Annotated in this window: 418 protein-coding genes and 15 pseudogenes (2 of these 433 only partly in view); 219 read left to right on the forward strand and 214 right to left on the reverse strand. The window is 72.1% G+C overall.

From position 1 onward, the window contains the following. A protein-coding gene (locus tag BS83_RS09805; RefSeq protein ID WP_037603440.1) for a phosphatidylinositol-specific phospholipase C domain-containing protein crosses the window boundary here: on the reverse strand, positions 1-492 show its 5' portion. The gene continues 558 nt to the left of window position 1, outside the view; the window shows 492 of its 1050 coding nt (coding positions 1-492); it begins with the start codon at positions 490-492; its stop codon lies beyond the left edge, outside the window. Positions 493-636: 144 nt separating this feature from the next. On the opposite strand from BS83_RS09805, the gene BS83_RS09810 reads away from it, so the two are divergent. Continuing rightward, entirely contained in the window at positions 637-1035 is a 399-nt protein-coding gene (locus BS83_RS09810; protein ID WP_037603441.1) for an MmcQ/YjbR family DNA-binding protein, read from the forward strand. Positions 1036-1136: 101 nt separating this feature from the next. Here BS83_RS09810 and BS83_RS09815 read toward each other — a convergent pair whose 3' ends face one another. Both BS83_RS09815 and trpS read right to left on the reverse strand, forming a co-directional pair. Continuing rightward, positions 1137-1721 (reverse strand): hypothetical protein, encoded by a 585-nt coding sequence (locus tag BS83_RS09815; RefSeq protein WP_037603442.1) that lies wholly within the window; start codon positions 1719-1721, stop codon positions 1137-1139. 248 nt (positions 1722-1969) lie between these two features. Beyond that, the gene (gene trpS / locus BS83_RS09820; protein WP_084713292.1) at positions 1970-3034 is read right to left on the reverse strand and encodes a tryptophan--tRNA ligase; all 1065 of its coding nucleotides are present in this window, start codon (positions 3032-3034) and stop codon (positions 1970-1972) included. A 310-nt stretch (positions 3035-3344) separates the two neighbouring features. Here trpS and BS83_RS09825 point away from each other — a divergent pair, with 310 nt between their 5' ends. After that, entirely contained in the window at positions 3345-3842 is a 498-nt protein-coding gene (locus BS83_RS09825; protein WP_037603443.1) for an adenosine-specific kinase, read from the forward strand. Positions 3843-3875: 33 nt separating this feature from the next. On the opposite strand, the gene BS83_RS09830 is transcribed toward BS83_RS09825, so the two are convergent. The 3 genes from BS83_RS09830 to BS83_RS09840 all read right to left on the reverse strand — a co-directional run bounded on the left by BS83_RS09830 (position 3876) and on the right by BS83_RS09840 (position 6141). Further along, entirely contained in the window at positions 3876-5036 is a 1161-nt protein-coding gene (locus BS83_RS09830) for an alpha/beta hydrolase (protein ID WP_037603444.1), read from the reverse strand. Positions 5037-5066: 30 nt separating this feature from the next. Continuing rightward, positions 5067-5459 (reverse strand): MmcQ/YjbR family DNA-binding protein, encoded by a 393-nt coding sequence (locus BS83_RS09835; RefSeq protein WP_232248202.1) that lies wholly within the window; start codon positions 5457-5459, stop codon positions 5067-5069. A 235-nt stretch (positions 5460-5694) separates the two neighbouring features. Continuing rightward, entirely contained in the window at positions 5695-6141 is a 447-nt protein-coding gene (locus BS83_RS09840; protein ID WP_037603445.1) for a nitroreductase family deazaflavin-dependent oxidoreductase, read from the reverse strand. Positions 6142-6183: 42 nt separating this feature from the next. Here BS83_RS09840 and BS83_RS47310 point away from each other — a divergent pair, with 42 nt between their 5' ends. The 3 genes from BS83_RS47310 (at position 6184) to BS83_RS09855 (ending at position 7378) form a co-directional block, all read left to right on the forward strand. After that, positions 6184-6555 carry a hypothetical protein gene (locus BS83_RS47310; protein ID WP_232248204.1) on the forward strand — a complete coding sequence of 124 codons (372 nt, stop codon included), beginning with the start codon at positions 6184-6186 and terminating at the stop codon, positions 6553-6555. Beyond that, positions 6552-7082: a hypothetical protein gene (locus BS83_RS09850; protein ID WP_051942887.1), complete on the forward strand. Its 531-nt coding sequence runs from the start codon at positions 6552-6554 to the stop codon at positions 7080-7082. The genes BS83_RS47310 and BS83_RS09850 overlap by 4 nt, the downstream gene beginning before the upstream one ends. 86 nt (positions 7083-7168) lie before the next feature. Next, entirely contained in the window at positions 7169-7378 is a 210-nt protein-coding gene (locus tag BS83_RS09855; protein WP_037603446.1) for a hypothetical protein, read from the forward strand. Between the two features lie 15 nt (positions 7379-7393). Here the strand turns inward: BS83_RS09855 and BS83_RS09860 are convergent, their stop codons facing one another. Continuing rightward, positions 7394-7591, reverse strand: a complete 198-nt coding sequence (locus BS83_RS09860; protein ID WP_037603447.1) for a hypothetical protein — start codon at positions 7589-7591, stop codon at positions 7394-7396. Positions 7592-7787: 196 nt separating this feature from the next. Here BS83_RS09860 and BS83_RS09865 point away from each other — a divergent pair, with 196 nt between their 5' ends. From BS83_RS09865 to BS83_RS09880, 4 genes are all read left to right on the forward strand, one after another. Next, entirely contained in the window at positions 7788-7976 is a 189-nt protein-coding gene (locus tag BS83_RS09865; protein WP_037603448.1) for a DUF6011 domain-containing protein, read from the forward strand. Between the two features lie 93 nt (positions 7977-8069). Continuing rightward, positions 8070-8621: a DUF421 domain-containing protein gene (locus BS83_RS09870; protein WP_037603449.1), complete on the forward strand. Its 552-nt coding sequence runs from the start codon at positions 8070-8072 to the stop codon at positions 8619-8621. Between the two features lie 135 nt (positions 8622-8756). After that, on the forward strand, positions 8757-9266 hold the full coding sequence (locus tag BS83_RS09875) for a hypothetical protein (RefSeq protein WP_037603450.1): 510 nt from the start codon (positions 8757-8759) through the stop codon (positions 9264-9266). Between the two features lie 28 nt (positions 9267-9294). Next, on the forward strand, positions 9295-9537 hold the full coding sequence (locus BS83_RS09880; protein ID WP_037603451.1) for a serine protease inhibitor: 243 nt from the start codon (positions 9295-9297) through the stop codon (positions 9535-9537). Positions 9538-9547: 10 nt separating this feature from the next. On the opposite strand, the gene BS83_RS09885 is transcribed toward BS83_RS09880, so the two are convergent. Further along, complete coding sequence (locus BS83_RS09885; RefSeq protein WP_037603452.1) at positions 9548-10207, reverse strand: hypothetical protein; 660 nt, start codon at positions 10205-10207, stop codon at positions 9548-9550. A 75-nt stretch (positions 10208-10282) separates the two neighbouring features. After that, on the reverse strand, positions 10283-11104 hold the full coding sequence (locus BS83_RS49105) for an SCO2400 family protein (RefSeq protein WP_456300474.1): 822 nt from the start codon (positions 11102-11104) through the stop codon (positions 10283-10285). A 126-nt stretch (positions 11105-11230) separates the two neighbouring features. Here BS83_RS49105 and BS83_RS09895 point away from each other — a divergent pair, with 126 nt between their 5' ends. After that, on the forward strand, positions 11231-12424 hold the full coding sequence (locus tag BS83_RS09895; RefSeq protein WP_037603454.1) for a cytochrome P450: 1194 nt from the start codon (positions 11231-11233) through the stop codon (positions 12422-12424). A 16-nt stretch (positions 12425-12440) separates the two neighbouring features. On the opposite strand, the gene BS83_RS09900 is transcribed toward BS83_RS09895, so the two are convergent. Continuing rightward, positions 12441-13421, reverse strand: coding sequence for a serine protein kinase RIO (locus BS83_RS09900; protein ID WP_037603455.1), 981 nt, complete (start codon positions 13419-13421; stop codon positions 12441-12443). 394 nt (positions 13422-13815) lie between these two features. Between BS83_RS09900 and BS83_RS09905 the strand changes: the two genes are divergently transcribed. Beyond that, complete coding sequence (locus BS83_RS09905) at positions 13816-14949, forward strand: hypothetical protein (RefSeq protein ID WP_037603456.1); 1134 nt, start codon at positions 13816-13818, stop codon at positions 14947-14949. Between the two features lie 186 nt (positions 14950-15135). Here the strand turns inward: BS83_RS09905 and BS83_RS09910 are convergent, their stop codons facing one another. Both BS83_RS09910 and BS83_RS09915 read right to left on the reverse strand, forming a co-directional pair. After that, entirely contained in the window at positions 15136-15567 is a 432-nt protein-coding gene (locus BS83_RS09910; RefSeq protein ID WP_037603457.1) for a protein-tyrosine phosphatase family protein, read from the reverse strand. Between the two features lie 41 nt (positions 15568-15608). Then, positions 15609-16259: an HAD family hydrolase gene (locus tag BS83_RS09915; protein WP_037603458.1), complete on the reverse strand. Its 651-nt coding sequence runs from the start codon at positions 16257-16259 to the stop codon at positions 15609-15611. 110 nt (positions 16260-16369) lie between these two features. Between BS83_RS09915 and BS83_RS09920 the strand changes: the two genes are divergently transcribed. Together BS83_RS09920 and BS83_RS09925 are read left to right on the forward strand one after the other, a co-directional pair. Then, positions 16370-17617, forward strand: coding sequence for an MFS transporter (locus BS83_RS09920; protein WP_037603459.1), 1248 nt, complete (start codon positions 16370-16372; stop codon positions 17615-17617). 107 nt (positions 17618-17724) lie between these two features. Then, on the forward strand, positions 17725-18177 hold the full coding sequence (locus BS83_RS09925; protein WP_037603460.1) for an iron chaperone: 453 nt from the start codon (positions 17725-17727) through the stop codon (positions 18175-18177). A gap of 17 nt (positions 18178-18194) precedes the next feature. Here BS83_RS09925 and BS83_RS09930 read toward each other — a convergent pair whose 3' ends face one another. The 8 genes from BS83_RS09930 to BS83_RS09960 all read right to left on the reverse strand — a co-directional run bounded on the left by BS83_RS09930 (position 18195) and on the right by BS83_RS09960 (position 26079). Next, positions 18195-19262: an ATP-dependent DNA ligase gene (locus BS83_RS09930; RefSeq protein ID WP_037603461.1), complete on the reverse strand. Its 1068-nt coding sequence runs from the start codon at positions 19260-19262 to the stop codon at positions 18195-18197. Between the two features lie 73 nt (positions 19263-19335). Then, positions 19336-19536: a hypothetical protein gene (locus tag BS83_RS45295; protein ID WP_157597104.1), complete on the reverse strand. Its 201-nt coding sequence runs from the start codon at positions 19534-19536 to the stop codon at positions 19336-19338. Between the two features lie 193 nt (positions 19537-19729). Continuing rightward, entirely contained in the window at positions 19730-20752 is a 1023-nt protein-coding gene (locus tag BS83_RS09935) for a LacI family DNA-binding transcriptional regulator (RefSeq protein WP_037603462.1), read from the reverse strand. Between the two features lie 44 nt (positions 20753-20796). Beyond that, positions 20797-21117 carry an L-rhamnose mutarotase gene (locus BS83_RS09940; RefSeq protein ID WP_037603463.1) on the reverse strand — a complete coding sequence of 107 codons (321 nt, stop codon included), beginning with the start codon at positions 21115-21117 and terminating at the stop codon, positions 20797-20799. Between the two features lie 80 nt (positions 21118-21197). Next, positions 21198-22289: a rhamnose ABC transporter substrate-binding protein gene (gene rhaS / locus BS83_RS09945; protein ID WP_037603464.1), complete on the reverse strand. Its 1092-nt coding sequence runs from the start codon at positions 22287-22289 to the stop codon at positions 21198-21200. A gap of 79 nt (positions 22290-22368) precedes the next feature. After that, positions 22369-23361 carry an ABC transporter permease gene (locus BS83_RS09950; protein WP_232248680.1) on the reverse strand — a complete coding sequence of 331 codons (993 nt, stop codon included), beginning with the start codon at positions 23359-23361 and terminating at the stop codon, positions 22369-22371. Positions 23362-23503: 142 nt separating this feature from the next. After that, positions 23504-24559, reverse strand: coding sequence for an ABC transporter permease (locus tag BS83_RS09955; RefSeq protein ID WP_037608584.1), 1056 nt, complete (start codon positions 24557-24559; stop codon positions 23504-23506). Then, a complete protein-coding gene (locus BS83_RS09960) occupies positions 24559-26079 on the reverse strand; it encodes a sugar ABC transporter ATP-binding protein (protein WP_037603465.1) in 1521 nt (506 codons plus the stop codon). The genes BS83_RS09955 and BS83_RS09960 overlap by 1 nt, the downstream gene beginning before the upstream one ends. A gap of 399 nt (positions 26080-26478) precedes the next feature. On the opposite strand from BS83_RS09960, the gene rhaI reads away from it, so the two are divergent. The 4 genes from rhaI to BS83_RS09980 all read left to right on the forward strand — a co-directional run bounded on the left by rhaI (position 26479) and on the right by BS83_RS09980 (position 31795). Further along, positions 26479-27645, forward strand: a complete 1167-nt coding sequence (rhaI, locus tag BS83_RS09965; protein WP_037603466.1) for an L-rhamnose isomerase — start codon at positions 26479-26481, stop codon at positions 27643-27645. 107 nt (positions 27646-27752) lie between these two features. Next, on the forward strand, positions 27753-29792 hold the full coding sequence (locus BS83_RS09970) for a bifunctional rhamnulose-1-phosphate aldolase/short-chain dehydrogenase (protein WP_037603467.1): 2040 nt from the start codon (positions 27753-27755) through the stop codon (positions 29790-29792). A gap of 102 nt (positions 29793-29894) precedes the next feature. Further along, positions 29895-31370: a rhamnulokinase gene (locus BS83_RS09975; RefSeq protein ID WP_037603468.1), complete on the forward strand. Its 1476-nt coding sequence runs from the start codon at positions 29895-29897 to the stop codon at positions 31368-31370. A 104-nt stretch (positions 31371-31474) separates the two neighbouring features. Next, positions 31475-31795, forward strand: a complete 321-nt coding sequence (locus BS83_RS09980) for an EthD family reductase (RefSeq protein WP_037603469.1) — start codon at positions 31475-31477, stop codon at positions 31793-31795. A 286-nt stretch (positions 31796-32081) separates the two neighbouring features. Here BS83_RS09980 and BS83_RS09985 read toward each other — a convergent pair whose 3' ends face one another. Genes BS83_RS09985 through BS83_RS09995 form a run of 3 tightly spaced genes read right to left on the reverse strand, consistent with a single transcriptional unit; the run spans position 32082 to position 34929 of the window. Further along, on the reverse strand, positions 32082-32720 hold the full coding sequence (locus BS83_RS09985) for a LutC/YkgG family protein (protein WP_037603470.1): 639 nt from the start codon (positions 32718-32720) through the stop codon (positions 32082-32084). After that, positions 32717-34153: a LutB/LldF family L-lactate oxidation iron-sulfur protein gene (locus BS83_RS09990; RefSeq protein WP_037603471.1), complete on the reverse strand. Its 1437-nt coding sequence runs from the start codon at positions 34151-34153 to the stop codon at positions 32717-32719. Before BS83_RS09990 ends, BS83_RS09985 begins: the two co-directional genes overlap by 4 nt. Further along, positions 34150-34929, reverse strand: coding sequence for a (Fe-S)-binding protein (locus BS83_RS09995; protein WP_037603472.1), 780 nt, complete (start codon positions 34927-34929; stop codon positions 34150-34152). The genes BS83_RS09990 and BS83_RS09995 overlap by 4 nt, the downstream gene beginning before the upstream one ends. 124 nt (positions 34930-35053) lie before the next feature. On the opposite strand from BS83_RS09995, the gene BS83_RS10000 reads away from it, so the two are divergent. The 4 genes from BS83_RS10000 (at position 35054) to BS83_RS10015 (ending at position 40049) form a co-directional block, all read left to right on the forward strand. Then, positions 35054-35764: a GntR family transcriptional regulator gene (locus BS83_RS10000; protein WP_063774141.1), complete on the forward strand. Its 711-nt coding sequence runs from the start codon at positions 35054-35056 to the stop codon at positions 35762-35764. A gap of 223 nt (positions 35765-35987) precedes the next feature. Beyond that, positions 35988-38360, forward strand: a complete 2373-nt coding sequence (locus BS83_RS10005; protein WP_037603473.1) for a SpoIIE family protein phosphatase — start codon at positions 35988-35990, stop codon at positions 38358-38360. Between the two features lie 446 nt (positions 38361-38806). Further along, complete coding sequence (locus BS83_RS10010; protein WP_037603474.1) at positions 38807-39445, forward strand: ClpP family protease; 639 nt, start codon at positions 38807-38809, stop codon at positions 39443-39445. A gap of 1 nt (position 39446) precedes the next feature. Next, a complete protein-coding gene (locus BS83_RS10015) occupies positions 39447-40049 on the forward strand; it encodes a ClpP family protease (RefSeq protein WP_037603475.1) in 603 nt (200 codons plus the stop codon). 23 nt (positions 40050-40072) lie between these two features. On the opposite strand, the gene BS83_RS10020 is transcribed toward BS83_RS10015, so the two are convergent. The 8 genes from BS83_RS10020 to BS83_RS10055 form a co-directional block, all read right to left on the reverse strand. Beyond that, positions 40073-40345 (reverse strand): hypothetical protein, encoded by a 273-nt coding sequence (locus tag BS83_RS10020; protein ID WP_037603476.1) that lies wholly within the window; start codon positions 40343-40345, stop codon positions 40073-40075. Next, positions 40342-41082, reverse strand: a complete 741-nt coding sequence (locus BS83_RS41625; RefSeq protein ID WP_051942889.1) for a hypothetical protein — start codon at positions 41080-41082, stop codon at positions 40342-40344. The genes BS83_RS10020 and BS83_RS41625 overlap by 4 nt, the downstream gene beginning before the upstream one ends. A 41-nt stretch (positions 41083-41123) precedes the next feature. Next, positions 41124-41522 carry a helix-turn-helix domain-containing protein gene (locus BS83_RS10030; protein WP_037603477.1) on the reverse strand — a complete coding sequence of 133 codons (399 nt, stop codon included), beginning with the start codon at positions 41520-41522 and terminating at the stop codon, positions 41124-41126. Between the two features lie 112 nt (positions 41523-41634). Continuing rightward, positions 41635-42732 (reverse strand): acyl-CoA dehydrogenase family protein, encoded by a 1098-nt coding sequence (locus tag BS83_RS10035; protein WP_232248205.1) that lies wholly within the window; start codon positions 42730-42732, stop codon positions 41635-41637. After that, a complete protein-coding gene (locus BS83_RS10040) occupies positions 42729-43916 on the reverse strand; it encodes an acyl-CoA dehydrogenase family protein (protein ID WP_037603478.1) in 1188 nt (395 codons plus the stop codon). The genes BS83_RS10035 and BS83_RS10040 overlap by 4 nt, the downstream gene beginning before the upstream one ends. A gap of 117 nt (positions 43917-44033) precedes the next feature. Then, positions 44034-45266, reverse strand: a complete 1233-nt coding sequence (locus BS83_RS10045) for an acyl-CoA dehydrogenase family protein (protein ID WP_037603479.1) — start codon at positions 45264-45266, stop codon at positions 44034-44036. Between the two features lie 97 nt (positions 45267-45363). Next, positions 45364-45846, reverse strand: coding sequence for a MaoC family dehydratase (locus BS83_RS10050; protein ID WP_269664846.1), 483 nt, complete (start codon positions 45844-45846; stop codon positions 45364-45366). A gap of 47 nt (positions 45847-45893) precedes the next feature. Next, complete coding sequence (locus tag BS83_RS10055) at positions 45894-46676, reverse strand: SDR family oxidoreductase (RefSeq protein WP_198035201.1); 783 nt, start codon at positions 46674-46676, stop codon at positions 45894-45896. Positions 46677-46840: 164 nt separating this feature from the next. Here BS83_RS10055 and BS83_RS10060 point away from each other — a divergent pair, with 164 nt between their 5' ends. Together BS83_RS10060 and ligD are read left to right on the forward strand one after the other, a co-directional pair. Further along, the gene (locus BS83_RS10060) at positions 46841-47449 is read left to right on the forward strand and encodes a TetR family transcriptional regulator (RefSeq protein ID WP_037603480.1); all 609 of its coding nucleotides are present in this window, start codon (positions 46841-46843) and stop codon (positions 47447-47449) included. A 175-nt stretch (positions 47450-47624) separates the two neighbouring features. Further along, entirely contained in the window at positions 47625-48650 is a 1026-nt protein-coding gene (gene ligD / locus BS83_RS10065) for a non-homologous end-joining DNA ligase (protein ID WP_037608590.1), read from the forward strand. 37 nt (positions 48651-48687) lie between these two features. Here ligD and BS83_RS10070 read toward each other — a convergent pair whose 3' ends face one another. Together BS83_RS10070 and BS83_RS10075 are read right to left on the reverse strand one after the other, a co-directional pair. Continuing rightward, positions 48688-49110: a PIN domain-containing protein gene (locus BS83_RS10070; protein ID WP_037603481.1), complete on the reverse strand. Its 423-nt coding sequence runs from the start codon at positions 49108-49110 to the stop codon at positions 48688-48690. Positions 49111-49401: 291 nt separating this feature from the next. After that, on the reverse strand, positions 49402-49944 hold the full coding sequence (locus BS83_RS10075) for a GNAT family N-acetyltransferase (protein WP_037603482.1): 543 nt from the start codon (positions 49942-49944) through the stop codon (positions 49402-49404). A gap of 105 nt (positions 49945-50049) precedes the next feature. Between BS83_RS10075 and BS83_RS47315 the strand changes: the two genes are divergently transcribed. Beyond that, on the forward strand, positions 50050-50172 hold the full coding sequence (locus tag BS83_RS47315) for a hypothetical protein (protein WP_408640985.1): 123 nt from the start codon (positions 50050-50052) through the stop codon (positions 50170-50172). 427 nt (positions 50173-50599) lie between these two features. Here BS83_RS47315 and BS83_RS10085 read toward each other — a convergent pair whose 3' ends face one another. Further along, complete coding sequence (locus tag BS83_RS10085) at positions 50600-51112, reverse strand: hemerythrin domain-containing protein (RefSeq protein WP_051942890.1); 513 nt, start codon at positions 51110-51112, stop codon at positions 50600-50602. 484 nt (positions 51113-51596) lie between these two features. Between BS83_RS10085 and BS83_RS10090 the strand changes: the two genes are divergently transcribed. Together BS83_RS10090 and BS83_RS41630 are read left to right on the forward strand one after the other, a co-directional pair. Continuing rightward, positions 51597-51815, forward strand: coding sequence for a hypothetical protein (locus BS83_RS10090; protein WP_037603483.1), 219 nt, complete (start codon positions 51597-51599; stop codon positions 51813-51815). A gap of 18 nt (positions 51816-51833) precedes the next feature. Then, complete coding sequence (locus BS83_RS41630; RefSeq protein WP_269664847.1) at positions 51834-52547, forward strand: DUF1206 domain-containing protein; 714 nt, start codon at positions 51834-51836, stop codon at positions 52545-52547. A gap of 14 nt (positions 52548-52561) precedes the next feature. On the opposite strand, the pseudogene BS83_RS48865 reads toward BS83_RS41630, so the two are convergent. From BS83_RS48865 to BS83_RS10105, 3 genes and pseudogenes are all read right to left on the reverse strand, one after another. Then, positions 52562-52741: pseudogene (locus tag BS83_RS48865) on the reverse strand (SpoIIE family protein phosphatase); the annotation flags it as partial. A gap of 52 nt (positions 52742-52793) precedes the next feature. Then, entirely contained in the window at positions 52794-54014 is a 1221-nt protein-coding gene (locus BS83_RS10100) for a PP2C family protein-serine/threonine phosphatase (protein WP_063774142.1), read from the reverse strand. Positions 54015-54097: 83 nt separating this feature from the next. Next, the gene (locus tag BS83_RS10105; RefSeq protein WP_037603484.1) at positions 54098-54436 is read right to left on the reverse strand and encodes a hypothetical protein; all 339 of its coding nucleotides are present in this window, start codon (positions 54434-54436) and stop codon (positions 54098-54100) included. Between the two features lie 132 nt (positions 54437-54568). Here BS83_RS10105 and BS83_RS10110 point away from each other — a divergent pair, with 132 nt between their 5' ends. The 3 genes from BS83_RS10110 (at position 54569) to BS83_RS10120 (ending at position 57027) form a co-directional block, all read left to right on the forward strand. Next, positions 54569-54832, forward strand: coding sequence for a hypothetical protein (locus BS83_RS10110; protein WP_157597105.1), 264 nt, complete (start codon positions 54569-54571; stop codon positions 54830-54832). 489 nt (positions 54833-55321) lie between these two features. Further along, on the forward strand, positions 55322-55687 hold the full coding sequence (locus BS83_RS10115; RefSeq protein ID WP_269664885.1) for a DUF3037 domain-containing protein: 366 nt from the start codon (positions 55322-55324) through the stop codon (positions 55685-55687). A gap of 71 nt (positions 55688-55758) precedes the next feature. Continuing rightward, positions 55759-57027, forward strand: coding sequence for an NAD(P)-binding domain-containing protein (locus BS83_RS10120; RefSeq protein WP_051942893.1), 1269 nt, complete (start codon positions 55759-55761; stop codon positions 57025-57027). 504 nt (positions 57028-57531) lie between these two features. Here BS83_RS10120 and BS83_RS45300 read toward each other — a convergent pair. Next, on the reverse strand, positions 57532-58740 hold the full coding sequence (locus BS83_RS45300) for a hypothetical protein (RefSeq protein ID WP_157597106.1): 1209 nt from the start codon (positions 58738-58740) through the stop codon (positions 57532-57534). An 854-nt stretch (positions 58741-59594) separates the two neighbouring features. Then, positions 59595-60035 carry a hypothetical protein gene (locus tag BS83_RS10130; RefSeq protein WP_037603486.1) on the reverse strand — a complete coding sequence of 147 codons (441 nt, stop codon included), beginning with the start codon at positions 60033-60035 and terminating at the stop codon, positions 59595-59597. Between the two features lie 150 nt (positions 60036-60185). Here BS83_RS10130 and BS83_RS43730 point away from each other — a divergent pair, with 150 nt between their 5' ends. Next, positions 60186-60515, forward strand: coding sequence for a UBP-type zinc finger domain-containing protein (locus BS83_RS43730; RefSeq protein WP_084713312.1), 330 nt, complete (start codon positions 60186-60188; stop codon positions 60513-60515). A gap of 49 nt (positions 60516-60564) precedes the next feature. Here BS83_RS43730 and BS83_RS10135 read toward each other — a convergent pair whose 3' ends face one another. The 3 genes from BS83_RS10135 to BS83_RS10145 form a co-directional block, all read right to left on the reverse strand. Continuing rightward, a complete protein-coding gene (locus BS83_RS10135; RefSeq protein ID WP_037603487.1) occupies positions 60565-61311 on the reverse strand; it encodes an SOS response-associated peptidase in 747 nt (248 codons plus the stop codon). 87 nt (positions 61312-61398) lie between these two features. Beyond that, complete coding sequence (locus BS83_RS10140; RefSeq protein ID WP_037603488.1) at positions 61399-62184, reverse strand: GNAT family N-acetyltransferase; 786 nt, start codon at positions 62182-62184, stop codon at positions 61399-61401. Further along, complete coding sequence (locus BS83_RS10145) at positions 62181-62903, reverse strand: Type 1 glutamine amidotransferase-like domain-containing protein (protein WP_037603489.1); 723 nt, start codon at positions 62901-62903, stop codon at positions 62181-62183. The genes BS83_RS10140 and BS83_RS10145 overlap by 4 nt, the downstream gene beginning before the upstream one ends. Positions 62904-63289: 386 nt before the next feature. On the opposite strand from BS83_RS10145, the gene BS83_RS10150 reads away from it, so the two are divergent. Further along, entirely contained in the window at positions 63290-64849 is a 1560-nt protein-coding gene (locus BS83_RS10150; RefSeq protein WP_037603490.1) for an MFS transporter, read from the forward strand. Between the two features lie 75 nt (positions 64850-64924). Here BS83_RS10150 and BS83_RS10155 read toward each other — a convergent pair whose 3' ends face one another. Next, the gene (locus tag BS83_RS10155; protein WP_232248206.1) at positions 64925-65491 is read right to left on the reverse strand and encodes a CGNR zinc finger domain-containing protein; all 567 of its coding nucleotides are present in this window, start codon (positions 65489-65491) and stop codon (positions 64925-64927) included. Positions 65492-65564: 73 nt separating this feature from the next. Here BS83_RS10155 and BS83_RS10160 point away from each other — a divergent pair, with 73 nt between their 5' ends. From BS83_RS10160 to BS83_RS10190, 7 genes are all read left to right on the forward strand, one after another. Continuing rightward, a complete protein-coding gene (locus BS83_RS10160) occupies positions 65565-66812 on the forward strand; it encodes an MFS transporter (RefSeq protein ID WP_063774143.1) in 1248 nt (415 codons plus the stop codon). A 37-nt stretch (positions 66813-66849) separates the two neighbouring features. Then, positions 66850-67686 carry an enoyl-CoA hydratase/isomerase family protein gene (locus BS83_RS10165; protein WP_037603491.1) on the forward strand — a complete coding sequence of 279 codons (837 nt, stop codon included), beginning with the start codon at positions 66850-66852 and terminating at the stop codon, positions 67684-67686. A gap of 1 nt (position 67687) precedes the next feature. Beyond that, complete coding sequence (locus BS83_RS10170) at positions 67688-68593, forward strand: SDR family oxidoreductase (protein WP_037603492.1); 906 nt, start codon at positions 67688-67690, stop codon at positions 68591-68593. Between the two features lie 9 nt (positions 68594-68602). Next, complete coding sequence (locus tag BS83_RS10175; protein WP_198035202.1) at positions 68603-69118, forward strand: mycothiol transferase; 516 nt, start codon at positions 68603-68605, stop codon at positions 69116-69118. Between the two features lie 544 nt (positions 69119-69662). Then, entirely contained in the window at positions 69663-71300 is a 1638-nt protein-coding gene (locus BS83_RS10180; RefSeq protein ID WP_051942895.1) for a YVTN family beta-propeller repeat protein, read from the forward strand. Positions 71301-71555: 255 nt separating this feature from the next. Further along, positions 71556-71975, forward strand: a complete 420-nt coding sequence (locus BS83_RS10185; RefSeq protein ID WP_157597107.1) for a hypothetical protein — start codon at positions 71556-71558, stop codon at positions 71973-71975. A 344-nt stretch (positions 71976-72319) separates the two neighbouring features. Continuing rightward, positions 72320-75310 (forward strand): glycoside hydrolase family 48 protein, encoded by a 2991-nt coding sequence (locus tag BS83_RS10190; protein WP_037603494.1) that lies wholly within the window; start codon positions 72320-72322, stop codon positions 75308-75310. Between the two features lie 28 nt (positions 75311-75338). Here BS83_RS10190 and BS83_RS10195 read toward each other — a convergent pair whose 3' ends face one another. Continuing rightward, positions 75339-76325: a LacI family DNA-binding transcriptional regulator gene (locus BS83_RS10195; protein ID WP_037603495.1), complete on the reverse strand. Its 987-nt coding sequence runs from the start codon at positions 76323-76325 to the stop codon at positions 75339-75341. A gap of 254 nt (positions 76326-76579) precedes the next feature. On the opposite strand from BS83_RS10195, the gene BS83_RS10200 reads away from it, so the two are divergent. Continuing rightward, on the forward strand, positions 76580-79357 hold the full coding sequence (locus tag BS83_RS10200) for a cellulose binding domain-containing protein (RefSeq protein ID WP_232248207.1): 2778 nt from the start codon (positions 76580-76582) through the stop codon (positions 79355-79357). A gap of 114 nt (positions 79358-79471) precedes the next feature. Here BS83_RS10200 and BS83_RS10205 read toward each other — a convergent pair whose 3' ends face one another. Next, positions 79472-80005: an NUDIX domain-containing protein gene (locus BS83_RS10205; protein ID WP_037603497.1), complete on the reverse strand. Its 534-nt coding sequence runs from the start codon at positions 80003-80005 to the stop codon at positions 79472-79474. Between the two features lie 240 nt (positions 80006-80245). Between BS83_RS10205 and BS83_RS10210 the strand changes: the two genes are divergently transcribed. Together BS83_RS10210 and BS83_RS10215 are read left to right on the forward strand one after the other, a co-directional pair. Continuing rightward, the gene (locus tag BS83_RS10210) at positions 80246-81232 is read left to right on the forward strand and encodes a trypsin-like serine peptidase (RefSeq protein ID WP_232248682.1); all 987 of its coding nucleotides are present in this window, start codon (positions 80246-80248) and stop codon (positions 81230-81232) included. Between the two features lie 46 nt (positions 81233-81278). Beyond that, positions 81279-81530 carry a hypothetical protein gene (locus BS83_RS10215; RefSeq protein ID WP_037603499.1) on the forward strand — a complete coding sequence of 84 codons (252 nt, stop codon included), beginning with the start codon at positions 81279-81281 and terminating at the stop codon, positions 81528-81530. A 75-nt stretch (positions 81531-81605) separates the two neighbouring features. Here BS83_RS10215 and BS83_RS48265 read toward each other — a convergent pair whose 3' ends face one another. Beyond that, complete coding sequence (locus BS83_RS48265) at positions 81606-83861, reverse strand: glycoside hydrolase family 6 protein (RefSeq protein ID WP_269664848.1); 2256 nt, start codon at positions 83859-83861, stop codon at positions 81606-81608. A 346-nt stretch (positions 83862-84207) separates the two neighbouring features. Here BS83_RS48265 and BS83_RS10225 point away from each other — a divergent pair, with 346 nt between their 5' ends. Continuing rightward, a complete protein-coding gene (locus BS83_RS10225; protein WP_051945314.1) occupies positions 84208-85770 on the forward strand; it encodes a cellulase family glycosylhydrolase in 1563 nt (520 codons plus the stop codon). A 179-nt stretch (positions 85771-85949) separates the two neighbouring features. Here BS83_RS10225 and BS83_RS10230 read toward each other — a convergent pair whose 3' ends face one another. From BS83_RS10230 to BS83_RS10245, 4 genes are all read right to left on the reverse strand, one after another. Continuing rightward, complete coding sequence (locus BS83_RS10230) at positions 85950-86273, reverse strand: SHOCT domain-containing protein (protein ID WP_037603501.1); 324 nt, start codon at positions 86271-86273, stop codon at positions 85950-85952. A gap of 82 nt (positions 86274-86355) precedes the next feature. After that, on the reverse strand, positions 86356-86778 hold the full coding sequence (locus BS83_RS10235) for a DUF6325 family protein (RefSeq protein WP_037603502.1): 423 nt from the start codon (positions 86776-86778) through the stop codon (positions 86356-86358). Positions 86779-86887: 109 nt separating this feature from the next. After that, complete coding sequence (locus BS83_RS10240) at positions 86888-87556, reverse strand: HAD-IA family hydrolase (protein WP_232248210.1); 669 nt, start codon at positions 87554-87556, stop codon at positions 86888-86890. 121 nt (positions 87557-87677) lie between these two features. Further along, positions 87678-88439, reverse strand: a complete 762-nt coding sequence (locus BS83_RS10245; protein ID WP_037603503.1) for an ArsR/SmtB family transcription factor — start codon at positions 88437-88439, stop codon at positions 87678-87680. Positions 88440-88478: 39 nt separating this feature from the next. On the opposite strand from BS83_RS10245, the gene BS83_RS10250 reads away from it, so the two are divergent. Next, a complete protein-coding gene (locus BS83_RS10250) occupies positions 88479-89498 on the forward strand; it encodes a trypsin-like serine peptidase (RefSeq protein ID WP_157597109.1) in 1020 nt (339 codons plus the stop codon). Positions 89499-89562: 64 nt separating this feature from the next. Here the strand turns inward: BS83_RS10250 and BS83_RS10255 are convergent, their stop codons facing one another. Then, positions 89563-89811, reverse strand: a complete 249-nt coding sequence (locus BS83_RS10255; protein ID WP_037603504.1) for a hypothetical protein — start codon at positions 89809-89811, stop codon at positions 89563-89565. 261 nt (positions 89812-90072) lie between these two features. Here BS83_RS10255 and BS83_RS10260 point away from each other — a divergent pair, with 261 nt between their 5' ends. After that, entirely contained in the window at positions 90073-91719 is a 1647-nt protein-coding gene (locus BS83_RS10260; protein WP_037603505.1) for an AMP-binding protein, read from the forward strand. Positions 91720-91787: 68 nt separating this feature from the next. Next, a complete protein-coding gene (locus BS83_RS10265) occupies positions 91788-92318 on the forward strand; it encodes a GNAT family N-acetyltransferase (RefSeq protein WP_037603506.1) in 531 nt (176 codons plus the stop codon). Between the two features lie 85 nt (positions 92319-92403). Here the strand turns inward: BS83_RS10265 and BS83_RS10270 are convergent, their stop codons facing one another. Continuing rightward, entirely contained in the window at positions 92404-93357 is a 954-nt protein-coding gene (locus BS83_RS10270; RefSeq protein ID WP_051942897.1) for a trypsin-like serine peptidase, read from the reverse strand. 232 nt (positions 93358-93589) lie between these two features. Between BS83_RS10270 and BS83_RS48270 the strand changes: the two genes are divergently transcribed. Further along, entirely contained in the window at positions 93590-97159 is a 3570-nt protein-coding gene (locus tag BS83_RS48270) for a choice-of-anchor D domain-containing protein (RefSeq protein WP_037603507.1), read from the forward strand. Between the two features lie 74 nt (positions 97160-97233). Here the strand turns inward: BS83_RS48270 and BS83_RS10280 are convergent, their stop codons facing one another. Next, on the reverse strand, positions 97234-97794 hold the full coding sequence (locus tag BS83_RS10280) for an NADPH-dependent FMN reductase (protein WP_037603508.1): 561 nt from the start codon (positions 97792-97794) through the stop codon (positions 97234-97236). Positions 97795-97912: 118 nt separating this feature from the next. On the opposite strand from BS83_RS10280, the gene BS83_RS10285 reads away from it, so the two are divergent. Next, entirely contained in the window at positions 97913-98545 is a 633-nt protein-coding gene (locus BS83_RS10285) for a TetR/AcrR family transcriptional regulator (protein WP_037603509.1), read from the forward strand. Here the strand turns inward: BS83_RS10285 and BS83_RS10290 are convergent. The 8 genes from BS83_RS10290 to BS83_RS10325 all read right to left on the reverse strand — a co-directional run bounded on the left by BS83_RS10290 (position 98435) and on the right by BS83_RS10325 (position 108394). Next, a complete protein-coding gene (locus tag BS83_RS10290; RefSeq protein ID WP_198035203.1) occupies positions 98435-100120 on the reverse strand; it encodes a DUF2142 domain-containing protein in 1686 nt (561 codons plus the stop codon). The two genes, BS83_RS10285 and BS83_RS10290, sit on opposite strands and share 111 nt — an antisense overlap. A gap of 460 nt (positions 100121-100580) precedes the next feature. Next, on the reverse strand, positions 100581-101426 hold the full coding sequence (locus BS83_RS10295) for a class I SAM-dependent methyltransferase (protein ID WP_037608605.1): 846 nt from the start codon (positions 101424-101426) through the stop codon (positions 100581-100583). Between the two features lie 83 nt (positions 101427-101509). Next, entirely contained in the window at positions 101510-103528 is a 2019-nt protein-coding gene (locus BS83_RS41640; protein WP_051942898.1) for a glycosyltransferase family 39 protein, read from the reverse strand. A 358-nt stretch (positions 103529-103886) separates the two neighbouring features. Continuing rightward, positions 103887-104531 carry a GAP family protein gene (locus BS83_RS10305; protein ID WP_037603511.1) on the reverse strand — a complete coding sequence of 215 codons (645 nt, stop codon included), beginning with the start codon at positions 104529-104531 and terminating at the stop codon, positions 103887-103889. A 109-nt stretch (positions 104532-104640) separates the two neighbouring features. Then, positions 104641-105723 carry an ABC transporter ATP-binding protein gene (locus tag BS83_RS10310; RefSeq protein ID WP_232248212.1) on the reverse strand — a complete coding sequence of 361 codons (1083 nt, stop codon included), beginning with the start codon at positions 105721-105723 and terminating at the stop codon, positions 104641-104643. A 496-nt stretch (positions 105724-106219) separates the two neighbouring features. Further along, positions 106220-107056, reverse strand: a complete 837-nt coding sequence (locus tag BS83_RS10315) for an ABC transporter permease (protein ID WP_037608608.1) — start codon at positions 107054-107056, stop codon at positions 106220-106222. Positions 107057-107091: 35 nt separating this feature from the next. Beyond that, positions 107092-107946: a molybdate ABC transporter substrate-binding protein gene (modA, locus tag BS83_RS10320; RefSeq protein WP_198035204.1), complete on the reverse strand. Its 855-nt coding sequence runs from the start codon at positions 107944-107946 to the stop codon at positions 107092-107094. Between the two features lie 52 nt (positions 107947-107998). Continuing rightward, positions 107999-108394, reverse strand: coding sequence for a TOBE domain-containing protein (locus BS83_RS10325; RefSeq protein WP_037603512.1), 396 nt, complete (start codon positions 108392-108394; stop codon positions 107999-108001). Between the two features lie 216 nt (positions 108395-108610). Between BS83_RS10325 and BS83_RS10330 the strand changes: the two genes are divergently transcribed. The 6 genes from BS83_RS10330 to BS83_RS10355 all read left to right on the forward strand — a co-directional run bounded on the left by BS83_RS10330 (position 108611) and on the right by BS83_RS10355 (position 116394). After that, a complete protein-coding gene (locus BS83_RS10330; RefSeq protein ID WP_084713326.1) occupies positions 108611-109837 on the forward strand; it encodes an MFS transporter in 1227 nt (408 codons plus the stop codon). Between the two features lie 524 nt (positions 109838-110361). Beyond that, positions 110362-110760 (forward strand): cell division protein SepF, encoded by a 399-nt coding sequence (locus tag BS83_RS10335; protein ID WP_051942900.1) that lies wholly within the window; start codon positions 110362-110364, stop codon positions 110758-110760. 134 nt (positions 110761-110894) lie between these two features. After that, positions 110895-114032, forward strand: coding sequence for a DEAD/DEAH box helicase (locus BS83_RS10340; protein ID WP_037603513.1), 3138 nt, complete (start codon positions 110895-110897; stop codon positions 114030-114032). Then, on the forward strand, positions 114029-114715 hold the full coding sequence (locus tag BS83_RS10345; RefSeq protein WP_051942901.1) for an SWIM zinc finger family protein: 687 nt from the start codon (positions 114029-114031) through the stop codon (positions 114713-114715). The genes BS83_RS10340 and BS83_RS10345 overlap by 4 nt, the downstream gene beginning before the upstream one ends. 114 nt (positions 114716-114829) lie before the next feature. After that, entirely contained in the window at positions 114830-115153 is a 324-nt protein-coding gene (locus tag BS83_RS47345) for a YciI family protein (RefSeq protein ID WP_037603514.1), read from the forward strand. After that, a complete protein-coding gene (locus BS83_RS10355; protein ID WP_037603515.1) occupies positions 115150-116394 on the forward strand; it encodes an RNA polymerase sigma factor in 1245 nt (414 codons plus the stop codon). Before BS83_RS47345 ends, BS83_RS10355 begins: the two co-directional genes overlap by 4 nt. Positions 116395-116400: 6 nt before the next feature. Here BS83_RS10355 and BS83_RS10360 read toward each other — a convergent pair whose 3' ends face one another. Then, positions 116401-117432, reverse strand: coding sequence for a glycosyltransferase family 2 protein (locus BS83_RS10360; protein WP_037603516.1), 1032 nt, complete (start codon positions 117430-117432; stop codon positions 116401-116403). A gap of 235 nt (positions 117433-117667) precedes the next feature. Here BS83_RS10360 and BS83_RS10365 point away from each other — a divergent pair, with 235 nt between their 5' ends. Beyond that, the gene (locus tag BS83_RS10365; RefSeq protein ID WP_037603517.1) at positions 117668-118213 is read left to right on the forward strand and encodes a TetR/AcrR family transcriptional regulator; all 546 of its coding nucleotides are present in this window, start codon (positions 117668-117670) and stop codon (positions 118211-118213) included. Between the two features lie 74 nt (positions 118214-118287). After that, entirely contained in the window at positions 118288-119871 is a 1584-nt protein-coding gene (locus BS83_RS10370) for an MFS transporter (protein ID WP_037603518.1), read from the forward strand. On the opposite strand, the gene BS83_RS10375 is transcribed toward BS83_RS10370, so the two are convergent. Then, the gene (locus BS83_RS10375) at positions 119855-120742 is read right to left on the reverse strand and encodes a transketolase family protein (protein WP_037603519.1); all 888 of its coding nucleotides are present in this window, start codon (positions 120740-120742) and stop codon (positions 119855-119857) included. The two genes, BS83_RS10370 and BS83_RS10375, sit on opposite strands and share 17 nt — an antisense overlap. 50 nt (positions 120743-120792) lie before the next feature. Further along, the gene (locus BS83_RS10380) at positions 120793-121491 is read right to left on the reverse strand and encodes a thiamine pyrophosphate-dependent enzyme (RefSeq protein ID WP_037603520.1); all 699 of its coding nucleotides are present in this window, start codon (positions 121489-121491) and stop codon (positions 120793-120795) included. A 100-nt stretch (positions 121492-121591) separates the two neighbouring features. On the opposite strand from BS83_RS10380, the gene soxR reads away from it, so the two are divergent. After that, positions 121592-122068 carry a redox-sensitive transcriptional activator SoxR gene (soxR, locus tag BS83_RS10385; RefSeq protein ID WP_037603521.1) on the forward strand — a complete coding sequence of 159 codons (477 nt, stop codon included), beginning with the start codon at positions 121592-121594 and terminating at the stop codon, positions 122066-122068. Between the two features lie 31 nt (positions 122069-122099). On the opposite strand, the gene BS83_RS10390 is transcribed toward soxR, so the two are convergent. The 3 genes from BS83_RS10390 to BS83_RS10400 form a co-directional block, all read right to left on the reverse strand. Next, positions 122100-122909, reverse strand: a complete 810-nt coding sequence (locus BS83_RS10390; protein ID WP_037603522.1) for a PIG-L family deacetylase — start codon at positions 122907-122909, stop codon at positions 122100-122102. 16 nt (positions 122910-122925) lie between these two features. Continuing rightward, entirely contained in the window at positions 122926-124170 is a 1245-nt protein-coding gene (locus BS83_RS10395; protein WP_037603523.1) for a D-alanyl-D-alanine carboxypeptidase, read from the reverse strand. 285 nt (positions 124171-124455) lie between these two features. Beyond that, positions 124456-125433 (reverse strand): MerR family transcriptional regulator, encoded by a 978-nt coding sequence (locus BS83_RS10400; protein WP_157597110.1) that lies wholly within the window; start codon positions 125431-125433, stop codon positions 124456-124458. Positions 125434-125601: 168 nt separating this feature from the next. Here BS83_RS10400 and BS83_RS10405 point away from each other — a divergent pair, with 168 nt between their 5' ends. The 6 genes from BS83_RS10405 (at position 125602) to BS83_RS10435 (ending at position 132224) form a co-directional block, all read left to right on the forward strand. Then, on the forward strand, positions 125602-127158 hold the full coding sequence (locus BS83_RS10405) for an SDR family oxidoreductase (RefSeq protein WP_037603524.1): 1557 nt from the start codon (positions 125602-125604) through the stop codon (positions 127156-127158). Positions 127159-127269: 111 nt separating this feature from the next. Further along, on the forward strand, positions 127270-128274 hold the full coding sequence (locus BS83_RS10410; RefSeq protein ID WP_037603525.1) for a zinc-binding dehydrogenase: 1005 nt from the start codon (positions 127270-127272) through the stop codon (positions 128272-128274). A 74-nt stretch (positions 128275-128348) separates the two neighbouring features. Continuing rightward, positions 128349-129362, forward strand: coding sequence for an RNA polymerase subunit sigma-70 (locus BS83_RS10415; RefSeq protein WP_037608614.1), 1014 nt, complete (start codon positions 128349-128351; stop codon positions 129360-129362). A gap of 212 nt (positions 129363-129574) precedes the next feature. Continuing rightward, positions 129575-130942: a cryptochrome/photolyase family protein gene (locus BS83_RS10420; RefSeq protein ID WP_037603526.1), complete on the forward strand. Its 1368-nt coding sequence runs from the start codon at positions 129575-129577 to the stop codon at positions 130940-130942. A 68-nt stretch (positions 130943-131010) separates the two neighbouring features. Continuing rightward, complete coding sequence (locus BS83_RS10430; RefSeq protein ID WP_051942902.1) at positions 131011-131418, forward strand: DoxX family protein; 408 nt, start codon at positions 131011-131013, stop codon at positions 131416-131418. 167 nt (positions 131419-131585) lie between these two features. Then, on the forward strand, positions 131586-132224 hold the full coding sequence (locus BS83_RS10435; protein ID WP_037603527.1) for a carbonic anhydrase: 639 nt from the start codon (positions 131586-131588) through the stop codon (positions 132222-132224). A 25-nt stretch (positions 132225-132249) separates the two neighbouring features. Here BS83_RS10435 and BS83_RS10440 read toward each other — a convergent pair whose 3' ends face one another. The 7 genes from BS83_RS10440 to BS83_RS10470 form a co-directional block, all read right to left on the reverse strand. After that, positions 132250-133068, reverse strand: coding sequence for a DUF1295 domain-containing protein (locus BS83_RS10440; RefSeq protein ID WP_037608617.1), 819 nt, complete (start codon positions 133066-133068; stop codon positions 132250-132252). Further along, positions 133065-134405: an SAM-dependent methyltransferase gene (locus BS83_RS10445; protein WP_037603528.1), complete on the reverse strand. Its 1341-nt coding sequence runs from the start codon at positions 134403-134405 to the stop codon at positions 133065-133067. Before BS83_RS10445 ends, BS83_RS10440 begins: the two co-directional genes overlap by 4 nt. Then, a complete protein-coding gene (locus tag BS83_RS10450) occupies positions 134402-135667 on the reverse strand; it encodes an SAM-dependent methyltransferase (protein WP_051942903.1) in 1266 nt (421 codons plus the stop codon). Before BS83_RS10450 ends, BS83_RS10445 begins: the two co-directional genes overlap by 4 nt. After that, positions 135664-136380: a DUF1365 domain-containing protein gene (locus tag BS83_RS10455; protein ID WP_037608619.1), complete on the reverse strand. Its 717-nt coding sequence runs from the start codon at positions 136378-136380 to the stop codon at positions 135664-135666. Before BS83_RS10455 ends, BS83_RS10450 begins: the two co-directional genes overlap by 4 nt. 92 nt (positions 136381-136472) lie before the next feature. Then, positions 136473-137744: an NAD(P)/FAD-dependent oxidoreductase gene (locus BS83_RS10460; RefSeq protein WP_037603529.1), complete on the reverse strand. Its 1272-nt coding sequence runs from the start codon at positions 137742-137744 to the stop codon at positions 136473-136475. 144 nt (positions 137745-137888) lie between these two features. Then, positions 137889-138668 carry a COG4705 family protein gene (locus BS83_RS10465; protein WP_037603530.1) on the reverse strand — a complete coding sequence of 260 codons (780 nt, stop codon included), beginning with the start codon at positions 138666-138668 and terminating at the stop codon, positions 137889-137891. 140 nt (positions 138669-138808) lie between these two features. Beyond that, entirely contained in the window at positions 138809-139738 is a 930-nt protein-coding gene (locus tag BS83_RS10470; RefSeq protein ID WP_037603531.1) for a Gfo/Idh/MocA family protein, read from the reverse strand. 55 nt (positions 139739-139793) lie between these two features. Between BS83_RS10470 and BS83_RS10475 the strand changes: the two genes are divergently transcribed. From BS83_RS10475 to BS83_RS10495, 5 genes are all read left to right on the forward strand, one after another. Beyond that, positions 139794-140177, forward strand: a complete 384-nt coding sequence (locus BS83_RS10475; RefSeq protein WP_037603532.1) for a hypothetical protein — start codon at positions 139794-139796, stop codon at positions 140175-140177. Positions 140178-140235: 58 nt separating this feature from the next. Further along, positions 140236-140967, forward strand: a complete 732-nt coding sequence (locus tag BS83_RS10480; RefSeq protein WP_037603533.1) for a hypothetical protein — start codon at positions 140236-140238, stop codon at positions 140965-140967. A 22-nt stretch (positions 140968-140989) separates the two neighbouring features. Continuing rightward, a complete protein-coding gene (locus BS83_RS10485; RefSeq protein WP_051942904.1) occupies positions 140990-141853 on the forward strand; it encodes an ATP-grasp domain-containing protein in 864 nt (287 codons plus the stop codon). A 70-nt stretch (positions 141854-141923) separates the two neighbouring features. After that, complete coding sequence (locus tag BS83_RS10490) at positions 141924-142661, forward strand: lysophospholipid acyltransferase family protein (RefSeq protein WP_063774144.1); 738 nt, start codon at positions 141924-141926, stop codon at positions 142659-142661. A 4-nt stretch (positions 142662-142665) separates the two neighbouring features. Beyond that, positions 142666-143496, forward strand: coding sequence for an oxidoreductase (locus BS83_RS10495; RefSeq protein ID WP_037603534.1), 831 nt, complete (start codon positions 142666-142668; stop codon positions 143494-143496). Between the two features lie 50 nt (positions 143497-143546). Here BS83_RS10495 and BS83_RS10500 read toward each other — a convergent pair whose 3' ends face one another. From BS83_RS10500 to BS83_RS10510, 3 genes are read right to left on the reverse strand one after another with little or no spacing between them, the layout of a single operon-like run. Then, on the reverse strand, positions 143547-144710 hold the full coding sequence (locus BS83_RS10500; protein WP_037603535.1) for an ABC transporter permease: 1164 nt from the start codon (positions 144708-144710) through the stop codon (positions 143547-143549). Then, positions 144707-145879 (reverse strand): ABC transporter permease, encoded by a 1173-nt coding sequence (locus tag BS83_RS10505; protein ID WP_037603536.1) that lies wholly within the window; start codon positions 145877-145879, stop codon positions 144707-144709. Before BS83_RS10505 ends, BS83_RS10500 begins: the two co-directional genes overlap by 4 nt. Positions 145880-145884: 5 nt before the next feature. Continuing rightward, the gene (locus BS83_RS10510; RefSeq protein WP_084713332.1) at positions 145885-146874 is read right to left on the reverse strand and encodes an ABC transporter ATP-binding protein; all 990 of its coding nucleotides are present in this window, start codon (positions 146872-146874) and stop codon (positions 145885-145887) included. A 172-nt stretch (positions 146875-147046) separates the two neighbouring features. On the opposite strand from BS83_RS10510, the pseudogene BS83_RS10515 reads away from it, so the two are divergent. Next, positions 147047-148362, forward strand: a pseudogene (locus BS83_RS10515) (phosphoribosyltransferase family protein). A 25-nt stretch (positions 148363-148387) separates the two neighbouring features. Here BS83_RS10515 and BS83_RS10520 read toward each other — a convergent pair. Next, positions 148388-148597 carry a DUF1918 domain-containing protein gene (locus BS83_RS10520; RefSeq protein WP_037608624.1) on the reverse strand — a complete coding sequence of 70 codons (210 nt, stop codon included), beginning with the start codon at positions 148595-148597 and terminating at the stop codon, positions 148388-148390. 58 nt (positions 148598-148655) lie between these two features. After that, positions 148656-149339: an OsmC family protein gene (locus tag BS83_RS46365; protein ID WP_198035206.1), complete on the reverse strand. Its 684-nt coding sequence runs from the start codon at positions 149337-149339 to the stop codon at positions 148656-148658. A 388-nt stretch (positions 149340-149727) separates the two neighbouring features. Here BS83_RS46365 and BS83_RS10530 point away from each other — a divergent pair, with 388 nt between their 5' ends. Then, entirely contained in the window at positions 149728-150009 is a 282-nt protein-coding gene (locus BS83_RS10530; RefSeq protein WP_037603537.1) for a dsRBD fold-containing protein, read from the forward strand. Between the two features lie 112 nt (positions 150010-150121). Continuing rightward, positions 150122-152209: an ATP-binding SpoIIE family protein phosphatase gene (locus tag BS83_RS10535; protein ID WP_051942906.1), complete on the forward strand. Its 2088-nt coding sequence runs from the start codon at positions 150122-150124 to the stop codon at positions 152207-152209. A gap of 39 nt (positions 152210-152248) precedes the next feature. On the opposite strand, the gene BS83_RS10540 is transcribed toward BS83_RS10535, so the two are convergent. The 7 genes from BS83_RS10540 to BS83_RS10570 all read right to left on the reverse strand — a co-directional run bounded on the left by BS83_RS10540 (position 152249) and on the right by BS83_RS10570 (position 158471). After that, positions 152249-153319: a lysylphosphatidylglycerol synthase transmembrane domain-containing protein gene (locus tag BS83_RS10540; protein ID WP_198035207.1), complete on the reverse strand. Its 1071-nt coding sequence runs from the start codon at positions 153317-153319 to the stop codon at positions 152249-152251. A 28-nt stretch (positions 153320-153347) separates the two neighbouring features. Then, positions 153348-153572, reverse strand: a complete 225-nt coding sequence (locus BS83_RS10545) for a hypothetical protein (RefSeq protein ID WP_037603538.1) — start codon at positions 153570-153572, stop codon at positions 153348-153350. Between the two features lie 49 nt (positions 153573-153621). Then, positions 153622-153858, reverse strand: coding sequence for a hypothetical protein (locus tag BS83_RS10550; RefSeq protein WP_037603539.1), 237 nt, complete (start codon positions 153856-153858; stop codon positions 153622-153624). Between the two features lie 258 nt (positions 153859-154116). Next, on the reverse strand, positions 154117-155211 hold the full coding sequence (locus BS83_RS10555; protein WP_037603540.1) for a baeRF2 domain-containing protein: 1095 nt from the start codon (positions 155209-155211) through the stop codon (positions 154117-154119). Between the two features lie 178 nt (positions 155212-155389). After that, a complete protein-coding gene (locus tag BS83_RS10560; RefSeq protein ID WP_157597113.1) occupies positions 155390-155938 on the reverse strand; it encodes a flavodoxin family protein in 549 nt (182 codons plus the stop codon). Continuing rightward, positions 155935-156645: a DUF4389 domain-containing protein gene (locus BS83_RS10565; protein WP_051945318.1), complete on the reverse strand. Its 711-nt coding sequence runs from the start codon at positions 156643-156645 to the stop codon at positions 155935-155937. The genes BS83_RS10560 and BS83_RS10565 overlap by 4 nt, the downstream gene beginning before the upstream one ends. 194 nt (positions 156646-156839) lie before the next feature. Beyond that, positions 156840-158471 carry a sulfatase-like hydrolase/transferase gene (locus BS83_RS10570; RefSeq protein ID WP_051942907.1) on the reverse strand — a complete coding sequence of 544 codons (1632 nt, stop codon included), beginning with the start codon at positions 158469-158471 and terminating at the stop codon, positions 156840-156842. A 230-nt stretch (positions 158472-158701) separates the two neighbouring features. On the opposite strand from BS83_RS10570, the gene BS83_RS10575 reads away from it, so the two are divergent. Then, positions 158702-160006 carry a cation:proton antiporter gene (locus tag BS83_RS10575; RefSeq protein WP_037603542.1) on the forward strand — a complete coding sequence of 435 codons (1305 nt, stop codon included), beginning with the start codon at positions 158702-158704 and terminating at the stop codon, positions 160004-160006. A gap of 255 nt (positions 160007-160261) precedes the next feature. Next, positions 160262-162844, forward strand: a complete 2583-nt coding sequence (locus BS83_RS10580) for a pullulanase X25 domain-containing protein (RefSeq protein WP_051942908.1) — start codon at positions 160262-160264, stop codon at positions 162842-162844. A gap of 60 nt (positions 162845-162904) precedes the next feature. Here BS83_RS10580 and BS83_RS10585 read toward each other — a convergent pair whose 3' ends face one another. The 4 genes from BS83_RS10585 to BS83_RS10600 are packed head-to-tail and all read right to left on the reverse strand — an operon-like array spanning position 162905 to position 165128. Further along, the gene (locus tag BS83_RS10585; protein WP_051942909.1) at positions 162905-163492 is read right to left on the reverse strand and encodes a hypothetical protein; all 588 of its coding nucleotides are present in this window, start codon (positions 163490-163492) and stop codon (positions 162905-162907) included. Positions 163493-163513: 21 nt separating this feature from the next. Next, complete coding sequence (locus BS83_RS10590) at positions 163514-163975, reverse strand: CBS domain-containing protein (protein ID WP_037603543.1); 462 nt, start codon at positions 163973-163975, stop codon at positions 163514-163516. Between the two features lie 7 nt (positions 163976-163982). Further along, positions 163983-164663 (reverse strand): CBS domain-containing protein, encoded by a 681-nt coding sequence (locus BS83_RS10595; RefSeq protein WP_037603544.1) that lies wholly within the window; start codon positions 164661-164663, stop codon positions 163983-163985. A gap of 39 nt (positions 164664-164702) precedes the next feature. Continuing rightward, entirely contained in the window at positions 164703-165128 is a 426-nt protein-coding gene (locus BS83_RS10600; protein ID WP_037608632.1) for an Hsp20/alpha crystallin family protein, read from the reverse strand. 279 nt (positions 165129-165407) lie between these two features. Between BS83_RS10600 and BS83_RS10605 the strand changes: the two genes are divergently transcribed. After that, positions 165408-165587 (forward strand): hypothetical protein, encoded by a 180-nt coding sequence (locus BS83_RS10605; RefSeq protein ID WP_037603545.1) that lies wholly within the window; start codon positions 165408-165410, stop codon positions 165585-165587. Between the two features lie 48 nt (positions 165588-165635). Beyond that, positions 165636-165896 (forward strand): DUF6213 family protein, encoded by a 261-nt coding sequence (locus BS83_RS10610; protein ID WP_037603546.1) that lies wholly within the window; start codon positions 165636-165638, stop codon positions 165894-165896. Positions 165897-166030: 134 nt separating this feature from the next. Here the strand turns inward: BS83_RS10610 and BS83_RS47350 are convergent, their stop codons facing one another. After that, a complete protein-coding gene (locus BS83_RS47350) occupies positions 166031-166297 on the reverse strand; it encodes a dsRBD fold-containing protein (RefSeq protein WP_037603547.1) in 267 nt (88 codons plus the stop codon). Positions 166298-166511: 214 nt separating this feature from the next. Between BS83_RS47350 and BS83_RS10620 the strand changes: the two genes are divergently transcribed. Continuing rightward, positions 166512-167699 (forward strand): site-2 protease family protein, encoded by a 1188-nt coding sequence (locus BS83_RS10620; protein WP_084713336.1) that lies wholly within the window; start codon positions 166512-166514, stop codon positions 167697-167699. A 9-nt stretch (positions 167700-167708) separates the two neighbouring features. Here BS83_RS10620 and BS83_RS41650 read toward each other — a convergent pair whose 3' ends face one another. Beyond that, positions 167709-168932: a polysaccharide deacetylase family protein gene (locus BS83_RS41650; RefSeq protein WP_051942910.1), complete on the reverse strand. Its 1224-nt coding sequence runs from the start codon at positions 168930-168932 to the stop codon at positions 167709-167711. A 224-nt stretch (positions 168933-169156) separates the two neighbouring features. Here BS83_RS41650 and BS83_RS10635 point away from each other — a divergent pair, with 224 nt between their 5' ends. From BS83_RS10635 to BS83_RS10645, 3 genes are all read left to right on the forward strand, one after another. After that, a complete protein-coding gene (locus BS83_RS10635; protein ID WP_037603548.1) occupies positions 169157-169432 on the forward strand; it encodes an SHOCT domain-containing protein in 276 nt (91 codons plus the stop codon). Positions 169433-169450: 18 nt separating this feature from the next. Continuing rightward, a complete protein-coding gene (locus BS83_RS10640) occupies positions 169451-170098 on the forward strand; it encodes a hypothetical protein (protein ID WP_037603549.1) in 648 nt (215 codons plus the stop codon). A gap of 137 nt (positions 170099-170235) precedes the next feature. Next, the gene (locus BS83_RS10645) at positions 170236-171546 is read left to right on the forward strand and encodes a DUF1254 domain-containing protein (protein ID WP_232248685.1); all 1311 of its coding nucleotides are present in this window, start codon (positions 170236-170238) and stop codon (positions 171544-171546) included. A gap of 13 nt (positions 171547-171559) precedes the next feature. Here BS83_RS10645 and BS83_RS10650 read toward each other — a convergent pair whose 3' ends face one another. The 3 genes from BS83_RS10650 to BS83_RS10660 all read right to left on the reverse strand — a co-directional run bounded on the left by BS83_RS10650 (position 171560) and on the right by BS83_RS10660 (position 177133). Continuing rightward, on the reverse strand, positions 171560-174487 hold the full coding sequence (locus tag BS83_RS10650) for a cation-translocating P-type ATPase (RefSeq protein ID WP_063774145.1): 2928 nt from the start codon (positions 174485-174487) through the stop codon (positions 171560-171562). 487 nt (positions 174488-174974) lie between these two features. Then, positions 174975-175574, reverse strand: coding sequence for an HdeD family acid-resistance protein (locus BS83_RS10655; RefSeq protein ID WP_037603551.1), 600 nt, complete (start codon positions 175572-175574; stop codon positions 174975-174977). 350 nt (positions 175575-175924) lie between these two features. Further along, positions 175925-177133, reverse strand: coding sequence for an RNA-guided endonuclease InsQ/TnpB family protein (locus BS83_RS10660; RefSeq protein ID WP_037608637.1), 1209 nt, complete (start codon positions 177131-177133; stop codon positions 175925-175927). 209 nt (positions 177134-177342) lie between these two features. Here BS83_RS10660 and BS83_RS10665 point away from each other — a divergent pair, with 209 nt between their 5' ends. After that, positions 177343-177921 (forward strand): Uma2 family endonuclease, encoded by a 579-nt coding sequence (locus BS83_RS10665; RefSeq protein ID WP_232248214.1) that lies wholly within the window; start codon positions 177343-177345, stop codon positions 177919-177921. Then, the gene (locus tag BS83_RS10670) at positions 177918-178115 is read left to right on the forward strand and encodes a helix-turn-helix domain-containing protein (protein WP_037603553.1); all 198 of its coding nucleotides are present in this window, start codon (positions 177918-177920) and stop codon (positions 178113-178115) included. The genes BS83_RS10665 and BS83_RS10670 overlap by 4 nt, the downstream gene beginning before the upstream one ends. A 127-nt stretch (positions 178116-178242) precedes the next feature. On the opposite strand, the gene BS83_RS10675 is transcribed toward BS83_RS10670, so the two are convergent. The 3 genes from BS83_RS10675 to BS83_RS10685 all read right to left on the reverse strand — a co-directional run bounded on the left by BS83_RS10675 (position 178243) and on the right by BS83_RS10685 (position 182173). Continuing rightward, positions 178243-180057 (reverse strand): carbohydrate-binding module family 20 domain-containing protein, encoded by a 1815-nt coding sequence (locus BS83_RS10675; RefSeq protein ID WP_037603554.1) that lies wholly within the window; start codon positions 180055-180057, stop codon positions 178243-178245. 383 nt (positions 180058-180440) lie between these two features. Next, entirely contained in the window at positions 180441-181292 is an 852-nt protein-coding gene (locus BS83_RS10680; RefSeq protein WP_037603555.1) for a universal stress protein, read from the reverse strand. Continuing rightward, positions 181292-182173: a universal stress protein gene (locus tag BS83_RS10685; RefSeq protein ID WP_037603556.1), complete on the reverse strand. Its 882-nt coding sequence runs from the start codon at positions 182171-182173 to the stop codon at positions 181292-181294. Before BS83_RS10685 ends, BS83_RS10680 begins: the two co-directional genes overlap by 1 nt. A 138-nt stretch (positions 182174-182311) precedes the next feature. Here BS83_RS10685 and BS83_RS10690 point away from each other — a divergent pair, with 138 nt between their 5' ends. Continuing rightward, complete coding sequence (locus BS83_RS10690; RefSeq protein ID WP_037603557.1) at positions 182312-183037, forward strand: HAD family hydrolase; 726 nt, start codon at positions 182312-182314, stop codon at positions 183035-183037. Here the strand turns inward: BS83_RS10690 and BS83_RS10695 are convergent, their stop codons facing one another. Beyond that, positions 183038-184081 carry a zinc-binding alcohol dehydrogenase family protein gene (locus tag BS83_RS10695; protein WP_037603558.1) on the reverse strand — a complete coding sequence of 348 codons (1044 nt, stop codon included), beginning with the start codon at positions 184079-184081 and terminating at the stop codon, positions 183038-183040. Positions 184082-184231: 150 nt separating this feature from the next. Between BS83_RS10695 and BS83_RS10700 the strand changes: the two genes are divergently transcribed. Then, positions 184232-186628 carry a glycoside hydrolase family 65 protein gene (locus tag BS83_RS10700; RefSeq protein ID WP_037603559.1) on the forward strand — a complete coding sequence of 799 codons (2397 nt, stop codon included), beginning with the start codon at positions 184232-184234 and terminating at the stop codon, positions 186626-186628. A gap of 19 nt (positions 186629-186647) precedes the next feature. Here the strand turns inward: BS83_RS10700 and BS83_RS10705 are convergent, their stop codons facing one another. Genes BS83_RS10705 through BS83_RS10730 form a run of 6 tightly spaced genes read right to left on the reverse strand, consistent with a single transcriptional unit; the run spans position 186648 to position 191039 of the window. After that, entirely contained in the window at positions 186648-187508 is an 861-nt protein-coding gene (locus tag BS83_RS10705) for a universal stress protein (protein WP_037603560.1), read from the reverse strand. A gap of 12 nt (positions 187509-187520) precedes the next feature. Then, positions 187521-188522, reverse strand: coding sequence for an Acg family FMN-binding oxidoreductase (locus tag BS83_RS10710; protein ID WP_051942912.1), 1002 nt, complete (start codon positions 188520-188522; stop codon positions 187521-187523). Positions 188523-188557: 35 nt separating this feature from the next. Beyond that, complete coding sequence (locus BS83_RS10715) at positions 188558-189223, reverse strand: CBS domain-containing protein (protein WP_037603561.1); 666 nt, start codon at positions 189221-189223, stop codon at positions 188558-188560. Continuing rightward, the gene (locus BS83_RS10720; protein WP_051942913.1) at positions 189207-189437 is read right to left on the reverse strand and encodes a DUF1918 domain-containing protein; all 231 of its coding nucleotides are present in this window, start codon (positions 189435-189437) and stop codon (positions 189207-189209) included. Before BS83_RS10720 ends, BS83_RS10715 begins: the two co-directional genes overlap by 17 nt. 12 nt (positions 189438-189449) lie before the next feature. Next, complete coding sequence (locus BS83_RS10725) at positions 189450-190163, reverse strand: helix-turn-helix domain-containing protein (protein ID WP_063774146.1); 714 nt, start codon at positions 190161-190163, stop codon at positions 189450-189452. Between the two features lie 21 nt (positions 190164-190184). Continuing rightward, positions 190185-191039, reverse strand: a complete 855-nt coding sequence (locus tag BS83_RS10730; protein ID WP_037603562.1) for a universal stress protein — start codon at positions 191037-191039, stop codon at positions 190185-190187. 428 nt (positions 191040-191467) lie between these two features. Between BS83_RS10730 and BS83_RS10735 the strand changes: the two genes are divergently transcribed. Then, complete coding sequence (locus BS83_RS10735) at positions 191468-191677, forward strand: hypothetical protein (protein ID WP_037603563.1); 210 nt, start codon at positions 191468-191470, stop codon at positions 191675-191677. Positions 191678-191908: 231 nt separating this feature from the next. Here the strand turns inward: BS83_RS10735 and BS83_RS10740 are convergent, their stop codons facing one another. Next, positions 191909-192199: a dsRBD fold-containing protein gene (locus tag BS83_RS10740; protein WP_051942915.1), complete on the reverse strand. Its 291-nt coding sequence runs from the start codon at positions 192197-192199 to the stop codon at positions 191909-191911. A gap of 33 nt (positions 192200-192232) precedes the next feature. Next, positions 192233-193135 carry a universal stress protein gene (locus BS83_RS10745; RefSeq protein ID WP_051942916.1) on the reverse strand — a complete coding sequence of 301 codons (903 nt, stop codon included), beginning with the start codon at positions 193133-193135 and terminating at the stop codon, positions 192233-192235. A gap of 276 nt (positions 193136-193411) precedes the next feature. Between BS83_RS10745 and BS83_RS10750 the strand changes: the two genes are divergently transcribed. The 7 genes from BS83_RS10750 to BS83_RS10780 all read left to right on the forward strand — a co-directional run bounded on the left by BS83_RS10750 (position 193412) and on the right by BS83_RS10780 (position 199623). After that, positions 193412-194125, forward strand: coding sequence for a CBS domain-containing protein (locus BS83_RS10750; RefSeq protein WP_051942917.1), 714 nt, complete (start codon positions 193412-193414; stop codon positions 194123-194125). A 26-nt stretch (positions 194126-194151) separates the two neighbouring features. Continuing rightward, positions 194152-195318 carry a 4Fe-4S dicluster domain-containing protein gene (locus BS83_RS10755; RefSeq protein WP_037603564.1) on the forward strand — a complete coding sequence of 389 codons (1167 nt, stop codon included), beginning with the start codon at positions 194152-194154 and terminating at the stop codon, positions 195316-195318. Continuing rightward, positions 195315-196202, forward strand: a complete 888-nt coding sequence (locus tag BS83_RS10760; RefSeq protein WP_051942918.1) for an FAD/NAD(P)-binding protein — start codon at positions 195315-195317, stop codon at positions 196200-196202. Before BS83_RS10755 ends, BS83_RS10760 begins: the two co-directional genes overlap by 4 nt. Before the next feature lie 17 nt (positions 196203-196219). After that, on the forward strand, positions 196220-197017 hold the full coding sequence (locus BS83_RS10765) for an NADH-quinone oxidoreductase subunit B family protein (protein WP_084713338.1): 798 nt from the start codon (positions 196220-196222) through the stop codon (positions 197015-197017). Next, positions 197014-198330: a Ni/Fe hydrogenase subunit alpha gene (locus tag BS83_RS10770; protein WP_037603566.1), complete on the forward strand. Its 1317-nt coding sequence runs from the start codon at positions 197014-197016 to the stop codon at positions 198328-198330. The genes BS83_RS10765 and BS83_RS10770 overlap by 4 nt, the downstream gene beginning before the upstream one ends. Before the next feature lie 7 nt (positions 198331-198337). After that, a complete protein-coding gene (locus tag BS83_RS10775; RefSeq protein WP_037603567.1) occupies positions 198338-198814 on the forward strand; it encodes a hydrogenase maturation protease in 477 nt (158 codons plus the stop codon). Between the two features lie 206 nt (positions 198815-199020). Further along, positions 199021-199623 (forward strand): hypothetical protein, encoded by a 603-nt coding sequence (locus tag BS83_RS10780; RefSeq protein WP_037603568.1) that lies wholly within the window; start codon positions 199021-199023, stop codon positions 199621-199623. A 59-nt stretch (positions 199624-199682) separates the two neighbouring features. Here BS83_RS10780 and BS83_RS10785 read toward each other — a convergent pair whose 3' ends face one another. The 3 genes from BS83_RS10785 to BS83_RS10795 all read right to left on the reverse strand — a co-directional run bounded on the left by BS83_RS10785 (position 199683) and on the right by BS83_RS10795 (position 202141). After that, positions 199683-200726: a zinc-dependent alcohol dehydrogenase family protein gene (locus BS83_RS10785; RefSeq protein ID WP_037603569.1), complete on the reverse strand. Its 1044-nt coding sequence runs from the start codon at positions 200724-200726 to the stop codon at positions 199683-199685. A 46-nt stretch (positions 200727-200772) separates the two neighbouring features. Further along, on the reverse strand, positions 200773-201381 hold the full coding sequence (locus tag BS83_RS10790; RefSeq protein WP_051942919.1) for a DoxX family membrane protein: 609 nt from the start codon (positions 201379-201381) through the stop codon (positions 200773-200775). A 61-nt stretch (positions 201382-201442) separates the two neighbouring features. Then, entirely contained in the window at positions 201443-202141 is a 699-nt protein-coding gene (locus BS83_RS10795; RefSeq protein ID WP_037603571.1) for a CBS domain-containing protein, read from the reverse strand. Positions 202142-202310: 169 nt separating this feature from the next. Here BS83_RS10795 and ppdK point away from each other — a divergent pair, with 169 nt between their 5' ends. Beyond that, positions 202311-204998 (forward strand): pyruvate, phosphate dikinase, encoded by a 2688-nt coding sequence (ppdK, locus tag BS83_RS10800; RefSeq protein WP_037603572.1) that lies wholly within the window; start codon positions 202311-202313, stop codon positions 204996-204998. 9 nt (positions 204999-205007) lie between these two features. On the opposite strand, the gene BS83_RS10805 is transcribed toward ppdK, so the two are convergent. The 5 genes from BS83_RS10805 to BS83_RS10825 all read right to left on the reverse strand — a co-directional run bounded on the left by BS83_RS10805 (position 205008) and on the right by BS83_RS10825 (position 211957). Further along, positions 205008-206756, reverse strand: coding sequence for a sensor histidine kinase (locus BS83_RS10805; protein WP_037603573.1), 1749 nt, complete (start codon positions 206754-206756; stop codon positions 205008-205010). Positions 206757-206916: 160 nt separating this feature from the next. Next, on the reverse strand, positions 206917-207126 hold the full coding sequence (locus BS83_RS10810) for a hypothetical protein (protein ID WP_037603574.1): 210 nt from the start codon (positions 207124-207126) through the stop codon (positions 206917-206919). Positions 207127-207128: 2 nt separating this feature from the next. Then, on the reverse strand, positions 207129-207989 hold the full coding sequence (locus tag BS83_RS10815) for a universal stress protein (protein WP_037603575.1): 861 nt from the start codon (positions 207987-207989) through the stop codon (positions 207129-207131). A 91-nt stretch (positions 207990-208080) separates the two neighbouring features. Then, entirely contained in the window at positions 208081-208335 is a 255-nt protein-coding gene (locus tag BS83_RS10820) for a lipopolysaccharide assembly protein LapA domain-containing protein (protein WP_037603576.1), read from the reverse strand. A gap of 91 nt (positions 208336-208426) precedes the next feature. Next, the gene (locus BS83_RS10825; RefSeq protein ID WP_084713339.1) at positions 208427-211957 is read right to left on the reverse strand and encodes a glycosyl hydrolase; all 3531 of its coding nucleotides are present in this window, start codon (positions 211955-211957) and stop codon (positions 208427-208429) included. A 456-nt stretch (positions 211958-212413) separates the two neighbouring features. Between BS83_RS10825 and BS83_RS10830 the strand changes: the two genes are divergently transcribed. From BS83_RS10830 to BS83_RS10850, 5 genes are all read left to right on the forward strand, one after another. Next, a complete protein-coding gene (locus BS83_RS10830; protein WP_408641089.1) occupies positions 212414-213727 on the forward strand; it encodes an extracellular solute-binding protein in 1314 nt (437 codons plus the stop codon). 76 nt (positions 213728-213803) lie between these two features. Then, the gene (locus BS83_RS10835) at positions 213804-214760 is read left to right on the forward strand and encodes a carbohydrate ABC transporter permease (RefSeq protein WP_037603578.1); all 957 of its coding nucleotides are present in this window, start codon (positions 213804-213806) and stop codon (positions 214758-214760) included. A gap of 7 nt (positions 214761-214767) precedes the next feature. Continuing rightward, positions 214768-215664: a carbohydrate ABC transporter permease gene (locus BS83_RS10840; RefSeq protein WP_037603579.1), complete on the forward strand. Its 897-nt coding sequence runs from the start codon at positions 214768-214770 to the stop codon at positions 215662-215664. Between the two features lie 75 nt (positions 215665-215739). Beyond that, positions 215740-217176 carry a GH1 family beta-glucosidase gene (locus tag BS83_RS10845; RefSeq protein ID WP_037603580.1) on the forward strand — a complete coding sequence of 479 codons (1437 nt, stop codon included), beginning with the start codon at positions 215740-215742 and terminating at the stop codon, positions 217174-217176. A gap of 149 nt (positions 217177-217325) precedes the next feature. After that, a complete protein-coding gene (locus BS83_RS10850) occupies positions 217326-218387 on the forward strand; it encodes a LacI family DNA-binding transcriptional regulator (RefSeq protein WP_037603581.1) in 1062 nt (353 codons plus the stop codon). Between the two features lie 228 nt (positions 218388-218615). Here BS83_RS10850 and BS83_RS10855 read toward each other — a convergent pair whose 3' ends face one another. After that, positions 218616-219068 carry a DUF7144 family membrane protein gene (locus BS83_RS10855; protein WP_063774148.1) on the reverse strand — a complete coding sequence of 151 codons (453 nt, stop codon included), beginning with the start codon at positions 219066-219068 and terminating at the stop codon, positions 218616-218618. 202 nt (positions 219069-219270) lie between these two features. Continuing rightward, positions 219271-220254 (reverse strand): CapA family protein, encoded by a 984-nt coding sequence (locus BS83_RS10860; RefSeq protein WP_037603582.1) that lies wholly within the window; start codon positions 220252-220254, stop codon positions 219271-219273. 473 nt (positions 220255-220727) lie between these two features. On the opposite strand from BS83_RS10860, the gene BS83_RS10865 reads away from it, so the two are divergent. From BS83_RS10865 to BS83_RS46370, 4 genes are all read left to right on the forward strand, one after another. Continuing rightward, positions 220728-221600 (forward strand): ATP-binding cassette domain-containing protein, encoded by an 873-nt coding sequence (locus tag BS83_RS10865; protein ID WP_232248218.1) that lies wholly within the window; start codon positions 220728-220730, stop codon positions 221598-221600. Beyond that, positions 221597-222364, forward strand: a complete 768-nt coding sequence (locus tag BS83_RS10870) for an ABC transporter permease (RefSeq protein WP_051942921.1) — start codon at positions 221597-221599, stop codon at positions 222362-222364. Before BS83_RS10865 ends, BS83_RS10870 begins: the two co-directional genes overlap by 4 nt. A gap of 232 nt (positions 222365-222596) precedes the next feature. Further along, positions 222597-223028 (forward strand): DUF2267 domain-containing protein, encoded by a 432-nt coding sequence (locus BS83_RS10875; RefSeq protein ID WP_037603584.1) that lies wholly within the window; start codon positions 222597-222599, stop codon positions 223026-223028. Between the two features lie 25 nt (positions 223029-223053). Continuing rightward, positions 223054-223245 (forward strand): hypothetical protein, encoded by a 192-nt coding sequence (locus BS83_RS46370; RefSeq protein WP_198035208.1) that lies wholly within the window; start codon positions 223054-223056, stop codon positions 223243-223245. Positions 223246-223743: 498 nt separating this feature from the next. Here the strand turns inward: BS83_RS46370 and BS83_RS46375 are convergent, their stop codons facing one another. From BS83_RS46375 to BS83_RS10905, 5 genes are all read right to left on the reverse strand, one after another. After that, positions 223744-224058 carry a DUF3040 domain-containing protein gene (locus tag BS83_RS46375; RefSeq protein WP_037603586.1) on the reverse strand — a complete coding sequence of 105 codons (315 nt, stop codon included), beginning with the start codon at positions 224056-224058 and terminating at the stop codon, positions 223744-223746. A gap of 178 nt (positions 224059-224236) precedes the next feature. Beyond that, positions 224237-224479, reverse strand: coding sequence for a hypothetical protein (locus BS83_RS46380; protein ID WP_037603587.1), 243 nt, complete (start codon positions 224477-224479; stop codon positions 224237-224239). A gap of 49 nt (positions 224480-224528) precedes the next feature. Then, entirely contained in the window at positions 224529-225671 is a 1143-nt protein-coding gene (locus BS83_RS10895) for an SPFH domain-containing protein (RefSeq protein WP_037603588.1), read from the reverse strand. A gap of 117 nt (positions 225672-225788) precedes the next feature. After that, positions 225789-226814: a 6-phosphofructokinase gene (locus BS83_RS10900; RefSeq protein WP_037608648.1), complete on the reverse strand. Its 1026-nt coding sequence runs from the start codon at positions 226812-226814 to the stop codon at positions 225789-225791. Between the two features lie 150 nt (positions 226815-226964). Continuing rightward, positions 226965-227861, reverse strand: a complete 897-nt coding sequence (locus BS83_RS10905) for a universal stress protein (protein WP_037603589.1) — start codon at positions 227859-227861, stop codon at positions 226965-226967. Positions 227862-228055: 194 nt separating this feature from the next. On the opposite strand from BS83_RS10905, the gene BS83_RS10910 reads away from it, so the two are divergent. Then, entirely contained in the window at positions 228056-228337 is a 282-nt protein-coding gene (locus tag BS83_RS10910) for a hypothetical protein (protein WP_037603590.1), read from the forward strand. A gap of 64 nt (positions 228338-228401) precedes the next feature. Here BS83_RS10910 and BS83_RS10915 read toward each other — a convergent pair whose 3' ends face one another. Beyond that, a complete protein-coding gene (locus BS83_RS10915) occupies positions 228402-230006 on the reverse strand; it encodes an oleate hydratase (protein ID WP_037603591.1) in 1605 nt (534 codons plus the stop codon). 205 nt (positions 230007-230211) lie between these two features. Between BS83_RS10915 and BS83_RS10920 the strand changes: the two genes are divergently transcribed. Then, positions 230212-231417, forward strand: a complete 1206-nt coding sequence (locus tag BS83_RS10920) for an IS110 family RNA-guided transposase (protein WP_037603418.1) — start codon at positions 230212-230214, stop codon at positions 231415-231417. A 540-nt stretch (positions 231418-231957) separates the two neighbouring features. Here BS83_RS10920 and BS83_RS48870 read toward each other — a convergent pair. Then, positions 231958-232926 (reverse strand): annotated as a pseudogene (locus tag BS83_RS48870) (patatin-like phospholipase family protein); the annotation flags it as partial. Positions 232927-233038: 112 nt separating this feature from the next. Between BS83_RS48870 and paaI the strand changes: the two are divergent. After that, complete coding sequence (paaI, locus tag BS83_RS10930; RefSeq protein WP_408640988.1) at positions 233039-233488, forward strand: hydroxyphenylacetyl-CoA thioesterase PaaI; 450 nt, start codon at positions 233039-233041, stop codon at positions 233486-233488. A gap of 14 nt (positions 233489-233502) precedes the next feature. Here paaI and BS83_RS10935 read toward each other — a convergent pair whose 3' ends face one another. The 10 genes from BS83_RS10935 to BS83_RS10980 form a co-directional block, all read right to left on the reverse strand. Then, positions 233503-234768, reverse strand: coding sequence for a phenylacetate--CoA ligase family protein (locus BS83_RS10935; RefSeq protein WP_037603593.1), 1266 nt, complete (start codon positions 234766-234768; stop codon positions 233503-233505). Beyond that, the gene (locus BS83_RS10940; RefSeq protein ID WP_063774149.1) at positions 234750-235730 is read right to left on the reverse strand and encodes an SDR family NAD(P)-dependent oxidoreductase; all 981 of its coding nucleotides are present in this window, start codon (positions 235728-235730) and stop codon (positions 234750-234752) included. The genes BS83_RS10935 and BS83_RS10940 overlap by 19 nt, the downstream gene beginning before the upstream one ends. Next, a complete protein-coding gene (locus BS83_RS10945; protein ID WP_037603594.1) occupies positions 235727-237010 on the reverse strand; it encodes an MFS transporter in 1284 nt (427 codons plus the stop codon). The genes BS83_RS10940 and BS83_RS10945 overlap by 4 nt, the downstream gene beginning before the upstream one ends. After that, the gene (locus BS83_RS10950) at positions 237007-238239 is read right to left on the reverse strand and encodes an AMP-binding protein (protein WP_037603595.1); all 1233 of its coding nucleotides are present in this window, start codon (positions 238237-238239) and stop codon (positions 237007-237009) included. The genes BS83_RS10945 and BS83_RS10950 overlap by 4 nt, the downstream gene beginning before the upstream one ends. Then, positions 238236-239258: an ATP-grasp domain-containing protein gene (locus BS83_RS41655; RefSeq protein WP_051942922.1), complete on the reverse strand. Its 1023-nt coding sequence runs from the start codon at positions 239256-239258 to the stop codon at positions 238236-238238. The genes BS83_RS10950 and BS83_RS41655 overlap by 4 nt, the downstream gene beginning before the upstream one ends. After that, positions 239255-240640: a KamA family radical SAM protein gene (locus BS83_RS10960; protein ID WP_037603596.1), complete on the reverse strand. Its 1386-nt coding sequence runs from the start codon at positions 240638-240640 to the stop codon at positions 239255-239257. Before BS83_RS10960 ends, BS83_RS41655 begins: the two co-directional genes overlap by 4 nt. A gap of 8 nt (positions 240641-240648) precedes the next feature. Beyond that, complete coding sequence (locus tag BS83_RS10965) at positions 240649-242355, reverse strand: class I adenylate-forming enzyme family protein (RefSeq protein ID WP_037603597.1); 1707 nt, start codon at positions 242353-242355, stop codon at positions 240649-240651. A 239-nt stretch (positions 242356-242594) separates the two neighbouring features. After that, positions 242595-243992, reverse strand: coding sequence for a flavin monoamine oxidase family protein (locus BS83_RS10970; protein ID WP_063774341.1), 1398 nt, complete (start codon positions 243990-243992; stop codon positions 242595-242597). A 20-nt stretch (positions 243993-244012) separates the two neighbouring features. Next, positions 244013-244312: an acyl carrier protein gene (locus BS83_RS10975; RefSeq protein WP_084713349.1), complete on the reverse strand. Its 300-nt coding sequence runs from the start codon at positions 244310-244312 to the stop codon at positions 244013-244015. Beyond that, entirely contained in the window at positions 244312-245865 is a 1554-nt protein-coding gene (locus tag BS83_RS10980; RefSeq protein ID WP_037603598.1) for an amino acid adenylation domain-containing protein, read from the reverse strand. The genes BS83_RS10975 and BS83_RS10980 overlap by 1 nt, the downstream gene beginning before the upstream one ends. A 231-nt stretch (positions 245866-246096) precedes the next feature. On the opposite strand from BS83_RS10980, the gene BS83_RS10985 reads away from it, so the two are divergent. Then, positions 246097-247359, forward strand: coding sequence for a vWA domain-containing protein (locus BS83_RS10985; RefSeq protein WP_037603599.1), 1263 nt, complete (start codon positions 246097-246099; stop codon positions 247357-247359). Between the two features lie 36 nt (positions 247360-247395). Here the strand turns inward: BS83_RS10985 and BS83_RS10990 are convergent, their stop codons facing one another. Next, the gene (locus BS83_RS10990) at positions 247396-248991 is read right to left on the reverse strand and encodes a cryptochrome/photolyase family protein (protein ID WP_084713351.1); all 1596 of its coding nucleotides are present in this window, start codon (positions 248989-248991) and stop codon (positions 247396-247398) included. 140 nt (positions 248992-249131) lie between these two features. Between BS83_RS10990 and BS83_RS10995 the strand changes: the two genes are divergently transcribed. The 4 genes from BS83_RS10995 to BS83_RS11010 all read left to right on the forward strand — a co-directional run bounded on the left by BS83_RS10995 (position 249132) and on the right by BS83_RS11010 (position 253668). Further along, complete coding sequence (locus tag BS83_RS10995) at positions 249132-250427, forward strand: NAD(P)/FAD-dependent oxidoreductase (RefSeq protein ID WP_051942924.1); 1296 nt, start codon at positions 249132-249134, stop codon at positions 250425-250427. A 16-nt stretch (positions 250428-250443) separates the two neighbouring features. Continuing rightward, positions 250444-252555 carry an MMPL family transporter gene (locus tag BS83_RS11000; protein ID WP_037603601.1) on the forward strand — a complete coding sequence of 704 codons (2112 nt, stop codon included), beginning with the start codon at positions 250444-250446 and terminating at the stop codon, positions 252553-252555. A gap of 75 nt (positions 252556-252630) precedes the next feature. After that, on the forward strand, positions 252631-253149 hold the full coding sequence (locus BS83_RS41660) for a MarR family winged helix-turn-helix transcriptional regulator (protein ID WP_051942925.1): 519 nt from the start codon (positions 252631-252633) through the stop codon (positions 253147-253149). Between the two features lie 3 nt (positions 253150-253152). After that, the gene (locus BS83_RS11010; RefSeq protein WP_037603602.1) at positions 253153-253668 is read left to right on the forward strand and encodes a putative immunity protein; all 516 of its coding nucleotides are present in this window, start codon (positions 253153-253155) and stop codon (positions 253666-253668) included. Positions 253669-253679: 11 nt separating this feature from the next. Here BS83_RS11010 and BS83_RS11015 read toward each other — a convergent pair whose 3' ends face one another. Beyond that, complete coding sequence (locus tag BS83_RS11015) at positions 253680-254537, reverse strand: hypothetical protein (protein WP_157597115.1); 858 nt, start codon at positions 254535-254537, stop codon at positions 253680-253682. A gap of 136 nt (positions 254538-254673) precedes the next feature. On the opposite strand from BS83_RS11015, the gene BS83_RS11020 reads away from it, so the two are divergent. The 4 genes from BS83_RS11020 (at position 254674) to BS83_RS11035 (ending at position 257346) form a co-directional block, all read left to right on the forward strand. Next, positions 254674-255045, forward strand: a complete 372-nt coding sequence (locus BS83_RS11020) for a hypothetical protein (RefSeq protein ID WP_037603603.1) — start codon at positions 254674-254676, stop codon at positions 255043-255045. A gap of 161 nt (positions 255046-255206) precedes the next feature. Beyond that, complete coding sequence (locus BS83_RS11025; RefSeq protein ID WP_037608657.1) at positions 255207-255557, forward strand: ArsR/SmtB family transcription factor; 351 nt, start codon at positions 255207-255209, stop codon at positions 255555-255557. Positions 255558-255876: 319 nt separating this feature from the next. After that, positions 255877-256845 carry a hypothetical protein gene (locus BS83_RS11030; protein WP_051942927.1) on the forward strand — a complete coding sequence of 323 codons (969 nt, stop codon included), beginning with the start codon at positions 255877-255879 and terminating at the stop codon, positions 256843-256845. Positions 256846-256929: 84 nt separating this feature from the next. After that, positions 256930-257346 carry a hypothetical protein gene (locus BS83_RS11035; protein WP_037603604.1) on the forward strand — a complete coding sequence of 139 codons (417 nt, stop codon included), beginning with the start codon at positions 256930-256932 and terminating at the stop codon, positions 257344-257346. Positions 257347-257391: 45 nt separating this feature from the next. Here the strand turns inward: BS83_RS11035 and BS83_RS11040 are convergent, their stop codons facing one another. Then, a complete protein-coding gene (locus BS83_RS11040; protein WP_037603605.1) occupies positions 257392-258237 on the reverse strand; it encodes an aldo/keto reductase in 846 nt (281 codons plus the stop codon). A 508-nt stretch (positions 258238-258745) separates the two neighbouring features. On the opposite strand from BS83_RS11040, the gene BS83_RS11045 reads away from it, so the two are divergent. Further along, the gene (locus tag BS83_RS11045) at positions 258746-259717 is read left to right on the forward strand and encodes a TIGR03560 family F420-dependent LLM class oxidoreductase (RefSeq protein WP_037603606.1); all 972 of its coding nucleotides are present in this window, start codon (positions 258746-258748) and stop codon (positions 259715-259717) included. Positions 259718-259736: 19 nt separating this feature from the next. Here BS83_RS11045 and BS83_RS11050 read toward each other — a convergent pair whose 3' ends face one another. From BS83_RS11050 to BS83_RS11065, 4 genes are all read right to left on the reverse strand, one after another. Beyond that, complete coding sequence (locus BS83_RS11050; RefSeq protein WP_051942928.1) at positions 259737-260624, reverse strand: ABC transporter permease; 888 nt, start codon at positions 260622-260624, stop codon at positions 259737-259739. Next, positions 260624-261709: an ABC transporter ATP-binding protein gene (locus BS83_RS11055; RefSeq protein WP_232248221.1), complete on the reverse strand. Its 1086-nt coding sequence runs from the start codon at positions 261707-261709 to the stop codon at positions 260624-260626. Before BS83_RS11055 ends, BS83_RS11050 begins: the two co-directional genes overlap by 1 nt. 105 nt (positions 261710-261814) lie before the next feature. Next, positions 261815-263017, reverse strand: a complete 1203-nt coding sequence (locus BS83_RS11060) for a globin domain-containing protein (RefSeq protein ID WP_037603607.1) — start codon at positions 263015-263017, stop codon at positions 261815-261817. 302 nt (positions 263018-263319) lie between these two features. Further along, the gene (locus BS83_RS11065; RefSeq protein ID WP_037603608.1) at positions 263320-264066 is read right to left on the reverse strand and encodes a dienelactone hydrolase family protein; all 747 of its coding nucleotides are present in this window, start codon (positions 264064-264066) and stop codon (positions 263320-263322) included. Between the two features lie 418 nt (positions 264067-264484). On the opposite strand from BS83_RS11065, the gene BS83_RS11070 reads away from it, so the two are divergent. Continuing rightward, positions 264485-265006 carry a pyridoxamine 5'-phosphate oxidase family protein gene (locus BS83_RS11070; RefSeq protein ID WP_084713353.1) on the forward strand — a complete coding sequence of 174 codons (522 nt, stop codon included), beginning with the start codon at positions 264485-264487 and terminating at the stop codon, positions 265004-265006. Between the two features lie 63 nt (positions 265007-265069). On the opposite strand, the gene BS83_RS11075 is transcribed toward BS83_RS11070, so the two are convergent. From BS83_RS11075 to BS83_RS11095, 5 genes and pseudogenes are all read right to left on the reverse strand, one after another. Then, entirely contained in the window at positions 265070-265582 is a 513-nt protein-coding gene (locus BS83_RS11075; RefSeq protein ID WP_037603609.1) for a flavodoxin domain-containing protein, read from the reverse strand. A gap of 35 nt (positions 265583-265617) precedes the next feature. Next, positions 265618-265941 carry a DMT family transporter gene (locus BS83_RS11080; protein ID WP_037603610.1) on the reverse strand — a complete coding sequence of 108 codons (324 nt, stop codon included), beginning with the start codon at positions 265939-265941 and terminating at the stop codon, positions 265618-265620. Between the two features lie 29 nt (positions 265942-265970). Further along, a pseudogene (locus BS83_RS11085) lies at positions 265971-268321 on the reverse strand (heavy metal translocating P-type ATPase). A 199-nt stretch (positions 268322-268520) separates the two neighbouring features. Further along, positions 268521-269321, reverse strand: coding sequence for a sigma 54 modulation/S30EA ribosomal C-terminal domain-containing protein (locus BS83_RS11090; RefSeq protein WP_037603611.1), 801 nt, complete (start codon positions 269319-269321; stop codon positions 268521-268523). Positions 269322-269392: 71 nt separating this feature from the next. Continuing rightward, positions 269393-270256 (reverse strand): universal stress protein, encoded by an 864-nt coding sequence (locus BS83_RS11095; RefSeq protein WP_037603612.1) that lies wholly within the window; start codon positions 270254-270256, stop codon positions 269393-269395. A gap of 326 nt (positions 270257-270582) precedes the next feature. Between BS83_RS11095 and BS83_RS11100 the strand changes: the two genes are divergently transcribed. From BS83_RS11100 to BS83_RS11130, 7 genes are all read left to right on the forward strand, one after another. Further along, positions 270583-272058: an amino acid permease gene (locus BS83_RS11100; protein ID WP_157597116.1), complete on the forward strand. Its 1476-nt coding sequence runs from the start codon at positions 270583-270585 to the stop codon at positions 272056-272058. Positions 272059-272106: 48 nt separating this feature from the next. Further along, positions 272107-273327, forward strand: a complete 1221-nt coding sequence (locus tag BS83_RS11105; protein WP_037603613.1) for an arginine deiminase — start codon at positions 272107-272109, stop codon at positions 273325-273327. A 27-nt stretch (positions 273328-273354) separates the two neighbouring features. Beyond that, entirely contained in the window at positions 273355-274359 is a 1005-nt protein-coding gene (gene argF / locus BS83_RS11110) for an ornithine carbamoyltransferase (RefSeq protein WP_037608664.1), read from the forward strand. Position 274360: 1 nt separating this feature from the next. Next, entirely contained in the window at positions 274361-275365 is a 1005-nt protein-coding gene (locus BS83_RS11115) for a carbamate kinase (RefSeq protein ID WP_063774150.1), read from the forward strand. A gap of 58 nt (positions 275366-275423) precedes the next feature. Beyond that, positions 275424-275621, forward strand: coding sequence for a hypothetical protein (locus BS83_RS11120; RefSeq protein ID WP_157597117.1), 198 nt, complete (start codon positions 275424-275426; stop codon positions 275619-275621). Between the two features lie 153 nt (positions 275622-275774). Further along, positions 275775-276659, forward strand: a complete 885-nt coding sequence (locus tag BS83_RS11125; RefSeq protein WP_051942929.1) for a 1-acyl-sn-glycerol-3-phosphate acyltransferase — start codon at positions 275775-275777, stop codon at positions 276657-276659. Between the two features lie 79 nt (positions 276660-276738). Next, on the forward strand, positions 276739-277611 hold the full coding sequence (locus tag BS83_RS11130) for a universal stress protein (protein ID WP_037603615.1): 873 nt from the start codon (positions 276739-276741) through the stop codon (positions 277609-277611). A gap of 106 nt (positions 277612-277717) precedes the next feature. On the opposite strand, the gene BS83_RS11135 is transcribed toward BS83_RS11130, so the two are convergent. Beyond that, a complete protein-coding gene (locus tag BS83_RS11135) occupies positions 277718-278332 on the reverse strand; it encodes a CBS domain-containing protein (RefSeq protein WP_037603616.1) in 615 nt (204 codons plus the stop codon). Positions 278333-278615: 283 nt separating this feature from the next. Between BS83_RS11135 and BS83_RS11140 the strand changes: the two genes are divergently transcribed. After that, positions 278616-279356 carry a response regulator gene (locus BS83_RS11140; protein ID WP_051942930.1) on the forward strand — a complete coding sequence of 247 codons (741 nt, stop codon included), beginning with the start codon at positions 278616-278618 and terminating at the stop codon, positions 279354-279356. Positions 279357-279444: 88 nt separating this feature from the next. Beyond that, positions 279445-279813 (forward strand): pyridoxamine 5'-phosphate oxidase family protein, encoded by a 369-nt coding sequence (locus tag BS83_RS11145; RefSeq protein WP_051942931.1) that lies wholly within the window; start codon positions 279445-279447, stop codon positions 279811-279813. 89 nt (positions 279814-279902) lie between these two features. On the opposite strand, the gene BS83_RS11150 is transcribed toward BS83_RS11145, so the two are convergent. The 4 genes from BS83_RS11150 to BS83_RS11165 form a co-directional block, all read right to left on the reverse strand. Next, a complete protein-coding gene (locus BS83_RS11150) occupies positions 279903-280454 on the reverse strand; it encodes a flavodoxin domain-containing protein (protein ID WP_051942932.1) in 552 nt (183 codons plus the stop codon). Next, a complete protein-coding gene (locus BS83_RS41665; protein WP_051942933.1) occupies positions 280451-281197 on the reverse strand; it encodes a CBS domain-containing protein in 747 nt (248 codons plus the stop codon). The genes BS83_RS11150 and BS83_RS41665 overlap by 4 nt, the downstream gene beginning before the upstream one ends. Positions 281198-281320: 123 nt before the next feature. Then, positions 281321-282760 carry an MBL fold metallo-hydrolase RNA specificity domain-containing protein gene (locus BS83_RS11160; RefSeq protein ID WP_051942934.1) on the reverse strand — a complete coding sequence of 480 codons (1440 nt, stop codon included), beginning with the start codon at positions 282758-282760 and terminating at the stop codon, positions 281321-281323. A 127-nt stretch (positions 282761-282887) separates the two neighbouring features. Continuing rightward, positions 282888-283493, reverse strand: a complete 606-nt coding sequence (locus BS83_RS11165; protein ID WP_456300475.1) for an Rv1733c family protein — start codon at positions 283491-283493, stop codon at positions 282888-282890. Positions 283494-283703: 210 nt separating this feature from the next. Here BS83_RS11165 and BS83_RS11170 point away from each other — a divergent pair, with 210 nt between their 5' ends. The 7 genes from BS83_RS11170 to BS83_RS11200 all read left to right on the forward strand — a co-directional run bounded on the left by BS83_RS11170 (position 283704) and on the right by BS83_RS11200 (position 292877). Then, entirely contained in the window at positions 283704-286067 is a 2364-nt protein-coding gene (locus BS83_RS11170) for a phosphoketolase family protein (RefSeq protein ID WP_037603618.1), read from the forward strand. Between the two features lie 129 nt (positions 286068-286196). Further along, the gene (locus tag BS83_RS11175; protein ID WP_037603619.1) at positions 286197-287183 is read left to right on the forward strand and encodes an Acg family FMN-binding oxidoreductase; all 987 of its coding nucleotides are present in this window, start codon (positions 286197-286199) and stop codon (positions 287181-287183) included. 142 nt (positions 287184-287325) lie between these two features. Continuing rightward, entirely contained in the window at positions 287326-290076 is a 2751-nt protein-coding gene (locus tag BS83_RS11180; protein WP_037603620.1) for a bifunctional acetate--CoA ligase family protein/GNAT family N-acetyltransferase, read from the forward strand. A 52-nt stretch (positions 290077-290128) separates the two neighbouring features. Beyond that, entirely contained in the window at positions 290129-290983 is an 855-nt protein-coding gene (locus BS83_RS11185; RefSeq protein WP_037603621.1) for a universal stress protein, read from the forward strand. A gap of 33 nt (positions 290984-291016) precedes the next feature. Beyond that, positions 291017-291205, forward strand: a complete 189-nt coding sequence (locus BS83_RS11190; RefSeq protein WP_037603622.1) for a hypothetical protein — start codon at positions 291017-291019, stop codon at positions 291203-291205. After that, the gene (locus BS83_RS11195; protein WP_051942935.1) at positions 291202-291906 is read left to right on the forward strand and encodes a cytochrome b N-terminal domain-containing protein; all 705 of its coding nucleotides are present in this window, start codon (positions 291202-291204) and stop codon (positions 291904-291906) included. Before BS83_RS11190 ends, BS83_RS11195 begins: the two co-directional genes overlap by 4 nt. Next, entirely contained in the window at positions 291906-292877 is a 972-nt protein-coding gene (locus tag BS83_RS11200; protein ID WP_051942936.1) for a hypothetical protein, read from the forward strand. Before BS83_RS11195 ends, BS83_RS11200 begins: the two co-directional genes overlap by 1 nt. Before the next feature lie 442 nt (positions 292878-293319). On the opposite strand, the gene BS83_RS11205 is transcribed toward BS83_RS11200, so the two are convergent. Beyond that, positions 293320-293742 carry a winged helix-turn-helix transcriptional regulator gene (locus BS83_RS11205; RefSeq protein WP_037603623.1) on the reverse strand — a complete coding sequence of 141 codons (423 nt, stop codon included), beginning with the start codon at positions 293740-293742 and terminating at the stop codon, positions 293320-293322. 83 nt (positions 293743-293825) lie between these two features. Between BS83_RS11205 and BS83_RS11210 the strand changes: the two genes are divergently transcribed. Further along, complete coding sequence (locus tag BS83_RS11210; RefSeq protein ID WP_037608674.1) at positions 293826-294644, forward strand: Rossmann-fold NAD(P)-binding domain-containing protein; 819 nt, start codon at positions 293826-293828, stop codon at positions 294642-294644. A gap of 283 nt (positions 294645-294927) precedes the next feature. Here the strand turns inward: BS83_RS11210 and BS83_RS11215 are convergent, their stop codons facing one another. After that, positions 294928-296493: a hypothetical protein gene (locus BS83_RS11215; protein ID WP_037603624.1), complete on the reverse strand. Its 1566-nt coding sequence runs from the start codon at positions 296491-296493 to the stop codon at positions 294928-294930. Between the two features lie 126 nt (positions 296494-296619). On the opposite strand from BS83_RS11215, the gene BS83_RS11220 reads away from it, so the two are divergent. Next, complete coding sequence (locus BS83_RS11220; protein WP_084713359.1) at positions 296620-298023, forward strand: acyltransferase family protein; 1404 nt, start codon at positions 296620-296622, stop codon at positions 298021-298023. A gap of 205 nt (positions 298024-298228) precedes the next feature. Here the strand turns inward: BS83_RS11220 and BS83_RS11225 are convergent, their stop codons facing one another. Beyond that, positions 298229-298468, reverse strand: a complete 240-nt coding sequence (locus BS83_RS11225) for a hypothetical protein (RefSeq protein WP_037603625.1) — start codon at positions 298466-298468, stop codon at positions 298229-298231. 267 nt (positions 298469-298735) lie between these two features. Then, entirely contained in the window at positions 298736-299203 is a 468-nt protein-coding gene (locus BS83_RS46385) for an Hsp20/alpha crystallin family protein (protein ID WP_198035210.1), read from the reverse strand. A 189-nt stretch (positions 299204-299392) separates the two neighbouring features. Here BS83_RS46385 and BS83_RS11235 point away from each other — a divergent pair, with 189 nt between their 5' ends. From BS83_RS11235 to BS83_RS11245, 3 genes are all read left to right on the forward strand, one after another. Further along, positions 299393-300265, forward strand: a complete 873-nt coding sequence (locus BS83_RS11235) for a universal stress protein (protein WP_037603626.1) — start codon at positions 299393-299395, stop codon at positions 300263-300265. 137 nt (positions 300266-300402) lie between these two features. After that, entirely contained in the window at positions 300403-301281 is an 879-nt protein-coding gene (locus BS83_RS11240; RefSeq protein WP_037603627.1) for a universal stress protein, read from the forward strand. A gap of 93 nt (positions 301282-301374) precedes the next feature. Then, positions 301375-302226: a universal stress protein gene (locus BS83_RS11245; protein ID WP_037603628.1), complete on the forward strand. Its 852-nt coding sequence runs from the start codon at positions 301375-301377 to the stop codon at positions 302224-302226. A gap of 15 nt (positions 302227-302241) precedes the next feature. Here BS83_RS11245 and BS83_RS11250 read toward each other — a convergent pair whose 3' ends face one another. Then, positions 302242-302643 (reverse strand): hypothetical protein, encoded by a 402-nt coding sequence (locus BS83_RS11250; RefSeq protein WP_037603629.1) that lies wholly within the window; start codon positions 302641-302643, stop codon positions 302242-302244. Positions 302644-303357: 714 nt separating this feature from the next. Between BS83_RS11250 and BS83_RS11255 the strand changes: the two genes are divergently transcribed. Both BS83_RS11255 and BS83_RS11260 read left to right on the forward strand, forming a co-directional pair. Continuing rightward, positions 303358-303897, forward strand: a complete 540-nt coding sequence (locus tag BS83_RS11255; RefSeq protein ID WP_037603630.1) for a flavodoxin family protein — start codon at positions 303358-303360, stop codon at positions 303895-303897. A 668-nt stretch (positions 303898-304565) separates the two neighbouring features. Beyond that, positions 304566-304934: a hypothetical protein gene (locus BS83_RS11260; RefSeq protein WP_037603631.1), complete on the forward strand. Its 369-nt coding sequence runs from the start codon at positions 304566-304568 to the stop codon at positions 304932-304934. A 208-nt stretch (positions 304935-305142) separates the two neighbouring features. Here BS83_RS11260 and BS83_RS11265 read toward each other — a convergent pair whose 3' ends face one another. Together BS83_RS11265 and BS83_RS11270 are read right to left on the reverse strand one after the other, a co-directional pair. Next, entirely contained in the window at positions 305143-305331 is a 189-nt protein-coding gene (locus BS83_RS11265; protein ID WP_037603632.1) for a hypothetical protein, read from the reverse strand. A 74-nt stretch (positions 305332-305405) separates the two neighbouring features. Then, complete coding sequence (locus BS83_RS11270) at positions 305406-306626, reverse strand: RNA-guided endonuclease InsQ/TnpB family protein (protein WP_037608677.1); 1221 nt, start codon at positions 306624-306626, stop codon at positions 305406-305408. A gap of 157 nt (positions 306627-306783) precedes the next feature. Here BS83_RS11270 and BS83_RS11275 point away from each other — a divergent pair, with 157 nt between their 5' ends. Beyond that, positions 306784-307191 (forward strand): DUF6188 family protein, encoded by a 408-nt coding sequence (locus BS83_RS11275; RefSeq protein ID WP_037603633.1) that lies wholly within the window; start codon positions 306784-306786, stop codon positions 307189-307191. A 37-nt stretch (positions 307192-307228) separates the two neighbouring features. On the opposite strand, the gene BS83_RS11280 is transcribed toward BS83_RS11275, so the two are convergent. Beyond that, positions 307229-308455 (reverse strand): PP2C family protein-serine/threonine phosphatase, encoded by a 1227-nt coding sequence (locus BS83_RS11280; protein ID WP_037608678.1) that lies wholly within the window; start codon positions 308453-308455, stop codon positions 307229-307231. A 219-nt stretch (positions 308456-308674) separates the two neighbouring features. On the opposite strand from BS83_RS11280, the gene BS83_RS11285 reads away from it, so the two are divergent. From BS83_RS11285 to BS83_RS11295, 3 genes are all read left to right on the forward strand, one after another. Continuing rightward, positions 308675-309451: a hypothetical protein gene (locus BS83_RS11285; RefSeq protein ID WP_198035211.1), complete on the forward strand. Its 777-nt coding sequence runs from the start codon at positions 308675-308677 to the stop codon at positions 309449-309451. A gap of 13 nt (positions 309452-309464) precedes the next feature. Then, positions 309465-310220 (forward strand): hypothetical protein, encoded by a 756-nt coding sequence (locus BS83_RS11290; RefSeq protein ID WP_037603635.1) that lies wholly within the window; start codon positions 309465-309467, stop codon positions 310218-310220. A 140-nt stretch (positions 310221-310360) separates the two neighbouring features. Further along, positions 310361-310966, forward strand: a complete 606-nt coding sequence (locus tag BS83_RS11295) for a hypothetical protein (protein WP_037603636.1) — start codon at positions 310361-310363, stop codon at positions 310964-310966. A gap of 75 nt (positions 310967-311041) precedes the next feature. Here the strand turns inward: BS83_RS11295 and BS83_RS11300 are convergent, their stop codons facing one another. Together BS83_RS11300 and BS83_RS11305 are read right to left on the reverse strand one after the other, a co-directional pair. Beyond that, positions 311042-311446, reverse strand: coding sequence for a nuclear transport factor 2 family protein (locus BS83_RS11300; RefSeq protein WP_051942938.1), 405 nt, complete (start codon positions 311444-311446; stop codon positions 311042-311044). Positions 311447-311679: 233 nt separating this feature from the next. Beyond that, positions 311680-313731 (reverse strand): MDR family MFS transporter, encoded by a 2052-nt coding sequence (locus BS83_RS11305; protein WP_037603637.1) that lies wholly within the window; start codon positions 313729-313731, stop codon positions 311680-311682. A 384-nt stretch (positions 313732-314115) separates the two neighbouring features. Here BS83_RS11305 and BS83_RS11310 point away from each other — a divergent pair, with 384 nt between their 5' ends. From BS83_RS11310 to BS83_RS11335, 5 genes are all read left to right on the forward strand, one after another. Continuing rightward, on the forward strand, positions 314116-314547 hold the full coding sequence (locus BS83_RS11310) for a hypothetical protein (protein ID WP_157597120.1): 432 nt from the start codon (positions 314116-314118) through the stop codon (positions 314545-314547). Between the two features lie 121 nt (positions 314548-314668). Next, entirely contained in the window at positions 314669-315373 is a 705-nt protein-coding gene (locus tag BS83_RS11315) for a class F sortase (protein WP_157597121.1), read from the forward strand. 226 nt (positions 315374-315599) lie between these two features. Beyond that, a complete protein-coding gene (locus BS83_RS11320; RefSeq protein WP_037603639.1) occupies positions 315600-316109 on the forward strand; it encodes a hypothetical protein in 510 nt (169 codons plus the stop codon). A 1312-nt stretch (positions 316110-317421) separates the two neighbouring features. Next, complete coding sequence (locus tag BS83_RS45310; protein ID WP_157597122.1) at positions 317422-317562, forward strand: hypothetical protein; 141 nt, start codon at positions 317422-317424, stop codon at positions 317560-317562. A 386-nt stretch (positions 317563-317948) separates the two neighbouring features. Beyond that, complete coding sequence (locus tag BS83_RS11335; protein ID WP_037603642.1) at positions 317949-318716, forward strand: alpha/beta hydrolase family protein; 768 nt, start codon at positions 317949-317951, stop codon at positions 318714-318716. A 58-nt stretch (positions 318717-318774) separates the two neighbouring features. On the opposite strand, the pseudogene BS83_RS11340 reads toward BS83_RS11335, so the two are convergent. Further along, positions 318775-319056: pseudogene (locus BS83_RS11340) on the reverse strand (transposase); the annotation flags it as partial. Positions 319057-319392: 336 nt separating this feature from the next. Between BS83_RS11340 and BS83_RS11345 the strand changes: the two are divergent. Continuing rightward, the gene (locus BS83_RS11345; RefSeq protein ID WP_037603643.1) at positions 319393-320634 is read left to right on the forward strand and encodes an IS110 family RNA-guided transposase; all 1242 of its coding nucleotides are present in this window, start codon (positions 319393-319395) and stop codon (positions 320632-320634) included. Here the strand turns inward: BS83_RS11345 and BS83_RS47355 are convergent. Beyond that, positions 320583-321355: pseudogene (locus BS83_RS47355) on the reverse strand (transposase); the annotation flags it as partial. The gene BS83_RS11345 and the pseudogene BS83_RS47355 overlap by 52 nt on opposite strands. A 230-nt stretch (positions 321356-321585) precedes the next feature. On the opposite strand from BS83_RS47355, the pseudogene BS83_RS41670 reads away from it, so the two are divergent. Further along, positions 321586-322839, forward strand: a pseudogene (locus BS83_RS41670) (IS701 family transposase). 718 nt (positions 322840-323557) lie between these two features. On the opposite strand, the gene BS83_RS11365 reads toward BS83_RS41670, so the two are convergent. Then, positions 323558-325819: an MMPL family transporter gene (locus BS83_RS11365; RefSeq protein ID WP_037603646.1), complete on the reverse strand. Its 2262-nt coding sequence runs from the start codon at positions 325817-325819 to the stop codon at positions 323558-323560. 286 nt (positions 325820-326105) lie between these two features. Between BS83_RS11365 and BS83_RS11370 the strand changes: the two genes are divergently transcribed. The 3 genes from BS83_RS11370 to BS83_RS41675 all read left to right on the forward strand — a co-directional run bounded on the left by BS83_RS11370 (position 326106) and on the right by BS83_RS41675 (position 329226). After that, on the forward strand, positions 326106-327377 hold the full coding sequence (locus tag BS83_RS11370) for a sensor histidine kinase (protein WP_084713365.1): 1272 nt from the start codon (positions 326106-326108) through the stop codon (positions 327375-327377). A gap of 11 nt (positions 327378-327388) precedes the next feature. After that, positions 327389-328132 (forward strand): response regulator transcription factor, encoded by a 744-nt coding sequence (locus BS83_RS11375; RefSeq protein ID WP_051945324.1) that lies wholly within the window; start codon positions 327389-327391, stop codon positions 328130-328132. Between the two features lie 305 nt (positions 328133-328437). Further along, positions 328438-329226, forward strand: coding sequence for a hypothetical protein (locus BS83_RS41675; protein WP_051942940.1), 789 nt, complete (start codon positions 328438-328440; stop codon positions 329224-329226). Between the two features lie 131 nt (positions 329227-329357). Here BS83_RS41675 and xylA read toward each other — a convergent pair whose 3' ends face one another. Beyond that, entirely contained in the window at positions 329358-330536 is a 1179-nt protein-coding gene (gene xylA / locus BS83_RS11385; RefSeq protein ID WP_037603647.1) for a xylose isomerase, read from the reverse strand. A gap of 173 nt (positions 330537-330709) precedes the next feature. On the opposite strand from xylA, the gene xylB reads away from it, so the two are divergent. The 11 genes from xylB to BS83_RS11440 all read left to right on the forward strand — a co-directional run bounded on the left by xylB (position 330710) and on the right by BS83_RS11440 (position 344246). Continuing rightward, entirely contained in the window at positions 330710-332140 is a 1431-nt protein-coding gene (gene xylB / locus BS83_RS11390) for a xylulokinase (protein WP_037603648.1), read from the forward strand. A 273-nt stretch (positions 332141-332413) separates the two neighbouring features. Beyond that, entirely contained in the window at positions 332414-333439 is a 1026-nt protein-coding gene (locus BS83_RS11395; protein ID WP_051942941.1) for a LacI family DNA-binding transcriptional regulator, read from the forward strand. Between the two features lie 523 nt (positions 333440-333962). Further along, the gene (locus BS83_RS11400; RefSeq protein WP_037603649.1) at positions 333963-335117 is read left to right on the forward strand and encodes a substrate-binding domain-containing protein; all 1155 of its coding nucleotides are present in this window, start codon (positions 333963-333965) and stop codon (positions 335115-335117) included. A gap of 2 nt (positions 335118-335119) precedes the next feature. Beyond that, positions 335120-336835 (forward strand): sugar ABC transporter ATP-binding protein, encoded by a 1716-nt coding sequence (locus BS83_RS11405; RefSeq protein ID WP_232248223.1) that lies wholly within the window; start codon positions 335120-335122, stop codon positions 336833-336835. Then, on the forward strand, positions 336832-337851 hold the full coding sequence (locus BS83_RS11410; RefSeq protein WP_051942942.1) for an ABC transporter permease: 1020 nt from the start codon (positions 336832-336834) through the stop codon (positions 337849-337851). Before BS83_RS11405 ends, BS83_RS11410 begins: the two co-directional genes overlap by 4 nt. Further along, positions 337820-338263: a hypothetical protein gene (locus BS83_RS11415; protein ID WP_037603650.1), complete on the forward strand. Its 444-nt coding sequence runs from the start codon at positions 337820-337822 to the stop codon at positions 338261-338263. The genes BS83_RS11410 and BS83_RS11415 overlap by 32 nt, the downstream gene beginning before the upstream one ends. Positions 338264-338354: 91 nt before the next feature. Further along, complete coding sequence (gene araB, locus BS83_RS11420) at positions 338355-340058, forward strand: ribulokinase (protein WP_037603651.1); 1704 nt, start codon at positions 338355-338357, stop codon at positions 340056-340058. After that, positions 340055-340789 (forward strand): L-ribulose-5-phosphate 4-epimerase, encoded by a 735-nt coding sequence (locus tag BS83_RS11425; RefSeq protein WP_232248225.1) that lies wholly within the window; start codon positions 340055-340057, stop codon positions 340787-340789. The genes araB and BS83_RS11425 overlap by 4 nt, the downstream gene beginning before the upstream one ends. After that, positions 340786-342291, forward strand: coding sequence for an L-arabinose isomerase (araA, locus tag BS83_RS11430; protein ID WP_037603652.1), 1506 nt, complete (start codon positions 340786-340788; stop codon positions 342289-342291). The genes BS83_RS11425 and araA overlap by 4 nt, the downstream gene beginning before the upstream one ends. A gap of 85 nt (positions 342292-342376) precedes the next feature. Continuing rightward, positions 342377-343711, forward strand: a complete 1335-nt coding sequence (locus BS83_RS11435; RefSeq protein WP_084713367.1) for a D-arabinono-1,4-lactone oxidase — start codon at positions 342377-342379, stop codon at positions 343709-343711. A gap of 88 nt (positions 343712-343799) precedes the next feature. Next, positions 343800-344246 carry an SRPBCC family protein gene (locus tag BS83_RS11440; RefSeq protein WP_037603653.1) on the forward strand — a complete coding sequence of 149 codons (447 nt, stop codon included), beginning with the start codon at positions 343800-343802 and terminating at the stop codon, positions 344244-344246. A gap of 75 nt (positions 344247-344321) precedes the next feature. On the opposite strand, the gene BS83_RS11445 is transcribed toward BS83_RS11440, so the two are convergent. Then, positions 344322-345416 carry a hypothetical protein gene (locus BS83_RS11445; RefSeq protein ID WP_037603654.1) on the reverse strand — a complete coding sequence of 365 codons (1095 nt, stop codon included), beginning with the start codon at positions 345414-345416 and terminating at the stop codon, positions 344322-344324. 286 nt (positions 345417-345702) lie between these two features. Here BS83_RS11445 and BS83_RS11450 point away from each other — a divergent pair, with 286 nt between their 5' ends. Next, positions 345703-346359, forward strand: a complete 657-nt coding sequence (locus BS83_RS11450) for a cysteine hydrolase family protein (protein WP_037603655.1) — start codon at positions 345703-345705, stop codon at positions 346357-346359. A gap of 81 nt (positions 346360-346440) precedes the next feature. Here the strand turns inward: BS83_RS11450 and BS83_RS11455 are convergent, their stop codons facing one another. Together BS83_RS11455 and BS83_RS11460 are read right to left on the reverse strand one after the other, a co-directional pair. Beyond that, positions 346441-346668, reverse strand: a complete 228-nt coding sequence (locus BS83_RS11455; RefSeq protein ID WP_037603656.1) for a hypothetical protein — start codon at positions 346666-346668, stop codon at positions 346441-346443. Between the two features lie 118 nt (positions 346669-346786). After that, positions 346787-347068, reverse strand: coding sequence for a hypothetical protein (locus BS83_RS11460; protein WP_037603657.1), 282 nt, complete (start codon positions 347066-347068; stop codon positions 346787-346789). A gap of 502 nt (positions 347069-347570) precedes the next feature. Between BS83_RS11460 and BS83_RS11465 the strand changes: the two genes are divergently transcribed. From BS83_RS11465 to BS83_RS11480, 4 genes are all read left to right on the forward strand, one after another. Further along, positions 347571-348878 carry an FUSC family protein gene (locus BS83_RS11465; RefSeq protein WP_037603658.1) on the forward strand — a complete coding sequence of 436 codons (1308 nt, stop codon included), beginning with the start codon at positions 347571-347573 and terminating at the stop codon, positions 348876-348878. Beyond that, positions 348875-349399: a MarR family winged helix-turn-helix transcriptional regulator gene (locus BS83_RS11470; RefSeq protein ID WP_037603659.1), complete on the forward strand. Its 525-nt coding sequence runs from the start codon at positions 348875-348877 to the stop codon at positions 349397-349399. The genes BS83_RS11465 and BS83_RS11470 overlap by 4 nt, the downstream gene beginning before the upstream one ends. 62 nt (positions 349400-349461) lie before the next feature. Further along, entirely contained in the window at positions 349462-350766 is a 1305-nt protein-coding gene (locus BS83_RS11475; RefSeq protein ID WP_084713369.1) for an FAD-dependent monooxygenase, read from the forward strand. 51 nt (positions 350767-350817) lie between these two features. Then, a complete protein-coding gene (locus BS83_RS11480) occupies positions 350818-351033 on the forward strand; it encodes a DUF1918 domain-containing protein (protein WP_037603660.1) in 216 nt (71 codons plus the stop codon). Between the two features lie 67 nt (positions 351034-351100). Here the strand turns inward: BS83_RS11480 and BS83_RS11485 are convergent, their stop codons facing one another. Further along, entirely contained in the window at positions 351101-351397 is a 297-nt protein-coding gene (locus tag BS83_RS11485; protein WP_084713371.1) for a DUF2277 domain-containing protein, read from the reverse strand. A gap of 130 nt (positions 351398-351527) precedes the next feature. Here BS83_RS11485 and BS83_RS11490 point away from each other — a divergent pair, with 130 nt between their 5' ends. After that, entirely contained in the window at positions 351528-351716 is a 189-nt protein-coding gene (locus BS83_RS11490) for a hypothetical protein (RefSeq protein ID WP_037603661.1), read from the forward strand. Positions 351717-351968: 252 nt separating this feature from the next. Continuing rightward, positions 351969-352697 carry a GNAT family N-acetyltransferase gene (locus tag BS83_RS11495; RefSeq protein ID WP_037603662.1) on the forward strand — a complete coding sequence of 243 codons (729 nt, stop codon included), beginning with the start codon at positions 351969-351971 and terminating at the stop codon, positions 352695-352697. Between the two features lie 9 nt (positions 352698-352706). Here BS83_RS11495 and BS83_RS11500 read toward each other — a convergent pair whose 3' ends face one another. Together BS83_RS11500 and BS83_RS11505 are read right to left on the reverse strand one after the other, a co-directional pair. Continuing rightward, positions 352707-354245, reverse strand: coding sequence for a carboxylesterase/lipase family protein (locus BS83_RS11500; RefSeq protein WP_037603663.1), 1539 nt, complete (start codon positions 354243-354245; stop codon positions 352707-352709). 49 nt (positions 354246-354294) lie between these two features. Further along, positions 354295-354996, reverse strand: coding sequence for a TetR/AcrR family transcriptional regulator (locus BS83_RS11505; RefSeq protein WP_198035213.1), 702 nt, complete (start codon positions 354994-354996; stop codon positions 354295-354297). Positions 354997-355220: 224 nt separating this feature from the next. Between BS83_RS11505 and BS83_RS11510 the strand changes: the two genes are divergently transcribed. After that, complete coding sequence (locus BS83_RS11510; RefSeq protein WP_051942943.1) at positions 355221-356237, forward strand: extracellular catalytic domain type 2 short-chain-length polyhydroxyalkanoate depolymerase; 1017 nt, start codon at positions 355221-355223, stop codon at positions 356235-356237. A 285-nt stretch (positions 356238-356522) separates the two neighbouring features. On the opposite strand, the gene BS83_RS11515 is transcribed toward BS83_RS11510, so the two are convergent. Further along, positions 356523-357728 carry an RNA-guided endonuclease InsQ/TnpB family protein gene (locus tag BS83_RS11515; RefSeq protein ID WP_037608696.1) on the reverse strand — a complete coding sequence of 402 codons (1206 nt, stop codon included), beginning with the start codon at positions 357726-357728 and terminating at the stop codon, positions 356523-356525. A gap of 1 nt (position 357729) precedes the next feature. Further along, on the reverse strand, positions 357730-358926 hold the full coding sequence (locus BS83_RS11520) for an IS110 family RNA-guided transposase (RefSeq protein WP_037600031.1): 1197 nt from the start codon (positions 358924-358926) through the stop codon (positions 357730-357732). 419 nt (positions 358927-359345) lie between these two features. On the opposite strand from BS83_RS11520, the gene BS83_RS11525 reads away from it, so the two are divergent. Both BS83_RS11525 and BS83_RS11530 read left to right on the forward strand, forming a co-directional pair. Further along, complete coding sequence (locus BS83_RS11525) at positions 359346-360047, forward strand: endonuclease/exonuclease/phosphatase family protein (RefSeq protein WP_232248227.1); 702 nt, start codon at positions 359346-359348, stop codon at positions 360045-360047. Positions 360048-360360: 313 nt separating this feature from the next. Continuing rightward, positions 360361-361125 carry a class I SAM-dependent methyltransferase gene (locus BS83_RS11530; RefSeq protein WP_037603665.1) on the forward strand — a complete coding sequence of 255 codons (765 nt, stop codon included), beginning with the start codon at positions 360361-360363 and terminating at the stop codon, positions 361123-361125. Between the two features lie 374 nt (positions 361126-361499). On the opposite strand, the gene BS83_RS11535 is transcribed toward BS83_RS11530, so the two are convergent. Then, positions 361500-361919 carry a DUF779 domain-containing protein gene (locus BS83_RS11535; RefSeq protein ID WP_037603666.1) on the reverse strand — a complete coding sequence of 140 codons (420 nt, stop codon included), beginning with the start codon at positions 361917-361919 and terminating at the stop codon, positions 361500-361502. Continuing rightward, a complete protein-coding gene (gene adh / locus BS83_RS11540; protein WP_037603667.1) occupies positions 361919-363436 on the reverse strand; it encodes an aldehyde dehydrogenase in 1518 nt (505 codons plus the stop codon). Before adh ends, BS83_RS11535 begins: the two co-directional genes overlap by 1 nt. 811 nt (positions 363437-364247) lie before the next feature. Here adh and BS83_RS11550 point away from each other — a divergent pair. The 4 genes from BS83_RS11550 (at position 364248) to BS83_RS11570 (ending at position 369612) form a co-directional block, all read left to right on the forward strand. Further along, positions 364248-364778 (forward strand): suppressor of fused domain protein, encoded by a 531-nt coding sequence (locus tag BS83_RS11550; RefSeq protein WP_198035215.1) that lies wholly within the window; start codon positions 364248-364250, stop codon positions 364776-364778. Positions 364779-365653: 875 nt separating this feature from the next. Next, positions 365654-366469, forward strand: coding sequence for a hypothetical protein (locus BS83_RS11560; protein ID WP_037603671.1), 816 nt, complete (start codon positions 365654-365656; stop codon positions 366467-366469). A gap of 104 nt (positions 366470-366573) precedes the next feature. Then, positions 366574-368388: an FG-GAP repeat domain-containing protein gene (locus tag BS83_RS41680; protein WP_157597123.1), complete on the forward strand. Its 1815-nt coding sequence runs from the start codon at positions 366574-366576 to the stop codon at positions 368386-368388. A 432-nt stretch (positions 368389-368820) separates the two neighbouring features. Continuing rightward, the gene (locus BS83_RS11570; RefSeq protein WP_037603672.1) at positions 368821-369612 is read left to right on the forward strand and encodes a DUF3050 domain-containing protein; all 792 of its coding nucleotides are present in this window, start codon (positions 368821-368823) and stop codon (positions 369610-369612) included. Between the two features lie 578 nt (positions 369613-370190). Here BS83_RS11570 and BS83_RS11575 read toward each other — a convergent pair. Beyond that, positions 370191-371825: a PucR family transcriptional regulator gene (locus tag BS83_RS11575; protein WP_037603673.1), complete on the reverse strand. Its 1635-nt coding sequence runs from the start codon at positions 371823-371825 to the stop codon at positions 370191-370193. Positions 371826-372016: 191 nt separating this feature from the next. Between BS83_RS11575 and BS83_RS11580 the strand changes: the two genes are divergently transcribed. The 5 genes from BS83_RS11580 to BS83_RS11600 are packed head-to-tail and all read left to right on the forward strand — an operon-like array spanning position 372017 to position 378412. Further along, complete coding sequence (locus tag BS83_RS11580) at positions 372017-373510, forward strand: sodium:solute symporter (protein WP_037603674.1); 1494 nt, start codon at positions 372017-372019, stop codon at positions 373508-373510. Between the two features lie 26 nt (positions 373511-373536). After that, positions 373537-374319, forward strand: a complete 783-nt coding sequence (locus BS83_RS11585) for a class II aldolase/adducin family protein (protein ID WP_037603675.1) — start codon at positions 373537-373539, stop codon at positions 374317-374319. An 11-nt stretch (positions 374320-374330) separates the two neighbouring features. After that, the gene (gene speB / locus BS83_RS11590) at positions 374331-375305 is read left to right on the forward strand and encodes an agmatinase (RefSeq protein ID WP_037603676.1); all 975 of its coding nucleotides are present in this window, start codon (positions 374331-374333) and stop codon (positions 375303-375305) included. Beyond that, positions 375302-376933: a thiamine pyrophosphate-binding protein gene (locus tag BS83_RS11595; RefSeq protein WP_037603677.1), complete on the forward strand. Its 1632-nt coding sequence runs from the start codon at positions 375302-375304 to the stop codon at positions 376931-376933. Before speB ends, BS83_RS11595 begins: the two co-directional genes overlap by 4 nt. A 33-nt stretch (positions 376934-376966) precedes the next feature. Beyond that, entirely contained in the window at positions 376967-378412 is a 1446-nt protein-coding gene (locus BS83_RS11600; RefSeq protein WP_037603678.1) for a gamma-aminobutyraldehyde dehydrogenase, read from the forward strand. A 242-nt stretch (positions 378413-378654) separates the two neighbouring features. Here BS83_RS11600 and BS83_RS11605 read toward each other — a convergent pair whose 3' ends face one another. The 9 genes from BS83_RS11605 to BS83_RS11645 form a co-directional block, all read right to left on the reverse strand. Continuing rightward, the gene (locus BS83_RS11605; protein ID WP_037603679.1) at positions 378655-379749 is read right to left on the reverse strand and encodes an integrase core domain-containing protein; all 1095 of its coding nucleotides are present in this window, start codon (positions 379747-379749) and stop codon (positions 378655-378657) included. An 88-nt stretch (positions 379750-379837) separates the two neighbouring features. Next, entirely contained in the window at positions 379838-380692 is an 855-nt protein-coding gene (locus BS83_RS11610) for an amidohydrolase family protein (protein WP_037608698.1), read from the reverse strand. Then, entirely contained in the window at positions 380692-381003 is a 312-nt protein-coding gene (locus BS83_RS11615; RefSeq protein ID WP_037603680.1) for an L-rhamnose mutarotase, read from the reverse strand. The genes BS83_RS11610 and BS83_RS11615 overlap by 1 nt, the downstream gene beginning before the upstream one ends. Next, positions 381000-381596: a LutC/YkgG family protein gene (locus BS83_RS11620; RefSeq protein WP_037603681.1), complete on the reverse strand. Its 597-nt coding sequence runs from the start codon at positions 381594-381596 to the stop codon at positions 381000-381002. Before BS83_RS11620 ends, BS83_RS11615 begins: the two co-directional genes overlap by 4 nt. Next, positions 381596-382498, reverse strand: a complete 903-nt coding sequence (locus BS83_RS43745) for a heterodisulfide reductase-related iron-sulfur binding cluster (RefSeq protein ID WP_084713375.1) — start codon at positions 382496-382498, stop codon at positions 381596-381598. Before BS83_RS43745 ends, BS83_RS11620 begins: the two co-directional genes overlap by 1 nt. Further along, positions 382498-383523 carry an aldo/keto reductase gene (locus BS83_RS11630; RefSeq protein WP_037603682.1) on the reverse strand — a complete coding sequence of 342 codons (1026 nt, stop codon included), beginning with the start codon at positions 383521-383523 and terminating at the stop codon, positions 382498-382500. The genes BS83_RS43745 and BS83_RS11630 overlap by 1 nt, the downstream gene beginning before the upstream one ends. Before the next feature lie 147 nt (positions 383524-383670). Continuing rightward, a complete protein-coding gene (locus tag BS83_RS11635; protein WP_037603683.1) occupies positions 383671-384444 on the reverse strand; it encodes an SDR family NAD(P)-dependent oxidoreductase in 774 nt (257 codons plus the stop codon). Beyond that, positions 384441-385799, reverse strand: coding sequence for an enolase C-terminal domain-like protein (locus BS83_RS11640; RefSeq protein WP_037603684.1), 1359 nt, complete (start codon positions 385797-385799; stop codon positions 384441-384443). Before BS83_RS11640 ends, BS83_RS11635 begins: the two co-directional genes overlap by 4 nt. A gap of 25 nt (positions 385800-385824) precedes the next feature. Beyond that, positions 385825-386694, reverse strand: coding sequence for a fumarylacetoacetate hydrolase family protein (locus BS83_RS11645; protein ID WP_037603685.1), 870 nt, complete (start codon positions 386692-386694; stop codon positions 385825-385827). A gap of 429 nt (positions 386695-387123) precedes the next feature. On the opposite strand from BS83_RS11645, the gene BS83_RS11650 reads away from it, so the two are divergent. The 4 genes from BS83_RS11650 (at position 387124) to BS83_RS11665 (ending at position 391694) form a co-directional block, all read left to right on the forward strand. Then, on the forward strand, positions 387124-388182 hold the full coding sequence (locus BS83_RS11650; protein WP_037603686.1) for a sugar ABC transporter substrate-binding protein: 1059 nt from the start codon (positions 387124-387126) through the stop codon (positions 388180-388182). 59 nt (positions 388183-388241) lie between these two features. Further along, entirely contained in the window at positions 388242-389888 is a 1647-nt protein-coding gene (locus tag BS83_RS11655) for a sugar ABC transporter ATP-binding protein (RefSeq protein ID WP_051942945.1), read from the forward strand. Then, entirely contained in the window at positions 389872-390909 is a 1038-nt protein-coding gene (locus tag BS83_RS11660) for an ABC transporter permease (RefSeq protein WP_037603687.1), read from the forward strand. Before BS83_RS11655 ends, BS83_RS11660 begins: the two co-directional genes overlap by 17 nt. Positions 390910-391016: 107 nt before the next feature. Further along, on the forward strand, positions 391017-391694 hold the full coding sequence (locus tag BS83_RS11665; protein ID WP_037603688.1) for a FadR/GntR family transcriptional regulator: 678 nt from the start codon (positions 391017-391019) through the stop codon (positions 391692-391694). A gap of 74 nt (positions 391695-391768) precedes the next feature. Here BS83_RS11665 and BS83_RS11670 read toward each other — a convergent pair whose 3' ends face one another. From BS83_RS11670 to BS83_RS43755, 4 genes and pseudogenes are all read right to left on the reverse strand, one after another. Next, positions 391769-392440: a FadR/GntR family transcriptional regulator gene (locus BS83_RS11670; protein WP_037603689.1), complete on the reverse strand. Its 672-nt coding sequence runs from the start codon at positions 392438-392440 to the stop codon at positions 391769-391771. 151 nt (positions 392441-392591) lie between these two features. Beyond that, positions 392592-395396, reverse strand: coding sequence for a ricin-type beta-trefoil lectin domain protein (locus BS83_RS46390; protein ID WP_198035216.1), 2805 nt, complete (start codon positions 395394-395396; stop codon positions 392592-392594). 215 nt (positions 395397-395611) lie between these two features. Further along, entirely contained in the window at positions 395612-395911 is a 300-nt protein-coding gene (locus BS83_RS48555) for a hypothetical protein (RefSeq protein WP_332262398.1), read from the reverse strand. 12 nt (positions 395912-395923) lie between these two features. Further along, positions 395924-396270: pseudogene (locus BS83_RS43755) on the reverse strand (hypothetical protein); the annotation flags it as partial. On the opposite strand from BS83_RS43755, the pseudogene BS83_RS11685 reads away from it, so the two are divergent. The 4 genes and pseudogenes from BS83_RS11685 to BS83_RS11700 form a co-directional block, all read left to right on the forward strand. Continuing rightward, positions 396243-396551: pseudogene (locus BS83_RS11685) on the forward strand (IS630 family transposase); the annotation flags it as partial. The pseudogenes BS83_RS43755 and BS83_RS11685 sit on opposite strands and share 28 nt — an antisense overlap. 265 nt (positions 396552-396816) lie before the next feature. Then, the gene (locus BS83_RS11690) at positions 396817-397332 is read left to right on the forward strand and encodes a hypothetical protein (RefSeq protein WP_037603692.1); all 516 of its coding nucleotides are present in this window, start codon (positions 396817-396819) and stop codon (positions 397330-397332) included. 157 nt (positions 397333-397489) lie between these two features. Then, on the forward strand, positions 397490-397693 hold the full coding sequence (locus BS83_RS11695) for a cold-shock protein (protein WP_037608705.1): 204 nt from the start codon (positions 397490-397492) through the stop codon (positions 397691-397693). 278 nt (positions 397694-397971) lie between these two features. Beyond that, positions 397972-399165 (forward strand): IS30 family transposase, encoded by a 1194-nt coding sequence (locus tag BS83_RS11700; protein ID WP_157597517.1) that lies wholly within the window; start codon positions 397972-397974, stop codon positions 399163-399165. A gap of 228 nt (positions 399166-399393) precedes the next feature. Here the strand turns inward: BS83_RS11700 and BS83_RS11705 are convergent, their stop codons facing one another. From BS83_RS11705 to BS83_RS11730, 6 genes and pseudogenes are all read right to left on the reverse strand, one after another. Next, positions 399394-400848 (reverse strand): NF041680 family putative transposase, encoded by a 1455-nt coding sequence (locus BS83_RS11705; RefSeq protein WP_037603694.1) that lies wholly within the window; start codon positions 400846-400848, stop codon positions 399394-399396. Positions 400849-400961: 113 nt separating this feature from the next. After that, complete coding sequence (locus tag BS83_RS11710) at positions 400962-401291, reverse strand: hypothetical protein (protein WP_037603695.1); 330 nt, start codon at positions 401289-401291, stop codon at positions 400962-400964. A 146-nt stretch (positions 401292-401437) separates the two neighbouring features. Further along, positions 401438-402892 (reverse strand): NF041680 family putative transposase, encoded by a 1455-nt coding sequence (locus BS83_RS11715; protein ID WP_037600757.1) that lies wholly within the window; start codon positions 402890-402892, stop codon positions 401438-401440. 250 nt (positions 402893-403142) lie between these two features. Beyond that, positions 403143-403412 carry a DUF3761 domain-containing protein gene (locus tag BS83_RS11720; protein WP_037603696.1) on the reverse strand — a complete coding sequence of 90 codons (270 nt, stop codon included), beginning with the start codon at positions 403410-403412 and terminating at the stop codon, positions 403143-403145. Positions 403413-403731: 319 nt separating this feature from the next. After that, positions 403732-404452, reverse strand: a pseudogene (locus BS83_RS41685) (integrase core domain-containing protein); the annotation flags it as partial. A gap of 475 nt (positions 404453-404927) precedes the next feature. Further along, complete coding sequence (locus BS83_RS11730; RefSeq protein WP_157597125.1) at positions 404928-405209, reverse strand: hypothetical protein; 282 nt, start codon at positions 405207-405209, stop codon at positions 404928-404930. 450 nt (positions 405210-405659) lie between these two features. On the opposite strand from BS83_RS11730, the gene BS83_RS11735 reads away from it, so the two are divergent. Together BS83_RS11735 and BS83_RS45315 are read left to right on the forward strand one after the other, a co-directional pair. Then, entirely contained in the window at positions 405660-406745 is a 1086-nt protein-coding gene (locus BS83_RS11735; RefSeq protein ID WP_051942948.1) for a PP2C family protein-serine/threonine phosphatase, read from the forward strand. 244 nt (positions 406746-406989) lie between these two features. Then, positions 406990-407166, forward strand: coding sequence for a hypothetical protein (locus BS83_RS45315; protein WP_157597126.1), 177 nt, complete (start codon positions 406990-406992; stop codon positions 407164-407166). 183 nt (positions 407167-407349) lie between these two features. Here BS83_RS45315 and BS83_RS11740 read toward each other — a convergent pair whose 3' ends face one another. Next, positions 407350-407958 (reverse strand): antibiotic biosynthesis monooxygenase, encoded by a 609-nt coding sequence (locus tag BS83_RS11740; RefSeq protein WP_037603698.1) that lies wholly within the window; start codon positions 407956-407958, stop codon positions 407350-407352. A gap of 248 nt (positions 407959-408206) precedes the next feature. Here BS83_RS11740 and BS83_RS11745 point away from each other — a divergent pair, with 248 nt between their 5' ends. From BS83_RS11745 to BS83_RS11755, 4 genes and pseudogenes are all read left to right on the forward strand, one after another. Beyond that, a complete protein-coding gene (locus BS83_RS11745; protein ID WP_037608706.1) occupies positions 408207-408569 on the forward strand; it encodes a nuclear transport factor 2 family protein in 363 nt (120 codons plus the stop codon). Further along, on the forward strand, positions 408557-408760 hold the full coding sequence (locus tag BS83_RS11750; protein WP_157597127.1) for a hypothetical protein: 204 nt from the start codon (positions 408557-408559) through the stop codon (positions 408758-408760). The genes BS83_RS11745 and BS83_RS11750 overlap by 13 nt, the downstream gene beginning before the upstream one ends. Before the next feature lie 25 nt (positions 408761-408785). Next, positions 408786-408917 carry a hypothetical protein gene (locus BS83_RS48275; RefSeq protein ID WP_269664849.1) on the forward strand — a complete coding sequence of 44 codons (132 nt, stop codon included), beginning with the start codon at positions 408786-408788 and terminating at the stop codon, positions 408915-408917. Positions 408918-409014: 97 nt separating this feature from the next. Beyond that, positions 409015-409607: pseudogene (locus BS83_RS11755) on the forward strand (helix-turn-helix domain-containing protein); the annotation flags it as partial. Between the two features lie 423 nt (positions 409608-410030). On the opposite strand, the gene BS83_RS43765 reads toward BS83_RS11755, so the two are convergent. From BS83_RS43765 to BS83_RS11770, 3 genes are all read right to left on the reverse strand, one after another. Continuing rightward, positions 410031-411578, reverse strand: coding sequence for an FG-GAP-like repeat-containing protein (locus BS83_RS43765; protein WP_084713377.1), 1548 nt, complete (start codon positions 411576-411578; stop codon positions 410031-410033). Positions 411579-411627: 49 nt separating this feature from the next. Beyond that, on the reverse strand, positions 411628-412020 hold the full coding sequence (locus tag BS83_RS11765) for a hypothetical protein (RefSeq protein ID WP_332262321.1): 393 nt from the start codon (positions 412018-412020) through the stop codon (positions 411628-411630). 246 nt (positions 412021-412266) lie between these two features. After that, positions 412267-415704 (reverse strand): ALF repeat-containing protein, encoded by a 3438-nt coding sequence (locus BS83_RS11770; protein WP_037603703.1) that lies wholly within the window; start codon positions 415702-415704, stop codon positions 412267-412269. Positions 415705-415954: 250 nt separating this feature from the next. On the opposite strand from BS83_RS11770, the gene BS83_RS11775 reads away from it, so the two are divergent. Further along, positions 415955-416623: an Lrp/AsnC family transcriptional regulator gene (locus BS83_RS11775; RefSeq protein WP_198035217.1), complete on the forward strand. Its 669-nt coding sequence runs from the start codon at positions 415955-415957 to the stop codon at positions 416621-416623. A 100-nt stretch (positions 416624-416723) separates the two neighbouring features. Here the strand turns inward: BS83_RS11775 and BS83_RS48280 are convergent, their stop codons facing one another. Next, the gene (locus BS83_RS48280) at positions 416724-417740 is read right to left on the reverse strand and encodes an Lrp/AsnC family transcriptional regulator (RefSeq protein ID WP_037603704.1); all 1017 of its coding nucleotides are present in this window, start codon (positions 417738-417740) and stop codon (positions 416724-416726) included. A 349-nt stretch (positions 417741-418089) separates the two neighbouring features. On the opposite strand from BS83_RS48280, the pseudogene BS83_RS11785 reads away from it, so the two are divergent. From BS83_RS11785 to BS83_RS11800, 6 genes and pseudogenes are all read left to right on the forward strand, one after another. Further along, positions 418090-418767: pseudogene (locus tag BS83_RS11785) on the forward strand (alpha/beta hydrolase); the annotation flags it as partial. A gap of 1 nt (position 418768) precedes the next feature. Beyond that, positions 418769-418948 (forward strand): hypothetical protein, encoded by a 180-nt coding sequence (locus BS83_RS47380; protein WP_232248810.1) that lies wholly within the window; start codon positions 418769-418771, stop codon positions 418946-418948. Positions 418949-419133: 185 nt separating this feature from the next. After that, a complete protein-coding gene (locus BS83_RS11790) occupies positions 419134-419976 on the forward strand; it encodes an NAD(P)H-binding protein (protein ID WP_037603706.1) in 843 nt (280 codons plus the stop codon). 7 nt (positions 419977-419983) lie between these two features. Next, positions 419984-420268 carry a hypothetical protein gene (locus BS83_RS47385; protein ID WP_063774154.1) on the forward strand — a complete coding sequence of 95 codons (285 nt, stop codon included), beginning with the start codon at positions 419984-419986 and terminating at the stop codon, positions 420266-420268. Between the two features lie 50 nt (positions 420269-420318). Next, positions 420319-420549, forward strand: a complete 231-nt coding sequence (locus BS83_RS47390) for a hypothetical protein (protein ID WP_332262322.1) — start codon at positions 420319-420321, stop codon at positions 420547-420549. After that, positions 420546-421376, forward strand: a complete 831-nt coding sequence (locus tag BS83_RS11800) for an alpha/beta fold hydrolase (protein ID WP_037603708.1) — start codon at positions 420546-420548, stop codon at positions 421374-421376. Before BS83_RS47390 ends, BS83_RS11800 begins: the two co-directional genes overlap by 4 nt. A gap of 143 nt (positions 421377-421519) precedes the next feature. Here the strand turns inward: BS83_RS11800 and BS83_RS11805 are convergent, their stop codons facing one another. Continuing rightward, a complete protein-coding gene (locus BS83_RS11805; protein ID WP_037603709.1) occupies positions 421520-421966 on the reverse strand; it encodes a hypothetical protein in 447 nt (148 codons plus the stop codon). Between the two features lie 498 nt (positions 421967-422464). Between BS83_RS11805 and BS83_RS41690 the strand changes: the two genes are divergently transcribed. Continuing rightward, a complete protein-coding gene (locus tag BS83_RS41690) occupies positions 422465-424552 on the forward strand; it encodes a hypothetical protein (protein WP_157597128.1) in 2088 nt (695 codons plus the stop codon). A gap of 459 nt (positions 424553-425011) precedes the next feature. Further along, positions 425012-425728: a hypothetical protein gene (locus BS83_RS45320; RefSeq protein WP_157597129.1), complete on the forward strand. Its 717-nt coding sequence runs from the start codon at positions 425012-425014 to the stop codon at positions 425726-425728. 167 nt (positions 425729-425895) lie between these two features. Here the strand turns inward: BS83_RS45320 and BS83_RS11820 are convergent, their stop codons facing one another. Continuing rightward, complete coding sequence (locus BS83_RS11820) at positions 425896-426090, reverse strand: hypothetical protein (RefSeq protein WP_157597130.1); 195 nt, start codon at positions 426088-426090, stop codon at positions 425896-425898. Positions 426091-426271: 181 nt separating this feature from the next. Here BS83_RS11820 and BS83_RS11825 point away from each other — a divergent pair, with 181 nt between their 5' ends. Next, the gene (locus tag BS83_RS11825) at positions 426272-426457 is read left to right on the forward strand and encodes a YegP family protein (RefSeq protein ID WP_037603712.1); all 186 of its coding nucleotides are present in this window, start codon (positions 426272-426274) and stop codon (positions 426455-426457) included. Then, on the forward strand, positions 426454-426771 hold the full coding sequence (locus BS83_RS11830) for an antibiotic biosynthesis monooxygenase (RefSeq protein WP_037603713.1): 318 nt from the start codon (positions 426454-426456) through the stop codon (positions 426769-426771). The genes BS83_RS11825 and BS83_RS11830 overlap by 4 nt, the downstream gene beginning before the upstream one ends. A gap of 300 nt (positions 426772-427071) precedes the next feature. Here BS83_RS11830 and BS83_RS47395 read toward each other — a convergent pair whose 3' ends face one another. The 6 genes from BS83_RS47395 to BS83_RS11860 form a co-directional block, all read right to left on the reverse strand. Beyond that, on the reverse strand, positions 427072-428751 hold the full coding sequence (locus BS83_RS47395) for a serine/threonine-protein kinase (protein WP_084713381.1): 1680 nt from the start codon (positions 428749-428751) through the stop codon (positions 427072-427074). A gap of 448 nt (positions 428752-429199) precedes the next feature. Then, positions 429200-429565 carry a cupin domain-containing protein gene (locus BS83_RS11840; RefSeq protein WP_037603714.1) on the reverse strand — a complete coding sequence of 122 codons (366 nt, stop codon included), beginning with the start codon at positions 429563-429565 and terminating at the stop codon, positions 429200-429202. Positions 429566-429956: 391 nt separating this feature from the next. Further along, positions 429957-430424 carry a hypothetical protein gene (locus tag BS83_RS45325; protein WP_037603715.1) on the reverse strand — a complete coding sequence of 156 codons (468 nt, stop codon included), beginning with the start codon at positions 430422-430424 and terminating at the stop codon, positions 429957-429959. A 371-nt stretch (positions 430425-430795) separates the two neighbouring features. Continuing rightward, on the reverse strand, positions 430796-431131 hold the full coding sequence (locus BS83_RS11850) for a DUF3040 domain-containing protein (protein WP_037603716.1): 336 nt from the start codon (positions 431129-431131) through the stop codon (positions 430796-430798). Positions 431132-431210: 79 nt separating this feature from the next. Continuing rightward, entirely contained in the window at positions 431211-431495 is a 285-nt protein-coding gene (locus BS83_RS11855; RefSeq protein WP_332262323.1) for an isoamylase early set domain-containing protein, read from the reverse strand. A 196-nt stretch (positions 431496-431691) separates the two neighbouring features. Then, complete coding sequence (locus BS83_RS11860; RefSeq protein ID WP_198035218.1) at positions 431692-432276, reverse strand: hypothetical protein; 585 nt, start codon at positions 432274-432276, stop codon at positions 431692-431694. Positions 432277-432986: 710 nt separating this feature from the next. Between BS83_RS11860 and BS83_RS41695 the strand changes: the two genes are divergently transcribed. After that, positions 432987-434285, forward strand: a complete 1299-nt coding sequence (locus BS83_RS41695; RefSeq protein ID WP_157597131.1) for an autotransporter outer membrane beta-barrel domain-containing protein — start codon at positions 432987-432989, stop codon at positions 434283-434285. 32 nt (positions 434286-434317) lie between these two features. Here BS83_RS41695 and BS83_RS11870 read toward each other — a convergent pair whose 3' ends face one another. Continuing rightward, a complete protein-coding gene (locus BS83_RS11870) occupies positions 434318-435418 on the reverse strand; it encodes a hypothetical protein (RefSeq protein WP_037603718.1) in 1101 nt (366 codons plus the stop codon). 265 nt (positions 435419-435683) lie between these two features. Further along, positions 435684-436856, reverse strand: a complete 1173-nt coding sequence (locus BS83_RS11875) for a Vgb family protein (RefSeq protein WP_157597132.1) — start codon at positions 436854-436856, stop codon at positions 435684-435686. A gap of 658 nt (positions 436857-437514) precedes the next feature. On the opposite strand from BS83_RS11875, the gene BS83_RS11880 reads away from it, so the two are divergent. The 4 genes and pseudogenes from BS83_RS11880 (at position 437515) to BS83_RS43780 (ending at position 441081) form a co-directional block, all read left to right on the forward strand. Next, positions 437515-438456, forward strand: a complete 942-nt coding sequence (locus tag BS83_RS11880; protein ID WP_157597133.1) for a hypothetical protein — start codon at positions 437515-437517, stop codon at positions 438454-438456. Between the two features lie 748 nt (positions 438457-439204). Beyond that, the gene (locus BS83_RS11885) at positions 439205-439408 is read left to right on the forward strand and encodes a cold-shock protein (RefSeq protein WP_037603720.1); all 204 of its coding nucleotides are present in this window, start codon (positions 439205-439207) and stop codon (positions 439406-439408) included. 143 nt (positions 439409-439551) lie between these two features. Continuing rightward, the gene (locus tag BS83_RS45330) at positions 439552-439788 is read left to right on the forward strand and encodes a hypothetical protein (protein WP_157597134.1); all 237 of its coding nucleotides are present in this window, start codon (positions 439552-439554) and stop codon (positions 439786-439788) included. A 295-nt stretch (positions 439789-440083) separates the two neighbouring features. Continuing rightward, a pseudogene (locus BS83_RS43780) lies at positions 440084-441081 on the forward strand (IS5 family transposase). 321 nt (positions 441082-441402) lie between these two features. Here the strand turns inward: BS83_RS43780 and BS83_RS47400 are convergent. Together BS83_RS47400 and BS83_RS11900 are read right to left on the reverse strand one after the other, a co-directional pair. After that, positions 441403-441584: pseudogene (locus tag BS83_RS47400) on the reverse strand (CGNR zinc finger domain-containing protein); the annotation flags it as partial. 199 nt (positions 441585-441783) lie between these two features. Further along, entirely contained in the window at positions 441784-442344 is a 561-nt protein-coding gene (locus BS83_RS11900) for a hypothetical protein (RefSeq protein ID WP_157597135.1), read from the reverse strand. 308 nt (positions 442345-442652) lie between these two features. Between BS83_RS11900 and BS83_RS11905 the strand changes: the two genes are divergently transcribed. Together BS83_RS11905 and BS83_RS11910 are read left to right on the forward strand one after the other, a co-directional pair. Next, positions 442653-443315, forward strand: a complete 663-nt coding sequence (locus BS83_RS11905) for a C39 family peptidase (RefSeq protein ID WP_037603723.1) — start codon at positions 442653-442655, stop codon at positions 443313-443315. A 125-nt stretch (positions 443316-443440) separates the two neighbouring features. Then, positions 443441-444188, forward strand: a pseudogene (locus BS83_RS11910) (transposase); the annotation flags it as partial. Positions 444189-444359: 171 nt separating this feature from the next. Here the strand turns inward: BS83_RS11910 and BS83_RS11915 are convergent. Further along, entirely contained in the window at positions 444360-444788 is a 429-nt protein-coding gene (locus tag BS83_RS11915) for a ribonuclease domain-containing protein (protein WP_037603725.1), read from the reverse strand. Between the two features lie 182 nt (positions 444789-444970). On the opposite strand from BS83_RS11915, the gene BS83_RS11920 reads away from it, so the two are divergent. Together BS83_RS11920 and BS83_RS11925 are read left to right on the forward strand one after the other, a co-directional pair. After that, the gene (locus BS83_RS11920; protein WP_037603726.1) at positions 444971-445228 is read left to right on the forward strand and encodes a hypothetical protein; all 258 of its coding nucleotides are present in this window, start codon (positions 444971-444973) and stop codon (positions 445226-445228) included. Positions 445229-445536: 308 nt separating this feature from the next. Continuing rightward, positions 445537-446343, forward strand: coding sequence for an alpha/beta fold hydrolase (locus BS83_RS11925; protein WP_037603727.1), 807 nt, complete (start codon positions 445537-445539; stop codon positions 446341-446343). 255 nt (positions 446344-446598) lie between these two features. Here BS83_RS11925 and BS83_RS47405 read toward each other — a convergent pair whose 3' ends face one another. Next, complete coding sequence (locus BS83_RS47405) at positions 446599-446829, reverse strand: hypothetical protein (RefSeq protein ID WP_232248811.1); 231 nt, start codon at positions 446827-446829, stop codon at positions 446599-446601. Between BS83_RS47405 and BS83_RS43795 the strand changes: the two genes are divergently transcribed. The 4 genes from BS83_RS43795 to BS83_RS11945 form a co-directional block, all read left to right on the forward strand. Next, positions 446726-447031, forward strand: coding sequence for an STAS domain-containing protein (locus BS83_RS43795; protein WP_269664887.1), 306 nt, complete (start codon positions 446726-446728; stop codon positions 447029-447031). The genes BS83_RS47405 and BS83_RS43795 overlap by 104 nt on opposite strands. A gap of 79 nt (positions 447032-447110) precedes the next feature. Further along, a complete protein-coding gene (locus tag BS83_RS41700; protein ID WP_051942954.1) occupies positions 447111-447581 on the forward strand; it encodes an ATP-binding protein in 471 nt (156 codons plus the stop codon). A gap of 164 nt (positions 447582-447745) precedes the next feature. Continuing rightward, positions 447746-448195 (forward strand): pyridoxamine 5'-phosphate oxidase family protein, encoded by a 450-nt coding sequence (locus tag BS83_RS11940; RefSeq protein ID WP_037603729.1) that lies wholly within the window; start codon positions 447746-447748, stop codon positions 448193-448195. 168 nt (positions 448196-448363) lie between these two features. Then, on the forward strand, positions 448364-448410 hold the start of the coding sequence (locus BS83_RS11945; protein ID WP_037603730.1) for a hypothetical protein. 256 nt of this gene lie beyond the right edge of the window; 47 of the gene's 303 nt are visible here — the first part of the coding sequence; its start codon is at positions 448364-448366; its stop codon lies beyond the right edge, outside the window.

The raw sequence follows: 448410 nt of genomic DNA on the forward strand, positions 1-448410 counted from the left end.
GAGGTGGGTGCGGATCAGCGTGTCGAGCTGGGTCGGACCGAGGCCGACGGTGGCGTCGAAGCCCGCCTTCATCTCCAGCTTGATCATGATCGGCGGGTGGCCGGGGTGCGCGGCGAGCCAGATCCGGATGTCGTCGAGGCAGCTGCCCAGGTCCTTGTTGGCCCCGCCCTTGTAGAGGTCCGCGGCGGAGGCGGCGTCGACGCAGTTGTTGGAGTTGCCGAGCGGGTTGGTGTGGCTGACCTTCCACTCGTGCGTGATCGGGTCGACCCAGGTGTCCAGCTCGACCAGCGAGGTGCCGGAGTCCAGCGCCTGGGCCAGGAAGGGGAAGGCCGCCGTGTCGTTGTACGTGTTGTGCAGCCCGACGGAGCTGCCGCCGGCCAGCGAGAGCGCGCCGGTGTCGGTGGCGGCGGCCGAGCCGCTGGTGACGGCCAGCGGCAGCAGACAGGCTCCGGCGGCGAGGGCGAGCGACAGGGCACGGCGCGAGACGGACATCGGACCTCCGGGAACGGGCAGGGGGTGGACGTCCGTCGAAGGTATCGGCCATCAATGGCGAGGACATGACCAATCGCGGAACTCGCCGCATCGCGCGCGCGGTCACTGCCGGGCGGCGAGCCCGCCCCCGGCTACCATGCACCCATGGCCACCTGGGACGACGTCCGCCGATGCGCACTGGCCCTGCCCGGCACCAGCGAGAGGCCCTCGCGCGACCACGCGCACTGGTGGGTCGGCGGCAAGGGCTTCGTCTGGGAGCGGCCGCTGCGCCGATCCGACCTCGACGCGCTGGGCCTCCAGGCGCAGGAGGGGCCTGTGCTGGGCGCCAGGGTGGCGGACGAGGGCGTCAAAGCCGCGCTGATCAGCGGCGATCCCGACGTCTACTTCACCACGCCGCACTTCGACGGCTACCCGGCCGTGCTCGTGCGGCTCGACGCGATCGACGCGACGCAGCTGCGGGAGCTGATCACGGAGGCCTGGCTCACGCGCGCGCCGAAGCGGCTCGCCGCCGAGCATGTCGGCGACGCGGACAAGCGTCCGTGAGCCGCCCGGCGTTGAGCCGTCGTGTGTGAACGCAGTCTGCGGGTGCGGGGCCGGACGGCGGGACGCGAGGGGGATGGGCGTCCCGCCGTCCGGAGCGTGGGTCAGTTCCAGCGGCTGCGGCGGCGGCGCGGCTCTTCCTGCTCCAGCTCCAGCTCCGGAGCCGGCAGCGCGGCGACCTTGAGGGCGCGGGCGAGCTCGACGACCTCGTCGACGGGCCGGTTCAGCGCGGCGACCTGGAGCGCCTGCGACAGCGCACCGGACTGCTGGCCGCCCAGGGCCGCCACCAGCTGCACCACCTCGTCGATCGGCCGGCTCAGCACGGCGACCCGCAGGATGTCCTGACCGCGCGACAGCTGCTCCCCGCGCAGGGCGGCCAGCAGCTGCGAGAGTTCGTCGACCGGACGCCCGGCCGCTATGGCGCTGGCGGGGCTGGGGGTGGGGATCTCCCCGCCGGAGTCCAGCAGCTCGAAGAGCCTGGCCACCTCCTCCACCGGCCGTCCGGCCACGGCGATGTGGACGAGCGAGGCGGCCCAGTCCGCGCCGGGTTGGGGCGAGGGTTCCGTCTCCGCCGGAGGTCGGTCCGTGGCGGCGGAGCCGCCATCGGCCTTGGTCGTCCCGGAACCGAAGGCCCCGGACACGTCGGGGGCCTCGGGGGCGGTCGTTATGATCGAGATTGCGCGTGCCACGGTACGACTCCAGTGCTGTTTCTGCCTTGATCACAGGCGACCGCGCCGAGGGGACGGGCGACCGCCGCGTGCGCGGCCTCTCACCACGCCTGACCAGCGTCCCCGTCCCTCTCGCGGACCAACCACCCCGGAGCGCCATGTGGGGGAACGGCGTTGCCAAAGCTTTGCGCCGATCGCGCGCCGCGGACGCCCCCGCGGCGCGCGCCACGGGCCTGCCGCCGGGCCGGGAACGCCGGTCGCCGCAGCGCTCAGTAGCGGCTGTTCATCGCCGTACGCACCTCGTCCAGCGTGGCCTCGGCGACGGCTCCGGCCCGCTCGTTGCCGGCCCGCAGCACCGCGCGCAGGTAGCCGCGGTCCCGCGCCAGCTCGGCCCGGCGGGCCCGGATCGGGGCGAGGAAGCCGTTGACGGCCTCGGTCACCAGGCGCTTGAGCGCCGCCGCGCCCGCCGAACCGATCTCGTGCGCCACCTCCACGGGGTCGCGGTCCAGACACAGGGCGGCGAGCAGCACCAGCGAGGACACCTCGGGTCGGCCCTGCGGGTCGTAGGTGATGTTCCGGTCGATGTCCGTCCTGGCGCCCGCGAGGAGCCGCGCTGTCTCGTCCGCGTCGGCGGCGAGGGCGATCGCGTTGCCGCGGCTCTTGCTCATCTTGGCGCCGTCGGTCCCCAGCAGCAGCGGCGCCGCCGACAGCAGCGCCTCCGGCTCCGGGAAGAGGGGTGAACCCGGCTCGGTGTAGCGGTTGTTGAAGCGCCGGGCGACGGTGCGGGTGACTTCGAGGTGCGGCAGCTGGTCCTGCCCGACGGGCACCACGTCGGCCTTGCAGAACAGGATGTCGGCGGCCTGGTGCACGGGGTAGGTGAACATCAGTCCGCTGACGGAGGCCTGGCGGGAGTGGCTGATCTCGTCCTTCACCGTCGGGTTGCGACGCAGCTCGCCGACGGAGACCAGGCTCAGGAAGGGCAGCAGCAACTGGTTCAGGGCCGGGATCGCGCTGTGCGTGAAGATCGTGGCCCGCTCGGGGTCGATCCCGACAGCGAGGTAGTCGAGCAGCAGTTCCTCGACGTGGCCGGGCAGGTCGTCGGCCACGTCCCGGTCGGTCAGCACCTGGTAGTCGGCGATCACCACGAAGAGATCCGCGCCGCGTGCCTGCAGCCGCACACGGTTGTCGAGGGTGCCGAAGTAGTGGCCGAGGTGCAGTCGGCCGGTGGGCCGGTCCCCGGTCAGCACGCGGACGGCGGGCCGGGTGGTCGAGACGGTCGCGGGGGCCGGTGCGGTGGCGGCGAAGGCGGCCGGGGCGGCGGTGAGAGTGGTCATCGGGTGCTCCTGATCGGTTCGGGAGGTGGCGGGCCGCGTCGCGAACGGACCGCGGATCCACCCCGAGCCGGGGAACACCGAAGGGCCGTCCGAGACGAACGGCCCTTGGCATGCGTGAGGTCGGCCGCTCCTAGGAGGAGCGCCACCAGCTCAGGCACGAAAGTCGATGCATACCGCAAGAGTAGCGCGTCGCCCTCGGTGGCGTCAGGGGACGGCTCGGCGCACGCGGAGGTGCAGGCCGCCCGGCCCGCGTGCACGCTGGAACCCGGTGACAGGGGGCGCAGCAGGCCGAAGGCCGGAGAGGTGAGTCATGGCAGGCGAAGCGGTCTCGATCGACGTCGTGTCGGTGCTGAAGCCCGACGACCTGAACGTGGTCGTCGGGCAGTCCCACTTCATCAAGACCGTGGAGGATCTGCACGAGGCCCTGGTGGGCGTGAGCCCGCATCTGCGCTTCGGGCTGGCCTTCTGCGAGGCCTCCGGCCCGCGCCTGGTCCGCCGCTCAGGCAACGACCCGGAGCTGACCACCCTGGCCGCGGCGAACGCGACCGCGATCGGCGCCGGCCACTGTTTCGTGGTGCTGCTGCGCGAGGGCTTTCCGGTGAACATCCTGAACGCCGTCAAGGCCGTCCCCGAGGTCTGCGGCGTCTTCTGCGCCACCGCCAATCCCGTCCAGGTCCTCGTCGCCGTCACGGCGGCGGGCCGGGGCGTGATCGGCGTCGTCGACGGCGCGCCGCCGCTGGGCGAGGAGACCGAGCAGGACGTCGCCGACCGCAGGCAGCTGCTGCGCACCATCGGCTACAAGCTCTGATCCCCCCGCCGCGCCCCCGCGACGGGGAGGGCGTCACGGAGCGGGGTCGGGCAGGTGGTCGCTGAGCCAGGTCAGCGCGGGCGGCAGCAGCCGGACCCAGGTGGTGAAGTTGTGGCCCCCGCTGGGCACCGTCGCCTCGGCGACCGTGGTGGGCGGACGGACCAGGGCCGCGAAGGCCTGCCCCTCCGCGTAGGCGCCGCCGTCCTGCTTGCTGCTGGCGAGCATCAACGAGACCGGTGGCGGCGGCAGATGGAGCAGCCGCCAGTTGAGGTCCGCCTCGTCGCGGCGCAGCGCGCTGCCGCCGAAGAGGTCTCCGGTGGTGATGTCGTGGGCGGCCTTGAAGTATCCGGAGAGCGAGGCGGCGGTGGTGTAGAGGGCGGGGTTGCGCATGGCCAGCTTGAGCGCGCAGTAGCCGCCGGTCGAGTCGCCGATCGCGCCCCAGCCGCGACCGCCGGTCTGCACCCGGTACGAGCCGGCGACGTCCGTCGGGACGTCCGCGGTGAAGTAGGTCTCCGCCTGGGGACCGCCGGGGACGTCCTCGCACTCGCTGTCCCTCGGCATGGAGGGCGAGGGCCGCATCAGCACCAGGATCATCGGCTTGATCTTCTGCTGCTGGATCAGGCCGAGGGCGATCGAGGGGTACTGGAGCTTGGTGACCAGGTTCTTGGCGTCGCCGGGGAACCCGGTCATGGCGACGACCACCGGGAACCGGTCCTTGGCGTGGGCGGGCTGGAAGTACTGCGGCGGGAGGTAGACGTATCCGTCGGTGGTGAGACCGCTGACGGCGCCAGGGATCCTGACCCGCTCCAGCCGGCCCGCCCGCTCGGGCGGGTCGACCCCGATCCCGGCCGTGCCGACGGTCTCCGTGCCCAGCACCTGCACCGCGCCGCGGGCCGGGGTCTCGGCCGCGCCGTGGACGCTGCCGGGCTGTGCGCCCAGCGCGACCGAGGCCGGCCCCGCGCGGCCGGTGCCGAGCAGGTCGGACCAGCTGCTGTAGAACGAGAAGTAGTTGTTCGCCAGCAGGGCCAGCGTGCACACCAGTGCCAGCTGGGTGGCCACGATCGTGCCGAGACGCCCCAGAACGGACCGCCAGCCGCGTCCGGCGAGCCGCGGCCACACCCAGACCGTGGCGGCCACCAGCAGCACGGTGAGCACGACGGAGAGGGCCAGGGTCCCTCCCCCGGTCAGTCCCATGCTGTGCCTCCCTCCCCCCGTCGACCGGGCTCAGCTCGGACGGCTGCGCTTCGGCAGTCGGGCGACGACGGCGTCGTAGGAGTCGTCGACGGCGGCCAGGAGTTCGTCGTCGGGGATCGGGCCGCCCAGCGCCAGGCTGTTCCAACCGTAACGGCCGATGTAGGCGCTGGCCGAGGCCGCCTCCGGGTAGCGCAGCAGCCACTCGTCCGCGGTGTCCCGGTCGGGTCCGCACTTGAGCCCGACCGAGGCCGCCCGCTCGGGCCCGCGCGGGGCGGATCCGAGGAACGCGAAGATCTTGTCCCCCACCTTGACCACCAGATCCCCCTCCCATGGCTCGTCCTGCCAGGCCCCGGGCTTGGCCAGGCAGTAGGCCTTCAGCTGCGCCCAGGTCATCGCTGCCGCGGACATCGGGACCACCTCCACGCTCCGGACTGTAGACCCCGCCGGCGCACGCGGGTACCGGGGCAGGTGCCCCGCTCGGGCGGGAGGCGTTCGAGATCACCGGCGGCACGGCCCCGGCACCTTCGGCGCCTGTGGCACGCAGCTCCGTGCGCCGACGGCTCCGTGACCGCCGCCTCAGCGGGTGGGACCCGGCGAGGACTCCGGCTCCGTCGTCACCCGGTCGAAGGAGCCCGGGCCGCGCCCGCGACGGCCCCGGTCAGTGCGGCGCAGCGGCCGGCTCCAGCACGAAGACCGGGATCCGGCGTGCGGTCTTGCGCTGGTAGTCGGCGTAGTCCGGATAGGCGGCCACGGCCCGCTCCCACCACAGCTCACGCTCTTCGCCGGACAGTTCACGCGCCGTCATGTCCTGCTTGACCGGCCCGTCCTGCAGCTCGACCCGCGGATCGGCGGTCAGGTTGTAGTACCAGACGGGGTGCTTGGGGGCGCCGCCCTGGGAGGCGACGACCGCGTAGGCGCCACCGTGTTCCACCCGCATCAGCGGCGTCTTGCGGATCCGGCCGCTCTTCGCGCCGACGGAGGTGAGCAGCACCACCGGCAGGCCGCGGATCGTCGTGCCCTTGGTCCCGCCCGACGACTCGAACAGCTCGACCTGCGCCCGGACCCAGTCCGTCGGGCTCGGCTCGTACTCTCCCTGCAGCGGCATGCGTCATGTCCTCCCGCGCGGCGATCATCCGACCCCGCCATCGTGCCGCATCCGGCCCCCGCCGGACGACCCGTTGCCCCGAACGGCGGCAGCAGCGCGCCGCCGACGGCCGCGACGACGCAGGATGACAGCATTCCCACTGCGGAGGCGGAGGTGGACGGCGTGGCCAAGGACGCCGGTGACGAGTTCGACGCCGACCTGGACGAGGAGCAGCTCGGCAGCCCGGAGGCCTGGTTCTACTGCACCCGTCATCACCGGGTGGAACAGGGCCACCAGTGCCCGGGGCGGTTCCTGCTGGGCCCCTACGACTCGGCCGAGGCGGCCGCACGGGCGCTGGAGCGGGTGAAGGAGCACAACGAGGCCTGGGACGCCCAGGACGAACCCCGCCCGGGCGGCGACGGAGGAACACCGTGAGCGAGATGTCGACCGACATGGAGCGCGACGACAAGGTGCTCTTCTTCACGATCCGCGACCCCGAACAGGCGGCTGCCGCCTTCGACGAGGTGACCGAACTGCCGACGGTGACCCGGGCCGCGCTGCTGCGCCGGGACGCCGACGGCCGGGTCAGCGTGCCGGCGGACTACGACCCGGGCGCGGGCGGTTCCATGCTGGGGTTCGGCACGGTCGGCGCGCTGCTCGGGCTGTTCGCCGGACCGCTGGGGCTGGCCGTCGGCGCGACCATCGGCCTGGGCATCGGCGCGGTGCAGGACGGCAACGACGCGGAGACCCAGACCGACGCCCTGATCGGCCTGGTGCCCTGGGTGGACCCCGAGAGCAGCCTCCTGGTCGCGGAGATGGTCGAATCCGACCCGCGCTCCGTCGACGCGATCGCGGCCCGCCATGACGCCCACCTCGACCGGGTGCCCGCCGCCCAGGCGGCGGCGGAACTCGCCCGCCTCCAGGCCGCGGCCGAGTCCCGCCCCGAGGACCCCCGGTCCTGACCCCGGAACCCGCGCGGCGGCGGGCGGCCGGTTCGGAGATCTCCGTAACGGCCGCCCGCCGCCGCGTGCTCTGGTAGACCACTCGCATGACCACCGAATGGATCAGCAGCGCGGAGGTCCACTTCCGCGCCCCCGGCCAGTTCCTCGGCGAGCAGAACGCTCCCCAGGTCCGGGCGAGCGGCGACGTCCGCCTCGTCGACGGCTGGCTGCACCTGAAGCTGCCGAACGACGGCGGCATCGTCTCGGTCCCGGCATCGGCAGTGGACCGGGTCCACTGGCGGCCCGCCACGGTCTGACGCAGGCCGCCGGGCCTACAGGATGACGGCCGACGCGATGCGGTGCCCGCACGGCTCGAAGGTGAGCGTCGGCTGCCCGGCGGTCTCCTCGAAGTGGATGTCGGTCGCAGGCTGTCCGCACTCGGGGCAGTCGGGATTCCGCCCGGCATGGTGGTGGCGCATCAGGTCGATGAAGCGGTCGGGTGTCACGTGGTGCACGGTTTCGCTGCTCACGACGCCTTCTTCACGGTTCGCTCGGCCCGGGAGCCGGTCCGGACGGGTCCGCCGATCAGGCCCTCGGCGGAGGGGGTGTTCCTGGGGTTCACGCTAAGCCCGCAGGTCACCGGCCGCGTGTCGATCAACGCGGATGGCTCGGCCGAGCCCCGAACCTGCCCGCGTCCGCCGCCCCGTGCGGAACTACGCTGGGCCGGTGACCACGATCCCCCTGCCCGGCGTCACCGTCGAACGGGCCGACGACGCGGTGGTGCGCTGCGAGGGCTGCGGCCGGCCGCTGCGCGACCCGGCGTCCCGTGCCCGCGGGCACGGCCCGGTCTGCACCGTCGTCAGGCTGCCGGAGCCGCCACGGGGCGAGCAACAGGAGACGCTGCCGGGGTTCTGATCCGCCCGACCGAGCGGAAGCCGGGAAGTGTCCCGAAGGGGAGACCGCGCGTGGCGGGGCGGCGGCGGGGCGGACGCTGCCTAGAGTGACCGGATGTGGCACGACATGTTCGTCTCCGGGATCAGTTACAGCGAGAAGGCGCTGCGCACCGTCCTGGTCTACCTCGCGCTGCTGATCCTGCTGCGGATTCTGGGTAAGCGGGGCCTGGCCCAGCTCAACACCTTCGACCTCGTGGTGATGCTGCTGCTGTCGAACGTCGTGCAGAACGCCGTGATCGGCAACGACAACTCGGTGACCGGCGGCCTGTTCGGGGCCGTGGTCCTGCTGCTCACCGATGCCCTGCTGGTCCGTCAGGGCGCGCGGTGGAGGTGGTTCGCGCGGCTGTTGGAGGGCGTTCCGACCGTCCTGGCACGCGACGGCGAGTTCGACCTCCGGGCCATGCGGCGGCAGGGCCTGACCAGGGGCGACGTCGGCGTGGCCGTGCGCAATCAGGGCGGCGACGGCATCGAGGAGACCTCGCTGGTCGTGCTCGAACCCGGCGGTTCCGTCCTCGTCCGCCTCAAGGAGGGCGACCAGGTTGCCGACAAGGACGATGTGGCCGCGCTCCGCGCCCTGCTGGAGCGGATCGAGGCGCGCCTGCGGTGAGCTCGCGTCCGTGGTGGTTCACGGGCCGGGGGCACAGCGGTACGTTCCGGGTGAGGTCGCAAGCACGATGGTGGAGGTGCAGGCAATGACGCGGCAACCGCAGGTGAGACTCCTTCGGACCTTCGGTGGGCGGGGATGACCGCGCCCGCCCCGCCGCGGCCGGGAGACTTCGCGGTCACCTCGGTCACCGGAGACGTGGGCTTCCTGATCAGTGTGGGTGAATGGCTGAACGGCTCCCGATTCGGCCACTGGGACCACGCCTTCGTCTACGTCGGCGACGACCAGCTCGTCGAGGCGGAGCCCGGCGGGGCGCGGCTGGCCCAGCTGGAGGAGTACGCGGGACGGCCGGTCGCCTGGTCGACGGGGCATGTCGCGATGACCGACGAGCAGCGCAGCGCGGTGGTGGAGGCGGCGCGGTCGTTCCTCGGGGTGCCCTACAGCGCCCGCGACTACGTGGCGCTCGCGTTGTGGCACTTCCACCTGCGGATCCCCTGGGCGCGTCACGTGATGGCGTCGCGGAGGAGCATGATCTGCAGTCAGCTGTGCGACGCGGCGCTGCTGGCGGCGGGCGTCCACCTCTTCGCGGACGGACGTGAGCCCGGCGATGTGACGCCGGCCGATCTCGCGGAGCTCATCGCCGCGTGACCGTCCGTCGACTGGCCGAATCCTCCGCATGCCTGCCGCCTCCCGCGGGCAGGTGCTGGACATGACGGAGGTCCGGAAGTCCGCGTGGCCCGAGCTCGTCGGGGTCGACGTCGAGGAAGCCGAGCAGGTGGTGCGGGCCGAGCGCCCGGATGTGGTCGTGGAGGCGCGGCTGGCGGGGATGGCCAGGGCGACGGGGTACCGGCCGGAACGCGTGCGGTTGATCTACAACGCCACCACCGGCCGCATCACCCAGGAACCCCACATCGGCTGAGCCTGGTCGGTCAGTGGCGTGTGGTGCGGATCCACCACAGCGTCGCGACCAACTCGGCGCCGACCTCCTCGCACAGCGACAGCAGGGCCCGGCCGGCCGGGGTGGCGAGCAGGCCCTGTCCGGTCGGCAGGGTCGGAAGCGCCTCATGGCAGGTGAACTCGGCGAGGAGGTTGCGCGAGCCGAGGTAGCCCAGTCCGTACCGCCCCACGGAGGGGTCGAGGCTGTCGACGTAGTGCTGGCGCGCCTGCTCGGCGGGGTGGGCGTAGAAGGCGTTCGCCACGACGCAGTCGAGATGGTCGGCGAGGCTGCGCGGGCGTTCGACCACCTGCTCGATCTCGTCGATCCCGCCTGCCGTGAGCGCCTCACCGAAGGTCAGCAGGCTTGCGATGGTCTCCAGCTGGACGAGCTCGACCGTCTCGGGGTCGACCTCGGAGCTGAAGAGCGGGGCGGCGCACAGCTCCGTGAGCGCCTCGCGGTAGGCACGGTCCGACTCCCGGTCCGGAGCGGAGGCCGCCGCCTGGAAGAGCGCTTCCAGCACCACCGGGTCGATGCCCCAGTCGGGGTCCAGCTCCATCGCGAGCAGGGGCGCCCGCAGACGCCACAGTGCCAGGGTCGCGGCGTGACGTCGTTGCTCTGGCCGCAGTGCGAGCAGTCGTTCGCTCAGTTCCACGTTCTCTCATGCCCAGGGAGGTAGTGACGGCGTTGGTCGCATTGTGGACCGTCACGGCCGGGCCCGGCGAGCCGTTCAGCCCAGGCAGATGACGAGCAGTCGCACCTTGCAGGCCGTCGGCGGTGCGGGTGTGGAGGTGGGCGACGACGTCGGCGTCGGGAGGGTGGACGGGGTGGGGAGGACGCGTCGCGTCGGGGAGGCGGAGGCGGCCGGTGGGTCGGTCGGTGACCCGCCGACGGGGTCGTCGGAGGGCGCGCCCACGGGGGCGGTCGGAACGGCGGGGGCGGTCGCCGCTCCGGACGGACTGAGGGACGCGGCGGTGCCGGTCCCCGAGGTGGTCGGCGCGGGGATGACGGCTGCGACGCCGGCCGTGTGGGTGGGCTGCCCGCCCGGCGCGGTCGGGCCGGGGAGTGTCGGCGCACCGGCGGCTCCTCCCCCGCTGCCGCCGTTGAGGGGGCCGTTCGCGTCCGGTGCCGTCAGGCCCGGTTCCGGACCGAGTCCGGCGCCAGGTCCGGAGCCGGCGAGCCCGCACAGGCCCGCGACACCGAGCCCCGCCACCAGCAGCGCCGGGACGAGCCTGTGGCCCGAGCGCGCCGGACGCGCATGGTGGGACGGTGCCGGGGCCGGGCTCCCGCGCCGCCGTTCAGGGGCGGCGGTCGGTGCCCGACGCCCGGACGCCGGTTTCGGCGGCGCGGTTGTCGGCGGCGCGGTTGTCGGCGGGGGTTCCGGGGCGCTGCTGGGCGCGGGCCTCGGCGCGAGTTCCGGCGCGGGTGCCGGGCGGGCGGGTACGGCCGGCGCGTCAGGGCCGACCGAGGGCAGTTTCGATGACGGCACGCCGCATCCGGCGCAGCTGAGTGCGCCGTTCACGTAGCGCCGACAGGACGGGCAGTACCTCATTCCTCACACGTTGCAGGTCAGCGGCCCGAACAGGGCGGAGTCCGTGAAAGTTGCAGTGGGCAACCCGGCCCGGTGCTAATCTGCGCGGGCTCCGCACTCGAACCGTTTCGCAGGAAGGACGCCGCCGTGTCGCTCGACACCGAACGGCCCGAGGAGTTCTCCCTGTTCGACCCCCGCCGGCGGGTCGACCCCTACCCGGCCTACGCCGCGCTGCACGCCGTCGGCGGCCCGGAGGCACGCCTGCGGCGCACCGCGTTCGGGCCGTGGCTGTCGCCCTCGCACGGCGTCTGCGCGCAGGTGCTGCGCGACCCGGCGTTCGGCCGCGCGGAGCAGCCGGACGACGGTCGCACCCGTTCCTTCCTCGCGCTCAACCCGCCCGACCACACGCGGCTGCGGCGGCTGGCCGCGAAGGCCTTCACGCCCCGTCTGGTCGAGGCGTTGCGCCCGCGCATCGAACGCCTCGCCGACGAGCTGCTGGACCGGGCGCTGCGCGAGCCCGAGTTCGACCTGGTGCGGGAGTTCGCGCACCCGCTGCCGGTGATCGTCATCAGCGAGCTGCTCGGCGTGCCCGCCGAGGACCGCGACCGGTTCGCCGCCTGGTCGCAGGCGCTGGCCCGGGGCATCGACCCGGAGTTCCTGCTGCCCCCGGAGACGCTCGCCGTGCTGGACGCCGCCCGCGCGGAATTCGACGGCTACTTCCGCGAGCTGGCCGCGCGCCGCCGCGCGGAGCCGGCCGCGGACCTGCTCAGCGCGCTGGTCGCGGTCTGCGACGAGGGCGAGAGCCTGTCGGAGGCGGAACTGACGGCCACCTGCACGCTGTTGCTGATCGCCGGCCACGAGACCACGGTGAACCTGATCGCCAACGGCGTGCTGGCGCTGCTGCGGCACCCGGCGGAGCTGGCCTGGTTCCGGGCGCATCCCGAGGCCGCCCCGCAGGTGGTGGAGGAACTGCTGCGCTTCGACCCGCCCGTGCAGCTGACCATGCGCACGGCCCTGCGTGACGCCGAGGTGGAGGGTCGCACCGTGGCCGCGGGCGAGCAGGTCCTGCTGCTGCTCGGTGCGGCCAACCGCGATCCGGCCGTGTTCGCCGAACCGGACCGCCTGGACCTGCGTCGCAGTGCCGAGGCCGAGCGGCATCTCGCCTTCGGCCTCGGCATCCACTTCTGTCTCGGCGCCTCGCTCGCGCGCCTCGAGGGTCAGATCGCCCTCGCGGCGTTCGCCCGCCGCGTCGCCGCGCCACGGCTGGGAGACGCGGGCCCGGTCCACCGGGAGAACCTGATCCTGCGCGGCCCGGCCGTGCTGCCGGTCCGGCACGGCTGAGGGCTCTGGCCCGCGTTCAGTCGAGCCTTGCGTCGAAGGCGAGCGAGGCGGCCAGCTCGTCGACCCGGCCGGCGGCCAGGCCGTGCGCGACGAACCAGGCGCCCACGTTGCGGACGTCGCGTTCCAGGAAGGAGCGACCGCGCGGGTTGGCGATCACGTCGACGATCTGCGGAACATCGATGATCACCAGTCGCCCGTCCTTGACCAGGATGTTGTAGGCGGACAGGTCCCCGTGGGCGAAGCCGTCGCGGGCGAGCAGCGACAGGCTGCGGCCCAGCTGCTCCCACAGGTCCTCCAGGTCGGCCTCCTCCGTCCGCAGTTGTGCCAGGCGCGGGGCGGCGGCGCCGGAGTCGTCGCCGATGAACTCCATCAGGATCTCCGTCCCCAGGATCTGCACCGGATAGGGCACGGCGGCCCCGGCCACCCAGAGGCGTGACAGCGCCGCGAACTCGGCGGCGGCCCACTGGCCGGCGATGGCCTGCTTGCCGAAGTCGCTGCGCTTGGCCATGGCCCGGCTGACCCGCGACTCCTTGTGGGAGCGGCCCTCCAGATAGCCGGAGTCGCGATGGAAGAGCCGGTGCTGACCGTCGCGGTAGCGCTTGGCGGCCATCAGGGTGCGGCGGCCGGTACCGGGTACGGCGCGTTCGACCAGGAAGACGTCGGCTTCCTTGCCGGTCTTCACGATGCCGAACTCGGTGTCGACCGCCGCGAGTTCGGTGACGACCCAGCCGGGCCGGGGCTCGGGTCCCTTTTCGGTGGGAGTGGACTGGTCCCAGGTCGACCAGCGGTCGCCCTCCGGGGGGCCGTCGTGGACGGAGTCGTCCGCCGGCGGGGCGGACGGCCCGGCGGGCCTGTCGGCGGAGAAGAAGGAGTCGTATGCGGCAGCCCAGCTGTCGCGATCGAGCTCAGTGGCGGCACCCTCGCGGGAGCGACGGGTGACGGTGCCCTTCGGGCGGGTACGGACAAAGGAATCGCTGTCGGCGAAACGCTTGCTCAAGGTAGGAATGCTCCTGCGAGGTGGCCCGCCGGAGGATGTGAGCGCGCGTCAGTGACGTGACGCGGCTCAGCCGGCGAGCAGAAGATGAGGGAAGGCGTCTGGCGCGCGGTCGAGGGCACGCCGCATCGAGGCCGTAACCATGCTGGGCACCTCACTCTCATCGTCGGCCGGAGGCCACCATCGTGGCCCGGCTCACTCCTGCAAGATCTCCGCCATGCTATCCGCTGACCCGATGGGCGCAACCGATTTAATCGAGAGCGGCTCGAGCCCCGGTGGATCGGGTGGGCCGCGGTGCGACACGCCTGTCAGCTTTCGGCGGACACGCGTGCCATCGCCGCCCGGACGTGGGCCAATGGACGGGTCAGCACGTCGCCGAACCGAGGAGCAACGGGTCATGCCTGTCCCCCTGCCGGGAGCCGACCGAGTCGACCTGCGTCCGCCGGACCGGGCCGAGACCGTCGCCATCGTGCGCGGGCTGCGCGGCATGATCGCGCCGAGCGGTGAGCCGACGGAGCTTCAGCGCCTGCTGATCCGTGCCATCTCGCACTCCATGACCGGCTTCGACGTGGATCCCGACGCCGTCACGCCGCTCCCGCCCGAGGAGCTCGCCAGGAAGCTGGAGCGGCGCGACGCCGTCTTCCGCACGCGCATCCTGCAACTCGCGCTCATCGGCGAGCTCGTGGAACCCCAGCCGCCCGCGGAGGTGTGCTCCGCGATCGAGACCTTCGCGCTCGCCGCCGGCGTGGACGACGGCATGCGCCAGGTCGCCCGTGACCTGGCCGACGGCGCGCTCGGGCTGGCCCTGCACGACTTCGAACGCAACGGCTACACGGCCGACTGGAGTCCGGACAGCTGCCGCCAGCTCCACGCGACGGCGGCGCTCGCCGAGCCGTGGGACCAGGCCACCCACGATCCGGAGCTCGCCGCCCGCTGGGCCGAGCTCGCGCACTGCCCGCCGGGCTCCCTGGGCCGCGGCGTGCACCAGTTCTACGAGGCCCGCGGCTTCGTCACGCCGGGCCTGCCCGACAGTGCGCCGCCCTACCTCGCGCAGCACGACTGGGTGCACGTGGTGGCGGACTACGGGACGACGCTGGAGGCCGAGCTGGAGGTCTTCGGCCTGATCGCGCGGGGCATCCCCGACCCCCGCGGCTTCTCGATGCTGGCCATGGTCCTGGGCCTCTTCGAGACCGGCAGGATCGAACGCGCGGCCGGCCTGTTCGAGGCGGACGCGGGCCATCTCTCCCGGGACCGGGACGGCATGGCCGTCCGGCTCGGCGACGCGATGCGCCGCGGCGCGGTCGCGGGCGTGGACCTGCTCGGTGTCGACTGGTTCGGCCTGTCCGCGCTCCCCGTCGACGACGCCCGCCGGGAGCTCGGCCTGCCGCCGAAGGACGGGGCGGCGACGGCGGCGGGCTCGGTCGGGCCCTGGGACAAGGGCGGCATCTCCCCGTTCCAGCAGAGGTCGGGCCGGGCGAAGGCCGAGGCCGAAGGCCGCCCGTACCTCTCCTACGGCGCCGAGCTCGGCTGACGGGCGGGCCGGGACGGACCGGGCCCGTGCCGTGTCGGGACGTGCCGTGCCGTGCCGTGACGGGGGGCGCCGGGCCATGTCGTGCCGTGCCGTGCCGGGGCATGCCGAGCCGTGTGGGGGCATGCCGCCTCGGGCCATGGCGTGGCGAGCCGGACCGCGCCGCGCCTCCGCGGACTGCGTCTCGGCCTAGCGGTGGAAACGCTCGACGTAGCGGCGCTGCCAGGGCGTCTCCACCGCGTGGGGCGAGTAGTGCGCGCGCACGTAGGCGACGGCCTCCGCCGCCGGGACGCCGTCCAGGACCGCGAGGCAGGCCAGGGTCGTCCCGGTGCGGCCCCGGCCGCCCGTGCAGGCGACCTCGACCCGCTCGTCGGCGGCGCGCCGCCAGGCGTCCAGGAACGCCGACCGGGCCTCGGCGCGGTCGGCGGGCAGCCGGAAGTCGGGCCAGCGCACCCAGCGCGACTCCCACGCGACGCAGGGCGCGTGACGACCCTGCAGATAGAGCGCGAAGGTCGGCAGCCGGCCGGGCGGCAACGGGTCCCGCAGTCCCCTCCCCCGGATCAGCCGTCCTGAGGGCAGGGCGAACAGCCCGGGCGTCGACGGTTCCCAGCGGTCGATCATCCGGCCAGCCTAGTGCCGGGCCCGCCGCGGCCGCGGACCGCTCACAGGTGGTCCAGCACCTGCTTCAGCTCGCCGATCAGCGCGGTGGCCCCCGCGGCGACGAGCCGGTCCGCGGGCATCAACGCGGTGTAGCCCAGCACGTCCATCCCGGCGGCGCGCGCGGCGAGGACGCCGTTGCGGCTGTCCTCCACGACGAGGCAGTCGGCCGGAGCAACGCCCATGGCCCGGGCGGCGTGCAGGAAGAGGTCCGGGGCCGGCTTGCCGACGCCCGCTACGTCCTCGGCGCTGAACACCAGGGAGGCGGGCAGGTGCCGGCGCAGCCCGGAGCGGTCCAGGGTGAGGTCGATCCAGGCGTGGTCGGACGAGGAGGCCACACAGTAGGGAAGCCGCCGCCGACCGAGCTCCGCCAGCAGGTCGCCGGCGCCGGGAGCGGCGTCGACTCCCTGCTGGAAGGCGGCGAAGACCCGGTCGTGGCAGCGGGCGGTGAAGTCCTCGGGCAGGGTGCCGCCGAAACGCTCGGCCACCACCGTGTGGACGTTGCGGCCCGCGTTGCCGAGGAAGTGCTGGAAGGACTCCTCGACCGTCGTCGGGTAGCCGAGCTCGGTGAGGTACCCGGAGAGCACGGTGTGGGCCTTGGTCTCGCTGTCGACCAGCGTCCCGTCGTTGTCGAAGATCACCATCTGGTACGTCATCCCGGCAGCGTACAAGCGGCCTCGACGTCCGAATCCGGGAGCCGAGGCCCGCCGGATATTCCAAGGCGCATGTCGTCGCTCATCTGCGATGATGCGCGCGGAGGAAACCCATGCACCGTCTGTTCGCCCCTTACCGCTCCGTCTTCGCCATCCCCGGCAGCCGCGCGCTCTTCGTCGTCGCCTTCGTCGCCAGGATCCCGGCGACCGCCAAGGGCATGCTGCTGACCCTGCACATCGTCCTGGACCAGCACCGCGGCTACGGCGCGGCCGGTCTGGCCGCGATGGCGCTGACGCTCGGCTTCGCCCTCGGTTCGCCCGTCGCCGGGAAAATGGTCGACCGGCACGGGCTGCGGCCCGTGCTGCTGGTGACGGGCGCGGCCGAGGCGGTCTACTGGGTGGGCGCGCCCTTCCTCCCGTATGCCGCGCTGGTCGTCGCCACGTTCCTCGGCGGGATGCTGGCGGTGCCGGTCTTCCCGGTCATCCGGCAGGCCGTGGCCGCGCACGTGCCGGCACAGCAGCGGCGTCAGGCGTTCGCCCTGGACTCGATGCTCGTCGAGATGGCGTACATGATCGGCCCGGCCGTGGCGGTGCTCGCGGTGACGGGCATTCACACCGCGACGCCCTCGATGCTCGGTCTGAGCGGCCTCACCCTGGCCGCCGTCGCCGGGCTCTGGCCGCTCGGGCGTCTGCTCGGTCCCGGCAGCGCGGCCGCCGGCCGCACCGGCCGCGCGGGTGACGCGCGCCCGGAGAAGCTGCCGCGCGGGACCTGGCTCAACCCGGGGCTGGTCCTGATCCTCGCCGTCTGCATGTCGGCGAACCTGGTCCTGTCGGGCACCGAGGTCTCCGTGGTGGCCTCGCTCCGCTCGCACGGGGAGACCCAGTGGGCGGGCGTGACCATCATCGCCTGGTGCACCGCCTCCCTGATCGGCGGCTTCTGGCACGGCTCGACCGCCAGGCCGCGTCCGCTGCCGGTCCTGATGCTGCTGCTCGGTCTGCTGACCGTCCCGGTCGGCGTGCTCGGTGACCTGGGCTGGCAGTGGACATGTCTGGCGCTGATCCCGGCCGGCTTCGTCTGCGCCCCGACGGTCGCCTCGACCGCCGAGGCGATCAGCAGGGCCGTGCCCGAGTCGGCGCGCGGCCAGGCCATGGGGCTGCAGGCGGCGGCGCTGACGCTCGGCGGTTCGCTGGGCGCGCCGCTCGCGGGGTCCGTGATCGACAACGCCTCCCCGGTCTGGGGCTTCGTGGTGGCCGGCGCGATCGGCTCGGTCCTGGCCGGTCTCGCACTGGCCTACCGCCCGGCGCGAACGGTCCCCACCGCGACGGCGGAGGAGCCCGCCGTGCTCGCCGACGTGGCGTAGCCGCGTCGGCCGGTTGTGCCGGATGTCCGCCGGCGGGCCGTTGTCGGTGGGCCGGACTAGGGTCGGTGCCAGGACTCGGGTAGCGGCATCCGGCAGGGGGAACTGCGATGGGCACCACCAGGAGCGGGGCGTACGAGGGTTTCTCGGCCGAGGAACGCGCCGCGATGAAGGGCCACGCCAAGGAGATGAAGGCCGCCGCGCGGCGCGCCTCGGCCGCCGAGAAGGCGGCGGAGGCGGAGCGGGACGTGCTGGAGAAGATCGCCGAGATGGAGGACGCGGACCGGGCGATCGCGGAGCGCGTGCACGCGGTCGTCACGGCGAACGCGCCCACGCTCGCTCCGAAGCTCTGGTACGGGATGCCCGCCTACGCCCTGGACGGCAAGGTGGTCTGCTTCTTCCAGAGCGCGGAGAAGTTCAAGACGCGCTACTCGACTCTCGGCTTCAGCGATCTGGCGCGGCTGGACGACGGCTCCATGTGGGCGAACGCCTTCGCCCTGACCGAGGTCGACGCCGAGGTGGAGGCGCGTATCGCGGCGCTGGTGAAACAGGCGGTCAGCTGAGCCGCGCGGTCCGGCGGTCAGCCCGCAGGGCGCAGGATGTCGGCGAGGTCGTAGCGCACCGGCTCGTCCAACTGGGCGTACGTGCAGCTGTCCGGCGTGCGGTCGGGCCGCCAGCGGCGGAACTGCGTGGTGTGCCGGAAGCGGTCCCCCTGCATGTGGTCGTAGGCCACCTCGCAGACGCGTTCGGGCCGGAGCGGCACCCAGGAGAGATCCTTCGTACCGGTCCATCGGCTCGTCGCGCCAGGCATGCGGGAGCTCGCCTGCGCGGCCTCGTCCGCCCAGTCGGCCCAGGGGTGGCCCTCCCCCGTCTCCATCCGCAGCGGCGCGAGCTCCTCGACGAGCTCCTCACGCCGCCGCATCGGGAACGAGGCGCAGACTCCGACGTGCTGCAGCCGGCCCTCGGCGTCGTGCAGGCCGAGCAGCAGCGAGCCCACCACGGGCCCGCTCTTGTGTTCGCGGTACCCGGCCAGCACGCAGTCGGCGGTGCGCTCGTGCTTGATCTTGAACATGCTGCGCTGGTCCGCCCCGTAGGGGGCGTCCAGCGGCTTGGCGACGACCCCGTCCAGTCCCGCCCCCTCGTACTGACTGAACCACTGCTGGGCCAGCTCCTGGTCGAGTGTCGCGGGCGCGAGGTGGACCGGCGGCGAGATGCCGGCAAGCGCCTGCTCCAGCGCGGCGCGGCGCTCGCGCTGGGGCACGTCCAGCAGGCTGCGGTCGCCCAGCGCCAGCAGGTCGAAGGCGACGAAGGAGGCGGGGGTCCGCTCGGACAGCAGCTTGACCCGGGAGGCCGCCGGGTGGATCCGCTCGGTGAGCGCGTCGAAGTCCAGACGGTCGTCGGCCACCAGGATGATCTCCCCGTCCACGACGCAGCGGGTGGGCAGCTGGTCCTCCAGCTCGCGCACCACCTCGGGGAAGTAGCGGGTCAGCGGCTTGCCGCTGCGGCTGCCGATCACCGTCTCCGGGCCGTCGCGGTGGACGATCGCACGGAAGCCGTCCCATTTGGCCTCGTAGAGCATGCCGGGCGGGATCTTGGCGACCGCCTTGGCCAGCATCGGCTTGACGGGCGGCATCACGGGCAGGTCCATGTGCCGATTCTGCGGCGTCCGAGCGGCGTCCGCTCGACGGGCGCGGCGGTCCTGCTCGGGCCGTCGCCAGGGCCTACTGCATGTCCCAGGTGTTCGCGGGGGTGACGCGCGCGTCGGCGGGAGAGCGCTGCAGGCCACCGGTCGAGCTCGGGCCGGGCCGGTCGAGATGGTCGAACGCGAAGCCGAAACCGTAACCGGCGGCCACGGCGATCGCGGCCAGCACCGTGCCGACGACCACACGCGTGGTCCTGGTCGACCGCTTGAAAGTCCCCATGGGCCTCAGTCTCCCCCGCCCGCCGTCGCGGACGACAGCCCTCCGCGGAACGCAACCGCCCTCACGACCCGCCACCGGGGGGACACCCAGGAACGCGCACCCTGTCCGTTACGGATCATGTGAACTGACAGGTCGACAGCCGACCGGGGTGTCGGCCGTGAGACGGCCGGTCGCGCGCCGGCGACGTCGACGGTCAGCGGTGGCTCGAGCGGCTGGAGGCGCGGACGACGAGTTCGGGCTGGTAGACGATCTGCTGGTGGGTGTGCTGGTCCGGGTCGGTGAGGGATTCGGCGATGAGGAGTTGCGCCGACTTGTAGCCGATCTGGAAGGACGGCTGGCGGACGGACGTTATCGGGACCGCGGCCGCTCCCGCGAACTCGATGTCGTCGTAGCCGACCAGGGCCATGTCGTCGGGGACGCGGACGCCCATGGCGAAGAGCGCCTGGAGGACGCCGAGGGCGAGCAGGTCGTTGGCGCAGAAGACGGCGGTGGGGCGGCTCGGGAGTCCGAGGAGGCGTTGGCCGGCGTCCTTGCCGGCGGCGATGTCCAGACGTGGGGTCTCGACCATGGTGATCGCGTCCGGCGGCAGGCCCGCCTCGGTGGCGGCCTGGCGCGCGCCGTCCAGGCGGTTGGCGACCTGGTGGAGCGTGGTCGGGCCGCCGACGAAGGCGATCCTGGTGTGGCCCTGGTCGATGAGGTGCCGGGTGGCCATGGTCCCGCCGAGGACGTCGTCCACGGCGACGGAGCAGCCGTCGGCGATCGCGGCCCCGCGGTCGACCCAGACGACGGGGACCCCGCCTCGGCGGAGCTTGGTCATGTCGGCGTTCACGCCGTCGATCGGGGAGAAGAGGACGCCGAGGACCTGCTGCTCCGCGAAGTGCGCCAGGTAGAGGTTCTCCTGGTTCTGGTCCTGACCGCTGTTGGAGAGCATGACGATCAGGTTGTGCTCGCGCGCGGCCTTCTCCGCTCCCCGGGCGACGTCGACGAAGAAGGGGTTGCCCATGTCGAGGACGAGCAGCGCGAGGACGCGGCTGCGGCCGGCCCGCAGTTGCCGTGCGGACTCGCTCCGGACGTAGCCGAGGTGCGTGATCGCGGCCTCGACCCGGAAGCGGGTGTCCGCGGAGACGAGATCAGGTCGGTTGATCACGTTGGAGACCGTGCCGACGGACACTCCTGCATGTCGGGCGACGTCCTTGATGCCCACCGTGCGTGCCACGTCAGCGGGTTTCCTTCCGGGTGTGCGTCGGGTCGGGCGTCGGGTCAGGCAAGGTGGAAGACCTCGACGAGAGGACGCATCGCAGCGTCGGGGGGAGTTCCTTCCAGATCCTCGAAGAAGTCTGCCATGTCTGCCTGCCAGCGGTGATTGATCTCGGTGGCTTCCATGCCGGCACGGGCGGCTTCGAAGTCCTCGGTCTCCAGATAGCCGACGAGCAGGCCGTCCTCGCGCAGGAAGAGCGAGTAGTTGCCCCAGCCGGTGCGGCGCAGCGCCTCCTGCATCTCGGGCCAGACCTCGCGGTGACGCGCGCGGTACTCCCCTGTTCGGTCCTGGCGGACTTTCAGCAGAAAGCAGATGCGTTGCACGGGTGCTCCTCCGTCGATCCGACGTCGTCCGACGCTCCCGGCGGCCGGGGGGCGGCCGCCGGGAACCGTCTCTCCGGGTGTCAGAAGTTGAACTGGTCGATGTTGTTCTTGTCGAAGACGGTGGGGTTGCCGAGCAGCACGACCCCGTCCGCGCCGATGGTGAAGCTGCCGAGGTCCCCCGCCTTGAAGGTCTGACCCTCGGCCCCGGTGATCTGGCCGGAGGCGAGCGCGGTGGCGGTGTAGCCGGCGAGTTCGCCGAGCTTCGCCGGGTCCCACAGCTCGAACGCGGCGACCGTGCCGTCCTTGACGTAGGAGCGCATGTCGTTGGGGGTGCCCAGGCCGGTGAGCTGGACCTTGCCCTTGTACTGCGAGCCGGACAGGTACTGCGCGGCGGCCTTGATGCCGACGGTGGTCGGGGAGATGATCCCCTTCAGGTTCGGGTACTGCTGCAGCAGACCCTGGGTCTGCTGGAACGAGGTCTGCGCGTCGTCGTTGCCGTAGGCGACGGTGACCAGCTTCATGTTCTTGTAGGCGGGCTTCTTCAGCTCGTCCTTCATGTAGCCGATCCAGGTGTTCTGGTTGGTGGCCGTCTGGGCGGCCGAGAGGATCGCGATGTCACCGGTGTAGCCGAGTTGCTTGGCGATCAGCTGGACCTCGCTGCGGCCCAGCGCCTCGGCGCTGGCCTGGGAGACGAAGACCTGGCGGCAGTCGGCGTTGGTGTCGGAGTCGTAGCTGACGACCTTGATGCCGTTGCTCATGGCCTGCTTGAGCGCGGTGCACAGGGCGCCGGGGTCCTGGGCGGACACCGCGATGGCCTTGACCTGCTGCTGGGTGAGGGTGTTGACGTAGGAGACCTGGCCGGCGGTGTCGGTGCCGCTGCTGGTGCCGACCTCCTTGTAGGTCTCGCCGAGCGCGTCCAGCGCCTTCTTGCCGCCGTTGTCGGCGATGGTGAAGTAGGGGTTGTTGACCTGCTTGGGCAGGAACGCGACGGTGAGGCCGGTCTTGGTCGCCGCGTTGGGGTTGGCGGTGCCGGCCGCGGCGGCGTGTCCGCCCGACGAGGCGTCCGTGGAGTTCTTGGTCGTGCCGCCGCAGGCCGCGACGGTGAGCGCGAGGGCGGCAGTCAGCGCGAGGGCGGCGGAGGCGCGGACGGAGCTTCTGGCGGTGACGGACATCTGACTTCCTTGTCTCAGGAGAGAGGCGCAGGGATGGACAGGCGGGAGGGTGGGGCGGTGCGGCAGGATCGGGGGCGGTTCAGGCGGAGGCGACCGGGGCTGCCACCGTGGCGGCGGGTGCGGCTGTCGCACGCTGCCGGGCCCGGGCCCGGGCGATCTGGCGGCCGACTCGGGGGCCGAGGACCGAGACGACCAGCAGCACGCCGGTGACCACGATCTGGGACTGGGCGGAGACGTTGACCAGGCTCATCGTGTTCTGCAGGGTGCCCAGCAGGAACACGCCGGCGATGGCGCCGCCGAGTGTGCCCTTGCCGCCGTCGAAGTCGATGCCGCCGAGCAGGACTGCGGCGATGACGGAGAGTTCGAGGCCGGTGGCGTTGTCGTACCGGGCGCTGGCGTAGTGCAGCGCCCAGAGGACGCCGGTAAGGGCGGAGATCAGGCCGGTGGCGGCGAACATGGCCAGCCGGAGCCGCTTCACCCTGATGCCCACGAACCAGGCGGCCTCCTCCGAGGCGCCGATCGCGAAGAGAGAACGTCCGATGCCGGTGGCGTGCAGCACCACGATCGCGACGGCCGCGAGCACGGCCCACGGGACGGCGGCGAAGGGGATGAAGGTGCCGGGGATCCGCCCGGAGCCGAAGTCGAGGTACTGCTGGGGGAAGTCGGTGACCGAGTTCGAGCCGAGGACGATCTGGGCGATGCCCCGGTAGGCGGCCATGGTGCCGATGGTGACGGCGAGGGAGGGGAGCCCGAGGCGGGTCACCAGCAGCCCGTTGACCAGGCCGCAGACGAGGCCGAGGAGCAGGCAGAGCGGAATGATCGTCTCGATGGCCATGCCGTGGTTCCACAGCGCGCCCATCACCGCGCCGGACAGACCCGCGACCGAGCCGACCGACAGGTCGATCTCGCCGGCCACGACCAGCATGGTCATCGGCAGCGCGATCAGCGCGATGGGCAGGGTGTTGCCGATCAGGAACGACAGGTTGAGCGCGTTGCCGAAGTTGTCGACGAAGCCGAACGAGCACAGCAGCAGGACGATGAGCAGCGCTCCGACGACGGTGTCCCACCGGATCAGACCGGTCGTCCCGCCGGAACGGGCAGCAACGGGAACGGATGACACCTGGTCAGGCGCCCTTGTCCCGGGCGTGGGGTGGTCGGCCGGGGCGTGGCCGGGCGAGTCGGGGTCGGGCGTGGGGTGGTCGGAGGTGCTGGGGTCAGGCATGGTGGGCGCTCCTTGTCTGTGCGGCGCGCTTGCGGAGCACCCGGGCCACGCGCAGGGCGACGAGCCGGTCCACGGTGATGGCGAGGAGCAGCAGGACGCCGTCGATGGCCAGGACCCAGACGGAGCTGACGCCGATGGCCGGCAGCACGCTGTTGATGGAGGTGAGCAGAAGCGCGCCGAGGGCCGCGCCGTAGACGCCGCCGGAGCCGCCGGTGAAGGCGACGCCGCCGACCACGACCGCGCTGACCACGGTGAGCTCGTAGCCGCTGCCGGTGCCGGAGTCGACGTTCCCGAAACGGGCCAGGTAGAGGGCTCCGGCCAGACCGGCGAGTGCGCCGCACAGGACGTAGGCGGCGAGCAGTCGCCTGCGCACAGGGACGCCCGCCAGCCGGGCGGCCTCCGGGCTGGAGCCGAGGGCGTAGAGCTCGCGACCGCTGCGGTAGCTGCGCAGGTAGTAGGCCACGACGGCGAGGACGAGGGCGGCGAGGACCCCGAGGTAGGGGACCGCCCAGATGCCGGAGTGACCGAAACGGGCGAAGGACGCGGGGAGTTCACTGGCCGTGATCTCGCGGGACCCGACCCAGATGGCGTCGACTCCCCGGATGATGTAGAGCGTTCCGAGCGTGACGACCAGCGCGGGGACCTGTCCGATGCTGACCAGCAGTCCGTTGAGCAGTCCGAAGGCGATGCCGAGGGTGACGGCCACCAGCACGGCCAGGACCGGGTTGCCGCCGCCCTGGAGGAAGTCACCCGCCGCGAAAGCGGTGATGCCGAGGACGGATCCGACCGACAGGTCGACGTTGCGAGTGATCACGACGACGGCCTGGCCGGTGGCGACCAGCACCAGGATGGCGGCGTTGAGCAGCAGGTCCTTGATGCCCTGGACGGACAGGAAGCTGCCGTTGTAGAGCTGGGTGGCGAGCAGCATCAGCACCAGGACGGCGCCGATGGCCAGTTCCCTCACCTTCAGGACGAGGTCGAGCAGCCCGGCGCGGGCGGGCGGCGGCACGGCGACGGCCCGGTCCCGGGCCCCGATGGTCTCGGTCATCATGCCGCGTTCCTCTCGCGTCCGGTGGCGGCGGTCATCACCGACTCCTCGGTGGCCTCGGCGCGCGGGATCTCGGCGGTGATCCGGCCCTCGTGCATCACCAGGACGCGGTCGGCCATGCCGAGGATCTCGGGCAGGTCGGAGGAGATCATCAGGACGGCGACGCCTTGGGCGGCGAGGCCGGACAGCAGGCGGTGCACCTCGGCCTTGGTGCCGACGTCGATGCCGCGGGTGGGCTCGTCCACGATGAGCACCCGGGGGCCTGTGGCGAGCCACTTGGCCAGCACGACCTTCTGCTGGTTGCCGCCGGAGAGGGTGCCGACGGCGTCGGCGAGGCGGGCGTACTTCACCTGGAGTCTGACCGCCCAGTCGGTGGCGCGGTCGCGTTCGGCGCCGCGGTTCATCAGGCCCGCGGTCGAGGTGGCCTCGAGTCCGGTGAGTCCGATGTTGCGCTCGATCGACATCTCCATGACCAGGCCCTGGGCGCGCCGGTCCTCGGGGACGAGGGCGACGCCTGCGGCCATCGCGACGCTGGGGGCACCCCTGGTGAGCGGCCGTCCGTGGACGTGGACCTCTCCGGCGTCCCAGCGGTCGACGCCGAAGACGGCACGCGCGACCTCGCTGCGTCCGGCGCCGACCAGTCCGGCCAGGCCGACGATCTCCCCGGCGCGGACCTCGAAGGAGACGTCGGTGAAGACGCCCTCGCGGGTCAGCCGGCTCACCTTGAGGGCGACGTCGCCGACCTCGGTGTCCTGCTTGGGGTACAGCTCGTCGAGGTCCCTGCCGACCATGCGGCGCACCAGGTCGTCCTCGGTGAGCCCGTGGACCGGTTCACCGGCGACGTAGCGCCCGTCCCGCAGGGTGGTGACCCGCTGGCACAGGGCGAAGACCTCCTCCAGGCGGTGGGAGATGAACAGCACGGCGGCGTCGCGTCGCAGCAGGGTCCGCACGACCCGGAAGAGGCGGTCGACCTCGCTGCCGGTCAGGGCCGCGGTCGGCTCGTCCATGATCAGTACACGGGCGTCGAAGGACAGGGCCTTGGCGATCTCGACCAGCTGCTGGTCGGCGATGGACAGGCCACGGGCCGGCTGGTCGGGCGCGAGGTCGACGCCGAGCTCCGCGAAGAGCCTGGCGGTGGCCCGGTGCACCGCGGCGTGGTCGACCCGGCCGAAGGAGCGGCGGGGCTGACGGCCCATGAAGATGTTCTCGGCGACGGAGAGGTCGGGGAAGAGCGTCGGCTCCTGATAGATCACGGCGACCCCGGCGTCGCGGGCGTCCGCCGGGCCGTGCAGGACGATCTCCTCACCGTCCAGGAGCACCCGGCCGGTGTCCGGCCGGTGCACCCCGGCGAGGGTCTTGATCAGCGTGGACTTGCCCGCGCCGTTCTCCCCGGCGAGGGCGTGCGCCTCGCCCGCGAACAGTCGCAGGGACACGTCCTGCAGGGCACGGACCGCGCCGAAGGACTTGCTCACCCCCTCCAGGGCGAGCACCGGCACGGCGTCCGGTTCTGAGTGGGACATCGAGGTCGCTCCTAGGCTCGCCGGGCGGTTCCACCGACGGGATGAATTGTTTCAACTCGATTGCCGGGACGTTAGAACGCACCGAGCGGCGGAGTCAAGGGATCGGGGCGCCCCGAATCGGCACGTCCACAGCGGGCCGGCTCGCCCCTTCGGTTCTGACCTGGGCAGACATCATCCTCCCTTCGTTTTCGACGCCCGAGCACGATTCCGTTCCGGTGACGCCTCGCCGGGTCGTTGACGTGCCCGGTCGACTCCGTGGCCCTTGACCCCCGGGAGAACCGAGGGTTAACGTCGCGGCAGTCGATTGAAACGTTTCGCTGGAGTCTGGTCCGAGGCGGCAGGGCCCCTGTCGGACGCCGCCCCCAGGCTCGGCACCGCGCCCACTTCATAAGGATCACCATGACCGACCTGTCTGCGGTGAAGGCCGCGCTGAAGGCCCAGGAGATCGAGACCCCGTCCTGGGGCTACGGGAACTCGGGGACCCGCTTCAAGGTCTTCGCCCAGCAGGGCGTGCCGCGCGACCCCTTCGAGAAGCTGGACGACGCGGCGCAGGTCCACGCCGCGACCGGCGTGGCGCCGCTCGTCTCGCTGCACATCCCGTGGGACAAGGTCGACGACTACGCGGGGCTGGCCGTCCACGCCAAGGAGCGGGGCCTGCGCCTGGGCGCGGTCAACTCCAACACCTTCCAGGACGACGCCTTCAAGCTGGGATCGGTCACCCATCCCGACGCCAGGGTCCGCCGAATGGCGGTCGACCACCTGCTGGAGTGCGTCGACATCATGGACGCCACCGGCTCCCGGGACCTGAAGCTCTGGTTCGCGGACGGCACCAACTACCCCGGACAGGACGACGTCACCGCCCGCCAGGACCGCCTGGCCGAGGCGCTGGCGGAGGTCTACGCGAGGCTGGGCGACGAGCAGCGGATGGTGCTGGAGTACAAGCTCTTCGAGCCGGCGTTCTACACCACCGACGTGCCGGACTGGGGCACCAGCTACGCCCACTGCCTCAGGCTCGGCCCCAAGGCGAAGGTCGTCGTCGACACCGGCCACCACGCCCCGGGCACCAACATCGAGTTCATCGTCGCCTTCCTGCTGCGCGAGCAGAAGCTCGGCGCCTTCGACTTCAACTCGCGGTTCTACGCCGACGACGACCTGATGGTGGGCTCCGCCGACCCCTTCCAGCTCTTCCGCATCCTGCACGAGGTCGCCAAGAACGGCGGCTTCGACAAGGAGAAGCAGGTCGCGTTCATGCTCGACCAGTGCCACAACATCGAGGCGAAGATCCCGGCCGTCATCCGCTCGGTGATGAACGTTCAGGAGGCCACCGCCAAGGCGCTGCTGGTCGACCTCGACGCGCTGCGCGCCGCGCAGCGCAGCGGCGACGTGCTCGGCGCCAACGCCGTGCTGATGGACGCGTACAACACCGACGTCCGCCCGCTGCTGCGCGAGGTCCGCGAGGAGCAGGGCCTGCACCCCGACCCGCTGGCGTCCTACGCCGCCACGGGCTGGCAGGACCACATCGTCGCCACCCGCGTCGGCGGCACCCAGGCCGGCTGGGGCGCCTGACCGGCGCGGCGCCGGTCCGCCCCGCAGCCCGCCGCTGCCCCGCCCCGTCCCTGCCCCCCGCGCTACGCCCGACCCTTCCGGCCCGCTCTCCCCCGAGGACTCCCACCATGACGCTCCACCCCGCCGTCGAGGCGCTGCTGGCCCGGTCCAACCGCCTGGGCTCCGATCCGCGCAACACCAACTACGCGGGCGGCAACACCAGTGCGAAGGGCACCGTCACCGACCCCGTCACCGGCCAGGACGTCGAGCTCGTCTGGGTGAAGGGCTCCGGCGGCGACCTGGGCACACTCACCGAAGCGGGTCTGGCGGTGCTGCGCCTGGACCGGCTCCGTTCCCTGGCGGACCGCTATCCCGGGGTCGAGCGCGAGGACGAGATGGTCGCCGCGTTCGACCACTGCCTGCACGGCCGCGGCGGCGCGGCGCCGTCGATCGACACCGCGATGCACGGCCTGGTCGACGCCCCGCACGTGGACCATCTGCACCCCGACTCCGGGATCGCCCTGGCCACCGCCGCCGACGGGGAGGAGCTGACGGCCGCCTGCTTCGGCGACAGCGTGGCGTGGTTGCCGTGGCGGCGGCCCGGCTTCCAACTGGGCCTGGAGATCGCGGCGATCAGGCGGGAGCACCCGCAGGCCGTCGGGTGCGTCCTCGGCGGCCACGGCATCACCGCCTGGGGCGACACCAGCGACGAGGCCGAGGAGCGTTCGCTGCACATCATCCACACGGCCGAGCGGTTCCTGAAGGAGAACGGCAGGCCGGAGCCCTTCGGCCCGGTGCTCGACGGCTACCGGCCGCTGCCCGACGCCGAGCGCCGCGCGCGTGCCGCCGCCCTCGCTCCGCTGATCCGCAGGCTCGCGTCCACGGACGCCCCGCAGGTGGGCCACTTCAGTGACGGCGCGGCGGTGCTGGACTTCCTGGCCCGTGCCGAGCACCCGCGGCTGGCCGCGCTCGGCACGTCGTGCCCCGACCACTTCCTGCGCACCAAGGTCCGCCCCCTGGTCCTGGACCTGCCCGCGACCGCCTCCCTGGAGGAGGCGAAGTCCCGTCTGGCGGAGCTGCACACGCGATACCGCGAGGAGTACCGGGCCTACTACGACCGCCACGCCACCGCGGACTCCCCCGCAATCCGCGGCGCCGACCCGGCGATCGTGCTGGTCCCCGGGGTGGGCATGTTCTCCTTCGGCAGGGACAAGCAGACCGCGCGGGTGGCCGGCGAGTTCTACCTGAACGCGATCAACGTGATGCGCGGGGCCGAGTCGGTGTCGACCTACGCGCCCATCGAGGAGTCGGAGAAGTTCCGCATCGAGTACTGGGCCCTGGAGGAGGCCAAGCTCCGGCGGATGCCCCGGCCGAAGCCGCTCGCCACCCGTGTCGCGCTGGTCACCGGGGCGGGCTCGGGCATCGGCAGGGCCATCGCCGGCCGCCTGGTCGCCGAGGGCGCCTGCGTCGTCGTGGCCGACCTCGACGCGGAGAACGCCGCCACCGTCGCCAAGGAGCTGGGCGGCCCCGACCGCGCCGTCGCCGTCACGGTGGACGTCACCTCCGAGGAGCAGATCGTCGCCGCGTTCCGCGAGGCGGTCCTCGCGTTCGGCGGGGTGGACCTCGTGGTGAACAACGCGGGCATCTCCATCTCCAAGCCGCTGTTGGAGACCACCGTCCGTGACTGGGACCTGCAGCACGACATCATGGCCCGCGGCTCGTTCCTGGTCTCCCGCGAGGCCGCGCGGATCCTGGTCGAGCAGGGCCTGGGCGGCGACATCGTCTACATCGCCTCGAAGAACGCGGTGTTCGCCGGCCCGAACAACGTCGCCTACTCGGCGACCAAGGCCGACCAGGCGCACCAGGTCCGGCTGCTCGCGGCCGAGCTGGGTGAGCACGGGATCCGCGTCAACGGCGTCAACCCCGACGGCGTGGTCCGCGGCTCGGGCATCTTCGCCGGCGGCTGGGGAGCGCAGCGCGCCGCCACCTACGGCATCGAGGAGAGCAAGCTCGGCGAGTTCTACGCCCAGCGGACCCTGCTCAAGCGGGAGGTGCTGCCCGAGCACGTGGCGAACGCCGTCTTCGCCCTGACCGGCGGGGACCTGACGCACACCACCGGTCTGCACATCCCGGTGGACGCGGGCGTGGCCGCGGCGTTCCTGCGCTGACGTCCGCGTCGCACCGGCTGCTCCGGGGCGCGGCCGGCGTCTGGCCGCCCCGGAGCGCCCTGGTCACCCCTCCGTCCGACCCCGACAGGCAGGTCCGCCGCCGTGAACACCCCCAGCCCCACTGCCTTCGCCGCCGTCGACCTCGGAGCCACCAGCGGCCGGGTCATCGTCGGCCACGTCGGCAGGGACCGGCTCGATCTCGACGAGGTCCACCGCTTCGACAACACGCCGGTGCGCCTGCCGACCGGGCTGCACTGGGACATCCGCGGCCTGTACCGGGCCGCCCTCGACGGGCTTCGCCGGGCGGCCGGCGGTGGAACGGAGATCGCCTCGATCGGCATCGACAGCTGGGCCGTCGACTACGGCCTCCTCGACGACGCCGGCGAGCTGCTCGGCAGCCCCTTCCACTATCGGGACCCACGTACCGAACCCTTCGTCGAACAGGTACGGGCGCGGATCGGCCCGGAGGAGCTGTACCGCATCACCGGGCTGCAGCACCTTCCCTTCAACACCGTGTTCCAGCTGGCCGCTGACGCCGGGTCGGCTCGGATGGCCGCCGCCAGGACCCTGCTGATGATCCCTGACCTGCTCTCCTTCTGGCTCACCGGCGCCGTCGGCGCGGAAGCCACCAACGCCTCCACCACGGGGCTGTTCGACGCCCGCACCCGGACCTGGTCCAAGGAGCTGATCGGCGCCATCGGGCTCGACCCTCACCTGCTTCCCGCCCTCCGACGGCCCGGCGATCCGGCCGGCACCCTGCTGCCCGCCGCCCGGGCCGCCACCGGGCTGCCCGCCGCCACGCCGGTCACCGCGGTGGCCTCCCACGACACCGCCTCGGCCGTGGCCGCCGTCCCGGCGACGGGCGAGGACTTCGCGTACATCTCCTGCGGCACCTGGTCGCTGGTCGGCCTGGAGCTCACCGCACCTGTGCTGACCGACGCCTCGCGCGCGGCGAACTTCACCAACGAGCTCGGAATCGACGACACCGTCCGTTACCTGCGCAATGTCATGGGCCTGTGGCTGCTGAGCGAGACCCAGCGCGGCTGGCAGACCCGCGGCGTCGACACCCCGCTGCCGACGCTGCTGGCTCAGGCCGCCCGGGCCGAGCCCTTCGCCGCGCTGGTCGACCCCGACGACCCCTCGTTCCTGGCCCCCGGCGACATGCCCACGCGCCTGGCCTCCGCCTGCGCGCGGACCGGCCAGACCCTTCCCGACAGCCCGGCAGGCGTCGTGCGCTGCATCCTGGAGAGCCTCGCACTGGCCCACCGTCAGGCCGTCCGCCAGGCCTGCGAACTGTCCGGCCGGGACGTGAAGGCGATCCACCTCGTGGGCGGCGGCAGCCGCAACACCCTGCTGTGCCAACTCACCGCGGACGCGACCGGCCTCCCCGTCCTCGCCGGCCCCACCGAGGCCACCGCCCTCGGCAACATCCTCGTCCAGGCCCGCGCCCGCGGCCTGGTCGCCGACCGTGCCCACCTGCGCCGCCTGGTCGCCGCCACCCAGACGGTCCGCCGCCACCTCCCCCGGGGCAACGACCCCGCCTGGGCGGCCGCCGCCGCCCGCGTCGGCCTGGACTGAGCGCCCGGCGTCCGCCTGCACGGACGCCGGCCCATGACGGTCGCCCAGGCGGCGATGAGTCGCGGGGTGTCGCCCGGTACGAAGTGGTGAGCAAAGGAGCAGACATGGCAACGGCAGCGCGATTCCTCGTTCTGTGGGACACCCCGCAGGACCCCGTCGAGTTCGAGCGTCACTACCGGGAGGTCCACGTCCCGCTGTCCAGGAAGCTGCCGGGGCTCCGGCGCTACGTCCTGGGCCGGAACGTCGCACCGATCCGGGGCGACGAGTCGTACTACCTTGTCGCCGAACTGGACTTCGACGACATGGCCTCCCTTCAAGCGGCATTCCGGTCACCCGAGGGTCGGCGGGTGGCGGCCAACGCAGGCGTGCTGGCGGCGGGGACGGGCGTGCGCAGCATGGTCTTCGAGGTCGAGGACGTCGGCTGAGCCCGGCGGCCCGCGGGGATCGATTCTTCCGGGATCGCCCCGGTGAGGACGGTCTGCTGTCACCATGAGGATCCGGCGGTCGCCGGCCGCCGCCAGTGCCGACCGAACCGCAACTCCCCTGCCCTGTCCGCCCGGAGAGGGGCACGCTGGTATCGGCTTCGGCGCGGTGATCGCGGCCCGTGCTGGGCCTGGCGGAGCGGGCCGGGCGACGACGGCGCGGGTCGGGCGCCTGCGGGAGTCGCCACTCTCCCATCGCCTGCACCGGTGTCTCGCCACACCATCGGAGTCAGCTTGAGTCGGCGACCAGCAGCACCGTCAGGCGGCGCGGACCGTGGACGCCGGGGACGCGGATCATCTCGATGTCCGCGGTCGCCGAGGGGCCGCTGATCCAGGTGAGCGGGCGGCGCGGGTCCAGACGGGCCATCACCTCGGGGATCGACGAGACCACCTGGGTCGCCCGGACCACGCAGACGTGGAGATCCGGCAGGAGGGTCGCGGCGCGGCGGCCCTGGCCGGGGCCGGCGTCGAGGACGAGGGTGCCGGAGTCGGCGACGCCGGCCGCACAGGTGGTCAGGACCGCGTCCAGGGAGTCGAGTTCGGCGTGCGGGAGCGGGGGGTGGTCCGGCACGGCCTCGCCGGTCCACTCGCGCAGCCACGCGGCGGGGAAACCCTCGGGGACCACGACCCGCCCCGCGGGCAGCGCGGCGGCGAGGGCCGAGGCCAGGTCTGCGGTGCCGGCCCGGTGGACGGTCGCGCCGTACTCCTCCAGCCGTTCGGCGAAGAGCGCGAGGACCGCTTCCCGGTCATGCAGCTCGATCCCCGGCGCGTGGGGCAGGTAGGAGCGGGGGATCTCGACCGGATCCGCGGGCAGGTCCGCGGTGGCCGCCCGGATGCGGGCAAGGATCTCGTCACGGGCGCTGGTCACCTGCTGCCTCCTTCCGTGCGCTTCCACCAGGCGCGGAAGGACTCCTTGGGGATGTCGGGGGTCCGGCGGCTGTCGGTCCAGCCGCCGAGCGGGCCGGGCAGCCTGTTCTTCGGGACCAGCGGCCCAGCCTTTCCTGCCGCGCGGACGGCGGCGTTCCAGGCGGCGGGGTGGTCCATCACCGCGCCGACGGCGCGCAGCGCCGCCTTCTCGGCGGGGTGCTTGACCTTGGCGTCGCCCTCGGCGACCTGGTGCCGCAGCTCCAGCAGCACGTCGGTGAAGCGGATCCGGACCGGGCAGACGTCGTTGCAGGCCCCGCAGAGGGAGGACGCGTAGGGCAGCGAGGCGGTCTGCGGGTCGTCGGGCCCCTTGAGCAGCGGGTTGAGGATCGCGCCGATCGGGCCGGGGTAGACGGAGCCGTAGGCCTGCCCGCCGGTGCGCTCGTAGACCGGGCAGATGTTCATGCAGGCGCCGCAGCGGATGCAGCGCAGCGCCTGGCGGCCGACCTCGTCGGCCAGCGCGCGGGTGCGGCCGTTGTCGACCAGGACGAGGTGGAAGGTCTGCGGTCCGTCGCCGGGGATGACTCCCGTCCAGGTGGTCGTGTAGGGCGCCATCCGTTCACCCGTCGCGTTGCGGGCCAGCAGCTGCAGGAAGACCTCGAGGTCCTGCCAGCGGGGCACGATCTTCTCGATGCCCACCAGCGAGATCAGGGTGTCGGCCAGGGTCAGGCACATCCGCCCGTTGCCCTCGGACTCCACGACCACGGCGGTGCCGGTCTCGGCGACGAGGAAGTTGGCGCCGCTGACGGCGACCTTGGCCTTGAGGAACTTCTCCCGCATGTGCAGGCGTGCGGCCTCCGCGAGCTGCGGGGGGTCGTCGGTGAGTCCCTCAGGGGCGGGGCGGCCGTGGCGGCCCATCTCGCGGACGAAGATGTCGCGGATCTCCGCGCGGTTGCGGTGCAGCGCGGGGACGACGACGTGCGAGGGCAGGTCGTCGCCCAGTTGGACGATGGCGGCGGCGAGGTCGGTCTCGCGGGCGCTGATCCCGACCTCCTCCAGGGCGTTGTCGAGTCCGATCTCCTCGGTGAGCATCGACTTGACCTTGACGATCTCGCGTTCGCCGGTGGCCCGCACCAGGTCCGTGACGATGCGGTTCGCCTCAGCGGCGTCCCTGGCCCAGTGGACGGCGCCGCCGGCCGCGGTGACCTTCTGCTCGACCTGGAGCAGGTAGCTGTCCAGGTGTGCCAGCACGTCGTTCTTCAGTGCGGCGGCGCTGTCGCGCAGGTCCTCCCAGTCGGGGCGTTCGGCGACGAGCCTGGCTCGCTTGGCGCGGATGGTCCCGGTGGCGCGGGTGACGTTGGCGCGCAGTTGCTCGTCGCTCGTCGCGGCGACGGCGGCCTCGGGGAAGGCGGGCCAGCCGACGAAGGTGCGGCTCATCGGTTCGCCTCCGTGGCTGCGACGGGAAGCCCGGGCAAGGGCCCGTCCTCGGGGGTGCGGGCCAGGATCTCCACCAGGTGCATCGGCCGTACGCCGTGGCCGTCCCTGGCGAGGCGGCCGCCGATGTTCATCAGGCAGGAGTTGTCCACGGCGGCCAGCACCGCGGCGCCGGTCTCCAGGACGTGGCGGGCCTTGTCGCCGTTCATGGCCCCGGAGACGGCCGGGTTCTTGACCGAGAAGGTGCCGCCGAAGCCGCAGCACTCCTCCTGCGCGGGGAGCTCCACGAAGTCGATCCCCCGCACGGCGCGCAGCAGCCGGTAGGGGCGGTCCCCCACCGGCGCGGCGCGCAGGCTGTGGCAGGTGGGGTGGTAGGTGACCCGGTGCGGGAAGTACGCGCCCACGTCCTCCACCCGCAGCACGTCGGTGAGGTAGGTCGTCAGCTCGTGCACCCGGGGCGCGAGCGCGCGCACGTCGCGCACCAGTCCGGCGTCGCCGACGCTCTCCGCGGCGAGCGCGTACGCCTCGGCGGGCATGCCGCCGCAGGAGGCGGAGGGGACCACGACGGCGTCGTATCCCTCGAAGACGTCGACGAAGTGCCTGGCCAGCCGTGCGGTCTCGGCCCGGTAGCCCGTGTTCCAGTGCATCTGGCCGCAGCAACTCTGGCCGCTCGGGAAGTCCACCTCGACCCCGAGCCGCCGCAGCAGGCTGACGGCGGCCTGCCCGGAGCGCGGGAAGAGCGCGTCGTTCAGGCAGGTCACGAAGAGCGCGGTGCGCACAGAACGGCCTTTCGGAAGGTGGTCGCGAGGGTCCGTAGTCCTCCGGCGTTCCCATGCAAACATGGACGCAAGCTTAGATGCAAGCTTAGATGCAGAACGTGGCTCCGCAGGTCACAATGGGTCCATGCCGAAGCCGCCGCCCGCCGCCGACCTCGCCTACGCCCATCTGCGCGACCTCCTGCTGGACGGCGCGTACCCCGGTGGCGAACTGCTGTCCGAGGGCTCCGTCGCGGCCGAACTGGGCCTCTCCCGAACGCCCGTACGCGAGGCCTTCCTGCGACTGGAGGCCCAGGGCTTCCTGCGGCTCTATCCCAAGCGCGGCGCGATGGTCGTCCCGGTCACCCCCGGCGAGGCGACGGCCGTGCTCCAGGCCCGGCTGCTGATGGAGCTGTTCGCCCTGGACTCGCTGGCCCAGCAGCCGGACCCGGTCGTCCGGGCGACCGGCCGAGAGCTGCTCGCGCTCGCGACCCGCGAGGCGGACGCGGAGACCGGGCCCTCGTCGCGCCGGACGCTGGAGACCGCACGCGAATTCCACGCCCGGCTGATGCGGGCGGGCGGCAACGGCGTGCTCGCCGGCGCGCACGCGGCGCTGTGGGACCAGCAGATCCGGGTCAGCGCCGCCTCCACCTCCCGCCCCGCCCATGTCGTGGCGGACATCGAGGAGCACACCGCTCTCGCTGAGGCCCTGGCGGCGGGCGACGCGACGGGCGCCCGGCAACTCCTGATCGCCCACATCGCCGCCGTGGGCCGCCGCATCGGGCTGCCCACGGAACCCCGGCTTCCCACGGAACCGCACCCGGCCGTGTCCGCCGACGCGGACCGGATCGCACGGTAGTCGTCCGAGCCGTCGCACTCCGTCCCGACATCCCTCCACGGGACCTCACGGGAGCACACGCATTTTCACCTCACCGGTCAGAGCGATCCGACCGGACAGACACAAACGGACGAGGTACCCGGGCCGCGCCGCTCCCCCTTCCCCGTACGCCTTCCTACCAGGCCGGGTCCACCACCGCGGGAGACAATGAGTGAGGTCGGCACGACCTGGCGAGGGGAGACCCGTGGAGCACGACAGCCGTCTGGCCTTCGTCGACGCCCTCGTCGGGATCCTCGTCGACGACACCCCGACGATCCGTGCCTGGACCGCTTCCGCCGATCGGCTGATCACGCCCGGACCGATCTCGCTGGCCGTCCCCGAAGGCACCCGATTCGACGCCGCGTACGAGGAGGCGTTCCGACCGGTCCAGGTCGGCCTCCGGGGCGCTGACGGCGTGGCCGTCCCTCTGGACGCGCTCCTGCTCCCCCTCCGCCGCACCGCGTCCCCGGGCGCGGCCGAGCCGGCCTCGCCGCCCGAGCAACTGCTGCTCGCCCTGCCGGCCGACACGGCGGGCAGGCTTCGCCAGGACGTGGCCTTCGTGCGGGAACTCTTCCTCCAGGACCGGGTCGGGGTCGCCCTCTTCGACCCCGAGCTGCGGCTCGTGCGCACGAACACGCATCTGCTCCCCTACACCGGCCTGCCGATCGATCTCGCGGGCCACCGGCTCCACGACTTCCTCTTCCCTGAGGACGCGGAGGCGGTCGACGCGATGCTGCGCAGCGTCGTGGAGACCGGCCAGCCGCTGGTCACCTCCCCTCAGCTCGTCCGGACGAAGATCGACCCCCGCGGCGGGATCGCCATGGCCATCTCGGCGTTCCGGCTCCAGAACGTCGACGGGACCGTCATCGGAGTCGCGGGCCTGTTCACGGACATCACCGGCGAATACCGCGCCCGGCGGCGGCTCGCGCTGCTGCACGAGGTCACCGCCGCGATGGGCGGCACGCTCTCCGTCTCGGGCGTCGCCCAGGAGCTGGCGCACGCCCTGGTCGGCCCGTTCGCCGAGGCCGCGGTCGTGGACGTCGCCTCGGCCGCGCTCCACGGCGACGAGATCCGGCCCGACAACACCGGCCGGCTCAGCCTCAGCCGGATCGCCGCGGCCGGGGAGTCCGCGCCCGCCACCGGCGAGCTGCTCCGGATCACCGCCGCCGACGGCGAAGCCCATCCCGTCCCCCAGGAGGGAGAGACCGGCGGGCTCCGCTCGATGACCGTCAGGCTCGGCGCGCGGGGCCGGCTGCTCGGCCAGGTGACGGTGCACCGGAGCCCGGCCCTGGAGCCGTACGAACCCGAGGACCACGTCCTGCTCCAGGAGATCGCGGGACGGGCGGGCCTCGCGCTCGACAACGCCTACCGGTACACCTACGAACACCGCGCGGCCGTCAGCCTCCAGCGCAGCCTGCTGCCGTCCGCGGCGCGTTCGGTGCCCGCGGTGACCACCGCGACCGTCTACCTGCCGGCCCACAGCGGCGACGTCGGCGGCGACTGGTTCGACGTCATCCCGCTCTCCTCGACGCGGGTCGCCCTCGTCGTCGGCGACGTCACCGGCCACGGCCTGCAGGCCTCGGCGACCATGGCCCGGATCCGCACGGCGGTCCGCACGCTGGCCGACCTCGACCTGGAGCCGGACGAACTCCTGGTCCACCTCGACGACCTGGTCTCGCAGCTGCTCGCCGAGACGGCCTTCACGGACTCCGACACGGACGGGGAGGACGACGCCGGCCAGGACGCGAGCGCGGACGACGACCGGACCGAGCAGGGCTCGTTCGCCGGGACCTGCCTGTACGCCCTGCACGACCCGATCGCCCGGACGTGCCTGATCGCCAGCGCCGGCCATCCGCCGCCCGCCGTCCTCCACCCCGACGGGCGGGCCGAGTTCCTGCCGGTGATCCCCGGCCCTCCGCTGGGCGTCGGCGGCCTCCCCTTCGAACTGCTGCGGGCGGACATCGAACCGGGCAGCATGCTCGCCCTCTACACCGACGGCCTGATCGAACGCGGGGACGGGGACATCGACTCCGGCATGGCCGAGCTGCTGCGCCGGCTGAGCCAGGTGCCCGCCGACGAGGTGCGGCTGGGCGACACCGGCCAACGGATCGTCACCGGGCTGCCGCCGACCCGGCTCAACGACGACGTGACCCTCCTGCTCGCCCGGACGAAGGCCGTTCCTGAACAGGACGTCGTGGTCTGGACGGTGGACGCCAACCCGCGCAGCGTGGCCGGCGCGAGGGCGGCCGCCACCGCGTGCCTGGAACGATGGGGCCTCGAGGCCCTGGTCTTCACCACGGAACTCCTGCTCAGCGAACTGGTCACCAACGCCATCCGCTACGGACGCCCGCCGATCACCGTCCGGATGATCCGCGCCGGCTCCCTGACCTGCGAGGTCTCCGACGGCAGCAGCAGCCAGCCCCGGATGCGCCGCGCCCGCGTCACCGACGAGGGCGGCCGCGGCCTCTACCTCGTCGCCCAGCTGACCAGCCGCTGGGGCAGCCGCTACACCGCCCGCGGCAAGACCATCTGGGCCGAACAGCCGCTCCCCACGGACAGCCCCGCTGCGGGCTCCTAGATCCTTGAATCATCCTCCGGCGGGAGTGAACGTCGCCGTTCCCGGTAGTGGTGACGGTCGAGTTGGAGCCGCTGTCGTCCGGGAGGGATTCCAGATACGTGTGACGCCGCGTCACCGTGCCCGCTTCGCGGGCGATGCGGCCGCCCGCGTCCCGCACAGGGGTCGTGACGCCGCCCGGGCAGAGCAGCGCGTGGTGGAAGGCGGCGGTGTCCTGGTACGGCCCCACCGAACCTGCGACCGCTCCGATCACCCCCGCCGCACCGATCAACAGGCCGACCACCCCGAACCGCCAGGATGCCACGGCGCGGATCGACCCGTCGCGGTCCGTCGCGACCGCGCCTCTGCCCACAGCGAATCTGCGGCGGGCAGACAAACCGCCTTCGGGGAGCTTCCGGAGACGACAGTGGAGAGGACAGCACTCCCTACGTCGACGACGAGGAGACCTGATGACTCCCCGCACCACGTTCGCGCCCCGGGCGGAGGACGGCGACACGCCGGTCGGCCGCTTCGACGACCACCTCGCGACCCAACTGCTCGCCCAGCGGATCGTCCTGCTCGGCACCCAGGTCGACGAGGTGTCGGCCAACCGGGTCTGCGCCCAGCTCCTGCTGCTGTCCGCGGAGGACCCGCGCTCCGACATCAGCCTCTACATCAACAGCCCCGGCGGGTCGGTCACCGCGGGTCTCGCCATCTACGACACCCTGCGGCTCATCCCCAACGACGTCTCCACGCTGGCGATGGGAATCGCGGCCAGCATGGGCCAGTTCCTGCTCACCGTGGGCGCGCCCGGCAAGCGCTTCGCCCTGCCGAACGCGCGGATCATGATGCACCAGCCCTCGGCGGGCATCGGCGGCACCGCCTCGGACATCGAGATCCAGGCGGAGAACCTCCAGTTCACCAAGAAGGCCATCGAACGGATCACCGCCGAGCACACCGGGCAGAGTGAGGAGACGATCGCCCGCGACGGCGACAGGGACCGCTGGTTCACGGCCGAACAGGCCAGGGAGTACGGCATGGTGGACCAGGTGGTGGCGTCGCTCGCCGACGTCCGCCCGGCCACGTCGCGCCGACGGATGGGGTTGTGACATGGGCTCGTACACGGTTCCCTACGTCATCGAGCGGACCGCGCAGGGCGAGCGCTCCTACGACGTCTTCAGCCGCCTGCTGAACGAGCGGATCATCTTCCTCGGCACGGAGATCGACGACGGCGTCGCCAACGTGGTCATCGCGCAGCTCCTGCACCTGGAGTCCGCGAGCCCGGAGCAGGAGATCTCGATCTACATCAACTCGCCGGGCGGATCGTTCACCTCGCTGATGGCGATCTACGACACGATGACCTTCGTCCAGGCCCCGATCTCCACCTTCTGCGTCGGCCAGGCGGCGTCGACGGCGGCGGTCCTGCTGGCCGGCGGAGACCCGGGCCGCCGCTTCGTGCTACGCCACGCCCGCGTCCTCCTCGGCCAGCCGGCCAGCGGTGGTCAACAGGGAACGGTCTCCGACCTCACCCTCGCGGCCAAGGAGATGGCGCGCATCCGCTCCCAGGTCGAAGAGGTCCTCTCCCACCACACCCACCACGACACGGCCACCCTCCGCGCGGACATGGACCGCGACAAGATCCTCACCGCGGACGAGGCCGTCGCCTACGGCCTCGCCGACGAGGTCCTGAGCCGAAGGCTCGCCTTCGTCTGACCGACCAGGCAGGCGTTCGGCCTTCAGCCTTCGTCGACGAGACCGCAGGCGAAGGGAAACGCCTCGAGGAACTCCCGACGGCCGGGCTCCGTCTCCGCCTCCGCCAGCTCCGCGAGCACGAGGAGAAAGCGGTCGCGTTGGTCCTGCGGCATCCGCAGCAGCGCCCAACTCACGCTCTCGCTGACCTTCACGGCGGAGTCCGGGTCGACCTCGTCGTCCTCGCAACTGTCGAGGAACCAGAGGACATCGACGAGGAGCCCGGCCAGGACGGTCACCAGCGGATCTGTGTCGGTCACCGGGGCAGCATATCCAGCCGGGTGCGCGGGTTCCTCTCCCGGTCGGGCCAACAGACCGCCCGGCCGTACGGGGTGAGTTGCAGGTCCAGATATCCGCCGTACACGTTTCGGACAGCGAGCAGCGGAGCCGCGGCGAGGGTGCTCGGCGCCTGTGTCGCCGCCGGCTCGTCCGCTGCCGGGGCGAAGTGGAAGACGACGAACGGAGCCTTCGCGTCGCCGCACCCGTAGCCCAGTGTCTTGGCGCGGTGTGGTTCCGGGTCGCCGAAGGTGACCGAGGCCGGGCCGAACGCGTCCAGGACGTCGTGAACGGTGCGGTCCGTGTCGGCCCAGGCGGGCGCGCGGTCCAGGAGGACGGAGTGGTCCGCAGCCGTGAGCGGCCGGTCCAGGTGGAGCCAGCTGTGGCGGTACGCGTCCTCGCCGTACTGGGACGCCGTCACATGGATGGCCGGGTCGGCGAAGTGATCGCGTACCAGAGGCGCGGTGCTGAGGCGTTCGTGGCCGTCGGGGATCCACACGGTCCCCTCGGTCAGCCGGCTCGCCTCCGCGATCAGGTCGAGCAGCAGCGGCAGCACGGACAGGCCGCCGTGGTCTGCGGGCCGACGGACGGCCTGGTTGAACTTCGCGATCAGACCCTCGCGGCCCAGACGCCCGGGCCTCGGGCGGGCGGTCTGCTCGGAGACCGTCGCCGCGTCAGAGACCTCGGGTCGGGCATCGGCGCGGAGCCGCTCGTCCGTCATGAACACGTCCCCCTTCTGGTGAGAGGCGCAAGCCGGCCCGGTCAGGCGGCGAGGCAGAGGCCGTCGTACGGGGCCGCGGGCGAGGGGCGGGCAGGGGTCGTTCGAGTCGTCCGGCCGAGGCGGCCGGGAGTGGGGCCGGAGAGTTCGTTCTGGGCGAGGGTGAGCAGGTCGGCGAGGCCCAGGCCGAGGGCGTGGGCGGCGGCGGCGAGGACTTCGGAGGAGGCTTCCTTGCGGCCGCGCTCCAGCTCCGACAGGTAGGGCATGGAGATCCGGGCCGCGTCGGCGACGTCCTTGAGCGTGCGGTCCTGGGCCAGGCGTTCGCGTCGCAGCACGTCGCCCACCAGGTCGCGCCAGAGGCGTTCCCTCGGCGCGGCGGGCTGCGGGGCCCCCGCCGGGCGCAGCGGGATGACGCGGGGTCGGTTCGGCGCAGGAGTGCTCACCCTTCTCAGCGTAGGGATCCCGGTCGACAGGGGAAGGGTGCGGCGTTCTGCTGTGGGTGAAGCCGTGCGCCGCCCGCGGTGAACGCGGGCGGCGCAGCGATCGAAGCGGCCCTTACCGCGGGGCGGGGAGGTCGATCAGGTCGGCGAGGCGGGCGCGGTGGGCGCCGGCCGTGCCGAGGGCGATCTGGTCGGCCTTGGCGCGCTTGAGGTAGAGGTGGGCGGGGTGCTCCCAGGTCATGCCGATACCGGCGTGCAGTTGGACGGCCTCCTCGGCGGCGAGCACCGCGAGGTCACTGACGTAGGCCTGGGCCACACTGCTCGCGACGGCGACGTCCTCGTCCCCGGCGGCCAGCGTCGCCGCGGCGTAGCGGGCCGCCGCGGTGGCGGACTCGACGCCGGTGGCGAGGTCCGCGAGGCGGTGCTTGATGGCCTGGAAGCCGCCCACGGCGCGCCCGAACTGCTTGCGCTCCTTGAGGTACGCGACCGTCGTCTCCAGGCACCACTGGGCGACGCCGACCTGCTCGGAGGCGAGCAGCGCGGCGCCGGCCGTGAGGGCGTCGCGGACGGCCTGCTCGGCGTCGGCGACCACCCGAGTGCCCGCGACTCCGTCCAGCGTGACGTCGGCGAGCTGCCGGGTCATGTCGAGGGAGACCACGGGGGTGACCTCGGCATCGGCCGCGTCGACCGCATGGACGGCGCCGTCAGCGAGGACCAGCAGCACGTCCGCCTCGATCGCGCCGGCGACGCTGGTGACCGTTCCGGTCACCCGGCCGTCGACCACGGAGACGGTGGGGAGGGCGGCGTGCGGGGCGGTGGACCACGGAACGAGGAGCGCGGCGGTCCTCTCGCCGGACGCGAGCCCGGCGAGCAGTTCGCCGTCGCCGCCCAGCAGCACCGTCGTGGCGATGACGGCGCTGGTCAGGAACGGGACGGGAGCTGCCGCCCGGCCCAGTTCCTCCAGGACCACGGCGGCCTCGGCCGCGGTCGCGCCCGCGCCGCCGCGCTCCTCGGGGACGAGCAGCCCGGCCAGGCCCAGCCCGCCCGCGAGGGCCCGCCAGAGGCCGTCGACGAGCGAGCGGTCGCCGTCGTAGAGGGCGGTGACGGCCACCGGGTCGCAGCGGTCGGTGAGGAGCTTGCGGACCGTGGCGCGCAGGTCGTCCTCGACCTCGGTGTAGAGCAGGCTGTGGTTCCGGGACGTGGGGTCGCTCACTTGGCCAGGTCCTTCCAGGGCACGTCCTTGTCGACGCGGGGCTCGGAGGGGAGGCCGAGCACGCGCTCGGCCATGATGTTGCGCAGGATCTCCGAGGTGCCGCCCTCGATGGAGTTGCCCTTGGCGCGCAGGTAGCGGTAGCCCGCGTCACGGCCGGTGAAGTCGACGTGGTCGGGCCGGACCATGGTCCAGTCGGAGTACCGCAGGCCGTCCTCGCCGAGCAGTTCCAGCTCCAGGCCGGACAGCTGCTGGGCGATCCGCGCGAAGGTGACCTTCAACGCGGCACCCTCCGCCCCCGGCTGACCGTGGGCCAGCTTCTGGCGGACCCGCTGGCCGGAGAGCCGGGAGACCTCGGCCTCCACCCACAGCCGCAGCAGCCGGTCGTGGAGCTCGGGGGTGCGCAGCTCGGGACGCTCGCGCCAGGTCCGGGCGACGACGCCGATCATGCCGCTCTCGCGGGCCGCGCCGCCGCCGATGGCGACGCGCTCGTTGCTGAGGGTGGCGTTGGCGACGGCCCAGCCCTGGCCGACCCCGCCGAGCCGCATGCTGTCGGGGACGCGCACGTCGGTGAGGAAGACCTCGTTGAACTCGGCCTCGCCGGTGATCTGGCGCAGCGGCCTGACGTCGACGCCGGGGTCGGTCATGTCGGCGAGGAAGTAGGTGATGCCCTGGTGCTTGGGCAGGTCCGGGTCGGTGCGCGCGACCAGGATCGCGAAGCGGGCGTTGTGGGCGCCGGAGGTCCACACCTTCTGGCCGTTGACGATCCAGTCGCCGCTCGCCTCGTCCCGCACGGCGCGGGTGCCGAGCGCGGCGAGGTCGGAGCCGGCGCCCGGCTCGGAGAACAGCTGGCACCAGATCTCCTCGCCGGTCCACAACGGCCGCAGCAGGCGCTGCTTCTGCTCGTCGGTGCCGAAGCGGAGGATCGTCGGGGCGGCCATGCCCAGGCCGATGCCGTTCGTCTTCCTGCCGTTGTCCGGCGCTCCCGCGGCCTCGAACGCCGCGTCGACCGCCGGCTGCCAGGCCTGCGGCAGGCCGAGGCCGCCGTGGCCCTCCGGGTAGTGCACCCACGCCAGGCCGGCGTCGTAGCGGGCGCGGAGGAACGTGAGCCGTTCGGTGGTCGCGGGGTCGTGCGCGGCGAGGAACTCCTCGACCCGCCGCCGCAGGCTCTGTTCGTCGATGGTCATCCTGCTGCCTTCCGGTGAATCAGCAACCAGCACTGTGACTGAGCGCTCGCTCAGCGACTTTCGTGGGCGCGCACCGCACCCGTCAAGACCGGTGCGGTCCGCGCGGTGCGTGTCGGCTCAGCGACCTGCGCGCGCCGCCGCCTGGCGGCGGAGCTCCGTGCGGGCCAGGGCGTTCTTGTGGACCTCGTCCGGTCCGTCGGCGAAGCGGAGCGTGCGGATCCCGGCGATCATCTGGGCCAGCGGGAAGTCCTGCGACAGCCCGCCCGCGCCGTGGGTCTGGATCGCCTTGTCCAGGATCCACTCCACGGTCGCCGGGGTGGCGATCTTGATGGCCTGGATCTCGGTGTGCGCGCCCTTGTTGCCGACGGTGTCCATCAGCCACGCGGTCTTCAGCACCAGCAGCCGCAGCTGCTCGATCCGCACCCTGGACTCGGCGATCCAGTCGCGGATCACGCCCTGCTCGGCGAGCGGCTTGCCGAACGCGATCCGCTCGTCGGCGCGGGCGCACATCAGCTCGATGGCCCGCTCGGCGAGGCCGATCGCGCGCATGCAGTGGTGGATCCGCCCCGGCCCGAGCCGCGCCTGCGCGACGGCGAACCCGTCCCCTTCACCGCCCAGCAGGTTCGACGCGGGCACCCGCACGTCGTCGAAGGACAGTTCGGCGTGGCCGCCGTGGTCGTGGTCGTCGTAGCCGAGGACCGTCATGCCGCGGTGGATCGTGAGGCCGGGGGTGTCGCGTTCGACCAGGATCATCGACTGCTGACGGTGCCGGTCCGCGGTCGGGTCGGTCTTGCCCATCACGATGAAGATCTTCGCGTTCGGGTTCATCGCCCCGGTGATCCACCACTTGCGGCCGTTGAGGACGTAGTCGTCCCCGTCGCGCACGATGGCGGTCTCGATGTTGGTGGCGTCCGAGGAGGCCACCGCCGGCTCGGTCATCGCGAAGGAGGAGCGGATCTCGGCGGAGAGCAGCGGTTCCAGCCACTGCGTCTTCTGCTCCTCGGTGCCGACCAGCGACAGCACCTCCATGTTCCCGGTGTCCGGGGCCGCGCAGTTCATCGCGGCCGGCGCGAGCCGGATGCTGCGGCCGGAGATCTCCGCCAGCGCCGCGTACTGCAGGTTGGTCAGCCCCGCGCCCTCCTCACCCGGGAGGAACAGGTTCCACAGCCCGCGCCTGCGCGCCTCGGCCCGCAGCTCACCGAGCACGGGCACGGAGTCCCACGCCCAGCGGTCGTCCAGCTGCGCCAACTGCTCGTCGAAGACGGCCTCCGCCGGGCGGACATGACCGTCCATGAAGTCGAGCAGCGCCTCGCGCAGCTCCTCGGTCCTCTTGTCGAACCCGAAATCCATCAGCCCTGCTCCTTCGCTGCGGTGGGCCCCACGGGCCCGAGGGGGAAGCCGGTGCGCGAAGGCCCTCGCCCCTGGGGGCGTCGCCCCGCGCCGCCGGTCACGGCACCAGCACGCTGACGGCGTCGGCCACGCAGACCGGCCGGTCGCCGCCCTCGCGCTCGACGGTGACCCTGGCGACGACCTGGTAGCCGCCGCTGCCGGGGGTGACCGAGACGAGCTCGACCCCGGCCCTGAGCTTCGAGCCGACCGGCACCGGGGCCGGGAAGCGGACCTTGTTCGAGCCGTAGTTGACGCCCATGGTGATGCCCTCGACCGTGTAGATCTCCCAGACCAGCATGGGCACCAGGCTCAGCGTCAGGTATCCGTGGGCGATGGTGGTGCCGAAGGGCCCCCCGGCCGCGCGGACCGGGTCGACGTGGATCCACTGGTGGTCGCCGGTGGCCTCGGCGAAGGTGTCGATCTGCTGCTGGGTGACGGTGTGCCAGCCGGAGTACCCCAGGTGGGTGCCGACGGCCTGCTCCAGTTCGGCGATGCCGTGGAAGACCTTCACGCCGTCGGGGCGGGGGGCGGGGGTGGTCATGCGCGGGCTCCTGACGATGGGCGGGGAGGGGGTCGGGGCGGGACGGGTTACTCGCCGCCGGCGGTGAGGCTGACGCCGCCGTCGACGACCACGGTCTGGCCGGTCAGCCAGGCGGCGTCGTCGGAGAGCAGGAAGGCGACGACGCTGCCGATGTCCTCGGGCTCGCCGAGCCGCTTGAGCGGGTAGGCGCGGGCGGCCTCGTCCTCGCGGCCCTCGTACAGCTTGGCCGCGAACTTCGTCTTCACCACGGCCGGGGCGACCCCGTTGACCCGGATGTCGGGGCCGAGCTCGACCGCGAGCAGGTCGGTGAGCGAGTTCAGCATCGCCTTGGTCGCCCCGTAGAAGCCGATCCCCGGGGCCGTGCGCACCGAGGAGAGCGAGGAGACGTTGACGATCGCTCCGCCGTGCTCCCCCATCCAGGCCCGGTGCACGTGCTGCACCCACGACAGCGCGGCGATGCAGTTGACCTCGACGATCTTGCGCGCCGCGTTCAGGTCCATCTCGACGGCCGGGCCGTAGGTCGGGTTGATGCCGGTGTTGTTGACCAGTAGGTCGACGCTGCCGAACCGTTCCATCGCCTGACGGACCGTGTCGGCCTGGTGCTCGACGTCGTCCGCCTTCCCGGCGACGCCCAGCGCGTGCGCCGCGCCGCCGAGGTGCTCGACGGCCGCGTCGAGCGCGTCCTTGGTGCGGGCGGTGATCACGACCTTCGCCCCTTCGGCGACCAGGCGTTCGGCGATGCCCAGGCCGATGCCCCGGCTGGCGCCGGTGACGATCGCGGTCCTTCCCGCGAAGCGGGTGCTCACGACGGGCGCTCCGTTCCCCTGCATCTCAGCTCATCCCCACTTACTAAGCGCTTGCTTATGTTATGTGTGCAGGGTGGATCATCCGGCCCCGGCCCGTCAATGCGCCCTGGGTCACAGCTCTCCCCCGGCGGCCCGGCCCCCAACCGCGTTCCAGTGATCGACTGCGCGCGGGCGGGGATAATCGACGGGTGAGCCCCGAGACGTCCGAGATCCCCCGCGCCGACGCGACGCGCGCCCGCCTGCTGGAGGCCGCCCTCGCCGCCTTCGCGGAGAAGGGCTTCCGCGGCACCACCACCCGCGACATCGCCGCCGCGGCGGGCATGAGCCCGGCAGCCCTCTACGTGCACCACAAGTCGAAGGAGGAACTGCTCTACCTGATCTCCAAGGCGGGCCACGAGGCGACCCTGCAGCTGGTGCGGGACGCGATCGGCTCACCCGCGGACGCACCCGACTCCGCGCTGCGCCGGGTGATCCACGACTTCGCCGTCAGCCACGCCCGCGGCCGCACCAGCGCCAGGATCGTGAACTACGAGCTCACCTCGCTCACCGAGGAGCACCTGGCCGAGATCCTGCAGATCCGCCACAGCATCGACGCCGAGGTCCGCGGGCTGGTCGAGCGCGGCGTCGCGGCCGGCGTCTTCGACACGCCCGACCCCAGCATGGCCACCGTCGCACTGCTCTCGCTGGGCATCGACATCGCCCGCTGGTACCACGACGACGGCCGCTGGAGCCCGGAGGACATCGCCGACCAGTACGCCGAGATGGCCCTCCGGATCGTCGGCGCCCGTCAGGGCTGACCCGGGCGGGCAACCGGCGCCGGGCGGTCGGGGTCAGCAGGTCCCGGTCAGCAGGTACCCGTCAGCAGGTCGCGGGGTCAGGCCGTCCGGGTCGAGCGGTCCGGGTCAGGCGGGTGGCCCGTCCCGACGGGCGGGTCCGGCGGGGCCGCCCTACCGTGGGCTCATGGGCGAGGCGATGGAGCTGCAGGTCGGCGGGCGCGCGGTGCGCCTCAGCAATCCGAGCAAGGTCTACTTCCCGGACGCCGGCTACACCAAGCTGGACGTGGCCCGCTACTTCGAGGCCGTGGCCGAGGGCGCGCTGCGCGCGGTACGGAACCGGCCGACCACGCTGCAGCGCTTCGTGGACGGCATCGGCGGCGAGGCGTTCTACCAGAAGCGCGTCCCGCGCGACCTCCCCGACTGGATCCCGAGCGCCCGGATCACCTTCCCCAGCGGCCGGCCGGCGGACGAGATGTGCCCGACGGAGACCGCCGCCGTCCTGTGGGCGGTGAACCGCGGCACCCTCACCTTCCACCCCTGGCCCGTCCGCAGCACGGACCCCGACCACCCGGACGAGCTGCGCATCGACCTCGACCCGCAGCCGGGCACCGACTTCACCGACGCCGCGCGCGCCGCGCTGGAGCTGCGGAAGATCCTGACCGAGCTGGGACTGACCGGCTGGCCCAAGACCTCCGGCGGCCGCGGCCTGCACGTCTTCGTCCCCATCCTGCCGAACTGGGACTTCGTCCAGGTCCGCCACGCCGTCATCGCGATCGGCCGCGAGCTCGAACGTCGCATGCCCGACAGGGTCACCACCGCCTGGTGGAAGGAGGAGCGCGGCGCCAAGATCTTCGTCGACTTCAACCAGACGGCCCGCGACCGGACCATCGCCGCGGCCTACTCCATCCGCCCCTTCCCCCACGCGCCCGTCTCCGCGCCGCTCCACTGGGACGAGGTTCCCGAGGTGCGGCCCAAGCAGTTCGACATCACCACCATGCCGAACCGCTACGCCGAGTTCGGCGACGTGCACGCGGAGATGGACGCCGAGCGCCACGACCTCACCGCCGCACTGGCGCTGTGGGAGCAGGACGTCGAGGAGCGCGGTCTGGGCGACATGCCGTATCCCCCGGAGTACCCGAAGATGCCGGGCGAGCCCAAGCGGGTCCAACCCAGCCGCGCCCGCCACGACCCGGAAGAGGCCGACGCCGAGCACCAGGGCTGACCCGCCGCCACCCGCGCTGCTCAGGCGCGCGCGTCCTTCACCGCCGCGGTTCGGCCGGTGCCTCGGTGTGCAGCGCCTCGACCGGCAGGACCGGCACGATGCCCTCCGCCCTGCGGGCCAGGGCCTCGTCGACGGTGACCAGGGCATCGGCCTGCAGGCGCGTGACGGCGAGGTACTCGGCGTCACCGAGGGTGTCCCACCCCTGTTCGGTGGCGATCTGCCAGGCCGTGCGGCGCGAGACGCGGTCGCCCAGCAGCCGGGTCTTCAGCTCCGTGAGCCGCTCGTGCTGCCGCAAGGCCTCGGCGGCGGTGAGGCGGCCCAGGCGCACCTGCTCGTAGAGCAGGGCGAGAGCCTGGGACCGGACCGGATTGGGCGCCACGAGCCGGTGGTCGGGGTGGATCTCCACTCCCGTCGAAACGATGTGCACCAGCGTCCGGGCGTCCACGACGTAGCGAGCCATGGGGTTCAAACTACGGCGGGTCCCGCACGCTCGCCACCGTCGACCGGGGCGCGGGACCCCGACCGTCGCGGTCTCACCGGGTGCGGGCGCTGATCACCCGCGGGCCCGATCGACCATGCCCGCGCCCCCGGTCACCACGGACGCCTCGGCCTCGAGGTCCTGACCGGAGGGGTGGCGACCCGTCGGGGCGCTGCGCTTCGCCGAGCGGACCCTGTCGCCGAGCTGTGTCGAGGATCCTGTCCCGCGTGCTCGCGGGCCTGCGCGACGCCCTGCTGGCCGACCGGTGACGCGCTACCGCCTGCGCAGGTGCCGGTGCCCCTCGGAGGGGAAGGTCGGCGGCATCGGCGGGAGCACCGAGTCCAGGACGTAGCCGCACTTCCGGGCGACGCGGCAGGAGCCCTCGTTGCCGACGGTGTGCAGCAGTTCGACCTCGTCGGCGGCCATGATCTCCTGACCGCCGAACAGCCACTGCGTGGCCGCCTCGACGCAGCGCGAGGCGATGCCCCGGCCGCGGGCGTCGGCCACCGTCCAGTAGCCCACACCGGTCGCGAGCGTCACCGGCGGTTCGGCCGCCTTCACGGCCACGTGCCCGACGACCCTGCCCTGCTCCTCGACGGCCCAGCTCAGCATGGTGCCGTCCGCCCAGCGTGCGTCCAGTTCGGTCACCCACGCGCGGGCCGCGTCCTCGTCGGTGAGCGGGCGCATCAGCCAGCGGCGTATCGCCTCGTCCCGATGGGCGGCGACGACGGCGGAAACGTCCGAGTCCCGCCAGGGACGGAGCGCAAGCGCCGGGGCGGTCGAGGTGGCGGGCACGGTCAGGCTCTGGCGGGTCATGAGGACCATCCAACAGCACGGTGACCTGCGGCGCGGGGGAATTCGCGAGGCCGGGACCGAAGGCGCGGCGAAGCGACGGGGACGTTTGCCTTCCTCTACCCCGCGGTGCACGAACACGTCCCAACGGGCGGGGCGATGGCCGACCGGGAGCTGGACGACCACGCCACCGTGGAGACGCTGCTCAAGCAGCTCGAGGGCGCCGACGCGCCCGTCGAACGGCGCGGGTGACGGTCGGTCCGGTCGACGACGACGGTTCAGGCAGGCCGTCGCGCCGGGTCGAGGTGGGCGGGGCGCCGGACCGGCGACGCCTACAGCGCCGCGAACGTCACGGAGTTCATGCGGCGGGCCGGCCTCGAAGCGGCCCAGCTTCACCGTCGCCCTGAACGTCGCCCGAGACCTGGTCGTTCAAGCCGCGGGCGTTTTCGACAACGCTGTCGTCGACCTCGTCGGCGCCATCGGCCGCCGGGTCCTGACCCACCTGATGCCCGACCGGAGAGTCAGGACCCGGCCCCGCGTGGTCAAGCGCGCGATCTCGAAGTACAACGCCCGAGGAAGCGTCGACCGCACCACCTACAGAGCCACGATCGGGATCGACGTCCTGGCCGTGCCGCCAGCTTGACGCCCAACCCCAAGCCCTAACTACGCGGCATTGGGGCTAGCCCGGCACGCCGGGCAGATGCCCGAGCAGCTCGCTGGTGACCTGTTCGATGCGGCTCCCCGGCCCCGGCTGCGGGGCCTGGTCGCGCGCGGTGGCGATGTCCGCGCCCAGGTCCTGGAGCGCCTTGCGGCCCAGTGCCTGCCGAGCGGCGGGCATCCAGCCCTCTTCCTCCCGCTCGATCTGACGGCCGACCAGGTCGATCAGCAGCCGCGCCTTCGGGTCGAACCTCTCGTCGGTCGCGGCCGACGACGTCAGCTGTTCGACCAGGACGGCGGCGAGCCGGTGCTGCTCGGAGGCGAGGAGCAGCTCCGGGGCGAGGCTCGGGACGCTCGCCCGGATGCCGGGGTAGATCAGCTCCTCCTCGACGAACGAGTGGACCAGCAGCACGCGCGCGATCCGCTGCACGACCTCGCGGCGCTCCTCCTCGCCGGTGGCCCGCCCGTAGTCACGGAATAGGCGGCGGATCTCTTGGTGGTCCCGTTTGAGCAGGACGAGAGCGTCGTGGGACACGGCGGAAGTCACCTCCGGCGGCGGGACGGGATCGGACGGACAGGGCGGGTCATCGACTGCGGCGGTGCCGACCGCCCGGGCCGTGGAAGCCGGCGGTGGCGGCCAGGACCGCGGCCAGCCCGAGCGGAACGAACAGCAGGATCTCCGAGAGATTCATGAGCTCTGTCCACCTCCTCGAAGCCCATGTGCCCCACGGAGCGGAACGGTATGCGCCGCGATCACGCGTGTGCGCCGGGCGCGCCGGGTCATACGCCGAACAGAGCGGCAGCACGAGGTGCCCGGACGAGAGGAGGCTGACCCGCGACAAGCCGAGGACACCGCTGGTGATCCCGATTCAGACCGTGCCGCCGGCCTGACATGGAGCCCGCGGGAGCGCGCCGACAGCCCCGCACAGCGTCCGGGTGACGTCGGGGACCTCAGGCATGTCTCCTCTCCCACCATGGAACGTCTGTCGGCCCACCCTCCCGCCCTTAGGAGATCCCCCATGACCGACGACGAACTCACCCGCTTTCTCGCCGCTCTCAGCCCGGCCGGCCGACAGAAGGTGTGGGAACAGCCCGAGGCCAGGCAGCGCGAACTGGCCGCGGCATGGGAGGCGGAGCTGAAGGACGACACCGACCTGGACACCCTGGACGAGGTGTCACCCGTGGCCGCCGAGGACGAGGCCGCCGAGCGCGTGCTGCGGGACCAGCTCGGGGACTGACGTCGGGGGCTGCCGCGCGTGAGCGGGGCGGTCGCGGGCAGAAGCGCCCGCAGGGGTACGACGTGCGTACCCGTCACCTGTGGAGGTCCTCGTGGCATCCCCCACGCCGGCAGCGACCGCGGCAGGACAGCGCGCGCCTCGACGAGGGCGTCGGCGGCCTCGGAACCGGACCGGCGCGACGCCGTCCGGGCAGTCGGCCGGATCGGATTCGTCACCCGAGGCGTGCTCTACGTCCTGATCGGGGCGCTTGCCGTCGCCGTCGCGTTCGGGAAGGGCGGCAGCCAGGTCGACCGGCAGGGCGCGCTGCACCGGATCGCGGTGGAACCGTCCGGGCGGGTGCTGCTCCGGGCGCTCGCCGTCGGGTTCGGCTGCATGGCGCTGTGGTGGGCCTGGCTGGCGGTGCACGGCGAGCCGGGCCGCAGGAGCGTCGGCGACCGGTTGGTCGACGCGGCCCCCGCGGTCTTCTACGCCTTCGTCTGCTGGGGAACCGCGGCGTTCCCCGCAGGCAGCAGCGGCGGCTCCAACGTCGACGCCGACGTCGCCAAGAACCTCCCCGACTTCCGCGAGGAGCTCGGGCCACCACTCTCCACCACCCACCCCAGCCCCCGAGCGGTTCCGCGCCTATGGCACGGAACCGCTCGGACGCACAACCACCCCACCACGGCCCTGACGGGCTCGGCAAGCGCATGCTCGGGGTCGCTGTCGCGCAGGTCGAGCAGGCCGTCGGTATAGAGCACGATTACCGTGCCCACCGCCAAGTGACAGTCAGTGTCCTCGAAGACGGTGCCGGGCAGGCCGAGCGGGGGCGTCTCCGGCATTCGGGAGAACTCGACTGAGCCGTCCGGGCGGCGGAAAGCGGCCGGGGTGTGCCCGGCCGTGGCCATGCTGCAGGCACCGGTGACCGGGTCGTAGACCAGGTAGAGCATGAGTTGGGCGGCCGCGCGGCGGCGGCCACCCGACCGTGGCTCGGAGCGGGGCTCAGCCGACCAGCGGGAGCCTCCCGCGAGTCGCTCGTTGGCTGGATTGCGGGTGCTGTCTGTCCTCGTTTCCGATTGTGGGCCGCCTGATGGCGATCGCGGCCGCGTCGTCGCCGAGTCGCCCGTCGCAGTACTCGAGGAGGTCCCGCTGGAGGGTCTTTAGCAGGGCCTCGGGTGGCTTGCCTGCCCACTGGCTAACTCGTTGTTCGAGGGGGTAGAACTCTCCGCCTCGATTTCGGGCTTCGATGACCCCATCGGTGTACAGCAGGAGGGTGTCGCCAGCTTCGAAGGCGACCGTGTCGGCCGTGTAGTCGGTGATCGCCAGTAGGTGCATGCCCAGTGGGGGGACGGGGTTGGCGCTGTCCAGGATCTGGATGGCCCCGTTGTGGAGGAGCAGGGGCGGTGGGTGCCCGCAGTTGGTGATCTGCACGGCTGGAGTGTCCATGGGGATGTGGAGCAGCAGGGCGGTGATGAAGTGTTCTGCGGCGTGGGCGTAGTCGTCGACGAAGTCGGCCAGGTACCGGCTGACGCTGAGGTCGAGCGCGGCGGCGAGCTCGCCGAGGTTGTCGTGGCTGTCGGCGGCCTCGGCGAGCTCGCCGAGGTTGTCGTGGCTGTCGGCGGCCTCGCGGAACGCTCCGATCAGCAGCGCTGACTCGCCGACAGCTTGCAGACCCTTGCCCCGTACGTCCCCGATGATCATGCGGGTGGCATCTCGAACGCTCGTGGCGGTGTAGAGGTCGCCGCCGATCTCGGCGTGGTCTGCGGCGGCCAGGTAGAAGGAGGCGACCTCGAGTGATCCGAGGCGGTGGGGCAGGGGGCGCATGAGGGCGCGCTGGGCTGCTTCCGATACGGATCGGATCTGTTCCATCTGGCGCATGCGCCGTTCGCGGATTTCGGAAAGGAGGACGACCAGCGTGGAGAGAGTAGTGGTCGCGATGATCTGAACGGCTTCCTCTCGCTGCACGTCCAGCACGTCCAGACGGGCCGCGATGTAGGCCTGTGCGCACACTGCCAGGAGTCCGATGCCGGCTGTGAGCCAGGGGCCGCCGATCAGCGCCGCGATCATGGGCGCCAGGATGAGCAACACTCCGTAGTGGACGCCGTCCGTGGTGGCGACGTCGAAGATCGTGACCGCGATGATGAAGCCCAGGGGGATCAAGGCCAGGGCATGACGTCTATGCCACGACGGCCACAGGCTCGGCCTGCCCTGCTGCTCTCTCATTCTTCAACCATGCGCCTCGGGGGTCGGTCGTTCCAGGCGAGGAGGGTCCCGTGCGCACTCTGCGCACGGGGGTGTGACCCTGGCTAGGCTGCGAGCAGGAGGTGCTGGCGGGCGGTCTTGTAGGCGGGCTTGCGGGGACGGTAGTTGGTGGCGATGAGGGCGACCTCCGCGGGGGTGTAGATGGCGAAGTCGCGGGTGTGGCCGTGGCGGCGGACCTGGACGGTGCGACCGGTGACGCCGAGGCGCTTCGCGGAGGTGCGGAGCGATCCGGCGACGGAGCGGGCTTCGCGGATGGGGAGGCCGGCTTCGATGGCGTGGGTGATGAGAGAGCCGCCGTGGTTGCGGTGGATGCGGGCCTTGGCGTGGGCGGTGGCGGTGCGGGTGGCGATGGTGCGGCGGGCTGCGCGGGCGCTGGCGAGCATGGTGACCTCCGGGGGTTCGGTCCGGCGTCGCGCCGCCCGTGTAGCTACACGCTATCACTTGTGTAGCTACATCTCCGCCGATCGACTGCCGCGTCCGTTGCCGCGTGTAGCTACGGGCCCTAACCTGCTGGCATGACCCCCGTGAAGCCCAGCCACACACCGCCCCGACAGATCCGTATCGGCGACGAGTGGTACGACTTCGACGCCGCCGCCAAGTCCGTCGGCGCCACCCGCGCCGAGCTCGTCAACGCCTTCATCGCCTGGTACCTCCACGCGCCCGGTGCCGTGCTGCCGGAGCGCCCGGAGGTGAGCGCCTGGTCCTCGCGCACCGAGGAGCCATCGGACCGCATCGACGCGCCGGCCACCGCCAACCCCGATCGCGCACAACTCGACTGACTCGGCTGGCCCAAGCGCCGCCCTGGCTTTCGACCGACACACTGCCTCCGCCCAACGCCGACGGCACCGCATCCTCACGCTGCTGCAGGAGGACCCGACCCGCCTCTGGAGACCCGCAGAGATCGCCGCCCACTTCGGCGACATCACCCTGCACACCATGTATCGCCAGCTCCCGATGGGCCGAAAGCGGGCTCATCCACAAACTCGGACCCGGCCTCTACGCAGCCACCGCCTGGACCTCAACCCCCTTGCCACCAGCACAAACAGGCTAACTACCCGGCCTTGGGCGAAGGACCGGTCTGGCGTGACGTCGGGGTGCCCTTGCTGGTCGTGAGCGGGGGTCTGCGGTCTTGATCGTCCGCCAGTGATAGACCTCTAGGTTGGTCAGGACGAGCAGGGCGCACGAGCGCCCGGGGAGACCGGGCGGGAAGGGAGCCGAAGAGCGAACGTTCCGGCTGAGGAGAAGCTGGTCTACGAGTGAGCCGCGCCGTGCCCCGGGTGGGGCAGGGCGGATCAATGCCGGTGCAGGTCATCAGCCGACAGGCGCGCGGAGGGCTGCGCGCCGTGATCCGCCTGGGCGAGGCTCGGCTTCGGCTCTCGCGCCCGGACGGGGACTCGACGACGCACGTGTTGGCGCTCGACCCGGTGGCTCACGTCTGCAACGGCTGCGGGGCGACCGAGCACGCGCGTGACGAGCAGCCGGACCGACGTTTCCGCCGGCTGACCGCTTTGCGCAGCACCATCGTGCAGCCGGGACTGGTCCACTTCAGGCTCTCCGCCGCCCGTTTCTTCCGTCTGCTGGGCTGCTCGTCCCTTGAGCTTTCCGCAGGCGAGGAGCGCGCCGCGCGGCGATAATGAGGGCGCGGCGACATTTGAGGCCAAGGGCCTCGCGCGTCCCCGAGTGCGAGCACGCCGCCGGATCCGTCATGGCCGTTCCTGCAAAGCACCAGCCGCACCAGTCCCGTCCCGAGGAACACGATGTCGTGATCGTGGGCGCCGGGCAGGCGGGCCTGTCGATCGCGCACGAGCTCGCGCAGGCGGATGTCGAGCACGTCGTGCTTGAGCGCGGTCGCGTGGCACAGAGCTGGCGGCGGCGCTGGGACAGCTTCTGTCTGGTGATCCCCAACTGGACGGTCCGGCTCCGTGGCGCGCCCTACACCGGATCCGACCGGGACGGCTTCATGGCGCGTGACGCGATCGTCGACCATCTCGTGCGCTACGCCGCCGGCGGACGGGCGCCGGTGCGCGAGGGCGTCGAGGTCACCCGCGTCGACGCCGACCCCGAAAGCGGCTTCCGGCTCGCCACCTCGGACGGCCTGTTGCGCGCCCGGAAACTGGTGCTGGCCTCCGGCGGCTACCAGCGACCGCACCGCCCGGCAGGCTGGCGTTCGTTGCCGCCCTCGGTCGTCGTCTTCGACGCGGAGGAGTACACCCGTCCGCAGGCCCTGCCGCCGGGCGGGGTGCTGGTCGTCGGCAGTGGTCAGACCGGGTGCCAGCTGGCCGAAGAGCTGGTCGAGACCGGACGCCGGGTACACCTGGCCTGCGGTCGCGCGCCCTGGATCCCCCGGCGCGTCGAGGGGCGGGACATCATCTCCTGGCTGGTCGAGGAGACGCCATTCTTCGTCACCAAGGTTGGCGACCTGCCCGACCTCGGCATGAGGCTGCGCGCCAACCTGCAGTGCAGCGGCCGGGACGGCGGTCACGACCTCAACTACCGCACCCTGCAGGCGCTGGGAGTCACACTCGCTGGGCATTTCCTCGGCGCCGACGACGGCCGCGCGCACTTTGCTGACGACCTGCCGGACTCCGTCGCCTTCGGCGACGCGCGCCACGCCGAGATCGGCGCGCTGCTGACGTCCTGCCTGGCCAAGCGCGGAGAGCGGGCCCCGCAGTTGCCGCCGCCACCACCGTTCGCGGCGGAGCCGGTGACCGAGCTGGACCTCGACGGCGTCGGCGCGGTCGTCTTTACCTCCGGCTACCGTCCGGACTTCGTGAGGTGGGTGGGCTTCCCTGAGGCCTTCGACGCGACGGGCTTCCCGCTCCAGACCGACGGCTGCAGCACGGTCGTCCCGGGGCTGCACTTCATGGGCGTGCACTGGCAGCGGACGCGGCAGTCCGCGACCTTCCTCGGCGTCGCCGAGGATGCGGCCGTACTGGCCGAACGGCTGACCGACCGGGCCGCTCCGGGACGGTAGCGTGTCCGCGGAGAACCGACAGCGTCCGCACTCGCAGCTCCGGGTCATCGATCCGCGGTGAACAGCCCTCCCGGCGCGGGAACAAGCAGCTCCTACCTGGCAGGAACCTCACTCGTCGCGCTCCTCGCCCGGCGGCCGCGTGCCCGATCCGGCCGCTGACGTGCACGTCAGAAGCCAGCGCTCGGTATGCAGCCCCGCGATCCGCCGGCTTCTGCACCCGCCGCGGCGGGTGTCGGGACCTGGCCGCAGGGCTTGATGGTCCTATCCGCACCGCACGCGAACACGCGCCCACCTGTCCAGCGGCGGCACTCTGGGGACCTCCGACAGCCGCCGGACTCGATTCAAGGTCCGCGGCGCGCTGATGGCGGCCGGGGTCCGGTCGGCGATCCCTGCAACATCAGCCAGCCATGGTGGGCATGCTCACCTATCGCCAGGCTGCACCCCCTGGGACAGTAGAGGGAGCCGACGAGCGCTCTCGTGGCTCGGCATGACGTTTGGGGACCGTCACATGTTGATCGCTACATCTTGGGCCACAGTAGGCATCGGCATCGGGCTCGCGGTGCTGAGCCTGCTGCTCCACCTGGGCATTCGGTACCGGACGCCGCAGATGACCCGGTTACAGCTCCTGACCCGGCCTGAATGGCTGCTGCTCCTGCCAGGTCTTGTTCTCGCGTGCCATCTGCCGAGGTTGCTCGGGTGGCCGAGCGCTCTGCAGGAAACGGCATCATGGGTAGGACGGGGCCTGGATCTTGCGTTTGCAGCCCTGCTGATCTTCACGATCTTGAAGATCTTGTTCCAGCTCGCAATGAAACTGGCGGCGTCCGTGAGCCGAACGCTCGCGCACGGCTGAGTTCCACCGCACCTCACGGCGCTGCCCAGGTCGAACGCTCTGACCTGGGCAGCGCTCGTGTCTTGCCCCCGAACGGCCCGCTGGCGCACAATCACCGGCGCCCACCTGGTCGCACTGGTCCGCGCAGGGCACCCGGTCGCAACCCGCTCAGTGGGGTGCTGGCGAAGAAGAACTTCCTGGCGGGTCCCTGTGGCCAGGGCCGTGATGCGCTCGACGAGCCGGGGGTAGTAGGAGAGTTGGTCGACACGGGCGACGGGCCGGATCAGGTCGGCCGAGGTGGTGGCGCTGCCGGCCCAGTGCATGACCGCTCGAACGCGCTCGCTGGTGCCCTGGGCTTGCACGGTCACGCTCTCGACGACCGCGTGCAGCAGCTTCTTGCGGTCGGCGTCGGTGGTCGTCGCGCAGGTCCAGATCGCCGGGATGTCGGTGGCCAGGGCACGGATCGTGGCCAGCTCCGATGCCGTCAGGCGGGTCGGAAGGGTGGCGAGGTGGCGCCGGTGGTCCTCGGCCAGTTGCGCCTGCGCGGCCAGCGCCTCCTCCCAGTCACGTTCCAACTGCCGCATCACCAGACGGTTCTCCGGCTCGGCCAGCTGATAACAGCGCCGGGCAAGATCGCAGGCGATGGCTGCTCGCTCTACTCGCTGGGCCCAGATCCGGTCGACCGCGGCGCGATCGGCCTCGATCCTGGCCGCGGCGGCCAGCGACAGCTCGACCGCGGCCGGGGCCAGGGCCGAGAGGACCTGGCCGACGACGAACTCGTCGGGGAACCGTCCGGCCATCTGCTGGTTGGCGGCCAGCCGCGCCAGGTTCCGCTCGCGCTGGACCACGCTGATATGCGCGGGCAACGCGCCGTCGATCCGCACCAGCCACTGCTCGTCCCCGAGCCCCCGCACCCGACCGAAGTCGGTGTTCCCGGCGGTGCGCCGGGCTGGGTCGACGCGGCTGCGTCCGCAGGCGTAGATCCCGGCATACGCCGGATTGCGGAGCATGTTGACCAGTCCTGGGCATGCGGAGGACGCCAGACGACCTGGACCTTGCCGGGCCCCGAACGTTCCCGCATCCCGATCTGCACCCGGTGCTCGACCAGGAACCGCAGCACCCCATGCACCGTGCCCACCCGCTCGAACAGCGCGAACACCAGCCGGACCACGTCGCCGACCTGCGCATCCAGATCGAACGCCACCTCACCCGTTGGCCGACGGACATACCCCGCCGGCGGCAGCGCCAGCTCACCGCGGGCGGCCTTGGCCAGCATGCCCGAGGCCATCCGCTGCATCACACTCACCACTCGCCTCCGCGACCGGACCGCTCACGGTCGAGGACAGTGTCGCCGCCCGCTCCAGCAGCAAGCTCAACGTCCGCAACGCATCGCGCCGACTCGCCTCCGGCAACGACGCCCACAACTCGCCGGGACCCAGCGTCAGATTCAGCCTCTGGGGCAGATGTTCTCGTCCATGCCGCGCCGCCCTCATCCAAGCCGCCGCCCGCGGCGCCCGCAGCCGATTCCACACCGCCGCAGTCGCGTTGAAAGGTCACAGATCAACTTTGCCGACCGGAACGGGGTTGCCGGGGCTCGGCCCGGGCAAACACCTCATAAGTCTCCGTCCGACCGGGAGGTGAGGGAGATGGCACTCACCCGAGTGATGAAGCGACCGGCTCCGCAACGCCCCCCGCGGCCTCCGCTGGACCTGCGGACCCCCTCCGGTCGGCCGCTGCCCTACTGACGGCGTCCCGTCTGGAGCCACGCCGACAGGGACAGCGAGACGACGGCGGCGGTCCCGCTGCACAGCAGTCGGGTCGCGTCGTCGGCGTCTCCGCGCCCGTGGAGAGGCAGCCAGTCCCCGAACCGGAGCACGGCCTCGAACGCGACCAACTGGGCGACCACGACCAGCGCGACCACCGGGCGGACCGCCCGCCTCCGGGCGAGGACCAGGCTCGCCGCCGCGAGCGCGAGAACGGTGGCGTCGGCGGCGAGCGCGAGGGCCGGGCCGGCGGCGTCGAGGCGGGCCATGGAGGAGGCGAGCAGCGCGGCGAGCGCCGAGGAGACCGCGACGAACAGCACCGCGCCACCGCGGCACACCAGCAGCAGCGCGTGGTCGGGAGTTCCTTCCGAGTGACGTGCGGGGGACGCCGTCCTCGCACCCAGCCTGAGCGGCATCTGGGCCTCCGGTCCTCGGAAACTGCGCCTGGGAGTGCTTCTCCCATGGGCTCATGCGGGCCCGGAGCGCACGACGTGAAGCGATTCCGCATCGTCCTGCGGGAATATGCCGTTCCCCGCCGCCAATTGGATGCGTGATTGACTGAAGTCATGAATCCGGACATCACGCCGTGGCGGGTCGTGCAGCCCCTGGGAACGGCTCACGAAAGGGCGTGCGGCCACCTGGACCTGGCCGAACTCGGCGGAGCCCGGGGCCGGGCCTGCGCCGCGTGCCTGACCTCGGGCAGGAGCTGGGTGAATCTGCTGGTGTGCATGGTGTGCGGCACGGTGGGATGCTGCGACAGTTCACCGGGGCGGCACGCCTATCGGCATTTCGAGCAGACCGGCCATCCACTGGCTCGAACGCTCAAGAGCGGTGAAGCCTGGGGATGGTGCTTCGTCGACGAAGTCTTCCTCGAACAGCCGGAGTCGAGCCGGTGAACCGGACGGGATGACGATCGGTCAGTCGCGGGCAGTCAGTCGCGGGCGGTCAGTCGCGGGCGGTCGGCTGCTCCGGCGGGTCGAGCAGCTGCGGCCCGTTGTTGCGCACGCTGTTCACCGCAAGCGACACCTCCCGGACCCGCAGCCGGCCGGCGGCGGGCTCGTGGAGCAGGGCGCGGAGCTCGCCCGGGTCCTGGTGGGCGGGGTCGAGCCAGGCCTCGAAGTCCTCAGGGGCGATGGCCAGCGGCATGCGCGGGTGGACCCGGCCCGCCGCGTCGGTGGCCTCCGTGGTGATGATCGTGCAGGTCGCGAGCCAGGCCAGCGGGTCGTCCTCCTCGCGACTCCGGTCGCGCCACCACTCGTACAGGCCCGCCATCGCCATCGGCGTCCCGTCCTCAGGGGCGATGTACCAGGGCTGCTTGTAGGCCTTGCGCTCGGCGGTCGCGGGCTCCGCGGTCCACTCGTAGAAGCCGTCCGCGGGAAGCAGGCACCGCCGCTTCGCGAAGGCCTTCCGGTAGGCGGGCTTCTCGTGGACCGTCTCCATCCGGGCGTTGATCATCCGCGCGCCGCCGGAGAGGTCCTTGGCCCAGGAGGGGACCAGCCCCCAGCGCAGCCGCCGCAGCTCGCGGCCCAGCTCCCCGGTCTCCCGGCCGGCCCGTTCGAGCACCGCCCACACGTCGTCGGTGGGCGCGACGTTCCACGAGGGGGCCAGCGCCTCGGTCGGGTTCCACCGGTCGACCTGGAACAGCTCGACCAGGTCCTCGGGCTTACGGGACGACGCGTAGCGACCGCACATGAGCACCAGCTTGCCACGCCGCCACGGACTCCTGCTGGAGGATCCGGCCCGGGCTCCGGGATTTCGGGGACCTGGCCCTGGGGTGGGTCAGCCCGCCCGCTGGAGCTGGACCTGGCGTTCCGCGTCCGCGAAGCCGAGCGCCCGGTAGAGGCGGATCGCGTCGTCGTCGGGGTCGGCGACGATGACCAGCGTGCGGTCGGCCGCGGCCGGCAGCGCGTGCCGGGCCGCATGTCGGAGAACCGCGGCGGCGAGACCCCGGCGGCGGAAGTCGGGGTGGGTCTCCACGTTCTGGAACCTGGCCAGCTCCGGGCCGGTGGCGAACAGTCCGGCTCCGGCACGGAGGCGCCCGTCCACGAAGGCGCCGATCCAGCTGCCGTGGCCCGCCTCGCACAGGCCCCGGTAGCCGGCGACCCGCCGCTCGGCGAAGCGGCGACCGTTGTCGTCCGACGGCAATCCGTAGCAGGCATAGTCCAGTTCGAGCGCCTGGCGCCAGTCGTCGTCGCCGGAGAGCGCGCGGATGTCGGCGTGCGGTCCCGCCGTCGAAGGCAGCAGGCCGCGCGCCGTCAGCACCGTGGTGATCTCGGCGGTCACGCCGAGCGCCGCGCGCTCGGCGCTGTCGCCCGCGTCTCCCGAGACGCCGTCCACGCCGAAGGCCCGGTGCCTCGCGTCCGGGAACTCCGCCGCGAACAGGGCCGACCAACGGGCCGCGTCGCCCGGCCGCGGGGGCGCGCCGAGCAGGAGGAAGTTCCCCCAGTAGAAGCCGGGGTTCGCCGGGGTGCGCACCACGAGGTGCGTTCCGTGGTCGGTGACCACCGATCCGGCCAGTTCCAGCAGCGACACGTCCGTGCGGAACCCGAGCGACTCGATCGTCACAGCGTGAACCCCTCGCCGGAGCGGTAGGCGCGCAGCGCGACGTCGCGGTGGTCGCCCTCGGCGCGCACGAGGTGGACCCGGCCGTGCCCGGAGACGTGTGCGCGGCCGTCCTCGACGGTGAGCAGGGTGTTCTCGTCGATCGCCACACCGGACGCGGCCCTGCCGAGGGCGACGGCCTCGATCAGACGGGGAAGGGTGCCCCACTGGGCGGCGTGCACGTCCACGGCGAACGGCACCAGCCCCAGTCCCGGCCGGACCTCGACCTCGTCCAGATCCTCACCGGCCTCCTCCGCGCAGACCTGGGTGCCCTGCGAGAGCCAGCCGCCGACCAGCGCCGTCTGCGCGGCGACGGCCGCCCCGGCGGAGAAGCCCGCGTACGGCATGCCCCGGGCGGCCAGCAGGGCGGGCAGTTCGGCCAGGACCGGCACCAGCGCCTCCTGGTACGCGGGGGTGAGCCCGCCGCAGACAAGCAGCGCCGCCGCCCCGTCCAGCGAGGCCGGATCGAGGACACCGCCCAGCGGCACCAGGACGGGCACCGGCGTGCAAGGGGCGACCTTGCGCAGCGCCGTGTCGTAACGCGCGAACTGCTCGGCGCCGTCGCCCTCGTCGATCAGCAGACAGGCGACGACCGGCTCCGGGCCGGCGGCTGCGAGGAAGGGTCCGTAGACCAGGTCGGCCGCCTCGTCGTTCCAGCCGCCACCGATCAGATACGTGCTCACGTCGTGTTCCTCTTCGCCGTCCGTGCAGAAGACCCTGCGGTGCAGCCTGGGACCCTAGCAACCCACCGTCCCGCAAGGCGAAGGGTTTTGGGCCCCGCCCGCTGACACCCTTCTGCCGGCGTGGTCCCGGGGAAGGCGACGGCGACGTGCCGGCGACCGGCTCTGGGACACGCCCGAAGGATGACGTCGTCGTCGGAGCCGCTGACGTCGCCGGCGTGCCGGAGGCGCGGCGGAGGGGGTGGCAGGCGGCTGCGGATCCCGGGGGTATCGGACGCGGTCTCAGAATTGCTTCCCCGGCGGCGAAGTGGGCCGGTCCGCACAGGGCCGCGAGACGTCCGGGAATGCTATGGTCTGCCCGCCATACGGACAACAGGGGGAAACTCACCATGAGCACGAACGGGGCCGGATCCGGGCGCAAGGGCCTGGTACTGGCAGCAATGATCTTCGCGGTGGCGATGACATTCATCGACCAGACGATCGTGTCGATCGCCGCGCCCACCATCCAGACCAAGCTCGGCCTCTCCGGCACCGGCATGCAGTGGGCGATCAACGCCTACCTGCTGGCCATGGCCGCCCTGTTCGCCTTCGGCGGCCGGCTCTCCGACACCCTCGGCCACCGCCGTACGGTCATCGCGGGCGTGATCATCTTCGCCGGCGCCTCCGCTCTCTGCGGCGCCACGCCGACCGGCGCGCTCGCCCAGAGCTGGATCATCACCTTCCGCGCGCTGCAGGGTCTCGGCGGAGCCGTGATGTACCCGGCGGCGCTGGCCATCGTCGTCAACACCTACGAACTGCGCGAGCGCGGCAAGGCGCTGGCCCTCTTCTTCGGCATCGCGGGCGGGCTCACCGCCGTCGGCCCGATCCTCGGCGGTTATCTGACGCAGTGGACCTGGCGCGGCATCTTCTGGGTGAACATCCCGGTCGCCCTGGTCGCGCTGGTGCTGATCTGGATGTCGAAGCCGGAGACCCGGTTCCGTCCCGCGCCGATCGACTACCGAGGCCTGGTCCTGATCGCCTCCGGCGTGGCGCTGAGCGTCTTCGGCTTCCAGCAGTCCCACGTCTGGGGCTGGAGCAACCCGGCCATCGGCCTGTCGATCGCGGCCGGCGCGCTGCTGCTCGTCCTCTTCTTCCGTTACGAGCGCGGCCGGACCTCGCCGCTGATGGACGTGCGGATCTTCAGCAACCGCGCGTTCGCGGTGCAGTGCCTGGTGCTGGGTCTGTGCATGGCCGTCTTCCTGCCGATGTTCTTCTTCGCCAGCGAGTACGCGTCCATCTCCCTGGGCCAGAACGCCCAGCAGGCCGGTCTCACGCTGCTCTACTTCTTCGGCGGCTTCGTGGTCACCGCGCAGATCGGCGGCCGGATGCTGGACCGCGTCGGCGCCAAGCGGCCGGTCGTGGCCGGGGCCGTGATCGCCGCGGCGGGCTTCTACCTCTGGGCGAGCAGGATGACCGACCTGGACCTGTCCAAGCTGACCTGGTTCATCGTCCTCGCCGGCGCGGGCATGGGTCTGATGATCAGCCCGTCCAACACCGACGCGGTCAACCGCGCCTCCAGCCTCTCCTACGGCGAGGCGACCGGCATCACCATGACCGTCCGCAACTACGCCTCCAGCCTCAGCCTGGCCGTGCTGGGCACGGTCCTGATCTCGGTGTTCCAGTCCCGGCTCGCGGACACCTTCGCCCAGGAACCGCACACCACGCGGGCGCAGGCGGACGCGATGGCGGCCGCCGCGACGCACGGCTCCAGCTCGGGCGGCAGCGGTTCCGGCGGTACGGTCCCCCGGCCGATCGCCCTCGACTTCGCCCACGCCGCCCAGGTGGTCTTCTACATCATGGCCGGCCTGATGGCCGTGGCCGCGGTGGTCGCGCTCGTCGGTCTGCGCGGCGGCGTGCAGGCTCCCGAAGCCGAGTCCGAGTCGGCCGCCGAGGGCGTCCAGACCGCCTGATCCCGCCGACGCTCCACCCGTCCGAGGCCCCGCGCTCCCCGCGCGGGGCCTCGCGGCGTTCAGTCCCCCACCGTCCTACTCCCCTGCGGCCTTCCTGGCGCGGAAGGCCGCGGCCTTGGACCGGTTCTGACACGCCGTCGAGCAGAACTGCCGGGCGGCGTTGCGCGAGACGTCGACGTAGACCCGGTCGCAGCGGGTCGCCGCGCAGATCCCCAGGCGGCCCGCGTAGTCGCCGCCGATCGCCATCGCCAGGCCGGTCGCACAGCCCGCGCTCCAGCCGACGGCGTAGGAGTCGTCCGCGCCGTGGAAGTGGACCTGCCAGGGTTCCCCCGGCGAGCGGTCCAGCTGCGGGCGGGCGCCGCTGGCGCGCAGCAGCCCGTTCAGCGCGGCCGCAGCGGCGTCGACCCGGTCCGCGGCGACGGCTTCGAAGACGACGCGCAGGTCCCGCGCGGTGCGGGCGAGATGGGCGGCCTCCGTCCGGCCGATGCCGTCGGCGCCCGGCAGCGCCGCTCGCACGGCCGCCGAGAGCTCCGGCCCCACGGGCGCGGTGAAGCTCCTGCCGTGCGCCTCGCCGTCGGTGAGGGCGTTGACGAGGGCGACCGACGCATCCAGCAGCGTCCGCATGTGACTGTCGAACAGCACTTGACCAGTTACCCCATCTCTGCCTAGCGTGAGTGACTGACGATATCCCATTGGCCAGTGACGAGGTGCGTCGATGCCACTCCCCCGCAGCGTGCGCCTGCTGCTCCTGGCCCGGGTCGTCAATCGCCTGGGCGCCTTCTCGCTGCCGTTTCTGACCACCCTGATCAGCACCGACCACGCGGCGAGCATGACCACCGCGGGCCTGGTGACGGCGGCGTTCGGGGCGGCCACCATCCCCTCCCGGCTGCTGGGCGGCCGGCTGGCGGACCTGGTCGGACGCCGCTTCACGGTCGTCCTCGGGCTCTGCTGCTGCGCCGTGGCACAACTGGGGATCGCGGGCTCCCGCTCGTTGGCGGCGGTCGTCGGCTGCGCCGTGCTGCTCGGGCTGGCCTTCGAGCTGTACGAGCCACCCAGTCAGGCGATCATCAGCGAGTCCGTCCCGCCCGAGCAGCGGGTGCAGGCGTTCAGCCTCTTCAGTGCGGCGCTCGCGGTGGGAGGCATGGGCGCGGGCCTGCTCGCCGCCGTGCTCGGCCACTGGGACCTGCGGTGGCTCTTCGTCGCCGACGCGGGCACGTGCCTGGCCTGCGCCGTCCTCGTCGGCCTGGCGCTGCCTCCGGACCGACGCCCCCGCCGCCGCGTCGCGCCCCATGGCGCGCGCAAGGGGGCCGGTCGCCCGCCACTGCGCCCGCTGCGCGACCGTTCGCTGGTCACCATGCTGCTGACCGGCTCCGCCTATGCGCTGGTCAACCAGCAGACCGTGATGAGCCTCCCGCTGGCGCTGGCACACCAGGGGCGTCCGGCCGCCGACGCCGGGCTGCTGTTCACTGCGGCGGCGCTCACCACCGTGCTCGCGCAGCCGCTGGTCCGGCTGGAGCCGGCACGCCGGATGTCCACACCGGCGGCGCTCGCGCTCGGCCATCTGCTGCTGGCAGCCGGGCTCCTCGGCTACGCCGTCGCCGGCTCCCTCCCCGCCGAGTGCGGCGCGACCGCCGTCTGGAGTCTCGGTGATCTGCTGATCATGGGCCGCGCCTACGCGCTCGTCGCCGACCTCGCGCCGCCAGGGGCGAGCGGGCGCTATCTGGCGGTCTTCGGGGTCAGCTGGGGCATCGCCGCCGCCCTCGCACCCGTGCTCGGCACGCAGCTCCTCGCCCACGCCGGCGCCACCACGCTCTGGGTCGCGACGGCGGGGTTCTGTCTGACCCTGAGCGGCGTGCAGCTGCTGGTCACGCCGAGACCCGGGCACTCAGCGCCACCCGAGGACCGGAACTCCTCGGGGGCGCTGGCCAATGAACTGACGGAGTGTCAGAATATGGGCCGCTGATCCGAACTGATTAGGGCGCCGAGCCGATCGGAGTGCCGTGTTCCCCGTCGCGCCGCTGCTGCCCGAGAAGGACTGGTTCATCAGGCTCGACCGGGAGCACGACGGCCACGTCGCCGTGCTCACCCTGGACAACCCCGCCAAGCTCAACGGCTGGAGCTGGGAGGCCACCCGGCAGTTGGCCGCGCGCGCCGACCAGATCCGCTTCGATCCCGAGGTGCGGGCGGTCCTGCTGCGCGCGAACGGCCGCGCGTTCTGCGCCGGGATCGACGCCCAGGCCCCCGGCAGTCCGGTGACCGGTCGCTCGGACGCGGAGCTGGTGCGCAACTACTACGAGGGCATCCGCCAGGTCCACGAACGGCTTGCCGTCCTGTCCGGGCTGCCGCAGCCCGTCGTCGCCGCTGTCCAGGGGTACTGCCTCGGTTTCGGCTTCGAGCTCGCGTTGATGTGCGACATCAGGATCGCCGCCGAGGACGCGGTCTTCGGGCTCCCCGAGGTGACGCTCGGCGTCGCGGTCGACGCGGGCGGCGATCTGCGGCTGGCCCGCGAGGTCGGCACGGGCTGGGCCAAGCTGCTGGCCCTGACCGGCCGCAGGATCGACGCCGCCACCGCGGAGCGGATCGGCGCGGTGCAGCTGGTGACCCCGGCCGAGGAGCTGCAGCCCACCGCGCTCGAGGTCGCCCGGCAGCTGGCCGGCGACGCACCGCTCGCGGTCCAGGCCGTCAAGCGCAGCATCGACGCCTACGCCGACCACGCGCTCGCCGACGCCCTGCGCATCCAGGCCCTGAGCGCCTCGGCCCTCTTCGCCTCCGCCGACAAGACCGCCGGGTACGCGGCCGCCGCCCAGCGCCGCACCGCCACGTTCGAGGGCCGCTGAGGTGGGTGCCCCGCCTCCGCTGGGCACCGCGATGCTGCCGCCGGGCTGCTACGAGGGCACGACCGTGCTGGTGACCGGCGGCGGGACCGGGCTCGGCCGGGCCATGGCGGTGGAGTTCGGGCGGCTCGGCGCACGCGTCGGCGTGCTGGGCCGCAGCGCCGAGCACCGCGCCGCGGGGGTCGCCGCGGTCACCGAGGCCGCGCGCTCGGCGGGCCGGTCCGGGGTCCGCGCGGTGGGCGCGGCGGCCGACGTGCGCGACCCCGACGCGGTGGCCGCCGCGTTCGACACGGTCGAGGAGACCCTCGGACCGGTCCGGGTGCTGGTCAACAACGCCGCCGCCAACTTCCCCGTGCTCGCCGCCGAGCTGAGTCCGAACGGCTGGCGGGCGGTGGTGGACACGGTCCTGAACGGCGCCTTCCACTGCTCGCGCGAGCTGCACCGCCGCCACACGGCGCGCCGGGAGGGGAACGGCGCGTCGATCCTGAACATCCTCGCCGCCCAGGCCTTCACCGGCGGCCCCGGCATGGTGCACAGCGCGTCCGCGAAGGCGGGCGTCGGGGCGATGACCAAGACGCTGGCCGTCGAGTGGGCCGAGGCCGGGATCCGCGTCAACGCGCTCGTCCCCGGCCTCTTCCCGCACCAGGACCTCCCCGAAGCACTGCGCCGTCTGCGCGAACAGGACCCCGACCACGCCGCCGTCGACGCACGCCGCCAGCCCGCCGGACGGGTGGGGCAGCCGCACGAGCTCGGCTGGGCCGCGACCTACCTCTGCTCGCCGTTCGCCGGGTTCCTCACCGGCCACACGCTCTTCCTCGACGGCGGCAACCACCTGCGCCGCGACTTCGTCATGCCGCCCGTCGTCCCGTTGGCCCAGCAGCTCGGGCGGCCGTCCGCCGCCCCGGACTAGCCTGGATCCGTGACCGTCGCGATCGAGCTGCTCACCGACGCCTTCGGGCGCGTCCGGGAGGTCGTGCACGAGGCCGTCGACGGCCTCGGCACCGAGGAGCTGGCCTATCGGGCCGACCCGGACGCCAACTCCGTCGCCTGGCTGGTCTGGCACCTGACCCGGATCCAGGACGACCACGTCTGCGGCCTCGCCGAGCTGCCACAGGCCTGGACCGAACTGGGCTGGCGCGATCGCTTCGACCTGCCCTTCCCCGCCGGGGCGACCGGCTACGGACACCGGCGGCAGCAGATCGCCGCACTCGACGGCACCACGGCCGAGCTGCTGCTGGGCTACTACGACGACGTGCACACCCGCACCCTCGCCTTCCTGTCCGGCCCCGGCGGCCACCGCCTCGACCGCGTCGTCGACACCCACTGGGACCCACCGGTCACCGCCGCCGTCCGGCTGATCAGCGTCGTCTCCGACGACCTCCAGCACGCCGGGCAGGCCGCCTACGTCCGGGGACTGGTGGAGCGCCAGCGGTAGGTACGTCCTGCGCTGCGGCCCGCGGCTGCGACCGGGGTGACCGCCCGGCCGTGGCAGGGATGCGCGGCCGGCCCGGCTGTCCGGCGCTGTCTTGTCCGGCATCCGGCTCCCGGCCGGCCGCGCGCCTCCTCGACCGTGCCCCGGCCCCGGGCCCACGCGGCGCGGCCCGGCTCCGCCGCGCCCTCCGGCGAGTGCGGCTCGGGGGTCTCCGCGGGCGGGGCGGACAAGGGGGCGCGCGTGAGTGGCACGTGCACCCTTGTGGCCGCTGGGGTGTCCGGGAGATCCTGACCGCGCCGCCGCAGTTGCCGCGGCCGGGCACAGCGCCCGGCCCGGACGGTCCCGGCGCTGTGCACCACCGCACCGCCGAGGTCGAAGGGCTCCGCCGGTGCCCGCCGTGGCGGTGCGCCCGGAGGGGGTCTTCTCAATGTCGTGGTTGTCCCGGTCGCCGCAGGGTTCCCCGAGCGGCGGCGCCGTCGCGTCGGCGTTACCGCCCACCGCTCCCAGGCCCCGTGGAACGGGAGCACGCCCCGGCCGCCGACTCGGCGTGCCGGTGCTGGCCGCCGGACTCGCGGTCGGCGGGCTGCTGGCCGGCGGCCCGGCCGCGCACGCGGTCCCCCGCCCGGCACCGGTCCTGGCTCCCGACACGGCCGTCACCGCGTTCGTCGCCAACGCGGGCGACAACAGCGTCTCGGTCGTCGACGCCGCCACCGGAGCGGTGCGGACGACCGTCACCGGTGTCGGCTACGGGCCGCAGGGGGCGGCCGCCGCGCCGGACGGCCGACACGTCTACGTCCCGAACATCGGCAACAACACCGTCGCGGTCATCGACACCGCCACGGACACGGTCGTCGCGCAGGTGCCCGTGGCCGCCAGTCCCACCGCGGTCGTGGTCTCCCCTGACGGCGCCCGCGCCTACGTGGCGGACCTCGGCACGGACCTGGTCAGCGTGCTGGACACCGCCACCGACACGGTGACGGCGAGCATCACGGTGGGCGGCGGACCCGACGCGCTGGCGCTCAGTCCGGACGGAAGCAGGCTCTACGTCGCCGACAGCGGCGCGGGCGGCGGGCTCTCCGTCGTCGACACCGCGACCGGCGCCGTCACCGCGCAGCTCGCGGTGGGCGGGGTGCCGGTGGCCCTGGCCCCGGCGCCGGACGGCTCCCGGCTCTACGTCGCCGACCAGGGCTCGGCCCAGCTGACCGTCGTGGACCCGGCCACGGCCACGGTCACCGCGCAACTCCCCCTGGCCGCCGTCCCGTTCGCGCTCGCGCCGAGTCCCGACGGAAGCCGGCTGTACCTGGCCAACGGGCCCGCCGACACACTGAGCGTGCTGGACACGGCCTCCGGGTCGGTCGTCGCGACAATCGCGGCGGGCACGAATCCGCAGGGCGTCGCGGTCACCCCCGACGGCTCACTGGCGCTGGTGACCGATCTCGGCTCGGCCCAGGTGACCAGCGTGGACACCGCCACGGACACCGTCGTCGGCCACACCGCCGTCGGCACCGCCCCCGCCGGGCTCGCGCTCGCGGTGACGGTACCGGCACCGCAGGTCAGCGGCGTCAGCCCGGCCTCGGGGCCGCCGGCCGGCGGCACCACGGTCACGGTGTCGGGCAGCCATCTGGCCGGGGCGACCGCGCTGAGCTTCGGCCCCGGCCGGCCCGCCGCGTCCTTCTCCTGCACCGACGGGAGCTGCACCGCCGTCTCCCCGCCCGGCGCGGTGGGCGCCGTCGACGTCCAGGTGACCACCCCCGGCGGCACCAGCGCCGCCACCTCCGCGGACCGGTTCGCCTACGCCGCGGCCGACGTGGGCGTCGGCCTGACCGCCGTCGGCCACCCCGGACTGCTGGCCGGCACCATCGCCTACACGATCACGGTGTCCGACCACGGCCCCTCGGCGCTCGGCTCCGCCACCGTCACCGCGCAGCTCCCGGTGCCGATGACGGCGAGCTCGACCGACTGCACCACGAGCGGACGCAGCGTCAGCTGTGCTGTCGGAGCCCTGGCCCCGGGAGCGTCGGCGACACGTCAGTTCAGCGTCCCTGTCGGCCTGCTCACCCTGGGGCTGCCCTACCAGGTCACGGTCACCCGTTCGGCGAGCACCCCGGTCGACCTGAACGCGGCGAACGACACCGCCGGACGCAGCTGCACGGTCGTCACCTCACTGCTCATCACCTGCTCCTGACGCCTCGCAGAAGGGGCGGTGCGGCGCGTGGGCGCGGCTGGGCCGCGTGAGCGACGACGACCCGGCTCAAACCTGCGGACGTCGCCGACCCGGGTACTGCGTAGGGGATTTACGTGGTCTTACGGATGTCTCCCGGTGCCGCGACCGGAAGGATCACCGCAGGCGGATAACTCGCCCCGGCCACGGCCGGGATCGCCCCGCGAGCGGGTCGAGAGCATCAGCACCGCGCTCTGGGAAGAGCACAGAACGAACACCATGGAGATTCGAATGGGCCTGGCGGAACGTCGTAGCGCCGAACGGTTCAAGAACGAGGACTACCCCGGCTGGAAGTCGCGGATCGACGAGGCGGCAGGGTTCGAGGTGCCGATCGAGGTGGATTGGCAGGAACTGGCCGTCCCCGACTACGCGGACAGCTACGCCGAGTACTTCCCCCAGGTGTACTTCCAGCCGCTGGTGGACGCGCTGGGCGCGATCGGGGCCGACGACATGGGCAAGGAGGCGCTCCGCGCGGGGGTCTCGAAGATCATCGTCAGGAACACCGGCGAGTACTTCAGCCCGTCGGGGATCACCTTCACCGACGGCGTGCTGACGTTCGACCACAAGTCGGACACCAACACCCATCACACCGAGGAGCGCACCAAGCACATCCTGGCGACCCTCGAAGCCGCGCTCTGACCCTCGCGCTCGTGACGGTCCGTCGGTTCACCGGCGGACCGCTTCGGCTTGTCGGGCAGTGGAGGTCAGGTGCCGCCAACCCGCGCTGCCGGGACGCGACCGGGGAGGAGAGCACCAGCGTGCCGGCCACGCCGGTGACCGGCGGTCGCCGTGCGCGCCGCGCCGTGGAATGTACATGGCGCAGCGCCCGCCGTCCGCCGCAAACGTTCACGTCCGCGCAGGTCAGCGGCGCGCACGCGGAACGGGGCGGGCGGCGGCCCGGGTGGGGCTGCCCAGGCCGCGCACAGCGACCGCACACTTTGCCGCGTCATCGCTCCCCCACCCTCTCCCTCGGGAGGTCGCACATGCGACGCATGCGACGCGGTTCGCCCCGCGCCAGACTCCTGGCGCTGCTCTCCTCCGCCGGCGCCCTCGCCCTGATCGCCACCGCGGGCGGCACCCTGACCCTGCCGACCACGGCCGCCGCCGCCTCGGTGTCGTGCAGCGTCACCTACGCGAACACCAACGACTGGGGCAGCGGCTTCAGCGCCGCCGTCACCATCAAGGACACCGGCAGCACCGCCCTCAGCAACTGGGTGCTCAGCTATTCCTACGCCGGCAACCAGACGCTCTCCAGCGGCTGGAACGGCACCTGGACCCAGTCCGGCAAGAACGTCACCGTCACCGCGCCGACCTGGGCCGCCACGATCGCCGCGGGCGGCAGCTACACGACGGACGCCAACTTCAACTACTCCGGCGCCAACACCGCACCGACCAGCTTCTCGGTCAACGGCACCGTGTGCGGAGGCGTGAACCAGCCGCCGACCGTCAGCCTCACCTCGCCGACCGCCGGTCAGGTCTTCCAGCCGGGGGCCACCGTCCCGCTGGCCGCCACCGCGGCCGACAGCGACGGCACGGTCAGCAAGGTCGACTACTACGCCAGCACCGCGACCGGCGGCAACATCCTCGTCGCCACCGCGACCGCCGCGCCGTGGACGGCCAGTTGGGCCAACGTCGCGGCCGGGAGCTACTCGCTGACCGCGGTCGCCACCGACAACGGCGGTTCGACGGCGACCTCGTCCCCGGTCGCGATCAACGTGACCGGTCCCAGCGTCCTGGTCAACCCGAACGCGATCACCGTTCAGCAGGGCGGGACGAACACCTTCGGCGTCACGCTCTCCTCGGCGCCGACCGCCAACGTGAGTGTCGCCGTCGCCCGCTCCGGCAGCGACACCGACCTGAGCGCCGCCCCGGCCACGCTCACCTTCACGCCGTCCAACTGGAACACCGCGCAGAACGTGACGGTCACCGCCGGGACGGCCGCCGGGCAGGCGGGCGGCACGGCCACCTTCACCGCGAGCGCCACCGGCTACGGCTCGGCCTCGGTCACCGCGACGGAGTCGGCCAGGGTCTCCGGCTACGACCAGTACTTCCTGGACCTCTATTCGAAGATCAAGAACCCGACGAACGGCTACTTCAGCCCGCTCGGCATCCCCTACCACTCGGTGGAGACGCTGATCGTCGAGGCCCCGGACTACGGGCACGAGACGACCTCGGAGACCTACAGCTACTGGCTCTGGCTGGAGGCCGACTACGGCCGGGTCACCGGCGACTGGTCGGGCTTCAACAACGCCTGGACCAACCTCGAGACCTACATGATCCCGAGCCACACCCAGCAGCCGGGCCAGAGCACCTACAACCCGGCCAAGCCCGCCACCTACGGCCCCGAGCTGCCCCAGCCGGACCAGTACCCGGTCAAGCTGGACTCCTCCGTGCCGATCGGCACCGACCCGCTCGCGGCCGAGCTGACCTCCACCTACGGCACCTCGGACATGTACGCGCCCGCGTGGATCATGGACACGGACAACAAGTACGGCTTCGGCAACTGCGAGGACGGCACCACCAAGCCGAGCCTGATCAACAGCTACCAGCGCGGCCCCGAGGAGTCCGTCTGGGAGACGATCCCGCAGCCCGACTGCGACGTCTTCAAGTACGGCAACACCAGCTCGGGCTTCCTCAGCCTCTTCAACGACGGCGGCGGCTCCTACGCCAAGCAGTACAAGTTCACCGACGCACCGGACGCCGACGCGCGCCTGGTGCAGGCGGCGTACTGGGCCGACACCTACGCCAAGGCGCAGGGCAAGACCTCGGTGATCAGCGGCACCCTGTCCAAGGCCGCCAAGCTCGGCGACTACCTGCGCTACGCCCTGTACGACAAGTACTTCAAGCAGGCGGGCAACTGCAACGGCTCCAAGACCTGCCCGGCGGGCACCTCCAAGGCCAACGAGCAACTGGGCCTGCTGACCTGGTACTTCGCCTGGGGCGGCGCCTCGGACGGCAGCTGGTCGTGGCGGATCTCCGGCTCCACCGCGCACCAGGGCTACCAGAACCCGCTGGCCGCCTACGCGCTGTCCACCGACAGCGACCTGACGCCGAAGTCCCCCACCGCGAGCGCCGACTGGTCGGCGAGCCTGACCAAGCAGCTGCAGTTCTTCCGCTGGCTGCAGTCCAGCGAGGGCGCGATCGCGGGCGGCGCGACCAACAGCTGGGGCGGCAACTACGGTGACGTCTCCGCGCCGCCGGCCGGCGACCCGACCTTCTACGGCCTCTACTACGACTGGCAGCCGGAGTACCACGACCCGGCCAGCAACTCCTGGTTCGGCTTCCAGACCTGGGCCATGGAGCGCTTCGCCGAGTACTACTACGCCTCCGGCGACGCCAACGCCAAGGCCGTGCTGGACAAGTGGGTCAAGTGGGCGATGTCGGTCTCCACGGCCGACACCACCACCGGCACGCTGACCACGCCCGGCACGCTCAGCTGGTCCGGCGCGCCGGACACCTGGAACGCCACCAGCCCCGGCGCCAACGCCTCGCTGCACGTCACCACCAGCGGCACCGCGACGGACCTGGGCGTGGCGGGCTCACTGGCCAAGACCCTCACCTACTACGCGGCCAAGTCCGGGGACACCGCCTCCCGCGACTTCGCCCAGCACATCCTGGACATCCTGCACAGCAAGTACACCGACTCGCTCGGCTACTCGGCCCCGGAGACCCGGACCGACTACAGCCGCTTCACCCAGGCGTACGACCCGAGCACCCACCAGGGCCTGTACGTGCCGCCGGGCTGGACCGGGACCTACCCGGACGGGACGGTGCTGAGCTCGACCACCACCAACACCTTCCTGTCCATCCGGCAGTGGTACAAGAACGACCCGCAGTGGTCGAAGGTGCAGACCTACCTGAACGGTGGGGCCGCGCCGGTCTTCAACTACCACCGCTTCTGGGCCGAGGCCGACATCGCGACGGCCTTCGACTCCTTCGCCCAGCTCTTCCCGACGATCACCCCGGGAGGCTGAGGCCCGTACCGCGCGTAGGAGAACGCGCTCAGGCGGACTGGCGCACCACCAGCTGAGTGCCCATCACGATCCGGCCCGGCGTCCGCCGGTGCACCAGATCCGCCACCAGTCGCGCGCCCATCGCCTCGACCGGCTGACGCACCGTCGTCAGCTGCGGGGTGGTGCGGCGCGCGATGGCCGCGTCGTCGAAGCCGACGAGCGCGATGTCGTCGGGCACCTTGATGCCGAGCCGGGTCAGCGCCCGCAGCGCGCCGGCCGCCATCGAGTCGGAGGCGGCGAACACGGCGTCCAGGCGCGGGTTGCGGTCCAGCAGCCGCAGCATCGCGTGCTCGCCCGAGGCCACGGTGAAGTCGCCCCTGGCCATCAGTTCCTGGCCGGACCCGAACTGCCGTACCGCGCTGCGGTATCCGGTGAGCCGGTCAACGCCGACGGCCATGTCCCCCGGGCCGGCGATGGTCGCGATCTGCCGGCGGCCCTGGACCTGCAGATGCCGGACCGCCTGGAGCGCCCCGCCGACGTTGTCGGCGTCGACGTACGGGAGCTCCGCGTCGCCCGGGGGGCGGCCCATGGAGACCACCGGCACGTCCGCCGCGCGCAGCAGCCGCGGGAGCGCGTCGTCGCCGCGCAGTCCGACCAGCAGCACGCCGTCCACGTGCCCGCCGCGCAGGAACCGGATGAGGGACGGACGGGAGTTCTGCCGCAGCGCGGTGAGCACCAGCAGCTCGCGCTCGTAGGGGGCGAGCGACTGCTCCACGGCGACCAGCAGCCGGGTGTAGAAGAGATCGGACTGACAGTGCAGCATGTCCTCGCAGACCACCACGGCGACCGCCCCCGTACTGCCGCCCCCGGCACGCGGCGCGCGCTGCCTCACGTAGCCCAGCTCGGCGACCGCCCGCTCCACCCTCGCCCGCGCGGGTCCGCTGACCCGGGTGGACCGGCTGAGCGCGCGGGAGGCGGTGGCGGTGGACACCCCTGCGTGCAGGGCGACTTCGGCGAGCGTCGGCCTGACAGTCACCGTCTTGTCTCCTCTCCTTGGAGGCTGGCAGCTCGTTGGGAGCGCTCCCAATATGGAGCCATCAAGGCAAAGGGGCGTCAATACTCCGTGCTGCATTTGATTCTTGAATGATCGTCAGTTCTCGGGCGGGTGCGCCGTGTAGCTTTCACGCGCGGCCACGCCGTTCGACGAGGTGGGCGCGGGCGCACATTGACCTGGACCCTTCAGGCTGTCTTCATGGGCCCCGCCGCGCCACCCCCGCGAAGGAGCCAGCCATGCGCCATCGACCCATGAGACCCCTGGCGAGCCTGCTCGCGGCCGCCGGCGCCGTCGCCGCCCTCGGTCTCGCCCTGACCGCCGGACCGTCGTCTGCCGCCTCGTCCGCCTTGTCCGCCTCGTCGCCGTCGTACACCTGGAACAACGTGCAGATCGGCGGCGGCGGCTTCGTGCCGGGCATCGTCTTCAACCAGTCGCAGCCCGGACTCGTCTACGCCCGCACCGACGTGGGCGGCGCGTACCGGCAGGATCCCGGCACCAAGCAGTGGATCCCGCTGCTCGATTCGATCGGCTGGAACGACTGGAACCTCACCGGCGTGCTCAGTCTCGCCACCGACGCCGCCGACCCGAACCGCGTCTATGTGGCCGCCGGCAGCTACACCAACAGCTGGGACCCGAACGACGGCGCCATCCTGCGCTCCACCGACCAGGGCGCGACCTGGCAGCGCACCACGCTCCCCTTCAAGGTCGGCGGCAACATGCCGGGCCGGGGCATGGGCGAGCGGCTGACCATCGACCCGAACAACGACAAGGTCCTCTGGTTCGGCGCGGAGAGCGGCAACGGGCTGTGGCGCAGCGCCGACTACGGGGTCACCTGGGCCAAGGTCTCCGCCTTTCCCGACACCGGCCCCTACGCGCCCGTCCCCTCCGACACCACCGGCTACCAGAGCGACCCGGAAGGCGTCCTGTGGGAGGCCTTCGACAAGGGCAGCGGCACCGTCGACGGCGTCACCAGGACCATGTTCGTCGGCGTCGCCGACCCGGCCCACAGCATCTACCGCTCCAACGACGGCGGTGTCACCTGGACGGCCGTCACCGGCCAGCCGACCGGCTTCATCCCGCACAAGGGCGTGCTCGACGCCTCCGGCGGCAACCTCTTCGTCGCGTACAGCGACACCGGCGGCCCCTACGACGGCGCGCACGGCGACGTGTGGAAGTACGCGACAGGTACCGGGGCCTGGACCAAGGTCAGCCCGGTCCCTTCGACGGACACGAGCAACGACTGGTTCGGCTACAGCGGCCTCGCGGTGGACCCCGAGCACCCGGGCACCGTCATGGTGACCGCGTACAGCTCCTGGTGGCCGGACACCCAGATCTGGCGCTCCACCGACAGCGGCGCGACCTGGAAACCCTTCTGGTCCTACAACGGCTACCCGACCAGGGTGGACCAGTACGCCGTCGACGCGAGCAGCGTCCCCTGGCTGACCTTCGGGACCACCCCCTCCGCACCGGAGGAGGCGCCGAAGCTGGGCTGGATGACGGAGGCCCTCGCGATCGACCCGTTCGATCCGAACCGGATGCTGTTCGGCACGGGCGCGACCCTGTACGGCACCGGCGACCTGACGGACTTCGACGCGGGGAGGAAGATCGCGATCGCCCCGGTCGTCAAGGGGCTGGAGGAGACCGCCGTCAACGGCCTGATCAGCCCGCCGACCGGCGCGCCGCTGCTCAGCGCGCTCGGCGACCTCGGCGGCTTCCGGCACACGGACGTCACCCAGGTCCCCTCGAAGATCTTCACCACACCGACCTTCACCACCTCGACCGGCATCGACTTCGCGGAGGCGAATCCGAGCTGGATCGTCCGCGTCGGCGACCTTGCCTCGGGCTCGACGGACAAGCACATCGGCTTCTCCACGGACGACGGCGCGGACTGGTTCGCCCCTGGCAGCGAACCGAGCGGGGTGACCGGAGGCGGCACGGTGGCGATCGCCGCCGACGGCAACACCACGGTCTGGAGTCCGACGGGCACCGGCGTCTACCACTCGGCGGGCTTCGGCACCTCCTGGGCGGCCTCCACCGGCATCCCCGCGGGCGCGACGGTCCAGGCCGACCGGTCGGACCCGAAGACCTTCTACGGCTTCTCCGGCGGTTCCTTCTACGTCTCCACCGACGCGGGCGCGACCTTCCGCGCCACGGGCGCGGTCGGGCTCCCGACAGTGGGCAACGTCCGTTTCAAGGCCCTGCCGGGCGTCAAGGGCGACATCTGGCTGGCCGGCGGCGCCACAACGGCGAACGCCTACGGCCTGTGGCACTCGACCGACGGCGGTGCGAACTTCGCCCGCGTGGCGGGCGTGGACCAGGCGGACGCGATCGGCTTCGGCAAGGCCGCCCCCGGCAGCGGCTATCCGACGCTCTACGCCAGCGCGCAGATCGGCGGGGTGCGCGGCATCTTCCGCTCGGACACCGCGGGCGCCGACTGGGTCCGCATCAACGACGACCAGCATCAGTGGGGTTGGACGGGCGCGGCGATCACGGGCGACCCGCGCGTCTACGGGCGGGTCTACCTGAGCACGAACGGCCGGGGCATCATCTACGGCGATCAGGTCGGCGGCGGCGCGACGGGCTCGGCGACCGCCTCGCCGTCCTCTGCCCCGTCCACCTCGCCGTCCTCCTCGCCCTCGGCGAGCGCCTCCCCCTCACCCTCTCCCTCCGGCTCGGCCACGACCGGAACCGGGTGCGAGGTGGACTACGGCGTCAGCAGCAGTTGGGCGGGCGGCTTCGGCGCGAACGTGACACTCGTCAACCACGGCACGACACCGGTCAACGGCTGGACGGTCGGCTGGAGCTTCCCGAACGGCCAGACCGTCAGCCAGCTCTGGAACGGGAGTTACTCCCAGTCCGGCAGCACGGTGAGCGTCACGAACCTCTCCTACAACGGCACGATCGCCGCCGGCGGCTCCACCTCGTTCGGCTTCAACGGCACCTGGACCGGCAGCAACAACCCACCCACCGCCATCACCCTGAACGGCGCCTCCTGTGCCCTCCGAACGTCCTGACGCCACACCTCAGCCGTGCCGCCCGGGAGCACTCGCTCCCGGGCGGCCGGTCACGTTCCCGCGGCCACCTCGCCCTGCCTTCGCACCGGCCCCCTTCGGCTGTGGGCCGCGGACTCAGACCCAGGTGTAGTTCCGGTCGGTGACGGCGGGCAGCCCCGCGTCGAGGACCGGGGCGTCGGGATGCGGGAGCGCGGCAAGGGCGGGACCGATCGGCGGGAAGATCGACAACGAGGCCGCTCGGCGGTAGTCGATCCACTCCACGAAGCCGGTCTCGGTGCTGCCGTCGGGCTGTTCGTCGTACTCCTCGGTGGCGAGCCGGGACCGGACGCCTTCGGTGATGTGGAGGCGGTAGATCAGGTGGAGCTTGCGCGGCGGTGGTGTCGGGCCGGGGCGGTTCACGCGCTGGTCGACGACCCACAACAGCTGCGGGGTGGTGTGGTGGCCGGGCGTGAGGGCGAGCTCCTCCTCGAGCTCGCGGGCGAGGGCGTCGAGCAGATCCTCCCCCGCCTCCACGTTGCCGCCGGGAGGCGTGTAGTGGACGGAGGCGGGGCGCTCGCGGCGGAGCAGCGCGATCCGCTCACCGCAGAAGACCAGCGCCCCGGTCCGGATCCGCAGTGTGCCGAACGGGGTGGGTGCGTGCTCTGTCATGCACCCAGCACACCACAGCGGCGGGCGTCGGCAGCGGGTTTTTCGCGGCTGGCCAGGCAGAACCGACACCCGGTCACAAATGGCCGGTGGGATGACCTGGCCGCTGGTGCGCCGCGCGCAGCATGATCGGTGACCGAACGTCGGCCGGGCACCGACCGCCGGGCCGATGCCGCACCACGATGTGGACGATCGCAGCGCTTCCGGGCTGCGACGAGACGAGGGAGCACATACGTGCGCGTCATGCGAAAGGTCCTGCTGCCGGTCGCGGCGGCGGGCCTGATCACCCTGACCGCTCCGGGGGTGGGCCAAGGGGCCACGCCCGGACCGGAGTTGCAGGCTGCGGCGACGGTCGCGGTCACCGCCGCGGACTCGGGCGCGGGGTCCGCGGCGGCCTCGCAGGCCTACTGGACCCCGCAGCGCATGCGGAAGGCGACCCCGCTCGACCTGCTGCCGTCCGGCGCCGCACTCACCGCCACGTCCCCGGCGCCCGCGGTCGCCGGCAGGCCCGCGTCCGTTCCGCCGCAGCCGGCGGAGCGCACGGCGGGCGGCCCGGCGCGGCCGTCGCCGCAGACGGTCTTCGCGTCGTCGGCGGCGGGCCGGGTGTTCTTCCACAACCCCAGGAACGGGGCCGACTACTCCTGCTCGGCGAGTGCGCTGAACAGCCCCTCCCGACAGCTGGTCGTCACCGCCGGCCACTGTGTGCACGGGGGACGCGGCGGCACCTGGATGACCAAGTGGGTGTACGTGCCGGACTACCACAACGGCACGGCCCCCTACGGGGTCTTCGCGGCGAAGTCGTTCCGCGCCTTCCAGGCGTGGATCACGTCGAGCAGCCTCGCCCGCGACGTCGCGATGGTGACCACCTGGCCGAACAACGGCAGGAAGCTGGTCAACGTGACCGGCGGCAACGGCCTCAGCTGGAACGCGAGCCGCACCACGCCCGTGGCCGTGCTCGGCTACCCGAGCAACTACTACCAGGCTCAGGTCCAGATGTACTGCACCGGCTGGACCGGTCCCGAGCGGGGCACCACCCGGGTCCAGATCCACTGCCGCTACGGCCAGGGCGCCAGCGGCGGCCCGTGGCTGCGCTCGTACAACACCAGCAGCCGGCTCGGCTACGTCGACGGGGTGACCAGCACGGTCACCCTGAGCACGGGGTGGGACCAGAGCCCCTACTTCGACACCGCCGTCGCCGCCCTCTACAAGGCGCAGGGTTCGCTGACCTGACGCCCCGCGCGTAGCGGGCAAGATCCTTACCCGCTACGCTTCGCGCGTGTCCCGATCGAAGATCAAGAAGGCCCTCCTGCTCTCCCGCCAGGACGCCGCCTGCAGCGCCGCCGTCGCCATCGCCTTCGGCATCGTCATCGGCATGCCGTGGCAGGACTGGCTCCTGCTGGCCGTCGCCCTGGCGGTCGGAGCGGTCGGCTACAACCTCTGGCTCACCCGCCACCCCCACGTCCAGGCCCGCCGCATCGCCAAACGGACCGCGCGCCGCACCCGCCGCACCGGCGCCCGCTCGCGCTGACCACGCCCACCCCACAGGGGCCCGCCGCTTCAGAGCGGCGGGGCCCCTTCTGAGCACTGACCTGCGGACGGCTCGTCAGGAGGCCGTGCAGGTCAGCGTCGGCGCGGCGTTGGTGCCGCTGTACGTCGCACCGAAGCCGAAGCTGGTGTTGCCGCCGACGGCGATGGCGTTGTTGTAGCTCATGTTGGCCGCCGTCACCGTCGACCCGGACTGGGTGTAGGTGGCGTTCCACATGTTCGAGACCGTCTGGTTGCCGCCGAAGCTCCAGACGACCCGCCAGGTGGTGGTCGGCTTGCTGCCGGTGTTGGTGATCGTGACGTTGGCGTTGAAGCCGCTGCCCCAGTCACTGCTGATGGAGTAGGTCGCGGTGCACCCGGCGCTGCCGCCGGAGGAGGCCGACGTGGTCGCGCTGACCGCCGAGGAGGCCGCCGAGACGTTGCCCGCCGCGTCCTGCGCCGTGACCGTGTAGCTGTAGGCGGTGGACGCCGACAGACCGGTGTCCGTGTAGCTGGTGCCGCTCGTCACCATCGCGACCTTCGTACCGCCCCGGTAGACGTTGTACGCCGTCACGCCCACGTTGTCCGTCGACGCCGTCCAGGACAGGGAGACGCTGCTCGACGTCGTCCCGGTGACGGTCAGAGCGCCGGGAACGCTCGGCGGGGTGGTGTCGCCGCCGGAGGAGGCCGACGTGGTCGCACTGACCGCCGAGGAGGCCACCGAGACGTTGCCCGCCGCGTCCTGCGCCGTGACCGTGTAGCTGTAGGCGGTGGACGCCGACAGACCGGTGTCCGTGTAGCTCGTGCCGCTCGTCACCGTCGCGACCTTCGTACCGCCCCGGTAGACGTTGTACGCCGTCACGCCCACGTTGTCCGTCGACGCCGTCCAGGACAGCGAGACGCTGCTCGACGTGGTCGCGGTGACCTTCAGGCCGCCGGGAACGCTCGGCGGGGTGGTGTCGCCGCCGGAGGAGGCGCCCAGGGTCGGGTAGGCGTTGCCGACCAGCTGCTGGAACTGCGCCGCGAACCACTGCCCGGCGGGGACGTCGTAGCCGGGGATGGCGTCGGTCGGGTAGGTGCCGCCGTTGCCGTCGGTCTGGGTGCCGTTGGGGTCGCAGTGCGGGTCGCCGTGGCTGTGCGTGGCGGTCGGGTAGTCGCCGTCCGACTCGCCCGGAGGCTTGACCCAGATGAAGGCGATGATCGGGTCGCTGCTGCCGTACGGCTGCGCCGTCGGGCGGGCGCCGATGCCGGCTCCGTTGACGTTGCACCAGTCGCCGCGGAACGGGCGCTGGTCGACCTTGTTCGCCGCGACGTACGTGTCGACCGTGGTCGGCGAGGAGTTGAGCGCCGTCGGCCGGGCGGAGCCGCCCCAGCCGTTCCTGGAGGTGTCGATGAGCATGCCCACCGAGCTCGGGAAGCCGGCCGACACCAGGGAGGCGTGCATCGCCTCGTCGTAGGTGTGCTCGTCGAAGTACGGGTTGTACTGGTAGAACTTCGCCGAGTCGAGCGGGTTGCCGCCGACCTGCAGCGTGGAGTTGGGCAGGAACGGCTCGTCGAGCGGAGTGGTGTTGGCGGTGTCGCTGACGAAGCCGTCGACGCTGGAGATGCCGGCCGTCGTCGCCTTGGCGACCTTCGCGAACTCCTGGGCCGCCGGGCCCATGTTGCTGGACCAGCCGAGCCAGCCGGAGTGGCCGATGTCCAGGTAGTTGTAGACGTTCGGTATCGCGTGCAGCTTGTTGAGCGTGTACTCCACGCCCGTCTCGTAGTACGGCGTGGCCGTCTGGCAGGCGGCCTTGCTCTGGTTGGTGACGGCGTTCGGCAGCGAGTCCGGCTCGATGATCGCCGCGATCCTGATGTTGCTGTACTTGCTGTTCCCCAGGATGGCCGCGATCGGGTCGACGTACTGCGACTCGTACTCGGTGAGCCCGGCGGCGGTCGCCGGGATCTCGCCGTTGGAGGCGAGCGCCGCGCAGTCCCGGCCGGGAAGGTCGTAGATGACGACCTCGAACAGGTTCGCGCCGCTCGCCACCGCGTTGTCGAGCTGGGCCTGCAGGCCGCGGTGGGTGCTGTCGCCGGCGATGGCGCCGATGTGGTCCATCCAGATCGAGGTCTGGTAGCCGGAGACCTTCGCCTCGGCCGTGCCCAGGGTGCCGCCGTCGGCGCTCGCCTGGGAGTTCACCTCGGCGACGTAGTCGGGGTTGAGATACGGGGTAGCCCCGACAAAGGGGTTGGCCAGGTGGGTGACCGCGGCGTGCGCCGACTGTGCCGCCGCGACCGGGACGAGCCAGGCCGCGCCGAGCGCTGCGGCCGCGGCCGCCACACGCAGTCTGCGCAAGGGTGGGTGCGCCACTGTGTACTGCCTCTCTGTGGACGGAAGGACGATGGGAGCGGTCCCAGATCAGCCGGAGTTCCGGAGGGGATTTCCCGGAACGGCGACTGTCGGAAACAGCGGGACCGCACCCGTCATCGGAACGGGGAGGGTGGGAGCGCTCCCAATCGTTGACCGCATCCGACGGACCGTCAAGAGTCTTGACCGTGGCCAGGAAAGTTCCACCGACCTTCGCACGATCCCTGTCCCCCGACCGCTCCCTGTCGCTACCTTGGGCGGCGGGCAGGCGTGGGAGCGCTTCCGATTCGGGTCCACCACCTCGAAGTCATGAAGGAGCGTCATCTCCATGCGCATGCGTCCACGCGCTCAACTGGCCGCCGTCGCCGCCACTCTCGGCGGCTGCGCCGCCGCGGTGATCCCCCTGGTCCCGGCCTCGGCCTCGCCGGCCGCGACACCGGCCGCGACCAACGGCCCCGCCTGCAGCGTCAGTTACGCCGTCACCAACGACTGGGGCAGCGGCTTCACCGCCGCGGTGACGATCACCGACACCGGCAGCGCCCCGCTCTCCTCCTGGACGCTCGGCTACGCCTACGCCGGCAACCAGACTCTCTCCTCCGGCTGGAACGGCACCTGGTCCCAGTCCGGCCACAACGTCTCCGTCGCCGCGCCCAGCTGGGCCGCGAGCATCGCCCCCGGCGGCTCCTACACGACCGACGCCAACTTCTCCTACTCCGGCGCGAACACGGCGCCGACCTCGTTCACCGTGAACGGCCTCGCCTGCGGCCCGAACGCCTCGCCCTCCCCGTCCGCGAGCGCCAGCGCCAGCCCGAGCGCGAGCCCGACCCCGACGGGCAGCCCCAGCCCGACCGGCAGTCCCTCCGCGAGCCCGACCGGGACACCCGGCGCGGCGCCGGCCCTGCACGTGTCCGGGAACAAGTTGGTCGACGCGTCCGGACGCACCGTCACGCTGCACGGCGTGGACCGCTCCGGCGCGGAGTTCGCCTGCGTCCAGGGCACCGGACTGTTCGACGGCCCGGTCGACCAGACCTCGGTCTCCGCGATGACCTCCTGGCACATCAACGCCGTCAGGGTCCCGCTCAACGAGGACTGCTGGCTGGCCCACTCGAACGTGAGCGCGGCCTATGCCGGGGCGAACTACATCGACGCGGTCAAGGCCTATGTGGCACTGCTGGAGAAGAACGGCCTCAACGTCATCCTCGACCTGCACTGGACCGACGGCGCCTACACCGGCAACTCCTCCGGCTGCGCGTCCGCCACCGCCACCTGCCAGAAGCCGATGCCGGACGCGGCCGGTGCGATCCCCTTCTGGAGCTCCGTCGCCTCGACCTTCAAGGGCGACAACGCCGTCGTCTTCGACCTCTTCAACGAGCCCTACCCCGAGCGGGCCACCGGCAGTGAGACCAGCGGCTGGGCCTGCTGGCGCGACGGCGGCACCTGCCCCGGCATCGGCTACGCGGTCGCCGGGATGCAGTCGATGGACAACGCGGTGCGCGGTGCAGGGGCGACCAACGTGGTGATGCTGGGCGGCCTGGCGTACTCCAACGACCTCACCCAGTGGTCGGCCTACGAGCCGACCGACCCCACCGGCAACATCGCCGCCTCCTGGCACTCCTACAACTTCAACACCTGTTCCAACAGCTCCTGCTGGAACTCCCAGCTCTCCCCGGTGCTGGCGAAGGTGCCGCTGGTCACCGGCGAGCTGGGTGAGAACGACTGCGCCCACGGCTACCTGGACAGCCTGCTGCCCTGGCTGGACAGCGCCGGCGCCTCGTACCTGGCGTGGACCTGGAACACCTGGGACTGCAGCTCGGGCCCCGCACTGATCAGCGCCTACGACGGCACCCCGACCGCCTTCGGCGCCGGCTTCAAGGCCCACCTGGCGACGCTCGGCTAGCCCGCCCCGGGATGCTCGTGGCCGCCGAGGGCATGCGCAGGTCGGCGGCCGTGGGACGGGGCTGTGGGACAGGGGGCTGTGCGGCGCACCGCTGCACCGCCCCCCTCCCTGGCCGCGTGGCGCAGGTGCACCCGGAACGGTCCGAGGCCGAACTCGCCCCTCCGGCATCCGGCTGCGGGTCAGGTGGTCAGGATGCGCTGCTTCGCCTGGGCGAACTCCTCGTCCGTCAGCATGCCCTGCTGGTGCAGGGCCCCGAGCCGCTCCAGGTTGGCAAGGGCCTGGTCGTCCAGCGCGCCCGGCGCCGGTGCGGCTGCCGTCTCGGCGGGAGCCTGGGCAGCCGGGGGCGGCGGGGCGACCGGCGGCTGCGAGGCCGCGGCCGCTTGCTGGTGTCGGGCCGCGACCCGTCCGGAGACGGCCGTGGCGGTGCCGGCGACGACGGCCGTGCGGGCTGCGGTGCCGATGAGTCCGGGGCGCCCGCCCCGGCCGACGCGACGACCAATCATGATCTTCTCCTCGTCTCCACGGTCTCCACGGCGAAGCAGTTCGGCCGTGACCCCGCCGGAGCGGCGCTTCCGGGCGGAGACGTCACTGGCCGATGGCGGCCAGGTCCTCGGCCACCACGCTGGCGGGTACCTGCTCGCGCGCGACGAGCACACCGCCCGCCTCCCTCAGCGCGCGCGTGAGCCGCGCCGCCCAGGAGTTCTCCCAGACGATGATCGCCGCGGAGCTGTCGGGCGGGATCTCCTCGCAGATCGAGGCGAGGTCCTCGTCGCTGAGCAGCCCGCCGATCTCGCCGTCGACGTCCGCGAAGGCCGCGGCCTCGTCGGCCGGCAGCGCGTCGAGCTCGAGGATCTCGACGGTGCCGTCGACGTCCCGCTTGATGAACGTCAGATCGATGATGCGGACGACGCCCTCGGTCGTCAGGCGCCGCAGCTCGGGGGCGATGTCGCCCTTGAACTTGTTCCCGGGGAAGGCGATCACCGCGTATTCGACCGGTCCGATGTCCATCGTCGCCCTCCACTCCATGAGCCCTGGCGGCGGGCCCTTCCCTCCATCCTCCGCCCGCCGCATGCTCCGGGCGACCGGGGCTCCCTCCTCACGGGCGGGTCGGGCGCGGTCAGCCGACGAGCAGGGCCAGCGAGCCGTCCGCCTCCACCAGGAGCCCGACCTGGGAGAGATCCGTGGCGAGCACGTCGGCGGCGAGCTCTCCCGGGTCGTGCGTGGTCGTCAGGGCGATGGTGTGCATCCCCGCCGCCCGTCCGGCGGCCAGTCCGGCCGGGGAGTCCTCGACCACGACGCAGCGGTTCGGCGCCACGCCGAGCCGCCCGGCGGCTTTCAGGTAGGCCTCCGGGTGCGGCTTGCCGCGGCTGACGTCCTCCGCGCCGACCAGCATGGGCACGGTGAGGCCGAGGGCGGACAGCCGGCGCAGCGCCACCGTCCGCGCCGCCGCCGTGACGACGGCCCAGCGGTCCCTGGGCAGCAGCGAGAGCAACTCCTCGGTGCCGGGCAGCAGTCTGGTGCGGGCGGCGTCCGCCAGCTCGAGCTGCTGCACCCTGGCCACGGCCGCGTCCGCCTCGGGCCCGGGCAGCAGATCCGCGATCACCTCCCGGGCCGGACGGCCGATGTAGCCGACCTCGTCCAGCCGCGCCGCACCCACGCCGAACTCCTCCGACCACCGGCGCCAGCATCTGCGCACGGAGTCCAGGGAGTCGATGAGGGTGCCGTCGTTGTCGAAAAGCACGGCATCGGCGGTCAGCACAGCGGGGGCGGAGAGGTGCGCGCTCACAGCGGGGACTGGTCCTTCGCGTCCGGGAGGGTGGTCGGTTACCACTCCAGCCTCTCCCGAATCAGCGGATCATCCAAGGGGCCTAAGTCCTCTTCCGCCCCGTCCGACGCGGAGCGGGCCGTCAGGCCCCGCTGCCGTACATGAGCGAGCCCGGCGTGGTGAGCAGCTCCCCCGATTCCAGCCAGGTCTTCAGGCCGGAAAGTATCATCGGCCAGCCGCCGTACAGCTCCTCGTTGGCACCCTCGCGGAGCTGGTCGTGGGTGACGGTGAGCCGGCAGGAGTCGCCGACCGGCTCGATCTCCCAGGTGACCCTGGTCGTACCCTCCGCCTTGACCTCGTCGCTCCAGAGCGCCGTCATGCTCTGCACCAGCCGACGCGGCGGATCGACCTCCAGATGGACGCCCTCCCCGAGAGGGCCCGGCGCGCCGGGCGCGGACATCCGGAACGCGCCGCCGGGCACCGGCTCGCCCGTGATCCGGGCGCCGAAGTTGTACTTGGCCCGGATCTCCGGGTCGGTGATCGCCTGCCACAGGCGTTCGGGAGTGGTGCGGATGTAGATCTCGAAGACCTTTTCCATGGTCGACTCCAGATTGCGCTTGAGATCGCTCAGCGCCGCAGCCCAGGGCTCGGCGTACTTGCTGACCCAGCGGTCGTGGACCAGCCGGATCGGGACGGGGTTGAGAAAGTGCAGCTTCTCCCGGCCCTGGCGTCGGGTGACGACCAGGCCCGCCTGCTCCAACTGCTTCAGGTGCTTCATCACGGCGAAGCGACTCGTCTCGAACCTTGCTTCCAGCGCACTCAGCGTCTGGCCGTCGCTCTCGAACAGCGCGTCGAGGAGGGCGCGCCTGGTGGGATCGGCCAGGGCTTTGAATACCTCGTCCACGCCTCGACCATAGGTGACCATTCGGTCACATGTCAAGGAATGGGTGATTTTTCCCGGTCGGGGCTTGTGACCAGCGGCAACAACAGGGCAGCATGTCCGCAACCTCCCCACGCACGCTGCGAGGTCCCCCTGTTCTCCATTCAGCGCAGCCCTGTCCGGCGCGACCCGGCGCGGCCTCTCCCCGGCCAGCGCCGATCAGATCGGCGGGAGCCTGCCCTCCTGGCCCGCCCCTCGGACCTCCCCCCGCAGGAGACCCTCTCGCCGCCGGCGGCCGCCGCGCCGACCGCCGCGGGCGACCGGCGCCGTTCCACCCGCCCCGCCGTCGCCTGGCTGGTCGCGCTGGCCCTGGCGGGAGCCACCGGCGCGGCGATGCCGAGCGAGGAGCTCGGCAATCCGCACACCGCCCCCGCGAACCGGGTCGACGACCGCGTCGGCGCGCTCTTCACCGGCGGCCTGGGCGGCACCCACTACTGCACCGCCAGCGTGGTGGACAGCCCCGAGGGCAACATGATCGTCACGGCGGCCCACTGCCTCAGCGGCACGGACCAGGACAAGGTCTTCGTCCCCGGCTACCGCGACGGCAACGCTCCGCTGGGCGTCTGGCAGATCGCCTCGACCGTCGAGGACCCGACCTGGACCGCGGACGGCGACGCCGACGTCGACGTCGCCTTCGCGTTGCTCAAGCCGCTCGACGGACGCACGGTGGAGCAGGTCGTGGGCGCCAACAGGATCGCGGTCGACGAGGGCTTCGACCACCTGGTCACCATCACCGGCTACCCGGACGTCTCCGACGAACCGATCACCTGCTCGAACCTGGTCGACCGCTTCAGCGCCACCCAGATGCGGATCGACTGCACCGGCTACAGCGACGGCACCAGCGGCAGCCCGTGGCTGATTCCCGGCCAGGGCGGCCCCACCGGCGACGAGGGCACCGTCGTGGGGGTGATCGGCGGCTTCGAGGAGGGCGGCTACACCGACGACATCTCCTACAGCTCCTACTTCAGCGACCGCGTCGCCACCCTCTACCGCGCCGCGATCGCCCGCGCCCGGAACGTCTAGCGGAACGCCCGGCGGGACATCGGGCGGAACGCATGTCGCACAGGCGCCGGCGCGGGCCGCGGGGTCAGGCGCCCGGGTACCAGGCCAGGGCGTGCGCCTCGGCGAGGGTGTCGCGGACCTGGCTGCGATAGCGGCTGGCCTGCTGGGGGTCGGCTTCGGCCAGGGCCGCCGCGGCCAGCGCCGCCGCCGAGGTCGACCAGGCGAGCAGGCGCACCGCGTCCTGGCGGTCGGCGTCGAGCAGGCGTTCGTCGGGCAGGTCGGCCGCGTGCCGGGCCAGCAGGGTCGACAGCACCCGCAGATGGGTTCTGGTCACCGCCGGAGGCGGAAGGGGTTCGTTGGCATGACGGCCCACGTCGACGGCTCTCCCGGGCGAGTTCGGGTTCGGACAATCATCATGGCGCAATTGCCTCTGGCATGTACGCGCATTCCTTCAATAAATCCGCACACGTTCCGCTCGGCATGATCACAATCTGACGGAGCCTCAGGCAGGTGCCCACGCCGAGTCGCCGTCGACACGACCGGACCCCTCCCCTAGGCTCCGTTCCACCAAACCCGCCGAACCCGGAGAGTTGTCATGTCCGCTGTCGAGCTTGATCAGCATCTCTCCCACCGACGCGGTGGCACCACTCCGCCGCTGCCCGAGGGCACCGTCGGCGCCGACCTCGCCCGTACCGCACGCGCCCACCCCGACCACGATGCGATGGTCGAGTGCGCCTCCGGCCGGCGCTGGACGTACGCGGAGTTCGACGCCGCCGTCGACGACCTCGCCCGCGGCCTGCTCGCCGCCGGGATCGGCCCCGGCGACCGGGTCGGCATCTGGTCGCCCAACTGCGCCGAATGGGTGCTCACCCAGTACGCCGCCGCGCGCGCCGGTGCGATTCTGGTCAACCTCAACCCGGCGTACCGCCGTCACGAGATCGCTTACGCCCTGCAGCAGTCGGGGACCCGCCTCCTCGTCTCCGCCACCCGGGTCAAGGCGAGCGACTACGTCGCCCTGGTGGACGCGGTGCGCGCGGAGTGCCCGGCGCTCGAACGAGTGGTGTACATCGGCACCCCCGACTGGGACGCGCTCGTCGAGAGCGGTCACGAGGTCCCCCTCGACCGGCTGCGCGAGCGGGAGGCGGCGCTCGGCGCGGACGACGCCGCCAACATCCAGTACACCTCGGGGACGACCGGCCGCCCCAAGGGCGCGACGCTGTCGCACCGCAACATCCTGGGCAACGGCTTCCAGGTCGCCGAGGTGCAGGGCTGGACCGAACAGGACCGGGTCTGCGTTCCGGTGCCCTTCTACCACTGCTTCGGCATGGTGATGGCCAACCTGGGGGCGACCTCCCACGGTTCCTGCATCGTCATCCCCGGTCAGCTGTTCGACCCCGCCGAGGCGCTGGACGCCGTCCAGGCGGAGCGCTGCTCGGTGCTGTACGGCGTGCCGACCATGTTCATCGCCGAACTGGCCCAGCTGGAGGCGCATCCGGGCCGCTGGGATCTCTCCTCCCTGCGCACCGGTGTGATGGCCGGCTCCCCCTGCCCGGTCGAGGTGATGAAGCGGGTGATGGCCGAGATGGGCATGACCGACGTGACCATCGCCTACGGCATGACCGAGACCTCTCCGGTCTCCACGCAGACCCACCCCGACGACTCCCTGGAACACCGCGTCGCCACCGTGGGCAGGGTCCACCCGCACGTCGAGGTCAAGGTCGTCGATCCCGAGTCGGGCGCGACGGTGCCGACCGGCACGCCGGGCGAGCTCTGCACCCGCGGCTACTCGGTCATGCTCGGCTACTGGGAGGAGCCCGAGCGCACCACCGAGGCCGTCGACGCCGAGGGCTGGATGCACACCGGCGACCTGGCCCAGATGGCCGAGGACGGCTACCTGTCCATCGTGGGCCGGATCAAGGACATGGTCATCCGCGGCGGCGAGAACGTCTACCCGCGGGAGGTCGAGGAGTTCCTCTACAGCCACCCGGACATCGAGGACGTGCAGGTCATCGGCGTTCCCGACGCGCGCTACGGCGAGGAGCTGATGGCCTGGGTCAAGCTGCGCCCCGGCGCGTCCGACCTGACGGTCGAGCAACTGCGCGCCTACTGCGAGGGCCGGCTGGCCCACTTCAAGATCCCGCGCTACCTGCACCTGGTCGACGGCTTCCCGATGACGGTGACCGGGAAGATCCGCAAGGTGGAGATGCGCGAGGAGTCGGTCAGACTGCTCGGCCTCGCCTGACGCGGGTGACGGCGGTGACCGGTCGAGGTTTTCGCCGGCCGCCTGTTGCCGGCGGGCATACTGCGGCGATGGACCCAGTGACACTCGAGACCGACCGTCTGGTGCTTCGGGCTTTCGCGCTCGCGGACGTGGACGCGGTGTACGAAGCCTGCCAGGACGAGGACATCCAGTTCTACACCCCCGTGCCGGTGCCGTACCGGCGCACGGACGCGGAGCAGCTCGTCGTCCGGAAGCTGCCCGCTCAGTGGGCCGAGGACAGGGACTACACCCTCGGCGCGTTCCGTAAGGACAACAACGCCCTGGTCGGCTCCTACTGCCTGACCCTCGTCAGCCGCGGCGTCTGGGAGCTCGGCTACTGGGCGGTCAGGGAGCAGCGCGGACGCGGCTACTCGGTGGAGGCCGCTCGGGCCCTGTGCGACTGGGGCTGGGCAGCGCTCGACGTGCACCGCATCGAGTGGTGGGCCATGGCCGGAAACACCGGCTCACGTGCGGTCGCCGAGAAGCTCGGCTTCACCGTCGAAGGGACACTCCGCAACCGCGGCATCGCCAACGACGGCCAGCCGCACGACTGGTGGGTGGGCGGACTGCTGAGGCCGTGATGCCCCGGCGGGTGCTCGGCCCGCCGTGCAACGCGACAGTGCAACGGGGCGCTGCAGCCCGGCGCGGGCAGCGCCGGCGGCGCCGTCAGCCGCCCTCCGCGACCGCGCGGTTGTAGAGGGCGAGCACGTCGTTGTCGAAGTAGGGGCTGTAGGAGACGTCCTCGGTGTCGCCGCCCTCCTGGTAGCCGCCGATGACTCCCATGACGGTGCCGGTGCGGGTCTGCTTGTCGAAGGAGGTGAGCCAGGGACTGCCGCTGGTCCCGCCGGGGAAGGACTTGCACTCGATCTTCATCTGGTACGTGCTCTGCTGCGTCGTCGTGTTGAAGCAGGCGATCGGCTCCCCGGCGTTCGAGGGGTAGCCGGTGAGCGCGACGGTGCGGCCGAAGCCGAGGTTCACCCCGAGCTTGTTACCGCCCAGCACCGAGGCGATCGGCTTGTTCTGGACGGTGCCGAGCACCAGGAAGGCCACGTCCAGGTCGGGGTCGCTGGAGTCCTCCCAGCGCTGGTCGACGACGATGCTGCGGACCGGCCACTGCCCCTGCGGCTCGCTGCCGTTGCGGTAGCCGGGGACGAAGACGATGTCGGTGTTGGGGCCGCCGTTCCTTCCGCCGTCGACGCAGTGGGCCGCCGTCAGCACGATGCTCTGCCCCTTGCTCTGCACCACGCTGCCGGTGCAGAAGTGGTCGCCCTTGCCGCTCTGCGAGAAGATCGCGCCGACCCGCGCGGTGACCACGTTCGACTTCGCCGTCCTGGTGTTCCCGCCGTGGTCGGAGAGCGCCTTCTGCAGTCGCTCCTGCGTCCAGGGTGAGGGCGTGGGGACGGCGGTGACGACCGCGCCGCCCGAAGGGCTGGGCGCCGTCGCCGGGGCCGATGCGGCACCCGAGGCGGCGCCGGAGTCCGCAGGCGCGGAGCCGGCGACGTGCTGCGCGCCCGCCCCGCTCGTGCATCCCGCGAGCGCCGCCAGCAGCAGCGCCGCGGCCGTTCCCGCGGCGGCGGTCCGGCCGCGGCCCGCCCGTGCGTTCTGCCTCGTCACACCCATGCGCCGCTCTCCGTTCGTGGACCCGACACCGCCCATCCTGGGCCGCCGTCCTGGTCAACGCTCGTCGGCACGCCGACAACTGACGTTCTTGCAAGAGGTAGACCAGTAATCAACAAGTTCATGTCGAGATCTTGCGGCGAAGCATCGCAGACATTACGGTCCCCCTTGCGCCGCCCCTCGCGCCGTCCCCCCGGCGCCGTCGCTCCTCCACCCACCTGTCCTAGGAGCAAAGGTGTTCAGAACCATCCGAGATCCACGGCGGGCCCTCGTGCTCACCGCCGGATCCACCCTGCTGGCCGCCGCAGCCGTGGTCGTCCCAGGCGGCCAGGCCGCCTGGGCGGCGGCCACCGGCGGCAGTGGCGCCGCCCTGCCGTACGCCGAGGTCCAGGCCGAGAGCTCGGCCACCAACGGCACTGTCATCGGCCCCAGTTACACCCAGGGCCAACTGGCCGACGAGGCCTCGGGCCGCAAGGCGGTGACCCTGGCCGGCAACGGCAGCGGCCAGTACGTCACCTTCACCACGCCGGTGGCCACCAACTCGATCGACTTCCGCTACAGCATCCCCGACACCGCGGGCGGTTCCGTCTACTCCGCTCCGCTCTCGCTCTACATCAACGGGACCCGGCAGAGCGACTTCAGCCTCACCAACGCCTACAGCTGGTACTACGGCAGCTACCCCTTCACCAACTCGCCCGGAAGCAACCCGCACCACTTCTACGACGAGGTGCACCGCCTGCTGCCGACGACCTATCCGAAGGGCACCACCTTCACCCTCCAGGTCGACTCCGGCGACAGCGCCTCCTCCTACACCGTCGACCTGGCCGACTTCGAGCAGGTGGGCGCGGCGCTGACGCAGCCCGCCGGTTCGGTCTCGGTCACCAGCAAGGGCGCGGACGCCACCGGGGCGACGGACTCCACCAGCGCGTTCAACGCGGCCATCGCCGCGGCCGGGTCGGGCGGCACGGTGTGGATCCCGCCGGGCACCTTCGACATCCCCGGCCACATCGCGGTCAACAACGTCACCATCGCCGGCGCGGGCATGTGGTACTCGACCGTCACCGGCACGGCGCCCGGCTTCTACGGCAACTCGGCGCCCAACCCCAGCACCAACGTGCACCTGCAGAACTTCGCGATCTTCGGCAACGTCCAGGAGCGCGACGACAGCGCCCAGGTGAACGGCATCGGCGGCGCGCTCAGCAACTCCACGGTGTCGAACCTGTGGATCGAGCACGACAAGGTCGGGGCCTGGATGGACGGCCCGATGGACGGGCTGACCTTCTCCGGGATGCGGATCCGCGACACCACCGCGGACGGGATCAACTTCCACGGCGGCGTCACCAACTCCAAGGTGACCAACAGCGATCTGCGCAACACCGGTGACGACGGCATCGCCACCTGGGCCGACTCCAGCCTGGGCGCGGACGCCAACGACACCATCTCGAACAACACGGTGCAGTTGCAGATCCTGGCCAACGGCATCGCGATCTACGGCGGGCACGACAATACGGTCACCGGCAACCTGGTCGAGGACAGCGGCATCGCCCAGGGCGGCGGCATCCACGTCGGCCAGCGCTTCACCTCGACGCCGGTCGGCACCACCACGATCTCGAACAACACCCTGATCCGTGACGGCGACCTCGACCCGAACTGGCAGTTCGGCGTCGGCGCGCTCTGGTTCGACGGCAGCCAGGGGGCGATCACCGGACCGATCAACGTGAGCAACGCGCTGATCGAGCAGAGCCCCTTCGAAGCGGTCGAGTGGGTCGAGGGCACCATCAGCGGGGTCAACCTCAACAACGTCACCATCGCGGGCACCGGCACCTACGCGCTGCAGGAGCAGACCGGCGGCGCGGCGAGCTTCACCAACGTCACCGCCACCGGCATCGGCGCCCCCTCGCCGGTCTACAACTGCGAGGGCGGCAACTTCGTCGTCACCGACGGCGGCGGCAACTCCGGCATCAGCGGCACTCCGTACTGCGGTCCCTGGCCGACCCCGGTCTACCCGCCGTACCCGGTCACCGGTGTGACGGCCAGTCCGAGCGCGCTGAGCTTCGGCTCGGTGGCGACGGGCGCGACCAGCGCCGCGCAGACCGTGACCGTCACCAACCCGACCGGCTCGGCCGCGGCCGTCTCCTCGATCGCGGCGACCGGCGACTTCGCCCAGACCAACACCTGCGGCAGCTCCATCGCCGCCAACGGCTCCTGCACCGTCTCGGTGACCTTCTCCCCCACCGCTACCGGCTCGCGCAGCGGCAGCCTGACCGTCAACGCGGGCGGCGTCACCAACACCGTGGCCCTCTCCGGCACGGGCACCGCACCCGGTCCGGTGCTGGCCGCCGCCCCCGGCAGCCTGAACTTCGCGAGCACCGTGGTCGGTTCCTCGGCCGCGCCGCAGACGGTGACGGTGACCAACTCGGGCACCACCGCGGCGACGGTCTCCGGCGTCTCGGTGTCCGGTGACTACAGCCAGACCAACAACTGCTCCTCCGTCGCCGTCGGCGCGTCCTGCGCGGTGACCGTCACCTTCAAGCCGACCACGGGCGGCTCCCGCACCGGCACGCTCACGGTGACCAGCAACGCGAACAACAGCCCGACCACGGTCTCGCTCAGCGGCACCGGCATCGACAGCACCACCGACATTGCCGCCGGCCGCCCGGCCTCGGCGAGCTCCAGCAACGGCTCCTACACCCCCGCCAATCTGACCGACGCCGACCCGTCCACGTACTGGGAGAGCGCCAACGGCTCCTTCCCGCAGTGGGCGCAGGTGGACCTCGGCCAGAGCTACGGCGTCGGCAAGGTCGTCCTCAAGCTCCCGCCGGCCACCGCCTGGGCGGCCCGCACCGAGACGCTTTCGGTCCTCGGCTCCACCGACGGGACCAACTTCTCGACGATCGTCGGCTCGGCCGGCTACAACTTCGACCCCAACGCCAACAACAACACCGTCACCATCCCGTTCGGCGCGACCAGCGTCCGCTACCTGCGGGTCAACGTCACCGGCAACACCGGCTGGTCGGCCGCGCAGCTCTCGGACCTGGAGGTCTTCCCGAGCGCGGGCGGCTCCTCCTCGGCCACGCTGTCGGCCGCGCCGACCTCGCTGAGCTTCGCCGCCCAGACGCTGAACAGCACCAGCTCGGCCCAGGCGGTGACGGTGACCGACACGGGCAGCGCCGCCGCCTCGATCAGCTCGGTCACCACCACGGGCGACTTCGCGCAGACCAACACCTGCGGCAGCTCGCTGGCCGCCGGCGCGTCCTGCACGGTCAACGTCACCTTCACCCCGACCGCGTCCGGCACCCGCACGGGCACGCTCACCGTCAACGGCAACGCCACCAACAGCCCGCTCACCGTCGCCCTGACCGGCACCGGCGCGGGCACGGTGGCCACCAACCTGGCCGCGGGCAAGGCCACCGGAGAGTCCAGCCACACCCAGACCTACGGCTCGTCCAACGTGACCGACGGCAACCAGAGCACCTACTGGGAGAGCAACAACAACGCCTTCCCGCAGTGGGTCCAGGTCGACCTGGGCTCGGCCCAGAGCGCGAGCCGGGTGGTGCTGGAGCTCCCGGCCGGCACCAGCTGGGGCGCCCGCAACCAGACGCTGTCGCTCCTCGGCAGCACCGACGGCACCAACTTCAGCACCGTGGTGGCCTCGGCGACCTACACCTTCGACCCCAACGTCAACAGCAACACCGTCACCCTGACCTTCCCGGCGAGCACCGAGCGGTACTGGCGGATCAACGTCACCGCGAACACCGGATGGCCCGCCGGCCAGCTCTCGGAGTTCCAGGTCTGGAACGTCTGAGTCCGAGGACAGGTCGGCCCCGCTCCCGTGCCTGGGAGCGGGGCCGACCCGTTTTCCGCTGTCCGCGGCGTGCGTCAGGCGGCGACGGTGTCCGTCGCGGCGGCGATCCGGCCGAGGACGGCGGCCAGCTGCTCGGCGACCTCCGCATCGTCGGCCGGGTGGGTCTCGGCGAAGCGGACCACGGAGCCCGGCACGGAGAGCTTGACCTCCTCCAGCACCGTGCCGCCGGCGATACCCGCGGCCTTGCGGGCCTCGTCCTGGGCCCACAGGCCGCCGAACTGGCCGTAGGCGGTGCCGACGACCGCCACCGGCTTGCCGGTGAGCGCGCCGGCGCCGTAGGGGCGCGACAGCCAGTCGATCGCGTTCTTCAGCACGGCCGGCATGGTGCCGTTGTACTCCGGCGAGAAGAGCAGCACGGCGTCGGCGGCGGCGACCGTCTCCCGCAGGGCGGCCGCAGCGGCCGGGGCGCCGTCGGCGACGTCGATGTCCTCGTTGTAGAACGGCACCTCGGCCAGGCCGTCCACGATGATGACGTCGACGCCCTCGGGGGCGAGCTTGACGGCGGCCTCGGCGAGCTGGCGGTTGTGCGACCCGGCGCGGAGACTGCCGACGAGGGCGGCGATGCGAACGGACATGAGATCTCCCGGAGGAAGGAGTGGGCGGAGAGTCTTAGCGGACCAAGGTCCGGTTATTAGAAGTAACACACGAAACGGACCGCGGTCCAGTTCGTCCGCGTCGCGCTACGCTGGGCTCATGACCCCGCCGACCCCAGCGGCAGCCACCCCGCCCCCCGAGCCGATCGCGCTGCTCTCCTCCCCCGTCCCCGAACGGGCCGACGCCGCCCGCAACCGGGCCAAGCTGCTCGCGGCCGCCGCCGAGCTGATCCGCGAGCAGGGCGCCGAACGGATGACCATGGACGCCGTCGCCTGCGCGGCCAAGGTCGGCAAGGGCACAGTCTTCCGCCGGTTCGGCGACCGGGTCGGCCTGCTGCTGGCCGTGCTCGACCAGGCCGAGAGCGACTTCCAGCACGCGTTCATGTTCGGGCCGCCGCCGCTGGGCCCCGGCGCACCGCCGGTCGAGCGGCTGCGCGCCTTCGGCGTGGCCGCGCTGCGGCATCTGCGGCAGCACAGGGACGTCTACGTCGAGGCGGACAAGAGCGCCTCGCACCGCTACAGCGCGCCCGCCCGTCTGGTGCGCGAACGCCACCTCGTGCTGCTGCTCGGCCAGGCGGGCGTCACCGGCGACCGCGAGCTGCTGGCCGGCGCCCTGCTCAGCTCACTCGATCCCGGCCTGGTCGACCATCTGCTGACCGTCCGTGGACGCGGCGCGCAGGAGCTGGAAGCCGGCTGGCTCGACCTGGTCGCCCGCGTCACCGGGACCGCGTAGCGGCCCGGGCCGCCCGGCGGTGCGCCACACCAGCACGCCGAGCGCGGCCAGCCCGGCCGCCGCCAGGGCGAGCGGCAGCTGCGGGCCGAGGGGCGGCAGCCAGGCGCCCTTGAAGGGGTTCACCGGCATCACCGGGATCGGGTCGGCGGGCTGCAGGCCCCGCTGGTACCTGAGCATCGCCGCGTAGAGCGTGAGCAGTTGCAGCGGCAGCAGGACGACGACGTAACAGCGGGCGAGCCTGGCGAGCGAGGAGTCGTCCAGGACGCCGCGCTCGGCGAGCAGATAAGCGCCGAGGATCGGCACTCCCGCCAGGACGGGCAGCGCGTAGCGACCCTGCGACAGGTACCAGCCCTGGCTGATGGGCCCGACGTCGACCGCGAGCGAGAGCGCGGCCGTCCCGGCGATCGGCAGCAACAGCCGGATCCGGTCCCGCCGGCGGGTCAGCGCCACCGCGCCGAACAGCACGACGCCGAAGGCGCAGAACCACACCGGGAAGACCAGGCCGGGCGGGGAGGTGTCCCCGAAGCCGACCAGCCCGACCACGCCGTCGACCAGGTACTCGCCGCGTCCCCAGACGTCGATGTTCAGCGCGTTGGCGACCAGGTTCCACCGCGACTGTCCCGGCTGCAGCGTCAGCGCCTGGCCGGTCGGGTTCTGCCAGGCGTTCCAGCCCGCGCCCGCCACCACCGCGAGCGCCACCAGGGCGGCCCAGCGGCGGACGGCGCCCTCGCGGGCCAGCCGCCGCGCATGACGCCGACTCAGGCCCAGCGCCCCCACCAGCAGGATCAGCGCCAGCCACGCCAGGCCGCCGGCCCTGACGACGGCCAGCACCGCCGCGCCGACCCCGCAGGCCCGCACCAACCAGGGCGAGGTCATCCGACCGTCCACCAGCAGCACGAGCGCGGACCAGAGCAGCACCGCGCCGGCTATCTCCAGGCCCGCCGGATTGATCGCCGCCGACAGGTTCAGCGCCACCGGGGTCAGCGCGACCAGCAGGCCGCTCAGCAGCCGTCGGCCGCGCGCGGCCGACGCGGTGACCGCGAACGCGGCCGCGAACAGGGCGCTGACCATCGCGTCGGACAACGTCCTGGCCAGGTAGATGCCGCGGTTGTCCGGCCACAGCCGCAGCGGCTGGCCGACGATCGCGTAGTAGAGGGGGTTGTACCGACCGGCGCCCGTGGCGATCGTGACCATGCGTCGCCCGTCCGAGCGCAGCCCCGCCGGGGGCGAGCAGGCGGCGGATATCTGGGGGTGCTGCTGGAAGCAGGCCGAGTTCGCGGGCGCGTTCGGTGCGAGGCTCTTCGGCGCGGTGATCAGCGGCGTTCCGTCGCCCTGCACGGGGCCGTGGAACACCAGCGCGCCGCCCGCCGCCGACCAGGCCCGCACGGTGTGCCGCGCCTCGTCGGCGAAGCCGTCGTAGGGCACGGCCAGACACCAGCCGCAGCCCACCGTGAAGAGCGCGACGAACGCCCAGAGGAACGTCCGTCCGGCCGACACCTGACGGGCGGCGCCGGCTATGGACTCCCGCCGCCGGACTCCCGAGGCACCGCCCGGGCCGTCACCGCTGCCAGTCACACCCGCTCCTCCCGGTCGCCCGCGCCCGCCCCCTGGACCCAGCCTGCGGGCAGCGCGCCGTTCCCGCCTCCGCACAACCCTCCGGGCGGACGTCGGAAGAGAGGGTGACTCAGGCGGCGAAGACGCAGCGGGTCACGGCCCGTCAGCGCGAGGAGCGGGCCCCCGGCGCACGGCGTCGAGGGGATCAGGCGCCGGAGGGGGCCCACGGGGCGTCAACGCCCGGCAGAACGAGCCCCCAGCGCACCGCCGGGCGGGCGTGGGAGCCCGAGGTGACTCAGGAAGCGGGCGCGGCGGGTCAGTTCCCGTCGGTGCCCGGCCGACCGGGAGTTGCGGCGCGGAGCCGGGCGGGCCTCCGGTGCGGGAGCACGCCGGAAGGTCGGGTGGCGCAGGCGATCGGCCGGACGGGTGGCAGGGTCCGTCAGCGGCCGGTGCGCACGGGCGTCGGACGGCCGGCCGGTCGTCAGCGGCTGGTGAAGCGGAGCAGGGTGACGGTCGGTCGCCGGTTCGACAGTGGCCCGCGGGCGGCCAGGCGCGGTGCGAGCGTGCCCCAGACCAGGCCGCGGCCGGGCGGCAGGGGGATCGCGTGCACCTCGGCGACGCGCGGGTCCGCCTCGCGCAGTCGAGCGCGCTGGTCCGCGTTCATGCCCCAGGGCATTTCAGGGGCGGGGTAGCCGCTCGGGGTGCGCAGCCGGCCGCGCCGCGTCCCGGCGGCGAACCAGCGCGGGACCGCGTCGAAGACCAGGCCGCCGCCCGGGAAACTGCAGGCGCACAGGGCGATCAGGTCCCGCACCTCCTGCGGCCGCAGGTACATCAGCAGTCCCTGCGCGGTGACCAGCGTGGGACGGGCGGGCGGCACGGCCCCGGTCCAGCGCGGGTCGCGTGCGTCGCAGGCCAGCACCCTGCGCCGGCCCTCGGCCGGGAGCAGCGTCTCGCGTACCCGCAGCGGTTCGGGCAGGTCGACGGTGAGCCACTGGACCCGCCCGTTGTCGACCCGCCAGAACGCGGTCTCCAGCCCCTCCCCGAGGGCCACCACCGTCCCGTAGGGGAACTCGCGGAGGAAGGCGCGCACGACGCCGTCGAACGCGGCGGCCCGCAGCGCGATCGACTGCGCGAGCAGACCGTAGGCCGGGCCGAAGCGCGCCACGAACGGGTAGTCGAGGCGACGGCACAGCTCCATCGCCCACGGGTCCTCCAGCACCGGGTCCGGCCTGGCGGCCTCGCTCGCCCGCTGGAAGAGCGTCCACAGCATCGTCTCCGGCACCCCGCTGAGGTCGGGGACGACCGGGTGGTGCCGCTGAGGCGTCATGCGTCCCATGGTGCCGGGCTGCCGCCCCGCGGGCACCCTGTTCCCCGAACGCGGTACGGACGCCGCCGCCGGGAGCTCACCGCCTACGGGGCCGTTCCCGCGCTCGCGCAGGAGTAGAGCAGGTGGCTGGTCGGGGCCGCGCTCGGCAGGGGCCGGCACAGTCGCTCGATCAGCAGGACGCGCGGGTCCTGGCTGGTGTAGACGTCCGGCCCGGGCACGATGGCCAGAAAGACGGCGCCGGAACGCAGCTCCGCTTCGAGCCGGCCGACGGTCGGGAAGGGGATGTCCCCGGAGAACCCTCCGATCGGCTCGACCGAGGAGACCCCGGAGAGGACGACGGAAGAGGCCGCCGCCGAGGTGAAGACCAGCAGCCGGGTGTGGCGGGCGCTCTCCAGCGCCTGCGTCTGCCGGCCGTGGCTCAGCAGCGCGGCCCAGTAACCCGTCGGAGTCTCCGGCAGCAGGGTGCCCACGTACCGGCCCGGCATCTCCCTGCGCGCCGCCTCCGCCGCATGGCTCGGGCGGGCCAGGGTGCCTTCCGCCGCGAACGGGGTGTCGAAGGGTCCGCCGTCGTGGCGCAGCAGCCACTGGTCGGCGACCAGCGGCCCGGCGAGGGCGCTCAGCGCCAGCACGGCCGCTACGCCCCTGAGCCCGGCGGCCCTGCGCCGGTCGCCACTGCTGCCTGCGGCGTCCGGCTGTGACGGCGGCTCGCCCGTGGCCGAGCGCCGGATCCGCCCCGACCGGAACACCAGCCCGACCCCGAGTCCGGCGAGCACACCCGCGCCCGCCACCAGCGCACCGGGGACGGCCTGTCCGCCCGCGAACAGCAGCAGGGCACTCCACCCCGCGGCCACCACCGCGGCGACGGTGAGCAGGCGCGCCGCGCGACGGCCGCCGATTTCGGCCGCGCGCCAGAGCGCGGAGGCGCCCAGGCCGGTCAGAGCCGCGAGCGCCGGGGCGAGACTGGCCAGATAGTAGTCGTGGACCAGGTGCGAGGCGCTGAACACGCCCCCGAAGGTGAGCAGCCAGACCACCCACAGCCAGGCGGCGGCGCGACGCGGATCCCCGTTCCGTCCCGCGGTGGCCGGCATCCCCCTGACCTTCCTCCACCGGGCCGGACGCCGACGCAGCAGAACGGCCGCGCCGAGCAGGGCGCCGGGCAGCAGCCACGCGGTGTCCGGGGCGAGCCCGCCGACGAACAGCCGCTCCACCGAGGGCTTCGACCGGTTGGCGGTGCCCAGGCCGGCCGCCAGCGCAGGGCTGTCGACCTCCGCCGCCGCGCCGACCGCGGAAGGGCTCGGGGCGCCGAGCGGGCGCAGACCGAACAGGTTGTCCCCGTCGAAGCGGTGCACACCGTTGTAGAGGAAGACCTGCTCCCACACCGAGTCGTGCGTGCTGCCGTCGACGAACGGACGTGACCCGGCCGGGACCAGGGAGATCCCGACGACCCACACCAGCGAGAGCGCGACGGCGGTCACCGCGACGGCGACGGCCTTCAGTGCCGCCCGGCCCCGGCGACCGGCCGAAGCCCCCGCGAGCACGGCCGCGGCCAGGGCGGGCAGCACCAGCCAGGCCTCGGCCATCTTCGCCTGGAAGCCGAGGGCGATCCAGCACGCGGCGGCCACCGCTGCCCGGCGTCGCCCGTGCAGCACGTACCGCATCACCGCGTCGGCCGCGAGGACCAGGCACAGCAGGTAGAGCGGCTCGGACAGGTTGCCGGCGGTCGACGAGACGACCACGGGCGTCACCGAGAAGAGCGCGGCCGCGGTCAGCCCTGCCCTGGTCCCGGCGACCCGCCGCACCGCCCGGTACAGCACACAGACGGTCAGGGCGCCCTCGACCACCTGCGGGAGCACCAACGACCGGACCGAGAAGCCGAAGGCCCGCACCGACAGCGCCTGCACCCAGAGGGAACCTGGCAGCTTGTCCATCGAGATCGTGCCGCGCGGATCGAAGGCGGCGAAGAGGAAGTCGTGCCAACTCCCGGCCATGCTCCGCACGCCGGCGGCGTAGTACGTCTCCAACCCCGCGGAATCGATCGACCAGCCCGAGAGGCAGACGAACACCGCGACGATCAGGCCCAGCGCCAGCCGGGCCGGTGTCACCGGTCGGGGCAGGGTCGGGCGCCGTCGTGGCGACACGGGGGCGGACGGAGTACCGTCCGCCGCGGCGTCGGGTCCGATGTCACCGGATATGGGCCCGGCCGCCACTGTTCGGTTCACGCTGCCGCCACTCACCAGAGGTCGTCGAATCGCACGGTCGACCACACGCCTGGCACGCTGCCGCACCCGTCGTAGGCCCCGTTCGACGACGCATCATGGCGAATCCGCGCCACGTGATCAAGGTGATTCCGGTCCTGCCCGGGGGCTTGTGGGCAATCGCCCGGATTGCCGCCCCCGTCCCACCGCCTCCAGAGCGCGGCGGCGGTGCGGCGCAGCGTCTCCGCCCGGTCGGCCGGGGCTCTCAGGCGACCAGGTCGTAGATGCTCCTGGCCGTCAGCCACAGACCGGCCAGCAGGGACAGCGTGACCAGGAGCTGCTCCTGGTGGCGCTCCAGCCAACTGCGCAGGGCGGTCAGCCGGGCGTCGGCGGCTTCCGGCGCCCAGACCGTGTACATCTCCATCACGATCAGGCTGAGCGTGGCCAGCAGGCAGTAGCCGACCAGGGCGAACCAGGTCGCGGTCGCGGACAGGTCGGCGTCGACGACGGTGGCCGCGCCGGCGCCCACGAGGGCCCACGGCTGCAGCAGCCAGGCGATCCCGGCCGCCGAACCGAGCGAGAGGCCGTCCACCCTGGCGGCCCACTTCGGCGGCCGGGGCGGCCCGCTCGGACGGCGGCGCCGGTGGGCCCCGAAGACCACCAGGACCACGCCGAACGCCAGCTTGGCGGCAAGAGCGGCCGTGGAGGGGGCGCTGTGGGCGGCGGGGGGCTTGCCGCCGGTGAGCAGCACCACGCAGGCGACCACGGCGACCAGATTGGCGAGCCAGGACAGCAGGAACGACGCGCCCTTGCGGACGCCGCGCCGGGAGCAGAGCAAGAGGATGAAGGCGCTGTTGTGCAGCGGGCCGAGCGTGATGGCGGTGCCGATCACGAGCAAGTCGAGGACCATCGGTGCGGACGCTCCCAACCGCTGCGGGTCACACCGTGGCGCCCGGGGACGGAGACCTTCTGCTCACTCCTTCGATTACGCGCCGCCGACGACGAGCCCGCAAGTCGTGTCAGGCGGGGTAGGCCCGGGTCTGCGCGGCCTTGACGGATGCCCAGACCTCGCTGCCCTCGCTCAGTCCGAGTTCCGCGACGGCCGCGGGAGTGAGGTCCGCCGTGAGCCGCAACGGACCGGCGAGGTCCAGCCGCACCTGGTCGCCGTGGAGTTCCATGCCGACGACGGTGACCGGCCAGGCGTTGCGTGCGCTGGTGTCGGGGCGGCTGCGGTGGACGGTGACGGCGGCGGGGGCGAAGGCCGCGAAGACCGGGCCCTCGTTGCTGTCGTCGGTGGCGAGCGGCGTCCCCGCCTCGACGGTCCCGGACTCGCCGTCCAGCCGCACCTGGTGTCCCTCGGCGGTGCCGCGGAACAGGTTCAGGCCGACCAGACGGGCGATGTAGTCGCTGCGCGGGCGGCGGGCGATGTCGGCCGGAGCGCCCTCCTGGACGGCCCGGCCCTGTTCGAGCACCACCAGCCGGTCGGCCAGCACCATGGCGTCCAGCGGGTCGTGGGTGACCAGCACGGCCACGGCGTCGAAGGCCGCCAGGTGTCGGCGCAGCGTGGTGCGCACCTCCAGCCGGGTGCGCGCGTCGAGCGCGGCCATCGGCTCGTCGAGGAGCAGCAGGCGCGGCTCGGGGGCGAGCGCCCGCGCCAGCGCGACGCGCTGGGCCTGGCCGCCGGACAGGGCGCGGGGACGGGCGCCCGCGTGCTCGGCGAGGCCGACCCGGTCGAGCCAGGCGCGTGCCTCCTCGCGCGCCTCGGCCTTGCCGCGGCCGTGCGTGCGCAGTCCGAAGGCGACGTTGTCGAGCGCGGACAGGTGCGGGAAGAGCAGGTAGTCCTGGAAGACGACGCCGACCGGCCGACGCTCGGTGGGCACGGAGAGCCGGGAGGCGGGCTCCTCCAGAGTCTCGCCGTCGAGGCGCAGATGGCCGCCGGTGAGCGGGACGAGCCCGGCGAGCGCGCGCAGGGCCGTGGTCTTGCCGGCCCCGTTCGGCCCCAGCAGGGCGACGACCTCGCCGGGGGCCACGGTCAGGGCCAGATCGAGCGAGAACGTGCCCCTGTCGACGACCAGACGCGCCTCCAGCGCGACAGGCTGCACGGCCGAGGCCTCCGGCCCGGACGTCTGCGGGCGGGGCGTCGCCTCGCTGGGCGCCTCCGGGCCAGGGATCTCCGGGGCGGACACCCCGGGGCCAGACGTCTGCACGCCAGACGTCGGCCCGCCGGGCGACCGCACACCGGGCTGCGCCTGCGCGGGCGAAGACTCCGAGCCGCCCGCCTGCCGGCCGGACGCCTCCGGGCCAGACGTCTGCACGCCAGACGCCTCCGGGGCAGACGCCTCCGGGCGGGGCGTCGGCCCGCCGGGCGGCCGCGCACCGGGCTGCGCCTGCGCAGGCGACGACTCCGAGCCGCTCGCCTGCCGGCCGGACGCCTCCGGGCCACGGACCTGCGGGCCGGACGTCGGCCCGCCGGGCGGCCGCGTGTCGGGCGTCTGCTGGGGCTGGGTCTCCGATGTGCTCATGCCGCTGCTCGTCCTCCCTCGCTCCGTCGGCCCGCGGCTCCCACGTCCAGTCTTCCGCCGCCGCGCCCGCTCGCGCTCATGCCTGTGCTCCGGTCGCCCAGCGGCCGCGCAGGGCGAACAGGACCGCCAGCGAGACCACGAGCAGCACCAGGCTGAGGGCGATCGCCGCGTCCGGGTTGTCCTGCAGGGCCAGGTAGACCGCCAGCGGCATGGTCTGGGTCGTGCCGGGGAAGTTGCCCGCGAAAGTGATCGTCGCACCGAACTCGCCCAGCGCGCGCGCCCAGGCCAGTACCGCGCCCGCTCCGACGCCGGGGGCGATCAAGGGCAGCGTCACCCGCCGGAAGACGGTGAACCTGGACGCCCCCAGGGTCAGCGCGGCCTCCTCGTAGCGGGTGTCCGCGCCGCGGAGCGCGCCCTCGACGCTGAGCACCAGGAAGGGCATCGCCACGAAGGCCTCGGCCACCACCACGCCCGCCGTGGTGAACGGGAGGGTGATGCCGAAGGCCGAGTCCAGCCACTGTCCGACCAGGCCGTTGCGGCCGAAGACGAGCAGCAGCGCCACGCCGCCGACCACGGGCGGCATCACCAGCGGAAGCGTCACCAGGGTGCGCGCCAGCCGCAGCCCGGGGAACTGCGTCCGGGCCAGCAGCCAGGCCAGCGGGACGCCGAGCAGCAGTGACACCGCCGTCGCGGCGGTCGCGGTGATGAGCGACAGACGCAGGGCCGGCCACACGGCGTCCCCGCCGAGCAGCGAGAGCATGTCGCTCCAGGGCGCCCTGACCAGGAGTCCGATCAGGGGCAGCACCAGGAACGCCAGGCCGATCGCGGCCGGAAGCAGCAGGGGGAGCGGGGCCCCGCCGCCCACCCCGCCGCGCAGCCGACGGGCCGCGCGGCGGGGCCTGCTCTCGAGCACCTCGGGCTCGTCGAGCCGGGTGGCGGGCCCGTTCGTCACGGCGCCTGGAAGCCGGCGGCGGCGAGCACCTGCTCGCCCTCGGGCGAGGCGACGTACGCGGCGAAGGCCTGCGCGGCGGCCGCGTTGGTGCTGCCCTTGAGGGCGGTGATCGGGTAGGTGGTGATCGCCTTGGCGGCCTCGGGGAAGTCGACGCCGGTGACCTTGCCGGCCGCGCCCTTCACGTCCGTCTGGTAGACCAGCGCCGCGTCGACCTCGCCGAGCTCGACCTTGGTCAGCGCCGAGGTCACGTCCTGCTCCAGGGTGACCGGGGTGAGCTTGACGTTGGCCGCGGTCAGCGCCTTCTGGGCGGCCGCGCCGCACGGCACGGTCTTGGCGCAGAGGGCGACCTTGACGCCGGATCCGGTCAGCTGGGACAGCGTGGTGAGGTGCTTGGGGTTGCCGGAGGCGACGGCGATCTCCAGCTCGTTCTTGGCGAAGTCGACGGGGGCGGCGGCGTTGTCGCCCTTGTCGACGACCGTCTTCATGGTGGCCGTGCTCGCGGAGGCGAAGACGTCCGCCGGGGCGCCGGAGACGATGGACGCCGCGAGCGTGTCGCTGCCGCCGAAGTTGAAGGTCACGGTGACCCCGGGGTGGGCGGCCTCGAAGGCCTTGCCGAGCTCGGTGAAGGTCTTCTTCAGCGAGGCGGCGGCGAAGACCGTCACCTTGCCGCTCAGCGCGGCGCTGGAGCTCGTCGCCGCGCTCGTGGCGGAGCTGGTCGCCGCGCTGCCCGCGGTCGAGGAGGAGGACGAGCCACAGGCCGCGAGGCCGAGCAGTGCCAGCGCGGCTGTCGCGGCGGCGGCGGCGCGGCGGGCGCGCGGCGCGGAGAGGCGGGACAGGCTGGAACGGGACATCGGAGAACCCCCACGGTTCGGCTGGGGCGGCCAGGCTCCGGCGGGACGCCGGTCAGGTCCGCTCGACTACGACATTGGTCGACTTGATGACAGCCACGGCCGAGACCCCCGGCTCCAGACCCAGCTCCTCCGCGGACTCGCGGCTGATGAGCGAGACCACGCGAAAGGGCCCGGCCTGGATCTCCACCTGGGCGGCGACGTCGCCCAGGAGCACCTGGGTGACGATGCCGCGAAAGCGGTTGCGGGCGGAGGAGGGCAGGCCCTCGGCCGCCGCGGTCTCCGGCTTGGCGAGCTCGCGCGCGAAGGCGGCGAGATCAGGACCGGGCACGATGCGGTGGCCGTGCTCGTCCCTGTCGGCACGCAGGCGGCCCGCGTCGACCCAGCGCCTCATGGTGTCGGCGCTGACTCCGAGCAGGGCGGCTGCCTCGCCGATCCGGTAGCTGTTCACGTGACGATCATCCTGTCGCACTTACTAGCCATTCGTCACTCGTAGCATGGCACAAGCGAGTGCCCCGATGCAGCCAGGCTCGCATGTGCGGGGATCCATGCGGAACCCCGCCTCTCACCTGGCCGATTCTGTCCATTCCACAGCATGGGGCAGAACCCGGGACAGCATGGGGCGGACCCCTGGCCGTGGGCGCGCTCCCATCGCTAGGATCTTGGTCTGTACCAGCGCCCTGGGGGTGGAGTGAGCAGCCAGCCGTCACTGCGGCGGGCCCGGATATCCGTGTCCGCCGTTTTCGTCATCCACGGCGCCGTCACCGGGAGCTTCGCGACCCGGATCCCATGGATCAAGGACCATCTGCACCTGAGTCCCGGGCAGCTCGGACTCGCACTGGTCGCCCCCGCCGTCGGCTCCTTCGCCGCCATGCCGCTCGCCGGACGGCTGCTGCACGCGCGCGGCCACCGGGCCGGCATCCGGCTGCTGATGGTGCTCTGGTCCGCGGCCCTGGCCCTGCCGGCCCTGGCGCCGAACCTTCCGGCGCTCGCCCTGGCACTGCTCTGCTACGGCGCGACCGCGGGCGTGGCGGACGTCGCGATGAACGCGCAGGGCGTGGAGGTGGAGGCGCGGCTCGGCCGGTCGATCATGTCCGGGCTGCACGGCATGTGGAGCCTCGGGGGCCTGATCGGCTCGGCCGTCGGCGTGGCCGCCGCCGCGCTGGCGGTCCCGGCCCCCCTCCATCTCTCCGTGATGGCCGCCGTGTTCGTCGCCGCCTCCCTGCTCGCCTGCCGCAACCTGCTCGACGTGCGCCCCGAACCCGAGGAGGAGGCGCCGCCGCGGTTCACCCTGCCGCCCAGGTCGGCGCTGGCCATCGGCCTGGTCGGTTTCTGCGCCGTCTTCGCCGAGGGCGCCTCGAACGACTGGAGCGGCGTCTACCTGCGCACCGTCGCCGGCGCGAGCCCGGCGGTCGCCGCGGGGAGCTTCACCGCCTTCGCCTGCACGATGGCCGCGGCCAGACTGGTCGGCGACTGGGCCGTGCGCCGCTTCGGCACGGTGCCCACCGTCCGCGGCAGCGGCGCGCTGGCGCTGGCCGGCGGCGCACTGGTGGCCACCGCTCGAGGGCCGGTCGAGGCGATCTCCGGGTTCGCCCTGCTGGGGATCGGCATCGCCGTCGTCGTGCCGCTCTGCTTCGCCGCGGCCGGGCACAGCGGTGACAACCCGAGCCGCGCCATCGCCGGCGTCGCGACGGTCACCTACACCTCCAGCCTGATCGCGCCCGCGACGATCGGCGCGATCGCCCAAGCCAGCTCACTGCGCGTGAGCTTCGGCGTGATCACCGCCCTGACGACGGGTCTGATCCTGGGCGCCCGACTGCTCGCCCCGCGCACCCGCGTCCGGGACGCGGAGGCCCCGGCGCAGCAGCAGACCGCCGCCCAATCGAATACCTGAACGATTTCGAATATGCCGATTTCCGATTCTTCTCACTAATCCGATGGCCGCTTTACGCCCGAACCGCAATCATGGGCGCATGACACCGCCGAACCCACCGGAGCCGAAGGAGCATCAGGCCGCCATTCCCGCCCGGGATCCGCGGTCCGATGCGACGCGCGTCCGGAGCGGGCGGATCGGCGGAGCCACCGGCGAGTAGGGAACCTTCCCGGCCCACGTGCGACAAAACCGGGCCATTGGGGAAGTCAGCTGTTTCAGTGAGTGATTATTCGTACTTCTGTTCGAATGGAACCATCCCAATCGGTATCGCGTCCGAACGAATCGTCAGAATGATTGACACAGACGGCGCGGCGAGGCGTCCGGACGGGTGCCTTGTCGGTGATCAATGCGATACTCGGACAGCGCGATGGGAATGAGCCAGCGCAACATGCGGTACGAGCAACACAGGCAGCATCAGCAAGCAGCACGGGCGTGCCTCACCGCACGCATCACACGGGGTAGCAGGACGGATGGGGAGGTTGGGCATGGGAGCAGCACTGCGTGACGACTACCGCGGGTGGCTGGCGCCGTCGGGGCGGTACCCGGTGGCGGTCCCGGACTACGAGGAGCCGTGGGACTCCCCGGAGCTCGAACCCGCCGCCCCGCCCGCGCCGCACATCACCCAGGTGCGTCCGACGAGCTTCGAGTCGGCCCGTGAGATCGGCGAGCACGTCCGCGTGGGCACGCCCGTCATCATGGACCTCACCCAGATGGCCGACCCCGACGCCAAGCGTCTGATCGACTTCGCCTCCGGGCTGGTGTTCGGCACCCGCGGCACCATGGAGCGGATCGCCCGCCGGGTCTTCCTGCTCGCGCCGCCGGAGATCGAGGTCATGGTCATCGACAACGCCTCGGACGGGTCCGGCTTCTACAACCAGAGCTGAGCACACTCCTCCTGCCGCCGGCATCCGCGCCCCCGTCGCGGATGCCGGCGGTTGTGCGTGCTGTCAGTGCCGCTGCTTAGGCTGCAGGACCGCGAGGTGGGCGGCCACCTCGACGACCGAGAGCGAGTTCCTCGATGTTCGCACTGCACGGGCTGTGGCGCGCCGACCGCCGCCTCGCCCTGTGGGCCGAGGACGCCGCCCGCCCCTCCGACCACGCCCCGGCCGAGGGCCGCCACCCGTTCGCCTGCCCGCCCGAGGCCCTCCGGACGTTGCTCGGCGCGGTGAGCCCCGGCCTGGAATGGCTCGCCGGCCTGGCCGACGAGGACGACACCCGGCTGCTGCTGCCGACGCTCGAAGGCCGGCCGCTGCCCTCCCCCGAGCTCGCGTTCCCCGCCCCTCGCTCCGGCCCCACCGGCGCGCTGCTCACCCCCTGGCGGGTCCCCTCGCTGCTCTTCGACGCCGACGAGGCGGCCCAACTTCTCGGCGCGCTCCACGATCCCGAGCGTCAGGCGGTCCATCCCGACCTGCCCGGCCTCGGCCCGGTCGAGGCCGCCTTCGGCGCCTCGCTGCGCTGGCTGACGGCCCTTCACGATCTCGCCTGGCGCCTGGTCGGACGCGGCCGCGTGCTACCGGTCGTGGAGCCGGACCGGGCTGTGTGGCGTCCCGCCCCGGGGCCCGCCGAGGCCCGTGAGCTCGCCGGGCTGACCGCCGCCTGCCCGCCGGTGGCCCGCGCCGAGGCGGGCGCCCGGCGCGGCGCCGCGGGCCTGGCCGACGAGCTCCTCGCCGTCCTGGTCGACCGCGAGGCCCGCGCCTGCCTCACCGCCCTCCGCGCCCCGGCCCCCACCGGCCCCGCCGAATGCCTCGTCGCCGCCCTCGTCTCCGCCGACGGCCGGCTCACCGGCGCGCCGGCCGACCGGCAGCCGCTCGCCGAGGCACTCGGCCGCCTCCTCGCCGCCGTCGGCGGTACGGCCACGGCGCCGCTCCGCCTGGGCTTCCGCCTGGTCGAGCCCCAGGGCGAGGCCGAGACGGAACCAGAGTCCGAGGACCGCTGGTGGCTCGAACTCGTCATGAACCCCGCCGAGGAACCGTCCCAACTGGTCACCGCCGCCGAGCTCTGGGCCGGCGGCCCCGGGGCCGACGTGCTCGCCGAGAGCATGACCGCGCCGCACGCCGCCTTCGCCCTGGAGCTGACCCGCGCCGCCCGCTGCCATCGCCTCCTGGCCCGCCTCGCCGAGGAGGCCCGTGCCCAGGGCCTCTGGCTGGACCGCGCCGACGCGCTGCTCTTCCTGCGCGAGGCCGCCCCCGTCCTGACCGAGGCCGGATTCCTGGTGCTGCTCCCCTCCTGGTGGCGGGAGCCGCCCGCGCTCGGCATGCTGCTCGCGGCCCACCCCGCCCAGGCCGGGGTCGTGGAGCGGGAGAGCCTGGTGGGCCGCGACGAGATGCTCGCGTTCCAGTGGCAGCTCGCCCTCGGCGGCGAACCGCTCACCGGGGAGGAGCTCGCCCACCTCGCCGCCGCCAAGGGCACCCTGGTCCGCATCCGCGGCCACTGGCTCGTCGCCGACGCGGACCGGCTCGCCGCGGCCGCCGCGTTCCTCGACCGGGAGGGCTCGGGCTCGATGGCCGCTCGTGAGGTGCTCGAACTGGTCCTCGACGCCCGCGAGCCGGCCGGGCTGCCGGTGATCGCCGTGGAGGTCGGCGGCCGACTCCGGGCCCTCGTCGCCGCGCTCACCCCCACCGGCCCGCCACCCGACGCCGCCGACCCGCCCGCCCGGGTCGAGCTGCCTGCGTCCTTCACCACCGAGCTGCGCCCCTACCAGCGCACCGGCGTCGACTGGCTCGCCTCGCTGTCCCGGCTCGGGATCGGCGCGGTCCTCGCGGACGACATGGGCCTGGGCAAGACCGTGCAGACGCTCGCCCTGCTCGCCGCCGAGTACGCCTCCGCCGAACCGCCCGCCGCGCCGACGCTGGTCGTGGTGCCGATGTCCCTGCTGGGCAACTGGGAGCGCGAGTGCGACCGCTTCGCGCCCGGGCTCCGCGTCCACGTGCACCACGGCGCGGGGCGCGGCGGCGCGGCGCGGATCCGGCAGGCGGCGCTCGCCGCCGACCTGGTCCTCACCACCTACGGACTGGCCGCCCGCGACGTCGAGGCGCTGCGCGGGATCGACTGGCACCGGGTGGTGGCCGACGAGGCGCAGAACATCAAGAACGCCGCCACCCTCCAGTCACGCGCCGTCCGCGCGCTGCCCGCCGCACACCGCATCGCGCTCACCGGGACGCCCGTCGAGAACCGGCTGGCCGAGCTCCACTCCATCCTCGACTTCGCCAACCCCGGCCTGTTCGGCACCGCGGAACGCTTCAAGGAGCGCTACTCCGTGGCGATCGAACGCAACGCCAGCGTCCGCGCCACCGCACTGCTGCGGCAGCGGACCGCGCCGTTCGTGCTGCGCCGCCGGAAGACCGATCCGGCGATCGCGGCGGAACTGCCGCGCAAGCAGGAGATGACGGTGCTGTGCAATCTGACGGCGGAACAGGCCGCCCTCTACCGCGCGGTCGTGGCCCAGCTGCTGCAGCGCATCAAGGGCATGGGCTACACCCGCGACCTGGAGCGGCGCGGCCACGTGCTGGCCGCGCTGACCCGGCTCAAGCAGATCTGCAACCATCCCGCCCACTTCACCGGCGAGGGCGCGCGCGGAGCGGCCGTCAGGCTCGCCGGCCGCTCGGGCAAGCTTGCCCGGCTGGAGGAGATCCTGGAGGAGGCGCTGGCCGAGGGCGACAGCACCCTCTGCTTCACCCAGTACGCCCAGTTCGGCGCCCTGTTGCAGCCCTACCTGCAGCGGCGGCTCGGCTGCACGGTCCGCTTCCTGCACGGCGGCGTCCCCGAGCGGTCGCGGCGGCAGCTGGTGGACGCCTTCCAGGACGACGACCACCCCTCGGTCTTCCTGCTCTCGCTGAAGGCCGGCGGCACCGGACTGAACCTCACCGCCGCCAACCAGGTCGTCCACGTCGACCGCTGGTGGAACCCGGCCGTGGAGGAGCAGGCCACCGACCGGGCCCACCGCCTGGGCCAGCAGCGCGACGTCCAGGTGCGCAGGCTCGTCTGCGTGGGCACGATCGAGGAACGCGTGGACGAACTCCTCACCGCCAAGCGCGCGCTGGTGGACGCGGTCATCGGCGCCGGCTCCCCCGGCGCGCTCGACGAGCTCACCGCGCTCGCCCCGGAGGCGCTGCGCGAGGTGCTGACCCTGGCCGAGGAGGCGGTGAGCGAGCTGTGACGATCCCCGGCCCCCCGCGCGCCTGGTCCGAGCGCTTCCTCGCGCGGGTGGAGTCCCTCGGCGTCGGGCTGCTCGCCGACCAGATGCGCGGGGCGGGCGGTTCCGCGCGGGTCAGGGATGTCGTCGTCGCGCCGGGCACGGCCCGTGCCCGGGTCGGCGGGGTGGAGGCCTGGGCGGATCTGGCCGTCTTCGACGCCGGGCAGTGGGAACGGGCCGAGGCGGCCCTGCTACCGGTCCGCGACCGGCTGCTCGCCCACGACCTGCCTCCGGACGTCGACGCGCTGCTCGCACGGGTCGGCCTGCCGCTGCTGCCGGGGCAGGCGCGGGAGCTGACCCTGGACTGCGCCTGCGGCCGGGCCGACGGCGCCTGCCGCCATGTCGCCGCGTTGCTGGGCGCGGTCGCACGCGCCTTCGACCAGGACCCTTTCCTGCTGCTGCGCTGGCGCGGCCGGGACGAGACCCGGCTGCTGGCCCGGCTGCGCCGCGGCCCGGGCCTGGTGGGGCCCGAGCCCCTCTCCGCCCGCGGCTTCTGGACCGAACCCGCCCCCTACCCCACGCCGGGCCGCGACGACCTGCCGCCCGACCCCGCCCTCACCGGGCTCGGCGGCTCCGCCCCCGACCGCGCCCTGGAGCGCGCGCTGCGCCCCCTCTACGACGCCATGACCGCGCCCGACCAGGGCTGAGAGAAAGTCCGCAGGAAATCCCGGGGCGGCTGTCGGAACGGGAAGGAGCTGTTCGTTGCACTGGTGAACGGCCGCCCGCCAGGGGCGTCCCCGGAGCTCAGGAGATGAGCCGAGATGCAGTACCTGCTTTCTGTGATCACCGACAGTGCCGCTCTCGCCGACGACGAGGAGGCGGCCGCGATCGACGTCTTCAACGAGGGAATGCAGCGGGACGGCCACTGGGTCTTCGCCGCGGGCCTCGCCGGTCCCGACAACACCACCGTCGTCGACAACCGGGGCGGGCAGGCGCTGCTGACCGACGGACCCTTCGTCGAGTCGAAGGAGTACCTGATCGGCTTCTGGATCGTCGAGGCCCCCGACCTGGACGTGGCGCTCAAGCTGGCCGCCGGCGGCTCGAAGGCCTGCAACCGCAAGGTCGAGGTCCGACCGATCCTGTGAACGCCATCCAGGTGCAGGACGCGATCGCCCGGACCCACCGCGAGGAGTGGGGCCGGGTGGTCGCCGCGTTGGCGCGGCGCTTCGGGGATCTCGACGTCGCGGAGGAGGCGGCGGCCGAGGCGTTCGCCGCGGCCGTGGAGCGGTGGCCGGACGAGGGTGTGCCGCCGAACCCCGGTGGCTGGCTGACCACGACCGCGCACCGCAGGGCGCTCGACCGGATCCGGCGCGAGAGCAAGCGCGACGCCAAGCAGCGGGAGGCTCAGTTGTCCTACGACGAACCGTCCGAGCCGCCCGAGCCGGTGGGCGTGATCGAGGACGAACGGCTGCGGCTGATCTTCACCTGCTGTCATCCGGCTCTCGCGCCCGAGGCCAGGGTGGCGCTGACGCTGCGCATGCTCGGCGGGCTGACCGTGGCCGAGATCGCCCGGGCGTTCCTGGTGCAGGAGGCCGCGATGGGGCAGCGCATCACCCGGGCCAAGGCGAAGATCAGGACGGCGCGCATTCCCTACCGGGTGCCGTCCGCCGAGGATCTGCCCGATCGGGTCTCCGGTGTGCTCGCCGTCCTTTTCCTGGTCTTCAACGAGGGCTATCTGGCCACCGGCCCCGGCACCGAGCCGGTCCGGCAGGAGCTGACCGCCGAGGCGATCCGGCTCGCCCGGCTGCTGCGCGCACAGCTGCCCGGGGACGGCGAGGTGGCCGGGCTGCTGGCGCTGATGCTGCTGACCGAGGCGCGCCGGACCGCCAGGGTCTCCTCCGGCGGCGAGCTGGTCGCGCTGGGCGAGCAGGACCGCGCCGCCTGGGACGCGGCTCTGATCGCCGAGGGGCACCGGCTGGTGCGCGAGCGGCTGGCCACCGGTGCGGCTCCGGGCCGGTACCAGATCCTGGCGGCGATCAACGCGGTGCACACCTCGGCCCGGCGGGTGGAGGACACCGACTGGTCGCAGGTGGTCGCGCTCTACGACCAGCTCGTGCGGCTGGACCCGTCACCGGTCGTCGCGCTCAACCGGGCCGTCGCGATCGCGGAGCTCGACGGCCCCCAGGTGGCCCTGGCGGCCGTCGACCGGCTCGGTGACCGGCTGTCCGGCTACCACCCGTTCCACGCGACCCGCGCGGATCTGCTGCGCCGGCTGGGCCACGACGCCGAGGCCCGAGCCGCGTACGACCGCGCCGTCGAGCTGGCGGGCAACACGGCCGAGTCGGCCGCCCTGACCCGCCGTCGGAACGAGCTGGGGGCCGGGTAGGGCCGGTCAGGCCCTGGTCAGCATCCGGCGCAGCGCCCAGTAGCGCTGCTGGACCCGCTGCAGCAGGACCAGGGTGCCGATGTGGTCGGTGAGGGTGAGGCGGTACTTCAGGCGCAGCGGGCCGCTGAGCGCCTCCAGCCGGTCCGGGCCCATCTCCTGGAGCAGGCGGCTGACGTGCTGCTGGTAGGCGAGCCGGAAGGGCCGGTCGCCGCGGCTGACCCAGGCGAAGAACATGGGGATCTCTTCGCGCAGCGTGTTGGCGTCGTAGGCGCGCAGGTAGGTCTCGTTCTCGGGCTCGGGGCGGGCCGCCAGCCAGCCGCGGACGAGTTCGATCGAGTGGACCCGGTCGACCAGGCCCTGGGGGTCGGTGCGCTTCTGGGTGATCGACAGCGCCCCGGCCTCGCGGATCCGCCAGTGGTAGACCGGCTCGCTGAAGACGTCGACGCTGGTCGCGGCGAAGTGCAGCGGGATGCTGACTGGCGCGTCCTCGTAGAGCATGCCCTCGGGGTAGAGCAGGCCCGCGCCGTCGAAGAAGCTGCGGCGGTAGACCTTGTTCCAGGCCGTGCGGTCCCGCACCAGGGTCGGCAGCTGGGTGACGTGGGTGGCCTGCAGCTCGGTGCGGAAGGGCTCCAGGTGCACCCGGGAGGGGACCAGCTCGTCGGAGACCAGGCGGAGCACGTTGCCGGCGGCGAAGTCGGAGCCGCTCTTGTCGAGGGAGTTGATCATCCGCTCGTACGCGTCGGCCGGCACGATGTCGTCGCTGTCGACGAAGGTCAGGTACTCGGCGTCGGCGGAGGCGTTGCGCCATCCGGTGTTCCTGGCGGCTCCGAGGCCCTGGTTCTGCTGGCGCACCAGGCGGAAGCGCGGGTCGGTCGAGGCGTAGGCCTCGGCCATCGCCGCCGATCCGTCGGTGGACCCGTCGTCGACCATGACGCACTCGAAGTCGGCGAAGGTCTGGGCGGCGATCGAGTCCAGGCATTCCTGGAGGTAGGACTCGACGTTGTAGATCGGAACGACGACGGAGAGCCTCGGAGCCATCAGCGGTGGGGCCTTTTTGTCAGGGGGGCAGAGGTCTCGGAAGGAGACGCGAACGGGCACGGCAGATGTTGCACCAGCGGGTTGTGCGCACCGCATCCCTCCGATGAAGAGCTGATGAACAGTCTCCGGCGGAGGATTTCCCTCCGCCACCCACACTCCGGATCTGCCCTCCGTCAGCGAAGACCGCCGATCCTCACTTGAGACAATCATGTCTCACTTGATATAGTCTTGCATCATGGCCACCGACCGCGAATCCGTCCTCCTCGCCGCCGTCGCGCTGCTCTCCCGGCAGCCGACCGCGCCGATGGACGAGATCGCGCGCGCCGCCGGCATCAGCCGGGCGACGCTGCACCGCCACTTCCCCGGCCGTGACGCGCTGATCCGCGAGATCGGCGCGCTGGCGCTGGTCCGGATGGACGCGGCGCTGGACACGGCCGCGATCGAGGAGGGCGACCCGGTGGAGGCGGTCCGCAGGCTGGCCGAGGCCCTGATCCCCGACGCCCAGCTCGCCGCCTTCCTGGCGGGCGAGAACCGGCTGTTCGAAGACACCGGGATCACCGACGCCTGGGACCGGATGGACGCCCGGGTCGCCGCGCTCTTCCTGCGCGGCCAGCAGTCCGGCGCGTTCCGCGTGGAACTTCCGGCGTCCTGGCTCAGTGAGGCGTTCTTCGACCTCCTGGCGGGCGTCGGCTGGGCCGTCCAGGACGGCCGCCTGGCGCAGCGCGACAGCACCCGCGCCCTGACCGAGCTCTTCCTCGGCGGCGCGGCCCGCACGGCCTGACCCGGCCTCCCGACCTCGCTGCTTCCTTTCCCTCCCTCGACTTCCTCTCGTACTTCGGCTCTCAGGAGAGAGACATGCCCACCGACATGACGGTCCCCCAGACGACTTCTGCCTACCGATATATCCAGCCCGGCGCCCGCAGCCCGCGCGCCCGCTGGGTGGCCCTCGGCGTGCTCGTCCTGGCCGTCCTGCTCGTGGCCGTGGACGCGACGGTGCTCGTCCTCGCGCTGCCCTTCATCAGCGAGAGCCTGAACCCCTCCGCACCGCAGCTGCTCTGGATCGGCGACATCTACTCCTTCGTCATCGCCGGTCTGCTGGTCAGCATGGGCTCGCTCAGCGACCGGATCGGCCGCAGGCGACTGCTGCTGATCGGCGCGGCCGCCTTCGGCGCGGCGTCCCTCCTGGGCGCCTACGCGCCCAGTGCGGCCTGGCTGATCGCGGCCCGTGCGCTGCTCGGCGTCGCCGGTGCGACGATCATGCCGTCCACCCTGTCACTGATCCGCACCCTCTTCCCCGAGGACCGTGAGCGCGCCCGCGCCATCGGCATCTGGGGCGCCGCGGCCACGGCCGGCGCGGCGGCCGGTCCGCTGCTGGGCGGCGTGCTGCTGGAGCACTTCTGGTGGGGCTCGGTCTTCCTGATCAACGTCCCGCTGGTGCTCGTGCTGATCGTGCTCGGCCGCCGGCTGCTGCCCGAGTCCCGTGACCCGAAGCCGGGCGCCTGGGACCTGCTCAGCGTGGTGCTGTCGCTGGTCGGCATCATCGGCGCGGTCTACGCCGTCAAGGAGGCCGCCGTCTCCGGCCTGGCCCGCCCCGACGTCTGGCCGGCCGCGGTGCTCGGCGTGGGCTGCCTGGTCGCCTTCTGGCGTCGTCAGCTGCGGCTGCCGATGCCGCTGCTCGACGTCAGGCTCTTCGGCGACCGCCGCTTCACCGCCGCCGTGCTGGCGGCGCTGATCGCGCTGATCGGGCTCTCCGGCGTGGTCTTCTTCCTCTCCCAGTACTTCCAGCTGGTGCGTGGCTACTCGCCGCTGCAGGCCGGGCTCGCCGACCTGCCGGCCTTCGCCGGTTCGACGCTGGGCGCGCTGGCCGCGGCCTGGCTCGCGGGGCGCTTCGGCCACCGGCGCGCCCTGGCCGGCGGGCTGCTGGCCATGGGGCTCGGCCTCGGCCTGCTGGGCTGGGTCGACGCGTCGACCCCCTACCTGCTGATCGGCGCGGCCTTCGCGGCGATCGGCCTGGTCGAGGGCGTCGTCTACGCGATGTCCACGACGATGGTGCTGGACGCGGCGCCCGCCGCGAAGTCCGGCGCGGCCAGCGCGGTCTCGGAGACCGCGTACGAGCTGGGCACGGCCCTCGGTATCGCCCTGGTCGGCACCGTGGTCACGGCCATCTACCGCTCGGGTCTGGTCCTGCCGGCCGGCGTGCCCGCGGGCAGCGCCGCCGACGCGAAGAACTCACTGGGCGGGGCCGTCCAGACGGCCCACAGTCTGCCGGGTGCGACCGGCGAGGCCCTGCTGCACTCCGCGCAGACCTCGTTCGTCCACGGCATGAACGTCGCGGCGCTGCTCTCGGGCGGCCTGCTGGTCGCGGCCGCGGTGCTCACCTGGGCGCTGCTCGGCCGCCGCAGGGCGGCCCGGGGGCAGGAGCTCACGCCCAGGAGCTGATCCGTTCGCGCAGCGAGCGGGCGTCCAGGCCGTGGGCGGCGATGTGCTCGTCCATCGTGCCGTAGTGCCGCAGCTCCTCACGGGAGACGCCGAGGCCGAGCACCCGGTGCGGCCGGTCCGCCAGCGCCTCGCTGACGAACGGCGTGGAGGTGCCGGCCAGGTAGGGCTCGACGAGGACCACGTCGGCGCTCGCCCGGCCGGCGAGCGCGGTGCGCAGCGCGGCGTGGTCGAAGGGGCGGACGGTCGCGGCGTACAGGACCGTGGCGTCCAGCCCCGCCACGGCGCGCAGTACCTCGTCCAGGACCGGCCCCACCGCGACGACCACGGGGCCGGTCGCGCTCTCCCTGACCGTCAGGAACCGTCCGGGGGTGATCGGCCGTGCGCTCGCGTTGGTCTGGGCGGAGAGCCGCAGGTAGACCAGGCCGTCGCCGGCCGCGGCGTCGCGCAGCAGCAGGTCGGCCTCGTCGGCGTGGCCGGGCACGTGCACGGTCCAGCCGGGCAGGGTGTCCAGCAGTGCGACGTCGGCCGGGGACATGTGGGTGCGGCCGCCGGCCGGCCAGTCGTACGAGCCCAGCGCGCTGACCAGCACCGCGCCGACGCCCTGGTGTCCGAGGTCGAGCTTGACCTGCTCGAAGGGCCGTTCGACCAGGAAGCTGGCGAAGGTGTGCGCGATGGGCCGCATGCCGGTCAGCGCGAGCCCGCCGGTGGCCCCGATCAGCAACTGCTCCCTGATTCCGACGTTCAGCACGCGGTCGGGGTGCGCGGCAGCGGCCGAGTCGAATCCGGCGGCGGAGATGTCGGCGAGGACGACGGCGAGCCGGGGGTCCTCGTCCAGCAGGGCGGTGGCGGTGGAGATGAAACGGTCACGCATGGCGGGTGCTCCTGGGTCTGGGTGGGGCGGGTTCGGGGGCGCGCGTCGGATCAGTTCTTGGGCTCGACGACCGCGACGACGGCGTGCGGGCGGTCGGGGTGGGGTCGGGTGTACGCCTCGAGGAGGGCGTCGTGGTCGCGGCCGTCGACGGTCACCGCGGACCAGCCGGCGGCGGTGAAGCGGGAGGCGATGCCGCCGGTCCAGCCGTGGGTGGCGGACTGGTTGTCGATGACGATCGTGTGCAGCCGGTCCAGCCCCGCCGCACCGGCGTAGGCCAGGGCCTCGTGATTGCTGCCCTCGTCGAGCTCCGCGTCGCCGATCAGCACCCAGACCGCGGGGTCGGTCAGCCCCTGGGCCCGAAGTCCGAGCGCGGTGCCGACGCCGAGCGGCAGGCCGTGGCCGAGGGAACCGCTGCCGATCTCCACGCCGGGGATCAGGGTCCTGTCCGGGTGGTGGCCGAGCGGCGAGTCGTAGCGGCCGAAGGTGTCCAGCACGGCGGGGTCGAGAAAGCCCTTGGCGGCCAGGACGGCGTAGTAGGCCATCGGCCCGTGGCCCTTGGACAGCAGGAAGCGGTCGCGGTCCTGGGCGTCGGCGGTGTCGGGGGTGATCCGCAGCACCCGGTCGTACAGGACCCAGAGCGCGTCGAGGGTGGAGCTCGCGGCCGGGCCGTGCTTCTCGGCGCCGGTCATGCGGCTCATCAGGTGGGCGAGGTCGGTGGCGGTGCAGGCATCTGCCGTGGTCAACGTCATGGCATGATCGTGCAACTTCAAGCGCACTTGAAGTCAAGCGGCGGATCCGAAATGATCGAAAGCCGGGAGGGAACCTGGTCGAAGGAAGGGAAGGGCTCCGATGACGGCGCTTCGGGACCGGCTGACGATCGGCGAACTCGCCGCCCGCAGCGGACTGGCCACCTCCGCGCTGCGCTACTACGAGGAGCTGGGCCTGATCAGCTCGGAGCGCACGGCGGGCGGTCAGCGGCGCTACCACCGGGCGATGCTGCGCCGGGTCGCCTTCGTGCGCGCGGCGCAGCGGGTGGGCCTCTCCCTGGAGGAGGTCGGCGCGGCGTTGGCCAGGCTGCCGCAGGACCACGCCCCGACGGCCACCGAGTGGGCCCCGGTCGCCCGTGCCTGGCAGCACAGGATCGACGACCAGATCGCCGAACTGCAGCTGCTGCGCCGGAAACTGGGCGGCTGCATCGGGTGCGGCTGCCTCTCGCTGAAGACCTGCGGTCTCTACAACCCCGACGACACCGCCGCCGAGAACGGCGCGGGAGCCCGCTACCTGCTGGGCGACCAGCCGCCGACGCCCTCGCCGGCGGCCAAGTAGGACACGGCCGAGCAGGACACACCTTGGGAGTTCACGGCGCGAGCAGGTCCCCGGGACCGGCCGCGGGCGCGGCGCCCGGGCCGGGGCGGAACAGGTACCACTCCGTGCCCAGGAACAGCTCGCGCAGCCGCGCGTCCTCGAAGGCGGTGACCCGCCCGCCTCGCGCGAACTCCGAGGCGTGGGCCCTGACGGCCGCCCACTTCACGTCGAGCCACGGCCGCACGTCGACCACCGCCGCGATCCGCTCGTCGGGCGTGCAGGGAAGTGAGGGCGGCGCCGTGGTGTCGGAAACCGCGTCGGACGGCGGTCCAGCGGCCGCGCGGAGCCGGGACTCGGCGATCGTCGCCAGCCAGAGCGAGGGCGCGGCCCACGCGGGCCCCGCCTCGGGCTCGACATACCGGTTCGCCGCCGCCTCGACGGCGGCCAGTACCGCGCGGTGGACCCGGACGTGGTCGGGATGGCCGGAGATCCCGGCCGCGTCGTAGGTCACCACCGCCGCCGGACGCAGCGCCCTGATCCGCTCCACCAGGCGCGTCACCAACTCGTCGAAGGGCGCGGCACAGAGCGAGCCGCGGCCCGCGCCGAGGTGGCCGGAGTCCCGGTACGGGAGCACCGAGGACTCCGCGACGCCCAGCACCCCGAGCGCCTCGGCCAGCTCGCCGACCCGGGTACCGGGTGCGGCGGCCGAGGTTCCGTCCGCCAGCTCGCCGTTCGTGCAGGTGACCACGGCCGTGGCCCGGCCGCGTGCGGCGTACCGGGCGAGCAGGCCGCCGGTCCACAGCGACTCGTCGTCCGGATGCGCGTGCACGGCGAGCAGCGCGTGGCCCGGCTCCCTGGTCATCCCTGCTCCTCCCGGGCTACCAGCAGCCCTCGACCGTCGCCGCCAACGCGTCCTCGCCGCCGCGGGCGGCGGTGATGTTCGGCGCGCTGTTCTCCACGAAGGCGAAGGACTTCCAGCGCCCGTCCTTGCCGACCGTCACTCCGGCCAGGGCTATGGCGTCGTGCAGGGTGCCGGTCTTCGCCCGGACCTTGCCCTTCGCGCAGTCGCTCGGCCAGGTGGTGAACCGGCCGTAGCCGGGGCCGAGCGTCCCGTCGACGCCCGCGACCGGAAGCCCCGGCAGGATCGGCCACAGGACCGCGTTGTAGCGGGCGTCCACCGCCAGCCCGGCCAGGGTGACCAGCGCGGACGCGGTCATCCTGTCGCTGCGCGACAGGCCGCTCGCGTCGTACATGACCACCCCGCTCTGCGGCACGCCGTAGCGCGTCATCGCCCAGCGGACGGCGGCCGTGGCCCCGCGCCAGTCGGCGGTGCGGCCCTGGGCCAGCGCGGTGAGCCTGGCGAAGCCCTCGGCGTTGTCGTTGTCGCTCTCCTTGAGCATGTACTCGATCTCGGAGGCGAGCGAGCCGGAGGTGTGCGCGGCGAGCAGCCGTGAGCCGCCCGGTGCGGTGGCGTGTCCGGCCGAGGTGGCGTGGATCCCGTGGGTGCCGAGCTGGTAGGCGAAGACGGTGCCCGCGTGCAGCGAGGTGTCCATCACCCGGTCCCCCAGCAGCGCCAGCGCCCGGACCGGCGCTATCTCGCCCGGGTAGTAGCTCGACGGCCAGCCGGGCGACAGCGTCGGCGCGGGAAAGAGCGAGTCGTCCACGCGCAGCGTGACCGAGGTGCGGTGCTGCGCCTTCAGTGCGGCGGCCGTGGCCGCGGCGAGGGCGTTCAGGTCGGCGCTGGTCAGGTGCTGGTCGCCGCCGCCGACGAGGTAGAGGGTGCTGCCGTCCAGGAGCGCGCGGGTCTGCTCGGTGTGACGGGTCCCCAGCACCGTCAGCGCCGCCAGCGCCGTGGCCAGCTTGGCGCTCGACGCGGGCATCAGCGTCGTCCCGGCGTTGCGGGACCAGACGACGCGTCCGGCGGCGACGTCCATCACCTCCCCGCCCGCGTGCGCGCCCAGATGCTCCGCGGGGAAACGGGAGTTGAGCTTGGCCGCGATGGTCCGGTCGGCGGCGGTAGGGCCGCCCGCGGCGGTCGCGGTCGTCACGCCGAGCGACAGCGCGGAGAGGGCCGCGACCGCGGTCAGGCAGGCGTTGCGAAGAGTACGGCGAGGCCGAGACATGACTCCCCCACGACCGCGCTGATCGGGTCAGCCGGCCGGCTGGTCTCAGTGGGCGGGACGGGCGGGACTGCACGAGGTGACAGACCGACCGAGTCTGCCAGGACCGCGCGTCCGACGGTAGATCAACACTCCGGGTCAGAACGCCCGATACCGCCCGGCGCCCCCGAAGCCGTCGGCCCCGTCAGGGGCGCGAGGAACTGCCCGAGCAACCACCCTGAGCGAATGCGCCCTTCACGTTCAGAACCATCCCGGTGCCGAGCCCGCCCGACGGCCCGCCGGGGGTGGTCACTGCACCGCGGCCGCCACCGCCAGGCGGTCCACCGCCGCCCGCAGGCTCGCCGGGCGCAGGCTCGACGGGGGACCGGTCACGGACCGCCAGCCCGGGCCTCCCAGCAGCAGCAGCGGGGTGTGCCGCGCCCCGGCGACCCCGAGCGGAAGACCCATCAGATCGGCTGCCAGCTGGGGCCCCGCGGTGGCGCGGGACTGCGACCAGAGCAGCACGGCCGCCGGGCCCAGGCGGCGGTACGCCTGCGCCAGCGCCAGCGGCGGAACCGCCGCTCCGAGCATCCGGAACGCGACGCCCCTGGCGGCCAGGGCCGCCGCCACCGCGTCCAGCGGCAGGGTGTGCTCCTCGCCGGGGGTCGCCGCCAGCAGCACCACCGGTCCGCGCCGCGGCACGACCGCGGCGTGGCGCCGCAGCTCGGCGGCGACGTGCCAGGACAGCAGGTGCTCGACCTCGACGTAGGTCTCCCCCAGCGCCGTCCAGCGCCGGCCGGCCGCACGCAGGGCCGGGGCGATGACGTTCTCCCAGGCGCCCTCCACACCCCAGTGGTCCAGGGCCGCCGAGAGGAGCTCCTGCACGGCCGGCGCGTCGAGCCGGTCCGCCGCCCGGATCAGCCCCCGCGCCTGCCGCCTGCCCGCCGCGTCGCCCCCGCCCTGCTCGCGCCGGTCGCCGCCCCCGGCGTCCCGGCCCGCCGGACGGGATTCGTCCGGATCGGGCTCTGACGCCCACGCGGGAAGCGGCCCGAGAACGGCACTGCGCGCGGCCTCGGCCGGGGGGTGGCCCTGGGCGGTGAGCCGGCACATCACCTCCAGCCGGGCGATGTCCGCCGCCGTCCAGCGGCGGTGGTGTCCCTCGGCGCGCTGCGCCGGTCCGATGCCGTACCGCCGTTCCCAGGAACGCAGTGTGACCGGCGAGACGCCGAGGCGGCGCGCCACCTCCCCGGTCGGCAGGCCGATCTCCGGAGCGGTGTGAGCAGGCATGGGCTTCCTCCGGGTGCGTGCTACTGGGACCACCCTGTCCGAGAACGAACGGAGGGCACCCATCGCATCGATCCTGCATCGTCCTTATCGATGCGGCATCGCTGCCCTTCGTGGTCCCCCGCGCCCGGCGGGACCCTGGAAGGGCATTCCGTCGACCAGGGAGGGCCCATGGTGAACGCCTCGTCTCCCCCGCCTGCCACCGCAACCGGGGCGTTGTGCCTGGTCACCGGTGCCACCGGCTACATCGGAGGACGTCTGGTCCGCGAGCTGCTGGCCGCCGGACACCGGGTCCGCTGCCTGAGCCGGGATCCGGACCGGCTGCGCGACCAGCCCTGGGCCGACCGGGTCGAACGGGTGCGCGGCGACCTGTGCGACCCGGCCACGCTCGGTCCGGCCCTGAAGGACGTCGAGGTGGTCCACTACCTGGTGCACTCGCTCGGGAGCGGCCCCGACTTCGAGCGCACCGAGGCGACCGCGGCGCGCAACCTCGCCGAGGCCGCCGCGGCGGCGAACGTCCGCCGGATCGTCTTCCTCGGCGGGCTGCTGCCGAGCGGCGTCGCCCCCGAGGCGCTCTCCCCGCACCTGCGCTCGCGGGCCAGGGTCGGGGAGATCCTGCGGTCAGGGCCGGTGCCGACGGCAGAGCTGCGGGCCGCCGTGGTGCTGGGCTCGGGATCGGCCTCGTTCGAGATGCTGCGGCACCTGACCGAGCGGCTGCCGGTGATGGTGACGCCCCGTTGGGTCCGCACGCTGATCCAGCCCATCGCGGTCCGCGACGTGCTGCGCTACCTGGTCGCGGCGGGCGAGCTGCCGCCCGAAGTGAACCGCAGCTTCGACATCGGCGGCCCCGACGTGCTGAGCTACCGGGACATGATGCTGCGTTACGCCCGCGTCGCCGGGCTGCCGCACCGCGTCGTGCTGCCCGTCCCGGTGCTGACGCCGGCGCTGTCCAGCCTGTGGGTGGGTCTGGTCACCCCCGTGCCCGGCGGTCTGGCGCGGCCGCTGGTGGAGTCGCTGCGGCACGAGGTCGTCTGCCGGGAGAGCGACATCCGGCGCTGGATCCCCGATCCGCCCGAGGGCCTGGTCGGCTTCGAGGACGCCGTCCGCCTCGCCCTGGCACGGATCAAGGACGCCGACGTGGCGACCCGCTGGTCCTCGGCGCCGGTCCCCGGCGCGCCCAGCGATCCGCTCCCCACCGACCCGGACTGGGCGGGCGGTTCGCTCTACGAGGACGTGCGGCAGTCGGCCGTCGGGGCGAGCCCGGCGGACCTGTGGCGGGTGGTCGAGGGCATCGGCGGCGAGAACGGCTGGTACTCCTTCCCGCTCGCCTGGGCGCTGCGCGGCGTGCTGGACCGGGTGGTGGGCGGGGTCGGCCTGCGGCGGGGCCGCCGCGACCCGCACCGGCTGCGGATCGGCGACTCGCTGGACTTCTGGCGGGTCGAGGAGATCGATGCGGGCAGCCTGCTGCGGCTGCGCGCCGAGATGCGGCTGCCGGGTCTGGCCTGGCTGGAGCTGCGGGTGCAGCCGGACGGGCCGCTGCGCTCCCGCTACCTTCAGCGGGCCGTCTTCCACCCGCGCGGCCTGGCCGGGCACCTGTACTGGTGGAGCGTGGCGCCCTTCCACGGCATCGTCTTCGGCGGGATGGTGCGCAACATCGCCCGCGAGGCCGCCCGCGAGCGCCCTGACCCGGCGCGGCGAAGGCAGGGAAGCCTGGTCGGCCGGATCTGAGCGGGCGAGCGATTCCTTTTCCCTCCGACGGCGGTCTACCTGGTCGAGGGGCCGGCCCGGCGAAGGGGCGGCCCGCCGACGAAGGCCGAGAGCGAAGAGGAGCTGATCGCCGTGAGCGTTCCCGCCACCATGCGCGCGCTGGAGCAGAGGTCGCACGGAGGTCCGCAGGACCTGCGGCTGGTCGCCGACACGCCGGTCCCGGTGCCGGGCCCCGGCGAGGTCCTGGTCAAGGTCGCCGTCGCGGGGGTGAACTTCGCCGACGTCTCCCGGTCCCGTGGGACGTTCCTCGGTGGCCCGCAGCCGCCCTACCTGGCGGGCTTCGAGGCCGCAGGGGAGGTCGTGGCGGCAGGGGAGGTCGTGGCTGCGGCGGGCACCGGCCCGCGCGCCGGGTCGCTGGTCGCGGGCGTCGGGGAGGGGGCCTTCGCGGAGTACCTGGTCCTGCCCGCGGCGGGGGCGATGCCGGTGCCCGAGGGATGGACGGCCGAACAGGCGCTGGGCCTGGTGGTGAACTGGCCCGCCGCGCTCGCCGCACTGCGGCCGCTCGGCCGGCTCGCCGCCGGGGAGACCGCGCTGATCCACGCGGCGGCGGGTGCGACCGGTCAGGCCGCGGTGCGGATGGCGAAGCACTACGGCGCGACGGTCATCGCGACCGCGTCGCGGGGCAAGCACGACACCGTGCGTGCACTCGGGGCCGACCACGTGCTGGACTCCAGGAGCGGCGACCTCGCCGCCGAGGTGCTGCGGCTGACCGGCGGCGCGGGCGCCGATCTGGTGCTGGAGTCGGCAGGCGGATCGGCGTTCGAGGCCTCGCTGGCCGCGGCCAGGCGGGTGACCGGCCGCGTGGTCGTCCTCGGGCTGGCGGGCGGGGAGGCCGCGGTCACCAACCGGGATCTGGTCTACCGGCACCAGGTCCAGCTCGTCGGCCTCAACATCGGGGTGCTGATCGGGGCCGCGCCGCAGGTCTTCGGCGAGGTCATGGGCGAGCTCTCGACGTTGGTCTCCGCCGGTGTCCTGCCGCCCGCCGCGCCCACCGTCCGTCCGCTCGCCGACGGCCCCGAGGTCCTCGCCGAGCTGGAGGCCAGGGCGACCGTCGGCAAGCTCGCGCTGCGCCCGTGACGGCGACCGCGACGGCCGCCGCCCCGGCGGCCGTCTCCCCGGCCGGGTCGGTTCTCCCGTCCTACACTCGCGGCATGACGGCGCATCCGCAGGAGGCCGCGGACCAGGAGCGCTTCACCGCGGAGACCGAGCGGTTCCGCAGGGAACTGCTGGCGCACTGCTACCGCATGGTCGGTTCGGCGCAGGACGCCGAGGACCTGGTGCAGGAGACGTATCTGCGGGCCTGGCGTTCCTACCAGGGCTTCGAGGGCCGCGCGTCGGTGCGGACCTGGCTCTACCGGATCGCCACCAACGTCTGCCTCACGGCGCTGGAACCGCGCCGGATCCGGGTGCTGCCCTCGGGACTGACCGGGCCGTGCGACGGGTCCGAGGGGCGGCCGCGGCAGGTGCCACCGGGTGAGGTGGCGTGGCTGGAACCGCTGCCGGAGCGCTGGATCGCTTCGGCCGGCGACGATCAAGCCGGACGGGATCCCGCCGCCGCGGTGGTCGCCCGAGAGTCGCTGCGGCTGGCGCTCATCGCGGGGCTGCAGCACCTGCCCGCGCGCCAGCGCGCGATCCTGCTGCTCCGCGAGGTGCTGGTGTTCTCCGCGAACGAGACCGCGGAGATCCTGGGCACCACCGCGGCGGCGGTCAAGAGCGGGCTGCAGCGCGCCCGCGCCCGGCTGGACGAACTCGACCCCGAACCCGAGGCCCTGCTGGAGCCGACCGACGAGCGGGCGCGGGCGCTGCTCGACGGCTACGTCGCCGCTTTCGAGCACGCCGACGCGCGGCTGCTGGAGGCCGTGCTGCGCGCGGACGCGACGCTGGAGGCGACGCCGTTCCGCGACTGGCAGGCGGGCCGGGTGAACTGCCTCCGGATGCTCGACGCGTACGTCCTGGGCGCGCCGGGCGACTGGCGGATGCTCGCCACCACGGCCAACGGCCAGCCGGCCGCGGTCGAGTACCGGCGGGACGCCGACGGGGTGCTGCGCGCGCAGGGGGTCGTGGTGCTGACCCCGACGGCGGGCGGCGTCGCCTCCGTGGTCTCCTTCCACGATCCCGCGCTGGTCGCGGTGTTCGGCTTCCCCGAGGTGCTCGCGCCGCGCTGAACCGCGCCTCGGCGAACCGCTGCGCGAACGATGCGCTGTGCATCGTTCCTCGGGCCTGGATTTGCTGGGGCGTGGCGAGGGCCTCCCCCGACGGCACGTCCGTAGGCTCTCGCTGCGCGGCGGCCGGAACGGCCGAAATGGCGGGCCCGTCCCCGGCCGCCGCACCACGGGGTGACGCGACGGGTGTCCCCTGCCAGGAAAGGCGCCACGGCATGACGGTCCGGATCTGCCTGTTCACCCGCGATCTGCGGCTCGCCGACAATCCGGTGCTGTTCGCGGCCTCGGCGGGCGGAAGGGCGGACGTCGTCCCGGTGTTCGTCAGCGATCCCGCCGTCGCGGCCGCCGGGTTCGCGGCCCTGAACCGGCTGGCCTTCCTGCACGACTGCCTGGCCGATCTGGACCGGGGTCTGCGCGCCTGCGGCAGCCGGCTGGTGGTGCGTCACGGACCGGTCGCCGAGGACGTCGCGCGGCTGGTGGAGCAGACCGGCGCGGTCGAGGTGCACACGGCCGCCGACCACAGCGCGTTCGCCCTCGCCCGCGAGGAGCGGCTCCGCGCGGCCCTGAACGGTCTCGGGGCCAGGCTGGTCACCCACGAGGCCGTGCTGACGGCCGTCGCGCCGGGCACGGCGGTGCCGACCGGCTCCGACCACTACGCGGTCTTCACCCCGTACCTGCGCCGCTGGTCCACGGTGCCGCTGCGGACGCCGCTGCCCGCGCCGCGCCGGCTGCGGACCCCGGCCGAGCCCGCGTCGGAGGCGTTGCCGGCCCGCCCAGGACCGAGTTCGCTCTCACCGCTGCTGGCGGCCGGCGGGGAGGTGGCCGGGCGTCGCCGGATGACCCAGTGGCTGGACCACCACCTGGACGCGTACGAGGACGAACACGACGCCCTGGCGGACGACCTGACCTCGCGTCTCTCCCCCGACCTGCACTTCGGCACGCTGTCCGCCGCTGAACTCGTCCAGCGGGCCAGGTCCGCGCCGAGCGCCGGGGCGCAGGCCTTCGAACGGCAGGTGGCCTGGCGCGACTTCCACCACCAGGTGCTCGCCGCCCGGCCGCAGGCCTCGCGGCAGGACTACCGTCCCCGTCACGACACCTGGCGGGACGCTCCCGAGGAGCTGCGGGCCTGGCAGGAGGGTCGTACCGGGTACCCGCTGGTGGACGCGGGCATGCGGCAGCTGGCCGCGGAGGGGTGGATGCACAACCGGGCCCGCATGGTCACGGCGAGCTTCCTGTGCAAGACCCTCGGGATCGACTGGCGGGAGGGGGCGCGCCACTTCCTCTCCCTTCTGGTCGACGGCGACGTGGCCAACAACCAGATGAACTGGCAGTGGGTCGCGGGTACCGGCACCGACACCCGGCCGAACCGCGTGCTCAACCCCACGGCCCAGGCCAAGCGCTACGACCCCGAGGGCGAGTACGTCCGCCGCTGGGTGCCCGAGCTGGCCCGGCTCAGTGCGCCCGCGATCCACGAGCCGTGGAAGCTGCCCCCGGGTCTGCGGGCCGAACTCGGCTACCCGGAACCGCTGGTGGCGCTCGACGAGGCCCTCGCCAGGTTCCGCCGCCGACGGGGCGCCGACTGACACCGCCCGGCCCGCTACTGTTGCCTACCGACTGGTAACCAAGCGCGCCCGAGTCCCCGAGGTGTCCGATGACCGACAGCACCCCCGCCCCCGCCGCCGCGTCCCCCGCCGCTCCGTCCGCCACCGCGCTGGCGGGGCTGCTCGCCGTCGCTGGGGCGACGCACTTCCTCGCGCCCAAGCCCTTCGACGCGATCGTGCCGCGGGCCCTGCCGGGGCGGGCCAGGACCTGGACGTACGTGAGCGGCGTGGCCGAGCTGACGGTCGCGGCGGCGCTGGCCAACCCTCGGACCCGCAGGGCGGGCGGCTGGATGGCCGCCGGTCTCTTCCTGGCCGTGCTGCCCGCGAACGTGCAGATGGCGCTGGACTGGCAGGACCGGGCCCCGGCGCTGCGGGCCGCGGCCTGGGGCCGGGTGCCGCTCCAGGTCCCGCTGGTGGTGCGGTCGCTGCGGATCGCGCGGGCCGGCCGTCGCGGCTGACCGACCGGGCCGACCCGCCCCGGTCGTCAGCACCGGTCTCGTCCACCCCTCAGGGCCAGGGACGGGCCGAGTCGGCTGACGGGCCTGGCCGAGGTCTGCCGGCGGGGTCGACCGCCGACGGGCACCCCGATCATGCGTGCCGTGGGGGCGCGCCGTAGTCTGCAGGCATGAGTGACTCCATGGCACGGACTCCCCGGGAAACCTTCGACCTGCTGATGGCGGGCAACCAGCGCTTCGTCGCGGGCTCGCCGGAGCACCCGAACCAGGACGCCGCCCGCCGTGCCGAGGTGGCCCCCGGCCAGAGCCCCTTCGCGGTGCTGTTCGGCTGCTCCGACTCGCGCCTGGCCGCCGAGATCATCTTCGACCGCGGCCTGGGCGACCTGTTCGTCGTCCGCACCGCCGGTCACGTGATGGGTCCCGAGGTGCTCGGCAGCATCGAGTACGGCGTGAGCCTGCTGGGCTGCCCGCTGGTGATCGTGCTGGGCCACGACTCCTGCGGCGCGGTGGGCGCGGCGCGTGACGCCGTCGGCGGGGCTCCCGCGGCGGAGGGCTACGTGCGCGACGTGATCGAGCGTGTCACGCCGAGCATCCTGGCCTCCCGCGCCGCCGGGCACACCGAGGACTCCGACTTCATAGCGGAACACGTCCGCGCCTCCGTCGACCTGCTGCTGGACCGCTCCCGCGCGCTCAGCGAGGCGGTGGACGCCGGCCGCACGGCGGTGGTCGGCCTGTCCTACCGGCTCACCGACGGCACCGCGAACGTCGTCACCACCCGCGGCCTCGACGCGGTCGGCGCCGCCGTCTGACGTCCGCCCCGCCCGCCGCGCCCGGTCAGACCCGGCGCGGCGGACGGGGGAAGAAGCCGCTGGTGCGGGCCCGGTAGGCGGCGTAGCCGGGACGGTCGGCCATGTGCCGCTCCAGCAGCGCCTTGCCGCTGCCCGCGGTGAGCAGGAAGGTCATCGTCAGCGGCGAGACCACGGTGGCGGCGGCGACCGCGAGGCCGGTGCAGGCGAGCAGGTACAGGCCCCACCAGACCAGGAAGTCGCCGAAGTAGTTGGGGTGCCTGGTCCAGGCCCACAACCCCCGGTCCATGATCCGGCCGCGGTTCGCCGGATCGGCCTTGAAGGCGCGCAACTGCCAGTCGCCGACCGCCTCGAAGGCGACACCGGCCCCCCAGACCAGCGCCGCCACCACGGCGAGCACGCCGACCGGCTCGGGCGCGTAGCAGGCCGCCTGCACCGGGAGCGAGATCAGCCACACCAGCGCGGCCTGCAGCAGGTAGACCATCCGCAGCGCGTACCAGGCCCGGCGGGCGGCCCCCGGCCCGGCCTTGGCGAGCATCCGCTCGTAGCGCGGGTCCTCGCCGTGGCCGCGCCCGCGCCAGGCGATGTGCAGGCACAGCCGCAGCCCCCACGCCACCGTCAGCGCGGTGACCAGCGCGCGCCGTCCGGGGTCCCCGTGGCCTCCCGCCGCCGCGACGGCGCAGGAGGTCACCGCGACGGCCGCGAAGGCGAGCCCCCAGGCGCTGTCGACGATCCGGTGGATCCCCTTGACCAGGGCGATCGCGAAGGTCGCCAGCAGTACGGCGAGCGCCGCGCCCGCGGCGGCGGCGAGGTTCGCCGCGAACGCCGCCCACGGGAAGGCGTTCACCGCGCCGACCTCGGCTCCGGCCGACCGGGGCCGTCCCACCCGTCGCGCTCCTCGCCCCGCCCGGCGGATCCGGCCGGACGGCGGGCCAGGATCTGGTCGACGCCCATCCTGCCCTGCTCGAAGGCGAGCGAGCCGCCGACGAGATAGAGCCGCCAGACCCGCGCGGTGACCTCGCCGACCATGGCGGTGAACTCCTCCCAGCGCTCCTCGAGCGTGTCGTGCCAGGCGTCGACGGTGGCCACGTAGTGCTCGCGCAGCGCCTGCACGTCCCGGATCTCGAAGCCGGCCCGCTCCAGCAGCGCCAGCGTCCCGCTGAGCGGCCGCATGTGCATGTCCGGGGCGATGAAGGACTCGATGAACGCGCCGCCGCCGGGGGCGTTCGCGCCGCGCGACATCTGCTGGACCAGCAGCCGGCCGCCCGGAGCCAGAGCCCGGTGCAGCAGCCCCGCGAAGTCGGGGTACTGGTCGTCCCCGACGTGCTCGCCCATCTCGATCGTGGTGACCGCGTCGAACCCGGCCGCCTCGACGTCGCGCCAGTGCTGGTGCCGGATCTCGACGCGGTCGCCCAGGCCCTGCTCCTTCACCCGGTCGCGGACGAAGCGGGCCTGCTCCGCGGCCAGAGTGACGCCGGTGGCGTGGACGCCGTGGTGCCGGGCCGCATGCAGGACCAGCGCGCCCCAGCCGCAGCCGATGTCCAGCAGCCGCATGCCGGGGCGCAGTTCGAGCTTGCGGCAGATCAGGTCGAGCTTGTCGCGCTGCGCGTCGGCGAGGGTGTACCCGTGCTCGTCGCTCGCCCAGTAGGCGCAGGAGTAGGCCATCGAGGGGTCGAGCAGCAGCGCGTAGAAGTCGTTGGACAGGTCGTAGTGGTGACTGATCGCCGCCCGGTCCCTGGTCCGGCTGTGCAGCGCACCGCGCAGCCTGGCCTGCCCCTGCGGCGCGGCCGGGCGTGGGCCGACCGCGCCGAGCCGGGCCGCGGTGACCGCGGCCCGCGCCAGCGGCCCGACCCCGGGCCGCTGCCGCACCAGCCCACGCTGCTCCACGGCCTGACGGACCGCCCGCAGCGCCTCGCGCAGGTCCCCCTCGGCGTCCAGCTCGCCGCTCACGTAGGCCTGGGCGAGGCCGAGTTCGTCCGGCTGCCACAGCAGACGGCGCAGCGCCCGCCGGGAGCGCAGGACCAGGGTGGGCGCACCCGGTGCACCGGCGGTGCTGCCGTCCCAGGCGCGCACCCGCAGCGGCGCGGGCGAGCCGGTGAGCTCCTCGATCAGCGGCAGCAGCCGGGCCGCCGCGCCCGACTCCGCGCGGCGGTCGCGGGCGCCGCGGTCCGCGGTGGTGGTCATGCGCCCTCCGCGCGGGTGAGCAGGATCTGCCGGACGTCCAGGTAGCCGGAGCGGAACCCGGCCTCGGAGTAGGCGAGGTAGAGGGTCCACATGCGGCGGAACGCCTCGTCGAAGCCGAGCTCGGCGACCTCGTCCGCGTGCGCGGTGAACCGCTCGCGCCACAGCCGCAGGGTCTCCGCGTAGTGCTGCCCGAACCCGTTGCCGCCGCTCACCCGCAGCCGGGTGTGCGCGCGGGTGGCCTCCTCGATGGCCTCGTTGGAGGGCAGCATCCCGCCGGGGAAGATGTACTTGTGGATCCAGGTGTAGGTGCGGCGGGTGGCCAGCAGCCGGTCGTGCGGCATGGTGATGGCCTGGAGGGCGACCCGGCCGCGCGGGGCGAGCACGGAGTCGAGCGTGCGGAAGTAGGTGGGCCAGTACTCGACGCCCACGGCCTCGATCATCTCCACGCTCACCACGGCGTCGAAGCGGCCGTCGCGCAGCGGCTCCAGCCGCCGGTAGTCCTGGAGCCGGATCTCGACCGCGTCCGCGACCCCGGCGGCGCGCACCCGGTCGAGCGCGAGGTCGTGCTGCTCCTGGGAGAGCGTCAGCGACAGGACGGTCGCGCCGCGCCTGGCCGCGCGGATGCACAGCTCCCCCCAGCCGGTGCCGATCTCCAGCACCCGGCTGCCGGGGCCGACCCCGGCCAGGTCCAGCAACCGGTCGATCTTGGCATGCTGGGCCCGTTCCAAGTCCTCCCAGCGCGCAGGCAGTTCGGCGAAGACGGCGCTGGAGTAGGTGAGCGAGTCGTCCAGGAAGAGCCGGAACAGCTCGTTGGACAGGTCGTAGTGGGCACGGATGTTGGTGCGCGAGGCCGCCTCGCTGTTGGCGCCGTGCGGCTGCCGTGACTCCCACAGCCGCCGCAGCCGCTGGAGCGAGGGCGGCACCAGCGTGGTGAGCTGCTCGGCCATCACGGTCAGCGCGCCGGGCAGGTCGGGCGCGTCCCACTCGCCCGCCTGGTAGGACTCGCCGAAGCCGATCAGACCGTCCTCGGCCAGCCGGGCCGTGAACGCCTCGGGGTCGTGCACCTGCAGCAGCGGGCCTCCTCGTCCCAGGATCCGCTCGCCCATCAGGACGCGCAGCGGAAGCCGGCTCAGTGCGCGGGTGATGACCGCGCGGGCCACGGCCGTGCGCAGCGGTGAACTCTCGGGGACGCGGACGACGTCGGCCCAGCGTTGCGGGTCGATCCGGTCCCGCAGGAGCGGCTGGGTCTGCTGCAGGGTCACTTCATGCCCTCCTGGGGCTGGTGGCGGTTACGCGGGACGACGGGCAGTCCGCGCAGGTAGAGGCGGATGCCGTGGAAGCGGATGGCGAGGGTCGCGGCCAGCGGCGCGAGCGGGTGGCGCAGCGCGGCGGCGGCCAGGGCCGGGAGGGTGCAGGGGCGTCCGACGCCCTTCACGGTGGCGGTGAAGGCCCGTGCGGCGTCCAGGTCCAGATGCACGGTCAGGTCGAGGCGCTCGCCCGGAGTGGGCAGCCGCATCCGGTAGCGGCCGGCGACCGGGAGGAACGGGGAGACGTAGAAGGCCTTGTCCGCGGCAGCGTCGCGGGCGGCCTCCGGGCCGAGCAGGTAGGCGTGGCGGCCGCCGTAGGTGTTGTGGACCTCGGCGACGACCTGGCGCAGCGCGCCGTCCTCGTCGTGGCACCAGTAGACGCTGAGCGGGTTGAAGACGTAGCCGAACACGCGGGCCTGGGCCAGCATCAGCACCCGTCCGCGCGCGGGCGCGGCCCCCTGCCCGGCGAGGAAGCGGTCCAGACCGGCGCGGATGGTGGGCCCGGCCCCGTCGAAGTGGTCGCGGCCGCGGAAGCCGGCCAGCGGGCGGAGCGGGCGCGGCAGGACGGGGAGGGCGTCGAGGTCGACGAGCCAGTAGTAGGTGCGGTGGTCCAGCGCGTAACGCTGCCGTGCGGTCCTGACGTGCCGGACCCGGCTGTCGTAGAGCATCGCGCCGACCGGCGGGGTCGCGCCGGACGCGGTGCCGGCGGCCCCGGCCGCGGGCCGCGCCGTTCCCTGCTCGGGACCGTGCGCCGTCATGTTCACCAGTCGACCCCCAGAGCCGCGGCCGCCGCCACTCCGGAGCGGCAGCCGTCCTCGTGGAAGCCCCAGCCGTGCCAGGCGCCGGCGAAGGCGCAGACGGGGCTGTTCAGCTCGGGCAGCCGGGCCTGGGCCGCGACGGACCCTGTGGTGTAGACGGGATGCTCGTACTCCATGCGGTCCAGCACCGTCGCCGGGTCGACGAGCGCGCCGCCGTTGAGCGTGACCAGGAACCGGTCGGGGGTGTCCAGGCGTTGCAGGCGGTTCATGTCGTAGCTGACCTGGACCGCTCCGGACTCCGCGTCGCAGGCGGGCAGCAGGTGGTTCCAGGACGCCTGCGCGGCGCGGCGGCGCGGCAGCACCGAGGCGTCCCCGTGCAGCTGGGCGGGGTTGCGCGAGTAGCGGAAGGCGCCGAGCACCTCGCGCTCGGCGCTCGTCGGTGCGTCCAGGACGGCGAGCGTCCGGTGCGGATGGAGCGCCAGCACCACGGCCCGGTACGCGCGGACCTCCCCGCTCGCGTCCTCGACCTGCGCGGCGGCGGCCTCCCGCACGACCCGGGTCACCGGTGTGCCGGTGCGGACCTGGTGCAGCTGCTTGGCGACCCGGCGCACGTACTCCTGCGACCCGCCGGTGACGGTGCGCCAGGTGGGCGAGCCGGTGACGGACAGCATGCCGTGGTGCTGCAGGAAGCGGAACAGGTACCTGGCCGGGTAGCCGAGGGCGACGTCGGCCGGGCAGGACCACACCGCGGAGACCACCGGGGTGAGGAAGTGCGCCACGAAGTAGGGCGAGAAGCCGTGCCGGCGGGCGAACGCGCCGACCGTGTCCGCCGGTCCGCCGGGCTGCTCGGGGGCCGCCAGGAGGGCGCGGGCGCTGCGGTGGAAGCGCGGCACCTCCGCGAGCATGCGCAGGTACCTGGGGTCGGCGGCGCGGCGCGGCTGCGCGAACAGGCCGCGCGGCCCGCGCGCGCCCGCGTACTCGAGTCCGCAGCCCTCGCAGCGCACGGACATGCTCATCTCCGACTCCTGCGTGCCGACGCCGAGCTCGGAGAAGAGCCGGAGCAGGTTCGGATAGGTGCGCCGGTTGTGCACGATGAAGCCGGTGTCCACGCGCTGCAGCACTCCGTGCGCGTCGACCCGGTCATGGGTGTGCGCGTGCCCGCCGAGCCGGTCGTCGGCCTCGTACAGCGTCACGTCGAACCGCCGCTGCAACACGTGCGCCGCAGTCAGCCCGGCCACCCCGCTGCCGACCACCGCGACCCGCTCCCGCTCCATCACGACTCTCCCCGCGCGCCGTCCGAACCCTCTCGTGGGGTATTCGGGGCAGCGGCGCGCACGGATGGGTGCGGAACGCCGACGGCTCCCCGCCGGGTTCGGCGGGGAGCCGTCAGTCGATCGTGGGCCGGGTGTGGCGGCTGCTCAGGCGACGTCCTTGCGGGTCACGCCCAGGTAGCCGACGAGTGCGGCGATGACCGCGGCCAGGACGAGGCTGACCCAGCCGGTCCCCCAGTCCAGACCGCCGCGCTGCTGCGAGACGCCCATCCAGTCCGCGAAGGAGGCCCCCAGCGGGCGGGTCACCACGTAGGCGAACCAGAACGCGAAGATCGGGTTCAGGCCGGCCTTCCAGTGCCCCAGCGTCGGGATCGCGATCAGCCCGGCGAAGAGCAGGCCGGAGGAGAAGTAGCCCAGGTGCAGCGTGGTCGCCGTCATGTCGCCGGTGGCGGTGCCGAGGGCGAAGGTGGTGAGCACGGTGGCCCAGTAGAAGAGCTCGCGCCGGCGGGTGGTGATGCTGTGGATCGAGAGGGTCTTCTCCGTGGCGTACCAGAGCCCGAAGATCGCCGCGAGCACGAGGGCGAAGAAGGACGCCGACACCACGTAGGCGATCCCGAACTGGACGTGCAGCACGTCCGCCGCCATGGTGCCGAAGACGCTGACCATCACGACCGCGGTCCAGTAGATCGCGGCCGAGTACCGCTTCACCCCCAGCTGGACGGCCAGCGAGAGCACCAGCACGAGGCCGGCCGCCGCGACGGTCAGCTGCGGGTCGAACCGCTTCACCAGGAAGTCGGAGGTGGTCTCGCCCATGCCGGTGGTGAGCACCTTGATGATCCAGAAGAGCGCGGTGACTTCCGGAACCTTGCTCAGCGCCTGGCGGGCCTGGGCGCCGGGACGCGACTGCAGCAGTTGATCTCTCGCCATGGAGGGAGAGCCTTCCACACGAACGCGTGCCGCCCGCGCGCGGGCGGCACGCGTGGGGAGATTTTCACCAACTTATGGAATGGGTCATTCCGCCCACGTGCGCCGGAAGGGCGTCAAACCCGACGGCGCAACGTCCCGCGTCAGCCCTCGATCCGGCGCACGATCTCCTCGCACACCTCGTGCGTACGCAGCGCGTCCCGCGCGTCGAGGACCTTGCCCGCCCGAACGGCGTCGAGGAAGGCGAGCACGACCTGCTCGATCCCGCGCTGCCGCGCGACCGGCACCCAGTCCCCGCGCCTGGTGAGCGTCTGACCGCCGTCGTGGTCGACCACGTCCGCCAGGTTGACGACCACCCGCTTGGCGTCGCCCCCGGAGACCTCCAGCACCTCCTCGGTCGAGCCGCTCAGCCGGTTCATGATCCCGAGCGCGGTGAACCCGTCCCCGCCCAGGGTCAGCACCACGTGCTCCACCAGCCCGTCGCCGTTGCGACGGCAGCGCACGTCCAGGTGCTCGATCTCGCCGGGAACCAGGAACCGCAGCGTGTCGACCACGTGCACGAAGTCGTCGTAGACCAGCGTCCGCGCCGCCTCGGCCAGCCCCACCCGGTTCTTCTGCAGCACGATCAGATCCCGAGGCGCCTGCCCGGCGCGCACGTACCCGGGCGCGTGCCTCCGGTTGAACCCCACCATCAGCGAGCGCCCTCGTCGCTCCGCCAGCTCCACCAGCCGACGCGCGCCCTCCAGCGTGTAGTCGAGCGGCTTGTCGACGTACACGTCCACGTCCGCCTGGAGCAGCCGCTCGACGATGGGCACGTGCTGGTCCGTCGCGGCGTGCACGAACGCCGCCCGGATCCCGCTCCCGATCAGCTCCCCCAGATCCGTGAACCGCGCCCCGGCACCGACCCGGTGCGCGTCCCCCAACCGGTCCAGCTTCGCCCGGTCCCGCGTCATCAACCGCAGATCCAGCCCCGGCAGCGCCCCGAGCACCGGCAGGTACGCCTTCTGCGCGATGTCCCCCAGACCCACCACTCCCACCGGAAGCAGGTCGTCGGCCGCCAGGGAATCAGGCATGAGCGCTCCAATCGCACGGATCATCGGAAGGATCTGACGGCCTAGCATGCCACCCATGTACGCATGGGAACGGTTCCGGTCCATGGTCCTGGCGACGGCCTGGGACGACATCGAGTTCGCCCGCCCCCGGGTCGGGCCCGAGCACGTCGAGGCGCTGGTGGGGTTCTACTGGACGCTGGAGGAGTGGCCGCAGCGCATCGCGCTGGTGCAGCTGGTGCAGGACAGGAAGGAACCGGCTCTCAAGCCGGTCATGCTCGACGTGCTGCGGGCGCCGCTCACGTCGGACCGGGAGAACGTGGAGCTGACCATGGCCGCCGCGTTGCGCATCATCGACGACCGCTACGACACGTTCATGAGGTTCTACGAGGACCGGGAGGCCCTGCACGCGGCGGTGCGCGAGGCGCGCGAGGCCCACGGCTCTCCCGCCGAGGAAAGGTGATCCACTTGTGACCGGCCGGGGGTCGGCCCGCGGGCTGCGATCACTACGGTAGGGCGTTGTGCGAGACGACCACCCCACCTCCGACCAGGACCGACTGCCCACGCGGGTCTGGCCGCGCAACCTCGCGCTGGCGCTCGGGGCCGCCGCGGTGACGTTCGTGGGGCTCAGGACTCTGGAGCCCGCCGCGGACACGTCCGGCACGACGGCCGACCGGCCCGCCCAGGCGGTCGTCACCCCGAAGGCCTCGGCGTCTGCCTCCGCGTCCGCGCCGGGCGTCTCGACCCGGCCGCAGGTGCCGCTGCGTCAGGCGTTTCCCGCCCAGGTGAAGGCGGGTGGCGCCGTCTACACGAAGGTGGGCGCGGCCACCTTGTCCTCGTGCACCCTGGCGGACTCGGTCGGTCCCCGGCTCATCGCGATGATCAACACGAGCCACGGCTGTGTGGGCGAGCAGGTCGCGCTGTACAAGGACAAGCAGGACGACCAGTTCAACCTGGCGGTCTTCACCATGAAGGACCCCGAGGACACGCTCCGGATGGTCAACGAACTCAGCATGGCCTTCCAGGACTTCGAGGTCGGCGCCCAGGCGCCGCCGCCGTCCTCCGGGCTGCGCACCCTGCCGCCGGACAGCACCATGGTCCAGGCGTTCACCGGCTCCGGGCGGGCGATGGTCGTCGGGCTCGGCCAGTGGTCGGACGGCCGTGCCGCCGACCTCCAGGGGCTGGAGGACCGGCTCCAACCCCTGCAGGACGCCGTGGGCAGGACCGTCTTCGCCTACGAATCCCACCGCTGAGCCCGATCGAGAGGCCTCTCCCATGCCGGCCCGCCCCCGCATCCTGTTCGTGACGGACCTCGCCTACCAGGCGCGGGGCCGCCGCTACTGCGACGAGGACATCTTCCTGACCTCCCGGCTGCGGGACGACTTCGACATCGCCCTGTGCCACCCGCTGGACGCCGTCGCGCTCATGGACGCCTTCTCGGCGGTGGTCGTCCGCAACAGCGGGCCGGTGCTGCACTACCAGGCCGGGTACGAGGCGTTCCGGGCGCAGGCGGTCGCGCGCGGGACGCGGGTCTACAACCCGCTCACCGGGCGCGGCGACATGGCCGGCAAGCAGTACCTGTTGGACCTGACCGCCGCCGGGTACCCGGTCATCCCCACCGTCGACCGGCCGCAGGACCTGTACGGGCTGCCCGAGGCCGAGGCGTACGTGGTCAAGCCGAAGGTCGGCGCCGACTCCATCGGGCTCCACGTCGTCACGCCCGAGCAGCTGGACGGTCTTCCCTTCGGCGACGTCCTGGTCCAGCCGCGGATCGACTTCCGCCACGAGGTGTCGTTCTACTTCGTCGACGACACCTGCCGGTACGCCCTGTACGCGCCCGACCCGGAGCGGCGTTGGGCCCTTGCGCCCTACGAGCCGACCGACGCCGACCTCGCCTTCGCCCGCCGCTTCGTCGACTGGAACACCCTCGACCACGGCGTCCAGCGGGTGGACGCCTGCCGCACCCAGGACGGCGGACTCCTGCTGGTCGAGCTGGAGGACCTCAACCCCTACCTGTCGCTGGACCTGCTGACGGACCAGGCCCGCGACGCGTTCGTCACCGACCTGACCGCCTCCCTGCACCGCTTCCTCGACGCGCCGCCGGCCGACGGCGCGCACCACGGGGCGGCCCGCGGTTGAGTACCCGACTGAGTACTGCCGCGTACTTCCACTCATGACCCGCCGCCCCGCCGCACGCGATGATCGCCCCATGCTCAGTGACCTCGCCCGTTGTGTCGTGCCCGTGCTCGGGCGGTTCCGTGTCGGTCCGGGCCGGCTTCCGCAGGGGCCGTGCATCGTCGCGGTCAACCACAGCTCGCTGATCGACCCCGGCGTGGTGCTGGCGGCACTCGGCCGGATGGGCGAGCGTCAGCCGGTGGTGCTGGCCACGGCCGGGCTGTGGCGGATCCCGGTGCTCGGCCGGGTGCTGCGGGCCGAGGGGCACATCCCGGTGCACCGGGGCACGGCGCAGGCCGCCGCCGCGCTGGAGGCGGCCGAGCGGGAGCTGCGCCGCGGCCGGGTGGTGGTGATCTACCCGGAGGGACGGATCCCCCCGCGTCCGGACTCCGCCGACGCGACGCCGCAGGAGTTCCGCAGCGGGCTGGCCCGGCTCGCCCTGGCCACCGGCGCGCCGGTGGTGCCGCTGGGTCAGGCGGGTTCGCGGCGGATCACGTCCGGCAGCACGTTCAAGCAAGTGGCCGGGGTGGCGACCGCGCCGGTGCGGCGGCCGCGGGTCCAGGTCTGCCTGGGCGCGCCCATCCGGCTTTCGGGGCCGGTCCCGCAGGCGACGGAGCAGGCCCGGACGGCCGTGACCGAGGCCTGGCGGACTGCGGTGGACGGACTCGGCGCGAAGCAGCCCCGCCGCCGCTCGTCCCGGCGGCGGGGCGAACGGCCGGCGACCCGCGGCTCCCTCACCGAGTGCGGAGGGCCGTCCCGGCCGCGAGGATGAGGGCATGTCCAGCAAGGTCGTGCTCGTCACCGGAGCCTCGTCCGGCATCGGCGAGGCCGTCGCCGTCGCCCTGCAGTCACGCGGCTGCACCGTCTACGCCGCGGCCCGGCGGACCGGGCGCATGGCGCACCTGGCCGACCGCGGCATCCGGCCGCTGCCCCTCGACGTCACCGATCCGGCGTCCTGCCGGACCGCGGTGGAGAAGATCACCGAGGACTGCGGCGGCGTCGACGTCCTGGTGAACAACGCCGGCTACGGCTCCTACGGCGCCGTCGAGGACGTGCCGCTGCGGGAGGCGCGCGCGCAGTTCGACGTGAACGTCTTCGGCTGCGCGGAGCTGATCCGTCTGGTCCTGCCGCACATGCGGGAGCGCCGCAGCGGCCGGATCGTCAACGTCGGCTCGATGGGCGGCCGCATCCACACGCCGCTGGGCGGCTGGTACCACGCCACCAAGTTCGCCCTGGAGGGGCTCAGCGACTGTCTGCGCCTGGAACTGAAGCCGTTCGGCATCGACGTCGTCGTGGTCGAGCCCGGCAGCATCCGCACCGAGTGGGGCGGCATCGCCGCGAAGAAGCTCAGGGAGACCTCCGGTCACGGCCCCTACGCGGGCCAGGCCCAGGCGATGGCCCGGACCCTGGACGGCGAGGCGAACACCCGCTTCGTCTCACCGCCCTCCGTGGTGGCCGAGGCGGTCGTGCGCGCCGTCACCGCGCCACGCCCTCGCACCCGCTACGTCGTGGGTGCGGGCGCACGCCCGCTGATCGTGCTGCGCGGCGTGCTGCCCGACCGGGCGTTCGACACGCTGATGCGCGTCGCCAACCGGCTGCCGGGCTGACCGCGCTCCGGCAGGCGGCCGGTGGGCCGGCCCGTCGGGAGGCCTCCCGCTCATCCGTTGACCCTGCGGCGCAGTCGCACCGTCGCCAGAGCGAGCAGTCCCACGGCGACGGCGGCCAGCACCGCCAGCTGCCGGGCGATGGAGAGCAGGTCGCCGTGACGCGAGAGCAGCTCGGTCCAGGCGTCGACCGCCCAGGACTGCGGCGTCGCGTGGCCCACGGTTCGCAACCAGGCGGGGACGATGGCGAGCGGCCACATGCAGCCGCCCAGCATGCCCAGGGTGATGCCGACGGCGGGACCGATCGCGCTCGCCTGTTCCGGGGTCCGGAACAGCGTCCCCGACAGGACCCCTGCGCCGGTCCCCACCAACGCCCAGACGGCGACCAGCGCGAAGGCGGCGACGGGGTCGCCCCAGTGGACGCCGAAGGCCACCGCCCCGACCAGCACGATGACCAGGGACTGGAGCAACGCGAGAGCGAGGTAGGCGAGGGTCTCCCCCAGGACGACGGCTCGGGCTCCCGCCGGGGTCGCCATCACGCGGGCGTAGACGCCAAGCCCTCTGGTCGAGACGATCGACGCCCCGCCGGCCAGGGCGTTGAGGAAGACGAAGAGCACCAGCATCGTCGGGGTGCTGTAGCTGAACCCCGCGGGCAGGAACTGGCTGCCTCCGCCGACGACCACCTGTTGGACCGTGATCGGCGCGGCCCCGGCCTGCTGCGAGCGGGCCAGGGCCAGTCTCTGGTCGAAGCCACCGCCCTGCTCGGACAGCGCGAAGCGGGCGGCCTGGATCCTGGCTCCCTGCTCGGCCACGGTGGTGGACACCGCCGCGGCCGCGGCCGGCCCCGCAGTCCCGTTGCCCTCCACCAGGATCGGCACGCTCACGTTCCGGCCGCCGCGCAGGGCGGAGTCCAGGCCGGGCGGCACCAGGACCACGGCGTCGAGTTCGCTGCGCCGGAGTGAGGCGCGGGCCTGCGCCTCGTCGGTGTAGTCGTGCACGCGCAGCGCGCTCGACCCGTGCAGTTCGGTGACCAGCTCCCGGGCCAGCGGTCCGCCACCGGTCTGGACGACGCCGACCCGGAACTGCCCGAATCCGGTCACGGTCGCGCCGATGATGACGATGACCGCGACGGGGAGCAGGAAGGCGAAGAACAGCGCGGTGCGGTCGCGGAGCATGCGACGCACGGTGGCGCCGGCGACGGCGAGGGCGGCGGTCACGGCTGCCTCCTCGACCGGACGACGAGGGCCGTCAGGGCGACGACGACCAGGGAGAAGACCGCGATCCCGAGCAGGGGCGCCCCTACCACGCCGATCCCGCGGGCGCCTGTGCCGAGGTCGGTGAAGCCTCGCAGTGCCCAGCCGTTGGGCGTGAAGAGAGCCAGGCGGCGCAGCAGCGGCGGCTCCTGCGAGACGAAGACGAAGTTGCCGCCGGCCAGCACGAGGGCGAACACCACGACCGCCGCCAGGCCCTCCGCCTGACGTTCGGTCCGCGCCAGTGCGATGGTGAGCGCGGTCAGGCAGACCACCGAGACCGAGATGCCGAGACAGAGCAGCGCGACGGCCGCCGGATTGCCCCAGTCGGCGCCGAAGAGCAGCGTCGAGCCGAGGACCATGGTGGCCAGGCTCGCGCCGCTGTAGACGAAGGTCGCCAGCGACTTTCCGACCACCGCGACGGTGCGCCCGACCGGCGCGGCCTGGATGCGGTCGAGTGTGCCGTGGGCCTGCTCGACGAAGTACCCCCGCGAGGTGTAGCCGACGGCGAACATCACGAAGAAGATGCCCATGGCCGGGGCGACGTAGCTGATCACTTTGAGCTTGTGGTCCGCGGCGCTCTGCTGGACGGGTGTCTCGGGCAGGCGCTGCTCGACGGCCGAGGCGGTCAGCCGGGCCAGGTCGGCGGGCGGCGCGCCCGCGGCCAGGGCGGTCCGCACGGCGAGGCGGTCGGCGTTGACCTGGGCGACGAAGGACTGGGAGACGGCGGTGGCGACCTGTCCGGCCAGGGCGTTGTCGACGTCGGCGCGGACCTGGACCGGTCTCGGGGCACCGCCGCCGGTCACCGCGGCGGTGAAGCCGGCCGGGACCACGATCACGGCCTGCACGGTGTGGTGGCCGATGGCCGCGTCGGCGGCGGCCCGGTCCCGGTAGTCGTGGACGGCGAGGACGCCGGCGAGGTCCGGACTGTGCAGGGTCCGTTCCAGTCCGGCCGCGGCCGGACCGTGGTCGAGGTCGAGGTAGCCGACGGTGGCGTGGTAGGTGGTGACCTTGCTGAAGGCGAGCGCCATGAGTCCGGCGATCAGCAGCGGGGCGACGAAGCCGAGGACGAGCGCGGAGCGGTCCCGCAGGCGCTGCCGCAGGTCCTTCCCGGCGATGACGAGGGCGGGGTGCACGGCGCTCACTCCCGCAGGGCGGTGCCGGTGAGGTGGAGGAACACCGCCTCCAGGTCCGGCTCGTCGATCTCGACGGCGCGGATCTGCGCGCCGCTGCCGTGGGCGCGGTCCAGCAGAGCGGGCAGCAGGCTGCGCGCCTCGCGTGCCACGACGTGGACGCCGTCCTCCACGACGTCCGCGGCCTCCACCCCGGCGGTGGCGCGGCAGGCGGCGGCGAGGGCTCCGAGGTCGCCGACGGCGGTGAGCCGGATCCGGTCGCGCTCGGCGACCAGGGCGACCAGCTCGCGACGGGTTCCCTCGGCGACCAGGCGGCCGTGGTCGATGATGCCGACGCGGTCGCAGAGTCGCTCGGCCTCCTCCATGTAGTGGGTGGTGTACAGCACGGCCATCCCCGCCTCGCCGAAGCGGCGCACGCTCTCCAGGATGGCGTGGCGGCTCTGCGGGTCGACGCCCACGGTCGGCTCGTCCAGCACGAGGAGTGTGGGGCTGTGCACCAGCCCGGCGCCGATGTTGAGCCGCCGTCGCATGCCGCCCGAGAGGGACTCGACCCGGTCCCCGGCACGGGTGGTGAGATCGACCAGTTCGAGCACCTCCGCGACGCGCTGCTCGAGCCGCCTGCGCGGCATCCGGTGCAGTCGCCCGAAGAAGCGCAGGTTCTCGCGGACCGTCAGATCGGGGTAGAGGGCCACGTCCTGGGGGACGTAGCCGATGTGCCGCTTGGCCTCGCGCGCTTCGGGCCGCACCGGCCGTCCGAGGACGGTGATCCGACCGGCGTCCGCGCGCAGCAGGCCGCAGACGAGCCGGATGGTCGTGGTCTTGCCGGCGCCGTTGGGACCCAGCAGGCCGTAGGTCTCGCCCGGCCGCACGGCCAGCGAGAGGGCGTCGACGGCGGTGCGCTCGCCGAACCTCCGGACCAGGTGCTCGCACCGGAGCACGGGTGCCTCGGCTTCCGCGCCCTGGCCGGGCCGCTCGACCGGTGCCGCTTGCGTCTCCATCCCTCCACCGTGCGGTCCCGCCCACTGCCCCGGGAGGGCCGGACAGCCCCTCGAACCGCCGCCGAGCGGCCCCGGTCGGGTGCGCCCGGCCCGGGGCCTGTGCCCCGGCGGCGCGTAGCGTGGAAAGGGGTCGTTGGCGGCGCAGTGCGCGCCCGACGCAGGAGGCCGGACCATGTACTTCGCCGACCGGACCGAGGCTGGACGACGCTTGGCCGGGCGTCTGCGGGAGGCGAAGGCCGCCACGGGGACGTGGTGGTGCTGGGCCTGCCCCGGGGCGGTGTGCCGGTCGCGGCGGAGGTCGCGGAAGCGCTGGGCGCGCCGCTCGACGTCCTCGTCGTCCGGAAGCTGGGGGTTCCGTTCCAGCCCGAACTCGGCATGGGCGCGATCGGCGAGGAGGGTGTCCGCGTCGTCAACGAGGCCGTCGTCCGAACCGCGCGGACCGCACCGGACGAGCTGGCGGAGGTCGAGGCACGCGAGCGGGCCGAGCTGGAGCGGAGGGTGCGCCGCTACCGCGGCGACCGCCCGCCTCTTCCCCTTGACGGCCGGACGGTCATCATCGTGGACGACGGCGTCGCGACCGGTTCGACGGCCCGCGCCGCCTGCCTGATCGCCCGCCGTCGGGGCGCGTCCCGGGTGATGCTGGCTGTTCCCGTCGCCCCGCGCGACTGGGCGGTCGGACTGCGCGAGGTGGCCGACGCACTCGTCTGTCTGGACAACCCCAGCCCGTTCTTCGGCATCGGCCAGTTCTACGAGGACTTCAGCCAGACCACCGACGAACAGGTCGCCGCCTGCCTGCGCGAGGTCCCCGGCGCGGCCGGCGGAGCAGGAACCTCGCCGTCGAGGCGGGCCGGAGACCCGGCCGATCCCGAGGTGTCCGTGCCGGCGGGCGAGGTCGACCTGGCCGGGCGGCTGGCGACGCCGTCGCACGCCACCGGCGTCGTGGTCTTCGCGCACGGCAGCGGCAGCAGCCGGCACAGCCCTCGAAACCGTCAGGTCGCTGACGCCCTGGGCCGGGCCGGGCTGGCCACCCTCCTGTTCGACCTGCTCACCGCGGACGAGGAGCACGACCGCGCCAACGTCTTCGACACCGCGCTGCTCGCCGAGCGGCTGACCGGAGCGACCCGCTGGCTCGAGAGCCGCCGGGAGGTCCGCGGCCTTCCCCTCGGATACTTCGGCGCCAGCACCGGTGCCGCCGCGGCACTGTGGGCAGCGGCGGAGCCCGGCTCGCCGGTGGGGGCCGTCGTCTCACGCGGCGGTCGCCCCGATCTCGCGGACGGACGGCTGCCTGAGGTCGCCGCACCCACCCTGCTCGTCGTCGGCGGTCGCGACCCTCTGGTGCTCGACCTCAACCGCCGCGCCCAGAGCATGCTGCGCTGCGAGAACCGACTCGCGGTCGTGCCCGGCGCCACCCATCTGTTCGAGGAACCCGGCGCCCTGGAGACCGTGGCGGATCTGGCCGCCGAGTGGTTCACCCGGCACCTGCGGTGACCCGCCCGCCGCCGCGCCGAGGCGTTCAGGTGGTGGGCGCGTTCCCGCGCCCGTCTCCGGCTTCGAGCTCGCAGTCCGATCCGGGGAAGACCTCCCCGCGATGGCCGTCCTCGAACTCCACGAGATACGGCGGCCCCCCGTCCGGACCCCGTACCTCCACGATCCGCCCCAGCCGGTCGTGGTCGCCCACCCGGTGGCTGAGGAATCTCAACCTGTCTCCCACGGTGGCGTTCATGTCTTCCTCCGTTCCGTCGGGGTCGGTGCGGTGAGCTGTCCTCCCGGCCGACTGCTCGTCATCCATCCTGTTCGAGCCGTTCGGGACGCCGCGGCGGACCGCCCCGCCGACTCGTCCGATCGTCAGGGCCCGGCTTGTCCGGCCGGGTCCGAGCGCGGTGGGCAAGGCGCAGCTCGATCCCGACCCTCGGCGGTTGCTGGAGGGAGTTCACGACGGTGCACCGGTTGAGCACGTCGCGCACACCCTCACGGTCGCTCAGGCCCAACGGCGTGCGCAGCCTGACCGCGAGGCGGATGGCGGTCACCCGTGCCGGCCCCGTGCCACGGCTTTCGTAGTGGGCACGGACCTCGACGTGGCGTCGACTCAACCCGCGCGACTCCAGGTACTCGCCCACGCGCGCGGCCGCGCAGACGGCGGCCGAGGCCGCCAGAAGCTCCGCGCCGGTGGGCGCCAGGCCGAAAGGCCCGCCTGCGGTGGTGAAGACGTGCCGCCCGTCCGCCGTCGCGCACCACGCGCTGTAGCCCGTGGCCTGCGCCTCGACGGTTCCCTGCTCGCGGCATGTGAGGGCCCGATCTCCGAACTCCGCGCGGGCGGCCTCACCCATGAGCCGGCCCGCGAGGAGGCGGGCCTGCGCCGGGGTCAGCTCCGCGCGGGCTCCCGGGAGAGGGGAGTCCGGGGGCCCGATGCCCACGACGACACGGCCGTCCGGCCGTTCCTGCTCCTTCTGACGAACGACGCTCACGTGTACCGGATCCGCGGAGGGCTCACGCGACGTGCTCGCCGCGAGCCGCGTGTCGGTTTCCTGCATGGTGCTCACTCCCAGGTCCGTTCCGTCCGACGGCCCCCGCTGTCCCCACGGTCCCAACCGGCCACGGGTCGGCCCAGAGCCGTCAGGGCCCTTCACCGACCGCCGACCGGCCCCATCACCGGACGGGGACGGGCGGTCACCGGCCGTACAGGGAGCACGGGCGACCGCCCTGGGTGCCGGCAGAACCCGCCCGCGTCCGGGCCCGGTCGGCAGGTCGGGCCGAGGGCACGCGGGTAGCGTGGAAGGCATCTGCAGGACACCGCTCCCAGCGGCCCGACCAAGGCGGCGCACCGGCGGCGACCACACGATGGGAAACCCTGCCATGACATCCCCGACCACACCCGCACCGCTCAGCGCCAAGCGCTGGAACCTCAGCCTCGACCTCTTCGAGGAGGGCGACGAGACCAAGGCCCACGCCGTGCTGGAGACCCAGGAACGCACCCTAGAGGGCCGGGGCTCGGCGCACCGCAATCCCCACGACGCCTCGATCCCGGAGATCGGCGACGAGTACGCGGCCGGCCGGGCCCTGATCGAACTCGGCAGGCAGCTCCTGCGCGCCGGGGAGACCGACGCCGCCGCGGAGTCGGACGGCCGCTTCGGCTGACCGCGGTGTCAGCCGCTGAGGTGGCCGGATCCCCGGTCCCGCGCTTGGATCGAGGTGGCGGCACCCGCCGCGCCCCCGTCGCCCCCGTCGCCCCCGCGGAGTCGTCCCCCTCGTGACCGATCCCGTCCCCCAGGAGTCCGGCTCTCCCGCCGAGCGCGTGGGCGAGGCGGTCCTGCACGCGCTGTTCACCCAGTCGCCGACGAGCCTGTACGTGTTCGACGGGGAGCTGCGCCTGGTGCGGGTCAACTCCGCCGCCCGGTTCTTCCGCGAGGTCGCGGACCAGGAGCTGCTCGGCCGGTCGCTGCGCCAGATCCTGCCCGTCTTCGACGTCGCCGACGCCGGACGTCTGGAGCAGATCGCGCGGCGGGTCCTGGAGACGGGGCAACCCGTGAACGGTCTCCGGATCCGGCTGCGCGGCCGCAGCGACCCGCCGGCCGAGGTGCTGACCTCGGCGGCGCTGTTTCGCCTGCACGACGAGGACGGCGCGGTGCTGGGCGTCTGCGCCACACTCACCGACATCACCGCGCAGGTGCGGGCCGAGGAAGGCCTGCGCCTGCTCAACGTGGCGGCCACGCGCCTCGGGTCGACGCTCGACATGTTCCGCATCGCCGCGGAGTTCTGCGACCTCGCAGTCCCGCAGTTCGCCGACTCGGTGGTCGTCGACCTGTACGACAGCGTCCTTCGCGGCCGCGCGCCCGCCGTCGACTCGGCCGAGCGTGGAGCGGCCGTGCGGCGGGCCGGACTGCTCTCGGTCACCGGGGGCCGGGCGCACGACGATCCTCCCGTCGGCGAGCTGGTCACCTACCCGGGCGACTCGCCGCAGCACCGGGCGCTGGTCACGTGGACCACCCACCTGCTCGACGACGTCGACCCCGCCGTGTCCGGGGCGCGGTCCGTGCTCGCGGTCCCCGTTCGGGCCCGCGGGGTCGTCCTGGGCCTCGCCTGTTTCCTCCGGCGGCAGAACCCCCTGCCTTTCGACCAGGACGACCGGAGGCTGGCCGAACAGCTGACGGCCCACGCGGCCCTCTGCCTCGACAACGCCCGCCTCTACGCGCGGGAACGTTCGGCCGCCCGGGTCATGAAGGGCAGGGGCAGCCATCCGGACACGCCCGCGACGGTCGCAGTCGAGCTGGCCGGAAGCTACCGGCCGGCCGGTGACGGCGGCTCCTGGTTCGACGTGATCCCGCTCTCCAGCGCCCGGGTCGCACTCGTCGCGGGCCGCACCCCACTGGGCTCGGCCGCCGGTCCCGCGGCGATGTGCGAAGTGCGCGCGGCCGTCGAGGCGCTGTCCGACCTCGACCTGCCGCCCGAGGAGATCCTGGAACGGCTGCACGACCTGGCGGGAGGGTCGCGGCCCGACCTCGCGGACCCCGGGCGTCGCCCAGGTGACGCCGCGGGGAACGACACCGAGGCCGCGACCTGCCTCTACCTGGTCTACGACCCGGTGACCCTGACCTGCACCGCCGCGAGCGCCGGACATCCCTCCCCGGTCCTCCGGTTCCCCGACGGGACCGTGGAGATGCTCGACGTCCCCTCCGGGCCGGCACTGGGCTGCGGGCCGCCCGGGTTCCGGGCCGTCCGGCGCACCCTGCCGGCGGCCACCACCGTGCTGATCCACAACACCCCGCTGTCGCAGACACCCACGACGCAGGGGACCGAAGACCTGTTCGGCGAACTGCTCGGAGCATCCGACGCCTCGGGGGCCGACGACCTCCAGGCACGGTGCGACGGGCTCGCGGCCGCCCTGGCAGCCCGGCTGCCGACCCAGGACGTCCTCCTGGTGCTCGCCCGCACCCGCGTGCTCGGCGCGGACCGCACCGCCTCATGGACGCTGCCCAACGCCCCCGAGTCCGTCTCCCGGGCACGCCGCCTCGCGACCGGCCGACTCGCCTCGTGGGGACTCGGCGGTGAACTGGCCGAGAACACGGCCCTGGTCGTCAGCGAGCTGGTGACCAACGTCGTGCGGTACGCCGAAGGGCCCGTCCGGCTGGGACTCGTCCTGGCCGACACCCTGTTCTGCGAGGTTTCCGACGACAGCAGCACCGCCCCGCACCTGCGCCGGGCCCTGGACCAGGACGAGAACGGGCGCGGGCTCTTCATCACCGCCCAGCTGACCCAACGTTGGGGTGTGCGCAGGGACGGCCGCGGCAAGACCATCTGGACGGAGCAGCGGATCACCCCCGAGGACCGGTCCGGCTGACCTCCCCCGGGGTTCGCAGGCGCCGCCCGCCGCACGTGGTCAGGGCGTGCCGTCGGCGCTGTCCCGGCTCCGCCCGCGCAGGGTGACGACGAGCCAGCACGTCCACCCGATCGGCTGCAGGAGCCAGAAGCTGAGGCCGCGGTAGAGCAGGGTGGCGGCGATCGCCTGGTCGGCGGGCACTCCGTAGAGCACCAGCAGCGCCGTGAGCGAGGCCTCGGTCACGCCCAGGCTTCCCGGGGTGATCCTGAGGCTGCTGAAGAGCTGGGTCAGGGTGTAGGCGAGCAGCAGGCCGCGCCAGGGGACGTGCGCGTCCAGGGACAGCAGGCACAGGGCCAGCGCCGCCGCGTCGCCGAGCCAGTTGAGCCCGGACAGGAGGAACGGGCGCGTCCACTTCTGGGGATCGGGCTGCAGCGACGCGGCGGCGCGGACGACGTCGGCGAGGGAGGCCTCCGCCCTGGCCAGGGCGGGACGGGCGGCGCCCAGGCGCCGCCACGCGCGAGCCGTGGCGCGGCGCAGCGCGGAGGAGAGCGACAACAGGCCGATCAGCAGGGCGAACGCGGCGAAGGCGGCGGCTCCGACGAGCACCGACTCGCGCAGACCGGGGGCCGGACCGGACGGGTCGGCCAGCAGCGCACCGGCCACGAGCAGCACGCCCAGCACGGTGAGGCTGACGGCACCCGCCACGGCCAGCGACGCGGCGGCGGCGGTGAAAGCCACGCCGCGCCGCTGCAGCTGCCGCACCACCCAGCCGAGCGACAGGACGCCTCCGGCCGGCATCACCCCGGCCATCGCGTTGGCGCCTGCGGCCAGCGCGGTGACGGTCCCGAGGCGCGACCGCGCTCCCGCCGCACGGAGCAGCCACAGCTCCAGGGCGGCCAGTGAGAGGAACGAGACCGTCTCCAGCACGGCCGCCAGAACGAGCCGGTCCGTCTCGACCTGGCCCAGCAGGTGCAGTACCGCGCGCAGCTCCCGCCGGTGCGTCGCCGCCAGAAGTGTCCCGGCCAGCGCCACGCAGGCGGCGCTCGACCACCAGAGCAGTCGGCGTCGGCCGCCCGGCGCCCTCTCCGGCCGCAGCGCTGCCGCGCTCGCGTCCTCGACGGGCCCGGACACGGCCCTCGCACCCGTTCGTCCGCGCCGGTCAGTCCGCCGGCGGCAGTGCAGAGCGGTAGGCGGTGCGGCACGTCTCGCACCGCTGCCCCGGCAGGTCCTCCAGATCGGCGATCCGGCCGGTCTCCGCGTTCGGCGTCAGGTGGTAGCCGCACAGGCCTGCCTGCTCGTCGGCCCGGACGACGTGCCACATGTGGACGCGTCGGCCGCCGGGAACGGGCCGGTGCTCGGCCCTCAGTTCGTAGTGCTGCAGCATGATGCCTCCAACGCCGGCCCGCTCCCGCAGCGGCGAGCCTGGCGCGGTACTAGAGCCCCTGGGCGAGCAGGATCTCGTGGGCCAGGCGCGCGGCTCGGGCGGGGCGACCGGGGTCGGGCGCCCGGTCGGGGATCTCCTCCATGCCGTCGATGAGCGCGCGGACGGCCCGGCCGAGGGCCTGGACCCGCGCTTCCAGCAGTTCCGCGCGCTCGATGGTGCTTTCGAGGTCGCGTCCCTTCGGCCGCATGTCGGTGGACGGTGTCCCGGTCGGGGCGGGTTGGGTCATCGTGGACTCCTGGAGGTCGGCCGCCGGACACCCGGCGGGTGTACTCGTGCCGTCGTCGCGCCGGTCGAGCCGGTCGCGCCTCCCGCGGACGGGCGCAGTGACGCTCAGGACGCCGGGGTACGCACCCGGCGGGCGGCGCCGACCCGGCGAGGGCACACCACCACCATCCGCCTCAGGAGCGGTCGGAGCCAGGTCCGGTCGTCGCCGTCCGTGGGGCCACCCGGCCCTGCTGCGGAGGCCGGCGTGCGGAGGGAACCCTCACGCCGCCCGTCCAGGTGAACGCTCGTGCAGCAATGCGCCGATCCCGTCCATCAGCGGCAGCTCCTCGCGGCGGACGGCGACGAGTTCGCCGCCCTCACCGACGAGCGCCCGCAGCAGCGCGGCGTCCGCCGGGGCCGACCAGCACGCCGAGGCACGCAGTGGCTCCAGCTCCTCACGGGCCACGGCGAGCTGCCGGGTCACCGCGCCCACCCAGAGTCGTTCGCGGTCCAGCCGGGTCGGGGTGTCGACGATCAGCGCGGCCACCGCGGCCCGGCGCAGCGCCTGCGCCGTCGCGTCGAGCCCCTCGACGGCTGCCCCGTTCCTGGCACGTTCCTCGAGAAACCCGTCCACGTGACGCCGGTCCCCGGCGCTGAGCCGTCCCCCGACCAGGTACTCGAGCTCGCCTTCCAACAGCAACCGCCCGGGCGACGCCGGGGTCGTCACCGCGTCGATGCGCACGACGCGCTCGCGGTCGTGCTCCGGCAGCGACTCGAGCAGCACGGAGCCGGCCCATCGGTCGCCTGCCAGGACGACCACCTCGGTCCGGTTGCGCTCGGCGGTTGCCACGAGCTCGTCGGCCAGGGCCCTGGCCGCCTGACGCCACTCCCCGGCCGGCACGTGCCGGACGTCCGGCTCCGGCGGCGCGACGCGAATATGGGGCCACCGACCGCTCTGCGTCTCGGCGATCAGCCGTGACATGCCCCCGGGTTCGTGCACGCGGCGCAGTTGGATCGCAGTGCAGGCGATGTCGGGAGCGCGCTGGAGCGCGAGCGGCATCGCGTCCGGCACGAACGCGACCGCGGCCCGGTCCTCTCCCGGCGCCTGGGACAGGGGTTCGGCCAGTGCCAGCCTGCCGTGGGCGGCGAACAGGGCCAGGCCTCTGCCGGACACGTCGGAGTCATCCTGTGGCACGGCGTGCGCCAGTGCTCCCATGGTGGCCACGTCGGCGCCCTCGGCGACGAGTCGCTCTCGCAGGCGCTCCCACCCGGCGAAAGGTGTCCCTTGTTCGTCCCCGTCCCCGGTCGCCTCGAGGTAGGCGCTGGCGAAGGGCCCGGGACGGGCGTAGAGCGGACGGAGGAATGAGAGGTCCACGTCGCGCCTCCTTGTTCCGACGCGGGAACAGCCGTCTCCTCCCACGCTACGCGTCCTGTCCGCCACGGGGAGGGCCGTTCGGGCCGAACCCGCGCCGAGCGCGCCGCTCCGGCTCCGAGCCCCGTCACCCCGGTCGAGTGGGACCTGCCGGTCCGGGAGCCGACCGCATGGCGGGGCTTCAGGAGTCCTTCGCCGTCAGTTCGGAGCCCCAGGCGCGCGCCCGGTCCAGCTCCCCCGTGCGCAGGGGACCGTCGGCGCCCTCGACGACGAATCCGATCGGTTCGGCGACCACGTCATAGCCGTGGCGTCGCAGCCTGCGTGCGATGCCGTGGGCAGCGCCGCCGGAGGTGGGGAAGGCGGCGCGGGTGTCGAAGGCGGCACCGTGCGGGTGGCTGCCGGCCTTGGGCAGACTCTGCAGCCAGCTGCGGACACCGGGCCCCTCCGCGCCGGGCTCGGGCTCCTGGACGGGCTGACCCTCGGCGATCTTCTTCCGCTCGGACTCCACGCCCATCTTCCGCGAGAAGCCCGAACTCATGCCGTGGATGTGGGTGGGTCCGCCGACCACGAGCAGGTCCACCGGCCCGAGGCCCTCCGGGTCGGCCTCGTCCACTCGCAGGCAGTCGATCTCCGCATCGGGGTGGGCCGCGCGCACCCCCTCGCCGATGGCCTCGGCGACCTGTCGGGTGTTGCCGAACAGGCTCTCGTAGACGATCGCGACATGCATCACGGCTCATCTCCTTCGGTTGCGGTGTGCCACGTCCCGGCCGCGCCGAGCGCGGCCGGCTCACGTCCGCCCTGGTCCAGTCGGAACGGCGGGTACTGGTCCGTCATCAGGGCCGCGTAGGCGGCGACACGCAGTGCCCAGCGGTCCAGGCCGACGACGAGGTCGAAGATGTCGCGCGGGTACTCGGCGGTGAAGGCGAGGGCGACGGCGGCGATCAGGACCAGCAGGCCGACCAGTCCGATCGAGGCCCACGAACTCTCACTGCTGCCCACCAGGATGCCGACCACGAGGTACTGCGGGATGGCCAGCAGCCACCACTTGACCAGCACCAGACCCCGGGAGAGCCGCTCCGGGTAGTCGATGTCGAGCGTCGCCGGGTAGTCGGGCTCCTCACGCAGGCTGAAGGGCGGGTAGCGGTCCGTCGCGAGCGCCCCGTAGGTGTAGTAGGCGACCCGCCAGTTCCAGCGCAGCACACCGAGGTTGAAGTCGAACAGGGCACGCGGGTAGCGCTCGGTGAACAGGATCGCGAAGAAGGCGATCACGCTCACCACGAGGAAGGCGATCCACAGGAACGCCAACACCAGGTAGTGCGGGATCGCAAGCACCCATTTCACCAGCCACAGCCAGCGCGAGAGCGGGGCATCGAGTCTCGCCTCCACCCGCACCGGTCCTGGTGACCAGGACGGCACGGCCGTCGTCGGGGACGCCATCGCCGCCACCTCCTCGGGCTCGTGCGGGTCGCACCGGCCGGAGCGGCCCACACCGCCAGCCTGGCTCAGTGGACGCGCGGCGTCGTGGGCCGCTGCGCCCCGTCCGAGGTGGCCGAAGGTCCCGAACAGGCCCGGGGACCGCGCAGGCGGAGGTCAGTGGTGGAGCGGGGAGCGTCCGCCCCCCGCCCCGCGGATCACCGGTCCCCGGCGGGGCGGCCGGCCGCGACCGCCTCGGGACTGTCGGTGTCCCCGTGCCAGGTGGGCCAGCCGAGCAGGCGGGGGCGTTCGGTGACCCACGCTCGCGTGTCGGAGCCGATCTCGGCGTCGATCAGGCTCTCCAGGCGGGCCCGACAGCGCTCCACCAGGTCGCGGTGGGCCGGGTCGGCGGCCAGGTTGTGCATCTCGGCGGGGTCCTGCTCGCGGTCGTAGAGGACCACGTCGTTGTCGGCCAGCAGGGCCTCGGTGTCGGCGGGCCGGTTGGGGCGCAGCGGCGCGAAGTAGCGGCCGAAGGTGTAGCGGGCGTCCGAGTAGCCGCGCAGGAAGCCGCGCTTGTTCCAGTCCGGTCGCAGGTCACCGGAGGCGACCCGCGCGGGCGCGTCCGCGTCGGCGAACTCGAACCAGAACGACGCGTCCAGGGTGGTGATGGACTCGACGGCGGTGAGCACCCCGTCGCGCACGGACCGCCCGTGCAGCACCGGCATCAGCGAGTGGCCCTTGAGGGCGGGATGGCGGGTGGCGACGGTGGCGGGGTCGACTCCGGCGATCTCCAGCAGGGTGGGGGCGAGGTCCACGGCGGAGCCGAGGGCCTGGGTGCGGGCGCCGCCGGGCACGTCGGGGTGGGCGAGGATGAAGGGAACGTGGAAGTTCTCGTCGTAGACCAGGTTGCCCTTCTGGCGCAGTCCGTGGGATCCGGCCATCTCGCCGTGGTCGGAGGTGAAGACGACGACGGTGTTGTCCGCCTGGCCGGTCGCCTCCAGGGCGTCGAGCACGAACTCGACGCTGCGGTCGACGTCGCGCAGTGCGTTGAGGTAGAAGTTCAGGCCGTCGTACCAGTGCTCGTCGTCCGCGACCGGACCGAAGACCGTGTCGAGCATCCGGGCGTACTCCGCGACCGCGGGCGCCGCGCCGGAGAGGTCGTCGTGCAGGCTGGCGGGCAGGTCGAACTTCCAGCGGTGCCGGTAGACGGGGATGTTCGCGGCGGCGCGGGCGACGACGGCGTGGGCGAGTCCGAAGGGCAGCTGGACCTGGGAGCGGCCGCCGTAGTCGAAGCTCATGATGTCGTGCGGGTTCACGAAGTTGACGGCCATGAACCAGGGCTGGTCCTTGGCGACCACCGGCGCCCGGTTGCGCAGCCAGCGCACCGCCTGGCCCGCGATGACCGGGTCGATCTTGAGCCCCGCCCAGGCTCCGCCGTCGATGTCACCCCAGTCGTTGAACTCGCTGAACCCGTACGGTTCCAGGGCGTCGGTCGTGGGCCCCGGATTCTCGGAAGTCACGTACGCGTTCGACAGGTGCCACTTGCCCTGGTAGCTGGTGTAGTAGCCGGCGGACCGCAGCATCGTGCCGATCGTTCCCAGCTCGGGATCGAGCGGGCGGATGTACGGCATGTTGTCGTTGTCGTAGATCTCGGTGAGCGGCAGATGCTGCCCCGTGTAGATGACCGACCGGGCGGAACTGCACTGCGCCGAGGCGGTGTAGTAGCGCTCGAAGGTCGTACCGCGGGCCGCGATCCGCTCCCTGGCGGGCAGCGAGAAGCCCGGCGGTCGGGGAACCGACAGGCGCTCCTCGTCGGTGACGATCATCAGGATGTTGGGGCGCTCGGTCATGGCCTGCCCTTCGCTCGCCACGCTCGGACTGCTCGTCGTCCCCCGAAGGTAGGGCGGCTGCGGCGGACGGCCGGTCAGGACACGGCCGGGCACGGCCGGACGGGTGACCGGCCCGCCTTCGGGGGCGGCCGCTCCCGAAGGCCCACGTGTCGGTGCGGGTGAGCCGGCCGGTGATGCCGCACAGTGGCCCGGGGAGAGAGTGTTCCCGAACTGCGAAGGGGGACGACGCCGTGAGTGACGCCGCCTGGACCGGGGCGGCGGTCGCCGCGGTCGCCGCCGGTTACTCCCTGGTGTCGCGACGCCTGGCCACGACGCCGGTGTCCAGCGCGATGGTGTTCGTGGGATTCGGCCTCCTGCTGGGGCCGCTCGGCTGGAACCTGGTCAGCCTGGGACACGACAGCGCGCAGCTGCGCACCCTGGTCGAGGCTGCACTGACCCTGGTGCTCTTCACCGACTCCGCCGTGGTGCGCCCCGCTGACCTCCGCACCGAGGGCGCCCTGCCCGGACGGCTGCTCTCCGTCGGCCTGGTCCTCACCATCGGCGCGGGATGGCTGCTGGCCTGGGCCCTGTTTCCGGGGTTGACCGTCTGGGAGGCGGCCCTGGTCGGCGCAGTCCTGGCGCCCACCGACGCGGCGCTGGGCAAGAGCGCCATCTCCGATCCGCGGGTTCCGAGCCTGGTCCGCCAGACGCTCAACGTGGAGAGCGGTCTCAACGACGGCCTGGTACTGCCCTTCTTCGTGCTCTTCCTGGCGGCAGTACCGGGCACCTCGTACGCCGACGAGGGCACGGCCGGTACCTTCTGGCGCGCTCTGCTGCTCAGCCCCGCCGTCGGGCTGGCGGTGGGTGGGATCGGCGGCCGCCTGCTGAGGGTGTCCTTCGATCACGGCTGGGTGGCCCGGGACTGGCGGGAGATCTTCGTCCTCGCCGCGGCCGTCGGCTCCTACACGCTGGCCACGGCCACCCACGGCAGCGGCTTCATCGCCGCCTGGGTGGCGGGTTTCGCCTTCGCGGGCGTCTTCCGCCACGGCGAGGAGTCGCCCCTGGTGGTCGCCGAGACCACCGAGCTGGCCGAGTTCCTCGGCGGTGGCCTGGCCATGCTCAGCCTGCTGTTCTTCGGCGCCGTGGTGCTGGGTCCCGCGCTCCAGCACCTCAGCTGGCGCATCGTCGGCTACGCCCTGCTGAGCCTCACGGTGGTCAGGATGGTCCCGGTGGCGTTGGCCCTGGTCGGCAGCGGACTGAGGCGGCCGACCGTCGCGTACGTCGGCTGGTTCGGGCCGCGGGGCCTCGCCTCGGTCGTCTTCGGGCTGCTGCTCGCCGAGGAGCATCTGCAGGGGATGGAACAGATCGGCTGGGTGGTCGCGATCACCGTCGGTCTCAGCGTGCTGCTCCACGGCGCCTCGGCCGGAGTGCTCGCCCTGCGCTACGGGCAGTGGTACGAACGCGCGGCCGCCGAGCCGGGCCTGAGGGAGAGTTCCGCGACGCCGGTGACACCGCGTCGCCGCAGACTCGGTCCGGTCGAGCACCTCGAGAGCTGACCGCCGGAGCCTGGCCGGGCATGCCGCCATGGACCCTGAATGAATTTGCAGCAAGATTCAGGAAGACTTTGCGAAGAGTCTTGACGTGCCGTCTGCCAGGCGCGATCGTCTCGCCTGAGGCGCCGTGTCCCCGGGACGGCACGGCGCCCCGGGCAGGGTCAGGGCCCCCTTGCCACTCCCACCCACCCACGCGACGTCGCCGCCCGGCCGTGCCGCACGGCCGCGCCGACGCCGCGACCTGCCCTGGAGGCCCACATGAGCCGCAGACCCCTCCGGCCGAGACGGACCCGGCCCGGACATGTCCGGGTCCGGTTCCGGCGTTCCGCGACGCTGGCGGCGACCTTCGCCCTGCTCGGCGGAGGCGGGGTCGCCGCCTCCGCACCCGCCGTCGCGGCCGCGCCGACGGCGATCAGCCTGCCTGGGACCTTCGACTCGGCCATCGGGTGCTCGGGTGACTGGCTGCCCGCCTGTGCCCAGGCACAGTTGACCCTCGCCGCCGACGGCCGCTGGAAGACCTCGCTGAACCTGCCCGCAGGAAGCTACTCCTACAAGATCGCCGTCAACGACGCCTGGACCGAGAACTACGGCGCCGGCGGGGCGCCCGGCGGTGCGAACATCGCCATCACCGTCCCGGCCGGTGGAGAGCGGGTCGCCTTCGTCTACGACCCCGACACCCACGTCGTGACCGACAACTCCGCCATGCCCGTCGTCACCGCTGCGGGCGACTTCCAGTCGGCGCTGGGCTGCACCGCGAACTGGGCCGCGTCCTGCGCGGGCACCACGCTGACCGACCCGAACGGCACCGGAATCTACTCGTGGTCCACCACCGCCATCCCGGCGGGCACGTGGAACACCAAAGTGACGCTCGGGCAGTCCTGGAACACCAACTACGGCGCGGGCGGGGCCGCGAACGGTGCCAACATCCCCTTCACCGTCCCGAACGGCGGGGCGACCACGACCTTCGCCTACAACGCGGCCACCCACCTGACCACCGTCGTGAGCGGGAACGGTCCGGCCGCCCCGCTGAACACCCTGGGCGCCCTGTACACACCCACGGCGACCACCTTCCGCCTCTGGTCGCCGGACAGCTCCAGCGTCTCCGTCAACGTCGGCGGCACGAGCCACCCCATGAGCCCGACCACGCTCAGCGGCTACTCGAACGTCTACCAGACCGTGGTCAGCGGCAACCTGCTGGACCAGGGCTACCAGTTCTCCGTCAACGGCGTCGCCGTGCCCGACCCCTACGCCCAGATGGTCAGCCCCGGGACCACGCAGGGAATCGTCGTCGACACCGCCGCCGTGACCCCGACCGACGGCGGCTGGGACCCCCGCCCCGCCCTGGTCGACCGCGAGGACGCGGTCGTCTACGAGCTCAGCGTCCACGACTACACGATCGACCCGAGCTCCGGCGTCGACGCCGCGAAGCGGGGCAGGTTCCTCGGCCTGGTGCAGACGGGCACGACCTACTCCGGGGTCAGCACCGGGATCGACCACCTCAAGCAGCTGGGCGTCACCGCGGTCCAGATCATGCCTTCGTTCGACTTCGGCAGCACCGTGCCCAACTGGGGCTACGACCCGGTGGACTACAACGTGCCCGAGGAGCAGTACTCCCAGTTCACCGCGCCGGAGGACCGGATCCGCGAGTTCAAGGACATGGTCAACGCGTTCCACCGGAACGGGATCCGCGTGATCATGGACGTGGTCTACAACCACACCCTCACCAAGAACGTCTTCGGCAACATCACCGGCAGCTACTACACGCCGACCGATCTCTCCGGCACCGGCGACTCGATCGACGACGGCAACCCGATGGTCGCCCGGATGATCCAGGACTCGCTGGAGCACTGGGTCAGGGACTACAACGTCGACGGCTTCCGCTTCGACCTCGCCGGCGTCCACTACGCCGCCGACGTGTACTCCTGGGCGAACTATCTGGAGACCACCTACGCCGACCGCGACCTGATGCTCTACGGCGAGCCGTGGAACGGCGGGGCGAGTGACCCCAACGAGGCGCAGAAGGTGCGGTACGGCACCATGCCCACCCTGTCTCCGGTGCACTTCGGAGCCTTCAACGGCGTCTATCGCGACGCCATCCGCGGCGGCACCAACGACAATGTCATGGCCTTCATGGGCGGTTCGGGCAACCCCTCGGCCATCGCCTTCGGCCTGACCGGTTCACCGACCGACGCCGACAGCACCGCGGCGGTGTCCAACCTGTGGACCCCGGCGTTCGCCGTCAGCCCCGAACAGACGATGAACTACGTGTCGATCCACGACAACCTCAACCTCTACGACAAGATCACATACTCCGGCGCGACCGGCGGCGCGACCGGCACCGCCGGACGCATCGACCGCCTCGCCGTCGGCACGGTCCTCGCCTCGCAGGGTGTCCCGGTGATCGCCGAAGGCGACGAGTTCCTGCGGTCGAAGGTCGTCAACGGTGACTACGCCACCGCGATGAACTCCTACAACGCCCCGGACACGGTCAACGCCGTCCACTGGGGCGACATGATCGCCAACGCGAGCGTCGTCGCCTACTACCGGGACGCCATCGCGTTGCGCAGGGCCACCGCCTCGCTGCGACTGACCAGCTGGCCGGCCGTCAAGAACCAGATGACCACCCAGGTCAACGGCTCGGTCGTGGCCGCCATGATCAGCTCGAATCCGGCGGCCCCGACGACCTACGACACGGTGGTGGTCGCCAACCCGACCGGCAGCGCCTACCACGTCACCCTGCCCGCCGGGAACTGGACCAAGGTGCTCGACACCAACGGCGCCACCTCGGCCACGGACAACTCCTGCGACGCCCAGGCGGTGACCGTCTTCACCAGAAGCTGACCCGCCTCGACGCCCCGCGTCACCCACCGCGTCGGAACGGAGCAGGAGGGGGCCCGTCCCTCAGGACGGGTCCACCGGCAGCCACCAGCCGTCCTCCCGCTCCGCCCGAGCCCGTGGTCCTCCGGCCGGGGGACGGACCAGATCGTCGCGGCGGACCCGGGGGATCACCCGGTACCGGATCGATCCGCGCGCGCTCACCAGGGCGAGCACCCGCCACAGGCACCGTGCGTAGTGCTCGGCCCGCTCGGCCCCGTCCCACTCGTACACGCCGCGATAACGGCCGCGTTCGTCGGCGGCGAGCCACAGCTTCGACCCGAAGCCGGGAAAGCCGACGAAGAGCGGGGTGTTGAGAAGGCTCACCCAGCGGAACAGCGTGTGGCCCCGCCCGCGAACCGCGCGCAGCCGGAAGGCGACGACGAGCGCGCAGGCGTCCGGGGCCGTCCGGTTGTCCAGCCTGGTCTCCCGGTAGACCAGGGCCGACGTGCCGTCCGCGAATCGCAGACGTTCACCGACCTGCGTCCGGGGCTGCCGGACGCGGCCGGATGCCAGCAGCCGCGCGCTCACCACGACACACCGCGCCACCGCGGGCCAGGCCTGGCGGGGCGGCAGGGGTCGGTACCCATGGACCTGGGTCGACGTCGTGGCCATGGTGCTCGCTCCGTCCGTGGTTCAGCCGCGGGCGCGGGGCGCCCAGGAGGGGCCCTCGTCCAGTGGCTGGTCCTGCAGGGCGCTCCAGGAGACGGGCCCGAGCAGGTCGGCGTAGCGCTGGAAGACATCCAGGAAGAGGTCGTCGACGGCCAGCAGGCCGACCAGACGCTCCTGGGAGAGGACCGGGAGCCGCCGCACCCCGCTGCGGCGGAAGGCGCGGTAGGCGTCGGCGAGATCGGCGTCGGCGGGGATCGTGACGACGGGCTCGGACATGATCAGCGTCACCGGGGCCCCTGGGTCGAGGCCCGGGGCGACCGCCCGCACCGCGACGTCCCGGTCGGTGACCATCCCGAGCGGCACGCCGTCGACCGTGACCAGGACGCTGCCGACGCCGTGCGCGTGCATCGCGACGGCGGCCTGCCGGATCGGGTCCCCCGGACCCACGGTCACCGTCGGGGAGTTCATCAACTCTCTGACCAGCATGGCCCGCTCACCCCTCGGTCCGGATCGTGGCACGCCGGGTGTCGTCCTCCTCGAAGCCGAGACGCGAGTCGAGCCCGACCACGCCGTCCGCCCCGCGGCACAGCCGCTCCACGACGGGCACCAGGCTGCGGCGCGGGACTCGGCCGTCCAAGGTCACCACGCCGTCGACGACGTGGACCTGGACCGCGCCGGGATCCAGCGACAAGGTGCTGCGCAGCACGTCGTACTCGATCTCCTCGCGGATCGCCCGGTCGCTGCGCAGGAAGAGGCGCAGCAGGTCACGGCGGCTGACCATGCCGATCACCCGGTCCGTGTCGTCCACCACGGGCAGGCGCTTGACGCGATGCTCCTTCATGGCACGCGCAGCCTCCACCACGCTCCAGCCGGAGTGCGCCGTGAAGACGGGCGTGGACATCACGTCCTGCGCGGTGGCCGCGGCCACGCCCGGCTCGAACTCGGACGCGGGACGGGGTGCGGGGCCGCGCCCTTCGGGGTCGGCCTGCGCGGCCTCCTTGCGCAGCAGGTCCGCCTCGGAGACCAGCCCGATCAGGCGGCCGGAGCCGTCCAGCACCGGCACGGCGCTGATCTCCTGCTCGGCCAGGATGACGGCGATCTCCTTGAACGGCGTGTCGGCCTGAACGCTCGTCACGTCACGGGTCATCAGGTCATCGACGAAGCGGTGTCTCATCACGCTCTCCTTCCCGAACCGGGTTGCCCGGCAGTCGGATCAGCCGCCCTTGGAGACCTTCACGCGGTGCGGCTCGGACGCGGTGGCGACCGGCATGGGCGCCTTCACCGTGAGCACGCCCTTGTCGTAGGTGGCGCTGATGTCCTTCTCGCTCACCCCGGCCGGCAGGCGCACGCTGCGGGTGAAGGAGCCGTAGCGGAACTCCGACCGCTGCTTGTCCTTCGTCTCCTCGGTGCGCTCGGCGTGCACCATGAGGACACCGTCGTCGACGGTGATCTCGATGTCCCTGTCCGGGTCGATGCCGGGCAGCTCGGCCTTGACCGTGTAGACGCCTTCCTCCTCGCACTCCTCGACGCGGATCATGTGCTCGCCGTCGTTCAGGCGCAGGTCGAGGGGGAAGTCCTCGAACCAGTCGGAGAAGGGCGGCCACCAGCGCGGGCGGCGTTCCAGTTGACGTGAGGCCATCTCGACCACTCCTCGGCTTCCTCACCGACCCTGGACCGGGGCCGGTATGTCCGTTGTGTCCAGCCTCGGAGGGAGACGCCGCAGCCGCACCGGCCGGGCGGGCCATACCGCTGGGGCCGTTGGTCCCCAGCTCGCGGCGGCGCGGGATCCGACGTGGAGGTAGAGGCGGAAGGGCCGACCGGCCCGGGGGCAGGGCCGGGAGGTCCTCGTCGGGCGGGCCGGGCGCGTTGCAGGCTGGAACCCTGGGACCGGGGGACCGACGGACGGAGGTGCACCGCGATGAACGCCAAGTACCGACGTCTGGCCGCGCGCCGGAAGGCGCACCGCCACGGCAGCCCGAGCAGGGACCCGGAGCTGCTGGCGCTGCTCCGTGCGGCGGCCGCGGTGGCCCGGCCGCGCCCCGAGCCCGACCCGCTCCTGCGCCGCCCCGGCGGCACCCTGCCGGGAAGACCGCGGTGAGCGGGATGTCCTGCCCGAAATTCTTCTCCTCCCAGGGAGGTGGCGACCATGACGCAGATAGTGATCCCCGCGGTGTGGCTGCTCGACGGGAATCTCCTGGTCTCGGCGGACACGCTCTCCCGGCTGGTACGCCAGGTGGCGGCGGAGGTCGCCGACTGGGTCGCCGAAGGCGCCGATCCGGCGACGGTGGAGGCCTTCGACCGCATGCTGCAGAGCCTGGCCGACCGGATCGACGTGGACTGCATCGCCCTGATGTCGACGACGACCGCCCGGGCCGCCGTCGGCACGCTCGATCCGGACGAGGATTGAGCCGGCGTACGGACGAGCACCGTCGAAGCGCGGTGGACGACGTCCACGGCTCAGTCACGCTCCACACGTCGTCGTGGGACGTCGTCGTGGGACGTCGCCGCGGGACGTCGCCGCGGACCCGCAGCCACGAGAACTCAGGCGGGCACCTGGCCGGCCGGCCCCGCCATGTGGGCGAAGTCGTGGGAGGCCATGTCGTGGATCCGCTGGGCGAGATCCTCCAGCGCCCGGCTCACGGCCAGTTCGTCACCGATCTCCGCCACCGGCCGGTCGACGGGGTTACGGCGTGCCACTCCCCGGCCCACTGCGGCCATCCGTCCGTCGTCCGTCATCACGGCCCGGGCCACGGTACGGTCCGGCCCCTCGTCGATGAACACCGTCACGTTCCATTCCTTGGCGCTCACGAGATCACCCGCTTCCGGTCGCTCCGGCGCTTGCCGACGGCCCGAAGCGGCCGTCACCTCCACTGCGCCACATGCGGCGCCCCCGCGTCCAGGGCCGTTCGGGTGCTCCAGGGGCCGGTCGGCCCAGCAGCGTGGGCGGATCAGCCCTGCTGCCCCGGCCGTTCGACGCGGACCGTTGGAGACAGGACCACCCCTCGCCGACGACGGGACAACCATGACCGACCGCACGGACCGCGACCGGGGCCGCGAACAGCAGGCACGGGGGCAGGGGCCCTTCGGCTCGGCACCGCCCCTCGGAACGATCTTCGGCATCCCGCTGCGTCTGCACTGGAGCGCCCCGCTGCTGGCGCTCCTGCTCGGGCTGAGCCTCGGCGCGGGCACCCTCCCGCACTGGGTCCCCGGCCGCTCGCAGGCCACCTACACCCTGGCGGGGACGATCGGCGCGCTGCTGCTCGTGGCGAGCCTGGTGCTGCACGAGGGCGCGCACGCGGTCGTGACGCGCCGGGCCGGGGTCAAGGTCGAGGACATGACGGTCTGGGCCCTCGGCGGCGTGACCCGGATGGATCGCGCGGACCGGCCCCGGGCCGCTCTGGCGATCGCCGCCGCGGGACCGCTCACCAGCCTGCTGCTCGGCGGGATCGGCCTCGGCGCGGCCTTCTGGCTGCTGCACGGCCCGCACTGGACGGTCGCGGGCGACGTGCTGCTCTGGTACGGCTGGGCCAACCTGCTGCTGGCCGCGTTCAACCTGATTCCCGCCGCGCCGCTGGACGGCGGCCGGGTGCTCCAGGCCGCGCTGTGGTGGCGCACCGGCGACCGGGCTCGCGCCGAACAGGCCTCGGGGCGCAGCGGGCAGGTCTTCGGTGCGCTGATGATCGGCTTCGGTGCCCTGGTCCTGCTGCGCGGCGGGGCGGGCGGCCTCTGGCTGATGCTGATCGGTTTCTTCGTCCTCACCACCGCGCAGGCGGAGGCACGCCAGTCGGCCACCCAGGCGATGCTGCACGGAGTCCGGCTCGCCCAGCTCATGTCCGCGCCCGTGGCGACCGCTCCGGACTGGCTGACGGTCGAGCGCTTCGTCGAGGAGGTCGCCGGCGCCAGCCGGCACACCCATCTGCCCGTCCTCGACCTGCAGGGCCGGCCCTCCGGCATCGTCTCGCTGCGCCGCCTGGGCCAGGTCCCGCCCGCCTCACGTGCTCTCACGCGGATCTCCGAGGTGGCGCTGCCGATCGGACAGGTCCCGCTGGCGGCGCCCGACGACGAGTTGACCGAGGTCATGGAACGGATGACGCCAGGAGCCCCACTGCGTGTCCTGGTGCTGGAGGGCCAGGAACTGGTCGGCATCGTCACCGCTCACGACGTGTCCCGCTTCCTCCAGCAGCGGCTGGCACTGGGTGGCCCACGGTGACCTTGACGGTCAGAAGTAGCTGACCGTGACGGCTCCGGTGGCGGAGTTCCACACCAGCGCCCCGTGCTGGAAGTCGCTGCCGCGGCCCCCGGTGACGCTGTGCTCGTCGCTGGTGGGCAGGCCGAGCCGGCTCGCGGTACCGCCGAGAGAGAGGTACGTGCCCAGGATCGCGCCGTTCACCTCGTGCGCGCCGGTCGCGCCGGACCAGTAGATGTTGGCGCCCTGGAACTGGGACGCCCGGCCGCCGGTCACGGCCGTCTCGTCGCTGCGCGGGTAGCCGACGAAGCCGTTCACGCTGCCCAGCGAGACGAACTTGCCCAGGATGGCTCCGTTGACCTCGTGCGCGCCGGTGGCCCAGGAGTAGTAGACCCGGCCGCCGGCGAACCACTGGATCGCCGACCCGGTGACGGTGCCCGGCATCTCGACGGTCCGGGCCGGGCCGAGCAGGGAGCGCTGCGCGCCGAGGGCGGCGTACTTGCTGCCGATCGCGCCGTGGGTGACCGTCAGGTAGGGGTTGGTGAAGCCGTATCCCAAGCTCTTCAGGGTGGAGATCACCTGCGGCAGCGCGGCCGGGTCGGTCGATCCCTCCCCGGGGTGCATCACGATGATCGCGCCGGGCCGCACGTACTGACGGACCCGGCTGAGGATGGTCGCGGTCGAGGCGCCGTTGTAGCCGGTGGTGTCGAAGGTCCAGTCGAAGCTGATGTAGTAGCCGTCGAGCGCGAGGTCGCGGTTGACGCCGGGGTCGGCGTAGCCGTCCCGGTACGGGGCGCGGAACCAGCCGTTCGAGGAGTAGCCGAGCTTGTTGTAGGCGGCCTCGGCCCGGTTCAGCTCCGACCAGCGCTGGGCCTGCGTCAGCTTGCTGAAGTACGGATGGTCGTAGCTGTGGTTCACCAGCTTGCTGCCCGCCGCCATGATCGTCCGGGTCGAGGCGGGGTAACGCTCGACGAAGCGGCCGGTGAGCGAGAACGCGGCGGTGATGCCGTTCGCCTTCAGGGTGTTGAGCACACTCGCAACGCCGGCGTCGCTCCAGTCGGCGTCGAAACTGAGCGTCACCACCTTGGCGGTGTCGTAGCCGTGCTCCAGCACGGTCGCCCGGTAGGGCGCCGTGTCCGCGGCATGGGCCGGGGATGCGAGCAGCACGCTCGTGGCGGTGGCGGCGAGGGCCAGCAGGGCGGCTTGGGCCGCCCGCGTCCGAGTCCCGGTCCTCCGGGTTCGTGTCGGTGCGGACATCGCTCTCGCCTCCTCCACGGCGGCAGGTCCCCGCCGCCTCCTGGCATCCACGGTCGGGTGCGGTATGCGACGGTGCCAGGTCCTCTGGTCCCCCCGCGGTGGACCGGTCGGCCCTTGTTGCCGGGACCGCTCGGACCCAGGCAGCGGCGCGGGATCGGAGGAGCCTGGAAGCAGCGCGGCGCACCGTCGTGACCGCGCACGGGTGCGGGAGGTGAGCGGCCGTGATGTGGTACGACCACGGAATGACGGGCTACGGCTGGGTGCTGATGGCCTTCGGGACGGTGGTCTTCTGGGCCCTCCTGATCGGAGCCGTCGTGCTGCTGGTCCGCGCCCTGGGACGGCGCGGTGAGCCGGGTGACACGAAGCGGCCCCGGGTCGAGGCGTCGGCGGCCGAGGGCGTTCTCGCGGAGCGGTTCGCCCGCGGTGAGATCGACGAGGCCGAGTACCGGCAGCGGCTCGCCGTGCTGCGGGGTGCGTCTCCCTCCACCACGCGCGACTGAGCGGGCGAGGAGACCGAGATGAGGAAACAAGCGCTGGTCGGGATCGGCGCGGCCACGGCGGCCGCCCTGGCGGTGGGTTATCCGGTGCTGTGGCGCCCTCGCTGCCTCACCTGGGGCGCGAGCGTGCTGGAGGTGTGCCGGGAGATGCCGGGCGACGCACTCCTTCCGACCGCCCCGCTGGTGACGACCCGGGCCGTCACCGTCGACGCCCCGCCGTCGGCGATCTGGCCGTGGCTGCTGCAGATGGGGCCGGGGCGCGGTGGCGCCTACACCTACGACTGGATCGAGAACCTGATGGGCCTGGACATGCACAGCGCCGATCGGATCATCCCGGAGTTCCAGGAACTGAAGCCGGGCGACACCATGCCGCTGGGCGCGAACGGGCCGGTGATGGAGGTGGCCGAGCTCGACCCCGAGAAGGCGCTGGTGTTCTTCTCGCAGGACGGGGCGTGGGTGTGGTCCTTCGGTCTCCACCCCCAGGGCGACGCCACCCGCCTGATCAGCCGCAACCGGATCCAGCCGCCCGACCCTTCACCGCTGTACCGCCTGTTCTCGTTGTACGTGATGGAGCCCGGAAGCCTGGTGATGGAACGCAGGATGCTGCTGGGCGTCAAGAGCCGGGCCGAGAGCCTGCAGCGCTCCCAAGCCCGGGCCGACGGCGACTGACCCACGCGTCCCGCGGCGCGGTCGAGGTGACCCGTTCGGCCTACCCCGATTGCGGCGCCGGTGACCGCCCGGCAGCTTGCCACGTGGGAGGGACGCCGCCGCGGCCCCTCGACACGGAGGCGAGGACGGGCGTGACCATGCTGTCGGACGATCTGCGAACCCTGGGCCGTGAGGCGTACGTCTACCTCTACCCGCTGGTGACGATGGACGTGACCCGCCGCCAGTCCATCGCTGTGCCGGCCGGCGTCAAGCCCGGCTACGGCCCGCCTAACCGGTTCCATCACCTGCGCGCCTTCCCGGCGGCGGACTTCCGGGCCGTCGTGCGGCCCAACTTCGACACCCTCTACTCCAACGCCTGGCTCGACCTCACCGCAGGCCCGGTGGAGCTGCACGTCGCCGACACCGCGGACCGCTACTACATGCTCCCGCTCATGGACATGTGGACCGACGTGTTCGCCACCGTCGGGCAGCGCACCACCGGCACCGGCGACCAGACCTACCTGGTCGCCGGCCCCGGACAGCGCGCGGAGGCTCCGGCCGGGGCGACCGTGGTGCACGCGCCCACCCCCTACGTGTGGGTCATCGGGCGGACCCAGACCAACGGCCCGGCGGACTACGACGCGGTGCACAAGGTCCAGGACGGCTACACGCTGACCGCCCGGGTGCCGGCCGACCACACGCCCGACCCCGACACGGACGTGACGACGGACGCCCTCACCCTGGTCAACAGCATGAGCGCGGTGGAGTTCCTCACCCACGCCGCGCGGGCCCTGGCCGTGAACCCGCCGCACCCGTCCGACTTCTCCTTGCTCGCGCGCATCGCGCACCTGGGCGTCGTCCCCGGCCGGGAGTTCGACCCGGGGCGCTTCGACACCGCCGCCCTCACCCGGATCGAGGCAGGTGCCGGCGCTGCCAGGGACGCGATCCTCGGCTCCATGGCGACCTTCGGCACCCCGGCCAACGGCTGGCGGACGTCCACGGAGACCATGGGCGTGTACGGCAACGACTACTTCAAGCGCGCCGTGGTCGCCGCCGCGGGCCTCGGCGCCAACCCGCCCGAGGACGCGGTCTACCCCGTTCTGGCCACCGACGCCGACGGCGCGCCCGTGGTCGGCGAGAACGACTACGTCCTGCACTTCGACGCGGACGCGCTGCCGCCGGCCGGCGCCTTCTGGTCCGTCACCATGTACGACGGCGAGGGTTTCCAGGCCGCCAACGCGATCGACCGCTTCGCCCTCGGCGACCGCGATCCCCTCGCCTACAACGCCGACGGCTCGCTCGACATCCTGATCTCCCACCGCGACCCCGGCGCGGACCGGCGGGCCAACTGGCTGCCGGCGCCACTCGGCCCGCTGGGGATCACCATGCGGCTGTACGCGCCCGGCCCCGAAGCGCTCGACGGACGCTGGAGCCCGCCGCCCGTCCGCAGGACCGCGCCGGCTCGCTGAAAGGGCGCCCCGGTCACCGTTCCCGGTGCCGGTGCGCGTGCGCGTGCGCGACGAGCTCGGCGGCGGCATGCTCGCTGACGCCGAGGGCGTGGGTGAGCCGGCCGGACGTCCAGCCGTGCCGTGCGAGGAGGAGGGCCAAGGCGTGGTGCTCCTCCCCCGCGACGGGTGCCGCCGCAGGCCGAGGCACGGCCTGCGGCGAGAGCGGGGGCGTGGTCGGCTGCGGTGCGAACGCACGACGGCGCACGAACGCCCGGCGCAGTTCGTCGGCGCCCCAGACGACGAGAGGGAACGGCGCCACGGTGAGCACCTGCGTGAGGGAGAGGGACTCCGTCCCGAAGAGCCCGTGCAGCGCGGGGAGGTAGACGATCGCCGCGGCGAAGGCGAGGGAGAAGCCGAGGCCGCCGAGCAGGTGCCGATTGCTGAACACACCGATCTCCCGGAGCGAGGCCCGTTCGGTCCTCGCGGCGAAGGCAGTGCCGATCTGGCAGGCCACGATGCCCAGCCAGGCCACCGTGGTGGCCTGGCGGTACGTCGGATGCAGGGCGGTGCCGGGGCCGACGGGCGCACCGGGGTGCCAGCCGCCGCGGCCGAGGGTCAGGAAGTAGCCACCCATGACCAGGGCGGCCGAGATCAGGCCGAGGAAGCCCCAGGCCCGGGCGAGCATGGCGGGCCGGATCACCCGTTCGTCGCGCGGACGCGGCGGACGGTCCATCAGACCCGGCTCCGCCCGTTCCCTGCCGAGCGCCAGGGCCGGCAGCGTGTCGGTGCCGAGGTCGACGGCGAGGATCTGCATCACCGTCAGCGGCAGCGGGACCGCGCCGCCCGCGAGCGCGAACACGAGGAAGGGCACGACTTCGGGCACCGCGTGGGTGAAGATGTAGACGATGAACTTGCGGATGTTGTCGTAGGTCCGCCGTCCGGCCTCCACCGCGGCGACGATGGTGGCGAAGTTGTCGTCGGTCAGCACCATGGTGGCGGACTCGCGCGCCACGTCCGTGCCGGAACGGCCCATGGCGACGCCGATGTCCGCACTGCGCAGGGCGGGTGCGTCGTTGACGCCGTCGCCGGTCATGGCGACGGTGCACCCCTCGGCCCGCAGGGCGTCGGCGATCCGCAGTTTGGCCTCCGGCGAGGTGCGGGCGAAGATCAGCTCCTCGCGCCGCGCGAGCAGCGCGTCCAGTTCCTGCTCCCCCATCGCGTCGAGCTCCGGACCGGTGACGATCCGCATACCCCGGTGGCCGACCCCCACCTGTTCCGCGACTGCGGCGGCGGTCAGGCCGTTGTCCCCGGTGACGACGTTCACGGTGATACCCGCGTGGTGGGCCCGCTCGATCGCCCGGGCCACCTCGGGGCGCGGCGGGTCGGCCAGGGCCACCAGCCCGAGCAGGCACAGGTCGCGCTCGGCCTGGTCGCGGCTTTCCGGCGACGGCCGACCGGGGTCGAGCGGGCGTCGGGCCACGGCGAGGACGCGCAGCCCGCGCGCGGCGAGCCGCCCGACCGCCCGCACCACCCTCGCGCGGTCCTCGGGGGTGAGCGCCCGCGCCCCGCCCGGCGCGAACAGGCTGGTCGCGTGGGTGAGCACCTCCTCCGGGGCTCCCTTGGTGTGCAGCACGACCATGCCCTGAATCCGGTCGACGGTGGTCATCAGCCTGGTGTGCGGATCGAAACGGAACAGGGCCACCCGGTCCTGGTCACGCTGTTCCGGCGCCAGAGCCGCTCCCAGCCGGGCGGGCAGTTCGAGCAGCGCGAGCTCGGTGGGGTCTCCGTGGCCCGACTCCGGATCCGCGGTGGTGCACCTGGCCGCCGCGTCCGCGAGCATCCGGACGTCGGCGGGCACGTCGCCGCCCGCGTCGAGGGCGTGGTCCCCGGACCCGGTCCACACCGTCACGGCCCGCATCCGGTTCTCGGTCAGGGTGCCCGTCTTGTCCGTGCAGATCACCTGGGTGGAGCCCAGCGTCTCCACCGCCGACAGCCGCTTCACGACGGCGCCGCGGCGCGCCATCTCGCGGACGCCCCCGGCGAGCGCCAGCGTGATGGTGGGCAGGAGACCTTCCGGCACGTTGGCCACGAGGAGGCCGATCGCGAAACTGCCCGCGGCGGCCACCGAGAGTCCCGCCGCCAGGCCCATGGGCAGGAAGGCGACGCCGACCCCGACGGCGATCAGGGCGATCAGCCGCGCCACCCGTTTGACCTGCTCCTCCAGCGGACTCGACTGACGCTGCGTCCGCTGACTGAGGGCGGCGATCCGGCCGAGTTCGGTGTCCATGCCGGTCGCGGTGACCACGGCGAGGGCCTGCCCTCCGGTGCAGGCGGTTCCGGAGAAGACCAGGTCACGGGCATCGAGCAGGGCCCCGGAGCCGTCGTCGAGGTCGGCCGCGCGGCTCACCGGCACCGACTCGCCGGTCAGCGCCGACAGATCCACCTCGACGCCTCCGGAGAGCAGGCGGGCGTCGGCCGAGATGCGGTCTCCCTCCTCCACCACCAGCACGTCACCCGGGACCAGCTCGGTGGCAGGCGCCTGACGCCGCTTGCCCTCGCGCACGACGGTGACCTGCTCGGGCAGGAAGGCGGCGAGCGCCTCCACGGCCCGCTCGGCCTGCTGTTCCTGCGCGAAGGCCAGGAAGGCGTTGAGCAGGATCACGGCGAGGATCGCCAGGGCGAGCGCCGGGGTGCCACTGACCGCGGCCAGGACGGCGGCGAGCGCCAGCAGCAGCGCCAGCGGGTGGGTGAACTGCTGCGCGAGCTCCCTGGGCCAACGCCGGCCGCCGCGTCTGGTCAGCGCGCTGGGTCCGTGGACGGTCTGCCGCCGGGTGGCCTCCCGCTCCGTCAGCCCCTGCGGAGAGGTCCGCAGGTCCCGGAAGAGCAGGGCGAGCGGCTCACGCGGATCCGGAGCGACCTCCTCGACGGGCCCCTCCCGCAGGGTGCCGGGATGGCCCGTCATACGAGTTCTCGCATGTTCGGAACCTTCATCGGGCGCTCCCCTCCGGCAGACGTCTCGAACCTGCTTCGAGCGTCCTCCTCGCAGGAGGTCGGCCACAGGGCCGTTCAGCCCCGCCGAGCGGCCCTGATCGCTTCCCCGGCCCGCCGAACCGACAGGGCCCGCGGTAGGGCACAGCCAGGAAACCGGGCGGCGCCGGGTGGTGCGGTGAGCCTGCGTGCGCTCCCCCGGCAGCGGGAACGTGCGTTGCGCGCTCGCGCACGTCTCGTTCATGCCGTTGTGACGACCTCGGAGCCAGTGCCCCCGCTGCCGTCCGGCCCGTACCGGCCGGAACCGACGCCGGTGTTCCACCAGCTCGCGGCGGAGTGGGCCGCCGCGGGCCGGATGGTGCCCGGTCGACGTGATCGGGAATGGGACCGGCTGGTGAGCAGCCGTGGCGGGCGGCGGCGTGTGCTGCCGCCGCCTCGCGCAGCCTGAGGCGGCGGGCGTGTCAGGCTGATCTGGCGTGTCTCGTCCCCATGCGCACGACGATCGCGAGCACGGCGTCGACCACCCCGATCAGGATGAGCCAGACGCCCAGAAGCCGGGTGAGCACGACGGCGCTGTCCACCGGCGAGGCCAGCACGACCACGCCCGCCGCCACCCCGAGCGCGCCCAGGGCCAGGACCCAGCCCCGGTGACGGATCGGGCGGTCGATGGCCACATAGACGGTCACGATGCCCGCGACCAGCCAGTAGAGCCCGACCACGATCGTGATCAGGCCCACCGTCTGCATCTGGTGCCGGAGCACCAGGACGCCCGCCAGCATGGCGAGCAACGCCACCAGCACCTGCAGGGTGCGGCTGCTCTCCGAAGGGTCGTGACGGCCGAAGGCGCGCACGAAGCGGACGACCCCGGTCAGCAGCAGTTGCAAGCCGATCACGACGGCGACGACCCGAACCGTCACGTGGGGCCAGCTCACCAGAATGATCCCCGCGACGAGGGTGAGCACTCCGCTGATGAGCCACCACACCCAGGACGAGCCGACGTCGCCGAGCACGTCACCGGGATCCCTGGCCGGGCCGGGCACGGGGGTTGTCGAGGAAGCCATGGGAACCTGCCCGGGAGTCTCAGCCGCCGGGCAACGCGGCCGCGGCGGCGGTGAGCTCGGCGCCGGCGGCACGGCACCCTGCCCAGCAGGGGTCCGAGGCGTTCCCCGTGCGCGCCGAGTCCTGCCTCCAACGTAACCCGCCGCCCCGGCCACCGCCCCTCGTCCCCAGGGCCGCGCGGTCCCGTGCGGTCAAGTCCCAGTTTGAAACGATCAGCTACTCCCGTGCGCGGCCGATCGAGCGAAGTGCCCGGCCGAAGCCAGGGGGACACCCTCGTGCCGGCCCCGCCCCGGTCCGGCTCCAGCCCCGGACGCAGGTGACTCCTCCCCCGGGTGAAGCGGGGGGCTTCTCGCTAACCCTTCCGGGCGTCGCGACGGACCAGCCCGGCCCGTAGAACGTTGGTGGCTCCCACTGTGTCGGCGTGCGCGGTGTGGCCGCAGGACCGGCAGTGGAACCTCTCCTGTGTGGGCCGGTTCTCCTTGGCGGTGTGCCCGCATGCGGGGCACCGCCGGGAGGTGTTGCGGGGGTCCACGGCGATCACTTCCCGACCGGCGCTTTCAGCCTTGGCGCGCAGGATCGTCAGGAACACCCCCCAACCGGCATCGTTGATCGACTTGTTCAGTCCGGCTTTGGCCGCCGCCCCGTTGCGCGGGAAGGTGCCCGGCTGGACGGGCTTGGGCGCGGGGGCCTTGACCATGTTGCGGATCTTGAGATCCTCGTGCGCGATGAAGTCGTGCTCGCGAACCAGGGTGAGGGCGGTCTTGTGGGCGTGGTCCAGACGCTGACGCCGGACCTTGCGGTGCAGGTCGGCAATGCGCTGAACGGCTCGCTGGTGGTTGCCGGTGCGCTTGTCCCGGCGGACACGAGGGAACCGGGCCAGGGCCCGCTGTGCTGCTTGGAGCTTCGCGGCGGCCTTGCGGGCGTGGCGCGGGTTGGGCACGAACTCGCCGCCCGAGTCGGCGAGGAAGTTGGCTATACCCATGTCGATGCCGACCACGGCCCCGGTCGCGGGCAGCGGTTCGGGCCGCGACTGCTCGGGGGTCAGCACGACGAACCACTTGCGGCCCTCGCGCTTGACGGAGACCGTTTTGACCTTGCCGACCACGGCCCGGTGCTGGTTGACCTTGACGTGCCCGATGCCCTGGAGCCGGACGCGGGTGACGGGGTCGTGCGGGGTGGAGTCCCAGCGGCAGCCGTCGCCGTCCTTGGGGAAGTCCACCGTGTCGAACCAGTTCACGCCCCGGAAGCGCGGGTAGCCGGGCGTCTCACCGGACTTGACCCGGCGGAAGAACGCCGCGAACGCCTTGTCCAACCGGCGAAGCGTCGCCTGCTGCGAGGAGAACGACCACCGGCCCTGCCGCTCCGGGTCGAACGCCCGGATCTCCTTGAGCTGCGCCGACTGCATCCCGTACTTGACGCTCGTCTTCGATGCGTGCTGGTAGGCGTCGCGCCGCTCCTGAAGGGCCCCGTTATAGAGAGAGCAGTGGTCACGCAGCATCTCGGCAAGCGCTTGCGTCTGGCCCACGGTGGGCCGCATGAGGAACTTGTACGCACGGATCACCCGGCCCACCCCCCTGCAAGGTCGACAACCAGGATCATACTACAGAACGTGAGCAACCATCACAGACAGTGGCGCAAGCATCTCCGCCGCTTCGCGGCTCCGCGCCAAGGATGCATTCCCTCCCCGACTGAAGCCGGGGATACCCTCCAAGATCATGGATGGAACGCGCACCCTCGGGCTATGACAGATATGACATGTATCGTGGAGGCGTGACGACCAGGGAAGAGATCTACCGCCACTTGCGCGACTACGCCGCGCACCTGACACCCCCGCCGCCCTTCTCGGATCGCTTCGAGATCAGCGGCAACAGCATCGTCATGATGATGAGCCCTGCGGGCCGCCACGAGCGTGCCGCCTGGATGCTGGCCCACCAGCTCCAGCCCCAGCTCCCCGAGGGCATCGTCGCCCACACCGGCGGAGACGTGGAGGACGTTTCCCTGGGCATCTTGCGACGGCCCGATCTGGTCGTCCTGCCTTTCGCGGCCATGGACACCGACGACGCGTTTCCCGCGGACGCGGTCGAGCTCGCCGTGGAGATCGTCTCTCCGTCGAATCCGGAGAACGACTACCAGGACAAGATGCGGGACTATCCGGCCATGGGCATCCCTCACTACCTGATCATCGATCCGCGAAACGGGTCCGCCCATCACCACTGGAGCGTCATCGCCAAGGAAGGCCACCCCAGTTACGACAACCACGTCGCCTACCTCTTCGGAGACAGGATCCCCGTCGGCGACTGGACCATCGACACTGCGGGGCTCCCCCGCTACGGAGAAGCGGGCGCATGACCGCAGGTGAACTGATCCGGCACCGCCGCGAAGAACTGGGCTGGTCCCAGGCACGGCTCGCGCAGGCCGCAGGCACCGGCCAGGCCCTGATCTCGCGCATCGAGCAAGGGCGGGTCAACCCCACGGTGGAGATGCTGACTCGGCTCGCCGAGGCCATGGGTGCACAGATCAACCTCACCCTTTCCCCCCGCTGACCGACGCCTGGTCGTCCGAAACCCGTCTCGTCTCGTCCTGCGGGCGCGGGAAGGGCCCTCCGGCTGCCGGGGCGGAAGTCGGGGTCCGCCCCGGGCCGGAAGGCCCTGGCTCATGGCCGGTCGCGGGCTACCAGGTGTCGTTCAGGCTGCCACTGCCGGATCCGCCGGTGGTGAAGGAGTGGTTGTTGCCCGGCTCCCAGACGATCGAGCCGTCGGGGTTCTTGATGATGTACTTGTACTCGACGTAGGTGTTCGCGGGCAGGGTGACGGTGCCGCGCCAGACCGGGTAGCCCGAGGACGAGAGCGGGATCGCCTGGCCGGTGTTCCAGCTGCCGAGCGCGGGAATCGAGCCGACCAGGTAGACGTTCTGGCCGAAGGTGGTCGTCTCGTTGACGCCGAAGCTCTCGCCGACGGTGCCGGACGCCGCGTTGGGGAGGTAGAGCGCGACCGCGTCCATGGCCGGGACGGTGACGGTGGCCGTCCCGTTCGTCGCGACCGTGACCGTCGAGCCGGAGCAGGCGCCGGTCGAGGGGGTCAGGTTGCCGTGGATGACGTCGCAGTAGGCGCCGGCAGGCAGGCCCGTCTCGACGGTGATCGTCTTGGCGGCGGACTCGTTGTTGATCGCGATCCAGCCGCGGTCGCCCCGGCTGAAGGCGATCAGGTTGGAGCCGTCGTCGTACCAGTTGGCGACCGACTGCCCGGCGGTGGCGTTGTGCCAGCCGACCATGTTGGCCACGCCCTGGTTGCGGTCGGTGCAGAACCAGCCGCTGGAGCAGTTGGTGGCGTTGACGAAGCCGTTGGCGTCGGCGGGCGGCGAGTCGTCGCTGTTGGTCCAGGTGAAGCTCGCGTAGACCTGCGGCACGTCGTAGCCCCAGGCCAGTTCGAACAGGTTGGCCAGGATGTAGTTCGCGCCGGACTTGTAGTTCAGGGTGCTGCCGTTGCGCTCGGTGTCGTGGTTGGTGACCATCGAGGTGGAGGCCGACGCCGGCTCCAGCCCCCAACTCTGGCCGAAGGTCTTCAGGTTGGCGATGTTTCCGGTGAACTGCGCCTTGAGGTCCTGGGCGTAGGTGAACTCGATGACGCTTCCGTTGGACTCGAAGGCGGCCGGGGCGAGGTTGCCCGAGCTGCCGGGGATGACCTCCTGGTAGACGTAGGGCCGGGCGCCGGTCCAGGTGGTGTTGTGCACCTGGGCCAAAATCGCGGCCATGTCGGCCTGGTTGATGTGCTTGGCCGCGTCCGTCCGGAAGCCGTCCACGCCGGCGGCGACCAGGGTGTTGAGGTAGCCGGCCTCGGCCGCCCGGACGTGCGTGGTCTCGGTGTAGAGGTCCTCCAGGTTGGACAGGTCGCACTCCTGCACCTGGGTCTGGCTGTTCCAGTCCTGGATGGACATGTCCGCGTTGGGGCAGTTCGCGGGCGAGGTGTGGAAGTCGGCGCTGGTGTAGCCGGGCTGCGAGTAGCTGAAGGCGGCCGAGTTGAAGGTGTCACCGCCGTAGGAGTCGGTGCTGGTGTTGTTGTTGCCCGCCATGTGGTTGAGCACGGCGTCGGCGTAGACCTTGACGCCCGCGTTGTGGCAGCTGGTGACCATGGCGGCGAACTGCGCGGCGTTGCCCATGCGGCTGTTGAGGTCGTAGCCGATCGGCTGGTAGACCTCCCACCAGGGGTGGGCGCCGGAGAGCCGGATGGAGTCCTGCGGCGGGGCCACCTCGACGGCGCCGTAGCCCTTGGGACCGAGCACGTTCGTGCACTCGCTCGCGACGGAGGTCCAGTTCCACTCGAACAGGTTGGCGATGACGTCACCGCCGTCGGGCGCGGCGGCCGCGTGGGCAGGCGCGGCCTCCAGGCTCAGCGGTAGGAGGGCGCCGGTCAGCAGGGCGCCGACGGTGGCCCATCGGGCCGCGGAGCTGCGCTTCGACGTACCGCGTCTCGACTCATTGCGCTTCATGGTGGTTGTCTCCTGGTGCGCGCGGCCCGGCCGCGGACGGCCAGGTCCGGGCGGCGCGCGGGGAGCGCGTGCGTCGTCGCACCGGAGCGGGCCGGAGGCCGCGGTGGAGCCAAGGGTGGGGGTGCGACGCCCGGCCACTCCCGCTGTGGCCGCCCCGCCGCGAACCAGACCTTCTCGCGCTCGAAGTGACCGCGTCAATGCTTTCTGAAAAATCTTACGGAAACATTCGGGACACATCGATCAGCCCCCTCCATGCTTCGCCGCACCCGGAGGACACATGGGCCTGTATGTACGGTTCCCCCGCGCTTCGCGCCGCCATCCCGCCAGGAGTGACTGCTGCAACTTGCAGCATGACCTTGCAAAAGCTGCTCGCACGAGCGGCCTCACCAGTGCGGCACCAACGCGACCGGGCAGACCGCCCGCCGGAGCGTCTCCACGACGAGCGGACCGGGAACGGAGGGGGCCGAACGGCGGCGGCGACGTCCGAGGACGAGCAGCGAGGCCTTCTCGGTCGCTGACGGCAGCGTCCGGGCGGGATCTCCCCCGACCTCCTCGCTCACGGCCTCGACACCGGGATGGAAGGCGTGGACTGCGGCGAGTTCGGTGCTGAGGACCCGCCCTTCGGCCTGCCGCGGATCCACGGGGGTGCGCCCAGGACGCGTCACGGCGGCCAGGCCCTCGGGCGCGCGCCACACGTGCAGGGCGTGCAGGCGGGCCCCGAGGCGGCCGGCCTGCTCGAAGCCGTAGGTCAGAACCGGCCCGCAGTCGCCGTCGAGGTCGACGCCCACGACCACCTCGCGGTCCGCCGGAGCCTCGGCCGCGCCGGGCGGGACGAGCAGCACCGGGCTCTCCGCGTGCGAGGCGACCGTGAGGGCGACCGAGCCGAGCACCCTGGCCGCCGGGCCGAGCCCCTGCGTGCCGACGACCAGCGTCCCCGCACGGTCCGCCGCCCGGCACAGGGCCTGCGCCACGTCGCCCTCCTCGACCGAGGTCTCGACCCGCAGGCCGGGCTGCGTCCGCCGCAACTCCTCGGCGACACGCGCCATCGCTTCGCGCGTGCTCAGTTCGAGGTCGTTCAGCCGAGGGCGCAGCAGCACCGGTCCCTGGTCGGCCGTCGGCCGCACGTACAGCAACCGGACGGCGTCGCCGGCCCTGGCCGCGTACCTGGCGGCCCAGCGGGCGGCCGCCGCAGCGGTCTCCGAGCCGTCCCAGGCGACGGTCAGCGGCAGCGTCATCACGGCCTCCCCGTGTACTGCGGCGGGACCACCACGAGCGGACCGTGGGCGTGGTGGAGCAGCGATCGGGTCGTGGAGCCCAGGAGGGCGTCGTGCCAGCCGCTGCGACCGTGACTGCCGACCACCAGACAGCGCGCGTGCTCGGCGGCCCGCACCAGCACGTGCGCCGGATGGCCGGTGAGCACCTGTGGTTCCGCCTCGACGTGCGGGTACTTGTCGTTCCAACCGGCCAGAGCCTCGGCCAGGTCCAGCCTGGCCTCCTCCTGGACCGCCGGGCGGGCGGCGTCGTGCGGGCGACGCACCTCGACCGCCGTCAGGCGGGCACCCGTGAGCGCCGCCTCCTCGTAGGCGTACGCGACCGCGGCCTCGGACGCGGCCGAGCCGTCCACACCGACCACGACGGTTCCGCCGTGCTCCGGCTGCGGTTCCTCCGGCTTCGGCACCAGCGCGACCGGACAGGCGACCTGTCCCAGCAGACCGGCTCCCCGACTGCGGACGAAGGCCGCCTCGACGTCCCCGAGCAGGCGCGTGCCGACGACGACCTGGGACGCGTCCGCGGAGAGCCGTTGCAGGACCTCGGTGGGCCTGCCCTCGGCCACGCCCACGCTCACCTCGAGGTCGGGATGCAGTTGCAGCGCCTCCGCGCGTGCGGTGTCCACGAGCGCCTGCCCTGTGGCCCTGAAGTGGGAAGCCCACAGGTGGCCGGCGCTGCCCGGGGCCGTCTCGGGAGAGATGGCGGACGGCCACTCCTGGGCGTGCACGATCAGGAGTGGCAGCCCCCGCGCCGCCGCCTCGTCGGCCGCCCAGCGCACCGCCCACGGGGCGGCCGTGGACCTGGACACACCGACCAGGACCGGTTGCCTTCCCCTGGGAACGTTCATCGCGGACTCCCTTCGCACGGGCCCGGTCGGCCCTCTTCGAGAGTGCCGTCGGGCGGCCGGCCGCCCCAGGGCCGTTCAGCCCGCCGACCGGCCCTGCTCGGAGCCGCGTGCGCAGGCGTCAGGTGCTGTACTGGGCTTGTGAGCGCGATCGACAGCCTCCACGGCGCCGTCTTCGACACCGACGGTGTGCTCACCGAGACCGCGACCCTGCACGCGATGGCCTGGAAGGCGGCCTTCGACGATCTGCTGCGCGCGCTGCCGGACAGCGTTCCGGCCGCGGCGCGTGCGCCGTTCGACCTGGCGACCGACTATCCGCGCCACGTCGACGGCCGCTCCCGCGAGGACGGTGTGCGGGCCTTTCTCGCCTCCCGGGGGCTGGGCGACCTCGACCCGTCGAGGATCGGACGTCTGGCCCTCCGGAAGGACAGGATCTACCTGGCGCTGCTCCGTCACCTGGGCGTGGCGCCGTCGCCCGGCGCGGTGGACCTGCTCAGCGCGCTTCACGGGCTCGGCGTGCCCACGGCGGCGGTGTCGGCGAGCCGCCACTGCGCGCAGGTGCTGGCCGCCGCCGGCTTGGCCGAACGGTTCGACGCCCTCGTGGACGGCCTGGAAGCGGCCAGACTCGGCCTGGCGGGAAAGCCCGATCCGGCGCTCTTCGTCGAGGCGGCGCGGCGGCTCGGCACGGCGCCCGCCCGGACGATGGTGGTCGAGGACGCCCTGGTGGGCGTCGAGGCCGCCCGCCGGGGCGGCTTCTCCCCCGTGGTCGGCGTGGACCGGGGCGCGGGCGCGGGCGAGCTGCTGGCCAACGGCGCGGACCTCGTGGTGGACGGCCTGACCGAACTGCCGACGCTGCTGGGGCTCTGATCACGTCGCTCCGGGCCGTCCGCGGAGATCCAGTACGGCCACCCCGGTGACCCGGTCGGCGGCCAGGTCCGCGAGAGCCCGGTCCGCGTCGCCGAACGCGTAGGCGACCGTACGCACCCGCAGCGGCAGACCGGCCACCTCGGCGAGGTAGGCGCGGCCGTCGGCCCGGGTGTTGGCGGTGACGCTGCGCAGGGTCCGCTCCTGGAACAGGTGCGCGGCGTAGTTCAGGGCCGGGATGTCGCTGAGGTGGATCCCGGCCACGGCCAGCGTCCCGCCGCGGTCGAGCGCGGCGAGCGCCACCGGCACTAGGTCGCCGACCGGCGCGAAGAGGATCGCCGCGTCCAGCGGCTCGGGCGGGGCGTCGTAGGCCCCGCCCGCGGAGGCCGCACCGAGTTCGAGGGCGAGCCACCGGGCCTCCTCGGCGCGGGTGAGCACGTGGACGGTCGCCCCCCTGGCGATCGCCAGCTGGGCGGTGAGGTGGGCGGAGGCGCCGAAGCCGTAGATGCCGAGCCGCCCGCCGCGCGGCAGCTCCGCGCGCTCCAGGGCCCGGTAGCCGATGATGCCCGCGCACAGCAGCGGCGCGAGTTCGGCCTCGTCGCGCCCGTCGGACGGCAGTGCGTAGACGTAGCGCGCATCGGCGATCAGGAGCCGGGCGAAGCCGCCGTCGCGGTCCCAGCCGGTGTAGCGCGACTCGGGGCAGAGGTTCTCCCGGCCCGCCCGGCAGTAGCGGCAGACGCCGCAGGTCCGTGCGAGCCAGGCGGCACCGACCCGGTCGCCGGGCCCGAAGCCGGGCGTGTCCGGCCCGGTGGCGATCACCCGGCCCACCGCCTCGTGGCCGGGTGTGCGTCCGGGCGCGCGGGGGGCGAGGTCGCCCTCGGCGAGGTGCAGGTCGGTGCGGCAGACGCCGCACACGTCGACCTCGACGAGCAGTTCCCCCGGGCCCGGATCCGGCACGGCCTTCCGGACCAGCCGTAGGGGTCGCGTGTCCATGGGGCCTGGACTCTCGACGACCCAGGCCTCCGTCTCCCGCCCGTGCCCGGTCATGGCATCACCCGTTCCGCCGCCTGCTCTCCCCCTTCGACGGTCCCTCCGCCGCCGCAGCGCCGCAAGCGCGAGGCACGACCCGGCACCGAGGTGCGGACGACCCGGTCGGCGGGGACCATGAGGGGATCCGCGGCAGCACCTGGAGCCACCGTGAACGGCGACGCCTGGACCCTCAGGCACGAGGGACTCGACCCGGCCCGCGAGGGGCTGCTGGAGGCGTTGTGCGCCGTGGGCAACGGGTACTTCGTCACCCGCGCCGCCGCCCCCGAGGCCACGGCCGACGGGGTGCACTACCCGGGCACCTACCTCGCGGGCTGCTACCACCGCGCGACCTCGTCCGTGCAGGGGCGCACCGTCGTCAACGAGGATCTGGTCAACGGGCCGAACTGGCTGCCGCTGTCCTTCCGGGCGGCCGGGGAGGAGGGCCCGTGGTTCGGCGAACCCGGATTCCCCGCTCTGGACCAGCGACTCGAACTCGACCTCCGGCACGCCGTGCTCACCCGCAGACGTCGGTGCCGGGACGGTGCCGGGCGCACCACGGACGTCGTCCAACGGGTCTTCGCCCACATGGGCCGGCCGCATCTGGGCGTGCTGGTCACCCAGCTGACCCCGGTCGACTGGACGGGGATGCTGGAGGTCCGCTCCGGTCTGGAGGGCCGGGTGGCGAACGACGGCGTGGCGCGCTACCGGGGTCTGAACAGCCGCCATCTGATCCCCGCCGGGCAGGGGGTCGAGGGCGACGTCGGCTGGCTCCAGGCGAGGACGGAGGACTCCGGGCTGCGCGTCGGGCTGGCCGCCCGGATCCGCTTCCGTGCCGGCGACGCCGCGTTCTGCGGTCTCCGGAACGGTCTGCCCGACGTGGAGGGGCGAATCGACCAGTCGTTCACCGTGGCGGTGCGTCAGGGACACACGCTGACCGTGGAGAAGACCGCCGCCCTGTTCACCTCGAGGGACGGACTGGCCGCCGAACCCGCCGCCAGCGCACGGGACCTGGTCGCCGCGGCCGAGGACGTGCCGGACCTGGAACGGCAGCACCGGCTGCGCTGGCAGGAGCTGTGGCGCCGTTGCCGGGTCGGCGCGGACTTCGACGGCGCCGGCACGGTCCACCTCTACGCCCTGCACCTGCTGCAGACCTTCTCGCCCAACTCGGTCGACCTGGACGTCGGCATCCCGGCGCGGGGCCTGCACGGCGAGGCGTACCGCGGCCACGTCTTCTGGGACGAGCTGTTCATCCTTCCCTACTTCAACCGGCACCTGCCCGAACTCAGCCGTGCGGTGCTGCGCTACCGCCACCGCCGCCTGGACCGGGCCCGACGCGACGCCACCGCGACGGGGCGGCGCGGGGCGATGTTCCCCTGGCAGAGCGGCAGCGACGGCGGCGAGGAGACCCAGGAGCTGCACCTCAACCCGCGCTCCGGCCGCTGGCTGCCGGACCACAGCAGGCTGCAGCGCCACGTCGGCTCCGCCGTCGCCTACAACGTCTGGCAGTACCACCAGGCCACCGGCGACACGGAGTTCCTCGCCGATGCGGGTGCCGAGCTGATCCTGGAGGTGGCCCGGTTCTGGGCGGACTCGGCGGAGTTCGACGAGAGGATCGACCGGTACCGGATCCGCGGTGTGGTGGGCCCGGACGAGTACCACGACGGCTACCCGTGGAGCTCACGACCGGGCCTGGACGACAACGCCTACACCAACGTCATGGCGTCCTGGACGCTGCACACCGCCCGCCGGGTGCTCAGGGAGCTGCCGTCCTACCGACGTGGAGAGCTCCTGGCAGCCCTGGGGGTGGAGCCCGCCGAGCTCGCGCGCTGGGACGAGCTCTCCCACCGGCTCCATGTGCCCTTCCACGACGGGGTGATCAGCCAGTTCGACGGCTACGAGCGGCTGGAGGAACTGGACTGGTCCGCCCTGCGCGCCCGCCACGGCGACATCCGCCGGCTGGACCGCCTGCTGGAGGCCGAGGGGGACACCGTCAACCGCTACCGCGCCTCGAAGCAGGCGGACGTGCTGATGCTCTGGTACCTGTTCCCTCCCGACGAGGTGCGGCGCATGCTCTCCCGGCTCGGCTGCGCGGCCGATCCGGACCTGATGGAACGCACGGTCGACTACTACCTCGCCCGCACGTCCCACGGCTCGACGCTCAGCGCCGTCGTCCACGCCTGGGTGCTGGCGCGCCGCGACCGGCCGGCCTCGTGGCGGTTCTTCCGGGAGGCCGTCGCCGGCGACGTCCACGACATCCAGGGCGGCACCACCGCCGAGGGCGTCCACCTGGGCGCGATGGCGGGCGTGGTCGACCTGCTGGAGCGCTGCTACTCCGGCCTGTCCTTGCAGGGCGGGACGCTCGTCCTTGACCCGGCGCTGCCACCGCAGCTGGGACGGCTGGACCTGAACCTGCGCTACCGCGGGCACGGCGACGTCCGGGTCCGCCTGGCCCACCGCCACGCCACCGTCACCCTGCCGGCCGGCACGGCCCCACCGATCCAGGTGGTGCTCCGCGGCAGCCCGACGACACTGCGGGCGGGCGAAAGCCACCGCGTCGACTGGTGACTCCGCACCGCCCGCCCGTTCAGCCGAGCGGAACCACCGCCACCGGGCAGCGGGCGTGCTCGACCAGTGCCTGGCTGACCGAGCCGAGACGGCCGATCGGACCCGTCGGTCGTCCGCCCCGGCCGACGACGAGCAGGCTGGCGTCCGCGGACAGGGCGACGAGTTGCTTGGCGGCCCCGGACTTGACGGGGTCGGGGCGGACCTCGACCGCGGGGAACTCCTCGCGCCAACCCGACAGCACCTCGGCGAGCAGCCGCCGCTCCTCGTCCTCGACGTGGCCCTCCTCGTAGACCGGCGGGGCCGCCTTCCCGATGCGCAGCAGCGGGTAACGCCAGGCGTGCACGACACGCAGCGGCAGCTTCCTGCGCTCGGCGGCCGTGAAGGCGAACCGCAGCACCGGCTCGTCCGGCTCCCGGGCGTCGACGCCGGCGACGACCTCCCCTGCCGTGCGCCCGGCGGTGTCGTCGGTCGCGTGCACCACCACGACCGGGCACCGCGCCGTCGCGGCCGTGTGCAGGCTCGTGGAGCCCGCCAGCAGGCCGGGGAATCCGCCGGAGCCGCGGGCTCCGATCACGAGCAACCCGGCCGTCTCGGCCTCCTCGGCCAGAACCGCGCGCGGAGTGCCGTCAAGCACCTCGGCGGACACCGTCAGCGCCGGTCGCCGCCCGCGCACGGTCCGGGCGAGTTCGTCGAGCGACTGCCGCGCCTGGTCGCGGACCGTGTGCAGGGCCTCGGCGTGCGCGTGCCGCATGTCCGCCTCCCCGCAGCCGTGGACGAGCCTCAGCTCCGCGCCGCGCAGTTCCGCCTCCGACTCGGCCCAGGCGACGACGGGCCCGTCGTCCGGAGGCAGGTCGGTTCCGATGACGACCGGACCAGACATGGTGATCTCCCATCAGGCGATGTGCAGGATGTCCGCGACGGGGCGACGCGGGGAGGCGGCGCCCGGCGGGCCGTAGCCGAGGCGCAGGATGATCTGAACATAGCCCGGTCCGGACTCCGGATCGCGCAGCTGCCACCGGGTGTCGGGCCATTCGACGGCCTGGTGCAGCACGGAGCCGCGCAGTCCGTGGACGGTTGCGAGCAGCCAGACGCGTTCCAGCGCCATACCCGTGCGCACCCAGGCGCTGTGGTCGTCGTGGGCCGTCGTGAAGGTCACCAGTTGCGGCAGCGGCTCGAACCGGGCCGGGGCCGGCACGGCGGTGGGCGGATGGCCGGTGAAGCTCCGCACGGGAACGCGAGCATCGCGGTCCATGGGGCCCAGCGCGGAGGCCGGGATCCCGTCGGTGGCAGGGGCCTCCAGCCTCACCCAGCTGCGCAGTTCGGCCTCGCGCAGCACGTCGGCAGCGGTGCGGCGCTCCGCGTCCGCGGTCAGGGCCAGGACCCGCCGGGTCTCGGCCTCCTCGAGCATCGCGAGGACGACGCCCTCCTGGTCGGCGGCGGCCATGAGCTCGCCGACCAGGCTCTCCGGCACGTCACGGTTGGTGAACGGCCTCCGGCTGCTGTGCCGCTCGGCGACGGCCGGGTACAGCTCGGAGTCACGCTCGGGCTCCGCGTCCGGAGGGCGCCCCGCGAAGGACAGGTGGGCGACCAGATCGGGTCGCTCGGGGTCGGGGAGCAGCCGCAGGCGGGTCTGCAGGCCGAGGAAGGCGGCGGCCACCCGCAGGTTGAGCACCGCGGCACCGAGGGAGACGTGCAGCGCGCGTCCGGTCGGGTCGGTCACGGGCACGGCGCGCGACCCGTCCGCGTGGACGAGCAGCCCGCGACGGTCGGCGGTGGCCTCGAAGCGCCATGGCTGACTGTTGTGCAGTGAGGGGGCCGCGCCCCCGGCCGCGGCCAGGAAGGCGAACCGGTCCGGGGTGAGGGCCGGGTCGGTGGTGTGGGCGTTGTCGGTCATGGCGGCCGCCTCCTCTTCGGGCGTCTCCCCCTGGGTCAACGGTTGACGAGTGTCTGGCCGGTGACGTCCCACTGGACGTCGACCACGCCCTCCACCGCCCGCGCGAGCCGCGCGGCGACGGGAACCAGGGTCGTGTCGGCGAGGCGCCCGGTGAGCATCACCACGCCGTCCTCGACGTGGACCACCACACCGCTCGCGTCCTCGCCGAAGAGGTAGGCGACGACCTCGCGGCGGACCTCCTCGGCGATCTCCTCGTCCGGCCGCAGGAAGACGGTGAGCAGGTCGGCGCGGCTGACGATGCCGGCCAGCATGCCCCACTCGTCCACCACCGGCAGGCGCTTGACGTGGTGACGGGCCAGCTGCCTGGCCGCCTGCGCGAGCGTCGCGTCGGCGCGCACCGTCACCGCGGGCGCGGTCATCAACTCGGCCGCGGTGAGGGCCCCGGCCTTGGCCATGTCCCCCAGTCGGCGCAGTTGTTCGGGTCGGCTCGGGTCCGCGTCCCGGAACTCCTCCTTCGGCAGCAGGTCCGCCTCGGAGACCACGCCGACGACGCGGCCCTCCCCCGCGGTCACCGGCACCGCGCTGACCTTCCACTGGGCCATCAGGGCGACGATGTCCTTGAAGGGCGCCTCCTGGCCGACGGAGACGACCGTCTCCGTCATCACGTCGCTGACGATGTGCGGACTACCGCTGCCGTACATGACTGCCGCCTCCCTTGTCCTGCGGATGGACGAAATGGACCACGTGTGCGTCGGGACCGGGGAAGAACACCGAGGTCCGGCCGTTGTCCGACCAGCGGACGTCGAACGGCGGGCTGCCGTCGACGTGATGCAGCCCGACGACCTCGCCGTCCCTGCGGACGACTCCGGGACGCGTTCCGTCCACGACGATCTGATCTCCCAGTGCTGCGCGCATCGGGGGCTCCTCTCACGGTTCGCTGGTGGTGGGGCGTCCGGCCGCGAGGCGCAGCTCGCGTCCGGTGATCCGGACGGGGTGGATGCGCACGAGGAGGTCCCGTGGCCCTTCGGCCCAGGGCTGGGGCTCCTTCTCGTCGGCGCCGGGGCGGTCGACGTCCCGTCGGTCCTCCTCGGCGACACCGGTGACGAGCACGCTCCAGCCCTCGGCCATGACGTCGTCGAGGTGGTCGACCTCCAGCACGACGCGTCGCCCCACGGCCTCGGCCAGCGCGCCGACCGTCTCGCTGCGGAAGAGCACGACCCCGTCGGTCACCCGGTAGTTGACCGGTCGGACGATCAGGGCGCCGCCCATCTGGAACACGACACGGCCGATGCCGCGTCGGCCGAGTCTGCCGTGGCACTCCTCCTCCGTCAGGTCGACCATGCGCGTGCGTCGGTCGGGGCCGGCTCGGCCGGGTGCCACGTCCCGGTCACCACCGAGCAGTTCCACCCGTGAAGTCTCCAACGCGGCGGCCAGGCGGGTCAGCTCGCCCGGGCTCAGTTCGGCCGGGCGGGTCTCGATCCAGTCGACGAATCCGGGGGTCATGGCGGCACGCCGGGCGAGCTCGTCGATCCCGAGGCCGAGTTCGCGCCTGCGTCGGGCGACTCGTCGGCCGAGGTCGCCGGGGTTGCGGCGTGCGCCTCCCCGCGGTCGGGGGGCAGGAGTCCCGGATGCTGCGAACATGATCGCTTCCTTCCCCGGTCGTCACCAGTGCGGGACGACCGCGACGGGGCAACGCGCGTGATGGAGGGCCGCGTGCGCGACGGGCCCGAGGGCGGAGACGGGGCGGTGCCTGCGGCGCCCGACGACCAGGAGTGAGGCCTTCTCGGCCTCCTCGACCAGGACCGTCGCCGGATCCCCGGACAGCTCCGCGGTCGTCACGTCCACGTCGGGGAAGCCGTGGTGAGCGGCTGTCACCGCCTCGTGGAGTGCGCGGGCCTGGTGGTTCTCGAGCTCTCTGCGTTCGGCTTCGCCGGGTTGCGCCGGACCCGCACCCCAGAGCAGCGGCGGCTGCCAGGCGTGCACGGCCCTCAGCACGACTCCGTGCTCCTGCGCGCTACGGAGTGCGAACTCAAGGACGGGCCGGCAGTCCCAGGCGGGGTCGACTCCGACCACGACCCGGTAACCGGGTCCCGCCGCGGCGGCGCGCCCCGGCACGAGGACGACGGGCCGCTCGGCGCGAGCGGCCACCGACTGGGCGACCGAACCCAGCATCAGTGCGCCGAAGCCGCCGCTCCCGCGCGTCCCGAGCACCAGCGTCCCGGACTCGTCGGCGGCGCGCAGCAGGGTCAGGTCCACCGGCCCGGCCGTCGGCTCGATCTCGACGTGCAGCCCGGGATGGGTCCGGCGCAGGTCGGCGGCGAGCCGGGTCATCGCGTGGAGGGCCTCCACCTCGGCCTCCTCGACACGTTCGTCCCCCGGACGGATCCACAGTCCGGTCGGCCGTACGTGGATCAGCCGCACGGGCCGGCGGGTCGCGGCGGCCTCCCGCCCGGCCCAGTCCGCCGCGCCGACGCTCGCGTCGGAGCCGTCGACCCCGACGATCAGTGGTGTGGTCATCGCGACGTTCCTTCCGATCGGCCCGCCTGACGCGGGTCCCGTCCGGGGCCTTGGCATCGGGGCGGTTCGGACGGGTGGCTCCCTTCTCAGGGTTCGCTGCCGCCCCACCCAGGGGACAGGGCCGACCGGTCCCCACTCCGGTCCCCTGCGAGCCTGGGGCACAGGTCGGGGCTGGGCCTCTCGGTCCCTTGCGACCGGCCCGAAGGGCCCTGGCCCGAAGCCACCGGGCCGGCGCCGGCCACGACCTTCCGGCCGGGGCGGGTACTGCCCGGGCTACCGAAGGACCCATCCGCGCGACTGCCGCGTAGGGTCCTGCGGCGTCGGGGAGAGGACCCCCTCGACCCTGTGCCTCCTCTCGCTCCGCTCGGCATCGTGGGACAGGCAAGGGTTTCCTTCCCACGGGAACTCCGCTCCGGAAGGTGAGAGCGATGTCACGCACGACGGCGTTCCAGCAGGGTGATCTGGTCCGGATCTACCGGGACAGCGCACTGGCCGCAATGGAGACGGCAACCGTGGTACGGATGCACGCTGACGGCGGCGTGCGGCTGCGCTTCCACACCGACGGCCACGAGGCCACCTGCCGGCACGGCCTGATCGAGCCGGCCGACACGTCCCACGCGCCCCACTACCTCGCCTGACACCGCGCCGAGGAGCCGAGAGCCATGAAGCGGATCACCGTCGCCAAGCGACCGTCCGGACTTCCGCGGCCTGCCCCGCTGGACCTGCGGACCCCGTCCGGGCGTCCGCTGCCCTACTGATCGAAGCCGCCGACTGCGGCACGACTGCCCGAAGACGTCCGCCGGGTGCCCCGCGCGCTGTCGCGCGCGGCACCCGGCGGTAGCGGGCCGTCCCCGTCATGGGGGAACGCGTCATGAGGGAACGTCGACACCGTTGCCCGCGGAGTCGGTGTTGCCTGCCCTCAGCAACTGGTATCCGAGGTCGAGCAGGGCGCGTCCGGCGGCGAACTCGTCGCCGATCTCGGGCACCGGGCGGTCCACCGGATCGCGCATCGAGGCCGCGCTTGCCTGGAGACGGTTGTCGCCGGTGTCCAGCACGGCGTGCACCCGGGTGACGTCACCCTCCTCGAAGAGGTCGAGCCGGACGGTCCAGGTCCTGGTGTGGTAGTCGTCCGACGCGGGTCTGCGCGGTTCGGTGTTCATCGATCTTCCTCCTTCGGTGTTTCCGGTGCCGGGTCAGTCGGGGACGACGCAGACCGGGCAGGTGGCGTGATGCAGCACGCCGAGGGCGACGGAGCCGAGCGCCAGCCCGGGGTAACCGCCGCTGCCCCGGGCCCCGACGAGGAGCAGGGACGCGCTTCGGCTGCGAGCGACCTCCAGCAGCGCGCGGACCGGATGGTCCTCGCGCACCCAGGCGGTGACCGCGACCTCGGGGAAGCGCTGTCCGGCGCCCGCGAGAGCCTCCGAGACCACCAGCTCGTGCGAGACCTGCTCGGGGCGGAACCGGCGCCGCTGTTCCTCGACCGGGACCGAGAGGCCGCCGGGCATCCGGCGCCAGGTGTGCACGACGATCAGCGGGAGGCCGTGCAGGTCCGCCTCCTCCAGTGCCTGCCGCAGGACGGCCTGACCGTGGGAGGAGCCGTCGACGCCGACGACCACCGGGCCGGGCGCCGTGTGTGCGGCCGTCTCCGCGGGCGACGGGACCACGACCACCGGACAGGCTGCCTGGCCGGCCAGTGCGGTACCGGTGGAGCCCACCACGAGCTCGCCGAGGGCGCCGGTCCCCCTCGTGGCGAGGACGAGCATCCGGGCGTCGCGGGCCGCGTCGAGCAGGACCTCGATCGGGGTACCCTCGCGCACCTCGCCGGTGACGGCGATGCCCGGCTCGCGTGCCCCGGTGTCGGCGACCTCGCGGCTCATCGCCTCGCGGGCCACCTGGCGCAGATGGTCCTCACCGAGTTCGGTCGCGGAGTCGTAGAAGGGGAGCAAGGGCGGCGGGTACTCGTAGGCGTGGACGAGCTCGACCGCCTCCTTGCGGCGCATCGCCTCGTCCAGCGCCCAGGTCGTGGCGTGACGGCTCTCCAGGGTTCCGTCGACGCCGACCACGATGCGGGCCCGGCCACCGTCTGCGAACGACATGGCTGCCTCCTTCGTCGGGCGGCTGAGGCGAAGTCGCCTCGGCTCCAGTGCGCCACGTCGTCGGCTGCGCGGGAAGGGCCGCCCGGCCTCACCCCGAAGGCCGGGCGGCCTGACCCGTGAACCACGCCCGACGAGGCCTCCCCGGCCCTGCTTCAGGGACCGTTCGGCCCCTCGCCCCGCCTCCCGCGCGGGCGGAGGGTGGAGGAAGGGACCCGGTAGGGCCCGGCCGACGCGCGTTCGAGCACCGGGCGCGACCCGTAGCGAAGGAGCACCGCCATGCAGCACCGCACCGTCCGTGACGTGATGAGCCACCAGGTGACGACCGTCCGCCGCGACACCCCGTTCAAGGCCGTGGCCGAGCTGCTGGCCGAGCACGACATCAGCGCCGTGCCGGTGGTCGACGACACCGGCCGCGTCCTCGGCGTCGTCTCCGAGGCCGACCTGCTGCGCAAGGAGTCCGGACAGCGCGACCCCGACGGCCACACCCCCTCCGTGTGGCTGAGCCCGAGCAACCGCAAGCGGGCCCGCGCCGAGAACGCGGACGGACTGATGTCCCGCACCGTCTTCACGGCCCGCCCGGAGTGGTCCGTGGTCGAGGCGGCCAGGATGATGGACCGCCACCATGTGAAGCGCCTGCCCGTCGTCGACGAGACCGACCACCTGGTCGGCATCGTCAGCCGCAGCGACCTGCTGCGCGTCTTCCTGCGCAACGACCGGGCCATCCGCGGCGAGATCGTCTCCGAGGTGCTGCAGCACATCATGATGATCGATCCGGCCGCGATCCAGGTCCAGGTCGAGGACGGCGTCGTGCGGATGCGCGGACAGCTGGAGCGCAGGAGCATGATTCCGATCGTGGAGCGGCTGTGCCGGTCCGTCGACGGCGTGGTCGCCCTGCATGCGAACCTCACCTTCGCCTTCGACGACACCCACACCGATCTCGAGCCCCCCGTGGTCCGCGGTGTCATGCAGCCGCAGCGGCACCATGGCTGATCCGCTCGTGCAGGAAGGCCGGCACCATGGAACCGCAGAGCCCGACCGTCACCGCCGGGCAGCCGCGTGAACTGGCCCAGGACGACCTCCAGGCGCTCTTCGACGCGCTGACCGCGCGCGGCTGGACGGTGGTCGGGCCGACCGAACGCGACGGCGCCGTGGTCCTGGCCGAGCTCACCCGCGCGGACCAACTCCCTCACGGAGTGGGCGTCCGCCTCGCCCCGGGCGGCTACCGGCTCCGACAGCGCGAGGACCGTGCGGCGTTCGCCCACTCGGCGGGTCCGCAGTCCTGGAAGAACTTCCTGCACCCCGAGCGGGCCCGGCTCTGGCAGGCGGACCGGGACGAGGAGGGCGGGGTGACCTTCACGCCCGACACCGAGGAGACCGCGCCGGCTCCCCGCTACGCGCTGCTCGGGGTGCACCCCTGCGACCTGGCGGCCATCTCCCGGCTGGACCGGGTGCTGACGGGGGGCGCCTTCCGCGACCCGGTCTACGGCCCGCGGCGGGACGCGGCCTTCGTCATCGCCGTGGCCTGCACCGATCCTGGCGAGCTGTGCTTCTGCGCCTCCGTCGGCACGGGCCCCGGCCTGCGCGAGGACGCGCCCTGCGACCTGGCGGTCCACGAGATCGCGGACCGGGACGGCGTGCGGCTGATGATCTCGGCGCACAGCGGCCGCGGAGCCGAGCTGCTCTCCGACCCGCGGCTGCCCTTGCGCGAACCCCATCCGGAGCTGCCTGAGCTGGCCAGGCGTCGGACCGAGGACGCCGCGCAGCGCATGGGCCGTGAGCTGGAGACGGAGGGCCTGCGCGACGTCCTCGCGGGAACCCTCGACTCGTCGGTCTGGGACGAGGTCGCCTCCCGCTGTCTGACCTGCGGGAACTGCACGATGGTGTGCCCCACCTGCTTCTGCACCACCACCGAGGACACCACCGACCTGACGGGCGAGCACGCGGAGCGGTGGCGTCGTTGGGACTCCTGTTTCGACCTCGACTTCTCCTACGTCCACGGGGGTTCGGTCCGGACCTCCGGCAGGAGCCGCTACCGCCAGTGGCTCACTCACAAGCTCGGTACCTGGCACGACCAGTTCGGCAGCAGCGGCTGCGTCGGCTGTGGCCGGTGCATCGTCTGGTGTCCGGTCGGCATCGACCTGACGGTCGAGGCCGCCCGCCTGCGCGAGGAGGCCGGACCATGACCAGCGCCGCCACCGTGCCCGGTCGCGCCGCCGACCCGGCGACCCCGCTCCCCTACCTGGTGCGCCACCGGCTCCGCGAGACCGACGACACCGTGACCCTCGAACTGGTCCCGCTGGACGAGGCGCTGCCGCGCTTCCGGCCCGGACAGTTCTCCATGCTCTACGCCTTCGGCGTCGGCGAGATCCCGGTCTCGGTGAGCGGCATCGCGCCGGACGACGCGCTCGCCCACACGATCCGCGCCGTCGGCAAGGTCAGCGAGGCCTTGTGCCGGCTGCGGCCGGGCGAGGTGGTCGGCGTGTGCGGGCCGTTCGGCAACGACTGGGCGCTCGGAGTCGGGCCTTCCGAGGACGACGACCGCGTGACGGCCCTCGGCACCGACCCGGGCGAGGACCTGGTCGTGCTGGGCGGCGGTCTGGGGCTGTCCCCGCTGCGCCCCGTGGTCCGGCTGGCTTTGTCCCGGCCCGGCGCCTACGGCCGCCTGACCGTGCTGGTCGGTGCCCGCAGCCCCCGCGAGCTCGTGCACCGCGCCGATCTGACGCAGTGGTGCGCCCTCGGCGACGTGAGGGTCACCGTCGATCACCCCGAAGCCGGCTGGTCAGGCCCCGTCGGGCAGGTCACCGATCAACTGCGGCACGCCGTTTTCCGCCCCGAACGGACCACCGCTTTCGTCTGCGGCCCCGAACCGATGATGCGGGCGAGCGCGGAGGCGCTGATGCGGCGCGGCGTCCCCCCCGAACGCATCCGCCTCTCCCTGGAGCGCAACATGCGCTGCGCCACCGCCTGGTGCGGCCACTGCCAACTCGGCCGGGTCCTTGTCTGCCGCGACGGACCGGTCTTCACCTGGCGGCAGGCCGCCGACCTGCTGGCGGTCCACGAACTGTGAAAGGAGATCCAGCCGCCGTGTCCACTCCGCGCCCCAGACTCGCCGTCTGGAAGTTCTCCTCCTGCGACGGCTGCCAGCTGACCCTGCTCGACTGCGAGGAGGACCTGCTCCCGCTGGCCGACCGGGTCGATGTGGCGTACTTCCTGGAGGCCTCACGGGCCGCCGGTCCCGGCCCCTACGACCTGTCCCTGGTCGAGGGATCGATCGCCGCACAGGCCGACGTCGAACGGATCCATGAGATCCGCGCGCAGTCCAGGGCGCTGGTGACCATCGGCGCCTGTGCGACCGCGGGCGGCATCCAGGCGCTGCGCAACGGACGCGACCTCGACGAGCTGCTTTCGACCGTCTACGCCGATCCCGCGTACATCGACACCCTGGCGACCTCCACGCCGATCGCCGCGCACGTCCCCGTCGACTTCGAGCTGCGCGGCTGTCCCATCGACAAACGGCAGTTGCTGGAGGTGGTCTCCGCCTTCCTGGCCGGTCGCAAGCCCGACATCCCTGACCACAGCGTGTGCTTCGAGTGCAAGCGGCGTGGCGTCACCTGCGTGACCGTCGCCCACGGCACGCCGTGTCTCGGCCCGGTCACCCAGGCCGGCTGCGGCGCCCTCTGCCCGGCGTTCGCACGCGGCTGCTTCGGCTGCTTCGGGCCCAGCGCAAGTCCGAACACCCGCGCGCTGCTGCCGCTGTTGCACGCCGACGGCCTGCCCGAGCACGACGTGGTCCGGCTCTACCGCACCTTCAACGCCGAGGCCCCCGCCTTCCGCGACGCCGCCGGGGACGCCCTGAGTCCGGATGAGGAAGACCGCCGATGACCCACCGCAGCCATCGTCTGCTCAGCGTCCGCTCGCTCGCCCGCGTCGAGGGCGAGGGGGCGATGCACATCCGGGTACGCGACGGCGAGGTGGAGAGCGTGAAGCTCAGCATCTACGAGCCGCCGCGGTTCTTCGAGGCGCTGCTGCGCGGCCGCCGCTACGACGAGCCGGTGGACATCACCGCGCGGATCTGCGGTATCTGTCCGGTCGCCTACCAGATGACGGCCTGTCAGGCCGTGGAGGACGCCTGCGGCGTGACCGTCGACGGTCAGCTCGCCGCACTGCGCCGGCTGCTCTACTGCGGCGAGTGGATCGAGTCCCACACCCTGCACATCTACCTGTTGCACGCCCCTGACTTCCTGGGACTGCCCGACGCGCTCTCGCTCGCCCGCACCGACCGGGCACTGGTCGAACGCGGGTTGCGACTCAAGCAGGCGGGCAACCAGATCATGGAGGTTCTCGGCGGGCGCGCCGTCCACCCGGTCAACGTGCGGCTGGGCGGGTTCCACCGTCTGCCCGAGGCCGCTGAACTGGACCGGCTCGCCCGGCTGTTGCGCACCGCTCGCCGCGACGCGGAGGAAACAGTGGCCTGGACGGCCACCCTGGACTTCCCCGACCTGCACGTCCGGCACGCGCTGCTGGCGCTTCGGGCCGCCGACTCCTACCCGCTCGACGGCGGCGTCCCGACCCTGCACGGCGCCCTTCCCGACGCCCCGGCGCTGACCTCGTTCCCGGTCGGGGAGTTCGAGCGGCACGTGGTCGAGGCTCAGGTGCCGCATTCGACCGCGCTGCAGGCGAGCGCGGACGGCCTGCGCCACCTGACCGGCCCCCTGGCCCGATGGCGCACCGCCGCCGACCGGTTGCCGGTCGAGCTCAGGGACCTCGGCGCCGCGGCGGGCCTGGGCGAGGTGTGCGACAACCCGTTCCGCAGCATCGTGATCCGGGCGATCGAGGTGCTGTGGGCGGTGCGCGAGGCGCAGCGACTGCTGGAAGCCTACGAGCCGCCGCCCCGGCCGGCCGTACCCGTCCCGCCCCGCGCGGGGGTCGGCCACGCCGCCACCGAGGCGCCACGCGGGCTGCTCTACCACCGCTACGAGCTGGCGGCCGACGGCACGGTCGTCACGGCGGACATCGTTCCGCCGACCGCACAGAACCAGGCGGCGATCGAGGCGGACCTGCGCGAATTCGTGCAGCAGCGCCTCCACCTGGACGACGCGGAGCTCACCCGGCAGTGCGAACAGGCGATCCGCAACTACGATCCGTGCATCTCCTGCGCCACGCACTTCCTCGACCTGACCGTGGAGAGAGGGTGACCCGGCCGTGAGCGGCACCGTCGTGATCACAATCGGCAACGAGTACCGTCAGGACGACGGCGCAGGTCTCGCCGTGCTGCGGCTGCTCGACGCGCGGGACCTGCCCGCCGACCGCCTGGCGCACACGGACGGGGAGGCCACCCGGCTGCTCGGCCTGTGGCAGGGGCGGGATCTGGCGGTGGTCGTCGACACGGTCCACGCCCATCCGGGCGAACCGGGCCGGATCCACCGACTGGACCTGGCCGGGGCCTCACTCGTCCAGGGCGGTGCGAACACCCACGGGCTGGGCCTGGGTGAGGCCGTGGAGCTCAGCAGGGTGCTCGACCTGCTGCCGGAGCGCCTGGTCGTGGTCGGCATCGAGGGCGAGCACTTCGACTGGGGCGAGGGACTGTCCCCCGCTGTGGCCGCGGCAGTTCCGAGAGCGGCCGAACTGGTCCGCGAAGTCTGCCGCACGCGGGCGCGAGGGGACCGAGCCGCGCGCTGAAGCTCCGAGGCGCCTCTGTGGGGACTCTCAAGGGCCTCTGAAAGACATATATGTCATTGACATGCCCATGTGCATCTCGCCAGTCTCAACATGACACCCCGTCACGGGGAGTCAGAGACGTCTCCCCTTGGGGCGCCGCACCAGCTCCTGCTGGTGCGGTCGCTTTCCGGCTCCCCGCACCCCCGTTCCGGAGAGGACCCAGACCCATGTCCGCCTTCACGACCGCGACAAGACGACGCTCCGGCCTCCACGGATCCGCCGGCCCGTACGGCTTACGCACGCTTCACCGGGCCGCCGCCCTGCGTATCGGCTTCGGCCTGCTGTGGGCGATCGACGCGTCCTTCAAGTGGCAGCCCGGCTTCATCGACGGCCGGACGCTCGACGACGAGCTCGGCCAGGGCAGCACCGTCCACACGCCGGTGATCCACCAGTGGATCGAGGTCTGGCACTCCGTCGCCTCGGCTTCGCCCGGCGCCTTCGCCGTCGGCACGGCCGTCGTCGAGACCTGCATCGCCGCCGCCCTGATCCTCGGCCTGTTCAGCAATGCGGTCTTCATCGGCAGCGCCGTGTACGCCCTCGGGATCTGGTCCAGCGCCGAGGCCTTCGGGCTGCCCTGGGACACACCCGGCATCACCGACGTGGGCCCGGCGGTGGCCTACGTCTTCGCCTCGCTCGCGCTGTTCCAGGCGGCGGCCGGGGCGACCTGGAGTCTGGACGCGGTCATCCGGCCGAAACTCGGCCCCCGCCTGGGCCGCCTCACCGGCGCATCGCCCGAGCAGCCGGCCGCGGAGCCGTTGGCAGCCGCCTGAACACCGCGACGCCGCGGGCCCGATGCCTCGGCATCGGGCCCGCGGCGTCGCGCCGGACGTCAGGCCCGGAAGAGGGCGACCTTCAGCGCGGCGGTGCTCTCGGCGTCGCCGAAGACGTCGTACGCCTCCTGCATCTCGTCGAGGCCGAAGCGGTGCGTCACCAGGCCCTGGGTGTCCAGGCGTCCGGCCGCCAGCATCTCCAGCAGCATCGGGGTGGTGCGGGTGTCGACCAGCCCGGTGGTGATGGTGACGTTCTTGATCCAGAGGTCCTCCAGGTGCAGCACGGCCGGCCGGCCGTGCACGCCGACGTTGGCGACGTGACCGCCCGGGCGCACCACCGCGGCGCACAGTTCGAAGGTCTCAGGGACGCCGACGGCCTCGATCGCGACGTCCACGCCGAGCCCGTCGCCGCTCAGTCCCCTGATCTTCTCGGGGGTGGCCTCGGCGGCGCTCAGAGTGATGTCCGCGCCGAGCCGCTTGGCGGCGTCGCGGCGGCCGGCGTCCGGGTCGACGACGACGATCCGGCCGGGGCTGTAGAGCCTGGCGGTCATGACGGCCGCGAGCCCGATGGGTCCGGCTCCCACCACGGCGACCGTGTCGCCGGGCTTGACCCGGCCGTTGCGCACGCCCACCTCGAAGGAGGTCGGCAGGATGTCGGCGAGCAGCAGGGCGCTCTCGTCGGTGACCGAGTCCGGGAGCTTGTGCAGGGAGTTGTCCGCGAACGGCGTGCGCACGAACTCGGCCTGGGTGCCGTCGATCAGGTGGCCGAGGATCCAACCGCCTCCGCCGGTGCACTGCCCGTAGGCGCCGACGCGGCAGTACCCGCAGCGCCCGCAGGAGGAGATGCAGGAGACCAGGACCCGGTCGCCGACGGCGATGGTGCGCACGCCGTCGCCGACGGCGACGACGGTGCCCACGGCCTCGTGGCCGAGGGTGCGACCGGCCTCGACCTCGGGGACGTCGCCCTTGAGGATGTGCAGGTCGGTGCCGCAGATGGTGACGGCGTCGACCCGGACGACGGCGTCCTCGGGCTCGTGGATCACGGCGTGCGGGACCTCGCCCCACACCCGGCGGCCGGGACCGTGGTAGGTCAGTGCTTTCATGTCCGATCACCCTTCGGTGCGTGTGCGGTAGGGGTGTGGTGGAGGGTCAGCGCAGCCAGGCGTGGTCGCGGACGACGGGGAGCGAGGACCACAGGCGGCCCAGGCCGAGGCGCGAGCCCGTGGCGACGGCGGCGACCGCGATCAGGGCGGCGGCGTAGACGACGTGGTAGTCGGCGAACGGGTTGGTCGACATGCTCGGCGCCCCGGAGGCGAGGTGTCGCGCGGGCGGGAACTCCGCCAGCCACATCAGGGCGAGCAGCACACTCCCTGCCGCGGCCGAGAGCCGCAGCGCCACACCGCTGATGACGGCGAGTCCGATGCCGAGCAGGCCGAGCATGAACAGCCAGTCGGCCCAGCCCTGGCCGGCCCAACTGTGGAAGGTGGACTGGAGCGGACCGACGGCGACGCTGCCGAGGAAGCCCTTGGCCGGCGAACCGCCGTGGATCCAGGCCTTGGCCGACGGGGTGGCGTAGCCCAGTCCGAAGGTCTTGTCGAGGAACGCCCACAGGAAGACGAAGCCGACGAGCACCCGGAGCGCGGCCAGGGCGTAGTCGGCGGCGAACAGCGTCGTGGTCCCGGCCGCCTCGTCCGCGCGCTGCTTGCGCGCGAGCGCCGGGAGACGGAAGCCGTGGGATGCGTGGGAGTGGGTGGACATGATCGGTGGTCCCTTCTCGATGATCGCAGATGACGCAGGACAGGTGCGGTGCAGGTGCGGTTCAGTACAGGGGCCCGAGCGGGAGCGGGGCGGCCGGCGGACGCGGCGCCGAGTCGAGGGCGAAGGCCACGTCCACCACCCCGTCCACGCCGCGCACGGTGCGGGCGATCAGCGGAATGCGGGACGAGTCGGCGAGCGTGCCGCCGATCGCGGCGATGCCCTCGGTGACCGTCACGGTCAGCCGGGCGGCCTCGGCCGCGTGCAGTTCACGGGCCAGCGCCGCCCGGACGTCCTCGGCGAGCGCCGCGTCGTCGCGCAGGAACACCTTGAGCAGGTCGCCCCGGCTGACGATGCCGCGCAACCGTCCGCCCGCGTCGACCACGGGCAGGCGCTTGATGCCGCGCCGGCCGAGAAGCCGGGCGGCAGCGGCCAGGGTCTCGTCCGCCCCGACGGTGACCGCCGGTGCGGACATGAGGTCCTCGGCGACCAGCGCGGTGACCTTGCCGGCCTCGTCCGGTCGCAGCAGCGCCCGCCGCAGTCCGAGGCGCCGGTCGTGCTGGGCCTCCTTCGGCAGCAGATCCGCCTCCGACACCACACCCAGCACCCGACGGCGGCTGTCGAGGACCGGCAGCGCGCTGACGCGGTGCTCGCTCATCAGCCGTACCAACTCCTTGAAGGGTGTCTCCCGCAGCACGCTCACGACGGGGTGGGACATGACGTCCCGCACGCAGCGCGACGGTGTGTCGTGGATCGCGGACATCGCCGGACCTCCCTCGGGTCACGGTCCTCCTGGTTGCTTCCAGCGTTCTCCGGCGCGGGAGCGGGGTCTTGAGCCGGTACGCCCCTGCGGCCGGGGCCGATCGGCCCTTCGCTCCGGCCGTGGGGGCGCGGAGAGTTCGGGAGAGGACCGAGGCGGAAGAGGGGCGACCATGAAGCGTTACGTGTACGACTTCGCGGACGGGAGGGCCGAGGAGGCCGACCTGCTGGGCGGCAAGGGCGCCGGGCTGGCGGAGATGACCCTGCTGGGCCTCCCGGTGCCGCCAGGCTTCACGGTCACCACCGAGGCCTGCCGGTTCTTCCTCCTGGAAGGACACGAGCCGGAGGGGCTGGAGGCGGAGATCGACGCCAGGCTCGAGGCGCTCGAGGCGGCGGTCGGCCGCCGCTTCGGCGACCCCGACGAGCCGTTGCTGCTCTCGGTCCGCTCGGGTGCCCGCTTCTCCATGCCGGGGATGATGGACACGATCCTCGATCTCGGCCTCAACGACGCCACGGTGACCGGCTTCGCCAAGGCCCTGGGCCACGAGCGCGCCGCCTGGGACTGCTACCGCCGCCTGGTGCAGATGTTCGGCGCCACCGTGCTCGGCGTGCCGGACCGGCTCTTCGACGACGCCGTCACCGCCCGGCGCGAGCGGCGCGGGGCGGCGAGCGACGTCGAGCTCACCGTGGAGGACCTGCGCGAGCTGACCGCCACCTTCCGCCGGGTGCTGCGCGACCAGGCCGGGCGGGACTTCCCGCAGGACCCCCGCGAGCAACTGCGGCTGGCCGTGCGCGCAGTGTTCCGCTCCTGGCAGGGGGAGCGCGCCCGCGTCTACCGGCGTCGCGAGGGCATCCCCGAGGACCTCGGCACGGCCGTCAACGTGCAGGCCATGGTCTTCGGCAACCTGGGCCCCGACTCCGGGACCGGCGTCGCCTTCACCCGCGATCCCGCGACCGGACGTCCGGGCGTCTACGGCGACTACCTGGCCGAGGCGCAGGGCGAGGACGTGGTGGCCGGCATCCGCAACACCGTGCCGCTGCACCGGCTGGCGGAGCTCTCACCCGACTGCCATCGGGAGCTGCTGGCACATCTGCGCACCCTGGAGGAGCACTACCGGGACCTGTGCGACGTCGAGTTCACCATCGAGCGCGGCCGACTGTGGATCCTGCAGACGCGTATCGGCAAGCGCAGCGCGGAGGCCGCCTTCCGGATCGCCGCGCAGCTCGCCGTCGAACGGACGATCACCATGGACGAGGCCCTGCTGCGGGTGACCGGCGCGCAGCTGTCCCGGCTGATGGTGCCCGGCTTCACCGGCACCGCCGACCACGTGCCGCTGGCGACCGGTCTGGCCGCCTCCCCCGGCGCGGCGGCGGGCGCGGCGGTGTTCACCTCCGCCGAGGCGGTCCGGCGTGCGGCGGCGGGTGAGCGCGTGGTGCTGGTCCGGCCGGAGACCTCACCCGACGACCTGCCCGGGATGCTGGCCGCCCAGGCCGTGCTGACCAGCCGGGGCGGGCGCACCAGCCACGCCGCCGTCGTGGCGCGTGGCCTCGGCAGGGTCTGCGTGTGCGGCGCGGAGTCCCTGCGCGTGGAGGCGGACGCGGGCCGCTTCACCACCGCCGACGGCACCGTGGTCGCCGCCGGGGATCTGATCTCGGTCGACGGCACCCTCGGCGCGGTCTACCTCGGCGCCCTGCCGCTGACCGACTCCCCCGTCAGCGCCTACCTGCTCGGCGGGCAGCCCGACAGCGCCGACGGTGACACGGTCGACCTGCTGGGCGCGGTCGGCATGCTGCTGCAGCACGCGGACCGGTGCGCGCGCATGCGGGTCCTGGCCAACGCGGACACGGCGGCGGACGCCGCCGCGGCGCGGACGCTCGGCGCGCGCGGCGTCGGGTTGTGCCGCACCGAGCACATGTTCCTGGGGACGCGCAGAAAGCTGGTCGAGGAGATGGTGCTGGCGGACTCCGACCCGGCCCGCGAAGCCGCGCTGGCCCGTCTCCTCCCGCTGCAACGGGCCGACTTCGAGGCGGTCCTGGCCGCCATGGACGGGCTTCCGGTGACCGTGCGCCTGCTGGATCCGCCGTTGCACGAGTTCCTCGCGGACCGGACCGCGCTGGCCGTCTCGGTCGCCGCGGACCGCGCGGCCGGACGGCCGGTGAGTGCCGAGCGCGAGCGGCTGCTGGCCGCGGTGGAGCGGATGCACGAGGAGAACCCGATGCTCGGTCTGCGCGGCGTGCGGCTCGGTCTGCTGGTCCCCGGTCTGGTCGCCATGCAGGTGCGGGCGCTGGCCGAGGCCCTCGTGGCACGTCGGCTCGCGGGCGGGGACCCGCGGGCGGAGCTGATGGTCCCGCTGGTCGACACGGTCGAGGAGCTGCGCCAGGTCCGGGCCGAGGTGGAGAGGGTCCTGGCCGAGGTGGGCGCCGAGAGCGGCGTCGCGGTGGAGCTGCCGCTCGGCACGATGATCGAACTGCCGCGGGCGGCACTCACCGCCGGGCGGATCGCGACCGAGGCCGAGTTCTTCTCCTTCGGCACCAACGACCTGACCCAGACCACCTGGGGTCTGTCGCGTGACGACGCCGAGGCCGCGTTCCTCTCCGCCTACCTGGACCGCGGCATCCTGCGCGACTCCCCCTTCGAGACGCTGGACACCGCGGGCGTGGGCCGCCTGGTGGAGCTGGCGGTCCGCGAAGGCCGCGCCGCCCGACCGCACCTGGCCACCGGCGTGTGCGGGGAGCACGGCGGCGACCCCGCCTCGATCGGCTTCTTCCACCGGACCGGCCTCGACTACGTCTCCTGTTCACCGCGCCGGGTGCCCGTGGCCCGTCTGGAGGCGGGCCGGGCCGCGTTGTCGCCGCAATGAGCGGACGGGTCAGACCTCCGTCGGCAGCGGCACCCGCCAGACCAGACGGGTGCCGTTGCCGGGCGAGGAGTCGGTCTCCAACGTGCCGCCGTGCTTGGCGGCCCGCTCCGCGAGGTTCACCAGCCCGCTGCGCCGACCGCCCTCGGGCAGGCCGACGCCGTTGTCGGCGACCGACAGCACCACCTCGGGGGCGGCGCCCCCGGTGACCTTCGCCGAGACCTCGACGGCCTTGGCCGCCGCGTGCCGCGACGCGTTGCTCAGCGCCTCCTCCGCGGCGGCCAGCACGTCGTCGGCGATCTCAGCCGGGACGTCGGTGTCCAGCAGACCCTCCAGACGCAGCGCCGGCGTGAAACCGAAGGTGGGGACGAACCGGGAGACGACGTCCACGAGCCGCGCCCGCAGTCCGGCGGACTCCTGGGCGGAACCGCGGGAGCGGAGTCCGAAGATGGACGTCCGGATGATCTTCACGGTCTCGTCCAGGTCCTCCACCGCCCGCCCGACCCGGTCGGCCGCCTGCGGGTGGCTGATGAAGCGCTGCGCGCTCTGCAGCGTCATACCGGTGGCGAAGATCCTCTGGATGGCGAGGTCGTGCAGGTCCCTGGCGATCCGGTCGTGGTCCTCCAGCAGGGCGAGCTGCTCGGCGTCGCTGCGGCGCGCGGCCAGCTCGAGTGCCAGGGCCGCCTGGTCGGCGAAGGACTTCAACGGCGTGACGTCGACCGCAGAGAACGGGTACAGCCCGGCGCGGCGGGCCAGCATCAGCACTCCGCGCGGACCGTCGGGGCCGGAGCCCATCGGCACGGCCACCGCGGGGCCAAGACCTTGCCAACGCGGAGGCCCGGCCGTCACCCGCGGGTCGTTGGCGATGTCGTTGCTGGTCATCGGCGTCTGCGCGGAGAAGGCCGAGCCCATGAAGGAACCCTCGAGCGGAAGCAGCAGGCCGCGGTGCGCCTCCGCGTCGACGCCCTCCGCGAGCTGGACCGCCAGACCCATGCCCTGGGCGCTGGGCAGAGCGAGTGCGATGACGCCGAGATCGGCCTCGAGGATCTCCAGCGAGGCCTGGACCAGCTCGGCCAGGACGTCCTGCTGGGAGGCGCCGGAAAGCAGCCGACTGGTGATCTCACCGCTGGCGACCAGCCAGCGCTCGCGCAGCCTGGCGTCGCGGTAGAGACGCGCGTTGTCGATGGCCACCCCTGCGGCGACGGCGAGCGTCTGGAGCACCGACTCGTCCTCGGCGTCGAACTGGCCGCCACCGCGCTTCTCGGTCAGGTAGAGGTTGCCGAAGACCACCCCGCGCACCCGGATCGGCACGCCCACGAAGCTGTGCATCGGCGGGTGGTGGGCCGGGAAGCCGATGGACGCGGCGTGGTCGGCGATGTCGCGCAGACGCAGCGGCTCCGGGTGCCGGATCAGCTCGCCGAGGATGCCGTGGCCGGTCGGGAACGGGCCGATCGCCTCGATCTGCTCGTGTGTGAGGCCCGTGGTGAGGAACTTGGCGAGCATGCCGTCCTCGCCGATCACCCCGAGGGCGGCGTACCGGGCGTCGACCAGGCTCGCCGCGGACTCGACGATCTGCTGCAGCGCCTGGTCGAGGTCGAGTTCCCGGCCGACCGTGAGCACGGCTTCCAGCAGTGAGTGCACCCGGTCGCGGGTGCCGCGTGCGGCGTCCAGCCGGGTCTGCAGTTCACCCAGGAGCTGGTCCAGGCGCAGGTCAGGGAGCCCCAGGGCTTCCTTCCCCGCCGACGACGGTTCCTCGGGCACCGGCCCTCCACCCCACCTGATCTGTCCGACTTCCCCCGGTCAAGGCCACGTTACCGACCTCGCGCCCCCGGCGCGAGCAGCCGTCACCCGGTGAGGACGCCGGCGTTCGCCCGTTCCGGACGAGGCCGTTCCCGCCCCGGCGTCCTCCGCGCCTGCGAGCTCACGCGACTTCGGCCTCCGCGGCTGCGACGTTCTCCTTGACGGCGAAGAAGCTGTCCGGGGCGACGGAGATCGAGGCGATCCCGGCGCGTACCAGGAACCGGGCGAAATCCGGGTCGTCGCCCGGGAGCCGGACCTCGTGCCCGAGCCGCCGAAGGCGCTCCCTGTGCTCCTCGCTGGGCTTGTCGAGGAAGCATCCCTGGGTTTGCATCGTCAGTTCGGCACCACGGCGACCGGAAGGTCCGACAGGTGCAGGACACGATGGGGCACCCGACCCAGCGGGAGGCCGTACCTGAGGTGCCGGCGGTGGCGACCGAGCACCACGAGGCCGGCGCCTCTCGCCGCCTCGACCACGGCGGCTTCCGTTGTGGCGAACTCGACCCGGGTGTCGACCACGACGGACGCGTGACGCCGGTGGACGACATCCACCAGGGACTGCAACTCCCTGCTCTCGTCGGCCTCGATCTCGGCCACCGCCTCGGGGCTGGCGACGACGTACGGGTTGGACAGTGACCACGTGCGCACCGCGATCAGTGGCGCACGACGCCGCTCCGCCTCGGCGAACGCGAAGACGAGCGGCTCTGTCACCTCGCGGGCGACGCCGACGACCACGGGCGCTTCGGCAGCCGAAGGCGCCGGAGTCTCCGGCACGACCACGACAGGAACCGGGGCGTGCGCCACGACTCGTTGGCTCACCGAGCCCAGCAGCATGGTCAGGAAGGCGTTCCGGCCCCGTCTGCCGACGACGAGGAGCCCCGCCCCCTGGGACAGCCCGATGAGCCCGGGAGCCGGTGCCTGGGCCAGCGTGACCGTGCCGATGTCCAGGTCCGGGTACCGTGAGCGCAACTCGGCCGTGGTCTCGTCGAGGAATGCCACCGTGGCCTGTCGGGCGGGATCGTTCACGTCCTCCTCGAAGTCCTCAGGGAGCTCGTGCTCCAGCTGGTTCCAGGAACAGGCGACCCGCAACGGCACACCGCGCAGGCTCGCCTCGGCCGCGGCCCACTCCAGAGCCGCGCGGGCCCCGGCGGACCGGTCCACTCCTGCGACGACGGATCCCGACGGCGCGGTGCTCATCGCTGCCTCCCACGTCCCGATGGCTCTGCTTCCTGCCTCGGCCCGCCGCGTGCCGACCGCCCGGAGCCCGGCCGGCCGACGCGCCCGGCTCTCAGCGCCGTCGGCGCGCCATGCTCCGCATGTGGGCGAGCACGCCGATCAGGCAACCCGCCAACAGCATGATCAGCAGGACCAGCCACATCGGGGCGTTCACTGTGGTGATCCCCCACAGGTGGATCTTGACCGTGTTCCTGTTGATCAGGATGAACCACACCGCCAGGACCGTCACGACCGCGAGAACGATCCTGCCGGCGGTGACCCTCACTCCGCCGATCCGGCGCTCCGTGGCGCCTTTGTTCGTGGTCATTCCTCCAGTCTGGAACGGCTTGTCGGCCTCCGCCCGGCGAGGAGAACCGGGCGAAGGCCGTTGAAAGCGCTCTCGGGCACCGGGCAGCCGGTCAGGCGTGCGGGAGGGTGACGAGGGCCTGGTTGCCGGTGGCGAGGGTGGTGGGGGCGTTGCCGACGGCGTTCCAGATCTGGATCCGCACGGTGCCGTTGACCAGGTCGCACAGGCTGCCGGAGGAGGATTCCAGCCCGGCGTTCTGGGTGTAGTGCTCGTACCCGGCCACCGGATCGGTGGCGAAGTAGTGGTACGTCTCCACCCGGTTCCAGGTACCGCTGCCGGTGCAGTCGTAGGAGACCCGCACCTGCACCCCGTCACCCACCGCCGTCCCCGCGTCCACAGGCAGGTCGAATGCCGTGCTGCCACCGCCGTAGGCGAGGTTCACCCCCGTGGCGGTGTACGTCAGCGCGCGGGTCGGCGTGCCGTCGAAAGTCCCACCACCCGCCGAGGCGATCGTGACCGTCGTACCGCCCGAAGCCGCCGCACCCGACACACTCCCGTCAGCCTGCAGGAACAACGTCGGCGACGACGACCCCGACGATGGGGAGGACGACGGGCTCGCAGACGCGGCGGATCCGGCGTAGGGGAGGGTGACGAGGGCCTGGTTGCCGGTGGCGAGGGTGGTGGGGGCGTTGCCGACGGCGTTCCAGATCTGGATCCGCACGGTGCCGTTGACCAGGTCGCACAGGCTGCCGGAGGAGGATTCCAGTCCGGCGTTCTGGGTGTAGTGCTCGTACCCGGCCACCGGATCGGTGGCGAAGTAGTGGTACGTCTCCACCCGGTTCCAGGTACCGCTGCCGGTGCAGTCGTAGGAGACCCGCACCTGCACCCCGTCACCCACCGCCGTCCCCGCGTCCACCGGCAGGTCGAATGCCGTGCTGCCACCGCTGTAGGCGAGGTTCACCCCCGTGGCGGTGTACGTCAGCGCGCGGGTCGGCGTGCCGTCGAACGTCCCACCACCCGCCGAGGCGATCGTGACCGTCGAACCGCCCGAAGCCGCCACACCCGACACACTCCCGTCAGCCTGCAGGAACAACGTCGGCGACGACGACCCCGACGATGGGGAGGACGACGGGCTCGCAGACGCGGAAGCGGTCGGGCTGGGAGAGGGGCTGCCGCTCGGGCTCGCCGACGGGGAGGGGGAGCCGGAGCCGCCGCCGGAGGGCAGAGTGCCACCCGACGCGGTGCCACCGCTCCAGTTCCGCGCACCGGTGGCCACGGTCCGGCCGGCCGGGACGTTCACGACGGTGCCGTCGCTGAAGGTGACGGTGATCGGGTTGCCGCTGATGTTGGAGGCGACGTGGGTGAGTGCTCCGTTGTTCGTGAAGACTGCGGCGAGGGGGTAGTTGGCGGTGACGGCGGTGTCGACGTGGCCGAGCGAGGCGAGGTTGTCGATCCAGTGGAAGGTGTGCGCCTTGCTCTCGCCCTCCTCCGAGGTGAAGCCGGAGTTGGCGCGGAAGTCGGCGAGGGCCTGGGGGCCGTTGCCGAGGGCGAGGAACTCGTACCAGATGTCGGTCCAGATGGTGGGTTGGGTCTTGCCGCTGTTGGTGAGCATGTCCTGGTAGTCGGCGAGGACGAAGGCCGGGTCGTCGCCGAGGTAGAGGTGTCCACCGGTGACCGGGAGCAGGTTGATGCCCTGGATCTGTTCGGGGGCACTGGAGAACCAGGTGGAGTAGGCAGCGCCGTCGCCCCAGACCATGCCGACCTCGTGGTGGGGAAAGCTGCTGGGGAAGACCTGGTGCCCGGTGTCGAACCAGTAGTCCTGGATGGCGGCTGACTGGGTGGTGTACATGTAGATGCCGGCGTCGCGGACGGCGGTGTCGCCGGTGGCCTCGCCCCACTGGATGAGGGCGTTGTCGAAGTTCATGCCCTCGGAGGAGGACTCCTGGTTGTTGCCGGCGGCGAAGGAGCCGTGGCCGGAGGCCCAGTCGTGGCCGTCGTAGATGTCGAAGTCCCGCAGGTAGGGGAAGCGGGTGTCGGTGCGGTCGTAGTTGTCGGCGTCGCGGATCAGCATGTCGACCATGCCGCCGTACTGGGAGGGCGAGGCCCAGCTGGGGTCGAACTTGGCGAGGGTGGCGGCGGCCGCGACGAAGTAGCCGTAGTGGAAGTGGTGGTCGTTCAGTTCCTGGTCGGATCCGTAGGAGGCCGGGTAGCCGATCAGGGTGCCCCAGTTCTTGTCGTAGGAGAACAGGTGCGCGGTCTTGCCGGTGGAGGCGGTGAACCAGTCGGTGAGCTTGGACTTGATCGCGGACAGGGCGGCGTCACGGACGGTGGTGTTGCCCAACTCGTCGGAGATCTCCGCGAGACGGGCGGCACGGCCCAGTCCCTTGCCGGTCCAGTAGGTGTCGTCGCTCTGCTGGTTCGTGGGGTTGGCCAGTTCGGCGTCGAGGTAGTTCTGCTCGGTGCTCGCGTCCGTGCCGGTGCTGTCGGCGACCGCCGGGAGCTCCGGGAGCACGCCGTGGAAGACCATGCTCGTGGTGAACGAGTCGATGCCGGTGAGGACCTTCATCGCGCCGCGCGCCGAGATGTAGCTCTGGGCCAGGGGCGCGGGTGTGCCCGGGGCGAGGTTCTGCCACTGGTGCGGCAGGAGTGCGGCCACGGTGCCGGTGCCGGCGCCCTCCTCCGGAGTGGTGGTCAGGGTGTAGGTGGTGGTGACGGTGCTGGCGTCGGGGTCGTAGCTGTAGGACACGCGGGTGCCGGTGACCGCATCGTAGGCGTACTGGCCATAGGTTGCGGCCAGGGCTGCGCGGTCGCTCGCGGTGGTGCTCGGTGTGGTCGGCAGGACGGCGACGTTGAAGTAGCCCTTGCCGGCCAGGTCGGAGGTCAGGACGGCGCCGTTGACGGTCCAGGTCGCGCCGGTCGGCGCCCAGGCGGCGTAGTCGTGGCCGTTGACCGTGTATCCGATCATGGAGCCGTTGTCGGCCCAGGTGGTCAGGGCGGCTCCGTTGGATGCGGCGATCTGCGCGTTGCCGCCGGTGACCTTGAAGTAGGCGAAGGGCAGACCCTCACCGATGGTGGCGCGCAGGCTGCGGGAGCCGTCGGTGAAGTACGGGCTGACGGTCCAGTCGGACCAGTCGTCGACCTTGACGTCAGGGCAGTTCAGCCCCACCACGCCGGCCACGAAGTCCTCGTTGTAGGGGAAGTGGTACTCCCCGGGGCCCGTGGAGGTTCCTGAGATCGTCGGCGTGGTGGTGTAGGAGAAGCCGAGGCCGCCGGCGCTCGCGTGGAAGTCCAGCGGATGGGCGACCATGGGTTCGCCGTAGGCGCAGTTGGTGCGCTTCCACAGGATGGAGGTCCACCAGTCGTTGGTGGGCACGGCCCCCGACGGGGCGTCGGCGGTGACCCACTCGCGCGGGTCGGTGGAGATGTTGCCGCAGCCCGAGGGCAGCGGACCGACGGCGGCGGTCGTGTAGCTGCCGGCTCCGACCGTGTCCGCCGAAGCGGCGTGCGAGGTGAGCAGCGCCAGGCACGCGGCGAGTACGGACATGATCACGCACACCGCGATCGATCTGCGGCGCAGGCGGCGCGCGGGCCGCGCGCCGCCGAGGAGGCGCCGAGGGGGCGGCGCGGGGGTTGCCGGATCCATGTGTTCTCTCCCTGGTCGGCCGCTGCGGGCGCGGCGATCGTGGTGGGTGGTGGTACAGGGAGCCGGGGCACGCCCCCTCGCGCACAACCGCTGTCCTACGGCTGCGCGACGAGTCGGGGCGCATCCCTGAGAGCGCTCGGCCCGGGAGCGGGCGGCGGGGAGATTGAAAGCGCTTTCGAAAACGGGAGGCTAGAGCCCCTCTGACTGCCCGTCAACACCTTGCACATAGGGCCAGCTCAGGCGTCACGAATGGTCCCCGATCGAGGCCTTCGCCCCGATCTCAGGCCCGTGCAGGCCTCGTCCATTGCGGTCGAACCTCGCCGTACCGCCCCTTGACGCCGGAGCGTCGTCCCGGCACGCTGCTCCCATCTTGAGAGCGCTTTCAAAAAGCTCGGCCAGGACGGCGCGTCCATGTCCTCGTGCCCTGCCCGCTCCCTGCTGCCACCATCCAGGAGGATCTCCGTGCGTTCCATCAAGACCAGACGCTCCGCCGTGCTCGGAGCTGTTGCCGTGGCGGTGAGCCTGCTGGCCTCGGCCTGCGGCAGCGGCGGGGCCGGTACCGCAGGCGAGGCCGCGTCGGGTGGAAAGGTCACCCTGACGATCGACCTCTTCGGCACGTTCGGGTACCAGGAAGCCGGCCTGTACGACCAGTACATGAAGCTGCACCCGAACATCGTCATCAAGCAGACCGACACCCAGGACGAGTCGCAGTACTGGCAGGCGCTGCAGACCAAGCTCGCCGGGGGCGGAGGACTCGCGGACATCCAGGGCATCGAGGTCGGCCGGGTGGCGAGCGTCGTGCAGCAGCAGGCGGACAAGTTCACCGATCTGCGCACCCTCGGTGCCGGAGACGTGAACAAGGACCTGGTGCCGTGGAAGGGGGCGGCGGTCACCACCCCCGACGGGAGGGTCCTCGGCGCCGGGACCGACATCGGCCCCGAGGCGATCTGCTACCGCACCGACCTGTTCAAGGCCGCGGGCCTGCCCACCGACCGCACCACGCTCGGCACCGCCTGGTCGACCTGGGGCGGCTACCTGGCGCTGGGCAAGCAGTACGAGGCGAAGGCCGCGCCCGGCAACGCGTGGACGGACAGCGCCGCCGGGATGTTCGCCGCCGAGGTCGGACAGCAGCGCGTGCGCTACACCGACGACGGCGGCAAGCCGGTCTACCAGAGCAGCCCCGCCGTCAGGACCGCCTGGAACGACGCCACCGCGCTGGTCGCCGACGGGCTCTCGGCGAAGCTGCCGCAGTGGGGCCCGGAGTGGAACAAGGCCTTCTCCACGGGCAAGTTCGCCACCCTCAGCTGCCCCGCGTGGATGCTCGGGTACATCAAGGGACAGGCGGGCCCCACGTTCGCCGGGAAGTGGGACGTGGCCCCCGGCCCCGGCCGGACGGGCAACTGGGGCGGCTCGTACCTGGCGGTGCCGAAGGGGGCGAAGCACCCGAAGGAGGCCGCGGCGTTGATCGCCTGGCTGACGGCTCAGAGCCAGCAGGTGACGCTCTTCACGAAGCAGGGCTCCTTCCCCTCCAGCGTCGGCGCCCAGACCGCGATCAAGGACGTGAAGGATCCCTACTTCAACAACGCGCCGATAGGCGCGATCTTCGCCGAATCCGCGGCGAACATGCCCGCCCAGGTTCTCGGAGTGAACGACGCGGTGATCACCAAGGCCTTCAGCGACGCCCTCGGCGAGGTGGAACGCACAGGCACCGCGCCCGCCGCCGCCTGGAACCACGCCCTGGCCAACGTGCAGAACGCCACCGGCAACTGACCCCGAGGGCGTTACCTCCACCGGTGCCGCCTGCCGCACGACCGGCGGGCGGCACCACATCGACTCGAGGACCTCCATGGCACTCTCCCGGGCCCTTGGCCCACGACCGGCGGCCGCCCCCGGGCGTCCGCGCCCGGCCGCTGTCACCAGGACGGGACGGACGCTCGCCCCCTACGGCTTCCTCGCACCGTTCTTCGTGCTGTTCACCGCCTTCGGGCTGTACCCGCTGCTGTACACCGCCTATGTGTCGCTGCACCGGGTCGAGCTGCAGACCTCCCAGCAGATGGACTGGCTGGGCCTGCAGAACTACGTTCGCCTGTTCCAGGACCCGTACTTCTGGAACGCGTTGCGGAACACCTTCACCATCGGCGTGCTCTCGACCGTGCCGCAGCTGCTGATGGCACTCGGGCTCGCCCATCTGCTCAACTACCGCCTGCGCGGCCGCACGTTCTTCCGGGTCGCCATGCTGATGCCCTACGCCACCTCCGTGGCCGCGGCCACCCTCGTCTTCGCCCAGCTCTTCGGCCACGACTACGGGCTGATCAACTGGCTGCTGCACCAGGCGGGCCTCGACCCGGTCGACTGGCAGGCGAACACCGTCGCCTCGCAGATCGGCGTGTCGACCGTCGTCACCTGGCGGTGGACGGGCTACAACGCCCTCATCTACCTCGCCGGCATGCAGGCGATCCCTATGGAGCTCTACGAGTCCGCCGCGATCGACGGCGCCACCCGCCTGCAGCAGTTCCGCCACGTGACGGTCCCCGGACTCCGCCCGACCATCGTCTTCACCGTGATCGTCTCCACCATCGGCGCCACCCAGTTGTTCGGCGAGCCGCTGATGTACGAGGGCAACTCCGGCGGCGGCGTCTCGCACCAGTACCAGACCCTGGGCCTGTACATGTACCAGCAGGGGTGGACCTTCTTCCACCTGGGCCGGGCCGCGGCCGTCGCCTGGGTGATGTTCCTGCTGATCGTGGTTCTCGCACTCCTCAACGCGGCTGTCGCCGCCCGCCGCAACCGCACGGACCGGTGACTGACTCATGGCCCTCGTCGACTCGCGCCCCGCACCCCCCGTCGTACCCTCCCGGCCCGCCACGCGACGTGCACGCCGGAGGCGTTCCACCCTCCAGGGAGGGCCGCTCGCCTACGGCGTCCTGGCCGCCGCCACCGTCCTCTCGGTCCTGCCCTTCTACTGGACGCTGGTGGCCGCCAGCCGCACCAACGCCGAACTCAGCTCCGCCACACCGGCGCTGACCCCCGGACCGAACCTGTTCCACAACATCGCCGCCGCGCTCCAGCAGGCCGACATCGGCACCGCGCTGTGGAACTCACTGATCGTCTCCACCACCGTCACGGCCGGCGTGGTCCTGTCCTCCACACTGGCCGGGTTCGCGTTCGCCAAGCTGCGCTTCCGCGGTCGCAGGCTGCTCCTGGCCGTCACCGTGGGGACGATGATGATCCCGCCGCAGCTCGGCGTGATCCCGCTCTTCATGATCATCGTCAGGCTGGGCCTCCAGGACCGGCTGCCCGCCGTGATCCTGCCCGCTCTCGTCTCCGCCTTCGGCGTGTTCTTCATGCGTCAGTACCTGGTCCAGGCTCTGCCCGACGAGCTGGTCGAGGCCGGTCGGGTGGACGGCGCCTCCTACACGCGGATCTTCGCCTCGATCGTCCTGCCCGTCGCCCGTCCCGCCATGGCGGTGCTCGGCATGCTCACCTTCATGGCCACCTGGAACGACTTCTTCTGGCCGATCGTCGCCCTGAGCTCGCAGAACCCCACCGTCCAGGTCGCCCTGCACTCGCTCGGCGAAGGCTACGTCCCGGACCAGTCGATCATCATGGCCGGCACCCTCGTGGGCACCCTCCCCGTGCTGCTGGTCTTCGTCCTGCTCGGCCGTCAGATCGTCGGCGGCATCATGCAGGGCGCCGTCAAGGGCTGACTCCGGCCGCCTCCCCCGGCGGAACCGCTCCCGCTCGCACCGCTCCCGTCAGCACCGCCGACATCGGAAGGCGACATGTCCGTCGACGTCCAGTCCTCCCACGCCCCCGCCGGCGCCACGGCCTTCCCGGCCGGCTTCCTGTGGGGCGCCGCCACGGCCGCCTACCAGATCGAGGGATCCGCCGCCGCAGACGGTCGCGCCCCCTCCATCTGGGACACCTTCAGCCACACTCCGGGCCGCGTCCACAACGGCGACACCGGTGACATCGCCTGCGACCACTACCGCCGCTTCGGCGACGACATCGCGCTGATGGCCGACCTGGGCCTGAACGCCTATCGCTTCTCCCTCGCCTGGCCGCGGATCGTCCCTCGGGGCAGTGGGCCGGTCAACCGGGCGGGGCTCGACTTCTACGACCGGCTCGTCGACGAACTACTCGACCACGGCATCCGGCCGGTCGTCACCCTCTACCACTGGGACCTGCCCCAGGCCCTCGAGGACGACGGCGGGTGGACGAACCGGGCCACGGCCGAGCGGTTCGCCGAGTACGCGGCCGTCACCGCCACCCGTCTCGGGGACCGGATCCCGGCCTGGACCACGCTCAACGAGCCGTGGTGCAGCGCCTTCCTCGGGTACGGCAGCGGCGTCCACGCGCCCGGCCGCCACAGTCACCCCGAGGTCCTGAGGGCTCACCACCACCTGCTCCTGGCCCACGGGCTCGCCACCGCCGCCCTGCGCAGCGTCCTGCCCACCAGCGCGGAGGTCTCCCTCACCCTGAACCTGGCCGCCGTGCGCCCGCACACCCAGGATCCCGCCGACCTGGACGCGGCACGCCGGATCGACGGGCTCGCCAACCGCCTCTTCCTCGACCCCGTCTTCCACGGCCGCTACCCGGACGACGTCCTGACCGACACGGCCCACCTGGTCGACTGGGACACGCTCGTCCGCCCCGGCGACCTCGGCGAGATCTCCCGCCCCATCGACTCACTCGGCATCAACTACTACAGCCCCACCGTCGTCGCCGGCCGCGACCCGGAGAACGCCCCCGCGCCCGACGACGACGGCGCGGCGCCCTCACCCTGGCCCGCCGCGGACCAGGTGCGCTTCCTTCCCCTGCCGGGGCCGGCCACCGCCATGGACTGGCCGATCGACGCGGACGGCCTGCACCAGGTGCTCACCAGGCTGCGGGACGAGCTCCCCTCGGTCCCGCTGGTCGTCACCGAGAACGGCGCGGCCTTCGACGACTACACCGACCCTGACGGCCACGTGCACGACCCGGAGCGGATCTCCTACCTGCACGCCCACCTGACCGCCGTCGCCCGAGCCCTGGCCGAGGGCGCCGACGTGCGCGGGTACTTCGTCTGGTCCCTGCTGGACAACTTCGAGTGGGCCTTCGGCTACAGCAAGCGCTTCGGCATCGTCCACGTGGACTTCGCCAGCCAGCGCCGCACACCCAAGGACAGCGCCGCGTGGTACGCCCGGGCGGTACGCACCGGACACCTCCCGCCACCCTGACCACGCCGGCCGTCCGGGCCGGGTGGCACACCCGGCGCGACGGACGGAAAGCGCTCTCAGTACTGGCTAGAATCAGTTCTCGTCACCCGGCTTCCCCTCATGTCCGGCGCCGGCCGGCGCAGGGTGACACCGACCGAAGGAGTGCCGTCGTGGGCGAGGAAGCAGCACATCGGCCCCCGAACCAGGCGGGCCGTCCGACCCTCGACGAGGTCGCCGAGCGCGCGGGCGTCTCCCGCGCCACGGTCTCCCGGGTCGTCACCGGCAGCGCAGGCGTGCGGAAGGTGCTGCGCGAGAAGGTCGAAGCGGCGATCCAGGAACTCGGCTACGTCCCCAACCTGGCCGCCCGCTCCCTGGTCACCCGCCGGAACGGGGCGGTCGCGGTCCTCATATCCGAACCCGAGGCCCGCGTCTTCTCCGACCCGTTCTTCGCCCAGCACCTGCGCGGCATCAGCAAGGAACTGACCGCCGCCGACCTCCAGCTCGTGCTCCTCCTGGTCGACAGCCCGGACGACTACGACCGGATCGGCCGTTACCTCGCCGGCAGCCACGTCGACGGGCTCCTGCTCTTCTCCCTCCACACCAACGACCCGCTGCCGGCCCTGCTCCGCAGGGCCGAGCTGCCGACGGTCTTCGGCGGGCGCCCGGGCTGGAGAGCCTCGGCCGCCGACCGGCCGGCCCTGTACGTCGACACGGACAACCGCGGCGGCGCCCAACTGGCCGTCCAGCACCTCCTCGACCGGGGACGACGCCGCATCGCCACGATCACCGGGCCGCTGGACCAGACCTCCGCCATGGACCGCCTCGCCGGATACCGTGATCTGCTCCCCGACGCCGAACCGAGCCTGATCGCCGAGGGGGACTTCACGGCCGCGGGCGGCTCGAAGGCCATGGCACAACTCCTGGAGCAGGCACCCGACATCGACGGACTGTTCGCCGCCTCCGACACCATGGCCGCCGCGGCCCTGCGCGTCCTGCACGACTCCGGGCGACGCGTCCCCGAGGACGTGGCGGTCGTCGGCTTCGACGACATCGAGCCGATCGCCGCCTGGGCCGAGCCGCCGCTGACGACCGTACGACAGGACATCGAGGAGATGGGGCGCCTCATGGCGCGTCTCCTGCTGTCCCTGATCCAGCCGGGCACGATGTCCGAGGGGGGCAAGCCCTACTCGATCATGCTCCCCACCCGGCTCGTCGTCCGACAGTCGGCGTGACGAACCGCACGGCGACCCCGAGGGCCTCCGGTCCCTGAGCGGCTGATCCGCCAGGAGCCATGCCCCGTGGGTGCGGTGGAGACGTCGGAGCTTCTGACGGGCATCGGCGAGGTGCCGCTCCATGGGCGTCCCGCCGACGGACACGACCGGGAACGGCTGCGGGGACCGGGCGATGAGCGCGGTCCCCGCAGCCGGGGTGCTCCGGCGCGACCGGAGTTCATGGTCGGATCACTGGTCGCGCGCCTCCCGGGAACCGGGCGGGCCGCCGAAGGCGCAGAGCCCGTAGATGGCCACCACGTCCAGCGCGATGATCGTCAGGGACCAGATCGGGTACGCGGAGACGAACCACATCTGGGCGAAGGCGTTGACGCCCAGCACGGTCACGCCGAACCATCGTCCGACCTGTCCGCCGCGCAGCACGGCTGCGCCGGCCAGGGCCTGGGCGATGCCGAGAGCCAGCAGCGTCCATCCCCACGCCCGCAGGTCGCCCACGATCAGGACCGTGTTGCCGGTGAAGACGCGCGCGTTGTTGATCGCGGAGATGCCGTTGAGGCCGTTGAAGAACGCCAGGATGAAGAGCATGACCGCCGCGAAGGTGACCATGCCGCTGCGCTCGGACTGTGCCGGCGCACGCGCTGCGGACCGCGGCTGGTACGCGGTCGGGGACGTTTGTGATGCCATGGGATCCTCCCAGAGCGCTGATCGAGGGCGAAGGCTCCCTCGGCCGGCAGTCGCGTCGCGAAATGGCCGAAGCGCCGTTCACCATCAGCCTGTGCCTGGTCAGGGCCCAGGCACAGGGACCATGGGCCCGATCGGCTCCGCCGACCGGCCCCCCGGGTGTGGCCGGCCGGCGGGCGGGGCACGACCGACGGCGCGCCCGGACTCAGGACCAGGCGACGACGAGCCGACCGTGCTCGGTCAGTACCGGCGTGTCGAACTCCGCACAGGCGCTGGTGAAGCGCTCGCGGATGAACTCCCACTCCTCGCCTGCCGCAGGTCGGACGCGGCAACGGTCGATCGCTGTCGGCAGGGCGTCCAGGCGGACCGGGGACAGGTGATCTGCGGCCGGACCGTCCAGGGTGACCAGGAAGAGCAGGCCCAGGTCGTTGCGCAGACCCGGGTGGACCACGTAGTCGTCGACGAAATCGCCCATGTCGTACAGGACCCGGTCGGCAACGCCGTGGAAGACATGGGCCGAGTGCCCGGCCACCAGGGTGGCACCGGCGGCCAGCAGCGACTCCGCCGCCCCGACCACGTAGCGGGGTGGCCCGGGCGTCATGTTGGGTCCCCAGTGCGGAGTCACCAGCACGACGTCAGCCTCCTCCCGCGCCAGGCCGATCCCGGCCGTCAGCCAGGACGGGACACCGGACCGCAGGTCCGCCCATGCCACTCCCGGCCGTTCGGCTCCGGCGGCGAAGTCGCGCGGATGGTCCGTCACGGCCACGACCGCGATGCGCACGCCCCGGGCGTCGAGCAGCACAGGGGCACGCGCCTGACGCTCGTCCGCCCCCGCCCCCACCACGCGCACGCCGAAGTGCTCCAGCAGCGAGCCGGTGTCCGCGAGCGCGTCGTAGCCGAAGTCCAGCGCGTGGTTGTTGGCCGACGTCACGCAGTCCACCCCGAGTTCGGCCACCAGCGGCGCCGCAGCGGGCGGCGCCCTGAAGAAGAACGGCTTCCGCGGATCCGGCCAGGGCGTCCCGCGTGCGGAGATGCAGCATTCGAGGTTGAGCAGCACGAAGTCCGCCCGCGCGAGAACGCCGACGATCTCCGGCGCGCAGAACGCGTCCAGCCGAGGAGAACGGGCGAGCTGTTCGCCGACGCCGCGGCCGAGCATCGTGTCGCCGGCGAGCGCGAGTTCGAGCTTCACGGCCCTGGCTCCTCACGGTCGGGCGGATGACCCGCCGAGCGGCTGCCCTCACAGCGTCGCCGCAGGGCACGGATTGACGGCTGCCGCCGGGGGGGGGGGAGGTCGGCCCCGACGGTGACGGGTGTTCGGGGGTCGATCGTGATTCCGGACGTCGCGCGCTGGCAGGAGCCGCGCGGGTCGGGCTCCGCGCTCACTCCGCAGGCCGTCCTCACGCTAGTTGTCGCCCCTACGGGCGAAAAGGCCCGACCGGTACCGGTGGACGGGGCCCAAGGTCCCTGTACCGGTCATGTTCCGCGAGCTCAGGCTGGTAGGCAGCGAACGCCCCGAACGGTCCGGGCCGTTCGTGACGGACCTGCTCCGCCGGCCCGCCCCCGCAGACCGAGGAGGCTGCAGCGAGCTCGTCGGCGATCCGTGCAGAGAACCTGACCAAGCGGTTCGGCGCACGGAACGCGCTGGACGGGGTCGACCTCACGGTGCCGACAGGGACGGTCCTCGGTCTGCTCGGTCCCAACGGTGCCGGCAAGACCACCGCCATCCGCATTCTCACCACGATCCTGCGGCCCACCAGCGGACGCGCCGAGGTGCTGGGACACGACGTGGTGCGTGAGCCCGGGGTCGTACGCGGGCTGATCGGTCTCGCGGGACAGTACGCGGCCGTCGACCCGAACCTCACCGGACGGGAGAACCTGAGGCTGATCGGCCGCCTGACCCGGCTCCCGCGGAACCAGGGCAGGGCGCGCGCGGACCACCTGCTGGAGCGTTTCGGCCTCTCCGACGCGGGCGACCGGACCGTGCGCACCTACTCCGGTGGGATGCGCCGCCGCCTGGACGTGGCCGCTGCGCTGGTCCCCGAGCCGCCCGTGCTCTTTCTTGACGAGCCCACCACCGGGCTCGACCCGGCCAGCCGCCTCGCCCTGTGGGACATGATCCGCGAACTGGTCGACACCGGCACGACCGTTCTGCTCACCACCCAGTACCTGGAGGAGGCGGACCGTCTGGCGAGCCGCGTCGCCGTGCTCAGCGAGGGGCGCGTCATCGCTGACGACGAGCCCGCCGTCCTCAAGGAGCGGCTCGGCAACACCGTCATCGAACTCCGGATGCCCGACGAGGGCCGCGCGGTGCAAGCGGTAGGGATGCTCTCCCGGCGACTCCCGCTGTCACCCGAACGACAGGGCGTCCTCCTGCGACTCTCCTCCCGCGACGGTTCACCGCTGCTACTGGACGTGCTGCATCTGCTGGACCAGCACGCGCTCACGCCCCGCGCGGTCACCGTCCGCGAGTCCAGTCTCGACGACGTCTTCCTGGCACTGACCGGACATCACGCCGAGGCGGGCGGCGCGCCATGACCCCCGCGGCGTTCCAGGACGCTCGCGCGGTCGCCTGGCGGAACCTGCTCGGGCTGGTGCGGGTACCCCGACTGCTGGTCTTCTCCACCATCCAGCCGCTCGTGTTCGTGCTCATGTTCCGCTATGTGTTCGGCGGCGTGATAGGCAAGACGCTGATCGGCGTCCCCTACGTGAACTACCTGATGCCCGGCATCTACGTGCAGACCGCGGTGTTCGGGGCGATGAACACCGCGATCGGCCTGGCGACCGACATGCAGACGGGCCTGATGGAACGGTTCCGGTCACTTCCCATGTCCCGCTCCGCCGTTCTTGCGGGCCGCACCCTGGCCGATCTGGCCCGCAGCGTCTTCGTGGTCGCGCTGATGACGGGGGCCGGCTTCGCGGTCGGCTTCCGGCTGCACGGCCCGGTGCCCGCGTTCCTGGCCGGGGTGCTGCTGGTGATCGCGTTCGCGTTCGCGATGTCCTGGATCTTCGCCGTGGTCGGACTCGCCGTCGGCGACCCGGAGACCGCGCAGGCCGCCGCCTTCCCGGTCCTGGTGCCGCTGGTCTTCGCCTCAGGTGCGTTCATCCCGGTGAGCACGATGCCTGGCTGGCTCCAGGCCTTCGCCGACCACCAGCCGGTCTCCCGAACCGCGCAGGCCGTCCGCGATCTCGTGCTCGGCTATCCGGCCGCGAGCGACATCTGGCTGGCACTGGCATGGGACGCCGGAATCGTGGCCGCCTTCGCTCCGCTGGGTGTCTGGCTCTACCGTCGGGCGGTCTGATGGTCGAGCCGCAGGCGTCGCGACAGGGGTACCGGCCGGGGCCGCCTCCGGCCCGGTACGCCTGCGGCGCTCGGCGCGAGGGCCGCACAGGCCATGAAACGAGGTCCGGTCGGCCGGAGCCCGGGCGGTCCCTCGGGGCGTATCGATGGAGAGGACGGGCAGGAGTCGAGTACGACCGGCACATCGATCACCGGATCAAGCCGTGTGCGCTCGCGACCGAAGAGAAGCGATCATGACCATCACCGGACTGCACAGCTTCGACCACGCCATCCAGATGGCCAACGCCTGGCTCGCCGACGTCGCCAAAGCGACAGGAACCGAGGCCGACCACGCCCGCGCCCATCGCCTGCTGCGCGCCTGGCTGCACAGCGTGCGCGACCGCCTGCCGGTCGACGTCATCGCGCACCTCGGGGCCCAGTTGCCCACCCTGCTGCGCGGCGAGTTCTACGAGGGCTGGGACCCGCACACGGTCACCCCCGCGTACGGGCGGGCCGAGTTCCTGGACCGCTTCCGCCGTGAGGCACATCTGGAGGGCGAGGACGCCGAGAACGCCGAGGACACCGCGCGTGCGATCGGTCAGGCCCTCTACTTCCACTTCTCCGCGGGTCAGCTCGACCGCGTGCTGGACGCGCTGCCGCAGGAACTGCGCGCCGTGCTGACCTGATCCGGACTGCGGCGCAGACGTGCGCGTGCGCGGACCACTGTCCGACGTCGCCGTCCGAAGAGCGCTGCAGACCAGGGCCGGGATCTGCGTGACCGTCGCGGACGTACTCGACGCGGAGGGCTCGGCGCTCGCGGCTGACCTGGGTGCGAGAGCGCGCTTCGCGCACCTGGACGTCACCGCCGAGGACAGCTCGGGGCGCAGCGAGCGCGCGCGTTGATCTGCGAGAACACCGACGGCAGCAGCGCGGGGTCACACCTGTGCCGCCCTGTCCGTGGACCGCTGCTGGTCGCCCCGCTCACCAGGCGCTGGAAACCCACCACCCGCGCCGAGGCAAGGCCATCCGGACCGAACCGGTGCCGCCCGCGGACGCGGGCGCGCACCGGCAGGCCGTCCGTGGCCCGGAGGGCGGCGGTGTGGTGGGCAAAGTCGCTGCGTCGGCCCGCGACGTCGCGGGGGCCGGGGCCGTACCAGATGTCACGTCCTGGACCCGAGTTCCCCGAGCCGTCGCAGACGAGCGGAGTGCGCACGCGGCCGAACCACGGCGCGGAGTTGGGTGACCGCCAGCGGCGGCGAGGGCCGGTGGCCAGGCCACCGCTGCCTCCAGCGCAGCATGCGCACCGCCGGGCGGCACAGAGCCATCTGCCCTTCACAGCTGGGCCGACCAGCCCCAGATGCACCAGGCCGGCGCAGGCAGGCACACGCCGAGCCGCGTGGGTCAGCGCCGAGCCCCTGTGCGGGTCGGGCGACGGTGGGCCACGGCGCGCACGGCGGCCGCGACGGTCCAGCGAACGGCGCCGAACATCAGCAGCAGCGCCGACAGGACGAGCAGGTCCGCGCTGCGGACCACGAATGCCACGGCGAGCAGCACCGCACCGAGCAGCACTGCGCACCAGGTCGCCCGGTAACGCCTCCGCCGCCGTTCGGGAGCCCACTGGTCGAACCGTGTCAGCAGTCGTTCGAGGTCCGGGGCGTCCGCGCGCAGGGATTCCTCGATGGCGGCGAGTGTCCGCCGATCGTGCTGCGACAGCATGGCGGGCCTCCCGTCCCTCGCGACGCTCGGCTGCAGCGGTCCGGCTTCCCGCCGGACGTGGTCCTGCAGTTCCCTCGTGCCCCGGCCGGAAGGCCGGGTCTTGCGGCGAAGAGTCACCTGATCAGCCCGTCGGGCCCCGAGGGGCCCGGCCGGTGATCTGACCTGCGGCCGACGGGGCTCAGGTGCGTCGGCCGGTCGGCCACTCTCCGGGGCGGTCGGCCCAGTGGACCTGTTGTTCGTCGTCGGGGCCGATGTCGGGCCGCTCCCGGCCCAGGACCTCCTCGAACTGTCGTTGGCTGGAGCAGACGACCACGACCGGAGTGGTACCGGGCCGCTCGATGCGGACGTGGCGGCCGTGCTCCTGCGGCGCGAACGCGGCGATCTCGACCGCGTGGCCATGCTCCAGGGCTTCGTGGGTCATACCTCCAGCGTCCGCCGTAGGCTGCGTTCGCGCACGGCGGGTGTGGTGGTCAGTCCACCGGCCCGAGATGCCGCTTGGGTGGTTCGCCGTCGTCGGCAGGGTCCCGGTTCGAGGCGCTCCGAAGGTCGTTCCGGACCGAGTCGAGGATCGTCAGACCCTGGCCGACCAGTCCGGCCGCGATCTCGCCCAGCCCGTCCGCGCCGTTGAGCACGTTGACGTTGGCGCCCTTCAGGCCGCCGGCCGCCTCCTTGACGATCTGCGGCAGCTGGTCGATCAGCATCCGGTCCAAGGCGACCCTGTCGTTGGAGGCCGCCGCCTCGGCCTGGATCTTCATCCGCTCGGCCTCGGCCAGGGCCAGCACCCTGATCCGCTCGGCCTCCGCCTCGGCGGGCTTCACGATCTCGGCCACCAGCTGCTGCTGCCGCAGCTCCGCCGCACGCTGGGCCAGCTGGGTCTGGGCCTCCAGGACCTCCTGCTGCGCGTTCGCGGCGGCCAGCGGGCCGGCCTGCGCGGCCTGGGCCTGGGCGCGGTCGATCTCGGCGGTGTACTGCGCCTTCACGACGGCGGTCTGCCGCGCGTACTCGGCCTGGTTCCGCGCGGCGGCCTGCTCCGCCTCCGCCGCGGCCTGGGTGGCGGCGGCCTGGGCGATCTTGGCCTGTCGCTGGATCGCGGCCTGGTGCGGCGCGGCCATGGCCGCGATGTAGCCGGTCTTCCCGTCGTCGATGGACTGGATCTGCAGCGAGTCGACGATCAGGCCGATCTTGCCCATCTCCGCCTTCGAGGTCTCCAGCACCTCGGTGGCCAGCTTCTGCCGCTCGGTGACGATCTCCTCCACCGTCATCGACCCGATGATCGAACGCAGGTGACCCGCGAAGATCCGACCGGTCAGCACCGACATCTGGTCCTGGTCGGACAGGAAACGCTGACCCGCGTTGACGATGCTCTCCTGGTCGTTCCCCACCTTGAAGGCGATCACCGCCCGTACCGTCAGCGCGATGCCCTGGTGGGTGACGCAGGTCTCGTCGACCTCCGCCTCGCACATCGCCAGCGTCAGGAACCGCGTCTTGCGGAACACCGGCGACACGAACGCCCCGTGCCCGGTGACGACGCGGAACGGCGCCGCCCCCATCCCCCGTCGGCCCCCGGAGATCAACATCGCCTGGTCCGGGGCCGGAACACGATAGCCGAACATGGCCTTCTCCTCTGTGGAACCCCTCGGGTACGCGCGCACGGACGCGGCGTCCGCCCCTCTCCATCCTGCACCCGCCAGAGCCGTCCGACGGGCCCGTCCGCGCGGCGCCCCGGCGGATCACAGGACGACCCTGGCCTCGACCCACTGGTCCGGCGGTACGGTCCGCACCCGGCCGACGGTCTCGGAGAGCGGTACCAGCCGGATCCAGGTGCCGCGCAGTGCGGTCAGATGCCCGAAGACTCCCTGGTGGACGGCCTCGACGGCGTGCCAACCGAAGCGTGTGGCCAGAACCCGGTCCTGTGCCGTGGGTGTTCCACCGCGCTGGACGTGTCCGAGCACCACCGGTCGGGCCTCCTTGCCCAGCCGGTGTTCGAGCTCGACGGCGAGCCGGTGCCCGATCCCGCCGAACCGCTGGTGCCCGTAGACGTCCTGACCCCCGTGGCGGAAGTCGAGGGTGCCGGGAGCGGGGGTCGCCCCTTCGGCGACGGCGAGCACCGTGAACCGCTTCCCCCGGGCGAATCGGGCGTCGACCAGGCGGCACACGTCCTCGACGTCGAAAGGCCGTTCCGGGATGAGGATGCCGTGCGCGCCACCGGCCATCCCGGCGTGAAGGGTGATCCAACCGGTGTGGCGGCCCATCAACTCGACCACCATCACCCGCTGGTGCGACTCCGCGGTGGTCTTCAGCCGGTCCAGGGCCTCGGTGGCGACGAGCACCGCCGTGTCGTGGCCGAATGTCGTGTCGGTGGCCGCGACGTCGTTGTCGATGGTCTTGGGCACCCCCACGACGGGCAGTCCCCCTTGGTGGAACAGCTCGGCCGCGACCAGGGTGCCGTCGCCGCCGATCGCGATCAGGGCGTCGATGCCCAGGGCGGCAGCCAGTTCCGCACCACGCTCGACGCCTCGGACGATCCGCTCGCGCTCGACCCGGGCCGAGCCGAGGACCGTGCCACCGCGGGCGAGGATGCCGCGCACGTCGTCCAGACCGAGTGGACGCGCCAGGCCCTCCAGCAGACCGCGGTAACCGTCCAGAATCCCCACCACCGTGTCGCCGTACGCGGTGACCGCCCGATGGACCACCGAGCGGATCACGGCGTTCAGGCCCGGACAGTCGCCGCCGCTGGTGAGCACGCCGATGCGCATCGTCACCGCCTGGACGACCTGGTCGGCCGGTCCTCGCACCCGTCTGTCGGTGCGACGGTCTCAACCGGGTGGTCGTGGTCCGGCACGTCGTCGGTCATGCTTTCAGATTCCGCCGCGGACTCCGCTCGCGCACGGCGAGGTGGGCCCCGGTCAGTCCGGGACGACGCAGACGGGGCAGGTCGCGTGGTGGAGCACTCCGAGGGCGACCGAACCGAGCTCCAACCCCGGGTAACCGCCGGTACCGCGGGCACCGACGACGATCAGGGAGGCGCCGCCGGCGGCGTCCAGGAGGGCCCGGACCGGATGGTCCTCGACCACACGGGTACCGACCGCGACCTCCGGGAACCGCTGCCCCTCGCCGGCCAGCGTCTCGGACACCAGGAGTTCGTGCGACACCGCGTCGGCCCGCAGGCGGCGCTGTTGCGCGGCGGCCGAGGCAGACAGGCCGCCCGGCACCGGATGCCAGGCGTGCACGACGACAACGGTGCGTCCGTGCAGCGCCCCTTCCTCCAGGGCCTGACGCAGTGCCGCCTGCCCGTGCGTGGAGCCGTCGACGCCGACGACCACCCGCCCGGGCGCGTCCGGGGATCCGTGACCCCTCGGTGCGGGAACGACGACCACCGGGCACGCCGCCGAGCCGGCCAGGGCGGTTCCGGTCGAGCCGACCACCAGTTCCCCCAGCGCCCCGGTTCCCCGGGTCGCCACCGCCAACAGCCGCGCCTCGCGGGCGGCGTCCAGCAGTACCTCGATGGGCACGCCTTCGCGGACCTCACCGGTGACCGGCACGCCCGGCGCTTCCGCGGCGGTGGCTGCGAGCTCTCGCGTCATGGCGTCGCGAGCCACCGCGCGCAGGCTGTCCTCACCGAGGTCGGTCGCGGCGTCGTAGAACGGCACCAGTGGCGGCGGGTACTCGTAGGCGTGCACGAGCTCGACCGCCTCCTTGCGGCAGGCCGCCTCCTCCAGCGCCCAGGCCACCGCGTGCCGGCTCTCCCCCGTTCCGTCCACACCCACGACGATGCGAGCGGTGTCGCGGTCTCCGTAGGACATGAGTGCCTCCTTGGTCCTGGCGGCTCCGGTGCTCTCCCCGCGAGTTCCAGTGCGCCACGGCACTCCGTGCCGGGGAAGGGCCGCTCAGCCCCTTCCCGATGTCGTACGGCCCCGCGCCCGACCGACCATGGCCCCGACCGCGGCACCGGGCTCGGCAGGCTGACGGAGGACGCTCGGCGTTCTATGCTGCGGCCGTGCTGTCGATCGAAGAGCTTGAGGCGACGTTCCGATCCGCTCAGGCGGAACTGGAGAGCTACTCCGAGCAGGTCGCCGCCAAGTACCGCGCGATGATCCCGGACTCGCCCGGCTGGACCGGCCCCGGGCCCGACCCCGAAGCCGCCGTCGCGCGCAGCAGGGTGGTGTCGGACACGGAGCGGGTCAAGATCGCGCGGCTGCGCCAGGCCGCGATGGAGGCGTCTCTCCTGCTCGCCAGAGCGCGCATGGCGTCCAGGTTCGAAGGCGGCGAAGACGGCTGAGAGGCCCAGCGCTACCCGCTGAGACCCTGACGCCCCCGGTTCGGCACCGCCGGGGACGAGCACGTCACTCCGGGCACACCCCGGTGAACGCGGTCTCCAGGGCGCGGAAGGCCACCTTCGGGTCCGACAGGGCGTGGTAGACCGGCGGGATGGGCCGGTCGACGCCGAGCAGGCCGTAGACGGCGTGCATGGCGCCACGGACCGAGTACTCGACGGTGAAGACCACGTCCTCCGGAATCTCCACGAACTGGCCCAGGAAGGCGAAGTTCAGCGAGCCGACCGGAATCACGTCAGGACGGTCGTGCGGGGCACGGCGCATGAACTGACTGGTGATGTAGGGCATCATCACCGTCGTCACCGTGGTGGTGGCCCGCACCTCCTCGGCGATGTCCGCGAAGCCCAGATGGCCGAGCAACTCGTCGAGGATCTCGAGTCCCGTCGCCTCCGACATCCGCTTGGGCACGTGGTCGCCGACGGTCTCGGTGAACAGGCTGTAGCCCCACAGCGTGAACACCCCCTCGGCCTGCCCGTCGAAGTGCGGCTGGTGCGGGACCACGACGGACAGCAGCCAGTTGGAGTCCTTGAAGGTCATCAGCGCCCCCGTGCCGGGTGCGTTGCCGCTGAACTCCTCGATCCGCTTCAACAGCGCCGGACTGCGCATGGTGAGCGTGAACGACTCCCACTTCGCCTCGCCGATGTTGCCGTTGAACACCTCCGGGCGCCCGAAGTCGGGTGCCTTGCGGGAGATCGCCTCCCACAGGGCCCAGCCGCCGTCGCGCCTGTCGCGGACCAGCTCGGGCACGGTGTCGTCGCCGCCGTAGCCGGCGTCGGCGGTCATCGAGCCGAGGGTGAGCAGCACCAGGTCGTTGCGGCGGGGCTCGATCGTCTGCGGGACGCCGCCGCGCAGCAGGTGCAGCCGCTCGCAGTGCCGGCCCGACGCGTCCTGGGTGAAGTCGGCGTCCACGACCCGCACCCCGTGCTCGACGCGCACGCCCTGCTCGCCGAGCCACGCCAGCAGCGGACGGACGATCGAGTCGTACTGGTTCAGCCGGGTCCGGCGCACTCCGGCGAGGGTGTGGATGCGCGGGAACTCCTGGAGGAAGCGCAGGAAGTAGCGCTTGAGTTCGATCGCGCTGTGCCAGTTCTGGAACGCGAAGGTGGTCCGCCACATCGCCCAGAAGTTGGTGGCGAAGAAGTGCTCGGAGAAGAACTCGTCGATCCGCCGGGCGCCGATCACGCTCTCCGGCAGGGCGAGCAACCGGGCCAGCTCGATCCGGTCGCGCTGGTCGAACCCGAGGTGCGCGGCCTCGACGATGCCGTGGTCCGCGTCGACGAGCCGGGCCCGGGCATGCGTGGGCCAACGGTGGTTGAAGTCCACGATCTCCTGCCGGACGGACAGGTTCGGGTCGGTGAGGGTCGGCACGCTCTCCAGCAGGTCCCACAGACAGGTGTAGGCCTCCTCCTCCAGCATCCGGCCGCCGCGGGTCACGTAGCCGTGGTCGTGATCGCCCGCGCCGTCCAGAGAACCACCGGAGAGCGGGAGCTCCTCCAGGATCGTGATGTCGGCCGCCGGGAAGCCCGCGTCACGGATCAGAAAGGCCGCGGCGGCCAGCGACGCGATGCCGCCGCCGACCAGGTAGGCCTTGTTCGTGCGGTGCGCGTGCTGCATGGGGGCTCCGTAAGGTTTTAGGCGGCCCAGGAGGGCCGGGTGTGGCTGATGGGGACTTGCCTTCTGTGGCTTCCAAGGAGCGGCCGCTCGGCCCTTCGGGGCACCCTGGCTGCTTATTGAGGTCTGCGATCTTGTCGCTGTTTACGGAGTTGACGGCGGGGTGTTCCTTGGGCCTGACCAGTGGGTTCGGCGTGAGGAGGACACCGTGGAAGCCGCCAAACGGGACGAGTTATGGGTCGGCTTCGATGCCGGCAAGGGCCACCACTGGGGTGCGGCGGTCGACGCGACCGGTGCCACGCGGTGGTCGAGGAAGGTGGTCAACGACGAGGCAGAGATCCTGACCGCGATCGGAGAGATCGTCGAGCTGGCCGACCGGGTCCACTGGGCCGTGGACATCAACGGAACCGCCTCGGCGCTGTTGCTGGCCCTGCTCGCCGCCCACGGCCAGCAGGTCGTCTACGTGCCCGGACGCACCGTCAACCGCATGTCCGGCGCCTACCGGGGCGAGGCCAAGACCGACGCCCGCGACGCCTACGTGATCGCCGAGACGGTCCGCCACCGGCGCGATTTCACCACCATCGACGTCCCGGCCCAGCTGGCCGCCGACCTCGCGCTCCTGACCGCCCACCGCTCCGACCTCGTTGCCGACCGGGTCCGCATGATCAATCGGCTGCGTGACCTGCTCACCGGCATCTGCCCCGCTTTGGAGCGTGCCTTCGACTACAGCGCGAGCAAGGGCGCCCTGGTCCTGCTGACCGGCTACCAGGCCCCGGCCGTGATCCGCCGCCGCGGCCAGGCCCGACTGACCAGCTGGCTGACCACCCGGAAGGTCCGCAGTGCGGCCGTGGTGGCCGCCACCGCACTCGAGGCCGCCCAGACCCAGCAGACCGTACTTCCCGGTGAGAGCGTCGCCGCCCAGCTCGTGGCCGACCTCGCCGCCCAGATCCTGGCCCTGGACGACCGGATCAAGCGGCTGGACCAGCAGATCGGCACGACGTTCCGCACCCACCCGCAAGCCCAGATCATCGAGTCGATGCCCGGCATCGGTCCCATCCTCGGCGCCGAACTGCTGGTTGCCGCAGGTGACCTGGCCAACTACGCCGACAGCGGTCACCTTGCCTCGGCGGCCGGCCTGGTCCCGGTGCCACGTGATTCCGGGCGCCGCACCGGCAACCTGCACCGGCCCAAGCGCTACAGCCGCCGCCTGCGGCGCGTCTTCTACATGTCCGCCCAGACCAGCGTCATCAACGACGGACCCAACCGGGACTTCTACCTCAAGAAGCGCAGCGAGGGCTGCAAGCACGTCCAAGCGCTCATCGCCCTGGCCCGACGCCGCGTCGACGTCCTGTGGGCTCTCCTGCGCGACAACCGGAAATTCACCCCCGACCCGCCGCTCGCGCAGGCAGCTTGACTCAATCATTGAGGCTCCTCGGTGGCGCGGGTGAACGGCGGTCCGGCTGATCCGCGATGCCCACCCTCGTTCGTCGCCCGCCCCGGGAGGCAGGGCCGCCCGGGACCGCCGCGAGGGCCGATGGTCCCCGTGACCCGTCACCGCCGGCCGTCGTGCCGTGGCCTACCGGGGTTGCGTCACCGCTTGGGCCAAGGCCGCGGCCGTCGTCCGCAGCGAGGTCTCCAGGACGGCGAGACGATGCGTCGGGGCCATCAGGTTCGCGCCCATAGCGGCAAGGTCGTCCGGACCCGGCACGAGTACGTGCACGCGGGTTCCCGTGGCCCTGACCTGCTGGGACTCGCGCAGCAGGCGGGTGGTGGAGATCCGGCGCAGGGCGCGTTCCACGCGGGTGGGGACGCCGCGCGGGTGGTCGGTCTCGCGGGCGCAGGTCGGCGCCAGGACGAACACCTCGTCCAGATGCTCCCCGGTCAGCAGGTCGAGGTTGGTGTCGGACCAGGCACAGCCGTCGACGTAGCGGCGGCCGTCGATGCGCACCGGGGCGAACCAGGCCGGCAGGGCGCAGGACGCGGTCACCGCCGAGGCCAGGTCGGTGCGCGGCGCCCCCTCCGTGCCGAAAAGCACTCGCATCCCGCTGTCCAGGTCGACCGCGACCACCCTGAGCGATGGGTTGTCCGGCCAGCGGTCGTCCATGCGCAGCTGCCGGTACATCGCGCGCACCCCGTCCAGGCTGCCCCTGCCGGGCGGCGCGGCGGCGGCGAGCACGGTGGTGAGCGGCATCCGGTGCGGATGTCCGGCCAGGTCGCGCAGCAGTCTGAGCGATCCGATCCCGGCCCGGGGCACGCGCGGCAGCGCACCGCCCACCCAGGTGTCGTAGTCGACCCTGATCTCCCTCATGGGCCCGGTGGCCAGCATGACGCCCCGCTGATGGTCGCGCAGCTCGGCCGTGCTGACGCCGACCGCGAGCATCGAGCCGACCAGCGACCCCGCGGAGGTGCCCAGAATGACGTCCGCGGTGCGCGGGTCCCATCCGCAGGCCTCCTCCAGCGCGCACAGGGCGCCGATCGTCCAGGCCGCGCCCAGGCTCCCGCCGCCGCCCAGCACCAGACCGCGCCGTGGCGCCGACGACGGCCGGGGCGCGCCGGAGGTCGCGCCGTGGTCCTGATCTGTCACCTCGGCTGTCATGTCCGACCGCCGCCCTCTTCCTGCGTATCTCCTCGAGCGCCCTGACCGCACCTGCGGTCGCGCACATGTCCCTCTAGCGTCCACGAAGCGGCCCGCCGCCGCGAATCCTCTGCGCGCCGCGCCCGATGCGGCGGCCGGCTGTGCGGTCCGGGGCACGGCCGGCTGTTCCGCGCCCCGGACCGGTCTCCCCCACCCGGCAGGCGTCTCACGTTCGCGAGAACGCCTGCACCCGTGAGTCCACGATGCTCCGACATACCACGACCGCCGATGGGCCGGTCGGCCCGGAAGCGGGGACTGCCGGCCGTTGCGGCTGACCCGGGTCGCCATCAGCGGGACAGCCGGCCGGGCGCTACCTCGAAGCCCGGTCCTTCAGGGCCGGGTCGAGTTGACTAGCCTGTCACCGCCGCGAACGTCCGCGCCGACAGGAGAAGAGTCCGCCATGAGCACCGACCCCGGGTCCGCCGAGTCCGCCGAGTCCGTCGAGTCCCGGATGGCCGCGCTGTACGAGCGGGACCTCACCTGCCGGCAGCTCGGCATCGCGCTCGACGAGGTGGGCTCCGGCCGGGCGGTGATGCGGATGCGCGTCGGCACGGACATGGTCAACGGCCACGGGATCGCGCACGGCGGCTACCTCTTCCTGCTGGGCGACGCGGCCTTCTCCTACGCCTGCAACAGCCACGGCCCGGTCACCCTGGCCCAGGCCGCGCAGGTGACCTTCCTGGCCCCGGTCGAACCCGGCGACGAGCTGGTCGCCGAGGCGGTGGAGCGGGTGCGCTCCGGCCGCCAAGGCGTCTACGACGTCACCGTGCGCGACGCCGTCACCGGCAAGGTCGTCGCCGAGTTCCGCGGCCAGAGCGTCACCCTCGCCTCCCGCCCGGCCACCGGCTGAGGGTCGCCGCTCGCTCAGGTGTGCGGGCGTTCGTCCAGGACCTGGCGGAGCTTGCCGGTGCGCGGGTTCGTCGCCAGTTCCGCGCGCGGGACCCATTCGATCGCGATCGGGTGGATCGCGCCGTCGGCGACCTCCTCCAGGAAGCCTGGGCGGGCCAGTGCGGCGGCCAGCGCCAGGCGCTCGTTGCGCGCGGCCAGACCGTCGGCGGGGGGCGGCTCCAGGTGACCGAGCCGGACGACGAGTTCGTCGCGTCCGTCCCTGCGGCGCTCCACCAGCTGCATGCCGCAGATCAGCCGCTCGGGGTCCGCGGCCAGCAGCGCCGCCCGCAGGTCCTCGACCGGCATCGTGATGGTGCCCACCCGCGCGCCCTCCAGCGAGCGGCCGACCAGCCGGAACCGGCCGCGCCGTGGATCGGTCCACTCGCCGCGGTCGCCGGTCGGGTAGCGCAGGATCGGCAGCAGGGTGCGGAACAGGTTGGTGACGACCACCCGGCCCGGCACCCCCGCCGTGGTGATCGGCTCGCCGGTGTCCTCGTCGACCAGTTCCACCACCGTGCAGTGCGGGAACGCCTCGTGCACCCGGACGTCCTCGCCCGGCACCGGTCCGGCCACCAGGCCCGCGTCGACCGAGGCGTAGCCGATCGAGGCGAGCGCGGCCTTGGGGAACGCCCGCGAGAGCACCGGTCGCAGGTCGTCGAAGAGCAGGTCGCCGCCGAAGAGCAGCAGCTCCACCCCGTCGGCGGTGCGGCCCTGCCGCAGCAGGTGCTCGGCGACGGCGCTGAGCTTCATCGGCTCCCCCGCCAGCACGTCCACCCCGAAGCTGTCGATCAGCTCGGCCACGAAGTCGTCGGGGGCCGCGCCGAAGCCGAGCCTGACGTTGTCGACCGGAGCCCGGTGCAGCGCGCCCTCGATGAAGAGGAAGCCGCCGTACAGCTCTCCGGCACGGAACAGGTTGGCCACCCGGTGTCCGGGCCGCAGGCCGGCCCTGGCGATGCCGGCGCCGAACGCGGCCAGCGCGTCCTCGTGCTCCTGGCGGGTCCACGGGGAGAACTTGGGCGCGCCGGTGGTACCGCCGGAGCGGTAGACCCCGGCGTCGGTGAGCGGGCCGGTCAGCAGCCGGTTGTCGGGCCACTTGTTGGCGGCCCAGAACGCGGTCTGCTCGACCAGCGGCAGTTCGACCAACCGATCGATCCGCGTCGGCAGGCCGCGGTACAGCTCGGCGTAGAACGGTGAGCGGCTGCGCGCGAACTCGACCAGCTCGCTCAGGCTCTTGGCGGGCATGCTGCGGGCTCCTCCCCCATCAGGTCCTGCGGTGCGTGCTGTTCGGGCTGTTCGGGCTGTTCCACGAGTTGCGGCCGTTCAGGCTCATCCGGCTCTTCGGGCGGCCGGCCGATCCAGGTGCGGGCGAGCCGCTGCACGTTCCGGCCGTCGCCGTCGGCCAGCTTGAGCCGCAGGTAGTCGGCGGCCCACGCGTTGGTCGGGACCCGGAAGGCGGGGCGCTGCTCGCCCAGCGTGCGGACCACGACCTCGGCGACCTCGTCCGCGTCCTGGCTCGCCCGCTCCCAGCCCTGGCCGGCGATCCAGGCCAGGTAGGCGGCGAAGGTCGGCGCGTAGGGGCCGGAGGCCGCCTCCACGGTGCGGCGGTTCACGTCGGGGAAGATCCCGAAGCGGGTCCCCCGCACGAAGCCGGGCACCACCATCGAGACCCTGACCCCGTGCACGGCCACCACCGGCGCCAGCGCCTCCATGAAGCCCTCCACCCCCGCCTTCGCGGCGCTGTAGGCCTCGTTGAAGGGCTGGCCGACGACCCCGTGCACGCTGCCGATCGTGACCAGGCTGCCGCCCGCGGCCCGCAGCAGCGGCAGCGCCACCCGGGTGACCGCGAGCACGCCGAACAGGTTGACCTCCAGATTGGCGCGCAGCGCGGCCGCGCCGGACATCTCCAGGGTCGGGTCGAAGTTGGAGATCCCGGCGTTGTTCACCACCGCGTCCAGCCGCCCGTGGTCGCGCCCCACGGCCGCGACGCAGTCGACCACGGACTCCTCGTCGGTGACGTCGAGCCGACGCACGTCCAGCCGCACGCCCGCCCGCTCGGCGGCGTCGAGCAACGCACCGCAGCGCTCGGGATCGCGCATCGTGGCCGCCACCGCGTACCCGGCGCGGGCGGCGGCGACCGCGGTGGCCAGGCCGATGCCCGAGGAGGTGCCGGTGATCAGCACGACCGGACGCGTCCCGGCGGTCACGAGGCGTCCGCCAGCGCCGGTTCGGGGCCCGCGGACTTCTCCCGCTCCGCGGCGTCCAGCAGCCGTTGCAGGCCGGAGGCGGGCAGGAAGGAGAAGGCCGCCAGCAGGGTGCCGCCCGCCATGGTGACCCTGGCGGCGTCCAGGATGCCCAGCGACGGCGTCAGCAGCGTGACGACCCAGCCGCCGACGAAGGCGGCCAGCGGGATGACGCCCCAGGTGACGGTCCGGTAGGCGGCGTGCATGACGCCCTGGTTGGCCGCGGACATCCGCGACTGCCGGGCCGGGGCGCTGCACACGTTGATGCAGGACATGAAGAAGCCGTAGCAGCCCATGGTCACCGCGATCACCGGACCGGACGGCAGCGCCGGGGCGGCCAGCACGCCGAGGCCGACCAGGCAGTGGCAGAGCAGGCCGTAGGCCATGGTGCGGCCGGTGCCGAAGCGCCGGCTGAGCCTGGGCGACAGCACGGCGCCCAGGAGCGCGCCGAGCGCGGCCACCGACATCGCCGCGCCGAACTCGGCGACGCTCACCTTGAGGCCCCGGTAGGCCAGCACCGGCAGCACGGTGACGAAGACAGGACCGCCGCAGTTCAGCGTGACCGCCGCGACCACCACCCGGCGCAGCACCGGGTCGGTCCAGTTGAGCCTGAAGCCCAGGGTGAGCCGCTCCCTGATGCTGCCCTCGACCCTGGTCTGCTCGCCCCAGGGCCGCATGGTGCGGAAGCACAGGGCGGAGACCAGGTAGCTGCCCGCGTCGACCAGCAGCGCGGAGACGCCGAGCGCCGCGTAGAGGGCGGCCGCGACGGACGGCCCGGAGACCTCGGCGACCGAGCGGCTGCCCTCCAGCCGCGAGTAGGCCGACACCAGGTGCTCGCCCTCCACGACGGCGGGCACGGCGATCAGGTAGCCGACGGTGAAGAAGATCGTCGCGCTGCTGACCACGGCCACGCAGCCGAAGAGCAGCGGCGTGGAGAGCCAGTGCTGCCAGTAGGCCAGCGGGATCGTCGCCACCGCGGCCAGCCGGATCAGGTCGCAGACCAGCATGGTGGTGCGCTTGTCCCAGCGGTCCACCAGCACCCCGGCGACCGGGCCGAGCAGGGGGATGCCCAGGTACTGGGCCATCGCCACGATGCCGACCTGGAACGCGTCGGCGTGCAGCACGAAGATCATCAGCGTCGGCACCACGAAGAGGGTGATCTTGTCGCCCACCACGCTGACGCTCTGGCCCAACCAGAACAGGTTGAAGCCGCGCCCCAGCGAGGCCGGCCGCTTCAGCTTCACTGCTCCTCCTCCCGCACCACGAAGTTGGCGGTCTTGCCGGTCCGGTCGTTGCTGACCAGCGCGTCGACGACGCGGACGGTGAACTGCTCGGGATCGTGCTGGAACGCGGTGGCCAGGGTGAAGGTCGCCGACAGCAGGTCCTTGCGCAGCCGCTCGGTGTCGAGGGCCGTGCCGGGGTCGGTGAGCAGCAGCAGCTCCACCGCAATGGCCCGGCCCCGGGCCTCGGTGATCACGACCTGCGCCCGGCCGACGCCCGGCTCCCGCTCGGCCTCCGCGACGATCTGGTCCACGTGCAGACCGAGCCCGCGCACCTGCACCACGCCGTCCCTGCGGCCGAGCACCCGCATCGCCCGGCCGGCCCTGCCGCACGGACACGACGTCAGTTCACCCGCGTCGCCGGTCTGGTAGCGCAGCACCGGGTTGAGCATCGCCGGGTTCAGGGTGGTGAAGTCGAGCAGGCCCTCCTCGCCGACGTGCACCAGCTGCTCGGGCAGCACGTGGAAGGTGTCGGCCGGGCAGTCGGGCGTGTTGGCTCCGACCACCCAGGTCTCCGTGCTGCCGAACATTCCCCAGCGGCGCGCGTCCGGCGCCACCTCGGCGATGTCCTGCTCCAGCTGCGGCTGCCAGGCCTCGCCCAGCCAGATCACCTTGCGCAGGGCGGGCAGCCGCACGCCCGCGGCGCGCGCGGCGCCGAACCAGAGCCGCAGCACGCTGGGGGTGCCGCCGATCGCGGTGACCCGGCGCGCGGCCATGAAGGCCAGCCAGTCGGGGTACTCGTCCCTGGTGACCGAGCCCAGCGCGATCACCTGACACCCCGCCAGGTCGGCCAGCGCGGCGGCGAGGAAGTGCGCGCCCCACATCCGGCCCGCGCCCCAGGCGTTGACGAAGACGTCGTCCCGGTCCAGCGGCTGCCAGTGGGCGTGCACCCCGGCCATGTAGAAGCCCGTCGGCGCGTAGCCGACCTTGGGCGCTCCGGTGCTGCCGCCGCTCTGGAAGAGCCAGGTGGCGCCCTGCTCGGCCTTCGGCTCCAGCGCGGCCAGGGCGGTGTTGAGGTCGTCCTTCAACAAGGCCGGCAGGAAGGCGAGTTCGGCCAGGGTGGTCGGCTCGGGGCTGCCGGTGTAGCGCGGGGCCAGCTCGGGGACGGTCCGCAGCCGGGCGAGGTTGCGCCGGACCGGCTCCAGGTGGGGCTCGGCCGACGCGGCGGACTGCGAGAAGGCGTCGGAGGTCATGCCGAGGCTCCTTCCTGGCGTCGGTGGCCGCGGCCCGCCAGCCACTTGGCGTGGGCGTCGCGGTAGGCGGTGAAGCGGGCGCGGGTGATGCCGCGCTGCACGGTGCGCTGCGGGTCGTCGAGGTCGGGGGCGATGACGCCGTCAGGCTCCAGTTCGGAGAACCAGTAGCGCTCGCCGTCGAAGAGGAAGTCGACACAGAAGAAGGGCAGCGCCACCCGCTCCGCGAACCAGGCGGTGGCGGCGGCCAGTTCGGGCGGCACCGGGGCGAACTCCATGGTGCCGCCGCGGCTGGCGTTGGCGACCGGCGAACCGTCCTCGGGGATGCGCCGCAGCACCGCGTGCGGCCGGCCGTCGATCACGTAGACGCGGTGGTCCACGGTGCCGTCCCCGAGGTAGGGCTGGATCACCAGGGTCGTGTCGCCGCCCTGCGCCAGGCTGGCCAGTCCGCGCACGTCCTCGGCGCTGCGGGCCAGGTTCACGCCTCCGCCGCCGCACCAGCCTGCCGGTTTGACGATGGCCGGGTAGGTCATGTTGGCCAGTGCCACCTCGTAGAGGTGTTTGCCGGTGTCGCGCCCGGTGCCGATCCGCACGGTCGGGATCGGCGGCACCGGGGAGCCCTCCAGGTGCAGCACGGTGGCCAGCTTGTCGTTGCCGATCAGCGAGGCCTGTGCGGGGAACGGCAGGTAGAAGCCGGCCTGCTCCAGGACCGTGCAGAGCGCGTACTGGTTGAAGATGTCCATCGACTGGTAGGGCAGCGAGTAGAGGGCGGTGATGAAGAGGGTGTCCTCGGGGGTGACCTCCTGCTCGTCCACCCAGACGCGGGGCCGGCCGGGGACGGTGCCGTCGACGGTCACCGCGTCGGGCGAGTGCCGGGTCCAGTTCATCCCCAGCTCCTCGGCCACCTCCCCGTACAGGTCCCAGAAGTAGTGCTTCCACATGGCCCCGGTCCGGGTCGACTCCCGGTCGGGGAAGACCCAGATCATCCGGCGCAGCGGGCCGGGGTCGTTCGGTGCGTTCACGGTCGGTCCTTCGGTCGGCTCTGCTCGGTCCACCAGCGGCGTCCGGGCTCGGGGAGGGTGTCCACCGGGTCGAAGTAGGGGTGGCGCCGGTCCAGGTCCGCGTCGTCGGGCGCGCGGGTCTCCAGCTCGGTGCGGTAGTTCTTGGTCCACCAGGAGATGCCGCGTTCGCGGTCGTAGGCCACCGCCTGGTGCACCCAGCGCTTGCCGACGTCGGGGACGTCGCAGACGATGCGCGGGGTGGCGTAGCCGGGCAGGTAGCCCATGATCGATTCCTGCAGCCGCTGGGCCTGGTGCAGCGGGGTGCGCCAGTGCTCGGCGTTGGGGATCATGTCGCAGAGGTAGAAGTAGTAGGGCAGGATGTTCGCCTCGCCCTGCAGCGCGAAGCAGAGGTCCAGCAGGTCACCCGGGGTGGCGTTGACGCCGCGCATCAGCACACCCTGGTTGCGCACGTCGCGCACCCCCGCGTCGAGCAGGGTCCTGGCCGCCTCGGCGACCAGCGGGGTGACCGACTGCACGTGGTTGGCGTGGGTGTGCACGGCCAGGTTGACCGAGCGCCGCGAGGCCACCACCGCCACCTTGGCCAGGCCCTGCACCACCCGGGGCTGCAGCCAGTGCTGCGGCAGGCCGACCACCGACTTGCTGGCCAGCCGGATGTCGCGGACCGAGCTCAGCTCCAGCAGCCGCAGCAGGAACGACTCCAGCTGCGGCCACGGCACGTTGGCCAGGTCCCCTCCGGAGACGACCACGTCGCGCACACCGGGGGTGCGCTTGAGGTAGTCGAGCATCAGTTCCTGCCGGTCCACCGGACGCAGCGCCAGCCTGGCCTTGGTCACCTGGGGCGTGCTGGTGCCGACCAGGTCCATCCGGGTGCAGTGCCCGCAGTACTGCGGGCAGGTGGCGACCAGTTCGGCCAGCACCTTAGTCGGGTAACGGCGGGTCAGCCCCTCCACCACCCACATCTGCGCCTCGTGCAGCGAGTCGCGCTGGGCCCTGGGGTGGCTGGGCCAGCGCGGGTGCCGGTCCGAGGCGACGGGCAGCATGTACCGGCGCACCGGGTCCGCCAGGAACGCCTCGGTGAACCCCTCCTGCCCGCCGGTGGCGTGCGGCGCCATGGTGTTCAGCATGTGCGGGGGCAGCAGCATCGACATCGTGGCGAAGCCGGCCTGGTCGGCCGCCAGGTCCTGGTAGAACCGCTCCGCCAGCAGCTCGCCGGCGACCGCCCGCAGCTGCCGGATGTTCTTGACGCAGTGGGCCCGCTGCCACTGCGCGTCCCGCCACTGGGCCACGGTGACGTCACGCCATCCCGGCAGCCGCCGCCAGTCGGGCTCGACCAGGGCGGTCCGCGCGTACTGGTACGGCTGCCGGATCAGGTGCTGTTCCATCGGCCGGCTTACAGGCCGGAGAGCAGGGTCGCGAAGCGGGTCCGCAGTTCGCGCTTGAGGACCTTACCGGTGGGCCCCAGCGGAAACTCCTCCGGCGTCCGCGCGACGCTGACCGCCGCGAGGGTCGCCAGACCCGCCTCCGCCAGCGCCTTGTTGGCCGCCTCCTGGACCTCCTCGGCCGTGCACCGCGCGGCGTCCGCCTGCAGCCGCACCACCGCGATCGGGCGCTGGCCCTCCCCCGGCGCTCCGGGCACGCCCACCACCGAGCAGTCCTGCACCAGTTCGGCGCAGTCGGCCAGCAGCACCTCCTCGATCGGCAGGCTGTAGACCGGTCCGGCGAGGGTGTCGATCACGTCGACGGTGCGGTCCAGATGGTAGAACCGGCCCTCGGCGTCGCGGCGTGCCACGTCGCCGGTGAGCCAGTAGCCGCCCAGCTCGAAGGACTCGGTGAGCTGCGGCGCGTGCCAGTACCCCGGGGTGCGCGAGGGGCTGACGATCCCCAGCATGCCCACGGTGCCGTCGGGCGCCTCCGCGCCGTCCTGGTCCAGCACCGCGGCCTTGATCACGACCTCGGTGGCCCTGCCGACGCAGCGGTCGTCGCGCGGCGTCTCCGGGGTGAAGACCTGGCCGAACAGGGCCATGCCCATCTCCGAGGAGCCCAGGCCGTCGACGAACTGCGAACCGGGCAACGGCTCTTCCTGCGCGGCGTCCTGCGGCAGCAACCAGGGCTTGATCAGCCCGGCGGGCCGCTCGCCCAGCGTCACCAGGCGCCGGATGTGGCCGTAGTGCGCGCTGTCGCCGGTGTTGAACCAGGAGTGCACCTTCGCCGCCCCGCGGGCCGGCAGTTCGCCGGTGGCAAGCTCGACGAAGGTGCGCGGGAACGAGGCGACCATGGTGGGCCGGAAGGCCTCCATCACCGGCTCCACGGTGGTGCGCCGCCAGTCGCCCATCACCACCGTGGGCAGGCCGATCAGGGTGGCGGTGAGGAAGTAGCTGAGCCCGCCCGCGTGGGTGTGCGGCATCAGCGACATCAGCCGGTCGTAGGGCTCGGCGGGGAAGCGCTCCATCCGGGGCTGCTTCCCGTCCCAGAACTGACGGTGCGCCAGCATCGTCGACTTGGGCGTACCTGTGGTGCCGGAGGAGTGGATCAGCGCCACCACGTCGTCGGCGGCATGGCGGTAGGGGTAGACCTCGGGCAGCTCGGCCCGGTCCGCGTCGAAGGCCTGGACCTCGGCGGCCAGGGCGAGGAAGCGCGGCCGCCGCTGCGGGTCCTCGCGGTAGGCGGCGGCCAGTCGGGTGGTGTCGTCGGCGACCACGCCGACCACGCCCACATGGTTCAGGTAGCGCACCATGACGTCGTGCCGCATCGCATCGTTGACCAGCGCGGGGATCGCTCCGAGCGCGGTCAGCGCGAAGAAGTGCAGGAGCGGCTCCAGACCCTCGGCCACCACGACGCCGACCGGCTCCCCTGGCCTGACCCCGTTGGCGTGGTACCACCGGGCGTAGCGGTCCCGCAGCGCCGCCAGGTCCAGCAGGGTGTGGCCGCGCAGCACCACCTGACCGCGGTGGTCGGTGTGGTGGCTGTAGGCGAAGGGGACCGCGCGATGCGGGTTGACCGCGATCGCGTGGTCGAGGAAGTTGCCGGCGCCGAGGTCGGGCTCGGTCATCAACTGCCGTCTGGCGGCGAGGGGGGCGATGGAACTCTGGTCGCTCATGGCGCTCTCCCGGGGTGAGGCGCGCCCGGCCCCCGGCTCTTGTGGAGCCGGGCCGGGCGGCCGCGATCAACATGCGGTGCGAGGTGCGCGGTGCGGGGTGGTGCGGGTGGTGCGCGGTGCAGGCGGTGCGGGGTGGCACCGGTGCGCGGTACGACGTGCGTCATGCGAGGTGCGTCATGCGAGGTGCGTCATGCGAGGTGCGACGAACGGCCCGGCACGGTGCCGGGCCTGAGGCGACGTCAGCCGCGGTCGGCCGGCTCCGACGGCTGCGCGGTCTCCGCCAGCTCGGCGACGACGCGGAGGCCGGAGCGGATCGCGCCCTCCATCAGTCCGAAGAACTCGGTACTGGTCTCCGTGCCCGCCCAGTGGATCCGGCCGACGGGCGCGGTCAGCGTCGGGCCCAGCCGCAGCCAGTCGCCGGGGCCGAAGAGGGCGGCGTAGCAGCCTCGGCTGTAGCGCTCGTTCACCCAGTCGGTGACATGCACCCCGACGGGGGCGGGCAGCATCGGGAAGAGCCTGGCCGCCTGCTCCGTCGCGACGGCCCGCTGCCGCTCGGCGTCCAGCGCCGCGAAGCGGTGGGCCTCGCGGCCGGTGACGAAGCCGGTGAGCACGCCGACGCCGCCGCCGGCCGGCGAGTCGTCCACGGTGGACAGCAGCGGGCCCTCGGAGTTGACCGACCAGCCGGACAGTCCGTGGTCGCGCCAGACCGGCGCCGGGTAGACCAGGCTGACCTTGACCGCGCAGCCGGGCGCGGTGCGCTCCCCCGCCCGGGGCGCGGGCAGCGCGGGCGTGTAGGCGACCGCTTCGGCCAGCAGCGGCGGCAGCGCCATGACGACCGCCTCGGCCCGGTACTCGCCGCGGGCGGACCGGACGGTGACGCCGTCCGCGTCCTGGGTGACCGCGCGGACCGGCTCGCCGAGCCGGAGCCTGGCGCCGGGCCGGGTGGCGAGGCGCTCGGCCAGCCGCTCGCACAGCTGGTGCGCGCCGCCCTCGATCCGGTCCTGCTGGGCGCCGCCCTCGAAGGCGTTGAGGTAGCGCAGGCCGCCGCCGGACCGCAGGTAGAAGGCCAGGTGCAGCAGCGAGACGTCGGCCGGGTCGGCGGCGGTCATCTCGCCGAGGAACAGCGGCAGGAACAGCCGGGTGTCCGGGTGCGGCAGCTCCCGCCCGGCCCACTCGGCGACGGTCAGCGTGTCCAGGCGGGCCGCGTCCGGAGTCAGCCAGGGCGCGTCCGGTCGCACGGCGGCGGCCAGTTCGTCGAGCAGCTCGAACAGGTCGCCCAGGGCGACGGCGTTCAACGGCGGGAAGCGGCCGTCGCTGGTGGCGGTGGGGTCGGCGCCGAGGGCGAAGCGGCTGGCGCCGTGCATCTCCGTCGGGGTGGTCTTCAGGCCGGTGTCCGCGGCCAGAGCCAGCAGTTCGGTGTGACGCTCGCCCAGGTAGGCCGCGCCCGCGTCGATCCACTGGTCGGGGGCGACCTCCAGGCCGTGGGTGCGGCCGCCGACCCGTTCCCTGGCCTCCAGCACGGTCACCGCGAAGCCCCGGGCGGCCAGCCCGTCGGCGGCCGTCAGCCCGGCCAGGCCGGCGCCGACCACCACGACCCGGCCGCGTGCCTCGCCGCCACCGCGCGTCGGGCCGTTCACCGCCGGCCCCGCCGGCCCGTTCACCGCGCCGCCGCGGTCTTCTCGGCCAGCCCGCGCGGGGTCGGCGCGTCCAGCAGGTCGCCGAACTCCAGCTCCACGCCGTGGCCGCGGGCGATCGCGCTGAGCACCCTGGTGCCGAGCAGCGAGTCGCCGCCGAGGGCGAAGAAGTCGGCGTCGGCCGTCACGTCGGAGCGCTCCAGGACCCGGCGGAAGATCGCCACCAGGTCGTCGACGAGCGCCGCGGACGCACCGCTCGGCGCCGTCTCCCCCGGTCTTCCTCCGGTGGTGCCGCCGTCGGGGAGGGTGGTGTCCACGCTCATCAGAGGTCTCCTTTGACCTGGTCGGGTGGTGCGTAACGCCGGTGTGAGGCCGCCCGGTCGACCTTGCCGCTCGGGGTCAGGACGAGCCGGGGGACGACGGTGACGCGGCTGGGCAGCAGTTGCTCGGGCACCCGGCCGCGCAGGAAGGACCGGACCTCGGTGTCCAGTCCGGTGGTTCTGGCCCGCGCGGCCGGTACCACGTAGGCCAGCAGCGTGGTCCGGCCCGCGACGAGCGCCCCGGCCACCGCCACCGCGCCCACCTCGGGGTGGGTCGCGATCTGGGCCTCGATCTCGGCCGGGTCGACGCGGACTCCGCGCACCTTCAGCTCGCCGTCCAGCCGGCCGCGGTGGGTCAGCAGGCCGTCCGCGCCGCGCTCGACCCGGTCGCCGGTGCGGAAGCAGAACTCGCCGTCCACCTCGGTGAACCGGGCCGCGGTGGCCTCGGGCAGCCCGAGGTAGCCGGTGGCCAGTCCGGGGCCCCCGACGAGCAGTTCGCCCTCGGCGCCGATCCGCTGCCGCACGTGCGGCAGGGGTCGGCCGATGGGCGCCGGGACGGCGGCGTCCCAGGCCGCGCCGGGCCGCGCGGCCAGCGGACCGCACAGGTCCACCGCATGGGTGACCAGCGTGGTCTCGGTGCAGCCGTAGGTGTTGAGCAGGCGGATCCCCGCGGTGTCCAGCCGGGACCAGTCGGCCAGCCGCGCCGGGGCGGCCGCCTCGCCGCCGATCACCAGCAGCCGCAGGCTGTCCGGCAGCTTCTCCCCGCTCTCCACCAGATGCAGCACCAGCTCGTGCCAGAACGCCGTAGGTAGGTCGAGTACGGTGATTCGTGTACGCCGGATCATCCGGAGGAAGCGTGGGAACGAGCCCGCGTGCGCGTCGGGATCGAAGACCACGGCCGCTCCCGCGGTGAGCGCGGGCAGGATCTCCTCGAAGCAGGTGTCCCAGTTGAGCGACGCGAACTGGAGGACGCGGTCCTCGGGCGTCAGCCCGAACAGGTCGCGCAGCGACCCGACCGACGCGGAGATTGCCCGACGCGGTGTCACCACCGGTTTCGGCCGCCCCGTGGATCCCGAGGTGAAGAGCAGGTAGGCGGGCGTCTCCGAATCCGCCGCAGCCGCTCGGTCATCGGCGGCCGACTGCCTATCCTGCGGCCCGGCAACCGCGTCCGACTCGATTTCCCGGTATTCCAGACCGAGTTCCGCGGCCAGGTCCGCGCCGCCGCCCAGCAGCAGCCGGCATCCCGCCGTCCGGACCATCGCCTCCCTGCGGGACCGGGGGTGCGCCGGGTCGACCGGACAGTAGCCGCCGCCGGCCGCGAGCACCCCCAGCAGGGCGATCACGGTCTGCGGCCGATGTTCCGCCGCCACCGCGACGATGCCCGGCGCTGATCCCAGGCATTCCGTCAGATGACGGGCCTTGACCGCGAGTTGACCATAGTCGAGAACGCCGTCCGGGGATGCGAGTGCGGGTCGGTCCGGCTGACGACGAGATAATTCCATGAACGCGTCAAGAAGGTCGGCGGTCTGCGCATCGACGCCTTTGTGATTTGACATGTCCGCCCCAAGTAGTGCCCTGCGTGCCCCCCTTTGTCACGCTCGGCGATTCGGGACTCTACCTTCGAACATGTGTGGGGACAATGGGTGTTGACGTGGGTTTATCAAGATTCTGTGGGGGAAGGGTGAACGCCGCCCTGAGAGCGGCACCCCGGCCAGGGGTGCTCCCAATTCCCGGAATTCTCGGGGACCGCCGAACAAATCCGGGCCGAAGTGCCGGAGAATGCCGCCATGACTGAACTGATCGCAGGCGCCCACACCCCCGTCCCCGCCGGGGAACTGACCCTGCTGCTCCGCTGGGCGGGCGGCTCGGTACTGGACGCGTCGGCCGTGCTGGTGGCCGCGAACGGGAGGGTGCGCTCCGACGACGATCTGGTCTTCTACAACCAGCCGCAGGCCGAGGCCGGTGCGGTGCGGCACCTGGGCGGCACGCCGGGCCGCCAGACGCTGGCTGTCGATCCGGCACGGCTGCCCGCCGACGTGGAGCGGGTGGTCGTCGCCGCGACCGTGGACGGCGGCGTCTTCGCCGACGTGCGCGACCTGGCGCTGGAACTGCACGACGCGGCCGGCTCGGTGGCCGCGTCCTTCCCCGTCCGGACCGCGGGGCCGGAGACGCTGCTGCTGCTCGCCGAGGTCTACCGGCGCCAGGGCGGCTGGCGGCTGCGCGCGCTCGGCCAGGGCTACGACACCGGCCTGGCCGGGCTCGCCGCCGACTTCGGCGTGACCGTGGACGACGAGCCGCCGGCGCCCCCGCGGTCCGCCCCGGCGGGCGACCCGATCTCGCTGCGCAAGGAGATCGTCAGGGTCAGTCTGGAGAAGCGCGGCGCGGCCGGGGTCCGGGCCAGGGTCGCCCTGGTGCTGGACCGTTCGGGCTCCATGCGGCCGCTCTACCACGCGGGCGTGGTGGGCCGGCTGGTCGAGCGGATCGCCCCGGTCGCCGCCGTCGTCGACGACGACAGCTCGCTGGACGCCTGGATCTTCGCGGACGAGTGCGCCCGGCTGCCCTCGCTGCGGGTGCCGCAGGAGCTGGAGCCCTGGATCGCCGCCAACGTCTACATCCGCCAGGGAAACCGGCAGCTGCCACCGCTCCCCGACGGCAGCCTGCGGGTCCCCGACCACCTGGTGCACGTCTTCGGCGGCAACAACGAGCCCGAGGTCATCAGGGACATCCTCGACTTCTACGCCGCCGAGCCCGGCGACCCGGTACTGGTCCTGTTCTTCTCCGACGGCGGCATCAACCGCAGCCGTCAGATCCAGGCGCTGCTGACCAAGGCCGCGGCCGAGCCGGTGTTCTGGCAGTTCGTCGGGCTGGGCCGGTCCGACTACGGCATCCTGGAGCGCTTCGACACCATGCCCGGCCGTCTGGTCGACAACGCGGGCTTCTTCCAGGTCGACGACATCGACCGGATCACCGACGCGGAGCTCTACGACCGGCTGCTGAGCGAGTTCCCGCAGTGGCTCACCGACGCCCGCCGCGCCGGAGTCATCCGCTGACGCCGGGCGCCGACGCTCGCGCGGCCGGGGGCGGGCTCACGGCGGCCCGTCTCCGCGCCGCCGTTCGTCCGCCAGCAGCCGCCTGGCGTCGCCCAGGCGCTCCAGGCCGGCGACGGCCCGCGCGGTGCGCGGGTTGCCCGCCATCAGGGCGCGGTGGTCGGCGACGAACGCCCAGTAGCCGGTGGTCATCGGGCAGGCCTCCGGTCCGGTCCGCCGCTGCGGGTCGTAGCGGCAGGAGCCGCAGAAGTCGCTCATCCGGTGGATGTACGAGCCGCCGGCCAGGTAGGGCTTGGTGGTCATGCGCCCGCCGTCGGCGTGCTGGGACATGCCCACGACGTTGGGAACCATGACCCAGTCGTAGCCGTCGACGAAGGCGCGGTGGAACCAGTCGGTGACCGCACGGGGGTCCCAGCCGTGCTGCAGCGCCCAGTTGCCCAGCAGCATCAGGCGGGGGATGTGGTGCGTCCATCCCGTGTCGCGGACCTGGGCCAGAGCGCCGCGCAGACAGGCGGCCCCGACGGCGTCGGCGTCAAGATCGGCGAACCACGCCGGGACGGCCCCGCGGTGGTCCAGCGCGTTCGCGTGGCGGTAGTCCTCGCCGAAGTGCCAGTACAGCTGCCACACGTACTCGCGCCACCCGGCGATCTGCCGGACGAAGCCCTCGACGCTGTTGAGCGGGGCCGCGCCGGAGCGGTACGCGTCCTCGGCGCCGCGCACGCACTCCAGCGGGTCGAGCAGGCCGAGGTTGAGCGGCGCCGACAGCAGGCTGTGGGCCATCCACGGGTCCTGGGAGAGCATCGCGTCCTCCCAGCGGCCGAAGTCGGGCAGGCGCCGGGCGAGGAAGTGGGCAAGCGCCTGACGCGCCTCGGTTCCAGTGGCCGCGAAACGGCGTGGGCCGTCGCGGCCCAGGAACCGGACCTCGCCCCGGCGTTCCCACCGGTCCAGGTCGGCCCGCACCTCCTGGTCGATCTCGTCCTCCTCGGGCTGCCAGGGCGGCTCCACCGGGAGCCGGCCGGCACCGCGCGGCGGCCGTTCCCTGTTCTCCACGTCCAGGTTCCACCGGCCGCCGGCCGGCTGTCCCGCGTCCATCAGCAGTTCGTGCCGTTCCCGCACCGAACGGTAGAAGTCCTCCAGCAGCAGGCGCCGCGGGCCGCGGCTCCCTGCCCAGCGCCGGAACGCGGCGAAGTCGGTCAGGAATCCGCGCGGCGGCAGCACCTCCACCTGCGGCAGCCGGTCCACGAGAGCGAGCGCCGCCCTGGAGGTGGGGTGGTGCACGGTGACCGCCGCGTCGCCGACGGCCAGGCGGAGCCCTTCCCGGTAGGTGTCCGCCCGGACGTACCGCGCCCGGTCCCCCAGCTCGGCCGCCCGGTGTCGAAGGGCGGACAGGACCAGGTGCGCCTTGGCGCGGTGGAAGACGCGCCGACGCAGCACGGCCAGGGACTCGACGAGCACCACCGGCGCGTCGGCGTCGGGTCCAGGGTCCTCCGGCGTCAGGAAGTGGGGACCCAGCTGGTCCGCGAACAGCCAGTGCGGGCGGGTCGCGGTCACACGTGCCTCCTTGCCCGGCTCTGCGCCGGCCCGTGGTTTCCTCTCCGACCGTGGCGGGGCGTGTCGCCCAGAGGCGAGTCGCATCGCCGTCTCATCGACTCGCGTGCCGATGCCCGCACTTCGATGCGTCAACGCGGCGGGTCGTGACGGGACGGACGCGGCGGGAGGGTCGGAGGTGCAGGGGTGGACGGCGGTGACGGTTCTCAAGTGGCGGGTGATCTCCGATGGCGCGTGCGGTGCGAGTGGACGCCGTCGTGGTGGGCGCGGGCCTGGCCGGGCTCGCCTGCGCGAACGACCTGTGCGACGCCGGGCTTGAGGTGATGCTGCTGGAGTCCTCCTACCGCGTCGGCGGGCGCATGGTCTCCGACCCGCAGGACGGCTTCCTGCTCGACCGGGGATTCCAGGTCTTCAACACCGCCTACCCGCAGGTGCGGCGTCGGGTCGACCTGCGGGCGCTGCGCCTGCGGGCCTTCGACCCCGGATTCGTCCTGGCCCGCGCCGACGGCAGCGTCCTGGTGGGCGATCCGACCCGGCAGCGCGGCGTCCTGCCCGGACTGCTGCGGCTCGGCTCCGCACGCGACCTCGCCGCGCTGGCGGCGTTCAGCGCCAGGGACATGCTCGCCCCCGTCGGCCTGCTCAAAGGCGGAAGGGAGGTGACCGCCCGTCAGGCACTGACCAGGGCCGGTCTGAGCGACGGCTTCAGCGACGAGGTACTGGCGCCCTTCCTGCGCGGCGTGTTCCTGGACCGTGAGCTGACGGTCTCCGGCCGGTTCTTCCACCTCGTGTGGCGCAGCATGCTCCGCGGCACGCTCTGTCTGCCGGAACGCGGCGTGGGCCAGGTCCCGCGCCAACTGGCCGACCGTCTGCCCGCGGGGGTGCTGCGGCTCCGCAGCCCGGTCGAGCGCCTCGGCGACGACGGCGTCCTGCTCGCGCGCGGCCGCGAGGTGCACGCGCCCGCGGTGGTCGTGGCCACCGGCCCGACCGCCGCCGGATCGCTGCTGCCGCACCTGCCCCCGGTGCCGGTCCGCCCGGTGACGACGCTCTATCACGCCGCCCCCGCGCCGCCCTGGACCGCGAAGCAGCTCCTGGTGGACGGCGAGGGGCCGCTGCTGCACAGCTGCGTCGTCAGCAACGTCCAGCCGGCCTACGCCCCCGTCGGCACAGCGCTGATCTCCACCTCGCTCCTGGGCACGGCCTCCCCGGAGCAGATCGGGCTCGCCGAGCGGCGCCTGGCCGCGCTCTACCGGACCTCCTTGCGGAGCTGGGAGCGGATCGCCGTGCACCACGTCCCGGAGGCGCTGCCCGCACTCCCCGCCTCGGCTCCGCTCAGCAACACCACCCGGCTCGCTCCCGGCCGCTACGTCTGCGGCGACCACCGGGCCACCGCCTCGGTGCAGGGCGCGCTGGCCTCCGGCTCCCGGGCGGCCCGCGCGGTGCTCAGGGACCTCGGAGCGGTCCGGCGCCTGAACAGGGAGCCCGCCTCTGATATACCTAGAGAAACAGGTAGCTCGTTTATCTAGGTAGGTGCCACGCGCCGTGTCCCCCTCACCCCTGCTCCAACGCCGTCTGCGCTGGCTGCTCCCCGCGGTTCTGGTGGTCGTCTGGCTGGCGATCGGGGGCGCCCTCGGCCCCTTCGCCGGCAAGCTCGGCCAGGTCGCCACCAACGACAACGCGGCCTTCCTGCCGCAGAGCGCCGAGTCGACCAAGGTCCTCGCCCTCCAACGCCGCACGGACACCGAGGAGTCGGTACCGCTGGTGCTGGTATGGAGCTCCGCTCCCGGCGCGCTGCCGTCCGGCGCGGCCCAGGCGGCCGACCAGCGGCTCACGGCCGTGGCCCGGGTCCCGGGACTGGTCGGCCCGCCGAGCCCGGTCGTACGCTCCGAGGACGGTCAGGCCCTGCAGTCCGTCGTCCCGCTCCGCGCCGACCTGGGAGACCGGCTCCACGGGACCGTCGACGCGGTCCGCTCGACGGCCGGCATCGCGGGCGCCTCGGTGTTCCTCGCCGGACCGGCGGCGAGCCAGGCCGATCTCGTCGACGCCTTCGCGGGGATCGACGGTCTGCTGCTCGGCGTCGCGCTGGCCGTCGTGCTGCTGATCCTGCTCGCGGTCTACCGCAGCCTGCTGCTTCCCTTCCTGGTCATCATCAGCGCGGTGTTCGCCCTCGGGCTGGCCTCAGGCGTCGTCTACGCGCTCGCCCGCCACGGCGTGGTGCGGATCGACGGCCAGGTGCAGGGCATCCTCTCGATCCTGGTGATCGGTGCGGCCACCGACTACGCGCTTCTGATCAGCGCCCGCTTCAAGGAGGAACTGACCCGGCAGCAGGACCGCTTCGCCGCGATGCGCACCGCGTGGCGGCGTTCGGTCGAACCGATCGGAGCGAGCGCGGCGACCGTCGCCCTGGGCCTGCTCGCGCTGCTGCTCAGCGATCTGACCAACAACCAGGCGCTCGGCCCGGTCGGCGCGATCGGCGTCGCCTGTGCCGCGCTCGGCGCCCTCACCTTCCTGCCCGCGGTCCTGGTCCTGACGGGCCGTGCCGCGTACTGGCCCGCACGCCCACACCGCGGGGACAGCACGAGCTCCAGCGTCTGGACCCGGACCGCGGAACTGATCGGCCGACGAGCGCGCCGGGTCTGGGCGCTCTCGCTGGCCGGCCTGGTCGCGGCGGCCTGCGCACTCCCGCTGTTCTCGGCCCACGGCCTGCCGCTGGACGAGACCTTCATCCACACCGAACCCTCCGTCACCGCCCAGCGTGTCGTGAACGACCACTTCCCCGCAGGACAGGGCAACCCCGTCGTGGTCCTCACCGACCCCGCCCGGGCGGAGCAGGTCCTGGCCGCGGTGCGCGGCACCCACGGAGTGGCCTCCGCCGACCTCGCGCCGACCGGACGGGGAGGCCGCCCGGGCAGCGTGGCCGCGGTGCTCGCCGACCCGGCCGACAGCCAGGCGGCCGAGCGGACCGTCCGAGCCCTGCGGTCCGCGGTCCACCGGGTGCCGGGCGCGAACGCCCTGGTCGGCGGCTACACCGCACAGCAGTCGGACATCCAGGACACCGCGGCGAACGACCGCCTGGTCATCATCCCGGTGGTGCTGGCGATCATCACCTTCATCCTGGTCCTGCTGCTGCGCTCACTGGTCGCGCCCCTGCTGCTGATCGCGACGGTGGTCCTCAACTACGCGGCGACGCTCGGTATCAGCGCGCTGGTCCTCCCAGCGGTGTTCGACCTGCACGGCGCGGACGCCTCGGTTCCGCTGTACGGGTTCGTGTTCCTCGTGGCGCTCGGCGTGGACTACAACATCTTCCTGATGACCAGGGTGCGGGAGGAGTCCCGACGGCTGGGGACCCGCGCCGGTGTGCTGCGGGGGCTGGTCACCACCGGGGGCGTCATCACCTCGGCCGGCGTGGTGCTGGCGGCCACCTTCTCGGCGCTCGGCGTGATCCCGCTGGCGTTCCTGCTGCAGATCGCGTTCATCGTGGCCTTCGGCGTGCTGCTGGACACGGTCGTCGTCCGCTCCCTGCTGGTGCCGGCCCTGGTCCACGATCTGGGCGACCGGGTCTGGTGGCCGAGCAGGCTGAGTCGGCCAGGTTCGCCGGGTCGGCCCGCGGACGACGTGGCCGGTCCGCGCGAGGCTCCCGCCCGGGGACAATAGACCCGGCCCGTCCCGGCGGACGAGGCTCCGCCGACCTCGGTCGGCGGCGAGGGATCCGAGAGGCGGTGCGGTGAGGTGTCCGAGGCCGAGTACGGCGCGAGCCGGGGTGGCGGTGCGTCCGAGGGAGGGGAGCCGGAGCTCGGCGGACCGGTCGCCTGGGCGGTCCGGCAACTGCTGCTGGCCAACCGTGACGCCGAGCTGGCGCTGGCCAGACACCTCGGCCTGGGCCAGAACGACGTGACCGCGATGGAGCACCTGCTCGGCTCCCCCGAGGGGCTCGGGCCGATGGACCTCGCCCACCTTCTCGGCATCCGCTCGGCCTCGGCCACCGTCCTGGTCGACCGCCTCGCGGAAGCGGGACACGTCACCCGCGCGCCCCACCGCAGCGACCGCCGCCGGACCGTGGTGCTCCCCACCGAGCACGCCCGCCAGGAGATCGTCGCCGCCCTCCGCCCGCTGATCGCCGGAGTCGACGCGGCGGCCGCCGACCTGAGCGAGGCCGACCGCGCCACGGTCGTCCGCTTCCTCGGCGCCGCCGCTGCCCGGATCCGCACGGCGGCCGAGGAGCTCGACCGCACCGAAGGGGCCGGATGACCCGTGATCCTCCCCAAGGAGCGAGACCCCCGCTTCATCACCCTCCGCCGCGGCGGAACGCTCACGGACTCCGACCACTACCTGCTGGCCCTGTGGGCGGCGGCGTGCGCGGAGCACGTGCTGCCGCTCTTCGAGTCGGCGCAGCCGGAGGACCCCCGGCCCCGCGACGCGATCGAGCAGATCCGGGCGTGGACGCGCGGCGAGATCAGGATGTCCGACTCCCGCGCGGCGGGCGGTCACGCCATGGCGGCGGCCCGGGTGTTGACCGGAGCGCCGCGTCATGCGGCCTTCGCCGCCGGGCAGGCGGCGGTGGTGGCGCACGTGGCCGCCCACGAGCTGGGCGCCGCGGCCTACGCGATCAAGGCGGTGCGCGCAGCCGTCCCCGCGGGCGAAGCCGAGCACGCCGGACGCCTCGAATGCCGCTGGCAGCGCGACCGGCTCCCGCAGGAGATCCGCGCACTCGTTCTGGACGACCAGCGCCTGCGCAACGCGATCTGCTGGTCGGTCTTCGACTGCTGACACGCCGCCTCTCACCCCGTTCCGACGGGCCAGGCGACGTCCGCCGGCGCACCGTCGAACAGGGCGGGGACCGCTTGGGCGTACCGGGGGTCGGTGTTGCCGCCGTCGAGGGCGAGCAGGCAGAGCAGCCGCAGTCGCTGCCCACCGAGAGCGGCGGCCCGGGCCTTGTGGTGGCCGTCGAGCAGGAAGTGGGTCAGCGCCCAGTGCTGGGCGTCCAGCTTCGGGGGTTTGGTCCACACGGCGGGTGCTGCCGTGTCCAGCACGCCGACCGCGACCGCGGTGGGGGTCCCTCCGTCGAGCAGGGCGCGCGCGTAGCGGTCGACGGTGTCCGGATCGTCGTGGGAGGCCGCCTGCATCGGCACGACGAACTCGAACAGCACACCGCCGTCGGGCACCGGCAAGGGGGTGCCGGGGTCCAGCCGGTAGTAGGCGGTGGCCGGGTCGACGGGCAGGTCGTGCGGGGCTTGTTCGGCATCCCAGGTGTCCAGTTGCTCGCGAAGGAAGTAGTCCCGTTCACCTCCGGGCAGCACGAGTTCCGGGGTGGTCTCCAGCAGCAACGGCAGATAGCGCCCAGGAGCCAGCAGGCCGACGAAGGCCCGCACCACGTCGTCGTCGAGCCGGTCGAGGCCGGTGGCCAGCCGGTCCCGCAGGAGTGCCGGGTCGCGGTAGTGGTCGGCGCCGTCCAGGCGGCGGAAGAGCAGGGCGCACGTGCCGCACCAGAAGGACTGCTCGAACGCGGGCCGTCCGTGCACGGTCAGGTGTGGCCCGCTCCATCCGGCGTCGGGTGTCTTCGGCGCCGCGCAGAGCTCCACCACCGGCTCGGTCGCGGTCGACCGGACCGGGGCCCCCACCTGCAGAATCACTGTCACCGTGGCAGGATAACCATGCTCGGGCGGCGGGCGCGTCGAGCGGTAAGTGGCCACATTACTCCTGCGGCGCGAGGGAATTGCAGACTTCTTCAATTCGTCAGTTGCGGATCCGGCGGCGGTCCTAGCGTCCTGCGTCATGGTGAACATCGACATTGCAATGAAGGACGCCATGACCGTCAACGGGGCCCTCGGGGTCGCCCTGGTGGATCTGGCGAGCGGGATGAGCCTGGGCGTGCTCGGCGGGACCGACGACCTGGACCTGGCGGTGGCCGCCGCCGGGCACACGGAACTGGTGCGGGCGAAGCTGCGGACGATGGAGATGCTGGGTCTGGAAGGAGCGATCGAGGACGTCCTGATCACGCTGACCAAGCAGTACCACCTGATCCGTCCGCTCACCTCGCACACCGGCGGCGGGCTGTTCCTGGTCCTGGTGCTGGACCGGGCCAGGTCCAACCTGGCCATGGCCCGGCACCGGCTGAAGCAGATCGAGGCCGACCTGGACCTCTGAGCCGGGAGGCGTCGAAGGACGTGGGCGCCGCCTTGCCGTCCGGCACGGGAGGCGGCGCCCACGCGAAACCCGGGCGCGGCTCGGGCCGGCGCGCGAGAATGGGGCGATGTGCCAGGCCGGGACAGGCTGTCCTGGCGAGAGGGACGGGAGTTGAGAGCGTGGTGCCGGTTCCGCTGTACCAGGCCAAGGCGGAGTTCTTCCGGATGCTCGGGCACCCCGTCCGCATCCGGGTGCTCGAACTGCTGCAGGACGGGCCGAAGCCCGTACGCGACCTGCTGGCCGACATCGACGTCGAACGCTCCAACCTGTCGCAGCAGCTCGCGGTGCTCCGACGCTCCGGCATCGTCACCGCGGTGCGCGAGGCCGACACCGTCGTGTACTCCCTCGCGGGCGGCGACGTCGCGGAGTTGCTGCGCGCCGCCCGCCGGATCCTGACCGAACTGATCGCCGGCCAGCAGGACCTGCTGGCAGAACTGCGCGAGGGCGAGTCGGCGGGCGCGAGCGTGCCGTGAGCCGAGCATCCAGGGGTAGGCGGGGCGTGGCCGACTGACGAATCGTCAGCCACGCCCCGCGGCTTCGGCGCACCCGGCCGCCACTCCCCCGGGCTGCGCCGGATTTCTTCGTATGTGTCGTGCCTCGTGAAACCGCCGTGTTTCCGGAACCTCTCAGTTCGCTCAGACCCTGGCGACATGCTCTTGAACGGCACGCGACAGATCACCTAACGTCTCGGATCGCAAGGACCCCCCTCAACGTGGTGACACCAACGAGCCGCCTGGCCAGCGGCGTTGCACAGCCCTCCCGTTCTCCCCCGCTTTCGAGAAGGGCACCACCGTGCTTCGTTCCGCACTTGTCGCCGGCTGCGCCACCGCGCTGGCCGCCGCAGGTCTGGCGCTGTCCGCCCCCGCCGGAGCCTCCGAGCTCGCCCCCCACCACATGAACGCCCACAAGGCCGCCGCCGCGGCGAGCAGCAGCGGCAACATGGCCTACGGCGGCGGCAACGTCGTCACCAACCCCAACATCTACATCGTCTACTGGGGCAACCAGTGGGGCACCTCCTCGCTGACCAACGACCCGTCCGGCGAGGCGCCGCTCCAGCTGAGCTTCTTCCAGCACGCCTACGGCAGCGGTGACACCTGGTCCAACTCCCAGACCCAGTACTGCCAGGGAGTGGCCGTCGGCACCACCCAGTGCAACGGTGCGGGCACCGCGGTCGGCCACCCGTCGGCCAACCCGGTCAAGGGCACCTGGCTGGACAGCTCGGCCAAGACCCCGAGCCGACCGAGCACGTCCGCCATCGCCGCCGAGGCCGTCAAGGCCGCCGCCCACTTCGGCATCTCCGGCGACAACGTCCAGGTCATCGTGGACCTTCCGACGGGTGTCGCGCCCTCCGGCTTCAAGACGCAGTGGTGCGCCTGGCACGACCACACCACCACCGGGTCCGGCGCCGACCTGCCCTACACCAACATGCCCTACCTGACCGACGCGGGCGCCAGCTGCGGCGCCAACTTCGTCGCCACCGGCTCCTCCGGTGTCAACGGCGCGACCGAGGGCGTCACCATCGTCGGCGGCCACGAGTACGCCGAGACGATCACCGACCCGGCGCCGAGCAGCGGCTGGGTGGACGGGTCCGGGGCGGAGACCGGCGACAAGTGCGCCTGGATCTCCAGCGGTCAGGGCGCGTCCTCGATCGTCAGCCTGAACGGCGCCAACTTCGCCGTGCAGTCGCTGTGGAGCAACAACTTCAACGGCAACGCCGGCGGGTGTGTGGTCTCCTACACCAGCGCCACCAACCAGCACTGACGCTCCACGCTCCGGAGGCCGAGCCCGTCACCCTCCCCGGGCCGGGCTCGGTCTCCGTGCCTTCACGTGATCCCGAGGAATGCCATGAAGAACGCGCTGGTCACCGTCGTGCTGCTGGCCACGCTCAGCGGCTGCGCCGGTTCGGCGGCGAAGACCCCGGCGGCCGCGCCCACGCCGCAGCCGTCCTGCTCGAAGCTGCCGGACCCCGTACTGCCGCACTCCGCAGGGACTCTGACGGAGCAGCAGGCCGGCGTCTACTGCCTGCCCATGGGCGATCGGGTCGACGTCTTCCTCACGGCGGCCCGAGGCGGCCGCTGGCAGCCCGTCCATGCCTCCGACGGAGGCACGGTCGTCACCCCCACCAACACCGGCGTGATGACCGCACCGCTCGGCGTCACCCCGGCGATGTTCGTCGGCACTGCCGTCGGCGTCACCAGGATCTCCAGTTCGACGACGTCGGGGAAGAGCTGGACGGTCACGCTCGTGGTCAGGCGGCACTAGGGCCTCTCCTGTGGATCAGGGCGGAGTGCATGGCCGCCGCTCGGCTCAGGGGGCGGTCGTGGGGTCCCAGCCCGTGACGAGGTTCTCGTCGAGCGCGTCGAGGGCGGTCATCTCGGCGTCGGTCAGGGTGAAGCCGAAGACGTCCGCGTTCGCGGCGATACGCTCGGAGCGCGTCGATTTGGGCAGGACGACCAGCCCGTGCTGGAGCGCCCACCGGATCAGCACCTGGGCGGTGGACCGCCCGTGGGCGTCCGCGACGGCGACCAGCGGCGGGTCGGCGAGCTTTCGGCCCTTGGTCAGCGGGCTGTAGGCCTCGACCTGGATTCCGTTCCCGCGGCACAGGTCGACCGTGCCGGCACGGGAGGCCCAGTTGTACGGGCTGAGCTCGATCTGGTTGACCGCCGGTGGCTGCTCGGCGTGCTCCAGGAGCTCCTCGAGGTGCCGGCTCATGTAGTTGCTGACGCCGATCGCACGGACCTTTCCGGTCCCCAGCAGGTGTTCCATCGCGCGCCAGGTCTCCAGACGCGGCCCGGCGACCGGCCAGTGGACCAGGTACAGGTCGACGTGGTCCACCTGGAGCAGGCGGCGGCTGCGTTCGAACGCGTCCAGGGTCTGCCGGTAGCCGTGGTCGGCGTTCCACAGCTTGGTGGTCACGAAGACCTCGTCCCGGGCCACCTTCGTGTCGCGCAGCGCCTGGCCGACGTCGGCCTCGTTGCCGTAGACGGCCGCGGTGTCGATGTGCCGGTACCCGGCGTCGAGTGCGGCGGTGACGGCCTGCCGGGTCTCCCGGCCGGCCGGGGCACGGAAGACGCCGAGGCCGAGCACCGGGATGTCGACGCCCCCGCGCAACGGCACGGTGGAGGCGGGGCCCGAGAGGGCGGAACTGGTCATGATCGGACTCTCTCGCTCGCGACGGACAAGGCAGAACGGAGCAGGACGGGACATGCGAGTCGTGCGGAACACTGCCAGGATCGCACCACCCGCTCGCCGGCAGCCGCCGGCGAGGAGTTCGCCGCCGCTCGGGCGCCGCATCGGACGGGCGTTCGCCGCGATCCGGGGCGGCGGCAGAACAGGGTTGCCGCCGCCTCGGACCCGCGGTTGCCGTCCCCTCCGTCCCCGTGCCGTGGCTCGCGGCTGTCATCGGACCGGCGGCAGCCGGGCCCCGGCACGTGCGTGGAGCGGCAGCGTGCCGACCGGACGGTGAGCGCCGACCGGCGGCACGGGGTGCCGGGTTTCCTCGAGGATCGCCGGCGGACCCACGCGCCCACGCTACCGGTTCTTGCAGCAAGACTTTGCACAGGTGTCCCGCGACGGGCTAGCCTCGGCGCGGTCCTGCCGGATGTCCTACGTCCGTCGGCCGACGGGACGGTGAAGGATCTGGGCGAGAGGGCGTACGGGCATGTCGGGGATCCGGTGGGGTGCGGTGCTGCCGCAGGGCTGGCGGCTTGATCTCGGCCATCTGATCGATCCGGTCGAGCAGTTCGCGGCGATGATCGCCGTCGGTCGCGAAGCCGAGGAGCTCGGCTTCGACTCGGTGTGGCTGTACGACCACCTGCAGCCGGTCCAGGCCGAGGAGGAGGCGGTGTTCGAGTGCTGGACCAGCCTCGCCGCACTGGCCAGGGAGACCCGGCGGGTGCGGCTCGGACAACTGGTGTCCTGCAACCTCTACCGCAACCCCGCGTTGCTGGCGAAGATGGCGGCGACGCTGGACGCGGCCAGCGGCGGCCGGGCGCTGCTCGGCCTCGGGGCCGGCTGGGACCGCCGCGAGTACGAGGCCTACGGCTACCCCGCGCCCTACCCCGCCACCGGCGAGCGGCTGCACCGTCTGGGCGAGGCCGCGCAGGTGGTCACCGCGATGCTGCGGACACCGCGCAGCACCGTCGAGGGTCTGCACCACCGGGTCCGTGACGCCGTGAACGTCCCGACCGGGGTGCAACGGCCGCACATCCCGCTGCTGATCGGCGGCAGCGGCGAGAAGGTCACCCTACGTCTGGTCGCGCAGTACGCGGACGCCTGCAACCTGACCGACCACACCGACCCGGGGTTCTACCGTCACAAGCTCGACGTGCTGGCCCGCCACTGCACCGACGTGGGCCGCGACTACGACGACATCCTGCGCACCGCCGCACTCTCCGTGTTCGTCGCTCCCGACGAGGCCGGACTCGACCGGATGACGGCTCCCCACCTGAACGGCCGGACCCGCGCCGAGCTCGCCGAGCACAATGCCGTCGGCACGCCCGCGCAGCTCGTGGAGATGTTCGGCACGCTCGTCGACGCCGGGATCCAGTACTTCGTCCTCTACTTCCACGAGGCCGCCCGGCTGGAGTCGATGCGGTTGTTCGCCACCGAGGTCATGCCGCGGCTGATCTGAGTCCGGCGGGCGGCCCCCGTCACGACAGCACGCGACGGCGGAAGTTCCGCAGGCCGAGCGCGAGGAAGAGGGCGCAGAAGCCGACGAGCACCGGGTAGACGACGAAGAGCGGCATGTGCGCGGCGTCGGTCAACGCGGCGCGCATCCCCTCGGCGATGTAGATCAAGGGATTGACCAGGACCAGCACCTGCAGCCAGTGGATGCCGGCGGCGCTCACCGCGCCCAGGCGTGTCCACTGGTAGTAGGTGCCGCCGAGGAAGACCAGTGGCAGCACCACGAAGCCGAACATCAGTCCGATGTTGCGCGGCTCGAACGTGGTGCCGAGTACCAGGCCCAGTGAGGTCATCGCCACACAGGCCAGCGGGATGAGCGTGACGGCGATCCACCAGTGGACGGTCAGGTGCGCGTGCACACCGGGCGCGTGCACCACGGCCGCGATCGGGAACACGATCAGCGCCGAGATGAGGGCCTGCACCGCCCCCGACATCACCCGTGCGACGGCCACCAGCCAGATGGGGCAGGGCGCCTGGACCCGGTCCTCGATCTCCCTGGTGTAGCCGAACTCCTGCGAGAGCTGGATCGCCACCGACTGGATCCCCTGGAACATGATCGAGATGGCGACGACGCCCGGCACCAGGACGGTGGCGAAGGCCGACTCGCCCACCGGACCGCCACCCCCGCCCACGCCTTGGCCGATCGTCGGGAAGACGTAGAGGAAGACGAAGACCAGCAGCAACGGCTGCATCAGGGTGCGGGCGACGAACTCGCCGAAGTGTTTGCCGAGGACGGTGAGATCCCGCCGGATCAGCGCCCGCAACGCGGCACGGCTCGCCGCCGCCGAAGTGCGCGGCGGCGGCAGTCCCACGAGCGAGGCGTCACCCGCTGCCGCGAAGCCGTCCGTGCTCATCAGTCCCGCAGCTCCTTCCCGGTGAGGCGGATGAAGACGGTCTCCAGGCTGGTCTCCGCCGAGGACAGGTCGGCCACGTGGAAGCCACCCGACTCGGCTGCCTCGAGCACCCGGGGCAGCAGCCGGTCCCCGGCCTTGACCTGGAGCTCGACCCGCCCGTCCACGACCCTGGTCCGGACCACGCCCGGCACCCGCAGCGACAGCAGCTCGGCCAGCTCCCGGCTGTCGCCGTCCCCGTCGGCGGGAGCGGCACCGGCGCCGGCGCCGGCGAGCTGGACCGTCACCTGTGTGTCCGCCTCGACACCGCGCTTGAGTGCCGACGGGGTGTCCAGGGCCAGGATCCGGCCGTGGTCGATGATGGCCACCCGGTCGCAGAGACGGTCGGCCTCCTCCATGTTGTGCGTGGTGAGCATGATCGTCTGCCGTCGGGCGACGAGTTCGTGCAGCACCTCCCAGAGCGCGAGCCTGCTCTGCGGATCCAGTCCCGCGGTGGGCTCGTCGAGGAAGAGCACCGCGGGGCGGTGCATGATCGCCCGGGCCACCATCAGCCGCTGGGCCAGGCCTCCCGACAGCACATGGACGGAGTCGTCGGCGTGGCCGGCCAGGTGGAAGCGTTCGAGCATCTCGTCCGCCGCCGCCCGTGCCTGACGGCTCCGCGCACCGAACAGCAGGGCGTGGAAGTAGAGGTTCTCCCGGACGGTCAGCGCCCGGTCCAGCGTGTTCTGCTGGGTGACCACCGCGATGAGCTGTTTCACCAGGGTCGGACGGGCCACCACGTCGATCCCGGCCACCCACGCCCGGCCGGACGTGGGGACGACCCGGGTGGTCAGCATCCCCACGGTGGTGGTCTTGCCCGCGCCGTTGGGCCCCAGCAGCCCGAAGAGCTCCCCGCGGGCGACGTCCAGATCGAGTCCGTGGACGGCGGGTGCCGACGCCCGGGGATAGACCTTGGTGAGCCCCGCGGCCCGGATGACCGTCTCCTGCTCGCCCAAGCCCGCCTCGCGCATGTCGGTCCGCTGCTGCGTCGCCCTCTCGATCACGGCGACCAGCGGGGCTCCGACGAGCGGCCCCTCGACGACGAGCACCCGAGCCCTGGTTCCAGCGTGGCCCTGCCCCGAAGGGTGCGCACCTCGAGGCAGGGACGCCGGGCGGAGTGCCGACCGGTGCCGGGACCGGCGGCACCCCCGGCGTCAGGCTTCCGGCAGCCACAGGTCGGGGCCGAAGACCTCGTAGTGGATGCGGTCCGCGGGAACCGCGGCCTCGCGGAGCTGGGCGCGGACGCCCCGCATGAACGGGATCGGGCCGCAGAGGTACACCTGCGCGTCCGCGGGAACGGCGACCTTCGACAGGTCCATCCGACCGAACAGGTCGCCCGTCCCGGCCACATCGTTCTCGTACCAGAAGAGGGCCCGGGCCCCGGGGAGTTCGTGGACCAGGCGGCGGGTCTCCTCGCGCAGCGCGTGGTCGGCCGGGGTGCGGTCCGCGTGCAGCACTAGGACGGAGCGGGTCGAGCCGGTCGTGGCGAGGTGGTCGAGCATGCCGACCATCGGGGTGCAGCCGATCCCGGCGGAGACCAGGACGAGCGGGACCTCGCTCTCGTCCGGCACCACGTCGCCGAACGGGGCGGAGAGCACCAGCAGGTCCCCTTCCTCCACGGTCCCGTGCAGCAACGCGGAGACCTCGCCGTCCGGGGCGCCATCCTCGCCGACGACCCGCTTGACGGTGATCCGGCGCAGGTCGGCCGGAGCGTCGGGGTCGGCGGACAGGCTGTACTGACGCAGTTGGTGGATCCCGTCGCCCAACTGCACCCGGACACTGACGTACTGTCCGGCCCTGGCCCGCGGAGCCGGGCGTCCGTCGGCGGGACGCAGCAGGAAGGACACCGTGTCCGGGGTCTCCTCGCGTCGTCCGACCACCGTCCAGGGCCGCCAGGTGTCGCCGGGCGGCACCTCGGCGGCCTGGTAGAGCCGCGCCTCCCTGGCGATCAGCGCGCCGGCCATCTGCCAGTAGACCTCGTCCCAGGCGGCGGCCACCTCTGGGGTGACCGCGTCGCGCAGGACCTCGGCTATCGCCGCGAAGAGGTACTTGTGCACGATCGTGTACTGGTCCTCGGTCACCCCGACGGCGCCGTGCTTGTGCGCGATGCGGTCCAGCAGCGCGTCGGGGGCGGCCTCAGGATCGTGGACGAGCGCCGAGGCGTAGGCGGCGATGGAGCCCGCCAGGGCCCGGCGCTGCGCGCCGCTGGCCTGGTTGCCCCGGTTGAACATCCCGTCCAGCAGCTCCGGGCGGTCCGCGAACATGGAGGCGTAGAAGCGGGTGGCGATCTCGTCCAGCGCGCCGCCCACGGCGGGCAGGGTGGCACGGATCACGGAAGCCGACTCGGCGGACAGCATGGCAACTCCAGACGGAGAAAGGCGAGATGGGAGAGGGCCGAAGCACTGCGGCCGCCACCGGTTCTACCAGCCGCCCCGCTGGCGCAGGAGGCCGTGAGCGCCCCCCGGCCCGCATCGGGGCCGAACGGCCCCACGGTCGGACCCGACCGGCCCCGCGGGGCGGTCCGGACCGTGGGCGGGGCGGCCCTGGCGTCGCATCGGACCGCGGTGTCAGCTGCGGGGGCGGCGGGACTCGTCGCGGCCCCCGCCACCCCCGCCCGCAGGTCACCGCCCAGCGACGGCAGCCGGCCTGACGCCCTGCCCTACTTCAGATGCCGGGCGAAGAACCCGGCCGCGTCGTCCCCCGCGTGCTGCGGGACGCCGGTGTGCCCGCCCATGTTGGCGAGCAGGGTCTTCTCCTTGGAGCCGAAGGCGTCGAACAGCTCCAGGGAGGCCTGCCGGTCGTTGCCCTCGTCGTCCCACTGGAGCAGCACGTGCAGCGGGATGCTGACCCGACGGGCTTCCTCGACGATGGAGCGGGGCACGAGGCTCCCGGCGAACAGCCCGGCGGCCACGATGCGCGGCTCGACCGCCGCGAGGCGGACGCCGATGGAGATCACTCCCCCCGAGTACCCGACCGGGCCGCCGATCTCGGGAAGGGCGAGCAAGGCGTCGAGGGTGGCCTGCCATTCCGGCACGGCCTTGTCGACGAGCGGCAGGACGAGGGCGTCGACGATCTCGTCGCCGACCGGCTCGCCGGCCTCCATGGCGCGGCGCAGGTCGGCGCGGGCCCGGTCCAGTACAGGCCGGCGGGGCCGCTCGCCGCTGCCGGGCAGCTCGATGGTGGCCGCGGCGAAGCCTTCCGCCGCGGCGCGCTGAGCCCGCGCCACCAGTCGGGGGTACATCCGGTTCAGTCCGAGCGGGGGGATGCCGAGCAGGATCAGCGGCACCGGCGCGGAGGCGGACGCGGCTTCCGGCGTCCAGAGGATGCCGGGGATCTCGCCGAGGGTGAAGGCGCGCTCGAGGACGTCGTCGTCGAGGCGCTGTTCGGCGGTGAGGTGAAGAGTCATGGTCGTGCCTTTCGGGAGTGCTGCGGAACGGCGCTCCCGGACGACGACCTATCGCCCGACCGTGACCCCGGAGGGGAGCACCCATGTCAGTTCTGCGTTCACGGGTACCACCTCCTCGTTCTCTCGCACGGCCTCGAGAAACGTAGCACAGGGCCCACCCACCCGGTGATCGATCTCCACGGCCGCCTCGCTCTCGCCCGACCTCGTGGGACGACTCGGTCGAGCGAGGGCTCGCCGACAGGGTCCGCAGGGGATGCGGGCCCCAGTGGCACATCGCGGTGCGGTCCCGCGGCGTGGCGCCGGACACGGTGGCGGCAGGGCCGTTCGGCCCTCGACAGGTTCTCGTCCCGCGGCTCATGCTCGGCGGAGCGGGAACCTGACCGGCCCGCGCGTGAGGGGCGTTTCGAGAGGGACACGGATGGTGAACGACGAGATCGAGGGCGGTGCGCCCACCGACGACCGCGTGACGGGCGCGGACCTGTTGACGCAGCGCGACGTGCCGAACCTCCCCGGCCCACGCCGCCTCGTGTCGCTGGCGCGCGACGAGGCGCTCGCCCTGCTGGCCGAGGCGCCCTTCGGCAGGATCGTCTTCACCGAGCACGCCCTTCCGGCGATCCGCCTGGTCAACCACGTGCTGGTGGAGGGCCGGATCGTGATCCGCACCCACAGGGGCGCTGCCCTCACCAGCGCTCTGCCCACCGGGGACGACCGCGGCACGGTCGTGGTCTACCAGGCGGACGCGGTCGACACGCGGACCCGGCTCGGGTGGAGTGTCACCGTCACCGGTTACGCCCGCCTGCTCACCCCCGAGGACCTGACCGACGGCTCGTTGGGGGACGGCCATCGGGCCGATCCCGCCCCGTGGTTCGACGCGGAGATGACCCACGCCGTGGTCCTCGATCCCGAGATCGTCAACGGCATGCGGATGGTACCGGCCTGATGCCGCGTCACGGGGCCGGGCCGTGCGGGGCGGCGGTTCGCGCCGTGCCGCGTCGCGGCGGGGTCACATGCCGGGTCGAAGCGCCGTGGCGATGTCGGCCGCCAGGGCGTCGACGGCCTGCCAGTCGCGGTGGTCACCGAAACGACCGCCGACGAGCCGGAACATCAGGGCCCCCGCCCGGCCCACGTGCTCGGGGGCGATGACGCCGGAGAGGAGGCGGTGGCCGCGCAGGCTCGCCGGCAGGGCGAGGGCGTCGAGGACGACCCTCTCCTCCTTTCCCGCGAGGCGACGCCAGGGGCCGCGCAGAGCTGCCGGCAGGCCGACGCTGAAGGCCCACAGCGGCCGCTCGGCGAGAACGTCCCGGTGGGCGCGGACGAAGTCCTCGGCCACCGGGAGCCAGTGCTGACCGTGGACGGCGCTGCCGAGGACCACGGCACCGTGGGCCCGCGGGTCGACATCGCCGTCGAGGGAGACCACGTCAGCCGGGCAGCCGAGTTCGGCCAGCCGCGTGCCGAGCCGCTGGGCGATCTCCCGGGTGGAGCCGTGGGCACTGGCGTATCCGACGAGCACGGTCATCGCTTCACCTCCTGTCCTGGCTCGGTGCGCCGGCGTCAGCCGGTGACACCGGAGAGGTTGAGTCCGACGACGCCCACCAGCACGAGGCCGATGGAGACGAGTTTGACGACGGAGGCCGACTCGCCGAGAAACGCGATGCCGACCAGCGCGGTGCCTGCGGCGCCGATGCCGGTCCAGGTGGCGTAGGCGGGACCGACCTCCAGGTGTCGCAGGGCGAGGTTGAGCAGGGCGAAGCTGACCAGGGCGCAGACGGCGAAGCCGACGGTGGGCCACAGCCGGGTGAAGCTGTGGCTCTGCTTCAGCAGGACTGCGAACCCGGTTTCGAAGACTCCGGCCAGGACGAGCAGGAACCAGCTCATCGTGTGCTCCCTCCTGGGTGATGACGGTGTCAGCGTGTGGCCAGCGAGAAGTAGTTCTCCTCCTCCTGGGTGAAGTGGAGCCGCAGGACCGTGTGCAGGCCGTAGAGGCAGGCACGCAGGTCGTCCGTCTGATCGGGCTGCACGCCGCCCTGGGCGCGGGCGAGGGTCAGATGCGTGTCCAGACGGCGGGCGAGACGGTCGATCTCGGTGTGCGCGCGGCTCATCGTCGCGGTGGCCTCCGGTCCGCCGAGCGTGGGCGCGAGAGCGGGGTAGAGCTCGTGCTCCTCGGCGTGCTCGTGCGGCAGCAGCCGCTCCGTCAGCAGTCGGTCCAGGCTCTCCAGGGCCTCCAGCGGTCGCTGGTCCCCGTCGGCGCTGAGCAGGTCGGCGGTGTCGCGGACGGCCTGAACGACCTCCCTGAGATCGTCGTGCTCGGCGGCGAAGCGGTGGATCAGGTCGGCGGTGGCGGAGTCGACGGCGGGCCGTGCCGTCTCAGGGAGACGCAGCGCACGCAGGGCGTTGAGGATGACGGCCACGTCGATGGCCTCCTGCAGCAGGGCTCCGGCGGCGGGCGGGAGCAGGCGGCGACGACCATGGCGGCCAGTGAGAGCAGCATGCCGCCGAGCGCGCTCTGTACGGCGATGCGGCGCGCGCGGACGGCGATGGCGACGGCGTCGGCGAGGCGGTCCACGTGGTCGGTGGTGAGCACGATGTCGGCGGCCTCGGAGGAGGCGCCGGAGCCGCGGGCGCCCATGGCGACGCCGATGTCGGCGGCGGCCAGCGCGGGTGCGTCGTTGACGCCGTCGCCGACCATGGCGGTCACCGCGCGGGCGCTTTCGGCCCGGACGGCGGCGACCTTGTCGGCCGGGCTCTGCCGCGCCGCGACGTCGTCCAGGCCCAGGACCGCGGCGACCTCGCGCGCGGGCTCGGGACGGTCTCCGGTGAGCATCACCAGGCGGGTGATGCCGCTCTCGCGCAGTCGGCGCAGAGTGCGCGGGGCGTCGTAGCGCAGTGGGTCGCGCAGCAGGACGGCTCCGGTCGGCGCGTCGTCGACGGTGAGCCAGGCGATGGCGGCCCCGTCCAGGCGGGCGCGGTTGTCGACCGCACGCGCCCAGGCCGGCAGGGACGCCTCGGCTGTGGGCAGTCGGCCGACGGCGACCAGGCGGCCGCCGATCCGCCCGGTGGTTCCCCGACCCGGTTCCTCGCTCATGTCCGTCGGCTCGTCCAGGGCCAGCCCGCGGGTGCGGGCCTCGGCCGTGATCGCATGGGCCAGGACGTGCGGGGAGTACTGGTCCACCGAGGCCGCCAGTCGCAGCGCATCGGCGGCGCTGTGCCCGGGCGCGGTCGCGACGTCGATCACCTGCGGGCGGCCGGTGGTGAGCGTGCCGGTCTTGTCCATCAGGAGCGTGCGGGCCCGGCCGAGCAGTTCCAGCGCTCCGCCGTCTCGGATCACCACGCCCTCGCGGGCGGCCCGGGACAGTCCGGAGACGATCGCCACCGGTGCCGCCAGCAGCAGCGGACAGGGGGTGGCCACCACGAGGACCGCGACCGCCCGCACCGCGGAGCCGCTGACCAGCCAGGCGATCCCGGCGACGGCCAGGGACAGCGGCAGGAACCAGGCGGCGTAGCGGTCGGCGAGCCGGACGACGGGCGCGGTCTCGGCTCCGGCCTGCTGCGCCAGCCGCACGATCTCGGCGTAGGTGCTGTCCTGCTCGGTGGCGGTGGCGCGCAGCTCGAACGCGGCTCCCGCGTTGACCGCGCCGCTGCGCACCTGTTCCCCGTCGGAGTGCTCGACCTGGAGCGACTCCCCGGTGAGGACGGACTCGTCCAGTTGGGCCGGACCGGCCTCGACGGTGCCGTCGACCGGCACGACGTCGCCGGGACCGACGACCAGCAGGTCGCCGGCGGCGACCTCGGCGAGCGGCACCTGCTCCACGCCCCCTGCGACACGGCGGCGGGCGAAGCGGGGCGCGTGTGCGAGCAGGGCCCGCAGATCGTGGGAGGCGCGCCGCTCGGCTGCGGCGTCCAGCCAGCGGCCGGTGGCCAGCATCAGCGCGATCAGCGCGCCGGCCAGGTACTCGCCGACCGCGAGCGTCCCTGCCAGGGCGAGCACCGCGACGATGTCGACTCCGGCCCGCCCGCGTCGCAGCGCGCCGATCACCCACACCACCGACGGCACGATCGCCACGACCGTGCCGGTGGCCCAGAGGACGTCCGCCGCCGTCCGCGCTCCGGCGAGCCACGCGAGGCCACCGCCGATCAGCGCGGCACCGGTGATCGCGAGCAACGCGGGCTCGGTCCGCCACCACGGTGCGGGGCCCGCAGCGGACCCGGTCGGGGGCGTGGCCGCGGTGGAGCGGCCGGTGCGGTCGTCGGGTCCCATGCTGCCTGCCTGAGGATGTCGCAATCCATGCAGCGACACTCGCTGCCCCTCAAGGACATCGCGGGCACGGCGAACGCCGGGAGTGCGGAACGGGGTGCTGTGGAGAGGCCGACCGGCCCTGTTTCGGACGGCGGGGTCGTCCGCCGACGCCGTGCGGAGCGGGCCCGTTTCGGTCGGCCACCGCAGGCCCGCGCCCGCGTCATTCCTGGACGGGGGTGATCAGGCCGTAGTCGCCGTCGTAACGGTGGTAGAGCAGGTTTCCCCGTCCGGTCACGGTCTCGGTGAAGAACGTGAAGGGCCGACCGCTCAGGTCGAGCCGGTCGATCGCCTGCCGGACCGTGAGCTCCGGGGCGCCGAGACGGCTGAGCGCCATGCCGGGTTCCGGCATCGTCTCCGGGCCGGTGGACACCAGCGCGTAGCCGTCGGTGTCGGTGTCAGTGTCGGTGTCGCGGTACACGACGCTGTCCCGACCGGTTCGGGCGTCCGTGAACAGGTGGAAGTCGTAGTCCATCGCCTCCATCTCGAACACCGCCGACCACGGGGTCTGCCGGGCGAGGCTGTAACTCTTGTGCCGCTTGACGCGGCGCTCCCCGGTCGCGCGCGGCAGCGGCTGAGGATTCCGGTCGTCGCCCTGTTCCCAGGACACGGCCCCCGCGCGACGGACCGTGTCACGCCCGTGGTCACGGTGCTGTCTGACCCTGGCGATCCGGGACCGAAGCCGCTGCTGGAGCTGGTCGACCGCCTCCTGCATGGTGGCGGCGCGGACGTGGGCGCGGACCGGACGTCCGTCCAGGTCGACGGTGGCCTGCGCCCGTGACGGCTGGGCGACCGCGTGGCTGGTCTCCTGGGTCAGCTTCACCCGCAGCGCGAGCACGGGCTCGCCCACGCACTCGGCGACGGAGAGCAGCTTGGCGCGGGCGTAGTCCGGCGCGGCGAGCGAGACCGGTCCCCTGGTCTCCACCACGATGTCCACGGCGGCCGGGGAGTGCAGATCGGTCATGAGAGGTGTCCTGCCCTTCGGAGTTCGAGCGATCGGTCCGCGGCCCCGTCGGGCCGCGGACCGTGAGGTGTTCAGGCGTGCGGGACGACGGCGACCGGAGCCTGCGCGTGGTGCAGGGCCGCGTGGGCGACGGCGCCGAGGTGACCGCCGGCGGCGTGCCTGCGGATCCGGCGTCCGATCACCACGATGTCGGCGTCGCCCGAGGCGTCCACCAGAGCCTTCGCCGCGCCGCCGACCTCGGCCCTGGCCTCGACGGGCACCTGCGGGTACTTCTGCCGCCAGGGGTCGAGGGCTTCCGCCAGATGCTGCTCGGCGGCGCTCCGCAGCAGGCCGGAGTCGAAGGGGGTGGCGATCGCGCCGGGTCCGGCCCACACCGCGGGCACGTCCCAGCCGTAGACCGCGATCACTCGCGCACCGCGCTCCGCCGCCCGGGAGAACGCGAACTCCAGCACCTCCTCCGCAGCGTCGCCGGCGCCGACGCCCACCACCACGTCGCCCTTCGCACTCGTCGGCGTCCCGTCGACGTCCTGCCCGCCCGGACGCAGCACGACCACCGGGATCGGGGACCGGCCGGCCACCGTGAGCGAGACCGAGCCCATCAGCAGCCCGGTGAAGCCGCCCAGGCCGCGGCTGCCCAGCACCAGCAGCTGCCCGTCGGCCGCGGCGTCCACCAGACCGGGGACCGGCGAGGCGCCCAGGAGCACGGTGTCCACCTCCAGTTCCGGGTGCTCGGCGACGACCTGCTGCTGGACGTCGGCCAGCAGCGCGGCTCCCTCCGCCTGCAGTTGCTCCAGGTAGACGCCGACCGGCTGGGGCCACACGTGCACGAGCCGCAACGCGGCGCCGCGCCGTACGGCCTCCTGCGCGGCCCAGCGGACGGCGGCCAGACTCTGCGGGGATCCGTCGGTCGCGGCGAGAACGGGGCGTGCGGTCATGGCGGTTGCCTCCCAGGGCGATCGACCGGACACCCACTGTCCGGCGCACGATCACTCTGGTCGGCGTCCGGGAGACGCCCACAGGGCCACTGGTCCCGGCCTCGGCGGCAACCGGCCCCGTCTTGCCACCGCTCCTGCCGGGACCTGCGGTTCCGTGCCGACCGGCCCCGGCCCCGGGCCTCGGGTAGGGCAGGGCGGGCCCGCCCGGGGGACCTTCGGGCCCTGCTCGGGGTCCGCGGGCGGGACAGAGGATCTTCCTGTCCCCGGGCCACGCCGGCACCGTCCGCCGTGGCCCGCATATGTGCCGACCCCTCAGGAGCACAGCCATGTCGCCGAGCGAGCCCACGCCGAGCCCCGGACCCTCCACTGCGGGCCCGCTTCCCGATGCCCTCCCTGACGGCGACGCCCCCGGTCGGCGGAGCGCCTTCGGCCTTCCGGCGGCCACCGCCCTGGTCGTCGGCAGCGTCATCGGAACCGGAGTCTTCGCGCTGCCCTCCGCCCTGGCGCCGTACGGGCCGATCGCGCTGGTCGCCTTCGTCGTGGTCACCGTGGGCGCCATAGCCCTCGCGCTCACCTTCGGCTCGCTGTCCGGCCGGCTGCCGGGCAGCGGCGGCCCGTACGTCTACGCCCGGGAGGCGTTCGGCGAGTTCGCGGGCTTCCTGACCGCCTGGTCGTACTGGATCACCGCCTGGGCGGGCAATGCCGCCATCGCCGTCGCCTGGGTCGGTTACGTCGAGGTCTTCGTCGACAAGGGGCACCACACCGCGGGTTCGATAGCCATCGCGCTGGCCGGACTGTGGCTCCCCGCGGTCGTCAACCTGACGGGGGCCAGGAACGTCGGCGCGGTACAGGTGATCACGACCATGCTGAAGTTCGTGCCGTTGCTGTTCCTGGCAACGATCGGGCTGCTGTTCATGAAGTCGGGCAACTTCGGCTCGTTCAACGCGAGCGGCGGTTCGGCGCTCGGCGCGATCTCGGCGGCGGCGGCGATCGCGCTGTTCAGCTACATCGGGCTGGAGACCGCCTCGGTGGCTGCGGGCCGCGTCCGCGATCCGCAGCGCAACGTGCCGCGGGCCACCGTCTACGGCACGCTGGCCTGCGCGGTCATCTACCTGCTCGGCACCCTGGCCGTCTTCGGCACCGTCGCCCACCACAGCCTGCTCACCTCCACCGCGCCGTTCACCGACGCCGTGAACAACATCGTCGGCGGCACCTGGGCAGGCAACGCGGTCGCGCTCGCGGCGATCGTCTCGGGGCTGGGAGCGCTCAACGGCTGGACGCTGATCTGCGCCGAGATGCCGATGGCGGCTGCCCGCGACGGCCTCTTCCCCTCCGTCTTCACCCGTACGGTCGGCACGGGCAAGGTGCCGGCGTTCGGCATCGTGTCCTCGACCGCGCTGGCCTCGGTGCTCACCGTGGTGAGCTACACCCGGTTCACGTCGGTCTTCACCGAGATCGTGCTGCTGAGTGTGCTGACCGCCGTGGTGCCCTACCTGTTCTCGGCGGCGGCCCAGCTGTTCTGGCTCCTGGTCAGGGGCCGGTCCCAGCTCACGGTGGCCCGCTTCGCCCGGGACCTGGTCGTCGGTGTGCTGGCGCTGGCCTTCTGCTACTGGTCGATCCAGGGCAGCGGGTACCAGACCGTCTACTACGGGCTGTTCGTGATCCTGCTCGGCATCCCCGTCTACGTCTGGCTCAAGCGCGAACGCGGCGAGTACGGCGAGGCCACCGCGTCCCGACCGGAACCGGCGACCGCTCACGCGGCCGATGCCGAGCCCGACGCCGAGCTGCACGTCCGTCACTGAGCCCGACACAGAGCACCGCACCGTCCGCACCATCGCAGGAGGAACCCCATGTCCGCCCTCAACGTCGCCTCCGAGGCCGGCCGGCTGCGCCAGGTCGTGTTGCACCGGCCCGGCCTGGAGCTGGCCAGGCTCACCCCGGGCAATGTCGACGCGCTGCTCTTCGACGACATCCTGTGGGCCAAACGGGCCCGCGAGGAGCACGACGCCTTCGCCCAGGCGCTGCGCGACCGCGGCGTCCGTGTCCACCTCTACGGCGAACTGCTTGCCCAGACCCTGGAGCAGCCGGCCGCCCGGGCCTGGCTGCTGGACCGGGTCGTCAGCCCCGGCGCGGTCGGTCCGGCCCTGGTCGACCCGGTGCGGCGGCTGTGCGAGGACCTGGACGCCGAGACGCTGGCGGCCTACCTGATCGGCGGCGTCCTCAAGGACGACCTGCCGCTGGCCCATCCGGACAGCCTGGTCTGGAAGACCCTGGGCGACCAGGACTTCGCCCTGCCGCCGCTGCCCAACCACCTCTTCCCCCGGGACAACTGCTGCTGGATCGGCGACCGCTGCTCGCTCAACCCGATGGCCAGGCCCGCCCGGATCCGGGAGACGGTGCACACCGCGGCGATCCACCGCTTCCACCCGCTGTTCGCCGAGTCTCCGGCGCCGCTGCTGGACGGCACGTCCCCGATCCCGGGGACCACCCTGGAGGGTGGCGACGTGCACGTGATCGCGCCCGGTGTGGTCATGGTCGGCATGGGCGAGCGCACCACCCCGCAGGCGGTCGAGCAGCTGACCGCCGCGCTGTTCGCCACCGGGACGGCGCACCGCGTGATCGCCGTCCGGCTGCCGCGCAGCCGTGCGTTCATGCACCTGGACACCGTGATGACGATGGTCGACCGGGACGCCTTCGCGCTCTATCCCGGTCTCGCCGACGCCCTGCGGTCCTGGACGCTCACGCCCGATTCCGAGCGGCCCACCGGCTTCGCCGTCTCCGCCGACGCCGACCTCGGCGCCTCGCTCGCGGACGCTCTGGGCCTGGACAAGGTCCGCTTCCTGTCCGCGCCGCAGGACGTGCGCGCGGCCGAGCGGGAGCAGTGGGACGACGGCAGCAACTTCCTGGCGCTGGAGCCGGGCGTGGTCGTCGGCTACGAGCGCAACGTCACCACCAACACCTACCTGCGCCGCCAGGGCATCGAGGTGGTCACCATCGCCGGCTCCGAGCCGGGCCGTGGACGCGGTGGTCCGCGCTGCATGTCCTGCCCGATCGAGCGCGACCCCGCGTAACCTTCCGTCCCCCGAGGAGAAGCCATGATGAGCGTCGACCTGCACGGCCGCTCGTACCTGCACGAGCTGGACTACACCGCCGCCGAGATCCACCACCTGCTCGACCTCGCCGCCGAGCTCAAGGCCGCCCACCGCGAAGGGCGCGAGACCCCGTGTCTGACGGGGCTGCGGCTGGCCCTGGTCTTCGAGAAGAGTTCGACCCGCACCCGCTGCGCCTTCGAGGGGGCCGCCGCCCACCAGGGCATGACCACCACCTACCTGGACCCGGCCGGATCCCACATCGGCCACAAGGAGAGCGTCGCCGACACCGCCCGCGTGCTCGGCCGGATGTTCGACGCCATCGAGTACCGGGGCTACGGTCAGGACGTCGTCGAGGAGCTGGCCCGCACCGCCGGGGTGCCGGTCTACAACGGACTGACCGACACCGCGCACCCCACCCAGAGCCTGTGCGACGTCTTCACCATGCGCGAGCACAGCGGTCGCCCCGTGGAGGAGATCTCCTTCTGCTACCTCGGCGACGCCTCCAACAACACCGCCGCCTCGCTGCTGGCGATGGGCAGCCTGCTCGGAATGGACGTCAGGTTCGCCGCACCACGCGACCTGTGGCCCGACGACGAACTCCTGGCGCGGTGCCGCCTGGTCGCCGAGGGGAGCGGCGCACGGATCACGCTGACCGAGTCCGTCGACGAGGGGGTGCACGGCGTGGACTACCTCTACACCGACGTCTGGGTCTCCATGGGCGAGCCCGCCGACCTGTGGCGGGACCGGATCCAACTGCTGCTGCCCTACCAGGTGAACGCCAAGACCCTGCACGCCACCGGCAACCCGGCCACCGCCTTCCTGCACTGCCTGCCCGCACTGCACGACCGGCGCACCGAGGTCGGCGCGGACCTCTACGAGCGCTACGGGCTCGACGGCCTGGAGGTCACCGACGAGGTGTTCGCCTCGCCCGCCTCGCTGGTCTTCGAGCAGGCGGAGAACCGCCTGCACACCATCAAGGCGATTCTCGTCGCGACCCTCGGAGGAGAGTGAGATGCGCATCGTCGCAGCCCTGGGCGGCAACGCCCTGCTCCGCCGCGGGGAGCGTCCCGACGCCGACACCCAGCTCCGCCACGTGCACGAGGCCGGCCTGTCCCTGGCCGAACTCGTCCTGGCCGGGCACGAACTGGTGGTCACGCACGGCAACGGGCCCCAGGTGGGGCTGCTCGCCCTGGAGAGCGCGGCCGACGCCGACCTCACCGCGCCCTACCCGCTCGACCTCCTCGGTGCGGAGACCCAGGGGCTGATCGGCTCGCTCCTGGTCCGCGAGCTGCGCGACCGGCTGCCCGACCGCGAGATCGCCGCGCTGGTGACCCACACCGAGGTCGCTCCGGACGATCCGGCCTTCGCCCGGCCCAGCAAGTTCATCGGTCGGCCTTACACCCCGCAGCAGGCGGAGCAGCTGGCCGCCGAGCGCGGTTGGACCCTGGCCCGGGACGGCGACGCACGGCGACGCGTCGTCCCCTCCCCGGCGCCCGCGCGCATCCTCGAACTTCCTTTCGTTCGGACGCTGTTGGCAGCAGGGGACATCGTGGTCTGCGCCGGGGGCGGTGGGATACCGTTGCTGCGCGACCCGGCGACGAACCTGCTGCGCGGCGCGGAGGCCGTGGTGGACAAGGACCTCACGGCCGCTCTGCTCGCCGAACTCGTCGAGGCGGACGCCCTGTTGATCCTCACCGACGTCACCCACGTCTACCGGCGTTTCGGGCACGGCGACCCCGGCCCGCTGACCCGCACCACACCGGCCGAACTGCGGACGCTCGACCTGCCGCAGGGGTCGATGGGCCCCAAGGCGCGGGCGGCCGCGTCGTTCGTGGAGCGTACCGGCCGACTCGCCGGCATCGGCCCGCTCGACGACGCGCTCGGCGTCCTGCTCGGCACGACCGGGACGCTGGTCTGCCCCGGCGACCCCGCACCCGGGGCGCACGAGCGCGCCGCCGAGGCCGGAGCTCGGCCCCGGACCGGACGAAGCCCGGTGGAGGCGGCGCCGGACGCGTGAAACCGCCGTCGGCGGGCACCCGCGCCACAGGGACCCGAACCAGGGAGCGGTGGTGACGATGAACGTCGAACTCAAGGCCGAATACGAGTGGCGCACCGTCCTGCAGTGGCACATCGTTCCGTCCGGGGACAGCACGGCACTGTGCGGGCGGCTGCTCGCCCCCGCGGCGGAGACCAAGCCGATCCCGGCAGCCCACGACGGTGAGGTGTGCGAACGGTGCGGCGCGGCCGACAAGTCGGCCGCACCTCACTCGTAGCGGGCCCGCGGTCGGTCCTGGCGGCACGCGGATCCCGCCGACCGGCATCGCACCGGGGGCCGACCGGCCCCTTCACCCGGGGCGACCGGACGCGCACGCTGAGCCATGAAGGAGCCACCAAGGCCGCGACTGCAGAATCCGGGGGAAGCGCCCATGACGGACCATCGGTACCCCGATCCCGACTTCGTCTGCCGCACGGTCCCGCTCGTGCGGGCCTACACCCGCTACTTCTCCCCCGTTGTCACCGGACTTGAGCATCTGCCGCCCGCGGGCCCGGTACTGGTCGTCGGCAACCACTCCGGCCTGTACTGGATGCCGGACGTGTGGGTCACTGCGCTCGCGATGCTGGAGCGGCGAGGGCTCCGGGAGCCCAGCTACGCGCTGGTCCACGACCTGCTGCTGCGGGCCCCCGGGGTGGGTGACGGACTGCGGCGCCTGGGCGCGCTGCCGGCCGGGATGGACTCCGGTCTCGCCGGGCTCAAGGACGGCGGCGCGGTACTGGTCTACCCCGGTGGCGACCGTGAGGCCTGTCGTCCCTGGCGGGAGCGCGGCCGGGTCGATCTGGGCGGACACAGCGGCTTCGTCCGCCTGGCGCTGCAGGCGGGTGTGCCCGTGGTGCCGGTCGTCGCGCACGGCGGCCACGACGTAGTCGTGATCCTCAGCCGGGGCGAGGTCACCGCCCGGCTGCTGGGCCTGGGCAGGTTACGACTCAAGGTGTTCCCGTGGACGCTCGGGCTGCCCCTCGGCGTGGCGCCGGTGCTGCCCCAGGTCCCACTGCCCGCAGCGGTGAAGGTGAGCTTCCTGCCCGCCCTAGACTGGTCTGTGAGGGAGTCGTACGGCGACCCCGAGGACCCGGACGTCGTCGCGGCCTGCTTCGACGCCACCCAGCGGGTGATGCAGTCCGAGATGGACCGGCTTCGCGCCGCCTGCCCACGCCCGGTGGCCGAAGGCCTGGCCCGTTTGCTGCCGACGTGGGCACACGCCGCGCGTTCCGGGCCGACCGGCCCTCCGGCGCGGTCCGGTCAGCCCTCGGCGTGAGCCGGCGGCGGTGTCAAGCTGATCACGACACCGTCGGCGGGGCCGCGACGCCTCCCCGACCACCAGGCAGGAGGCACTGATGAACACTTCGCCGACCGAGGCCGTCGTGGTCGGTCTCGACACCTCCGACAACTCGCGCGTGGCCCTGGAATGGGCCGCCGACGAGGCCCGCCTGCGCGGCGCGGTGCTGCGCATCGGCCACTCCTGGAGCATGCAGGCCTACCGACTGCCCGAGGCGTACAAGCGCGACATCGCCGAGGAGTCCCGCAAGGCCGCCTGGAGGTTCCTCGAGGGTGCCGCCGAGGACATGCGGAAGCGCCACCCGGAGCTGAAGGTGGAGCCCGAGCTGATCGAGGAGGCCGCGATCGACGGCCTGCTGCGGATGGCGGCCGCCGACACCAGTCTGGTCGTCACCGGACGACGCGGCCTGAACCCCTTCCTGACCTTCCTGCTCGGCTCGGTCAGTGAGGGCGTCGTCGCGCACACCCCGGTTCCCGCCGTGCTGGTGCCGATCGAGGGCGCGCCCGACCCCGACGGCCCCGTGGTGGTGGGCGTCGCGGCCGGCGAGCCCGAGCCCATCGAGTTCGCGTTCGCCGAGGCCGGACGACGCGGCGTCCCGCTCAAGGTGGTCCGTACCTGGATGTACCCGCAGGCCTTCCCCGGCTACATCGCGGTCCCGCCGCAGGACCAGGCGCAGCGCCAGTCGGAGGAGGCCTCCGAGCTGGAGGAGTTGCTGGCCCCGTCCCGCGCCGCGCATCCCGACGTGGCGGTGAGCGTCCAGGTCGAGCTGGGCCTGGCCGAGGAGTTCATCGTCAACGCGTCGACGGACGCCTCGCTGGTCGTGGTCGGTGCGCACCGCAAGCACACGCGCCGCTTCAGCCTGCCGATCGGCCGGGTGCCGCACCGGGTGCTGCACCTGGCCCACGCTCCGGTGGCGGTGGTCCCCCACTGACGTCACTGCCCCCGGCCTGACCGGGCGCGTGAGAGGGCCGGTGCGACGCCCGTCGCACCGGCCCTCTCACGTCCTCGCATGAGGCTCGCGCGGAGCTCGCCGGCGGTCAGGCCGGCTGTGCCACATCGACCACGGCGTCGACGACGCCGGGCACGCCGAGCACCAGGCGGCTCAGTACGGCCGGGCCAGGCTCGGTGGGCAGGCGACCGGACAGGTGCACCCGGCCCTCGACCACCGACACGTCGATCCCCGCGACCTGCTGCGGTGTGAGCGCCGCCATCAGCTCGAACCGCACGTGCCTGGCCACGTCGTCGTCGCCGCGCAGGAAGATCTTGAGTACGTCCGCCCGGCTCACGATCCCGCGCAGCCGGTCCTCAGCGTCCACCACGGGCAGACGCTTGACCTTGCGCGCCAGCATCGCCCGCGCGGCCTCCGCCAGCGACGCCTCGGGGTGCACGGTGACCGCGGGCGCGGTCATCAGCTGTCCCGCCGTCGGCCCCGGCCCGGAGTCCGCCGCTGCCAGCTCGGCGGCGATGACGTCGCACTCCGACACGACGCCGACGACCCGGCCGTCACCCGCCAGCACCGGCAGGGCGCTGACCCTGCGGCCGTGCAGCGTCTCGACGATCTCGTCGATCCCCGCGTCGCGGCCCACGGCTGCGACCGCATGGGTCATCACGTCGGCGACGGTGTCGCCGCTCCACGGAATCTGCCTGGTCATGACGGCTACCTCCTGCACGATGGCGACGCCCGCGGCGAGGTTCCCCGGTCGCGTGCCACCACTGTCGCGCGTCGGCACCCCGGTGGTCCTGAGCCGGGCAGGGCAGGACATGAGGCCGTTCGGCCCGTGCCACGCCGGGTGGATCGCGAGATGATGGGACCGTTCGGCCCTATCGAAGGTCCCGGGTCCGACGGGAAGATCTTCGGGATCGCCCGCACGCGACGCCGTGCCGGGACGAGGCAGCGCACTCAGCAGAAGCGCAGACGAGGACATGGGGTAGAGGATGACTGGCGACACCTCCGGCGAGCGGCCCGCCACCGGCACGATCAAGGTCTTCCTGCTGGACGACCACGAGGTCGTCCGTCGCGGCGTGCACGACCTGCTGGAGGCCGAACCCGGCCTGGAGGTCGTCGGGGAGGCCGCGAACTGCGCCCAGGCGCTGGCCAGGGTCCCGGCGCTGCGCCCCGACGTCGCGGTGCTGGACGTACGCCTGCCGGACGGTGACGGCGTCACCGTCTGCCGGGAACTGCGCTCGCAGTTGCCCGAGCTGGCCTGCCTGATGCTGACCTCCTTCGACGACGAGGACGCGTTGCTGGACGCGATCATGGCCGGGGCCTCCGGCTACGTCCTCAAGCAGATCAGCGGCACCGATCTGATCTCCGCGGTGCGCACGGTCGGCTCCGGGCAGTCGATGCTGGACCCGGGTGCGGCCACCCGGCTCATGGCGCGCCTGCGCGGGCAGGCCACGCAGGCGCCCCAGCAGCCGGACGTCCTGGCCGAACTGACCGACCGTGAGCGCGACATCCTGGCCCTGATCGGCGAGGGTCTGACCAACCGGGAGATCGGCCAGCGGCTGTACCTCGCCGAGAAGACCGTCAAGAACCACATCTCCCGCATGCTGGCCAAGCTCGGCGTGGAGCGGCGGGTCCAGGCCGCCGTGATCGCCTCCCAGGCGGCCGAGCACGCCGCCGGTTCGGGAAGCACCGGCGATTCGTCCGGCTCGGCGCGGACCAGCAGGCGCTGACGTGCGGCCCCGGCGGGGGCCGGTCGGCGGCGGCACCCGGGCCGTTCGCCCCTCCCGTCCCCCCGCCCGAGCCGCGACGATCGAAGACATGACCACCCTCCCGGCACAGCATCTCGACCGCGCCGACGCGCTGGACCTGCTGGCCACCGCGCGGACCGGGCGCGTCATCTACACGGTCGCCGCCATGCCCGCCGTCTGGCCGTCCTTCTTCCAGGTCGCCCCGGACGGCGGCGTCCTGCTGCGCACGCCGGCCGGCTCCGAACCGGCCCGGGCCGTCGGCGGCACTCTTGTCGCCTTCGAGGCGGACCGACTCGACGACGACGGTGGGGGCTGGTGCGTGACGCTTCTCGGCCGCGCGGTGGTCAGCGCCGGGGACGGCGCAACCGGCGCGGTGGAGATCCACATCCTGCCCGAGGCCGTCCACGGCCGCCTGTTCCCCGCGCTCGCCGACGGCTGACTCCGGACGGCACAACACGGCACAACGCGGACGCCGCCCGAGGTCCCGGGCGGCGTCCGCGTTGTGCCGTGTTCAGGCGGCGCCGGGGTTCACGCGGCGCTGTGACGGTGCCGGGGCAGCATCGAGAGCTCCCCGGCGATCTGGTCCGCGTAGGCGTCGATCTGCGCACGGTCGCGGAAGTCGCCCCCACGGCCGCCCTCGACGAGGGTGTGGGCGAGCCAGCCACGGGAGTCCGGGGCCAGGCGGCCGCCGAAGGTGACGTGGTCGCGGGCCAGGAGACGGCGGGCGGCGCGGTCGGCGCTGTGGGTGATGACCACCTCGCCCGCGGTCGCCGAGTCGTCCAGTGGGCCGCTGCTGAAGGTCCACACCCAGGCGTCGGCCAGGTCGTGGCGGTGCCGGCGCGCGAAGCGGGAGGCCGAACGCAGCCAGCGGCCCTCGTACAGGGCGGAGCCGAGGATCAGCACCTCGTAGCCGCGAGGGTCCAGCGTGTCGGAGACCTCGGCGACGGTGACGTCGAAGTGCTCCTCCTGGCCGCGCAGCCGTTCGGCCAGCCACTGGGCGATCTCGGCCGTGGCACCGCTGCGGCCGGCGTAGGCCACCAGGACGCGGCGTCGGGGCGACGGAGCGCCGTCGGCGGTCATCGTGCGGCCTCCTTGTGGGCGGCGGTCGTCAGGGCGGCGGGGAGCGAGTCGTCGGTCTCCCAGCGCAGGGTCTCGGCGAGGTCGACCACGCCCTCGACCGTGCGGATCCGGGCGAGCAGACGCTCCGCCTGGCTGCGCAGCGAGGTGCGGGCGTCGAGCAGGACCCGGCCGCGCTGACAGGTGACGTGCAGGGTCGCGGCCTTGACGCCGAACTCGTAGCCGAGGGCGACGAGTCGCACTTCGGCCTCGATCTCCTGGTCGGTCCGGCGCAGCGCGTCGAGCAGGTCGTTCAGGGTCACCAGACCGACCAGCCGGTGGTGGTCGTCGACGACCGGCAGTTGGTGGATCCGGTGGCGCAGCGCGAGGAGGGCCGCGTCGGCGGCGGTGTCGTGCTCGGCGACGCTGCGGACCGGGGTGGTCATCAGCTCGGCGACCGAGACGGCGGCGGCGCGGTGGCGGATGTCCCGGGTGCGGCGCGTCTCGAAGACGGAGGGCTCGGGCAGCGCCGTCGCGGCGAGCTTGGCCAGCAGGTCCGGCGCGCACACCATGCCCATGGGCCGGCCCTGCCGGTCGACGACGGGCAGGTCCTCGTGGCCGGTCTCGCGCAGCGCCGCGAGGGCGGCGGTGAAGTCGGCGTCGGGTTCGATCGCGAAGACCCGGCGGGTCATCAGCTCCCCGACCAGGCGGTGCCGGGGAATGGACGTCCGCGACAGCCGCCTGCTGTCCTGCACGGTCCTGGTCATGGCTCGCTCCTGATTCCGGGAGGGTTCCTGACACCACGATGCCCCGGACCGCGTGGCCCGGTCCTGGGCCGCGCGGTCTGTTCGGCAGGGCCGACCGGCCCCGATCCGGGCGACCCTGCCCGGTCAGCGCACGAGCACCCGTTCGCCGGAACTCGGCACGACCGCGTTCCAACCGAGCTCGTGCTCGATCCGGTCCCGGAGCCGCTCGGAGCCCTCGGGCTCGCCGTGGACGACGTAGAGGGCCTTCGGCGGCTGCGGCGCGCCCCGGAGCCAGGTGAGGATCTCCTCGGAGTCGGCGTGCGCGGAGAAGCCCGGCACGTCCACCACCTCGGCGCGGACCGGAACGTAGGTGCCGAACATCTTCAGCGAGCGCGCGCCCTCGACCAGGTCGCGGGCCCGGGTGCCCTGCGCGGCGAAGCCGACGACCAGGACGGTGTTGCGCGGGTCGGGGAGCATCCGGCGCAGGTGGTGCACGACGCGGCCGCCGGTGGCCATGCCGGAGGCGGAGACGATGATGCTCGGCACGGCGCTGTGCTGGATCTCCGCCGACTCCTGCGGTGTGCGGGCGGCCGTGAACGGCGCGGGGTCCAGCGCCGCGCCGGGGTCGGCGAGCAGCTCGGGCCGCAGCTGCGGCGAGCGGCGGTCGAAGGCGTCCTGGTAGACGCGCAGCGCCCGAAGTGCCATCGGGCTGTCCACGTAGACCGGGACGGCGGCCGGCAGCACGCCGGTGCGGCGCAGCTCCGCCAGCTGGTGCAGCACGACCTCGGTGCGGTCCACCGCGAAGGAGGGGATCAGCACGCTGCCGCCGCGGGCGAGGGTGCGGGTGAGGGCCGCGGCGAAGACGTCGCGCGAGATCGCGTCGTCGTGATGCCGGTTGCCGTAGGTCGACTCGACCAGCAGCACGTCCGCGCCGGAGAACGGCTCCGGAGGCAGCAGCAGCGGGTGGACCTGGCGGCCGAGGTCGCCGCTGAAGGCGACGGTACCGCCGTCCTCCAGGGTCAGGTGGGCCCAGCTGGAGCCGAGGATGTGACCGGCGTGGTGCAGTCGCAGCACGGTGCCCTCGGCGATCTCGGTGTCCAGCCCGATCTCGACCGGGCTGAACCGGGCCAGCACCTCCTCGGCGTCCTTCAGGGTGTAGAGCGGCTCGGCGGGGCGGTGCTTGGACCACCCCTCCCGGTTGGCGTGCAGCGCCTCCTCCTCCATCAGGTGGGCGCTGTCGCGCAGGATCAGCTCGGCCAGGCGGGCGGTGTCGGGGGTGCAGTAGACCGGGCCGCGGAAGCCCTCGCGCACCAGGCGGGGCAGGTAGCCGGTGTGGTCCAGGTGCGCGTGGGTGACGACGACGGACTCGACGTCGCGCGGGTCGAGCGGCAGGGGCCGCCAGTTGCGGCGCCGCAGCTCCTTCTGCCCCTGGAACAGCCCGCAGTCCACGAGCACCCTGGCGTGGTCGGTCTCGACCATGAACTTGCTGCCGGTCACGGTGCCGACGCCGCCGAGGAAGGTCAGAAGACCCGGTCGCGGGTGCGGGGCGGGGACGGCCGGGTCGTCGCTGAGTCCACCGGTCATGGGACACCTGCTTCCTGGGCCCGCACGGGCCGCGTCGAAAGGCTGCTGTTCCCACTGTGGGCGCACGGCGACGCCCCGGCCTGGGCCGGGGCGCCCCTCGGACGGGGCCGAACGGCCCCTGACGCCCTCAGCGACGGCGGCTCCAGAGCGGCTCGTAGACCTGCCACTCCCGGGTCCACGCCGTCTCGTCCATGTGGTTCAGACGCAGCCGCACGAAGGCGCCGGCCGAAGCGATCACGACACCGGCGCCGATCAGCGCCAGTGTGCCGGTCAGGATGGCGGTGCTGACCGTGTTCTCCGTCGTCGCCGGCCCCGTCGTGGGGTTGCCGCCCGCGTCGAGCCAGATCCTGGCCTGGTCACCGACCTGGCCCGAGGAGGGCACCGTCGCACTGCCCTGGACCGTGCGGCCGTCGGCGGCGCTCCAGCTGACCTTGGCCATCTCGCCGCCGACGCCGACCGCGTACGGCTGCCCCACGATCCTGGCCTGGACCGGCCGCAGGTGCTGCGCCTGCTCCAGGGCGTGCGCGCGGCCCTGCTGGTAGGCGGACATCCCTAGCAGTGCGCACAGCACCGCCGCGGCGACCACGGCCAGTACCTGCAGTTCCACCACGGCGGACCGCCATCGGTCGGTCGGGCGTCGAAGAGCGCTGCGGTGCCGGGCGCGCGCCAGGGCGAAGCGGGATCGTCGGGGGGACGGGGCGGAAGGACGGGGTGCTGCTGCGGGCGCTGGCATGGGTCTCGCCTCCTCGTGGGCCGTGTCTCCCACACTCCGGTCCAGGGCCTGCGGGCCGGGAGGACCGGGCGGGCCCCACCGGGCGGCCGAACGGCCCTGCCCGGCGTGGGCTGTGGGCCGATCGGCCCTGTCCGAGCGGCGCCGTGGCCCGCCACGGTGGTACGAGAGGGAAGACGCCGTCGCCCCGCACTCCCGGAGGGGGAGCCGATCATGAGCGCACCGCTGACCGACGCCGAACTCGCCGAGCTCGACGCGCACTGGCGTGCCGCGAACTACCTGGCCGTCGGGCAGATCTACCTGATGGACAACCCACTCCTGCGTGAACCGCTCCGCCCCGAGCACGTCAAGCCGCGCCTACTGGGCCACTGGGGCACCTCCCCCGGCCTCAACCTGGTGCACACGCACCTGAACCGGGCGATCCGCGCCCGTGACCTGGACGCGCTGTGCGTGTGGGGCCCCGGCCACGGCGGACCGGCCGTGCTGGCCTGCTCCTGGCTGGACGGCAGCTACACCGAGCACTATCCGGGCGTCACCCGCGACGCGGACGGGATGGCGCGGCTGTTCCGCCAGTTCTCCTTCCCCGGCGGGGTGCCCTCGCACGTCGCGCCGGAGACGCCCGGTTCGATCCACGAGGGCGGCGAGCTCGGGTACGCGCTCGCCCATGCCTACGGCGCCGCGTTCGACAACCCGGACCTGGTCGTCGCTTGTGTCGTCGGCGACGGCGAGGCCGAGACCGGGCCGCTGGCCGCGTCCTGGCACAGCGACAAGTTCCTCGACCCGGTCCACGACGGCGCGGTGCTGCCGATCCTGCACCTGAACGGCTACAAGATCGCCAACCCGACCGTCCTGTCCCGCCTTCCCGAGCCGGAACTGGACGCGCTGCTGCGTGGGTACGGCCACTCGCCGATCCACGTCAGCGGCCACGATCCTGCCGCCGTCCACCGCGCCCTCGCCGCGGCACTCGACACCGCGTTGGACGCGATCGCCGCGGCGCAGCACTCCGCCCGCGTCGACGGCGCGACGGAGCGTCCTCGCTGGCCGATGATCGTGCTGCGGACGCCCAAGGGCTGGACCGGCCCCGCCGAGGTGGACGGCGTGCCGGTGGAGGGCACCTGGCGCGCCCACCAGGTCCCGCTCGACCAGGTCCGCGAGAACCCGGAGCACCTCCGGCAGTTGGAGGCCTGGCTGCGCTCCTACCGCCCCGAGGAGCTGTTCGACCCCGAGGGCCGCCCCACCTCGCCCGTGCTCGCCCAGATCCCCGTCGGCGCCCGGCGCCTCGGTGCGAACCCGCACGCCAACGGCGGTCTGCTCCGCCGTGACCTGCCGCTGCGCGACCTGGAGCGCTTCGCCGTCCCGGTCGACAAGCCCGGCGCGACCCTGCACGAACCCACGCGCGTGCTGGGCGAGTTCGTCGCGCAGATCATGGCCGACACCGCGCAGCGCCGCGACTTCCGCCTGGTGGGACCGGACGAGACCGCCTCCAACCGGCTCCAGGCCGTCTACCGGGCCACGGGAAAGGCCTGGCAGGCGGAGGTCCTCCCGGTGGACGAACACCTCGCCCGTGACGGCCGGGTCATGGAGGTCCTCTCCGAGCACCTGTGCCAGGGCTGGCTGGAGGGCTACCTGCTGACCGGCCGGCACGGTCTGTTCTCCTGCTACGAGGCCTTCGTGCACATCGTCGACTCGATGGTGAACCAGCACATCAAGTGGCTCCGCACCACCCGGACCATCCCCTGGCGGGCGCCGATCGCCTCGCTGAACTACCTGCTCACCTCGCACGTGTGGCGCCAGGACCACAACGGCTTCTCGCACCAGGACCCCGGCTTCGTCGACCACGTGATGAACAAGAGCCCCGAGGCGGTCCGGGTGTACTTCCCCCCGGACGCCAACACCCTGCTCTGCGTGGCCGAGCACGTGCTGCGCAGCCGCGACTACGTCAACGTCGTGGTCGCGGGGAAGCAGCCGTGCTTCGACTGGCTGGGGCTGGAGGAGGCCCGCACCCACTGCGCGAGGGGGCTGGGCATCTGGGAGTGGGCGGGAACCGAGCGCGGTGACCGTGAGCCGGACGTGGTGCTGGCCTGCGCGGGCGACGTCCCGACGCAGGAGGTGCTGGCCGCGGCGCAGTTGCTTCGTGGAGAGCTGCCGGACCTGGCGGTCCGCGTGGTGAACGTGGTCGACCTGGCGCGGCTGATGCCGGCCGGGGAGCACCCGCACGGGCTGACGGACGCGGAGTTCGATGCCGTGTTCACCCGGGACAAGCCGGTGATCTTCGGGTACCACGGCTACCCCTGGCTGATCCACCGCCTCGCCTACCGTCGGGCCGTGCATCCGCAGTTGCACGTGCGTGGCTACAAGGAGTCCGGGACCACCACGACCCCGTTCGACATGGTGGTCCGCAACGACCTGGACCGCTTCCGCCTGGTCATGGACGTCGTCGACCGGGTGCCCGGCCTGTCGGCCCGCGCCGCCGCCGTCCGCCAGCGGATGGCGGACGCCCGCGCCCGCCACGACGCGTGGATCCGCGTCCACGGCACCGACCTGCCCGAGGTGGCCGACTGGACCTGGACCGGATGAGGCGCCCGGCCTGATAGGGCCGTTCGGCGGGCCGCGCGCCCCCGAGCGGCCCTGCGCGCGTCTCCGCACCGGGCGCAGGCTCGGAACAGGCGGCAGCGCCGCCGTCCGCCGCATCCGCAGGAGCGCGCCATGACCACCACGACGACCCCCACGCTCGACGCCGCAGTCCTGGAGGAGCTGGTCTCCGCCGCCGTCGCCGCGCCGTCCATGCACAACACCCAGCCGTGGCGCTTCCGCCTGCAGCCGCGCACGCACACCATCGAGATCCGTGCCGCGCTGGACCGTGAGCTGCCGGCCGAGGACCCGGAAGGGCGCGGGCTGCACGTCTCCGTCGGCGCGGCCGCGTTCAACCTGCGGCTGGCGGTGGCGCACCGGGGCTGGGAACCCGTCGTGCGGTTGCTGCCCGACCCGCACGAACCGCAGCTGCTCGCCTCCGTCCGGCTCGCGGGCCGCGTGCCGAGCGCGCCGGACACCGTGGCACCCGATCTGTACGAGCAGATCTGGCGGCGTCACTCCAGCCGCCAGCCCTTCTCGGGCAGACCGGTCCCTGGAGCGCTGCGGTCGGAGCTCTGCGAGGCCGCCCACGCCGAGGGCGCCCTGCTCCACCTGCCGGGCGTCGACGAGTCCCGCCGCCTGATGGCGCTCACCCGCGAGGCGGAGGTCCGCACGCTGACCGACCAGGCCCGACGCGACGAGAGCCGCCGCTGGATCCGGGCGCGCGCCGAAACCGACTTCGGCATCCCGCCCGAGGCGCTGGGACCGCACGACGCGGCCGGGCACCTGCCGATGCGGGACTTCTCCGGTCTGCGGCCTCCCACGCTGCTGCCCTCCCAGCCGTTCGAGCCGCACCCCCAGCTGGCCGTCCTGGCCACCGCGCACGACCGGCGCGCCGACTGGCTGCGCGCGGGGCTCGCCCTGCAGCACGTTCTCCTGCTCGCCACCCGCGCGAAGGTGCGCAGCTCGCTGCTGCACCAGGCCATCGAATGGCCCGACCTGCGCTGGATGCTGCGCGACCCCGGCAACGGACCCGAGCACGTCCAGATGCTGATCCGGCTGGGCTACGGACCCGAAGGCGCGGCCAGCCCGCGGGCGAACGCCGCCGACGCCCTCGACTGAGCCTCATCGGCCCCCTCCCCGGGGCCGAACGGCCCTCCAGGACGGCACCCGGCCAGGAGCAGAGTGCTGTCGTCCCCGGGCACCGGCCCGGACCCCCCCGCACTGCCCTCACCGCAGGGGCCCTCCCGGAAGGCGGCGCACGATGGTCACCTCACCCGAACTCCCGCGCAGCGCCGAGGCGCTGCTCGCCGACGGCACGGTCGTCACGATCCGCCCGCTGGTGCGGGGCGACCACGACGCCATCGCCGACCTGCACGCCCGCCGTATGTCGCCGGACAACCAGCGGCTGCGCTTCTTCGGCATCAGCCGACGCGCTCCGGAGCTCACCGCCGACCGCCTCTGCGCCCCGCCCCGCCCCGGCTTCGTCGCCCTGGGCGCGTTCGAGCCGGCGGCCGGGCAGCTGATCGGCGTCGTCGAGTGCGAGGCCGAACCCGAGAACCCCGGCCGGGCCGAGCTGGCCGTGGCCGTCGCCGACGACTGGCATCACCGCGGCGTGGCGACCCTCCTCATCGAGCACCTGGTGCACGCGGCCCGGGCCCAGGACATCCGCGTCCTGGTGGCCGACGCGCTGGCCGACAACCGGGCCATGCACAGGGTCTTCACCGATCTGGGGCTCGCCACCCAGCGGCACTGGGCGGACGCCCAGGTCCGGATCGAGGCCGTGCTCGACGAGACCGCGACGCCCTATCTGGACGCGGTCGAGGCGCGCGGCAGCCGCGCCGACATCGCCAGCCTGCGTCCGCTGCTGCGGCCCCGCTCCGTCGCCCTCATCGGCGTCTCCCGCCGCACCGGAACGGTCGGGCACAGTCTGCTGCTGAAGATCCGCAACGGAGGATTCACCGGCTCGCTCTGGCCGGTCAACCCGCATGCGGGCCAGATCGAGGGACTGCTGTGCTTCCCCGACCTCGACGCCCTGCCGGGCGTCCCGGACCTCGCGGTTCTCGCCGTCCCCGCCAACGGGGTCGCCGTCACCGCCGAGGAGTGCGGCCGACGTGGCGTCCGCGCGCTCGTGGTGCTGACCTCCGGCCTGTCCCGCATCCAGTCCACCCGGCTGGTGCGCGCCTGCCGCCGGCACAGCATGCGCCTGGTCGGCCCCAACTGCCTGGGCCTGGCCGTCACCGATCCCGCCGTCAGCCTCGACGCCGAGTTCGGCCGCGCCACGCCGAAAGCCGGAGGCGCGGGGGTCGCGGTGCAGTCCGGCGGGGTCGGCATCGCCCTCATGGAGCAGCTCGACACGCTCGGCATCGGGATCTCCGACTTCGTCTCGCTCGGCGACAAGTACGACGTGAGCGGCAACGACCTGCTCCAGTGGTGGGAGCAGGACGGCCGCACCCGACTGGCCCTGCTGCACCTGGAGTCGTTCGGCAGCCCGCGGGCCTTCTCCCGCACCGCGCGCCGGGTGGCCCGGCTCATGCCCATCCTCACGGTGGACGCCGGCCGCTCCGTCGCAGGCCGACGTGGCGCCGCCTCGCACACCGCCGCGGCCGCCACCCCGACGGTGACCCGGCAGGCGCTGTTCACCCAGGCCGGCATCACCGCGACCCACTCGATCGCCGAACTCGTGGAGACCGCCGCGCTGCTCGACTCCCAGCCGCTGCCGGGCATCACCGGCACGGTGGCCGTCGTCTCCAACGCGGGCGGCATCGGCGTGCTGGCGGCCGACGCCTGTGTCGACCACGGCCTGACCGTGCCCGAGCTGCCCGCACCGCTGGCGCTGCGTCTGGCGGACCTGCTGCCGGAGGGGGCCGCGACCGCCAACCCCGTCGACTCCACCGCCGCCGCGCCCGCGGAGACCCTCGTGGCAGCCGTCGACCTGCTCGCCGAGTCCGGCGCGGTCGAGGCGGTGCTGCTCTGCCTGGCGCCGACCGCCCTGGGCACGGCGCAGACCACGCTGGAAGCGCTGGCGCCGCTGCTGGCGGGCCCCGGGCGACGCACCCGCCCGGTCGCGGCCGTCCTGCTGGACCAGCGCGAGCCGGTCCGCTTCCTCGACTGCGCCGACGGCGCCCGCATCCCGGCCTTCGCCGAGGCCCAGTCCGCGGCCCGGGCACTGACCCAGGCGGTGCGCCGCTCCCGCTGGCTGGCCCAGCCGCTCTCGGCGGAGCGGGAGACGCCGGACTGCCGTCCGACCGAGGCCGCGGCACTCGTCGAGCAGTACCTCGCCCAGCACCCCGACGGAGGCTGGCCCGCGCCGCCCCTGGTGGCCCGGCTGCTGGCCTGCTACGGCCTGCCGCTCGCGGACGCGATCTGGTGCGACGACGAGGAGTCGGTGGTCCAGGCGGCCTCGGTGCTGGCCAGGACCGGCGAGGGCGGCGAGGTGGTCCTCAAGGCCCACTGGCCCGGTCAGATCCACAAGAGCGACCTCGGTGCGGTCCGGATCACCTCGGCCGTCGGGGAACAGGTGCGCGCCGTGCACCGCGACTTCGTCGCGCGCTTCGGCGAGAAGCTGGACGGCGTGCTGGTCCAGCCGCGCCAGCCGGCCGGCGTCGAGCTGCTGGCGGGCGTCGTCCAGGACCCGGTGTTCGGTCCGCTGGTGGTGTTCGGCGCCGGCGGCACGACCGCCGACCTGCTCGACGACCGCACCGCACGCCTGGCGCCGCTGACCGACGCCGACATCGGCGCGATGGTCACCTCGCTGCGCACCACGCCGCTGCTGTTCGGCTACCGCGGCAGCCCGCCGGTGGACCTGGCCCGCGTCGAGGACCTGCTGGCCCGGCTCGGCCGGATGGCGGCCGACCTCCCGCAGTTGGCCGAGGCCGACCTCAACCCGCTGATCTGCGGCCCGCACGGGGTCGTCTGCGTCGACGCCCGCGTCCGTCTCGAACCGCGCCGCACCCCCGACCCCTACCTCCGCCGCCTGCGCCGTCTCCCCGACACCCCCGGCGAGCCGGCCTGATGCCCGCGCACGACCCCGTCACCGTCCCCTCCCCCGAAAGGAACTCACGACCATGGCACTCCCGCTGATCGTCGGTTTCGACGGCTCCAAGCCCAGTCTCGCCGCAGCCGAGTGGGCGGCCACCGAGGCGATGCTCACCGGTGCGCCGGTACGGCTCGTGCTCGCCCACTGGCCGCACCGCGAGGGCGTCCCGGTCCCCGAGGCCTACCTCCGGCTGCAGGACGAGGCCGTCGACCTGCTGACCCGCACCGCGGAGGACCTGCGCGCACGGCACCTGGGCCTGGACGTCGACTTCGAACTCCTCACCGGCGAGGCGCCCGTGCAACTGCTGCACGCGGCCGAATCCGGCAGCACCCTGGTCCTCGGCTCGCGCGGCATCGGCGGCTTCACCGGTCTGCTGCTCGGCTCGACCGCGCTCTCGGTCGCCGCCCGGGCCGATCACCCGGTCGTGCTGGTCCGCGACCACACCGATCCGCGGCTGCCGCGCCACGAGGTCGTGCTGGGCCTGGAACCCGGACCCGACCGCGCGCCGCTCATCGACTTCGCCCTCGCCGAGGCCGAACGCCGGCGCACCGCCCTGCGGGTGGTGCACGCCTGGATGCCGTCCTCCTGGTGGCTCGCGGGCCCGATACCGCCGGGCGAGGCCGAGCGCACCGCGGTCCAGGAGCACGTCACCGAACGGCTGCGGGAGCTCGTGGGCCCGCGGGCCGAGAAGCACCCGGGCGTGACGGTCCACTACGAGGTCCGCACCGGCAGCGCCACGCACATCCTGGTCGACGAGGCCGACCAGGCGGGCCTGTTGGTTCTCGGACGCCGCAGCCACCGCGCCGTCTCGGCGCTCGGCCCCGCCGTCCACGCCGCCGTCCACTACGGCCACAGCGCCGTCGCCGTCGTTCCGCACGCCTGACCGCCCTCGTCCCGATCCCGAAGAGGTGACCTCATGCCAGCGACTCCGTCCCTCCCCGCGCACGTGCTCGCCGCGCCCATCGATCTGAACGGGCCCGGTCACTACCTGAACTGGGGAGTCATCCAGATTTCGGTGGCCAACCTCGTCGTCATCGGCATCATGGTGCTGCTGTTCGTCGCGGCGATCCTTCTGCCCTTCCCCCGGAAGCGGGGCCGCAGATGAGCACCGCCGACCGCGCCCCCACCGACGTCCCGGACGAACCCCGGAACTGGACCGGCGCCCTGCGTCGCAGACTTCTGCGCGAACTGCCGCCGGACCGGCTGCTGCCCGACAGCCAGCCCGCCTACATGGCGTCCTGGATCTACCTCTTCGGCGTGCTCACCGTCGCCGCCCTCGCCGTCGTGATCGGCACCGGCTGCGTGCTCGCCCTCAAGGGCCCTACCTGGTGGCACCTGTCCTCCGTCGGGCACTACGTCAACAGCATGCACCTGTGGAGCGTCGAGCTGTTCCTCGCCTTCATGGTGATCCACCTGTGGGGCAAGTTCTTCATGGCCGCCTGGCGCGGCAGGCGGGCGATGACCTGGATGACCGGCGTCGTCGCCTTCCTCGCCTCGATCGGCACCGCCTTCACCGGCTACCTCGCCCAGCAGAACCTCGACTCGCAGTGGATCTCCACCCAGGCCAAGGACGGTCTCAACTCCGTCGGCATCGGCGCGTTCTTCAACGTCATGGACTTCGGTCAGATGCTCATGTGGCACATCGTGCTGCTGCCCGCCGTGATCGGCCTGCTGACGGTCTGGCACCTCGTGCTGGTCCGCCGGCGCGGCATCGTCCCGCCGATCGGCGCCGTCGTCCCCGGCGACGACGCCGAAGCCGTCGTCGACCCCACGCCCGACCAGGAGCAGGAGGAGGAGCAGCCGTGATGCGCAAGCGCCCCCGGGTCGAGACCCCGGACAGCCACGCCTTTCCGACCAGGCCCTACGACCTGGTCAAGGAGGCCGTGATCGCCCTGATCGCGGTCACCCTGCTCACCTTCGGGCTGGCCACGCTCTTCTCCTCCCCCAACGAGAAACCGGTCACGATCGCCACCTGGTCCAAGGCCGACCCCGCCGACTTCACCGCGACCGCCGTCGGCGAGCTGGGCGGCACGAGCTCCACCGCGCAGTACGGTCCGCCGTACAACACCGCCGCCGACGGCCAGAAGCTGGGCCCGCTGTACCTGCAGAAGTGGGCCGGCGTGCGGCATCCGATCGACACCGCGCACGACTTCGTCGTCCAGCCGCTGCAGCAGACCCCGGAGCCGGCCGTCGTCACCGCCGCCCTCGCCCGGTGGGACGCGGCGTCGGCCGACCAGCAGGCGAAATGGACCGCCGCCTACGCGGACGCGCTCGGCAAGGCCCCGAACGGCGACCCCGCCAAGGTCGCCCCCGGCGACTACGGTCCCGTTCCGGTGCTCACCGCGCGGCTGCTGGAGCTCGGCCGGTCCGGCACACTGGACGCCCAACTTCTGGCCGAGGGGCACTACTTCCAGACCGACTACACCCGCGCCCTGCTCTTCCTGGCCGACGGCTCCTACCTGGAGGACCAGGCCCGCGCCCAGCACCTGGGCGGGGACCAGTGGGGCATGATGAACGAGACCGGCAACTACCCCGGGCAGGCCTGGCTCTGGCTCTACACCTTCTGGTACCAGATCGACCCGTACAAGAGCTCGGGGAACGCCGACGCCCTGGTCTGGGGCACCATGGCGCTGCTGAGCGCGCTGCTCCTGCTGGTCCCCTTCATCCCCGGCCTGCGCGACATCCCGCGACTGACGCGGGTGTACCGCCTGATCTGGCGCGACTGGTACCGCGACCACCCGAACCCCGGCGCGGGCGCCGCTCGCACGAGCACCTGACGCCCCGCCACCCCGCCTCCCCGGGCGCCCGGTCCGGCGGCCGCCTCACCGGGCAACCCGTGCGGTCCGCACCGTGGCCACGGGGTCTCTCCTGGCGTCGCCCGGGGAGTCGGAGACCGCCGGTGCGGCCGGGAGAATGTGGGCGGGTGTTCGTGCCCGTCTCCGTCGGCCACAAACGCCGATTCCCTCCGCACCGTCACAGAGCGGCCCACACCCGACCTAGCCATCATCCGGCGACGCGTGCCCACGGCGTGCGCGGCAGTAGTCATTGCAACCCGAGGCAGCTCGCTGCTCCGCCAAAGAGGCCTGCGAGTGCTGATTGATGTCGCTGTCCCCGCACTCGGTGGACGCCAGGCCACAAGATCGGGATACGAGCTCCGTGGACAGGAGTAGGGGGCGATGAGCGCGACGAGCCGTCGGCGCCGCGGCAGGGCGGTGTGGGTCACCGGATGTCGTGGTCGGGGTGGGTCCGGTCGTATTCGTGACGGGCCTCGGCGATAACGCCGCGGTGGGCAAGGGACCAGTCGGCGAGCGCCTTGACCAGGTGAGTCAGGCCGGCCCCGGTGTCGGTGAGGCGGTAGTCGACCCGCGCCGGGACCGTCGGGTACACGGTGCGGAGGATGAGCCCGTCGCGTTCCAGCCTGCGCACGGTGAGGGTGAGCATACGTTGGGAGATGCCGTCGATCGCGCGTTGCAGTTCCCGGAAGCGGCGCGGGCGGTTCGCCAGTTCGACGATCACGAGGACCGACCATTTGTCTCCGATGCGGTCCAGTACGTCGCGGATCCCGCAGTCCGGGTGGTCTTCGCGCCCGCAGGGGTCGAGGTCGGCGGGCGGGGTGGTTACCGGCGTGTGCGTGGGTGACATCGAACTGCCTCCTTGTGGCCGCTTGGTGGGCGGATGAGGATCAAGCGTAGTTACTGAAGAGAACCACAGGGGACGTGACCGACATGATCTTGGTGACCGGAGCGAACGGGAACCTCGGCTCGGCGACGCTGGCGGCGCTGCGAGCTCGGGGTGCGACCGCGACAGGCGCAAGTCGCAACCCGGGCGCCGGGATGCGGCGTCTGGACTTCGACGAGCCGTCCGCCTTCGACCTCACCGGTGTGTCGACCCTGGTGCTGATCTCTGCCGGCTACGCCGAGGACGACAAGGTCATCGGTCGTCACGCAGCCGTCCTGGAAGCCGCTGCCCGCTACGAGGTGGGGCACGTCGTCTACACGAGCCTGACGGGAGCCGGCGACCATCTCGGGTTTGCGCTGGCCCACCGTGCGACCGAACGTCTTGTGCGAACTGGCGGCGTACCGTGGACGATCCTGCGCAACGGTCTCTACGCCGAACTCTTCGGGGACCTGCTGATGTGGACAGCCGATGGCCTGGAGTCCGCCTTCGGCGAAGGTGCTGTGGCCGCCGTCGCCCGCGCGGATCTCGCCGAGGCCGCGGCCGTCATCGCGGCGGATCCCGCCCGGCACGGCGGTCGCACCTACGAACTGGTCGGCACGCCGATCACGGCGGTGAACGTCGCCGACCGGCTCGCGGTAACGCACCGGACCATCAACCTGGGCGAGTACCGGCGCAGGCTCCACGAGACACCAGGACTGCTGCCTTTCCAACCGCCCATGCTCGCCTCGATCGCGACCGGCATCCGGCACGGCTTCCTGGACAGCACCGGTCCCGACCTCGCCGACATCCTGGGCCACCCCGTCCGCGATCCCCTGGCCGTGGCGGTCGCCACCGCATCCGCCACGGCACCGCCTGCGGTCGGGTAATGGCCGGCGAACATCGTCGGGGTGTCGTGGCACTCGCGCTGATCGGGGCCTTCATGGTCTTCGAGCCCGACCGATGCGTCCCGCCGACCCAGGGCCTCCACCGCGAATGCCCTGGCGACGACGGCATGCGCGGCCGACTCACCCCGTCAGCGAGACCTGGTGCCACACCTGCGCCGCGCTCGCTTGAGGCCGACCGGCGCACCCGGGAGCGACGTGAGTGGGGGTCACGGCCGGCGCTCCGTGGAGTGGCTGGTCGGCCACTTCGACGAACGTGCGTTCTGGCTCAGTAGCGGGTGCCCACGGGGGCGTTGGTCAGGGTGAGGACGGTCAACCGGATCTCGTTTGCGCCGAGCGGAAGGTTCTCGCCGTAGTAGGTGCCCGCGGTGCGCGGACCGACCACGAAGCTCTCCACCGGCTTGAGGTCGCCCGAGAGTGTCGACGCGGGCAGGTAGTACCGGGTGACCAGGACGTTGGATGTCTGGAACGCCGGCGGGAGGTTCGCGAAGTGGATCTCCGAGTCGTAGCCCTGGGGTTGGGTGGCGGCCCACTGGTAGTTCCAGCTCATCACCGCGACGGTGGTGGCGTCTGCGGCGGCCAGGGAGTAGACGCCGATACCGGGTGCGCTCAGCTGGGTGGTGTCCCGGTTGACCGACTGGTAGCGGGTGGCCGGCAGCATGGTCTGCATCTGGATCATGTCGTAGTAGGGCCTGGCCTGCGGGGTGGCCGAGGTGTAGTCGTCGAACAGGCTCTTGCGTGCGTTTCCGCCGTGGGCGATGGTCCAGTGCATCGGCGTGATGCCGTGCTGGTTTGCGTAGTAGTAGTCCAGCGAGGCCAGCGCCGCGGCCTGGATGTGGAAGTCCAGGGCGTTCGGGGTGGTCGCCGTGGTCGGGCAGGACTGGGTGTCGCAGGTGCCCGGGAAGACTCCGGTCTCCGAGACGAAGACCGGCAGGCCGGCCGGCTGCCCGTACTTGGTGAGCAGACCGTCGAGGGTCGACCGCTCGGTGGCCGCCACCGCGGGATCCGCGCCGTCCGCGGCGGCGTAGGGGCCGCCCGAGTTGGTGATGTACTGGTGGTAGGAGATGAAGTCCAGTTCCTTGTCGGGGTCGGTCGACGCCTGATAGGCCGCCAGGAACATGCCGATCCGCCAGGTGCTGAAGATGTCCGTCGTCGGTCCGCCGACCTTCAGCTTGGGGCCCGGCAGTCCCAGTCCGTTGACCGCTTTCACGAGGCGGCTCATCATCAGGTACTTGGTCATGTAGTCAGCGATGTCGGGGGCGGTGGGGCTGATGCTCTCGTTCTCGACCTCGATGTACTCGAGTTTCGGGAACGCCGTCTTCAGGTGCGTCAGCGCCTGGTCGGTGGCGTCCTGCAGCTGCGCGGCGGTCCAGGAGACCCCCGCCTTCGGCGCCTTGACCCACTCGTCGTAGTCCGAACCCCAGTTGAGGAAGATGCTCTGGGTCAGGCCGTCGTAGCTCGCGAGGTACGGGTCCTTCGCGGCGTCGTCGCAGACGTGTGTCGTGGCGTTGCACAGGTCGGCGAGAGTCAGCCACAGCCGCGTGTGCTGCAGCTTCAGCTGGGCGACCCTGCTCACCGTGGCGTCCGACATCTGGTCGTCGGGGGTCGAGGTGCCGGTGATGACAGTGGTGTCGCGCTGGTCCCCGAGGAACGGTCTGCTGCTGAGGTCGTGTCCCAGGGCGTAGGGGAAGGTCCCCTGGCTCTTGCCGAGGTCGACCTCGATGACGTTCGTTGCGTACCCCGTCGTCGCGGACACGTTGCCTGTCGTCAGTCCGGTGAAGAGCACCCACGCACTCGCACCCACGAGGAGGTTGCGGGTCAGTCGATTGAACACGTTTTCCCTGGTTCTGTCGGATGACGGCACGGGCCGGTTCGGCCCGTGTTCCGCCGGTGATCGTTGCATTGATGCTCCGCGTGCGAAAGGGCCGCTCCTCATGGCAACGAAGCCGCGTCTGCATCGATGCCGAGCCGTGCTGGTCCGGGTCGCGCCCGGCTCGGACAATCAGGCCGTGTGAACCGCGACCGTTACCTGGACTTCCTGCGTGCTCTGGCCATCTGCTGTGTGGTTGTGGGCCATTGGCTCATCACTGCCCTGACGCACCGTAACGGTACTTTGGCTGCGCCCGAATTGCTGGCCGCCCGCCCGTGGACGCAGTGGCTCACGCTGTTCTTTCAGATCATGCCGCTGTTCTTCCTCGCGGGTGGCTGCGCTGCGGCGGGGTCCTGGAGGAGGGCGCACGGGCGAGCGCTACCGTGGATCCGGCAGCGGGCGGTCCGGCTGCTGCTGCCCACGGGCGTCTACGCCGCCCTGGCGCTCATCGCCGTCGCCGTGTCTGCGGCGGTCGGTGTGGATCCGGGTTTGCTGGCGATGGTCGGGTGGGCGCTGGCCATGCAGTTCTGGTTCCTGCCGGTGTACCTGCTGGTCACCGCGCTCACCCCGCTCCTGTACGCGGCGCACCGCCGCTTTGGCCTCGCCGTTCCGGCCGGGCTCGCACTGGCAGCGGTGGCGATCGATGGCGTGGTGCTGGGGGCGCACCCGCGCTTCCTGGGGTCCCTCAACTACGTGCTCGTCTGGGCTGTCGCCTATCAGTTGGGCTTCTGTTGGGCGGACGGTCTGCTGACCCGACGTCCGCTGCTGCCCTGGGTGTTGGCAGCCGTCGGCGGTCTTGGTTTCGCCCTGCTCACGGCCTTCGGCCCGTTCCCGGTCAGCCTGATCCTCGTCTCGACGGAGACGGTGTCCAACACCAATCCGCCCTCGGTGGCGATGCTGGCCTGGGTCATCGGCCAGTGCGGCCTCTGCGTCGCCCTCGCGCCCGCGGCGCGGCGCCTGCTGCGCAGCGAGGGGCTGTGGCGCGTGGTGCGACCGGTGGGCCGCGCGTCGATGCCCGCCTACCTGTGGCACATGGTGCCGGTCCTGGCGGCCGGGCTGCTCTACCTCACCCACCTGGCGCCGGAACCCGACCTCGGCTCGGCCCTTTGGTGGGCGCTGCGCCTGCCCTGGCTGGCGATCCTTACCGCGCTCCTGCTCGCCCTGCTCGCGGCGTTGGCCCCGCTCGATCGGGCCCTCCGGGCGCTGGCGGACCGGCTGCGGCCGGAGGCGGAGGTGCGGCTCCCGGCGCTGTTCGCCCTGGGATTCGCCGCCGTCGTCTACTCCCTCTGCCTTCTCGCGAGCCACGGGTTCGCCCTCGACGGCCGCTTCCCGTCGCCGACGGCCGCACTCCTTGCCGTCGGCCTGCTGCTCACCCTCTGGCCCGGCCCGGCAGGCGTGGCGAGAGCCGAGGCGGTCGTGCACCTCACCATTGATGATCGTGAAGTCCACGGGCCGCCTCCAAGCCAGTCGCCGGCCAGGCCGAACAGCGAGTGAGACCCTTCACCCCGCCCGGTTAGCCGGCGAGGCGCTGGGCTGCTCAGCGCTGTGAGCCAAGATCCCTCGGCCAGGTCCTGGCGGGTTCCCACGATCGAGCCGATGACGCTGGTGCCGTTCAGGACGGTGCCGAAACCGGGAGTTCGAGCCTGCCCTGGGCGGGCAGGGCGACCAGGACCAGGGTGCCACCGCGCCGCAGCAGTGCTCAGTGCGCGTGCAGGTGCAGGCGCCGGTGCGGGCGCACCGTACGACCCGCGCCGGTCGCGCCGCGCGGTTCGGCGAGTCGCGGTCCGCCGGCGGGACCCGCGGGATCGCGGTGCGGGTCCGACGTCAGCCGGACCACGAGCCGGTCGAGCAGCAACGTCAGGACGACGGTCGCCACGGCCCCGGCCGCGGTGAGCAGTGCCAACACGGTCCAGAAGTGCGGACCCAGGATGGTGACCACGGCAGTTCCCTCCCTCGGACGGAGCCGGAACCTCTCCGGCAACCCCAGACTGGCCGCTGCGGGTCCACCGCGGCAGGGCCGTCCGGTCCTGACCGGTGGCCCCGGGCGGGCCCTGCCGCACGGCCCACCGGATCCGCCGCCGTGGCACAGCGCGAACGGCCCGCAGCGTGATGCTGCGGGCCGTCGTCGAATGCCGCGCGCGGAGTGCGCGCCGCCGCCGGGCCGGTCGGGGAGGCATGGCGGCGGCGCGGCCGGTGGGGGCGGCGGCTACCCCTTGACCGCCTTCGCGGCCGGCGTCGCCGCCGTGGCGACCTTGACGGTGTGCACGGCCTGCTTCGCCGTCGGCGGCTTGGGAATCCGCAGCGTCAGGATGCCCTGGTCGTAGGTCGCCTCGACGCCCTCCTGCGGGATCGGGCCCGGCAACCTGAGCACTCGCTGGAAGGAGCCGTAGCGGAACTCGGAGCTGTGCCTCTCCTTGTCCTGCTTGGTCTCGACGTGGTGCGCGCGGATCGCGAGCACGTCGTCGCTGACCGTGACCTCGATGTCCCGTTCCGGGTCCATGCCCGGCAGCTCGGCCCGCACCAGGAGGGCGCCGTCCTGCTCGGTGAACTCGATCGGGATGCTGTGCAGGTCGGCGCCGTTGCGGAACATGGGCGGCAGGCCGAAGCCCCCGTCCAGCCAGTCGAACAGATCCGGCAGCAACGTGCGGTGCCGCGGAATCAACGATCCTGCCATGGGTACCTCCGCAGAGGGTTTCTCGGCCCCGGCGGGGCCCTCGTCGCACAGCCTGCTCCCCGGGCGCCACCTCGTCATGGGACCGCCAGGCCCGGACCTTGGCCCGTTCGGCCCTCGGCCCGGAAGCCGAGGGGACCCAGGCTGGGACTGAGCCCCGGCGCGGGCCTGGGCCGGAACGCAGGAGCCGCCATGCCACTCGAACAGACCGGGGCGGTCGTGGTCGGTCTCGATCCCTCCGCCCACGCCCGAGCCGCGCTGCACTGGGCCGCGAAGGAGGCCGCCCTGCGCGACTCCGTCCTGCGCATCGGCCATGCCTGGTCCCTCAGCGCCTACGACCTGCCCGGTCCGCACCCGCTCTACGACGCGCCCCGGGCACGTGCGGCCGCGCAGGACTTCGTCGACCGGGCCGCCGCAGAGGCCCGCGCCGGGCATCCGCGGCTCAAGGTCGAGGCCCTCCTGCTCGACGTCAACGCTGTGGACGGGCTGCTGCACCTGGCCGAGTCGGCCGACCTGCTGGTGGTGGGTAGTCGGGGCGTGAACGCTTTCGTCAAACTCCTCCTCGGCTCGGTCAGCGAGGGAGTGGTGGCCTTCAGTCCCGTGCCGACCGTGCTGGTCACGGTGGAGGAGGAGCCGGCGGCAGCGGGCGCCCCCGTCGTGGTGGGCGTCGGCGCAGACGGGGCTGCTCCGCTGGAGTTCGCGTTCGCGGCCGCGGAGCGGCGCGGAACGCGACTCGAGGCCGTCCGTGCCCTGCTGCGCCCGCGACACCTGCCGGGGTACCTGTCCATCCCTCCGATCGATCACCGGGGCCACGACGGAGCGGAGCGGGCGGAGGTCGAGCGGCTCGTGGAAGAGGCCCACAGGGCCCACCCGGCAGTCGGGTTCCGCGTCCGGGTCGGCCCCGGTCTGCCGGAGGAACTGCTGCTGGACGCGTCCACCCACGCCTCCCTGCTGGTGGTCGGCGGCCACCACCGGCACGGACGGTTCGGTCCGTCCACAGGTCGAGTGGCCAAAGTGGCGATGCACATGTCCAGGGCCCCGGTGGCGATCCTCCCCAGGAGCTGAAGCCGCCGGGAGATCGAAGGCCGGTCGGACCGCGTCGCCGGGCCGGTCAGCCCCTGCCCGGCGACGCCGGACCGGGTCAGCCTGGGACTGACACAGGGTCACGTGACGACACCTGTCCGAACTGTGGGAGGTACACGATGAGCAGGCGAAGCAGCGGGGCCGTCGTCGTCGGCCTCGACCCGTCCGCGGACTCCCGGGCCGCGCTGGTCTGGGCCGCTGACGAGGCGGAGCGGCGCGGTGCCACCCTGCGGATCGGCCACTCCTGGAACCTGGAGGCCTACCGGCTGCCCCGGGCGGATCTCGCTGAGATCGCCGAGCCGGCTCGGAACGCGGCGTGGACGCTGCTGGAGCAGGCCGCCGACCAGGCGCGTCAGCGCCACCCGGGGCTGCCCGTGGAACCTGAGCTGATCGAGGAACCTCCGGTCGAGGGCCTGCTGCGGATGGCCGCCACCGACGCGGATGTGGTCGTCACCGGGCGGCGCGGTCTCCATGGCTTCCGGACCTTCCTGCTGGGGTCGGTGAGCCGCGGAGTCGTCGCCCACGCCCCGGTGCCGGCCGTCGTCGTGTCGCACGGGGGCACACCGCGCACGCACGGGCCGGTCGTCCTGGGTGTGGCGCCCGAGAGCGACACCCCCGTGGACTTCGCCTTCGGTCAGGCCGAAATGCGCGGCGTTCCGCTGGTGGCGGTGCGGGCGTGGACGCGTCCGCAGCCGGCGACAGGACACCGGTTCCTGCTCCCGCGGGACGCGGAGCAGCGCACGAAGGAGGAAGCCGCGGACCTGGACAGGCTGCTGGCCCCAGCACGCGCCGCGCACCCGGGGGTCGCGGTCATCACCCGGGTGGTCGCGGCAGTCCCCGAGCAGGCGATCGTGGAATCGGCGCAGGACGCCTGCCTGGTCGTGGTCGGCGCCCACCGACGGCTGACCCGGTTCGGGCTTCCGATCGGCCGGGTCCCGCAACGGGTCATGCACGCGGCCCCCTGCCCGGTCGCCGTGGTGCCGCAACCGCGGCGCTGACGCTGTTCGGTGCCCCGCCTCACGCGGGACGCCGTCCGCGGGCGTCGGCAGAGAGCCTCGCCCGTACTGGGCGCACCGGAAGGGAGCACAGCCATGAACCGCGCCGTGATCGTCGGAGTCGACGGCTCGGCCCCGAGCCTCGCCGCCGCCGCATGGGCCGCCGAGACGGCGGTCCTGACCGGGGCCCCGCTGCGGCTGCTGTTCGTCGACACCCGGCGTCCTGGGCTCGACGCGCCGGCCGGCTCGTACGCCCGGAACCGCGCCGAGGCGGTGCGGATGCTCGACCGCACGGTCCTGGATCTGCGCACCCGGCACCCCGGGCTGAGGGCCGACGTCGAACTGCTCCCGGGCAGCACGATCGCCCAACTGCTCGCCGCCTCTGCGGACGCGACCGCTCTGGTACTGGGCTCGCGCGGGACGGATCGGTTCACGCGGCCTGCCCCGGGTGCCACGGTGCAGGCCGTCACGGCCCGCGCCCAGCAACCCGTCGTCCTGGCGCCCAACCGCCCAGCCCAGCGGATGACCCACCGCCCTCAGATCGTGCTGGCCCTCGACCCCGGCCGGGCGGTCGAGACGGTGGTCGAGTTCGCGCTGAGCCAGGCGCAGGCACGCACGCTGCCACTGCGCGTGGTGCACGCCTGGGCGCCGCCGGCCCTGTGGGTCACCTGGCCGATACCGCCGGGTGAGGCGGAGCGGGCCACCGCCGAGGACCATGTCGAGCAGCGGCTGCGCGATCTGGTGCTGCCCCTGGCCGCCAAGCATCCGAAGGTCGAGGTCCGCTTCGACACGCGCACCGGCGAAGCCGCGCACGTCGTCGTCGACGAGGCGGGCCGCGCCGACCTTCTCGTCCTCGGTCGCCGCCGACACACGGGGGCGCTCGGGCCGGTCGCCCGGGCGGCGATCCACCGGGCTGCGTGTCCGATCGCGCTGGTCCCGCACGGCTGAGCGCCGGGCAGCCGCTCAGCCGGCCAGCAGCACCCCCAGGAAGAGCGCCGACAGGGAGCTCAACCCGGTCAGCGCGCCGAAGACCGCCAACCCTGCCGTGCTGCGGGACCGGGCGTGACAGTAGGCGGACAGTCCTGACACCGCGACCACGACCAGCTTCACGACCAGGGTGGTCCGGTAGGCGCCGTGATCCTTGGCTTGCTCGGCCACGACGTTCCACGCGCCCGTCGCCAGCAGCACGGCGAACGCGGGCCAGGCCACCTGGTTGAAGCGCCGCGCCGCCGCCTTCGGCGCTGCCGCGCCCACGGCTCGCAGCGCCGTCACCAGTGCCGCCAGGGTGAGCTGGCCGCCCAACCAGACGGTCGCGGCGAGGACATGGAGAAACAGCCGTACGGTGTCCCAGCCGGCGGTCAGCATGGTGACAGTGTGCCGTGCGACCCGGCCAGGGCTCAGGACGCGCCGATCGTCGTGGCGACCGCGCCCGGCGAGGTGGCGGACGCTGTCCGCAAGGGCGGGCGCGGAGGAGACGCCGACGATCAGGCCGATTCCCGAACATCCAGGGCAACTGTCACGGTCCCGGCCGCCGGAGGGTCTGATCGCCGCAGGTGGGCTTTCCGCAACTCCACCCTGCGCCTCACCGCTGTTGTGAGACCGGTGCCTTCGCCGACCGCACTCCGCCGTGCCCCCGATCTGCCGCCGGCAGGTCGGCTGCCCCTCCTGCAACGCTGCGCCCGCAAGCGGTTCCGGTCGCCCATAGTGCACAGCCGAGCGCGCAGGACGCAGGCACGACCACGAGGCCCAGGCTGCGGCGGCGTCGGCAAGGGGCCCACCGGCGGACAGGTACTGGACCCAAGGTCCCTAGGACAGTACCGGCACCGGAGAGACGCTGGTGAAAGGCTGGCTCGACCGCCTCCCCGGCAGCCGAGCACGCGGCCGACGAACTCGACCGAGCCCGGCGGAGATCGACAAGGCGACCACGGAAGCAGACGCACATCCAGCCGGGGCTCTCACGGCGCGAGAGAACCCGCTGAGGAGGTGTCGGCAGGTCGGACCGCTGCGCGGGCTTGTTCGTCCCGGACCCGCCGCCGGCAGTGAGGGAGCCGTGAGGCGACCAGACCCAGGAGAACGGTGATGAAGTACATCGCAATCGTCTACGAGAGCCTGTTCGGCAACACTCGCCAGATCGCCGAGACGATCCGCGATGAGCTGCGGGCCTCCCACCCCGAAGCCGAAGTCGACTGCCTCCGGGTCGACCAGGCGGATCCAGAACATCTGGAGTCGGTCGACCTGCTGGTCGTCGGGGGTCCGACCCACCTGTACGGCATGTCCTCCCGTGTCTCACGGAAGATGGGCGTGAAGGCCGAGCGGGCGAAGATCGCGCAGGGCGAGACGGTGCGCGAGCCTGAGCCGGGCGCCCAGGGCCCGGGAGTCCGCACCTGGCTCCGGGCCCTGCACACGGCCCAAGGCCGCCCTCGCGCGGCGGCCTTCGACACCCGCACCGGCATGCTCACCGCCGGCGGTGCGGCTCACGGGATCGCTCGCGGGCTGCGCGGTCACGGCTACGAACTCATCGCGCCACCCATGGGGTTCATCGTCGACGGCGCGGCAGACGGCCCTCTGCAGACCGGGGAGATCGACCGCGCACGATCTTGGGCGGCGACTCTCGGCTGACCCCTGACCACTCCACACCGGGCGACCGAGCACGGTCTGATCCGGCCGTCGGAACCAGGGCGGGGGCACGCGCGCATCGACGGCCTGCCGGGCGCGGCCGTCGTGGTCGGTTTGGTCCTCAACCTCGCCCAGGACTGGTGGTGCGCCGCATGGGCCACCGGGTACGTGCTCGTCCGCCATGCGGCCCGCGAGGTCAGGGAGACCTTCTCGGCGGACCATTGACGCACGGTCGGCCCAGCGCGGCAACCCATCGTCGAGGCGAGCGTCGTCAATCCTTCGACGACGCTCGCCTGGCCGACGTGCTCGAGCAGGCGAGCGCGTAGGTCATATTCCTGCGCACGCTGGGTGCCCGCCTCCACCGAGACGATCCGGTGACCGGCCTCCTGCGAGGCCTCGGCCCGGACAGCGGTGCACTGCGGGACGATCGCCTCCGCGGCAGGTGATGTGAGGGTTTCTCAAACCGCTCTGAAACGCCGCCGACTCATTGTTTGGGCATGTACGCGCCAGTAGCCTCACCATTGCCACCCTGACGGGGTGCCGGATTCACGTCTGCAGCCGAGTTCTGAGGTGCTCATCAACTCTTCACTCCAAGAACCCGCCTATGGCTCGGCGCCACGCGGGCGCGCCCAGTTTCTCGCCGCTCGCGGACCGGGAAGGTGAGCCACCAGATGAGCAGGTCCCGCGCGGGGGCCGGAACGACGGGGCGGGCCCTGCCGGTTCCCTGCGCCGACGGCGCCGGCGACCGCAGCTGCATCGTGTGCCGGCAGGGTTGTGACACCGGCCTCGCGTTCATCGGCGAGGCCGAATGGAGCATGATCGGCCTGGCCCTGCTCGGCATCCCCGCCGCGCGGGCGGAGAAGGTGGTCGTGCGGCAGCTCGCGAAGACGCACGGCATCACCGAGCCCGGCTTCGTGCCCGAGGGTGAAGTCATCGTGCTGGTCAGCGTGTGCCGGTCCTGCGTGGACACCTCCGGCAGCGGGTTCCCGCTGGGACCGATCAGCACGGGACAGGTTCCCGCCGTCAGACCCGCGAACTGACCCGACTGTGGCGGCGTCCCGGCGGACACTCCGGGACTGCGCGACCGCCATGGAGCGGTTCGTCGCACTCGACGCGGCATCTTCGCGTGCTCTCGCCGCCATCCGGTCGGCCGCGCCATCAGGTCTCCCGCCGGGGCAGGCATCTGCCGCACCACGGCCTGGCCGGGTGTCGCCTCGGTGCCCCGCACCTGGGCGGGGGCACGAGGAGTCAACCGGAATTCTGGCCGCCCGTGGGCCGTGTGCCGTGCTCGAACACGGCACGGCAGCGCGGGCAGACCATGTCCGCTTCGACACGACCGCCGGTCAGGTCGATGATCGGCCGGGAGCTGGCGAGGGCCGACAGCAGGCGGTGGCACAGCGCCCAGCCCCCCTCGTCCCGGACGATGTGCCAGCGCACGCCGACCGTCGCTCCGCCCTCGGCCTTCAGGACGACCGTGACTCCTCCCCCGGGCTGAAGCCGGGGGCTTCTCGCTAACCCTTCCGGGCGTCGCGACGGACCAGCCCGGCCCGTAGAACGTTGGTGGCTCCCACTGTGTCGGCGTGCGCGGTGTGGCCGCAGGACCGGCAGTGGAACCTCTCCTGTGTGGGCCGGTTCTCCTTGGCGGTGTGCCCGCATGCGGGGCACCGCCGGGAGGTGTTGCGGGGGTCCACGGCGATCACTTCCCGACCGGCGCTTTCAGCCTTGGCGCGCAGGATCGTCAGGAACACCCCCCAACCGGCATCGTTGATCGACTTGTTCAGTCCGGCTTTGGCCGCCGCCCCGTTGCGCGGGAAGGTGCCCGGCTGGTCGGGGTCGGGGTCGGGCTTGGGCGCGGGGGCCTTGACCATGTTGCGGATCTTGAGATCCTCGTGCGCGATGAAGTCGTGCTCGCGAACCAGGGTGAGGGCGGTCTTGTGGGCGTGGTCCAGACGCTGACGCCGGACCTTGCGGTGCAGGTCGGCAACGCGCTGAACGGCTCGCTGGTGGTTGCCGGTGCGCTTGTCCCGGTGGACACGAGGGAACCGGGCCAGGGCCCGCTGTGCTGCTTGGAGCTTCGCGGCGGCCTTACGGGCGTGGCGCGGGTTGGGCACGAACTCGCCGCCCGAGTCGGCGAGGAAGTTGGCTATACCCATGTCGATGCCGACCACGGCCCGGGTCGCGGGCAGCGGTTCGGGCCGCGACTGCTCGGCGGTCAGCACGACGAACCACTTGCGGCCCTCGCGCTTGACCGAGACCGTTTTGACCTTGCCGACCACGGCCCGGTGCCGGTTGACCTTGACGTGCCCGATGCCCTGGAACCGGACGCGGGTGACGGGGTCGTGCGGGGTGGAGTCCCAGCGGCAGCCGTCGCCGTCCTTGGGGAAGTCCACCGTGTCGAACCAGTTCACGCCCCGGAAGCGCGGGTAGCCGGGCGTCTCACCGGACTTGACCCGGCGGAAGAACGCCGCGAACGCCTTGTCCAACCGCCGAAGCGTCGCCTGCTGCGAGGAGAACGACCACCGGCCCTGCCGCTCCGGGTCGAACGCCCGGATCTCCTTGAGCTGCGCCGACTGCATCCCGTACTTGACGCTCGTCTTCGATGCGTGCTGGTAGGCGTCGCGCCGCTCCTGAAGGGCCCCGTTATAGAGAGAGCAGTGGTCACGCAGCATCTCGGCAAGCGCTTGCGTCTGGCCCACGGTGGGCCGCATGAGGAACTTGTACGCACGGATCACCCGGCCCACCCCCTGCAAGGTCGACAACCAGGATCATACTACAGAACGTGAGCAACCATCACAGACAGTGGCGCAGGGATCTCCGCCGCTTCACGGCTCCGCGCCAAGGATGCCTTCCCTCCCCGACTGAAGCCGGGGATACCCTGCAAGATCATGGATGGACAACGGGATCGACCATGTGGAAGACGGCTGGGACATCCGCGCGATGCGTGGGATCGGCATCGGCGAGGTGATCATCGGGAACGTCCTGCGGCTTCACACCGGTTCGAACAGGATCGAGGTTCACAGTCCCGCCGAGCTGACGATGGAACGCGAAGTCGTGTCCGCCCACGCATCCGCACGCATCAACCTCGGCCGGCTGCCGCTGCTGCTCGACCAGGTGGTCGCCCAGGTCCATGCGGCCGACGCCAGCAGCCTGCACGTGCGCTTCGCCAACGGCTGGCGTCTGGACGTGCCCGTTGCTCGCGGCGGCGCCCTCGGCTGGATCGTCAGCCTGCGCGGCAGCCGCTTCATCAGTTCGCTTCCGGGCGGCGGCGTGAGAATGCCCGACCGCTCGCCGGACTGAGAGCCGGCACAGGAGAAGGCGGCTTGCGGTCGGAGCGTCAGAGACGGAGCACGACCAACGCCGTGTCGTCGGTCGCGCCGGCGGTCGGGAGCAGGTCGAGCAGGAGGAAGTCCGCGAGCTGGTCGGGTTCCAGGCTGCCGTGCACGGCCAGGGAGGCCGCCAGGCGGCCGAGGCCCGTGTCGATGTCCTCGCCTCGGCGCTCGATCAGGCCGTCGGTGTAGAGGACCAGTGTGTCGCCGGGCGCGAAGGTCTGTGCGGCCTCGGGGCGGGGCACGTGAGCCGGTCGGGCCCCGAGCGGAGGGTCGGTGGCCTGGTCGAGGAAGGTGACGGAGCCGTCACGACGGAGCAGGGCGGGCGGCGGGTGGCCGGCGCAGCTGTACCGGAGTGTGCCGGCCGCCCAGTCGACGTGGACGGACACGGCAGTGGCCGACTCGGCCCCCTCGACGGCACGCGCGTACAGGCCCAGCACCTCCAGCGCCTGGGCGGGACCGGCGGCGACATGCGACGCGGCGCTCAGCGCGCTGCGCAGTTGACCCATCACCCCCGCCGCGGCCAGTCCGTGGCCGACGACGTCGCCCACCGCGACCGCCATCCGCTCGCCGGGCAGCTCCACCAGGTCGTACCAGTCCCCGCACACGTTCAGCGTGCCGACCGCCGGTCGGTAGCGCACGGCCGCGCGGTGGTGCGCGGCCAGCTGCGGGGCGGGCAGCATCGCGTCCTGCAGTGCCAGGGCCACCGACCGTTCGCGGGCGTGCGCCTGACGCAGCCGCTCGTTGACCTCCTGCAGCTCCCTGGAGCGGGTGTACAGCTCCGCCTCGAGGACCCTGGCCCGGTCACCGCCCACGCGCCGCCGGGCCCGGATCAGCTCGGTGACCTCCTCCACCCGGTGGACCAGCAGCACCACCCGGCCCTCCGCGTCCAGGACCGGCGCGTTGATCGGGCTCCAGAACCGCTCCTCCCACTCGCCGGGGTTCACCAGCGACTCCACGTCGTACCGCTGCAGCGCCATCGTGTCCCGCTCCCCCGTCGCCAGCACCCGGTGCAGGGACGCCTGGAGGTTCTGCACGCCGGTGGCCGTGGGGTCGTTGGGGTTGTCGGGGAACACCTCGAACACGTGGCGGCCGATCAGCTCGGCGCGGCTGCGGCCGGAGTTGCGGACGAAGTCCTCGTTCGCGTCCGCGTACACCAGCTCCGGGGTCAGCACCGCCACCATGCCCGGCAGGGCCTGGAACACCGCCCGGTAGTCGATCTCCGGCCCGCTCACGGTCACGCACCGCCTCCTCGCACTCTGCGCCCACGATAGGAGCCGACCCGGCGGCGACCCGCGCCCTGCTCCGTCGGGCTGCCCGATGTCACTCGTCCGGCCCACGGGAACCCACGCGGCCGCGCCTGCGTCGGACCCCCGACACCGACGACGGGGGCGGCCATGGGATCAGCTTCGGTGCACGGAGAATCAGGACGGGTTTCCCTTCGGGCCCTGTTGGTGGCGCTGGGCCTGCTCCTGGCCTGCGCGCTGGTCGGCTGGGGCGTCGACGCGTTGTTCGTACTGCATGTCAGGGAGTGGGACGTGGACGCCCAGGGTCCGATTCTGGTCGCTGACGACGACCGGACCCTGATCCTGCCGGGCGTGCCGGACCCCGCCTGGCATCCCGGCGACTGCTTCGGCGGTCTCGGTGTCTCCGTGGTGACCGCCGGACAGGGTGCCGACGTCTCCGTGCGCTTCCACCTCCGCAGCGTGCCGTGGCATTCCGGCATGCCCAACGGGTCCTGTGCACAGTTCACCGGGATCGGTGCCACACTCGACCGGCCACTCGGCTCGCGCACGCTGACGGACACCCACGGCCGCCCGCTCCGCACGGTGTTGGAGGCGACGCTTCCCCGTCCTCGAGGGCCCGGGATGGTTGAGGGTGACCCCGGACTGTGCGTCGCGCCCCTGCACCCCTTCCAAGAATCCTGCCTCGGCTCGGTGTCCCTGCTCAGGTTCTTCCGCGACGCCGCGGGTACCTCCTGGGAGCTGATTCAATCGCTGGACTCTGCCGCTGTCGGACCGTCTCCCGAGCCGGTTCAGGGACCCCTGCACGGCACGGTGAACGGCGCTCCCGCCATCTGCTGGGGCGACTCGGGCGGCCGGTTGCAGGTGGACTGGGCGTGGGCCGGGCGGGCGCAGCGGCTCCTCCTGCGGCCCGCCACCGCCGGCGATGCCAACCAGCCCGGCGGGTACTGCGCGCGCGCCTTCGCCGACGCGCAGACGGTGCGGTGAGGACGCCGTGCGCGTGGGGACCGTCGTCCGGGTCGGCGTCGCGGCGGTCGTGTCGGCCGTCGTGATCGGCCTGGCGACGGCTCTCGGCGGCCCACCGCCTGAGCTGCTCGGCACGCCGGTCGGCGTGACGCTGCTCGCGCGGGACGGCAGGACCCTGGGCGTCGCGCAGAGCGGCGAGTGCCTGGGCGCGGGCGAGCTGCGCGCCCGCGAGACGGGCACGGCGGTCGTCCTGGACTTCCGTACCCTCCCGCCCACCCCGCACTGCGTGGGCGGCGCCCAGCTGACGGTCTGGTCGGTCCGCCTGACGCGGCCGCTCGGCGGTCGGACACTGCTCGACGCCACCGGCGGCAGCCGACAGGTCCCGTACTTCCGTGCCACCGACCTGCCCGTGGCCGACGTGCTCCCGCCGGGGTTCCACCATGCCTACGACGCCCCCGGCTACCTCGGCACCGGTTCCTCGGGCCAGTGGGACGTGGCCGCCTCCGAGCTCTTCGACGCCGGGTCGGCACGTCTGTGGCTGACCGTGGAGTACGGGCGTCACTGGCCCGATGGATGGCCGCCCGCCACCACCGGCGCCCTCGTCGCCGCGCACGGCCGTCTGGCCCGGACCGGCCCGGGAGGCCTGGCCTGGCAGGAACGGACCGGCTGCGGGGTCCTTCTCAGCTTCGCCCTGCTCGCCGACCCGCCGCTGCCCACCGCCGAGCTCCAGGCCGTGGCCGACCACCTCCGTCCCGGACCGCCCGCCGGTGCGCAGAACTGCAAACCATGACGACACGTCACAAACCCTGCGGCGGTGAGCGGCTGCCGGAGGCGCACCCCGACCGGGCGGGCCGGGCCGCCCGGTCCGGGCCATGGCGTCGGCGGTAGGCTCCCGCCGACGATCACCACATCAGAGGGGGAACAACACCGATGAGAACCCGGATCCGGCGCGCCGCCGTCTCCGCCGCCGCGGCCTTCGCCGCACTCGGACTGGTCACCGCCACCGCCCCGCAGGCCGGCGCGGCAGCGGCCGCACCCCAGGCGAGCAAGAACGCGGGACGCATGATCGGCACCATGTGGGCGTGGGAGGCCGTCCCGAAGACCGTGCACCGGGGCAGCACGCTCACCCTGACGTACTGGTACAAGGAGAACACCAGCGAGTGGATGGCCCCGCTCTCCTGGGGCATGGGTCTGCAGCGTGACGCGACGCCGACCCACTACGGAACGTGGACCACCAGCGGCGTCGTCGTCACCTGGCTCGACCCGGCCACCGGTCGCTGGGAGAAGCCGACCCTGGACAACGCCAACCACGTCTTCGAGTTCGTCTCTCCGGCCGGCCACTGGGCGCCGAGGCTGGCCCCGAACCAGTTCGGCCACCTCACCGTCCGGATCACCTTCACCGCGGCCGCCCACCTCGGCCTGTGGCGTGAGTGCGGCGGCATCGCGAGCTACCAGCTCTACGACCGCTACGGCCACCCGACCAACGACTGGCTGATGCCCTACCAGGTCCTCCGCCCGTTCACCCTGGTCCGCTAGACGGCCGGCTGCCCGCCCCCGCAGGAACGCATGCCGCGCCGACTTCCCGTCGGCGCGGCATCGTCGTCCCTGGCGTCAGACCGGCGTCACATGAGCTGCGACGACACGCCAACCGCTCGCGGCCGTTCGGACCCAGGTGCGGGTGTACCGGACGCGCGCGGAGAACTCCTGTCCCTTGAACGTCCCGGCGACCGTGCCCAGGAACCAGCTGACGCCGGTCCCGTCCACGACCAGCACGGCCAACTCCTCTTCCTCGACACGGGTCAGGCGCTGTTCGCCGCTCCGGTGGAGCGCCAGGTCGTCGCCCTTCCCGCTCAGACTCCCGTCGGGTCCGGTGAAGACGAGACGGTCGTCGAGCAGGGTGTCGAGCGTGTCGGCGTCACCTGCCAACTGCGCGGCCTGGAGCCGTCGTTCGGCGGCGCGGAGTTCCTCGGTGCGTCGATCGGTCTGATCGGTCTGCTCGGTCTGCTCGGTATCCATGACCGGCACGCTACCCGCGCCGACCCGGCGCGCATGCCGCGACGGCCATGGCTCAGCCGTGGTCCCGGCCGGCCCGCGAGCACGACGTCGATCCGCTCGCGCACGAGCGCCGCGTTGGGGCAGTCCGCGACGGTCAGCACCGTGATGCGCATGGGTCGTCCTCCGGACCTGGTCGGGGCTTTCGTACGGCAGCCGCCCGCCCACCGTAGTCCGTTGTGCGGGCCCGGCGCCGGTCAGCCCACCTTCTGGGGGATGCCGTTCGCCAGGTCCTCCAGCAGCAGGCGTTTGGCGATCGTGTCGACCGCGGCGCGCAGCTCCGCGCTGCGTGGGCGGCCGACATCGGCCTCCAGCTTCGCGTTCAGCCACCGCGACCACGCCTGACTCAGACTGCTGACCTCCTCGGCCCCGGCCGGGGTGTGGGAGAGGAAGTCGTGGTCGCGGGTGAGGTAGCCCTCGTCGACCATCCGGTCGAAGACCGGCTCCAGCACCTCGGGAGGCAGGCGCTTGCGCGCGGCGATCAGTCCGAGACGGGCGTGACCCACCGTCCTGGTCAGGCCCTCCACCTCCATCAGCGCCCACGCGCCGGCGATGTCGGTACGCGTCCCTGCCTGGTGGACGACGAGCCGGACGGTGTTGAGGTCGACCTTGCTGATGATCTTCCCGACCGCGTACTCGAGGTGTTGACACGAATCGCTGCCGCTCGGCTGGGCGAAACCCTCGCCCATGTCGGTGGAGGCGGACCTGGCCGTGTCCCGCAGCTTCACCTGCTTGAGGAAGAGCGAGACGACAAAGCCCAGCAGCGCCACCGGCACCGTCCACAGGAACACCGTGTGCAGCGTGTCCGAGTAGGCCAGGATCAGCGGCGCGGCCTGCGCCTTCGGCAGCGCGTGCAGTCCCTGCGGACTCGACGCCGCCTTGGTGAGCGCGAGCGGGTTCGCGCCGGTGAGCGCCGCGGAGGTGGCCACGCCCTGGGCGAGGTTGGTCTTGAGGGTGTTGGCGTAGATCGTGCCGAAGACGGCGGTGCCGAAGGCGCTGCCGAGCGTACGGAAGAAGGTGACTCCGGAGGTGGCCGTGCCGAGGTCGGAGTAGTCGACCGTGTTCTGCACCGCGATGGTCAGCACCTGCATGCACAGCCCGATGCCCGCGCCGAGCACGAACATGTAGAGCGACGCGATCCACGCGGGGGTGCCCGGCTTCATGAGCGAGAGCAGATACAGGCCCAGCGCCATGACCAGCGAGCCGATGACGGGGAAGAAGCGGTACTGCCCGGTCTTGCTCACCACGTTGCCGCTGAAGACCGACGCGAGCAGCAGTCCGAGGACCATCGGCAGGGTCCGGACCCCGGAGAGCGTCGCCGAGTCGCCGTCGACGTACTGCAGGAAGGTCGGCAGGAAGGTGAGCGCGCCCAGCATCGCGAAACCGACGATGAAGCTGAGCACGGAGCACACGCCGAAGACGGGGTTGCGGAACAGCCGCATCGGCAGCATCGGCTCGGCGGCCTGCGTCTCGACCCAGCAGAAGGCCGCGAGCGCGACCACGCCGCCCGCGAAGAGGCCGATGATCGTCGCCGATCCCCAGGCGTACTGGTTTCCGCCCCAGCTGGTCGCCAGGATCAGGGCGCTCGCGCCGACGGCGACCAGGGCGATGCCGAGGTAGTCGATGACCGGCCGCACGGCGGCCTTGAACGACGGAATCGTCCGCGCGGCGCTGAACACGACCAGGACGGCGATCGGCACGTTGACGTAGAAGGCCCAGCGCCAGGAGAGGTGGTCGGTGAAGAGCCCGCCGAGCAGCGGCCCGATCACCGTGGCCACGCCGAAGACCGCCCCGATCGCCCCCTGGTACTTGCCGCGCTCGCGGAGCGGGATCACGTCGGCGATGAGCGCCATGGCGGTCACCATCAGCCCTCCGGCGCCGGCTCCCTGGAGCGCGCGCCACCCGATGAGCAGCGACATGTTGGTGGCGAGACCGCAGAAGAACGATCCGGTGATGAAGACGATCGCGGACACCTGGAAGATCAGCTTGCGCCCGAACAGGTCGCCGAACTTGCCGACCAGCACGGTGGCCACCGTCTCCGCGAGCAGGTACGACGTCACCACCCAGGACATGTGGGCCGCCCCGCCCAGGTCCGCGACGATGGTGGGGAGAGCGGTGCCCACGATGGTCTGGTCGAGGGCGGCGAGCAGCATCCCGAGCATGATCGTGCCGAAGACGATGTTCCGCTGCCGCCGATCGAGAACGGGCGGCGCGGCGGCGGGTGGAGCCGGCTCGGTCACGGTGCTCATGCACGAAGCGTCACATCGGCGCGGACCCGTCGCGACCTGGGTCGTCTGTGCCGGTGACCAGCGCCCTGCCGGGCTGATGCGACGCCTGGGTGCGGCGGCCGGACACGCGGGAGGTGGCGGAGCGGGTCCATTCGCAGGAGCGCGGTCACTCGCGCGGCGGACGCCGCTGGCGGTTGCCGGACGCCGGCTCCGCCGCAGCGGCTCGGCGCGCTGAACTGCGAAAAGTGCTCTGCCGGGGCGCCATGACCGCGGCAGCGGGGGACGCCGTGCGCAGGTGCTCGATCTGCAGGGTGCCTGGAAGCGGAGGTTGTGTGGGGTTTGGTTCGGGATCACACAGCTGGTGCACAGGCACGGGACCGAACCGCACGGAAAGGAAGTCCCCTGATGCGTACTGTGTCGACCCTCGCGGGTGCCGTTGCGGCCGGTGCGGCTCTGTTGGCCGCCCCTGCCGCACACGCCGCCACGCCCGCGGCCAGCGCCGCCTGCACCGCCGCGGTGGACGCCGCGAACAAGGCCGAGGCTGCCTTCCAGGCCGCACTGGCCGACTACAACCAGGAGATAGCGGCGGGCGGGCACCCCGGGAGCGCCGAACAGGCGAACCTGGACAGCCTGAAGAACGCGGCGAGCCTGGCCACCTCCGACTCCGTCCGGGTGTGCGGCGCCACCGGCAGCCCGGTGGGCACCATGACGACGGGCACCGGCTCCACCAGCACCGGCCACGTGGGCCTCGACCTCGCTGCGGGCGTCGGCCTGGTCGGCGCCGCCGGCCTGACCGTCGCGCTGCGCCGCCGCACCCGCGGAGGCGACCAGGCCTGATCCGGCGTCACCGTCGGCCGCGCGACAACCCGGCCGGCCACCGGTCGGCTGCCCCCGCAGCACCTGTTGCGGGGGCAGCCCCGCACCCGCGAGTCACACACAGACGACCGAGAGCACCCGCGTGAACCACCCCCAGACCGACTCGACCAACGCGACGCGCCGGCAGGGCACGGGGCGACGATCTTGGCATGCGGCGGGCTGGCCGGCTCTGCCGCTGCTGGCCGCGGCGGCCGCACTGTTCGGTTACGGTCTCACTGCCCCTGCGCCGCCGCCGCAGCCCGACCCCGCCCAAGCACTCACCTCCGCCGTCCCCGATCCGGGGGTCACCGGCGAGGACGTGACGCCTTGGGTCTCCGCGCTCCCGCCTGCCGCACCCATCCGCGTCGTCATTCCCGCGATCGGCGTCGACGCCCCCCTGGTCCCGCTCACCCTGCTCCCCGACCAGCACCTCGGCGCTCCCCCTGCGAACATCCCCAGGGCCGCGGGCTGGTACGCCGACGGCACCCCACCGGGCACCCCCGGCACCGCCGTCATCGCCGGACACGTCGACACCGACGCCGGCCCCGCCGTCTTCTACAACCTCGGCGCCCTCAAGAAGGGCATGACCATCGCTGTACCGCGTGCCGATCAGACCACCGCCGTCTTCACCATCGACGCCGTCGCCGCCTACTCCGCCACGAACTTCCCGACCCACACCGTCTACGACCCGGCTCGACGACCCGAACTTCGCCTCATCACCTGTGGCGCCGGCTACTCCAGGACTCGCCACTCCTATCTCGGCAACGTCGTCGTCTACGCCCACCTCACCAGCCACTCGCCCGCCTGACCCAGGCACCCGGCGGCCCGCAGTCGGCCGGCTCGTCCCGTTTTCCTGCTCAGCCCTCCGTCGGGTCCGGTGAGGACCGGGCGGGTCCCTTCAACCGCTTCGACCGCTGCGAGCGGCCGAACGACCCGCGTCCTGCGTGCGCACGTGGACGAGAAGGGTGGGCGCGCTGACCGGACGGGGCGTCAGGCCGTGCTCTACACTCGGCTCGCCTGCCTGGGGAGGAACCATGCGCGGCAAGCGACTGCGGCGGATCACGCCCGCGTACGGACGTCAGGCGGCCTGTCTGCCGGCGGCCTGCGCGTGGGGTGTCCTGTGTGCCGGTCTGACCACCGCGCTCCTCCTCGGCAGTGGCCCGCGCGGTGGCGCAGCGGCGGTCGACGTCGGCCTGGCCGCGATGACCGCTCTCATGGTCCGCTGCTACCGCATCGGCATCTACCTGGGACCGGAGCATGTACGCGTGCGAACGCTGCTGCGCACGCGTACGGCCGATCGGCGGGCGCTGACGGCGGTCAGCACCGCCCCACGACGTCCGATCGCACGAACCGAGGGACCCTTCCGCAGCGACGCGATCACCCTGGAACTCGCCGACGGCAGCCGCATCGCGACCCCGGTCCGGGTCCTCAACACCGAATGGGAGCGCACGCCGTTCGGCCCCGTCTACGATCTCCAGACGGTCCGGCGCGTGCTCGCCCAACTGCGGGACGGGCTGCCGTTGCCGCGTGACGCGTCGCCCTGAGTCGCCCGCCCCGAGGTCCCTTCTCCTCAGCCGCAACCATCGCCGCCAGCATGGCGGATGACACGGGGCTCCGCCCAAACCCCGGCCCTTCTCAAGGAGGAGCGCGGCGAAGAGGAGAGGGTGCGGGAGGAGGGGGTAAGGGTGGGGGCGTGGGGCAGTCCCTCCCCGATCTCGCACCGGAGGCGTACCGGGAACCTCCCAGGGCCGCCACGGCCAAGCCCAAGGGTCACACGGTGAGCCTGGCGGCCCTGGGAGAACCCCGGCTCGGCAAAGCTGCCCGATCGAGGAGGAACCACCCCACTCAGGCCCACCAGATGGCCGAGGCGGCCGTGATGAACCGACTACCAGGGGCGCGTGTACGTGACTCTGCGCCGCCTGCGCAGCAACGGTCGAGCGACGACCAGCCAGAGCGATAGGGGCAGCCAGACAGCACCGAAGACCGCGGGGCCGGCGGACGGGCCGACAATTCCGGAGATGATCATCACAACCGGCATGATCAGCATCGCAACCCGTGCGATTACCTCCACGAAAGGGCCTGGACGTTGGTGCGGCCACGGTCTCGGGGCCGGCTCGGGAGTAATGGGTGGCCTGTAGTCGCTCGTAGCTTGCCCCTGGATGCCTGGCTGTAGCTCGCCAGCCGATCGCGCTGCATGGCGCATCAGGATCCACAGGACCGCAGAACCGCCTACACCAACAACGGCGGCAACGACGCTGATCCAGGGCATGTGCATCACACCACTCGCGTAGCCCATCTCCGCACAGGCGGAGCCCAGGAGCGAAGCGATGGCAGCGAGCCGCTGCCGCCGATGGACGCGGAGCGCCGTCAGCCCAATGCCGAGCACAGCGAAGAAAGCTATCCCAATGATCACGGCGGGATCCTAGACCCACCGTCACGACTCGAACCCGGCTGGCCCCTCCGCAACGGGCCGGAGGCTTTGGGGGCGTAGACCTCAACCGACGCGGTGAGCCTGGCGGCCCTGGGAGAACTCCGGTCCGGCAGAGCTGCCCGATCGAGGAGGAACCAGGCACAGCTATCCACAAGCGCGGGGGCATAGGGCCGAAGCAAGATCCGGACCAGTGACGGACAAAAGCTGAGATCCGTGCTCCCCGGAGCCCTTTCGTAGCAGGTCAGGGCTCAGTGGCTGGGCATTCGTCGGGCCGACTGTAAATCCGCTCCTGGAGAACCTCGGTTCGGCGCAGCCGCCCGATCGAGAAGGCAGCCCCGTTCGGGCAGGGGTGCGCTCACGAATCAGCTGCCGGAAGGATGGGCGGCGAGATGGCTTGTGCGGCAGCCTGATCTTGAGGAGGATGCATGACCCAGCTTCAGGGTTCCATCCGACGGCTGGCCGTTGCCGCCGGAACGGCCGTCTCGGTCGTGCTGCTCCTCCTGAGCGTTTGGCTCTTGATGCCGCTGTTCGGCGCGCTGCTGTTCTGGATAGCCGAGCACGGCTAGTGGCGGGGCCAGGGCCAGATCGGCCCTCCGCCACGACGTAGGCTCCGGCTTCGAGGCGCTTCCGTACAGCACGGAAGTACAGCAACCATGACGACCCCAGCCGACCAGACCCGACCGCCCTAACGTGCTTGACCAGGTCGGGAGACCTCAGCGACCGGACTGCCGCTAGGGCCTGTCTGGAGTTGTGATCACGTGGCGGGAATAGGGTTGAAGGGATGATCATCGGGCTGGTAGCTTTCAGTCGACCGTGACACCGCCCGAGGAGGTGAGACCCCGTGAACGCTGTATCGATGTGGGTGCTCCCCCTTCCCGTCACGGCTGGCGATTGACGTAGTTTCGCCGCCGGGAGCGCCTCGACCACAAGGCACTCCCGAAAGGCAACACCTATGTACTCTCTGCAGTTCACCGCCGAGTCGTCGTCGAATGGCATGGTCGAGCGCGACTTCGTCGTGGGCGACGTCCCCGGCGTCCTCTGGTCGCCGGCCTCCAACGCAGCCGATCGCGCGCCCCTGATCCTGATGGCCCACGGCGGCGGCAACCACAAGAAGCACCCGGCGATGTCCGGTCGCGCCCGCCTCCTCGTGGCTGGCTGCGGCTTCCACGTCGCCGTCATCGACGCGCCCGGTCACGGTGACCGGCCTCGCACGGCGCACGACGAGCAGGAGATCGCCGAGCTGTTCCGGGCGCGGGCCGCGGGCGAGCCGGAAGGCCCGATCGTCGTGCGCTACAACGACCACCTGGCGGAGTTGGCCGTGCCCGAGTACCAGGCGACCCTGGATGCTCTCCAGGGACTCCCGGAGATCGGCACCGACGGGTTGGTCGGCTTCTGGGGCATCAACATGGGCACCGCGATCGGCATCCCATTCGTGGCCACCGAACCCAGGATCTCCGCCGCAGTCTTCGGCCAGCACTGGCCCGACACCCTGGCCGAGAAGGCGAAGCAGATCACCATCCCGATCGAGTTCGACCTGCAGTGGGACGACGAGCACATCTCGCGCGAGGCCGGTCTCGCGCTGTTCGACGCCTTCGCCTCGAAGGAGAAGTCGCTGCACGTGAACTCGGGCAAGCACAAGGAACTGCCCCGGTTCGAGGCCGACAGCGCGGTCCGGTTCTTCGCCCGGCACTTCGGCCGAGCAATCACCGCGTCGGCCTGACGTACCCGGTTGCGGCGTCCGGCTGGCAAGCCGGACGCCGCAACCGCGGCCCCGGGTTGAGGCTGCGCATCCAGATGATGGATCCGCGCAGTTGAAGCCCCGCCATGTAGCTCTCGGGTGTCTTGTCATAGCGGGTTGCCAGACCCCGCCATGCCTTGATCTTGTTGATGCAGCGCTCCACCGTGTTGCGGTCCTTGTACTGGTCGGCGTCGTACGAGATCGGTCGCCCGCCGGCGCTGCCACGCTTCTGGCGGTTCGCTGCCTGGTCGGCCTTCTCCGGGATCACCGCCTTGATCCCGCGTCTGCGCAGGTAGGCCCGGTTGGCTCGCGACGAGTACGCCTAATAGGCGCCGAGGTTGAGTTCTTGGCGACCTCGGCAGGGGCCGTCAACGTCTGGACTGTATGCCGCGCCTTGAGCGCTTCGATAAGAGCGATGCCTGCACGGCCCCTGCCGCTTCCAACTCGATCGCCGTACCGTGCCGTGGTTCGAGCCATGTCCAGGGTCATCTCTTGATCAGCCGGAGCCGTCGAGCTCTTCACGAGAGCGAGGCCCCTGGACTCAGCTGGGACCACGGACGGCTGATGGGGTGGTGCGCCCGCGAGCGCTTCTATTAGGTCGCCGGGTGGTCCTGCCGCGGCTCGACGCCGACGGGACAGCGACGGCAAAGGAGCGAATGTGCAGGTGACCTGCGGAATCGACTGGGCCGAGGACCACCATGACGTGGCGGTGGTCGACTCTGAAGCGCGGCTGCTCGGCAAGCTGCGGATCAGCGACGACGCTGCCGGCTTCCAAGAACTCCTGCATCTGCTCGCCGAGCACGGCGACAGTCCCGACGAACCGATCCCGGTCGCCATCGAGACCTCCCGCGGCCTGCTCGTCGCCTGCCTGAGGGCGACAGGCCGCCGCGTCTACGCGATCAACCCGATGGCCGTCGCCCGATACCGCGACCGGCACACGGTCTCACGCAAGAAGTCCGACCACCAGGACGCTCTCGTCCTGGCGAACATCCTGCGCACCGACGCGGAGCACCACCGCCCGCTGCCGGGCGATTCCGACCTCGTCAGAGCCATCGCCGTGCTGGCCAGGGCCCAGCAGGACGCTGTCTGGGACCGCACTCGCGCTCAGAACCGGCTGCGGTCGCACCTGCGCGAGTACTACCCCTCGATCCTGGAGGCCTTCTCGGATCGGCGCGAACACCTGCTGGCCCGGGAGGCCCGCGCGATCCTCGCGATCGCCCCGACTCCGACCGAGGCGGCCGCGCTCACTCGCAGCCGGCTGAAGGCCGCCGTCGTGCGAGCAGGCCGCCAGCGCAGGATCGAGGCGGAGACCGACCGGATCCGGGAGATCCTCCGTCGCGCCTGGATGCACCAACCGCCACTAGTGGAAACGGCGATGGGGCACCAGACTCTCGCCCTCCTGGCCCAGCTCAACGCCGCCTGCCAAGCCTGTGACGACCTGGCCCAAGCCACTGAAGAGCTGTTCCTGCAGCACCCGGACGCCGAGATCATCACCAGCTTCCCCGGTCTGGCGGTCCTCACCGGCGCCCGGATCCTGGCCGAGATCGGCGACGACCGAACCCGATTCGACACCGCACGGAACCTGAAGGCCTACGCCGGAAGCGCACCAGTGACGCGGGAGTCCGGCCGCAGCCGCCAGGTGAACCACCGCCGCATCAAGAACAGCCGCCTGGCCGCAACCGGACGACACTGGGCATTCGCCGCTCTCACCGCGTCACCCGGGGCCCACGCCCACTACAACCGCCGACGCGACGCGGGTGACCGCTACCACGCAGCCCTCCGTCATCTCTTCAACCGCATGCTCGGCCAACTGCACCACTGCCTGAACACTCACCAGAAATTCGACGAGGGGATCGCCTTCGCAACACCAGCGAGGCCTGAACTCAGCGCCGCAGCTTGACCCATAGCTGCATGGGGTGTCTTATCGGCGGCCACCGCGTCGGGCCTGGTCCGCGGACGGCCGACGGGCCCGCGCACCTTGACCTCCTCCAGGACGGCGACGAACCGTGGGCTGTCAGCGGCCTGTCCGGGCGTGAGCACGAAGGCCAAGGGGCGACAACGCCGGTCCGCCGCAAGATGCACCTTGCTGGTCAGCCCACCACGGGACCGGCCGAGCGCCGCTGCCTTGAGTCGGGCACGGCGACGCCGGCGTAACTTCCGGCGTTCGGCCCGATCCCTCTCGAGCTCTGCCGATGCCGCCGTCACCGGGGCGTTTTGCCCGGTTTCCGATGCCCCTTTTCCTCCGCCGCGGCCTCTTCCAGCGCCGCCAGCACCTCGGGGTCGACCACCATCCCCGCCGCATCGTGGTGTGCGCGAGCCACTGTCGAATCCACGCTGACCAGCGACAGGTCCGCCTGACCGCGCCGGGCGGCCTCCGCGATGATCGCCTTCATCAGCGCGGCGAACACACCCGCGTCACGCCACTGGGCGAAGCGGTCGTAGACCGTCTGCCAGGCACCGAACTCCGTCGGCATCTCCCGCCACTGGCCACCGCTGCGGAACTTCCAGATGACGCCCTCGAACTGCTCACGAAGCCGCTGCGGATACGGGCCGTACCGGCCGATGGGGAGGAACGGCTCGACCAACTCCCACTCGCTGTCGCTCAGTTCGCGTCGCGTCACAGCAGCGTTTTACCGGCCCAGCCCGGCGCGCGAGGGCGAACCGGGCAAGACTGATCACAACTCCAGACAGAGCCTAGTACTCCAGCAGGACTTTGCTATCTGACCTGGGGCGATGCAGGCGGAGTGGAGTGTAGTCAGGGTGCCAGGCGTCAGGGGCGGCTTCGTGTGGGCTGCCCCTCGATCGTGTGACTGCGCCGTCGGTAGTGGCTGCGGCGGGGCAGCCTCTCGATGTGATCACCGAGACCGTCGCCGAGACGTGGGACCGCGAACTGGACGAACTCTTCTTGACCGTGGGACACCGCTTCCGTCGCGTCGAAGCGCGGCGCCGGATGCGGGACTACGTGCGCGGCCTGCTGGCTCCAGTCGCCAGGAAGAACAGCTGGCAGCTGGCCGAGCAGGCCGGTCACCGCACCCCCGACGGCTTGCAGCATCTGCTCGCCGGGGCCGCGTGGGACCCGGACGAGATCCGCGATGACCTGCAGGCATTTGTCGCCGAGCGGTTGGGCGAGCCTGACGGGGTACTGATCCTCGACGACACCGGCTTCGTGAAGAAGGGCACCACCTCCGCCGGGGTGCAGCGCCAGTACTCCGGCACCGCCGGCCGGACCGAGAACTGCCAGATCGGAGTGTTCGCCGCCTATGCCTCCGTCCGGGGCCGGGCCCTGGTCGACCGTGAGCTCTACCTGCCCAAGTCATGGACCGAAGACCGCGATCGCTGCCGTGCGGCGAGGATCCCCGACGAGCGGGAGTTCTGCACCTAGGGCGAGCTGGCGAAGCGGCTGGTGCTGCGGGCGCTGGGCTCCGATCTGCCCATCGCCTGGGTCACCGCGGACTCGGCCTATGGGCAGTAGGGACGCTTCCGCCGGCTGCTGGAGGAATCCGGTGTCGGCTACGTCCTGGCGGTGCCCAAGTCCCAGTTCAGCCTGGGCGGTCCCCGCATCGACTGGCTGTTCGCGCAGGCCCCGGACGAGGCCTGGGAGCGGATGTCGTGCGGTGACGGCGCCAAGGGCCCGCGCGTCTACGACTGGGCGGCGATCCGGCTGCGGGCCGTGGCGGAGTACGACTACCAGGGCGAGGTCCTGGTCCGAGCACGCTGGGCGATGGCCCGCCGCAGCATCGCCAAGCCGGACGAGATCGCCTACTACCTCGCCTACGCGCCGCCGGAGACCACCGTGACGGAGTTGGTGCGGATCGCGGGGATGCGGAGGGCGATCGAGGAGTGCTTCCAGGCCGCGAAGAACGAATGCGGTCTGGATCAGTACGAAGTCCGCCGTTACACCGGCTGGATGCGGCACATCACGCTCGCCATGCTCGCGCACGCGTTCTTGGCCGCGATGGCGGCCGCCGCGGCGTCAAAAGGGGCTGCAGAAACGGTTCCGGCACCCTGGTCGACCTCACCGTGGCGGAGATCCGCAGGCTCCTGGCAGTTGGCGGCGGCGGTGGCCCGTGTCCGCCACGGCGCTCGCCCCGCACTCACGCGCTGAGCTGGTCCGCCTGGCGTCGACGACGCCAGGCCGTCGCCCGCCGCAGCCACTACCGACGGCGCAGTCACACGATCGAGGGGCAGCCCACACGAAGCCGCCCCTGACGCCTGGCACCCTGACTACACTCCACTCCGCCTGCATCGCCCCAGGTCAGATAGCAAAGTCCTGCTGGAGTACTAGTTCGCATCGAGGGGGTCAGTGTCCTTGGCGGGCCGAACCGATGCCCGCTGGCGACTCACCACCAGAGCCCAGCGAGCACGCTATACAGGAAGGCCAGCGCGGCGGTCCCCACGACGCCCACGAGGAGGCAACCCCATAGAGGACTGCTGCACCCAGATGGGCCGTCGCCCGACTCAGTGTCCTTGGGTGACTCGATGGGTTCTGTGTCGTTGGGCGTGTCCGTCATGCACGCCACCGTGCCAGGACCGTGCCAGACGGGGCGGGGAGACGCGGGAAAGAGCGGGGAATTGCGGGGAGAACCTGGTCAGTTGCCGCAGGCAGAATCCATCCAGGTCACCCTAGGTTACCTAGACGGAGCCTCCTAAAGCCGGTGTCGGCGTGCCCGATAGGTCGCGGCCGATCGTCGGAAGCGCCAGCGGCCTCCCATTGCGGCGCTGCGCCCGGCGGCCGCAGAAAAGCGCCGCCGGGCGTTCCGCCTGAGCGCGGGCCGGCGAATCATCCCCCTGCGCCCCAGCGCGAGGACGATCCGCCGGTGCCGTCAGTACCGCGGGGTGGTGAACTCCGGCGCGTCCGGCTCGATCCCGTAGAGGTGGTCCGACCGCGGCTGCTCGCCGGGCGCGGCGCAGTCCGCGCCCGGCGTGCTCCGGGCGTCCGCGTCGCGTCGTCCGCGCAGCGGCCACCAGAGGGCGCGGCCGAGCAGCACGGCCAGGGCGGGCACCAGCACGATCGAGAGCACGAACGCGGAGAGCAGGATGCCGAGCCCGGTCGCGAAGCCGACCTGCTGGGTGGCCGCGGCAGGGGTGGCCGCGAGGCTGGCGAAGGAACCTGCCAGCACCAGCCCGGCCGTGGCGATCGCGGGCGCGGTGTGTCGCACGGCGCGTGCCACGGCGTCCCGGGTGGACCCGGGCCGCTCCATCTCCTCGCGGATCCGGTCGGTGATCAGGATGTTGTAGTCGGTGCCCAGCGCGACCACGAAGAGGAAGAGCACCAGTGGCAGCGTGAAGACCACGCCCGGCTTGCCCATCCCGTGCTGGAAGACCAGCGCGGCGGCCCCCAGGGTGGCCGCGAAGCCGAGCCCGACCGAGAGCATCAGGACCACCGGCGCCAGCAGACTGCGCAGCAGCATCAGCAGGATCAGGCCGATCAGCAGCGCGGCCACCGGGAAGACGATCCGCAGGTCGTGGTCGACGGCGGTGGCGACATCGACGTAGACCGCCGCGGTCCCCCCGACGTGGGCGGCCAGTCCGGCCGGCAGGTGCGCGGCGACGGCTGCCCGGACCGGGCCCGCGACCAGCGCGCGGGCCTGTGCGGAGCCGGAGTCGGCGGTCAGGTAGAGGTCGATCCGCGCGGCCCGCCCGGACGGGGCCAGCACCGGCTCGGCCGCCTGGCCCACGCCCTTCACCCGGGCCAGACTGTTCCGCAGTCCGGCGACTCGCGCCGGCGCGATCGTGCCGCCGTCCGTGCTGCGCAGGTAAACGGTGGTGGGGTCGGAGACCCCGGCCGGCAGGGCGCGGGTGATCTGCTCCGCGGTGGCCTGGGCGGCGGTCTGCGGGCCGCCACCGCCGAGGTCGTAGTCCATCGCGACTCCCGCCAGGCCTGCCGCAGGCAGGCCCAGCGCGACGACGGCGGCGAGGGCGAGCGCAGCCGGCCGACGCGCGATCAGGGAACCGAGGCCGGCCGCCGCACCGGCGCGCGGCTCACGGCGCAGGGTGCGCGAGGGCCAGAAGAGCCTGCGGCCGGCGGCGGCCAGCACGGCCGGCATCAGGGTCAGCGCGGCCAGCAGCATCACCAGCACGGAGACCGCGATCGCCGGGCCGAGCACCCGGAACTGCCCGAAGCTGGCGATCCCGAGGGTGGCGAAGGCGGCGACGATGGTGAGCGCGGCCGAGGTGACCGCAGTGCCCACCCGCCCGCCGACCTCGGCCGCCACGGCGCGGTGGTGCCGGTCGGGACGGGCCCGCAGTTCCTCGCGGAACCGGAACAGCATGAACAGGAAGTAGTCCACGCCGATCCCGAGCAGCACCACGCTGATCAGGCTCGGCACGCTCGGGTCGAGGTCGATCCCGGTGGCGAGCGCCGTGAGCACCACCGCACCGCTCGCCACGCCGCCGATCAGCGCGACCGCGAGCAGCGGCACGACCGCGGCCAGCACACTGCGGAAGACCAGGACGTTCAGCAGCACGATCAGCCCCACCGCGCAGCCGGAGGCGATGGCCGAGCGGGTGCTGCCGGCGTCGTCGGAGTCGACCTGGTCGGCGAGGCCACCGGTGAACCCGGCGCGCAGGCCGGACGCTTCGAAGACTGCCCGGGTGTGGTCGCGGAACGCCCGGTAGGTGGCCTGCAGCCCGGGGTCGGCGGCGTTGCCGGTCAGCCGGGCGGAGACCAGCTCGAAGCTGCGGTCCGGCGCGAGCAGACCCACTGCCAGCTTCGGGACCTGCGAGTAGTCGTGGGCGAACGGCGGGCTGTCCTTGTCGTGCGGCATCGCGATCCGCTCCCGGCCGAGCCGCTCGGCCAGCGTGGCGACGGTTCGCCGGTCGGCCTCGCTGAGCGGGGAGCCGTCCGGGCGGTCGACCAGCACGGTGACCACGTCGGCGTCGGGATCGGCGCCGAACTCCTTCTCGGCGATGGTCAGCGCGGCGGCCGAGTCGTAGCTCTTGGGCAGGAAGTCGGCCGGCTGGCTGCGGGTCACCTGGAAGATCAGGGACTGGCCCAGGACGGTCAGCAGGGCACCCAGGACCGCCCAGCCGGCGATCACCTTCCATGGGTTCCTGGTCGCGAACCCGGTCAGGGCGCGGATCACGTGCTGCTCCTCAGTGGGAAGGGGGGTGGGGAGCCGGGGTTTCCCGGCCTTCTCCAGCCCATCACCGGCGCGGCGGCTTCTCGTCGGGACACAGGACGAGAAGCCGGGCGGGAGCCCGGCCCCGGCCGGGACCGGACCAGGACCGTGCTCCCAGTCCTGGCTCCTCCGCAGGTCCGGGTGGGTGCGCGGGCGGGCGGTGCGAGAATGGTTCGCGCGGAGAACGGTCCGTGGCGCTCCGGTGACGGCGCATCGAGAACAGCGGCGGAGCCGCCGAGGGGACGAGGACATGGCCACAGGCCGACCACTGCCGGGCACGGCGGAAGCGGACACCGGTCGAGGCGTGTCGGGTACGCCGGTCGCCGTCGACGGCTGGCTGCCCGGCCGTGGCGACGCCCTCCTGGCCGCCGGGACGGCGGTGCTGGACGTCTTCGGCTACACCATGAGCTGCCTGGAGGACGGCCGGGCGGTCACCGCGCCGGCCCTGGTGCTCAGCGTGCTGGCGGCGCTGCCGCTGCTGGTCCGCCGGACGTGGCCGGTGGCCGTGCTGGGCGTGGTGCTGGCCTTCATCCTGACGCTGAATCTGTGGGAGCCCGCGCCACGTCACTTCCCGGTCGCGGTGGTGGTGGCGCTCTTCTCGGTGAGCCGGCACTGCACGCTCCGGCTGGCCGTGCCCGCCGGGCTCACGGCGGGGCTGACCGTGCTGACCAGCCAGGGCCCGCACGTGGGCCTGACCTTCGGCGACGTGCTCGGCAGCCTGCTCGGCAGCGCGCTGGTGGTCGGCGCGGGCGCGGTGATCGGCCGCAGCCAGCAGGAGGCGGAGGTGCGGCGCGCACTGCTGGCGGACCGCGCGGTGGCCGAGGAGCGGCGGCGGATCGCCCGCGAGCTGCACGACATCGTGGCCCACCACATCACCACCATGCAGCTGCTGGCGGGCGGCGCGCGGGCAAACCTGGACGGCGACGTCGAGGTGGTCCGCGAGGCGCTGGTGACCTTGGAGGGCTCCGGCCGCCTGGCCCTGCGTGAGATGCGGCAACTGCTCGACGTGCTGCGGGCGGACGACGAGCGGGAGGAGACCCCCGGTGCGCCGCAGCCGGGAACCGCCGACCTGGAACGGATCGTCGACGACGCGCGGCTGGGCGGGATGCCCACCGAGTTCACGGTCCACGGCGCGGTCCGTCCGCTGCCGCCGACCACCGAGCTGACGATCTTCCGGATCGTCCAGGAGGCGCTCACCAATGCGCGCAAGCACGCCGGGCCGGCACGGGCTCGGGTGCGGCTCGCCTACCATCCGGAGTCGGTGACGGTGGAGGTCAGCGATGACGGAGCGGGGGCGGCGGCTCCGCCGTCGCACGGCGGAGCCGCCGCCCGCGAGCGGGCGGTGCCGGGGCAGTCGGTGGGCGGATACGGACTGATCGGCATGCGCGAGCGGGTGGCGCTGCACGGCGGCACCCTGACGGCCGGTCCCGTCGCGGGCGGCGGGTTCCGGATCGCGGCGAGCCTGCCCCACGAGCCGGCGGACGCGCGGCCGTTCGGCGCGGTGGAGGTGGGGTTCGCGTGACCGGACACCCCGTGAGCAGGCACCCGGACGCCGGGCCCGACAGCGGAGCGGAGCCCGACAAGGGCGCGGCTCCCCTCACGGTTCTGATCGCCGACGACCAGCCGCTGGTCCGCCGCGGGCTGGCACTGATCCTCTCCCCCGCACCCGGTGTCCGCGTGGTCGCGGAGGCCGCGAACGGCGAGCAGGCGGTGGAACTGGCCCGGCTGCACCGGCCCTCGGTCGTCGTGATGGACATCCGGATGCCCGTGCTCGACGGCGTCCAGGCCACCGAGCGCCTGGCCCGCGAACTGCCCGACTGCCGGGTGCTCGCGCTGAGCACCTTCGACATGGACGAGTACGTGGTCGCCGCCCTCCGCGCGGGCGCCGCGGGCTTCCTCCCCAAGGACGTCTCGCCGGAGGACCTGCTCGCGGCCGTCCGCACCGTGCACTCGGGCGAGGCCGCCGTGGCGCCCCGCCTGCTCACCCGGTTGCTCGCCGCCTACGTCACCGCTCCGGGTCGGCCGTCCCACCAGGGCGCCGGGGCGGCGGCCCGGCCCGCCGGCTCGGCCGAGCTGACGACCCGTGAGGTGGAGGTGTGGCGCCTGATCGCCGGCGGCCTGGACAACAACGAGATCGCGCAGGCGATGCAAATCAGCGCCTCCACCGTGAAGAACCACATCACCAATGTCTTCGGCAAACTCCAGGTCCGCGACCGCGCCCAAGCGGTGATCGCGGCCTACGAATCCGGCCTGGTGGCCCCCGCCCCACCCGGCTGACCGTGGGGCGAGCGGCACAGTCCAGGGTTTCACTCCCGCCCGAAGTGATCGACGCCCGCTGCGCGCGTGTACACGGTGGAGCGGGGGCGTCGACGGGGCCGAACCGCCTCAGGGTCCCAGGAAGGGCGGTACTCGTGGAGGACGCCGCCGGGTCTGTCGGTCCGGGCTGCGACGACGTCGAGGAGGTCACCCGATGAAGGTGAGGGACACCGCCCTGCACGAATCGCCCCAGGCGCTTCGCGTCTCCGGCACGGCGGCCCGACAATTCGCGTGACAGCTACGGCTTCTTCCACGACCATCGGCCGGTGACCTCGGAACCGGACGTTCTCAACCTGAACATCATCTGCCCACCGCCCGGCGAGGGCGGGGTGGAAGCCCACCCGATCGTCAACGGCCGGCATCTTCTCACCGACGTGCTCGCCGAGAGCCCGGAAAGCCCCGGCTACGTCCCAGTGGGGCCCCGGCCCCTGCTGGACCCGGACGGGCCGCTGCATGCCACCGCGACACCCCACGAGATTCGTGTCGCCGTGTCCGGGTGCGGTGTGGAGCTGTGCTGCGGCGCTCTCTACGTGACGGTCCGGCGGGACGGGGAGCATGTCCTCTGGGAGGGCTGGCGCGACCTGGCCCATCCGGAGTTCGACGCCCCGGGACTTCGGTTCGCCGCGGCCGCGTACGAGGCCGAGGTCCTGCGAGCCGAGGCGGACCGCGGGTGGGAGTGGCCGGGGGCAGCGGTCGCACGGCTGCTGGAGGCGGGGCTGAACCGGCGCGAGGACTGGCTGGACCGGTGGGACTGCGAGGTGGAAGGCGTCTGGGCCTCCCGCTCGGAGCCCGATCGAATCCGGGTCGTCTTGGGGCATCCACGCGGCCTGACCGATCCTGACCGACCCTGGATCCAGTTCGGGCTCACCCTCCCGATCTCCGAGGACGACCCCTCCGACCAGGCCGCGCGCCTCGAAGCGGAGCTGACCGCAGGCGATCCCCGCGCCACCGCCGAGGTCTGGGGAGGCACCTACCACGCCGACCAACTCGGCTACCCCTGGCCGCCGGTCAACCCGTGGCGAAGTGAGGATCCGGAAGAAGCGCCGTCGAGGTGACGCACAGGGCATGACCTGCCCGGCGGGACCGGCCGTCCGGCCCCGGACCGCCGCCGTGACCGGCCCGGCCGGCCGCCTCCCATGCGACGGCCGGCCGCAAACCACCCTCACCGCGGTGGAGGAACGAGCGCTCAGCCTGCCGTTCGCGCTCCCAGCAGGTGCTCCATCGCCAGCTGGTCCAGCACCTCGAACGCCATGCCCCGCTTCGCCGTCGCCTCGACGTCGAAGTCCTCGAACGACGCGCGGTCGGCCAGCAGGCCCGCCAGGCCGTCCGCGGCCGTGGGGACGGCCAGCTCGGGCAGGCGGGAGGCCGCGAGCGCGGCCTGGACGTCCGGGTCGGCGCGGAAGGAGCGGGCGCGCTCGGCCAGCAACAGGTAGTTGCGCATGCACGCCGCCGCCGAGGCCCAGACGCCGTCGAAGTCCTCGGTGCGCGGCGGCTTGAAGTCGAAGTGACGCGGACCGTCGTAGCCGGCCGACTCGAGCAGGTCGACCAGCCAGAAGGCCTGGCGCAGGTCGCCCGCGCCGAACCGCAGGTCCTGGTCGTACTTGATGCCCGACTGACCGTTCAGGTCGATGTGGAACAGCTTGCCGTGCCACAGGGCCTGCGCGATGCCGTGCGGGAAGTTGAGGCCCGCCATCTGCTCGTGGCCGACCTCCGGGTTGACGCCGACGCGATCCGGACGCTCCAACTCGTTGATGAACGCGAGGGCGTGACCGACCGTCGGGAGCAGGATGTCGCCGCGCGGCTCGTTCGGCTTGGGCTCGATGGCGAAGCGGATGTCGTACCCCTGCTCCACGACGTACTCGCCGAGCAGGTCGAAGGCCTCCTTCAGGCGGTCCAGCGCCACGCGCACGTCCTTCGCCGCGCCGGACTCCGCGCCCTCGCGGCCGCCCCAGGCGACGTAGACCGACGCGCCGAGCTCGGCCGCCAGGTCGATGTTGCGGATGGTCTTGCGCAGCGCGTAGCGCCGGACGTCGCGGTCGTTGGCGGTGAACGCGCCGTCCTTGAAGACCGGATGCGTGAAGAGGTTCGTCGTCGCCATCGGGATCCGCAGGCCGCTCGCGTCCAGCGCGGCACGGAAGCGCTTCACCGTCGCCTCGCGCTCGGCGTCGGTCGAGCCGAAGGGGATGAGGTCGTCGTCGTGGAAGGTGACGCCGTAGGCCCCGAGCTCGGCCAGCCGCTGCACGGTCTCCACCGGGTCCAGGGCCGGGCGCGTCGCGTCGCCGAACGGGTCGCGGCCCTGCCAGCCGACCGTCCAGAGGCCGAACGTGAACTTGTGCTCGGGGGTGGGGCGCAGGGGGTCGGTCATGGGATCTGCTCCGTTCGGTGCCACTGCGGCTCTATTCGTATTGGCAAAAAACAAATTAGTATGCGGGGGCGGCGAACGGAAGCCCCCGCCCCGGCGGCGCCTCCGGCGGTCCCTCCGGCTGCGCCCGCATCGCCCGCACCGTCCCGACAGATCCGCCCGTAGAAGGAGCACCCATGGCCGCACGGCACGTGGTGATCGGCATCGACAGCTCGACACAGTCGACCAAGGCTCTCGCCGTCGACGTCGAGACCGGCGAGGTGCTCGGACGCGGCCAGGCACCGCACGTCGTCTCCGCAGGGGCGGGCCGCGAGAGCGACCCGGACGGCTGGTGGAAGGCGCTCGACGCGGCCGTGGCCGCGACCGGCCTCGGCCAGGTCGCCGAGGCCGTCTCGGTCGCCGGGCAGCAGCACGGGCTGGTCGCTCTCGACAAGCGGGGCGAGGCCGTCCGGCCCGCGCTGCTCTGGAACGACGTGCGGTCCGCGCCACAGGCCGCCGGGCTGGTCGAGGCGCTCGGCGGGGCCGAAGCCTGGGCCCGGCGCACCGGCAGCGTGCCGACGGCGGCGTTCACCGTCGCCAAGTGGGCCTGGCTGCGCGAGAACGAGCCGGAGGCGGCGGCCCGCGTGGCCTCGGTCAGGCTGCCGCACGACTACCTGACCGAGCGCCTGTGCGGGACCGCAGCCACCGACCGCGGCGACGCCTCCGGCACCGGCTGGTGGGGGGCGGACGGCTACGACGAGGAGATCCTGCGGCTCGTCGGCCTGGAGCGCTCGGCCCTGCCGGTCGTGCTGGAGCCGGGCGCGCAGGCGGGCGTCGCCCGCTCCGGCGGACCGCTGCGCGCGGGCACGCCGGTGGCGACGGGCACGGGGGACAACGCCGCCGCCGCGCTGGGGCTCGGGCTGTTCCCCGGTCAGCCGGTGCTGAGCCTGGGCACCTCGGGGACCGTCTACACGGTCGCCCGGCAGCGGCCCGCCGACCCGACCGGGACGGTCGCCGGATTCGCCGACGCGCTGGGGCGCTGGCTGCCCCTGGCCTGCACGCTGAACTGCACGCTGGCCGTCGACCGGTTCGCCACCCTGCTCGGGCGGGACCGGGAGGCGGTCGAGCCGGGCGGGCAGGTCGTCGTCCTCCCCTACCTGGACGGCGAGCGGACCCCCAACCTCCCCGCCGCCAGCGGCCTGGTCCACGGCCTGCGGCACGACACCACTCCCGGCCAACTGCTCCAGGCGGCATACGACGGCGCCGCGCACGCGCTGCTCACGGCCCTGGACGACGTCCTCGCCGCGGGCGGCGAGAGCCCGGACGCGGGCGGCCGCGACGCCGACCGGCCCCTGCTCCTCATCGGCGGCGGGGCGCGGGGACGCGGGTGGCAGCGGACGGTGCTGCGGCTGTCGGGCCGGCCGGTGCAGGTGCCGACCGCGCCGGAGCTCGTCGCCCTGGGCGCGGCGGCGCAGGCGGCGGCGCTGCTGACCGGCGAGGCCGCCGACCAGGTGGCGCGGCGCTGGGACACGGCCGCAGGCCCGGTGCTGCCCGCCGTGGAGCGGGACGAGGCAGCACTCGACCTGATCAGCCGCACCCTGGAGCGCGCCCGGGCGCTGCAGGCCTGACCGCCCGAACGCTGCCGCGGCCCGCGGCCGGGTCCCCTCCCAGCTCGGAGGGGACCCGGCCGCGGGCTGCGCCTCCGTGTCCCGATCGTGACCTGCGCGACCCATTGACGCGGTCGCATGTGAGCGCTAACAATTCCGTGTCGAGGAAGACCGAACACGCCGCACGGTAACGTTCAGCACACGGCCGGACAGCAGAACCACAGCACCGGAACACGCACGGCACGCAGCAGCACACCCAGCAGGAACAGCAGCAGAACGACGGGAGGGGCGACCATGACGGCGGAAGCGACCGCACCGGACCGCAAGCCGGTGATGGCCGATGTCGCACGGCTCGCCGGGGTGTCCCACCAGACCGTGTCCCGGGTCCTCAACGACAACCCGCACGTCAAGGAGGAGACCAGGGACCGCGTCCTCCAGGCGATCAGGGAGCTGGACTACCGTCCGAACTCCGCCGCCCGGACCCTGGTCACCAAGCGCTCGCAGACCCTCGGCGTCGTCAGCTTCGACACCACGCTCTACGGTCCCGCCTCGATGCTCTACGGGATCGAGCAGGCCGCCCGCAGCGCGGGCTACTTCGTCAGCATCGCCAGCCTGCGCTCGCTCGACGGCCGCTCGGTCCAGGAGGCCGTCGAGCGGCTGCGCGGACAGGCGGTCGAGGGCGTGCTCGTCATCGCGCCGCAGACCTCCGCGGTCGGCGCACTGTCGCAGGTGAGCGGGCAGGTGCCGGTCGTCGCCGTGGGAACCGGGCCGCAGGCGCGGGTCCCCGCGGTGGCGGTCGACAACGAGGCCGGGGCGCGGGCCGCGACGCGGTACCTGCTCGACCTCGGGCATCGCACCGTGCACCACGTCGCCGGGCCGTCCAGCTGGCTGGACGCCCAGGCCCGTCTCGCCGGCTGGCGGTCCACGCTGGCGGAGGCCGGCGCACCGGAGCCGCCGGTCCTGGCCGGGGACTGGAGCGCCAGATCCGGCTACGAGGCCGGGCTGCAGCTGGCGGAAGACCCCGAGGCCACGGCCGTGTTCTGCGCCAACGACCACATGGCACTCGGGCTGCTCAGGGCGCTGAACGAGGCCGGACGCGACATCCCGGGCGACATCAGCGTCGCGGGCTTCGACGACATCCCCGAGGCCTCCTACTTCACTCCCCCGCTCACCACCGTCCGCCAGGACTTCGGCGAGCTGGGCCGACGCGGCCTGGAACTTCTGGTCGAACAGATCGAGGACGGCGTCCGCACCCGACCCAGGGTGCTGGTGCCACCGGAGCTGGTGCTGCGCCGCAGCACCGCCGCACCCCGCGGCTGACCCGCGGCCGACCCCAGGGCCGAAAGCGACCAGGGGGCCGGACGCGGACACGGGCGGGAGGGGCCGGGGCCACCCTCCCCGGCCGCGCCGCCCGAGCAGAGCACCGCCCAAGGGCTCCCCCGGCCACGCACCGGCACCGACGGGCACCACCCGGTCGAAGGCCTCAGGCCCGCCACCGCACCTCCGCACCACCCGCACCGCGCTGCACCACCGCAGGCCCGCACCGCCGCACCGACGTACTGCCGCAGATCCGCACCGTCGCAACGCCGCACTGCCGCACTGCCGCACTGCCGCCACATCGCACGCCGCCGGTCCCCACGTCCGCACCGCCGCGCCCCGCGCATCCGCACCGCCGCACATCCGGTCGCGCCCCTTCGCGCGCGCCCCGGCACGCCCGCGCCCTCTCCCCGTTCGGATCCATCACCGCCGGGCCTGATTGTGAGCGATAACAATCACGCACGGCACCGGCCGCACCCCACCCACCCTCGCTCCGCCGCCACAGAACAGAAGGGCACCGATCACCATGACCGGAACGACCAGATCCCGCGCCACCGCCGCCGCCGTCGCCGTCCTGCTCGCCGTCACGGCCGCCGCGTGCTCCAAGAGTCCCTCCGGCTCTTCCGCCGCCCCCGCTCCTGCCGGCTCCGGCGGAGGGTCGGGCGCGGCGCCGGTCGCGCTGTCCGGGTCGGTGACGTTCAACCAGGACAACCTCGGCAAGCTCGACGCGGCGCTCAAGTCCGCACTGACCGGCAAGGACCTGTCCAAGGTCGACATCGCGATGGTCGTCAACGTGGCCGCCGACTACTGGAAGGCGGGCCAGGTCGGCTTCCTCAAGGGCTGCGCGGACCTCGGCGTCTCGAACGCCAAGTGCACCTACTTCGCCCCGCCCAACGGCAAGCTGACCGAGCAGAGCTCGGAGTTGGAGACGCTCCGCTCCCAGGGCGTCACCGGCTACTCGATCTCCGCGATCGACCCGACCTCCGCCGCGGGCACCATCCACACCGACGTCTCCGGCGGCATCAGCGTGCTGGCGATCGACTCCCCGCTGCCGGGCACCGACGCGGCCTCGCTCTACCTCGGCACGCCGAACTACACCGCCGGGTTCCAGGCGGGCACCGCGATGAAGCAGGTGCTGGGCGGCAGCGGGAAGGTCGCCATCCTGGTCGGCTCGCTCACCGCCTCCAACGCCACCCAGCGGATCCAGGGCTTCGAGGACGCGCTGAAGGGCACCGGCATCACCATCGCCCAGAAGGTCAACGACAACCTGTCGGCGGGCACCGCGACGTCCGACGCCGAGACCATCCTGGCCAACAACCCCGACGTCACCGGCCTGTACGGGGTGTACTCCTACGACGGACCGGCACTGGCACAGGCGGTCACCTCGGCCGGCAAGACCGGATCGGTCCACATCGTCTCGGACGACTCCGACGCACAGACCCTGCAGTTCATCCAGTCGGGCGTCATCTCCGGGACCGTCGTGCAGATGCCCTACCAGCAGGGTTACACGGGGGCCTACATCCTGGCCGCCGAGAAGGTGCTGGGCAAGGACGCCACCATGGCGATCGTCAAGCCCTACCTCGAGTCCGACGGATCGACCCTCAGCTCCGGCGTGGGCCTGGTGACCAAGTCGGACCTGAGCGCCTATCAGTCCCTCGAGTCGCAGCTGGGAATCGGCTGACCATGAGCGCAGCGAACCACCACCCCGGCCGCGCGGTCACCGCGCGGCTGCGGGGGGTCCACAAGTCCTACGGTCCGGTGCGCGTCCTCGACCTGCCGGAGCTCGACCTCTACGCCGGGCAGGTGGTCGGCGTCGTCGGGGAGAACGGCGCGGGAAAGTCCACGCTGATGGGCACCCTGGCCGGCTCGGTCCATCGCGACGGCGGCGAGATCGAGATCGACGGCCGGGCGCTGACCCCCGGTTCCACCGAGGCCGCCGGACATCTCGGCGTCGCCCTGGTGTCCCAGGAGTTCCCCCTGGTGGGCCAGTTGTCCGTCGCGGAGAACCTGCTGCTCGGCCGACGTCCGCGCGAGTCGCGCCGCAGACTGCTGGTCGACCGGGCGGCGATGCGCGCCGAGGCGACCGCGATGCTCGCAGAGATCGGGCTGTCGGCCACGGCGATCCCGGTCACCCGCCTGGTCCGGACGCTGCCCGTGCCGACCCGGCAGATGATCGAGATCGCCAAGGCCTGGGGCCGCGAACCGAAGCTGCTGATCCTGGACGAGCCGACGTCCTCGCTCGGTCCGGTCGAGGCCGAGGTGGTGCTCGGGCTGGCCAGGACGCTGGCCGAGCGCGGCGGTGCGGTGCTCTTCATCGGGCACCGGCTCGACGAGGTGCGGGAGGTCAGCGACCGGATCCTGGTGCTGCGCAACGGCAGACTGGTGGCCGACCTCACCCCGGCGGAGGCCGACGAGGAACGGCTGATCAGGGAGATGGTCGGCGGCGAGATCGCGCACGGCGAGCCGAAAGCCCGGCCCGCCTCCAGCCCGGTCATGCTCGACGTCACGCAGCTGACCGCCGACGGGCTCGGGCCGGTGGATCTGACGGTGCGCCAGGGCGAGATCCTCGGCGTGGCGGGCCTGATGGGTTCGGGTCGCAGCAGACTGATCCACACCGTCGCCGGCGCGCAGCCCTCGACCGGCGGCACCATGCTCCTGGGCGGCGCGCCGTACGCGCCGCGCGGGCCCGGGGACGGCACGGCGGCCAGGATCGCGCTGATCCCGGAGGACCGCAAGGAGCAGTCCCTGGTGGCCTTCGCGCCGATCCGGGCCAACGTCGTCCTCTCGGTACTGCGCCGGATCAGCACCCGGGGCCTGCTCGGGCCGCGGCGCGAGCGGGCCGAGGCGAAGCGGATCACCGAGAACGTCAACGTCCGGATGCAGTCGGTGGAGCAGCCCATCGGCTCCCTCTCCGGCGGCAACCAGCAGCGGGCGATCTTCGGCCGCGCCTTCGCCGCTGGCCCCCGTCTGCTGCTGCTCGACGAGCCCACGCGCGGCGTCGACGTAGGGGCCAAGGCGGAGATCTACGAGCTGATCGACCGCGCGGCCGAGGACGGCGCGGCCGTGCTGGTCGCCTCCTCCGAACTGGAGGAACTGCTGTGGATCTGCCACCGGATCGCGGTGATGAACCACGGCCGGGTGGTCGCCGTCCTCGACCGGACGGAGGCCACCAAGGAACGCATCATGACGGCCGCGGCCGGCACCTCCCACCCCTCCCGCTCCTCCCCCGACCGGGGAGCGACGCCACCAGGAGCGACCGCACCCGTCGCCGCCGAGCCAGGCGCCACCGAGCCTGTCGCCTCGGAGCCCGCCGGGTCCGAGCCCGCGGCCGGTTCGACCGACGCCCCCGCACCGCACTCCACCGACCCGCTGACGACGAAGAACGGAGCCTCCGCATGAGCGCCCAGAGCACGCTCGCACCCGAGCAGACCGCGCCGCGTGCGCGTCCGGCCGCCGCCGCACTGGTCCGCAGGCTCGCCGCTTCCCCGGAGGCCGGGGTGATCATCGCCTGCGTGCTGGTGTTCGTCGGGATCGCGGCCGACGCGCCCACCTACACCGCCGTCGGGAACCTCCAGGTGATGGGCCGTGACCTCTCCCAGGTCGGCATCCTCGCGATCGGCGAGTCACTGGTCATCCTGACCGGCGGCATCGACCTGTCGGTGGGGGCGCTCGCGGGCCTGGCCGGCATCCTGACGGCGTGGCTGAACGTCGACCAGGGGCTCCCCGCCCCGGTCGCGATCGTGGTGACGCTGGCGGTCTGCGGCGCGGTCGGCCTGTGGCACGGCACCATGGTCACCCGGCTGAACGTGCCGCCCTTCGTGATCACCCTGGTCACCTACACGGTGGCGCAGGGCACGGCACTGGCGATCACCAGCGGCTCGCCGGTCAACAACATCTCGCCGCTGTTCAGCAACCTGAGCCAGTACTACATCGGGGAGGTGCCGGTTCCCGCGCTCTTCTTCGTCGGGGCGGCCGTGGTCGCCTGGTTCGTGCTGGAACGCACGTACGTCGGTCGGCAGATCTACGCGGTGGGCGGCAACAAGGAGGCGGCGCGGCTCGCGGGCATCCCCACGGCACGGCGGATCACCTCCACCTACGTGGCGAGCGCGGTGCTGGCCGGGGTCGTCGGGATCCTGGTGATCGGCAGGATGAACGTGGCCGACCCCTCGGTGGGGCCGGGCTGGGAGCTGACGGCCATCGCGGCGGCGGTGGTCGGCGGGATGTCGCTCTTCGGCGGCGAGGGCCGGATCGCCGGCATCGCCGCGGGGGCGATCCTGCTGGAGTTCATCACCAACGGGCTGCTGGCGCTGAAGGTCAGCCCCTACGACCAGCAGGTCGTGCAGGGCGCGGTGCTGGGCATCGCGATCCTGCTGGACCGCGTCCGTGCACGCTACTTCGGCCGCGCACGACGCTGAGCGCGACGCGGTCGCGGTCGCGGTCGCGGTCGCGGAGAAGCTCGCCGCGCTGCCGATGGTCGGGCCGGTCCACTCCTACCTCCCCTGGCTCTCGGCCCTGCCGATCCTCGGCGACATGGCGTTCGCCCTGCTCGCGCTCGTCGCGGGTCCGGCCGGTCGCGCCGATCGGCCGGGCCGGGCCAGTCGGCCGGTCGGTCCGTGGGTCCCACCGGGCGGGCACGTCGCGCCGATCGGTCGGGCAGTCCCCCGGGTCCCGCCGGGTCGGGCCGGTCCGGCCGGGACCGCGGTGGACGGGCGGCGGGTGGGGCGGGTGCCTCCTCCCTCCCCGCCGCCGTCGTCGTCGGCCCCGCGCGCGGTGCCCTCCGCGTGTCCACCACCCGGGATGCGCGAGGGACTTCGTCCGATGCCTTGACGCTCAGCGAATGTTAGCGCTAACAATAGGACGCATCCCCAGCCCGCCTCCCGGGAGCCCGCCCGCCTCGCCACAGAATGTGAGCGTTCACATGAATCGCACACCGCCACCCCGGGTGACCGTCGGCGTGGACTTCGGCACCCTCTCCGGCCGCGCGGTCGTCGTCTCGGTCGAGGACGGCACGCAACTCGCCGACGCCGTGCACGAGTACCGCCACGGGGTCGTGGAGCACGCTCTCCCCGGGGGCGGGACGGCCCTCGGGCCCGACTGGGCGCTGCAGATCCCCGAGGACTGGCGCGAGGTGCTGCGCACCGCGGTGCCCAAGGCGCTCGCGCTCGCCGGGGTGACGCCTGATCAGGTCATCGGCATCGGAACCGACTTCACCGCCTGCACGGTGCTGCCGACCACCGCCGACGGCACCCCGCTCTGCGAGCTCCCCGCGTACGCCGACCGCCCGCACGCCTTCCCCAAGCTGTGGCGTCACCACGCGGCCCAAACGCACGCGGACCGGATCAACGCGCTCGCGGCCGAACGCGGCGAGGCCTGGCTGCCCCGCTACGGCGGGAGGATCTCCAGCGAGTGGCAGTACGCCAAGGCGCTCCAACTGCTGGAGGAGGACCCCGAGGTCTACGCCGCCGCCGACCGCTGGATCGAGGCCGCGGACTGGATCGTCCGGGAGCTGACCGGCGTGGAGACCCGGAACACCTGCACGGCCGGCTACAAGGGCATCCACCAGGACGGCCGCTACCCGGCCGCGGAGTTCCTGGCCGCGCTCGACCCCGGCTTCGCCGGCTTCACCGCCAAGCTGGACCACCCGCTCGCGCCGCTCGGCGGCCGCGCGGGCGCCCTGACCGCCCGGGCGGCGGCCTGGACCGGGATCATTGAGGGGACCCCGGTGTGCGTGGGAAACGTCGACGCCCACGTCACCAGCGCCGCCGCCCGGGCCCTCGACCCCGGCCACCTGCTGGCGATCATGGGGACCAGCACCTGCCACATCCTCAACTCCGACGTCCTGGCCGAGGTCCCCGGCATGTGCGGGGTGGTCCGCGACGGCGTGGTGCCGGGACTGTGGGGGTACGAGGCCGGCCAGAGCGGCGTCGGCGACATCTTCGCCTGGGCCGCGCGGACCGTGCTGCCGGAGTCCTACGCCGCCGAGGCCCGCGAACGCGGCCTGTCCGCGCACGAGCTGCTGACGGAGAAGGCCGCGGATCAGCCGGTCGGCGGGCACGGCCTGGTCGCACTCGACTGGCACAGCGGCAACCGCTCGGTGCTGGTCGACCACCGGCTCTCCGGGCTGCTGCTGGGCCTGACCCTGGACACCCGCCCTGAGGAGATCTACCGGGCGCTGCTGGAGTCCACCGCCTTCGGCACGCGGGTGATCGTCGAGGCGTTCGAGCGCGCGGGCGTGCCGGTCACCGAGTTCACCGTGGCCGGTGGCCTGGCGAAGAACCGGTTCCTGATGCAGCTCTACAGCGACGTGCTGCGCCGCCCGGTCAACCTGATCGGCTCGGACCAGGGCCCGGCCCTCGGCTCGGCGATCCACGCGGCGGTGGCGGCGGGGGCGTACCCGGACATCCCCTCCGCCTCGGCCGCGATGGGCCGGGTCGAGCGTGCCGTGTACCGCCCCGACCCGGCACGCGCCGCCGCCTACGACGCGCTGTTCGCCGAGTACCGCGCACTGCACGACCACTTCGGCCGCGAGCACGGCACTGGCGGTGCCGGCGCCATGCACCGCCTGCGCGCCCTGCGCGACGCGGCCCGCGTCGGCCTCGACCAGGAAGGCATCCCGCAGTGACCGACATCGACGCCCGCGCGGCCGAAGCCGCCGGCTCGGCCAACGTGATCGAGGCGCTGAAGGCCGAGGTCTGTGCGCTCCACGCGGAGCTGCTGCGCTGGGGACTGGTGGCCTGGACGGCCGGGAACGTGAGCGCCAGGGTGCCCGGCGCGGAGCTGCTGGTGATCAAGCCCAGCGGGGTCTCCTACGACGAGCTGACGCCGCAGAAGATGATCGTGGCGGATCTCGACGGCACGGTGGTCCAGGGCGACTACGCGCCCTCCTCCGACACCGCCGCGCACGCCTACGTCTACCGGGCCATGCCCGAGGTCGGGGGTGTGGTGCACACCCACTCCCCGTACGCCACGGCCTGGGCGGCGCTCGGCGAGCCGATCCCCTGCGCGATCACCGCCATGGGCGACGAGTTCGGCGACGACATCCCGGTCGGTCCGTTCGCGCTGATCGGGGACGACTCGATCGGGCGGGGCATCGTGGCCACCCTCGCCGGGCACCGCTCCCCCGCGGTGCTGATGCGGCAGCACGGCGTCTTCACCATCGGCGGCAGCGCCAAGGCCGCCGTCAAGGCGGCGGTGATGTGCGAGGACGTCGCCCGGACCATGCACCTGGCCCGCCAGCTCGGCCCGGTGGCCCGGCTGCCCCAGGCCGACATCGACCGTCTGCACGACCGCTACCAGCACGTGTACGGCCAGCAGCAGCCCACCACCGCGCACTCCGAAGGAGCCCCGGCATGACCCTTCCCGTCACCCATGAGGTCTGGTTCCTCACCGGCAGCCAGGACCTCTACGGCGAGGAGACGCTGCGCCAGGTCGCGGAGCAGTCGCAGGCGATCGCGGCCGAGCTGACCTCACGCCTGGCGGCGCCGGTCGAGCTGGTGTGGAAGCCGCTGCTCAAGGACGCGGCCGCGATCCGCAGAGCGATGCTGGACGCGAACGGCGCGGACGCCTGCGTCGGGGTGATCGCCTGGATGCACACCTTCTCGCCGGCCAAGATGTGGATCTCCGGGCTGGACGCGCTGCGCAAGCCGCTGCTGCACCTGCACACGCAGAGCAACGTGGCGCTGCCGTGGTCCACCATCGACATGGACTTCATGAACCTCAACCAGGCCGCCCACGGCGACCGCGAGTTCGGCTACGTGCAGACCCGGCTCGGCCTGGCCCGCAAGACCGTCGCCGGGCATGTGACGACGCCGTCGGTCGCCGCGCGCGTCGACAGCTGGATCCGGGCGGCGATCGGGCGCACCGAACTGTCCACGCTGCGGCTGGCCCGCTTCGGCGACAACATGCGGGACGTGGCGGTGACCGAGGGCGACAAGGTCGAGGCTCAGCTGCGCTTCGGCGTCTCGGTCAACACCTACGGGGTCAACGAGCTCGTGGCCGCCGTCGACGCGGCCACGGACGCGGCCGTGACCGAGCTGGTCAAGGAGTACCAGGACCGCTACGAGGTCGCCGCCGAACTGCGCGAGGGCGGCGAGCGGCACGAGTCGCTGCGCTACGCGGCACGGATCGAGCTGGGCCTGCGCGGCTTCCTCCAGGACGGCGGATTCTCGGCCTTCACCACCAACTTCGAGGACCTTGGCGGTCTGCGGCAGCTCCCGGGCCTGGCCGTGCAGCGGCTGATGGCCGACGGCTACGGCTTCGCCGGCGAGGGCGACTGGAAGACGTCCGTGCTGGTCCGGACACTGAAGGCGATGGCGGTCGGCCTGCCGGGCGGCACCTCGTTCATGGAGGACTACACCTACGACCTGACTCCCGGCAGCGAGCTGGTGCTGGGCTCGCACATGCTGGAGGTCTGCCCGTCCATCGCCGCCGGCACGCCGCGCGTGGAGATCCACCCGCTGGGCATCGGCGGGCGGGAGGATCCGGTCCGGATGGTCTTCGACGCGGCGCCCGGCGCGGCGCTGGTGATGGGCATGGCCGATCTGGGCGACCGCTTTCGGCTGGTCGCGAACGAGATCGACGTCGTCGCCCCGCCGCAGCCGCTGCCGAAGCTGCCGGTGGCCCGAGCCGTGTGGCGGCCCCGTCCCGACCTGGCGACCTCCGCCGAGTCGTGGATCACCGCGGGCGGCCCCCACCACACGGTGTACTCCAGCGCGCTCGACGGCGAGCAGCTCGCCGACCTGGCCGAGATGACCCGGACCGAGCTGGTCCTGATCGACGCCGCCACGACCCCGCGCGGCCTGGTCAGGGAGCTGCGCTGGAACCAGGCCTACCACCGGCTGGCCCAGGGGTTCTGACGGCGTCGGCGGACCGTCGGGGTGGCATGATCGCTCCCGGGCGTCCGCCCAGCCCGCAACGGCAAGAGCCACGATCGGAGCCTCCATGTCATCGTCGTCGCCGTCGAACGCAGCGCCCTCGGACCCCGCGCCCTCGGACCCCGCGCCGTCGGACGCAGCGCTGTGGACCAACTGGGCGGGCAGTCTCCGCTACTCGGCCGCGCGCCGTCACGAGCCGGCGAGCGTCGACGAGCTGCGGGCGATCGTGCGCGGGGGGACCCGGGTGCGGGCGCTCGGGAGCCGCCACTCGTTCAACACGGTGGCCGACACCGACGGCGATCTGGTCTCCACGGCCGCGCTGCCGCCGGTCCTGCGGATCGCCGGGGACCGGCGGTCGGTGCGGGTCGGCGGCGGACTGCGGTACGCGGCCGTGGCGGATCATCTGTGGCGGGAGGGGTTGGCGCTGGCGAATCTGGCCTCGCTGCCGCACATCTCCGTCGCCGGGGCCGTGGCGACCGGGACCCACGGCTCGGGAAACCGGAACCAGGGCCTGGGATCGGCGGTGCTGGCTCTTCAACTGGTCACTGCAGAAGGCGAGTTGCAGGAGCTGAGTCGGGCGGACGACGCGCCCGACTTCCCCGGCTCGGTGGTCGCGCTGGGCGCGCTCGGCGTGGTCACCGAGCTCACGCTCGCCGTGGAGCCGGCGTTCGAGGTGGCGCAGCGGGTCTGGCTGGGCCTGCCGCTGCCCCGGCTGGCCGAGCAGTTCGAGCAGGTCTTCGCCGCGGCCTACAGCGTCAGCGCCTTCACCACCTGGGGATCGGGCGAGGCGGCGATCTGGCTCAAGCAGCGGACGGACGCTCCCGGGGGAGCCCCGACCGTCGCCGGGGCCGTGCCCGCGACCACCGGTCAGCACCCGATCCCCGGTCTGCCGGCCGACCCGTGCACCGCGCAGCTGGGGGTGCCCGGCCCCTGGCACGAGCGGCTTCCGCACTTCCGGCCGGATTTCACCCCGAGTCGCGGCGACGAGCTGCAGTCCGAGTACCTGCTGCCCCGTGAGCGCGCGGCCGAGGGGATCACGCGCCTGCGCGCGCTGGGCGACCGGCTCGCACCGGTGCTGCACGTGAGCGAGATCCGCACGGTCGCCGCCGACGACCTGTGGCTCAGCCCCGCCTACGGAAGGGACAGCGTCGCCTTCCACTTCACCTGGGTCGCGGACGCCGCGGCGGTGCGGCCGGTGCTGGCGGAGGTCGAGGCGGCGCTGCGCCCACTGGACGCGCGCCCGCACTGGGGCAAGCTCGCGACCTTCTCGCCCGAGGACCTGGCGGTGGCCTACCCTCGCGCCGGCGACTTCGTCCGGCTGGCCCGGCGGCTGGACCCTGAGGGCCGTTTCCTGAACCGCTTCGTCGACGAAACCTTCGCCGCGGTCGTCGTTCCGCGGTGAGACCGGGCGTGTCCCGCACTGCGGGGCCGCCTCGTCGGGAAGGCTGGCCGCACGGAACCGCACCGCACTGCTCGGAGGGAGCTCCGCCGTGGCCGTCGACGTCGTGACCGAGACCGTGATCGCCCGCCCGCTCACCGAGGTGGCCGGTTACGCCCGGGACCCCTCGAACGCACCGACCTGGTACGCGAACATCACCTCGGTCCGCTGGCGGACCGAGCCGCCGCTCGCCGTCGGCTCGAAGCTGGACTTCGTCGCGCACTTTCTGGGACGGACCCTGAGGTACACCTACGAGGTGGTCGAGCTCTCGCCCGGACGGCTCGTCATGCGCACGGCCCAAGGGCCCTTCCCGATGGAGACCAGCTACACCTGGCAGGCCGTCGACGCCGACCACACCCGGATGACGCTCCGCAACCGCGGCGAGCCGGGCGGGTTCGCCAGGATGGGCGCGGGAGTGATGGCGGCCGCGATGCGACGCGCCAACACCCGGGACCTGGCGGCCCTCAAGCAGCTCCTCGAGGCCGCGGCCGCGGCCTGATCCAGGCCATGGCCGCGGCCCGCTCCGCAGCTGCGGATGAGCGCTGTGGGCGCTGTGCGCAGTGCGAGCGGCGGCTCAGCTCTGCGAGCCCATGCCCTTCAGCATGTCCTGCAGCACGCCCGAGGTCAGCTCGGACGCGCCTGCCGGTGCGGTGACCGCGGGCGCGTCGAGGGCGAAGGAGAGGGAGACCGGCAGCTGCTGTCCGGCGCCGGCCGGGTCGAGCTGGTTGAGGTCCATGGTGACCTTGGTGACGACGCCGTCCTTGAGGAAGACCTCGGCGGCGGCCTGCTTGTCCGGCACGTCCGTCGGCGCCCCGGTCGGAAGCTTGGAGCCCACGCCCGGGATGGTCCTGACGATCGGGAGCACAGCACCCTGGAGGTCCGTCACCAGCTGCCGGGCGGGGGCGGCCACCTGGATCTGCTGGACACCGTCCTTGCTGCCCTTGTCGGTGAAGGCGACGTCCTTCTTGAACACCCCGATGACCGCGTCGGACAGCTTGGTGCGCGTGGCGGCGTCGAGCGACGGCGCGGCGCTGGGGGTGATGCCGACAGGGAGTCCCGTGGTCGGGGCGTTCTTGGCGAGCTCGCCCGCCGCCTTGACGTCGATGCCCACCCACTTGTCCTCGAACAGGTCCTTGACGGCGCTGTAGGCGGCGGGCATCTGCGCCATCCCCGCGCGCATCTGGGCGATTTCGGTGCGCATGGACGCGTCGCCGCTGAGGCTGACGATCTGGTCCAGGCCGATCCGGACGTAGGCCTTCTCGCCGATCTCGCGGATCTCCACGAGGGGCTTGCCGTCCCCGGCGTGAACCTCCATCGCGAGGGCGGAGCCGGCCGGCAGGCCGGTGGCCTTCGGGTCCTGGAGCACCTTGAGGGCCTGCTGCACCGAGCCGGCGGAGCTCAGGGTGACGGTGGCGCCGAGGCCGGAGAGCTTGGTGGCGTCGGTCAGCTTGAGCTTGTCCGCGGCCGAGGTGCCGGCCAGCGCGACCAGCTGGGCCGGGGTGGCGTCCAGCGAGAAGGAGACCTTCACCGACTTGGCCGCGCCCAGCTTGTCGAAGCCGTCAGAGACCTGTTCGGCCGCACTGAGCTGCTTGGCGGTTCCACAGGCGGCGGCGCCGGCGGCGATAGCCACGGCGCAGGAGAGGGCTATGACGGTCTTGCGGGCGCGCATGCGTGAGCTCCTGAGGTCGGTTCATGGGGCGGCGTGGAGGGGCCCGACGGCTGAGCGCCGCGGTGACACCGCCCGCGCACAGTACCCGGACGGGCGGCACGGCGGCACACGGATTTCTCCGCGCCGCCCGTGGTGTCCCCCGGACTCCCCCACCGGTGACCCTATCTCACGCGTTCACAGGATCCTCGCAGGTCAGCACCGGGTCCGGAACATCCGGAAGATGACGTTCCATCCGAATCGCGCAACCGTCCCCGCGGATTGGTCTGGACCAGCTAGGGTCTGGCGCATGGACGAGGGAGACGTGCACACGCGCCCGCACTGGGCCCGCTCCGCACTTCTGGTGATCGACGTGCAGCGCGACTTCGTCGCCGGCGGTGCGATGCCGGTGCCGGGGACGGACGAGATCCTTCCCGCGCTCGCCGAGCTGGTCGACGCGTACCGCGCCGCCGGGAGGCCGGTGGTGCACGTCGTGCGCCTCTACGAGCCGGGTGGCGATGACGTCGACCTGCCGCGGCGGGCCGCGGTCCAGCAGGGAGGACGGCTGGCCGCACCGGGGAGCACGGGCAGCGAGCTGGTTCCGGCCGTACTCGGCGACCACCGGCCGGCACCACTGGACCCGGCGTCGTTGCTGACCGGCGCCCCGCAGCCGCTCGGCGCACGGGAGTTCGTGCTCTACAAGCCCCGCTGGAGCGCGTTCCACCGCACTCGGCTGGAGGAACTGCTGCGCGAGCACGGTGTGGACACCGTCGTCGTCGCGGGCTGCAACCTTCCCAACTGCCCCCGTGCCACGCTCTTCGACGCCAGCGCCAGGGATCTGCGCACGGTGCTGGTCACCGACGCGGTCTCGCAGTGGAGCCGGGAGCGGGGCGAGGACCTGGGCCGCATCGGCGTCCGGCAGGCGACCACCGCCGAGGTGTGCCGCGCCGTGGCCGCGGACGCGTAGGGCCCCGCCGGACGCCTCCGGACAGCCGTCCGGCCCGGCCGCAGGGACACGGTCGGGCCGGCAGGCAGGTTGCGGCGCAGGTCAGTTGTGACCGAAGCGCTTCTCCTTCTTGTGCGCCGACTGCAGCGCGTGCGTCGACTGCGATCCCCGCATCGGGGCTTCGGGCATGCTCATCGACGGCATGTCCGACCCACCGGACGGCATGGAAGCCTTGGAATCCGACATCGCGGCCTTGTCGTGCTGCTGCGCGGGGCGGCCCGCGGGGTGCGACGTCTTCTGCTTGCGGGGCTGGTTCTTGACCTTCGACATGGTGTTCTCTCCCAAATGGGGTGCGGCGCCGTGCTCGTGGGGACGAGCAAAGGTTTCGGCGCACGACCTCACCCTGGCAGCCTCCGGTCACACACGCATCTCGAACGACTGCGGAGCGTCACCGGCCGCCGCTGAGTGCCGAATGCTGCTCGGCACCGCGGTGCCGATGCCCGGGCACCAGGTCGTGCGCGGCAGCCAGCGCCGATCCCGCGCGCCCGCGCTGGCCGCCGGGGCCGTGGTGGGCGAAGGCCGTGGTCGTCGGCCCGTTCCCGGACGGCGCGGCCATGCCGCCGCCGGGCATCGGCGCCCACTCGGCACCCCCGGGCGCGGCGGCCATGCCGGTCCGGCGCAGCAGATCCTCCGCGCCCCGGCGCAACTTCTTGGACTGGTGAGCGGCCATCGCGGCTCTCCCTTCCAGGGTCGAGTTGATCGCACCAGTCTAGTGAGCAGCGCCCGTTTCGTCCCTTTCACCCATTCGCCCACCACCCCCGGCTCCCGGGCCCGCCCGACGCCCCGGCCAGCCCCTCGCCGCCCGCCGACTCCGGGCGCACCGGCGCCCGACCAGCCCGACACCCCCCGGAACGCTCGCACGCGGACGGACGTCCACCACCTGGCCCCCGCCCGCGGCCAGAGCCCGCGTCGACCCGCGGCACCTGTCGAACGGGGCCCGCACCCGACCAGTCCCACCCGGCGACCCGGCCGAGCGACTCGCCAAGAGACCGGCGCCCGCCACCCGCCCCCATCGCCCGGGGCGGGCGTCGGCCCGCGGCATCTGTCGCACCCAGACCCGGCACCCGACCAACCCCACACGGGCGAGGCGGGCATCGGCTAGGACTGCCGTCGCGTGTGCGCTCGCCGTCCCCCATTATTTTACGAGTGAAATACCTGTTAAGGTTTGTTCCATGTCCTCCCCCGCCCACCCCCGCATCCGGCCGCTGCCGCTGCGCGGCACGCTCGCGTTGCGGCCCGCCGTAGGGCCCTGGCACAGGCCCGCGCTGAGCGTCGCCGTGGCGACGCTGGTGCCGGGGCTGCTGCTGCTCGCGCTCGGGCGGCTGGACCTACTGCTCTACACTTCCGCCGGGACGATGTGCGCGCTGTTCGCGCACGCGCTGCCGTACCGGGAGCGGGCGCGGACGCTGGTGTGGGTGGTGCTGGGCATGACCGCGAGCGTCGCGCTCAGCCTGGGCGCGGCAGCGCTGGTGCCGGACGCTGCGGCGCTGGTGCTGCTGGCCGCGCTGGTCGCGGCCGCGCAGAAGCTCCTCTGCGACGCGACCCGGCTCGGTCCGCCGGGGAACGTCATCTTCACCTTCGTGAGCGCCTCCGCGTTCTTCGTCCCGCAGCGGCTCGGCGAGGTCCCCGCGCATCTGGGGCTGACGCTCGCCGGAGGGGCCGTGGCCCTGCTGGTCTGCCTCGCGCCCGCGCTGGTCAAGGCGCACGGACCGGCACTCGTCCTGGCCGCGCCCCGCGCGCCGCACGACGTCCGCGCGCTGCTGCCGCTGGCGGTCAGGGTCGGGCTCGGCTGCGCGCTGGCGGGCCTGGCGTCGCTGGCCGCGGGTGTCGGCCACCCCTACTGGGCGGTCGTGACCGCCGCCGCCGTGCACCGGTCCAACACCAGCGTCTCCTGGCAGCGTGCGCTGCAGCGGACCGTCGGCAGCCTGCTCGGGCTGGCGCTGTTCACCGCGACCGTGCCGTTGACCCGCTCCGCCGAGCTCGTCGCGCTGCTGGTGATCGCCGTCTGCCAGGTCGGCGCGGAGGCGACGATCACCCGCAACTACTGGGCCGCCCAGGTCTTCGTCACGCCCATGGCGCTGATGCTGGTCTCCCTGGGCTCCGCCGAGCCGGTCGGGCGGCTGGTGACGGACCGCTGGCTGGACACCCTGCTCGGCGCGGGACTCGGTGTGCTCAGTGCGCTCGTGGTGACCAACCGACGGGCCGGTGACCGCCTCGCGCGGGCCCTGGAGCGGGCCGAGGACGCCCAGGCCTTCGCCCTCGGTCACCTCGCCGAAGGCGCAGGCACCGGCGCAGTCGCGGGCGCGGACCGGCGCATCGGCCGACGCGTGGCGGAGTCCCTGCACGAGTTGCGAGAATCGGCCGAAGGACATGCCGGGGAGTGGTGGCAGCGGCCGGTCCCGGCCGAGCAGGTCCTGACCACCGAACGCGAGGGCCACCGGGTGCTGGCCCTGCTGACCCACGGGGAGCGCAGCGGATGAGCGCGGCACAGCGGCCGGGCGAGGACATCGTCGCCGGCATCATCCGGCAGTGGCAGGCGGTGCATCCCGGCCTCGACGTCGAGCCCATCGCGCTGATCGGGCGGATCAACCGCTGCGCCGCCCTGCTGCAGCAGGCGGCCGACGCGCAGTTGCGCCACGAGGGGCTGAGCCGGGCCGAGTTCGACCTGCTAGGCACCCTGCGGCGGTCGGGCCGCTCGCTGACCCCCGGCGAGCTGGTCAGGGAGACCTTCGCCTCGGGGGCGGCCGTCACCAAGCGGCTGCGGGCACTCGAGCAGCGCGGCCTGGTCGAGCGGCGGACCGACAGCCGGGACCGCAGGGTCGCCCACCTCTCGCTCACCGACGCGGGGCGCGAGCTGGCCGACCGTGTCCTGCCGAGCCAACTCGAACTCGAACGATCGCTGTTGGCGGGCATCGAGCCGCAGGCACGGACCGAACTCGCCGAGGGTCTGGCCACCCTGCTGCTGCTCCTGGAGGGACGCCTGGCCCGCACCCTCGGCTGACATACTCCTGCGGAGGGCCGACGCGGGGCTGTCGGCCGGACCCACTGCGACGAGGGGGAGTTGTGCGCGGGGAGAGGGTTGCCGTCGTCGGCGGGAGCATCGCGGGGTGTGCGGCCGCGCGGGCGCTGGTGCGGGCGGGCGCGGGCGAGGTGGTGGTCCTCGAGCGGGCCACCGGGCGGCTCCAGGACCGGGGCGTGGGTCTCGCGCTGCAGCGCGAGCGCTATGCGGAGCTGGAGGCGGCGGGTTATCTCGACGCCGCGATGCCGTGGGTCGAGCTGACCAGGCGCCCCTGGGTGGTGCGGGCGGGCGACGCCCGGGCCGGGCGCGAGATCGCGGCGCTGCCGTTCCCCTACCGCTCCTACAACTGGGGTTCGCTCTGGCAGGAGCTGCGCCGTCGGCTGCCGGACGAGGTCGACTACCGCGCGGGCGCGGCCGTCGCGCGGGTGCTTCCGGAGCCGGACGGGGCGCGGATCGTTCTCGCCGACGGCGGGGAGGAGCGGTTCGACCTGGTGGTCGGCGCGGACGGCCACCGCTCGGTGGTCCGCGCCGCGATGCTGCCGCCCGGTTCGTCCGCGGCCCGCTACGGCGGCTATGCGGCGTGGCGCGGCACGCTGCCGGTGCGGCAGCTGCCGGAGCCGTCCTCCGCGTTCCCCGCCGAGGACGCCACCACCGTCGTCTTCCCCGGTGGCCACATGATCGCCTATCGGATTCCGGGGCCCGCGGGTGAGCCGCAGGTCAACTGGGTGTTCTACGCGACGCCGCCGGAGACGGCCACGAGCGCGCTGGCGGACCCGGAGACCCCGCCGTCCCGGGAGCTCACCGAGGCGCTGACCGGCTTCCAGCACGAACTGGTCGAGCGCCACTTCCCCGGCTACTGGCGGGACGTCGTCCTCGGCACGCCGAAGGAGGGCACCCTGCTGCAGCCGATCTACGACATGGCCGCGCCGAGCTACACGCGCGGTCGGCTCGTGCTGCTCGGGGACGCGGCGGCGATCGCCCGCCCGCACACCGGCAGCGGCGCGCTCAAGGCGCTGCAGGACGCCACCGTGCTGGGGCGGGCGCTGGCGACCGCCGACCACCTCATGGAAGGGCTGGCCGCCTACGACGCGGAACGTGCGCCGGTGGGCCGCGCCATCTTGGAGCTGGGCCGCAGTCTCGGGCGGGCGCATGTGCAGCGGACGCCCGACTGGGCCTCGATGGACCAGCCGGCCTTCGACACGTGGTGGGTGGCGAACGGCGGTGGCGGCGTCGGCGGCCGGCCGCTCGGGTCGGGCGACGGCAGCTCGCAGGGCACCTCGGGCGTCCCGTCCCGCAGGACGGCCGAAACGGGCCGCCTCGGGAGGGTGGACGCGACCGACCCGGCGTGATCCCCTGGGAGGAGAGGCATCGCATCCCACGACTGTTCGAAGGAGGCGGCCATGCAGGCGGTCATCGGAGACCTGGTCGTCGTTGAGGGAACCCGCGAGGGGACGCCGCGCCGGGACGGCGAGATCGTCGCCCTGCACCACCCGGACGGCACCCCGCCCTACGACGTGCGCTGGGCGCACACGGGCAGGGTGAGCGTGTTCTTCCCCGGCCCCGACTCGCACATCAAGCACCGCGAACCGCAGCGGGAGCAGTCCGGCACGGCCTGAGCCCGAGGGGCGCGGCAGAGCGCGGACGCGCGCGGCACGACGGCAGGACTCCGGCCGGTGACGAAGGTCAGGCCGGGGCCCCGGCGGCGTGCGCGCGCTCGTGCGGGTGCGCGTGCTCGTGCTCGTGGTCGTGCGGGTGCTCGTGGGGCGCGGCGTGCGCGCCGCGGACCACGAGGGAGCCGAGCAGTTCCCTGGTGGCTGTGGCCACGGCCTCGACCGCCTCGTCGAAGGCCTCGCGGTTGTGCGCCGCCGGGGCGCGGAAGCCGGAGACCTTGCGCACGTACTGCAGCGCGGCCGCCTGGATGTCGGCTTCCTGCGGGTCGGGCGTGACCGGGGCGCGGAGCGTCTTGATGGATCGGCACATGCGTCCAGCGTAGGCCCGGGGACTGTCGGCGCGGCCGGACGGCGGGCGGAGCGGCGGCGTGCAGGCGGGGCGGCATCGGCCTACAGTGCAGGGAGTAGGACGACGCGTACGCACGGCCTGGAGGTACCAGATGACCCAGCCCGAGGACGAGTCCCGGCCCACTCCGGACCGGCTGCTCCACACCGGATCCGAACACCCGGTCGACCCGGAGGACCTGGTCCTCGCGAGCGGCCGTGAGCCGACGCCGGAGTTGATCGAGAAGGCCCGCAAGGCCATCGAGGAGCAGGGCGCGGCGGCGGTGGAACGCCTGCTGCCCTGACCTGCATCATCCCCCATGGCCCAGGGCTCGACAGCCGAAGTGCCGCCGTCCGCGCGCCGGAGCCGCTCGTGCAGAGCGAGTCGACGACGATCATCGCTGCCGACGTCGCGCCGCCGCCAGGCCGCCCTCAGGCCGTGACCGCTGACCGGCCGGGGGCCGGGCGAAACTCGTTCGTCCGGCCCCCGGATGCCGGCTGGTGCGGTGACCCGCACGGCCCGCCCGGGTCGTCGGGCGCGGGGTAACGTTCGCCGGGTGATCCACGATGCCGTCGCGCTCGACGACCCGGTTGCCGCGTCCCTGGACGGACACCACGCGCACCTCGCCCGTCGGCTCGGCCGGGCCGCGACCTTCCTTCCGGACGTCGCCACGTTCTCCTGCGTCTCGGCCGCCCCGTCCGGCCGCTCGGCGTCCGGTGAGCCGGACGCCGAGGCCTGGGCCGATCTCGCCCGGCTCCTCGGCCCGGGGGCGTTCGCGGACATGTTCAGCGGCGAGGCGACGCCGCCTGCGGACTGGGAGCCGGTCTTCGTGCTCGAAGGACGCCAGATGATCCTTCCGGGCGGTCTTCGGTCCGGCCGCCCGTGCGTCGGCGCGGCCGCCTCGGTGGTGGAGCTGGGCCCGGCCGACGTGCCCGAGATGCTCGATCTCGTCGCGTTGGCTCAGCCGGGGCCGTTCCGGGCGCGTACTCGCGAGCTGGGTGCTTATCTGGGCGTGCGCGAGAACGGCGCGCTGGTGGCGATGGCCGGCGAGCGTCTGCGTCCGCCGGGGTGGACCGAGCTCAGCGCCGTGTGCACCGCGCCCGCCGCGCGCGGTCGCGGGTACGCCTCGCTGCTGGTCGGCGAGCTCGTCGCGCGCGTCGAGGCGCGCGGCGAACACCCCTTCCTGCATGTGGCGGAGGCCAACGCGGGCGCGATCGGGCTCTACGAGTCGATGGGCTTCGAGTCCCGGAGGGCGGTGACCTTCCGGGGGTTCCGCACTCCGTGACGGGGCACGTCAGCGGATCGTGTCCCACAGGACACGGAGGTCGCCGCGCGGGTCGGGTTCGACCACCGAGGCGGAGTCCGCGGCCGCGCCGAAGCGCATGACGTGGCGGTCGGCCAGGTAGGGGGACCAGCCCGGGTCCCCGGTGGAGGCGAAGGCGACCCAGGCCGCGTGCATGGCGTCGGCGAGCGACTGGGGCGGTTCCGCGCCGAGCAGGGGCTTGAAGGCGGGGTCGGCCAGATTGTCGAAGACGAAGGGGAGTTCGGAGGCGTGGCAGGCGCCGAGCGCCCCGCCGAAGGTGGGCGGCTGCCAGGCGAACTCGTAGACGTGCGCCCGGGCGCCCTGGCGTGACTGGGCCTCCGCCAGCCGGAGCGCGGGGATGCGGTAGAACCAGTCCGTGGCGATCTCAGCGAGCAGCTCTCCCGGTGCGGCGTCGGGGAAGGCCGCCCGGTAGGCGCGGACCCCCTCCTCCGGCGGAAGTCCGTAGCCGGTCGCCGTGTGCTCCAGCATGGCCTCGGTGACCAGGCCGATCAGCCCGGTCGGGACCAGGAAGAGCCGGAACTCGTCGCGGTTGGCTCCGACGAGCACGTCGACGCCCGCCGCCGCGCCGGCTGCGATCGCGTCGAGCGGCGCGCACGGCAGGGTGACGCCGTCGACGACCGGCTCGAACGGCATCAGGTTGCGTGCGGCCTCGCCCCACCTGCTCGGATCGGGCAGCGCCGAGATCTCGGCGCGCAGTCGCTGCTGTGCGGGGAGCAGGCGCTCGGCGGGTACCTCGGCGAGCGCGGCGCGGGTGGGCGCGACGCCGAGGATCTCGGCGAGGCGGGCCCCTACCAGGGCGGCGGAGGACGGGGTGAGCGTGTGGTGCGCCGCGCCGCTCTGCAGGGCCGCGCGGCGGAAGAGGCCGCGCGCGGCGGGCATGGCGAGCAGCGCGCCGATGCTCATCGCGCCTGCGGACTCGCCGAAGACGGTCACTTGGTCGGGGTCGCCGCCGAAGGCGTCGATGTTGTCGCGGACCCACTCCAGGGCGGCGATCTGGTCGAGCAGGCCGAGGTTGGCCGCGCCGGTCCCACCACGCGCGTCGGCGGCGGGGGCGTCGCTGTCGGATTCGGCGAGATGGAGGAAGCCTTCCGCGCCCAGGCGGTAGTTGAGCGTCACCAGCACCACGCCGTCGCGGGCGAAGGCGGTGCCGTCGTAGCCGGGCACCGAGCCGGAGCCGTTGGCGAAGGCTCCGCCGTGCAGCCACACCATGACCGGCAGACGGGCCGCCGGATCGGGAGTCCAGACGTTGAGGTTGAGGCAGTCGTCGCCGGGGATGTCGATCTCGGGGATGAGCTGGTCGAAGGGCGCGGCATAGGGGGCCTTGGGCGCGGTCGGTCCGTAGTCCACCGTCTCGCGCACGCCCTGCCACGGCTGCGGGGTCTGCGGCGGCCGGAACCTGAGCGCGCCGACGGGGGCCGCGGCGTAGGGGACCCCCTTGAAGGCGCTGATCCCCGCTGCGTCGCGCAGGCCGCGGACGGAGCCGTGACGGGTGTGGACGACCGGTTGCATGGCGGCTCCTGGACGGTCGGGCGTGGATGCGGGGCGGCGCATGGGATGGTCAGCGGCGGGCGCCGGCGAGACGAAGGGCGAACTCCGTGTTGGCGTCGGCGACGTCGTCGCGGGTGTGGTCCTGCGCGGGATCGAACCAGTAGGCGGTCCGCAGTCCGATCGCGCCGATGGCGGAGGCGGTGAGCAGCAGGTCGGGCAGCTGGAAGTCGCCGTCCTTGACACCGCGTTCGAGCACGTCCAGCAGCATCTGGCGGCATTCCCTCCGTAGTTCGAGGGCAGGGGCCGCCAGTTCCGTCGACAGGCAGTGCAGTTCGTCGTTGGTGACCACGGCCAGCAGCGGAAAGTCGGTGTGCACGAGCGCGTGTGCCCTGGCCATGGCGGCCAGCTGTCCGATGGGGGTGTCGGGGGCCTGCGCACGGGCGTCGGCGAGCCGGTCGAGGAGCTCCTGGTGGCCGATACGCACCAGCTCCGCCAGGACGTGCTCCTTGGACGGATAGTGCGAGTACAGCGTCGCGGAGTTGATGCCGACGACGGCGGCGATGCCCCGGATCGAGCCGCCGGCGAAACCGGCCTCGGCGAAGAGCCCGAGGGCGGCGTGCAGGATCTTTCCCCGGGTGCCGGGAGGGGTGACGCCGTCGGGGAGCACCGCCGACACGGCGGCCAGCCGTCGCGGCTGCCAGCCGGGATCCTCCACGTGCGCCTCCAGGGTGCGGTGCCGGTCTGCCGGCCGGTCCAGGCCGGACCGGATCACTACCGATCGATCGGTGGCCCGTGTCCGGCTGCTCGAAAGCTACGGCTGTGCGCGGCCGGCCCGCAAGATCCCTCCGGAAGAATTTCCCACCGATCGATTGGTTGACAGGCCGTCATGGAGGCCCGAGGGTATCCCCAGTGCCGCAGCCAACCGATCGATTGGTCGGCTCCCTCGCGGCAGGAACCGCGCCCTGCTCCCCCGCCCAGACGCAAGGAGTGTGCTCCGTGAACGTCCGCTCCCTGACCAGGACCGCCAGAACCGCGATCGTCCTGGCCTCCACCGTGGCACTCGCCGCCCTCGGCCTCGCCGGCCCCGCCCATGCCACCGCACCGCCACTGCCGCACCTCGACATCACCGGCGACTACGTCACCGGCGTCTCCTCCGGCGGCTTCATGGCCACCCAGCTGCAGGTCGCCTACTCCCGCACGTTCCAGGGCGCAGGCATCATCGCCGCGGGTCCGTACGACTGCGGCCAGGGCACCGTCATCGGCGTCGACGCCTGCGACCTCGGCATCGGCCTGCCCGTACTGGAGCAGCGGGCCGCCACCTGGGCGCAGCAGGGACTCATCGACCCGCTGTCCAACCTGCGGAACAAGCCCGTCTACACCTACCACGGCGTCCTGGACCCGGTGGTCAACCCGGTGCTCTCGGCCGCCGGCGTCAGCTTCTACCAGCACTTCGGCGCACGCACGACCTACCACGACCGGGATCCGGCCGGTCACGCCTGGGTCACCCCCTACGGCCCGGTCCCCTGCGGCGCGACCGCCCCGCCGTTCATGAGCAACTGCTTCGACGATCCCGAGGGCGGGATGCTGCGCACCTGGCTCGGCGACGTCAACGCCCCCAACACCGGCACCCCGCAGGGCACCCTGCTCCACTTCGACCAGGACGCCTACGTCCCCGGTGGGTGGGGTCCGGCCCTGTCCATGGACGACACCGCCCAGGCCTACATCCCAGCGTCCTGCGCCGCCGGCGCTCCCTGCAAGCTGGTCGTCGCCCTGCACGGCTGCCTCTCCGGCCAGTACCTGCTCGGCGACACCTTCGCCGCGCGGGGCAACCTCGACACCTACGCCGACACCAACGACCTCGTCGTCCTCTACCCGCAGGCCATCTCCTCGCTCCTGCCGGTCAATCCGCAGGGCTGCTGGGACTGGTTCGGCTACGACGGCGCCGACTTCGCCGTCAGGAGCGCGCCGCAGATGACCGCCATCATGAACATGGTTCACGCGCTGGGCGGCTGAGCAGCCGTCCGGTCCGCGCCGCCTACGGCCCACGGGTGCTGCGTCCGTGCGCAGCGATCGGCCGACCGGGTCCGGGCTCCCGCAGTGGCCGCTCGTCCTCCCTGCGAAGGAACTGCACCCTTTGCCGATGCCGGTGACACCATCGTGTGGTGCGGGCGCATGGGGTCACGACACCATCCAGCCGCCGCGTTCCCTCACCCGGGGGTGGCACACGCCCGTAGCATCGTGATCCGTGATCACGGTAGCCACGTGACTCCTCCCCCGGGTGAAGCCGGGGGCTTCTCGCTAACCCTTCCGGGCGTCGCGACGGACCAGCCCGGCCCGTAGAACGTTGGTGGCTCCCACTGTGTCGGCGTGCGCGGTGTGGCCGCAGGACCGGCAGTGGAACCTCTCCTGTGTGGGCCGGTTCTCCTTGGCGGTGTGCCCGCATGCGGGGCACCGCCGGGAGGTGTTGCGGGGGTCCACGGCGATCACTTCCCGACCGGCGCTTTCAGCCTTGGCGCGCAGGATCGTCAGGAACACCCCCCAACCGGCATCGTTGATCGACTTGTTCAGTCCGGCTTTGGCCGCCGCCCCGTTGCGCGGGAAGGTGCCCGGCTGGTCGGGGTCGGGGTCGGGCTTGGGCGCGGGGGCCTTGACCATGTTGCGGATCTTGAGATCCTCGTGCGCGATGAAGTCGTGCTCGCGAACCAGGGCGAGGGCGGTCTTGTGGGCGTGGTCCAGACGCTGACGCCGGACCTTGCGGTGCAGGTCGGCAACGCGCTGAACGGCTCGCTGGTGGTTGCCGGTGCGCTTGTCCCGGCGGACACGAGGGAACCGGGCCAGGGCCCGCTGTGCTGCTTGGAGCTTCGCGGCGGCCTTACGGGCGTGGCGCGGGTTGGGCACGAACTCGCCGCCCGAGTCGGCGAGGAAGTTGGCTATACCCATGTCGATGCCGACCACGGCCCCGGTCGCGGGCAGCGGTTCGGGCCGCGACTGCTCGGCGGTCAGCACGACGAACCACTTGCGGCCCTCACGCTTGACCGAGACCGTTTTGACCTTGCCGACCACGGCCCGGTGCCGGTTGACCTTGACGTGCCCGATGCCCTGGAACCGGACGCGGGTGACGGGGTCGTGCGGGGTGGAGTCCCAGCGGCAGCCGTCGCCGTCCTTGGGGAAGTCCACCGTGTCGAACCAGTTCACGCCCCGGAAGCGCGGGTAGCCGGGCGTCTCACCGGACTTGACCCGGCGGAAGAACGCCGCGAACGCCTTGTCCAACCGGCGAAGCGTCGCCTGCTGCGAGGAGAACGACCACCGGCCCTGACGCTCCGGGTCGAACGCCCGGATCTCCTTGAGCTGCGCCGACTGCATCCCGTACTTGACGCTCGTCTTCGATGCGTGCCGGTAGGCGTCGCGCCGCTCCTGAAGGGCCCCGTTATAGAGAGAGCAGTGGTCACGCAGCATCTCGGCAAGCGCTTGCGTCTGGCCCACGGTGGGCTTCCCAATGCTGATGTCAAGCCGCTTCGGTGACAGGAGGTGCGATTTGGTAGCACCGTCCGTCACGAATGAGTGCCCAGAGGACGTTCACGCGGCGGCGTGCGAGTGCGAGGACTGCCTGGACGTGCCGCTTGCCTTCGGCCCTCTTGCGGTCGTAGTAGGTGCGGGAGTTTGGGTCGCGCTGGATGCTGATGAGCGCGGAGGTGTAGAAGACCCGCTGGAGGCCCCGGTGGTATCGCTGGGGGCGATGGAGGTTGCCGCTGACCTTGCCGGAGTCCTTCGGGGCCGGGGTGACTCCGGCGAAGGCCGCAAGGCGATCCGCAGTGGGGAAAGCGGCCAGGCTGCCGCCTATTGCGGCGAGGAACTCCGCTCCGAGGGTGGAGCCGACGCCCGGCATCGAGGTGATCACCTCCGCGAGTTCGTGCTCCCGAAACCGTCCCTCGACGAGCTTGTCGGTCTCCGCGATCTTCTCGTTGAGGGCGATCACCTCCTCGGCCAGGGTGTGGACCATCTGGGCGATGGCTTTCTCTCCGGCGACGGCGGTGTGCTGCCGCTCAGCCGCTTCGACAGTCTTGGCGGCCAGCGCCTCCGCGCCGTAGACCTTGCGGTTGCGGAGCCAGGTCGTCAGCCGCTTGGTGCCGGATCGGCGAATGGCCGCTGGTGTCTGGTAGCCGGTCAGAAGCCGCAGCGGGCCGGCGTTGCCGAGGTCCAAGGTCCGTTCCAACGCCGGGAACATGCTGGTCAGCAGGGCACGGAGCCGATTGGTGACGCGGGTGCGCTCGCCGACAAGGTCTGCACGGTGCTCGGTCAGCAGCCGCAGTTCGATGATGCCCTCGTCGTCGAGGCGGACGGGAAGCAGGTCGCGCCGCATCCTGGCCTGGTCGGCGATCACGTGGGCGTCGCGGGCGTCGGTCTTGCCCTGGCCTCGGTAGCTGTCTGCGGCGCGGTTGACCGCGACGCCGGGGATGTAGAGGAGCTCCTGGCCGTGGTTGGCCAGGAGGTTGATCAGCAGGCCGGTTTCACCGCCGGTCATGTCCATCGCCCAGGTCACCGCGCCACCGTCGGCAAGGTCCAGGACGTCGGCGACCAGCTGGAGAAGCTCCGGCTCGTCGTTCGCCACCCGCCGCGACAGCAGCGTGTTGCCCTCGACGTCCAGAACCAGCGTGTGGTGGTGGGTCTTGCCGCAGTCGGTCCCCGCCCATATCCGGCTCATCGCTCTCCATCAGGTCGTTCCTGTCTTGCGTACCACGGACGACCTCGCCGGCATTGCTCTACACAGCGACCTTCTCGCACTTCCCAATCGGCGGCCGAGTCGTCGTGGGGAACCGGGCGGCCAAGCCCACAGAGCCACGGACGGCAGCCGCATGAAAGCCACACCCGGTTCCCCTGGGTGCCACAACCCTACGAATGGCTGGGACGAACCCAAAAGGAAGGTAGAGCCGCATGAGGAACTTGTACGCACGGATCACCCGGCCCACCCCCTGCAAGGTCGACAACCAGGATCATACTACAGAACGTGAGCAACCATCACAGACAGTTGGCGCAGGGATCTCCGCCGCTTCACGGCTCCGCGCCAAGGATGCCTTCCCTCCCCGACTGAAGCCGGGGATACCCTGCAAGATCATGGATGGAATGTCCCTGCATCGCATCCATGCCGAGAACTGGGGCGGGGATGTCGCGACCCACTACCCGGACGAGGCGGCCAGGATCGCAATGATCACCGCCCGTCTGGCTGAGCGAGCGGAACAGGTCATCACCCTTCAGGAGGTCAGCGGCGACCAGCTCGCGGCCCTGCGCGCCGCGCTGCCCGGCCGGACGTTCCACTCCCTGCGATACCCCCGAGTGCCGCGGCCTCGTACGGACGCCCCCTTCCCGCTGCACGATCCGGCCGAGCACCTCGTGCTCCTGGTCGACGGCCCCAGCCGGATGATCGCCGCCGACGCCTTCCCGGACGACCCCGGAAAAGGTGTGCTGGTCATCGAGGCCGCGGGGACGGTGGTGGTCGCGACCCATCTGACCGGGGATGCGCGGTCCGCCGGCCAGTTGGCCCGCCTGGCCGAGTCGGCCAGGACCGAGGCGGGGCGCCCGGCTGTGCTGCTGGGTGACTTCAACGCCGACCGCCGCACGGTGCTCTCCGCTCTGGGTGCCGAGTTCGACATCCCCGCCCTGCCCGACGACGGCCCCCCGACCCGTCCTTTCACCTCCGCAGAAGGGAGCCCGGGGAAGTGGATCGATCACGTGGTCGTGCGCGCCGCCACCGTCACCGACGCGCAGGTGGTCCCCGTCGGCGGGTTGTCCGACCACAACCTGGTCCGGGCCGTCGTCCAGAACTGAGGACGGTGGCAGGGGTGGGGTCGCCTGGACAGGTGTACCGACATGATCAGGCATTGGCGTACGGACAGGACCAGCGTGCCTTCGGCTGAGCAGCCGTCAGGTCAGGCCTCGTGGAAATGCGACAACAGGGCCTCCTGGACAGCTTGCTGGCGTCGACACCCTTCCGGCTACCAAGTGGCCCTGCTTTCCTGCACGGCATCCGCCACGGTCACCCGGTCGAGACTCGGCTCGACCGACATCGCTCGAGATCGGGAGGCCAAGCCGCTGAGTATTGCCCAGCGCTGGCTTCCCGGCTCGTGCCAGGATGCTCGGCATGTCTGCTCGTGCACTGAGCTTCGGCGCAATCGCGGAAGCCTATGAATGGTTCCGGCCGGGGTATCCCAAAGAGCTCCTCGACTTGGTGATGACGTACGCGGGCCGGCCGGTTCGGACGGCGCTGGAGATCGGTGCAGGGACAGGAAAAGCAACCCGCTTGTTCGCTGAGCATGGGATCACGGTCACGGCGACGGAGCCCGACCCCTCCATGCTCGCCGAGCTGAACAAGTCGGCGCCAGCGAACGTGAGGACCGTGCGGGCCGCATTCGAGGACCTGCGGTCAGGTGAAACCTATGGGCTGGTCTATGCGGCGGCAGCCCTGCATTGGACGCGCCCGGAGGAGCGGTGGTCAAGAATGGCCGCGCTACTGGAGCCGGCGGGTGTGTTTGCCTCATTCGGTGGCCCGGTGCAGCTGGCTGATCCGGCAGTCGAGGAGTCTGTGCGTGCGGCACGGGCGCCGTTCCTGGAAAGCGATGACGTTCCGTCGCCCGACGGGACGGCTCCGGATGAGGCGATGCAGTGGCCGGGTACGGAGCTGCGACGATCCCCCTTCTTCGTCGACGTTCAGCAGGCCGTCGTCAAGCGGCGCTTGACGATGAGCGCTCCTGACTACGTTGGCTACCTGTCGACCGTCTCGGCGTATCTCCAACTGCCGCGATCGAGGCGGCAGCAGGCGTACGACGTGATCATGGGGGTCCTGCCCGAGACAGTCGAGATCACTGCCGACATCATCGTCCATCTCGCGCGTCGGCGGGCCGAGTAGAGGCGGCACTCCCCCTTGGGGACCACGGCGAGCCCCGCGCGAGGGCCTGCGCCAAGACCACCCACGCAGCCTTCTCACGCCCGGCACCCACCACGACCACCCGAGAGCGGCCGCCGGAGCTGGTGACGAGAGCGCCCTGGCCCGGCTGGCCACCCGCGCGAGGAGGTGGGCGATCGCGATGGTGCCCTCAGACTCAGGCAGTACGGCCCGGAAGCTGACGGCTCCACAGCGGCAGGCGAGTCCTGAGTGATCGCACCAGACCCAGCCGATGTTGCACGGCCCGCAAACTGTCCCGCCCGACGGACCGGTCGCCCGAGCCTGGTGGCTTCAGGCGGCGGCCAGACGGCTGTCTTCGTTCGGTGCTGGGGGTCCGGTCAGGCCTGTGGGTGGTCGAGGCCCGTGGGCAGGGCCGGTTCCTCCTCGATGTGTGCGAGCTCGGTGTCGGTGAGGAGGCGGGAGCGGATCAGGAAGCGGACCCCCTCGGGGGCCTCGACGGAGAAGCCGCTGCCGCGGCCGGGGACGATGTCGACGGTGAGGTGGGTGTGCTGCCAGTAGGCGAACTGGTCGCCGCTCATCCAGAACGGCGTCTCGTCGTCGCCCACGTGGCCGAGCAGCACGTCCTGTCCGCCGACGCGGAACTCGCCGCGCGGGTAGCACATGGGAGCGGAGCCGTCGCAGCAGCCGCCGGACTGATGGAACATCAACGGGCCGTGCCGACCGGCCAGCCGCCGCAGGAGCGCGGCGGCCGGCTCGGTCAGCTCCACCCGCGAGGTGCGTCGCGGGATGTCGTCCATCAGAAGAAACCGAGCTTCTTGTCGGAGTAGCTGACCAGCAGGTTCTTGGTCTGCTGGTAGTGATCGAGCATCATCTTGTGGTTCTCCCGCCCGATCCCGGACTTCTTGTAGCCGCCGAAGGCCGCGTGGGCGGGGTAGGCGTGGTAGCAGTTGGTCCAGACGCGGCCGGCCTTGATGCCGCGGCCGAGGCGGAAGGCGGTGTTGCCGTCGCGGGACCACACGCCCGCGCCGAGACCGTAGAGGGTGTCGTTGGCGATCGCGAGGGCCTCGGCCTCGGTGTCGAAGGTGGTGACCGCGACGACGGGCCCGAAGATCTCCTCCTGGAAGATCCGCATGTCGTTGCGGCCCTTGAAGATCGTCGGCTCGATGTAGTAGCCGCCCTCCAGGCCGGCGACCTTGCGCGGGCCGCCGCCGGTGAGGATCTGGGCGCCCTCCTTGATGCCGATGTCCAGGTACGAAATGATCTTCTCGTACTGGTCGTTGCTGGCCTGCGCGCCGATCATCGTGGCCGGGTCCAGCGGGTCCCCGCCCACGATCGCCTCGGTGCGGGCGATACAGCGGGCGATGAACTCGTCGTAGATCGAGGAATGGATCAGCGCCCGCGACGGGCAGGTGCAGACCTCGCCCTGGTTCAGCGCGAACATCACGAAGCCCTCGACGGCCTTGTCCAGGAAGTCGTCGTCGTGGGCCATCACGTCCGGCAGGAAGATGTTCGGGCTCTTGCCGCCCAGCTCCAGGGTGACCGGGATGATGTTCTCCGAGGCGTACTGCATGATCAGCCGCCCGGTCGTGGTCTCCCCGGTGAAGGCGACCTTCGCGACCCGGCTGCTGGACGCGAGCGGCTTGCCCGCCTCGACGCCGAAGCCGTTGACGATGTTCACGACGCCCGGCGGCAGCAGGTCCGCGATCAGCTCCATCACGACCAGGATGCTGACCGGGGTCTGCTCGGCCGGCTTGATGACCACGCAGTTCCCGGCCGCCAGCGCGGGGGCCAGCTTCCAGGTGGCCATGAGAATCGGGAAGTTCCACGGGATGATCTGCCCGACCACCCCGAGCGGCTCGTGCAGGTGGTAGGCGACGGTGTCGGCGTCGATCTGCGAGATCGACCCCTCCTGCGCGCGGATCGCCCCGGCGAAGTAGCGGAAGTGGTCCACGGCCAGCGGCAGGTCGGCGGCCAGCGACTCCCGGACCGGCTTGCCGTTCTCCCAGGTCTCCGTGACCGCGAGCATCTCCAGGTGCTGCTCGATCCGGTCCGCGATCCGCAGCAGCACCGTCGCCCGCTCGGTCGGGGACGTCCGCCCCCACGCGTCGGCGGCGCGGTGCGCGGCGTCCAGCGCGAGCTCGATGTCCTCGGCGCCGGACCGGGCGACCTGACAGAACGTCTCACCGGTCACCGGGGAAGGGTTGTCGAAGTAGCGGCCCTCCACCGGCGCGACGAAGTCGCCGCCGATGAAGTTGTCGTAGCGGGGCTTGAAGGTGACGATGCTGCCCTCGGTCCCGGGCTGGGCGTAGGCCATTGCGCGCTCCTCGTCGAGCGGACGGTGGATTCCCCGCACACTCTCGTCCCCCAAGGTTGGCGAAAGGTTGGCGCCCACAGGCGACAGCTTCCCCGACGCCCGCGTCACGTGGTCCTCGACCCACGGTCCTGTGCCTTCTCGCGCAGGCGCCGCAGGTGGTCGTCCGAGGCGTCGACGGCGCGGAACGCACCATCACCGTGAGCGTCGGAGCCGCCTACGACAACACCGTCGGCGCCTACGCCCTCAGCAGCCTCCAACTCCTGCGCCACAAGATCGCCAACACCCGCCCGCCCGAGGACCTCGCCGCACTCGACCGACGGTGTTGGTTGGTTCGCGCTGGTCGCTCAGCTGACGCGGTGAGCGGCCCACACGATTCCGTGCGGTGCGGACGGCGAGGTCGGAACGGCGCAGGATGCTGTGCGGGCTGTCGGTGTCGAGGAGGACAGCCGCGATGCCCGCACTCTGCAGGATCTGGTCCATGATGGCCGGGTACCTGGCGTCCCGGTCGCGGATCAGGAACCGTACTGTGGCAAGCTGGCCGGCGTCCTCCAGGTCCCTGAGCAGGCTGCGCAGCCCCTGGGTGACCCAGGCATGGGTCGGATGGACAGCGGTCCCGAAGGTCGCCGGTCCCTGATGGTCGGTGAGGGGCTGTCGGGATGGTGCGCGTAGTCCGACCTGGCTGGCTCCCGTCTCGGCGCGATCGTTACTGTCCAAGGGATCATTGGTCATCGCCGGGCCTGACGTGCTCGGAAGCCAAACGGGAGACCTGATGCCGGAGCTCATAGACCATCTTGAGAGCAGACTCGGGCGTATGCTCGGCGCCTGGTCCCCGCCCGCAGGCGCCCCGCAGGGGACTCCTCAGGTGGCGTGCTTCCGGGAAGGTCAGCTCTCGGGCGCCCAGGCGTTCGCGACGATCGGACTGTCTCGTACTCCGTTGCGGGATCCGACGTCGGACCGCCACTTCCACTTGGAGTTGCTGGCCTGCGAGACAGCCGGCCGTACCACGGGCTATGGGCACTTTCCCGCGGTCTTGGAATACGTCGCCGGGCAGCTGGTGGCGAGCGGCCGGGCGATCCTCCGCGGCGACGTGCTTCCGCTTCCCGCTCCGCTGCCCGGTGGACGTATGACGTGCCTCTATGCCGGGCTGCCTGTCTACTTCGAGGACGACTTCTTCTCGGTCACTATCGAGAACGGCAGTGATGTCGCCGTCGTCTGGCTGATCCCCATCACGGCCGAGGAGACCGCCTTCATTCGCGAGAAGGGCTGGAAGGCATTCGAGGACGCACTGGTTCGCCAGGACCCAGATCTCCTCGACCCCGACCGTCCCCAACTCGACCTGTGAGCCGGGGACGGATGGAGGGCCTGCTCAGGGCGTCCGCCTCAATGGGCCGACGTCGGTGCGATGGTGGGGCATCGTCGGCCGGGCGGCTTCCGGGGTGGCCAGCAGCGCGACTACTCCCGCACGGCCATTGTCCTGGACGCCACAGCGCTGGGCACCGATGTGGACTTCGACCCCCTCGTGTGGGTTCGCCTCGTTGCCCATGAGTACGGCCACGCATTCCGCGATGCCCTCGACTCGACCGTCCACCCCGGCCGGCCGGATCTGGTCGACTCCTGTCGAACCCATCAACTGGGCCTGCGCGTGGGGCACGTCGGCGCGGGGAGCTGTTCCGGCACCGCCGCCGCGCCGCACCGTAGGTGGCCGAGCCCGGCCCGCTCGGGTAGCACCAGCCGTGGTGTACAGCTGCCAGCAGGCTTTGCCGCACGGCACGGCCGGAAACGCCGCGACCGATTCCAGGCCGGCACCCCAAGACGCGCCGACGGGCAGTCGCACCATCCAAGCAGTGACGTCGGGTCCCCTCCACCGGTGGGGCTCGGTGGTCAGCTCAAGGGCCGATCCCAGCCGCCTCTGGCGCATCGGCGGGGCCGGGTCGCCGCGAAGACTGTCCACGCGGGCCAAGCCGGGCGCGGGTCCCGTCGGCCTCTGATCCAGGCCCCGGCTGTCGGCGGTGGCAGGAGCGTGTGCTAGAACGCTCACCTCAACTCGCGCGGAGTGCGTGGCAGCAGAAACGGGCAGGTCAGGATATGTCGGCGGTAGTGGTGGGGGTGGGCGCGGGCGCACTTGGCCCGGTCGCCCTCGGAATCAGCGCGTGGGTGACCCACCGGAGCAGAAGCCCGAAGGCAGACTTCAGACGCGCCGACCGCTTTGCCAAGGAGATGGACCTGTACCTGCCGGAGGAACTGGTGGCCCAGGTCGCCTCCCGGCTGCGGAGGCGGGTGGTGCTCGGGCTGGTCCTCTCGGCCCTGATCGCGGGGCCGTGGCTGGGCTACCTGGTCGGCATGTTCGTAGCCGGGCTGCACGACCCTGCGGTGAGCCGCATGGACTTCCAAGCGGTGCCCTTCCCCGGCGCCTCGGGCTTCGCCTTGATCGCGGCTCCCGGGATCGCGATCACCCTGCTGGAGGGTGTCTGGGAAGTCGCCCGTGCCCGGCGGGAAGCGGCCACGGTGGCGGGGCTTCTCGCCGAACCGGCCGTGGCGGTACGGCTGCGGCACGCAGTGCCGCTCTGGCTGATCTGGGCGGCGCGAGTGCTGGCCGTCCTTCCCGCGCTGGTGGCCGCGGGAGCCTGCGCGGTGCAGGGCCGGGCCGGCCTGGCCCTTGGCTTCGCGGCGTTGGCGCCACTGGGCTGGTTGGTGGCGTGGTCGGTGGAGCGCCTGCAGCTGTGGATGCTGAACGGCAGACGACTGGCAGGCAGGGTCGGCCTGCTGCCACAGCAGGCCGCCTTCGACGATGCCTTCCGGGTGACCATGGCACTGCCGCTTCTGCCACTGGCCCCGTGCCTCGGCGTACTCGCGGGAGGCTTCTACATTCACCTGGTGGGCCATGGGTTCTGGTACCAGGACCTCATGCTCGCCTGGGGCCTGAGTGTCTTCCCGATCATGGTGCTGAACGGCCTGCTCACCACCAACTGGGCGAAGCGTTACCACCACAGGGGCGCACGCAAGCCCCCCGCACCCGCGCCGGCCGCGCGCTGACCCGGTACCGGCCGCCGGGTTCGCCGGCGTTGGGAAGTCGGTCGGGTGGCCGCCCGACAGCAACTGCCACCATCCCTGGAAAGCTCTGGAGAGCTAGCGTGACCATGAACCGTAATACCCACCTGACCGCGCTCGCCTCTGCCGTACTCGCGGGAGTTGTCGCATCTCCCGTACCCGCGAGTGCCGACACGGCCTCGCCCACCGTCACCTCGGTCAAGACCGTCGCGACCAGCACCGGCCTCGAACTGGACGCCGACATCAAGGCCCCGGCCGGCGTCACCTCGGTCACCGCGACCATCACCTCCATCCAGGTGCAGGTCCCAGCCGGATTCGTCAGCACCGTCACCGACTTCCATCTCGTCTCCGGCACCAGCGACAACGGGACCTGGCGCAGCAGCGGCTCCCTCGGCCTGCCCGTCCAAGCCAGTTACCGCGCGAGCGTCCTGACCGTCGACAGTTCGGGGGCCGCATCCGCTCCGTTCCAGTGGGCCGGCATCAACTACCGGCCGCAGGCCGTCTTCCACGACGTCGCCCCCGGGTCCACAACACTCAGCTACGACCATCCGGATCTGACCGTCACCGGCCGTCTCACCACCTACGACCCCGGCTCCGGCGACACCGGCCAACCCTGGCCCGCCACCGTCCCCGAGCACGTCTGGATGACCCGGGACGGGCTCATGGTCGGCCAGGAAGCACCGGTCGCCGCCGACGGCACCTTCACCCTCACCGCGCCGCCCGGCGAAAAGACCGGCTACCTCGACGTCGTGGCCAGCGGCCAGGGCGGCGGCACCCCGACCGGAAGCGAACTCCCTACCGATTTCACCTTCGTCGACTCGCCCACTCGGATCACGCTCGACCACACCAGCAACGCCAATGCCCTGTGGAACACCACCACTCCCGTCACCGGCACCGCCCAGCGGCAGCTTCCCGACGGCACCTGGGCACCCCTTACCAACAGCCCCATCCAGATCGCGATCCCCGGTGCCGCCGACCCGCGGTGGACCACCACCGATGCCAACGGCCGCTTCCAGATCGCCGTCCCCATCGACATCCCCCGCGCCTGGACGGTCACCGACGCCGGCCAGAGCGGCCCCACCGACTACCTCACCCCCGCAAGCGCCCAATACACGATCACCTCGGTCGTCTTCAAGCCCGCCAACCAGCGCTGGAACGTCCTGGCCCGCGACACCCACGGCGCGCTGTGGCAGTACCAGGGCGCCGGTGGCGGATCCACCCTGCTCACCCCCCGCACCCAGGTCGGCACCGGCTGGAACATCTACACCGCGCTCACCAGCCTCAACGGCCAGCGCGCCGACGGAACCGGGAACCTGGTCGCCCGCGACACCACCGGCGTCCTCTGGCTCTACCAAGGCACCGGAAACCCCACCGCCCCCTTCAAGGCACGGGTCCGCGTCGGCAGCGGCTGGAACGCCTACACCGCCATCATCGGCGTCGGCGACATCACCGGCGACCGCCAGCCGGACCTGGTCGCCCGCGACAGCACCGGAGTCCTCTGGCTCTACCAGGGCACCGGAAACCCCGCCGCCCCCTTCAAGGCACGGGTCCGCGTCGGCAGCGGCTGGAACGCCTACACCGCCATCATCGGCGTCGGCGACATCACCGGCGACCGCCAGCCGGACCTGGTCGCCCGCGACAGCACCGGAGTCCTCTGGCTCTACCAGGGCACCGGAAACCCCACCGCCCCCTTCAAGGCACGGGTCCGCGTCGGCAGCGGCTGGAACGCCTTCACTCAGATCGTCGGAGTCGGGGACCTCAGCGGTCTCGGGCACCCCGGCCTGATCGCCCGCGACACGACCGGCGCCCTCTGGTACTACCAGGGCAGCGGCCGACCCTCGACCCCGTTCGAGACCCGGCTCTCCGCCGGCGGCAACTGGAACACCTACACCGCCCTCGCCTGACCAACCGCTGATGAGCCGCGACCCCCGGGCACGCAGCCCCAGACGTACGGCGGCCGGCGAGCAGTCCCGCCCCGAACGCGTTCGGGGTGCACGTCGACCGAAAGGTGCAGCGCGTCGAGCACGGGTCGCTGTCGTACGAACTGCCGGGCTTCGTCCGGCAGTGAGTCTCCCGTCCGGGGGCACAGCCCTCAGGCGACCCGGCCGGGCCGACGCCGTCCTGTCGTGGAGGCAGGACCGGCGCGCGAGTGCCCTCGACGCCACGGGCTGGGCGTCGAGGGCATCCTCATGCTCCCTCACCTCTCTGCCGGGTGTTCTGTTCAGCTTGTGTGGCCGGAAGTTCCCTCCCGCAGAGGTATCGATTTCGCGTAGCCCGGTCCCCTAGTCTGACTCGCGCCATCGGGCGCCCGACTTTTCCACTCTTGGGGGGACACCATGAGTTCTGACCGTTACCACTGGGACCGCTCGCACCCTGGCTTGACCGACCTGCGGGAATCGATAGAGCCGGTGCGCCGCGAGGTTGTCGAGCACCGGATATACCGGGAGCTGAACTCTCTTGAGAGGGTTCGGGTGTTTCAGGAGCGCCATGTTCTCGCAGTCTGGGACTTCATGTCGCTGCTCAAGTCCCTGCAGCGTCAACTGACGTGCGTGGAGCTTCCGTGGGTGCCGAGCGGGCCGACCGCGAGCCGTCGGCTGATCAACGAGATCGTGCTGGTCGAGGAGAGCGACGAGCTGGACGGCGGGTACATCAGTCACTTCGAGCTTTATCTCGAAGGCATGACCCGCGCGGGCGCTGACACTGGCGCGGTGAACGAGTTCCTGCGGTTGCTCGGTACCGGGGCGGGCGTTGCCGATGCGGCGAAGAAGGCTGATATTCCCCAGGTGGCGGCCGATTTCATGGCCGTGACGTGGGACATCATCGAGAACGCACCGGTGCACTGCCAGGCTGCCGCCTTCGCCTTCGGGCGAGAGGACCTGATCCCGGAGATGTTCGAGCAGGTGATCCGGATCGAGGATGCCGAGAATCGGCTGGGGGTGTTCAAGGATTACCTGGCACGCCACATCGAGGTGGACGGTGAGCAGCACACCCCGATGGCGATGCAGATGCTGATCGACCTGTGTGGGGATGACCGAGAGCGCTGGAACCAGTGTGCGGACACGGTTCGCCGGGCGCTTGCCGCGCGTGTTGCCTTGTGGGATGGCATCCTCGGGGATTGCGCCGGCTGACGGACCGCCTTACCGCTTCCGCCCCGGAAGGCTCCAAGGCAGGGCCCACGGCGCAGCCCCAGGGGCGGATCGTGCCGATGACGCACTCGCAGTGGGCGTTCATCCGCGGCGCTCGGGGTGCGCTGAGCAGCGTATCGATGCCTTCGGCCTCGAAGACGGCGTCGAAGGCGTCGGTGTACTTGCTGTCGCGGTCGCGCAGCACGAAGCGGAGCGACTCGACGCGGTTGCCGAGGTCGGCGGGTGGAGTCGCGGGCCTGCTGGGTCGCCCACTGCGCCGTGGGACGGGCGGGGACACCGGCGTTGACCGCCCACCTCGATCGATGCGAGGGGCGGGGAACGGTCTCGGGGCCGTTCTCCGCCCCCCGCGTCGATCGGGACAGCATCGAGTCGCCAGCCTCGCTGACCGGGTGCGGCACGGCGGTCCGCGCCACCTCCGCGAGGCCGAGCCCGCTGCTCCGGGCACGTGCTCGGCGCATTCGGGTCTGTCGCGGGCTCGCACCGCTCAGGCGTGCCGTAGGCAGAGGGTTCCGCAGTGGAAGCCGGTGCGGCCCGCAGTGATCAATGCGTCGGTCGACCGCTCAAGCGGGCCGCCAGGTGTGCTCACCCGGGAGCCAACGCAAGGCGAACCAGAGCTCCATGCGTACGTCCTGGTCCTGAAGATCGATGCCGAGCAACTCGGCGACCCGGCTGATGCGTTGACGGACCGTGTTGCGATGCAACTGCAGGGCGGCCGCGGTCCGGTCCCAACTGCCGTGCAGGCTGAGCCAGGTGCGCAGCGTCTCGAGCAGGACGTCGGCCCCTGGTGTCCCGGCGTGGGCCAAGGGGGCGAACCGGGCTCGGGCCAGTGCCTCCGCGTCGGCGGGGGCGACCAGGCCGTGCAGGCTCTGGTCCTGGACCTGGTGACGCGCCAGCGGCGCGCCGGTGGCCAGTGCGCGGCGGAGCGCGCGGGCGGCCTGGTTGTCCGCGACCGCCAGGTCGGTCGCCGGCACGGGCGCGCTGAAGCCGAAAGTCCAGCCCTGCCGCCCCAGGACCGTGGGCTGCGTCGGTCCGGACTCGCGCGGCTCGGGCACGAGGGCACGCAGTGAGACACCGTCCAGTTGGAGATAGGACGTTCCCAGAGTGGTTCCCAGGGCCGCCAGTTGAACGGGATCGCCGTCGGGACGGCTCCCGGCCGAGACCGGACCGGTGTGGCGGCCGTGCACCACGATCCAGCGGGTGCCCGAGAGCGCGTCGGGAGGCAGGAGTGCGAGGGCGACCGAGTGCGGGGCCTCGCCGAGCATCAGTCGTACCAGAGCTCCCGCGCTGCGTGCGTCTGCGCCCAGTGCGTGCCGGGGACTGGTGAGGAGGGAGAGCAGCACAACGGCCACCCCGGTCACCGAGCGGTGCACGGCGGTCGGCGGCTCCTCGGCCGCCACCGCGAGGACCAGGGGCGCGGTGGCCCGGTCGGTTCCTGGAAGTGTGTGGACGGTCAGGTGGGACCCGGTGTGGTGTTCCGCGGCCGAGGACGGCGGGCGGGGCCGGTCCGCGCCGTTCACCTCGAGCGCCGTCTGTTGCTGCGCGACGGTCTGGGCCGTCAGTTCGCGAAGCCGCTGGACGGTCGCGGCGGCGGGTCGGGCCCCGTCGGCGAAGAGTTCCCGGCCCGTGGGGTCCAGCAGCGCGGTCCAGGCGTCGAGGTGGACCGAGAGTTGGTGGAGGACGGCTCCCAGGGCGTCCGGGCGGCCGGCTGCTGCGGCGAGTGCGGACTGGGCGGCGGAGATCTGCCTCAGTTCACGGTTGCGGGCCTCGGCCATGGCCGAGTAGGCCGCGCGGCCCACGGCGACGAAGGGCGTCTCACGCGGGACCCGTAGCAGCGGCAGGCCGTGCAGGTCGCAGGCCGCGACCAGTTCGGGGGGCACCTCGTCGTAGACGGGGGCGATGCCGAACCCGATGGCCGCCGCACCGGCTCCGACGACGCTGCGCACGTAGGCGTCGACGCCCTCGGGCGTCTGCGGGAGCCGGACCCCCGCGGTCAGCAGCATGTGCCCGCTGAGCAGGTAGGGGGCGGGCTCCTCGACCTCGGTGGTGCCGACCGTGCCGACGAGGCGGTCCTCGGCGGGGCCCGCGATCCGGCGAAGGCCCAGCGAGACGTCGGCCAGCAGCACGCTGAGCGGCACGGCGGGGGCGCCGGGCGCGGGTGCGTGGCCGACCGCGGAAGGCTGTGCGGATTCATCCATTCCGGCACAGCATAATGGATGAATCCTGCACTTCCGTGGGGGGTCGGCGGCGAACTAGCTTCTCCCTCGGAGACGGGACGCCACGGACGGGCGCTCCGGTCCCTCTTTCGCTCTGCCCCACCCCCACAGCTGCCTGCTGCCCCGTTCTCGGAGCTCAGCGGCTTCACCCTGCCCACCTAGGGAGTGCCTGCATGGCCGTCGACTACCTTGTGATGATCGTCTACCTGTCCGGCATCATCGGCGTGGGCTGGTGGGGCAAGCGACGTGCCCGTTCCAAGAGCGACTTCCTCGTCGCCGGACGCCGCCTCGGGCCGGTGATGTACACCGGCACCATGGCGGCCGTCGTCCTCGGCGGGGCGTCGACCATCGGCGGCGTCCGCCTGGGCTACACCTACGGCCTGTCCGGAGCCGCGATGGTCTTCGCCATCGGCCTGGGACTGCTGGCACTGAGCATCTTCTTCTCCGCCCGGATCGCGCGGCTGCGCGTCTACACCGTCGCGGAGATGCTCTCGCTGCGCTACGGCGACGGCGCGAGCCTGATCTCCGGCGTGGTCATGTGGATCTACACGCTCATGCTGGCCGTCACCTCCACCATCGCCTACGCCAGCGTCTTCGACGTCCTGTTCGACGTGCCGCGCTGGGCCGCGGTGTGCATCGGCGGCGCGATCGTCGTCGGTTACTCGGCTCTCGGCGGCATGTGGTCGATCACCCTGACCGACATGGTGCAGTTCGTGGTCAAGAGCATCGGCGTCCTGCTCCTGCTGCTGCCGATCGCCGTGGTCAAGGCGGGCGGGTTCGGCGCCATGGCGGACAGGCTGCCGCACGGCTACCTCTCCCCCACCTCCATCGGTGGGCAGACGATCTTTACTTACGTGCTGATCTACACCTTCGGCATGCTCATCGGCCAGGACATCTGGCAGCGGGTCTTCACCGCCCGCAGCGACAAGGTCGCCGCCTGGGGCGGCACCGTCGCCGGTGTGTACTGCCTGGTCTACGCCGTGGCCGGGGCTGTGATCGGCATGGCCGCCAAGGCGCTCTACCCGACCCTCCCGGGCGCCGACAGTGCGTTCGCGACGATCGTCAAGCACGTCCTGCCCACCGGGATCAAGGGCCTGGTCCTCGCCGCCGCGCTGTCGGCGATGATGTCCACGGCCAGCGGTGCCCTGATCGCCTCGGCCACCGTCGCGAACAACGACATCCTCGGCCGGCTGCGGGCCCTGCGGAGCGGTCGCGCCCAGGACGGCCCGGCCGGGCACGGCGACGAGGTGCGGGGCAACCGGCTGGCCATCGTCGTCCTCGGGGTCACGGCGATCGTGATCGCCTGTCTGCTCAGCGATGTCGTCTCCGCTCTCACCGTGGCCTACAACCTGCTGGTCGGCGGTCTGCTGGTGCCGATCCTCGGCGGCCTGGTGTGGAAGCGCGGCAACCTGGCCGGAGCGCTGGCCTCGATGGTCGCGGGCGGTGCCACGGTCATCGTCTTCATGATCACCAAGGGTGTGCTCGCCAACGAGCCGATCTACTACGGCCTGGCCGTGAGCCTGGTGGCCTACACCGCCGCCAGCCTCCTCACCCGGCCCACGGACGCGGCGGTGCTGGCGCAGTGGCGCGACCGCCTGGCGGGCCGCAGCCCCGAGCCGGCACAGGTGAGCGCCGGGGACGCCGCGATCGCGCCGGCCGCACTGTGACCCAACCCGAACCAGGAGCGCACGCGATGCCCCCGAACACCACGCTCCAGGCCGGTCACCGGACCGCCGAGGAACTGCGCCTGCGACGCGAACTCGCGGCGGTCTACCGCCTCGTGGCCCACTTCCGGATGACGGACCTGATCTTCACGCACATCTCCGTCCGCCTTCCCGGCCCCGAGCAGCACTTCCTGATCAACCCCTACGGCCTCCTCTTCGAGGAGATCACCGCCTCCAACCTGGTCAAGATCGACCTTTCCGGCCGGGCGGTCGAGGAGACGCCGCATCCCGTGAACCCGGCCGGCTTCGTGATCCACAGCGCGATCCACGCGGCCCGACCGGACGCCCACTGCGTCCTGCACACCCACACCAGGGCGGGCTGCGCCGTCGCCGCCCAGCAGGACGGGCTGCTGCCACTGAACCAGATCTCCATGGAGTTCCACGGCAGGCTCGGCTACCACGACTACGAGGGCGTCGCCCTCAACCTCGGCGAGCAGCAACGCCTGGTCGCCGACCTCGGCGCCCACGACGCGATGATCCTGCGCAACCACGGCCTGCTGACCGTGGGCCAGACCCCCGCCCAGGCGTTCCTGCGCATGTACTACCTGGACAAGGCCTGCGAGATCCAGACCACGGCGACGGCGGGCGGCGCGAAGCTCACCATCCCCGACGCCGCTGTCTGCGAGCTGACCGCACGCCAGCTCGCGGGCGAGGAACACGGATCCGACCTCCAGGACGAGCAGGCCCACGACCTGGCCTGGGCCGCCCTGCTACGGCTGCTGGACCGCGTCGCCCCCGACTACACCGACTGACAAGGACCCCCATGAGCTCCACCGAACCGCGCGGACCCGTCGACTCCTCCCGCACCCCCCGCTACGCCGGTCCCGCCACCTTCGCCCGCCTCCCCCGTCTCGACGAGGTCGCGCGGGCCGACATCGCCGTGGTCGGTGTCCCCTTCGACAGCGGCGTCTCCTACCGTCCCGGGGCACGCTTCGGCGGCAACGCCGTACGCGAGGCCAGCCGTCTGCTGCGCCCCTACAACCCCGCCCAGGACGCCTCGCCGTTCGCGCTCGTCCAGGTCGCCGACGCGGGGGACATCGCCGCCAACCCCTTCAACATCAACGAGGCGGTCGAGACGGTCGAGGCAGCCGCGGACGAACTCCTGGCCACCGGAGCCAGGCTGATCACGCTCGGCGGCGACCACACCATCGCCCTGCCGCTGCTGCGCTCGGTCGCCAAGAAGCACGGGCCGGTCGCCCTGTTGCACTTCGACGCGCATCTGGACACCTGGGACACCTACTTCGGTGCCGAGTACACCCACGGCACCCCGTTCCGCCGCGCCGTCGAGGAAGGCATCCTCGACACCGAGGCACTCTCCCATGTGGGGACCCGGGGCCCCCTCTACGGCAAGCAGGACCTCACCGACGACGAGAAGCTGGGCTTCGGCATCGTCACCTCGGCCGACGTCATGCGTCGCGGCGTGGACGAGGTCGCGCAGCAGCTGCGCGAGCGGATCGGCGGCCGGCCCCTGTACGTCTCGGTCGACATCGACGTGCTCGACCCGGCCCACGCCCCCGGCACCGGCACCCCCGAGGCCGGCGGCCTCACCTCCCGCGAGCTGCTGGAGATCCTGCGCGGGCTGAGCGGCTGCCGCCTGGTCTCCGCCGACGTCGTCGAGGTCGCCCCGGCCTACGACCACGCCGAGATCACCGCGGTCGCCGCGTCCCACACGGCCTACGAGCTCACCACGCTGATGGCCCGCCAGATCGCCGCCTCCCGGCAGGAGAGCGCCCAGTGAACCACGTCCGCAACGGCGGCGACCTGGTCGTCGAGTCCCTGACCGCGCTCGGCGCGCACTGCGTCTTCGGCCTCCCCGGACAGCACGCCCTCGGCCTGTTCGACGCGCTGCGCCGCTCCGAACTGCGCTACGTCGGCCTGCGGGTGGAGAACAACGCCGGCTTCGCGGCCGACGGATACGCCCGCACCGCCCGAACCGTCGCCCCGCTCTTCCTGTCCACCGGTCCCGGCGCCCTGACCTCGCTCGCCGCGCTCCAGGAAGCCGCAGCCGCCTCGGTACCCGTGCTCGCCGTGTCCAGCCAGATCCCCTCCGCCGGACTGGGCGGCCGCCGCCGCGGCTACCTTCACGAACTGGTCGACCAGCAGGCCAGTTTCCGGGACGTCGTCAAGTCCGTCCATGTCGCCCGCACCGCCTCGCAGATCCCCTCCGCTCTGGCCGCAGCCTGGGAGTCGGCTCTCACCGCGCCCAGCGGACCGGTGTGGGTGGAGATCCCCCAGGACGTGCTCCTGGCGGCGACCATCGTTCCACCGGTGCGCGCACTGCACGCCGAACCGCGCGCGCTCCCGCCGCGCTCCGAACTGGTCGCCGAGGCCGCGACGCTGCTGGCCGCGGCCCGTCGTCCGGTGATCCTGGCCGGCGGCGGCGTCGTGCGCTCCGGCGCCACCGGCGAACTGCTGCGCCTGGCAGAGCGACTGCGCGCGCCCGTCGCCTGCACCTTCGGTGGGAAAGGCGCGTTCCCGTGGGAGCACCCGCTCTCCCTCCAGTCCTGGCTGGAGGACCGCCACACCACCGAGCTGCTGGAGGACGCCGACGTCCTCCTGGTGGTCGGCTCCGGGCTGGGCGAGCTGAGCAGCAACTACCACACCCTCGCCCCGCGCGGCCGGATCATCCAGGTCGAGGCGGACCTGGGGAAACTGGAGTCCAACCACCCGGCCCTCGGCATCCACGCCGACGCCCGGCTCGCCCTGGCCGCCCTCGCCGACCAGGTCCCCGCCAAAACGCCCGACGGCGTCGCCGAGGCCATCACGGCCGACCTGTTGAAGCGCGTTCGGGCCCGCCTGGACGGCCAGGACCTCGACCTCGAGCAGGGTGTCCTCGCGTCCGTGCGCCAGGCGCTCCCCGACGGAGCCCCGGTCTTCTTCGACATGACCATCCTCGGCTACTGGGCCTGGTCCGCCTTCGACGCCCGTGAGCCCAACACCATGCACTCCGGCCAGGGCGCCGGCGGCCTGGGCTACGGCTACCCGGCGGCCCTCGGCGCCGCCGCGGCCCGCCCGGACGGCCCGGTCCTGGCCGTCTCCGGCGACGGCGGCGCGATGTATTCCATCGCCGAACTCGCCACCGCCCGTCAACTCCAGCTGAACGTCACCTGGCTGATCGTCGACGACGGAGGCTACGGCATCCTGCGCGAGTACATGAACGACACCTTCGGCGAGGCGACTGCGACCGAACTGGTCCGGCCCGACTTCGTCAGGCTCGCCGAGTCCTTCGAGGTTCCCGCCACCCGCACCACCGCGGCCGGCCTCGCTCACGACCTCGCGGCCGCGCTCGCCGCACCCGGCCCGAGCGTGGTCGTCCTCCCCGCCTTCCTGCGGATGTTCGAGCCCACCCACCTCGGGCCCAGCTGAGCGCCCGACATGCCCGGAACCGAGGAACACACTGTGAACACCAGTCTCACCCTGCGCAACCACGTGAACGGCGCCTTCGTGGACGCCGCCGACGGCCGGACCCTCGACGTCGTCGACCCCACCGACGGTCAGGTGTACGCGACTTCGCCCCTGTCGGGCGCGGCGGACGTGGACGCCGCCATGGCGGCCGCCGCCGAGGCGTTCCCTCGCTGGCGCGACGCCACGCCCGGCACCCGCCAGAGGCTGCTGCTGAGGATCGCCGATGCGATCGAGGCCCGAGCCGACGAGCTCGTGGATGCGGAATGCCGCGACACCGGAAAGCCGCGCAGGCTCACCATCTCCGAGGAGATCGGCCCCATGGCCGACCAGGTCCGCTTCTTCGCTGGCGCCGCCCGCCTCCTGGAAGGCCGGTCCGCGGGCGAGTACGCGGAAGGGCTGACCTCGATCGTCCGCCGCGAGCCGATCGGCGTCTGCGCCCAGGTCGCACCATGGAACTACCCGATGATGACGGCCGTCTGGAAGTTCGCCCCGGCACTGGCGGCAGGCAACACCGTGGTCCTCAAGCCCTCGGACACCACTCCCGCCTCGACGGTGCTTCTCGCCGAGATCATCGGCGGCATTCTCCGGGACATGGGACTACCGGCCGGGGTCTTCAACGTGATCTGCGGCGACCGCGAGACCGGCCGTCTGATGGTCGAACACCCCACCCCGGCACTGGCCGCCATCACCGGCTCGGTACGGGCCGGGATCCAGGTCGCCCAGGCAGCGGCCAAGGACGTCAAGCGCGTCCACCTGGAGCTCGGCGGGAAGGCGCCCGTCGTGGTCTTCGAGGACGCGGACCTCGGCGAGGCCGCCCGGGTGATCGCGGCGGCGGCCTTCTTCAACGCCGGCCAGGACTGTACGGCCGCCACCCGGGTCCTGGTGCACGATTCGGTCCACGACGTGTTCGTCCAAGCTCTGACCAAGGCCGCCGCGGGCACCAGAACCGGCGGCACCGACGAGGAGGGCGTCCACTACGGCCCGCTGAACAACGCCGCCCAACTGGCCCAGGTCGCCGGTTACATCGAGCGGCTGCCCGCACACGCCACGCTGGAGACGGGCGGCCACCGGGTCGGCGAGGCCGGCTACTTCTACGCGCCGACGGTCGTCTCCGGCCTCGAACAGCACGACGAGATCATCCAGAACGAGGTCTTCGGCCCGGTCGTCACCGTACAGAAGTTCACCGACGAGGACCGGGCGGTCGAGTACGCCAACGGCGTGGACTTCGCCCTGGCCTCCTCCGTCTGGACCAAGGACCATGCCCGCGCCATGCGCATGTCCCGGCGCCTGGACTTCGGCTGCGTGTGGATCAACACCCACGCGCCCCTCCTCGCCGAGATGCCGCACGGCGGATTCAAGCAGTCCGGCTACGGCAAGGACCTCTCCGCCTACGGATTCGAGGACTACACGCGCATCAAGCACGTCATGACGGCCCTCTGACCCGCCACCGGCGCCGTCGGAGGATTCAAGATCGTCGCGAGCAAGGGTGCCGCGCCGGCGAGCGAGGCAGAACTGGAGAAGCTGCTCCTCACTCTCGCCCGACCACGCGAGTTCGCTCCGTCGGCGCCACCTCCGGCATGCCCCTTTCGGCGCAGCAGCGGCCCGATCCCGCGAATGTGAGCAGGACCACCCGCCCCGGTCCCGGGCGGCACTGCGCCTGCCGAGAACCTCATCCATGCAGCTCAAGCAGCATGTCGATACTCGTGGATAACTCCGCCGAGTCGGTCTCTCCGGCGTATGTCCAGGTGGGTGATCTGTCCGGGTTCAAGTGGTTCGGGCACCGCGCGTAGTGGTGCGGCCTGGTTCATGGCTTGGTGGGGCCGGTGTGTGTTGTGATGCTGTTCGAACTCGCGTAGTGCGCGGCGCAGGTGGCTCTCGTTCCAGATCAGGGTTCGGTCCAGAAGTTCGTGGCGGCAGGTTTGAACCCAGCGCTCCACGATGGAGTTCATCCTCGGTATCCGGACGCCGGTGAGCACGACTTGGATGCCGGTGTTGGCCAGGATCTGGTCGAACCCGACTGGGAACTTCGCGTCCCGGTCTCGGATCAGGTATTTGACGGTGGCTCCGGCGTCTTCCAAGTCCATGACGAGGTTCCGCGCCCCTTTGGTGACCCAGTTGGCGGTGGGGTGTGCGGTGGTGCCGAGGATTCGGTCGCGGCGGGTGGCGTGCTCGATGACGGCCAGGATGTACTGGCGTTGGCCGGTCAGGGCGACGGTCTCGATCAAGTCGCAGGCCAGCAGGATATCGGCCTGACTGCAAAGGAAGTCGGCCCAGGTGGTGGCGCCGCGATGCGGTGCGGGGTCGATGTCCTCGGCCTTGAGAATCTCCCAGACCGTGGATGCGGCGACCTTGATGCCGAGCGTGGTGAGTTCGCCGTGGATCCTGCGGTAGCCCCAGGACGGGTTCGGGCGCACAAGCCGAAGGATCAGGAGTCGGATCGAGCGGACTGTGGGAGGGCGCCCGGGCCGCTTCGGCCGGCACGTGCGCGCGTCGCGCCGCCTCATGAGATCGCGGTGCCAGCGCAGTACCGTGTCCGGGCGGACGAGCAACCGCAGCCGACGCAGGAACTCCCGCGGCAGCGGCGCCAGCAGAGCAGCGAGGAACGCGCGGCCCTCCGGAGTGAACGTCACCTTGCCCCCGCCGTGCTGTCGTTCAAGGACGGCGATCTGGTGGCGCAGAACGAGGATCTCCACGTCCTTCTCGCGGTCGCTCATCGGCAGAAGCCGCACGGCAGCGAAAGCGTGGGAGACGGCCAAGTAGACGAAGCGCAGCAACACAAGTGATCATCTTGCCGTAACCCCAAGAAATCTCTGACCTGGGCGGATGACATTCTCGGCAGGCGCTGTGCCAGAGCCCGCAGACAGCTCACAGGCGGTAGACACGCGCGGCATTACCACCCATGATCGCTGCGCGTTCGGACGGCGACAGCTCGGAAAGCAGCTTACGAGTGGTGTCGACGACGCGCACGTAGTCGCCGGCCAGCGTGCACACGGGCCAGTCGGATCCGAAGAGGAGGCGTCGCGCGCCGAACGCGGCGAGGGCGACATCGGTGAAGCGGCGCAGGTCGTCGGTGGTCCAGTGGTGCCAGTCGGCCTCGGTCGTCAGGCCGGACAGTTTGGCGACGGTGTTGGGGAGGACCGCGAAGGCGCGCAGTCGGGACGCCCACGGCTCCACCTCGGCGGCGGCGATCCGGGGTTTGCCGAGGTGGTCGAGGACGAAGGTGACGCCCGGCGCCGCGGCGGCGGCTCTGGTGGCGGCCGGAAGCTGGTCCGGGGTGATCACGAGGTCGTAGGCGAGACGGGCGGCTCCGACGGCAAGCAGGCCGCGTTGGACGTCGGGCCGCAGCAGCCACTCGGGGTCAGGCTCGGACTGCACCTGGTGGCGGATGCCGACCAGGTGTCGTCCTCCGGGCAGGGCACACAGGTCGGCGAGGGTGTCGGCGATGTCCGGTGCGGTGAGGTCGGTCCAGCCGACCACGCCCACGGCCAGGGGGTCGGCGTCGGCCAGGGCGAGGAGCTCGGGGGTCTCCTCGGGGACGCAGACGGTCTGCACCAGGACGGTGGCGTCAACGCCTGCCGACCGGGCTTGCGCACGCAGGTGTTCAAGGCCGAAGTCGCGACGCAGAGGGGCGAGTTCGGGGCCGGTGATCCAGTCCTGGTCGCGGACGGACAGGTCCCAGACGTGGTGGTGCGCGTCGATGACGCGCGGGTTCTCGGTGATCACAGCTGCCACACCACCCGGAGCGGCGCGCCCGCGCCGTCGGCGGAGTAGTCGTGGACAACCTCCAGCAGCTCCGCCATCCGCGCCTGCCAGGCGAGGTTGACGGGCAGTTCGCCGAGTTCCGCGAGCAGCCTCGGGTAGTTCTCGACCTCAAGCAGATGAAAGAGGTCGGCACCGCTGCGCCAGATGGTCCACTCGGTTGCACCGGCGGCTCGGATGGCACCGGTGAGCTCCTCGGGCACCTCGCGGTGGGCATGTTCGTAGGCGGCGATCCGGTCGGCGCGGACGCGGGTGTGCAGGGCGACTCTCATGCGCGCGGCTCCTCTCTGACGATCACGACATCCAGGATCCTGGGGCCGTGGACACCCTCGACGCGGTCGAGTTCGATGTCGCTGGTCGCGGAAGGGCCGGAGACGAAGGTCAACGGCCGGGCGGGGTCGAGCAGGGCGATCGCGTCCGGCACGTCGGCGACGATCTGCTCGGCCCGCACGACGCACACATGGTGGTCAGGCAGCAGGGTGAGGGCCCGGCGGCCCTGGCCGGGGCCAGCGTCGAGGACGACGGTGCCGGTGACGGCGATCCCGGCCCCGCAGGTGGTCAGCACACTGTCGGCGGCCTCCAGGTCGCTCAACCCCAGCGGCTCGGCGAGGCGTCGCCAGGGCCCGTCAGGGGCGAGCTCGGGTGGGAAGCCCGGCGGCACGACGAGGGTGCGGGCGTCGTTGCCGGTCAGCAGCCCGGCGATGGTGTCGCGGGCCTCACCTGGCGTGGTCTGCACAACCCGGGCGCGGTAGTCGGCGACGCGCTCGGCGAAGAGCGCGACCGTGTCCTGGCCGTCCGCGTGGTCGGCGGGCACGTCGGCAAGGGCGGCGCGGATGCGCGCGAGGACGGTGTCACGGGCCGTCATCACTGGTCTCCTGACGGGGGCTGCGGGTGGGTGCGCTGCCACCAGGCGCGGAAGGGCTCCGGAGGCGGAGCGGGGGTGTCGCGGACGTCGGTCCAGCCGCGGAGGGGACCGGGGAGCGGACCGATGACGCCCTTGCGCGCGACCAGGCGCCCGCCGAGCGCGGCGGCCTTCTGGGCCTGGGCAATGCGGCCGGGTGAGGAGAGGACGGCGGTGGCCGCCCGCATCGCGAGGGCCTCGGCGGTGGGTGTGGGCGCTTGATGCGCTTGGCCTCGACGGCCTTGGCCGGCAGATGGGTGAGCACCTCGGGGATGTTGATTTTGACGGGGCAGGCGTCGTAGCAGGCGCCGCAGAGTGTGGAGGCGAAGGGCAACGTGGAGGCGTGCTCGACGCCTACGAGCTGCGGAGTCAGGATCGCGCCGATCGGGCCGGGGTAGACGGAGCCGTTGCGGCTTGTCGCCCAGCCGCAGCCCGCGCAGCGAGTGGCAGGTCGGGTGGTAGGTGACCCGGTGCGGGAAGTACGCACCCACGCCGGTCACCCCCAGGACGTCGACGAGGAACTCGGTGAACTCGGGTACACGTGGGGCGAGTTCGCCGACATCTCTGCGGAGTGCCTCGTCGCCCGACTGCCCGGCGAGAGCGGGGTGGTTCTCGCGGACCATGCCCGCGCACGACGCGGAGGGCGTCACGATCGCGTCGTAGCCGGCAAACGCCTCGACGAAGCGGCGCATCAGCGGCATCGCCTCCGGCCGGTAGCCGGTGTTGAAGTGCATCTGCCCGCAGCAGGTCTGCGCGAGCGGGAACTCGACCGTGTGGCCGAGCCGCTCCAGCACGGTGACGACTGCCTTGCCGGTCTCGGGGCCCATCGTGTCGTTGAAGCAGGTGACGAACAGCGCGATGCGCATCAGGAGGCCTCCTGCCCGGGGTCTGCGGGGGCGGCGGGATCGGCGGTGGGCAGGGGCACGTCCCAGGGGAGCAGGCCGTCCGACCGCAGCATGGACCACAGTTCCGCGGGGATCTCCCAGCGGGCCATGGCTGCTGCGTCCTGGGCCTCCTCCGGGCTGCGGGTGCCGACCAGGACGCTGGCGACGGCGGGATGGCCGAGAGGGAACTGCAGGGCCGCCGCGCGCAGCGGCACGCCGTGCTCCTCGCAGACAGTCTCGATCCGTAGCGCCCGCTGAAACAGCGCCTGCGAGGCGGGTGCGTAGTCGTACGTGGCACCGGGCTTCGGGTCGGCCAGCAGACCGGAGTTGAAGACCCCGCCGACCACCACGGAAACGCCCCTGCGCGCGGCGTCGGGCAGCAGGAAAGTCAGGCCCGTCTGGTCGAGCAGGGAGTAGCGCCCGGCGAGGAGCACCACGTCGACATCGGTCTCGCGGACGAACCGGTCCAGCATCCGAGTCTGGTTCATGCCGGCGCCGATGGCGCCGACCATTCCCTCGGCGCGCATCCGTTCCAGCTCAGGGTAGGCGGACGAGAAGGCCTGTTCCTCGTGGTCGTCCGGATCGTGCAGGTAGACGACGTCGACGTGGTCCAGTCCGAGCCGGACAAGACTGTCCTCCAGGCTGCTGCGCACCCCGTAGGCGCTGAAGTCCCACACCCGTTCGTGTGTGGCCGGCACCGAGAAGCCCTGGGCGAGGTCGTCGCCGTGGGGCTCCGGCCAAGGTCGCAGCAGGCGTCCGACCTTGGTGGACACGACGTACTCGGCGCGCGGTCGGTTGCGAAGGGCCTCCCCAAGGCGTCGCTCGGAGAGACCGAGTCCGTAGTGCGGAGCGGTGTCGAAGTAGCGGACGCCCGCTTTCCAGGCCGCGTCCACCGTGGACCGGGCCTGCTCGTCGTCGATCTCGGTGAAGAGGTTTCCGAGCGCGGCTGCTCCGAGGGAGAGCCGGGTGACCTCCACGTCGCCGCGTCCGAGCCTCGTGGTGTGCATGGGTGTGGTGTGCCCTTCCTGTCATCGGCGCAGCCTGCGGTGTGCCCGGCGTGAGGGGCCCGGCCGGGCCGAGAGCACGACACCGTCAGTCGGGTCTCGGTCCGGCCGGAGTTTTTCGCGCGACGCTCGGGCGTCGTGCGGCGGCACCTACGGTCGGGGCGGACGCAGGCGGAGGCCGGCCATGCCGCCGTCGACCGCGAGGGCGGTGCCGGTGGTCGAGCCCGCGAGGGGGCTCGCCAGGTAGGCGATGGCGGCGGCGACCTCGTCGGCTCCGACCAGGCGGCCGTGCGGCTGGCGGGCGTTCAGCGCGGCGCGCTCGGCGGCCGGGTCGTCGGCGGCATCCAGCAGGCGGGCGACCCAGGGGGTGTCCACCGTGCCGGGGTTGACGCAGTTGACCCGGATGCCCTCGCGGACGTGGTCGGCGGCCATGGCCAGGGTCAGTGAGAGCACGGCTCCCTTGCTGGCCGAGTACAGCGCGCGCTGCGGAAGCCCGGCCGTGGCGGCGATGGAGCAGGTGTTGACGATCGCCGCGGTACTCCCCGGTCGGGACAGCGCGGAGCGTCGCAGGTGTGGGAGGGCGGCGCGGGTCACGCGGACGATCCCGAGGACGTTGATGTCCAGCACCTGCTGCCACTGGCTGTCGGGGTTGTCCTCGACCGTACCGGCGGCGCCGATTCCGGCGTTGTTGACCAGGATGTCCAGGCCGCCGAGCGCTGTGACGGCGGCCTCGACCGCGGCGCGGACGCTGTCGTCGTCGCCCACGTCGGCGCGGATGGCGCGCAGGGGCCCCTGGACCGTGCCAGGGTCGAGGTCGAGCACGGCGACCTGGGCGCCGCGGGCGGCGAGCAGGTTCGCGGTGGCCAGGCCGATGCCCGAGGCGCCCCCGGTGACGACCGCTCGCAGGCCGTGCAGCTCGTTCATTTCTGCTCCTCCGGTACGGTCGCGGCGGCCTCGGCGACGGCGCGGTCCTCGGTCCAGAAGGTGCCGTCGGGGTAGGTGAAGGTGGCGATCGACTCCGGGAGCATCTGCGCGGAGAAGCCCGGGGCTGCGGGGGCCCGGTAGCGGCCGTCGCGGATCACCGTGGGGGTGACGAAGTGTTCGTGCAGGTGGTCCACGTACTCGATGACGCGGTTCTCGGTGGTGCCGGAGAGGGCGACGTAGTCGAACATGGACAGGTGCTGTACCAGCTCGCACAGTCCCACCCCGCCGGCGTGCGGGCAGACCGGGACGTCGAACTTGGCGGCGAGCAGCAGGATGGCGAGGTTCTCGTTCACGCCGCCGACCCGGGCGGAGTCGAGCTGGAGCACGTCGATGGCGCCGGCCTGGAGCAGCTGCTTGAAGACGATGCGGTTTTGCACGTGTTCGCCCGTGGCGACCCTGACCGGCGCGACGGCCGCACGAATCGCGGCGTGGCCGAGCACGTCGTCGGGGCTGGTGGGCTCCTCGATCCAGTACGGGTCGAATTCCGCGAGCGCGCGCGTCCAGGCGATGGCGTCGGCCACGTCCCAGCGCTGGTTGGCGTCGATCGCCATCCGCACGCCCTCACCGACCGCGGCGCGCGCGGCGCGGCAGCGGCGGATGTCGTCGGCCAGGTCGGCGCCGACCTTCAGCTTGATCTGGGTGAAGCCGTCGGCGACGGCCTGCTTGGCGAGGCGGGTCAGCTTCTCGTCGCTGTAGCCGAGCCAGCCGGGCGAGGTCGTGTAGGCCGGGTAGCCGCTCTCCCACAGGCGCGTGGTCCGCTCGGCGCGGCCGGAGCGGGCCGCCTCCAGCAGGGCGAGGGCCTCCTCGGGGGTGATGGCGTCGGTGAGGTAGCGGAAGTCGACCTGGGAGACCAGCCAGGCCGGCTCCGCCTCGGCGAGGAGCCGCCACAGCGGCAGTCCGGCGCGCTTGGCGGCCAGGTCCCAGACGGCGTTGACGACGGCGCCGATCGCCATGTGCATCACGCCCTTCTCGGGACCGAGCCAGCGCAGCTGGCTGTCGCCGATCAGGTCGCGGTTCAGGGTGCCGGGATCCGCGCACAGCTCCTCGACGGAGCGTCCGACGACGTGGTGGCGCAGCGCGTTGACCGCCGCGACCTGGACGTCGTTGCCTCGCCCGATGGTGAAGGTGAACCCGTGGCCCTCGAGGCCGTCACCCGCGTCGGTGCGAAGGATCACGTAGGCGGCGGAGTAGTCGGGGTCGGGGTTCATCGCGTCCGAGCCGTCCAGCGACCGTGAGGTCGGGAAGCGGACGTCGTAGGTGTCCAACGCGGTGATCCGCGCCGTGGCAGTCGGCATGCTGTGCTCTCTCAAGGCTCAAGGCTCACGCTTGCTGGAAGGTCTGGCGCTGGCGGCCGAGGCGGTCGATCTCCAACTCGACGCATCGGCCCGGTCGCAGGTAGGGGTGGCCGGGCAGGCCGAGGGCGACTCCGGCCGGGGTGCCGGTGTTGATCACGTCGCCGGGTTCCAGCACCAGGTACTGGCTGAGGTAGCGGACGATCTCCGCGACGTCGAAGATCATGTTCTTGGTGTGGCCGTCCTGCCGTCCCACCCCGTCAACGGAGAGCCGCAGACGGAGCTCCTGCGGGTCGCCCGCCTCGTCGGGGGTGACCAGCCAGGGGCCGAGCGGGTTGAAGGTCTCGCAGGACTTGCCGAGGTCCCACTGGCCGGAGAACTCCAACTGGAACTCCCGCTCGGAAACGTCGTTGCTGACGGCGTACCCGGCCACGCAGGCCAGCGCCTCCTCGCGCGAGGCCAGATAGCGGGCCCGACGGCCGATCACGACCGCAAGCTCCACCTCCCAGTCCGTCTTGCGCGAACCACGCGGGATCAGCACCTCGTCGTAGGGGCCGACCACAGTGCCGGGGTCCTTCATGAAGACGACCGGCCGCTCCGGGATCGCGGCGCCCGTCTCCTCCGCGTGGTCGCGGTAGTTGAGGCCGATGCAGACGACCTTGCCGGGCCGGGCCACCGGCGCGCCGATTCGCCAACCGCCGGGCGGCGGCGCCAGCTCGGGTAGCGTCCCCGCCGCGACCGCCTCGCGCACCAGGTCGATTCCGCCCGAGGCGAGGAAGGGACCGTCGATGTCACGGGTGACGTCGTCCAGGCTGAGGTAGCGCTCCCTGCCATCATCGATCGGGTCGAGCACGGTCGGCCGTTCGGCTCCTCGGGGCCCCAGGCGCAGGAATCTCATCGGCGGTCCCTTCGAAGAGGTCAGGGCTGCAAGTGGTAGGGCTGAAATTCGACCTGGCATACATCGGATGTATGACGTCGGTGAACGTGACCCTAGGCGTGCCCGCACGCCCAGGCAAGTAGACCTCAGAGGTTTGTTGTCCGCCGCCCCGCGGCCCATTTGGCAAAGCACCAGGTCAAAACCATAGGGGTGCTGACGGCATGGATTCTCTCCGGTGTCGATCCGGCGACGATCGCCGAAGACATCGGATGTAGGTCTTGTCAGGCCAGGCAACGCAGCCGTAACGTCCTCGCCATCGGACAGCCACCCGATGATTTCGGCCGAGCGCTCCGCACTGTGCGCCTCCCACGCGCCTGCTCAACCTGACGGCAGGAGCACGCAGTCACAGGAGCCGTCGCCCAGCATCCTTCTCCCCTGGAGTGATTCCCAGTGAACCTGCGTACCTCCCGCACCGCCGCAGCAGTTGCCGTGACGCTGCTGGTCGGCGGTCTGGCCACCGCCTGCAACCGCGGCAGCACCGTCACCGGGGCCGGCTCGTCCGCCGCGGCCGGAAAGCCGGCGATCGGCATCGATCTCCCCCGCGCCGACTCCGACTTCTGGAACTCCTACGCCCAGTACCTACGGGGCGACATCACCAGCCAGAGCCTGAACACGCTGCCGATCAGCTCCTCGCAGAACGACATCACCAAGCTCGTCGCCAACGTGCACGTCTTCGAGAACACCGGTGCCAAGGCCATCGTGATGGCCCCTCAGGACACCGGCGCGATCGCCTCGACCCTGGACCAGCTGGCCGCCAAGAACATCCCCGTCGTCAGCGTCGACACCCGCCCGGACAAGGGCAAGGTCTACATGGTCGTCCGTGCCGACAACCGCGCCTACGGCACCAAGGCCTGCCAGTTCCTCGGCCAGCAGCTGCACGGCAAGGGCAAGGTGGCCGAGTTCGAGGGCGACCTGACCTCCGTCAACGGCCGCGACCGCTCGCAGGCCTTCGCCGACTGCATGAAGACCAACTTCCCGAACATCCAGGTCTTCCCGCTCACCACCAACTGGGACGGCGCGGTCGCGTCCAGCAAGCTGCAGACCCTGCTGGCGCAGAACCCGGACCTGAACGGCATCTACATGCAGGCGGGCGGCGTCTTCCTGCAGCCGACCCTGGCGCTGCTGCAGCAGAAGGGCCTGCTCAAGCCGGCGGGCACGCCCGGACACATCTCGATCATCTCCAACGACGGCATCCCGCAGGAGTTCGACGCGATCCGCAAGGGCGAGATCGACGCCACCGTCTCGCAGCCCGCCGACCTGTACGCCAAGTACGCGCTCTTCTACGCCGAGGCCGCCGCCGAGGGCAAGACCTTCCAGCCCGGCCCGACCGACCACAACTCCACCATCATCCAGCTGCCGAACGGCCTGGAGGACCAGCTGCCCGCACCGCTGGTGACCAAGGCAAACGTCGACGACAAGAGCCTGTGGGGCAACAACGTCTCCAGCTGACGCCGCCCCCGATCCCCCAGGCACTCACTGCATTCACCGCACAGAAAGGACGGCACCCCATGGCGGACACGGCGCAGGCCCCTGCCGCACAGGCCGTCGCCACCACGGTCCCGGTGGTCGAGGCGGCCGGCGTCACCAAGCGCTTCGGCGCGACGGTGGCGCTGCGCGACGCGAAGATCGCGATCGACCCCGGGGAGTCACACGCCCTCGTAGGGCGCAACGGGGCGGGAAAGTCGACGCTCGTCTCCATCCTCACCGGCATCCAGCAGCCCGACACCGGCACTCTCTCCTTCTCCGGAGAGCCCGCCCCGGCGTTCGGCGACACCGACGCCTGGCGCGCCCGGGTGGCCTGCGTGTACCAGCGCTCCACCGTGGTCGGCGGACTGACGGTGGCGGAGAACCTCTTCTTGAACCGTCAGAGCGACGGCGGCCTGCGCCCGATCCGCTGGAAGGCGCTCCGCGCCCGCGCCGAGGCGCTGCTCGCCGAGTACGGCGTCGACGTCTCCCCGACCGCCCGGATCGCGGACCTGACGGTGGAGCAGCGGCAGTTCGTCGAGATCGCCCGCGCCCTCTCCTTCGGCGCACGGTTCATCATCCTCGACGAGCCGACCGCCAAGCTCGACGCCCGCGGCATCGAACGCCTCTTCACCAAGCTCCGCGCACTGCAGGAGCAGGGCGTCGCCTTCCTCTACATCTCGCACCACCTCCAGGAGATCTACGAACTCTGCACACGCGTCACCGTCTACCGCGACGCGCGGCACATCCTCACCGCACCGGTCGCCGGTCTCGGTCACGACGAACTCGTCGAGGCGATGACCGGTGAGAGCGGCGCACCGGACCAGGTCACCACCTCCACGCAGGGGAGCCGAACCCTCACGGTCGGTGGCCGCGGCGCTCGGCCCGTGCTGGACGTGCGGGGGCTGACCCTGCCGGGCGTCTACACAGACCTGTCCCTGACCGTGGCGGCCGGAGAGGTCGTGGGCCTGGCCGGGGCCACGACCAGCGGCAACGTTCAGGTCGGCGAGACAGTCGCCGGCCTGCACCATCCCCGAAGCGGTGCGGTGACGGTCGCCGGCCGCGATGTGCGCCTCGGCGACATCCCGGCGGCGCTGGCAGCCGGCATCGGCTTCGTCCCCGAGGACCGGCACCTCCAGGGCCTGGTGCCCGAACGCAGCGTCGCCGAGAACGCCACCCTCACGGTGACGGACCAGCTCGGCCCCTACGGCACCGTCCTGCCGTCCCGGACCCGCGACTTCGCCCGCCGAATGATCGAGGACCTGGACATCAAGACCCCGGACGCCGCAACGCCGGTCTCCGCCCTGTCCGGCGGCAACCAGCAGAAGGTGGTCGTCGCCCGTGCCCTGGCCACCGAGCCCGAACTGGTCGTCGCGATCCGGCCCACCAACGGCGTGGACATCAAGTCCAAGGAGTTCCTGCTCGGCCGCTTCCGGCGGCATGCCGAACAGGGCCGCGCCGCCCTGATCGTCTCCGACGAGCTGGACGACCTGCGCGCCTGCGACCGCGTGATCGCGATGTTCCACGGCCGCATCGCCGCCGAGTACCCGGCCGGGTGGACCGACGAGCAACTCGTCGCCGCCATGGAGGGCGTTGCGGTGGACAGCGACACCCCGACCGAGCCAGGGCCCGCTGACCCGACCGAGACCGAGCACGACACGAAGGGACCCCGCCATGGCGGCCATCACTGAACCCAGCCCCACGAGCGAAGCGGCCGCCGCCCCCGCCTCCGGGCCGAGCCGCACCCTGAACCTGGCCCGCTACCGCGACCTGTCCCTGGTCCCGGTGCTGCTGGTGCTCGCGCTGATCGGCTTCATCGTCTCCCCCGCCTTCCTCACCTCGGCCAACCTGCTCGGCGTCGCCCAGCAGTCCACCGAGCTGAGCCTGCTGGTGCTCGGCGAGGCGCTGATCCTCGTCGTCGGCAAGATGGACCTCTCCCTGGAGTCCACCATCGGCGTCGCGCCGGTCATTGCCATGTGGCTGGTGCTGCCCTCCCACGGCGGCCGCTTCCAGGGTCTCGGCGCACTGCCGACCTGGACGGCGATCCCGGTCTGCCTGCTCGTCGGCGCACTGATCGGCGCGGTCAACGGCTTCCTGATCCTGAAGCTGCGACTGAACGGGTTCATCGTCACGCTCGGCGCACTGACCATGCTCCGCGGCCTCCAGGTCGCCATCTCCCAGGGCCAGTCCATCGTCGAGGTCCCGAACTCCTTCCTCTACCTCGGCGAGACCTCCTGGCTCGGCGCCCCCGCAGCCGTCTGGATCTGCCTCATCCTCTTCGCCGTCGGCGGGGCAGCCCTCGCGTGGCTGCGCCACGGCCGCGCGCTCTACGCGATCGGCGGCAACCCGGAGGCCGCCCGCACCGCCGGTATCCGCGTCGACCGGATCACCTGGACCGTGCTGATCATCGGCAGCGTGCTCGCCGCCTTCGCCGGCGTCCTGTACACCGGCCACTACGGCTCGGTCTCCGCCGACCAGGGCAGCGGTTGGATCTTCCAGGTCTTCGCCGCGACGGTCATCGGCGGCGTCAGCCTCAACGGCGGCAAGGGCACCCTCTTCGGCGCGCTCACCGGGGTGCTGACGCTCCAACTGGTCGTCAACGTGATGACGCTGGCCGGGGTGCCGCCGCTGTGGAACGGGTTCCTCAACGGCGCGATCATCATCCTCGCGCTGATCATCTCCCGCTACGCCTCCGGTGAGAAGCAGGAGTAGCAGCCGCGTCCGGCCTCGCCACACGCCCGATGCAAGCCGCAGATCCCCGAGACGCGCCGCGTCCGGGGATCTGCGGTTCCCCTCCCCGCCCTCAGGAGCGACAAGCCATGGCACTGACCGACGACGCGATCGAGAAGATCAAGGAGATGATCATTGCGGGCGAGTTCCCGCCGGGCTCCCGCCTGCCCCGGGAGGAAGACCTCGCCCAGCAGCTCGGCCTGTCACGCAGCTCGCTGCGCGAGGCGGTACGCGCGCTCACCGCGATGCAGATCCTGGTCACCAAGCAGGGCGACGGAACCTACGTCTCCAGCCTGGAACCCCACCTGCTCCTGGAGAACCTGTCGTTCCTCTCCGACGTCTCCCAGGGCCAGGGGGCACTCCAGCTGCTCCAGGTCCGCCGGCTGCTCGAACCCCAGGCCGCGGCGCTCGCCGCCACGCGCATCGCCGACACGGACGTCGAACTGTTGGCGGGCATCCTCGCCAGAAGTCGCGCGGCCTCCGACGTCGAGGAGTTCATCCGCTGCGACGTCGAGTTCCACCTGACCATCGCAGCCCTGGTCGGCAACCCGGTGCTGTCCATGCTGCTGGAGGTCCTGTCCACACAGACGCAGCGCGTGCGGCTGCTGCGGGGCGCACGCGTGGGTCGCGCGATCGAGGACGTCCACCGCGAACACGAGGCCATCCTCGCGGCCCTGGCCGCACGTGACGCGCAGCTGGCCGCCTCCGCGACCGCGGTGCACGTCGCCGCCGTCGAACGGTGGCTCGCCGACAGCCTCGCCGGCTGAGCGGCCCGTGCGGCGGGCGGGCCGGGAGTCCGGTACCGGGGCCGAGAGCCCCGCTCTCTCCCGTGCCCCGGCTCTCAGAGCGCTTGCCGAAGCCACTCCGCGACGCCGGCGATGTGCGCGGTCACGCGTGCCTTGGCGGTCTCCACCTCGTGCGCGGCCAGCGCGTCGAGGATCGCCCGGTGTTCCGCCAGAGTGTGCTCCACAGCCGTCTGCTGCGTCAGACCGCGCCAGACGCGCGCGCGGGCCGTCCTGTTCGCGAGTGACTCGATGAACGATCCCAGCAAGGCATTGCCTGAGGCCTGCGCGATCCGCCGGTGGAACTCCAGATCATTGGCGATCAGCTCCTCCACGCTCGGGGTCTCCCCCAAGCTGTCGAGGAGCTCTCTCATTCCCACTACCTCGGCGTCCGTCACGCGCTGGGCCGCGAGCCCCGCCGCGGCGGACTCCAGTACGGCGCGCACCTGGAAGAGCTCCAGCACGGACCCGTCCTGGTGCAGGTCCAGGATGAACGTGAGCGCCTCCAGCAGCAGCGGGGGTTCCAGACTGCTCACATAGGTGCCGTCGCCCTGCCGCACGTCCAGCACGTTCAGCAGCGACAGCGCCTTCACCGCCTCGCGCAGCGAGTTGCGTGACAGCCCGAGCTCGGCCGCCAGGTCGGGCTCCTTGGGCAGCCGGTCGCCGGGCTTGAGCTGGCCGGAGAGGATCATCGTCTTGATCTTCTCGATGGCTTCGTCCGTGACGGCCACGTCAACGCCTCTCCATACTCCACTGTTCGATCAGCAAGTATGCCCCCGCGTTCGGCGGGTGACGAGCGTGCCGCGGTCCATGCCCGTTCGCGCGTCGGCGCGGCCGGTGCACCCGGAGGGGTGCACCGGCCGCGCCGGTCCGGTCGGACGGTCAGGGCAGCTGCCACTGCTGGTTGGCGGCGGCCGTGCAGTCCCAGATGATCAGCTGGGTGCCGGCCGGGCCGTTACCGGAGTCGTCCAGGCACCGGCCGGACTGCGGGTTCTTCAGCGTCCCGTCGGCCTGGGCCTGCCAGACCTGGTTGGCGCCCCCGTTGCAGTCCCACAGCTCGATCTTGGTGCCGTTGGCCTTCCCGCCGCCGGTGATGTCCGTGCACTTGCCCAGCGTGCGCAGGGTCCCGTCGGTGCCTACGGTCCACTGCTGGTTGGCGGCGCCGGAGCAGCCCCAGACCACGATCGGGTTGCCGTTGGTGGTACTGGCGCCGGAGTCGTCGACGCACAGGCCGTTGATGCCGGTGATCGGGCCGGTGGGCCCGGTCTTGTCAATGCCGATCCGGACCTTGCCGAGGTGGCTGACGGTCGTCGCCGGGGTCCCGGTGAGCTGGGCGAAGGTCATGCCGGACACTGGTGCGGCGACCGGCTGGACGAGGTAGGAGTTGCCGGCCGTGGTCGGAACCGAGAACTGGGAGGCGGTCGTCGGGGCGACCACGACGGTGGACTCGTCGGTGCCGTCGACGACCTCGACGCTCTGCCCCGGCCAGGGGTTGCGCATCGTGATGGTGCCGTTGGAACCCGCGTGGATGCCGACGGTGCCGATCACACCACCGTGGACCTGGACCGAGACGGTGCTGCCGCCCTGGATGTACTGGGTGCCGTCCGCGTCCCAGCCCGGGGGCAGGGCGGGGGCGATCCGCAGCAGACCGTCGTAGTCCTGGACGAGGGATTCGTTGACGGCGAGCGCGACGTCGGCCGCCTGCTCGATGTAGGGCTCAGTGCCTCCGGACTGGCCCCAGAGGTTGGCCATGCCGGTGGGGTAGGTCTGGTACGTCTGGGTCAGCGCGGTCAGGTCGGCGGCGACCGACGAGCCGAGCCCCAGGCGGGCGGCGTCGACGGCGTCGAAGCTCCAGTCGTTGGCGTGGACGTTGACCCGGCTGTTGTAGGTGCGCTGGGCGAGGGAGGTGAGCGACGAGTTGTCGCCGACCAGGCCGTAGGGCCAGACCGCTTCGAGGTCGTCGTTCTCGGAGTTGTTGACGGCGGCGGTGGGCTGCGAGGACTGGCCCAACACGTCGGTGCCGGAGGCGTCGGCGGAGGCGGTCAGGTTCTTCTGGTGGGTGGCGGCGTCGGTGCGCGGGTAGTCGGGGATCTGCCCGATCGCCGTCTGCAGCTGGGAGACGAGCGACGCGTCGGTGTTGAGGGTCTGGGCGGCGGCGATGGTGGCGGGGAACAGCGCCTTCATCGCGTCGATCATGTTGACCGGGTCCAGGACGTTCCACTGGTTCTCGTGGGCGTTGGCCACCGCGTGGCGCTTTCCGTCGGCTCCGACGGTGGTGTACGCGAGCAGGAACTCGCTCGCCTGCTGCATCAGCGGGTAGTTCGCGGTCAGGAAGTTCCGGTCGTTCGTGGTGAGGTAGGTCTGCCAGGCCCACAGGGCGATCTCCGCGCCCGAGGAGACCGTCCGGCCGTTCCAGGTGCTCAGGGCCTGGTCGCAGGAGGCGTCGCTGAAGGGGCTGCTGTCGTCCTGGAAGCCGTTGCCGTTGAAGCGCATCGTCTCCGGCACGCAGATGCCGGGGAGGCTGCTGCCCATGTAGGTCTTGGTCCAGGCCTGGATGTTGGCGAGGTTGGAGGTGTAGAGGTTGAACACCGGAGTGTTGAGAGCGGAGGCTCCGGCGCCGATGTTCGCGGCCACCTGGCCGCGCAGGTTCCAGAACCAGTAGGCGGCCGGGTACCAGTTCTGGGTGTCCTGCGAGAAGTTGAACAGGTCGCCGACACCCGCCTGCGAGCCCGGGAGGGTTCCGCGGGACTCCTCGGCGGTGGTGAAGTAGTAGAGGGTGCGCAGCTTCTCCATGTAGTTGGCGGTGCCGTCGGCGGAGGAGAGCTTCACCAGGCCCAGGTTGGCCCAGAAGGTGTGCCACCAGGCCAGGTGGCCGGCCTCCAGCGAGGCTGAGGTGGCGGACGCGTCGCTGCCGAGCAGGGCCGACGCCGTGGCGGCCGGGTCACCTCCGGCCCAGTGCGGGCTGCCGACGATCACGCGGAAGCTGCCGTCCGCGTTCGGGGTGAAGCTCACCTTGACCGTCCGGGAGTCGACCACGGACGCGCTGACGTTGCGTCCGCCCGCCGTGAGCGCCGCGAGGGAGCCGAAGGTCTTGCCTGAGCCGGTGGTGGCGTTGTTGTCAGCCCAGGTCTCGGCGAGCGTGGCAACGCTCCCCGAGGCGGCGGCGGTCGGGGTACGGCCCGACCAGAGGTTGACGGTCGCGCTCTGGGCGGTGTTCGGGTTGGCCCCCGTGACGTCCACGACCAGCTCATCCTTGTCGGCACGGACGTAGACGGTGGCCGTCATCCCGCCGCCGGACTCGCGCAGCACGCCGTCGTACGGGTCCACGGCGCCGGTGAAGTCCGAGGCGCTGGTGATCTGCGACAGACCCGGTATCTGCAACCAGCCCGGCGACTTCCGCCCCGGGAAGGTATCGGCCCGGTTGAGCTGGGCGGTGAAACCGTTCGCGGCCCACACCGCCGCGCCCAGGGTGCCGTTCCCGAGCGGCATCGACTGGGTCGCCGCCGTGTTCGGAGCGCCGAGCACGATGTCGGCCTCACGGACAAGGTTGGCGGCGTCGACCGAGAAGCTTCCGTTGGTCCAGGCGGTGGAGGTCGACGCGGCAGAGGCCGTCCCTGGCGACCAGGCTCCGATCGGCACGCACAGTGCGAGGGCGACAAGCGCCCTCCTGATCGTTCTTCTCCGCATGAGCGGGTCCTCTCCTGAGAAGGTGCCTCGTTCTGTGACACGAGAGCCGCCCGCGGTGACGCAGATTCCCGTCAAGCCTGAAGCAGTCGGGGGCGGTGGTGATCGCGCGAAATGCTAACGTCCGATGTCCTTCTCGCGTCAAGATGCTCGCAGCAGGAAAATCGCAGGAAGAGGCATCGCCTAGAGCCAATAACATCCGATGTATTGACCGTCAGTCAGGACTGAGATGCTGCGGCGGTCGGGCCGAGGTCGGGGCCCGCCCGCAGTTCCACGGTGAGCGGCTCGGCGGTCCCGGTGAGATCCAGGACCAGGACCTCGTTGGTGCCCGCGCGCCACAGCGGCGCGGGGGCGTAGAGGGTGATCTGGGGGCCCCGCTCGGTGCGCAGGCGGCCGAGGAGGAAGCCGTTGACCCAGACCAGGGTGCGGCCACTCCCGGGGACGGCAACGAAGGCATCGGCCGGCTCGGGCAGGGCCACGACGGCGCGGTGGACGACCGGACCGCCGTCGACGCCCACGACGGAGACGGGCGCGATGGGCCCCTCGGCCTGGGAGGCGAGGAACTCGCGCCAGCTCGGGCCGGCGCGGCGCGGGGCCGGGTCGATGCCGGCCGCGTGCAGGATCTGCCACACCGTGGACGGGGCGATCGAACGCCCCAACGTGACCAGCTCGCCCTGGATCCGCCTATGGCCCCACCGCGGATTCTCCTGTGCCAGCGCAGCACCAACTGCTTGAGCGCAGCCGCCGTCGGAGGGCGGCCGGTGCATCGGCGTCGGCGTCGGCGTCGATGGGAGTAGTCCCACCGCTTCGCGATCAGCCTGCGATGCCACGCCAGCAGTGTCCCCCGGGTCCCGGCTGATCTACGCGATCCGCGAATACCGCGGCCGCAAGGACAAACCGAAGGGCTTCGGCTGGCGCGACTTCCGCGACCTGATCGTCCGCGCCCGCATCCAGCTCGGCGGCCCGATCGTGCTGGTCTGGGACTACGTCCGACTCCACCTGACGGCTGGCATGCGGGAGTTCATCGACATCGGCAACCTCGCCGCAGCCGACCTCAGCCAGATCACCCAGGCCGTGAAGCGCCGGCTCAAGAAGATCCAGTACCGCCCGGACCTCGTTGACGGCTGCCTCTCCGGAACCGGGCTCACCCTCGCCTGACCGGCCGAGACGGCCGTCCCGTCTTCACGGACAAACGACGGTCGCGGCTGAATCGGGCGGATAGAGGTCGAGCACGATGTCCAGTCCGAGTGCACCGACCTCGGCGAGCAGGCGTGCGGGCAGGACACAGCCTCCCTGATCGTTCTCGCTCCCTCGGCCTGGTGCTGCTGGTCTGCGTCATCCTCTGAGGGGCGCTCAAACGCCGGGTCACCTTCCGGTCACCCGCTGCGCGCTCCGCTGGCGGGGTCTGGCAGTGTGACCCCTCATGAACCGCCCCCTCGCCGCAGCCACGACCGTCGCGCTCGCCGCCGTCCTCGCCGGCTGCGCCACCACCTCGTCCAGCAGCCCCCAGCCGGAAAAGACCATCACCGTCGGCAGCATCGAGTCGGCAATGGCTCTGCCCGCGACACCGACCGCAGCCGCCAGCAGCACGGCCATGTCCTCGACCGCCTGGTCCAAGGTGAACGGAGACCTGATCGGCACACTGCAGGCAGACATCAGCAGCGTGTCCACCGACCAGCACGACAGCAGCAGCCTCCCCACGGACTGCCTGGCTCTCGACACGGACTGGCAGAACGCCCAGAGTGCCCCGCCGATCCCGAACGCGGCGGCACAGAAGACGTGGAGCGCCGCCCTTGCCGCGCTCCACACGGGCTGGTGGAACTGCAACGGCGGGTTCAGCGACAACAAGCCGTCCGAGGTCTCAGCGGCAGTCGCCAGCATCCAATCCGCGGCCCCGCTGCTCGCCGAGACCAAGCGATACCTCGCCGCGGCGGAGTAGGTAGACAGGCCCCGCCGTTTCCGTGATCGCCGCGCCGGGTACCGTGCTGCTCGAACGCGCGGTTCCGAAGTCGCTTCACCAGCAGTCCAAGGACCGGGGCGATCAACACACAGGGGTACTGATCAGACAGCACCCCGCGTCCCGGAACGGGAAGAGCATGGCTACCGGCACCGTGAAGTGGTTCAACTCCGAGAAGGGCTTCGGCTTCATCGAGCAGGCTGGTGGCGGCCCGGACGTCTTCGCCCACTACTCCGCGATCACCGGCAACGGCTACCGCGAGCTCGTCGAGGGCGAGACCGTGACGTTCGATGTCGAGCAGGGCCAGAAGGGCCCCCAGGCCGCGCACATCGTCCGCGGCTGACCACAGCAACGCAGAACGCCCCGGCTGCCCATCAGGGCGGGTTCTAACGATCCCCGCAACACTCTGAAGTTCAGGGAGTTGCGGGGATCGTGGATTTTGAGGACTTGAGGGCGCGGTTCTTCGAGGCGTTGGACCGGGAGAACGGCAGCGTTGCGGGGGCTGCTCGGGCGGTTGGGGTGAATCGCTTTACGGCGGCTGCCTGGGCGCGGAAGGCCGGCGTCCGTGGCCGCGGGAAGACAGGCACGAGTGGGCATCCGGGTCGGGCGGAGTACGAGCGGCTGCGTGCGGCCGGAGTCCGGCGCCGTGAGGCCGCCGCGCAGGCTGGCGTCCATGAGCGCACTGCTGACGACTGGGACCGTGGCATCCGGCAGATCGGTCACTCGCGCTTGCATCCTGACGGGCGCCGGATCGACTACAAGACCGGTGTGACCACCATTGTTGCCGCCTCGTCGCAGCCGTCTGCTGCTGCGGTCGAGGCCGCGCTGCACCCCAGGTTCCTCACGGTGACCGAGCGGGAGCTGATTGCCGATCTGCACCGTGAAGGCCGGTCGCTGCGCGCGATCGGGCGGGCACTGGGTCGACCGGCCTCCACGATCAAGCGGGAGGTCGACACCAGGTCGGTCGACGGCGTCTACCGGCCGCACCGGGCCCAGCGGGCATGGGCCGGGAGCAGGTCACGCCCCAAGGGCTCCAAGCTCGCCCTGGACGGCCCACTGCGCCGGTTCGTCGCGGACAAGCTGCAGGAACGGTGGTCGCCCGAGCAGATCTGCCACGCTCTGGTCATCGAGTTCCCCGACGACGAGGGCATGCGCGTGAGTCCGGAGACGATCTACCAGGCGATCTACGTCCAGGCCCGTGGCAGACTGCGCCGCGAAGTCGCGGCCGCGTTGCGCACCGGGCGCACCCGCCGCAAGCCGCACCGCAGCCCGGACCAGCGCACGTCCAGGTTCGTCGACGAGATGGTGATGATCTCCGAGCGTCCTGCCGAGGTCGCCGACCGGGCGGTTCCCGGCCACTGGGAAGGCGATCTGATCGTCGGTCCCCGCAGTGAGAGCGCGATCGTCACTTTGGTCGAGCGCTCCACCCGCTACGTCATGTTGGGGCATCTGCCCGGCGGGCACACCGCCGGGGAGGTCCGCGATGTGCTGGTGCCCTTGATCCAGGCCCTGCCCGGGCACCTGCGCGGCTCGCTTACCTGGGACCAGGGCTGCGAGATGGCCGCGCACAAGCAGTTCACCGTGGCCACCGGAGTGCCGGTCTACTTCTGTGACCCACACTCGCCTTGGCAGCGCGGATCGAACGAGAACACAAACGGCCTGCTGCGGCAGTACTTCCCGAAAGGCACCGACCTGTCCGTGCACAGCGCCGAAGACCTCGAACACGTCGCCCAGCAACTCAACGGCCGGCCACGCAAAACGCTCGACTGGAAAACCCCAGCCGAGCGCCTGCGTGATCTACTGACGACCACGTAGACCGTCAGGTGTTGCGAGGACCCCAAGAATCCGCCGGGCTGGGCGTCGGGGGCCTTGTCGTCGGGAATCTCTGCTGCGGGAGACCCTCGCTAGCAGCCGGTGCCGTAGACCACGGTGGCTCGGTATGTCGACCGGGGGTTGCCGCTCTCAGCCCACACGTCAACACACAGGTAGCCGGCCGACGACGGTCCGTAGTAGTAGTACCCGACCGAGTTCTTAGCTTGATCTTTAACCGGCGGCCGTTTGTTTCGCGAGATGAGCCTCGAGCGTGAGTTCGCGTTTTACGGTCTTCCCGACGTCGTAGCGGGGTGCTGGCCTGCGGTTCTTTGAGCCCGGCGGGCGCCCCGGGCCGGGGCGTGTCGGTTGCGGCACACCCGCCGGAGAGACGGTCTTCGCGTGGATGTGGCGGAACCCGCGTCGGACCCGGGCTGGCGTGAGCCTGTTCGGCGGCGCCGGCCGCTCCCAGGGGCGTCGTAGGTCGGCTGCGAGGGGGCGGGCCAGGCGGAGCTGGGTGTAGGCGACGATGACCAGCCAGGTCCACAGGTCTGCGCCGTCGGGGTGTCGGATCTTGGGTGCGGTCCAGCCCAAGGTCTGTTTCAGGAAGCGGAAGGTGTGTTCAAGATCGAATCTGCGCAAGAACGCCTGCCACCGCACATCCATCTCCGCGCTGGTCAGGGCGGCTGCCGAGGACCACAGCCACAGCGGCTTGGCCTCTCGTTCACCGGGCAGGCGCTCGACCTGCAGTCGGATCAACGTGCCGTGCAGCACGGGGAGTTCGGCGTCGGTGTACTCCAACCATGGTCCGCGACGCTGCAGCCGGGGGTGCATGTGATCCCACGCCAGCGCCTCGGCCTTGCCGTAGCGGGTGGTCTCGGTCCGGCTGGTGGCATCGGGAGTGTGCCAGGTCTCGGGGCGGGCGAAGGTGAGCACGCCGCCGTGGCGGCGCGGACGCCCGCCGCGGGCGGTGGAGCGGGGCGGGCCCGGATCGCGAAGCATGACGCGGTCCGAGCGCAGCCGCACCACGATCTCCACCGGCAGATCCGCCAGCACGTGGGCCAGGCGTGCGCCGTCGTAGCCGGCGTCCATGACGATCAAGATGTCCCCTTCGGTCTCCTTCCAGTGGCCAGCGGCAATCAACCGCTCGACAACGTCGCGTAGTTGGGTGGCAGTGACGGCGGTGGCGTCGTCGGCAGGCCCCAGGCGCACTGCGTCCAGCAGGGCGACCCAGGAGGTCCGCCCGCGCTCCACCGCTGCGACGAAGGAGTAGGGCCAGCCCGGCACGAACTGGTCACTGGCCCGGCCGCCCCGGCCGTAGCAGTGGCAGAACAGCCGATCGCTGCTGGTGGGGGTGTCGGGCCGCAGCCAGTTGGACACGTCCACAGCCAGCACGATCCGCCCGTCGGCCGCCCTCGGCAGCGGCAGGTTCGCGAGGGTGCGGCGCAGCCGTGTCGGCTCCAGCCAGCCCCGGTCCAGCGCGGCGTACAACGCGCCGTGCCCGCGCCGGTGCTCGACCGCCAGGCTGAGCTCGACCAGGGTCTTCACCGGACTGTCCACGCACAGCACTGCGTCGGTGAGCTCGAAGAGCGAGTCCGCACGGGCGTACAAGCAGTCGTAGAACTCAACTCGAAAGCGGGACAACAGGCCCAACGCGTCACCAGCGGACGGAACGAGGGGCAGACTCATATGCGGCGGCCGTTCTCTCGTGCTTCATGACTCGACATCTCGAAGCGTGGAGAACGGTCGCCCTCGTTGTCCCGGGAAGAACCGCAAACCAGCAGGTCGGGTGACCTGCGAGGTTAAATTTCAAGCTTAGGCACGGTGATGGTCTGGTTCGAGGAATTGGTCAGCCCATCAGAAGAGGAGTAGCTGGCCACGCCGCGAGGGTACTGACGGATCTGGATGTAGCAGTCTTCCACGTCGCTCTGCTGGTAGATGTGCGCGGTGACGGTGTTGCTGGTCCAGTTGGTCCAGGCGTAGCAACCCTGGCCGGCGGTGTCGAACTGCCGGGCCCAGTTGCCGCCGTACTGGATGTCCGACGCCGACGCCGAGGTAGGCGCGATGAGCAGCACCGCGCTACTGGTTGCAGCGATTAGACTGGTCTTCAGGGTCTTCGAGAGCCTGGCCATGAACTTCCCCCGATTCAGTTCGCCGGGTCGCTCCCGGCTCGATCTGTGTCCTGCGCCGCGAGATCTTTCCGGTAGGGGCCGCTAGGAGCAAGGCACTTTCGCGCCGCCGGCTTGTCTGGTTCAGCCCCACGTCCTGAGCTTGATCTTTAACCGGCGGCCGTTTGTTTCGCGAGATGAGCCTCGAGCGTGAGTTCGCGTTTTACGGTCTTCCCGACGTCGTAGCGGGGTGCTGGCCTGCGGTTCTTTGAGCCCGGCGGGCGCCCCGGGCCGGGGCGTGTCGGTTGCGGCACACCCGCCGGAGAGACGGTCTTCGCGTGGATGTGGCGGAACCCGCGTCGGACCCGGGCTGGCGTGAGCCTGTTCGGCGGCGCCGGCCGCTCCCAGGGGCGTCGTAGGTCGGCTGCGAGGGGGCGGGCCAGGCGGAGCTGGGTGTAGGCGACGATGACCAGCCAGGTCCACAGGTCTGCGCCGTCGGGGTGTCGGATCTTGGGTGCGGTCCAGCCCAAGGTCTGTTTCAGGAAGCGGAAGGTGTGTTCAAGATCGAATCTGCGCAAGAACGCCTGCCACCGCACATCCATCTCCGCGCTGGTCAGGGCGGCTGCCGAGGACCACAGCCACAGCGGCTTGGCCTCTCGTTCACCGGGCAGGCGCTCGACCTGCAGTCGGATCAACGTGCCGTGCAGCACGGGGAGTTCGGCGTCGGTGTACTCCAACCATGGTCCGCGACGCTGCAGCCGGGGGTGCATGTGATCCCACGCCAGCGCCTCGGCCTTGCCGTAGCGGGTGGTCTCGGTCCGGCTGGTGGCATCGGGAGTGTGCCAGGTCTCGGGGCGGGCGAAGGTGAGCACGCCGCCGTGGCGGCGCGGACGCCCGCCGCGGGCGGTGGAGCGGGGCGGGCCCGGATCGCGAAGCATGACGCGGTCCGAGCGCAGCCGCACCACGATCTCCACCGGCAGATCCGCCAGCACGTGGGCCAGGCGTGCGCCGTCGTAGCCGGCGTCCATGACGATCAAGATGTCCCCTTCGGTCTCCTTCCAGTGGCCAGCGGCAATCAACCGCTCGACAACGTCGCGTAGTTGGGTGGCAGTGACGGCGGTGGCGTCGTCGGCAGGCCCCAGGCGCACTGCGTCCAGCAGGGCGACCCAGGAGGTCCGCCCGCGCTCCACCGCTGCGACGAAGGAGTAGGGCCAGCCCGGCACGAACTGGTCACTGGCCCGGCCGCCCCGGCCGTAGCAGTGGCAGAACAGCCGATCGCTGCTGGTGGGGGCGTCGGGCCGCAGCCAGTTGGACACGTCCACAGCCAGCACGATCCGCCCGTCGGCCGCCCTCGGCAGCGGCAGGTTCGCGAGGGTGCGGCGCAGCCGTGTCGGCTCCAGCCAGCCCCGGTCCAGCGCGGCGTACAACGCGCCGTGCCCGCGCCGGTGCTCGACCGCCAGGCTGAGCTCGACCAGGGTCTTCACCGGACTGTCCACGCACAGCACTGCGTCGGTGAGCTCGAAGAGCGAGTCCGCACGGGCGTACAAGCAGTCGTAGAACTCAACTCGAAAGCGGGACAACAGGCCCAACGCGTCACCAGCGGACGGAACGAGGGGCAGACTCATATGCGGCGGCCGTTCTCTCGTGCTTCATGACTCGACATCTCGAAGCGTGGAGAACGGTCGCCCTCGTTGTCCCGGGAAGAACCGCAAACCAGCAGGTCGGGTGACCTGCGAGGTTAAATTTCAAGCTGAGATGGGGCTCGGTGACGACACCCTTCGAGCCCGTCACCGCGACGGGCTCACCGCCTTCGAAGGCGCCCGGGAAGGGCGAAGACCCCGGCACCCGCCGGGGTCTCTCGCTCGATGGCGTCGGTTACTTGAACCAGTAGCGGACGCCGTGGTGGTGGGAGCAGGTGCCCGACGAGTGGGCGCTGTAGGAGAGCGTCCGGTCGGTGCACTGGGCGGTCTCGTAATTGTTGGCGGGCCGCTGGTGGTGGCTCCAGCCGCACAGGCCGGTAGTGTGGGCGACGCAGCGGTGCGCGGTGTTCGTGGCCGGCAGGGCGGTGCTGGCGTGCGCGGCGGCAGCGGGGGCGAGGGCGATCGCTGCGGCCGTGGCGACGGCCGCGAAGGTACGACGGAGCAAGGCGTCTCCTGGGTGGCTTGAGGGTTGAGGAGAACCTATCGGCTACCAGGGGACCCTTTCGGGCAATCCGTCGAAAATCAGCGGTTGGGGGCACGGCGACGAACACCGCCGCCCTTGCTGCCTGACGGACCTCCAACGGGTGAAGATCGTTCACTCCGTCGGGTTTGCGCGCGGTTCGCGGGCCAGTAGGCCCAGCTGCGGCCAGTACCGTCGGGTGCCCGTCTACTCGGGAGTGATCACCTCATGATTCGCCTGTCCACGCTACGGACCCTCACCTGCCTCACCGCCGCCGGCGCGCTCCTAAAGTCATCGCCGCAGCTCAAGTCACGTACTGGTACTGGTTGATGACTCCGCCGAGGACACGGATGCGCAGAAGCCTGCGCGGCGCGTCGACGGGCCAGTCCCGCGGCTGTCTCGAGGCTTCGGGTGGCCGTTGGTCTCGCGATCGGTGTGGTCGGTGGGCGTTGTAGTGCTCCTGGTACTCGGCGAGGACGCGTCGGGCGTGGGCCTCGTTCATGACCAGGACGTGGTCGAGCGCCTCTCGGCGGATCGTGCCACGTCCATGCCGTCGGCCTCGAAGACACCATCGAAGGCATCGGTGTACTTGCTGTCGCGATCCCGCAGCACGAATCGGAGCGACTCGGCGCGGCTGCCGAGGTCGGCGGTGAGGTTGCGGGCCTGCTGGGCTGCCCACTGTGCGGTGGGGTGGGCGGTCACGCCGGTGATGTGGAGCTTGCGGGTGCCGTGTTCCAGGAACGCCAGGGCGTACAGCCGCCTACCGGTGATGGTGTCGATGTGGAAGAAGTCCGCCGCGATGATCCACTCGGCCTGGGCGGTGAGGAACTCGCGCCAGCTCGGGCCGGCGCGGCGCGGGGCCGGGGCAATGCCGGCCGCGTGCAGGATCTGCCACACCGTGGACGGGGCGATCGAACGCCCCAACGTGACAAGCTCGCCCTGGATCCGCCTATGGCCCCACCGCGGATTCTCCTGTGCCAGCGCAGCACCAACTGCTTGAGCGCAGCCGCCGTCGGAGGGCGGCCGGTGCTGTGAGTGCCGATAAGTCATCCGCCCAGGTCAAAGGCACGGCGGCCCCTGTGCAGCGTCAACCAGTCACGCAGATTTTGAACGCGTTCGCCTCGGCCCCTCTGGACCGCGTGGGAACAGCGCACTGGGTACGTCCAAAGTCACCTTCCCCCGCTCCTGGCACAGCCCGCTGACCGGCGCGGCTAGGGGTCAGCACGACACCCAGGGGCTGGCCTCCGTTGCGAAACGATCTCGAAACGGCACAGCTCCGGAGCCCCCTTGCGGTGATCCGGCATCGGAACACCGCGGGGGCGGCGACGTCTCTGCGTCCTTCTCAAGGTCGCTCATGGGCAACAGTCGCACCGCGGCGAAGGCATGGGTCACCGCCAGAAGGCGAAGCCCCGCAACACGGGTGATCATCCTGCCGAACCAGGCTCCAGGGCCCTGAGCTGCGTGGATGGCATTCTCGGCAGGCGCAGTCCAGTGGGCAAGTCAGTCGAGCTGCGCACGGCCCGGGTTGGCGGTGGCCGGCGCGTCGATGCGGTCCGACGCAAAGACGGGCTCGGACGCGGCGCGGCGCTGCTTCACCTGGTCGGCCTTCTGCCGCGCCCACTCGTGGTTGACCTCGGCCGCTGCGCCGATCTTGCGCCAGGAGAGCTTGCCTAGGGCGTGGGCGTCGGCGATGTCCTCTTCGAGGGCCTTCTCTGCTCGGTCGATGGTGGCGCGGCGCTGGCGGAGGCGCTTCTCCCAATCGATTTCGATCATACCGCTCATGGTCCCATGATCGGCGTCTATCTCCTAGACGGCAAAACTGTGTATGGAGTAGCCAGCGAGGCGCGTCCGCGCCACTCTAGAAGTGTCTACAAAATAGACACTCGGAACCCGCGTCGCACCATCGCCACCCGCACCGCCACCACCCACGCCCTCGCAGCTGGTCTCCCGATCCGCGAAGCCGCTCCGTCGCCGGATTCCTCCGGACGAACGCCACGAAGCTCGGCATCACCGGCCGCACCGTCCAGGTCCGCCGCCACGGCCGGACCCGCGACTACGCGATCTACACCCCCGCCCAGGTCTCCCTCATCGCCACCAACTACCGCCCCCGAAAGCCCGCCTACGAGACCGCCCGCCGGCACCTCCTGCTCACGGCCTGACCGGGGTCTCGCCCCCGTGCACAGGGCGGGTGCCCGCCTGGAACGACCGACCCCCGAGGCGCATGGTTGAGGAATGGGAGAGCAGCAGGGCAGACCGAGCCTGTGGCCGTCATGGCGTAGACGTGATGCCCTGGCCCTGATCCCTCTGGGCTTCATCATCGCGGTCACGATCTTCGACGTGGTCACCCCGGACAGCGTCCACTACGGAGTGCTGCTCATCCTGGCACCCATGATCGCGGCACTGGTTGGCGGCCCGTGGCTCACGGCCGGAATCGGGCTCTTGGCCGTGTGCGCCCAGGCCTTCATCGCCGCCCGCCTGGACGTGCTGAGCGTCCAGCGCGATGAGGCCATTCAAATCCTCGCCACCACAACCCTGTCGACTCTGGTCGTCCTCCTGTCCGAAATCCGCGAACGGCGCATGCGACAGATGGAGCAGATCCGGGCCGTATCGGAAGCAGCCCAGCGCGCCCTCATGCGTCCCCTACCCCACCGCCTCGGCTCACTGCAGGTTGCCTCGTTCTACCTGGCCGCAGCAGACCAGGCCGAGATCGGCGGCGACCTCTACACCGCCACCAGCGTCCGGGACGCCACCCGCGTGATCATCGGGGACGTGCGCGGCAAGGGCCTGCAAGCGGTCGGCGAATCCGCACTGCTGATCGGAGCGTTCCGCGAGGCCGCCGACAGTCACGCCGACCTCGGCGAGCTCGCCGCCGCGCTCGACCTCAGCGTCAGCCGATACCTGGCCGACTTCGTCGACGACTACGCCCACGCCGCAGAGCACTTCATCACCGCCCTGCTGCTCCACATCCCCGCGGGTGCCGCAGCCGTGCAGATCACCAACTGCGGACACCCGCCACCTCTCCTCCTCCACAACGGCACCATCCAGGTTCTGCACGCCACCAACCCCATCCCGCCACTCGGCATGCACCTGCTGGCCGTTACCGACTACACAGCCGACACCGTCGCCTTCAAGTCCGGCGACACCCTGCTGCTCTACACCGACGGGGTCATCGAAGCCAGGAACCCGGATGGAGAGTTCTACCCCTCGAAGAGCGGGTCGGCCAGTGGGCCAACAAGCCACCCGAGACGCTGCTCCGGCACCTCCAGCGAGACCTCCTCGAACACTGCGACGGGCGACTCGGTGACGACGCCGCAGTGATCGCGATCAGGCAACCCGACACGCAGGCCAGAGGCATATGGCGATCCCCTCGTCGTGATGGCGACGCACCGCCGACCTCCGGGGCGCAACCTCGGTGAACAAGCAGAATCGGCGTCGGACGCTGCGATCGCATGGGCGATGACGGACACGCCTGGGGCAGGGTCCCCCTCTTCCGCCGAGCCCCGCCCTGAGCCCCGATCGGGCGACGGCCGCCGCGCAGCCGCCCGACTACAGACAGGAAAACGTGACCGCCCTGCCACGCACCACGGCCACCGGCCGGACCTACCTGTCCCGCCTCCTCAGCGCCGCGCTGCAGCAGCCGATCCACGTCTTCCGCGAGCCGGGCAAGCCCGGCTCCGACGTGATCGAGCCCGCCCTGGACCGACTCCTCGCCGACGGCCTGGTCCAGCTCGGCGAGTAGGTTCCACTCAAGGGGAAGGCGGTGCGCGTCACCGATCTCGGTTGCGCCGTCCTCGCGGACCATGCGGAGTGACGCGCGAGGGCCGGCCCGCTTTGCCGCCCGGGGTCGACCCTCGCCGTCCGTCGGGCTGATCGCACCTACCGTGCGGGGGCGAAGACACCGTTATCACTTGCTCCGGTCGCGTCAGTCGCGACGGTCCACAAGCAGCACTTCGAACTCCTCCAGCGCGATCACGTTCATCGGCACGTCCGAGGTCGCGCGTGCCCGTGCGGCGGACTGGGCCCCGCGGGAGGCCACGAGTGCGTCGCGGGTGGCCCACAGGGTGCCGACGGATCCCAGGCCGGTTTGCCGGTCGGCGAGCAGTGCAGCCCCGGCGAAGCCCGGCGTCGACTCGAACCCGGGCAGTGCCGCAGTCCGGAACAGCTCGGACATCTGGTCCAGCTTGGCCGGGGGGATCTGGAATCGCCCGAGGCGGAAGCCCCCACCTCGCTCGACCTGCGGGTGGGGCGTGTACGCCAGCGCCTCTAGTGTCATGACAGACAGCGACGAGGCGAAGGGTGCCAAGAGCTCAGCGCGTCGCTGCCGCACGGCCTCGTTGCTGGCTTGCGCCGCCGCGACGCTGTCCCACCAGCTGCCCATCGTGATCTTGCCGAGTTCCCGGTCGGCGAAGAGCCCGTAACCCCGGTAGCCGGGCTCGTCGGAGAGCAGCTTGACGGCCTCGACCAGCAGCCCGTCCAGGGCCTGGTCAATCTTGCCCGGATCGCCTGTCACATAAGTCGTGCGCACGTACATGACTGGCCCCCAATCCTCCTTGACGTTTCCTGAATACGACGCTCCTCCTGTGAAGAAGTCGCCGCAACCAGGGAAGCAAGGGCGCCGCCCGAGCCCACGGGCCAGCGTGTCTTCCGTCCTCGGAAAGCCGGTTCGCCGATCGTGGCGGCAAATGCAGAGTGGCAAGAGTCTCGGCGGCACCCCGCCTTCTCTGAGCTTGCTCACGTCGCCCGCACGGAGGAGCCTCGAAGGTGACGAAGGAGGTCACCATGGCCACTGCCGCACCCGCCTTCGACGCCGACACGCTGCGTCGGGGCATTGAGGGACACACTCCCGAGACCCTGTTGTCCCTGTACCGGGACGATGCCGAGATCCGGCTCGTCAACCGCGACGCCACGCCGAGCCACCCCAAAGTCCTGCAAGGCCGGGACGCGATCGGTGCGATGCTCACCGATGTATACAGCCGCGACATGACGCACAAGCTGGAGCGCTGTGTGGTCCAGGGTGATCAGGTGGCCTTCAGCGAATCGTGTCAGTACCCGGACGGGCTGCGTGTTCTGTCCGAGTCCATGATCACGCTGCGCGACGGCAAGATCTCCGAGCAGGTCATGATCGAAGCGTGGGACGAGTGACGCGCGGAATCCCCAGGGAAAATCTCGTCTACAACCTCGCCGACGGCACAGCAGCCTTCACCGACGAGTCCGGTGAAACCGTCGAAGTCGCTCTCGCAACCGGCCAGACGATGTGGATGCCAGCCATGGACCACTCCACGCACAACCTCGGAGGCACTGAGGTCCGGGCGCTGCTGTTCGAGCTGAAGTAGCCACCCATCGATCTACGCTGAACCGATGAGCGGTCCGCCCCTGCCCGGCATCGACGCCAATCCCGAGCCGGACGCGAAGGCACGGCCCGTCTGTACCGATATCCGCCTCCCCGAACCGCCGCGCGGCGAACAGGCCGAGACGAGCCCCGGGCTCTGAACAGGCGAACCTGCTGGCCAGGGCCCTAGCCTGGAAGGTAGGGCCTTCGCGTCCCTCCCCCTCCCCGCACCGATCCACAAGTCCTGAGCATTGCTCCCGGGCCACAGCCCACTGGCAGTGGGCGGGTGCCCTCCGTGCCCGCTTCCCCGCTGTCCACCTCGAATCAGCCGTGCTGTTCATTGACGACGGTGACATCCTCACCGCCGCGGGAAGCGCGGCCGCACTCGACCTCGGGCTGCACGTGGTCCGCCGCGACCACGGCGCCGAGGTCGCCAACTCCGTGAGCCGGCGACTGGTCTTCGCGGCGCGCCGCGACGGCGGACAGCGGCAGTTCGTGGAGCGTCCCATGCCCGACCTCCTCGACGAATCGCTGGCCCCCGTCCTTCCTGGGCCCAAGAGCGGCTCGACGCACCACTCACGGTCTCCGACGTCGCGGCGCGAGCGGCGGTCAGTCCGGCGACACTGCACCGCCGCTTCCGGGCGCAACTGGGAACGACTCCCTTGATGTGGCTCACGGGCGAGCGGCTCGCCTTGGCGTGCCGCTTGATCGAGCGGGGCGAGTCACGATTCGAGATCGTCGCACGCCGAAGCGGGCTGGGAACGGCTACCAGCCTGCCATCGCTCATGCGTCGCGAGACAGGTATCACTCCGTCGGCGTACAGGCACCGGTTCGGACCCGAGGTGAGCTGACGGCAGGGACGTCCGTCCGTGACGACGGGCGATGGCACCGACCAGCCCCGTTGGACGGACGGGTCCCATGTCGCCAATCCGCTCCAATCCGGCCGTGATCGGCCTACTGCGAAAAGTAGTTGACCTCGGGAAGCGGAGTGTTCTGATGTCGAATCGCCTCGCCCGAGCAATTCTGGAGAAGCTGCCGCCCGAGCAGCGGGTCCCCGACCTCACCGCTCTCCGCTGGCAGGCACAGCGCGGGACGCCGACCACCTGCTGGTGGCCGGCGCCTCGTGGCTTGCCACAGCGGGCTGCGGCGAGGGCGGGCTCCGGGCCGGAGCGATGTCGCGCCCTGCCGCCGTCCGTCGCCGCATCGGGTACAACAGTGCTTCGTGACGCACCGTCGGTCAACTCGAAGAGCTGCCCCGGGAACCGGACGCCCGGTCAGCTGATGGACTGGATGCCGCTCCATCCGCCGGTGCCGACCGTGGTGCGGGGGCCGTCGACGGGGTTGCCGGTGGAGTCGGTGGCGCCTGCGTAGAACAGCAGGGTGCCGGTGCCGTCGTTGGTGGTGGCCCACATGTCAGCCACGCCGTTGCCGTCGGCGTCGGCCGCACCGGCGAGCAGCGGGCGGATGGTGGTGCTGTAGCTGTGTCCGTACTGGGTGCGGGTGCCGAAGCCACCACCGGCCTTGCCCGGGTAGAGCCACAGGTCGCCGGTGCGGGTGTCCCGGGCGAGCAGGTCGACCCGGCCGTCTCGGTTGGCGTCGCCGGGGGCCGTGATGGTCATGGGTGTCCAGCCGCCGCTGCCGATCAGCACGGGTGCGGCGACGGACGGGGTGGCGCCGGTTCCCTCTGCGTACAGCCACAGCTTGTCGTCGTGCGAGATGACCAGGTCGGGGCGTCCGTCCCCGGTGGCGTCGCCGATGCCCACGACCTTGGAGCTGGTGGGCAGACCGCTGGCGACCTTGATCGGCGCGGCGAGTGAGCCGTCGCCGCGGTTGGGGTAGACGCGCAGCTCGCCGCCGACGATGGCGACGACGTCCTCCAGCCCGTCCCCGGTCCAGTCGCCGCGGTGGGTCACCGAGGCTCCCGACCATCCGCCGGTGCCGATGACGACGTAGGACCCGAGACCGCCCTTGCCGTCGCCGGGGTAGAGGCGCAGATTACCGGCGCCGTCGACCGCGACGAGGTCGGGCTTGTCGTCGCCGGTCAGGTCACCGGGAGCGACGAACACCGTGTCCTTGATCCAGGAACCGAGGTCGTCGACCCGGGAACTCACGGCATCCGTACGTGTCTCGGTGTCGGCCGTCCCCAGGCACCCGCCCTGCCAGGAGCGGCTGTTGACCGCGGCGACCTCGACGCTGCCGCCCTGCTCCCGCACCAGCGGACCACCGGCATCGCCCTTGCAGATCACCGCACCCTGCGAGCCCGCGGCTAGCGCGACGTCGGAGCCGCTGACGCTCTGCACCGAAAAGAGCGAGGAGTGCAGCAGGTCGGGCACCCACTCGTCCTTGGTCCGGCCGAAGCCGGTGGCCCGCAGTTGCTCCCCCGGGCTCGGAGCGGTGGCCGCGATCCTGGCCGGAGCCACGTCCAGAACGCGGTGCGCCAGCTTGGCCATGACGACATCGCGGTCCGCGCGCGGGACCAGCTCCGTCACGGTGGTGACCGCGCCCGCGCTGGTGGACAGGTCGGTGCGCCCCACCGTGACGGTCGTGCTGAGCTTGGGCGGGCCGGCCGCCACCGCCATGCCCGGTGTGTCCGCGAAACAGCTCGCCGCCGTCAGCACCCACTGCGGGTCCACCAGCGTGCCCGAACACGCCCGCTGCGTGTCACCCTCGCCGATCACCAGCTTGGCGCTGTAGGCGTAGGCGCCGGCCGCGACCGGGTCGCCCGCGAGGGCGGAGGCGTTCGACATGGTCAGCACGGACGCGGTGAGCGCGGTCGACAGTATTGCGGCCGTGAACACAGCCCGAGCGGCGCTGGTGGACATACGACTTCCTTCTCTGGGAACGGTTGTGGGTGGGACGCGGGGCCGGCGGCTACGCGATGGTTCGGATCTCCATGAGCGTGAAGTCGCGGCCCTGCGGGTCCGTGCTCTCGCCGACCCCGGTGAAGGCGTTCTTGGCGACGTCGTAGGTCTGCTCTTCGGTGCCGGTGGTCATGTCGACCTGGGCGGACTGGTCGACGCTGCCCTTGATGCCGTAGACGCGGGGGATCTCCAGGGTCAGCCAGCCCGAGGCGCCGGTGACCTTGAAGCAGATCTTCGCGCTGCTGCGGGACCAGACCTCCAGCAGCCCGGTCGCGCTGGCACAGTCGGCGAGGACGATGTGCCCGTCGCCGCGCTTGAGGACGATGTTCTGCTGCGCCAGGATCTTGTCCGCCCCCGGGTAGCTGAAGTCCTCCACCGCGTACCCCGGCTCCTCATCGGCCACGGGGGCCACCGCACTTCCGCCCCCACCGCTCGCAGCCGCCCGGGTCCGCGAACCCTGCGAACCCGGGGAGCCCTGCGAGCCCGCCACCACCGCCGACACGGCCAGCGCGGCCACCGCCGCGGTTCCCAATGCCCGCCGGGCGGCTCGCTGCCACTGCGGCCGGGAACCCACTGCCGTTCGCGTCTCCAGCACGGTCCTCACCCTCGTTTCGGTCGTATTCGGAAGTCGGAAGAACGAGATGCCGGATCACCACGGCGTCAGGTCGTGCCAGGTGTCGCTGACGGCATCGCCGACGGTCTTGCCGGCATCGACGACGGCACTGGTGGCCGGCGACAGGACCGACGCGCCGACGCGCCGAGCCTGGACACCCATCGACAGGACGCCGCCTTCGATCCCGTGGTACGCGTCGTCGATGGCGCCAACCGTTCCCCCGAACCTGGTCCACGGCACGCCGGTGGTGTAGATGCCGACGGCCAGGCTGAACGTCGACAGCAGGAAGTGGGCGGAGGAGAGGCCGTCGGTGAACCCGTAGATGACGGTGCTCTCCACTCCGGCGAGCAGGGAGCCCGCGCCGAAGGCCGTGAAGAGGATCTCGCCCGCCGGCGGCGGGGCCAGCAGCGAAACGGCGGCCAGGTAGCCCATGTTGGTGGACTCGGTGCCGAGGGTATCGGCCGCGTCCTGCCAGTCACCCTTGGTGCCGCCCATGAACGTGCCCGACTGCTTCGCCCCGTCGTTTTCCGGGTTGTCGGCCTGGTCGACACCGTCCTGCTTCGCCTTCGCAGCCGCCTCCGCGGCGAGCCTGGCTGCTTCCACCTGCTCCTGCTGGCGCTTCGTGGCGGCGATCTGCTTCGCCTCGGAGGCAGCGCTTGCCGCCTCCTTGGCGTCCTTGCCGGCCTGGAGGGCCGAGGATGCGGCCGAGTTGGCGGAGGCCTGGGCGTCGACGGCGGACGCAGTCGCGGCGTCCGCGGCGGCGGTCGCCTGGTTCGCACAGTAGTTCGCGCGCCGGCTGGCACCGCGCGCGGCGAGCGCCGCGGCCTTCGCCTTGTCGGCGGAGGCCTTGGCGGACGCTGCGGACTTCTCCGCAGCGTCCGCGTTGCTGTCCGCCTGCTGCTTGTAACCCTGGGCTTTGAGAGCGGACTTCGTGGCGGCGTCGGCCCACTTCTGCGCCTGGTCCGCCGCCTTGCGGGCGTCCGCCGCGGTCTTCTGCGCGGAGGCCGCGTTGGTCGTCGCGTCCTGGGCGAGCTTGGCGGCGTGCGCGAGCAGGGCCTGCATGGCCGCGGTGTGAGCGGCCGCGTCCGAGTCGAGCTGCAGCATCCGCGGGTGGACGGTGGTGACGAAGTTGCGACGCATCCAGCTCGGGCCCTCGAGCGCGACCGCCGCAGCCGTCCTGGTGTACGGGCCCGCGGAGTCGATGGTGGCGAAGACCGCCACGTTGTCGTCCTGCGCCTGCGCCGGCCCGTACTTGACGGTGAAGAAGTCGTGCACGGCCGTGGCCGAGCCGTCGTCGAGGGCATCGGTCGCGGCCTGCCTGACCGCGCTGCCGGGGTTCCCGCCGAGGATCCGGAAGATCGCCGCGGTCTGGTCGGTCCTGGCCGCCTCGGTCGCGCCGGTGGTGAGGAAGGCGGCGGGCGCGCCCGGATCTGTGGACTGCAGGGCCGCCTGGGCCGCCGTCGCCACGTCGGGCGTGCTGACCTGGGCGATGAACACGACGCTCTCGCGGTCGTCCTGCCGCTGCGCGATGAGCCGGTCGGCCTCGATCCAGTTCAGCACCGACTCCTCACCGGCGGCGAGCGCGAACTCCGCCGCCTCGCGGGTCCAGGTGCCGTGGGACGTCAGCAGGTTGAGGCAGGCGCTGCGGCCGTGGCCGACGGCGGTCGGGTGGTCGCCAGCCGTGAAGGCCTGCTCTGCGGCCGCGATCAGTTGCTGCGTGGCGGAGTCGATGGCCTGCTGCTGGGTCGTCTGGGTGCGGAAGTCCGCGAGGTCCTGCTCCTCCTGGGCGGCGAGCGCGGCGGCCTCGGCCTTGCCCTGGTCGGTGTAGGCGTCGAGCTTCGCGAGTTCCGCCGCGACGGCGTCCTGCTCCACCTTCTGCGCGTCCAGCACGGCCTTGACCGCGGCATCGGCCGCCGTCTGGGCGTCGGCGGCGTACGCGGTGGACTTGTTGGCGAAGTCGATGGCCTTGCCCGCGTACTTCACGGCGTCATCGGCGGCGGCCGCCGCCTTCTCCGCGTGGTCGGCCGCGGCGTTGGCGGCGTCACGGGCCGCCGCGGCCGCTGCCTCCGCACTGGTGGCCAGGGTCTGCGCCGCGGCGGCGGCACGGGTGGCGCGGGCGGCCTGTGCGTCCGCGTCGGCGGCGGCCGCGCGGGCGGCAGCGGCCTCCGACTGGGCGGCACCGGCGGCCGAGGCCGCGGTGGCCGAGGCGTTCGCGGCGGCAGCGGCATCGGACGCGGCCGCCGCGGCGGAGTTGCCGGCCGCCACCGACTGCTCGGAGGCGACCCTGGCGGAGTCGGCGGCGTTCGCTGCCGTACGGGCCTTGGCCGCGGCGTTGCGGGCGACGACCGCCGCGTCCTTGGCGGCCTGCGTCTTGGACGCGTCCTTGGACGCCGCCATGGCCGCCTGGTAGGCGCTGGACGCGGCCCGGGCGGCCGTCGCGGCGGCGGAGGTCGTGGCGTGGGCGGCCCAGGCGGCCTTGCGGGCCGCGGCCTGGGCGGCGTTGGAGGAGGAGATGGCGGTGGCCGCGGCGTTCGCCGCGCCCTTGGCGGCGCTGGCGGCCTTGCGGGCGGCCGCCGCGGACTTGGCGACGTCCTGCCTGGCGGCCTGTGCCTCGGCGGCGGCATCCTGCGCGGCCTTCTTGGCCCCGGCGGCGGCCAGCTGCGCCTTGGCCGACTCCTCCTTCGCCTGCTCCGTGGTCAACTGGGCACGCTGGGACTGCCGTTCAACGACGGCGACCAGTTGATCGATGGTGGCCGCCTCGTCGTCACGGATCCGCGCGATGTTCTGACCGATCTCCAGGAACCAGCGGATGGCGTCCGCGCTCCCGTCGTCCAGGGCGCGCTGCGCGAAGGTCCTCAGTTCGGGCCCGGCGCCGGCGAGGAGCTTGAAGACCTCGACGGTCTCGTCCTCGAGGCGCGCGCTGAACTGCGTGTCGGTGATGAACTTCAGCAGCGCGTCGCCGGAGCCGTCGCTGAGCGCGGCGTCGGCGGCGGCCTGCACGCTCTTGCCGCCCTGGGCCTTGACCGTGAAGGTGAGGACGCTGAGGTCCTCCTGCTGCACTGTCGCGAATCCACCGCCGAGGAAGGCCGCGATCTCGGTGTCACCCGCATCCAGCACGCGGGAGATCTCGGCAGCCGTGCCTTTGCCCGACAGGGACAGCGACTTGAAGAGCGCGACGCGATTGTCCTCGGCGGTGGCGGCGGGCAGCCCCGTGACGATGAACTCCTCGACGTCCGCGTCGGTGCCGACGAGAGCGGCGGCGGCGGCCGCCCGGGTTGCCTGACCGCCGCACTGCCAGGCGGTGACGGCCTTGGCCCGCGGAGTGTCCGGCAGGGAGGGGAGTGTGGGGATGTCCCCCGAGCCGACGGTGGCGGCGAAGACCCGGGCGGTCGTGCTGAGGGGCAGCGCGAAAGCTGCCGCGGTCGCGGCGGCGTAGCCCAGGATGCGTCGTCTGCTCCAGAACGTGGTGTTCAAGAATCGACTCCTGATCGATCGGGCGACCTCCGTCGGCGCACCGGGGGGTGCGCGACTGCCGGTCACTGCGGGTCGGTGGCGTGAACAACGCATCCGCCATGGCGAGTTGGCACGCGGTCGGATGCCGTGCGCTCGCGGTGGAAGCGACCGGTTCATCCTCGCCGGATGAGCCGGGCGGTTGGCCCGCGCGGCGCCGCAATGGACGAAAGTCGCTTCCATGACACTCGTAGCGGCGAATTCCGTCGTGTCCATGCAGGATCAGCGACTGATCTCGGTCCTCCAGCACGACGGCCGCCTCACCGCCGAGCGGGCTGCCGAGGTTCTGAACGTCAGTCCGGGTACCGTGCGCCGCCGTTGGCAGGCGATGACGGCGGACGGCATCCTGCGGGTGGTGCTCTCCCCCATCGCCCGCCCTCGTGCGAGCGGGCTGTCGGGGGCGCACCTGCTGCACATCCGGGTGCGGCACGACAAACTCGACGCCGTCGTCCGCTCGCTCGCGGCCCGTGACGACATCCCGTTCGTCGACATCACCACGTCCGGCGACGAGATCCTGGTGATAGCCGCGACGGAACCCGGGTCACGCGATCCCCTGGTCTTCCGTCAACTCCCGTCCAGCCTGGCGGTCATCTCGGTGGAAACCGCCACCATCCTGCACGTCCTGCGTGTCACGTCCGAGTGGCGCCATCAGGTCCTCGCCCCTCACGAGATCGACGCGCTGGCTCCCGGCGCCCCGTGCAACGCCGCTCCCGCCGCTCCCGCCGACAACGGCCACTACGGTGTCGGGACCGACGCCCTGGAACGGGTCATCATTGACGCCCTCACCCCGACGCCCGGCTGCCGGTGGCCACCGTCGCGGCCCGCACCGGTCTCCCGGAGACGCAGTGGTTCCAGGTGGTGCTGGCGGTCGTCGAACTGGTGATGCCGCCGCTCTACTTCTGGCTGGCGGACGCCGAGGAAAAGGCGCTCCGCGACGGTGCCTAGCCCGGGGTGAGGTCGCGGCGGACCAGTGTCCTCGGTCCTCACCTCGACGAGACCGGTTGGACCGGCTGGGGAGTGCGTTTGACGCCGCGGCTGACGATGGCCGTCTCAACGTGCGTGATGCCCAGACCGGCCAGGTCATGGGAGAGGAAGCCGTAGAGGGCTGCGAGGTCCGGGAAGTACGCGGCCGCGTGCAGGTTCGAAGGCCCTGACGTCGCGAACGCGCCGTGCACCGAGGTGTGTTCGGCCAGCGCCCGCCCGGTGGCGGCGAGATGGTCGGGGGCCACCTGGAGCAGGAGTTTGGCCTCGATGGGCAGGCCGAGGCGGCGGGGATCGACGAGCACCTGGGTGACCAGACGGCCTTGGGCGGCCAGGTGGGCGAGGCGCCGACGCACCGTGCTCTCCGGGTGGCCGGTGCGATCGGCCAGTGCCGCGGCGGTCAGGCGCGCGTCGGGCGTGAGGGCGTCGATGAGGGACTGCTCCAAGGCATCGGTGTCGACACCGTACGGGCCCGGGGAACCGGAGGCGGGTGGCTCGGGGGCCGGCTGGCTCGGGCCCAGGGCGGCGCGTTCGGGCTCGGTCAGCACCTGGTGACGCCACTCGGAGGTGAGCCGGAAGACATGCAGGATCGTGGCGCTCTCCAGGGAGGTCACCGCCTGTGTGGAGGGGAGCTGACGGAAGACCAACTGGTCGCGTGAGCCCGGCTCGGTGCGGGCGACGGCGAAGATCTCGTCGCCCGAGGTGGTGACGTCAATGAAGGGGATGTCCTCGCGTGCCGCGAGCGCGGCCACGATGGTGTCGAGCTTTCCGCGCAGAACCCGGATGCGCAGGAACAGGGCCCCGGCCGAGCCACCGTTGCGCGGTCGCGCGACCGGTGAGATCACCACGCGCACGGTGCCGTCGGCGCCGAGCGCGTGCAGGCGTCGGCGGACGGTGGCGGGGCTGAGCCCGAGCACGCCGGCCGCCCGCTCGGCGGTGACGCGGCCGTCGCACTGCAGCGCGGCGACCAGCCGCTGATCCGTGAGGCTCAGTACGGAATTCGTCGATTCGTACGCCATGAAGACAAGTTTCGCTCATTCCGTCGCCCTGCGATGCCTGTTCCGGGGACCACGGCCCAAGGATGGAGCTCATCCACCCCGCCTGTCCGCGAGCCACGTCGGCGAACCCGAGCCACGCAACGAGCAACCGATGATCCTCGACCCGAGCATTGGTTCCCCGGCCTGACCGGCTCACCGTCAGCACCTCCGGTACCGCGACCGGCGACCGGGAGAAGGGGTCCGCGGTGCGACGACGCCGCAGGCTGCCCTCGGCTTTCACTGCACCCGAGAACGACAGATCCACCACGGAGGTTCACGTGCCCGCGTTCGAGCAAGGGCAAGCAGTCCGCTTCGCCAGCGGCGACACCGAGTGCGCTGCCTGGCACTATCCGGGGTCCAACGGCGGCTGTGTGATCATGGCCGGCGGAACCGCGGTGACGAAGGAACCGGCCGCGGACCTGTCGCCGCCAGGTTCAACGATGCCGGCTTCGCCGTCCTCGCCTTCGACCACCGCCGGTTCGGACAGAGCGGGGGCACCCCACGCCAGGTCGTCCGCTTCAACGAGCAGGTCGCCGACTGGCACGCCGCGATCGCCTACGCGGCCGGCCTGCCCGACGTCGCGCCGGACGGGATCGCCCTGTGGGGGTTCTCACTGGCGAGCGGCCACGTCTTCCGGGTCGCCGCCGACCACCCGCGGCTGGCCGGCGCGATCGCGCAGACCCCACTGGTCGACGCCCGCGCCGTCGCTCCGCACGCGCTGCGCTCCATGACCACTCTCGCACTGCTGCGCCTCCTCGGCCGAAGCGTCGCGGACGCACTCGGAAGCGTCATGGGACGGCCGCCGCTCCTGGTCCCGACGGCCGGACCGCGCGGTACCGTCGCCTCGCTCACCACAGCGGACGCCATGGACTGCGACCGGGCCCTCGACCCCGACCGTCGGCATACGGACTGGGAGCAGACGGTCGCCGCACGCATCGCCCTGCAGTTCGGCGGGTACCGGCCCGGCCGCCATGCCTCCCGGAGCCGCTGCCCGCTCCTGGTGGTCGTCTGTGACCAGGACCAGAGTGCGCTCCCCGGCCCCGCTCTCCGCGCGGCCCGCCACGCCGCGGTCCGAGGTGGTCCAGCTGTCAGGCCGCCACTACGCCCCGTTCCTCAAGTCGCACGAACAGGCCGTCGAGGCGGAGATCTCATTCCTGCAGAAGCACCTGCCCTCCCGCGACCACCGCTGAACCAGACCGCTCCCCCGCTCGAATCGGCTGAACCCGCCGATTTATCCCCTGGATCCTCCACCGCCGGCCGCCCGGTGGCGGCCGACCCGATGTCACACTCCGGGCCCGCCGCGGATCTCAGGTACGACCACCCACCAAGGCCACGGGCACGAGGTGTCGACGGCCTCCCGAACAGGAGCACGCACATGATCATGGTGACAGGCGCGACCGGAATCGCCGGCCGCGAAGTGGTGAAGCACCTGTCGGCACAGGGAGCCGAGGTGGCGGCGGTCACTCGTGACCCGGCCGCCGGCGTGGTCGCCGACGGTATCCGGCTTGTCGTCGGCGATCCTTCCAGCCCGCAGTCGCTGGCGTCGGCACTGGACGGCGTCGAGACCCTCCTGCTCAGTCCGCGCGCCGTGGGCGGCGCGAGTGCCGAGCTGCTGGCGCTGGCGGCCGAGCACGGCGTGCGGCGGGTGGTGGTGTTGTCGGCGGTCACCGTCGAATACGGCGGCGGGTACCGGCGCTTCGCCGAGGAGTTCGAGCGGGTCGAGGCCGCAGCCGTGGCCTCCGGGCTGCCGTGGACGTTCCTGCGGTGCGCCGACTTCGCCGCCAACACTCTCGCCTGGGCGCCGCAGATCCGTGCGACAGGTCACGCCCGGGGTGTGCACGGCGATGCCGCCACCTCCCCGATCCACCAGCGGGACATCGCCGAGACCGCCGTACGGGCGCTGCTGGACCCCGCCCACGCGGGCCAGGCGTACGCGATCACCGGGCCGGAGGCACTCACCCAGCGCGACAAGGCCCGACTCATCGGCGAGGCCATCGGCAGGGACGTATCGTTCGAGGAGATTCCCGCCGAGAGCCTGCGCCGGGCCATGCTCGCCCAGGGCCTGCCCGAGGACATTCCCGACCGGTTGGTCGGCTACGCGGCCGCGTGCCTGAAGGAGCCGGGGCCGACGACGGACACCCTCGCACAACTCCTGGGCCGCCCCGCCCTGACCTTCGCCGCCTGGGCCGCCGAGCACGCGGCCGACTTTCGGAGCTGAGGCCGTCATGAGATCCGAGCGGGCAGCCACCGCCCTGCGCTTCGTCAGTCTCGTTCTTGCCGGCCTGTTCGCCGGGTTCCTGGTCACGGTCCTCGTCTTCGAACTCTCGCTGCGCCACGTCGACGCCTCGGTCTACACCCAGACGCGACAGATCGAACTCCTCCGACTGGACGACCTCGCCTCCGCCACCCTCCTGCCGACGTTGCCGACCACCGCGATCCTCGCCGCCATGTCGCTCAAGGCGAGAGACCGCACCTTCTTGCTCACCGCGACAGCGTTCGCCTGCTGCTGAGTGTCGTCGCCACGACGGTCGTCTTCAACCTCCCCATCAACTCGGACCAGTTGCACTGGAATGTGCAGACACCTCCCGCGGACTGGGCGAGCGTCCGCGACCGCTGGCAGATCGCCCACGCGGTACGGACAGCCGCCGCCGTGGTCGCGTTCGGGCTCCTGAGCGCGGCGGCGATGACCCCAACGCGCAGCACTCATCGGCCATCCCGCAACCCGGCCCCTGCCGCTGTCCCCGCCCCGCAGCGAACGGCCGCATCAGGCCCGACCGGAGGGCTGTCGTGAACCGCATCGAGCTGTCGGCGGGCACGATCGAATACCAGGACACCGGTGGCGACGGCCCCGTCCTGGTGCTGCTGCACGGGCTGATGATGGACGCCACGCTCTGGGACGGGACGATCGCCCGTCTCGCCGCCGATCACCGCTGCCTGGCACCCACGTTGCCGCTCGGGGCACACCGACTCCCGATGCGCCCCGACGCCGACCTGTCCCTGCCCGGCATGGCGCGGCTGGTCGCGGAGTTCCTCGACCGCCTCCACCTCCGCGACGTCACACTTGTCGGCAATGACACCGGCGGGGTGCTCGTCCAACTCCTGATGGGCGACCGGGCCACAGCCGTCGGGCGCGCAGTGCTCGTCTCGTGCGAGGCGTTCGACAACTTCCCGCCCGGACTGACCGGCAGGACGCTCATGCTCACCGGGAGGCTCTCACCCCGATTGTTCGGCCTGTTCATGCAGCAGATGCGACTCCGCGCGCTACGACGGCTGCCGATTGCATTCGGGTGGCTGACCAAGCGCGGAGACGCCGCAACCGCCCAGTGGATGAAACCGGTCCTGCAGCAGCCCGGAATTCGCCGCGACACCGTACGGATGCTCCGAGCAGCAGCAGCTGACACCCGCCTCCTGCTCACCGCAGCCGAACGGCTGCCGACCTTCGATCACCCAACCCTCGTGGCCTGGGCAAGCGAAGACCGCGTGATGCCCCCCGAACACGCACGGCGCCTCGTCGAACTCCTCCCCGACGCACGGCTGGTCGAGGTGGACGACAGCTACACCCTCATTCCGCTGGACCAGCCCGCGGAACTTGCGCGAGTCATCGGCGAGTTCACATGACGAGTGGCAGCTGCCCGCCCCCGGAACGTGGTCTCTGCGCGCGCTGCGCCGACTGGGGGCATGAGCCCGGCAGCAGCGGCGACGAGGGCCCGCCGACCTGGGCTGCATGGAGTCCTGCACCATCTACCAGGTGGCCGAAGTCTTCAGGGTGATCCGCTCGCCGCCGGACTGACGCGGACTGGTTCGCCGGCGAACGCGCTGAGAGCGGGTAACACCCGGTGGGCGACGCTGCCGATGGGCTGGCAGTTGTCGGGGTGGTTGTGTCGGACCGCGGTGAACCTGAGTGAGACGGGGCCTCCAGCGTTGAAGATGCCGCCGCCGCTGTGGGCGGTGTTCTCGGTCACGTGGCTACGGTTGATTGTGAGGCTGGCTGGCAGCTGGCTGGGAATGTTGTTCAGGATTCCGCCGCCCTTGGCGCTTGTGCTGTTACGGCTGATCCGGCTGTCGTCGATGATGAGCACACCGCTGTCGGGGATCGGCGAACCGGGGGCCGAGAAGTTGATGTTGAGGATGCCACCGCCCGCGCCCTTGTTCCCCTTGGTGTCATCGGGCGCGGAGTTGCCGACCACACGGCTGTGGTTGATCGTCACCCCCGCTAACCCCAGGAGGAGCTCTCCGGCGCCAGGCGCAGGGCGAGACTGCGCACCGATGCGACCTGCGGACGCCACGACCGGCGCCAGGCACCCGCGCGAACGCGTCGACGCCTGATCAGGTCACGATGCCGGCGCAGGACCGTATCCAGGCTGAGCCATCCGAGCGCGCAGCTGGGCCGACACCCTCACCGGCTCCTGGCTCCGCCCGGGCGCGCCTCCGCTGGCGCCCAATCTCCATGCTGCCCCGAACAAGGCCAGTACAGGAGCAGTCCTGGGCACGCGGGCACCCAATCATGGGATCGCCATCGGCAGCCGCCGAACGGAGCGATGCTCTCGACGCGCATCGGCGTCGGTGCGGGCCCGCACGAGATATTGACGTCTTGTCATGCCTCCTTCTACTATCCGCCGGGCCCTCTTCGCTGTCTGCGAGTCAGACATGCATGGCCTGCACCACCCCGAATCTCCGCATGCGCAGTTGAAAGGGGTGCCACCATCATGTTCCACGCCGATCCCCGCCCATTAGCCGCTTCTCGCCGACGCCTGCAAAGCCTCGCCACAGCGGCCTCCGCGGCCCTCCTGCTGCTCGGCGTCACAAGCACAGCCCAGGCGACACCACCACCCCACCCGGCCGCCACGACGCCGATCCTGAACGTCAGCTCGTCCTGCTCCGGCCAGAACCAGGAAGTCGTGGCCGCCGCCGACACCACCGGCGACGTCTTCCAGTCCTGGATCGGATGCGGCGGCATCGGGTTCGCCCGGTCCACCAACAGCGGCGCCGGCTACAACGCGCCGATCATGCTGTCCGGCTCATCCGGAGCCTGGGACCCGGCACTCGCGGTCGCACCCAACGGCACCGTCTACGCGGCGTTCATGTCGACGAACAACTACCCGGTCGTGGAGGCCTCGTTCGACCACGGGGCGACGTTCACCCAGACCGCCTCGGTGAAGCCATCCGGAAGCGGCTACTTCGGCGACAGACCCTACATAGCCGTGGCACCCGACGGGACCGTGTACGTGACCTGGGACTACGGCCCCAACAAGAACAACGTCCAAACCACCTGCAGCCCGGTCGGATCGTGCTCCTTCGCCGACGGCCAGCTGAACACCGTCATCGAGAAGTCGACCGACGGCGGCAAGACCTTCAGCGGATTCACCGCGATCGGCCCCAACTACCCGACCATGGGCGGATTCGCCGCACCACTGCTGGTCGACTCGCACGGCCGCGTGGACTCGCTCTACGAGGGCCACCCGACCGACACCACGTCCCCCTACGCGATCCACAACGGCTACGAGTACTTCACCTGGTCGAACGACGCCGGCGCCACCTGGCCGAACCCGACCGTCCAGGTGCGGCCGGACGCCGGGACCGACGCGGTGGCCAACTGGTGGATCAACGGCTCCATCGCCATCGACGCCGGCGGAACGCTGTACGCCACCTGGGACACCCAGTCATCCGGCACCGACATCGGCTGGCTCAGCTACTCCACCGACAACGGCGCCACCTGGTCCGCACCGACACACGTGACACCCGACAACACCAGCGCGGCGCACATCATGGAGGTCGTCGGCGGCCCGGCGGGCACCGCATACGTCGGCTGGCAGACGAACGCGCCGAGCCAGGGCTACGCCACCTATCTGCAGACCTTCACCACCGCGTCAGGGCTGGTCGGCACACCCACGCAGGTGTCGACCAACTACGGCAACGCCTCGGTGTGGCCGGGCGACACCTTCGGCCTGGCGAAGCTGCCGAACAACCAGATCGCCGTGAGCTGGGGCAGCGCGGACAGCGGCGGTTCCACCGCGGAGATCTACGCGACGACCGTCTCCACCGCGCCCCCTGCGTCCGACTTCGCGCTCGCCGCGAACCCCGCCTCCGGCTCGGTCGCGCAGGGGTCGTCGGCCACCACCACGATCGCGACCACCGCGAGCGGCGGGGACACCGAGTCGGTCGCACTGTCCGCGTCCGGCCTCCCGACCGGCGCCACAGCGGCGTTCAGTCCTGTGTCGGTCACGGCCGGCGGCTCTTCGACGCTGACCGTCTCGACGGCCCCGACTACGCCGGTCGGGACGTATCAGATCACCGTCACGGGTACCGGGTCCGTGCACACCCACACCACCAGCTACGCGCTGACCGTCTCCTCGGCCACGGGCGGGCTCACCAACGGCGGTTTCGAGAGCGGCAGCTTCTCTGGCTGGACCACCACCGGCAACGCCGCGGTGACGGCCGGCGCGGCGCACTCCGGCAGCTACGGCGCGATGCTGGGCCTGACCACCCCGTCCAACACCTCCACCGCGGCGCAGACCTTCACCGCCCCGGCCGGCACCACCAAGCTGTCCTTCTACTACAACGTGACCTGCCCGGACACCGTCACCTACGACTGGGCCACCGCCACGCTGAAGGACAACACCTCGGGCACCACCACCACCGTCCTGGCCAAGACCTGCGTCTCCAGCTCCGGCTGGGTGCTGAAGACCGCCACCGTCACCGCGGGCCACAGCTACACGCTGACCCTGACCAACAAGGACGACAACTACCCCGGCGACCCGACCTACACCTACTACGACGACGTGACCGTCTCCTAGCACAACCCCCGTAAGCGCGGTGGGCGGGCTGACCCGACCTGACAGCCCGCCCACCGTCACACCCTCATCCCGCACCACCCGCTCTTGAACGGGGTCGGTCGGGACCGGCAGCCGTGGCGGTACTCCTCGTCGGAACAATCATGTCGAACGCATGCCATGAAGTTACGAACTGTTCTCTGCTGATTGGAAGCATCCATCAAATGGCAGCGAACTTCCCCCGAACCAGCGTGGCATGACTGGGGGTCAAGGGCTCGCAGTTTCAAGTCTTGTCGTCCCGACCAGCGTTTTCGCAGGTCGGAGGCCGTTTCCACCGAGAGGTGTGGACGGCCTTTTCGTTGTGTGCGTACCTAGTGGTCGCACTGTGGTCGCGGCCCGCGGCGGCCACGTTGACCGACTCTCGCAATTCGCCTGGCCTGGAATCGATTTGAGCTCGATCAGCTGGTTCCGGCACCTGGCCGCGTGATCGTCCTGTGGTCGCAACACTGCTCGGAGCACCACAGCAGTCGCCAGGACGGCGCGGTTGGCGCGGTGGTTGATGCCGCCGTGCCCACCGCAGAGGGTGCAGAGCGGGAGCTCGTGGCCGGTGGTGCCGGGCGCGTGGCCCCAGCCGGCGCAGTGCGCGCAGAGATCACGTTCGGGCGGCGGGCAGGTGCAGCTGGTCATGCCAGACGAGCGGCCGACGGTCCGGTTGCAGAGTGCTCCACCTGTGTGGCGCTACGCCATCCGGCACAACCCGCGACCGGGGTGATCGCTGGGCCGATCGTGATCAAACTTCCACTCCGCCGAGCTGCCCTCGCCGCCGCTGCCATCGCCCTGTGCAGCGGCGCCACCGCCTACACGCCCGGCGCAGCATCCGGCGGCATCATCCTCTCGAACGCCGACAGCGGGCGTACCTTCGTCGCATCCCCAGGCGACACCCTCCGGGTCCGTCTCAGCGCTGTGCAGGACCAGGGCACGACCTGGGTGTGGTCCGCGCCGGTGTCGTCGGACCCGGGCGTGCTGCAGCGCGTCCGTTTCCACACGAGTCCGGGCGGCGCTTCGGGCGCCAGGTTCGACGTGCAGGCGGACGGGACGGCGACGCTCGCGGCCGAGGCGCGGTGCACGGTCACGACCCCGGGCGCAGTGTGCCCGGAGATGGTCAGGACGTGGCAGGTCACCGTGGACGTCGCTGGCTAGCATGATCTGAAACGGCCCCGCTGCCCACGACGGGCGGCGAGGCCAGCTCCGTTGCTGGGGTCAGCCCCGCACGATGTTGGCCGCCTGGGGCCCTTCTGGCCTTGCTCCGCGTCGAAGCTCACGCCATGACCTGTGAACGAGCAACGGCGTCGATCGGGTGCGGCTGGTCAGTGCTCGGTCGCGGTGCCGCGTAGGACCTCGCAAGTGCGGCACGCCGGCGTGACGGGCAGATCGCTGATCGGCCGGATCTCGGCCGCGGGCGCGAGGGGGCTGCCACACAGGCTCCGGTGCGTGCCGGCGGGCACGATGTGCCAAGCGTAGATCTGCAGGAACTCGTACTCGGCCTGGAGTTGGAAGGGCATGAGGATCACCTGTTGGCGGGCTTCTCCCCACGATCCGCTCAGGCAAGCGCGGGCGCATGGGTCGAACGGCCCAGACTTGCGTCTTCACCCGGACGGGCGGCAGAGGCCCAGCCGAAGATGCCGCTTATCCGCAGCCGCCTGAGGCTTGGACCAGAACCACACCCAAGCAGCAGGAGGCAGCGTGTCCGCGCACTTCGAGATCTACGAGGACAAGGCCCACCAGTGGCGATTCCGGTTGAAGGCCGGCAATGGCGAGATCGTCGCATCCGGCGAGGCGTACCCCACCAAGGCGAATGCCGAGCGCGGCTGCGAAGCCGTGAAGCGTGCCGCCGCCGAAGCCGACATCGTGGAAGCTAAGGCCGCGTGACCGGCCACATCCTGACCGAGGTCAGCGCCACGATCGCCCCTGAACGCGAAGCTGACCTGATCGCGGCCTACCAGCAGGCCGTCGCCCGGCCGCTCCCCGACGGGCTCCTCCGCACCGAACTCCTCCAGGGTGCCGACGGGGACTGGCGGATCCACACCTTGTGGCGCGACCAGGCCTCCCTGGACGCGATGCCCGCGTCTGCCGAGGGCCCCATCGCGCCCCGCCTCTTCCGCGACTCCGGCGGAGACCCACACGTCGCCTGGTTCCAGGTCGCCGGACACCGCCTCGTAACCGACCCCCAAAGCCGACCCTGACGAACCGGGAGTGACGAGACCCCGGCACCCGTAAAAGGTCAACCGGGGCAGCCTGCCGAAACCAGCGCCGCGGAAACGGCGAGGATCGGGAACCGGGTCTCCGCACGGTCGATTCCTGCATGGAACCCCTCACGGGTTCGCTGGGCATCCGGCACATGTCGTATGGAAACGGTGTTCCGTCTGATCGCTGATGGCGTGAGGACACCAGTGCGAGTCAGGGACCGTCGCTCTTCCGGACCTGAGCCGCCTGTCGAACGGGTGCCAGACCTCGCTGTCCGCTCAAGGAATACGGTGCCGGTCTCATGCGGTCTGCTGGATGGAGGCTCCGGTGATGACGCCGTTGTCGACGGTGTAGGAGCCGCTGTAGTCCGCCGTGGAACCGTCAGTGTGGATGGCGTGAAGGTGCACGAACGCCCTGTCCCCGCTGACGCTGTCCACGGTGACCGTGTCGCTGGCGGTGTCGGCGAAGCCGTTGCTGAAGGAGCTGTACGAGCTGCCGAGGTTCTTGCCGCCCAGGTTCCATGCGGTGGCGTAGTCGTGCGCGTTGATCGCGGCGTAGTACGAGGTCACCACTTGGGCCGGACCTGGTGCGGGGTTCACAGGCGCGGGTGGTACGGGGTTCACGGGCGCGGTGACCGTGGTTGTGGCCGGCGCGGGGTTCGCAGGCGGCAGTGGTCTGGTGCTGGCGGGCAGGCTGGGCGAGGGGGCTGTGGGTGTTCTTGACAGGCTCGGAGTGGTAGAGCCGGCTGGAGTGGGCTGGCCGGCCGTGCCGGCGTGCTGGGTGTGGGTCGCCAGCACTGCCACGGCTGCTCCGCCGCCCACCAGCGCTGCGGCCAATACCGCCCCCGCGATCACCAGCCACCGGGGGCGTCCGCGCCGTGGTCGGTCCGAGACAGGGGGCCCGGACCAGTCGCGCCCCACGTTGGTCGGTGGCGGCGGTGGACGACCGCTTCCCGCCACGGGCCGTCCACCTGTACCGACTCCGTGCCCGGGACCGGAACTGCTGGGCTCCTGCTGGAAGGAGCGCGGCTCGTCGGGTCCGCCTTTTGACGGCCGGAAGGGCAGCGTCGGGGTCGCCGAGGCGGGCGGCTCCAGGGAGCGGTCCTGCGTCACGAACGGGGAGATCAGGGTCGGGCTGGGCGGCGTGTGGCCATGTGCCACCTCCTCCAGCATGCGAACCGCCTCATCCCCGGTGGCCCGCACAGCGGGATCCTTCGACATCAGCACCGCGATCACAGGAGCCAGCGGACCGGCATGCACAGGCTCGGGCAACGGCTCGGCCATCACGGCCTGCAAGGTGGCTGCCGTCGTGCTGCGCTGGAACGGCGATTGCCCCTCGACTGCCGCGTAGAGGGTCGCACCCAAAGCCCACAGATCCGACTCCGGTCCCGGCCGGTGACCGGTGACCCGCTCCGGGGCAAGGTAGTCCGGCGAACCGACGATCTCCCCGGTCCGGGTCAGCCCACCGCTGCCCTCGAACCTGGCGATGCCGAAGTCGGTCAGCACCACCCGGCCGCGGCGGTCGATCATCACGTTGGCCGGCTTCACGTCCCGGTGCAGCACCCCCTGGCGGTGCGCCTGCGCCAGCGCCGAGGCAACCTGCGCGCCGACACGCGCTGCGTCGCGCGGCAGCAGGGTCCCCTCCAGCACGAGGATCTCCGCGAGCGACTGGCCGTCGACCAGTTCCATCACGATCCACGGACGACCGTCCTGCTCGACCACGTCGTGGACAGTGATCACGCTCGGGTGGTCGATGCGCGCCGCAGCCCTGGCCTCCTGCTGCATCCGGGAGAACAGGGTGTGCAGGTCCACGTCGGGCATCCCGCTCACGTGCAGCTCCTTGACCGCGACCTCGCGGTCAAGGAGCTGGTCACGGGCACGCCACACCACACCCATCCCCCCGCGGCCCAGGACATCGTCCAACAGGTAGCGCCCTGCCAGCAGGCGGTCAGGACCCTCCTCGGACGTATGTGCGGCCATCGTGGGACCTACCCCTCAGGATTCCCACTGTCCTACTACGACGTGTGCGTACCACCAGTTTCGCCCTCCGCCGTCCGACTGGCACCTTTCGCCGTTCCAGCCGGGCCGACACCCCCGAATCGGGCAGCGGCCCCGTCTGTGTTCGGGTGAGGGCCAGGGAGTCGGGACGTTCACCGAAAGCGGAGGCACCAGCTGGCGGGGCTCCATCGTCTACACCAGCGATTCACCCGAATTCGCGCAGCTCACGGGGGTCGCGGGGGCCTTCGAGTGGGAGGTGGACGAGAGGGGCAAGGCCCACGGCCAGATCTGGGCCTGGAAGTAAGCCCGACTCCCAGGACGTCGTGGTGCCCACACCTGTCCCGGGCGCCACGACGTGGACAGCTCGCGGGGCTGCCGATTGCAGTCGGTCAGCAGGCGACGAGGCCGGTCCAGCGTCGGACCGTTGCCGTCAGGCTCGTTTGGCGTAGTCCGCGAAGCCCTGCCAGTCGATCACGACACAGGGCTCATCACCAACGATCCACGCATCGTGCCCAGGGGGGCAGACCATGAAGTCGCCCGGCCCGTATTCCATTTCCTCGCCGCCGTCCATGACGATCTTCATGCGGCCGGAAATGAAGTAGCCCATGTGAGCGGCCTGGCAGCTCTCGGTCTGGGCGATGGGCTTGACGTGCTTGGACCACTGCCATCCTGGTTCGAACGTTGCCCGGCCCACCGGCCCTTCATCGAGATTGACCAGTTCGAGCTTGCCCTTGCCCTCCTCGAACGGGCGGACCTCCTCGGGCGAATCAAGGCTCATACGGACCAGACCAGCCATCTCTCACGCTCCCACTTCTTCGGCACTGACAATTCCGCTACTCAGCGGCTCCGCTTTCAGGGCACACCACACGCAGCCCTACGTCCACGCCGACGCACGACTTCCCCACGCTCCCCCACCCAAGTGGCCCACAGCGCCGATCAAGTCATCCCGTTCTACCGGCCGAAGGGCCGCGGACCAGCATCCCGGGCGTGAGTATCCCCTCCGAGCCCGACCCGTTGTCCCTCCTCTTCGCCGAGCCCGCCCACCGCACCGAGATCCTGATCAGTCATGCGAGGGTGTCCACCGGCGGCCCTAGCGGGGCCTCTGCGCTTGCCGGGGTCGGTACGAAGTCGTCCGACTCGAAGCCGCGGAAGCCGCCACCGTTGAAGGAGACCCGTTGGCGCGGGCGTCAGGTGCGTACCGCGACGCTGGCGCCGGCTACCCGGCCTGTCGCCGCCGCGGTGTTCAAGGCGGCGAGCCGGGCAGCCTGATCTTCGCCGGGGATGTCCGGCAGGCCAACGTCGCCGCAGTACAGCACCAGCCAGCCCAGGCCCTCGGCGGCGTCCAGGAACCCAGGCGGGAGCGCCACGGTGTCCGTCGAGACAACGGCGCCGTCCTGAATGATCTCTGCGTGTGCGGCGGTGGATGAGCGCGGGACGAGATGGACCGACCATCCCGGTGCCGCTCCCGGGACCTCGTGCAGGTCGCAGGACCAGGCGAAGCCCTCACTGTGCAACAAGGAGAGCTGAGGGTCGGGTGCTGCAGTGCCCGCCTGGTCCCGTGGACCGGGGTCTGCGGGAAGCTCGGCGATCAGGGTTGGCCGTACGGTGCGGCCGTGCCAGACCATGACCGCGGTGATGCGCCCGGCCAGGCCCACGCTTCCACGTGGGGGGCTGGCCTCGGCCCGGGACGTCATCGCTCTCTTCCGTCGTTCGGGGCGGCGGGCCGGGCCTGTTCCGGCACAGGTGCGGTGGGCTCGTTCTCGTCGGGCTCACGGCTCCCCGCTTCGCAGGGACCCGATAGACCAGCCATGGGAGTGCCGAGGAGGGCATAGCCCTGCTCGCGGTGGCCGGGTAGGCGGATCACTCGGCGGCCTCCAGAGGTCTCGGTAGGAGCCCCGTCTCGCGCGGGCCGCGCGGCAATGGGGACGCGATGGTGTCGTGAGCGCCCGGGATACCTCGGGCGCGGTGACGACGGGGCGACCGAGGTGCCCGGGTTCGGCAGGAGTCGCGGCGCCCTGGGCGGGGTTCACGAGGCGGCGGGCTCAGCCCGCCCGGCGGCCGCCTCGCGGGCGCGCACACGGCGCCGCACCCGCCTCAGGAGCGTTAGCACGGCCGCAGCGAGGCCACTGGAGGCCAGGAGCAGCACCGCGAGCAGCAGCACGGCCGCGCTGTGCACGGCGAACGCCAGCGCCAGCGCGACCCACCCGACGGCCCACGCCCATAGCACGGCCCAGTGCCGTGTCCGGTGCCGCCGCGGCGCCCACTGGTCGAACCCCTCCAGGAGCCGCGCCAGGTCGGGTTGCTGGGCGGCAAGTTGCTCCTCGATGCCGGCCAATTCCCGCCGGTTATGGATAGACAGCATCACGCGCCTCCCATCTGCGCCGCTCTCTTACATGGTCTCTGCCCGCGGTGGCGGCGCACACACGGCGTGGTGCGATGTGTCAGGTGCGGATGTGGCCGTTTTGGCCGTCGTGGTGGTCCGCGCTCTCGTCGTCGAACCAGTGGCCGCCCTCGGCGAGGTACCGGAACGCGGTGGTCTGGCCGGCGGGCAGGACGGCGGCCACGGCGCGGCTGCCGTCCTTTCGTGGCCGGAAGGGGTGGGCACCGGGGGTCCAGTCGTTGAAGTCGCCGACGACGCTTACCGCGCCCGGGTCGGTGCCGGGCAGCACGAAGGTGACCTTCGTGCCCTGCTTGACGGACTCGCGCTCCAGCATGAACAGCTCCAAGAGTGTGTGGTTGGGGAGAACTGCGGGGAGAGAGGAGCGTCGGGAGCGGTGGCGAAGTGCTCTTGCAGCAGCCACCCGGCCACCGACGACCAGACGATCACGTTGCCGGCCCCCGGCGTACTGGCGGCCTGCCTTCGAGGAGAGCTTGTGGAAGATCCACGAGGGTCAGCCGAGCACGAGCAGCTGGCGGACCCGGTCATGCCACGGAGTGGGTGACTGTGCCCGTGTAGGTGCCGCCCACGGCCGCGGCCGGCAGGGCAACAACGAGCGTCGGATTCCACGTGGCGGAGTTGTCACCCACACCGACGGTCAGGGTGTAGGCAGTGCGGGACGTGTCCAAGGTCGCCGCGACCAAAGCGGTGGCTTGTCCTGGGGTGAACGTACCGACCCCACTGGTCGCCGTGGCGACACCGGACCAGTACGACACACCGGCGGCGGGGATCGTCTCGGCAGACGTGCCTCCGCCGGTGGTGAAACTGGAAGAGGTCACCGAAGTCGTCCAAGCCGCCGTCAGCAGGGCCCGGTTGTCGCTGACCGAGACCGCACCCAGCTGCGCGCTGACCGTTCCGCCCGGGGTGCTGGTGCCGAGGGCCGCACTTGCCGGGATGGTGATCCCGAGCGCGCCCCCGGACACAGTGAAGGTGGTGGTGGTTCCTCCGCTGCTGGCCGCATTCGAGGGCGCGGCGGACGCACCCACCAGCAGCACACCGACGGCCGCAGCCACGGGCATACCTGGTCGCATGGAAAACTCCTCCTCCGGTATGGCCTGGACCTGGCCCACCACGGAACCCGACCCGCGACGCATCTGCCTGTCCGTGGCCACCAATCAAGCGGCAAGAACATTTCTAGTCGACCCTAGGGACGACAGACATGGTCAGCCACGCAATGCTGCGCCGAAATAGTGAGGCTCTGTGGCCTCCGGGCCGGAGTCACGGGCGGCAATCATGGAAATTCCCCAGGCCAGCAGAATTCCCCACTTAATCGGCAATTCAACAATGAGCCTTCTCCAGGGCTCCGTCCGAAGGTTGAGCAGAACAGTCGCGGTGCCATCGCCTCCTGGCAGGTTGATCTTTGCGGCCCTTCGCCCACTCATCTCCCCCGCAACGGCGCCGGGTCGAGGCGGAGGGGGCGCCCGTCCACACCTTTTGCCCACTGCTCGGCGCAAAGAGTGACGCCAGGCGCCAAAGGGGTCTTCAGCCAGAACCAGGGCATATTGACCGGGCGTCTCCCTGCGGGATATTCGTATCGAATCCGGGCGGTTTGATACGGTCCGGATTCATGCTGAGGACGGTGGGTATGGCGGCGCGGGCTACCGGATTTTCGGGGATTGTCCGGGCAGGTCGTGGGGGTCTGGTGACGGTGAGTCAGGGGCCGGCCGGTGGGCCGGCGGCCCGTTCTGGCGCCGTCGGGGTTCCAGGTCGCGGCCAGCTGATCGGGGGTGTGCAGGTCCGCGATCAGCGCCGCCTGTCACGCGGGGCCCGTGCCCTGGTCATGGGTCTGGTAACCGTGCTGGCCTGGATCGTGGCCGGTCCGGCAGGGAGCGCCCACGCCGCGACGGCGTGTACGGCGGCCCTGTGCGTCCTGGACGCGAGCGCCGCGGACGCGCTGTACGTCCACCCCGGCAGCGTCCAGGTCAACGGCAGCATCCTGGTCGACTCGACGAACAGTCAGGCCGCTCTCGTCAGCGGCACCACCACGATCACCGCGACCGGCGGCACCATCGGCGGACCGGCCGCACCAGCCGGGTTCGCCACCTCCAACGGAGGCGCCTACAGTCCGGCTCCCGTCAGCCAGCCCGCCGGCACCGATCCCTATGCCGCCCTGGCACAGTGCCCGGCCGCGTCGGCCTGCCCCACGACACCAACCCCGCCGTTCCCCACCGTCAGCCATCTCACCGGAAGCCAGACGATCAATCCGGGGGTGTATACCAGCATCTCGTCCGCAGGCGGCACGCTCACGCTCAATCCCGGCACGTACGTCGTCACCACGGGTGTGACCATCTCAGGCGGCAAGCTGACCGGCTCCGGGGTGACGATCTACCTTGCCTGCCCGAGCTACCCGACGGCGTGCGCGGCGTCCACCAGCGGGGCGTTCTTCACCGACCAGGGCGGAGGCAAGTCCACCCTCAGCGCACCGACCACGGGCGACTTCACCGGCATGACGTTCATCGCCGACCGCAACAACACCGCGACCGTCACGGTCTCGGGAAACGGCTCATGGCTCACTGGCGGGGGCGCCGTCTACACCGCGTCGGGGAAGTTCAGCGCCTCCTCAGGAGGCAAAGCCAGCTTTACCCGCGCCGTCGCGGACACGGTCGAAGTCGGCGGCAGCAACAGTACCCAGCTCAGCGTCATCCCGACCACGGGCACCTTGTCGATCAGCATTCCGGCGACCATGGGCCTCGGCGCCGCGTCACCGAAGGGCACCGTGAGCGCGACGGTCGGCCAGGTGACCGTCTCGGACCAACGAGGGCTGTCCACCAGCACGTGGACGGCGAGCGTGGTCGCCACGAACTTCACCACCGGCGGCGGCACGGCGGCCGAAACCATCAGCGCGGGGCAGGTCTCCTACTGGTCCGGGGCCGCGACAACCACGAACGGCACGGTGACGGTCACGCCGGGCCAGGGCAGCGCCTCGGCCGAGCAGCCGCTCGGTAGTCCGGTCACCGCCTTCAGCTCGAGCGGCAACGGGAACAACTCCACGAGCTGGACTCCCACGGTGGTGGTCACTATCCCCGCCTCGGCGGTGGCGGGCACCTACACGGGCACCGTCACCAACTCCGTCGCCTGAACCCAGCCCACGCATGCCGGCGTGGGCTGGGTTCAGCCGACCCGCCTGCGGCGGGCCGTTCTGTAGCCGAAGACGGCCAGCAGGAAGAGCAATGACAGGCCGACGATGAGGGTCGCCGTCATGGAGGCGGAATCCCCAGCGGTCGGTGTGACCGATGCGCCGGCCCCGGCGTCGCCGGGGAAGGTGAGGGTGGCCATGACGGTGCGGTGGATCAGTCCACTGGCCAGGGTGAGGCGGGCCTTCCATGGGCCGTTGGGGATCCGTCGATCCAGGGGGACGGTGACCGGCTCGGTGTCACCGATGCCGAGTGTGGTGCCGAGATCGGCCGCGAAGGGACCGGCGCTGAGAGATCCCGGCCCGTCGGCCAGCGACATCGACCCAGTCAGGTCCAGGGCACGCTTGCCAGTGTTGCGGACCTTGGCCACCACACGCGGGGTGCCGTCGGACGAGCGCGCGGGCGTGAGCTCCTCGATCCGGAAGTCGGACGGCGGGTCCCCGCCGGGGCCGATGTCGAGGTAAAGCCGGACGCCCACCCGGCTGACCAGGCGAACGTTCGAAGTCCGGTCGGCCGGGCCGGCGACCTGCGCCCACAAGACGGCGTACCGTTCACCGGCGGATGCCTTCGGCGGTACCCGGACCGTTACGCGGACCACGGCCGCACCGTGGGCCGGCACCTCGCGCACGGCGTTGGCCGGCCCGGTCGACGGCCCGGTGGACGGCCGGGTGGAGTCGTGGGTCTGGGGCGTGCCGCAGTCCGTGGCCCCGTCGGTCACGTCCGCGTCCGAAACGCAGTCGTCCACCGAGATCCAGGTCGTGAGCTCGTTGGGGGTGCGGTCGGCTTCGATGGCGAAGCTTCCGCTGTTGATCTCCGCGGAGGCCGCGTAGAGGTCGACACGTTGGTCCACATCGGAGGTGTTCGTCACCTGCACGCGTCGGTGGATGAGGCTGCCTGGCGCGAGGTGGTCCACGATGTACATGTGCGCGCGTGGGTCGGCTTCGCGTTCCAGCGGCGCGTCCAGCAGCTTGAGGCCGATGCTGCCCTGACCGTCGGAGGACGGCGTGTTGGCGTGGGTGCCTGCGGCTGCGCTGCTCGCGCTGAGGGCCAGCGCGAGCACTGAGGCGGCCGTGCCCATGAAGCGGGCCAGACTGTGCGGTCGAATGGGTCACCGTCCGGGTGGGGGCGTTCACCGCGCCCGGCTGGGATCGCGGTGACGAGTTCGGGGTTCCAGGCTGCAAAGTTCGTCTCGGGTACTCCCGGTGAGCCGCCGGTGGTGGGGCTGCGTGGGTCTGCGTCTGGGCTGCCGTGTTCTAGGCGGCCCCCAGGCCCGTGCCCTGGTGGTGGTGCGGCGATTGCGAGCCCCGGCCGCGTAGGATGGGCCGGGGCAGGCGTCGGTCCGGCTAAGGCAACGTCAGCTTGGAGACCTGGTCCGTGGCGTACTCGGTAAGCCAGAGGTCGTTGTCGGGCCCGGTGGCCAACTCCCACGGGACGTTGTCGGTGCCCGGCAGGGAGGTCATGGTGACCGTGCCGTCGACGGTGACGTCACCGACCGAGTTGCTGTTCTGTCCGGTGAACCACACGTTGCCGTCCGGGCCCGATGTGATGCCCCACAGTCCGGTCTCGTCATCCCCAGCGGGGTACTGGCTGAAGGTGCCTGCCGGAGTCAGGGAGTCGACCTGGTCGGTGCCCTCGTCGGTGAACCACAGGTTGCCGTCGGCCCCGGTGGTGATGCCGATCGGCACCGAGTATCCGCTGCCGGCGGTGGGAGCGGCGGTTTCGGTGATCGTGCCGTCGGTGTCGATGCGTCCGATGTTGCCGGCGAACGCCTCGGTGAACCACAAGGCGCCATCGGGGCCCGCGGTGATGGTGATGGGGAAAGCCCCGGTGGTGGGCAGCGGATACTCGGTGACGGTGCCAGACGCAGTGATCTTGCCGATCGCGTTGCCATCGGTCTCGGTGAACCACAGGTTGCCGTCCGAGCCTGCCGCGATGCCCCAGGGATGAGCGCCCGCGGTGGGCAGCGAGTACTCGGTGATCGCGCCCGACGTGGTGATCTTGGCGATCTTGTCGGTGTTGTGCTCGACAGCCCACAGGTTGCCGTCCAAGCCCACCGCGATGTCCGCGAGCTGGGAATCGCTGCTGGGCGTCGAGTACACGGTGAAGGTGCCGTCCGTGGTCACCCTTCCAATCTTGTCGGCGCTGTTCTCGGTGAACCACATCGCGCCATCGGGGCCCTCGGTAATGCCGGAGGGGCCCGACCCGCTGGTGGGCGTCGTGTACGCGGTGATCGAGGAGTACTGCCGCTGCACCGCCTTTCGCTGCAGCGGCAGCATCACCGCCGGACCCTTCGGCTTCACCTGTGTCACCGGGCGTGTGCCTGCCGGCTGCGTGCCCTTGGGGCGCGGGCCCGTACACGTGTGGCTGTGCTTGTGGGCGTGAAGGTACTCGCAGATCCTCATCGCCGGGAGGGGCAGCCTCCCATGATGGCGATGGTGGTGCGGCGCCGGCGATCCGAACGCACCTGGGATCGCCATGGCGCTGGCGCTAGCGGGCACGCCGACCGCGATGGACACCACGGCCACCAGCAGGCGGGTGAAACGGGGCACAGGATGACGCATGAACAGGCCTTCCAAGTTGAGAAGCAGCAGAAGACCAGGTTCTCGCCCCATGCTCTCGCCAACGCCCGGCCTAGGCCGTTTGACGCACAACTTCACCACGCCGAGAACGTCACAGCCGGGGAAGCTCGCCGCAATTACCCATCCGCTAACTCAAGTTGGCGAAGGACACTGCGACAGGCCAAAGGGGCTCGGCGTGAAGCCCGTTGCCAGACAGCAGAGTTCACAAACTTCGTGCTCCCGGTCAGCCGGCACCGCTACCGGCTCCGCACCGAGCCACCCATGGTCGGTCCGGGCGCCGCACGGCACCGGAGCTGCGCAGCGAGTTCGGACGCGGCCGGCCATGGCCCGGCCGTAAGGGAGCGCCCGCTCGCTTCTGGGCTGGCCCCGGGCGTCGCCTTCGGCGGATTCTCAGGCCGTTCGGTGTTGCGGGTCAGCGGCGGCCGACGTCGGCGACGCGCCCCTCGGATTGCCATCGGTCCCGCACCACCATCCAGGCCGCCTTGGACGGACGCCCTGCCCGCCGGCGCGATCATCCCGCGCGGCGGAGGCATGACGCCCTGGTCCACGTCACCACCCGACCGGCCGCGCTCGAGCATCCGCTCCAGGAGTGCGGGTGACCGCTCGTCCGGCAGACCTCCACCGCCCCCTCCGCATTGCCTCCCTGACGGTTCACACGAACGCGCATACCGGGACGCCCGAATGGTCCTACCTGCGGCGAGGCTCGTCGGGCGAAGTGAGCGGCCTCGCTAAGAAGAACTCGCCGCGGGCAGGCACAACCGGATCGGAGGCCCTCATGGACAGGATCGAAGCAGTGGTGAATGGCGGCGGGCAGAGCACGCTGGGACAGCCTCGCCACCGCGGAGCAAGGATGGGCGCCCTGGTCCTCACCTGCCTTGCCCTGGCCTCCGGGTGCAGCTCGAGTTCGACCTCCAACGCTGTCGGCGCGGGCAGTGCGGCTGCCAGCGGCACGAGTGCCGCCGACTCGGCTACTCCCACCACGACCCTGTCCAGTCCGCAGGCGACCGCGGCCTTGCTGACACCCCAGGACGTCGGCGCGGGTTTCACCGAAGCCCAGTACACCAAGAACACCGCTCCCCTGCCCTGCGCGCCGGCCGGCAGTCCGACGCTGGACCAGCAGGTCCCGCCATCCTTCGTCGCAGGCCGGACCATTGTCGACAGCGCCCTACAGGCGGAGTTCGTGGAGGAGTTCAAGAGCTACGCCAGCGCTGCCCAAGCCACCAGCGCACTGAACACGGCCAAGAAAGGCCTGCAGTGCTCCAGCGGACACCTCTACGCCAGCGACGGCAGCTCCGTCGTCATCTCCATTTCGACACCGCAGGACATCACCCAAGCGATGGGCGTGCCGGGTTTCACGAACGCCACAGCGTGGAGCGCCAAGTCGACCGCCGTCCAAGGTGACCTGGTGGTCGCCCAGGACGGGAGCTCGTTGGTCTTCATGACCTTCCTGGCCCCTCCGAGCAGCGTCAGCAAGCTCCCCGACCCGGCCGTGGTCACGAGGAAGGCCTTGGAGAAGATCGACTCAATGGCGTCCTGAGGGCAACAACGGACATTACTGGCGCGCAGGCGCGCCGGGTTTGGGCTCAACTGGCGGGTGCGGGATGAGCTACGCTCGCGTGACGCAGTCGGCCTTGCACACCGCCGGGCGCGGCGGAGCGGACGAACATGAGCAACCGCAACCCGCAGCGACAGTCATGGGGGCCTGCCCCCGGGCTGGTCTGCGCGCTGCTTATCACGTTGGGGACGAACTCCACTGCGGCCTTGCGCTCTTGCCTTCGCTGTCTGCTCGGGCACCGCACCAGCCGTCCGTTCACGTCGACCAAGCGGCCATCCGTGCCCGGGACTTCTCCGAACCGACCGGGCGCCAGGAGAGACCGCCGCTGTCGGCGAGCAGCATGTCATCGGGCGCAGCTCGTTGCACAGCAGGATGTCGCAGCCGGAGCGCGGTGCCAGGACCGCCTACCCGCTGCGAGCCCATCCAGTTCCCGGACCACGGGTCCAGCTCCGCGTCAGCGCAGTCGAGAGCTCCCAGCCCAGGACCTCCCCCACTTCGTCGAAGCCCGGCGCGACCGGAATGGCCCTCAGGAAGACGAGCAGCAGCCCTCGGCCCCGTCCGGTAGCAAGAAGCCGGCCGAGTGCCGTCACGGACCGCAGTCTGCCGGTAACGTGATCACCGGCATTCGCTGTCCGCGCTAGCGCTTCACCCGTTGCTGCTGTTCGGGGACGCGACCCGTCCAGGGGTCGGGAGTACTTCCGGCTCCTCTGTCCCGAACGGGAGAACGATCATGGCAACCGGAACTGTGAAGTGGTTCAATGCCGAGAAGGGCTTCGGTTTCATTGCCCAGGACGGCGGCGGCCCGGACATCTTCGTCCACTACTCCGCGATCAACAGCAGCGGCTTCAAAGAGCTGCAGGAGAACCAGCAGGTAAACTTCGACGTCACCCAGGGCCCGAAGGGTCCCCAGGCCGAGAACGTCACACCCGCCTGACTTCGGCAACGCCGGAGGCTCAAGAGCTCTCCAAGGCGCCAACGGCCCCGCTCCCCGGCCTCGGGAGCAGCGGGGCCTCACTCGTTGGGCTGACATATCCGTCGCCCTGGCCTGCCCCGCCCGCAGTTGGGCAATCACCCGCCATGAATGATCAGAGAAGTGACGCCTGCCGACAGTGGGCCGCCCAAACAGCGCGGCAACTCGGCATCGACCCCGACGGACCACTCGTCCAAGCACTCGTCAATCTCGCGGCCCAGAGCAGCCAGGACTTACCCGAGTTCGAGACGAAGTTCCTTGCCGCAGTCTTCAGCGCCCTCGACCGGGCACCCGCCGGAACACCCGTCGACGAAGCCCTTCAGCGCGTGTACCTCAAGGTCTAGAGGTCGCCGCACGACTTTGCGCTCCCAGCCGGGGAGGCAGGCACAGGTCGGGACAAACCCGACTAACACTCGGGCCTGCCTTCTGCATGGCCTTCGGGTAGGCGCCTTCGAGGTCGAACCAAGACGTCACAGTCTTGAGCCCGTGAACTCGCGCACGAGAGTCGATCGCTGACGCAGCAAGTTCTTGATCTGCTCTGACAGGCCCTGTCCGGTCGGGGTTAGGGCCTGTCTGGAGTTGTGATCAGTCTTGCTCGGTTCGCCCTCGCGAGCTGGGCCGGGCTGGTAGAACGCTCCTGTGACGCGACGCGAACTGAGCGACAGCGAGTGGGAGTTGGTCGAGCCTTTCCTGCCCATCGGCCGGTTCGGCCCGTATCCGCAGCGGCTTCGTGACCAGTTCGAGGGCGTCATCTGGAAGTTCCGCAGCGGTGGCCAGTGGCGGGAGATGCCGACGGAGTTCGGTGCCTGGCAGACGGTCTACGACCGCTTCGCCCAGTGGCGTGACGCGGGTGTGTTCGCCGCGCTGATGAAGGCGATGATCACGGAGGCCGCCCGGCGCGGTCAGGCGGACATGTCGCTGGTCAGCGTGGATTCGACCGTGGCTCGCGCGCATCACGACGCGGCGGGGATGGTGGTCGACCCCGAGGTGCTGGCGGCGTTGGAAGAGGCCGCAGCGGAGGAAAAGGGGCATCGGAAACCGGGCAAACCGCCCCGGTGACCACGACATCAGCAGAGCTGGAGACGAAGCGGGCTGAGCGCCGGAAGTTACGTCGGCGCCGCCGTGCCCGACTCAAGGCAGCGGCGCTCGGGCGTTCTCGTGGCGGACTGACCAGCAAGGTTCATCTTGCGGCAGACCTTCGCTGTCGCCCGTTGGCCTTCGTGCTGACGCCCGGGCAGGCCGCCGACAGCCCTCGGTTCGTCGCCGTGCTGGAGGAGATCAGGGTGTGCGGGCCCGTCGGCCGTCCGCGGACCAGACCCGATGCGGTGGCCGCCGATAAGGCGTACTCGTCGCGGGCCAACCGGGCCTACCTGCGCAGACGCGGTATCAAGGCAGTGATCCCGGAAAAGGCTGACCAGGCCGCGAACCGCAAGAAGCGCGGAAGCGCCGGCGGGCGACCGGTCTCGCACGACGCCGACCAGTACAAGGACCGCAACACGGTGGAGCGCTGCATCAACAAGATCCGGGCTTGGCGAGGCTTGGCAACCCGCTACGACAAGACGCCCGAGAGCTACATGGCGGGGCTTCAACTGCGCGGATCCATCATCTGGATGCGCAGCCTCCGCCCCGCCACATGATCGCGACTCCAAACAGGCCCTAGCCGGCCTCGGCAGGGTTCCTTGAAATTCCCCATCCCACGCTATGCGGCGGGCTGCTCCCCCTCCAGGTCGACTTAGGTTGCCGAGACGGAGCCTCTGGAACCCGGCCTGGCCGCTGACCCGGGAAGCGATGTGCCTGGGGAATTCCGGTGGTCGTCGGCGTCGTCGTCCAACCGTCTGCCGGATCGTGAGTCAAAGTGTGTCTGCACCGCAAGCGCGTGCTGGCACGTCGAAGTCCCGGACCCGCACACCCTGAACGGTTCCGGGACTTCGACGAACACCCAGAAAAGGGACTCTTCATCGATCCCAGACGAGGACGGTCGGGGCCATGCAGGACGAGGCGAGGAGCCATTCGTCCCAGGGTGCGTTGTCGTCGCGGTCAAGGTGGGGATGCCGGGAGGTGCTGCCGCCGTGCGAGGTTTCAGGTGGAGCGGTCCGGTGTAGTCCTGCAGGAGGCGGTTGAGGGCGGCTGCGGCACTATCGGCGCCACCGCCGCGCTCCCGTACCCCTCCCGCGCCCTCGTCGACCTCCTGCAGCACGGACCGCTGCCAGTCGACGCGGCCCCCGGCACCGCGGCGAACCCGACTTCGCCGTCTCCCGGTCCAACCTCGGCGTCCGGCTGGCGGAGGTGGGGCGGCGAGCCGACTCCGCCGTCCGGGAGTCGGCCCAACTTTTGCCTGCTCAGCGCTCGGCGCGGCAGAGCGCGTAGGCGACCACGGTCCCGCTGGACGATTTGGCGGCCCAGGCTCCGGGATGGGCGAACGACGGAGCACTTGCCTCGATCGCATCGCTGGTCCGGTGGATTCCGCTGTAACCGAAGCGGGTGGCGTAGCCTCCACCGATCAGTTCGGTGTCCGCCGGGCACTGCGCGTAGGAGATCCCGCCGTCTGTCACGAGATCTCCCACAACCGCGCTGGTGGGCGCGGACTTCTTGTCGCACAGGGCGTAGGCCCGCACAGACGAGTAGGTCGCCTGTGCCGCCCACGCGCCAGGATGCGAGACCGACGGGGCGCTGATGTTCGCGGGCGCTTGCGGCCCGCCGGCGACGTAGCCTCCACCGATCAGTTGCGTGCCGACGGGGCACCGGGCCCAGGAGAAACCGCTCTTGGGCGACTGGTCGCCCTTGACCGTCACCACGCTATTTCCCGCAGCATCCGCGTGACCGCCAACGCCCACCAGGATCAGGGTCGTCACCGCGGCCAAAACACTGCCCCGCGCCGTGCACACTTGCATTCGCTTCATCAAATCCTCCATTCTCCGCTGCGCGACCGGACATCGCTTCCAACGACGGTTGCGCTGGCTGGTGACCCTCCGGGAGGCGTGCCCACCGAAACTCCCCAATCGTGCTCAACTATGTTCCCCACCTGCCCGTTTCAGAGCCCCCGCTCCCAGCCGGCTGGAGTGGCGACGCCCCGTCCAAGTCCGTCCCACGAAGCATCGCTCCGCTCGGTGCAACCGCTGACCAATTTCGCCGATTTTCCTGCGTGCGAATGCTGAATCGCTGGTCGAAACGCCTAGAGTCGGCATTCATGAAATGTAAGGCGCGGCTGATGGCCGCCGTATTGACCGTGATGACCGCTCTTGATCTGGCTGTGCTCCCCTCGCACGCCACCACACGTGTCGCTGCTGCAGCCGAAGCGATGCCGTGGTTCCATCAACAGCTGCGCAGTGACTGCGAGGCCGCAGCATTGCGCATGGTTCTGGCTGCCCGGGGCGTCACAGCGGAGGATCTTGGGATTCTCTCCCGGATCGGTGTTGACCGGGTACACCCGGAATTCGGGCATTCCGGTCTGCGGTCGGGGGACCCATTTCGGGCTTTCGTGGGCGACCCGAACGGCTCGGAGCACAAGGGGACCGGCTACGGCGTCTACGCTCCGCCAGTCGCCCGGGCTGCCCGCTCTTACGGCCTGACCGTGCTGGCGGAAGGGGGTGGCCTGACCCCCGCCCAGCTCCGAGTGCTGATCGCAGCCGGACATCTCGCCGTAATCTGGACCGACTTCCGATGGCAGTATCACAAGGTCCACTGGTACCGGGCGTGGGACGGCAACTCGGTTCCCTACGCCGGCCCCGTCGAGCACGCCGTTACGGTGACGGGCTTCAGCGGCGACACGGTATGGGTCAATGACCCCTACCGCGGGCGGTATCGCATTGGATTGGGAGCCTTCACCCACGGCTACGCCACATTCGGGGACATGGCCGTCGTGGTCCGCTGACGCGGGGACGGAGCCCGGGACCTCGCCACGCTGTAATCCACTGCTGCCGACCCGATCAGCACGGCTACTGGGCTTCTGATCGACCAGTACACCAACGGTGTCCGTCAAAGCGGAGCAACTCCAGGCCGGACCAGACCAGGACCCTGGCTCGGATCAAGACGCTGATCGGGCGGCGGTTCCACGAATCGTTCTCAATCTCGGGCATCTCGCAGATGCTGCGGCGCCACGGGTGCAGTCACCAGGTCCCGGCCCGGCGCGCGGTCGAGCGGGACGATGCGGCCGTGGCCGGATGGGTGAAAGAGTCCTGGCCGTCCGTGGAAGCACCGCGGCGGCGCTCGACGCCTACCTCGTCTTCGAGGACGAGGCCGGTCCCGCCGCGGCGTCACGCCGGTCGTCCGCGTCTGCGGGCGTTCCCAGCGCCGGATTTCCATTGCTGCCCTGGCCTGCTACAAGTCGGGTGAGCGCTCGCGGCTGATTTACCGGCCGATGGTCCACCTGGACCACAAAACCGGCGGGCGGCGCAGCTTCGCCTGGACGGACTACCGCGACCTGCTGGTCGCCGCCCACCATCAACTCGGCAAGCCGATCGTCCTGGTCTGGGACAACCTCAACGTCCACAGGGACCGCCGCTTACGCGAGTTCATCGACGCCCAGGACTGGATCACCGTCCACTACCTTCCGGCCTACGCACCGCAGCTCAACCCGGCCGAAGGGATCTGGTCCCTGCTCCGGTGCCGCTGCCAGGCCAACACGGCCTTCACCGATCCGGCTCACCTGATGCGTGCCCTGCGGCGTGGATTGGGCCGAGTCCAGTACCGGCCGGACCTCATCGACGGCTGCCTCGCCGGCACCGGGCTGGCCCTGGTCGGCTAATCCGACGACGGGGCCCCGCTGGTGACCTCGGGCTTGATTCTACAGCGCCCGGATCACCGCGCTCGGCGTCATCGGCACGGACCTGCTGCTGGCCCGTGGGCGTCAGTGCCGGGTGATCTCGCGCGAACGTGATGAAGCTTCAGCGACGGTGATGAGTGCTGCCGGTCGGGTTCAGCGCATGCGCTCGAAGGTGTGGAACCGGTCGGGGGTGTACCAGGCGCTTCCGTCGTCTCCGGTGACGATCCGCTCCGCATCGCGGGGCTGTCCGGGCTGTTTGCGGTTGACGTCCCACTTCAGGTAGTGGATCGGGTGGCCTTCGCTGTCGGTGTGGGGCAGCAGCCCGTCCTTGTTCGGCCAGGTGGTGCCGCCCTTGGTGCCGGAGTCGTCGTTCGGCGGCCACTGGCCCGCGTCGATAACCTTCAACGTCTGCCACGCCCGGTCCGGGACTGCGGCGCGCACGGAGCCGGCCACGTTAGAGCCGGACCGCGCCTGTGTGGCAGCCCCGTTCGCGGTCGCGTCAGCGTGGGCTGGGCCGGTGCAGGCGAGGGCTGCCCCGGCCAGGGCGACGGCGGCCAGGAGCCGCTTTGCAGTGGTGGTCATGCACAGCCAACGATCTTTAACCGCTGGGGTCACGCAGCGCCACGTCGGCATCCGGGCAGGCTGTAGCCCGGTTTGGGCATGCACCGTCCGGGGGCGCGTGACTTTAGCCGCGCGTCGCCGGGTGTCATGGCAGGCGGGCATGCTGGTGGGTGCGGGGTAGCGACCATTCGACGGAGTGAGACGTGGCAGCGGAGGCGGACAGGGAACGGCTGGAGGGGGAGTTCCTCGACCTGGCTGCGCGTTTGGAGGGGTTGCATCATCTCAAGGCGAAGCACGTGGTGGACCCGGTGCGGTTGAAGCGCTGGCAGAGGCAGCATGGCGAGGAGGTGGCCGGGATCCTTGCAAGCCGGTCGGTGCTGGCGAAGAAGCCTGCGATGGTGTCCACCGGTGACCTGAAGCGCTGGATCAAGGCGGCCCGGAAGGCACTGACGGCGGTCTGACGCAGGGACATCCGCGATGGTTCCGCGGTGTTCTGGCTGGTGCGCGACAACCGCACCTGCGGCCGTGCCCTTGGGGCGTGCGGGGGTGATGAAGCGCTCACTGATGGTGATCCACCGTGGCCCCGACTGACCACCGGCTGGGGTCAGCGGGCAAACCGGCGTGGCGAGCTGCCGAACAAGTGGCGAGAGGCCAGGCTGGGACCCATGCACGTGGGGGAGTCTTCCTCCGCATGCCCTCGGTGGCGTCGGGTCTTGGCCTCGGTGGCGGCGGTGGCTCGCCCGACTGAATCCGAGATTGGGGTGGCATCATGACCGCGGACTTGACGACCACGAGCATCACCACGAAGGACGGCACCTCCCTGGTCGTGGACGCCGTTGGTGACGGCGTGCCCGTGGTTCTGATCGGTGGCGCGTTCAACGACCGGAGCACCGTCGCCCAGCTGGGAGCGGAGCTCGCGGGGCGCTTCACTGTCGTGACGTACGACCGGCGTGGGCGCGGTGCCAGTGACGATAGGGCGAGCGAGTACCTGGTCGCCAACGAGGTCGACGACCTGGCCGCCGTCCTAGGCCACGTCGGCGGGCGGGCTTCGGTGTTCGGCCATTCGTCCGGCGCCGCCCTCGCGCTCGAAGGCGCGATGCACGGTCTGCCCATGGACCGGATCGCCGTGTACGAGCCGTCCTTCCGGGCGGACGAGAGTCTGCCGCACGCCGACGAGGCGGTCTACGAGCGGCTCAAGGCCCTGGTCGCGGCCGGTGACCGGGACGGCGCGGCGGTCATGTTCCTCGGTGAGGTGATCGGCGTCCCCGCCGACGCCGTCGCCGAGATGAAGGCCGGGCCCGCCTGGGCCTTTCTGGCCGACAAAGCGCCGAGTCTCCCCTACGACGTCCTGGTCAGCGCCCCCTGGCAGCTGCTGCCGTCCGACCGCCTCGCAGCGCTCACCCTCCCCCTGCTCGCCATCTACGGGGACCAGACCTCACCGGGCCTCGCCGCAGCCACCAAGACCGTCGCCAAGGCCGTCCCCGGAGCCGTCCTTACCCTCATGCCCGGCGAGGACCACACCATCCTGCAGAGCCCGGCAGCGCTGGCCGACATCCTGGCCGCGTTCTTCGCCTGAGACCGTCGGGGCATTGGCGAACCAGTGGTTCCCCCAGCGCCAAGTTCACCGGCCTGTCTGGATCGCCCCCAAGGGCCCGCGCAAGAGCCGCTGTCGACTCCAGAGACCGCACACATGTGGGACCGGTAGTGGCAAATCCCCGCAGCCAAGGGGCTCCGGCTCCTTGGCAGGCCGCTGGCCGTCACGGTCGTCGGTGGTGGGCGCAGGGTCGCGGTTGCGGGCCGTCGCCTGTGTCTGGGTCTGTGGCGCGCGCGGTCATAGCCTGGACGTGGCCGTCACGTCGTGGATTTCGGAGTGGCCGATGGGTGGAGTCGATCCTCTGGCGGGTTCCGGGCTGCCGTCCTCGTTGAAGGTGGAGTGCCGGCCGGTACCGGGCGCGGTGGTGTGCTCGCTGGTCGGGGATCTGGACTCGGACACCTGCTCGACCGCTGGCGTGGCGTTGTGGCGGGCGGTCGGGTCGCGGCCGGGGGTGGTCTGTGTGGACATGCGGGACGTACGGTTCTGCGGGTCGGCCGGGTTGAACATGCTGCTGGGGGTGCGGGCGCTGGCCGAGCAGGAACGCGTGCCGCTGGCCGTGATCGCGCCCAGCCGGCGGGTCGAGCGGCTGCTGGAGCTGACCGCCGCGGAGCAGCTGTTCCACATCTACCCGCACTACGAGCTCGCGGTCGACGACCTCGGCCGCCAGTGATCGCAACGCCAAGGTGTGGAGCCGGGTTGAGCGGGCAGGCGCGCAGCGACCCTCCGGAACGATCGCCCTGGACCCTCCCATGAGCGCCCCGGCCCCTTACCCGCCGTCCTTCTTCCACCGCCGGATCCGCTTCCTCACCGACGGTGACCGTGCGCTGGCCGTGACGCGGGGCATGGAGTACGTGCGGCAGACGCTGGCCGAATGGCACCTGGGCTCACCCGAGATCGGCGGCGACGAAGAACGCGCCGAAGATGCGCTGCTGTGTGCCACCGAACTGCTGGACAACGCCGAACAGCACGCCGGGGGCGCACGCGAGCTGCGCCTGGACCTCGACCCCACCGACCAGCGCCTGCGGATCACCGTGGCCGACGCCGCCCCGGGCCGCCTGCCACGGCCCGCCCTGCCCCACCGGCCAGACCAGGCAGGGGGTCATGGCCTGCACATCCTGTCCCGGCTATCTGTGTGGGGCAGCACCCGGTACGGCGACGGTAAGACGGTCTGGGCCGACGTCTCGGTCCGCACCCCACGCTACGGCCACCTGTACCGATGAGACCCACATCGCTGGTGCGCTTGCCCGGTGCGGTCGGGCCGCCAAGCGAAGCCGCCGTGACCGCCGGCGGGCGAATGCCGCCCTGCCTCCCGTGCTGAAAAACGGCCTGATCAGGGCCGGATGGCCCTGGACACGCGACAGCCCCGGGTCTGATCATGACGCGCATGGAAGACCGCGGCCGACACGGCCAGCCGCGTGCGATGCGGCCCCTCGATCCTGCCGAGGCGATGGGCCTGCTGGGCAGCGTCGGTCTGGGCCGGGTGGTGTTCACCCGCGATGCGCTTCCCGCGATCCGCCCCGTCAACCATCTCGTAGAGGAGGGCGACGTCATCATCCGCACCCACGAGAGCGCTGCTCTGGCCACCGCCACCCAGCAGGCCTTGGACGGCGTCGTGGTCGCCTACGAGGCTGACCAGATCGACCCGGACACCCACACCGGCTGGAGCGTGATCGTGACCGGCTACGCCCACCTGGTCACCGACCCGGCCGAGAACGAGCGCTACCGCACACTGCTGCGCCCCTGGGTGGATCGGACGATGGACTGTACCGTCCGCATCCACCCGGAATTGATCACCGGCTTCCGTCTCCCCGGCACCGAGCCCTCTCCCGCCTGAATGCTCCGGTGCCGCAAGTGCCGCGGATTCCGCAGGCCCGGCTGCCTGCTTTGGCCGGGTGCCGGTGGCCGATGGACGCGAACGGAGTGCTCCGGCGTGCGGGGCGCGGTGTGGGGCGGTCTGCTGGTTGGGGGCCGTCCGGGCCCCAACGAAGGGAGATTGTGCGACATGGCTGTTGTGATGACGATGCGCTGGGACGGCGTGACGCCGAAGCA

This window comes from Streptacidiphilus rugosus AM-16, from assembly GCF_000744655.1.
Classification (GTDB): domain Bacteria; phylum Actinomycetota; class Actinomycetes; order Streptomycetales; family Streptomycetaceae; genus Streptacidiphilus; species Streptacidiphilus rugosus.

What these genes read in the sequence shown, in the direction of transcription:
- BS83_RS09810 (WP_037603441.1), top strand. Translation starts at nt 637, where the DNA reads ATGGCCACCTGGGACGACGTCCGCCGATGCGCACTGGCCCTGCCCGGC.
- trpS (WP_084713292.1), bottom strand. Translation starts at nt 3,034, where the DNA reads ATGACCACTCTCACCGCCGCCCCGGCCGCCTTCGCCGCCACCGCACCG.
- BS83_RS09825 (WP_037603443.1), top strand. Translation starts at nt 3,345, where the DNA reads ATGGCAGGCGAAGCGGTCTCGATCGACGTCGTGTCGGTGCTGAAGCCC.
- BS83_RS09830 (WP_037603444.1), bottom strand. Translation starts at nt 5,036, where the DNA reads ATGGGACTGACCGGGGGAGGGACCCTGGCCCTCTCCGTCGTGCTCACC.
- BS83_RS09840 (WP_037603445.1), bottom strand. Translation starts at nt 6,141, where the DNA reads ATGCCGCTGCAGGGAGAGTACGAGCCGAGCCCGACGGACTGGGTCCGG.
- BS83_RS09855 (WP_037603446.1), top strand. Translation starts at nt 7,169, where the DNA reads ATGACCACCGAATGGATCAGCAGCGCGGAGGTCCACTTCCGCGCCCCC.
- BS83_RS09870 (WP_037603449.1), top strand. Translation starts at nt 8,070, where the DNA reads ATGTGGCACGACATGTTCGTCTCCGGGATCAGTTACAGCGAGAAGGCG.
- BS83_RS09875 (WP_037603450.1), top strand. Translation starts at nt 8,757, where the DNA reads ATGACCGCGCCCGCCCCGCCGCGGCCGGGAGACTTCGCGGTCACCTCG.
- BS83_RS09880 (WP_037603451.1), top strand. Translation starts at nt 9,295, where the DNA reads ATGCCTGCCGCCTCCCGCGGGCAGGTGCTGGACATGACGGAGGTCCGG.
- BS83_RS49105 (WP_456300474.1), bottom strand. Translation starts at nt 11,104, where the DNA reads ATGAGGTACTGCCCGTCCTGTCGGCGCTACGTGAACGGCGCACTCAGC.
- BS83_RS09905 (WP_037603456.1), top strand. Translation starts at nt 13,816, where the DNA reads ATGCCTGTCCCCCTGCCGGGAGCCGACCGAGTCGACCTGCGTCCGCCG.
- BS83_RS09910 (WP_037603457.1), bottom strand. Translation starts at nt 15,567, where the DNA reads ATGATCGACCGCTGGGAACCGTCGACGCCCGGGCTGTTCGCCCTGCCC.
- BS83_RS09915 (WP_037603458.1), bottom strand. Translation starts at nt 16,259, where the DNA reads ATGACGTACCAGATGGTGATCTTCGACAACGACGGGACGCTGGTCGAC.
- BS83_RS09920 (WP_037603459.1), top strand. Translation starts at nt 16,370, where the DNA reads ATGCACCGTCTGTTCGCCCCTTACCGCTCCGTCTTCGCCATCCCCGGC.
- BS83_RS09925 (WP_037603460.1), top strand. Translation starts at nt 17,725, where the DNA reads ATGGGCACCACCAGGAGCGGGGCGTACGAGGGTTTCTCGGCCGAGGAA.
- BS83_RS09930 (WP_037603461.1), bottom strand. Translation starts at nt 19,262, where the DNA reads ATGGACCTGCCCGTGATGCCGCCCGTCAAGCCGATGCTGGCCAAGGCG.
- BS83_RS45295 (WP_157597104.1), bottom strand. Translation starts at nt 19,536, where the DNA reads ATGGGGACTTTCAAGCGGTCGACCAGGACCACGCGTGTGGTCGTCGGC.
- rhaS (WP_037603464.1), bottom strand. Translation starts at nt 22,289, where the DNA reads ATGTCCGTCACCGCCAGAAGCTCCGTCCGCGCCTCCGCCGCCCTCGCG.
- BS83_RS09955 (WP_037608584.1), bottom strand. Translation starts at nt 24,559, where the DNA reads ATGACCGAGACCATCGGGGCCCGGGACCGGGCCGTCGCCGTGCCGCCG.
- BS83_RS09960 (WP_037603465.1), bottom strand. Translation starts at nt 26,079, where the DNA reads ATGTCCCACTCAGAACCGGACGCCGTGCCGGTGCTCGCCCTGGAGGGG.
- rhaI (WP_037603466.1), top strand. Translation starts at nt 26,479, where the DNA reads ATGACCGACCTGTCTGCGGTGAAGGCCGCGCTGAAGGCCCAGGAGATC.
- BS83_RS09970 (WP_037603467.1), top strand. Translation starts at nt 27,753, where the DNA reads ATGACGCTCCACCCCGCCGTCGAGGCGCTGCTGGCCCGGTCCAACCGC.
- BS83_RS09980 (WP_037603469.1), top strand. Translation starts at nt 31,475, where the DNA reads ATGGCAACGGCAGCGCGATTCCTCGTTCTGTGGGACACCCCGCAGGAC.
- BS83_RS09990 (WP_037603471.1), bottom strand. Translation starts at nt 34,153, where the DNA reads ATGAGCCGCACCTTCGTCGGCTGGCCCGCCTTCCCCGAGGCCGCCGTC.
- BS83_RS10000 (WP_063774141.1), top strand. Translation starts at nt 35,054, where the DNA reads ATGCCGAAGCCGCCGCCCGCCGCCGACCTCGCCTACGCCCATCTGCGC.
- BS83_RS10010 (WP_037603474.1), top strand. Translation starts at nt 38,807, where the DNA reads ATGACTCCCCGCACCACGTTCGCGCCCCGGGCGGAGGACGGCGACACG.
- BS83_RS10015 (WP_037603475.1), top strand. Translation starts at nt 39,447, where the DNA reads ATGGGCTCGTACACGGTTCCCTACGTCATCGAGCGGACCGCGCAGGGC.
- BS83_RS41625 (WP_051942889.1), bottom strand. Translation starts at nt 41,082, where the DNA reads ATGACGGACGAGCGGCTCCGCGCCGATGCCCGACCCGAGGTCTCTGAC.
- BS83_RS10040 (WP_037603478.1), bottom strand. Translation starts at nt 43,916, where the DNA reads ATGACCATCGACGAACAGAGCCTGCGGCGGCGGGTCGAGGAGTTCCTC.
- BS83_RS10045 (WP_037603479.1), bottom strand. Translation starts at nt 45,266, where the DNA reads ATGGATTTCGGGTTCGACAAGAGGACCGAGGAGCTGCGCGAGGCGCTG.
- BS83_RS10050 (WP_269664846.1), bottom strand. Translation starts at nt 45,846, where the DNA reads ATGACCACCCCCGCCCCCCGCCCCGACGGCGTGAAGGTCTTCCACGGC.
- BS83_RS10055 (WP_198035201.1), bottom strand. Translation starts at nt 46,676, where the DNA reads ATGCAGGGGAACGGAGCGCCCGTCGTGAGCACCCGCTTCGCGGGAAGG.
- ligD (WP_037608590.1), top strand. Translation starts at nt 47,625, where the DNA reads ATGGAGCTGCAGGTCGGCGGGCGCGCGGTGCGCCTCAGCAATCCGAGC.
- BS83_RS10070 (WP_037603481.1), bottom strand. Translation starts at nt 49,110, where the DNA reads ATGGCTCGCTACGTCGTGGACGCCCGGACGCTGGTGCACATCGTTTCG.
- BS83_RS10075 (WP_037603482.1), bottom strand. Translation starts at nt 49,944, where the DNA reads ATGACCCGCCAGAGCCTGACCGTGCCCGCCACCTCGACCGCCCCGGCG.
- BS83_RS10090 (WP_037603483.1), top strand. Translation starts at nt 51,597, where the DNA reads ATGACCGACGACGAACTCACCCGCTTTCTCGCCGCTCTCAGCCCGGCC.
- BS83_RS10100 (WP_063774142.1), bottom strand. Translation starts at nt 54,014, where the DNA reads ATGAGAGAGCAGCAGGGCAGGCCGAGCCTGTGGCCGTCGTGGCATAGA.
- BS83_RS10105 (WP_037603484.1), bottom strand. Translation starts at nt 54,436, where the DNA reads ATGCTCGCCAGCGCCCGCGCAGCCCGCCGCACCATCGCCACCCGCACC.
- BS83_RS10110 (WP_157597105.1), top strand. Translation starts at nt 54,569, where the DNA reads ATGACCCCCGTGAAGCCCAGCCACACACCGCCCCGACAGATCCGTATC.
- BS83_RS10120 (WP_051942893.1), top strand. Translation starts at nt 55,759, where the DNA reads ATGGCCGTTCCTGCAAAGCACCAGCCGCACCAGTCCCGTCCCGAGGAA.
- BS83_RS10130 (WP_037603486.1), bottom strand. Translation starts at nt 60,035, where the DNA reads ATGCCGCTCAGGCTGGGTGCGAGGACGGCGTCCCCCGCACGTCACTCG.
- BS83_RS43730 (WP_084713312.1), top strand. Translation starts at nt 60,186, where the DNA reads ATGAATCCGGACATCACGCCGTGGCGGGTCGTGCAGCCCCTGGGAACG.
- BS83_RS10135 (WP_037603487.1), bottom strand. Translation starts at nt 61,311, where the DNA reads ATGTGCGGTCGCTACGCGTCGTCCCGTAAGCCCGAGGACCTGGTCGAG.
- BS83_RS10150 (WP_037603490.1), top strand. Translation starts at nt 63,290, where the DNA reads ATGAGCACGAACGGGGCCGGATCCGGGCGCAAGGGCCTGGTACTGGCA.
- BS83_RS10160 (WP_063774143.1), top strand. Translation starts at nt 65,565, where the DNA reads ATGCCACTCCCCCGCAGCGTGCGCCTGCTGCTCCTGGCCCGGGTCGTC.
- BS83_RS10185 (WP_157597107.1), top strand. Translation starts at nt 71,556, where the DNA reads ATGGAGATTCGAATGGGCCTGGCGGAACGTCGTAGCGCCGAACGGTTC.
- BS83_RS10190 (WP_037603494.1), top strand. Translation starts at nt 72,320, where the DNA reads ATGCGACGCATGCGACGCGGTTCGCCCCGCGCCAGACTCCTGGCGCTG.
- BS83_RS10200 (WP_232248207.1), top strand. Translation starts at nt 76,580, where the DNA reads ATGCGCCATCGACCCATGAGACCCCTGGCGAGCCTGCTCGCGGCCGCC.
- BS83_RS10205 (WP_037603497.1), bottom strand. Translation starts at nt 80,005, where the DNA reads ATGACAGAGCACGCACCCACCCCGTTCGGCACACTGCGGATCCGGACC.
- BS83_RS10210 (WP_232248682.1), top strand. Translation starts at nt 80,246, where the DNA reads ATGCGAAAGGTCCTGCTGCCGGTCGCGGCGGCGGGCCTGATCACCCTG.
- BS83_RS10225 (WP_051945314.1), top strand. Translation starts at nt 84,208, where the DNA reads ATGCGTCCACGCGCTCAACTGGCCGCCGTCGCCGCCACTCTCGGCGGC.
- BS83_RS10230 (WP_037603501.1), bottom strand. Translation starts at nt 86,273, where the DNA reads ATGATTGGTCGTCGCGTCGGCCGGGGCGGGCGCCCCGGACTCATCGGC.
- BS83_RS10235 (WP_037603502.1), bottom strand. Translation starts at nt 86,778, where the DNA reads ATGGACATCGGACCGGTCGAATACGCGGTGATCGCCTTCCCCGGGAAC.
- BS83_RS10250 (WP_157597109.1), top strand. Translation starts at nt 88,479, where the DNA reads ATGGGTGATTTTTCCCGGTCGGGGCTTGTGACCAGCGGCAACAACAGG.
- BS83_RS10260 (WP_037603505.1), top strand. Translation starts at nt 90,073, where the DNA reads ATGTCCGCTGTCGAGCTTGATCAGCATCTCTCCCACCGACGCGGTGGC.
- BS83_RS10265 (WP_037603506.1), top strand. Translation starts at nt 91,788, where the DNA reads ATGGACCCAGTGACACTCGAGACCGACCGTCTGGTGCTTCGGGCTTTC.
- BS83_RS10270 (WP_051942897.1), bottom strand. Translation starts at nt 93,357, where the DNA reads ATGGGTGTGACGAGGCAGAACGCACGGGCGGGCCGCGGCCGGACCGCC.
- BS83_RS10280 (WP_037603508.1), bottom strand. Translation starts at nt 97,794, where the DNA reads ATGTCCGTTCGCATCGCCGCCCTCGTCGGCAGTCTCCGCGCCGGGTCG.
- BS83_RS10285 (WP_037603509.1), top strand. Translation starts at nt 97,913, where the DNA reads ATGACCCCGCCGACCCCAGCGGCAGCCACCCCGCCCCCCGAGCCGATC.
- BS83_RS10295 (WP_037608605.1), bottom strand. Translation starts at nt 101,426, where the DNA reads ATGACGCCTCAGCGGCACCACCCGGTCGTCCCCGACCTCAGCGGGGTG.
- BS83_RS10305 (WP_037603511.1), bottom strand. Translation starts at nt 104,531, where the DNA reads ATGGTCCTCGACTTGCTCGTGATCGGCACCGCCATCACGCTCGGCCCG.
- modA (WP_198035204.1), bottom strand. Translation starts at nt 107,946, where the DNA reads ATGTCCCGTTCCAGCCTGTCCCGCCTCTCCGCGCCGCGCGCCCGCCGC.
- BS83_RS10335 (WP_051942900.1), top strand. Translation starts at nt 110,362, where the DNA reads ATGGGAGCAGCACTGCGTGACGACTACCGCGGGTGGCTGGCGCCGTCG.
- BS83_RS10340 (WP_037603513.1), top strand. Translation starts at nt 110,895, where the DNA reads ATGTTCGCACTGCACGGGCTGTGGCGCGCCGACCGCCGCCTCGCCCTG.
- BS83_RS47345 (WP_037603514.1), top strand. Translation starts at nt 114,830, where the DNA reads ATGCAGTACCTGCTTTCTGTGATCACCGACAGTGCCGCTCTCGCCGAC.
- BS83_RS10360 (WP_037603516.1), bottom strand. Translation starts at nt 117,432, where the DNA reads ATGGCTCCGAGGCTCTCCGTCGTCGTTCCGATCTACAACGTCGAGTCC.
- BS83_RS10365 (WP_037603517.1), top strand. Translation starts at nt 117,668, where the DNA reads ATGGCCACCGACCGCGAATCCGTCCTCCTCGCCGCCGTCGCGCTGCTC.
- BS83_RS10370 (WP_037603518.1), top strand. Translation starts at nt 118,288, where the DNA reads ATGCCCACCGACATGACGGTCCCCCAGACGACTTCTGCCTACCGATAT.
- BS83_RS10375 (WP_037603519.1), bottom strand. Translation starts at nt 120,742, where the DNA reads ATGCGTGACCGTTTCATCTCCACCGCCACCGCCCTGCTGGACGAGGAC.
- BS83_RS10380 (WP_037603520.1), bottom strand. Translation starts at nt 121,491, where the DNA reads ATGACGTTGACCACGGCAGATGCCTGCACCGCCACCGACCTCGCCCAC.
- soxR (WP_037603521.1), top strand. Translation starts at nt 121,592, where the DNA reads ATGACGGCGCTTCGGGACCGGCTGACGATCGGCGAACTCGCCGCCCGC.
- BS83_RS10390 (WP_037603522.1), bottom strand. Translation starts at nt 122,909, where the DNA reads ATGACCAGGGAGCCGGGCCACGCGCTGCTCGCCGTGCACGCGCATCCG.
- BS83_RS10395 (WP_037603523.1), bottom strand. Translation starts at nt 124,170, where the DNA reads ATGTCTCGGCCTCGCCGTACTCTTCGCAACGCCTGCCTGACCGCGGTC.
- BS83_RS10400 (WP_157597110.1), bottom strand. Translation starts at nt 125,433, where the DNA reads ATGCCTGCTCACACCGCTCCGGAGATCGGCCTGCCGACCGGGGAGGTG.
- BS83_RS10405 (WP_037603524.1), top strand. Translation starts at nt 125,602, where the DNA reads ATGGTGAACGCCTCGTCTCCCCCGCCTGCCACCGCAACCGGGGCGTTG.
- BS83_RS10415 (WP_037608614.1), top strand. Translation starts at nt 128,349, where the DNA reads ATGACGGCGCATCCGCAGGAGGCCGCGGACCAGGAGCGCTTCACCGCG.
- BS83_RS10420 (WP_037603526.1), top strand. Translation starts at nt 129,575, where the DNA reads ATGACGGTCCGGATCTGCCTGTTCACCCGCGATCTGCGGCTCGCCGAC.
- BS83_RS10430 (WP_051942902.1), top strand. Translation starts at nt 131,011, where the DNA reads ATGACCGACAGCACCCCCGCCCCCGCCGCCGCGTCCCCCGCCGCTCCG.
- BS83_RS10435 (WP_037603527.1), top strand. Translation starts at nt 131,586, where the DNA reads ATGAGTGACTCCATGGCACGGACTCCCCGGGAAACCTTCGACCTGCTG.
- BS83_RS10445 (WP_037603528.1), bottom strand. Translation starts at nt 134,405, where the DNA reads ATGACCACCACCGCGGACCGCGGCGCCCGCGACCGCCGCGCGGAGTCG.
- BS83_RS10455 (WP_037608619.1), bottom strand. Translation starts at nt 136,380, where the DNA reads ATGCTCTACGACAGCCGGGTCCGGCACGTCAGGACCGCACGGCAGCGT.
- BS83_RS10460 (WP_037603529.1), bottom strand. Translation starts at nt 137,744, where the DNA reads ATGGAGCGGGAGCGGGTCGCGGTGGTCGGCAGCGGGGTGGCCGGGCTG.
- BS83_RS10465 (WP_037603530.1), bottom strand. Translation starts at nt 138,668, where the DNA reads ATGGCGAGAGATCAACTGCTGCAGTCGCGTCCCGGCGCCCAGGCCCGC.
- BS83_RS10470 (WP_037603531.1), bottom strand. Translation starts at nt 139,738, where the DNA reads ATGCCTGATTCCCTGGCGGCCGACGACCTGCTTCCGGTGGGAGTGGTG.
- BS83_RS10475 (WP_037603532.1), top strand. Translation starts at nt 139,794, where the DNA reads ATGTACGCATGGGAACGGTTCCGGTCCATGGTCCTGGCGACGGCCTGG.
- BS83_RS10485 (WP_051942904.1), top strand. Translation starts at nt 140,990, where the DNA reads ATGCCGGCCCGCCCCCGCATCCTGTTCGTGACGGACCTCGCCTACCAG.
- BS83_RS10490 (WP_063774144.1), top strand. Translation starts at nt 141,924, where the DNA reads ATGCTCAGTGACCTCGCCCGTTGTGTCGTGCCCGTGCTCGGGCGGTTC.
- BS83_RS10495 (WP_037603534.1), top strand. Translation starts at nt 142,666, where the DNA reads ATGTCCAGCAAGGTCGTGCTCGTCACCGGAGCCTCGTCCGGCATCGGC.
- BS83_RS10510 (WP_084713332.1), bottom strand. Translation starts at nt 146,874, where the DNA reads ATGGAGACGCAAGCGGCACCGGTCGAGCGGCCCGGCCAGGGCGCGGAA.
- BS83_RS10520 (WP_037608624.1), bottom strand. Translation starts at nt 148,597, where the DNA reads ATGAACGCCACCGTGGGAGACAGGTTGAGATTCCTCAGCCACCGGGTG.
- BS83_RS10530 (WP_037603537.1), top strand. Translation starts at nt 149,728, where the DNA reads ATGACATCCCCGACCACACCCGCACCGCTCAGCGCCAAGCGCTGGAAC.
- BS83_RS10545 (WP_037603538.1), bottom strand. Translation starts at nt 153,572, where the DNA reads ATGCTGCAGCACTACGAACTGAGGGCCGAGCACCGGCCCGTTCCCGGC.
- BS83_RS10550 (WP_037603539.1), bottom strand. Translation starts at nt 153,858, where the DNA reads ATGACCCAACCCGCCCCGACCGGGACACCGTCCACCGACATGCGGCCG.
- BS83_RS10565 (WP_051945318.1), bottom strand. Translation starts at nt 156,645, where the DNA reads ATGGCGTCCCCGACGACGGCCGTGCCGTCCTGGTCACCAGGACCGGTG.
- BS83_RS10570 (WP_051942907.1), bottom strand. Translation starts at nt 158,471, where the DNA reads ATGACCGAGCGCCCCAACATCCTGATGATCGTCACCGACGAGGAGCGC.
- BS83_RS10580 (WP_051942908.1), top strand. Translation starts at nt 160,262, where the DNA reads ATGAGCCGCAGACCCCTCCGGCCGAGACGGACCCGGCCCGGACATGTC.
- BS83_RS10585 (WP_051942909.1), bottom strand. Translation starts at nt 163,492, where the DNA reads ATGGCCACGACGTCGACCCAGGTCCATGGGTACCGACCCCTGCCGCCC.
- BS83_RS10590 (WP_037603543.1), bottom strand. Translation starts at nt 163,975, where the DNA reads ATGCTGGTCAGAGAGTTGATGAACTCCCCGACGGTGACCGTGGGTCCG.
- BS83_RS10595 (WP_037603544.1), bottom strand. Translation starts at nt 164,663, where the DNA reads ATGAGACACCGCTTCGTCGATGACCTGATGACCCGTGACGTGACGAGC.
- BS83_RS10600 (WP_037608632.1), bottom strand. Translation starts at nt 165,128, where the DNA reads ATGGCCTCACGTCAACTGGAACGCCGCCCGCGCTGGTGGCCGCCCTTC.
- BS83_RS10605 (WP_037603545.1), top strand. Translation starts at nt 165,408, where the DNA reads ATGAACGCCAAGTACCGACGTCTGGCCGCGCGCCGGAAGGCGCACCGC.
- BS83_RS10610 (WP_037603546.1), top strand. Translation starts at nt 165,636, where the DNA reads ATGACGCAGATAGTGATCCCCGCGGTGTGGCTGCTCGACGGGAATCTC.
- BS83_RS10620 (WP_084713336.1), top strand. Translation starts at nt 166,512, where the DNA reads ATGACCGACCGCACGGACCGCGACCGGGGCCGCGAACAGCAGGCACGG.
- BS83_RS41650 (WP_051942910.1), bottom strand. Translation starts at nt 168,932, where the DNA reads ATGTCCGCACCGACACGAACCCGGAGGACCGGGACTCGGACGCGGGCG.
- BS83_RS10635 (WP_037603548.1), top strand. Translation starts at nt 169,157, where the DNA reads ATGTGGTACGACCACGGAATGACGGGCTACGGCTGGGTGCTGATGGCC.
- BS83_RS10640 (WP_037603549.1), top strand. Translation starts at nt 169,451, where the DNA reads ATGAGGAAACAAGCGCTGGTCGGGATCGGCGCGGCCACGGCGGCCGCC.
- BS83_RS10645 (WP_232248685.1), top strand. Translation starts at nt 170,236, where the DNA reads ATGCTGTCGGACGATCTGCGAACCCTGGGCCGTGAGGCGTACGTCTAC.
- BS83_RS10650 (WP_063774145.1), bottom strand. Translation starts at nt 174,487, where the DNA reads ATGACGGGCCATCCCGGCACCCTGCGGGAGGGGCCCGTCGAGGAGGTC.
- BS83_RS10655 (WP_037603551.1), bottom strand. Translation starts at nt 175,574, where the DNA reads ATGGCTTCCTCGACAACCCCCGTGCCCGGCCCGGCCAGGGATCCCGGT.
- BS83_RS10670 (WP_037603553.1), top strand. Translation starts at nt 177,918, where the DNA reads ATGACCGCAGGTGAACTGATCCGGCACCGCCGCGAAGAACTGGGCTGG.
- BS83_RS10675 (WP_037603554.1), bottom strand. Translation starts at nt 180,057, where the DNA reads ATGAAGCGCAATGAGTCGAGACGCGGTACGTCGAAGCGCAGCTCCGCG.
- BS83_RS10680 (WP_037603555.1), bottom strand. Translation starts at nt 181,292, where the DNA reads ATGACGCTGCCGCTGACCGTCGCCTGGGACGGCTCGGAGACCGCTGCG.
- BS83_RS10685 (WP_037603556.1), bottom strand. Translation starts at nt 182,173, where the DNA reads ATGAACGTTCCCAGGGGAAGGCAACCGGTCCTGGTCGGTGTGTCCAGG.
- BS83_RS10695 (WP_037603558.1), bottom strand. Translation starts at nt 184,081, where the DNA reads ATGACCGGGCACGGGCGGGAGACGGAGGCCTGGGTCGTCGAGAGTCCA.
- BS83_RS10705 (WP_037603560.1), bottom strand. Translation starts at nt 187,508, where the DNA reads ATGTCTGGTCCGGTCGTCATCGGAACCGACCTGCCTCCGGACGACGGG.
- BS83_RS10710 (WP_051942912.1), bottom strand. Translation starts at nt 188,522, where the DNA reads ATGACCGACAACGCCCACACCACCGACCCGGCCCTCACCCCGGACCGG.
- BS83_RS10715 (WP_037603561.1), bottom strand. Translation starts at nt 189,223, where the DNA reads ATGTACGGCAGCGGTAGTCCGCACATCGTCAGCGACGTGATGACGGAG.
- BS83_RS10720 (WP_051942913.1), bottom strand. Translation starts at nt 189,437, where the DNA reads ATGCGCGCAGCACTGGGAGATCAGATCGTCGTGGACGGAACGCGTCCC.
- BS83_RS10725 (WP_063774146.1), bottom strand. Translation starts at nt 190,163, where the DNA reads ATGTTCGCAGCATCCGGGACTCCTGCCCCCCGACCGCGGGGAGGCGCA.
- BS83_RS10730 (WP_037603562.1), bottom strand. Translation starts at nt 191,039, where the DNA reads ATGACCACACCACTGATCGTCGGGGTCGACGGCTCCGACGCGAGCGTC.
- BS83_RS10735 (WP_037603563.1), top strand. Translation starts at nt 191,468, where the DNA reads ATGTCACGCACGACGGCGTTCCAGCAGGGTGATCTGGTCCGGATCTAC.
- BS83_RS10740 (WP_051942915.1), bottom strand. Translation starts at nt 192,199, where the DNA reads ATGAACACCGAACCGCGCAGACCCGCGTCGGACGACTACCACACCAGG.
- BS83_RS10745 (WP_051942916.1), bottom strand. Translation starts at nt 193,135, where the DNA reads ATGTCGTTCGCAGACGGTGGCCGGGCCCGCATCGTGGTCGGCGTCGAC.
- BS83_RS10750 (WP_051942917.1), top strand. Translation starts at nt 193,412, where the DNA reads ATGCAGCACCGCACCGTCCGTGACGTGATGAGCCACCAGGTGACGACC.
- BS83_RS10755 (WP_037603564.1), top strand. Translation starts at nt 194,152, where the DNA reads ATGGAACCGCAGAGCCCGACCGTCACCGCCGGGCAGCCGCGTGAACTG.
- BS83_RS10760 (WP_051942918.1), top strand. Translation starts at nt 195,315, where the DNA reads ATGACCAGCGCCGCCACCGTGCCCGGTCGCGCCGCCGACCCGGCGACC.
- BS83_RS10770 (WP_037603566.1), top strand. Translation starts at nt 197,014, where the DNA reads ATGACCCACCGCAGCCATCGTCTGCTCAGCGTCCGCTCGCTCGCCCGC.
- BS83_RS10780 (WP_037603568.1), top strand. Translation starts at nt 199,021, where the DNA reads ATGTCCGCCTTCACGACCGCGACAAGACGACGCTCCGGCCTCCACGGA.
- BS83_RS10785 (WP_037603569.1), bottom strand. Translation starts at nt 200,726, where the DNA reads ATGAAAGCACTGACCTACCACGGTCCCGGCCGCCGGGTGTGGGGCGAG.
- BS83_RS10790 (WP_051942919.1), bottom strand. Translation starts at nt 201,381, where the DNA reads ATGTCCACCCACTCCCACGCATCCCACGGCTTCCGTCTCCCGGCGCTC.
- BS83_RS10795 (WP_037603571.1), bottom strand. Translation starts at nt 202,141, where the DNA reads ATGTCCGCGATCCACGACACACCGTCGCGCTGCGTGCGGGACGTCATG.
- ppdK (WP_037603572.1), top strand. Translation starts at nt 202,311, where the DNA reads ATGAAGCGTTACGTGTACGACTTCGCGGACGGGAGGGCCGAGGAGGCC.
- BS83_RS10810 (WP_037603574.1), bottom strand. Translation starts at nt 207,126, where the DNA reads ATGCAAACCCAGGGATGCTTCCTCGACAAGCCCAGCGAGGAGCACAGG.
- BS83_RS10815 (WP_037603575.1), bottom strand. Translation starts at nt 207,989, where the DNA reads ATGAGCACCGCGCCGTCGGGATCCGTCGTCGCAGGAGTGGACCGGTCC.
- BS83_RS10820 (WP_037603576.1), bottom strand. Translation starts at nt 208,335, where the DNA reads ATGACCACGAACAAAGGCGCCACGGAGCGCCGGATCGGCGGAGTGAGG.
- BS83_RS10825 (WP_084713339.1), bottom strand. Translation starts at nt 211,957, where the DNA reads ATGGATCCGGCAACCCCCGCGCCGCCCCCTCGGCGCCTCCTCGGCGGC.
- BS83_RS10835 (WP_037603578.1), top strand. Translation starts at nt 213,804, where the DNA reads ATGGCACTCTCCCGGGCCCTTGGCCCACGACCGGCGGCCGCCCCCGGG.
- BS83_RS10840 (WP_037603579.1), top strand. Translation starts at nt 214,768, where the DNA reads ATGGCCCTCGTCGACTCGCGCCCCGCACCCCCCGTCGTACCCTCCCGG.
- BS83_RS10845 (WP_037603580.1), top strand. Translation starts at nt 215,740, where the DNA reads ATGTCCGTCGACGTCCAGTCCTCCCACGCCCCCGCCGGCGCCACGGCC.
- BS83_RS10855 (WP_063774148.1), bottom strand. Translation starts at nt 219,068, where the DNA reads ATGGCATCACAAACGTCCCCGACCGCGTACCAGCCGCGGTCCGCAGCG.
- BS83_RS10870 (WP_051942921.1), top strand. Translation starts at nt 221,597, where the DNA reads ATGACCCCCGCGGCGTTCCAGGACGCTCGCGCGGTCGCCTGGCGGAAC.
- BS83_RS10875 (WP_037603584.1), top strand. Translation starts at nt 222,597, where the DNA reads ATGACCATCACCGGACTGCACAGCTTCGACCACGCCATCCAGATGGCC.
- BS83_RS46375 (WP_037603586.1), bottom strand. Translation starts at nt 224,058, where the DNA reads ATGCTGTCGCAGCACGATCGGCGGACACTCGCCGCCATCGAGGAATCC.
- BS83_RS46380 (WP_037603587.1), bottom strand. Translation starts at nt 224,479, where the DNA reads ATGACCCACGAAGCCCTGGAGCATGGCCACGCGGTCGAGATCGCCGCG.
- BS83_RS10895 (WP_037603588.1), bottom strand. Translation starts at nt 225,671, where the DNA reads ATGTTCGGCTATCGTGTTCCGGCCCCGGACCAGGCGATGTTGATCTCC.
- BS83_RS10900 (WP_037608648.1), bottom strand. Translation starts at nt 226,814, where the DNA reads ATGCGCATCGGCGTGCTCACCAGCGGCGGCGACTGTCCGGGCCTGAAC.
- BS83_RS10905 (WP_037603589.1), bottom strand. Translation starts at nt 227,861, where the DNA reads ATGTCCTACGGAGACCGCGACACCGCTCGCATCGTCGTGGGTGTGGAC.
- BS83_RS10915 (WP_037603591.1), bottom strand. Translation starts at nt 230,006, where the DNA reads ATGCAGCACGCGCACCGCACGAACAAGGCCTACCTGGTCGGCGGCGGC.
- paaI (WP_408640988.1), top strand. Translation starts at nt 233,039, where the DNA reads ATGAGCACCGACCCCGGGTCCGCCGAGTCCGCCGAGTCCGTCGAGTCC.
- BS83_RS10935 (WP_037603593.1), bottom strand. Translation starts at nt 234,768, where the DNA reads ATGCCCGCCAAGAGCCTGAGCGAGCTGGTCGAGTTCGCGCGCAGCCGC.
- BS83_RS10950 (WP_037603595.1), bottom strand. Translation starts at nt 238,239, where the DNA reads ATGACCTCCGACGCCTTCTCGCAGTCCGCCGCGTCGGCCGAGCCCCAC.
- BS83_RS10960 (WP_037603596.1), bottom strand. Translation starts at nt 240,640, where the DNA reads ATGGAACAGCACCTGATCCGGCAGCCGTACCAGTACGCGCGGACCGCC.
- BS83_RS10965 (WP_037603597.1), bottom strand. Translation starts at nt 242,355, where the DNA reads ATGAGCGACCAGAGTTCCATCGCCCCCCTCGCCGCCAGACGGCAGTTG.
- BS83_RS10975 (WP_084713349.1), bottom strand. Translation starts at nt 244,312, where the DNA reads ATGAGCGTGGACACCACCCTCCCCGACGGCGGCACCACCGGAGGAAGA.
- BS83_RS10980 (WP_037603598.1), bottom strand. Translation starts at nt 245,865, where the DNA reads ATGTCAAATCACAAAGGCGTCGATGCGCAGACCGCCGACCTTCTTGAC.
- BS83_RS10985 (WP_037603599.1), top strand. Translation starts at nt 246,097, where the DNA reads ATGACTGAACTGATCGCAGGCGCCCACACCCCCGTCCCCGCCGGGGAA.
- BS83_RS10990 (WP_084713351.1), bottom strand. Translation starts at nt 248,991, where the DNA reads ATGCGACTCGCCTCTGGGCGACACGCCCCGCCACGGTCGGAGAGGAAA.
- BS83_RS10995 (WP_051942924.1), top strand. Translation starts at nt 249,132, where the DNA reads ATGGCGCGTGCGGTGCGAGTGGACGCCGTCGTGGTGGGCGCGGGCCTG.
- BS83_RS11020 (WP_037603603.1), top strand. Translation starts at nt 254,674, where the DNA reads ATGGTGAACATCGACATTGCAATGAAGGACGCCATGACCGTCAACGGG.
- BS83_RS11035 (WP_037603604.1), top strand. Translation starts at nt 256,930, where the DNA reads ATGAAGAACGCGCTGGTCACCGTCGTGCTGCTGGCCACGCTCAGCGGC.
- BS83_RS11040 (WP_037603605.1), bottom strand. Translation starts at nt 258,237, where the DNA reads ATGACCAGTTCCGCCCTCTCGGGCCCCGCCTCCACCGTGCCGTTGCGC.
- BS83_RS11045 (WP_037603606.1), top strand. Translation starts at nt 258,746, where the DNA reads ATGTCGGGGATCCGGTGGGGTGCGGTGCTGCCGCAGGGCTGGCGGCTT.
- BS83_RS11050 (WP_051942928.1), bottom strand. Translation starts at nt 260,624, where the DNA reads ATGAGCACGGACGGCTTCGCGGCAGCGGGTGACGCCTCGCTCGTGGGA.
- BS83_RS11060 (WP_037603607.1), bottom strand. Translation starts at nt 263,017, where the DNA reads ATGCTGTCCGCCGAGTCGGCTTCCGTGATCCGTGCCACCCTGCCCGCC.
- BS83_RS11065 (WP_037603608.1), bottom strand. Translation starts at nt 264,066, where the DNA reads ATGACTCTTCACCTCACCGCCGAACAGCGCCTCGACGACGACGTCCTC.
- BS83_RS11070 (WP_084713353.1), top strand. Translation starts at nt 264,485, where the DNA reads ATGGTGAACGACGAGATCGAGGGCGGTGCGCCCACCGACGACCGCGTG.
- BS83_RS11075 (WP_037603609.1), bottom strand. Translation starts at nt 265,582, where the DNA reads ATGACCGTGCTCGTCGGATACGCCAGTGCCCACGGCTCCACCCGGGAG.
- BS83_RS11080 (WP_037603610.1), bottom strand. Translation starts at nt 265,941, where the DNA reads ATGAGCTGGTTCCTGCTCGTCCTGGCCGGAGTCTTCGAAACCGGGTTC.
- BS83_RS11090 (WP_037603611.1), bottom strand. Translation starts at nt 269,321, where the DNA reads ATGACCGATCTGCACTCCCCGGCCGCCGTGGACATCGTGGTGGAGACC.
- BS83_RS11095 (WP_037603612.1), bottom strand. Translation starts at nt 270,256, where the DNA reads ATGACCGCACGCCCCGTTCTCGCCGCGACCGACGGATCCCCGCAGAGT.
- BS83_RS11100 (WP_157597116.1), top strand. Translation starts at nt 270,583, where the DNA reads ATGTCGCCGAGCGAGCCCACGCCGAGCCCCGGACCCTCCACTGCGGGC.
- BS83_RS11105 (WP_037603613.1), top strand. Translation starts at nt 272,107, where the DNA reads ATGTCCGCCCTCAACGTCGCCTCCGAGGCCGGCCGGCTGCGCCAGGTC.
- argF (WP_037608664.1), top strand. Translation starts at nt 273,355, where the DNA reads ATGAGCGTCGACCTGCACGGCCGCTCGTACCTGCACGAGCTGGACTAC.
- BS83_RS11115 (WP_063774150.1), top strand. Translation starts at nt 274,361, where the DNA reads ATGCGCATCGTCGCAGCCCTGGGCGGCAACGCCCTGCTCCGCCGCGGG.
- BS83_RS11120 (WP_157597117.1), top strand. Translation starts at nt 275,424, where the DNA reads ATGAACGTCGAACTCAAGGCCGAATACGAGTGGCGCACCGTCCTGCAG.
- BS83_RS11125 (WP_051942929.1), top strand. Translation starts at nt 275,775, where the DNA reads ATGACGGACCATCGGTACCCCGATCCCGACTTCGTCTGCCGCACGGTC.
- BS83_RS11130 (WP_037603615.1), top strand. Translation starts at nt 276,739, where the DNA reads ATGAACACTTCGCCGACCGAGGCCGTCGTGGTCGGTCTCGACACCTCC.
- BS83_RS11135 (WP_037603616.1), bottom strand. Translation starts at nt 278,332, where the DNA reads ATGACCAGGCAGATTCCGTGGAGCGGCGACACCGTCGCCGACGTGATG.
- BS83_RS11140 (WP_051942930.1), top strand. Translation starts at nt 278,616, where the DNA reads ATGACTGGCGACACCTCCGGCGAGCGGCCCGCCACCGGCACGATCAAG.
- BS83_RS11145 (WP_051942931.1), top strand. Translation starts at nt 279,445, where the DNA reads ATGACCACCCTCCCGGCACAGCATCTCGACCGCGCCGACGCGCTGGAC.
- BS83_RS11150 (WP_051942932.1), bottom strand. Translation starts at nt 280,454, where the DNA reads ATGACCGCCGACGGCGCTCCGTCGCCCCGACGCCGCGTCCTGGTGGCC.
- BS83_RS41665 (WP_051942933.1), bottom strand. Translation starts at nt 281,197, where the DNA reads ATGACCAGGACCGTGCAGGACAGCAGGCGGCTGTCGCGGACGTCCATT.
- BS83_RS11160 (WP_051942934.1), bottom strand. Translation starts at nt 282,760, where the DNA reads ATGACCGGTGGACTCAGCGACGACCCGGCCGTCCCCGCCCCGCACCCG.
- BS83_RS11165 (WP_456300475.1), bottom strand. Translation starts at nt 283,493, where the DNA reads ATGCCAGCGCCCGCAGCAGCACCCCGTCCTTCCGCCCCGTCCCCCCGA.
- BS83_RS11170 (WP_037603618.1), top strand. Translation starts at nt 283,704, where the DNA reads ATGAGCGCACCGCTGACCGACGCCGAACTCGCCGAGCTCGACGCGCAC.
- BS83_RS11175 (WP_037603619.1), top strand. Translation starts at nt 286,197, where the DNA reads ATGACCACCACGACGACCCCCACGCTCGACGCCGCAGTCCTGGAGGAG.
- BS83_RS11180 (WP_037603620.1), top strand. Translation starts at nt 287,326, where the DNA reads ATGGTCACCTCACCCGAACTCCCGCGCAGCGCCGAGGCGCTGCTCGCC.
- BS83_RS11185 (WP_037603621.1), top strand. Translation starts at nt 290,129, where the DNA reads ATGGCACTCCCGCTGATCGTCGGTTTCGACGGCTCCAAGCCCAGTCTC.
- BS83_RS11190 (WP_037603622.1), top strand. Translation starts at nt 291,017, where the DNA reads ATGCCAGCGACTCCGTCCCTCCCCGCGCACGTGCTCGCCGCGCCCATC.
- BS83_RS11195 (WP_051942935.1), top strand. Translation starts at nt 291,202, where the DNA reads ATGAGCACCGCCGACCGCGCCCCCACCGACGTCCCGGACGAACCCCGG.
- BS83_RS11200 (WP_051942936.1), top strand. Translation starts at nt 291,906, where the DNA reads ATGCGCAAGCGCCCCCGGGTCGAGACCCCGGACAGCCACGCCTTTCCG.
- BS83_RS11205 (WP_037603623.1), bottom strand. Translation starts at nt 293,742, where the DNA reads ATGTCACCCACGCACACGCCGGTAACCACCCCGCCCGCCGACCTCGAC.
- BS83_RS11210 (WP_037608674.1), top strand. Translation starts at nt 293,826, where the DNA reads ATGATCTTGGTGACCGGAGCGAACGGGAACCTCGGCTCGGCGACGCTG.
- BS83_RS11220 (WP_084713359.1), top strand. Translation starts at nt 296,620, where the DNA reads ATGCCGAGCCGTGCTGGTCCGGGTCGCGCCCGGCTCGGACAATCAGGC.
- BS83_RS46385 (WP_198035210.1), bottom strand. Translation starts at nt 299,203, where the DNA reads ATGGCAGGATCGTTGATTCCGCGGCACCGCACGTTGCTGCCGGATCTG.
- BS83_RS11235 (WP_037603626.1), top strand. Translation starts at nt 299,393, where the DNA reads ATGCCACTCGAACAGACCGGGGCGGTCGTGGTCGGTCTCGATCCCTCC.
- BS83_RS11240 (WP_037603627.1), top strand. Translation starts at nt 300,403, where the DNA reads ATGAGCAGGCGAAGCAGCGGGGCCGTCGTCGTCGGCCTCGACCCGTCC.
- BS83_RS11245 (WP_037603628.1), top strand. Translation starts at nt 301,375, where the DNA reads ATGAACCGCGCCGTGATCGTCGGAGTCGACGGCTCGGCCCCGAGCCTC.
- BS83_RS11250 (WP_037603629.1), bottom strand. Translation starts at nt 302,643, where the DNA reads ATGCTGACCGCCGGCTGGGACACCGTACGGCTGTTTCTCCATGTCCTC.
- BS83_RS11255 (WP_037603630.1), top strand. Translation starts at nt 303,358, where the DNA reads ATGAAGTACATCGCAATCGTCTACGAGAGCCTGTTCGGCAACACTCGC.
- BS83_RS11260 (WP_037603631.1), top strand. Translation starts at nt 304,566, where the DNA reads ATGAGCAGGTCCCGCGCGGGGGCCGGAACGACGGGGCGGGCCCTGCCG.
- BS83_RS11275 (WP_037603633.1), top strand. Translation starts at nt 306,784, where the DNA reads ATGGACAACGGGATCGACCATGTGGAAGACGGCTGGGACATCCGCGCG.
- BS83_RS11295 (WP_037603636.1), top strand. Translation starts at nt 310,361, where the DNA reads ATGAGAACCCGGATCCGGCGCGCCGCCGTCTCCGCCGCCGCGGCCTTC.
- BS83_RS11300 (WP_051942938.1), bottom strand. Translation starts at nt 311,446, where the DNA reads ATGGATACCGAGCAGACCGAGCAGACCGATCAGACCGATCGACGCACC.
- BS83_RS11305 (WP_037603637.1), bottom strand. Translation starts at nt 313,731, where the DNA reads ATGAGCACCGTGACCGAGCCGGCTCCACCCGCCGCCGCGCCGCCCGTT.
- BS83_RS11310 (WP_157597120.1), top strand. Translation starts at nt 314,116, where the DNA reads ATGCGTACTGTGTCGACCCTCGCGGGTGCCGTTGCGGCCGGTGCGGCT.
- BS83_RS11320 (WP_037603639.1), top strand. Translation starts at nt 315,600, where the DNA reads ATGCGCGGCAAGCGACTGCGGCGGATCACGCCCGCGTACGGACGTCAG.
- BS83_RS45310 (WP_157597122.1), top strand. Translation starts at nt 317,422, where the DNA reads ATGACCCAGCTTCAGGGTTCCATCCGACGGCTGGCCGTTGCCGCCGGA.
- BS83_RS11335 (WP_037603642.1), top strand. Translation starts at nt 317,949, where the DNA reads ATGTACTCTCTGCAGTTCACCGCCGAGTCGTCGTCGAATGGCATGGTC.
- BS83_RS11370 (WP_084713365.1), top strand. Translation starts at nt 326,106, where the DNA reads ATGGCCACAGGCCGACCACTGCCGGGCACGGCGGAAGCGGACACCGGT.
- xylA (WP_037603647.1), bottom strand. Translation starts at nt 330,536, where the DNA reads ATGACCGACCCCCTGCGCCCCACCCCCGAGCACAAGTTCACGTTCGGC.
- xylB (WP_037603648.1), top strand. Translation starts at nt 330,710, where the DNA reads ATGGCCGCACGGCACGTGGTGATCGGCATCGACAGCTCGACACAGTCG.
- BS83_RS11395 (WP_051942941.1), top strand. Translation starts at nt 332,414, where the DNA reads ATGACGGCGGAAGCGACCGCACCGGACCGCAAGCCGGTGATGGCCGAT.
- BS83_RS11400 (WP_037603649.1), top strand. Translation starts at nt 333,963, where the DNA reads ATGACCGGAACGACCAGATCCCGCGCCACCGCCGCCGCCGTCGCCGTC.
- BS83_RS11405 (WP_232248223.1), top strand. Translation starts at nt 335,120, where the DNA reads ATGAGCGCAGCGAACCACCACCCCGGCCGCGCGGTCACCGCGCGGCTG.
- BS83_RS11410 (WP_051942942.1), top strand. Translation starts at nt 336,832, where the DNA reads ATGAGCGCCCAGAGCACGCTCGCACCCGAGCAGACCGCGCCGCGTGCG.
- araB (WP_037603651.1), top strand. Translation starts at nt 338,355, where the DNA reads ATGAATCGCACACCGCCACCCCGGGTGACCGTCGGCGTGGACTTCGGC.
- araA (WP_037603652.1), top strand. Translation starts at nt 340,786, where the DNA reads ATGACCCTTCCCGTCACCCATGAGGTCTGGTTCCTCACCGGCAGCCAG.
- BS83_RS11435 (WP_084713367.1), top strand. Translation starts at nt 342,377, where the DNA reads ATGTCATCGTCGTCGCCGTCGAACGCAGCGCCCTCGGACCCCGCGCCC.
- BS83_RS11445 (WP_037603654.1), bottom strand. Translation starts at nt 345,416, where the DNA reads ATGCGCGCCCGCAAGACCGTCATAGCCCTCTCCTGCGCCGTGGCTATC.
- BS83_RS11450 (WP_037603655.1), top strand. Translation starts at nt 345,703, where the DNA reads ATGGACGAGGGAGACGTGCACACGCGCCCGCACTGGGCCCGCTCCGCA.
- BS83_RS11455 (WP_037603656.1), bottom strand. Translation starts at nt 346,668, where the DNA reads ATGTCGAAGGTCAAGAACCAGCCCCGCAAGCAGAAGACGTCGCACCCC.
- BS83_RS11460 (WP_037603657.1), bottom strand. Translation starts at nt 347,068, where the DNA reads ATGGCCGCTCACCAGTCCAAGAAGTTGCGCCGGGGCGCGGAGGATCTG.
- BS83_RS11465 (WP_037603658.1), top strand. Translation starts at nt 347,571, where the DNA reads ATGTCCTCCCCCGCCCACCCCCGCATCCGGCCGCTGCCGCTGCGCGGC.
- BS83_RS11470 (WP_037603659.1), top strand. Translation starts at nt 348,875, where the DNA reads ATGAGCGCGGCACAGCGGCCGGGCGAGGACATCGTCGCCGGCATCATC.
- BS83_RS11480 (WP_037603660.1), top strand. Translation starts at nt 350,818, where the DNA reads ATGCAGGCGGTCATCGGAGACCTGGTCGTCGTTGAGGGAACCCGCGAG.
- BS83_RS11485 (WP_084713371.1), bottom strand. Translation starts at nt 351,397, where the DNA reads ATGTGCCGATCCATCAAGACGCTCCGCGCCCCGGTCACGCCCGACCCG.
- BS83_RS11490 (WP_037603661.1), top strand. Translation starts at nt 351,528, where the DNA reads ATGACCCAGCCCGAGGACGAGTCCCGGCCCACTCCGGACCGGCTGCTC.
- BS83_RS11500 (WP_037603663.1), bottom strand. Translation starts at nt 354,245, where the DNA reads ATGCAACCGGTCGTCCACACCCGTCACGGCTCCGTCCGCGGCCTGCGC.
- BS83_RS11520 (WP_037600031.1), bottom strand. Translation starts at nt 358,926, where the DNA reads ATGAGCCGGATATGGGCGGGGACCGACTGCGGCAAGACCCACCACCAC.
- BS83_RS11525 (WP_232248227.1), top strand. Translation starts at nt 359,346, where the DNA reads ATGTCCCTGCATCGCATCCATGCCGAGAACTGGGGCGGGGATGTCGCG.
- BS83_RS11530 (WP_037603665.1), top strand. Translation starts at nt 360,361, where the DNA reads ATGTCTGCTCGTGCACTGAGCTTCGGCGCAATCGCGGAAGCCTATGAA.
- BS83_RS11535 (WP_037603666.1), bottom strand. Translation starts at nt 361,919, where the DNA reads ATGGACGACATCCCGCGACGCACCTCGCGGGTGGAGCTGACCGAGCCG.
- adh (WP_037603667.1), bottom strand. Translation starts at nt 363,436, where the DNA reads ATGGCCTACGCCCAGCCCGGGACCGAGGGCAGCATCGTCACCTTCAAG.
- BS83_RS11550 (WP_198035215.1), top strand. Translation starts at nt 364,248, where the DNA reads ATGCTCGGCGCCTGGTCCCCGCCCGCAGGCGCCCCGCAGGGGACTCCT.
- BS83_RS11560 (WP_037603671.1), top strand. Translation starts at nt 365,654, where the DNA reads ATGGACCTGTACCTGCCGGAGGAACTGGTGGCCCAGGTCGCCTCCCGG.
- BS83_RS41680 (WP_157597123.1), top strand. Translation starts at nt 366,574, where the DNA reads ATGAACCGTAATACCCACCTGACCGCGCTCGCCTCTGCCGTACTCGCG.
- BS83_RS11570 (WP_037603672.1), top strand. Translation starts at nt 368,821, where the DNA reads ATGAGTTCTGACCGTTACCACTGGGACCGCTCGCACCCTGGCTTGACC.
- BS83_RS11575 (WP_037603673.1), bottom strand. Translation starts at nt 371,825, where the DNA reads ATGGATGAATCCGCACAGCCTTCCGCGGTCGGCCACGCACCCGCGCCC.
- BS83_RS11580 (WP_037603674.1), top strand. Translation starts at nt 372,017, where the DNA reads ATGGCCGTCGACTACCTTGTGATGATCGTCTACCTGTCCGGCATCATC.
- BS83_RS11585 (WP_037603675.1), top strand. Translation starts at nt 373,537, where the DNA reads ATGCCCCCGAACACCACGCTCCAGGCCGGTCACCGGACCGCCGAGGAA.
- speB (WP_037603676.1), top strand. Translation starts at nt 374,331, where the DNA reads ATGAGCTCCACCGAACCGCGCGGACCCGTCGACTCCTCCCGCACCCCC.
- BS83_RS11615 (WP_037603680.1), bottom strand. Translation starts at nt 381,003, where the DNA reads ATGAGAGTCGCCCTGCACACCCGCGTCCGCGCCGACCGGATCGCCGCC.
- BS83_RS11620 (WP_037603681.1), bottom strand. Translation starts at nt 381,596, where the DNA reads ATGACGGCCCGTGACACCGTCCTCGCGCGCATCCGCGCCGCCCTTGCC.
- BS83_RS43745 (WP_084713375.1), bottom strand. Translation starts at nt 382,498, where the DNA reads ATGCGCATCGCGCTGTTCGTCACCTGCTTCAACGACACGATGGGCCCC.
- BS83_RS11630 (WP_037603682.1), bottom strand. Translation starts at nt 383,523, where the DNA reads ATGCACACCACGAGGCTCGGACGCGGCGACGTGGAGGTCACCCGGCTC.
- BS83_RS11635 (WP_037603683.1), bottom strand. Translation starts at nt 384,444, where the DNA reads ATGAACGAGCTGCACGGCCTGCGAGCGGTCGTCACCGGGGGCGCCTCG.
- BS83_RS11640 (WP_037603684.1), bottom strand. Translation starts at nt 385,799, where the DNA reads ATGCCGACTGCCACGGCGCGGATCACCGCGTTGGACACCTACGACGTC.
- BS83_RS11645 (WP_037603685.1), bottom strand. Translation starts at nt 386,694, where the DNA reads ATGAGATTCCTGCGCCTGGGGCCCCGAGGAGCCGAACGGCCGACCGTG.
- BS83_RS11655 (WP_051942945.1), top strand. Translation starts at nt 388,242, where the DNA reads ATGGCGGACACGGCGCAGGCCCCTGCCGCACAGGCCGTCGCCACCACG.
- BS83_RS11660 (WP_037603687.1), top strand. Translation starts at nt 389,872, where the DNA reads ATGGCGGCCATCACTGAACCCAGCCCCACGAGCGAAGCGGCCGCCGCC.
- BS83_RS11665 (WP_037603688.1), top strand. Translation starts at nt 391,017, where the DNA reads ATGGCACTGACCGACGACGCGATCGAGAAGATCAAGGAGATGATCATT.
- BS83_RS46390 (WP_198035216.1), bottom strand. Translation starts at nt 395,396, where the DNA reads ATGCGGAGAAGAACGATCAGGAGGGCGCTTGTCGCCCTCGCACTGTGC.
- BS83_RS11690 (WP_037603692.1), top strand. Translation starts at nt 396,817, where the DNA reads ATGAACCGCCCCCTCGCCGCAGCCACGACCGTCGCGCTCGCCGCCGTC.
- BS83_RS11695 (WP_037608705.1), top strand. Translation starts at nt 397,490, where the DNA reads ATGGCTACCGGCACCGTGAAGTGGTTCAACTCCGAGAAGGGCTTCGGC.
- BS83_RS11705 (WP_037603694.1), bottom strand. Translation starts at nt 400,848, where the DNA reads ATGAGTCTGCCCCTCGTTCCGTCCGCTGGTGACGCGTTGGGCCTGTTG.
- BS83_RS11710 (WP_037603695.1), bottom strand. Translation starts at nt 401,291, where the DNA reads ATGGCCAGGCTCTCGAAGACCCTGAAGACCAGTCTAATCGCTGCAACC.
- BS83_RS11715 (WP_037600757.1), bottom strand. Translation starts at nt 402,892, where the DNA reads ATGAGTCTGCCCCTCGTTCCGTCCGCTGGTGACGCGTTGGGCCTGTTG.
- BS83_RS11730 (WP_157597125.1), bottom strand. Translation starts at nt 405,209, where the DNA reads ATGAGCGGTATGATCGAAATCGATTGGGAGAAGCGCCTCCGCCAGCGC.
- BS83_RS11735 (WP_051942948.1), top strand. Translation starts at nt 405,660, where the DNA reads ATGGGAGAGCAGCAGGGCAGACCGAGCCTGTGGCCGTCATGGCGTAGA.
- BS83_RS11740 (WP_037603698.1), bottom strand. Translation starts at nt 407,958, where the DNA reads ATGTACGTGCGCACGACTTATGTGACAGGCGATCCGGGCAAGATTGAC.
- BS83_RS11745 (WP_037608706.1), top strand. Translation starts at nt 408,207, where the DNA reads ATGGCCACTGCCGCACCCGCCTTCGACGCCGACACGCTGCGTCGGGGC.
- BS83_RS48275 (WP_269664849.1), top strand. Translation starts at nt 408,786, where the DNA reads ATGAGCGGTCCGCCCCTGCCCGGCATCGACGCCAATCCCGAGCCGGAC.
- BS83_RS43765 (WP_084713377.1), bottom strand. Translation starts at nt 411,578, where the DNA reads ATGTCCACCAGCGCCGCTCGGGCTGTGTTCACGGCCGCAATACTGTCG.
- BS83_RS11775 (WP_198035217.1), top strand. Translation starts at nt 415,955, where the DNA reads ATGCAGGATCAGCGACTGATCTCGGTCCTCCAGCACGACGGCCGCCTC.
- BS83_RS48280 (WP_037603704.1), bottom strand. Translation starts at nt 417,740, where the DNA reads ATGGCGTACGAATCGACGAATTCCGTACTGAGCCTCACGGATCAGCGG.
- BS83_RS11790 (WP_037603706.1), top strand. Translation starts at nt 419,134, where the DNA reads ATGATCATGGTGACAGGCGCGACCGGAATCGCCGGCCGCGAAGTGGTG.
- BS83_RS47385 (WP_063774154.1), top strand. Translation starts at nt 419,984, where the DNA reads ATGAGATCCGAGCGGGCAGCCACCGCCCTGCGCTTCGTCAGTCTCGTT.
- BS83_RS41690 (WP_157597128.1), top strand. Translation starts at nt 422,465, where the DNA reads ATGTTCCACGCCGATCCCCGCCCATTAGCCGCTTCTCGCCGACGCCTG.
- BS83_RS11820 (WP_157597130.1), bottom strand. Translation starts at nt 426,090, where the DNA reads ATGCCCTTCCAACTCCAGGCCGAGTACGAGTTCCTGCAGATCTACGCT.
- BS83_RS47395 (WP_084713381.1), bottom strand. Translation starts at nt 428,751, where the DNA reads ATGGCCGCACATACGTCCGAGGAGGGTCCTGACCGCCTGCTGGCAGGG.
- BS83_RS11840 (WP_037603714.1), bottom strand. Translation starts at nt 429,565, where the DNA reads ATGGCTGGTCTGGTCCGTATGAGCCTTGATTCGCCCGAGGAGGTCCGC.
- BS83_RS11850 (WP_037603716.1), bottom strand. Translation starts at nt 431,131, where the DNA reads ATGCTGTCTATCCATAACCGGCGGGAATTGGCCGGCATCGAGGAGCAA.
- BS83_RS41695 (WP_157597131.1), top strand. Translation starts at nt 432,987, where the DNA reads ATGGGTCTGGTAACCGTGCTGGCCTGGATCGTGGCCGGTCCGGCAGGG.
- BS83_RS11870 (WP_037603718.1), bottom strand. Translation starts at nt 435,418, where the DNA reads ATGGGCACGGCCGCCTCAGTGCTCGCGCTGGCCCTCAGCGCGAGCAGC.
- BS83_RS11885 (WP_037603720.1), top strand. Translation starts at nt 439,205, where the DNA reads ATGGCAACCGGAACTGTGAAGTGGTTCAATGCCGAGAAGGGCTTCGGT.
- BS83_RS45330 (WP_157597134.1), top strand. Translation starts at nt 439,552, where the DNA reads ATGAATGATCAGAGAAGTGACGCCTGCCGACAGTGGGCCGCCCAAACA.
- BS83_RS11900 (WP_157597135.1), bottom strand. Translation starts at nt 442,344, where the DNA reads ATGAAGCGAATGCAAGTGTGCACGGCGCGGGGCAGTGTTTTGGCCGCG.
- BS83_RS11905 (WP_037603723.1), top strand. Translation starts at nt 442,653, where the DNA reads ATGGCCGCCGTATTGACCGTGATGACCGCTCTTGATCTGGCTGTGCTC.
- BS83_RS11915 (WP_037603725.1), bottom strand. Translation starts at nt 444,788, where the DNA reads ATGACCACCACTGCAAAGCGGCTCCTGGCCGCCGTCGCCCTGGCCGGG.
- BS83_RS11925 (WP_037603727.1), top strand. Translation starts at nt 445,537, where the DNA reads ATGACCGCGGACTTGACGACCACGAGCATCACCACGAAGGACGGCACC.
- BS83_RS47405 (WP_232248811.1), bottom strand. Translation starts at nt 446,829, where the DNA reads ATGTCCACACAGACCACCCCCGGCCGCGACCCGACCGCCCGCCACAAC.
- BS83_RS41700 (WP_051942954.1), top strand. Translation starts at nt 447,111, where the DNA reads ATGAGCGCCCCGGCCCCTTACCCGCCGTCCTTCTTCCACCGCCGGATC.
- BS83_RS11940 (WP_037603729.1), top strand. Translation starts at nt 447,746, where the DNA reads ATGGAAGACCGCGGCCGACACGGCCAGCCGCGTGCGATGCGGCCCCTC.